Source organism: Xanthomonas sp. NCPPB 2250 (assembly GCF_056725265.1).
Map to the genome: position 1 here is coordinate 3489864 of NZ_CM161520.1, position 457681 is coordinate 3947544.

Annotated in this window: 373 protein-coding genes, 4 tRNA genes and 4 pseudogenes (2 of these 381 only partly in view); 162 read left to right on the plus strand and 219 right to left on the minus strand. The window is 69.5% G+C overall.

Going from position 1 to position 457681, the window contains the following annotated elements; all coding sequences use genetic code 11:
• A protein-coding gene (locus AC1PMG_RS13890) for a single-stranded DNA-binding protein (protein WP_010341990.1) crosses the window boundary here: on the minus strand, positions 1–317 show its 5' portion. The gene continues 208 nt to the left of window position 1, outside the view; the window shows 317 of its 525 coding nt (coding positions 1–317); it begins with the start codon at positions 315–317; its stop codon lies off the left edge, out of view.
• 282 nt (positions 318–599) lie between these two features.
• Between AC1PMG_RS13890 and AC1PMG_RS13895 the strand changes: the two genes are divergently transcribed.
• Entirely contained in the window at positions 600–1598 is a 999-nt protein-coding gene (locus AC1PMG_RS13895) for a polyprenyl synthetase family protein (RefSeq protein ID WP_342073732.1), read from the plus strand.
• Positions 1599–1798: 200 nt separating this feature from the next.
• On the opposite strand, the gene AC1PMG_RS13900 is transcribed toward AC1PMG_RS13895, so the two are convergent.
• From AC1PMG_RS13900 to AC1PMG_RS13920, 5 genes are all read right to left on the minus strand, one after another.
• Entirely contained in the window at positions 1799–2602 is an 804-nt protein-coding gene (locus AC1PMG_RS13900) for a dienelactone hydrolase family protein (RefSeq protein WP_481109275.1), read from the minus strand.
• 207 nt (positions 2603–2809) lie between these two features.
• Positions 2810–4246, minus strand: coding sequence for a UDP-N-acetylmuramoyl-L-alanine--D-glutamate ligase (gene murD / locus AC1PMG_RS13905; protein ID WP_481109276.1), 1437 nt, complete (start codon positions 4244–4246; stop codon positions 2810–2812).
• Positions 4227–5582: a UDP-N-acetyl-alpha-D-muramoyl-L-alanyl-L-glutamate epimerase gene (murL, locus tag AC1PMG_RS13910; protein WP_481109277.1), complete on the minus strand. Its 1356-nt coding sequence runs from the start codon at positions 5580–5582 to the stop codon at positions 4227–4229. Before murL ends, murD begins: the two co-directional genes overlap by 20 nt.
• A complete protein-coding gene (locus AC1PMG_RS13915; RefSeq protein WP_481109278.1) occupies positions 5579–6031 on the minus strand; it encodes a hypothetical protein in 453 nt (150 codons plus the stop codon). The genes murL and AC1PMG_RS13915 overlap by 4 nt, the downstream gene beginning before the upstream one ends.
• On the minus strand, positions 6015–8624 hold the full coding sequence (locus AC1PMG_RS13920) for a bifunctional aspartate kinase/diaminopimelate decarboxylase (protein ID WP_481109279.1): 2610 nt from the start codon (positions 8622–8624) through the stop codon (positions 6015–6017). The genes AC1PMG_RS13915 and AC1PMG_RS13920 overlap by 17 nt, the downstream gene beginning before the upstream one ends.
• A gap of 80 nt (positions 8625–8704) precedes the next feature.
• Here AC1PMG_RS13920 and AC1PMG_RS13925 point away from each other — a divergent pair.
• Positions 8705–8947 (plus strand): annotated as a pseudogene (locus tag AC1PMG_RS13925) (PhzF family phenazine biosynthesis protein); the annotation flags it as partial.
• Positions 8948–9113: 166 nt separating this feature from the next.
• Positions 9114–9992 carry a PhzF family phenazine biosynthesis protein gene (locus AC1PMG_RS13930; protein ID WP_481109280.1) on the plus strand — a complete coding sequence of 293 codons (879 nt, stop codon included), beginning with the start codon at positions 9114–9116 and terminating at the stop codon, positions 9990–9992.
• Positions 9993–10088: 96 nt separating this feature from the next.
• Here the strand turns inward: AC1PMG_RS13930 and AC1PMG_RS13935 are convergent, their stop codons facing one another.
• Both AC1PMG_RS13935 and AC1PMG_RS13940 read right to left on the minus strand, forming a co-directional pair.
• Positions 10089–10691 (minus strand): glycine zipper 2TM domain-containing protein, encoded by a 603-nt coding sequence (locus AC1PMG_RS13935; RefSeq protein WP_481109281.1) that lies wholly within the window; start codon positions 10689–10691, stop codon positions 10089–10091.
• 233 nt (positions 10692–10924) lie between these two features.
• A complete protein-coding gene (locus tag AC1PMG_RS13940) occupies positions 10925–11356 on the minus strand; it encodes an OsmC family protein (RefSeq protein WP_017910837.1) in 432 nt (143 codons plus the stop codon).
• A 289-nt stretch (positions 11357–11645) separates the two neighbouring features.
• On the opposite strand from AC1PMG_RS13940, the gene AC1PMG_RS13945 reads away from it, so the two are divergent.
• The 5 genes from AC1PMG_RS13945 to AC1PMG_RS13965 all read left to right on the plus strand — a co-directional run bounded on the left by AC1PMG_RS13945 (position 11646) and on the right by AC1PMG_RS13965 (position 14546).
• Positions 11646–12044, plus strand: a complete 399-nt coding sequence (locus AC1PMG_RS13945; protein WP_026143706.1) for an HU family DNA-binding protein — start codon at positions 11646–11648, stop codon at positions 12042–12044.
• A 143-nt stretch (positions 12045–12187) separates the two neighbouring features.
• Complete coding sequence (locus AC1PMG_RS13950) at positions 12188–12892, plus strand: tellurite resistance TerB family protein (protein WP_481109282.1); 705 nt, start codon at positions 12188–12190, stop codon at positions 12890–12892.
• 4 nt (positions 12893–12896) lie between these two features.
• The gene (locus tag AC1PMG_RS13955; RefSeq protein ID WP_481109283.1) at positions 12897–13463 is read left to right on the plus strand and encodes a M23 family metallopeptidase; all 567 of its coding nucleotides are present in this window, start codon (positions 12897–12899) and stop codon (positions 13461–13463) included.
• A 94-nt stretch (positions 13464–13557) separates the two neighbouring features.
• Positions 13558–13860 carry a DUF3861 family protein gene (locus AC1PMG_RS13960; RefSeq protein WP_481109284.1) on the plus strand — a complete coding sequence of 101 codons (303 nt, stop codon included), beginning with the start codon at positions 13558–13560 and terminating at the stop codon, positions 13858–13860.
• Between the two features lie 89 nt (positions 13861–13949).
• Positions 13950–14546, plus strand: a complete 597-nt coding sequence (locus AC1PMG_RS13965; RefSeq protein WP_481109285.1) for a DUF1439 domain-containing protein — start codon at positions 13950–13952, stop codon at positions 14544–14546.
• A 135-nt stretch (positions 14547–14681) separates the two neighbouring features.
• Here AC1PMG_RS13965 and AC1PMG_RS13970 read toward each other — a convergent pair whose 3' ends face one another.
• Together AC1PMG_RS13970 and AC1PMG_RS13975 are read right to left on the minus strand one after the other, a co-directional pair.
• The gene (locus AC1PMG_RS13970) at positions 14682–15227 is read right to left on the minus strand and encodes a type 1 glutamine amidotransferase domain-containing protein (protein ID WP_481109286.1); all 546 of its coding nucleotides are present in this window, start codon (positions 15225–15227) and stop codon (positions 14682–14684) included.
• A 95-nt stretch (positions 15228–15322) separates the two neighbouring features.
• The gene (locus AC1PMG_RS13975; RefSeq protein ID WP_017909663.1) at positions 15323–15790 is read right to left on the minus strand and encodes an SET domain-containing protein; all 468 of its coding nucleotides are present in this window, start codon (positions 15788–15790) and stop codon (positions 15323–15325) included.
• A 196-nt stretch (positions 15791–15986) separates the two neighbouring features.
• Here AC1PMG_RS13975 and AC1PMG_RS13980 point away from each other — a divergent pair, with 196 nt between their 5' ends.
• From AC1PMG_RS13980 to upp, 9 genes are all read left to right on the plus strand, one after another.
• Positions 15987–16445, plus strand: coding sequence for an SUF system Fe-S cluster assembly regulator (locus AC1PMG_RS13980; protein ID WP_481109287.1), 459 nt, complete (start codon positions 15987–15989; stop codon positions 16443–16445).
• 15 nt (positions 16446–16460) lie between these two features.
• Positions 16461–17903: a Fe-S cluster assembly protein SufB gene (gene sufB, locus AC1PMG_RS13985; protein ID WP_481109288.1), complete on the plus strand. Its 1443-nt coding sequence runs from the start codon at positions 16461–16463 to the stop codon at positions 17901–17903.
• Between the two features lie 167 nt (positions 17904–18070).
• Entirely contained in the window at positions 18071–18838 is a 768-nt protein-coding gene (gene sufC / locus AC1PMG_RS13990) for a Fe-S cluster assembly ATPase SufC (protein ID WP_017909660.1), read from the plus strand.
• Positions 18835–20097: a Fe-S cluster assembly protein SufD gene (gene sufD, locus AC1PMG_RS13995; protein WP_481109289.1), complete on the plus strand. Its 1263-nt coding sequence runs from the start codon at positions 18835–18837 to the stop codon at positions 20095–20097. The genes sufC and sufD overlap by 4 nt, the downstream gene beginning before the upstream one ends.
• On the plus strand, positions 20094–21344 hold the full coding sequence (locus AC1PMG_RS14000) for a cysteine desulfurase (protein WP_481109290.1): 1251 nt from the start codon (positions 20094–20096) through the stop codon (positions 21342–21344). The genes sufD and AC1PMG_RS14000 overlap by 4 nt, the downstream gene beginning before the upstream one ends.
• 105 nt (positions 21345–21449) lie before the next feature.
• Positions 21450–21986, plus strand: a complete 537-nt coding sequence (locus AC1PMG_RS14005) for a GNAT family N-acetyltransferase (protein ID WP_481109291.1) — start codon at positions 21450–21452, stop codon at positions 21984–21986.
• Entirely contained in the window at positions 21983–22315 is a 333-nt protein-coding gene (locus tag AC1PMG_RS14010) for a non-heme iron oxygenase ferredoxin subunit (RefSeq protein ID WP_153751891.1), read from the plus strand. The genes AC1PMG_RS14005 and AC1PMG_RS14010 overlap by 4 nt, the downstream gene beginning before the upstream one ends.
• A 279-nt stretch (positions 22316–22594) precedes the next feature.
• Positions 22595–24757, plus strand: coding sequence for a methyl-accepting chemotaxis protein (locus AC1PMG_RS14015; protein WP_481109292.1), 2163 nt, complete (start codon positions 22595–22597; stop codon positions 24755–24757).
• Positions 24758–24881: 124 nt separating this feature from the next.
• Positions 24882–25514, plus strand: coding sequence for a uracil phosphoribosyltransferase (gene upp, locus AC1PMG_RS14020; protein WP_048489430.1), 633 nt, complete (start codon positions 24882–24884; stop codon positions 25512–25514).
• 25 nt (positions 25515–25539) lie between these two features.
• Here the strand turns inward: upp and AC1PMG_RS14025 are convergent, their stop codons facing one another.
• Positions 25540–27270, minus strand: coding sequence for a glycoside hydrolase family 9 protein (locus AC1PMG_RS14025; protein WP_481109293.1), 1731 nt, complete (start codon positions 27268–27270; stop codon positions 25540–25542).
• A 187-nt stretch (positions 27271–27457) separates the two neighbouring features.
• Here AC1PMG_RS14025 and AC1PMG_RS14030 point away from each other — a divergent pair, with 187 nt between their 5' ends.
• The 5 genes from AC1PMG_RS14030 to AC1PMG_RS14050 are packed head-to-tail and all read left to right on the plus strand — an operon-like array spanning position 27458 to position 35419.
• Positions 27458–28945 carry an efflux transporter outer membrane subunit gene (locus AC1PMG_RS14030; protein WP_481109294.1) on the plus strand — a complete coding sequence of 496 codons (1488 nt, stop codon included), beginning with the start codon at positions 27458–27460 and terminating at the stop codon, positions 28943–28945.
• Positions 28946–28948: 3 nt separating this feature from the next.
• Positions 28949–30151, plus strand: a complete 1203-nt coding sequence (locus AC1PMG_RS14035) for an efflux RND transporter periplasmic adaptor subunit (protein WP_481109295.1) — start codon at positions 28949–28951, stop codon at positions 30149–30151.
• Entirely contained in the window at positions 30148–33300 is a 3153-nt protein-coding gene (locus tag AC1PMG_RS14040) for an efflux RND transporter permease subunit (protein WP_481109296.1), read from the plus strand. Before AC1PMG_RS14035 ends, AC1PMG_RS14040 begins: the two co-directional genes overlap by 4 nt.
• On the plus strand, positions 33297–33980 hold the full coding sequence (locus AC1PMG_RS14045; RefSeq protein ID WP_481109297.1) for a heavy metal response regulator transcription factor: 684 nt from the start codon (positions 33297–33299) through the stop codon (positions 33978–33980). The genes AC1PMG_RS14040 and AC1PMG_RS14045 overlap by 4 nt, the downstream gene beginning before the upstream one ends.
• Positions 33977–35419, plus strand: a complete 1443-nt coding sequence (locus AC1PMG_RS14050) for a heavy metal sensor histidine kinase (RefSeq protein ID WP_481109298.1) — start codon at positions 33977–33979, stop codon at positions 35417–35419. The genes AC1PMG_RS14045 and AC1PMG_RS14050 overlap by 4 nt, the downstream gene beginning before the upstream one ends.
• A 12-nt stretch (positions 35420–35431) precedes the next feature.
• On the opposite strand, the gene AC1PMG_RS14055 is transcribed toward AC1PMG_RS14050, so the two are convergent.
• From AC1PMG_RS14055 to AC1PMG_RS14065, 3 genes are read right to left on the minus strand one after another with little or no spacing between them, the layout of a single operon-like run.
• On the minus strand, positions 35432–36325 hold the full coding sequence (locus AC1PMG_RS14055) for an MBL fold metallo-hydrolase (protein ID WP_481109299.1): 894 nt from the start codon (positions 36323–36325) through the stop codon (positions 35432–35434).
• A gap of 46 nt (positions 36326–36371) precedes the next feature.
• Positions 36372–38129, minus strand: coding sequence for a gamma-glutamyltransferase (ggt, locus tag AC1PMG_RS14060; RefSeq protein ID WP_481109300.1), 1758 nt, complete (start codon positions 38127–38129; stop codon positions 36372–36374).
• Positions 38126–38410, minus strand: coding sequence for a YfhL family 4Fe-4S dicluster ferredoxin (locus AC1PMG_RS14065; RefSeq protein ID WP_017908325.1), 285 nt, complete (start codon positions 38408–38410; stop codon positions 38126–38128). The genes ggt and AC1PMG_RS14065 overlap by 4 nt, the downstream gene beginning before the upstream one ends.
• 347 nt (positions 38411–38757) lie before the next feature.
• Between AC1PMG_RS14065 and AC1PMG_RS14070 the strand changes: the two genes are divergently transcribed.
• Complete coding sequence (locus AC1PMG_RS14070) at positions 38758–39702, plus strand: NmrA family NAD(P)-binding protein (protein WP_481109301.1); 945 nt, start codon at positions 38758–38760, stop codon at positions 39700–39702.
• On the opposite strand, the gene AC1PMG_RS14075 is transcribed toward AC1PMG_RS14070, so the two are convergent.
• From AC1PMG_RS14075 to rsmD, 4 genes are all read right to left on the minus strand, one after another.
• Positions 39699–40196: an AAA family ATPase gene (locus AC1PMG_RS14075; RefSeq protein WP_481109302.1), complete on the minus strand. Its 498-nt coding sequence runs from the start codon at positions 40194–40196 to the stop codon at positions 39699–39701. The genes AC1PMG_RS14070 and AC1PMG_RS14075 overlap by 4 nt on opposite strands.
• A 130-nt stretch (positions 40197–40326) precedes the next feature.
• Positions 40327–40821, minus strand: coding sequence for a hypothetical protein (locus AC1PMG_RS14080; RefSeq protein WP_342073760.1), 495 nt, complete (start codon positions 40819–40821; stop codon positions 40327–40329).
• Between the two features lie 40 nt (positions 40822–40861).
• A complete protein-coding gene (gene coaD / locus AC1PMG_RS14085; protein ID WP_019801822.1) occupies positions 40862–41368 on the minus strand; it encodes a pantetheine-phosphate adenylyltransferase in 507 nt (168 codons plus the stop codon).
• Positions 41365–41970 (minus strand): 16S rRNA (guanine(966)-N(2))-methyltransferase RsmD, encoded by a 606-nt coding sequence (rsmD, locus tag AC1PMG_RS14090; RefSeq protein WP_481109303.1) that lies wholly within the window; start codon positions 41968–41970, stop codon positions 41365–41367. The genes coaD and rsmD overlap by 4 nt, the downstream gene beginning before the upstream one ends.
• Positions 41971–42182: 212 nt before the next feature.
• Between rsmD and htpG the strand changes: the two genes are divergently transcribed.
• The 3 genes from htpG (at position 42183) to AC1PMG_RS14105 (ending at position 46603) form a co-directional block, all read left to right on the plus strand.
• Complete coding sequence (htpG, locus tag AC1PMG_RS14095) at positions 42183–44087, plus strand: molecular chaperone HtpG (protein WP_481109304.1); 1905 nt, start codon at positions 42183–42185, stop codon at positions 44085–44087.
• Between the two features lie 1073 nt (positions 44088–45160).
• Positions 45161–45430 (plus strand): hypothetical protein, encoded by a 270-nt coding sequence (locus AC1PMG_RS14100; RefSeq protein WP_481109305.1) that lies wholly within the window; start codon positions 45161–45163, stop codon positions 45428–45430.
• 150 nt (positions 45431–45580) lie between these two features.
• Positions 45581–46603: an Ldh family oxidoreductase gene (locus AC1PMG_RS14105; RefSeq protein ID WP_481109306.1), complete on the plus strand. Its 1023-nt coding sequence runs from the start codon at positions 45581–45583 to the stop codon at positions 46601–46603.
• A 334-nt stretch (positions 46604–46937) separates the two neighbouring features.
• Here the strand turns inward: AC1PMG_RS14105 and AC1PMG_RS14110 are convergent, their stop codons facing one another.
• The 19 genes from AC1PMG_RS14110 to AC1PMG_RS14200 form a co-directional block, all read right to left on the minus strand.
• Positions 46938–49814, minus strand: a complete 2877-nt coding sequence (locus AC1PMG_RS14110; RefSeq protein ID WP_481109307.1) for a TonB-dependent receptor — start codon at positions 49812–49814, stop codon at positions 46938–46940.
• Positions 49815–50320: 506 nt separating this feature from the next.
• Positions 50321–52735 (minus strand): beta-L-arabinofuranosidase domain-containing protein, encoded by a 2415-nt coding sequence (locus AC1PMG_RS14115; protein WP_481109308.1) that lies wholly within the window; start codon positions 52733–52735, stop codon positions 50321–50323.
• A 382-nt stretch (positions 52736–53117) separates the two neighbouring features.
• A complete protein-coding gene (locus AC1PMG_RS14120) occupies positions 53118–54944 on the minus strand; it encodes an Svx/AvrXca family virulence/avirulence protein (RefSeq protein WP_481109309.1) in 1827 nt (608 codons plus the stop codon).
• A gap of 415 nt (positions 54945–55359) precedes the next feature.
• Positions 55360–56955, minus strand: a complete 1596-nt coding sequence (locus AC1PMG_RS14125) for a family 43 glycosylhydrolase (RefSeq protein ID WP_481109310.1) — start codon at positions 56953–56955, stop codon at positions 55360–55362.
• Positions 56952–61127, minus strand: coding sequence for an Ig-like domain-containing protein (locus tag AC1PMG_RS14130; RefSeq protein WP_481111675.1), 4176 nt, complete (start codon positions 61125–61127; stop codon positions 56952–56954). The genes AC1PMG_RS14125 and AC1PMG_RS14130 overlap by 4 nt, the downstream gene beginning before the upstream one ends.
• 161 nt (positions 61128–61288) lie before the next feature.
• The gene (locus AC1PMG_RS14135) at positions 61289–64117 is read right to left on the minus strand and encodes a TonB-dependent receptor (protein WP_481109311.1); all 2829 of its coding nucleotides are present in this window, start codon (positions 64115–64117) and stop codon (positions 61289–61291) included.
• A 333-nt stretch (positions 64118–64450) separates the two neighbouring features.
• Complete coding sequence (locus AC1PMG_RS14140) at positions 64451–66817, minus strand: Tat pathway signal protein (RefSeq protein WP_481109312.1); 2367 nt, start codon at positions 66815–66817, stop codon at positions 64451–64453.
• Between the two features lie 149 nt (positions 66818–66966).
• Positions 66967–67275: a flagellar basal body protein gene (locus AC1PMG_RS14145; RefSeq protein WP_481109313.1), complete on the minus strand. Its 309-nt coding sequence runs from the start codon at positions 67273–67275 to the stop codon at positions 66967–66969.
• Between the two features lie 462 nt (positions 67276–67737).
• Positions 67738–70050 (minus strand): S9 family peptidase, encoded by a 2313-nt coding sequence (locus AC1PMG_RS14150; protein ID WP_481109314.1) that lies wholly within the window; start codon positions 70048–70050, stop codon positions 67738–67740.
• Positions 70051–70196: 146 nt separating this feature from the next.
• The gene (locus AC1PMG_RS14155) at positions 70197–71768 is read right to left on the minus strand and encodes an APC family permease (RefSeq protein WP_481109315.1); all 1572 of its coding nucleotides are present in this window, start codon (positions 71766–71768) and stop codon (positions 70197–70199) included.
• Positions 71769–72372: 604 nt separating this feature from the next.
• Positions 72373–74205 carry a DUF885 domain-containing protein gene (locus AC1PMG_RS14160; RefSeq protein WP_481109316.1) on the minus strand — a complete coding sequence of 611 codons (1833 nt, stop codon included), beginning with the start codon at positions 74203–74205 and terminating at the stop codon, positions 72373–72375.
• Positions 74202–76034 (minus strand): DUF885 domain-containing protein, encoded by a 1833-nt coding sequence (locus AC1PMG_RS14165; RefSeq protein WP_481109317.1) that lies wholly within the window; start codon positions 76032–76034, stop codon positions 74202–74204. Before AC1PMG_RS14165 ends, AC1PMG_RS14160 begins: the two co-directional genes overlap by 4 nt.
• Before the next feature lie 82 nt (positions 76035–76116).
• Positions 76117–77325, minus strand: a complete 1209-nt coding sequence (locus AC1PMG_RS14170; protein WP_481109318.1) for a M24 family metallopeptidase — start codon at positions 77323–77325, stop codon at positions 76117–76119.
• Positions 77322–78914 carry an aldehyde dehydrogenase family protein gene (locus tag AC1PMG_RS14175; RefSeq protein ID WP_481109319.1) on the minus strand — a complete coding sequence of 531 codons (1593 nt, stop codon included), beginning with the start codon at positions 78912–78914 and terminating at the stop codon, positions 77322–77324. Before AC1PMG_RS14175 ends, AC1PMG_RS14170 begins: the two co-directional genes overlap by 4 nt.
• Before the next feature lies 1 nt (position 78915).
• The gene (locus AC1PMG_RS14180; protein ID WP_017909351.1) at positions 78916–79821 is read right to left on the minus strand and encodes a dihydrodipicolinate synthase family protein; all 906 of its coding nucleotides are present in this window, start codon (positions 79819–79821) and stop codon (positions 78916–78918) included.
• Complete coding sequence (locus tag AC1PMG_RS14185) at positions 79818–81188, minus strand: FAD-dependent oxidoreductase (protein ID WP_481109320.1); 1371 nt, start codon at positions 81186–81188, stop codon at positions 79818–79820. The genes AC1PMG_RS14180 and AC1PMG_RS14185 overlap by 4 nt, the downstream gene beginning before the upstream one ends.
• On the minus strand, positions 81181–81429 hold the full coding sequence (locus AC1PMG_RS14190; RefSeq protein ID WP_010343411.1) for a (2Fe-2S)-binding protein: 249 nt from the start codon (positions 81427–81429) through the stop codon (positions 81181–81183). The genes AC1PMG_RS14185 and AC1PMG_RS14190 overlap by 8 nt, the downstream gene beginning before the upstream one ends.
• Positions 81426–82526: an NAD(P)/FAD-dependent oxidoreductase gene (locus tag AC1PMG_RS14195; RefSeq protein ID WP_481109321.1), complete on the minus strand. Its 1101-nt coding sequence runs from the start codon at positions 82524–82526 to the stop codon at positions 81426–81428. The genes AC1PMG_RS14190 and AC1PMG_RS14195 overlap by 4 nt, the downstream gene beginning before the upstream one ends.
• On the minus strand, positions 82523–83464 hold the full coding sequence (locus AC1PMG_RS14200) for a 4-hydroxyproline epimerase (RefSeq protein WP_481109322.1): 942 nt from the start codon (positions 83462–83464) through the stop codon (positions 82523–82525). The genes AC1PMG_RS14195 and AC1PMG_RS14200 overlap by 4 nt, the downstream gene beginning before the upstream one ends.
• Before the next feature lie 172 nt (positions 83465–83636).
• Here AC1PMG_RS14200 and AC1PMG_RS14205 point away from each other — a divergent pair, with 172 nt between their 5' ends.
• The 4 genes from AC1PMG_RS14205 to AC1PMG_RS14220 all read left to right on the plus strand — a co-directional run bounded on the left by AC1PMG_RS14205 (position 83637) and on the right by AC1PMG_RS14220 (position 87735).
• Positions 83637–84344 carry an AraC family transcriptional regulator gene (locus AC1PMG_RS14205; protein WP_017911046.1) on the plus strand — a complete coding sequence of 236 codons (708 nt, stop codon included), beginning with the start codon at positions 83637–83639 and terminating at the stop codon, positions 84342–84344.
• A 362-nt stretch (positions 84345–84706) separates the two neighbouring features.
• Positions 84707–86071 (plus strand): signal recognition particle-docking protein FtsY, encoded by a 1365-nt coding sequence (gene ftsY, locus AC1PMG_RS14210; protein ID WP_481109323.1) that lies wholly within the window; start codon positions 84707–84709, stop codon positions 86069–86071.
• 282 nt (positions 86072–86353) lie between these two features.
• Positions 86354–87415: an A/G-specific adenine glycosylase gene (mutY, locus tag AC1PMG_RS14215; RefSeq protein ID WP_481109324.1), complete on the plus strand. Its 1062-nt coding sequence runs from the start codon at positions 86354–86356 to the stop codon at positions 87413–87415.
• Positions 87416–87456: 41 nt separating this feature from the next.
• Positions 87457–87735, plus strand: a complete 279-nt coding sequence (locus AC1PMG_RS14220; RefSeq protein ID WP_017912227.1) for an oxidative damage protection protein — start codon at positions 87457–87459, stop codon at positions 87733–87735.
• A 299-nt stretch (positions 87736–88034) separates the two neighbouring features.
• Here AC1PMG_RS14220 and AC1PMG_RS14225 read toward each other — a convergent pair whose 3' ends face one another.
• The 3 genes from AC1PMG_RS14225 to AC1PMG_RS14235 form a co-directional block, all read right to left on the minus strand.
• Positions 88035–88493 carry a DUF6491 family protein gene (locus AC1PMG_RS14225; RefSeq protein ID WP_481109325.1) on the minus strand — a complete coding sequence of 153 codons (459 nt, stop codon included), beginning with the start codon at positions 88491–88493 and terminating at the stop codon, positions 88035–88037.
• Between the two features lie 115 nt (positions 88494–88608).
• On the minus strand, positions 88609–89520 hold the full coding sequence (locus AC1PMG_RS14230) for a M48 family metallopeptidase (protein ID WP_481109326.1): 912 nt from the start codon (positions 89518–89520) through the stop codon (positions 88609–88611).
• Between the two features lie 57 nt (positions 89521–89577).
• Positions 89578–91443, minus strand: a complete 1866-nt coding sequence (locus AC1PMG_RS14235; protein ID WP_481109327.1) for a formylglycine-generating enzyme family protein — start codon at positions 91441–91443, stop codon at positions 89578–89580.
• A 151-nt stretch (positions 91444–91594) separates the two neighbouring features.
• On the opposite strand from AC1PMG_RS14235, the gene rnd reads away from it, so the two are divergent.
• Positions 91595–92680 (plus strand): ribonuclease D, encoded by a 1086-nt coding sequence (rnd, locus tag AC1PMG_RS14240; protein ID WP_481109328.1) that lies wholly within the window; start codon positions 91595–91597, stop codon positions 92678–92680.
• A gap of 104 nt (positions 92681–92784) precedes the next feature.
• Here rnd and AC1PMG_RS14245 read toward each other — a convergent pair whose 3' ends face one another.
• On the minus strand, positions 92785–93189 hold the full coding sequence (locus AC1PMG_RS14245; protein WP_010344215.1) for an H-NS histone family protein: 405 nt from the start codon (positions 93187–93189) through the stop codon (positions 92785–92787).
• A 230-nt stretch (positions 93190–93419) separates the two neighbouring features.
• Between AC1PMG_RS14245 and AC1PMG_RS14250 the strand changes: the two genes are divergently transcribed.
• Both AC1PMG_RS14250 and AC1PMG_RS14255 read left to right on the plus strand, forming a co-directional pair.
• A tRNA-Ala gene (locus tag AC1PMG_RS14250) sits at positions 93420–93495 on the plus strand.
• 175 nt (positions 93496–93670) lie between these two features.
• The gene (locus AC1PMG_RS14255; protein WP_279583837.1) at positions 93671–94900 is read left to right on the plus strand and encodes a tyrosine-type recombinase/integrase; all 1230 of its coding nucleotides are present in this window, start codon (positions 93671–93673) and stop codon (positions 94898–94900) included.
• A gap of 65 nt (positions 94901–94965) precedes the next feature.
• Here the strand turns inward: AC1PMG_RS14255 and AC1PMG_RS14260 are convergent, their stop codons facing one another.
• Both AC1PMG_RS14260 and yecR read right to left on the minus strand, forming a co-directional pair.
• Positions 94966–95388: a hypothetical protein gene (locus AC1PMG_RS14260; protein WP_369939353.1), complete on the minus strand. Its 423-nt coding sequence runs from the start codon at positions 95386–95388 to the stop codon at positions 94966–94968.
• A gap of 40 nt (positions 95389–95428) precedes the next feature.
• Complete coding sequence (yecR, locus tag AC1PMG_RS14265; RefSeq protein ID WP_080640090.1) at positions 95429–95773, minus strand: YecR family lipoprotein; 345 nt, start codon at positions 95771–95773, stop codon at positions 95429–95431.
• Positions 95774–95932: 159 nt separating this feature from the next.
• On the opposite strand from yecR, the gene AC1PMG_RS14270 reads away from it, so the two are divergent.
• From AC1PMG_RS14270 to AC1PMG_RS14280, 3 genes are all read left to right on the plus strand, one after another.
• Positions 95933–96166 carry a helix-turn-helix domain-containing protein gene (locus tag AC1PMG_RS14270; RefSeq protein ID WP_040942302.1) on the plus strand — a complete coding sequence of 78 codons (234 nt, stop codon included), beginning with the start codon at positions 95933–95935 and terminating at the stop codon, positions 96164–96166.
• A 196-nt stretch (positions 96167–96362) separates the two neighbouring features.
• Positions 96363–97274 carry a ParB N-terminal domain-containing protein gene (locus AC1PMG_RS14275; RefSeq protein WP_369939354.1) on the plus strand — a complete coding sequence of 304 codons (912 nt, stop codon included), beginning with the start codon at positions 96363–96365 and terminating at the stop codon, positions 97272–97274.
• A 207-nt stretch (positions 97275–97481) separates the two neighbouring features.
• Positions 97482–97715: a helix-turn-helix transcriptional regulator gene (locus AC1PMG_RS14280; RefSeq protein WP_011347765.1), complete on the plus strand. Its 234-nt coding sequence runs from the start codon at positions 97482–97484 to the stop codon at positions 97713–97715.
• A 292-nt stretch (positions 97716–98007) separates the two neighbouring features.
• Here AC1PMG_RS14280 and AC1PMG_RS14285 read toward each other — a convergent pair whose 3' ends face one another.
• The 6 genes and pseudogenes from AC1PMG_RS14285 to AC1PMG_RS14310 form a co-directional block, all read right to left on the minus strand.
• The gene (locus AC1PMG_RS14285; protein ID WP_150411360.1) at positions 98008–98190 is read right to left on the minus strand and encodes a hypothetical protein; all 183 of its coding nucleotides are present in this window, start codon (positions 98188–98190) and stop codon (positions 98008–98010) included.
• A gap of 84 nt (positions 98191–98274) precedes the next feature.
• Positions 98275–98796, minus strand: a complete 522-nt coding sequence (locus AC1PMG_RS14290; RefSeq protein ID WP_017907720.1) for a chemotaxis protein CheW — start codon at positions 98794–98796, stop codon at positions 98275–98277.
• A gap of 11 nt (positions 98797–98807) precedes the next feature.
• A pseudogene (locus AC1PMG_RS14295) lies at positions 98808–99725 on the minus strand (methyl-accepting chemotaxis protein); the annotation flags it as partial.
• Between the two features lie 282 nt (positions 99726–100007).
• Positions 100008–100490 (minus strand): annotated as a pseudogene (locus AC1PMG_RS14300) (CHASE3 domain-containing protein); the annotation flags it as partial.
• Positions 100491–100573: 83 nt separating this feature from the next.
• Positions 100574–102241 carry a methyl-accepting chemotaxis protein gene (locus tag AC1PMG_RS14305; RefSeq protein ID WP_481109329.1) on the minus strand — a complete coding sequence of 556 codons (1668 nt, stop codon included), beginning with the start codon at positions 102239–102241 and terminating at the stop codon, positions 100574–100576.
• A gap of 442 nt (positions 102242–102683) precedes the next feature.
• A complete protein-coding gene (locus tag AC1PMG_RS14310) occupies positions 102684–107027 on the minus strand; it encodes a DEAD/DEAH box helicase (protein ID WP_481109330.1) in 4344 nt (1447 codons plus the stop codon).
• A gap of 545 nt (positions 107028–107572) precedes the next feature.
• Between AC1PMG_RS14310 and AC1PMG_RS14315 the strand changes: the two genes are divergently transcribed.
• Positions 107573–107893, plus strand: coding sequence for a DUF3175 domain-containing protein (locus AC1PMG_RS14315; RefSeq protein ID WP_481109331.1), 321 nt, complete (start codon positions 107573–107575; stop codon positions 107891–107893).
• A 120-nt stretch (positions 107894–108013) separates the two neighbouring features.
• Entirely contained in the window at positions 108014–109354 is a 1341-nt protein-coding gene (locus AC1PMG_RS14320) for a sensor domain-containing phosphodiesterase (protein WP_481109332.1), read from the plus strand.
• A gap of 372 nt (positions 109355–109726) precedes the next feature.
• On the opposite strand, the gene pnp is transcribed toward AC1PMG_RS14320, so the two are convergent.
• From pnp to tpiA, 25 genes are all read right to left on the minus strand, one after another.
• Positions 109727–111835 carry a polyribonucleotide nucleotidyltransferase gene (gene pnp, locus AC1PMG_RS14325; RefSeq protein WP_481109333.1) on the minus strand — a complete coding sequence of 703 codons (2109 nt, stop codon included), beginning with the start codon at positions 111833–111835 and terminating at the stop codon, positions 109727–109729.
• Between the two features lie 164 nt (positions 111836–111999).
• The gene (rpsO, locus tag AC1PMG_RS14330; RefSeq protein WP_003467392.1) at positions 112000–112260 is read right to left on the minus strand and encodes a 30S ribosomal protein S15; all 261 of its coding nucleotides are present in this window, start codon (positions 112258–112260) and stop codon (positions 112000–112002) included.
• Positions 112261–112463: 203 nt separating this feature from the next.
• Positions 112464–113390 carry a tRNA pseudouridine(55) synthase TruB gene (truB, locus tag AC1PMG_RS14335; protein WP_481109334.1) on the minus strand — a complete coding sequence of 309 codons (927 nt, stop codon included), beginning with the start codon at positions 113388–113390 and terminating at the stop codon, positions 112464–112466.
• A 200-nt stretch (positions 113391–113590) separates the two neighbouring features.
• Positions 113591–114004 carry a 30S ribosome-binding factor RbfA gene (gene rbfA / locus AC1PMG_RS14340; protein ID WP_481109335.1) on the minus strand — a complete coding sequence of 138 codons (414 nt, stop codon included), beginning with the start codon at positions 114002–114004 and terminating at the stop codon, positions 113591–113593.
• Between the two features lie 113 nt (positions 114005–114117).
• Positions 114118–116829, minus strand: a complete 2712-nt coding sequence (gene infB, locus AC1PMG_RS14345) for a translation initiation factor IF-2 (protein WP_295936286.1) — start codon at positions 116827–116829, stop codon at positions 114118–114120.
• Between the two features lie 95 nt (positions 116830–116924).
• Positions 116925–118436, minus strand: a complete 1512-nt coding sequence (nusA, locus tag AC1PMG_RS14350) for a transcription termination factor NusA (RefSeq protein WP_017908136.1) — start codon at positions 118434–118436, stop codon at positions 116925–116927.
• On the minus strand, positions 118433–119038 hold the full coding sequence (rimP, locus tag AC1PMG_RS14355; RefSeq protein WP_481109336.1) for a ribosome maturation factor RimP: 606 nt from the start codon (positions 119036–119038) through the stop codon (positions 118433–118435). Before rimP ends, nusA begins: the two co-directional genes overlap by 4 nt.
• 206 nt (positions 119039–119244) lie before the next feature.
• Positions 119245–119321, minus strand: a tRNA-Met gene (locus AC1PMG_RS14360).
• Positions 119322–119528: 207 nt separating this feature from the next.
• The gene (nuoN, locus tag AC1PMG_RS14365) at positions 119529–121004 is read right to left on the minus strand and encodes an NADH-quinone oxidoreductase subunit NuoN (protein ID WP_342073827.1); all 1476 of its coding nucleotides are present in this window, start codon (positions 121002–121004) and stop codon (positions 119529–119531) included.
• A gap of 36 nt (positions 121005–121040) precedes the next feature.
• Positions 121041–122543: an NADH-quinone oxidoreductase subunit M gene (locus tag AC1PMG_RS14370; RefSeq protein ID WP_043092566.1), complete on the minus strand. Its 1503-nt coding sequence runs from the start codon at positions 122541–122543 to the stop codon at positions 121041–121043.
• 20 nt (positions 122544–122563) lie between these two features.
• Positions 122564–124735, minus strand: a complete 2172-nt coding sequence (nuoL, locus tag AC1PMG_RS14375) for an NADH-quinone oxidoreductase subunit L (protein ID WP_043092567.1) — start codon at positions 124733–124735, stop codon at positions 122564–122566.
• 7 nt (positions 124736–124742) lie between these two features.
• On the minus strand, positions 124743–125048 hold the full coding sequence (gene nuoK, locus AC1PMG_RS14380) for an NADH-quinone oxidoreductase subunit NuoK (RefSeq protein ID WP_017908131.1): 306 nt from the start codon (positions 125046–125048) through the stop codon (positions 124743–124745).
• Positions 125045–125692 (minus strand): NADH-quinone oxidoreductase subunit J, encoded by a 648-nt coding sequence (locus AC1PMG_RS14385; protein ID WP_017908130.1) that lies wholly within the window; start codon positions 125690–125692, stop codon positions 125045–125047. Before AC1PMG_RS14385 ends, nuoK begins: the two co-directional genes overlap by 4 nt.
• Before the next feature lie 9 nt (positions 125693–125701).
• Positions 125702–126190: an NADH-quinone oxidoreductase subunit NuoI gene (nuoI, locus tag AC1PMG_RS14390; RefSeq protein ID WP_012915532.1), complete on the minus strand. Its 489-nt coding sequence runs from the start codon at positions 126188–126190 to the stop codon at positions 125702–125704.
• A gap of 3 nt (positions 126191–126193) precedes the next feature.
• Positions 126194–127285 carry an NADH-quinone oxidoreductase subunit NuoH gene (nuoH, locus tag AC1PMG_RS14395; RefSeq protein WP_017908129.1) on the minus strand — a complete coding sequence of 364 codons (1092 nt, stop codon included), beginning with the start codon at positions 127283–127285 and terminating at the stop codon, positions 126194–126196.
• Positions 127282–129531 (minus strand): NADH-quinone oxidoreductase subunit NuoG, encoded by a 2250-nt coding sequence (gene nuoG / locus AC1PMG_RS14400; protein ID WP_481109337.1) that lies wholly within the window; start codon positions 129529–129531, stop codon positions 127282–127284. The genes nuoH and nuoG overlap by 4 nt, the downstream gene beginning before the upstream one ends.
• Entirely contained in the window at positions 129528–130871 is a 1344-nt protein-coding gene (gene nuoF, locus AC1PMG_RS14405) for an NADH-quinone oxidoreductase subunit NuoF (protein WP_043092569.1), read from the minus strand. Before nuoF ends, nuoG begins: the two co-directional genes overlap by 4 nt.
• A 5-nt stretch (positions 130872–130876) precedes the next feature.
• Positions 130877–131404, minus strand: a complete 528-nt coding sequence (gene nuoE / locus AC1PMG_RS14410) for an NADH-quinone oxidoreductase subunit NuoE (protein ID WP_010343009.1) — start codon at positions 131402–131404, stop codon at positions 130877–130879.
• Complete coding sequence (locus tag AC1PMG_RS14415; RefSeq protein WP_342073810.1) at positions 131401–132708, minus strand: NADH-quinone oxidoreductase subunit D; 1308 nt, start codon at positions 132706–132708, stop codon at positions 131401–131403. Before AC1PMG_RS14415 ends, nuoE begins: the two co-directional genes overlap by 4 nt.
• A complete protein-coding gene (locus AC1PMG_RS14420; protein ID WP_342073811.1) occupies positions 132705–133454 on the minus strand; it encodes an NADH-quinone oxidoreductase subunit C in 750 nt (249 codons plus the stop codon). Before AC1PMG_RS14420 ends, AC1PMG_RS14415 begins: the two co-directional genes overlap by 4 nt.
• A gap of 32 nt (positions 133455–133486) precedes the next feature.
• Positions 133487–134041, minus strand: coding sequence for a NuoB/complex I 20 kDa subunit family protein (locus AC1PMG_RS14425; protein WP_010343006.1), 555 nt, complete (start codon positions 134039–134041; stop codon positions 133487–133489).
• Positions 134032–134388, minus strand: coding sequence for an NADH-quinone oxidoreductase subunit A (locus tag AC1PMG_RS14430; protein ID WP_010343005.1), 357 nt, complete (start codon positions 134386–134388; stop codon positions 134032–134034). Before AC1PMG_RS14430 ends, AC1PMG_RS14425 begins: the two co-directional genes overlap by 10 nt.
• Before the next feature lie 107 nt (positions 134389–134495).
• A tRNA-Leu gene (locus AC1PMG_RS14435) sits at positions 134496–134580 on the minus strand.
• A 51-nt stretch (positions 134581–134631) separates the two neighbouring features.
• Positions 134632–135066, minus strand: coding sequence for a preprotein translocase subunit SecG (gene secG, locus AC1PMG_RS14440; protein WP_152245707.1), 435 nt, complete (start codon positions 135064–135066; stop codon positions 134632–134634).
• 62 nt (positions 135067–135128) lie between these two features.
• A complete protein-coding gene (gene tpiA, locus AC1PMG_RS14445; RefSeq protein ID WP_481109338.1) occupies positions 135129–135890 on the minus strand; it encodes a triose-phosphate isomerase in 762 nt (253 codons plus the stop codon).
• 113 nt (positions 135891–136003) lie between these two features.
• On the opposite strand from tpiA, the gene AC1PMG_RS14450 reads away from it, so the two are divergent.
• Positions 136004–136813, plus strand: coding sequence for an SDR family NAD(P)-dependent oxidoreductase (locus tag AC1PMG_RS14450; RefSeq protein ID WP_481109339.1), 810 nt, complete (start codon positions 136004–136006; stop codon positions 136811–136813).
• A 162-nt stretch (positions 136814–136975) separates the two neighbouring features.
• Here the strand turns inward: AC1PMG_RS14450 and AC1PMG_RS14455 are convergent, their stop codons facing one another.
• From AC1PMG_RS14455 to trpB, 5 genes are all read right to left on the minus strand, one after another.
• On the minus strand, positions 136976–137914 hold the full coding sequence (locus AC1PMG_RS14455) for an isopenicillin N synthase family dioxygenase (protein ID WP_481109340.1): 939 nt from the start codon (positions 137912–137914) through the stop codon (positions 136976–136978).
• A 118-nt stretch (positions 137915–138032) separates the two neighbouring features.
• Complete coding sequence (glmM, locus tag AC1PMG_RS14460) at positions 138033–139376, minus strand: phosphoglucosamine mutase (RefSeq protein ID WP_295936296.1); 1344 nt, start codon at positions 139374–139376, stop codon at positions 138033–138035.
• Positions 139377–139500: 124 nt separating this feature from the next.
• Complete coding sequence (gene accD / locus AC1PMG_RS14465; RefSeq protein ID WP_342073815.1) at positions 139501–140391, minus strand: acetyl-CoA carboxylase, carboxyltransferase subunit beta; 891 nt, start codon at positions 140389–140391, stop codon at positions 139501–139503.
• A gap of 331 nt (positions 140392–140722) precedes the next feature.
• Complete coding sequence (gene trpA, locus AC1PMG_RS14470) at positions 140723–141526, minus strand: tryptophan synthase subunit alpha (RefSeq protein WP_481109341.1); 804 nt, start codon at positions 141524–141526, stop codon at positions 140723–140725.
• 147 nt (positions 141527–141673) lie between these two features.
• On the minus strand, positions 141674–142891 hold the full coding sequence (trpB, locus tag AC1PMG_RS14475; RefSeq protein WP_160960949.1) for a tryptophan synthase subunit beta: 1218 nt from the start codon (positions 142889–142891) through the stop codon (positions 141674–141676).
• Positions 142892–142988: 97 nt separating this feature from the next.
• Between trpB and AC1PMG_RS14480 the strand changes: the two genes are divergently transcribed.
• Positions 142989–143882, plus strand: coding sequence for a LysR family transcriptional regulator (locus tag AC1PMG_RS14480; RefSeq protein WP_481109342.1), 894 nt, complete (start codon positions 142989–142991; stop codon positions 143880–143882).
• 40 nt (positions 143883–143922) lie between these two features.
• On the opposite strand, the gene AC1PMG_RS14485 is transcribed toward AC1PMG_RS14480, so the two are convergent.
• The 7 genes from AC1PMG_RS14485 to prmB all read right to left on the minus strand — a co-directional run bounded on the left by AC1PMG_RS14485 (position 143923) and on the right by prmB (position 152316).
• Positions 143923–144585, minus strand: a complete 663-nt coding sequence (locus AC1PMG_RS14485; protein ID WP_019801754.1) for a phosphoribosylanthranilate isomerase — start codon at positions 144583–144585, stop codon at positions 143923–143925.
• Entirely contained in the window at positions 144582–145355 is a 774-nt protein-coding gene (gene truA, locus AC1PMG_RS14490; RefSeq protein ID WP_295908737.1) for a tRNA pseudouridine(38-40) synthase TruA, read from the minus strand. Before truA ends, AC1PMG_RS14485 begins: the two co-directional genes overlap by 4 nt.
• 220 nt (positions 145356–145575) lie before the next feature.
• The gene (locus tag AC1PMG_RS14495; protein WP_481111676.1) at positions 145576–147615 is read right to left on the minus strand and encodes a motility hub landmark protein FimV; all 2040 of its coding nucleotides are present in this window, start codon (positions 147613–147615) and stop codon (positions 145576–145578) included.
• Between the two features lie 504 nt (positions 147616–148119).
• Positions 148120–149145, minus strand: coding sequence for an aspartate-semialdehyde dehydrogenase (locus AC1PMG_RS14500; protein ID WP_481109343.1), 1026 nt, complete (start codon positions 149143–149145; stop codon positions 148120–148122).
• 100 nt (positions 149146–149245) lie between these two features.
• On the minus strand, positions 149246–150283 hold the full coding sequence (locus AC1PMG_RS14505; protein WP_481109344.1) for a 2-hydroxyacid dehydrogenase: 1038 nt from the start codon (positions 150281–150283) through the stop codon (positions 149246–149248).
• Positions 150276–151379 (minus strand): chorismate synthase, encoded by a 1104-nt coding sequence (gene aroC, locus AC1PMG_RS14510; protein ID WP_342073821.1) that lies wholly within the window; start codon positions 151377–151379, stop codon positions 150276–150278. Before aroC ends, AC1PMG_RS14505 begins: the two co-directional genes overlap by 8 nt.
• Before the next feature lie 10 nt (positions 151380–151389).
• The gene (gene prmB / locus AC1PMG_RS14515; protein ID WP_481109345.1) at positions 151390–152316 is read right to left on the minus strand and encodes a 50S ribosomal protein L3 N(5)-glutamine methyltransferase; all 927 of its coding nucleotides are present in this window, start codon (positions 152314–152316) and stop codon (positions 151390–151392) included.
• Positions 152317–152395: 79 nt separating this feature from the next.
• Between prmB and AC1PMG_RS14520 the strand changes: the two genes are divergently transcribed.
• Complete coding sequence (locus AC1PMG_RS14520) at positions 152396–153046, plus strand: SCO family protein (RefSeq protein WP_209031873.1); 651 nt, start codon at positions 152396–152398, stop codon at positions 153044–153046.
• A complete protein-coding gene (gene asd, locus AC1PMG_RS14525) occupies positions 153043–153888 on the plus strand; it encodes an archaetidylserine decarboxylase (protein WP_481109346.1) in 846 nt (281 codons plus the stop codon). The genes AC1PMG_RS14520 and asd overlap by 4 nt, the downstream gene beginning before the upstream one ends.
• A 391-nt stretch (positions 153889–154279) precedes the next feature.
• Here asd and AC1PMG_RS14530 read toward each other — a convergent pair whose 3' ends face one another.
• Positions 154280–155878, minus strand: a complete 1599-nt coding sequence (locus AC1PMG_RS14530; RefSeq protein ID WP_481109347.1) for a transglycosylase SLT domain-containing protein — start codon at positions 155876–155878, stop codon at positions 154280–154282.
• A 333-nt stretch (positions 155879–156211) separates the two neighbouring features.
• Between AC1PMG_RS14530 and AC1PMG_RS14535 the strand changes: the two genes are divergently transcribed.
• On the plus strand, positions 156212–157717 hold the full coding sequence (locus tag AC1PMG_RS14535) for a helicase HerA-like domain-containing protein (RefSeq protein WP_481109348.1): 1506 nt from the start codon (positions 156212–156214) through the stop codon (positions 157715–157717).
• A 214-nt stretch (positions 157718–157931) separates the two neighbouring features.
• Here the strand turns inward: AC1PMG_RS14535 and nudK are convergent, their stop codons facing one another.
• Entirely contained in the window at positions 157932–158534 is a 603-nt protein-coding gene (gene nudK / locus AC1PMG_RS14540) for a GDP-mannose pyrophosphatase NudK (protein ID WP_481109349.1), read from the minus strand.
• A 248-nt stretch (positions 158535–158782) separates the two neighbouring features.
• Between nudK and AC1PMG_RS14545 the strand changes: the two genes are divergently transcribed.
• Positions 158783–160063 (plus strand): hypothetical protein, encoded by a 1281-nt coding sequence (locus AC1PMG_RS14545; protein ID WP_481109350.1) that lies wholly within the window; start codon positions 158783–158785, stop codon positions 160061–160063.
• Positions 160064–160124: 61 nt separating this feature from the next.
• Here the strand turns inward: AC1PMG_RS14545 and AC1PMG_RS14550 are convergent, their stop codons facing one another.
• Positions 160125–161564: a rhomboid family intramembrane serine protease gene (locus AC1PMG_RS14550; RefSeq protein ID WP_481109351.1), complete on the minus strand. Its 1440-nt coding sequence runs from the start codon at positions 161562–161564 to the stop codon at positions 160125–160127.
• A 109-nt stretch (positions 161565–161673) separates the two neighbouring features.
• Between AC1PMG_RS14550 and greB the strand changes: the two genes are divergently transcribed.
• Positions 161674–162180 (plus strand): transcription elongation factor GreB, encoded by a 507-nt coding sequence (greB, locus tag AC1PMG_RS14555; protein WP_017911327.1) that lies wholly within the window; start codon positions 161674–161676, stop codon positions 162178–162180.
• 42 nt (positions 162181–162222) lie between these two features.
• Here greB and rimO read toward each other — a convergent pair whose 3' ends face one another.
• Positions 162223–163614 (minus strand): 30S ribosomal protein S12 methylthiotransferase RimO, encoded by a 1392-nt coding sequence (gene rimO, locus AC1PMG_RS14560; protein WP_481109352.1) that lies wholly within the window; start codon positions 163612–163614, stop codon positions 162223–162225.
• A gap of 155 nt (positions 163615–163769) precedes the next feature.
• Here rimO and AC1PMG_RS14565 point away from each other — a divergent pair, with 155 nt between their 5' ends.
• The 3 genes from AC1PMG_RS14565 to AC1PMG_RS14575 are packed head-to-tail and all read left to right on the plus strand — an operon-like array spanning position 163770 to position 165044.
• Positions 163770–164432 carry a dienelactone hydrolase family protein gene (locus AC1PMG_RS14565; RefSeq protein WP_152236093.1) on the plus strand — a complete coding sequence of 221 codons (663 nt, stop codon included), beginning with the start codon at positions 163770–163772 and terminating at the stop codon, positions 164430–164432.
• Between the two features lie 8 nt (positions 164433–164440).
• Positions 164441–164848: an HIT family protein gene (locus AC1PMG_RS14570; protein WP_481109353.1), complete on the plus strand. Its 408-nt coding sequence runs from the start codon at positions 164441–164443 to the stop codon at positions 164846–164848.
• A gap of 28 nt (positions 164849–164876) precedes the next feature.
• Positions 164877–165044 (plus strand): LiaI-LiaF-like domain-containing protein, encoded by a 168-nt coding sequence (locus AC1PMG_RS14575; RefSeq protein ID WP_003467495.1) that lies wholly within the window; start codon positions 164877–164879, stop codon positions 165042–165044.
• A gap of 133 nt (positions 165045–165177) precedes the next feature.
• Here the strand turns inward: AC1PMG_RS14575 and AC1PMG_RS14580 are convergent, their stop codons facing one another.
• From AC1PMG_RS14580 to apbC, 3 genes are all read right to left on the minus strand, one after another.
• Positions 165178–165705 carry an RDD family protein gene (locus AC1PMG_RS14580; RefSeq protein WP_481109354.1) on the minus strand — a complete coding sequence of 176 codons (528 nt, stop codon included), beginning with the start codon at positions 165703–165705 and terminating at the stop codon, positions 165178–165180.
• Positions 165706–165745: 40 nt separating this feature from the next.
• Entirely contained in the window at positions 165746–166318 is a 573-nt protein-coding gene (gene dcd, locus AC1PMG_RS14585) for a dCTP deaminase (RefSeq protein WP_010340509.1), read from the minus strand.
• 130 nt (positions 166319–166448) lie between these two features.
• Positions 166449–167300: an iron-sulfur cluster carrier protein ApbC gene (gene apbC, locus AC1PMG_RS14590; RefSeq protein WP_267099148.1), complete on the minus strand. Its 852-nt coding sequence runs from the start codon at positions 167298–167300 to the stop codon at positions 166449–166451.
• 767 nt (positions 167301–168067) lie between these two features.
• Between apbC and AC1PMG_RS14595 the strand changes: the two genes are divergently transcribed.
• Entirely contained in the window at positions 168068–170827 is a 2760-nt protein-coding gene (locus AC1PMG_RS14595; protein WP_481111677.1) for a TonB-dependent receptor plug domain-containing protein, read from the plus strand.
• Between the two features lie 307 nt (positions 170828–171134).
• Here the strand turns inward: AC1PMG_RS14595 and AC1PMG_RS14600 are convergent, their stop codons facing one another.
• A complete protein-coding gene (locus tag AC1PMG_RS14600) occupies positions 171135–172700 on the minus strand; it encodes a tetratricopeptide repeat-containing sulfotransferase family protein (protein WP_481109355.1) in 1566 nt (521 codons plus the stop codon).
• 456 nt (positions 172701–173156) lie between these two features.
• On the opposite strand from AC1PMG_RS14600, the gene AC1PMG_RS14605 reads away from it, so the two are divergent.
• Together AC1PMG_RS14605 and AC1PMG_RS14610 are read left to right on the plus strand one after the other, a co-directional pair.
• The gene (locus AC1PMG_RS14605; protein ID WP_481109356.1) at positions 173157–175964 is read left to right on the plus strand and encodes a TonB-dependent receptor plug domain-containing protein; all 2808 of its coding nucleotides are present in this window, start codon (positions 173157–173159) and stop codon (positions 175962–175964) included.
• Between the two features lie 79 nt (positions 175965–176043).
• Positions 176044–178047, plus strand: coding sequence for an alpha/beta hydrolase family protein (locus tag AC1PMG_RS14610; protein ID WP_481109357.1), 2004 nt, complete (start codon positions 176044–176046; stop codon positions 178045–178047).
• Positions 178048–178172: 125 nt separating this feature from the next.
• On the opposite strand, the gene AC1PMG_RS14615 is transcribed toward AC1PMG_RS14610, so the two are convergent.
• The gene (locus AC1PMG_RS14615) at positions 178173–179765 is read right to left on the minus strand and encodes a phytoene desaturase family protein (protein WP_481109358.1); all 1593 of its coding nucleotides are present in this window, start codon (positions 179763–179765) and stop codon (positions 178173–178175) included.
• Positions 179766–179966: 201 nt separating this feature from the next.
• Here AC1PMG_RS14615 and AC1PMG_RS14620 point away from each other — a divergent pair, with 201 nt between their 5' ends.
• Together AC1PMG_RS14620 and AC1PMG_RS14625 are read left to right on the plus strand one after the other, a co-directional pair.
• Positions 179967–182066, plus strand: coding sequence for a M13 family metallopeptidase (locus AC1PMG_RS14620; RefSeq protein WP_481111678.1), 2100 nt, complete (start codon positions 179967–179969; stop codon positions 182064–182066).
• Between the two features lie 237 nt (positions 182067–182303).
• The gene (locus tag AC1PMG_RS14625; protein ID WP_481109359.1) at positions 182304–184316 is read left to right on the plus strand and encodes a M13 family metallopeptidase; all 2013 of its coding nucleotides are present in this window, start codon (positions 182304–182306) and stop codon (positions 184314–184316) included.
• Positions 184317–184454: 138 nt separating this feature from the next.
• Here the strand turns inward: AC1PMG_RS14625 and AC1PMG_RS14630 are convergent, their stop codons facing one another.
• The 6 genes from AC1PMG_RS14630 to AC1PMG_RS14655 form a co-directional block, all read right to left on the minus strand.
• Positions 184455–185111 carry a rhomboid family intramembrane serine protease gene (locus AC1PMG_RS14630; RefSeq protein ID WP_481109360.1) on the minus strand — a complete coding sequence of 219 codons (657 nt, stop codon included), beginning with the start codon at positions 185109–185111 and terminating at the stop codon, positions 184455–184457.
• Between the two features lie 848 nt (positions 185112–185959).
• Positions 185960–186343, minus strand: coding sequence for an MGMT family protein (locus AC1PMG_RS14635; protein WP_481109361.1), 384 nt, complete (start codon positions 186341–186343; stop codon positions 185960–185962).
• Positions 186340–187275 carry a DMT family transporter gene (locus AC1PMG_RS14640; protein ID WP_481109362.1) on the minus strand — a complete coding sequence of 312 codons (936 nt, stop codon included), beginning with the start codon at positions 187273–187275 and terminating at the stop codon, positions 186340–186342. The genes AC1PMG_RS14635 and AC1PMG_RS14640 overlap by 4 nt, the downstream gene beginning before the upstream one ends.
• An 88-nt stretch (positions 187276–187363) precedes the next feature.
• Positions 187364–188725: a glutathione-disulfide reductase gene (gorA, locus tag AC1PMG_RS14645; protein WP_481109363.1), complete on the minus strand. Its 1362-nt coding sequence runs from the start codon at positions 188723–188725 to the stop codon at positions 187364–187366.
• A 157-nt stretch (positions 188726–188882) separates the two neighbouring features.
• A complete protein-coding gene (locus tag AC1PMG_RS14650) occupies positions 188883–190106 on the minus strand; it encodes a DUF418 domain-containing protein (protein WP_481111679.1) in 1224 nt (407 codons plus the stop codon).
• 157 nt (positions 190107–190263) lie between these two features.
• Positions 190264–190743 (minus strand): FKBP-type peptidyl-prolyl cis-trans isomerase, encoded by a 480-nt coding sequence (locus AC1PMG_RS14655; protein WP_481109364.1) that lies wholly within the window; start codon positions 190741–190743, stop codon positions 190264–190266.
• 109 nt (positions 190744–190852) lie between these two features.
• On the opposite strand from AC1PMG_RS14655, the gene AC1PMG_RS14660 reads away from it, so the two are divergent.
• Positions 190853–191395, plus strand: a complete 543-nt coding sequence (locus AC1PMG_RS14660) for a C40 family peptidase (protein ID WP_017909248.1) — start codon at positions 190853–190855, stop codon at positions 191393–191395.
• A gap of 107 nt (positions 191396–191502) precedes the next feature.
• Positions 191503–192336 (plus strand): C40 family peptidase, encoded by an 834-nt coding sequence (locus tag AC1PMG_RS14665; RefSeq protein ID WP_481109365.1) that lies wholly within the window; start codon positions 191503–191505, stop codon positions 192334–192336.
• Between the two features lie 117 nt (positions 192337–192453).
• Here the strand turns inward: AC1PMG_RS14665 and AC1PMG_RS14670 are convergent, their stop codons facing one another.
• Positions 192454–193230, minus strand: coding sequence for a class I SAM-dependent methyltransferase (locus AC1PMG_RS14670; protein ID WP_481109366.1), 777 nt, complete (start codon positions 193228–193230; stop codon positions 192454–192456).
• 161 nt (positions 193231–193391) lie between these two features.
• Between AC1PMG_RS14670 and AC1PMG_RS14675 the strand changes: the two genes are divergently transcribed.
• Complete coding sequence (locus AC1PMG_RS14675) at positions 193392–194141, plus strand: nucleotidyltransferase domain-containing protein (protein ID WP_481109367.1); 750 nt, start codon at positions 193392–193394, stop codon at positions 194139–194141.
• Between the two features lie 22 nt (positions 194142–194163).
• Here the strand turns inward: AC1PMG_RS14675 and AC1PMG_RS14680 are convergent, their stop codons facing one another.
• From AC1PMG_RS14680 to AC1PMG_RS14690, 3 genes are all read right to left on the minus strand, one after another.
• Positions 194164–194643: an acyl-CoA thioesterase gene (locus tag AC1PMG_RS14680; RefSeq protein WP_010341292.1), complete on the minus strand. Its 480-nt coding sequence runs from the start codon at positions 194641–194643 to the stop codon at positions 194164–194166.
• A gap of 113 nt (positions 194644–194756) precedes the next feature.
• Complete coding sequence (locus AC1PMG_RS14685; protein ID WP_481109368.1) at positions 194757–195593, minus strand: class I SAM-dependent methyltransferase; 837 nt, start codon at positions 195591–195593, stop codon at positions 194757–194759.
• A gap of 7 nt (positions 195594–195600) precedes the next feature.
• A complete protein-coding gene (locus AC1PMG_RS14690; RefSeq protein WP_481109369.1) occupies positions 195601–196941 on the minus strand; it encodes a dicarboxylate/amino acid:cation symporter in 1341 nt (446 codons plus the stop codon).
• 151 nt (positions 196942–197092) lie between these two features.
• Between AC1PMG_RS14690 and AC1PMG_RS14695 the strand changes: the two genes are divergently transcribed.
• The 5 genes from AC1PMG_RS14695 to AC1PMG_RS14715 all read left to right on the plus strand — a co-directional run bounded on the left by AC1PMG_RS14695 (position 197093) and on the right by AC1PMG_RS14715 (position 202317).
• Complete coding sequence (locus AC1PMG_RS14695; protein WP_481109370.1) at positions 197093–198799, plus strand: alkaline phosphatase family protein; 1707 nt, start codon at positions 197093–197095, stop codon at positions 198797–198799.
• Positions 198800–198843: 44 nt separating this feature from the next.
• Positions 198844–199371, plus strand: a complete 528-nt coding sequence (locus tag AC1PMG_RS14700; protein WP_481109371.1) for a WG repeat-containing protein — start codon at positions 198844–198846, stop codon at positions 199369–199371.
• Between the two features lie 436 nt (positions 199372–199807).
• Entirely contained in the window at positions 199808–201151 is a 1344-nt protein-coding gene (gene tilS, locus AC1PMG_RS14705; protein WP_481109372.1) for a tRNA lysidine(34) synthetase TilS, read from the plus strand.
• A gap of 31 nt (positions 201152–201182) precedes the next feature.
• Positions 201183–201446: an exodeoxyribonuclease VII small subunit gene (locus tag AC1PMG_RS14710; RefSeq protein ID WP_152182836.1), complete on the plus strand. Its 264-nt coding sequence runs from the start codon at positions 201183–201185 to the stop codon at positions 201444–201446.
• Positions 201436–202317, plus strand: a complete 882-nt coding sequence (locus tag AC1PMG_RS14715) for a polyprenyl synthetase family protein (RefSeq protein ID WP_481109373.1) — start codon at positions 201436–201438, stop codon at positions 202315–202317. The genes AC1PMG_RS14710 and AC1PMG_RS14715 overlap by 11 nt, the downstream gene beginning before the upstream one ends.
• Positions 202318–202577: 260 nt before the next feature.
• On the opposite strand, the gene AC1PMG_RS14720 is transcribed toward AC1PMG_RS14715, so the two are convergent.
• Positions 202578–202889, minus strand: a complete 312-nt coding sequence (locus AC1PMG_RS14720) for a hypothetical protein (protein ID WP_481109374.1) — start codon at positions 202887–202889, stop codon at positions 202578–202580.
• A 196-nt stretch (positions 202890–203085) separates the two neighbouring features.
• Between AC1PMG_RS14720 and AC1PMG_RS14725 the strand changes: the two genes are divergently transcribed.
• Positions 203086–204180 carry a M35 family metalloendopeptidase gene (locus tag AC1PMG_RS14725; protein ID WP_481109375.1) on the plus strand — a complete coding sequence of 365 codons (1095 nt, stop codon included), beginning with the start codon at positions 203086–203088 and terminating at the stop codon, positions 204178–204180.
• Between the two features lie 95 nt (positions 204181–204275).
• Here AC1PMG_RS14725 and AC1PMG_RS14730 read toward each other — a convergent pair whose 3' ends face one another.
• The 4 genes from AC1PMG_RS14730 to pmbA form a co-directional block, all read right to left on the minus strand.
• On the minus strand, positions 204276–205409 hold the full coding sequence (locus AC1PMG_RS14730) for a DUF1501 domain-containing protein (RefSeq protein ID WP_481109376.1): 1134 nt from the start codon (positions 205407–205409) through the stop codon (positions 204276–204278).
• Positions 205410–205446: 37 nt separating this feature from the next.
• Positions 205447–206874, minus strand: a complete 1428-nt coding sequence (locus AC1PMG_RS14735; protein WP_481109377.1) for a DUF1800 domain-containing protein — start codon at positions 206872–206874, stop codon at positions 205447–205449.
• Between the two features lie 172 nt (positions 206875–207046).
• A complete protein-coding gene (locus AC1PMG_RS14740) occupies positions 207047–207424 on the minus strand; it encodes a DUF4870 domain-containing protein (RefSeq protein ID WP_017910613.1) in 378 nt (125 codons plus the stop codon).
• A gap of 328 nt (positions 207425–207752) precedes the next feature.
• Positions 207753–209117: a metalloprotease PmbA gene (gene pmbA, locus AC1PMG_RS14745; protein WP_481109378.1), complete on the minus strand. Its 1365-nt coding sequence runs from the start codon at positions 209115–209117 to the stop codon at positions 207753–207755.
• A gap of 95 nt (positions 209118–209212) precedes the next feature.
• Between pmbA and yjgA the strand changes: the two genes are divergently transcribed.
• A complete protein-coding gene (gene yjgA / locus AC1PMG_RS14750) occupies positions 209213–209809 on the plus strand; it encodes a ribosome biogenesis factor YjgA (RefSeq protein ID WP_481109379.1) in 597 nt (198 codons plus the stop codon).
• Between the two features lie 156 nt (positions 209810–209965).
• On the opposite strand, the gene tldD is transcribed toward yjgA, so the two are convergent.
• From tldD to AC1PMG_RS14770, 4 genes are all read right to left on the minus strand, one after another.
• Positions 209966–211408 carry a metalloprotease TldD gene (gene tldD / locus AC1PMG_RS14755; protein WP_104609472.1) on the minus strand — a complete coding sequence of 481 codons (1443 nt, stop codon included), beginning with the start codon at positions 211406–211408 and terminating at the stop codon, positions 209966–209968.
• Between the two features lie 182 nt (positions 211409–211590).
• Positions 211591–215484 carry a YhdP family protein gene (locus AC1PMG_RS14760; RefSeq protein WP_481109380.1) on the minus strand — a complete coding sequence of 1298 codons (3894 nt, stop codon included), beginning with the start codon at positions 215482–215484 and terminating at the stop codon, positions 211591–211593.
• Positions 215485–215608: 124 nt separating this feature from the next.
• Positions 215609–217099 carry a ribonuclease G gene (gene rng / locus AC1PMG_RS14765; RefSeq protein ID WP_010340444.1) on the minus strand — a complete coding sequence of 497 codons (1491 nt, stop codon included), beginning with the start codon at positions 217097–217099 and terminating at the stop codon, positions 215609–215611.
• The gene (locus AC1PMG_RS14770; RefSeq protein ID WP_481109381.1) at positions 217099–217665 is read right to left on the minus strand and encodes a Maf family nucleotide pyrophosphatase; all 567 of its coding nucleotides are present in this window, start codon (positions 217663–217665) and stop codon (positions 217099–217101) included. Before AC1PMG_RS14770 ends, rng begins: the two co-directional genes overlap by 1 nt.
• A gap of 133 nt (positions 217666–217798) precedes the next feature.
• On the opposite strand from AC1PMG_RS14770, the gene AC1PMG_RS14775 reads away from it, so the two are divergent.
• The 3 genes from AC1PMG_RS14775 to AC1PMG_RS14785 all read left to right on the plus strand — a co-directional run bounded on the left by AC1PMG_RS14775 (position 217799) and on the right by AC1PMG_RS14785 (position 222370).
• Positions 217799–218539, plus strand: coding sequence for an SIMPL domain-containing protein (locus AC1PMG_RS14775; RefSeq protein WP_481109382.1), 741 nt, complete (start codon positions 217799–217801; stop codon positions 218537–218539).
• A 233-nt stretch (positions 218540–218772) separates the two neighbouring features.
• Positions 218773–219444: an energy transducer TonB gene (locus AC1PMG_RS14780; RefSeq protein ID WP_481109383.1), complete on the plus strand. Its 672-nt coding sequence runs from the start codon at positions 218773–218775 to the stop codon at positions 219442–219444.
• Positions 219445–219607: 163 nt separating this feature from the next.
• Positions 219608–222370 carry a TonB-dependent receptor gene (locus AC1PMG_RS14785; RefSeq protein WP_481109384.1) on the plus strand — a complete coding sequence of 921 codons (2763 nt, stop codon included), beginning with the start codon at positions 219608–219610 and terminating at the stop codon, positions 222368–222370.
• A gap of 169 nt (positions 222371–222539) precedes the next feature.
• On the opposite strand, the gene rlmH is transcribed toward AC1PMG_RS14785, so the two are convergent.
• The 8 genes from rlmH to AC1PMG_RS14825 all read right to left on the minus strand — a co-directional run bounded on the left by rlmH (position 222540) and on the right by AC1PMG_RS14825 (position 230803).
• Positions 222540–223010, minus strand: a complete 471-nt coding sequence (gene rlmH / locus AC1PMG_RS14790; RefSeq protein ID WP_010340439.1) for a 23S rRNA (pseudouridine(1915)-N(3))-methyltransferase RlmH — start codon at positions 223008–223010, stop codon at positions 222540–222542.
• A 22-nt stretch (positions 223011–223032) separates the two neighbouring features.
• Positions 223033–224202 (minus strand): J domain-containing protein, encoded by a 1170-nt coding sequence (locus AC1PMG_RS14795; RefSeq protein WP_481109385.1) that lies wholly within the window; start codon positions 224200–224202, stop codon positions 223033–223035.
• Positions 224195–224614, minus strand: coding sequence for a ribosome silencing factor (rsfS, locus tag AC1PMG_RS14800; protein WP_160961088.1), 420 nt, complete (start codon positions 224612–224614; stop codon positions 224195–224197). The genes AC1PMG_RS14795 and rsfS overlap by 8 nt, the downstream gene beginning before the upstream one ends.
• A gap of 56 nt (positions 224615–224670) precedes the next feature.
• Positions 224671–225414 carry a nicotinate-nucleotide adenylyltransferase gene (gene nadD, locus AC1PMG_RS14805; protein ID WP_481109386.1) on the minus strand — a complete coding sequence of 248 codons (744 nt, stop codon included), beginning with the start codon at positions 225412–225414 and terminating at the stop codon, positions 224671–224673.
• A 23-nt stretch (positions 225415–225437) separates the two neighbouring features.
• Positions 225438–226472, minus strand: coding sequence for a DNA polymerase III subunit delta (gene holA / locus AC1PMG_RS14810; RefSeq protein WP_481109387.1), 1035 nt, complete (start codon positions 226470–226472; stop codon positions 225438–225440).
• A gap of 101 nt (positions 226473–226573) precedes the next feature.
• Positions 226574–227188 carry an LPS-assembly lipoprotein LptE gene (locus tag AC1PMG_RS14815; RefSeq protein ID WP_481109388.1) on the minus strand — a complete coding sequence of 205 codons (615 nt, stop codon included), beginning with the start codon at positions 227186–227188 and terminating at the stop codon, positions 226574–226576.
• A 127-nt stretch (positions 227189–227315) separates the two neighbouring features.
• Positions 227316–229958 (minus strand): leucine--tRNA ligase, encoded by a 2643-nt coding sequence (gene leuS / locus AC1PMG_RS14820; RefSeq protein WP_481109389.1) that lies wholly within the window; start codon positions 229956–229958, stop codon positions 227316–227318.
• 221 nt (positions 229959–230179) lie between these two features.
• The gene (locus tag AC1PMG_RS14825; protein ID WP_481109390.1) at positions 230180–230803 is read right to left on the minus strand and encodes a DUF998 domain-containing protein; all 624 of its coding nucleotides are present in this window, start codon (positions 230801–230803) and stop codon (positions 230180–230182) included.
• Positions 230804–230957: 154 nt separating this feature from the next.
• On the opposite strand from AC1PMG_RS14825, the gene trxA reads away from it, so the two are divergent.
• From trxA to AC1PMG_RS14860, 7 genes are all read left to right on the plus strand, one after another.
• A complete protein-coding gene (trxA, locus tag AC1PMG_RS14830) occupies positions 230958–231818 on the plus strand; it encodes a thioredoxin (RefSeq protein WP_267093757.1) in 861 nt (286 codons plus the stop codon).
• 156 nt (positions 231819–231974) lie between these two features.
• On the plus strand, positions 231975–233651 hold the full coding sequence (locus AC1PMG_RS14835; protein WP_481109391.1) for a FecR family protein: 1677 nt from the start codon (positions 231975–231977) through the stop codon (positions 233649–233651).
• Positions 233648–235318 (plus strand): sensor domain-containing diguanylate cyclase, encoded by a 1671-nt coding sequence (locus AC1PMG_RS14840; protein ID WP_481109392.1) that lies wholly within the window; start codon positions 233648–233650, stop codon positions 235316–235318. The genes AC1PMG_RS14835 and AC1PMG_RS14840 overlap by 4 nt, the downstream gene beginning before the upstream one ends.
• Complete coding sequence (locus AC1PMG_RS14845) at positions 235315–235764, plus strand: DUF4442 domain-containing protein (RefSeq protein WP_295913265.1); 450 nt, start codon at positions 235315–235317, stop codon at positions 235762–235764. Before AC1PMG_RS14840 ends, AC1PMG_RS14845 begins: the two co-directional genes overlap by 4 nt.
• 210 nt (positions 235765–235974) lie before the next feature.
• A complete protein-coding gene (locus AC1PMG_RS14850) occupies positions 235975–236652 on the plus strand; it encodes a DUF502 domain-containing protein (protein ID WP_481109393.1) in 678 nt (225 codons plus the stop codon).
• A 5-nt stretch (positions 236653–236657) separates the two neighbouring features.
• Entirely contained in the window at positions 236658–237431 is a 774-nt protein-coding gene (locus AC1PMG_RS14855) for a queuosine precursor transporter (RefSeq protein ID WP_481109394.1), read from the plus strand.
• 199 nt (positions 237432–237630) lie between these two features.
• Positions 237631–239508, plus strand: coding sequence for a DUF885 domain-containing protein (locus AC1PMG_RS14860; protein WP_481109395.1), 1878 nt, complete (start codon positions 237631–237633; stop codon positions 239506–239508).
• 548 nt (positions 239509–240056) lie between these two features.
• On the opposite strand, the gene mmuM is transcribed toward AC1PMG_RS14860, so the two are convergent.
• Positions 240057–240995: a homocysteine S-methyltransferase gene (mmuM, locus tag AC1PMG_RS14865; protein ID WP_481109396.1), complete on the minus strand. Its 939-nt coding sequence runs from the start codon at positions 240993–240995 to the stop codon at positions 240057–240059.
• Positions 240996–241116: 121 nt separating this feature from the next.
• On the opposite strand from mmuM, the gene AC1PMG_RS14870 reads away from it, so the two are divergent.
• The 18 genes from AC1PMG_RS14870 to AC1PMG_RS14955 all read left to right on the plus strand — a co-directional run bounded on the left by AC1PMG_RS14870 (position 241117) and on the right by AC1PMG_RS14955 (position 256971).
• Entirely contained in the window at positions 241117–241482 is a 366-nt protein-coding gene (locus AC1PMG_RS14870) for a VOC family protein (RefSeq protein WP_342073348.1), read from the plus strand.
• A gap of 2 nt (positions 241483–241484) precedes the next feature.
• Complete coding sequence (gloA2, locus tag AC1PMG_RS14875) at positions 241485–241874, plus strand: SMU1112c/YaeR family gloxylase I-like metalloprotein (RefSeq protein ID WP_481111680.1); 390 nt, start codon at positions 241485–241487, stop codon at positions 241872–241874.
• A gap of 126 nt (positions 241875–242000) precedes the next feature.
• A complete protein-coding gene (locus AC1PMG_RS14880; RefSeq protein ID WP_017910211.1) occupies positions 242001–242453 on the plus strand; it encodes a DUF2147 domain-containing protein in 453 nt (150 codons plus the stop codon).
• 219 nt (positions 242454–242672) lie between these two features.
• The gene (gene metG / locus AC1PMG_RS14885) at positions 242673–244739 is read left to right on the plus strand and encodes a methionine--tRNA ligase (protein WP_481109397.1); all 2067 of its coding nucleotides are present in this window, start codon (positions 242673–242675) and stop codon (positions 244737–244739) included.
• An 84-nt stretch (positions 244740–244823) separates the two neighbouring features.
• Positions 244824–245426 carry an HAD family hydrolase gene (locus AC1PMG_RS14890; RefSeq protein WP_481109398.1) on the plus strand — a complete coding sequence of 201 codons (603 nt, stop codon included), beginning with the start codon at positions 244824–244826 and terminating at the stop codon, positions 245424–245426.
• Between the two features lie 4 nt (positions 245427–245430).
• Positions 245431–246027 carry a hypothetical protein gene (locus AC1PMG_RS14895; RefSeq protein WP_481109399.1) on the plus strand — a complete coding sequence of 199 codons (597 nt, stop codon included), beginning with the start codon at positions 245431–245433 and terminating at the stop codon, positions 246025–246027.
• Positions 246028–246135: 108 nt separating this feature from the next.
• The gene (rnfB, locus tag AC1PMG_RS14900; protein ID WP_481109400.1) at positions 246136–246546 is read left to right on the plus strand and encodes an Rnf electron transport complex subunit RnfB; all 411 of its coding nucleotides are present in this window, start codon (positions 246136–246138) and stop codon (positions 246544–246546) included.
• Between the two features lie 91 nt (positions 246547–246637).
• Positions 246638–247426: a hypothetical protein gene (locus AC1PMG_RS14905; protein WP_481109401.1), complete on the plus strand. Its 789-nt coding sequence runs from the start codon at positions 246638–246640 to the stop codon at positions 247424–247426.
• Between the two features lie 88 nt (positions 247427–247514).
• Positions 247515–247886, plus strand: a complete 372-nt coding sequence (locus AC1PMG_RS14910; RefSeq protein WP_043092665.1) for a hypothetical protein — start codon at positions 247515–247517, stop codon at positions 247884–247886.
• 58 nt (positions 247887–247944) lie between these two features.
• The gene (locus AC1PMG_RS14915) at positions 247945–248502 is read left to right on the plus strand and encodes a sigma-70 family RNA polymerase sigma factor (protein WP_017917756.1); all 558 of its coding nucleotides are present in this window, start codon (positions 247945–247947) and stop codon (positions 248500–248502) included.
• Complete coding sequence (locus tag AC1PMG_RS14920; protein ID WP_481109402.1) at positions 248499–249290, plus strand: anti-sigma factor; 792 nt, start codon at positions 248499–248501, stop codon at positions 249288–249290. Before AC1PMG_RS14915 ends, AC1PMG_RS14920 begins: the two co-directional genes overlap by 4 nt.
• 862 nt (positions 249291–250152) lie before the next feature.
• Positions 250153–251130, plus strand: a complete 978-nt coding sequence (locus tag AC1PMG_RS14925; RefSeq protein WP_481109403.1) for an acyl-CoA desaturase — start codon at positions 250153–250155, stop codon at positions 251128–251130.
• On the plus strand, positions 251127–252380 hold the full coding sequence (locus AC1PMG_RS14930) for an NAD(P)/FAD-dependent oxidoreductase (RefSeq protein WP_342073355.1): 1254 nt from the start codon (positions 251127–251129) through the stop codon (positions 252378–252380). Before AC1PMG_RS14925 ends, AC1PMG_RS14930 begins: the two co-directional genes overlap by 4 nt.
• Entirely contained in the window at positions 252377–253246 is an 870-nt protein-coding gene (locus AC1PMG_RS14935; RefSeq protein WP_267093749.1) for a DUF1365 domain-containing protein, read from the plus strand. Before AC1PMG_RS14930 ends, AC1PMG_RS14935 begins: the two co-directional genes overlap by 4 nt.
• A complete protein-coding gene (locus AC1PMG_RS14940) occupies positions 253243–254553 on the plus strand; it encodes a class I SAM-dependent methyltransferase (protein ID WP_481109404.1) in 1311 nt (436 codons plus the stop codon). Before AC1PMG_RS14935 ends, AC1PMG_RS14940 begins: the two co-directional genes overlap by 4 nt.
• Complete coding sequence (locus AC1PMG_RS14945) at positions 254550–255095, plus strand: DUF2878 domain-containing protein (protein ID WP_481109405.1); 546 nt, start codon at positions 254550–254552, stop codon at positions 255093–255095. The genes AC1PMG_RS14940 and AC1PMG_RS14945 overlap by 4 nt, the downstream gene beginning before the upstream one ends.
• On the plus strand, positions 255092–255874 hold the full coding sequence (locus tag AC1PMG_RS14950) for a DUF1295 domain-containing protein (protein ID WP_481109406.1): 783 nt from the start codon (positions 255092–255094) through the stop codon (positions 255872–255874). The genes AC1PMG_RS14945 and AC1PMG_RS14950 overlap by 4 nt, the downstream gene beginning before the upstream one ends.
• Positions 255875–255894: 20 nt before the next feature.
• Entirely contained in the window at positions 255895–256971 is a 1077-nt protein-coding gene (locus AC1PMG_RS14955) for an SAM-dependent methyltransferase (protein ID WP_481109407.1), read from the plus strand.
• Between the two features lie 211 nt (positions 256972–257182).
• On the opposite strand, the gene AC1PMG_RS14960 is transcribed toward AC1PMG_RS14955, so the two are convergent.
• Both AC1PMG_RS14960 and AC1PMG_RS14965 read right to left on the minus strand, forming a co-directional pair.
• On the minus strand, positions 257183–257527 hold the full coding sequence (locus AC1PMG_RS14960) for a RidA family protein (RefSeq protein WP_017910151.1): 345 nt from the start codon (positions 257525–257527) through the stop codon (positions 257183–257185).
• Positions 257524–258213 carry a DUF998 domain-containing protein gene (locus tag AC1PMG_RS14965; protein WP_481109408.1) on the minus strand — a complete coding sequence of 230 codons (690 nt, stop codon included), beginning with the start codon at positions 258211–258213 and terminating at the stop codon, positions 257524–257526. The genes AC1PMG_RS14960 and AC1PMG_RS14965 overlap by 4 nt, the downstream gene beginning before the upstream one ends.
• Before the next feature lie 497 nt (positions 258214–258710).
• Between AC1PMG_RS14965 and mprF the strand changes: the two genes are divergently transcribed.
• Positions 258711–261275, plus strand: a complete 2565-nt coding sequence (gene mprF / locus AC1PMG_RS14970; protein WP_481109409.1) for a bifunctional lysylphosphatidylglycerol flippase/synthetase MprF — start codon at positions 258711–258713, stop codon at positions 261273–261275.
• 606 nt (positions 261276–261881) lie between these two features.
• Here mprF and AC1PMG_RS14975 read toward each other — a convergent pair.
• The 5 genes from AC1PMG_RS14975 to AC1PMG_RS14995 all read right to left on the minus strand — a co-directional run bounded on the left by AC1PMG_RS14975 (position 261882) and on the right by AC1PMG_RS14995 (position 265504).
• A complete protein-coding gene (locus tag AC1PMG_RS14975; RefSeq protein ID WP_481111681.1) occupies positions 261882–263282 on the minus strand; it encodes a virulence factor family protein in 1401 nt (466 codons plus the stop codon).
• A gap of 145 nt (positions 263283–263427) precedes the next feature.
• Entirely contained in the window at positions 263428–263613 is a 186-nt protein-coding gene (locus AC1PMG_RS14980; RefSeq protein WP_342073364.1) for an oxidoreductase-like domain-containing protein, read from the minus strand.
• Positions 263614–263691: 78 nt separating this feature from the next.
• Positions 263692–264291, minus strand: a complete 600-nt coding sequence (locus AC1PMG_RS14985; protein WP_481109410.1) for an HD domain-containing protein — start codon at positions 264289–264291, stop codon at positions 263692–263694.
• Positions 264288–264905, minus strand: coding sequence for an RNA 2',3'-cyclic phosphodiesterase (gene thpR / locus AC1PMG_RS14990; RefSeq protein ID WP_481109411.1), 618 nt, complete (start codon positions 264903–264905; stop codon positions 264288–264290). Before thpR ends, AC1PMG_RS14985 begins: the two co-directional genes overlap by 4 nt.
• A 143-nt stretch (positions 264906–265048) precedes the next feature.
• Complete coding sequence (locus AC1PMG_RS14995) at positions 265049–265504, minus strand: PA2169 family four-helix-bundle protein (RefSeq protein ID WP_481109412.1); 456 nt, start codon at positions 265502–265504, stop codon at positions 265049–265051.
• Between the two features lie 619 nt (positions 265505–266123).
• Here AC1PMG_RS14995 and AC1PMG_RS15000 point away from each other — a divergent pair.
• Positions 266124–267119, plus strand: a complete 996-nt coding sequence (locus tag AC1PMG_RS15000) for a tetratricopeptide repeat protein (RefSeq protein WP_481109413.1) — start codon at positions 266124–266126, stop codon at positions 267117–267119.
• A 23-nt stretch (positions 267120–267142) separates the two neighbouring features.
• Here the strand turns inward: AC1PMG_RS15000 and AC1PMG_RS15005 are convergent, their stop codons facing one another.
• A complete protein-coding gene (locus AC1PMG_RS15005; RefSeq protein ID WP_481109414.1) occupies positions 267143–268345 on the minus strand; it encodes an MFS transporter in 1203 nt (400 codons plus the stop codon).
• A 263-nt stretch (positions 268346–268608) separates the two neighbouring features.
• Here AC1PMG_RS15005 and AC1PMG_RS15010 point away from each other — a divergent pair, with 263 nt between their 5' ends.
• Positions 268609–269697: an alkene reductase gene (locus AC1PMG_RS15010; RefSeq protein ID WP_481109415.1), complete on the plus strand. Its 1089-nt coding sequence runs from the start codon at positions 268609–268611 to the stop codon at positions 269695–269697.
• A gap of 121 nt (positions 269698–269818) precedes the next feature.
• Here AC1PMG_RS15010 and AC1PMG_RS15015 read toward each other — a convergent pair whose 3' ends face one another.
• Positions 269819–270721, minus strand: a complete 903-nt coding sequence (locus AC1PMG_RS15015; RefSeq protein ID WP_481109416.1) for a LysR family transcriptional regulator — start codon at positions 270719–270721, stop codon at positions 269819–269821.
• A 90-nt stretch (positions 270722–270811) separates the two neighbouring features.
• Between AC1PMG_RS15015 and AC1PMG_RS15020 the strand changes: the two genes are divergently transcribed.
• A complete protein-coding gene (locus tag AC1PMG_RS15020) occupies positions 270812–272011 on the plus strand; it encodes a serine hydrolase domain-containing protein (RefSeq protein WP_481109417.1) in 1200 nt (399 codons plus the stop codon).
• A 65-nt stretch (positions 272012–272076) separates the two neighbouring features.
• Positions 272077–273231, plus strand: a complete 1155-nt coding sequence (locus tag AC1PMG_RS15025; protein WP_481109418.1) for an MFS transporter — start codon at positions 272077–272079, stop codon at positions 273229–273231.
• A 55-nt stretch (positions 273232–273286) separates the two neighbouring features.
• Here AC1PMG_RS15025 and AC1PMG_RS15030 read toward each other — a convergent pair whose 3' ends face one another.
• A complete protein-coding gene (locus AC1PMG_RS15030) occupies positions 273287–273628 on the minus strand; it encodes a zinc ribbon domain-containing protein YjdM (RefSeq protein WP_048490980.1) in 342 nt (113 codons plus the stop codon).
• An 82-nt stretch (positions 273629–273710) separates the two neighbouring features.
• Between AC1PMG_RS15030 and AC1PMG_RS15035 the strand changes: the two genes are divergently transcribed.
• The 8 genes from AC1PMG_RS15035 (at position 273711) to AC1PMG_RS15070 (ending at position 279681) form a co-directional block, all read left to right on the plus strand.
• Positions 273711–274667 carry a cation diffusion facilitator family transporter gene (locus AC1PMG_RS15035; RefSeq protein WP_481109419.1) on the plus strand — a complete coding sequence of 319 codons (957 nt, stop codon included), beginning with the start codon at positions 273711–273713 and terminating at the stop codon, positions 274665–274667.
• Between the two features lie 126 nt (positions 274668–274793).
• On the plus strand, positions 274794–275264 hold the full coding sequence (locus tag AC1PMG_RS15040; RefSeq protein WP_017908237.1) for an FKBP-type peptidyl-prolyl cis-trans isomerase: 471 nt from the start codon (positions 274794–274796) through the stop codon (positions 275262–275264).
• Between the two features lie 121 nt (positions 275265–275385).
• Positions 275386–276744, plus strand: coding sequence for an Hsp70 family protein (locus AC1PMG_RS15045; RefSeq protein ID WP_481109420.1), 1359 nt, complete (start codon positions 275386–275388; stop codon positions 276742–276744).
• Positions 276745–277056: 312 nt separating this feature from the next.
• Complete coding sequence (locus AC1PMG_RS15050) at positions 277057–277383, plus strand: YkgJ family cysteine cluster protein (RefSeq protein WP_017908235.1); 327 nt, start codon at positions 277057–277059, stop codon at positions 277381–277383.
• 16 nt (positions 277384–277399) lie between these two features.
• A complete protein-coding gene (locus AC1PMG_RS15055) occupies positions 277400–277600 on the plus strand; it encodes a hypothetical protein (protein ID WP_017908234.1) in 201 nt (66 codons plus the stop codon).
• 243 nt (positions 277601–277843) lie between these two features.
• Complete coding sequence (locus tag AC1PMG_RS15060; RefSeq protein WP_481109421.1) at positions 277844–278638, plus strand: EAL domain-containing protein; 795 nt, start codon at positions 277844–277846, stop codon at positions 278636–278638.
• Positions 278639–278729: 91 nt separating this feature from the next.
• Positions 278730–279308, plus strand: a complete 579-nt coding sequence (locus tag AC1PMG_RS15065; RefSeq protein ID WP_481109422.1) for a mechanosensitive ion channel domain-containing protein — start codon at positions 278730–278732, stop codon at positions 279306–279308.
• 109 nt (positions 279309–279417) lie between these two features.
• On the plus strand, positions 279418–279681 hold the full coding sequence (locus tag AC1PMG_RS15070; RefSeq protein WP_481109423.1) for a DUF2789 domain-containing protein: 264 nt from the start codon (positions 279418–279420) through the stop codon (positions 279679–279681).
• Between the two features lie 3 nt (positions 279682–279684).
• On the opposite strand, the gene AC1PMG_RS15075 is transcribed toward AC1PMG_RS15070, so the two are convergent.
• Positions 279685–279951, minus strand: a complete 267-nt coding sequence (locus tag AC1PMG_RS15075) for a DksA/TraR family C4-type zinc finger protein (RefSeq protein WP_481109424.1) — start codon at positions 279949–279951, stop codon at positions 279685–279687.
• A gap of 110 nt (positions 279952–280061) precedes the next feature.
• Positions 280062–280595: a DUF2058 domain-containing protein gene (locus AC1PMG_RS15080; protein WP_481109425.1), complete on the minus strand. Its 534-nt coding sequence runs from the start codon at positions 280593–280595 to the stop codon at positions 280062–280064.
• 116 nt (positions 280596–280711) lie between these two features.
• Here AC1PMG_RS15080 and AC1PMG_RS15085 point away from each other — a divergent pair, with 116 nt between their 5' ends.
• Both AC1PMG_RS15085 and AC1PMG_RS15090 read left to right on the plus strand, forming a co-directional pair.
• Positions 280712–281218 carry a M48 family metallopeptidase gene (locus AC1PMG_RS15085; protein ID WP_267105319.1) on the plus strand — a complete coding sequence of 169 codons (507 nt, stop codon included), beginning with the start codon at positions 280712–280714 and terminating at the stop codon, positions 281216–281218.
• Between the two features lie 70 nt (positions 281219–281288).
• Complete coding sequence (locus tag AC1PMG_RS15090) at positions 281289–281999, plus strand: rRNA pseudouridine synthase (protein WP_481109426.1); 711 nt, start codon at positions 281289–281291, stop codon at positions 281997–281999.
• A 91-nt stretch (positions 282000–282090) separates the two neighbouring features.
• Here AC1PMG_RS15090 and AC1PMG_RS15095 read toward each other — a convergent pair whose 3' ends face one another.
• Positions 282091–282897 (minus strand): SGNH/GDSL hydrolase family protein, encoded by an 807-nt coding sequence (locus tag AC1PMG_RS15095; protein WP_481109427.1) that lies wholly within the window; start codon positions 282895–282897, stop codon positions 282091–282093.
• A gap of 506 nt (positions 282898–283403) precedes the next feature.
• Between AC1PMG_RS15095 and AC1PMG_RS15100 the strand changes: the two genes are divergently transcribed.
• Entirely contained in the window at positions 283404–285005 is a 1602-nt protein-coding gene (locus AC1PMG_RS15100) for an outer membrane protein assembly factor BamB family protein (RefSeq protein ID WP_481111682.1), read from the plus strand.
• A 243-nt stretch (positions 285006–285248) separates the two neighbouring features.
• On the opposite strand, the gene AC1PMG_RS15105 is transcribed toward AC1PMG_RS15100, so the two are convergent.
• Entirely contained in the window at positions 285249–288161 is a 2913-nt protein-coding gene (locus AC1PMG_RS15105; protein WP_481109428.1) for a TonB-dependent receptor domain-containing protein, read from the minus strand.
• A 721-nt stretch (positions 288162–288882) separates the two neighbouring features.
• Between AC1PMG_RS15105 and AC1PMG_RS15110 the strand changes: the two genes are divergently transcribed.
• Both AC1PMG_RS15110 and AC1PMG_RS15115 read left to right on the plus strand, forming a co-directional pair.
• Positions 288883–290283, plus strand: a complete 1401-nt coding sequence (locus AC1PMG_RS15110) for a trypsin-like serine peptidase (protein WP_267096862.1) — start codon at positions 288883–288885, stop codon at positions 290281–290283.
• A gap of 55 nt (positions 290284–290338) precedes the next feature.
• Entirely contained in the window at positions 290339–290584 is a 246-nt protein-coding gene (locus AC1PMG_RS15115) for a hypothetical protein (protein ID WP_481109429.1), read from the plus strand.
• A gap of 101 nt (positions 290585–290685) precedes the next feature.
• Here AC1PMG_RS15115 and AC1PMG_RS15120 read toward each other — a convergent pair whose 3' ends face one another.
• From AC1PMG_RS15120 to AC1PMG_RS15130, 3 genes are all read right to left on the minus strand, one after another.
• Positions 290686–290859: a DUF1328 family protein gene (locus tag AC1PMG_RS15120; protein WP_017908222.1), complete on the minus strand. Its 174-nt coding sequence runs from the start codon at positions 290857–290859 to the stop codon at positions 290686–290688.
• A 153-nt stretch (positions 290860–291012) separates the two neighbouring features.
• Positions 291013–291588, minus strand: a complete 576-nt coding sequence (locus tag AC1PMG_RS15125) for a glycoside hydrolase family 108 protein (protein ID WP_481109430.1) — start codon at positions 291586–291588, stop codon at positions 291013–291015.
• A gap of 101 nt (positions 291589–291689) precedes the next feature.
• The gene (locus AC1PMG_RS15130; protein WP_481109431.1) at positions 291690–292664 is read right to left on the minus strand and encodes a lipase family protein; all 975 of its coding nucleotides are present in this window, start codon (positions 292662–292664) and stop codon (positions 291690–291692) included.
• A gap of 289 nt (positions 292665–292953) precedes the next feature.
• Here AC1PMG_RS15130 and AC1PMG_RS15135 point away from each other — a divergent pair, with 289 nt between their 5' ends.
• Positions 292954–293442, plus strand: coding sequence for a pyridoxamine 5'-phosphate oxidase family protein (locus AC1PMG_RS15135; RefSeq protein ID WP_010342308.1), 489 nt, complete (start codon positions 292954–292956; stop codon positions 293440–293442).
• Positions 293443–293613: 171 nt separating this feature from the next.
• Here the strand turns inward: AC1PMG_RS15135 and AC1PMG_RS15140 are convergent, their stop codons facing one another.
• The 4 genes from AC1PMG_RS15140 to AC1PMG_RS15155 form a co-directional block, all read right to left on the minus strand.
• On the minus strand, positions 293614–294687 hold the full coding sequence (locus AC1PMG_RS15140; RefSeq protein ID WP_481109432.1) for a M50 family metallopeptidase: 1074 nt from the start codon (positions 294685–294687) through the stop codon (positions 293614–293616).
• Between the two features lie 389 nt (positions 294688–295076).
• Entirely contained in the window at positions 295077–296114 is a 1038-nt protein-coding gene (locus AC1PMG_RS15145; RefSeq protein WP_481109433.1) for an HDOD domain-containing protein, read from the minus strand.
• Between the two features lie 335 nt (positions 296115–296449).
• A complete protein-coding gene (locus AC1PMG_RS15150) occupies positions 296450–296935 on the minus strand; it encodes a nuclear transport factor 2 family protein (RefSeq protein ID WP_481109434.1) in 486 nt (161 codons plus the stop codon).
• A 156-nt stretch (positions 296936–297091) separates the two neighbouring features.
• Positions 297092–300685: a methylmalonyl-CoA mutase family protein gene (locus AC1PMG_RS15155; protein WP_481109435.1), complete on the minus strand. Its 3594-nt coding sequence runs from the start codon at positions 300683–300685 to the stop codon at positions 297092–297094.
• 218 nt (positions 300686–300903) lie between these two features.
• Here AC1PMG_RS15155 and AC1PMG_RS15160 point away from each other — a divergent pair, with 218 nt between their 5' ends.
• Both AC1PMG_RS15160 and AC1PMG_RS15165 read left to right on the plus strand, forming a co-directional pair.
• A complete protein-coding gene (locus AC1PMG_RS15160) occupies positions 300904–301221 on the plus strand; it encodes a YXWGXW repeat-containing protein (RefSeq protein WP_481109436.1) in 318 nt (105 codons plus the stop codon).
• Positions 301222–301721: 500 nt separating this feature from the next.
• Positions 301722–302822 carry a Glu/Leu/Phe/Val dehydrogenase dimerization domain-containing protein gene (locus tag AC1PMG_RS15165; protein ID WP_148828776.1) on the plus strand — a complete coding sequence of 367 codons (1101 nt, stop codon included), beginning with the start codon at positions 301722–301724 and terminating at the stop codon, positions 302820–302822.
• A gap of 123 nt (positions 302823–302945) precedes the next feature.
• Here the strand turns inward: AC1PMG_RS15165 and AC1PMG_RS15170 are convergent, their stop codons facing one another.
• Positions 302946–305771, minus strand: coding sequence for a S8 family serine peptidase (locus AC1PMG_RS15170; RefSeq protein WP_481109437.1), 2826 nt, complete (start codon positions 305769–305771; stop codon positions 302946–302948).
• A 204-nt stretch (positions 305772–305975) separates the two neighbouring features.
• Here AC1PMG_RS15170 and AC1PMG_RS15175 point away from each other — a divergent pair, with 204 nt between their 5' ends.
• The 6 genes from AC1PMG_RS15175 (at position 305976) to AC1PMG_RS15200 (ending at position 311405) form a co-directional block, all read left to right on the plus strand.
• On the plus strand, positions 305976–307151 hold the full coding sequence (locus AC1PMG_RS15175) for a thiolase family protein (protein ID WP_481109438.1): 1176 nt from the start codon (positions 305976–305978) through the stop codon (positions 307149–307151).
• A 122-nt stretch (positions 307152–307273) separates the two neighbouring features.
• Positions 307274–307615 carry a hypothetical protein gene (locus AC1PMG_RS15180; protein WP_048490955.1) on the plus strand — a complete coding sequence of 114 codons (342 nt, stop codon included), beginning with the start codon at positions 307274–307276 and terminating at the stop codon, positions 307613–307615.
• A 590-nt stretch (positions 307616–308205) separates the two neighbouring features.
• Entirely contained in the window at positions 308206–308559 is a 354-nt protein-coding gene (locus AC1PMG_RS15185) for an XAC1346 family secretion chaperone (RefSeq protein WP_267085124.1), read from the plus strand.
• Between the two features lie 127 nt (positions 308560–308686).
• The gene (locus tag AC1PMG_RS15190; protein WP_481109439.1) at positions 308687–310396 is read left to right on the plus strand and encodes a sensor domain-containing diguanylate cyclase; all 1710 of its coding nucleotides are present in this window, start codon (positions 308687–308689) and stop codon (positions 310394–310396) included.
• Between the two features lie 104 nt (positions 310397–310500).
• Complete coding sequence (locus AC1PMG_RS15195) at positions 310501–311046, plus strand: bactofilin family protein (RefSeq protein WP_481109440.1); 546 nt, start codon at positions 310501–310503, stop codon at positions 311044–311046.
• Positions 311043–311405, plus strand: coding sequence for a hypothetical protein (locus tag AC1PMG_RS15200; RefSeq protein ID WP_017916930.1), 363 nt, complete (start codon positions 311043–311045; stop codon positions 311403–311405). Before AC1PMG_RS15195 ends, AC1PMG_RS15200 begins: the two co-directional genes overlap by 4 nt.
• A 264-nt stretch (positions 311406–311669) precedes the next feature.
• Here AC1PMG_RS15200 and AC1PMG_RS15205 read toward each other — a convergent pair whose 3' ends face one another.
• Complete coding sequence (locus AC1PMG_RS15205; RefSeq protein ID WP_481111683.1) at positions 311670–313325, minus strand: acyl-CoA dehydrogenase family protein; 1656 nt, start codon at positions 313323–313325, stop codon at positions 311670–311672.
• Positions 313326–313421: 96 nt separating this feature from the next.
• Here AC1PMG_RS15205 and AC1PMG_RS15210 point away from each other — a divergent pair, with 96 nt between their 5' ends.
• The 5 genes from AC1PMG_RS15210 (at position 313422) to AC1PMG_RS15230 (ending at position 320826) form a co-directional block, all read left to right on the plus strand.
• Positions 313422–314426, plus strand: coding sequence for a ligase-associated DNA damage response exonuclease (locus tag AC1PMG_RS15210; protein ID WP_481109441.1), 1005 nt, complete (start codon positions 313422–313424; stop codon positions 314424–314426).
• Positions 314423–316015: an ATP-dependent DNA ligase gene (locus tag AC1PMG_RS15215; protein WP_481109442.1), complete on the plus strand. Its 1593-nt coding sequence runs from the start codon at positions 314423–314425 to the stop codon at positions 316013–316015. Before AC1PMG_RS15210 ends, AC1PMG_RS15215 begins: the two co-directional genes overlap by 4 nt.
• Positions 316012–318558 (plus strand): ligase-associated DNA damage response DEXH box helicase, encoded by a 2547-nt coding sequence (locus AC1PMG_RS15220; protein WP_481109443.1) that lies wholly within the window; start codon positions 316012–316014, stop codon positions 318556–318558. Before AC1PMG_RS15215 ends, AC1PMG_RS15220 begins: the two co-directional genes overlap by 4 nt.
• Complete coding sequence (gene pdeM, locus AC1PMG_RS15225) at positions 318548–319198, plus strand: ligase-associated DNA damage response endonuclease PdeM (RefSeq protein ID WP_481109444.1); 651 nt, start codon at positions 318548–318550, stop codon at positions 319196–319198. The genes AC1PMG_RS15220 and pdeM overlap by 11 nt, the downstream gene beginning before the upstream one ends.
• 656 nt (positions 319199–319854) lie before the next feature.
• Positions 319855–320826: an IS110 family RNA-guided transposase gene (locus AC1PMG_RS15230; protein ID WP_481109034.1), complete on the plus strand. Its 972-nt coding sequence runs from the start codon at positions 319855–319857 to the stop codon at positions 320824–320826.
• Between the two features lie 241 nt (positions 320827–321067).
• Here the strand turns inward: AC1PMG_RS15230 and AC1PMG_RS15235 are convergent, their stop codons facing one another.
• The 8 genes from AC1PMG_RS15235 to rlmD form a co-directional block, all read right to left on the minus strand.
• Positions 321068–322318, minus strand: a complete 1251-nt coding sequence (locus tag AC1PMG_RS15235; RefSeq protein ID WP_481109445.1) for an FAD-dependent oxidoreductase — start codon at positions 322316–322318, stop codon at positions 321068–321070.
• 95 nt (positions 322319–322413) lie between these two features.
• Positions 322414–322620, minus strand: a complete 207-nt coding sequence (cspE, locus tag AC1PMG_RS15240; protein WP_003488188.1) for a transcription antiterminator/RNA stability regulator CspE — start codon at positions 322618–322620, stop codon at positions 322414–322416.
• An 88-nt stretch (positions 322621–322708) separates the two neighbouring features.
• Positions 322709–323455 carry an S-methyl-5'-thioinosine phosphorylase gene (locus AC1PMG_RS15245; protein ID WP_010342285.1) on the minus strand — a complete coding sequence of 249 codons (747 nt, stop codon included), beginning with the start codon at positions 323453–323455 and terminating at the stop codon, positions 322709–322711.
• Positions 323456–323550: 95 nt separating this feature from the next.
• On the minus strand, positions 323551–324105 hold the full coding sequence (locus tag AC1PMG_RS15250) for a hypoxanthine-guanine phosphoribosyltransferase (RefSeq protein ID WP_017917414.1): 555 nt from the start codon (positions 324103–324105) through the stop codon (positions 323551–323553).
• Positions 324105–325112 (minus strand): beta-N-acetylhexosaminidase, encoded by a 1008-nt coding sequence (gene nagZ, locus AC1PMG_RS15255; protein WP_481109446.1) that lies wholly within the window; start codon positions 325110–325112, stop codon positions 324105–324107. The genes AC1PMG_RS15250 and nagZ overlap by 1 nt, the downstream gene beginning before the upstream one ends.
• A gap of 390 nt (positions 325113–325502) precedes the next feature.
• Positions 325503–326177, minus strand: coding sequence for a DsbA family oxidoreductase (locus AC1PMG_RS15260; protein WP_481109447.1), 675 nt, complete (start codon positions 326175–326177; stop codon positions 325503–325505).
• 81 nt (positions 326178–326258) lie between these two features.
• A complete protein-coding gene (locus tag AC1PMG_RS15265; protein WP_481109448.1) occupies positions 326259–326765 on the minus strand; it encodes a CYTH domain-containing protein in 507 nt (168 codons plus the stop codon).
• A gap of 67 nt (positions 326766–326832) precedes the next feature.
• Positions 326833–328179 (minus strand): 23S rRNA (uracil(1939)-C(5))-methyltransferase RlmD, encoded by a 1347-nt coding sequence (gene rlmD, locus AC1PMG_RS15270; protein ID WP_481109449.1) that lies wholly within the window; start codon positions 328177–328179, stop codon positions 326833–326835.
• 148 nt (positions 328180–328327) lie between these two features.
• On the opposite strand from rlmD, the gene AC1PMG_RS15275 reads away from it, so the two are divergent.
• On the plus strand, positions 328328–329044 hold the full coding sequence (locus AC1PMG_RS15275) for an Hpt domain-containing response regulator (RefSeq protein WP_481111684.1): 717 nt from the start codon (positions 328328–328330) through the stop codon (positions 329042–329044).
• A gap of 306 nt (positions 329045–329350) precedes the next feature.
• Positions 329351–331528, plus strand: a complete 2178-nt coding sequence (locus AC1PMG_RS15280) for a TonB-dependent siderophore receptor (RefSeq protein WP_481109450.1) — start codon at positions 329351–329353, stop codon at positions 331526–331528.
• A gap of 507 nt (positions 331529–332035) precedes the next feature.
• On the opposite strand, the pseudogene recO reads toward AC1PMG_RS15280, so the two are convergent.
• The 9 genes and pseudogenes from recO to rpoE all read right to left on the minus strand — a co-directional run.
• A pseudogene (gene recO, locus AC1PMG_RS15285) lies at positions 332036–332752 on the minus strand (DNA repair protein RecO); the annotation flags it as partial.
• 223 nt (positions 332753–332975) lie between these two features.
• The gene (gene era / locus AC1PMG_RS15290; protein ID WP_481109451.1) at positions 332976–333881 is read right to left on the minus strand and encodes a GTPase Era; all 906 of its coding nucleotides are present in this window, start codon (positions 333879–333881) and stop codon (positions 332976–332978) included.
• Positions 333878–334558: a ribonuclease III gene (gene rnc, locus AC1PMG_RS15295; RefSeq protein WP_026143959.1), complete on the minus strand. Its 681-nt coding sequence runs from the start codon at positions 334556–334558 to the stop codon at positions 333878–333880. Before rnc ends, era begins: the two co-directional genes overlap by 4 nt.
• On the minus strand, positions 334548–334925 hold the full coding sequence (locus AC1PMG_RS15300; RefSeq protein WP_010340596.1) for a DUF4845 domain-containing protein: 378 nt from the start codon (positions 334923–334925) through the stop codon (positions 334548–334550). Before AC1PMG_RS15300 ends, rnc begins: the two co-directional genes overlap by 11 nt.
• 20 nt (positions 334926–334945) lie before the next feature.
• Positions 334946–335746 carry a signal peptidase I gene (gene lepB, locus AC1PMG_RS15305; protein ID WP_010340595.1) on the minus strand — a complete coding sequence of 267 codons (801 nt, stop codon included), beginning with the start codon at positions 335744–335746 and terminating at the stop codon, positions 334946–334948.
• A 112-nt stretch (positions 335747–335858) separates the two neighbouring features.
• The gene (gene lepA, locus AC1PMG_RS15310) at positions 335859–337649 is read right to left on the minus strand and encodes a translation elongation factor 4 (protein WP_048492482.1); all 1791 of its coding nucleotides are present in this window, start codon (positions 337647–337649) and stop codon (positions 335859–335861) included.
• 173 nt (positions 337650–337822) lie between these two features.
• On the minus strand, positions 337823–339355 hold the full coding sequence (locus AC1PMG_RS15315; RefSeq protein WP_481109452.1) for a DegQ family serine endoprotease: 1533 nt from the start codon (positions 339353–339355) through the stop codon (positions 337823–337825).
• 99 nt (positions 339356–339454) lie between these two features.
• Entirely contained in the window at positions 339455–340414 is a 960-nt protein-coding gene (locus AC1PMG_RS15320; RefSeq protein WP_481109453.1) for a sigma-E factor negative regulatory protein, read from the minus strand.
• Positions 340411–341031 carry an RNA polymerase sigma factor RpoE gene (gene rpoE, locus AC1PMG_RS15325; RefSeq protein WP_160948332.1) on the minus strand — a complete coding sequence of 207 codons (621 nt, stop codon included), beginning with the start codon at positions 341029–341031 and terminating at the stop codon, positions 340411–340413. Before rpoE ends, AC1PMG_RS15320 begins: the two co-directional genes overlap by 4 nt.
• Before the next feature lie 239 nt (positions 341032–341270).
• On the opposite strand from rpoE, the gene AC1PMG_RS15330 reads away from it, so the two are divergent.
• The gene (locus tag AC1PMG_RS15330) at positions 341271–343334 is read left to right on the plus strand and encodes a 3-hydroxyacyl-CoA dehydrogenase NAD-binding domain-containing protein (RefSeq protein ID WP_481109454.1); all 2064 of its coding nucleotides are present in this window, start codon (positions 341271–341273) and stop codon (positions 343332–343334) included.
• Positions 343335–343584: 250 nt separating this feature from the next.
• Here the strand turns inward: AC1PMG_RS15330 and AC1PMG_RS15335 are convergent, their stop codons facing one another.
• The 4 genes from AC1PMG_RS15335 to AC1PMG_RS15350 form a co-directional block, all read right to left on the minus strand.
• The gene (locus AC1PMG_RS15335; RefSeq protein WP_481109455.1) at positions 343585–344586 is read right to left on the minus strand and encodes a cation diffusion facilitator family transporter; all 1002 of its coding nucleotides are present in this window, start codon (positions 344584–344586) and stop codon (positions 343585–343587) included.
• Positions 344587–344653: 67 nt separating this feature from the next.
• Positions 344654–345847, minus strand: a complete 1194-nt coding sequence (locus AC1PMG_RS15340) for a zinc-dependent alcohol dehydrogenase (RefSeq protein WP_481109456.1) — start codon at positions 345845–345847, stop codon at positions 344654–344656.
• 9 nt (positions 345848–345856) lie between these two features.
• Positions 345857–346390: a hypothetical protein gene (locus AC1PMG_RS15345; protein WP_481109457.1), complete on the minus strand. Its 534-nt coding sequence runs from the start codon at positions 346388–346390 to the stop codon at positions 345857–345859.
• A gap of 73 nt (positions 346391–346463) precedes the next feature.
• Positions 346464–347102 carry a DUF4142 domain-containing protein gene (locus AC1PMG_RS15350; RefSeq protein WP_481109458.1) on the minus strand — a complete coding sequence of 213 codons (639 nt, stop codon included), beginning with the start codon at positions 347100–347102 and terminating at the stop codon, positions 346464–346466.
• A 240-nt stretch (positions 347103–347342) separates the two neighbouring features.
• Here AC1PMG_RS15350 and AC1PMG_RS15355 point away from each other — a divergent pair, with 240 nt between their 5' ends.
• A complete protein-coding gene (locus tag AC1PMG_RS15355; RefSeq protein WP_481109459.1) occupies positions 347343–348224 on the plus strand; it encodes an SDR family oxidoreductase in 882 nt (293 codons plus the stop codon).
• A gap of 21 nt (positions 348225–348245) precedes the next feature.
• On the opposite strand, the gene AC1PMG_RS15360 is transcribed toward AC1PMG_RS15355, so the two are convergent.
• Positions 348246–349256, minus strand: a complete 1011-nt coding sequence (locus tag AC1PMG_RS15360; protein ID WP_481109460.1) for a YeiH family protein — start codon at positions 349254–349256, stop codon at positions 348246–348248.
• 102 nt (positions 349257–349358) lie between these two features.
• Here AC1PMG_RS15360 and AC1PMG_RS15365 point away from each other — a divergent pair, with 102 nt between their 5' ends.
• The 4 genes from AC1PMG_RS15365 (at position 349359) to galA (ending at position 357042) form a co-directional block, all read left to right on the plus strand.
• Complete coding sequence (locus tag AC1PMG_RS15365) at positions 349359–350252, plus strand: LysR family transcriptional regulator (RefSeq protein ID WP_481109461.1); 894 nt, start codon at positions 349359–349361, stop codon at positions 350250–350252.
• A gap of 325 nt (positions 350253–350577) precedes the next feature.
• Positions 350578–353280 (plus strand): TonB-dependent receptor, encoded by a 2703-nt coding sequence (locus AC1PMG_RS15370; protein WP_481109462.1) that lies wholly within the window; start codon positions 350578–350580, stop codon positions 353278–353280.
• A 16-nt stretch (positions 353281–353296) separates the two neighbouring features.
• The gene (locus AC1PMG_RS15375; RefSeq protein ID WP_481109463.1) at positions 353297–354484 is read left to right on the plus strand and encodes a glycoside hydrolase family 53 protein; all 1188 of its coding nucleotides are present in this window, start codon (positions 353297–353299) and stop codon (positions 354482–354484) included.
• A complete protein-coding gene (gene galA, locus AC1PMG_RS15380) occupies positions 354481–357042 on the plus strand; it encodes a beta-galactosidase GalA (protein WP_481109464.1) in 2562 nt (853 codons plus the stop codon). Before AC1PMG_RS15375 ends, galA begins: the two co-directional genes overlap by 4 nt.
• A 96-nt stretch (positions 357043–357138) precedes the next feature.
• Here galA and AC1PMG_RS15385 read toward each other — a convergent pair whose 3' ends face one another.
• The 5 genes from AC1PMG_RS15385 to AC1PMG_RS15405 form a co-directional block, all read right to left on the minus strand.
• Positions 357139–358734 (minus strand): alkaline phosphatase D family protein, encoded by a 1596-nt coding sequence (locus tag AC1PMG_RS15385; RefSeq protein ID WP_481109465.1) that lies wholly within the window; start codon positions 358732–358734, stop codon positions 357139–357141.
• 10 nt (positions 358735–358744) lie between these two features.
• Complete coding sequence (locus tag AC1PMG_RS15390; protein WP_481109466.1) at positions 358745–361684, minus strand: TonB-dependent receptor; 2940 nt, start codon at positions 361682–361684, stop codon at positions 358745–358747.
• A gap of 137 nt (positions 361685–361821) precedes the next feature.
• Positions 361822–362859: a FecR family protein gene (locus AC1PMG_RS15395; protein WP_481109467.1), complete on the minus strand. Its 1038-nt coding sequence runs from the start codon at positions 362857–362859 to the stop codon at positions 361822–361824.
• A complete protein-coding gene (locus AC1PMG_RS15400) occupies positions 362856–363371 on the minus strand; it encodes an RNA polymerase sigma factor (RefSeq protein ID WP_342073419.1) in 516 nt (171 codons plus the stop codon). Before AC1PMG_RS15400 ends, AC1PMG_RS15395 begins: the two co-directional genes overlap by 4 nt.
• Positions 363372–364361: 990 nt before the next feature.
• Positions 364362–365945: an RICIN domain-containing protein gene (locus AC1PMG_RS15405; protein WP_481109468.1), complete on the minus strand. Its 1584-nt coding sequence runs from the start codon at positions 365943–365945 to the stop codon at positions 364362–364364.
• Between the two features lie 831 nt (positions 365946–366776).
• On the opposite strand from AC1PMG_RS15405, the gene mutS reads away from it, so the two are divergent.
• The gene (mutS, locus tag AC1PMG_RS15410) at positions 366777–369332 is read left to right on the plus strand and encodes a DNA mismatch repair protein MutS (RefSeq protein WP_481109469.1); all 2556 of its coding nucleotides are present in this window, start codon (positions 366777–366779) and stop codon (positions 369330–369332) included.
• 378 nt (positions 369333–369710) lie between these two features.
• Here the strand turns inward: mutS and AC1PMG_RS15415 are convergent, their stop codons facing one another.
• Both AC1PMG_RS15415 and AC1PMG_RS15420 read right to left on the minus strand, forming a co-directional pair.
• Positions 369711–370370, minus strand: coding sequence for a glutathione S-transferase family protein (locus AC1PMG_RS15415; RefSeq protein ID WP_481109470.1), 660 nt, complete (start codon positions 370368–370370; stop codon positions 369711–369713).
• A gap of 57 nt (positions 370371–370427) precedes the next feature.
• The gene (locus tag AC1PMG_RS15420) at positions 370428–371123 is read right to left on the minus strand and encodes a helix-turn-helix transcriptional regulator (protein ID WP_017907930.1); all 696 of its coding nucleotides are present in this window, start codon (positions 371121–371123) and stop codon (positions 370428–370430) included.
• A gap of 351 nt (positions 371124–371474) precedes the next feature.
• On the opposite strand from AC1PMG_RS15420, the gene AC1PMG_RS15425 reads away from it, so the two are divergent.
• Together AC1PMG_RS15425 and katG are read left to right on the plus strand one after the other, a co-directional pair.
• Positions 371475–374783: an AAA family ATPase gene (locus AC1PMG_RS15425; protein WP_481109471.1), complete on the plus strand. Its 3309-nt coding sequence runs from the start codon at positions 371475–371477 to the stop codon at positions 374781–374783.
• A gap of 242 nt (positions 374784–375025) precedes the next feature.
• Complete coding sequence (katG, locus tag AC1PMG_RS15430; protein WP_152238406.1) at positions 375026–377275, plus strand: catalase/peroxidase HPI; 2250 nt, start codon at positions 375026–375028, stop codon at positions 377273–377275.
• A 338-nt stretch (positions 377276–377613) separates the two neighbouring features.
• Here katG and AC1PMG_RS15435 read toward each other — a convergent pair whose 3' ends face one another.
• A complete protein-coding gene (locus AC1PMG_RS15435) occupies positions 377614–378021 on the minus strand; it encodes an RNA-binding S4 domain-containing protein (RefSeq protein ID WP_043092749.1) in 408 nt (135 codons plus the stop codon).
• A 513-nt stretch (positions 378022–378534) separates the two neighbouring features.
• On the opposite strand from AC1PMG_RS15435, the gene AC1PMG_RS15440 reads away from it, so the two are divergent.
• Positions 378535–379995 (plus strand): MATE family efflux transporter, encoded by a 1461-nt coding sequence (locus tag AC1PMG_RS15440; RefSeq protein WP_342073425.1) that lies wholly within the window; start codon positions 378535–378537, stop codon positions 379993–379995.
• 65 nt (positions 379996–380060) lie between these two features.
• Here the strand turns inward: AC1PMG_RS15440 and AC1PMG_RS15445 are convergent, their stop codons facing one another.
• The 9 genes from AC1PMG_RS15445 to ffh form a co-directional block, all read right to left on the minus strand.
• The gene (locus AC1PMG_RS15445) at positions 380061–381032 is read right to left on the minus strand and encodes an IS110 family RNA-guided transposase (protein ID WP_481109034.1); all 972 of its coding nucleotides are present in this window, start codon (positions 381030–381032) and stop codon (positions 380061–380063) included.
• 508 nt (positions 381033–381540) lie between these two features.
• Positions 381541–381957: a 50S ribosomal protein L19 gene (gene rplS, locus AC1PMG_RS15450; RefSeq protein ID WP_010342237.1), complete on the minus strand. Its 417-nt coding sequence runs from the start codon at positions 381955–381957 to the stop codon at positions 381541–381543.
• A gap of 131 nt (positions 381958–382088) precedes the next feature.
• The gene (trmD, locus tag AC1PMG_RS15455; protein WP_481109472.1) at positions 382089–382871 is read right to left on the minus strand and encodes a tRNA (guanosine(37)-N1)-methyltransferase TrmD; all 783 of its coding nucleotides are present in this window, start codon (positions 382869–382871) and stop codon (positions 382089–382091) included.
• Positions 382872–382944: 73 nt separating this feature from the next.
• A complete protein-coding gene (rimM, locus tag AC1PMG_RS15460; RefSeq protein WP_017907937.1) occupies positions 382945–383457 on the minus strand; it encodes a ribosome maturation factor RimM in 513 nt (170 codons plus the stop codon).
• Between the two features lie 43 nt (positions 383458–383500).
• Positions 383501–383761 (minus strand): 30S ribosomal protein S16, encoded by a 261-nt coding sequence (rpsP, locus tag AC1PMG_RS15465; RefSeq protein WP_010342240.1) that lies wholly within the window; start codon positions 383759–383761, stop codon positions 383501–383503.
• A 174-nt stretch (positions 383762–383935) separates the two neighbouring features.
• Positions 383936–384736, minus strand: coding sequence for an aminotransferase class IV family protein (locus AC1PMG_RS15470; protein ID WP_481109473.1), 801 nt, complete (start codon positions 384734–384736; stop codon positions 383936–383938).
• Entirely contained in the window at positions 384733–385797 is a 1065-nt protein-coding gene (locus AC1PMG_RS15475; protein WP_481111685.1) for an NAD(P)H-dependent flavin oxidoreductase, read from the minus strand. Before AC1PMG_RS15475 ends, AC1PMG_RS15470 begins: the two co-directional genes overlap by 4 nt.
• A 79-nt stretch (positions 385798–385876) precedes the next feature.
• Positions 385877–387151, minus strand: a complete 1275-nt coding sequence (locus AC1PMG_RS15480; RefSeq protein ID WP_481109474.1) for a hypothetical protein — start codon at positions 387149–387151, stop codon at positions 385877–385879.
• Between the two features lie 22 nt (positions 387152–387173).
• Positions 387174–388553, minus strand: a complete 1380-nt coding sequence (gene ffh, locus AC1PMG_RS15485) for a signal recognition particle protein (protein ID WP_043092756.1) — start codon at positions 388551–388553, stop codon at positions 387174–387176.
• A 105-nt stretch (positions 388554–388658) separates the two neighbouring features.
• Here ffh and AC1PMG_RS15490 point away from each other — a divergent pair, with 105 nt between their 5' ends.
• On the plus strand, positions 388659–389453 hold the full coding sequence (locus tag AC1PMG_RS15490; protein ID WP_017913516.1) for a cytochrome C assembly family protein: 795 nt from the start codon (positions 388659–388661) through the stop codon (positions 389451–389453).
• A 105-nt stretch (positions 389454–389558) separates the two neighbouring features.
• On the opposite strand, the gene AC1PMG_RS15495 is transcribed toward AC1PMG_RS15490, so the two are convergent.
• Entirely contained in the window at positions 389559–390623 is a 1065-nt protein-coding gene (locus AC1PMG_RS15495; RefSeq protein WP_481109475.1) for an aldose epimerase family protein, read from the minus strand.
• Positions 390624–391003: 380 nt separating this feature from the next.
• Between AC1PMG_RS15495 and AC1PMG_RS15500 the strand changes: the two genes are divergently transcribed.
• Positions 391004–392593, plus strand: coding sequence for an alpha-N-arabinofuranosidase (locus tag AC1PMG_RS15500; RefSeq protein ID WP_481109476.1), 1590 nt, complete (start codon positions 391004–391006; stop codon positions 392591–392593).
• Positions 392594–392904: 311 nt separating this feature from the next.
• Here AC1PMG_RS15500 and AC1PMG_RS15505 read toward each other — a convergent pair whose 3' ends face one another.
• The 4 genes from AC1PMG_RS15505 to AC1PMG_RS15520 all read right to left on the minus strand — a co-directional run bounded on the left by AC1PMG_RS15505 (position 392905) and on the right by AC1PMG_RS15520 (position 398851).
• Positions 392905–393387, minus strand: a complete 483-nt coding sequence (locus AC1PMG_RS15505; RefSeq protein ID WP_481109477.1) for a hypothetical protein — start codon at positions 393385–393387, stop codon at positions 392905–392907.
• A 286-nt stretch (positions 393388–393673) separates the two neighbouring features.
• A complete protein-coding gene (fusA, locus tag AC1PMG_RS15510) occupies positions 393674–395737 on the minus strand; it encodes an elongation factor G (protein ID WP_481109478.1) in 2064 nt (687 codons plus the stop codon).
• 563 nt (positions 395738–396300) lie between these two features.
• Positions 396301–397485, minus strand: coding sequence for a right-handed parallel beta-helix repeat-containing protein (locus tag AC1PMG_RS15515; RefSeq protein WP_342073434.1), 1185 nt, complete (start codon positions 397483–397485; stop codon positions 396301–396303).
• A gap of 235 nt (positions 397486–397720) precedes the next feature.
• Complete coding sequence (locus AC1PMG_RS15520) at positions 397721–398851, minus strand: dipeptidase (RefSeq protein ID WP_481109479.1); 1131 nt, start codon at positions 398849–398851, stop codon at positions 397721–397723.
• Positions 398852–399027: 176 nt separating this feature from the next.
• Here AC1PMG_RS15520 and AC1PMG_RS15525 point away from each other — a divergent pair, with 176 nt between their 5' ends.
• On the plus strand, positions 399028–400293 hold the full coding sequence (locus AC1PMG_RS15525) for a cation:proton antiporter (protein WP_481109480.1): 1266 nt from the start codon (positions 399028–399030) through the stop codon (positions 400291–400293).
• A 66-nt stretch (positions 400294–400359) separates the two neighbouring features.
• Here AC1PMG_RS15525 and AC1PMG_RS15530 read toward each other — a convergent pair whose 3' ends face one another.
• The 8 genes from AC1PMG_RS15530 to araD1 form a co-directional block, all read right to left on the minus strand.
• A complete protein-coding gene (locus AC1PMG_RS15530; RefSeq protein WP_481109481.1) occupies positions 400360–401079 on the minus strand; it encodes a hypothetical protein in 720 nt (239 codons plus the stop codon).
• A gap of 100 nt (positions 401080–401179) precedes the next feature.
• Positions 401180–401800, minus strand: a complete 621-nt coding sequence (locus AC1PMG_RS15535) for a glutathione S-transferase family protein (RefSeq protein ID WP_481109482.1) — start codon at positions 401798–401800, stop codon at positions 401180–401182.
• Between the two features lie 46 nt (positions 401801–401846).
• Positions 401847–402863 carry a galactofuranose ABC transporter, permease protein YjfF gene (gene yjfF, locus AC1PMG_RS15540; protein ID WP_481109483.1) on the minus strand — a complete coding sequence of 339 codons (1017 nt, stop codon included), beginning with the start codon at positions 402861–402863 and terminating at the stop codon, positions 401847–401849.
• Positions 402860–403915, minus strand: a complete 1056-nt coding sequence (locus AC1PMG_RS15545; RefSeq protein ID WP_481109484.1) for an ABC transporter permease — start codon at positions 403913–403915, stop codon at positions 402860–402862. The genes yjfF and AC1PMG_RS15545 overlap by 4 nt, the downstream gene beginning before the upstream one ends.
• A complete protein-coding gene (locus AC1PMG_RS15550) occupies positions 403912–405423 on the minus strand; it encodes a sugar ABC transporter ATP-binding protein (protein WP_481109485.1) in 1512 nt (503 codons plus the stop codon). The genes AC1PMG_RS15545 and AC1PMG_RS15550 overlap by 4 nt, the downstream gene beginning before the upstream one ends.
• A 10-nt stretch (positions 405424–405433) precedes the next feature.
• Entirely contained in the window at positions 405434–406426 is a 993-nt protein-coding gene (locus tag AC1PMG_RS15555) for an ABC transporter substrate-binding protein (protein WP_481109486.1), read from the minus strand.
• Between the two features lie 97 nt (positions 406427–406523).
• Positions 406524–407963 (minus strand): aldehyde dehydrogenase family protein, encoded by a 1440-nt coding sequence (locus AC1PMG_RS15560; RefSeq protein ID WP_481109487.1) that lies wholly within the window; start codon positions 407961–407963, stop codon positions 406524–406526.
• Positions 407964–407981: 18 nt separating this feature from the next.
• Positions 407982–408989 carry an AraD1 family protein gene (gene araD1 / locus AC1PMG_RS15565; RefSeq protein ID WP_481109488.1) on the minus strand — a complete coding sequence of 336 codons (1008 nt, stop codon included), beginning with the start codon at positions 408987–408989 and terminating at the stop codon, positions 407982–407984.
• 153 nt (positions 408990–409142) lie between these two features.
• Here araD1 and AC1PMG_RS15570 point away from each other — a divergent pair, with 153 nt between their 5' ends.
• Positions 409143–410126 carry a LysR substrate-binding domain-containing protein gene (locus AC1PMG_RS15570; RefSeq protein ID WP_481109489.1) on the plus strand — a complete coding sequence of 328 codons (984 nt, stop codon included), beginning with the start codon at positions 409143–409145 and terminating at the stop codon, positions 410124–410126.
• A 170-nt stretch (positions 410127–410296) separates the two neighbouring features.
• On the opposite strand, the gene AC1PMG_RS15575 is transcribed toward AC1PMG_RS15570, so the two are convergent.
• On the minus strand, positions 410297–411094 hold the full coding sequence (locus tag AC1PMG_RS15575; protein WP_481109490.1) for an SDR family NAD(P)-dependent oxidoreductase: 798 nt from the start codon (positions 411092–411094) through the stop codon (positions 410297–410299).
• Between the two features lie 173 nt (positions 411095–411267).
• On the opposite strand from AC1PMG_RS15575, the gene AC1PMG_RS15580 reads away from it, so the two are divergent.
• The 6 genes from AC1PMG_RS15580 to AC1PMG_RS15605 all read left to right on the plus strand — a co-directional run bounded on the left by AC1PMG_RS15580 (position 411268) and on the right by AC1PMG_RS15605 (position 421033).
• Positions 411268–412992: an IlvD/Edd family dehydratase gene (locus AC1PMG_RS15580; RefSeq protein ID WP_481109491.1), complete on the plus strand. Its 1725-nt coding sequence runs from the start codon at positions 411268–411270 to the stop codon at positions 412990–412992.
• A gap of 438 nt (positions 412993–413430) precedes the next feature.
• Positions 413431–413955, plus strand: coding sequence for an RNA polymerase sigma factor (locus tag AC1PMG_RS15585; RefSeq protein ID WP_481109492.1), 525 nt, complete (start codon positions 413431–413433; stop codon positions 413953–413955).
• Entirely contained in the window at positions 413952–415025 is a 1074-nt protein-coding gene (locus AC1PMG_RS15590) for a FecR family protein (protein WP_481109493.1), read from the plus strand. Before AC1PMG_RS15585 ends, AC1PMG_RS15590 begins: the two co-directional genes overlap by 4 nt.
• A 268-nt stretch (positions 415026–415293) precedes the next feature.
• Complete coding sequence (locus AC1PMG_RS15595) at positions 415294–418191, plus strand: TonB-dependent receptor (RefSeq protein WP_481109494.1); 2898 nt, start codon at positions 415294–415296, stop codon at positions 418189–418191.
• 126 nt (positions 418192–418317) lie between these two features.
• On the plus strand, positions 418318–419619 hold the full coding sequence (locus AC1PMG_RS15600; RefSeq protein ID WP_481109495.1) for a histidine-type phosphatase: 1302 nt from the start codon (positions 418318–418320) through the stop codon (positions 419617–419619).
• 109 nt (positions 419620–419728) lie between these two features.
• Complete coding sequence (locus AC1PMG_RS15605; RefSeq protein ID WP_481109496.1) at positions 419729–421033, plus strand: jacalin-like lectin; 1305 nt, start codon at positions 419729–419731, stop codon at positions 421031–421033.
• Between the two features lie 297 nt (positions 421034–421330).
• Here AC1PMG_RS15605 and radA read toward each other — a convergent pair whose 3' ends face one another.
• The 4 genes from radA to AC1PMG_RS15625 all read right to left on the minus strand — a co-directional run bounded on the left by radA (position 421331) and on the right by AC1PMG_RS15625 (position 426451).
• Positions 421331–422716: a DNA repair protein RadA gene (gene radA, locus AC1PMG_RS15610; RefSeq protein ID WP_017914782.1), complete on the minus strand. Its 1386-nt coding sequence runs from the start codon at positions 422714–422716 to the stop codon at positions 421331–421333.
• A gap of 305 nt (positions 422717–423021) precedes the next feature.
• Complete coding sequence (locus AC1PMG_RS15615; RefSeq protein ID WP_481109497.1) at positions 423022–423558, minus strand: P-loop NTPase family protein; 537 nt, start codon at positions 423556–423558, stop codon at positions 423022–423024.
• 249 nt (positions 423559–423807) lie between these two features.
• The gene (locus AC1PMG_RS15620) at positions 423808–425697 is read right to left on the minus strand and encodes a M61 family metallopeptidase (protein WP_481109498.1); all 1890 of its coding nucleotides are present in this window, start codon (positions 425695–425697) and stop codon (positions 423808–423810) included.
• A 151-nt stretch (positions 425698–425848) separates the two neighbouring features.
• Complete coding sequence (locus tag AC1PMG_RS15625; RefSeq protein WP_048492119.1) at positions 425849–426451, minus strand: ATP-dependent Clp protease proteolytic subunit; 603 nt, start codon at positions 426449–426451, stop codon at positions 425849–425851.
• A 55-nt stretch (positions 426452–426506) separates the two neighbouring features.
• Between AC1PMG_RS15625 and AC1PMG_RS15630 the strand changes: the two genes are divergently transcribed.
• Positions 426507–427319: a sigma-70 family RNA polymerase sigma factor gene (locus tag AC1PMG_RS15630; RefSeq protein WP_481109499.1), complete on the plus strand. Its 813-nt coding sequence runs from the start codon at positions 426507–426509 to the stop codon at positions 427317–427319.
• 44 nt (positions 427320–427363) lie between these two features.
• Here the strand turns inward: AC1PMG_RS15630 and AC1PMG_RS15635 are convergent, their stop codons facing one another.
• Positions 427364–428110 carry an SDR family NAD(P)-dependent oxidoreductase gene (locus tag AC1PMG_RS15635; protein ID WP_481109500.1) on the minus strand — a complete coding sequence of 249 codons (747 nt, stop codon included), beginning with the start codon at positions 428108–428110 and terminating at the stop codon, positions 427364–427366.
• Positions 428111–428270: 160 nt separating this feature from the next.
• Here AC1PMG_RS15635 and AC1PMG_RS15640 point away from each other — a divergent pair, with 160 nt between their 5' ends.
• Positions 428271–428714, plus strand: coding sequence for a MarR family winged helix-turn-helix transcriptional regulator (locus AC1PMG_RS15640; RefSeq protein ID WP_481109501.1), 444 nt, complete (start codon positions 428271–428273; stop codon positions 428712–428714).
• Positions 428715–428926: 212 nt separating this feature from the next.
• Here the strand turns inward: AC1PMG_RS15640 and cyoD are convergent, their stop codons facing one another.
• The 5 genes from cyoD to AC1PMG_RS15665 form a co-directional block, all read right to left on the minus strand.
• Positions 428927–429265, minus strand: coding sequence for a cytochrome o ubiquinol oxidase subunit IV (gene cyoD / locus AC1PMG_RS15645; protein WP_010341155.1), 339 nt, complete (start codon positions 429263–429265; stop codon positions 428927–428929).
• Positions 429265–429891, minus strand: a complete 627-nt coding sequence (gene cyoC, locus AC1PMG_RS15650; protein ID WP_481109502.1) for a cytochrome o ubiquinol oxidase subunit III — start codon at positions 429889–429891, stop codon at positions 429265–429267. The genes cyoD and cyoC overlap by 1 nt, the downstream gene beginning before the upstream one ends.
• A 3-nt stretch (positions 429892–429894) precedes the next feature.
• Complete coding sequence (cyoB, locus tag AC1PMG_RS15655) at positions 429895–431895, minus strand: cytochrome o ubiquinol oxidase subunit I (RefSeq protein ID WP_267117586.1); 2001 nt, start codon at positions 431893–431895, stop codon at positions 429895–429897.
• Entirely contained in the window at positions 431895–432836 is a 942-nt protein-coding gene (gene cyoA, locus AC1PMG_RS15660; RefSeq protein WP_010341159.1) for a ubiquinol oxidase subunit II, read from the minus strand. Before cyoA ends, cyoB begins: the two co-directional genes overlap by 1 nt.
• 317 nt (positions 432837–433153) lie before the next feature.
• Positions 433154–433229: transfer RNA gene (locus AC1PMG_RS15665), tRNA-Thr, on the minus strand.
• Positions 433230–433348: 119 nt separating this feature from the next.
• Here AC1PMG_RS15665 and AC1PMG_RS15670 point away from each other — a divergent pair.
• Complete coding sequence (locus tag AC1PMG_RS15670) at positions 433349–434305, plus strand: hypothetical protein (protein WP_481109503.1); 957 nt, start codon at positions 433349–433351, stop codon at positions 434303–434305.
• Entirely contained in the window at positions 434302–435021 is a 720-nt protein-coding gene (locus AC1PMG_RS15675; RefSeq protein WP_481109504.1) for a hypothetical protein, read from the plus strand. The genes AC1PMG_RS15670 and AC1PMG_RS15675 overlap by 4 nt, the downstream gene beginning before the upstream one ends.
• Before the next feature lie 388 nt (positions 435022–435409).
• Here the strand turns inward: AC1PMG_RS15675 and ispH are convergent, their stop codons facing one another.
• The 5 genes from ispH to murJ all read right to left on the minus strand — a co-directional run bounded on the left by ispH (position 435410) and on the right by murJ (position 442661).
• Positions 435410–436360: a 4-hydroxy-3-methylbut-2-enyl diphosphate reductase gene (ispH, locus tag AC1PMG_RS15680; RefSeq protein ID WP_254458754.1), complete on the minus strand. Its 951-nt coding sequence runs from the start codon at positions 436358–436360 to the stop codon at positions 435410–435412.
• 56 nt (positions 436361–436416) lie between these two features.
• Positions 436417–436920 carry a signal peptidase II gene (lspA, locus tag AC1PMG_RS15685; protein WP_481109505.1) on the minus strand — a complete coding sequence of 168 codons (504 nt, stop codon included), beginning with the start codon at positions 436918–436920 and terminating at the stop codon, positions 436417–436419.
• Between the two features lie 109 nt (positions 436921–437029).
• The gene (gene ileS, locus AC1PMG_RS15690; RefSeq protein WP_481109506.1) at positions 437030–439861 is read right to left on the minus strand and encodes an isoleucine--tRNA ligase; all 2832 of its coding nucleotides are present in this window, start codon (positions 439859–439861) and stop codon (positions 437030–437032) included.
• A 6-nt stretch (positions 439862–439867) separates the two neighbouring features.
• Positions 439868–440866: a bifunctional riboflavin kinase/FAD synthetase gene (locus tag AC1PMG_RS15695; protein ID WP_152180458.1), complete on the minus strand. Its 999-nt coding sequence runs from the start codon at positions 440864–440866 to the stop codon at positions 439868–439870.
• 202 nt (positions 440867–441068) lie between these two features.
• On the minus strand, positions 441069–442661 hold the full coding sequence (murJ, locus tag AC1PMG_RS15700; protein WP_481111686.1) for a murein biosynthesis integral membrane protein MurJ: 1593 nt from the start codon (positions 442659–442661) through the stop codon (positions 441069–441071).
• 116 nt (positions 442662–442777) lie between these two features.
• On the opposite strand from murJ, the gene rpsT reads away from it, so the two are divergent.
• Positions 442778–443050, plus strand: coding sequence for a 30S ribosomal protein S20 (gene rpsT, locus AC1PMG_RS15705; RefSeq protein WP_010341167.1), 273 nt, complete (start codon positions 442778–442780; stop codon positions 443048–443050).
• Positions 443051–443171: 121 nt separating this feature from the next.
• Here the strand turns inward: rpsT and cgtA are convergent, their stop codons facing one another.
• The 3 genes from cgtA to rplU form a co-directional block, all read right to left on the minus strand.
• Positions 443172–444227 (minus strand): Obg family GTPase CgtA, encoded by a 1056-nt coding sequence (gene cgtA, locus AC1PMG_RS15710; RefSeq protein WP_152180459.1) that lies wholly within the window; start codon positions 444225–444227, stop codon positions 443172–443174.
• Between the two features lie 238 nt (positions 444228–444465).
• A complete protein-coding gene (gene rpmA / locus AC1PMG_RS15715) occupies positions 444466–444726 on the minus strand; it encodes a 50S ribosomal protein L27 (RefSeq protein WP_010341169.1) in 261 nt (86 codons plus the stop codon).
• Between the two features lie 12 nt (positions 444727–444738).
• Positions 444739–445059, minus strand: a complete 321-nt coding sequence (rplU, locus tag AC1PMG_RS15720) for a 50S ribosomal protein L21 (RefSeq protein WP_010341170.1) — start codon at positions 445057–445059, stop codon at positions 444739–444741.
• A gap of 296 nt (positions 445060–445355) precedes the next feature.
• Here rplU and uvrA point away from each other — a divergent pair, with 296 nt between their 5' ends.
• Both uvrA and AC1PMG_RS15730 read left to right on the plus strand, forming a co-directional pair.
• Entirely contained in the window at positions 445356–448352 is a 2997-nt protein-coding gene (gene uvrA, locus AC1PMG_RS15725; RefSeq protein ID WP_267096961.1) for an excinuclease ABC subunit UvrA, read from the plus strand.
• Positions 448352–448759, plus strand: a complete 408-nt coding sequence (locus AC1PMG_RS15730; RefSeq protein WP_160947640.1) for an acyl-CoA thioesterase — start codon at positions 448352–448354, stop codon at positions 448757–448759. The genes uvrA and AC1PMG_RS15730 overlap by 1 nt, the downstream gene beginning before the upstream one ends.
• 289 nt (positions 448760–449048) lie before the next feature.
• Here AC1PMG_RS15730 and AC1PMG_RS15735 read toward each other — a convergent pair whose 3' ends face one another.
• Positions 449049–449498, minus strand: coding sequence for a copper chaperone PCu(A)C (locus AC1PMG_RS15735; RefSeq protein ID WP_481111687.1), 450 nt, complete (start codon positions 449496–449498; stop codon positions 449049–449051).
• 34 nt (positions 449499–449532) lie between these two features.
• On the opposite strand from AC1PMG_RS15735, the gene AC1PMG_RS15740 reads away from it, so the two are divergent.
• The 3 genes from AC1PMG_RS15740 (at position 449533) to AC1PMG_RS15750 (ending at position 451825) form a co-directional block, all read left to right on the plus strand.
• Positions 449533–450312 carry an enoyl-CoA hydratase/isomerase family protein gene (locus tag AC1PMG_RS15740; RefSeq protein WP_481109507.1) on the plus strand — a complete coding sequence of 260 codons (780 nt, stop codon included), beginning with the start codon at positions 449533–449535 and terminating at the stop codon, positions 450310–450312.
• 72 nt (positions 450313–450384) lie between these two features.
• On the plus strand, positions 450385–451293 hold the full coding sequence (gene tesB, locus AC1PMG_RS15745; protein WP_010341175.1) for an acyl-CoA thioesterase II: 909 nt from the start codon (positions 450385–450387) through the stop codon (positions 451291–451293).
• Positions 451294–451303: 10 nt separating this feature from the next.
• The gene (locus AC1PMG_RS15750; RefSeq protein WP_481109508.1) at positions 451304–451825 is read left to right on the plus strand and encodes a putative signal transducing protein; all 522 of its coding nucleotides are present in this window, start codon (positions 451304–451306) and stop codon (positions 451823–451825) included.
• A 357-nt stretch (positions 451826–452182) separates the two neighbouring features.
• Here the strand turns inward: AC1PMG_RS15750 and AC1PMG_RS15755 are convergent, their stop codons facing one another.
• A complete protein-coding gene (locus tag AC1PMG_RS15755) occupies positions 452183–452785 on the minus strand; it encodes an EF-hand domain-containing protein (protein ID WP_481109509.1) in 603 nt (200 codons plus the stop codon).
• A gap of 200 nt (positions 452786–452985) precedes the next feature.
• Here AC1PMG_RS15755 and AC1PMG_RS15760 point away from each other — a divergent pair, with 200 nt between their 5' ends.
• Positions 452986–453747 (plus strand): arginyltransferase, encoded by a 762-nt coding sequence (locus AC1PMG_RS15760; protein WP_017912412.1) that lies wholly within the window; start codon positions 452986–452988, stop codon positions 453745–453747.
• A 91-nt stretch (positions 453748–453838) separates the two neighbouring features.
• Positions 453839–455071, plus strand: coding sequence for an endonuclease/exonuclease/phosphatase family protein (locus tag AC1PMG_RS15765; protein ID WP_481109510.1), 1233 nt, complete (start codon positions 453839–453841; stop codon positions 455069–455071).
• 336 nt (positions 455072–455407) lie between these two features.
• On the plus strand, positions 455408–455770 hold the full coding sequence (locus AC1PMG_RS15770; RefSeq protein ID WP_026143691.1) for a roadblock/LC7 domain-containing protein: 363 nt from the start codon (positions 455408–455410) through the stop codon (positions 455768–455770).
• Positions 455771–455779: 9 nt separating this feature from the next.
• Positions 455780–456280: a PAS domain-containing protein gene (locus tag AC1PMG_RS15775; RefSeq protein ID WP_342074409.1), complete on the plus strand. Its 501-nt coding sequence runs from the start codon at positions 455780–455782 to the stop codon at positions 456278–456280.
• Complete coding sequence (locus AC1PMG_RS15780) at positions 456277–457032, plus strand: PhnD/SsuA/transferrin family substrate-binding protein (RefSeq protein ID WP_481109511.1); 756 nt, start codon at positions 456277–456279, stop codon at positions 457030–457032. The genes AC1PMG_RS15775 and AC1PMG_RS15780 overlap by 4 nt, the downstream gene beginning before the upstream one ends.
• A 7-nt stretch (positions 457033–457039) precedes the next feature.
• On the plus strand, positions 457040–457681 hold the full coding sequence (locus AC1PMG_RS15785; RefSeq protein WP_481109512.1) for a hypothetical protein: 642 nt from the start codon (positions 457040–457042) through the stop codon (positions 457679–457681).
• A protein-coding gene (locus AC1PMG_RS15790) for a hypothetical protein (RefSeq protein ID WP_017912407.1) crosses the window boundary here: on the plus strand, positions 457678–457681 show its beginning. It continues 632 nt past the right edge of the window; only the first 4 of its 636 coding nucleotides appear in the window; its start codon is at positions 457678–457680; its stop codon lies off the right edge, out of view. The genes AC1PMG_RS15785 and AC1PMG_RS15790 overlap by 4 nt, the downstream gene beginning before the upstream one ends.

Consider the following 457681-nt stretch of genomic DNA (forward strand, 5'->3'; position numbering starts at 1 on the left):
TGCATCTCGTCGGCGACGATGTCGGTGGAGTACTTCTCCACGCCGTCCTGGCCGGTGTACTTGTCGTAGCGGATCGAGCCTTCGACGTAGACCGAGCTGCCCTTGCGCAGGTACTCGCCGGCGATCTCACCGAGCTTTCCGAAAAACACCACGCGGTGCCACTCGGTGCGTTCCTGCTGGTTGCCGTCGCGGTCCTTGCGCACGCTGGTGGTGGCCAGGCTGATGCGGGTGATGGCCATGCCGGCCTGGGTGTACTTGGTGTCGGGATCGTTGCCGAGGTTGCCGACGAGGATGACTTTGTTGATGCCGCGGGCCATGAGCTGCTTCCGTCTGGGGTCTCCGCGGGCCGGGGGGCGCGCAGAGCGGTAAAGAAGATTTCGGGGAGCAATCCTAACATCGCCGGGCCGGACCGGCCTGCGCCAGGCGCCCACGGGCACCCCGGAAAACGCCGCATTGGGCTGTCGGAATCCTGCCGGCACGCCTCCGGCCGGGCGTTGCAAACCCAGGCGTGGCAAGCCCTCCAGCCCCACCCCGCCCCCGCCGCGGGACGGATGTGGCTGCGCAGCCTATACTTTGCGCACGTTTCCAGTCCTGTCCGCATGAGCATCGCCGAATCCCCCAGTTCCGCCCTGGGCCTGCCCCAGATCCAGATGCTCGCCGCGCCGGACATGGCCGAGGTGGACGCCCTGATCCGCCGCCGCCTGGCCTCGGACGTCGTGCTGATCAACCAGATCGCCGACCACATCGTCTCCGCCGGCGGCAAGCGCCTGCGGCCGATGCTGGTGGTGCTGGCCGGCCGCGCCTGCGGCGCCGGCGGGCCGATGCAGCACCAGTTGGCGGCGATCATCGAATTCATCCATACCTCGACGCTGCTGCACGACGACGTGGTGGACGAATCGGACCTGCGCCGCGGCCGCAGCACCGCCAATGCGCTGTGGGGCAACGCGCCCAGCGTGCTGGTCGGCGACTTCCTGTATTCGCGCAGTTTCCAGCTGATGGTGGAGCTGGACAGCATGGCGGTGATGCGCCTGCTCGCCGACACCACCAACCGCATCGCCGAGGGCGAGGTGCTGCAGCTGCTGCACGTGCACAACCCCGATACCGACGAGGCCGCCTACCTGCGCGTGATCGAGCGCAAGACCGCGGTGCTGTTCGCCGCCGGCACCCGGCTTGGCGCGCTGGCCTCCGGTGCCAGCGAGGCGGTGCAGGAGCGCCTGTACGACTACGGCATGCAGCTGGGCTATGCGTTCCAGATCGCCGACGACGTGCTCGACTACACCGCCGACGCCGCCGACCTGGGCAAGAATCTGGGCGACGACCTGGCCGAGGGCAAGGCCACGCTGCCGCTGATCCACGCGATGGCGCATGCCGACGCCGCCACCCGCGCGCGCCTGCGCCAGATCGTCGAACAGGGCGACGCCAGCGCGATGCCCGAGGTGCTGGCCGCGATCGAGGCCAGCGGCGGCATCGACTACAGCCGCCGCCGCGCCGCCGACTACGCCGCCGCCGCCGAGCGCGCCCTGGACGGCCTGCCGGAGAACGAAGCCGTGGCCGCGCTGCGAGGATTGGCCCGCTACGCGGTTTCGCGGAAGCATTGATCCGGCGCGCTGCGCGCGCCGGATTGGGATTGGGGAGTCGGGATTAGGGATTCGCAACGGCGGCTTGGCTGACGCCTGAAGCGCCGCGGGCTCGCCACACCAACCGGTCAGTCAGGCGGCGCCGACTGACCGCTTTTACCAATCCCCAATCCCGCCAAGCGCGCAGCGCGAGGCACCTCCCGAATCCCGAAGGCACCGCCCTACTCCCGCCCGAAGCGCTCCTCGAAGAAATCCTCGAGCATCCGGTAGGCGCGCTTGGCCGCACGCGGGTTGTACTGGCAGCCCGGCGGGCTGTTGGCGTCGGCTTCGGCAAAACAGTGCACGGCACTGCTGAAGTTGACGAACTGCCAGTCGGCGCCGGCGCCATTCATCTCCTGCTCGAAGGCGACGATATCGTCGCGGCTCACGCTCTTGTCGTCGGCGCCATTGAGCACCAGCACCGGTGCCTTGGCACTGCCTGCGGCCGCCGGCGCCGCGGTGGCCAGGCCACCATGCAGGCTCACGACGCCGGCGAGCGGCGCACCGGCGCGGACCAGTTCCAGCACCGTGGTGCCGCCGAAGCAGAAGCCGACCGCGCCGATCCGGGCCGGATCCAGCGGCGCCTTGCCGGCCTGCGCCTTCAGCGCCGCCACCGCCGCCAACGCCCGCGCGCGCAGCGTGGCCGGATCCTTCTTCAAGGCGCCGGCGAATTGTCCGGCCTCGGTATCGTTGGCCGGTCGCTTGCCCTTGCCGTAGACATCGGCCACCAGCACCACGTAGTCGTCGCCGGCCAGGCGCTTGGCCTTCTCCACCGCGGAGTCGTTGACGCCGCGCCAGTTCGGCACCATCACCAGGCCGGGGCGCCTGTCGTGCTCGGCATCGTCGTAGACCAGCACGCCGCTGAAGGTGTCCTTGCCGACCCTCCACTCCACCGGCTTGGCCTGCATCGCCGCCCAGGCCTGCAGCGGCAGTGCCAAGGCCAGCCCGAGCAGACCGGTCCACCGCAGCATCGATCGTGTGCGCATCGCCCTTCTCCCGTGGAAACCAGGCGGCAGTCTAGAGCGTGCCGTGCACGTCGAGGTGAGGGCGACGGCGGCCGGCGATGGCGATGCGACAAGGCGCACAGCGCCGCCGCACGGCGGCCCGGCGAATGCTTCCGGACGTGCTCTTTCCGCAGCCCCCATGACGACAGCGACATCAGCGACCGCGTACGCCGACGCCGCGCCGAGGGCTCAGGCGATACCCAGCCCCGGAATGGCGCTGATCGCATCCGGGTCGAACCCGGCCAGTGCGGCGAAATGGCGCCCGCGCGCCACGTAGTCGCGGTAGGCGCCGAAGCTGGGCGCGCCTGGCGACAGCAGCACCACGCCGCCCTGCTCGCCCAGCGCCGCACGGGCCAGCGCCACCGCCTCCGCCAGGTCGGCCGCGGCGTGCAGGCCGAAGCCGGCGTCGGCGGCCAGCGGCGCCAGCAGCGCGTGGATGCGCGGGCCGTTGGCGCCCATGGTGACGATCTCCAGCGGTGCACCACCCTCGCGCATGTGGTCGGCGAAGTCCTGCCAGTCCAGGCCGCGGTCGTGGCCGCCGACCAGCAGCGCGATGCGCCGCCCGCGGAAGCACTCCAGCGCCGCGAGGCTGGCATGCGGGGTGGTGCTGATCGAGTCGTTCACATAGGTCACGCCATCGCGCGTGCCCAGGGTCTGCAGCCGGTTCGGCAGCGGCCGGAAGCGATCGGCCGCCGGCGCCAGCGCCGCCGCATCCAGGCCCAGCGCCTCGATCGCGGCCAGCACCGCGCACAGGTTGCCGCGGTTGTGCCGGCCCGGCAGCGGCGCCTGCGCGCTGTCGTACACCGCGGCGTCGCCGCGGTAGACCACCTCGCCGCGCATGTGCCAGCCGTCCTCGCGGTTGAACCAGCGCACCTCGCTGTCGGGCAGTTGCAGGGCGGCCAGTTGCGGATCGGCGGCGTTGAGCAGGGCGATGCGCGGCCGCGCATGGGTGACCAGCTCGAGCTTGTCGGCGATGTAGCGCGCCTGGCTGCCGTGCCAGTCCAGATGCTCGGGAAACAGGTTCAGCACCAGCGCCAGCTGCGGCCGCGCGCCGCTGCGGGCGACATCGCCGGTCTGGTAGCTGGACAGTTCGATTGCCCAATACTGCGGCGGCGGCAGCGGCGCCAGCACTTCCAGCAGCGGCACGCCGATGTTGCCGACCAGACCGGTGCGATGGCCGCCGGCGCGCAGCAGGTGCGCCAGCAGCGCGGTGGTGGTGCTCTTGCCCTTGGTGCCGGTGACGCAGACGCTGCCGGGCACCACGCCGTCGACGCCAGCGTATTCGGCGAACCACAGCGCAGTGCCGCCGACGAAACGCGTACCACGCGCCGCGGCAGCCTGCGCCTCGGGCCGGTACGGGCTGATCCCGGGCGACTTGATCACGACATCGAACGCGGCCAGGCGCTCGGCGCTGGCCTCGGTTTCCACGTGCAGCGCCGGATCGCCAAGCGTTGCGACCTCCTCGGCTTCGGCCGTCGTGCAGAACAGGGTCAGCGGCGCGGACGCCGGGTCCCGGGTCCCGGGCCCCGGGCCCCGGCTATTGCGCAGCGCGCGGTAGGCCGCGCGACCCTCCCGCCCCCACCCCCACAGCGCGACGCGCTGCGCCTCAAGCTGCGAAATTCGCACGCACGCGTTCCCACAGGTCGGCCGGGATGCGGTGTTGCGCGTCCAGTTCCAGCAGCGGCTCCACGCGCAGGTCGGCGGGGTCGAGCTGCGGCTGGATCTCGCGAATGAACCGCGCCACCAGCGCGTCCTCCTTCCATTCCGCGCGCGCCGCCAACGCCGCCATCGCCGCCCGCGACTCGCGGCCTTCGCCGACGCACTCGAACGGCTTGTGGTCCTGGAACTCCAGCAACGCGTCGAAACCGCCGGCCTGGCCGGCATCGTCGAGCAGGTTGCGGCCGAAGATCCGCACCAGCCGCGTCTTCGGCATGAACGGCGCCAACGCCAGGAACACGAAATGGCACTTCGGGCAGACCCCGCACCAGCGGTGCGCCGGGCGCTCGCCGAGGATGTGGAAATTGCGGTTGCAACTGGAGAAATGCGCGTCGTAGTGGTCGCTCTTGGCGAACTGCCGCGCCACCGCCAGTTCCGACAGCGGGCGCAGCAGCGAGTAGTAACGCAGGTCCGCGGCCACGTAGCGCTGCACCTGCGTGCCGAACGCCTGCTCGAAGGCCCAGCCCTTGGACCACTGGTGGTTGACCTCGCCGGTGCCGGCGATCTGGCTGCCGTAGCTGGCCGAATGTTCGTTGGAGAACACCACCTGGCCGGCGTCGTGCAGCACCGCGGCGAACACCAGGATCGCCGAGTTCACTGCAGTCACCGGGATGTGGCCGTTCCACGCGCCCTGCCGGTTCAGCTCGAACAGCTCCGGCGCCAGCGTGCGGCCGATGTTCAAGGTCGGCAGCCCGGTGCGCTCAGCGCAGGCGCGGATCAGCTGCGAGCCGCCGATCCAGGTCACCGTCTGCGCCACGCCGGCCGCGCGCAGGGCCTCGATGCTGACCAGCGAATCCTTGCCGCCGCCGATCGCCACCAGCGCTTGGTCGCGCAGCCCCAGCGCCGTGGCGTCGGCCGCCTCGGCGTCCGCGGCCGGGAAGCGGATGCGCCCGCGCAGGTCCAGGCCGTTGCGATAGGCGAACTCGCCCAGGCCATGCAGGTACACGCTGTCCAGCAGCGCGACGGTCTCGGCATCGATGGCGTAGTCGTCGATGACGATGCGCGGCGGCACCGCCGCCTTGTAGTAGCTGACGCCGGCGATCAGGTGCAGCAGGCGCAGGGCGCGCTGCGCCGCCTGCGCGCGCGCCGGGTCGAGCGCGAACGGCGCGCCGGGCACGGTGATGGTTTCCACCAGTTCCGGGCCGTCGTCGAACGCATAGACCAGGCGCGCCACGCCGCTGTCGGCATCGAAGCCGCAGCGCACGAAGCGGAAGGTGGCGATCTGCTGTTTGTCGAAAGCGGTCATGGACGTCCTGCAAGCACACGGGTGTGCCGCAGGTAGCGGCGGCACAGAAGAAATTCGAGCATCGAAAACGGCAAGGCGGCCCACAGCAGCGGCAGGCAGCCGAACACGAAGGCCATCAGCAGCAGTTGCCATGGCAGTCCGGTCGGCGCCGACGCGGTGGACGCCAGCAGCGCCACCAGCACATATAGCGCCAGCGCCGGCAGGTAGGCCAGCGCCGTCAGCAGCAAGGTGCGCACGGCCAGCGCGCCGGCGCTGGCAGCGGGCCTGCGACGCGTCCAGCGCAATGCCAACCACGCGCCGGCGGCAGCGGCGGCCAGCGCCGGCAAGGCCCACTTGAGGCTGTCGGTCCACGGCAGCGCGGTGCCGGACTGATCCAGCGCCGTGGCGGCGGCCATCGCCACGGCGCCGGCCGCGGCGCTGCCCGCGACGAACTCAGTCTGCGTGCCCATCGATCGCCTCCTCGCGGGGCAACTCGCGCTGGTTGTAGGTGCTGGCCATGCTGTAGCCGTAGGCGCCGGTATCGGCGATCAGCATCACGTCGTCCGGCGCGGTGCCCGCCGGCAGGCGCCGGCGCTTGCCGAACACGTCGCTGGATTCGCAGATCGGCCCGACCACGTCGAACACGGTCTCGGCCGGCTGCTCGAGCCGGCTCAGATTCGCCACGTCGTGCCAGGCGTCGTACAGCGCCGGGCGGATCAGGGTGTTCATGCCGGCATCCAGGCCGACCCGGCGGATCCCGTCCTTCTCGATCACCTGGGTGGCGCGGGCCAGCAGCACGCCGCACTCGGCCACCAGGTAGCGGCCCGGTTCGATCGCCAGGCGGAACGCCGGATGCACGGCCTTGGCCTCGGCCAGGCCCTGCGCGAAGGTGTCCAGGTCGAACGGTTCGTCGTCGGCGCTGTACGGGATCGGCAGGCCGCCGCCGATGTCGATGACCTCGACGCTGCCGATGCGCCGCGCGAAGCCGGCCAGTTCGTCGCACATGCGCCGCCAGTGCTGTGCCGTCTCCACGCCGCTGCCCAGGTGCGCATGCAGGCCGACGATGCGGATGTCCAGCGCGCGCGCGGCCTCGACGAACTCGTCGACGCGGGTCGCCGACAGGCCGAACTTGGAGGCCTTGCCGCCGGTGTTGACCTTCTCGTGGTGGCCGTCGCCATGGCCCAGGTCGATGCGCAGCCACAGGCTGCGGCCGCGGAACAGCTCCGGCCAGCGCTGCAGCGCCTCGACGTTGTCCACGGTCACGGTCACGCCCAGCGCGAACGCGGCTTCGTACTCGGCCTTCGGCGCGAAGCTGGGGGTGAATAGCACACGCCGCGGCGACAGCTCCGGCACGATCTCGAACACCCGGCGCAGCTCGCCGTGCGAGACGCACTCCAAACCGAAGCCTTCCTCGACCAGCGTCTGCAGGATCGCCGGATGCGCGTTGGCCTTGATCGCGTAGTAGCGCTGGTCCACCGCGGCGATCGCCTTGAGCGCGCGCGCGCGTTCGCGCAGGGTCGGCAGGTGATAGATGTAGCGCGGCGTGCCGGCCTCGGCCAGGCGCAGCAGATGCGCGCGCTCGCCCTGCCACCACGGCACCGGCCGCGGCCGCACCGTGCCGGCGATCTCGCGCCAGCGCGGGCCGAACACCTCGGTTTCTTCCACCGGCATCGCGCCGCTGTCGATCAGCTCGGCGTGCAGGATCGGCAGCAACCCATCGGCATCGGTCTCGTCGATGACGAAGGTCAGGTTCAGGTCGTTGGACGACTGCGAGATCATGTGCACGCGCTCCTTGCCGAACGTGGCCCACACGTCCGAGAGCTTGTGCAGCAGCGAGCGCATGCCGCGCCCGACCAGGGTGATCGCCGCGCACGGCACGATGATCTTGACCCGGCAGATCTCCGCGAGGTCGGCCGACAGCGCCGCCAGCACGTCGGTGTTGACCAGATTCTCGCTCGGGTCCAGCGACACGGTGACGTTGGTCTCGGCCGAGCCGATCAGGTCCACCGACAGCCCGTGCTTCTTGAACAGCGCGAACACGTCGGCCAGGAAGCCGACCTGCTGCCACATGCCGATGCCTTCCATCGACACCAGCACGATGCCGTTGCGGCGGCTGATCGCCTTGACCCCGGGCACGGTGCGGGCGTTGCCGTCGATGCTGGTGCCGGGCAGCTCCGGGCGCTCGGTGTCCAGGATCGCCATCGGCACGCCGCCGTCGCGGCACGGCTTGATCGAGCGCGGGTGCAGCACCTTGGCGCCGGTGGTGGCGATTTCCTGCGCCTCGTAGTAGTCCAGGCGGGTCAGCAGGCGCGCATCCGGCACCTCGCGCGGATTGGCGCTGAACATGCCCGGCACGTCTGTCCAGATCTCCACCCGGCTGGCGCCGAGCAGCGCGCCGAAGTACGCGGCCGAGGTGTCCGAACCGCCGCGGCCGAGGATGGCGGTACCGCCGTCTTCGTGCCGGGCGATGAAGCCCTGGGTGATCAGCATGCGCGTGGGCTGGGCGACGAAGCGCGCGCGCCAGGCCGGATCCGACTGCCACTGGCACGACACCGACAGCCGCCGCGACCAGGCGCTCTGGTTCGGCTGCGGCGGCAGCGCGTCCAGCCACTGCCGCGCGTCCATCCAGCCCATGTCCAGGCCGTTGGCGCGCAGGTAGGCCGCGCCCAGGGTCGAGGACAGCAGTTCGCCCTGCCCCAGCACCTCGGCCTGCCAGTCCAGGGTGCGCTCGGCGGCGCGCGGATCGGCGAGCAGGCCGCGCAATGCCGCCAGGCGTTCGCCCAGCACCGCCTCGGCATCCAGTTCCAGTTCGGCCAGGAACTCGCGGTGGCGCTGCTCCAGCGCGGCCACGCGCTGCGCGCTGTCGGCGCTGCCGTCGGCGATTGCGGTCAGTTCGTTGGTGACTCCGGACAAGGCCGACACCACCACCAGCACCCGCGCGCCGGTCTCCTCCGCGCGTTTTTTCGCCAGCGTCCCAATCGTGTCCCAGCGATGACGACGCGACACCGAAGTGCCGCCGAACTTGAGGACGATCCAGCGATCGACAGGAGAGGAAGCTGACATGGAGTGGGGGTGTCTGGAATGTGGGGAAAACGCCTGCATGCGCGGGCGGAACCCCCGATTCTACTGCCAACCGAGCACCGATGAGCGAGCGCCGCTACCCGAAGCTGGACGTCTTTTCCGCCAGCCCGGGGCCAGGGCGTGGTGCGCGATGCCACCGACCTGGACGCGCCGCGCATGCAGCGCCTGGCGGCGTGGCTGAACCTGTCGGAGACGGTGTTGTTCCTGCCGCCGGAGGCGGGCGCGGACTAGCGTATCCGCATCTTCATCCCAAGGGCGAACTGCGATTCGCAGGCCACCCCAGCGTCGGCGCCGCCTGGGCGGCGGGCGCGACGTCGCCAGCCAGGGACGCGAACCCGAGCGCGACGGCCGCGTCGAACTCCAGGTCGATGGCGAAGAGGTGTGGAGCGGCGGCCTGGTGCAAGCGGTGATCGCTGGCAAGATCGCTTGGTAAGCTCCGGCCTCCCCCACCGCAGTCCGGAGTTTCCCCTCATGGCCGCACGCCGCTTCTTCCAGGTCGATGTCTTCTCCGCCCGCGCCGGCAACGGCAATCCGTTGGCCGTCGTGCTCGATGCCGATGGCTTGGACGCCGCCACGATGCAGGCCATCGCGCGCTGGACGCGCCTGCCGGAAACCACCTTCGTGTTCGCGCCGACGCGGCCGGATGCCAGCTACGGCCTGCGCATGTTCAGCCCGCAGAAGGAAGTCCCGTTCGCCGGCCATCCCAGCGTCGGCACCGCGCATGTCGCGCTGGAAGCGGGCATCGCCAGCCCGCGCGACGGCGTCCTGACCCAGGACGGCATCGCCGGCCTGCTGCCGCTGCGGGTCGACGTGGATGCCGGAGTGCGCAGCATCGCCATCCGTACCCCGCGCGCGCAGGTGGCCGAAATCGCCGATGCCGCGGATGCAAGGCTGCAGGCGGCGCTGAGCGGCTGGACGCTGGGCGCGCTGCCGCCGGTGCGCATGGACGGCGGCCGCTGCTGGTGGCTGGTCGAAGTGGCCGACGAAGCCGCGCTGCGCGCGCTGGCGCCGGACTGGGATGCGATCGCCACCCTGGCCGAAAGCACTGCCAGCATGGGCGTGTTCGCCTACGCGCGCGCCAGCGGCCCGGCCTATGCAGTGGCCGTGCGCGCCTTCGTCGGCAACGGCCGGCGCTTCGAGGATGCGGCCTCCGGCGCGGCCAATGCGGTGCTGGCGGCATGGCTGGATCACAGCAAGGCCCTGCCCGGCCACGGCGGCCGCTACGTCGCCAGCCAGGGCCGCGAAGTCGGCCACGATGCGCTGCTGACGCTGTGCGTCGACGAGGCCGGCGAAGTGTGGTCGGGCGGACAGGTGCAGACGGTGATCGAAGGCCGCATCGACTGGCCCTGATCGCCGGCCGCCGCCCGGCACTACAAGTGTAAATGGACGCGCAAAAACAAAGGGCGCCTCGCAAGGAGGCGCCCTTTGTTTTAGTCGGGCAATACGTCAGTCGGGCAGGACGTCGACGCGGACGCGGATGCGATCGCCCGGAGGCGAGGCGGTGCGGGTGTGGTAGTAGCGACCGCCGTATTCGTAGGTCACGTCGTAGCCGTCGACGCGGTCGTAGCGTTCGGTCCGATACGACACCGGGTCGCATTCGCGGACCACGCCGCCACCGTAGCCGCCGTAGCCGCGGGTATTGGTGTCGTAGATCGAGCGGCCGGCCAGGCTGCCGAGCATGGTGCCGACGGCGGTGCCGACGAAGCGGCCATTGCCGCCGCCAACGCGGCTGCCCAGCACGGCGCCGGCGATGCCGCCGACCACCGACGAGGCGGTGCGGCCGCCATCGGTACCGCGGTAGCCGTAGTCGCTGGCGTAGCTGCCCGAGGCCGGACGGTCGTAACAGCGCTCGGTGGTCTCGCGCGGGCCGTTGACCTGCACCATGATCGGATCGGCGCGCACCACGCGCGCATATTCGTAGGTGCCGGACGCGTAGCCACGGTCGCGGTAGTCGTCGTAGCGGGTGTAACCGTAATCCTGCGCGGCGGCGGAGCCGATGACGCCGACAGCGAGCGCAGCGGTCAACAGACGGGTCGAGAGCTTGTTCATGGCGATGGTTCCAAGCGCGTGGATCGCGCGACTGCATGCTCGATCCGACGCGGTGAAACCAGACTGAATAGGGACCGCTGTGGCGAGCACATTTAGTGGCGCGACAGCTAGCGGTCGATCACGCCATGCGGGCCCGCGCAGCGGCGCAACGCATCCTGGCCTGCCATCGGCGGCGCCGCAGGTGCGCCGCACGCGCGCGGCCCGGCATGCCGCCGGGCCGCGCCGGGGATTCCTCAGCCCAATTCCGCTTCCAGGCTGATCGGCACCGCGCTCAGCGCCTTGGACACCGGGCAATTCTGCTTGGCGTCGTCGGCCACTTCGCGAAAGCGCGCGGCGTCGATGTTGGGCACCACGGCCTTGACCTTCAAGCGGATCTGCGAGAGCTGGGGGCCGCCTTCCATCGACAGGTCGACATCGGCGCGGGTGTCCAGCGCGGTCGGCGGGAAGCCGGCTTCGGTGAGCTTGGCCGACAGCGCCATGGTGAAGCAGCCGGCGTGCGCGGCGGCGATCAGTTCTTCCGGATTGGTGCCCTTCTCGTCGCCGAAGCGGCTGTTGAACGCATAGCGGGTGTTCTCCAGCAGGCCGCTCTGCGGCGTGTTCAACCGGCCCTGGCCGGTCTTGAGATCGCCTTCCCAATGCGCGGTGGCGTGACGCGAAATGCCCATGCGAGGCTCCTGTCGGTGAGTGGAGCGCGGACCATAGGGGAGGCGGCGTTACGGGCTTGTGCTTCTGCGCGAAGGCGGCGGCTGCCGCGCGCGGCAGCGAAAATGCCCTGGCGCATCGCCGCGGATGTGCCGGCATCGGCGCCGTCCTCGGCAAAAAAGGCGTCGGTCGCGGCGAATATTCGCGTTTTTTTGCTTCCGGCCTATTGGCGCGGCGTAGCACATGCCCTACATTTCGCCATGCCGACGGGGTCGGCGCGACCCAAACCACCAAATACGGAATCAGGACATCATGGCAAAGACCGCAAAAAAGGCTGCCCCGAAGAAGGCAGTGAAGAAGGTAGCGACCAAGGCTGCCGCCAAGCCGGCCGCTCCCAAGCCGATCAAGGACGTGCTGAGCAAGTCCGCGCTCGTCGCCCACATCGCCGAAACCAGCGGCGTGATCGCCAAGGACGTGCGCGCCGTGATGGCCTCGCTGGAGCACGCCGTGGCCGGTTCGGTCAGCAAGAAGGGTGCCGGCTCGTTCACCCTGCCGGGCCTGCTGAAGATCACCGCCGTCAGCGTGCCGGCCAAGCCGAAGCGCAAGGGCATCAACCCGTTCACCAAGGAAGAGCAGTGGTTCGCCGCCAAGCCGGCCACCACCAAGCTCAAGGTGCGCCCGCTGAAGAAGCTCAAGGACGCCGCGCTCTGAGCAGCGTCGCCTGATCCAGGCAAGCACACCGACGAGACGGCCCCTGCCGTCTCGTTTTTTTTGTGTCTGCTGCGCACCTGGGTTGACGGCCCGCTAAGGCGACGGCCGCTATACCGGTGATTCCCTTCGACAGGATCACCTGCATGAAACTACAGGGCTTTCTCGACCAACTGCTGCAATCGGCGCAGGGCGCCGCCGGCCAGGCCATGGGCAAGACCGGCACCGCCGCTCCCACCGCACCGGCGCACGCCAGCGCCGGCGGCCTGGGCGGCCTGCTCAACGCCGACTTCGGCAAGGGAGCCCTCAGCGGCGGCGCACTCGGCCTGCTGCTCGGCAAGCACCGCACCACCCGCAAGCTGGCGACCTACGGCGGTCTGGCCGCGCTGGGGCTGATGGCCTATCGCGCCTATGGCGACTACCGCCGCCAGCAGCTGGGCGCCGCCGCACCCGAACCGCAGACGCTGGACCGGCTGCCGCCGCTGGACGTCGAGCAGCACAGCCAGGCGGTGCTGCGCGCGCTGGTCGGCGCGGCCAAGGCCGATGGCCATCTGGACGAACACGAGCGCCGCCTGATCGAAGGCGAGTTCGCCCGCCTCCACGGCAACGATGCCGACGTGCAGCAGTGGCTGCATGCGGAGCTGGAAAAGCCGCTGGATCCGGCCGAGGTGGCGCGCGCGTCGACCAGTCCAGAGATGGCCGCGGAAATGTACCTGGCCAGCCTGCTCGCCGCCGACGAGCAGGGCTTCATGGAGCGCAGCTACCTGGACGAACTGGCGCGGCAGCTCGGCATCGACGACGCCCTGAAACAGCGCCTGCAGCAACAGGCGGCCGCCCTGCACGCGGACTGAGCACATGGCCGCGGCGACCACGCCTTCGCCAGCGCAATGCCTTCGCCGCGACCTGCTGCGCGCGGCGTTGCTGGCTGCGCTGGCGCTCGCCGCCGTCTGGGCCTGGCGGCATCCGTGGGCGCAGCGCCTGCGCGTCGGCTGGGAGTTGGCGCGCGCGCCGGCGCCGACCGCCCTGCACATGCCGGTCGAAGGCGTGGATCCGCGGCGCGTCGCCGCCACCTTCGGCGCGCCGCGCGGGCGCGACCGCCAGCATGCCGGCGTGGACATCTTCGCCACGCGCGGCACGCCGGTGGTGGCGGCGACGCGCGGCATCGTCGTCGCCATCGCCGACCGCGGCCTCGGCGGCCGCCAGGTCTGGGTACTCGGCCCGGCCCGGCAGCGTCATTACTACGCGCACCTCGAAACATGGGCGCCGGGGCTGCAGGTCGGCGACCTGGTGCAGCCCGGCGACCCGCTCGGCACGGTGGGCGACAGCGGCAACGCACGCGGCACGCCGCCGCATCTGCACTACGGGGTGTACGCCGAGGGCGGTGCCTACGATCCGTTGCCGCTGCTGCGCGCGGCACGCTGAACGGATGCACTGGAACAGAGCGTCGCGGGCGCCAGGCTCGTGGCGGCGGCCGGCCGCGCCTATCTTGGACGCACACCCCGCGTGCGCCACTGCCATGACCGCTTCCCAACGCTACCGCGTCACCGTCACCCCGATCCAGGACGACGGCCTGCCCTGCCAGGGCCGCTGCACCATCGAACTGGAGGCCCGCTGCCGGCAGGACTGGATGCGCCTGCTCGAGGCGGCACAGCGCCAGCCCGGACTGCGCGGCGACGAGCGCGCCGCGCTGATCGTCGGTACGCAGTTGCTGCGCAGCCTGGGCGAGCGCAGCGACAGCGAGGCGCACGCGTTGCTGGCGCCGCTGCAGCCGGCGCTGGACGCCCTGCTGGCACGGCTGGCGCCTGCGCCGGCGGCGTAAGCGCCACGCACGGACGCCGCGATTTCGCTAATCGCGCATTCACCGCCCACGGTTATCGTGAAACCTTCTTCGTTGCCAGGGCCCGCTCGATGACCTTCCGCCAGTTCACCCTGCGCGCAGCGGCGCTGCTGCTGCTCGCCACCGCTAGCCAGGCCCAGGCCGAGCCGTCCATCCAGGGCCACCAGGTCAGCGTCGGCGCCGCCGACGTGCAGCATTACCTGGACGGCAGCTTCCCGCAGACGCACAAGGCGCTGGGCGGGCTGATCAAGATGACCGTCCGCGACCCGAAATTGAGCCTGCCGCCGGGCGACCGCCTGAAGATGCAGTTCGACCTGAGCATGGCCACCGGCGGCGGCGCGGCGACGCCACTGGGCCAGGTCCTGCTGACCAGCGCGTTGCGCTACGACCAGCAGAGCCAGAGCTTCCACCTGCAGTCCCCGACCATCGACGATTTCCGCCCGGCCGCCAACGGCGGCAAGCTCGACGCCAATACGCGCGAGCTGCTCAATGCCTGGCTGGAGGACTACGCGCGCAAGGAGCCGATCTACAAGCTCGACCCGCGCCTGACCGCGATGCTGGGCGACGTGCAGATCCAGTCGGCCGGCGTGGAGAATGGTGCGCTGGTGGTGCGTTTCAACCAGGACATCGGCAAGCTGGTGCCGGCGGGCATGCTTCCCGCGCAGTAACCCACGCGACGGCCAGGGTGCGGCGGCAGCCGCCACCAGCAGCGCACACAGGAACGGCGGCCTCGGCCGCCGCTCCTGTTTCCGGGGGCTCCCGCATCCGCCGCCATCGCGGCGACGCAGGCGAATCGCCGGGGCTCAGCCCAGCGCCTTGGCCACCGCCTGCGCGAACGCCGGGATGTCGTCCGGCTTGCGACTGGTGATCAGATTGCCGTCCACCACCACTTCCTGATCCTCCCAGCGCCCGCCGGCATTGGACAGATCGGTCTTCAGCGACGGCCACGAGGTCACCTGGCGGTCGCGCACCAGCCCGCTTTCGGCCAGCAGCCACGGGCCATGGCAGATCGCCGCCACCGGCTTGCCGGCGCTGGCGAAGGACTGAATGAAGGCGATCGCCGTCGGCTCGGTGCGCAGGTTGTCGGGATTGATCACCCCGCCCGGCAGCACCAGCGCGTCGTAGTCGCCGGCCTGGGCCTGCTGCAGGCGCTTGTCCACCGGCACGCTGTCGCCCCAATCCTTCTTGTTCCAGCCGCGAATGCTGTCGGCATCGCCCGGCGCGATCACGTCGACCTGGGCGCCCCAGGATTCGAGCAGGCGCTTGGGTTCCTGCAGTTCCGACTGTTCGAAACCGTCGGTGGCCAGGACAGCCACCTGCTTGCCGGCAAGGGAAGGCATTGGGCTCATGGGACACTCCTCGAGTAGGGGAGTCCCACCGTAGAAACGCACCGGTGGCAGTGCCGTGAACCGCGCGTCGGCGCGGCGTGCAGGCAGGATGCGGCCTAGCGCTTGGGCTGCAGCATGGTGCCGGTGCAGTTCTTGGCGCCGCAGCGGCATTCCCAGATCTTCTTCAACCGTGGCGTGTGCCGCTCGGCCAGGGTGATGCCGTAGTTGTAGGTGAGTTCCTCGCCGGGCTTGATGTCGCGCAGCGCCTCGATCACCACCTTGTCCTTGCGGCGGTCCTCGCCCTCGGCCTCGACGATCACCGCCTCGCAGTTCGGCGCGCAGCTGTGGTTGATCCAGCGCGCGTCGTTGCCCTCGTAGTTGGCGTCGATCACGTAGTCGTCGCTGAGGGTGAACAGGAAGGTGTGCCCGGTCTCGACGTCGCCGGCCTCGTCGCGGTCGACCTCGGCGTGGCTGCGGCGGCGGCCCTTGTACTCGATGACCCGCTCGCCTTTCTTGAGCGGCAGCACGGCGAACACGCCGTTGCCATGGATGCGGGACTTGCGGGCGGCGATCTTGCGGGGCATGCGGCGATCCGGACAGGAAAGCCTAGATTCTGGCGCACATCGCCCGCGATCCCAAGCCCGCGCCTCCCGGTCCGGCGACCACGGCCGCTGCGATCCCCGAATCGCCGCGATCGAAAGAAAAGATGAATGGCCCGGTTGGACGCTGCGGCGCAAAAGAGTACAATTTCGGTCCGCATTGAAAAACCACCGCGTCGCCATGCTCCGCGTCACCAAGCTCACCGATTACGCCACCGTCGTGCTGACCGTGCTCGCCGCGCGTCCGAACGAAGTGCTGAGCGCGACCGAACTTGCCGAACAGGCCGGGTTGGAGCCGCCCACGGTCAGCAAGCTGCTCAAGCCGCTGGCCCAGGCCGGCCTGGTCGAGGGCCTGCGCGGCGTACGCGGCGGCTATCGGCTGGCACGCCCGGCCGACGCCATCACACTGATCCAGATCGTCGAGGCGATGGAAGGCCCGCTGGCGATCACCGAATGCAGCCACCACGGCAGCCAGTGCAGCATCGCCCAGACCTGCGGCGTGCGCTCCAACTGGCGGCTGATCAACGACGTGGTCGCCGACGCGCTGCGCGGCGTGACCCTGGCGCAGATGCTCCATCCCCTCCCCCCCTCCGGCGATCCGAAACGGCGTCTCATTGCCGTGCGGTTCGCGACCACCTGACCTGTAGGCAGCCCCATGGCCACCGAAAACGCTGAAATCCTGGAACGGCTGGGACGTCGCTACGACGCCGGCTTCGTCACCGACATCGAATCCGATTCGTTCCTGCCCGGCCTGAACGAGGACGTCGTGCGCGCCCTGTCCGTGAAGAAGGACGAGCCGGGATGGATGACCGAGTGGCGCCTGGCCGCCTACCGGCACTGGCTGAAGATGCCGATGCCGCACTGGGCCAAGCTGGACATCGCGCCGATCGACTTCCAGGCGCTGAGCTACTACTCCGCGCCCAAGGGCCCGAAGTACGCCTCGCTGGACGAGGTGCCGAAGGAGCTGCTGGACACCTACGACAAGCTGGGCGTGCCGCTGCACGAGCGCGCCAAGCTGGCCGGCGTGGCGGTGGACGCGGTGTTCGACTCGGTCTCGGTCGGCACCACCTTCCGCAAGGAACTGGCCGAGAAGGGCGTGATCTTCTGCTCGATGTCCGAGGCGATCAAGGAGCATCCGGAGCTGGTCAGGCAGTACCTGGGCAGCGTGGTGCCGGTCGGCGACAACTTCTTCGCCGCGCTCAACTCGGCGGTGTTCTCCGACGGCAGCTTCGTGTTCATCCCCAAGGGCGTGCGCTGCCCGATGGAACTGAGCACCTATTTCCGCATCAACGCCGGCCACACCGGTCAGTTCGAGCGCACCCTGATCGTGTGCGAGGACAAGGCCTACGTGTCCTACCTGGAAGGCTGCACCGCGCCGATGCGCGACGAGAACCAGCTGCACGCGGCGGTGGTCGAGCTGGTGGCGCTGGAAGACGCGGAGATCAAGTACTCCACCGTGCAGAACTGGTACCCGGGCGACGAGGAAGGCCGCGGCGGCATCTACAACTTCGTGACCAAGCGCGGCGAGTGCCGCGGCGCGCGCAGCAAGATCACCTGGACCCAGGTCGAGACCGGCTCGGCGATCACCTGGAAGTACCCGTCCTGCGTGCTGCTGGGCGACGACTCGGTGGGCGAGTTCCACTCGGTGGCGCTGACCCATCACCGCCAGCAGGCCGACACCGGCACCAAGATGATCCACGTCGGCAAGCGCACCAAGAGCAAGATCGTCAGCAAGGGCATCAGCGCCGGCCGCGGGCAGAACACCTACCGCGGCCTGGTCAAGGTGGAGCGCAGCGCCGAGGGCGCGCGCAACTACACCCAGTGCGACTCGCTGCTGATCGGCAAGCAATGCGGCGCGCACACCTTCCCGTACATCGAGGTCAAGCATCCGACCGCGACCGTCGAGCACGAGGCCACCACCTCCAAGATCAGCGACGATCAGCTGTTCTACTGCCGCGCCCGCGGCATCGACCAGGAAAACGCGGTGTCGATGATCGTCGACGGCTTCTGCAAGCAGGTGTTCCGCGAACTGCCGATGGAGTTCGCGGTGGAAGCCAAGAAGCTGCTGGAAGTATCGCTGGAAGGCTCGGTGGGCTGACGCCTCTTCCTTCTCCCCCTGGGAGAAGGTGGCGCGAAGCGCCGGATGAGGGTACGGGCGCAGCCTCGTGCACCCAACTCCAAGATGCTTCGCCCGCACCGCACCCTCACCCCAACCCCTCTCCTGGCGGGAGAGGGGCTACATCAAGAATTCTGATGGACTACCCCATGCTCACCATAGAAAACCTCCACGCCTCCGTCGCCGGCAAGGACATCCTCAAGGGCCTGTCGCTGCAGGTGAAGCCCGGCGAAGTGCACGCCATCATGGGGCCCAACGGCGCCGGCAAGTCCACCCTGGGCAACGTGCTGGCCGGCCGCGACGGCTACGAAGTCACCAATGGCAGCGTGCGCTTCGATGACGCCGACCTGCTCGAACTGGAACCGGAGGAGCGCGCCGCTGCCGGCCTGTTCCTGGCCTTCCAGTACCCGGTGGAAATCCCCGGCGTGAACAACACCTACTTCCTGCGCGCCGCGCTCAACGCGCAGCGCAAGGCGCGTGGCGAGGCCGAGCTGGATTCGATGCAGTTCCTCAAGCTGGTCCGGCAGAAGCTGGCGGTGCTGCACCTGAAGGACGAGCTGCTGCATCGCGGCGTCAACGAAGGCTTCTCCGGCGGCGAGAAGAAGCGCAACGAGATCTTCCAACTCGCGGTGCTGGAACCGAAGCTGGCGATCCTCGACGAGACCGACAGCGGCCTGGACATCGATGCGCTCAAGACCGTGGCCGAAGGCGTCAACGCGCTGCGTTCGCCGGAGCGCGCGTTCGTGGTGATCACCCACTACCAGCGCCTGCTCGACTACATCAAGCCGGACGTGGTGCATGTGCTGGCCGACGGCCGCATCGTGCAGACCGGCGGCCCCGAGCTGGCGCTGGAGCTGGAAGCGCACGGCTATGCCTGGCTGAAGGAGCGCGTGGCGCCCGAGGCGGCGGTGCAATGAGCGCCCTGCTCGACTCGCTGGCCGCCGCGTTCCACGGCGACGCCGCACGCCGCGCGCCGCTGGAGCAGGCGCTGCGCGACGGCCTGCCCGGCACGCGCAGCGAAGCCTGGAAGTACACCTCGCTGCGCGCACTGGAACGGCGCAGCTTCGCGCCTGCACCACAGACCGCGCCGGCGGTGGACGCGGCCTTGCTCGACGCTATCCCGGCGCCGCGCCTGGTGTTCGTCAACGGCCGCGCCAGCGATGCGCTGTCGGACCTGAGCGGCCTGCCGGCCGGGGTGGAGCTGCAGCGGCTGTCGACCATCCTGCGCAGCGGCGACGATGCCATGCGCTTCCTCGGCCGCCGCTTCGAACGCAGCGACGAGGTGTTCGCCCAGCTCAACGCCGCCCTCGCCGACGAAGGCTACGTACTGCGGGTGGACGCCGGCGTGCGCGTGGAGCAGCCGCTGCACCTGGTGTTCGTCTCCACCGCCGCCGAGGCGGACCTGGCCTGGCACCACCGCCACCTGATCGAACTACGCCAGGACGCGACGCTGGCGCTGGTCGAGCATCACCTGCATGACGGCGATGCAGCGCACCTGAGCAACAGCCTGGCGCACGTGCACCTGGCCGCCGGCGCGCAACTGAGCCACGCACGCGTGCAGGACGAGGCGGCCGGCGTCACCGCGCTGCTGCGCACCGATGCGGTGCTGGCGCGCGACGCGCATTACCGGCGCGTGGACCTGGAACTGGGCGGCGCGCTGGCCCGGCACGAACTCAACGTGCGCCTGGAGGGCGACAACGCCCGGCTGGTCGCCAACGGCGTGCTGCTCGGCAACGGCCGGCGCCAGCTCGACACCCGCCTGGGCATCGAGCACATCGCCCGCGACACCGCCTGCGAACTGCTGTGGCGCGGTGTCGCCACCGGGCGCAGCCGCGTGGCCTTCCATGGCGGCATCCGCATCCGCCACGGCGCCGACGGCACCGACGCGGCGCTGTCGAACAAGAACCTGCTGCTGTCCGCCGACGCCGAGATCGATACCCAGCCGGTGCTGGTGATCGACGCCGACGAGGTCAAGGCCGCGCACGGCGCCACCGTCGGCCAGCTCGATGCCAATGCGCTGTTCTACCTGCGCTCGCGCGGCCTGCCGCAGGAACGCGCGCAGCAATTGCTGACCGCCGCGTTCTGCCGCGAACCGCTGCGCGCACTGGAGCCGGCACTGAGCGAAGGCCTGCTGGCGCGGCTGGAGCGGGCGCTCAGCGACGCGGGCGTGGCATGACCGGGCCCGCCGCGCACAGCGCCACGCCGCAGGCGCCGGACTGGGATGCGGTCCGCCGCGACTTCCCGCTGCTGATGCGGGAAGTGCACGGCAAGCCGCTGGTGTACTTCGACAACGCCAACACCGGGCAGAAGCCGCTGCAGGTGATCGCGGCGACCGACGCGTTCTATCGCCGCCACAACGCCAACGTCAGCCGTGCGGTGCACGCGCTCGGCAGCGAGGCCACCGAGGCCTACGAAGGCGCACGGACCCGGCTGGCCCGCTTCCTCAACGTGCGCGCCGAGGAGCTGGTGCTGTGCAGCGGCGCGACCTTCGCGCTGAATCTGGTGGCGTACTCGTGGGCACTGCCGCGGCTGCGCGCCGGCGACACCATCCTGGTGTCGCGCATGGAGCACCACGCCAACATCGTGCCGTGGCAACTGGTCGCGCAGCGCACCGGCGCCACGGTCAAGGTCGCCGAGATCACCGCCGACGGCGCGCTGGACCTGGACGCGCTGCGCGCGGCGATGACCGCCGACGTCAAGCTGCTGGCCCTGGCGCATGTCTCCAACGTACTGGGCACGGTCAACCCGGTGCGCGAGATCTGCCGCGAGGCGCGCAAGCGCGGCATCGTCAGCGTCATCGACGGCTCGCAGGCCGCCCCGCACCGACCGCTGGACGTGGCCGCGATCGGCTGCGACTTCTACGCCATCACCGGCCACAAGATGTGCGGCCCGACCGGCACCGGCGCGCTGTGGGCGCGGCGCGAGCACCTGCAGGCGATGCCGCCGTTCCTGGGCGGCGGCGAGATGATCAAGGAAGTCAGCTTCGACGGCACCGTGTTCAACGACCCGCCGCACAAGTTCGAAGCCGGCACCCCCAACATCGCCGGTTTCGTCGGCCTCGGCGCGGCGGTGGACTATCTGCAGACGCTCGGACTGCAGCACGTGGAAGCGCGCGAGACCGAACTGCTCGCGCACCTCACCGAGGAACTGCAGCGGATCGACGGCCTGCGCCTGTTCGGCACCGCGCCCGGCAAGGCCGCGGTGGTCTCGTTCCTGATCGAGGGCGCCCACGCCCACGACCTGGCCACCCTGCTCGACCTGGAAGGCGTGGCGGTGCGCTCCGGCCAGCACTGCGCACACCCGCTGCTGCAGTTCTACGGCGTCGCCGCCACCTGCCGCGCCTCGCTGGCGTTCTACAACACGCACGCCGAGATCGAGCGTTTCGTGGCGGCGCTGTTGAAGGTACGCAAGCTGTTGGGCTGAAGCGCCGAGATTGGGCATTCGGGATTGGGGATTCGTAAAAGCGCCGCCTTGGCGAATCCCCAATCCCCACTCCCGAATCCCGGCCACGGGGCTTAAAATCGGCCGATGCACACCCTCACCTTCCGCACCGCCACCGTCGACGATCTCGACGCCATCGCCGCCCTGGTCACCTCGGCCTATCGTGGCGACAGCAGCCGCGTCGGCTGGACCACCGAAGCCGACCTGCTCGACGGCCACCGCATCGACCGCGAGGTGCTGCGCGCCGACATCCTGCGCCCGCGCAGCCTGGTGCTGCTGGCCGAACGCGATGGCGAGCTGATCGCCTGCGCGCATGTCGCCGACGAGGACGGCGCCGGCTATTTCGGCATGTTCTCGGTGCAGCCGCAGGCGCAGGGCGGCGGCCTGGGCAAGACCGTGCTGGCCGAGGCCGAACGCATCGCCTGGCAGGAATGGCAGTTGCCGTTGATGCGGATGACCGTGATCGACCTGCGCGAGGAACTCATCGCCTTCTATGAGCGCCGCGGCTATCGCCGCACCGGGATCAAGAAGCCGTTTCCGTACGGCGACGCGCGCTTCGGCCTGCCCCGCCGCGACGACCTGCGTTTCGAGGTGCTGGAAAAGCCGCTGGGCGGTGCCGCATGAGCGAGACCTGGACGTTCGTCTGCGCCGACGGCGAACTGGCGCCCGGCGAAATGAAGACGGTGTGGGACGAAGTGACCGACACGCCGATCGTGGTGTTCAACTTCGATGGCCAGTTCTTTGCGCTGGAAGACCGCTGCAGCCACGAGGACTACGAACTGTCGCCGGGCACCTTCGATGCCGCCGCCGGCAGCATCGAGTGCGTGCTGCATGGCGCCCGCTTCGACGTGCGCGACGGCCGCGCACTGTGCGCGCCGGCTTATGGTCCGGTGCCGAAGTTTCCGGTGAAGTCCGAACACGGCGGGCTGTGGACCCGCGACGACCGCGGCTGAGCGAGCGGCGCGCGCGCGCCTATCCCAATACGGTTGTGCCGCGGCGTGTTTAGCCGGACAGCATGCGCCTGTCGCTTCATTGCTCCTGCGCGCGCACCAAACTCAAGCCCCTTCAAGCACTTGGAGTCGCTAAAGATCTAGCGGCAACGTGCCGCTATGTCTGTAGACAAATTACGTTCTGCGTCTCAATTGCCATGGAAGTTTATTGCAAAAGGAAATTTATTTAATCGAAGGGCCGCCACACACCGCTTCTGGACCGCATTCTCACGAGGAATTCCCATGACCGCCTTCCTGCAGCGTTTCAACGTCAGCCAGCGCCTTTCCGCCGCCTTCGGCATCCTGATCCTCATCTCCGGTCTCCTGGTGGTTGCCGGGCTGATCACCATGACCGGCGCGCGTAAGCAGCTGGATATCATCGTGCACGGCAACGTCAAGAAGATCGAACTGTCCAGCGGCATGCTGGATGCGAACTCGGCCATCCTGATCGCACTGGGCGCGTATGCCAATCATTCGAGCGCGGACGACGCCGCCAGTTCCCTGGCGCTGATCCAGCGCGAGCGCGCGCATTACGACGAGGAGCGAACGACGCTCTACGCAATGCCGACCACCCCGGCTGGCCAGGTCCTGCGCACGGAGATCGATCGTCTGCAGAAGATCGCGCGGCCGTTGAACAACGCCGTGATGGAAGCCGCCACCGCGGGGGACTACCAGCGCGCGCAGGCACTGCTGCGCGAGCAGTCGCGTCCTGCCACGCTGGCGTGGCAGGCCAAGATCCGCCAGAACGTCGCGCTACAACACCAGCTCAGCGCCGAGGCCTATGACGCTGCGGTGAGCCACATCTCACGCGGCCGGGCGATGTTGATCGGCGGAGGTATCGCAGCCGTGCTGGCCAGTAGCCTGCTGGCCTGGCTGATCACCCGTAGCCTCACCGTGCCACTGAGCCGCGCCACCCACGCTGCCGAGGCGATTGCCGACGGCCGCCTGGACAACGACGTGAGCACCGACGCGCGCGACGAGCCCGGCCGCCTGCTGCTGGCGATGGACCGCATGCAGACCCAGCTGCAGCGTTTCTCCGGCGAGACCGCGTTGATGATCGAACTCCACGCCGACAAGGACATCAGTCACCGCATGCCGCAGGACTTCCCCGGCGTGTATGGCGAATTGAGCAAGGGCATCAACACCATGATGTTCGAGCACCTGGACGCCATCGTCGACGCCATCGGCGTGCTCAACGAATACGCCAACGGCGACCTGCGCCGCGACGCCCGCCGCCTGCCCGGCAGCCGCGCGGTGCTGCACGAATCCATGGATGCGGCCAAGGCCAGCCTGCTGGCGATCAACACCGAGATCAAGCGCTTGGCCGCGGCGGCAGCCGCCGGCGACTTCAGTGCCCGCGGCGATGCCGCGCACTTCCAGCACGATTTCCGGCTGATGGTGCAGGACCTCAACGCGATGATGGAGGTCAGCGACCACAACCTCGGCAAGCTGTCGGCCCTGCTGCAGGCCATCGCCGCCGGCGACCTCACCGCGCGCATGGAAGGCGAGTTCCACGGCGTGTTCGCCACCATGCGCGACGATGCCAACGCCACCGTCGAACAGCTGACCGGCATCGTCGGCCGCATCCAGACCGCGGCGGTCAGCATCAATGCCGCCGCCACAGAGATCGCCGCCGGCAACGACGACCTGTCGCGCCGCACCGAACAACAGGCCGCCAGCCTGGAAGAAACTGCCGCCTCGATGGAGGAGCTGACCTCCACCGTGAAGCAGAACGCCGAGCACGCGCGCCAGGCCAACCAGTTGGCCGTGGGCGCGGCCTCGGTCGCCTCGCAGGGTGGTGCGGTGGTGGGTCGGGTGGTCGAGACCATGAGCGGCATCGAGGCCTCCTCGCGCAAGATCGCCGACATCATCAGCGTCATCGACGGCATCGCCTTCCAGACCAACATCCTCGCCTTGAACGCGGCGGTGGAAGCGGCCCGCGCCGGCGAACAGGGCCGCGGCTTCGCGGTCGTCGCCAGCGAAGTGCGCACGCTAGCGCAGCGCTCGGCCAACGCCGCCAAGGAGATCAAGACGCTGATCGACGACTCGGTCGGCCGCGTCGCCGAGGGTTCCGCTCTCGTCGACCAAGCCGGCAAGACCATGCAGGAGATCGTGGGCTCGGTGCAGCGGGTGACCGACATCATGGGCGAGATCTCGGCGGCGTCGCAGGAACAGTCGGCGGGCATCGAGCAGGTCAACCAGACCGTCACCCAGATGGACGAGGCCACCCAGCAGAATGCGGCGCTGGTGGAGGAAGCCACGGCGGCGGCGCGCTCGATGGAAGACCAGGCCGGCCAACTCACCCAGGCGGTGGCGCTGTTCAAGATCGACACCCGCAGTACCGCGACGCGCAGCGCAACAGCGCCACGCACGCGCGCGGCCGAGGTGCTCGACCCCGCGGCCTGAGTCGCCTCGGCACGGCGGGTGATGCGTCTTCCCGGCGCGTCACCGGCCGTGCGCTGGCGCCGACACCTGGCGGCGCCGGAGCCGGCTGCGGCACACTGTGCGCCTCCCCCTTGCGAGCGCGCCCATGAAGATCGTCGAAGTCCGCCACCCGCTGGTACAGCACAAGATCGGCCTGTTGCGCGACGCGGCGCTGAGCACCAAGGGCTTCCGCGAGCTGGTCACTGAACTGGGCACCCTGCTCGGCTACGAGGCCACCGCCGACCTGGAGACCGAGACCCACACCATGGACGGCTGGGCCGGCCCGACCCAGGTGCAGCGCATCGCCGGCGCCAAGATCACCCTGGTGCCGATCCTGCGCGCGGGACTGGGCATGCTGCCCGGCGTGCTGGCACTGATCCCCGCGGCGCGGGTCAGCGTGGTCGGCCTGCAGCGCGACGAGGAGACGCTGCAGCCGGTGCCCTATTTCGAACGTCTCACCGGACGACTGGAGGAGCGCGACGCGCTGATCCTGGATCCGATGCTGGCCACCGGCGGCACCCTCATCGCCACCGTGGACATGCTCAAGCGCGCCGGGGCGCGGCGAATCAAGGGCATCTTCCTGGTCGCCGCGCCGGAAGGCCTGCAGGCGCTGGAAGCGGCACACCCGGACGTGGAGGTGTACACCGCCGCCATCGACGACCATCTCAACGAGAAGGGCTATATCCTGCCGGGCCTGGGCGACGCAGGCGACCGCATCTTCGGCACCCGCCTGGGCTAAGCGGCGCCATCCGCGCCGTCCAGCATCAGCGCTGCAACACCTGCAGCGCGGCGCTCACGTACACCAGCGGCGCATTCCAGTTGATCGCCACTTCGTTGGTGGCGTAGCTGCATTCCCTGTCCAGGTACGACAGCGCCGGCAGCGTCGACGCATAGGCGTGCTTGCACGCGTCGGCGTCCTGCTGCCCCGGCTGCGGGCCGCCGACCAGCCATCCCGGCACCGGCGTGGCCACGCCGTCGGCGATGGAGATGCGATGGTGGATGTGCATCGGCGAGCGCGCGCCGATGCCGGTGACGAAGGACATGCCCAGCGGGTTGCGGCCGAGCACGTAGTCCAGCTGCGACTGCGCGGCCTGCAGGTATTCGGGCTTGTGCTGCAGCTGGTAGGCCTGCAGCAGCATCATCGCCTGGTTCATCGCGGTGGCGTTGCTGCCCCAGTGGAAATCGGCGTCGCGCATCGTCACCCGCCAGGCCGAGCCCTGCCACACCTGCACCAGATGATCGGCCAGGCCCTCGATCTCGCCGGCGATGCGCGCCTGGTCGGCGCGCGGGGTCAGCCGCGCGCGGTGCTGCGCCAGCGACATCCACGCCAGCCCGCCGACCTGGCGCCAGTCGGGCACGCTGGCCGGCACATTGCGCGCCATCGCCGCCTCGTAGAACGCGTCGTCGGCGGTGGCCAGGTACAGCTCGGTGGCGGCCCAGGCGAACTCGTCGTCGAACCGGGTGTCCTCGTAGGCGCCGGTGTGCACGTCGGCCGGCTGCCGGTAGGCCACATCCGGATGCGCCTGCGCCCAGGCCCAGGCGCGCCGCGAGGCCTCCAGCATGCGCGTGGAGATGCCGCCGAACTGCGCGTCGTACGGCGCGTAGATGCGGCTGGCCTGGGCCATCACCGCGGCGAAGTCGAGCGTGGCCGCGGTGCTCTTCTGCACCACGTAGCGCGGCGCGCGCGCCTGGTCCGGCATCTGCATGCCGGCGAAGTCCAGGTTGGTCAGCTTGTGGTACACGCCGCCGTCGTGCGGATCCTGCATCGCCAGCAGCCACTGCAGGTTCCAGTCGACCTCGCGCAGGATGTCCGGCACGTCGCCGCCGCTGTCGGGAATGCCTTCGGGGTGCGTGCTGAAGTAGGTGGGGAACTGCTCGTAGGCGGCCAGCAGGGTATAGACGGTGATGCCGGAGCTGACCACGTACTTGTTGTAGTCGCCGGCGTCGTACCAGCCCTTGGGCGCGGCGATCACGGTGCCGGCCGGCCGCTCCGGCGAGGCCGCCGAGGCGTGCACCAGCACATGGTCGTCGGGATGGCCGGCGGCGCGCGCGTGGCGGCCGGCGTAGGCGCCGTCCAGCGCGGTGCTGGCGCGGTTGTAGTAGTAGGCCTTGAGCGCGGCGCGCGACAGCGCGTTGTAGGCGTCTTCGCCGATGGCGAAGCTGTCCGACGGCGGCAGGCCGTCGACCTGCAGGCGGTAGCGGCCCGGCGTGCGCAATGCGGAGAAATCGGCGATGCGCACCGTCTGCTGCGCCGGCGGCCACGCCGCGGCGGCGCCGAGGGTGCCGCGCAGCACCACCTCGTCGCTGTCGGCGCGCACGATCGAGAACGCGTCGCCATGCCCATCCGGCACCACCGCCAGCTTGCTCGCGGCAGGCAGGAAGCCGACCTGGTTCAGGCGGATCGGCGACGGCACGGTGGTGTCGGCATGCGAGGTGCAGCCGCCCAGCAACAGGCAGGCGAGGAACAGGCAGGACAGGGCATGGGGCAGCTTCATGCGCCGATACTGGCCGGCCATGATGACGGCTGCAAGCGCCACGTTGCGGACGCGCTGGGAGCGGTTCAAGACGCGGCGTTGGACGGCCGCATGCAGCGTTTCTGACAGCGCCGTCAGTGAGGCGTCAGCGTGGGGTCGCCATGCGGCGCCTACGGTGACGGCCTGTCCCCGCTGCCGGCGCCGCCCCGTGACCGCCCTGCCCCCACCGCCCGTTTCCCGCCGCCTGGCGCCGCTCGCGCCGCTGTTGAGTGCGCTGCTGCTCGGCGGCTGCATGGCCGGCCCGGACTACGTGCGGCCGGCGCCGCCGGCCGCCGCGCAGCAGCCCTTCGCCGAGGCCGATGGCCACTGGACGCCTGCCGCGCCGACCGCGGCCGACCCGGCGGAGGCATGGTGGACCCGCTACGGCGATCCGCAGTTGGATGCCCTGGTCGCGCAGGCCGACCGCGCCAACCAGACCCTGCGCCAGGCCGAGGCACGCTATCGGCAGGCGCAGGCGCTGGTCGGCAGCGCGCGGGCGGCCGAGGCGCCGACCCTGGGCGTGCAGGCCGCGACCACGCGCGAGCGCACCGTCACGCCCAAGCCGGGGCTGCGCACCGCCGATACGCTGGGGCTGAGCGCCAGTTGGGAGCCGGACTTCTGGGGCCGGATCCGGCGCAGCGTCGAACAGGCTGGCGACAATGCCCAGGCTAGCGCCGCCGATCTGGCGCAGGCACGGCTGTCGCTGCAGGCCGCGGTCGTGGCGGATTACCTGCAGCTGCGCTTCGACGACCAGACCCTGGCGCTGTACCAGCGCACCCTGGCCGGTGATCGCGACGCGCTGCGGCTGACCCATGCGCGGGTGCGCGCCGGCGTCGCCAGCGCCGCCGACGTGGCCGCAGCGGAAGCCACCCTGCACAGCACCGAAGCCGCGTCGACCGAGCTGGCGCTGTCGCGCCGGCAACTGGATCACGCGCTGGCGGTGCTGCTCGGCCGCCCCCCTTCCGAGTTCTCGCTGGCGGCCAGCGACGCACCGCTGCCGGCGCTGCCGCCGACGCCGGAGGCGCTGCCCTCGATGCTGCTGCAGCGGCGCCCGGACATCGCCGGCGCCGAACGGCGCATGGCCGCGGCCAACGCCGGCATCGGCATCGCCGTGGCGGCGTGGTTCCCGACCCTGTCGCTGAGCGCCAGCGGCGGCTACGACGGCGCCGGGCTGGCCTCGCTGCTGAGCGTGCCGAACCAAGTCTGGGCGGTGGGCGCGGCGCTGGCCGGCACGCTGTTCGACGGCGGCGCCCGCCACGCGCAACGCGCGCAGGCGCAAGCCAGCTTCGATGCGGCCGCGGCCAGCTACCGGCAAACCGTGTTGAGCGCGTTCCAGAGCGTGGAGGACCAGCTCGCCGCCACACGCGAACTGGCGCGCGAACAGCAGCAACAGCGCAGCGCCGCCGACGCCGCGCAACAGGCCGAACGCGTGCTGATGGACCAGTACCGCGCCGGCACTGCGCTGTACAGCGCCGTCATCACCGCGCAGGCCAACGCGCTGGACGCGCAACGCACCCTGCTGCAGGTGCAATCGCGCCAGTTCGGCGCCCAGGTCGCGCTGCTGGTCGCGCTGGGCGGCGACTGGGACAGCGCCAATCTCCCCGCCGTGCGTGGCGCCTCGCCGGGCGCCACGCCGGCTCCTGTCGCCCCGGAGTAACCCATGTCCACCGCCGCGCCCACCCGCCCCGCCGCTCCATCATCGCGCCGTGCCACGCGGCGGCGACGCTGGCCGGTCGTCGTCGCCGCGTTGCTGGTCGCGCTGCTGCTGGTGCTGTGGCTGCGCCCCCGCCACGCGCCCGCCGCGGCCACGCCACCGGTGCCGGTGACCAGCGCACCGGTGCTGCGCAAGGACGTACCGATCCGCCAGACCGGGATCGGCACGGTGCTGCCGATCGCCTCGGTGACCGTGCACTCGCGCATCGACGGGCAACTGATCGACGTGGGCTTCGGCGAGGGCCAGGACGTCAAGGCCGGGCAGGTCCTGGCGCGGCTGGATCCGCGAACCGACCAGGCGCAACTGGCCGCGGCCACCGCGCAACAGGCCAAGGACAAGGCACAGCTGGGCAATGCGCAGGCCGACCTGCAGCGCTACACGCAACTGCTGCAGGACAACGCCACCACCCGCCAGACCCTGGACACGCAGAAGGCGCTGGTCACGCAGCTGCGCGCCACCCTGCAGAGCGACCAGGCGGCGATCGACAGCGCGCGGGTGCAACTGGACTTCACCACCATCCGCGCCCCGATCGACGGACGTGCCGGCGCGCGCCTGGTCGATCCGGGCAACATCGTCCATGCCAGCGATGCCGGAGGCCTGGTGGTACTGAACCAGATCGACCCGATCGCGGTGCAGTTCACTTTGCCGGAAAGCGCGTTCCAGCAGATCAACCACGCGCTGCATGCCGCCCCGGACAGCGTGGGCGTGGACGCCGTCGAACACGGCAGCGGACAGGTGCTGGCGCACGGCACGCTGGCCCTGCTCAACAACCAGATCGACACCAGCACCGGCACCATCGCGATGAAGGCGCACTTTCCCAATCCCGGGCACACGCTGTGGCCGGGGCAGACGGTGGACGCGTGCATCACCCTGGGCATGCGCGCCGGCGCGCTGGTGGTGCCGAGCGCGGCCGTGCAGCGCAGCCAGGACGGCGAGTTCGTGTACGTGGTCGGCAACGACGGCAGCGTGCGCGACCAGCCGGTGCAGGTGCTGGACGAGGCCGATGGCGAGACCGTGATCGGCCAGGGCGTGCAGGCCGGGCAGCGCGTGGTGGTGGATGGGCAGTACCGGCTGCACCCGGGAGCGAAGGTGGTCGAAGCCAAGCCGGCCAAGCACACCAAACCGGCCACGGCGGGAGCGCACGCGTGAGCGTCTCGGCGGCCTTCATCAAACGCCCGATCGGCACCTCGCTGCTGGCCATGGCACTGCTGTTGCTGGGCCTGGTGGCCTGGCCGCTGCTGCCGGTGGCGCCGCTGCCGCAGGTCGATTTCCCCACCATCCAGGTCTCGGCCAGCCTGCCCGGCGCCAGCCCGCAGACCATGGCCTCGAACGTGGCGCAGCCGCTGGAGCGGCAGCTGTCGCTGATCCCCGGCCTGAGCCAGATGACCTCGACCAGCGCGCTCGGCTCGACCCAGGTGACGCTGCAGTTCGACCTGGACCGCAACATCGACGCCGCCGCGCTCGACGTGCAGACCGCGATCAACGCCGCATCCGGACAGTTGCCGAGCGCGCTGCCGAGCGCACCGAGCTTCCGCAAGATCAACCCGGCCGAATCGGCGTCGCTGATCCTGGCCGTGCAGTCGCGGGTGTTGCCGCTGACCCAGGTCAACGACTACGCCGACAACGTGCTGGCGCAGCAGATCTCGCGCATCTCCGGGGTCGGCCTGGTCAACCTGTACGGTGCGCAGAAACCGGCGGTGCGCGTGCAGGTGGATCCGGCCAAGCTGGCAGCGCTGGGCCTGAGCATGGAGGACATCCGCTCGGTGATCGCCACCACCACGGTGAACGCGGCCACCGGCTTGATCGACGGCGCGCGCCAGGCCTTCACCGTCTCCACCAACGATCAGTTGCTGCAGAGCCAGGCCTGGAACGACGCGGTACTGGCCTGGCGCAACGGCGCGCCGATCCGCGTGCGCGACGTCGGCACCGCGGTGGACGGGCCGGAGAACGCCAAGATCGCCGCCTGGGGCTTCGCCGGCGCCGCCGCGCCGGCCGACAGCGGCATCGTCGATGGCCGCGCGATCATGATCGCCATCACCAAGCAGCCCGGCGCCAACGTCATCGACACGGTGGAACAGGTCAAGGCCGCGCTGCCCAAGCTGATGGCGTCGATCCCGCCCAGCGTCAGCGTCAAGATCCTCGCCGACCGCACGCAGAACATCCGCGCCTCGGTCAGGGACGTGGAGTTCACCCTGCTGCTGTCGATCGTGCTGGTGGTGGCGGTGATCTTCGTGTTCCTGCGCAGCGCGGTGGTCACCCTGATCCCGAGCCTGACCGTGCCGCTGGCGATCCTCGGCACCGCCGCGCTGATGTACGTGCTCGGCTACAGCCTGGACAACCTGTCGCTGATGGGCCTGACCATCGCCGTCGGCTTCGTGGTCGACGACGCCATCGTGATGCTGGAGAACATCTACCGGCACATCGAGGACGGCATGGCGCCGCTGCAGGCGGCGCTGCAGGGCGCGGCCGAGATCGGCTTCACCCTGGTCTCGATCTCGGTGTCGCTGGTGGCGGTGTTCATCCCGCTGCTGCTGATGGGCGGCATCGTCGGCCGGCTGTTCCGCGAGTTCGCGGTGACGGTGAGCCTGACCATCCTGGTGTCGCTGCTGGTGTCGCTGACCCTGACCCCGATGCTGTGCGCGCGCCTGCTCAAGCCGCACGCCGAGCAGGCGCAGGGGCGCCTGGCGCGCGCGTTCGAGCGCGGCTTCGACGCGCTGCTGGCGGCGTACCGGCGCGGCCTGGAGACGGTGTTGCGGCACCCGCGGCTGACCCTCGCCAGCTTCCTGCTGACCGTGGCCACCAGCGTGGCGCTGTTCGTGGTGATGCCCAAGGGCTTCTTCCCGCAGCAGGACACCGGCTTCATCTCCGGCACCGCCGACTCGGCGCAGGACTCGTCCTCGGCGGCGATGCGCACGCGCATGCTGCAACTGGCCGACATCATCCGCCGCGACCCGGACGTGCTGTCCTTCGGCATGCAGACCGGTGCCAGCACCTTCAACTCCGGCACCTTCTCGATCGCGCTCAAGCCCAAGGACGCGGGCCGCACCGCCAGCGCCGACCAGGTGATCGCGCGGCTGCGCAAACGCCTGGCGCACGTGCAGGGCGTCACCCTGTTCATGCAGGCCGGGCAGGACATCAACGTCGGCGGCCGCCTGGCCCGCACCCAGTACCAATACACCCTGACCGACGCCAACCTGGACGAACTCAACACCTGGGCGCCGCAGCTGCTGAAGGCGTTCCGGGCGCTGCCGCAACTCACCGACGTCGCCTCCGACCAGCAGAACGCCGCGCCGATCGCCAGCCTGACCATCGATCGGCAGCGCGCGGCCAGCTTCGGCATCACCCCGCAGCAGATCGACGCGACCATCAACGACGCCATCGGCCAGCGCCAGGTCGCGCAGTACTTCACCCAGCTCAACAGCTACCACGTGGTGCTGGAGGTGACGCCGGCGCTGCAGGGCGATCCGTCGCTGTTCCAGCGGCTGTACCTGACCTCGCCGTTGACCGGCAAGCAGGTGCCGCTGTCCACCTTCGCCACGCTCGACACCAGCGGGACCGGCTACCTGTCGGTGAGCCACCAGGGCCAGTTCCCGGCGGTGACCATCTCCTTCAACCTGGCGCCGGGCGCGGCGCTGGGCGATGCGGTGGACGCGATCCAGCAGGCCCAGGCGCAGTTGCGGGTGCCGGCCACGCTCAGCGGCAGTTTCCAGGGCACGGCGCAGGCGTTCAGCGCCTCGCTGCGCACCCAGCCGTACCTGATCCTGGCGGCGCTGATCGCGGTCTACATCGTGCTCGGCCTGCTCTACGAGAGCTACATCCATCCGCTGACCATCCTCTCCACCCTGCCCTCGGCCGGCGTCGGCGCGCTGCTGATCCTGATGGCCGGCGGCTACGACTTGAGCGTGATCGCGATGATCGGCATCATCCTGCTGATCGGCATCGTCAAGAAGAACGGGATCATGATGGTGGACTTCGCCCTGCATGCCGAACGCGAACGCGGGCTGTCCTCGCGCGATGCGATCTTCGAGGCCTGCCTGATGCGCTTCCGGCCGATCATGATGACCACCCTGTGCGCACTGCTCGGCGGCCTGCCGCTGATGCTCGGCCACGGCGCCGGCTCGGAACTGCGCCGGCCGCTGGGCTATGCGATGGTCGGCGGCTTGCTGCTGTCGCAACTGCTGACCCTGTTCAGTACGCCGATCGTGTACCTGTACCTGGACCGCCTGCACGGCTGGTACCTGCAGCGGCGCCAGGCACGTCGCGCACGCACCACCGCACCGGAGGCGCTGCAGCCATGAAGGTGCTGATCGTCGAGGACGAGCGCAAGACCGCCGACTACCTGCAGCAGGGGTTGAGCGAACAGGGCTGCACGGTCGACGTCGCCTACGACGGCATCGACGGCCAGCACCTGGCCCTGCATTACGACTTCGACGTGATCGTGCTCGACGCGATGCTGCCGGGCCTGGACGGCTTCGCCATCCTGCGCTCGCTGCGTTCGGTGAAGAGCACGCCGGTGATCATGCTCACCGCGCGCGACAGCGTCGAGGACCGGGTCAAGGGCCTGCGCGAGGGCGCCGACGACTACCTGATCAAGCCGTTCTCCTTCATCGAACTGCTGGCGCGGCTGCAGGTGTTGGCGCGGCGCGGCCGCGCCCAGGAAAGCACGCTGCTGCGCGTGGGCGACCTGCAGATCGACATGATCAGCCGCAAGGCCATGCGCGGCCGGCAGCGGCTGGACCTGACCGCCAAGGAGTTCGCGCTGCTGGCGACGCTGGCCCGGCACCAGGGCGAGATCCTGTCCAAGACCGCGATCGCCGAGATGGTCTGGGACATGAACTTCGACAGCAACACCAACGTGGTGGAAGTGGCGATCAAGCGCCTGCGCGCCAAGATCGACGTGCCGTTCGACGCCCCGCTGCTGCACACCGTGCGCGGCATGGGCTACGTGCTGGAAGAACGCGAGGACGCGAGCGGGTGAGCGCACCGGCGCGGCCCTCGATCGCGCTGCGCCTGGCCGGCCTGTTCGCGGCCACCGCGCTGCTCGGTTTCGCCCTGATCGGGCTGGTGCTGCACCAAGTGCTGGAGCATGAGCTGCGCCGCCACCAGCGCGAGGAGCTGCGCTCGCGCATGGACGCGGTGCAGTACATGCTGGTCAACAGCCGCTCGCCGGACCTGGCCGCGCATGCGCGCACGCGCCTGGCCAGCGTCTCCAGCGCGCCGGACCTGCGCTTCTGGCTGTGGAGCGAGGACCCGGCGTTCCGCTACGGACGCGGCGCCGAGATGATGGCGGCGGCCACGCGCGGCCGCAGTGGCCTGGTGCGCATCGGCGATCCGCAGGCGCTGGGCATCGCCGATGCGCAGCCGCAATCGTGGCAGGCCATCGGCCAGGCGCTGCCGGCCACGCCGGTACGCCCGCCGGTGCAACTGATCGCGGCGATGGACAGCGCGCCGTTCGCGCTCACCCGGCGCCGCTTCGACATCGCCCTGGCGCTGGTGACGCTGGCCGGCACCGCGCTGGTCGGCGCACTGGGCTACTGGACCGCCAAGCTCGGCCTGCGCCCGGTGCAACGGCTGTCGGCCGACGCCCAGCACATCGGCCCGCACGACCGGCGGCGCCTGGACCTGCCGCGGCTGCCGCACGAACTGGAAGACCTGGGCGCCTCGTTGAACGCAGCCTTCGACCGGCTCGATGCCGCCTACGCGCAGCAGGAAAGCTTCAATGCCGACGTCGCCCACGAACTGCGCACGCCGCTGGCCAGCCTGATCGGCCAGACCCAGGTGGCGCTGACCCGCCACCGCGACGCGCAGCAGTTGCGCCAGGTACTGCAGTCGAACCTGGAGGAACTGGAGCGGCTGCGCGCGATCGTCGCCGATATGCTGTTCCTGGCCCGCGCCGAGCAGGGCCAGCGCGCACGGCAATGCGAGGACGCGTCGCTGGCCGAGGAAGTCGGCAAGACCGTCGAGTTCTTCGAGGTGCTGCTGGACGAGGCCGGCTTGCAGGTGGAGGTGCGCGGCGACGTGGTGGTGCCGGTCGAGAAATCGCTGCTGCGGCGCGCGCTGTCCAACCTGCTGCACAACGCGATCCAGCATTCGACGCATTCGGCCGGCGCCGCGCCGATCGTGGTGGAAATCGTGCAGCGCGGCGGGGAGGCGCTGATCGCCTTCTCCAACCCCAGCGTGGCGCTGGCGCCGGAGCATCTGGAGCGCCTGTTCGACCGCTTCTACCGCGGCGACGCCGCCCGCGCCAACAGCCGCGAAAGCCATGGCCTGGGCCTGGCCATCGTCAAGGCGGTGGCGAGCATGCACGGCGGGCGCGTGTTCGCGCAGCACCGCGACGGCATCACCACGATCGGGTTTTCGGTGGCGCTGGATGGCACCGCTGGCGGCGTGCCAGTGCACGCCGCGCTGCGCTGGTAAGCCGCGCTGCGTTCAGGCGGCCAGCGCGCGCGCCTGCAGCGCCGGCACTTCGTGCGCGGTGACGAAGCGGCCCTTGGCATCGCGCTGCAACTGCGCCAGCGCGCAGTCCGGGTCATGGGTGAAGAACAGGCGCACGTCGCGCGCCAGCGCGTCCTCCAGGAACGCGCGCTTCTCGTCGATCAGCAGTTCGGCGTTGCGGTCGTAGCCCATGGTGATCGGCACGTGTACCCACGAGCGGCCCGGGATCAGGTCGGCGCAGAACGCCACCCCGCCGTGCGACAGGCCATCCGCGCCGTGGCCGGGGCCGACGATCTCGGCCAGCATCAGCCCTGGCGTGTGGCCGTCGCTGAAACGGAACCGCACCGCCTCGCCGAGCGCGCGCGAGTAGTCGCCCTCGACCAGCTCCAGCCGGCCGCTGGCTGCGAGCAGGCCAGGCAGTTCGGGAATGAAGCTGGCGCGGTCGCGCGGATGCGGGTGCAGCGCGCGCTGCCAGTGCGCCGCACCGACCAGGAACTGCGCATTGGGAAACAGCAGTTCCGGTGCGGCGCCCTCGCGGTACGCGGCCAGCAGCCCGCCGGCATGATCGAAGTGCAGATGGCTCAGCACCACCACGTCGATGTCGGTGTGGGCGAAGCCGGCGTCCTGCAGCGAATCCAGCAGCACGTGCCGCGCCTCCTGCACGCCGTAGCGCTCGCGCAGCGCCGGCGGGAAGAACGCGCCGATGCCGGTCTCGAACAACACCGTCTTGCCGGCCAGCGGGCTGGCCAGCAGCGCGCGGCAGGCCAGCGCGATGCGGTTGCCGTCGTCGGGCGCGGCCCATTGCTGCCACATCGCCTTGGGCGCGTTGCCGAACATCGCGCCGCCGTCGAGTTTCTGCGAGTTGCCTTGGATGGACCAGAGTTTCATGGGCGGGGATTCGGTATTCGGGATTGGGGGATTCGCAAAACGCGCGTCAGGGCACCGGCGCGGTCTGCAGCACTTCGGCGCTGCCGACTTCGTTGCGCGGGTCGCTGCCGCCGCTGAGCACGTTGCGGCGCTTGTCCCATTCCACCGTCTGCAGATTGCCCCAGACGTGGCTGGAGCCGTGGCCGTCCTCGGCGCTGTCGCCGGGCAGCTTCAGCGTATGCCCCATCGCTTCCAGGCCCTTCGCGGTAGCCGCGTCGAAGGTGCCGGTCTCGGCTTCGATCACGTCCGGCAGCCACTGGTGGTGGTAGCGCGGCAGCGCGGCGACCTGCTGCGCGCTGAGACCGTCGTCGTAGCCGAGGATGCCGAGCAGCACCATGGTGATGATGCGGCTGCCGCCCGGGGTGCCGAGCACGATGGCCTTGTCCGCGTTCTCCATGAAGGTCGGCGACATCGAGCTGAGCGGGCGCTTGCCCGGCTTGGGCGCGTTGGCCGCGTAGCCCATCACCCCGAACGCGTTGGGCGTGCCCGGACGCAGCGCGAAATCGTCCATCTCGTTGTTGAGCAGCACGCCGGTGCCCTTGGGGATCAGCCCGGAGCCGTACAGCAGGTTGACCGTCTGGGTGGCGCCGACGCGGTTGCCTTCGCCATCGATGATCGAGAAATGCGTGGTCTCGTCGTCTTCCAGCGGGGTCGGCTGGCCCGACAGCAGGTCGCTGGGCGTGGCCTTGTCCGGGTTGATGGTCGAGCGCAGGCCCACCGCATAGTCCTTGCTGAGCAGGATGCGCTGCGGCACGTGGGTGAAGTCCGGATCGCCGAGGAAGAAGGTGCGGTCGCGGTAGGCGCGGCGCATCGCTTCCACGGTCAGGTGCACGCGGTGCACCGGGTCCATGGTCTTGAGGTCGTAGCCCTCCAGGATCTGCAGCATGCTGGCCAAGGCGATGCCGCCGGAGGACGGCGGCGGCGCGGTGGTGATGGTCCAGCCCTTGTAGTCGAAGCGGATCGGCGTGCGCTCCTTGACCGTGTAGCCGGCCAGTTCCTCCGCAGTCCAGCGACCGCCGGCCTGCTTGACCCCGGCCAGCAGCTTCTTGGCGGTGGCGCCGCGGTAGAAGCCGTCGAAACCCTTGTCGGCCAGCAGCTGCAGCGTATTGGCCAGTTCCGGCTGCTTGAACACGTCGCCCTCGGCGATCGGCCGGCCGTTGCGCAGATAGACCTCGCGGGTGCCGGGATAGCGCTCCATCACCTTGCGCCGCGACTGATAGCCCTCGGCCATGCGCGCATACACCGGGAAGCCGTCGCGGGCGATGCGGATCGCCGGCGCCAGCGATTGCCGCAGCGGCAGCCGGCCATGCTTGGTCGCCAGTTCCACCAGCGCCGCCGGCAGCCCGGGGATGCCGGCCGACCACGGGCCGTTGATCGAGCGGTCGCGGTCCAGCTCGCCCTTGGCGTCCAGGAACGCGGCCGGCGTCGCCGATTCCGGCGCGGTCTCGCGCGCATCCAGCATCACGTCCTTGCCGGTCTTGGCGTCGTGCAGCAGAAAGAAGCCGCCACCGCCGAGGCCGGAACTGATCGGCTCGACCACCGACAGCGTCGAGGACACCGCCACCGCGGCGTCGAAGGCATTGCCGCCCTCGCGCAGGATCTGCAGGCCGGCCTCGGTGGCCAAACGGTGACCGCTGGCGATCGCGGCGCCGGGCGGATGCGCGGCCGGGGCGGTGGCGGTCGCCTCGGCGACCGGTGCCTCGGCCCACGCCGACGGCGTCAGGACCAGGGCGAGCAGCAGGACACGGCGGACGAGGCTTCTCATGCGGCGGGGGGCTCCTGTGGGTACAACTCGGGGTGGTCGCGCTGCAGGCGCTGCAGCTTGGCCAGCAATTGCGCGTGGGTCTCCGGGATGGCCGGGTCCGGGTCGATGCACTCCACCGGGCACACCACCACGCACTGCGGCTCGTCGAAATGGCCGACGCATTCGGTACAGCGGGCGGGGTCGATCACGTAGATCGTCTCGCCCATGGCGATGGCCTGGTTCGGGCAGGCCGGCTCGCAGACGTCGCAGTTGACGCAGAGCTCGTTGATCTTGAGGGACATGTGGCGCACTTCGGCACTGACCGGGGCAGTTTACCGGATCGGGGCGGGACGGCCCTGCGAAGGCGGCGCCACGGCGCGGAACGCTGTATCGCCGCCGTACCGGAATCAGCGCAGCCAACGGCCCATGGCGATTGACGCCGGCGGCGGCCACGCCTAGAGTCGCCGCGTCGAAAATGGCTGGCCTGGTCTCGGTAGGCCCAGGCCCTTCTCCGCGCTGGCGGAGAGGCTCTGTTCGCGCCGTGCCGCGCGATTCCCCGACAGTCCCCGTGTCCATCGTCCCGGGGTCTGTCCGTGGGCCGCCTTCGACCGGGCTTGCTGCGGCGGATCCCTCCAGCAGGAGCCAACGCATGTCCCCGATTTCCCTTTCCGGCCCCCTCCTCGTCTCGCTCGGCAACGGCGTGCAGGGCGGCGCCGTGGTCAGCGCCGCGCGCCGGCATGGCCTCGCCGTCCGCGCCCTGGTCCGCGAAGGCGCCGCCACCGCGGCGCTGCGCGCGCTCGGCGCGGAGGTGGTGGAAGCCGACTTGGACGACCCCGCCGCCATGCACGCGGCCAGTCGCGGCGTCGCTCACGCGGTGCTGCAGTTCCCAGCCGGTCCCGGCGAAACAACGCTGACCCGGGCCAGGATTGCTCTGGACGCCGCGCGCGCGGCGCGGCTGCATTCGCTGGTGCTGAAGCTGAGCAGCGCGCCGCTGCCGGCGCCGTGCCCCGAACCCAGCCTGCGCAGCAACGCCGCGCTCGCGGCGCTGGCGCATGGCGCCGGCCTACCCTGCGCGGTCCTGTGGCCGACGCTGTACCTGGACAACCTGCTGAAGCCCTCGGCGCGCGCCGACATCGTCGCGCACGGCGTGTTCGCACCGCCGATCGCCGCCACGCAACGCATCGCCTGGACCTCGGCCGACGCCTGCGCCGAGGCCGCGCTGGCGCTACTGCGACAAGGCGCGCACGGCGGCAGCTACCGGATCGCCGGCACCGAGAGCCTGACCGGCGCGGAACTGGTGCAGCGGCTCACGGCCGGAGTCGGCCGCCCGGTGCGCTATCGCGCGCAGCCGCTGGACGCGTTCGAGCGCGATGTCGATGCAGCGCTGGGCGCCGGCCAAGGCCGCGTGGTGGCATCGAAGTTCCGCTTCTTCGCCACGCATCCGCAGCAGGCCGATGCACTGCTGGCCGCGCCGCTGCGGGCACAGCCTGGACTGGAGATGTTCCAACCCGGCTCGATCGATGCCTGGATCGCCGCGCATCGGCAGGCCTTCCTGGCACCATCCCCGGCAGCGGGCGACCTGCCCGCCGGCTAGCCCAGCGGCGGCGGCAACCGCGCGCGGCTGTGGTGGATCAAGAGGGTCTTGGCGCGAAACGGAGCGAGCTTGGCCAGCAGCAGCACACGCTCTTCGCGGTGGTAGTCGCGACTCCAGGCCAGCATCCGCGGCAGCCGCGCCAGGGTCGGCCGGTAGGCGGCGGCCTCCAGGCCCAGCCATTGCCGGCCCAGCCGCAGCACGATCTGCGCGGTGGTGCGCCAGGGTGCCGCATCGATCACCACGATGTGGTCGGCGCGTGCGAGCGCCGCGTCGGCCCATTTGAACTGCACGCCTTCGACGATCCAGTGCTCGCCCTCGACGATGCGCTGCAGCAGCGGCAGCTTCTCCTCGAGCGGACGGCGGACGTCGCCTTCGGGACGGCGGACCCAATGCAGATCGTCCAGCGCGTGGCAGGCAATGCGGTGACGGCGGCCGAGCCGGCGCGCCAGGGTGGTCTTGCCGGCGCCGGTGGGGCCGGTGATGAAGATCCGCATCGCCTGTGCCTTGCCTGGAACTGCGGAAACTGCGCGACGGCCCCCAGCACGTCCGCGCGAAGCGACCGCCCGTTGCGGGCGGCGCGGGTGGCAGGACCGGCGCGCATCGGCGCGCCGGCCCGCGCAGGGCTTACTTGGCTTCGACGAAGATGTAGTCGGCGCCGGTCGGCTTGACCACGGCTTCGACGCGGGCGTTGTCGGCCGGGGCGCCGATGTAGACCACGCGCACGCCCTTCATGGTGTTCGGCTCGACCTTGGCGAAGGCCGCGGCGATCAGGTCGGCCATCTTGGCCGAGGCCGAGGAGCCGAACGCCAGCATGTTGCCCGGCTGGATACCGCGGCCGATGGCGGTGGTGGCGCTTTCGACCTGGCGCTCGTACTTGGCCTGGAACTCCGGATCCGATTCCGGCGGCAGGTAGTACAGGAACGGGCTGTTGGTGACGTTGCCCATGTTCTGGATCGCCACTTCCTGCAGGTACTTCTTCCAGCCGGCGTCGTCGTCCTTGGCCGGGGCGGTCAGCGCGGGCTGCGCGTCGGCGGCCGGCTTGGCGGCCTCTTCCTTCTTGCAGGCGGTGAAGCCCAGGGCCAGCGAAGCGATCAGCAACGCGCGTGCGGTGGTGTTCATGGAACGGCTCCCTCTGTGTCGTCAGTGAATGGTGGACGGCTCAGCGCTGCGCGGCGGCCTGGCGGGCCTGGACCAGCGCCTGCACCACCGACGGCGGCACGAAGCCGGAGACGTCCCCGCCCAGGCGCGCGATCTCGCGCACCAACGAGGACGAAATGAAGCTGTGTTGCTCGGCCGGGGTGAGGAACAACGTCTCCACCTCCGGGATCAGATGCCGGTTCATGCTCGCCATCTGGAACTCGTATTCGAAATCCGACACCGCTCGCAGACCGCGCAGCAGCACGCCGCCGCCGACCGAGCGCACGAAATGCGCCAGCAGTGTGTCGAAGCCCAGCACTTCCACGTTGCGGTGCCCGGCCAGCGCCTCGCGGGCCAGCGACACGCGCAGTTCCAGCGGCAGGGTCGGCCCCTTGGACGGGCTCTGCGCCACGCCCACGATCACCTGCTCGAACAGCGGCGCCGCACGGTTGACCAGATCGATATGGCCGTTGGTGATCGGATCGAAGGTGCCGGGATAGACGGCGATGCGGCTATGGGCCACGGTCATGCGTCGGGTACCGCGTGAAGGTCGCCGGGAAGTGTAGCAGCGGTGCGCCGGTACAGGGCAGCACGCACCTCGCGGCTGCCGCCCTCGCGGTACAGCGCCCAGGGCGCGGGCGGTGCCGGCCCCTGCCCGGCCGGCGACTCCAGGTACAGCCAGGCGTCGGCCGCCAGCCGCGCCGGCAGGCGTTGCAGCACCGCGTCCCACAGCCCGGCGGCGAACGGCGGGTCGACGAAGGCGATGTCGGCCGGGGCATCGGCCGATGGCTCGGCCAGCCAGCGCAGCGCATCGCCCTGCACCACCTGCACCTGGTCCTGGGCCTGCAGCCGCGCGACCGTGGCGCGCAACTGCGCCGCCTGGCCCGGATCGCGTTCGACCAGCACCGCGCCAGCCGCGCCGCGCGACACCGCCTCCAGCCCCAGCGCGCCGCTGCCGGCGAACAAATCCAGCACACGCGCCCCGGGCAGCACCGGCTGCAGCCAGTTGAACAGGGTCTCGCGCACTCGGTCGGAGGTCGGGCGCAGCCCGGCCAGGTCCGGCACCGGCAGCCGCGTATTGCGCCAGCGCCCGCCGATGATCCGCACCTGGCCGCCGCCGGGACGGCTCATCGGCGGCCTCGCAGGGGCCGGGACAGGCGGGACGGGGGACGCAGGAACGGCATGGGCGGCGGGCGCGGAAGCGGGGTCCGGATCATAGACCAGCGCGGTGTCGCGCGTATGCGTGGCGCGGCGCTTGAAGCCGGCCGTGGCCGCCACCATGTCGGCCGGCAGAGCCGCGCCCTCCTCCGCGCGGCCGCCCATCCTTCATGGAGCACCTACCGATGAGCGTGGAAACCCAAAAAGAAACCCTGGGCTTTCAGACCGAGGTCAAGCAGCTGCTGCAGCTGATGATCCATTCGCTGTATTCCAACAAGGAGATCTTCCTGCGCGAGCTGATCTCCAATGCCTCCGACGCCGCCGACAAGCTGCGCTTCGAGGCGCTGGTCAAGCCGGAGCTGCTGGACGGCGACGCGCAACTGCGCATCCGCATCGGCTTCGACAAGGACGCCGGCACCGTCACCATCGACGACAACGGTATCGGCATGAGCCGCGAGGAGATCGTGGCGCACCTGGGCACCATCGCCAAGTCCGGCACCTCCGAATTCCTCAAGCACCTGTCCGGCGACCAGAAGAAGGATTCGCACCTGATCGGCCAGTTCGGCGTCGGCTTCTACAGCGCCTTCATCGTCGCCGGCCAGGTCGACGTGTACAGCCGCCGCGCCGGCCTGCCGGCCAGCGAAGGCGTGCACTGGTCCTCGCGCGGCGAAGGCGAGTTCGAGGTCGCCACGGTCGAGAAGGCCGAGCGCGGCACCCGCATCGTGCTGCACCTGAAGGACGACGAGAAGGACTTCGCCGACGGCTGGAAGCTGCGCGGCATCGTGCGCAAGTATTCCGACCACATCGCCCTGCCGATCGAACTGCCCAAGGAGCACTACGGCGAGGACAAGGACAAGCCGGAAACCCCGGAATGGGAAACCGTCAACCGCGCCAGCGCGCTGTGGACACGCCCGCGCACCGAGATCAAGGACGAGGAATACCAGGAGCTGTACAAGCACATCGCCCACGACCACGAGAACCCGGTGGCGTGGAGCCACAACAAGGTCGAAGGCAAGCTGGAGTACACCTCGCTGCTGTACGTGCCCGGCCGCGCGCCGTTCGACCTGTACCAGCGCGACGCCTCGCGCGGGCTCAAGCTGTACGTGCAGCGCGTCTTCATCATGGACCAGGCCGAGCAGTTCCTGCCGCTGTACCTGCGCTTCATCAAGGGCATCGTCGATTCCAGCGACCTGCCGCTGAACGTCTCGCGCGAGATCCTGCAGTCCGGCCCGGTGATCGACTCGATGAAGTCGGCGCTGACCAAGCGCGCCCTGGACATGCTGGAGAAGCTGGCCAAGGACGACGCCGAGCGCTACCAGGGCGTGTGGAAGAACTTCGGCCAGGTGCTGAAGGAAGGCCCGGCCGAGGACTTCGGCAACCGCGAGAAGATCGCCGGCCTGCTGCGCTTCGCCTCCACCCACGGCAACGACGGCGCGCAGACCGTGTCGCTGGCCGACTACGTGGCGCGGATGCAGGAAGGCCAGGACAAGCTGTACTACCTGACCGGCGAGAGCTACGCGCAGATCAAGGACAGCCCGCACCTGGAAGTCTTCCGCAAGAAGGGCATCGAGGTGCTGCTGCTCACCGACCGCATCGACGAGTGGCTGATGAGCTACCTCACCGAGTTCGACGGCAAGTCCTTCGTCGACGTGGCGCGCGGCGACCTGGACCTGGGCAAGCTCGACAGCGAGGAAGAGAAGCAGGCCAAGGAAGAGGCGGCCAAGGCCAAGCAGGGCCTGGTCGAGCGCATCCAGAATGTGCTCAAGGACGAGGTTTCCGAAGTGCGTGTCTCGCACCGCCTGACCGACTCCCCGGCGATCCTGGCCATCGGCCAGGGCGACCTGGGCCTGCAGATGCGGCAGATCCTGGAAGCCAGCGGCCAGAAGCTGCCGGAGAGCAAGCCGGTGTTCGAGTTCAACCCCGCGCACCCGCTGATCGAGAAGCTGGATGCGGAAGCCGATGGCGAGCGCTTCGGCGACCTGGCGAAGGTGCTGTTCGACCAGGCGGCGTTGGCCGCTGGCGACAGTCTGAAGGATCCGGCGGCGTATGTGCGTCGGCTCAACAAGTTGTTGTTGGAGTTGTCGGTGTAAGTCTTGATTGCGACGTGCATGTGTAAGAACGAAGCCGGCGACTCGCCGGCTTCGCTTTTTCTGGATCGTGCGTAAGCGAACGGGGATCGCGAGGCAGATTTGCCTGGAGAACACCTCGTCGGCGAAAAGCTTCCAGTACGGGTGACCCATCCAGCGCTCGCATAACAGGCAGACCAGTTCCTGCCGACGCAAAGGCTTGAAATGCAAGATGATGCGAGGCTCTTGAGAGACGGCTACTTAACGAGCTACTTGGAGCCTTTCGTACCTGACAGAGATTCAATCAAATTCTCAAAGTCAGGCTCGACAACGCATTGGTCAAATATTTATTGCCCTCGAAGCCAACAATCACCTGCGCCTCCGGGGATCCAACCCGATATACATCAGATCCAATTTTCTCGAATACACCATCCAGATCGACAACGAGAGGGCACCTTTTTGAATCACCGGTATTGAATTCACTGGCGGACTCCAAGAACAACGTATACGTCTCACCCACCTCCAGCTGAACATTAGAGCAGAATTTACCAGACCCCAGCAAGGAGTCTCCAGGTGACTTCAACATCGACATAGTCGCCCGTTCAAGTGACACCACATATATTCGATTGCAATACCCCGTCTCAGGACACGCCCCGTTGATCCCCACGACTTTTCCGGCGATCACGGCGACCGAAGTGTCGAACAGCCTCTCTATTGATCTATTTGAAGGAGATGACCCATACGCCAGAAAGGGAAAAAATATCAATCCAAGAACAAGCATTAATATACCTCTCAAACCCAACCTCCTTGCCATTATTCAAAATTCCCGCTATATTCGACCACTCAAAGACACCACCACGTAGCGATTTGCAATCTAAATCAAATCCTTGTTCATTGATTTCAACAAAAGTCCGCAGATCAACAAGAACGAGAGGCCTATAGCGGCCGCAGCGTTCATCAAAAAAAGGTCAAGCCAACTCAAAAAAACTATATGCCCATGCCGATTATATTCGTAGATCTTGCCGATCGAATAATTTGCAACACTAGGACTTTCGGAAATGAAAATCCGCGTAATGTAGGGCCCGACAACAAAAATCATGGCCATCCCGACAAGAAAACTCGGGATGACGAAAAATCTTGCAACCTTCGTCTTCATTGATCACCAGGCCATGAATTGCGTATCGGCACGCATTGAAACCTCCGCATTACCCGGTCAGACAAAATCGTTGCAAGGCCCTATGGTGACCCTCTCGAATTATCGAGTCAGTTCAGGGATGGATGTCAAGGAATTTCAGGCGCCAGATGAGCGACCTCGCCTACGCGAAACGTTCAACGTCCTGATAGGCCAGCTGCGCAATCTTGAGTGATCAGTCATTTCGCGGGTTCGGATGTGAGACAGAGTGGGCACGGCAATGCTCGGTACGCAGATGGGGCCTCCAGGTGATGTGGCGCTCCCAGGCTTCTCACGAAGCGCCGTGAGCGCGAGAATCCATGGCATTTCCGGACCGTCCTCTCCAATGAACCCCAGCGACACCATCACCCTGTCCCTGGACCAGGCCATCGCCCTGGTCGAGCGCATCCTGACCCACGCCGGCTTCCCCCCCGCGCACGTGCAGGCTCTCACCCACACCATCGTCGCCGGAGAACGCGACGGCTGCGCCTCGCATGGGCTGTACCGGACGCTCGGCTGCGTGGCGACGCTGCGCAACGGCAAGGTAGTGGGTGATGCCGAGCCTGTCGTGCACGATCATGCGCCGGGCATCGTGCGGGTCGATGCACGCGGCGGATTCTCGCTGCTGGCGTTCGAGCGTGGGCTGCCGTTGTTGATCGAGAAGACCCGGGCCAATGGCCTGGCGGCGTTGGCGATCAATCATTGCGTGCATTTCTCTGCGCTGTGGCCGGAAGTCGAGCGCATCACCGATGCCGGGCTGGTCGCGCTGATCTGCAATCCCAGCCATGCCTGGGTGACGCCGGCCGGCGGGCGCACGCCGCTGCTAGGTACCAACCCGCTGGCGTTCGGCTGGCCGCGTGTGGACGCGCCGCCGTTCGTGTTCGATTTCGCCACCAGCGCGGTGGCGCGCGGCGAGATCGAGCTGCGTCGCCGCGCCGGCCAGCCGATTCCCGAAGGCTGCGGCGTGGACGCGGCGGGCGCGCCGACTACCGATCCGGCCGCGGTTGCCGACGGCGGCGCGATGCTGACCTTCGGCGGGCACAAGGGGTCGGCGCTGTCGGCGATGATCGAACTGATTGCAGGGCCGTTGATCGGCGACCTGACCAGCGCCGAATCACTGGCGCACGACGCCGGCGCAGGCGCTTCGCCCTACCACGGCGAACTGATTCTGGCCCTGGATCCGGCGCGCTTTCTTGGCGCCGACCGGGACACGCATCTGGCCCGTGCGGAAGCCTTCTTTGCGGCCTACGAGGCCACCGGGGCACGCTTGCCGTCGCAACGCCGTTACCAGGCGCGGGAACGCAGCCGCAGCGAAGGCGTGCGGATTCCGCAGGCCCTGCATCGGGATCTGCTGGCCTTGCTCGATTGAGGGGCAACGCTAACAGCCCGCTTTGCCGTAGCTCAGCGGGACATGGCGTTGCCGTGTAGGAGCGGCTTCAGCCGCGACAGGCATCATCGGTAATGCCGTGTCGCGGCTGAAGCCGCTCCTACGAGTGGGCTTCCCGCGCGTCGTGTACTCGTGTGATGCGCGCGCCAGATGCGGGTGAGCAAGCGCCCCGCCCGCGCGATACGCGGGCAGGAACGGCATTACCGCCGAACTGGAATCTCGGTAGCAGGTGGAATCGCGCCTGGCCGAGCATACCGCGGCGGGCTCCACCCGCCACGGCACTGCCACCTGGTCGCCTACGCAATCAGGCTCCGACTCAGAACTTCACCGTCGCCCGCGCCCAGTAGTAGCGGCCGAGCAGATCGTAGGTGGCCACGTCGGTGTTGGCGTTGGTGACGTTGTTGGCGTAGTACAGCGGCGGCTGCCGGTCGGCCAGGTTGTCCACGCCTACTTCGAAGCGGGTGTTCCACGGCTTCACCTGATAGCCCACCTGCACGCTGTGGTAGACGTAGGCGCCGATGTCGCGGACCACGGCGGGCTGGTCGGCATCGGCCGACAGGCTCTGGCGGGTATCGGCGCTGCCGATCTCGGTGCGGCCGATGTAGCGGACACGCCACGACGCGCTCCAGTCGCCCAGGTTCCAGTTCAGCGTGCCCAGTGCACGCCAGCGCGGGAAGTTGCCGTAGGCGTAGGTGTACTTGCCGGCGTTGTGGATGGTGACCGTGCTGGAGTCAGTCGTGTCGGGGTTGATGTCGTAGCGGATCACGTAGGTGCCGTTGAGGCCGGCGCTGAAGCTGCCCCAGGCGGTGTCCGGCAGGCGGTAGGTGAGACTGAAGTCCGCGCCGCTGGCCCACAGCTTGCCCAGGTTCACGGTGGGCTCGGCGATGTAGTTGACGGTACCGTTGTCGTTGCGATGGATCAGCGCGCAGAACGCGCTGGCGTCGTTGGCGTAGCACTGGTTGAGCACGGTCTGCGCCGAGACCTGGGTGATGGTGTCCTTGAGGTTGATCTTCCACAGGTCCGCGCTCATCGACAGGCCTTCGACCCAGCCCGGGTCGTAGACCACGCCGAAGTCGTAGGACATGCCGGTCTCCGGCTTGAGCTGGTAGCCGGCCACGGCCGCGCCGGAGGCCTTTGCGCCGACCTGGTTGTCGGCCTGCTGGTAGCTGCCGTCGGTCGGCACGTTGGCGCAGGCCGCGGCATGGCCGCCGGTGTAGCCGTTGCACGGATCGGTGACCGACGGCGAGTCGCCAGCCACGCCGGCATACAGTTCGCTGATGTTGGGCGCGCGGAACACCTGCGAGGCGGTGCCGCGCAGCAGCAGGTTCTCGATCGGGCGGTACTCCAGCGAGATCTTGCTGTTGGTCTTGCTGCCGACGGTGTCGTAGTCGGAGAAGCGGCTGCCCAAGGTCAGGTTGAGCGAGTGCACGCCGGGCAATCCGGCCAGCAGCGGGAACAGCGCTTCGGCATAGGCTTCCTTGACGCTGAAGCTGCCGCCGAGCACCGAGGCGCAGTATTCGAGCACACCGCACATGCCGTTCTCGTCGCCGGTCCACAGCGGATCGGCGGCGGTGCTGGTGCTTTCCTTGCGATAGGAGACACCCACGGCCAGGCTCGCGGTGCCGGCCGGCAGCGCGAACAGCTCGCCGTTGGCGTTGGCCTCGAATTGCTTGACCGTATAGACGTTGGTGACGATCGGATTGACCACCAGCGCTTCCAGCGCCGCCTTGTTGCTGGCGGCGTTGAGGTTGAACACGTCGATCGGGGTACAGCCGGCGATCGGCGCGCTGGCGCTGCCGCACTTGACCGTGCCGTCGGCGGCGAGGAACGACGGCCCGACCGCGGCGTTGAAGCCGGCGTAGTCGAGGAAGCCGTAGTTGATCGACTTCTGCTTGACCTTGCCGTAGTTGAGGCTGGCGTCCCACTGCCAGGAACTGTCGCCGAAGCTGCCGCGCAGGCCCGGATTGATCTGGAAATTGTAGGTGTTGTATTCGTAGCGGCGATTGCCCAGCACCGTGGCGCGGGTGTTGAAGTTGTTGTACGAGGTGCCGGTGCTGCGGTCGGTGCCGAAGTTGACCCCGAACGGGTTGTAGTAGCTGGCGGAGGAGACCAGGAAGTTGTCGCCGTTGGCGAAAATCGGGATCGGCGCGATGATCGAGGATGAAGTGGTCTTGCTGAAATAGGTGTTGACGTAGCCTTCCAGGTGATCGTTGAAGCGATAGCTGCCGAGCACGAAGGCGTTGGTGCGCTCCTGCGGGGTCTGCAGCAGGTTGTACGGTTGGTAGTTGTAGGAATCGGTGGAGGCGACGTAGCAGTGGTACTGGCTGGCGTTGGTCGGGCTGCTGCTGCCGCCGTTGAAGGTGACCCGGGAACAGCCGTTGCTGGCCGCCAGCGCCTTGGCCGCGGCCGAGCCGTCGTTGAAGCTGATGCTGCCGGTGGGCGTGGCCGAGGAGCCCTGCTTCACCCCGACCCCGTCGATCAGCGACAGCGCGTCCTTGGAGTAGGCGCGCGCGCCGGCCGAGACCGGATCGATATCGTGGTAGGACAGGCCGGCGACGATGCTGCCGCGCTCGCCGGTCTTGCCGGCGGTCAGCGAGAAATTGCGGCGGTTGCCGTCGCTGCGCGAACTGGTGCCGAAGTCGGCGCTGGCCTCGACGCCGTCGAAGCCCTTGCGCAGGATGAAGTTGACCACGCCGCCGATCGCATCCGAGCCGTACACCGCCGAGGCACCGTCGCTGAGCACCTCCACCCGCTCGATCATGGTCGCCGGGATCGCGTTGACGTCGTTGCTGGCCAGGCGCGTGCCGTTGACCAGGACCAGGGTGCGCTTGTCGCCGAGGCCGCGCAGCGAGATCACCGAGGCGCCGGTGCCGCCGCCGTTGTTGGTGTTGGGGTTGGTGGCGTTGCCGGCGATCGACGGCAGTTCCTGCACCAGATCGCCGAGCGTCGCCTTGCCGGTGGCTTCGATCTGCGCGCGGCTGATGGTCACCACCGGGTTGGCGGTCTCGGTGTCGACGCGGCGCAGGCGCGAGCCGGTGACCACGATGCTGTCCAGGGTCTGGGTGGCGCTGTCGGCGCTCGCCTCCTGCGCCTGCGCCGCTGCCGCGCTGCCCAGCGACAAGGCGGTGGCGACCGCCAGCGCCAGCGGCGTCGCGGCATGACGGAAGGAAGGGCGTGGCGGCGAAAACGACATGGGCGAACTCCTGGACGGTGGCGAGACGGGAACGGTGCAGAAACGCAGGCCGAACGCTGCCACGCCGGCGCTGTGCCGACGGACGGACCTGCAAGACGGTGGCGCCTGCGCGGCGCCTGCGGTGGCCTGCCTGCGCCGGGCCCTGACGGCCTGGCGCACCGCGGGGAGGCCGATATCCTGCGCGCACGGCCGGTGCGCGGCTCCCCCGCTACTGCGATGACGTCCGATGACGACGGCGGCGCTCCGGTGGCGCGCGCCGGCGCCACGGCCGGTACGACGATGCGATCAGATTTTCATCACGCGGTCACACTGTGCCGTGGATGCACGGCCACGTCTTGTCGCGATTCGCGGTTTCGCATGCGGAATCACGCATGGTCATGTGTGGCTCTGCGCCTGCACGTGGCAACGTGCCGCGGCATGGCGCGGTGTCGCGCGAACACGACCGCAACAGGCAAATACTGCAATCCGCCGTGCACGGCGATGGCAACGATTCGCGCCATGCGGCCTCACGCCGGGATCAACCAGCCGCCGAACAGCGGGCCGGCGGTGTCGCCGTGCTGCGGCTCGATGCGCACGATCAGCGGCTGCGCATCCCGGGTGAGCGCCGGCGGCAGCGGGTAATCGCGGTCGACGAAATCGATCACCTGGCCGCGCTCCACCGCCACTTCCACGGCCAGCTTTCCATTGACCAGGATGTTGAAGCGGCCCTTGTCGCTGCCCCAGAAGCGCAGGCGCAGCGCCAGCGGCTGTGCGCTGCCGCGCATGCGGAACTCGACGAATCCCTTGCCGCGCACGTCGCGGCACTGCTGCCGACGGTAGGCGCCGCCGAAGGAGGTGTCGCTGCGCAACTGGTGCGCCTGCTCGGAGGCCTCGTCGCCGAACTGGATCATGTCCACCGCGATCGCACGCAGCTTGTCCTGCTCGGCCTGGCGCCGCGCCCGCCGCTGCGCTTCCTGCGCCCACTGCGCAGGATCCATGCGCTTGAAATACAGCGCGCTGCGGCGTTCGTACTGCGCGTAGAACGGGACGAAGGTCAGGCCCGGCGGCTGCGTGCTGCTGGCCAGGAAATGGCCGGGCTGCGGCAGTTCGGCGAAGCCGCGCAGCGGATCGGCCGCAGCCACCAGCGCAGGGTCCGGCGCGTCGTACGGCGTACTCACCGGCCCCAGGTCGGCGGCCAGCGCCAGCGGCCCGCGCATCACCACCACCGTGTCTGCATCGCCGGCGGCGTGCTCCAGCCGCAGCGGCGTGGCCAGGTCCAGGTCGACGACGTCGCCGGCGCGCCAGTCGCGCTCCAGCGCCACGTAGCCATCGGCCAATGCCGCACGCGCGGGCTTGCCGTTCACGCGCAGGGTATAGCGCCCCTCGCACCAGGCCGGCACCCGCAACAGCAGCCGACGCGGCGCGCGTGCGCCGGCGCGCAACACCTGCAGGCGCACCTTGCCGTTGTCGGGCACGCCACTGTCCAGTTCCAGCGAAAGGTCGCGCTCGCTCCAGTCCAGCCGCGAAGGGATATAGAGATTCACGTACAGCGAGGTGGCGTCCTGCCAGTAGATCGCATCGCCGAACTGCGCATGCGCTTCCATGCCGCTGCCGACGCAGCACCAGAACGAATCGAACTTGTCGGAGAAGCCGCGCTCGCCGCCGCTGATCATCGGCGTCATGTAGGTGAACATGCCGGTGGCCGGATGCTGCGCGGCCATGGTGTGGTTGTGCAGCGTGCGCTCGTAGTAGTCGAAGTAGCGCGCCTGCGGCGTCCACTGGTACAGGTGCCGGGTCAGCTTGAGCATGTTGTAGCTGTTGCAATGCTCGCAGGTCTGCTCGGTCAGGAAGGCGGCGATGGTGTCCGGCTCCTGGAAATACTCGCGGTCGGCATTGCCGCCGATCACGTAGCTGTAGTGCGCGGTCACCGTCTCCCAGAAGAAACGCGCCGCCGCGGCCGCATCGGCATCGCCGGCGACTTCGAACTGGCGTGCCTCGCCGATGAACTTGGGCACCTGGGTGTTGGCGTGGATATGTGGCAGTTCGTCGCGCCCGGCCGCGGCCGGGTCGATCACCTTCTCGTGGCGCAGGCGCTTGCCGATGGCGATCCAGCGCGCATCGCCGGTGCGCGCACCGAGTTCGATGTAGGACTCGTTGAGGCCGCCGAACTCGGTGTCCAGCAGGGTCTGCATCTGCGCGTGGTCGAGCGCGTCGAACACACCGGCGAGATAGCCGGCCAGCGGCAGCAGCACCTGCAGCGCTTGTGCGTTGCCGGCCAGTTCTTGCGCGTCGAGCAAGCCGGCGAACAGTTTGTGCACCGTGTACAGCGGCGACCAACTGCCGTTGAGATTGAACTTGCTGCCCTTGATGACGCCGCGGCGCACTTCCTCGAACACCATCTTGCCGCTGTCGATAGCGCCGTTGTCGTTCTTGCGGGTGAGCCCGCCGACGTAGCCGTCCGGGTCCTTCGCCTGCGCGCGCGCCAGTTCGGCGACGATGTAGTCGATGCGCTCGCGCAGTGCGGGATCGCGGGTCTGCGCGTGCATCTTCGCCAGGGCGCTGAGGTAGTGGCCCAGCGTGTGGCCGGCGATGGTGTCGCCCTCCCAGCCGCCGTACACCGCCCCCTTCGGCGGCAGGCCTGCGTACTGCAGGAAGTTGTGCAGCAGACGGTCCGGCTCCAGTTCCAGCAGGTAGCGGCGGTTGGTCTGCAGCGAATCCAGGAACAGCGACGGCTTCAGCGTGACCTGCTGCAAGGGCAACGCCTGCACCCGGCCCGGCGTGGACGCGGCAGCGTCCAGCGGGAAGCGCAGCAGCCCGGCCGCCACCGCCAGCGCGCTCCATTGCAGAAAGCGGCGTCGCGAGGGATCCAGCGCGGCCCCAGCCGCGTCGGAAGATGCGTGCGCGCAGGCGGCGCCATGCCGATGCATGCCCTGCCCGCTCATCGCCAGCCTCCCGCGTGCGAGGCGGCATGCGGGAAAGAAACGCATCGAGGCATGGACTGCTCCTGTGTGAGATGTCGGGACGCCGACTCCGCAGGGCAATGACCAGCGGATCCATGGTCACTGTGTCATCCGGGTGACAGCACGTCTTGTCCCCACTGATGCGTGCAGATGCGGATTTCCGCCGAATCGCCGCGCCGACCCGGCGCTGGCACCCAAGCCCTGCGGGCAGCGCCGGCGAGCGCGGCCGACACGCCAATGCCCTTCGACTCATGCACCGCCTGCACGACGCGTCGCGTCATGCCGGCATCGCGACACTGCGGCGGTGTCCAGCGAACGCACTGTGCATCCGCCGCGACACCGCCTGCCAATCACTGCCGGTCGATCAGCGTGGCTTCGCCGTGACCTCCGGCACCGCGTCGGTCAGGTCGGCGCCATCGTCGGGATTGGTCACCGTGTCCGCATCGACGTATCCGTAGAACACGCCCTTGCTGGCCGACGCACCGCGCTGCTCGAGGTCGCCGCGCATCTGCGCGGAACCGGACAGCGTGAACCCACCGAACGCGCCTGCCGGCTTGAACACCGTATGCAGCTTGGCGCGATCCTTGATCGTCACCCCGTCCTGCAGCAGGCTCAACCCGCCGACCACGGCGCCGTCCCGCACCTGCCCGCCCAGGATCGTCGCGTGGTCCTCGATCCGCGCATCGCCCAGCACCTTGCCCCCGAGCACCCGCGCCTGCGGGCCGACATAGGCGGTTGAGGCGACATACGCGTTCTGGGCGACCCAACCACCGCCGTTGGGATGGCGGCTGCCGACGCGCGTCGGCGTCGGCGCACCGGGCTGCAGGCCCGACGGATAGGCGCTCTCCAGCGTGACGCTCCAGGGATAGCGGTAGACCGAGTAGTAGGATTGATCCCACTTGATCTTCTGCATCTTGCTCGGCGTGCCCATGACCACCAGATACAGGTCGCTGTCATCGCTGCGCACCTGGAACGACAGCGCGGCATCGGCGCCCTTCTGCAACGCGCTGTAGCGCGGCTTGCCGTTCGCATCGATCGCGACCAGGCCCCAGCGCCAGTCCGAGTCCGGCGTGCCGATCGTCTCGGGATCGTTGGCCAGACCCGGCAACGTGTCGACCGCCGACTGCTGCTGCACGTTGCCATGGAACTTCACCACGACCGCATTCGCACCCGCCGCGGGAATCAGCCTGACCAGGTTGTAGCCCCACCGCTGCGGCGCCCAGTCGAACGGTACCTGGTAGCCGCCGGTCTGGCCCTGCACCGGATCCAGCTGGGTCAGGCGCAGGGCGCGATCGCGATTGGTCTCATCGGACAGGTTTTCCGGATTGAACGCGGTATTGCTGCCGTATTGCTGGCGCATCACGGCGCCATGGTCGCGACCGTCCGGGTCGATGTAGTCCCACTGCACGTTGTGCATGGCCCAGTCGCCGAACACGTCATTGAGCTGCGACTGGCTCCAGCCCATGTTGTCGCGAATGATCGAGAACGGATCGGCATCGGCCTGGCGGGAATCGCCGGGTTTGGGCGCCTTGGCCCACAGATCGTTGATGATCGCGTAACCGAAGCGATACTTGAGGTACTCCATGAACTGCCAGTTGCAGTAGCGGTCGCGGGTCGAGCCAAGATAGAGATGCGGGTAGTTCACCAACATCTCCGAGCACTGCACATCGTCGTGGAAATACTGATGCGCCATCCAGTTCGCATGCGATTCCCAGAGCCAGCCGACGTACGGCGAATCGCGCAAGCCGCCGGTACTGCCCTGCAAGCCATGGGTCAATTCATGCGCCAGGCCCCAGTGATACCCCAACTGATCCGGGTTGATCCACATGCCCATGCCGCCGCTGGCGGAAGTACCACCGTTCAGGCCGAAGCTGTGGTCCAGGTAGACGCTGACCTTGTACTTCGTTTGCGTGTTGCAGTAAGGCTCGGGAAACCCGACGCGCTCCATGTAGGCAGCCCAGATCAGCTCCAGTTCCTTGGCTGCCGAGGCGACGTCGTTCTGCGAAACGGCTTGTCCGTCCTTCCAGCGGAACGCGAAGTGTTGCGTTTCGTAGCGAACGGCCGGCATGTCGGTATCGCCGGGATTGGCGATCCATTGGCCGGCAGTGCAGACCGCCGCGGCCGCCGCATGTGCATGCGGCGCAGCCAGGGCCAGAACGGCCGACAGGCACACCTTGGAGACCAGACGCATGCATCGAGAAGCAGCAAGTTTCACGGCGCTACACTCCTCTTGTCCGACGACATTGGATGAATAGGACGATCGACGCGCGTTCCGACGCACCCGCCTGCAGTGATTGAGGCATCCGCCGCCGCCCCAATGGCAAGCGGATCCAGGTTCGCCTTCTGCGAAACGCCAGGAACACGCCGCGCGGCAGCCACTCGCGCATCGGCAACGCGTCGCCAGACTAGTCCACTCAAACGCAATGCACCCGACGGTTATCCTCATGGAATCGGGATAATTCCGCACAGAGTCCGAAAATCAAACCGACGTCACGGCAGGAACATGATGCGGCCGGCACCTGCCGCCGACAGCAGCGGCAGGTGCTGCAACCGAAGCGCCCGCGAAGATCCGGCGAGGTTGGCTCGATCGGCATGCGCGCCTCGCCTCAAGGCATGTCGCAGCGCTGCACATCCGCAGCGGTCGCCTGCGGCAGGCGCTGTGCATGCGGCGCCAGCATCTCCCACTCCTGTACCGCCAGCGCGGCGTAGCGCTCGCCGCCGCCGGCGGCGTCCAGCACCGCGCGCACGCAGCGCGTGGTCACCGGCGCGAAGCGCAGTGTCTGCCAACGACCGGCAGCAGGGGCGTGCGTGCTCTGCGCCAGCGGCCACCAGCGCCCATCGCGGCGGTATTCCAGCCGCCAGCGCGTCGGCGGCGCCACGCCGGTGTCGGCGCCGGGCGGATGGTCGGCCCAGAACAGGATGCGGCTGCGCTGCAGCGTCACCGGTTGCGCCCAGCTGTATTGCAGCCATTGCTGCGGCGGGTTGTGCGGTGTCCAACTGCCCCATAGCTGCGGCGGCAACGGATTGCGCTTGACCCGGCCGTCGTTGAGCGCGGCGATCCAGTACTGGTGCGGGATGGCCGGGCCGTTGGACGCGCTGGCCTGCGCATAGCGGGCGAGGTTGCGTTGCGGCGGCAGCGGCGGTTGCGGCCGCCGCGTGGGCACCACCGGCAGGATCCGCGCCGGCTGCCGGGTGTCGTCCCACTGCAGGCGGTCGATCGCCACGCTGCGGCGGAAATGCCCGCCGCCCTTGGCATCGGCGGTGTGGTAGACCAGGTACCACTGGCCCTTGAATTCGACGATGCCTGGATGCGAGGTGGTCGAGGACACCGGCGGCAGGAGTACCCCGCGGTAGGTCCACGGGCCCAGCGGCGACGGCGCGCTGCCGTAGGCGATGCACGCGTGGTACAGCGTGGGCGTGCACTCCGACTCCGGCCCGGCATGGTTGCCGGCGTAGGCCATGTAGTAGGTGCCATTGCGCTTGAACAGCCACGGCGCCTCGAAGTAGCCATCCAGCGTGGTCACCGCCACCGCCTGCCCCTTCGGCGTGACCATGTCGTGCTCCAGCTCGATGCCGAACAGCTTGCCGAAGGTGCCCCAATACAGATACACGCGACCGTCGTCGTCGACCAGCACGGTCGGGTCGATGTTCTGGATCGCGTTGGGCGTCGGCAGCGATTGCGACAGGATCGGTCCCTGCGGATGCGCGTCGCGCCACGGCCCCAGCGGGCTGTCGGCCACCGCCACGCCGATCGCGAATGGATCGGCATTGCGCGATTGCGCTTCCTGCACCGGCGCATACAGGTAGTAGCGTTTATCCGGGCCCTGCACGATCTGCGCGGCATAGGCGTGGCCGGGCGCCGCCCAGGCGAATACCTGCTGCGGGCGCAGCAGCGTCGGGTAATGGGTCCAGTCGCCGCGGCCGACATCGTCGGTGACCAGCAGTTGCCAGCGGTCGATCACGAAGTCGTTGACCTCCGGCGCCGCCTCGTCGCGGCCGGCGATGATGTAGAGCTTGCCATCGGCGACCAGCGGCGCGGGGTCGGCCGAATAGGCGCGGCCATCGGCCAGGATCGGATTGCCCGGCGCGTGTACCTGCCGCGACCACGGCACAGCCGGTGCGGCAGCCCCCGCCAGACCGATGCAAGCAGCGCACGCCGCCAGCAGACAGGCGACTGCGCCGCGCGGGGAACGCCTGCTCATGGCGCCGCCTCCGCCTCGATCACAAGTTCCAACCACACCGGCAGCACGCCGCTGCCCTCGCGCCCCTGCGCCTGCCCGACCACGCTCAGGCGGCCGGGCTTGGCGTAGGTGGCCGGCGCCAGCGGCGACCATTGCACCGGCACGCGCTCACGCGAGCCGTCGTTGTACTGCACGGACACCCGCTCCGGCAGCGTCGGCGTCTCCCCGGCGCGCACGTGCAGTGGCAGCGGTGCCTGCACCGTGGTGAGCTGGCCGGGCGCGGTCGCGCGCACCCAGACGCTGGCGCTCACCGGCACGTCGCCGTCGGCCAGCCCCTGCACCTGCACGCGGCCCTCGCTAGCCAACGCCGCCGGATCCGGTGGCGACCAGCGCACGCCCAGCCAGGCCCAGCTGCCGTCGGCGAAGTAGCCGGCGATGCGTGCCGGCAGCGTCGGCGCCTGACCGGGCGCGATGCGCACGTCCACCGCTTCGGTCGCCACCGCGCGCTCGGCGAACACCTGCCATTCGTCCAGGCCGACCGCGTAATGGCCCTCGCCCTGCGCCGCGGTCTGCAGCACCGCGCGCAAGGCGGTGGTGACCACCGGCGCGAACGCCACCCGGCTCGGCGCGCCATGCACCGGATAGCCGCCGCGTACGGCGATATCGCGCCATTGCGTGCCGTCGAGGTATTGCAGGGTCCACGCGCGCGGCAGCGCCACCCCGCCCTGCGGCTGGTCGTCCCAGAAATACAGCACCGCGGCGCTCAACCGCTGCGCTTGCGGCCACTGGTACTGCACCCACACCGAGGCGGGCTGCGCGCGCCCCCAGCTGCCCCAGCGGCGGTCGGCGGCCGGCACCTGGTCCGGTGCCGGCAGCAGCCCATCGTTGAGCGCCTGCAGGCGGTGATGACCGGCAGTGAACTGCGCGCTCGGCGTGGCCTCGCCCTGTACCTGCATCGTCTGCCCGGCCGGCGTGGCAGCGGCGATCACCGCGACCTCGGCGTGCCCCTGCAAGGCGCCATCGTCGGCCTGCAGTTGCAGGGTGTAGGCGCCGGGCGCGGTGAAGCGCACCTCGGTGGTGGCCGCCTGCGGCTGCTCGAACAGCGCCGCGCCGCTGGGCGGTGACTGCAGCGTGCGCCAGTGCAGCGCCAGCGTGCCGTTCGGCAACGCGTCGTCGCCGACCCGGCCGACCAGGCGCATCACGCCGCCCGCCGCGCTGCCGTCTTCCTGCCAGGCCTCGACCTGCGGCGCCTGGTTGCCGTGCGCCGCCGGCACGGCGGTGCCGCTGGCATAGGCCTGGAGCTCCTTGATCCCGGTGCGCAGTGCGCCGGCATGCGTGACCTGCAAACGCCAGCGCTGCGCGCGCAGCGGCGGGAAGCGGATGCGGTTGCGGTTGCCCTGGGCGATCGGCGTCTCGCGTACCTGGCCGGGCACGGTCTTCCACACGCCGGCGTCGAAGTACTGCAGCACGTACAGCCACGGCGGCGCGTAGCCGGCGCGCGTGCCCGACGGGAAACCATGCTGTTCGCCCGGCGGCGAGGAGCTGCGATAGAAGTACACGCGCACGTCGTCGAGGGTCTGCGGCTGGCCCAGATCCAGTTCCAGCCAGTCGCTGGCGGCGGGCGAACCGGCCGTGCCCCAGAACGGCTCGTTGGCGGTGCTGCCGTCGACCGCGGCCGTGGCCGGGAAACCGTCGGTCGCGTAGCTGGCGCTGACCGCCGCGCCCTGCGCCAGATTGCGCGCGCCGGGCGGCAGCGCGATGTCGAGGCCGGCATCGGCGAGTACCGCACCGATCCGCGCCGCGCCGGGGAAGCGCACCTGCTGCGGCGCCTGCAGCGCCAGCCGGTGCGCGGCCAGCACGCGCAACGACGCCGCATCCGCATTGACCGCATCCGGCAAGGCCTCCACGCGGCCGCTGGCCGGGTCGTACAGCACGTGTGCCAGGCGATCGACGGTGAAGGCCAGACGCCCGTCCAGGTACAGCGAATAGCCCTTCGGCGCGGCCCCGTCGTAGTGGCGGCCGTCGCGATCCCAGACGATGCTCAGGTCGCGGTCGCGGTAGCGCAGGCGGTCGGCGGCGAAATGGTCCCAGCCGATGTCGATCGGATACAGCTCGATCAGGGCATCGCTGCGCGGACGCAGGCCCATCGCATCCTCGATCACGGTGAAGTTGGTGGCGCCGAGCTGGGTGTGGTGGATCCACGAGCGGTAGCCGATGCGGCCGCCGTCGGCGGCGCTGCCCTGCGCCCAGAACTCGTTCTGGTCCGGATAGCGGTTGTCGCCATCGATGTAGTGCGCCCACGCATTCCAGTACAGCAGCTTGCGGTAGCTGGACGCGTCCAGGTACGGGCTCGGGTAATCGCGCAACACGCTGCCGATCAGGCGGAACGCCACGGTGGAGTTGATCACCGAGAAGTTGTTGTTGCCGCCCTCCCCGCGCGCCTGCGCATCGGCCTGGTTGGCGGTGTAGAACGGGAACAGCGGAAATTGCCGGGCATCGGCGAACAGACGCAGCGCACGCACGTACTTGGGGTCGTCGTCGGCATCGCCGTGCCTGGGCATCAGGCCGACGCTGAAGGGGTAGTAGTTGTTGGTTTCCTTCCAGTCCACCGGCAGCCGCGGCCCATCGGCCTGGCGCTGCTTGAGCAGGTCGCCATGCAGGCCCATGCCATCGGCCTGCGCGCTGCGGTCCTGCCACAGCACCTCCAGCACGGCGCGGCGGATCTTCGCCGCCAGCGCCTGCATGCGCACCGCGGTGGCGGCGTCGCCGGCCAGTTGCGCGGCCTGCGCGGCGGCCAGCGCGTTGGCGTACACGTACGCACTCTCGCTGCGGTCCATGCGTGCTGCGCCATGGTGTTTGGCCCAGTCGAAGGACACCGCGTCGGCGTCGTTGCCGGTCATCGCCGCCCAGTCGTATTCGATCAGACCGTTGCCGTTGCGGTCGTAGGCGCGCAACAGCGCGTCCACGTCGTCGCTGGCGTAGCGCGTCAGTTGCCCGGCGATCGCCGGCGGACCGCCGTGCACCTGGTAGGCGCGCCAGGCGGCGGCACTGAGGTACTGGGCGTAGGAATTGGACCAGTTCTCCGGCGCGCCGGGGTTGTCCACGTACTTGCCGCCGCCTGCGGTCTCGCCGGCGCCGAGCCAGGAGCCGTAGGCGTAGAGCGGATCGCGCATGTACTTGAGGTCGTCGATGAACATGCCGGTGGTGAGCACGATGGCGTTGTCGTAGCCGAGCACGCCCTCGATCGCCACCGGGAACTGGTAGTCGTTGCCGGGCACCGCCGCGTCGAGGAAATTGAAGCGCAGCAGCCACCAGCGATAGAACAGGGTCTTGTCGAGATTGTCCTCGGGCGTGTCCAGGTACGGCAGGTTGTCGGCCCACCAGCGGTTGTAGGCGACGACATGGTCGCGATAGGCCTGCTGCGGCGATTGCGCGGCGATGCGCCGGTATTCCTGCAGCGAGGCAGGCAGCTCGCGCGCGACCAGCCCCAGCTGCACCTTCAGCGTCGGCGCGGCGCCGTGCGCCGGCACGGCCAGTGGCCGCGCGATGCTCACGCCATCGACCGCGAAGCCGTCGCCGGACAGGCGCGGAAACAGCGTGGTGATGGCGTTGTGGGTGACGAAGGCGCCGGTCAATTCGGCGCCTTGCGCATGCGTGGCCATCGGCGAAACCGCGCGCAAAGTCAGGGTATGCGCGACGCCGTCGATACTGGACACCGTGACTTCGGCCACCGCTACGTTCTGCTCGCTGATGAACTTGACCAACTGCAGGCGCACGCCTTCGCCGGCATACACGCTACTGAAATAGCTCGGCGTCTGCCGCCGCTGCGCACTGTCCTCGACCAGGGCGATCGGCACGCCGTTGCCCTCCAGTTGCAGGCGGAACAGCGCGTCGTGGCCGGTCTTGTGCACGTAGGCCACGTCGCCGACGAAGCCAGGCTCCTCCGGCTTGTGCGTGTACAGGTAGGCCGCGCGGCCGCGGGTGAACAGCCAGTTGTTGCTGTCGCCGAAACCGCCACCGGTGCCCTGCCGCGCCAGCAGGCGGTCGATCCAGAAATCGCGGCCGGGCGCGCTGCCGGCACCCGCCGCCAGGTCGGCGGCGAACACCCGCTGCAACTGGCCCTGTCCCTGCCCCGGCGCGAACGCCACGCCGCTATCCGGCAAGGGATGCGCATCGCCCTTGAAGTGCGGCATGCCGATCGCGGCATTGCTGGGCTGCAGGCCTTCGCCGTCGCGGTCGAGGTCGCTGACGGCGGCTGACGCCGCCGCCGTCGCAGCGAACGACAGACCAACCAGGAGCGCGATGGCGCCGCGCCGCACGCGCGATGCGGCGCCACCGGGTGCAGACGTGCGACTCAAAACTCGGTCCTGATCCGTGCCCAGAAGTAGCGTCCCAGCGTGTCGTAGGTGAACGCGTCGGTGTTGGCCGCACTGGCGTAGCCGTAGTAGCGCGGCGGCGTGCGATTGCCGAGGTTGTTCACGCCCAGTGCCAGGGTGGTATGCAGGCTCTCGAACTTCCGGCTCACGCTGGCATCGTGATAGGTCACCGTGCCGACCGGGAAGTACACGCAACTGCCGTCGGCAGCGGTGTTGACGCAGAAGTCCTCGTAGGCGCTGCCGACGGTGGTGCGCCCGATCAGGCGCGTGTTCCAGCTCGCGTGCCAGGGGCCGTTGTCCCAGTCGAGGGTGAAGTTGGCGCGCCAGCGCGGCAGGTTGCCGTAGCTGGATTGTTCGCCCACGTAGTTGTGCGGATCGCCGCTGAACTTGTAGCTGGACAGGTAGGTGGCATCGACACCGGCGCGGAAGCGGCCCCACGCCGTCTCCGGCAAGGCGTACTTGATGCCGAGGTCGTCGCCGCGGATGTCGACCTTGCCGCTGTTGATCGCGAACGGCACGGTCACGCTGACCAGTTGCCCGGTGGGGCCGCGCTTGATCAGCGGGCAGTAGGCGCTCTGGCCGTCGTAGCAGTTCTGCAGCACCTGATCCAGGCCGGTGCCGTTGATCATGTCGTCCAGGGTGACGCGCCAGCTGTCCAGGTTCAACGACAGGCCCTCGGCCCAGCCCGGGTCGTACACCGCGCCGATGTTGTAGGAGCGGCCCTGCTCGGGCTTGATCGCGAAGCCGGCGTTGGCCGAGCCTGTGGTGAGCACGGTGAAGGACGAGCTGTTGACGAAGCTGCCGTTGGTCGGCACGTTGGCGCAGGCCGCGGGATTGCCGCCGCCGGTGTAGCCGTTGCACGGATCGGTATAGGTGCCGGCGTCGTCGACCACGCCGTTGAACGGCGAGCCGTACAGATCGCCCAGCGCCGGCGCGCGGAACACCTGCGAGCCGGTGGCGCGGATCAGCAGGTTGTCGATCGGCCGCCATTCCAGCGCGACCTTGCTGTTGGTGGTGCTGCCCCAGTAGTCGTAGCGCGAGTAGCGCGTGCCCAGGTTGAGGTTCAGCGCCTGCGCACCGGTCACGCCCTTGAGCAGCGGCACCAGCACTTCGGCATACGCCTCCTTGATGGTCTCGTCGTGGCCCTGGTTCATGATGCAACCGTCGTTGTAGTCGCAGTTGCCGTCCGCATCGGCCGCCGCCACCGGGTTGCTTGTGCCCTGCGAGAAGCCGTTCTTGCGGAACGACAGGCCGAATGCGGCCTGCACCGCGCCGGCCGGCATCGCGAACAGGTCGCCGTTGACGCTGGCCTCGGCGAACTTCATCGTGCTCTCGTCGATCAGGTCGACCGCGCTCTGGGTGGCCTTGATGGCGGCAATGGTGGCCGGATCGTCCGGGTTGAACACGTTGATCGGGGTACAGCCGGCGATGACGTTGCCGGGTGTGCCGCACTTGATGGTGCCATCGCTGTCGCGGAACGAGGCCCCGACCGCGTTGTTCAGCGCCGAGGTGATGGAGAAGCCGTTGCGCACCAGGGTGTCCTTGTAGTGCGCGTAGCCGGCCGCCGCATCCCACTGCCAGCTGCTGTCGCCGAACTTGCCGCGCAAGCCGGTGACGATGTTGGTCTGGTACATCGTCGAGGTGTAGACGCGGGTGTTGGCCGGCACCGAACGCAGCAGGTAGCGGCTGAGCTGGGCGCCGAAGGGGTTGTAGTAGTTCTGCGCGGCGTTGGGCAGTTCCAGTCCGTAGGCGGTGAGCTGCGAGGTGGTCTCGCTGCGGGTCCAGAACATGTCCAGGTAGCCCTGCACGTTCGGGGTGAAATCGAACGTTGCGTGCGCGGAAGCGTTGGTGCGCTGCACCGGGGTGATCAGGTACTGCCCGGTGTAGGAGTTGTAGCCTTCCACCGCCTGGCTGTAGGTGTGGAAGTCGCCCGCGGTGACCTGGCCCGGCGCCAGGTTGGCGTTGGGCGTCAGCACGCTGCCATTGCGCAGGAAGGCGCGGGTGCCGTTGCCGCGGCGCTCCACCACCTGGCCGTTGAGATAGTTCTGCGCGGTGCGCGCGTAGTCGCGGTCGCTGTCGTACAGCGCGTTCATCGAGCTGCGGCTCACGCCCAGGATCAGCCCGCCGCGGTCCCAGGTCTTGCCCCACTCCAGGCCGAGCGAGCGCCGGTTGCCGTCGCCGTGGGTGCTCAGGCCGTAGTCGGCGGTGGCGGCGAAGCCATCGTACTTGTCCTTGAGGATGATGTTGACCACGCCGGCGATGGCGTCGGAGCCGTACACCGACGAGGCGCCGTCGGTGAGCACCTCGATGCGCTCGACCATCGCCGCCGGAATCGCGTTGACGTCCACGCCGGGCGCGGCGGCGACGCTGCTGGCCGGCCCGGCCATGCGATGGCCGTTGACCAGCACCAGGGTGCGCTCGGGGCCGAGGTTGCGCAGCGACACCAGCGCGCGGCCGTGGCTGAAGCCGGAGTTGAGCGCGACGTTGGGCATGTTGCCGGCCATCGCCGGCAGTTGCTGCAGCAACTGGCCGAGGGTGTCCTGGCCGCTGTCCTCGATGCGCTGGCGATCGATGGTGATGACCGGGCTGGCGGTTTCCGCGTCGACCCGGCGCAGATGGCTGCCGGTGACGCTGATGCGTTCCAGCGTGGTCGCCTGGGTGTCCTGGGTCTGTGCATCCTGTGCCTGCGCCGCCGGCGCGAGCAGGGCCAGCGCGGTGCAGATCGCCGCGGCCAGCGGACCGGGCTGCGGCGCGGCGCGCCAGGAACACGGGAGCAGCGGCGCAACGCGTTCGAGCAAAGACGGCATCGGAAATCTCCTGAGCGGCAGCCTGGCGATCGCCGGAACGCCGCCCTTCCCCAGGCGGCCGCCCCGTCGCCAGCGCGTGTGGCGGATACGAAAACGGACGTGTCCACGCATGCGCCATCGGATGGGACGATCCCGACGCCGCCTGCACGGCGACGCGCACGACCCATGCGCTGCGTCCCCGGTGACGTGCAGGAATCTCCCCCTTGGACATTCACTGCACGGCCACAATGTGCGCGTAGGATGCGCGCGGCGTCTTGTCGTATTTATCGGGAAAACGTGCGGAATACCGCACTGCCCCGCAGACCGGCGGGACGTTTCCGACTTTTTCGCCACTCAGCCGTAGACGGCGGAAATCGCCACCGTCGCCGTACTGCCGGCCGGCACCAGCACACGCTCGTTGCGCGGCCCGGACAGCGCCGCCGGCTGCCCGTCCAGCCGCACTTCCTGCAGGCGGGTGCCGGCCGGCACGCGCAGGGTCAGCCAGGTGCGTGCCGGCCGCTGTGCCGGCAGCGTCACGCTGCCGTCGATGCGCTTGCGCGCCGGATCCCCGCGCAGCGCCAGCGACACCCTGCCCCAGCGCGTCGGCGCCGCCTCGATCGCGATCGCCTCGCCGCTGCCCAGCCAGTCGCGCGGCACCGCCCGCGCCAGGAACAGTTCTTCGCCGGCACTGTCCTCGAACACCAGCATCCAGCGCAGCAGCAGCGGAATGGTCAACTGCGCGGGGATGCAGAACAGCGGCATGCCGCCGGTGACGCCGGTGACCTCGCCCGCCGTCCAACTCCCGCGGGTATGCACGTGGTAGCGGTGCGCGTACAGGAACAGCAGGTATTCCTCGACGCGATCCAAACGCAGCAACTGCTGCGCGTAGCCGTAGGAGATGAAGCCGAGCAGGTCGCGCGCTTCCGGCGTCGGCGCGGTGATGTTGCCGACCACGCCGAGGCTGGTGCCGCCGTGGCCGCGCACGCAATCGATGACCAGGTGTGCCAGGTCGTCGGGCAGCACGTCGGCCTGCAGCAGTTCGGCATAGGCGCGGTGCGGCCAGCCCTGCTCGCTGGGATGTTCCTGCTGCAAGGACTGGCGGAAGGTGAGCTTCGCCCCGGGCAGCGGGCCGATGTAGGGCGGCTGCAGGTCGCGGCGGACGTTGCCGCGCAAGGTGCGCAGCAATTGCGCGGACAGTTGCTGCGCGCGGCGCTGCCACTGCGCCGCGGCGGCCTGCCCGCCGGGCCCGGCGATGCCGGGCCACACCGCGGCCAGGTCCTGCCAGCCGCGCACCGCCAGCGCGCTGTTGGCGTAGTACGGCTTCCACCATACCTGCGGATCGGGGAACAGGCAGGCATCGGATTCGTTCCAGCCGTGGATCAGGCCGTGCCCCGGTGCCGACGCCGGCAGGCGCAGGCTGGCGTCGTGCAGCTCGGCCAACACCTGCGCGGTGGCGGCGATCTTGTCGCGGTGCTTGCGCAGCAGCGCGGCATCGCCGGTGTAGCGCAGGTAGCGCGCCAGCAGCGACAGGGTCAGCCCGAACTGGCCGGTCTCCGGGCCGCGCATGTTGACCATGCCGTCGGCCTGCACGAAATCGCTGAAATAGCCGTCCAGCACCGCCGCGGCCTGGGCGAAGCGGCCCCACTCCAGGTTGGCGTACAGGGAACTGGTGAAGGTGTCCTGGAAGCCGTCGTACTCGTTGCCGTAATAGTCGCGATCCACCGCGCCGTACTTGGGATAGGTGCCGCCCGGGCGCACCACCAGTTCGCGGGCGAAGGCGAAGCGCGCCATGTCGCGCCAACTCGGGTCCGGCGTCTGCGCCTGCACGGTGTCGGCGAGCTGCGCCTGCCAGTAGCCGGCGAAGGCGAGCAGGCCGCGGTAGAAGTCCTCGGCGCTGCGCGGGCCGCGCCGCGGCGGGTAGTCGGGATAACTGTAGCCGTACACCACCTTGCTGACCTTGCCGTGCTCGACCAGCGCGCTGCGGTGCCAGGTCTGCACCACGAAGCGGTCCTCGGCCAGCACATCCGCGAACAGCAGGATGTCGTAGTAGCGACCCTCGCCGGCCGGCACCACCTTGCGCACCGCAGGCATCCAGCCGCCGAGCAGGCCTTCGCTGCGGCGCCGCACCAGCTCGTCCTTGCCCAGCTCCGGGAACGCCTGGATGGCGCGATAGCAGCGGGTGCGCCCGTCCGGGTACACCGGCATGGTGTCGGCGCATTCGCGAGTGCCGACGAAGGTGGTCCACGGCAGGCGCCCGTTGTAGTCCTTGGGATCCAGTTGCGAGGCCGGCGGCGGCGCCACGTCGCGCACTTCGTCGGCGCGCGGGTCGCCATCACGCAGCAGGCGATCGGCGAGCAGGTCGGCATCGGCCATCGCCACTTCGGCCAGGGCCATGCCGAAATACGGCGCCTGCGCGGCCGGGTACACCGCTTCGGTGCGCTTGCCCAGCACCAGCGCCCCACCCGGCCCGCGCAGGGTCAGATCGCCGTCGGGCTGGCGCAGGTCTTCGTACACCTCCCAGGTCGCGCCCGCTTCGACGAAACGGCATTGCAGGGTGTGCCCGGCCAGCGCGTCGGCCGCCAGCGGCTGCAGTTGTGGCGGTGCCGGCGCACGCGCGGCGCTGGCCGCTGTCGGTGCCGCGGCGGCGCGCCCGGCCAGCACGTCCATGCCGGCGACCGCACCGACCGCCAGGCCCTGACGCAGGAAATCTCTCCGATCCATCTACCGTCCCCGATGCAATGCGATCGTCGCATCCTGCGCTGCGCACGCCGCAGCGTCTTGTGCGCTGTGCCGAGGATCGGTGCGGAAAATCGCATAGCCGCGTGGTCGCGGCGGTGCTGCGCTGCGGCAGCGCGATGGACCGGAGCGGCTTAGGCGAGCACGTCGAGCAGGCTGCCGATGCTGTCGTCGGCCGCGCGCAAGACCCGCGCATTCGCCTGGAACGCCGTGCGTTCGGTCAGCGTGCCGACCATGTCGTCGACCAGATCGCTGCCCTGCCCACCGGTTTGCTGCACCTGGCCAACTACGCCACCGCCGGCAGTCGCCTGGTTCACCGGCACAGAGCGCTGGAAGCCCTCGGTGGCGAGATTGGCGATGTTGTTGGCGCGCACCTGCAGCCCGGACGTCGCCGCGCGCATGCCGGACAGCGCGATCGAGGAACTGGGGGCGATGGCGGTCATGACGGGCCTGGGGCGCAGGGAGACTTGCCGGGTTATCGGCTGGTTTGGCGAGGTCTTGAGTGGGGGGATTGGGGAGTCGGGATTTGGGATTGGCAAGAGCGGATGCGCCGGCGCCAGTAGCCAAAGCCCCTCTCCCCTCGGGAGAGGGGTTGGGGTGAGGGTCCGGGCGCCGCGATGCCTCCGAAACGCCAGTGCACCACCCGTACCCTCATCCGCCCCTGCGGGGCACCTTCTCCCGAGGGGAGAAGGGAAAAGCCTAGCCCCTCTCCCGACGGGAGAGAGGTTGGGGTGAGGGTCCGGACGCCGCGATGCCTCCGAAACGCCAATGCACCACCCGTACCCTCATCCGCCCCTGCGGGGCACCTTCTCCCAAGGGGAGAAGGGAAAAGCCCGGCTCCGCAGGACCAGGAATCTCCGCGCCTTTACGAATCCCCAATCCCCAATCCCAAATCCCGGCCCCACCTACAGCCGATTCCACGCCGGCGTCGGCTCCCCCAACAGATGCCGCACGAAGAAGTCGTACTGGCGGCGCTGCACGTAATCGATGGAGCCGGTGGAGCGACCGACGGTGTGTTCGCCGCCGGGCACGACCAGCAGGTCGAAGTCCTTGTTGGCCTTGATCAGCGCGTTCACCACCTGCCCGGTCGAGGCCGGGTCGACGTTGCTGTCCTGCTCGCCGACGATCAGCAGCAGGTCGCCACGCAGCTTGGCCGCATTGTCCACGCCGGAGGCGCGCGCATAGCTGGCGTCCACCGGCCAGCCCATCCACTGCTCGTTCCAGCTGATCTTGTCCATGCGGTTGTCGTAGCACCCGGCATAGGCCACGCCGACCTTGTAGAAGTCCGGGTGTCGCTCCAGCGCGCCCAGCGTGCTCTGCCCGCCGGCCGAGGCGCCGTAGATGCCGACGCGGCCGATGTCGTAGGACGGATCCTGCGCCGCCAACGCCTTGTGCCAGGCGATGCGGTCGGGGAAGCCGGAATCGCCGAGGTTCTTCCAGGCCACGTCGTGGAAGGCCTTGGAACGGTTGGCGGTGCCCATGCCGTCGATCATCACCACGATGAAGCCCAGGTCGGCCTGCGCCTGCATGCCGATCTGCTTGTCGCCGCCGGAGTGGTAGCCGAACGGCCAGAAGGTCTTGGGCACGAACGAATCGTGCGGGCCGGCGTAGATGTTCTCGATCACCGGATACTTCTTGTGCGGGTCGTAGTCGCGCGGCCGCACCACCATGCCCCAGATGTCGGTCTTGCCGTCGCGGCCCTTGGCCACGAAGGTCTGCGGCGCGCGCCAGCCGGCGGCCTGCAGCTTGCGGATGTCGCCGCGCTCCACCACCTGCAGCAGGCGACCGTCGATGGCATGCAGTTCCATCACCGGGGCCATGTCCGGACGCGAATACACGTCCACGTAATGGCGCCCATCGTCGGCGATGGCCACGTCGTGATCGGCATCGACCTCGGTCAGCCGGGTCAGGTGGCCACCGTCGAAATCCACCGCGAACAGGTGCCGGTAGTACGGATCCTTGCCCACGTCCATGCCGCTGGCGCTGAACCAGATACGCCGCTGCGCATCGTCCACGCGCAGCACGTCGCGCACGATCCAGTCGCCCTTGGTGATCTGCGCCTTGATCCGGCCGCTGGCACCGTCGAACAGATACAGGTGGCGCCAACCGTCGCGCTCGGAGATCCACAGGATCTCCTGGCCCAGGCCGTCGACATCGTGGTGGTAGCTGCGGTCGGCGTACACGAAGGTCTTCGCGTCCTCGCCCACCGCCACGTGCGCCTTGCCCGTGGCCGCGTCCACTGCGATGGCGCGCATGCGCTGGAAGCCGCGCTGCACGTAGTCGAACACGAAGCTGGCGCTGTCGCGGCGCCACTGGATCGGCGAGAGCTGGTAGGGGTTGGCGAACAAGGCATCGTCGATGGCCAGGCGCTTGGGCGCACCGCCGCGCGCCAGCGCGTCGAGGTCGAACAGCACCGGCCGCTCGATGTCCACCGCATCGCCGGGCTTGGGATACAACTGGGTGCGCACCACCGGCTGGCCGCCGCCGGGCGGCGCCGCCTCGACGCGGGTGACGAGGCGGGGAAAACCGGGCTTCACCCGGTATAGCGCCAGCCGCTGCGAATCCGGCGACCATGCGAGCGTTTCCGGATCGTAGAAATCATCGTTGCGGCCATCGTCGGCCAGGCGCAACGTGTGCCCGTCCGCCACCGCGCGCAGCATCAGCGCATTGCCGTCGACATAGGCCTCCCAACGTCCGTCCGGCGAGCGCCGCGGGGTGGCGTCGGCCGGTACGCTGAGATCGCGCACCACGCCGAAGCCGCGCGGTCGCGGCTGCGGACCGCTGTCGGCGCGCGCGCAGACGTAGGTGGTGAGGGTGCAGCGCCACGGCGTCTCATCGAGCTCGAAGGCGATCGCCGCCTGCGGCTGGCCGCCCTCGGCGACGTAGGCGAAGCGCGTGAACGGCAGCCGCAGCGCCGGATAGGTGGTGCCGGTCGCCGCACTCAACGCGCGCGCCAACTGCTGCTGGTCGAACGCCGGCTGCTTGCGCTGGCTGGCCACGTCCTCGACCACGAAAGCGAAGCCGCCCGGCACGGTCTTGCGGTAGTAGAACGCACCGTCGTCGCGCCAATGCGCCGGCCAGGTCACGTTCTCGGTCAGGCCGATCCAGGCTTCGCGCAGGCCCAGCGAGCGCTGGTAGTCGGCGACGCTGGGCGCGGCCTGGGCGGCGCCGGCGCAGCAGGCCAGGGCGACGACGATCGATGCAACGAACTTGTTCATGCTGTTTCCGAGAGTTTCGATGGCACGCGTGTTCCTCGTAGGAGCGGCTTCAGCCGCGACCGGGCGTTACCAGGAGAGCCCATCGCAGCTGATCCCAAAAAAGGGACAAGAGCGGCTCCTACGTACACATCCATACAGGCGACGGACTACTCCCCGTCATCCTCTTCCAGCGCCAGTTCCTCAGGCCGCAGGCCGCTGCGCGCGCCCCAGTGGTAGCAACCGAGCGCGATCACCGCCACGCACAGCGTGTCCCAGGGATGCGCGATCCAGCCGCTGCCGCCGAAGGTGCCCAGGCGCGACACCACCAGCACCAGCGCGAAGAACACGATCAGCCACAGCACGCCGCGCACCTGCCGCCACAGTCGCGCACGGCCGGCGGCGTTGGGCAGGCGGTACAGCACGTACAGCGCAAACATCGCGATCTGCAGGCCGAGCAGCCACGACAACGTGCTCCAGGTCGACCAGTACACAATCAGGCCCGCGACGATGAACGACAGCGGCCCGAGCAGCGCCATGCCGCGCAATCGGAACGGTCGCGGCAGCTCCGGCGCGCTGCGCCGCAACGCCGCCACGGTGACTGGCGCCACCGCATAGCTCAGCACCAGCGCCGCCGACACCACCTGGATCAGCGTCTCCCACGAGGGGAATGGCAAGGTCCAGAACACCGACAGGCCCAGGCTCAGCCACAGCGCCGGGCGCGGGATGCCGGAGGCGGCGTCCACGCGCGTCAGCACCGGCAGGAAACCGCCGCTGCGCGCCCAGCCGTACACCACCCGCGGCGTGGCGTTCATGTAGATGTTGCCGGTGCCGCTGGGCGAAATCATCGCGTCGCAGATCACCAGTGCCGCCAGCCAGCCCATGCCCAGCGCCAGCGCGATATCGTGGTACGGCAGCGAGAACGCCTTGTCGATGCCGCCCCAGCCATTGGCCAGATGCTGCGCCGGCACGCCGCCGAGAAAGGCGAGTTGCAGCAGCACGTAGATCACCGTGGACAGCGCCACCGACAGGATCAGCGCGATCGGGATATTGCGCTGCGGATCGCGCACTTCGCTGGCCACCGACACGATCGGGGTCAGCCCGAGGTAAGCGAAGATGATGCCGCCGGCGGAGATCGCCGCTTCCACGCCGGCCGCACCGAACGGCGCGAAGCCCTGCACGTGCAGGTTGCGCGCATCGAAGTGCGCCATCAGCAGCACGATCACCAGCACCGGCACCAGGAACTTGAACACGCTGACGATGTTGTTGGCGGTGGCGAAGGTCTTGACGCTGTAGTAATTGAGCAGGAAGAACGCGACCAGCAGCGCCAGTTGCAGCAGCCAGCCGGCGACGCTGGGATGGGTGCTGCCGGCCTGGTTGAGCCAGGGGAACCACGCCGCGGCGTATTGGCGCGCTGCTTCCACTTCGATCGCGATCAGGCTGGAGAAGGCGATCAGGGTGATGAAGCCCATCAGCCAGCCCAGCAGTACGCCGTGCGAGTACTCCGGGTAGCGCACCACGCCGCCGGCGCGCGGCAGCGCCGCGCCGAGTTCGCAGTACACCAGGCCCAGCAGCAGCACCGCCACGCCGCCGGCGATCCACGAGACGATGCCGGCCGGCCCGGCGATCGCCGAGACGTGGCTGGCCGAGAACAGCCAACCGGACCCGAAGATCGAGCCCAACCCGATGAAGGTCAGATCGGTGAGGCTCAAGCGCTTGTGGAACTTGCCTTGTGCGGCCATGGCGTCTCCCGCTGGATTGGTGTCACTGGCGATTCGATGATCTGCGGCGTTCCCTACCCTCACCCCAACCCCTCTCCCGGTGGGAGAGGGGCTTCGCTCCCTTCTCCCTCCGGGAGAAGGTGCCCCGAAGGGGCGGATGAGGGTACGGGCGAAGCCTCGTGCAGCCGAAACACCGCATGCGCTTCGCGTCCGACCCTCACCCCAACCCCTCTCCCGAGGGGAGAGGGGCTTATTGCTCCCTTCTCCCGTCGGGAGAAGGTGCCCCGAAGGGGCGGATGAGGGTACGGGCGAAGCCTCGTGCAGCTGAAACACTGCATGCGCTTCGCGCCCTACCCTCACCCCAACCCCTCTCCCGAGGGGAGAGGGGCTAAAGCAACCGGCCGAAGCCGGCTCTCCCTTCTCCCACCGGGAGAAGGTGCCCCGAAGCGGCGGATGAGGGTACGGGCGAAGCCTCGTGCAGCTGAAACACCGCATCCGCTTCGCGTCCGACCCTCACCCCAACCCCCCGCTCCGCGCCCCGGCCCGCGCTTGCGGCGCGGGCGCTCAAGGGCACGCGCGCCAGTGGCGCGCAAACCGTGCCCTTTCGCCCCGAAGGGAGAGGGGCTTATTGCTTCGCCGCCTCCTTCGCCCACGGCGACTTCCCACCCTCGGCAATGAACCGGTCGATGCGCTGCTCCAGCACCGGCAACGGCACCGAGCCGGTTTCCAGCACCGCGTCATGAAACGCGCGCAAATCGAACTTCTCGCCCAGCGCCTGCTCCGCCTTGCGCCGCAGCTCCAGGATCTTCAACTCACCCAGGTAGTAGGACAGCGCCTGTCCGGGCCAGGCGATGTAGCGGTCGACCTCGGTGGTCACCTCGTGCTCGCTGAGCGCGGTGTTGTCGCGCAGGAACGCCTGCGCCTGCTCCCGCGTCCAGCCGTCGTGGTGGATGCCGGTGTCGATCACCAGCCGGCACGCGCGCCACATCTGGTAGGTCAGGTAGCCGAAGCGGTCGTACGGGGTGTCGTACATCCCCATCTCCTGCCCCAGGTATTCCGAGTACACCGCCCAGCCCTCGCCATACGCGGAAATGAAGGTGTAGCGGCGGAAATCCGGCAGGTTCTCCTGCTCGGCCGCCAACGGCATCTGCAGCGCATGGCCGGGCGAGGACTCGTGCAAGGTCAGCGCAGCAAGGTTGTACAGCGGCCGCGACGGCAGGTCGTAGGTGTTGACCAAGTAGATACCCGGGCCGCCACGGCCGCCGGTGTAGAACGGCGCCAGGTCCGCCGGCACCGGCTCGATCGCGAAGCGCTGCCGCGGCAGCCGGCCGATGTAGTCGCCGATCTTGCCGTCCACGCGCTTGGCGATCCACGCCGCGTCCTTGAGCAGTTCCTCCGGGGTCTTGGCGTAGAACTTGGGATCGGTGCGCAGGTAGTGCAGGAACGCCGGGAAGGTCTGCTGCCCCGGCGGGGTCTTGAAGCCGCTGTCGGCGATCGCCTGGTCCATCTCCTTGCGCAGCCGCGCCACTTCCTTCAGGCCCACCGCGTGGATCTGCTCGGGGCTGAGGTCGAGCGTGGTGTATTCGCGGATCTGCGCGCGGTAGTACGCCGCACCGTCGGGCAGCGATTCGGCGGCCAGCGCAGGGCGCGCCTTGGGCAGGTATTCCTCGCGCATGAAACGCAGCAGCTTGGCGTAGGCCGGCACCACCTGCTGGGCGATCGCCGTGCGCGCCTGCGCGCGCAACTGCGCCTGCAGCGGCGCCGGGATCGTCGCCGGCATCTGCTTGAACGGGGTGTAGAACAGATTGCTGTCGCCCGGCGCCTGCGCGACCTCGGCGATCGACTGATCGCGACCCTGCAGGGTCACCGTCGGCTGAGCGAAACCGCGCGCCAGGCCGGCGCGCATGTTGGCGATCTGCTCGTCGAAGTAGCGCGGGATGTCGGCGAGCTGTCCGAGATAGCGCTGGTAGTCCTCGCGGTTGCGCAGGGTGGCGCGCGCGGTGAACCCCAGGTCGCTCCAGAACGCGGTGTCGCTGTTGAACGGCATTTCCCAGGCGCGGAACCGCTGCTGGTCGAGCAGCACCTGCAGTTGCTGGCGATAGACCTGGTAGTTCACCTGGTCCTGCGCCGACAACTGCGCCGGGTCGATCGCATCCAGGTCATGCAGCGTCTGCTGCCAGTAGGCGGTGCGCTGCGCCTGGGTGGCCGGATCGACCTTGGGCAGGTGATCGGCGGCCTGTCCCTGCGCGTCCTCGTCGTCGGCGCCGGCAAACTGTTCCTGGCGCCATTTCCACTCGCGCTGGTACAGCGCCTTGAAGCGCGCGCCGGCATCGCCGGCGGGGGCAGCGGCGGCCGGCGCGGCAGTCTTTGCCGGCGCGGCGGCGGCAGCGCCCTGCCAGGCCAGGGTGCAGGCGATGGCCAGGGCCAGCGCCGTGCGCAGTCGGGAACGGGAGGTCATCGCGAAGTCTCCGAAGTGGCAGGGGCGCCGGCCTGGACCTGGGCGATCCAGGCGTCGATGCGCGCGTCCAGCAGGTCCAGCGGCATCGCGCCGCCGCCGAGGATGGCATCGTGGAAGGCGCGGATATCGAAACGGTCGCCCAGCGCGCGCCTGGCCTTCTCGCGCAACGCCAGGATGTCCAGTTCGCCGAGCTTGTAGCCCAGCGCCTGGCCTGGCCAGACGATGTAGCGGTCGGTCTCGGACTGGATGCTGGGTTCGTCGTCCGACGGATGCGCGTGGAAGAAGTCGAGCATCTGTTGCCGGGTCCAGCGCTTGTAGTGCACGCCGGTGTCCAGCACCAGCCGGTTGGCGCGCAGCAGTTCGCCGGCCAGGCGACCGTAGTCGCTGTACGGATCGCGGTAGAAGCCCACCTCCTTGCCCAGCCGCTCGGCGTACAGCGCCCAGCCTTCCACGTAGGCGTTGTAGCTCGACTGCTGGCGGAACGGCGGCAGCGGCAGGGTCTGCGCCAACGAGATCTGCAGGTGATGGCCGGGCACGCCCTCGTGATACGCGGTGGCCTGGATGTTGACCAGGGTGCGGTGCGCGTAGTCGCTGGTGTTGACCATCACCAGCCCCGGCTTGCTGCCCTGCGCGTCGCTCTGCCAGTACTCGGCACCGGGGGCGGTGGCGCGGAACGCGGGCATCGCGCGCACCTCCAGCGGCGTCTTCGGCAGCGTGCCGAACAACGTCGGCAGCTTCGGCTGCATCTGCGCGATGTCGTCGCGGTAGCGCTGCAGGATCTGCTCGGGCGAGGTGGCGAAGAACTTGCGGTCATGGGCCACCGCCGTGCGTAGCGCAGCCAGGTCGGCATAGCCGAGCTGCTTGGCGATGACGCCCATCTCGCCCTCGATGCGCGCGACCTCGGCCAGGCCGGTCTGGTGGATCTGCTCGGGCGACTGATCGGTGGTGGTCTGGGTGTGGATCGCAAAGCGGTAGCGGCGCGCACCATCGGGCAGCGACCACATGCCTTCGTGGGCACGGCCCTGCGGCGCGTATTCGTCGGCGACGAAGTCGGCGAGCTTGCGATAGGCCGGGCGCACCTGCCGGTCGATCGCCGCGATCATCGCCGCGCGCAGGCGCGGCCGCTCCGCCTCCGGCACGGCCGCGGGGAATTGCTGCAGCGGTGCGGCGAACGGACTGTCGGCCCCGGCCGGCGCGGCGATCTCGCGCACCTGCGCGGGAATGCGCTCGAGCAGGTACTTCGGCTGCACCAACCCGTCCCTAGCGCCGGCGCGCGACAGCGCCACCGCCTGGTCGAGCAGCGCCGGGATCGCCTGCAGGCGCTTGATGTAGTCCTCGTAGTCCTTGACGCTGGCGAACGGGAACGCCTGTGCGTAGCCCGGCAACGCCACCTGGATGCCGCCGACCGGCTCCAGCGGCATCTCGTCGTTCTTCAGCGCGATCGCCTCGAGCCGGTCGCGCAACTGCCGCTGCATCATCTGCAGGCTCAACCGCTCCTGCGCCGACAGCGCCTTGGCATCGACCGCGTCGAAACGCGCCAGGAACGCCGCAGTGGCCTGGCGTTCGGCTTCCAGCGCCGCCGGCGAATAATCGCTCCAGCGATCGTTGTAGCGGCTGTCGCCGATGATGCTGGCGAACTCCGGATGGTGTTCGAGCTGGTACTGCCACTGCGCGTCGAGCAGCGCGGCGAAGGCCTGCGATGGCGAGGCGGCAGCCTTGCCCGGCGCCGTTGCCGCCGGCGTGGAAGGCGCCGACGGTGCAGACCGCTGACAAGCGCTCAACAGGACCAGCGCCAGCATGCTGACGGCGGGCAGACGCATGTGTTTCATCGTGATACCCCGCGAGGCGACATGCGCCCGTGACACACAGCGGCGGCCGCCGCGCAGACGTTGGAGGCGGCCGCCCTGCGCATCAGGCGAACGGCCGGTCGATCGCCGGCGACGGCGGCGTGAACCACTGCGCGCCGTCTTCGGTCACGTAGAAATGATCCTCCAGGCGCACGCCGAACTCGCCCGGCACCACGATCATCGGCTCGTTGCTGCAGCACATGCCCGGCGCCAGCGCCAGCGCATTGCCACGCACCAGGTACGGCGCCTCGTGAATGCTCATGCCGCAGCCGTGGCCGGTGCGGTGCGGCAGCCCCGGCAGCTGATAGTCAGGGCCGAGCCCGGCACGCTGCAGCACCTTGCGCGCGGCCTCGTCCACCACCGCGCAGGCCACGCCCGGCCGCACCGCGGCGAAGGCCGCCGCCTGTGCGTCGTGCTCCAGTTGCCAGATGCGCCGCTGCTTCTCGCTGGGCTCGCCGAAGATGTAGGTGCGGGTGATGTCGGAGTGGTAGCCCTGCACCGTGCAGCCGGTGTCGATCAGCACCAGTTCGCCCGGGCGCAGCGCCTGCACGCCGGGAATGCCGTGCGGATACGCGGTGGCGTGGCCGAACTGCACGATGCAGAAGGTCGAGCCGTTGTCGGCACCGAGCGCGCGGTGCGCCTGATCGATGAAGCGGGTCAGTTCCGCGGTGGTGATGCCTTCGTGGATCAGCCCGGCGGCCAGGCGCTGCACCTGCAGGGTCATGTCGCAGGCCTGCTGCATCAGCGCCAGTTCCGCTGGCGACTTGCGCATGCGGCAGCCGTCGACGATGGCCGCCGCATCGCGGATCGCGATCCGGCCCAGCACCGCCGTCAGCCCGGTGTGCACCGCGAAGGCCACGCCCGGATCCAGCGCCAGGCTCTGCGCGTCGAGTTCCAGCAGAGCCTCGGCGACCAGCGCGTGCGGATCCTCGTGTTCCTGCCACAGGCGCTTGCGCACCGGCACCGACAGCACCGCGTCCAGCGAGCCTTCCTCGAACGCCGGGCAGATCAGCAGCGGATCGCCTTCGGCGGTCAGCAGCATCGCCACCAGGCGCTCGCTGGCGCCCCACGGCACGCCGGTGAAATAGCGCAGCGAGGCGCCGGCGCCGATCAGCAGCGCGTCGGCGCCATGCGCGCGCATCAGCGCACGCGCGTTGGCCAGGCGTTGCCGGTACTCCTGCTCCTGGATCGCCGGCGCGCCGTGCGGCCACGGCGCCAGTTGCGCGTGCGCCTGCTCCAGGGTCAGCCCGCCGATCTGGGACTGCTCGCTCATGCGCTGCGCTCCACGTCGGCGGTACTCCAGCAGCCGTCGATCAAGCGCTGCACGCCGCCGGGATTGCGGTCGCGCAGCAACGGCGGCAGCAATGCGTCGGGCACACCGTCGTAGCTGTGCAGCGCGGCGAAGCGGCGGATCGCCGCGGGCATGCCGACGGCAGTGAAGCCCGGATGGCCGGTGCTCGGATACGGACCACCATGGTTCATCGCTGGGCTCACCGCCACGCCGGTCGGCATCTTGTTGCAGATCAGGCGGCCGACCCGCGGGCGCAACGCCGCGGCCAGCGCGGCGAAGGCCATGTCGTCGCTGCCGTCGGCAGCGCGATACAGGGTGCCGGTGAGATTGCCTTCGAAGCTGCGCGCCAGGGCGGTCAACTGCCCCAGCCCGCCGCCGCGCACGATCAGGCTGACCGGGCCGAACGCCTCGGTCTGCAGCGCTTCGGGCTGCTGCAGGAACGCCTCGGCCGACACTTCCAGCAGGGTCGGCGCATGCCGGTAGCCGGGGCCGGCATCGGCCTCGCCGCCGGCCAGCACCGCGGCGCCGGCATCGCGCAGCGTGCCTACGCTGCGCTGCAGGTGCTCCAGCACGCCGCGCGAGAACAGCAGCGCCGGCGCAGCCGCGGCGAAATGCGCGGTGGCCGCGGCGACGAAGGCATCGCCCGCCTCGCCCTCCGGCACCACCACGATGCCCGGGTTGGTGCAGAACTGGCCGCTGCCCATGGTGCAGGAGGCGAAGAACTCCTGCGCCAGCGCCGCGCCGCGTTCGGCCAGCACGCCCGGCAGCAGGAACACCGGATTGACGCTGGACAGCTCGACGTAGGCCGGCACCCCGGCCCGGTCGGCGGCGGCCTTCAGCGCCAGCCCGCCGGCACGGCTGCCGGTGAAGCCGATCGCGCCCAGCCGCGGATCGCCGGCCAGTTCCAGGCCCAGCGTATTGTCGAAGTGATACAGCAACTGCACCGTCGCCGCCGGCAGGTCGTTGGCCAGCAGCGCCTGGTGCGCGAGCTGGGCCAGGCGCTGGCTGGTGGCCGGATGCGAAGGATGCGCCTTGGCGATGACCGGATTGCGCGCGACGATGGCCGAGGCGAAATCGCTGCCGGCCACCGCGTTGAACGCGAACGGGAAATTGTTCGGGCCGAACACCAGCACCGGCTTGTGCAGCGGCCCCAGCTGCGCGCGCAGGCCGGCCGCGGTGTCGATCACCGGCTGCGCCCAGCTGTGGCTGCGCGCCGCCTGCGCGGCCTGGCGCAACTGCCCGCTGGCGCGCGGCAGTTCCACCTTGGCCAGGCGCGGCTCCACCGGCAGTCCGGTTTCCGCGTGTGCCAGCGCCACCAGACGCTCGACGTCGGCGTCGATCGCGTCCGCATACGCATCCAGGAACGCGGCGATGCGTTCCGGCGCGGCCGCAGCCAGCGCGTCGGCGCTCAGCGCCGCCGCGCTCAGCGCCGCTTCCAGGTCGGCGGCGCCGCTGATCGGGAACGACGGACCGAACTCGCTCCCGTCGCGCGGGTCCTCGGCGCGGAAGCTACCGCGCTCTTCCAGGGAGGCCTGCCAATGGCCGGCCAGCAACAGCGGTTGCATGCTCATCTCAGTGCCCGGGATGGGTGGCGATGGCGTGGTCGATGACCTTCAGCGCGGCCTCGCGCTCGGCGCCTTCCAGCACCAGCCGCGGCGCGCGCACGCGCTCGCTGCCCAGGCCGACCTTCTCCTGCACCAGCTTGATCAGCTGCACGAACTTGGGCACGGTGTCCAGGCGCAGCAGCGGCAGGAACCAGTCGTACAGCGCCTTGGCCGCCGGGTAGCCGCCGTCGCGGGCCAGCTCGAACAGCTTCACCGACTCCTTCGGGTAGGCGTTGACCAGGCCGGCGATCCAGCCCTTGGCGCCCATGCTCAGGCCTTCGACGATCGCATCGTCCATGCCCACCAGCAGCACCAGGCGGTCGCCGAGCAGCTCGCCCAGCGCGGCGAAGCGGCGCACGTCGCCGGAGGATTCCTTGACCGCCTGCAGGTTCGGGAATTCGGCGGCCAGCTCGGCGATCTGTGCCGGGCTGAAATCGGTCTTGTAGGCGATCGGGTTGTTGTACAGGATCGCCGGCAGGTCGGTGGCGGCGATCACCGCGCGCATGTGCGCGCCCATCTCGCGCCAGTCGGTGGAATACACGTACGGCGGCAGCACCATGAGGCCACCGCAGCCGACCTGCTTGGCCGCCTGCGCCAGGCGCACGGCCTCGTCGGTGGACAGCGCGGCGATGCCCGGCACCACCGGGATGCGGCCGTCGACCGCCTGCACCAGGGTCTTCAGGATCGCCAGCTTGTCGTCGAAGCTCAGCGTGGCCGCTTCGCCCAGCGAACCCAGCGGCACGATCGCGGTGCAGCCGGCGTCGATCATGAGCTGCGCATGCTTGGCCAGGAACGCGTGGTCGATGCTGCCGTCGGCGTTGAACGGGGTGGTGATGGCCGGCAGCACGCCGTACCAGAAGGAAGCCTTGCTCATGGATGTACACCTTGTGGAGAGTTGCGAAGGGATGCCGCGCGCGACGGCGCGGCGCAAGCGGTGTCCGGACCGGGGTCCGGACAGGGATGGGCCAGCGCATCCAGCCGCGCCGGGAACAGCGGCGGCCGGCGGCCGTCGTCGGAGAAATCGGCGGCGCGCGCGGCCAGGCCCAATTCGGTGAGCGCGCTGCCGCAGATGCGGCCCTGGCAGGCGCCCATGCCGCAGCGCGAGGCCAGCTTGGCGTCGCGCAGGTCGGCATGGCCCTGCAGCGCGGACAGCGGCACATCCTCGCAGCGGCACACCAGCGTGTCCGGCGCGGCCAACGCATGGATGCGCGGGTCCAGCGCGAACTGGCGCTGCAGCAGTTCAGCGAAGGCGCGCGCACGTCGTCGCTGCGACTGCAGCGCCTGCGCAGCGGCGTCCTGACCGGCGGCCAGGTGGCCGGCGATCGCACCTTCCACCCGCGCGCAATCGCGCCCGCCGATGCCCAGCGCCTCGCCGGCGGCGTAGACGCCGTCGACGCTGGTGCGCAGTTGCGCGTCCACCGCCACGCACGGATGCGTGCCGCTGCGGCCTAGGCGGCAGCCCAGCAGTTGCGCCAGTTCCACGTTCGGCACCAGGCCGTAGCCCACCGCCAGATGATCGCAGGCGAGACGGCGGCGACCGCGCGGGCCGTCGAGTTCCACCTCCTGCACTCGGCCCTCGCCGTACGCGGCAAGCACCACGCTGCCGGCGTGGTAGCCGACCCCGGCCAGTTGCGTGCGCAGCGCCAGCGCCTGCAGCGCCTTGTCCGGCCAGCGCAGCGGCAGCTGCGCGGCGAACGCGGCCAGCGCGCGCCACGGTGCCTGTTCGACGATGCCCAGCACCTGCGCGCCGTGGCGCTGCAGCGTCGCCGCCGAGGCCAGCAGCAACGGCCCGCTGCCGGCGACCAGCACGCGCCGTCCGCGCAGCGGCCAGCCCTGCTTGGCCAGCGCCTGGGCGCCACCGGCGCCGGTCACCCCGGGCAGGGTCCAGCCAGGGAACGGCAACAGCAATTCGCGCGCGCCGGTGGCCAGCACCAGCGCGTCGTAGCCCAGCCAGCGCGGGCCATCGGGGCCATCGGTGAGCAGTTGCCGGTCCTGCGCCAGCAGCACCTGGGTCTGCGGCAGGAAGGTCACCGCGCTCGCCGCCAGTTGCGCCAGCGTGCGCGCGGCCAGGCGCGGCGGCGCCTGGGCCACCTCGTGGCGCCAGATCTGGCCGCCGGCACGCGCCTGCAGATCGACCAGGCCGACGCGGCGGCCATGCCCGGCCGCGGCCAGCGCCGCCGCCAGCCCGGCCGGGCCGGCGCCGATCACCAGCACGTCGTAGCGGGCGCGCGGCTCAGCCATCGGTCCACACCTGCATGCCGTCGCGCGCCGGGGTGATGCAGGCGCGCAACTGGCCGACGCGGTCGATGCGTACCCGGCACTCGGCGCACACGCCCATGCCGCACAGCGGCGCGCGCGGTTGGCCGCTGCGCGAGCGGCGGAAATGCGTGGCCACCTGCGCCACCGCCGCGGCCACGCTGCTGCCGTCGAGCACTTCGACATCGCGGCCGTCGACCTGCAGGCGCAGCATGCGCGCGCTCATGCCAGCGCCCGCGCCGGCGCGTACGGCGCCGCGTCGATGGCCGTGGGCCGCTGCAGCAACTGGTCCAGCAGCAGGCGCGCACTGCCCAGCGCCGTCGTCACGCCCAGGCCCTCGTGGCCGGCCGCGACCCACACGTCGCGCCGCTCCGGCACCGCGCCCAGGTACGGACGCCCGTCCGGCGTGGCCGGACGCAGGCCGGTCCACACCCGGATCGCCTGCAGTTGCCGCAGGCCCGGCAGGAACGCGAAGGCGCGCTCCAGCATGCGCTGCAGCATCGGCATCGACACCGTGCGGTCGGTCGCGTCGAATTCGCGCGAGGAGCCGATCAGAATCTGCCCGGTCGGCCGCGGCTGCACGTTGAACGCCACGCTGCTGCCGTCGCTGCCGTGCGCGCTGTCGGCATAGCCCAGTTCCAGCAATTGATGGGCGACGAAGCCCGGATAGCGGTCGGTGATCACCAACTGCCCCTTGCGCGCGCGCATCGGCAGTTCCGGCAACAGCTCCGGCAATGCGCAGCCGGTGGCGACCAGCACCGGACCGTGCAGCGTGCTGCCATCGTCCAGCCGCACACCGCTATCAGCCAGCGCAGTGGCGCGGCGCCCGGCGTACAGCTGCGCACCGGCGGCGCAGGCACGCTCGACCAGGTAGCGCGCCATCCGCGGCGGATACACTACCGCCTCGGCGGCCACGCGCATGCCGCCGGCCAGGCCCGGCACCAACGCCGGCTCCAGTTGGTACAAACGCTGCGCATCGAGCGCTTCGGCGTGCACGCCGGCCGCGGCCAGGCGCTGGATCTTGGCCGGAATCGCCTCCAGTTCGCGCGCCTCGCGCGCCACCCACAGCGTGCCGCAGCGACTGAACTCCGCCTCGGGCAGCGGCGCGAATTCTTCCCACAGACGCAGCGAGTACGCCGACAGCGCCAGTTCCGCCGGATCGTCGTCCATCGCCACCAGGTGCCCCATCGCCGCGGCGGTGGAACCGCCGCCGATGCTGCCCGACTCGACGATCGCCACGCGCAGGCCGGCGGCCGCCGCCGCATCGGCGCAGGCCGCGCCGACGATGCCGGCGCCGACGACGATCAGGTCGAAACCGCTCATGCGGCGTCGATGCCCCAGGCGAACGGATCCTGCGGATCGATCAGCAACTGCGCGCGCGCAGTGATGTAGGCCTGCCCGGTGATGCGCGGCAGCACGCCGCGGGTGCCGGCCGCATAGCTGCCCTCGAACACGCTGCCGAGGATGCCCTGCTGCCGCCACACCTGCCCCGCCGCCAGCTTGCCGTCGGCGGCCAGGCACGCCAGCTTGGCGCTGGTGCCGGTCCCGCACGGCGACCGGTCGTAGGCCAGGCCCGGGCACAGCACGAAGTTGCGCGCGTCGGCGCTGGCGTCCGGCGCCGGCCCGTTGATCTCGATGTGGTCGATCTCGCCGCCGTCGGCACCGCGGATGCCCGCCGCCTCCAGCGCCAGCCGCACCGCCTCGGTGTAGGCGGTCAGCGCGCGCTGATGGCGCAGTTCCAGCGCGCACGGGGTCTGTTCGGTGATGAAGAACCAGTTGCCGCCCCAGGCGACGTCGCCGCGCACCCGCCCGTACTCGGGCACCTGCACTTCGATGCCGGTGGCATGGCGATAGCTCTCGACGTTGTCGACCGAGACGCGGCCGTCGGCGTGCAGTTCCACGCCGACCGTGCCCACCGGCGTCTCGATGCGGTGCGTGCCTGCGCTCAGGCGGCCCAGTTCGGCCAGCGTGCGCACCAGGCCGATGGTGCCGTGGCCGCACATGCCCAGGTAGCCGACGTTGTTGAAGAAGATCACCGCCGCGCAGGCATCGGCGGCCACCGGCGGCAGCAGCAGCGCGCCGACCATGGTGTCCGAGCCGCGCGGCTCGCAGGCGATGGCGCTGCGCCAGCGGTCGAAGCGCGTGCGGAACAGCTCACGGCGCTCGGCCAGGGAACCGGTTCCCAGATCGGGGAAGCCGGAGACGACGACACGGGTCGGTTCGCCGGCGCTGTGCGAGTCGATGACATCGAGTGTATGCATGGGGCCATGCTCACATTCGGCACCGCCGCCGGCTAGCAGCGTTTGCCTGTCGCCAATGCGGAAGTTCGCACAACCCGGCGACGCCCCAGGGCGTCGACTTAGGCTAGCATCGGCATTCAGGGGACGCGCGACGGCGCGCCCGCACCGCCGCCCACTCCCGCAGGTGAACGCCATGGACACTCTGATTTCGGCACTGGAACTGCAGACGCTGTTCGACGCCCTGCCGGACGTGGTGTTCTTCGTGAAGGACCGCGACGGCCGCTACACCCACGTCAACCTGACCCTGGTGCGGCGGCTGGGCAAGAAGTACCGCGCCGACCTGATCGGCAAGTCGGCCGCGGACGTGTTCCCGCTGCCGCTGGGCGGCAGCTACCTGATGCAGGACCGGCGCGTGCTGTGCGGCGAAGTGATCGAGAACCAGTTGGAGGTGCACCTGTTCCCGAACCGCACCCCGGGCTGGTGCCTGACCTTCAAGCGCCCGCTGTGCGAGGGCGAGGAGGTGATCGGCGTGGTCGGCATCTCCCGCGACCTGGGCCAGCCGGACAGCCGCCATTCCGCCTACGAGCGCATCAGCCGCGCCATGGAGCACATGCAGGCGCACTACGGCGACAACCTGCGCGTGCAGACCCTGGCCGACCTGGCCGAGCTGTCGGTGGCGCAACTGGAGCGGCACTTCCGCCGCGTGTTCCAGCTGACCCCGCAGCAACTGCTGACCAAGATGCGCATCGAAGCCGCAATGCGCCTGCTGCACGGCGACGACAGCATCGCCAGCATCGGCCAGCTGTGCGGCTTCGCCGACCAGAGCGCCTTCGCCCGCCAGTTCAAGGCCACCGTCGGCATGACCCCGCGCGACTACCGGTCGATGAAGGGCAAGCTGTGAGGGGCCGGGAGTGGGGATTCGGGATTGGTTGCTGAATGCGGGCGTTGAGATGGCTGAGCTGCGGAGGCGATAGCCGCGCATGAGAGGCTTCCGCGGTTTAGCCCCTCTCCCCCCCGGGAGAGGGGTTGGGGTGAGGGTCCGGCGCAGCCATTGCGTCGAACCACCATGACAAATCCGCGCTTGCCCTCAGAGGCTGGCTTCACCGGGAGCGCCCGATCACGACTGAAGAAACGCGCCTACCTACGCAAACGCGTTCACGACCACAAATCCCGTCCCGCCAACCACCCCCAGCGTGCTACCACTGCACCGGCCGCTCAGGTCGCAAGTGGTAGCATTCTTCGTTTCCGGTCCACGCGTCATCCATGGTCAGCCTATTCCGCCGCAACAAGCCCCAGGACAACGCCGGCGAGAGCCGCACGCAGCGCTACAGCATCGAGGAACTGGCCGCCGCCTTCCCCAAGCCGGCAAGCGCCGAACCCGCTGCGCCTGCGCCGTCGGCGCCGCCCGTCGCTGAGACAGCGCCCGCCGCTCCCGCACCCGCCGCCACCCCGGAGCCGACGCCCGCGCCGGTCGCCGAACGCAACGTGCAGGCGCCCGCCCCGGTCGCGGTCCCGCAGCCGCAACCCGCGCCGCTACCGCCCACAGCGCCCACGCCCCCGCCGCAGGCCTATGTGCCGACGCCGGCCGCTGCGCCGGCGCCGAGCGTGCCGCAGCCGACGCCCGCCCCCGCCCAGCCGCCCGTCGCGGTGTCCGTGCCTGCCACCGACGCCGACCTGGTGCGCAGTGATGCCCTACCCGCCGCGCCGGCCGGCAAGCCCGGCTGGCGCGAGCGTCTGCGCAACAGCAGCTTCGCGCGCAGCGTCGGCAGCCTGTTCTCGCGCAACCCCAAGCTCGACGACGACCTGCTCGACGAGATCGAGACCGCGCTGATCACCGCCGACGTCGGCATCCCCGCCACCACCGCGCTGATCGAGAGCCTGCGCAAGCGCATGAAGGCGCGCGAGTTCGCCGATGCCAGGGCGCTGCAGCAGGCGCTGCGCGCCGACCTGCTGGCGATCCTACAGCCGGTGGCCAAGCCGCTGCAGATCGACCGCAACGCCAAGCCTTTCGTGGTGCTGACCGTCGGCGTCAACGGCGTCGGCAAGACCACTACCATCGGCAAGCTGGCCAAGCGCTTCAAGGACGAGGGCCACAGCCTGATGCTGGCCGCCGGCGACACCTTCCGCGCCGCCGCGGTGGCGCAGTTGCAGGCCTGGGGCGAGCGCAATGGCGTGAGCGTGATCGCGCAGGGCCAGAACGCCGACGCCGCCTCGGTGGCCTTCGACGCGCTGCAGGCCGGCAAGGCGCGCGGCACCGAGGTGTTGATCGCCGACACGGCCGGCCGCCTGCACACCCAGACCGGGCTGATGAACGAACTGGGCAAGATCCGCCGCGTGCTCGGCAAGCTCGACCCCAGCGCCCCGCACGAGGTGTTGATGGTCATCGACGGCACCACCGGCCAGAACGCGCTGTCGCAGCTGCGCCAGTTCCACGCCGCGGTCGGCGTCACCGGCCTGGTGGTGACCAAGCTCGACGGCACCGCCAAGGGCGGCGTGGTGTTCGCCCTGGCCCGCGAGTTCGGCATCCCGATCCGCTTCGCCGGCATCGGCGAACGCCCCGAAGACCTGCGCGTCTTCGATGCCGAAGCCTTCGTCGACGCGTTGCTGCCAGAGGCATTGGGCGGCTGACGCAAAGCCCCTCTCCCACCGGGGCGACAGGGCACGGCTTGCGCGCCACTGGCGCGCGTGCCCTGGAGCGCCCGCGCCGCAAGCGCGGGCCGGGGCGCGGAGCGGGGGTTGGGGTGAGGGTGCGGCGCGAAGCGTCTCGCGGAATCAAGTCCACCAGGCTTCGCCCGTACCCTCATCCGGCCCTTCGGGCCACCTTCTCCCGAGGGGAGAAGGAATAGCCGTACCCTCATCCGCCCCTTCGGGGCACCTTCTCCCGAGGGGAGAAGGAACTTTGAAGCCAGCATGCGCCAGCCTCCTGACACCTTCCCCGCCCGCCTGCTCGCCTGGTTCGACCGCCACGGACGCCACGACCTGCCCTGGCAGCATCCGCGCAGCCCGTACCGGGTGTGGCTGTCGGAGATCATGCTGCAGCAGACCCAGGTGGCGGTGGTCATCCCCTACTTCCTGCGCTTCCTGCAGCACTTCCCGACCCTGCCGGCGCTGGCCGCCGCCGACAACGACGCGGTAATGGCGCAATGGGCCGGGCTCGGCTACTACGCCCGCGCGCGCAACCTGCATGCCGCCGCCAAGCGCTGCGTGGAAGTGCACGGCGGCGACCTGCCGCGCGATTTCGAAGCCCTGCATGCGCTGCCCGGCATCGGCCGCAGCACCGCCGGCGCGATCCTCAGCCAGGCCTGGAACGACCCTTTCCCGATCCTCGACGGCAACGTCAAGCGCGTGCTGACCCGCTACCACGGTATCGCCGGCTACCCCGGCCTGCCGGCGGTGGAAAAGCCGCTGTGGACGCTCGCGCAGTCGCATGTGGACGCAGTGCCCGACGGGCGCATGGCCGACTACACCCAGGCGCAGATGGATTTCGGCGCCACCCTGTGCACCCGCGCCAACCCGGTCTGCGTGCTGTGCCCGCTGCAGGACGACTGCGTGGCACGCCGCGACGGCCTGGTCGAGGCGCTGCCCACGCCCAAGCCGGGCAAGACCCTGCCCGAGCGCGAGGCGCTGGCGCTGCTGCTGGAGAACGCCGCCGGCGAGCTGCTGCTGCAGCGGCGTCCGCCGACCGGCATCTGGGCCTCGCTGTGGACCCTGCCGCAGGCCGAGACCGACAGCGAACTGCGCGCCTGGTACGCGCGCTGGATGCGCGGGCGCGCCTACGACGACGCCGAAGCGCTGCCGCCGATCGTACACACCTTCAGCCATTACCGCCTGCATCTGCAGCCGCTGCGCCTGCGCAAGGTCGCCATGGGCGATGCGCTGGGCGACAATGGCGACCTGCGCTGGGTGGCGCGCGCCGACCTGTCGACGCTGGGCCTGCCCGCACCGATCCGCAAACTGCTCGACGGCCTCTAGCGCGCCAGCGCGCGCCGCCGCACGCACCGCCAGGAATTGCCATGTCCCGCACCGTCTTCTGCCAGTACCAGCAACGCGACGCCGAAGGGCTCGACTACGTGCCGTATCCCGGCGAGCTCGGCAAGCGCGTGTTCGCGCACATCGGCAAGGCCGGCTGGCAGGCCTGGCTGGCGCACCAGACCATGCTGATCAACGAGAACCGGCTGTCGCCGCGCGACCCCAAGCACCGCGCGTTCCTGGAAGCGGAACTGGAAAAGTTCCTGTTCCAGGGCGGCGCTGACAAGCCCGACGGCTACGTGGCACCCGACCAGGCCTCCTGAGCACCACCGCGTCGTCGCGTCACAGGCGCACACCGACGTTCAGCACCGCCAAGCGCCTGCGTTCGTCGCGCCTCACCCGACCTCGTAGGAGCGGCTTCAGCCGCGACAGGGCCTTACCGGTAACACCCGTCGCGGCTGAAGCCGCTCCTACGCGTGCGCCCTGGGGCTATTTGGCCTTGCCGCACACCGCATGCAGCCGCACCAAACGCGACAGGCTGCACCAGCAATCGACGGTGCGACATCACACTAGCCGAACCACCGCGCGCGCCGCCTCGCGAATCCCGAATCCCGGCACTACGTCAGCCACCAGGCGCCTGCTGCGCCCGCTCCTGCACCTTGGCCTCGCGCAGTTCCTTCTCCGAGGTGCGCAGCGCCTTGACGTCGAGCGGGCGGATGCTGTCGATGCGGCACGGCAGGCGAATCGCGGCGGGGCCGCCGCCGAGCACCAGCACGTCGTCGAACTTCGCCGAGACCTGGCTGCCGAAATGGGTGATGGCGATGCTGGGGGCGAAATCCAGATCCTGGCAGGTGCCGGCGAATTCCAGCAGATAGGCCTGGTTCGGGCGCGTCCACACCGCCAGCGCGCTGTCGCCGAGTGCGGTCCAGCCGCTGAGACGGTTGAAGTACTGGAAGTCGCGCACCGGCGCACCGGCGTGGGCGCGGTACAGGGTCAGACGCTCGTCGTCGCTGAGCCGGTTGGTGGCGCAGCCGGCCAGCACGGCCGTGGCGACGAGGGAGGACAGCAGCAGGCGTTTCATGGCAGTGCTCCTGATGGTGTGGAGCGCATCATGCGCCCGCCGCCGTGCACGCGAGCGTGGATGCGCGCGAGGCGTTCAGCGACAAGGCAGCCAGCGAGTGCGACGAAGGCAGCGCTTACTGCGAAGCACCACGCGCGGACTCGCAGAAGCGCTGCCGGTACTCCAGCGCCTTGGGCATCAGCGCCTGCAGGTTCTGGATGCGGGTGCCCGGATTGGGATGGGTGGAGGCGAACTCCGGCGGCGCCTGGCCACCGCTGCTGGCGCTCATCCGTTCCCACAACGGCACCGCCTCGCGCGGGTCGAAACAGGCCGCCGCGGCCAGCATCAGGCCCACTTCGTCGGCCTGGGTCTCGTGGCTGCGCGCGTACGGCAGCAGGTAGCCATAGCCCATCGCCGCCATCGCCATCTGCTGCTGTTGCGGATCCAGGCCGCCGGCGGCGCCGGCCATCTGCCCGATCTGGGTCAGCTTCTGCTGGGCCATGCGCTGCGCGCCATGCCGCAGCAGCGCATGCGCGATCTCGTGGCCCATCACCACCGCCATCGCGTCGGCGTTCCTGGCCACCGGCAGCAGCCCGGTGTAGACCGCCATCTTGCCGCCGGGCAGGCAGAACGCATTGGCCTGGTCGGACTCGATCACGTTGACGTCCCAGTCGAAGCCCCGCGCGTAATGCCTGGCCTGCATGCCGTGCTCGGCGGCCAGCGCGTCCTCGACCACATCGACCTTGGCGATCAGCCGCTGCGCGATCGCACGCACCTGCTGCGCCACCTGCGACTGCGGATCGACCGGATGTTCCTGCGCCAGGATCTCCTGGTACGCCTGCAGACCCAGCGCCTTCTCGTCCTCCACATTCAACGAGCGGTCGATCAGCACCTGCTCGCCGGTGTACGGATCCTCGCTGCGGTTGGAGAACCAGTAGAACCCGGCATACACGGCAAAGCCCAGCAGTACCAGCCAACGCACCCCGCCCAGCGGTCCACGGCGGCCGCCGCCCGGTTCGCCGCCCTGGCGGCCGAAGACTTGGTTCATCGCACTCCCCCTCGCTGACTGGTGAGGCAATCTAGCGCCGGTCCCGGCGCGACGGCGTCAAATGCCGCGCACCAGGCGGAAGCCGACGCGTGCGCTGGTGCTGTCCGAGTCCTGCATCAGCCGCCAGGCCGCGCGGGTCTGCTCCGGCGCATTGGCCCAGTTGCCGCCGCGCACCACCCGCGAGCGGCAGCCCGGGTTGTACCAGGCGGCGCCGTCGGCCGGCGCGCGGCGATAGCTGGCGTGCCAGCAGTCGGCGACCCACTCGCTGAGGTTGCCGGCCATGTCGTGCAGGCCCCAGGCGTTGGCGGAAAAACTGGCGACCGGGGCCGGGCCCCAGAAGCCGTCGGTGTAGCCGACGAAGGCGTTGCGCCAGTGTCGCCCGCTGGGCGAGACGTCGCCGCCGCCGGTGAAGTTGCCGCTGCCGCGCGGCGGCGTGCCGGCGTTGCCCCAGGGATAGCGGCCGCGACCGCCGGCGCGCAGGGCGTATTCGAACTCGGCCTCGCTGGGCAGCCGGTAGTGCCGCCCGGTCTGCTGCGACAGCCAGGCCGCATAGGCCTCGGCGTCGCGCACGCTGACGTGCATCACCGGGCTGTTCGGCGCCGCCCGCGCGCCCTGGTAGTCGGACTGCCAGTCCACGCCGTTGCGGCGCACGAAGTTGCCGCTGCGTTCGTCGTAGACGGTTGAATGGCCGCGGCGGGTGGCGCGCGGACGCGCATTGGTGGCCTCCACGAAACGGCGGAACTCGGCCACGGTGACCTCGGTGATCGACATGGCGAAACCGCGGTCGAAGCGTACGTAATGCTGCGGCATTTCCGCCGGCGAGGCGCCGGGTTCGGTCTCGGCCGCGCCCATGCGGAAGCCGCCATGCGGCACCACGATCATCTGCGGGCCGCGCCCGCCGTCGTGCATGCCGTCGGTGAACACCTGGCCGGGGCGGAAGCTGCCGTAGTGGGTGGCCAGGTCGATGCGTTCGCGCAGCATCGCCGCCACCGGGTCGCCGGGATCGGCGATGCGCAGCACGTCGCCCAGGCGCTCGCGCGCCGACTTCAATCCGGCCGGGGTGGACAGATCGCGCAGGCCGGCATCGCGCAAGGCGGCGATGCGCGCCACCCGCACCTGCTCCACGCGCTCGCGCGCGTCGTGCACCGTGGGCGCGTCCTCGCGCACCCGCGCCGCGCGCGCCAGCCAACTGCCGGCGGCGGCGAAATCCGAGGCCGCCGCGGCCGTCTCGGCGCGACGGATCAGCGCGCTTTCCACCGCCGCCACGCCCTGCCGCGCGCGCGCATCGTCCGCATCCAGCAGCAACGCCTCGCGGAAATTGGCCAGGGCACCGTTGCCGTCCTCGCCCAGGCGGCCGCCGCGCAGGTCGTCCTCGCCGGCGCGGTTGTAGGCCAGCACTCGCGACGCGGTCTCCACCCGCTGCTGCAGGCGCCGCACCGCCGGGTCCTCGGCATCCAGCCACAGCGCCACCATGGCGATGCGCGCGGCCTGCTCGAGCGTGCGTTCGGAAGGATCCGGATCGCCCAACGCCTGCGCACCGAGCTGCAGCAACCGCCGTCGCGCCTTGCGCAGGCCGTCCTGGGCGACGCGATCGTTCGGCGCCAGGCTGCGGATCGCCAGGTACAGCGGAATCGCCGACTGCGCATCCTCGAACAGGCGATCCTCGGCGAGCGCGCGCGCCGCCTGGCGCCGCGCCTGCGGCAGGCCGCTGCGCGTCAGGCTCGGCAACAGCGGCTGCCAGCGCGCCACGGTCTCGGCGGCATCCTCGCCGCCGATGGTCACGCTGGGCGCCTGCACCGGCTTGGCCGGCGCCGACTGCGCCGTAGCGGTGGCGGTGGCGGTGGCAGCGGCGGTCGCAGGCGCGGTCTCGGCGGCCGGCGCCGACGGCTGCCGCGCACAGCCGACCAGCGCTGCCGCAAGCATGCTCCAGACCATCACAACGCCGCTGCTGCGCACTTTTCCTCCGAACCATGGTCCTGGCGACGCCGCCCCACCCGGCGCGCCGTGCGGCCGGCGGAGCGACGTTAGGCTATTCTCGCCTGCCTGAGCAAACCCTGCAGTCAACGGAAATCACGTGCCTTATTGGATCAAGCAACCCGCCGAGCTGAGCGAACGGCTGGCGCAGCGGCCGGCCCGCATCGGCCTGGACACCGAATTCGTCCGCGAACGGACCTACTGGCCGCAACTGGCGCTGGTGCAGATGGCGGTGGGCGACGAAATCCTGCTGATCGACCCGCTGATCCCGGGCATGCCGCAGGCACTGGCGCCGTGGCTGAGCGACCCGGGCATCCTCAAGATCATGCACAGCGCCAGCGAAGACCTGGTCGCCTTCAAGTGCGCCTGCGGCACCCTGCCGCGGCCGCTGTTCGACACCCAGATCGCCGCCGGTCTGGCCGGGCTCGGCGCCGGCATGGGCTACCAGAAGCTGGTGCTGGAGATCACCGGCGTGCACCTGGCCAAGGGCGAGACCCGCTCGGACTGGCTGCGCCGCCCGCTGTCGCCGGCGCAGCTGGAGTACGCCGCCGACGACGTGCGCCATCTGTTCGCGCTGCACGACCACCTGCAGGCGCGGTTGCAGACCCTGGAGCGCGGCGACTGGCTGCACGAGGACGGCGAACGCCTGCTCGGCACCGTCGAGCACGACGACGGCGAACGCTGGCCGCACCTGGGCATGCGCTCGGCGCAGTTCATGGACCGCCCGGCGCAACTGCGCCTGCTGCGCCTGTTGCGCTGGCGCGACGCGCAGGCCCGGCACAGCGACAAACCGCGCAGCTGGATCCTGGACAACGAACTGGCCGCCACCCTGGCGCGCTTCCCGCCGCAGGACCAACCGGCCATGCTGGCGCTGTTCGACAAACACCCCAAGGCGCCGCGCAAGCTCAGCGATGCGCTGTGGCAGGCGCTGACCACCCCACTGGCCGACGAAACCGACGCCCCGCAGGCGCTGGCCGCCAGCGACGACAACAAGGCCGCGCTGAAGCGGCTGCAGGACGCGGTGGCCGCACGCAGCGCCGAACTCGGCCTGCCCGACGGCCTGCTGGCCTCGCGCAAGCATCTGGAAGCCCTGCTGGAAAGCGCGCAATGGCCGGCACCGCTGGCGGGCTGGCGCCGGCGCGAACTGGAACCGCGGCTGCAGCCGCTGCTGGCGGCCACGCGCTGAGCGGGCGCGGCCGGGCCGATCGCGCCGCCCCGTCGGCGCAGCGCGATCGGGGCAACGATCGGGTATAAAAAAAGGCCAGGAATTCCTGGCCTTTTTTCGTTCGCTCAATACTTGAAGAGCGGGAACTTCAGATCCGGATGGCGCGCCTTCCATTCGTTGTAGGCAGCGGTGCCTTCCCAGGCGGCGAATGCCTTCGGCGTACGACCGCGGCCGGACCAGGTTTCGCCGGTGTGCGGCAACTGGTACTTCGGCTTGACCTCGCTGCGGCCGCCGGCGGACTTGCTGCTGGCCGGCTTGGGCGCTGCGCTGGTCACGTACGCGGCGATCTCGTTGCGCTGCTTGGCGCTGAAGAACTCGGCGAACTGCTCCAGCAGCGACAGCACGTTGGCATGCGCCGCATTGGTTTCGCCCTCGCGCGCCTGCCGCTCCTGCTCTTCCAGCTTGCGCATTTCTTCCTGCAGCTTGGCCTTGGCTTCGGCGATCTGTTGCAAGTTGCGAACTTCCGTCATGTGTAAAAGACCTGTCTTTAGTAAAAAGTGTGAAGCGGACGGTATATTTCGTCCGGAACGAAATCACCGCAGGGGATTTCGGCCGTCGAGTATATCGACTCCATGCGAGCGCTGTAGACAAAAGGCGAACACGTTTCCCGGCACGAGCGGCCCCCTGCCCCGGCGCCGCCGATGTTGCACTGCCCCCTTGGCACGCGGCCCCGTGCCCAGTTACACTACGCGTCTGATGTGGGGCGGTAGCTCAGCTGGGAGAGCGTCGCGTTCGCAATGCGAAGGTCGAGGGTTCGATCCCCTTCCGCTCCACCATCTTTCCGTCCTAGACGGTGCAAACGAGGCCAGAAAGCCCTGCGACACAAGGCTTTCCGGCCTTTTTTGTTTCCGAGGCAGTCTAGCCGAGACCGCGCAAATCCGGCGGTAGCTGACGGTAATTTTGGCGGTAGCAAGGGCATCCCCTACCCTGTTACCGTCAAGGAGCCGCCCAATGCCTCTCACCGATACCGCCATCCGTAAAGCGAAACCCGCCGCCACGCCTCAGAAGCTGCGCGACGGCAACGGCCTGTATCTGCTGCTACGACCCGACGGCGCACGCTGGTGGCGCTACGACTATCGCCGCCCGGTCACTGGCAAGCGCAACACCCTGTCGTTCGGCACCTATCCGGAAGTGAGCCTCACGGACGCGCGAGAGCGACTGGCGGAAGCGCGCCGCCTACTTGCGGCCAAGATCGACCCCGGCGAACAGCGGAAGGCCGTCAAGGCCGCTGGCGAGGCCGCCGCCGCGAACAGCTTCGAGGTCGTCGCCCGAGAGTGGTTCGCCAAGCAGCAGAAGGATTGGAGTACCCAGTACTCGGACAAGATCATCCGCCGCTTGCAGAGCGACATCTTTCCCTGGATCGGCAGCAGCCCCATCGCAGCCATCACCGCCCCGGAACTGCTGAAGCACCTGGAGCGGATCGAACAGCGAGGCGCCATCGAGACTGCTCATCGAGCCTTGCAGACCTGCGGCGCAGTCTTTCGGTACGCAGTGCGTACTGGCCGGGCCGAAGCCGATCCGACAGGTGCATTGAAAGGAGCGCTGACTCCCTGGCGATCCATGCCGTTCGCTGCTGCCACCACATCGGAGGAAGCGACGACCGTGCTGCGGAAGATTGACATAAGCACCAGCCGGCCAGTGGTCAGGAGTGCCCTGCGACTGGCACCGTTGCTGTTCGCCAGACCCGGCGAGCTTGTCCGCATGAGGTGGGCGGAGTTGGACCTTGACGCCGGACAGTGGCGTTACTTCGTGACCAAGACCAAGCGCACCCATATCGCCGCCCTTTCGACTCAGGCAGTGGAAATTCTGCGCGACCTACACCCCCTTACCGGACGCGGCGAGTTCGTTTTCCCTGGTGGGCGCGACCCTCGCAAGCACATGTCTGGCAATGCCATTTTAGTGGCAGCGCGACGCTGCGGCATCGAGAAAGACGAAAGCACCATCCACGGCTTCCGACACATGGCAAGCACGCTACTGAACGAAATGGGCCGCTGGAACCCCGATGCAATCGAATCCGCCCTAACCCATAAGATGCCTGGAGTGCGCGGCATCTACAATCAAGCACAGTATTTGGACGAACGCCGCAAGATGATGCAGGCTTGGGCGGACAACCTCGACACATTGAAAGCTGACCCTGCGAACAAGGTTGTTCTCTTCAAGCACAGAGTGACGCGTGGGTAAGCTATAAGCCGTGGGCGGGGCATCTTTTCCGAGCGCCCCGCCCTTCGCCTACGCCACCAGAATCATCAAACGATTGGCTTGCTACGCATTGCTCGGTGCAGTAAGACGAACGACTCGCGAGCACGCACAAGCCCCATCCTCATTTCGGTAATGGAGTCCACGGACTTACCCATGTAGAAGGCCACATCGTCAGGCGATCCGATCATGCCTTCCAGCACCTCAAGCTGAGCCCCCGCAATGAGTGGGTTCGCCAACTTGCCGTAACTCAGGGAATCTGCAAGGCTCTTGAGGCAGATTGCAATAAAGTAGGTTTTCTCTGCGGCATCGGCTCCCGCTTCCGCTGCGACGAAATCCGCTTTGGCTTTCACTGCTGAAGCAAGTGCCTCCACGGCATTGATACTTTGGCGGAACCGCCAGAAGCTCCACAGGTACCGCGCAAGCCAAAGACCCGCTGCGCATACCGCGACCGTTCCTATGAACTCAAGCATTGCGCCTCCTGCGGCAACGGCATCTGTATCGTTTCGGTGGCTACTGCTGACTGGGCGAACCAGTGCATTGGAACTCAACGGTCACTCGCCTTGATCCGCAGTTTCCGAATCCTCGGCGCGACAGGCATTCGGTACTCTGCGAACCAAACGGCTCTGCGCCCTTGTACCCCCAATTCCTGCACTTCTGAGTGGCAAGTTGGACGGCCTCTTGTTCGCTCAAGTCGGGACGCTGGAACTCATTGCGCTCGTACGAAAGCGCAATCACACCATCTGCGCGGCTCGCTTTGGTTACCAGCCAGTCGGCATGAGTGGCACATGCGCCGACAAGCAGTACGACAGCCGCCGCACCGCAAAACTTCAATTTCATGGTGAACCCCCTTGGCATTCGGACCCTAGTTGTACAGGGCAGTCGCAGAGCTGTCCGAGCGCTCCACCAAGGAATGATAGAAGAGCCAGGCACCTATGTCACTCATAGAGGGTGTCCTCATAGGGCGTGGTCCGATAGAGGTTGCCACCGCATCGTTCTCACATGCCAGAGAAAGCGATGCCAACCGATCCCCGTGTCCTGTTTGGGCTGCGACTTGCCGAGGTCCGTAAGGCCAAGGGACTCTCCCAGGAACGTCTTGCCTTGGAGAGCGGGTTGGCGCGTAGCTACCTGGGCGGCGTCGAGCGTGGACAGCGCAACATCGCGCTACTGAACATCTACCGCCTTGCCGAGGCGCTGGGCGTGCATCCGAGCTGCTTGCTAGAGCCAACATCCCCCACCAAAGCTCGGTAACTTCAGGTATCGGCCAATCAGGCCATATCCATAAGTCATTGATTTTTAAGGAAAACTAATTTTGGTACACCTACGGCGAAGGGACGCATCTTTCGTTGGCGCGTACCTTGGCACCCAGTATTAGCTGCCTCCTATCAGTAGCAGCAAGCTCAGGAAGCTGTGCGCGTCTCCTTTGAACACCTATTAGGAGACAACCATGAAATACGACGCGGTAATGGAACAGTTCAAACAAGCCCAAACTCGCCTGATCAAGATTGGCGAGATACGAACCCACGACGCTCTGCAACCACGTGTTGCCCGCTTGGTACCGTTCAAGGACAAAGGGCGAGCCGAGGAAAGCAGCGAGCAACATATTGCTACGCTTCGCTTGGTACTGGAAGCGGCGGAGGATAAGCAGCTTGATCCGATTTGGCTCGCCGACATTGGTAGCGCCGAGCCGGTAGAAACTGGCTTGTATGTGGTCGATGGTCACCACCGCCTGAGGGCATACCAACAAGCAGGCAGAAAGCAAGTTCCGGCTGGTGTTTTAGCCCTAGATTGGCGGACGGCCCCGGTTGTTTCCAAGCTGGTGAACTGCACTGGCAGATCGCTCGCTCTTCACAACGAGCAGCGCCGGGACGCGGCTTGGCAATACCTTGCAGATCTAACGCATCGAGGAGCTATCGAGCTTCCCAGTGTTGGGGAGTCTTTACGCTCTGTCGCCGCTCGATTTGGCATCAGCAAGAGTACGGTAAGCAGCATGCTCACCAATATGCCGCACGTCATCGCTACAGAGTTCCACACGCTGGCGATAGACCCCGGCACGGGTTGGCCGAGGTGGCGACATGTACGCGAAGCAAAGAACCCTTGGCAAACAAGCCTGCCTAGCTCGGACCAGCAGCAGCTAGACCGGGATGCAGAAAGGGTTGCGCGCCACATAGTCAAGCTCGTGGATGGCTCATCCCCAGCCGTGCGCGCCAGAGCGCTTGAGATGCTGGCGAACGACGAGGTGAGTGCCACAGATCAACTCGCATCGGTGGAGCTTCTTGCTCCCTTCAGCCCAACACGCCGCCCTGTCCCAATTAGGACACCCGCTGTCTCAGCGCAACCGGCACATCTGGACAACTGACAGCCCCAGCCTGATTTGACCGCACTGCCGGCGGGAGATGAAACAAGATTTTCGCTGCGAAATTACGCGGCAGTCACTTAAACCATCCAAGGCCCAGCCGCCCCCATGCCGCCCCCTCCGGGGAAAGCTGCCCGACGGCAGGCACCACACCAACCCAAAGGCTCGCTGCAATCTCATGCAGCGGGCCTTTCTCATTTCAAGGAAGCCATGACGACTCAACCACAGACGACACTGCCGTATCACTTCATGCGCTTGCCCGAGGTTATCGCGACCGTCGGCGTCAGCAAGTCCACGCTCTATGCCTGGGCCGCTGCGGGCAAGTTCCCGAAGCCCGTACAATTCCCCGGAGGCAACATTGCCGCTTGGGTCTCCACCGAAGTGGCCGCATGGATGAGTGCAGCGGTAGACGCACGCAATGGTACGCAGGGCCTAGCCGCATGAGTTTGGCGGTAACTATGGCGGTAACAGCGCTCACCGCGCCGGAAATACCTATTGCATTACAGTCACTTGCAGGTATTATTCGGGAGCCTTCCGCCCACCATCTTGCCGTCTTCGACGGTGCAAACGAGGTCAGACAGCCAGCAGGCTCTCTGGCCTTTTTTGTTGGCCGATCCTGGGCCTGGCCGCGCTCGATCGCGCGGGGTGCGCCATCCGCTGGCGCGCCAGGCAGTCCTTCGCCGTGGTCCTGGCGGAACGGGAAGCGGATGCACTCCGCTCCTTCGCGCCGCATCGCTCAGTCGTGCCCGTCCTGCGCCGCCTCGCCCTGGCCGGAGCGCGGGCCGCGCTCGTGCGCCTCGCGCAGCTTCTGGTCTTCCAGCCCCGGCCGCTGCTTGGCGGTGTCGTCCTGGGCACGGTCCTGCTGGCCCTCGTGGATGCCCTGCTGCTTGCCGGACTGGGTGGTCTCGTCTTTTGCCATGGTCTGCACCTCGCTGGGGCGGATGCCCGTTCGCCGCCACCCTAGCGAGGCCGCCGTGATGCATGGATCACGGCGTACCTGGTGTCACGCCGCAAGCGCCGGTGCGCCGGCCTCGGCGATGTCGTCGCTGCGCAGCAGCCGCGCGCGGTCCAGCAGGATCACCAGCCGATCCTCCAGCTTGCCCATGCCCTGCAGCAGGTCGCGGCGGATATCGCTGCCGAAGGCCGGCGGCGCCTCAATCTGCTGCGGCGGCAATTCCAGCACCTCGTTGACCGCATCCACCAGCAGGCCGAAGGACTGCGCGCCACCGCCCTCGTCGGTGGCGGCGCTGGCGATGACGATGCAACTGCGCCGGGTGACCTCGCTGGGCCCGCGGCCGAGCCGCGACTGCAGGTCCACCACCGGCACCACCGCGCCGCGCAGGTTGATCACCCCGCGCACGCAGGCCGGCATGGTCGGCACCGGAGTGGGCGGACGGTACTCGATGATCTCGTGGATGCCGGCGATGTTGAGCCCGAACAGTTCGCGGTCCAGTTGGAAGGTCAGGAACTGCCAGCCACCCTGCGGCGCGTGCTCGGCCGCGCTCTCGTAGCGATCGTTGTGCATGGTGTTCCCCTTCAGAAGTTGACGAACTGGCCTTCGTCCGGCGCATCCGCCAGCGCGTAGGCCGGCACCGGGCGCGCACGCGGGCGCAGGGCCTTGCCGGCGTTGCGCAGCGGCCGGGTGGCGGCCGGCCTCGGCGCCACCGGCGCGGCACGGCGTGGCGCGGCCAGGTCCTGTTCGCGGCTGAGGCGGAAGAATCCCATCGCCTGCTGCAGCGATTCGGCCTGGGTGCTCATCTGTTCGGCCGTCGCCGCCAGTTGCTCGGAGGCCGCCGCGTTCTGCTGCGTGGCCTGGCTGAGCTGGGACACCGCCAGGTTGATCTGGGTGACGCCGGAGGACTGCTCCTGCGAGGCCGAGGCGATCTCCTGCACCAGATCCGAGGTCTTCTTGATGCTGGGCACGATGGTGCCGAGCAGGCTGCCGGCGCGATCGGCCAAGCCCACGCTGCTGGCGGCGACCTCGCCGATCTCCTGCGCCGCCACCTGGCTGCGCTCGGCCAGCTTGCGCACTTCCGCCGCCACCACCGCAAAGCCCTTGCCGTGCTCGCCGGCGCGAGCGGCCTCGATCGCCGCGTTCAGCGCCAGCAGGTTGGTCTGGTAGGCGATGTCGTCGATGATGCCGATCTTCTGCGCGATCTGCTTCATCGCCTGGGTCGAGGCCAGCACCGCGTCGCCGCCCTCCACCGCTTCCTTGGCCGCCTGCGCCGACATGCCCTCGGTGACCTTGGCGTTGTCGGTGTTCTGCGAGATCGAGGCGGTCATCTGCTCCAGCGAGGCGCTGGTCTCCTCCACGCCGGCGGCCTGCTCGGTGGCCGCCTGGCTCAGCGACTGCGCGGTGGCGCTGACTTCCTCGGACGAACCGGCCAGCGACTGCGCGCTGGCATTGACCTCGCCCACCACCTCGGCCAGTCGCTCGACCATCGCCCGCAGCGCCACCATCGCACTGGTGCTGTCGTTGGAGCGGGTCGGCACCTGCACGGTGAGATCGCCGCGCGCGATCCGCGAGGCCACTTCCATCACCGTGCTCGGCTCGCCGCCGAGTTCGCTCATCAGCGAACGCGCGATCAGGAAGCCGATCAGCGACGCGCACAGCGCCGCGACCAGGCTGCCGACGATCAGGGTCAGGTTGGTGCGCTGCTGCAACTGCTCGGCCTCGGTGGCGCGCGCAGCGAGCAATTCACTCTCGGCGCGACGCACCTCGGACATGCGGTCGCGCATCGCGTCCATGTAGGCCTTACCCTTGGAAGCACGCACCGCAGCGGTCAGCGCCTCCATCGTCGCCTGACCATCGTTGACGTTCTTGCGCAGCGCGATCTGCGGATGCACCGCCTGGCTGAGCCATTGCGCCTGGGTCTGCTTCAGCGCGTTCAGGCGCTCCTGCTGCTTGGGGTTGTCGGCGGTCAGCTCCTGCGCCGTGCGCAGGTGGCTGTCGAAGCTGGCGACGCCGTCGCGATAAGGCTGCAGGAACGCATCCTCGCCGGTCAGCGAGAAGCCGCGCGTGCCGGTCTCGATGTTGATCAGGCTGCTGAGCGCGGCATCGACTTCGGCGATCACCTTGTAGGTGTGGGTGTTCCAGTAATTGGCCTGCGACAACGCGGACACGTTGAAGTAGGCCACGCCGGCAAGCGCCAGCAGGATGCACAGGACCACGGCGAAGCCACCGTAGAGCTTGGTTGCGATTTTGAGATTCTTCAGCACGGCACTCTCCCGACAATGGGCAGTTGTGACAACGACAGCGACACGGAACTGGCGGCGCGGCAGGCGCCGCCAGGGAATGGGGATCAGGCGCGGCCCAGCAGCGCTTCGCTGCGGTCGCGATTGCCTGCAACGGAACGGCGCGCGGCGGCGGATGGCGCACGCGGCGCCCAGCGCGCGCCAGCCGCACGCAGCGGCGTCACCGCCTCGCCGTCGTCCAGCGCGTGCGTGGCGCGGCGCGTGCCGGCGGACAACTGGAAGAACGCCATGCTGTCCTGCAACTGCACGGCCTGCGTGCTCATCGATTCGGCGGTGGCCGCCAGCTCTTCGGAGGCGGTCGCGTTCTGCTGGGTGATCTGGCTCAGCTGCACCACCGCCGCATTGATCTGAGTGACGCCGGACGACTGTTCCTGCGAGGCCGCGGCGATCTCCTGCACCAGATCCGAGGTCTTCTTGATGCTGGGCACGATGGTCTCCAGCAGCTGACCGGCCTTCTCCGCCAGTTCCACGCTGGAACCGGCGACCTCGCCGATCTCCTGCGCGGCCACCTGGCTGCGCTCGGCCAGCTTGCGTACTTCCGCCGCCACCACCGCGAAGCCCTTGCCGTGCTCGCCGGCGCGCGCGGCCTCGATCGCCGCGTTCAACGCCAGCAGGTTGGTCTGGTAGGCGATGTCGTCGATGATGCCGATCTTGTACGCGATCTGCTTCATCGCTGCGACCGTGGCCACCACCGCCTCGCCGCCCTCCAGGGTTTCCCGCGCCGCTTGCGCGGCCATGCCGTCGGTGATCTTGGCGTTGTCGGTGTTCTGCGCGATCGAAGCGGTCATCTGTTCCAGCGAGGCGCTGGTCTCTTCCACGCCGGCGGCCTGTTCGGTCGAGGCCTGGCTCAGCGACTGCGCGGTGGCGCTGACTTCTTCCGACGCGCCGGCCAGGCTCTGCGCACTGGCGTTGACCTCGCCGACCACCTGCTGCAGCTTCTCGACCATGCGCTGCATCGCCAGCAGCAACTGCGCGGTCTCGTCGCGGCCGCGCACCTCGATCGACATGCTCAGGTCGCCCTCGGACAGCGCATTGGCCACGCTGACCGCCTTGCCGATCGGCCGGGTCACGCTGCGGCTGATGAACACCCCCAGGCCCACGCCGAGCAGCACGCCGCCGATCACGATGGCCAGCATGGTGCGGGTGCTGCTGGCATAGATCGCGTCGGTGGCGTCGTTGGCACGCGCCGCATTGGCTTCCTTGGTTTCGCTGAGTTCGGACATCAGCGCATCCAGTTCGTCGGAGCTGCTGCGCACGCCCTTCGACAGGTCCGCCAGCTGCGCATTGCCTTGCGGCAGCGGCTCGCGCATCACCGAGTCGACGAACTGGCCGCGCCGCTCCAGGTAGGTCTTCCACACCTGGTCGAAGCGGGCCAGCTTGGCCAGCGTGGCCGGGTCGTCGAACGAGGTCCTGGCCTTGTCCATGTGCTCGACCACCTTGGCGGTGTACTTGTCGAGACTGGCGATGTGCTTGGCGCGATCTTCCGTCGTACTGGCCAGTTGCAGGTTGGCGCGTGACCGGCCAGCGTTGATCAGATTGATGTTGGCCTCTTTCAGGTGCGACAGGCCGAGCAGCTCGCGCTCGTACAGCACCGTGGCGTAGTCGTTGATCCGGCCCGAGTTGCGGATGCCGACCCAGCCGATGCACGCGCCGATCGCCGCCACGATCAGGAACGCCGCCGTCAGCCTGACTCCGATTTTCATATTGCCCAACATGGTGTACCCCGATTCTTTGTGTGCGTCCGGTTGCGCCAGTCAGCGCCTCCGGCCGTCTTCCGCAGCGCCTCGCGGAGTGGACACACTCGCTCTGAGGAGAGCGAGGGACGCTGCGCCGCAACGTCTGTGCGTGAGGGCTATCGGCGCCATCGACAGCGCCTTTAAATCGCGTGAAAACTGCGGAATTCCGCATAGCGCGAGCGCTGCGGCAGCGTTGCATGAATGCGCAACGGGCATTGCGGCGCAGCACTCGACGCGCGTGAAGAAGCGGTCTTGGCGTCTGCGGCGCGGATGCCGCAGTTCTTCTGCAATGGCAGATGACCCCGGTTTTGCACCGAGGGCGAAGTGGGATACCAACCCCTTTAATTTGTAGACAGAATGTGAAAGCGGCGCCGATATGCCCGCGCTCGCAGTGCGCGAGCACGTGCATCGCGCCGCGCCTTCACACCATCGGCAGCGCCGCGACCGTGCGTCGTTCCGCCGCGGTGGCTCCGCGCAACAACCGCTGCGCGCGCACGCGCTCCTCGGCATCCAGATCCTGCAGCGCCTCGAAACGCTCGCCGACCCAGCTCGCCATCGGCACGCCGTCGCGGTACAGCACGCGTGCGCCCGCCACGCGTGGCAGCCGCGTGCCCGGGAGCACGCTGCCGAGCAGATTGGCCGGATCGGCGGCGGCCACGCACACCCAGGTGCCGTCGCCAGGCTGGCGGCGCAGTTGCCGCAGCAGCCCGATCGCCTCCGGCAGGGCGAACTGTTCGCCGGACAGGCCATCGATGAAGCGCCCGCCGCGGATCTCGCCACGCGCCTCCAGGCGCTGGTAGACCCGCAACAGTTCGCGCCACGGCGGCAGCCATGCCGCCTCGCGCTCGAGCAGGCGCCAGCAGACCACGCCGTAGCGGCGCAGCAGCGTCAGCGCAACGTGCTCGACCGCCTCGCTGTGCGCGGCCGGGTCGTCGGCCTCGGCGCCCGCCCGCAACAGCGCCCAACGCCCGGCATCCTGGATGCCGCCGTACAGCGCCATGCGCGGCCGCCGCCGCGACAGCGCCGACGGGCGCTTCGATGCCGGCACCAGCAAGGCGCGCAGGCCGGCGTAGCTGTCGCAATGGACCCGACCGGCGGCGACCAGCTCGGCCAGCGCCGCCTCCAGTTCGGTGGAGAGCAGGGGGGTGGCCGCGGCGATTTCGTCGAAGAACGAGGCGCCATGCGCCGCGAGATGGTCGGCGACCTTGCGCGCGCGCGAGCCGAGCGCATCGGCTTCCGGCGCTGGCGACAGTCGCGACCACTGCCCGGCGCTGCGCCGCGGCAGCAGCAGGATCGGCGTGCTGCGCAGCGTCGGCGCGGCGCCGCTCGCGCCGGGGCGCAACCGCGTCCACAGCGTGCGTCCGGCGCTGCAGGCCTCGTCCAGCCAGGCCGGGCGGTAGTCGCGCACCCGCGCCGGCAACAGTTCCGCCTCCCACAGCGGCGCCGCGGCCTCCACGCCCTCCAGTTGCGCCAGCACCGCGGCCAGCGCTTCGGCGCCCTCCACCTGGCCCTGTGCGTCCAGATGCTGCCAACGGAACAGGAAGCGCGCGTAGTCGCGCGGCGCCACCGGCTCGATCTCGCGGCGCAGGCGGCCGAGGGTGTAGCGGTGGATGCGTGCCAGCAGGTGCCGCTCGCACCACTCCTCGGCATCGGCGTCGGCACTGAACCGGCCAGCCAGCACATAGCCGTCCTGCTGCAGCGCCAGCAGACCGGCCTGCACCTCGCGCAGCGGCAGGTGCAGCGGCGCGGCCAGCGCGGCCGCAGTGACCGGCCCCAGGCCTGCCAGCCGCCAGCGCAGCAACTCGCGCAACGCGCTGTCGCGCTCCCAATCGGCCACCGCGTAGCCCTCGGGACTGGCGATGGCCGGCTGCGCGCTGGCCTGCGGGTACAGCGGCGCCACCGCCGCCTGCGCTTCGGCCGTCACCCACAACCCCGCAGCGGCGACGTCGACGCCGTGCAGGCAGGTGGCGCGCGCGTCGGCGGCCAGTTCATCCAACCACTGCCGCCACTGCGGCTGCGCGGCGGCTTCGGCTGCGCTCATCACCCCGAGCGTGAGCAGCGCCTCGTGCATCTCGTCGCGGCTGCGCGGCTGCGGCCAGGCCTCCTCGCGCACCGCGTCGATCGCCTGCGGGTCCAGTTGGCCGAGATCGTCGGCGCTCTCCGGATCCTGGTAGCGGCGACTGTGCACTGCCTGGGTGCGCCGCTCTTCCAGCGGCGCGTCGTCGAGAAAGGCATAGGGCCGCGCGTCCAGCGCCTCGGCCGCCAGCGGCGAGGGCGCGGTCAGCTCGCGCGCCAGCACGCGCACCTCGCCGGCCTCGATGCCGCGCAATAGCTGCAGCCAGCCATCGCTGTCCATCGCCTCGTCCAGGCAGTCGCGCAGGGTCTGCGCCACCAGCGGGTGCTCGGGAATCTCGCGCTCGCCGACCAGGTTCTCCGCGCAGGCCACTTGGTCGGGAAACACCGTGGCCAGCAGATCCTCGGACTTCATCCGCTGCAGCTGCGGCGCGACCTTGCGCCCGCCGGTGAAGCGCGGCAGCGCCAGCGCATTGGTGGCGTTCCAGCGCCAGCGCACGCCGAACAGCGGCGCGTCCAGCAGCGCCTGCACCAGCACGTCCAGCGCCGACGCCGCGCGCAGATAGCGCGCCACCTCGTCCAGGGCGAAGCTGTGCCGGGTCGACAGCGACAGCACGATCGCGTCCTCGGTCGCGGCCGCCTGCAGCTCGAAATTGAAGGTGCGGCAGAAGCGCTTGCGCAGGGCCAGGCCCCAGGCGCGGTTGATGCGGCTGCCGTAGACGCTGTGGATCACCAGTTGGGTGCCGCCCGTGGCGTCGAAGAAGCGTTCCAGCACGATGCATTGCTGGGTCGGCAAGGCGCCCAGCGCCGCATGCGCGCGGCCCAGGTAGTCGACGATCTGCTGCGCGGCGGCGGCGTCCAGCGCCAGCGGGCCGCACAGCCACTGCAGCGCCTGCGCCGCCCCGCCCTGCTCCAGCGCCTGTTCGACCTCGGCCCGCAGCCGCGACACGCCGAGCGACAGCGCGTCGCTGCGCCCGGGCGCCTCGCCGATCCAGAACGGGATGTTGGGCGGTGCGCCGCGCGCGTCCTCCACCCGCACCCGCCCCGCTTCCACGCGCAGGATGCGGTAGCTGGCGTTGCCGAGCTGGAACACGTCGCCGCCCAGGCTCTCCACCGCGAAATCCTCGTTGACCGTGCCGATGGTCTGCGCCTGCGGCTCCAGCACCACGCTGTAGTCGCCGGTCTCGGGGATGGTGCCGCCGGAGGTGAGCGCCGCCATCCGCGCACCGCGGCGCTGGCGCACGCGGCGATGCACCGCATCGCGATGCAGGTAGCCGGCACGCGGCCCCAGCCGCGTGCTGAAGCCTTCGCTGAGCATGCGCAGCACCGCGTCGAACTGCGCGCGCGGCAACGCCGCATACGGCCAGGCGCCACGCACCAGCGCATACAGCGCGTCTTCCTCCCACTCCTGGCAGGCCACCTCGGCGACGAGTTGCTGGGCGAGCACGTCCAGCGGCGCATCGAGCATGCGCAGCGCATCCAGTTCGCCGCGGCGCACGCAATCCAGCAAGGCCGCGCACTCGACCAGGTCGTCGCGCGACTGCGGAAACAGCCGCGCCTTCGGCGTGCCGCCCACCGCATGCCCGGAGCGGCCGGCGCGCTGCAGGAACGCGGCGATCGAACGCGGCGAGCCGAGCTGGCAGACCAGATCGACGTCGCCGATGTCCAGGCCCAGTTCCAGCGAGGCGGTGGCCACCAGGACCTGCAGCTCGCCGGCCTTGAGCCGGCGCTCTGCGAGCAGCCGGGTCTCGCGCGCCAGGCTGCCGTGATGCGCCGCCACCGCCTGCGTGCCGAGCAGTTCGCCCAGGTGCCGTGCGGTGCGCTCGGCCATGCGCCGGGTGTTGACGAACACCAGGGTGGTGCGGTGCGCGCGCACCAGTTCGGCCAGTCGCGCGTACACCTGCTGCCACTGGTCGGCGGACATGGTCACGCTGAGCGGCGTCGGCGGCACCTCCAGTGCCAGATCGCGGGCGCGCGCGTAGCCGATGTCGACGATGGCGCAGTCCGCCTCGCCGTCGTGCACCGCCGCGCTGCCGACCAGGAAACGCGCCACCGCCTCGATCGGCTTCTGCGTGGCCGACAGGCCGATGCGCAGCGGCGGCACCTCGCACAGATGCTGCAGGCGCTGCAGCGACAGCGCCAGATGGCTGCCGCGCTTGTTCGCCGCCAGGGCATGGATCTCGTCGACGATCACCGTGCGCACATGGCGCAGCGTCTCGCGCCCGGACACCGATCCGAGCAGCACGTACAGCGACTCCGGCGTGGTCACCAGCACATGCGGCGGGCGCCGCCGCGCCTGCGCGCGCTCGCGCTGTGGGGTGTCGCCGGTGCGCACCGCGGTGCGAATGGACACATCCGGCAAACCCAGCGCCGCCAGTTCGGCGCGAATGCCCTGCAGCGGCGCCTCGAGATTGAGCTGGATGTCGTTTGAAAGCGCTTTCAGTGGCGACACGTACAGCACCTGGGTACGGTCCTGCAGGCCGCCTTCACGCAGGCCTTCGCGTACCAGCGCATCCAGCGCAGCCAAAAATGCCGTCAGGGTCTTGCCAGAGCCTGTCGGCGCGGCGACCAGCGTGTGCCGTCCGGCCTGGATCGCCGGCCATGCCGCCGCCTGCGCCGGCGTGGGCGCCGCGAAACGCCGCTCGAACCAGCGTGCAACGGCAGGATGGAAGCGCGCCTGCGCCAACGACATGCGATCTCCGGGTGTCAGCGTCGCAACGAACGTGGGGCGCGCCGACGATGCCGCCTGTGCGGATTGTCCAGGTGAATGTCTCGCGCCATTTTCTCGGCAATGAAAATGGTGACGTTATCCAGACAATCAAGCGCAACCTCGCGCGAGCCCTGTTTTTAGGGGTTTTTCCATTAAGCGTTCATCGAACGAGATAATGTCTACCACTCGCTCCGCGCAGCGCGGTTATGTTGTCGACGGCGTCACGTATCCAGGCCTAGCGTTTGCGCATCACGCACAAGCTTCGCTTCTGGGAACGGAATGCGGCACGGCAACACCAGCGAACAACGGCATCGCCCATCACGCGCGCGGGACGCTTCACGACCCGCGCACGCGATCGCGGCGGCGCGCGTTCGCGCAGCGTCCGCCTTCGTCTCCCATCGACGTCGAACTGCCGTTGCCTCGCGGCGTGCGGCAGCGATGGCGGCGGCATCCGCCATCGGGTCCTGCACTGTGGGACTGCGCATGCGTTGTACCTCTCCACACGCCATCGCCAAGGAGCATCACCAATGGCACAGAGCAGCCCTTCGCTCTCCAGCACCGACCTCAGCCAGCGCCGCAGCAGCGACGCGCAACAGTCGCTCGGCGTCGCGCCGAACGTGTTCGAAGGCAACGACCCGGCCGCGATCGCGCGCGCGCTCAAGCAGTCGGCCGACCTGCACGCCCGCCGCCGCACCGGTCCGTATCGCTCGGCCATGTCGATGCTGACCTTCTACATCAATCGCGCCGGCGACCAGTTGCCGGCGCAGCGCCGCCAGATCCTGGAGCAGGCCAAGGACGAGTTGCGCAGCCTGTACGGCAAGCCGCGCAAGGGTGGCGCTGGCGACTGAGCACGCACACGCACACGCACACGCGCGCAGCGTGATGGAGCGATCAGTTCCGCACGCTGCCCAGGCGAGGCGCGCGCCGCGCGATTGCCGTCCTCCGACGCACTGCCACATGATGCGGACATGGCCAAGGCATCCGACATTTCGGACCTCATCCAGCACGCCGCCGCCACCCAGGACGACGCGGCGCTGCTGTCGCGCATCATCCTGGCGCAGGGCGAAATCGCCGCGGCCGGCGGCGATCCGCTGCAGGTGGTCGACGTGGTCACCCGCCGCGCGCAGGAGCTGACCCGCTCCAACGGCGCCGTGGTGGAGATGTGCGACGGCAAGGACATGCTGTACTGGTCGGCCAGCGGCGTCGCCGAGCGCCACCTCGGCCTGCGTCTGCCCAGCAACGGCAGCCTGTCGGGGCTGTGCATGCGGACCGGCGAGGTCCTGCGCTGCGACGATTCGGAAGTCGATCCGCGGGTCGACCGCGCGGCCTGCCGGCGCATCGGTTTGCGCTCGATGCTGGTGGTGCCGCTGCGCTACGGCGACCGCAGCATCGGCGTGCTCAAGGTCCTCGCGCCGCAACCCAACGCCTACAGCGCGCAGGACGTGCGCACGCTGGAACTGCTGGCGACCCTGGTCGGCGCGACGCTGGCGCTGGCGATGGACCGCGCCGCACTGCAGACCGACATCGCGCGCCGCCAGGACATGGAGAAACACGCATTCCGCGAGAAGGCGGCGATCGCCACCCGCATCCGCGAAACCATCGCCGAGACGCGCCTGCAGATCGTGACCCAGCCAGTGCTGGCACTGGCATCGCAACGCATCGTCGGCGTGGAGGCACTGTCGCGCTTTCCGGCCAATCCGGCGCTGCCGCCACTGCGCTGGTTCGACGATGCCAGCCGGGTCGGGCTGGGACTGGAACTGGAGCTGGCCGCCGCGCGCAAGGCGCTGGAGCTGCTGGCGCACTTGCCGGCGCCGCTGTATCTGGCGATCAACGTGTCCGCACCCACGCTGCTGCATCCGCAACTGCAGGCGCTGCTGCACGGCCACGACCTGTCGCGGATCGTGCTGGAAATCACCGAACAATTGCAGGCGCCGGATTACCCACGCCTGTCCGAGCACATCGGCCTGCTGCAGCGGCAGGGCCTGCGCATCGCCCTGGACGACGCCGGTACCGGCTTCGCCAGCCTGCGCCATCTGCTGCACCTGGCGCCGGACATCATCAAGCTGGACCTGACCCTGACCCGCGGCATCGACGCCGAACCGCGCCGGCAGCGGCTGGCGATGGCGATCCTCTCCTTCGCCGCGGAAACCAATGCCGACGTGGTCGTCGAAGGCATCGAGACCGAGAGCGAACTGGCGACGCTGCAGGCGCTGGGTGCGCGCTACGGCCAGGGCTACCAGCTGGCCCACCCCGGGCCGCTGTCGGCGCATCTGGCGCGCTATCCGGCGATCGAAGACGGCGGCGGCTGAAGAACGTCCACCGCGGGCGCGGCGCTGGTCCCTGGTTCGGGATCACCCCCCAGGCATTCTCAACAGATCGTCATGCCGGTCTGGTCGCGGCTGAAGCCGCTCCTACGGAAGCGACGGAAGCGTGCGCTACGGACGCGCGACACCGCTCTCGCCGGCCCTGGGCCGCTGTCAGCGCACCTGCAGATGCTCTCCAGCGATCGCTGACAGCCTCGGCCAAGTCGCGGGCCAAATGCTCCGCCTTCCTGTGCAGGAGCGGCTTCAGCCGCGACAGGATGTGACCGTTGACGCCCCGTCGCGCCTGCGCAAACGCCAGGCAAGAAAAAAGCGGGCCGAAGCCCGCTTTTTCCTGAGACGACGCTGGCAACGTGCGGCTTATTCGGCCGACGCGCCCTCGCCTTCTTCCACGGCCTTCATCGACAGGCGGATGCGGCCCTGCTTGTCGACTTCCAGCACCTTGACCTTGACCACGTCGCCTTCCTTCAGCTTGTCGCCGACCTTCTCCACGCGCTCGCTGGAGATCTGCGAGACGTGCACCAGGCCGTCCTTGCCCGGCAGGATGGTCACGAACGCGCCGAAGTCCATGATCTTGGCGACCTTGCCTTCGTAGATGCGGCCCGGCTCGACGTCCGAGGTGATCTGCTCGATGCGCGACTTGGCGGCCTGCGCGGCGATCGCATTGACCGAGGCGATGACGATGGTGCCGTCGTCCTGGATATCGATCTGGGTGCCGGTTTCCTTGGTGATCGCCTGGATGGTCGAACCGCCCTTGCCGATCACTTCGCGGATCTTGTCCGGGTGGATCTTGATCGTCAGCAGGCGCGGCGCGTAGTCGCTCAGCTCCGCACGCGGGGTGGTCAGCGCGCTGGCCATCTCGCCGAGGATGTGCAGGCGGCCGGCCTTGGCCTGCGCCAGGGCCTGCTTCATGATCTCCTCGGTGATGCCTTCGATCTTGATGTCCATCTGCAGCGCGGACACGCCATCGGCGGTACCGGCGACCTTGAAGTCCATGTCGCCCAGGTGATCTTCATCGCCCAGGATGTCCGACAGCACCACGAAGTCGTTGCCTTCCTTCACCAGGCCCATGGCGATACCGGCCACCGGCGCCTTCACCGGCACGCCGGCGTCCATCAGCGCCAGCGACGAACCGCAGACCGAGGCCATCGACGAGGAGCCGTTGGATTCGGTGATTTCCGAGACCACGCGGATGGTATACGGGAACTCTTCCATGGTCGGCATCACCGCCAGCACGCCGCGCTTGGCGAGGCGGCCGTGGCCGATCTCGCGACGCTTGGGCGCGCCGAAGCGGCCGCACTCGCCCACCGAGTACGGGGGGAAGTTGTAATGGAACAGGAAGTTTTCCTTGTACTCGCCGGAGACCGCGTCGATCACCTGGCCGTCGCGGGCGGTGCCCAGCGTGGTGACCACGATCGCCTGGGTCTCGCCGCGGGTGAACAGCGCCGAGCCGTGGGTACGCGGCAGCACGCCGGCCTGCACGCTGATCGGGCGCACGGTGTCCAGCGCACGGCCGTCGATGCGCACCTTGGTGCTCAGCACCGAACCGCGCATGGTCTGGTATTCCAGCTCACCGAACTCCTTGGACAGGTCGGCAGCGACCCAGCCTTCGGCGGCGGCACGCGGCGCCAGCTGCGCCAGCACGTCCTTCTTGAGCGCCGAGATGGCATCGCGGCGCTGCAGCTTGTCGCGCACCTGGAAAGCCGACGCCAGCTGATCGCCAACCGCTTCCTTCAGCGCGGCGATCATGGCTTCGTTCTTGGCCGGGGCGACCCAGTCGGACGGCTTGGTGCCTGCTTCGACGGTCAGTTCGTTGATCGCGTTGATGACCTTCTGCATCTCGCGGTGGCCGAAGGTGACCGCGCCCAGCATCACTTCTTCCGACAGCAGCGCGGCTTCGGATTCGACCATCAGCACGGCGTTGGCGGTACCGGCGACGACCAGTTCCAGCTGCGACTCCTTCAGATCCGACACGGTCGGGTTGAGGATGTACTCGCCGTTCTTGTAGCCGACCTTGGCGGCGCCGATCGGGCCCTTGAACGGGGTGCCGGCCAGCGACAGGGCGGCCGAGGCGCCGATCAGCGCGGCGATGTCGCCGTCGATGTCCGGGTTCATCGACATCACCGTGGCGATGATCTGCACTTCGTTCTTGTAATCCTCCGGGAACAGCGGACGGATCGGACGGTCGATCAGACGCGAAATCAGCGTCTCCTTCTCGGTCGCACGGCCCTCGCGCTTGAAGAAGCCGCCGGGGATGCGGCCGCCGGCGTAGAACTTCTCCTGATAGTCGACCGTCAGCGGGAAGAAGTCCTGACCTTCGCGCGCGCTCTTGGCGGCGACGGCGGTGACCAGCAGTACGGTGTCGTCCATCTTGACGATGACGGCACCGCCGGCCTGGCGGGCGATCTCGCCGGTTTCGAGGGTGACGGTGTGCTTGCCGTACTGGAAGGTTTTGGTGATTTTTGCCACGGGGTTTCCTTGGATGATGCTGTCTGCAAATGGACCGCTGACGGCCCATGCCGCTGGCGGGTGGCCGGGAGGATCCGGCCGGTGGCGCGGAGCGATCCCCGGGCCACGGTACTACCCAAAACAAAACCGCGGCGCATCGCTGCGCCGCGGTGGGGTTCGTTGACTCAGCGACGCAGGCCGAGCTTCTCGATCAGCGCCTTGTAGCGCTCGCCATCCTTCTTCTTCAGATAGTCGAGCAGGCTGCGGCGGCGGTTGACCATCTGCAGCAGGCCGCGGCGGCTGTGGTGGTCCTTCTTGTGGGTCTTGAAGTGGCCGGTCAGCAGTTCGATGCGGGCGGTCAGCAGGGCGACCTGGACTTCCGGCGAACCGGTGTCGGCAGCGCCGCGCTTGTTTTCTTCGATGACTTTCTGGGTGTCGATGGACATGGGATTTTTCTCTGAGATGCGGGGCCGGCAGGAACGTGCAGAGGACGCACCGCCTGGCTCGCCGATTGCGAAGGATTGCGCCGGAGCGCAGCGTGCCGGAAAGGCCGCGAAATTGTACCGGCCTCGGCCCGGAGGAACAAGGCGTTAAGACGGCGTCATGACTGAACGACAGTCAGGTAACACCCCGCGCGACCGCTGCGCGGTCACGGATTGAACATGCGCTGCGGCGCCAGCAGCCCGCTCGCATCGACTTGGCCCAGGCCCAGCGGGACGCCGTCGGCGTCGAACACCGCGGCCAGGCCGGGCGCCCAGGCCGGATCGCGCAGGCGCTGGCCCATGCGGAAGCGCTGCGCCGCAGCATGTTCCAGGCGCAGCGGCGGGAAATCGGCCAGGCCGGCGGCCAGCGGCAGCACCAGCGCCTCCAGCGCCGCCGGATCCTGCGCGGCCAGGTGCTGCAGGTGCTCCAGGGTGACCATCTGCGGCGTCCGGAACGGCTCCACCCACAGCCGCCGCAGCGCGGCGATATGCGCGCCGCAGCCCAGCGCCTCGCCCAGGTCGCGGGCCAGGCTGCGGATATAGGTGCCGGACCCGCAGGCCACGTGCAGGCGCAGGCGGTCGCCGGCATGGGCAAGCACGTCGATCGCATGCACCTCGACCTCGCGCTCCGGCGCCTCGATCGCCTCGCCGCGGCGCGCCTTGACGTACAGCGGCTCGCCGCCCTGCTTGAGCGCGGAATAGATCGGCGCGCGTTGGCGGATGCTCCCGCGCAGCGGTGCCAGCGCCGCCTCCAGTGCGGCCGCGTCCAGCGGCGGCACCGGCCGGGTCCGCAGCACGGTGCCCTCGGCATCGTCGCTGTCGGTGGTGACGCCGAGCACGACCTCCGCTTCGTAGGCCTTGGCCGAGCCGAGCAGCAGCCCGGCCAGCTTGGTCGCCTCGCCGAAGCACAGCGGCAGCAGCCCGGTGGCGAGTGGATCCAGGCTGCCGGTGTGGCCGCCCTTCTCCGCACGGAACAGCCGCCGCGCCGCCTGCAGCGCCGCGTTGGAACTCATGCCGATCGGCTTGTCGAGCAGTACGATGCCGTCGAGGCGACGGAAGACGATACGGGGCAGGCGCGGGCCGAAGACGGGCATGGGGGGCGGGCGGGATTGGAGATTGGAGAGTCGGGATTGGCGGATCCGGGCCCGGCATGGCGCAGGCGAACGGCACGCATTGAACAGCGTGACGCCAGACGGATGAAAGAGCGCCGCGATCGCGACTGCGAAACGGGACGCTCGCGTTCGGCGCCCGCACTTAAACAATGGACGCCGACGCCGCGGCGTCGGCAGCGGACTCAGTCCTTGCGCGGCGTTGCTTCGGCGTCGTCGGCGGCATGGCCGTCGTCGCCCTGCTCCTGCTGCAGTTCCGGCATGTCGCGCAGCAGATTGTCGATGCGCTCGCCGCGATCGACCGAATCGTCGTAGTGGAAATGCAGTTCGGGCACATGGCGCAGCTTCATCGCCCGCGCCAACTCGCTGCGCAGCTGCGGCGCCAGCTCCTTCAGGCCCTTGACCGCCTCGGCCGAGCGCTCCTGCATCAGTGCGGTGACGAACACCTTGGCATGGGCCAGATCGCGGGTGACTTCGACGTCGGACACGCTGACCGACGGCAGGCCGTGATCGCGCACGGCCGCATGCACGATCGTGCCGAGGTCGCGACGGATCTGCGCGGACACGCGATCGGTACGGTGAAAGGATTTGGTGGGCATAGCGAAAATCTCTCTGTTCGGAATAAAGAAACCGGGAAGGGTCCGGGACGAGCGACGCACCTGCAGCGCCCCGCTCTTCCCATTCCCCAATCCCGATTCCCGATTCCCGGCTCTTACAGCGTGCGCTGCACTTCGATGCGCTCGAAGCACTCGATCTGGTCGCCGGCCTTGACGTCGTTGTAGGCCTTCACGCCGATACCGCACTCGGTGCCGTTGCGCACTTCGTCGACGTTCTCCTTGAAGCGACGCAGCGATTCCAGCTCGCCCTCGAACACCACGGTGTTGTCGCGCAGCACGCGGATCGGCTTGTTGCGCTTGACCACGCCCTCCACGACCATGCAGCCGGCGACGGCGCCGAACTTGGAGCTGCGGAACACGTCGCGCACCTGGGCGATACCGATGATCTCTTCGCGGATCTCCACGCCCAGCAGGCCGGACGCCACCTGCTTCACCTGGTCGATCACGTCGTAGATGATCGAGAAGTACCGCAGGTCGATGCCGTTGGTCTCGATGATGCGCCGCGCCGAGGCGTCGGCACGCACGTTGAAGCCGATCACCGTGGCCTTGGAGGCCAGCGCCGAATTCGCGTCGGACTCGGTGATGCCGCCCACGCCGGAGTGGATCACGTTGATGCGGATCTGCTCGTTGGACAACGCGGTCAGCGACTGCTTCAGCGCTTCCACCGAACCCTGCACGTCGGCCTTGATCACCAGGTTCAGCGACAGCTGGCCTTCGCCCTTGCCGAGCTGCGACATGATGTCTTCCATGCGGCTGCCCGCCGAGGACACCAGGCGCGACTCGCGGCGCTTGGTCTCGCGCTGCTGCGCCACGTCCTTGGCCAGGCGCTCGTCGTCGACGACCACGAAGTCGTCGCCGGCATCCGGCACGCCGGACAGGCCGAGCACCTGCACCGGGATCGACGGGCCGGCCGAATCCGGCTGCTTGCCGGTCTCGTCGAACAGCGCACGCACGCGGCCGTACTGGATGCCGCACACCAGGTAGTCGCCCTTCTTCAGCGCGCCCTGCTGCACCAGCACCGTCGCCACCGGGCCGCGGCCCTTGTCCAGCGAGGACTCGATCACCACGCCGCTGGCGCGGCCTTCGGCCACTGCCCGCAGTTCCAGCACTTCGGCCTGCAGCGAGATCGCGTCCAGCAGCACGTCGATGCCCTGGCCGGTCTTGGCCGAGAGTTCGACGAACTGGGTGTCGCCACCGAATTCTTCGGCGACCACGTCCTGCGCCAGCAGCTCGTTCTTGACCCGCAGCGGATCGGCACCGGACTTGTCGATCTTGTTGACCGCCACGATCAGCGGCACGCCGGCCGCCTTCGCATGCTTGACCGCCTCGACCGTCTGCGGCATCACGCCGTCGTCGGCCGCGACCACCAGCACCACGATGTCGGTGAGCTTGGCGCCGCGTGCGCGCATCGAGGTGAACGCGGCATGGCCCGGGGTATCCAGGAAGCTGATGACGCCGCGGTCGGTTTCGACGTGGTACGCGCCGATGTGCTGGGTGATGCCGCCGGCTTCGCCCGAGGCGACCTTGGTGCGGCGGATGTAGTCCAGCAGCGAGGTCTTGCCGTGGTCGACGTGGCCCATGATGGTGACCACCGGCGGCCGCGGCAGCTTCTCGCCCTGCGCGTCCTCGGTGTGCGCCAGCAGCGCGTCCTCGGCGTCGGCACTGCCCGCACGCACCGGCTTGTGGCCGAGTTCTTCGGTCACCAGCGCCGCGGTGTCGTGGTCGATGGACTGGGTGATGGTGGCCATCACGCCCATCTTGAACAGCGCCTTGACCACATCGCCACCCTTCAGCGCGAGCTTCTGCGCCAGGTCGGCCACGGTGATGGTGTCGCCGATCGCCACTTCACGCACCACCGGTGCGGTCGGACGTTCGAAGCCGTGCGCGCCGCCGCCGCTGCGCGACGGTTCGGCCTGGCGACGGCCACCGCTGTGGCTGCCGCCACGCGGCTTGCCGCGCACGTTGGAACGGCGCGCGCGGTCGGCCGCGGACAGATGCAGCTGGCCGGCGAAGCGGCTGGTGCTGTCGTCGTCCTCGACCCCGGCGACCATCACGTGCGAGCCGCGGGTCTTGTGCTTGTTGTTGGCATTGTTGCGGTCGTCGCTGCGCGGCGCGGCCGGCTTGGCCGGATGCGCGGCACCGGCCGGACGCGGCGCCATCGGCGGACGCGGCGCGCGGGGCGCGGCGGCGGCGGCGTTGCGGTCGGCGGCAGGCGCGGACGGCGCCGCAGCCGGCGGCGCCGACTCGGCGTCCAGCGCGGCCTGGGCCGCACGCTGCTCGGCCTCGGCGCGCTCGCGCGCTTCCTGCTCGGCCTTGCGCTTGCGCTCGATTTCCTCGGCGCGCGCACGGTCCTGCTCGGCGAGCTTCTGCTGCTCGGCCAGATTGCGCTGCTTGGATTCCTCCAGCTTGCGCAGGATCTCGGCGCGCTCGTCGTCCACCCGTCCGCCCGCGGACGGCGCCGCACGCTCGGCGGCCAGGTCCTCGGCCGACTTCACGTAGGTGCGCTTCTGCCGGACCTCGACGTTGACCGTGGTCTTGCTGCGCCCGGCGCTGACCGTCACTTCCTGCAGCTTGCGCCGGTTCAGGGTGATCTTCTTCGGCGCCGCCTGGGCCTCTTCCTCGACCGGCTTGTCGGTCTTGCCGTGGGTACGGCGCAGGAAGCCCAGCAGCTTCATCTTTTCGGTGCTGGTGACGACCTGGTCGGGACCGCTGAACTTCATCCCGGCGTCAGCCAGTTGAACCAGCAGTTTCTCGACCGGCGTATTCACCAGTTCGGCCAGCTTGCGGATGGTGGTTTGCTGCGACATTCGGATCCTATGATCTGGTTGGCGCCCCCTCGCCGCGTGCGAAGGTAGCGCGGATTCTAAGCCCTGATCGGGTCAGGGCGGCATTCATCGCTGACTCATTCGCCGCGCTCCAGGCGGGCGATCTCCTCGGCGCGGGCGGCCAGGATCAGGGCCGCGGCGCGGTCCTTGTCCAGGTCCTCGATGCCGAACTCGAGGATTTCGTCGGCAGCCAGATCCGACAGGTCCTCGCTGGTACGTACGCCATGGCCGGCCAGCGCGTAGGCGGTGGCTTCGTCCATGCCCGGCAGCGACAGCAGGTCCGCCGCCGGCACGCCGTCGTCGTCGCTCTCCTCGGCGGCCAGCGCCTCGTTGAGCAGCGCGTCGCGGGCACGCGCGCGCAGTTCCTCGACGATGTCCTCGTCGAAGCCTTCCACCGCCAGCAACTCGCCAACGGGCACGTAGGCGATTTCCTCGACCGAGTTGAAGCCCTCGGCGACCAGGATGGCGGCGATCTCCTCGTCCACTTCCAGCTTGTCCATGAACAGCTGGCGGGCCACGGCCTGCTCGGCCTCGGACTTGGCCGCGACCTGCTCGGCGGTCATCACGTTGAGTTGCCAGCCGGTCAGGCGACTGGCCAGGCGCACGTTCTGGCCGCCCTTGCCGATCGCCTGGGCCAGGCGGTCTTCCGCCACCGCCAGGTCCATCGAGTGCTTTTCTTCATCGACGATGATCGACTGCACCTCGGCCGGCGCCATCGCGTTGATGACGAAATTGGCCGGATTGTCGTTCCACAGCACGATGTCCACGCGCTCGCCGTTGAGCTCGTTGGACACCGCCTGCACGCGCGAACCGCGCATGCCGATGCAGGCGCCGATCGGATCGGTGCGGGTGTCGTGCGCCAGCACCGCGATCTTGGCGCGGTCGCCCGGATCGCGCGCGCAGGCCTTGATCTCGACCAGGCCCTGGCCCACTTCCGGCACTTCCAGCTTGAACAGCTCGATCATGAATTCCGGCGCGGCGCGGCTGATGAACAGCTGCGGGCCGCGCGGCTCCGAACGCACTTCGGCCAGGTAGCCGCGCACGCGGTCGCCGGCGCGCAGCACGTCGCGCGGGATGCCCTTGTCCTTGGGAATGAAGGCCTCGGCGTTGCCGCCCAGGTCCACGTAGATGTTGCCGCGCTCGGCGCGCTTGACCACGCCGGTGACCAGTTCGCCGACGCGATCCTTCCACGCGTCCACCACCTGCTGGCGCTCGGCCTCGCGCACGCGCTGCACGATCACCTGCTTGGCGGCCTGCGCGGCGATGCGGCCGAAGTCCGGATTCTCGATCTGCTCTTCGATGTAGTCGCCGACGTCCACGCCCTCGGCCTCGTCGACCGCGTCCATCAGGCGGATCTGCCGGTCCGGCGATTCCATCACCACGTCGTCGGCCACCACTTCCCAACGCCGGAAGGTCTCGTAGGTGCCGTCCTTGTGGTCGATGGTGACGCGCGTCAGCACGTCCTGGTCGGGGTAGCGCTTCTTCGCCGCCGACGCCAATGCGGCCTCGATCGCGTCGAAGATCACTTCGCGCGGCACGCCCTTTTCGTTGGCCACCGCGTCGACTACCAGCAACAGTTCCTTGCTCATTCTTTCGCTCCGCGCGCAGCCTCGTCGGCCGCCGGTTCGTTGGATGGTTTCTTATTGGATTTTGCGTTCTTGCCGGCCGGCTTCGGGCCCTTGCCCGGCTTGGTCGGCGCCAGACCCAGCGCCGCCCAGTCGGGCATGATCCGCGCCTTGTCGATGTTGTCGAAGTCCACCGACAGTTGGGCGCCGTCGACCTCGAAGGTGATGCGGCCGGCAGCGGCGTCGACCTGCGCGATGCGCCCCTGCAGGCGCCGACGGCCCTGCTGCGGCAACTTCAGCACCACCTTGGCCGATTCGCCCAGATGGCGGGAAAACTGTTCGGCACTGAACAGCGGCCGGTCCACGCCCGGCGAGGACACTTCCAGCGTGTAGTTGCCGCTGATCGGGTCTTCCACGTCCAGTTGTGCCGACACCTCGCGGCTGACCCGCTCGCAATCGTCGATGTTGACGATGCGCTCGGGCTGCTCGGCCAGCGGCACGTCGATATACAGGCGCAGCGTGGCGCCGCCGGGGGCCGGAAGATATTCCGCGCCCAGCAGTTCCAGGCCCAACGCATCCACGGTCGGGCCCAGCAGAGTCGCGATTTCGTTTGCCTTGTCGCTCACAGCCTGCCTTGCATCTGAAGAGTTGAAGTATCGGTTGCGTGCATTTCCCGGACCCCGGAAACGACAAAGGGCCCTCTGGGCCCCTTGTCCGGTAAAACTCCGGTCACGCTGGATTCCGGTTGCGACGACGGGAACATGCGTCATCGCGAAGCCCAAACTTCCCTGCCGCAGACAACCGATGCACTGGTTGCCGCTGCAGACAAAGATGGTAGCGGGGGCAGGATTTGAACCTGCGACCTTCGGGTTATGAGCCCGACGAGCTGCCAGACTGCTCCACCCCGCAGCAGAAGCGGAATTATGAAGAATCAGTGCGTCAATTGCAAGCCCTGATTTTCATCTCGATGCGGTAGCGACGCTGCCGTTCGAAGGACGCCATGATAACCGCACGCGATGGAAAACGAAACACCAATCGCATCGCCGAATGCAGAAACGCCAACGCCGCCTTGCGGCGGCGTTGGCGGGAAACAGCGGGAAAACCGCCCTTTCGCGATCAGGCCAGGTGCGCGAAGGCGCGCTGGCACCACGCCATCAGCGGGCTCCAGGCCAAGCCGAAGGCAAGCAAGCCCAGCGCGTTGACGCCCAGCGCCACGCCCAGCACGCGGTCGTCGTTGGCCGGCAGCGGCGTGCCGACCGGCTCGTCGAAATACATCACCTTGATCACGCGCAGGTAGTAGAAGGCGCCGATCACCGCACACAGCACCGACAGCACCGCCAGGCCGGTCCACCACAGGTTCTGCTCGGGCACCGCGACGACCGCGCCCAGCACCGCCAGCTTGGCCCAGAAGCCCAGGAACGGCGGCACGCCGGCCAGCGAAGCCATGATGCACAGCACCAGCAGCGCCATCCACGGGTTGCGCGCGTTCAGGCCCTTGAAGTCGTCGATGTTCTCGGCCTCGAAGCCCTTGCGCGACAGCGCGATGATCGCGCCGAACGAGGCGGTGGACATCACCGCATAGCAGATCGCGTAGAACAGCGCCGCCGCGTAGCCGCGCTCGCCGCCGCCGGCCACGCCCAGCAGCAGGAAGCCGATGTGCGAGACCGTGGAATACGCCAGCATGCGCTTGAGATTGCTCTGCGCCACCGCCATCAGGTTGCCGACCACAAGCGACAGCGCCGCCAGGCCGCCGATCACCCAGTGCCACTGCGCCGCCAGCGGGCCCACGCCCACTTCCAGCAGGCGGTAGGCCATGCCGAACGCGGCCAGCTTGGACGCCGAACTGATGAACAGCGCGATCGGCGCCGGGGCGCCCTGGTAGACGTCCGGCAGCCACATGTGGAACGGCGCAGCGCCGAGCTTGAAGGCGACGCCGGCGATCATGAACACCGTGCCGGTCAGCAGCAGCATGTGCTCGCGGCCGTTGCCGATCGCCTCGTGGATGCCGCTCAGGCTCAGCGTGCCGGTGGCGCCGTAGATCAGCGACATGCCGTACAGCAGCAGGCCCGAGGCCAGCGAACCGAGCACGATGTACTTCATCGCCGCCTCGGTGGCCATGCCGTTGTCGCGGTTGGAGGCGACCAGCGCGTAGGAGCACAGCGCCAGCAGTTCCAGGCCCAGATAGACCATCAGCAGGCTGCCGGCCGAGACCAGGATCATCATGCCGACCGTGGCGAACAGCACAAGCACCGGGATCTCGCCCTGGTACAGCTTGCGCTCGCGCAGGTAGCTCCAGCCGTAGATCAGGGTCAGCGCGCTGAGGCCGACGATCACCGTCTTCATCACGTCGGCGGCGGCGTCGCGCACGAACATGCCGTTGAACACCTCGCCCTGCCCGCCCACGCCGGCCAGCAGCATCGCGAACACCGCGACCAGGATCGCCACCGAGACGATGTGGGTCCAGGCCTTGTTGCGCTCGCTGATGAACAGATCGAGCATCAGCAGGAAGAAGGCACCGGCGGTCAGCACCAGCTCGGGCAGCAGGGGCGGCAGGTCGACGGTGGTCAGAGGCAGCAGCGCAGGGGTGGTCATCATCAAATCTCTGGAATCAATACGCTCGACGGCCGCTTACAGCTTGCTGGTGGCGATCTGCGCCGCCAGCTTCGCGATCGAGGGCTCCATCAGGTCGGTCAACGGCTTCGGATACAGGCCCAGGGCCAGCACGCCGAGCGCGAACACGCCAAGCACCAGCGCCTCGCGGCCGTTGATGTCCTTCAGCTCGGCCACGTGCGCATTGGCGACCTCGCCGAAGAACACGCGGCGGTACAGCCACAGGGTGTAGGCGGCGGTGATCACCAGGGTGGTCGCCGCGCCGAAGGCCAGCAGCGGATGCGCCTGGAAGCTGGCCATGATGACCATGAACTCGCCGACGAAGCCGCTGGTGCCCGGCAGGCCCGCATTGGCCATGAAGAACAGCATCGCGAAGGTCGCGAACCACGGCATCACGTTGACCACGCCGCCGTAGTCGGCGATGCGGCGGGTGTGCATGCGGTCGTACAGCACGCCGACGCAGGAGAACATGGCGCCGGACACGAAGCCGTGCGAGATCATCTGCACCATCGCGCCCTGCAGGCCCAACCGGGCCGCATCGGTGCTGCCGAAGCCCACCAGGGCGAAGGCCACGAAGGTGCCGAGGGTGACGAAGCCCATGTGCGCGATCGACGAGTAGGCGATCAGCTTCTTCATGTCGTCCTGGACCAGGGCGACCAGGCCGACGTAGATCACGGCGATCAACGACAGCGCGATCACCAGCCACGCCCACTCGTTGCTGGCGTCGGGCAGGATCGGCAGGTTGAAGCGCAGGAAGCCGTAACCGCCGATCTTCAGCGCGATCGCCGCCAGGATCACCGAACCGGCGGTCGGCGCTTCCACGTGCGCGTCCGGCAGCCAGGTGTGCACCGGGAACATCGGCACCTTGACCGCGAAGGCGATCAGGAAGGCGAAGAACAGCCAGGTCTGCTCCTTCGAGGTCAGCGACAGCTGGTACAGGTCGGCGAGCTGGAAGCTGCCGCCCTTCAGGTACAGGTAGATCAACCCGACCAGCATCAGCACCGAGCCGAGGAAGGTGTACAGGAAGAACTTGACCGCGGCGTAGATGCGGCGCGGGCCGCCCCAGATGCCGATAATCAGGAACATCGGGATCAGCATCGCCTCGAAGAACACGTAGAACAGCATCGCGTCGGTGGCGGAGAAGATGCCGACGGTGACGCCTTCCAGGATCAGGAACGCGGCCACGTACTGGTTGACGCGCTTGTCGATCGAGGTCCACGCGCCGATCAGCGCCAGCACCGTGACCAGCGTGGTCAGCACGATCAGCGCCACCGCGATACCGTCGGCGCCGAGGTTGTAGCCGATGTCGTATGCCGGGATCCAGGCATGGGTCTCGACGAACTGCAGCGCGTCGCTGGCGTAGTCGAAACCGGTGAGCAGCGGCAGGCTGAGCGCGAAGGTCAGCAACGCCACCAGCAGCGACGCCCAGCGCGCCGCACGCGCATCACGCAGGGCGAGCACCAGGGCGCCGCCGATGATCGGCAGCCAGATCAGGATGGAGAGTAGAGGCCAGTTCGACACGTGTTCTTATTCCGTACAGGTCAACGCCAGAAATGCATCAGCACGCCCAGCAGGGCAATGAGACCGACGATCATCGCGAAGGCGTAGTGATAGAGGAAACCGGATTGAGTGCGACGCAGCAGGTTGGCCGCCAGGTCGATCACGCGTGCGGTGCCGTTGACCATGACGCCGTCCACGACATGCGTATCCACCGCGCGCGACACCTTGCCCAGGCGCACGCCGCCGCCGGCGAAACCGCCGATCCAGAGCTTGTCGAAACCGTACTTGTTCTCGAGGATCCACACCGGCACCGAGAAGGTCTTGCGCGCTTTCGCCGCCAGCTCCGGCTTCCACAGGTACAGGATCCAGGCCAGGGCGAAGCCGGCCAGGGTCAGGAAGAACGGCGGCTGGGTCAGGCCGTGCAGGGCGAACGCGACCGGGCCGTGGAACTCCTCGGCCAGCGCACCGACGGTGTCGCGCGCCGGATCGTAGAAATCGACGATGCCGGTGAAGAAGCTGACCGCCTGGCCCTTGATCGCCGCCGCGGCATGGTGCCCCGCCCAGTCGGTACCGAACAGCATCGGGCCGATGGTGAAGAAACCGATCGCGATCGACGGAATCGCCAGCAGGATCAGCGGCACCGTCACCACCCACGGCGACTCGTGCGGTTCGTGCGCGCCATGATGGCCGTGGTGGTCGTCATGCGCATGCGCGTCGTGCGCATCGTGTGCATGGGCCTGCGCCTCGGCGTCGGTGTGCGCGCTGTCGTGGTGGGCGTGCACGTCGTGCGCATGCGCATCGCGGAAGCGCTCCTGGCCGTGGAAGGTCAGGAACAGCAGGCGGAAGCTGTAGAAGCTGGTGATCAGCACGCCGCCGAGCACGGCCCAGTAGCCGTAGGTCGCAATCCAGCCATGCGAGGTGTGCGCGTGGTGCTGCGCCGCCTCGATGATGGTGTCCTTGGAATAGAAGCCGGCGAAGAACGGGGTGCCGACCAGCGCCAGGGTACCGATCACGCTGGTCCAGTAGGTGATCGGCATGTACTTGCGCAGGCCGCCCATCTTGCGCATGTCCTGCTCGTGGTGCATGCCGATGATCACCGAGCCGGCCGCCAAGAACAGCAGCGCCTTGAAGAAGGCGTGGGTCATCAGGTGGAACACCGCGGCCGAGTACGCCGACACGCCCAGCGCCACGGTCATGTAGCCCAGCTGCGACAGCGTCGAGTAGGCGACCACGCGCTTGATGTCGTTCTGCACGATGCCGATCAGGCCGGTAAAGAACGCGGTGGTGGCACCGACGACCAGCACGAAGTTCAGCGCGGTCTGCGACAGTTCGAACAGCGGCGACATGCGCGCCACCATGAAGATGCCGGCGGTGACCATGGTCGCGGCATGGATCAGTGCCGAGATCGGAGTCGGGCCTTCCATCGAGTCCGGCAGCCACACGTGCAGCGGCACCTGCGCCGACTTGCCCATGGCGCCGATGAACAGGCACACGCAGATGATGGTGGAGACGTTCCAGGCATGACCCTGGAACAGCTGCACCTGGGCCAGACCGCCGGCGGCATCGCTGCCCAGCACCGCGGTGGCGTTGGCGAACACGCTGGCGTAGTCCAGCGTGCCGAACCACAGCAGCACGCCGGCGATGCCGAGGATGAAACCGAAGTCGCCGACGCGGTTGACCAGGAACGCCTTCATGTTGGCGAACACCGCGGTCGGGCGCTTGAACCAGAAGCCGATCAGCAGGTACGACACCAGGCCCACCGCTTCCCAGCCGAAGAACAGCTGCAGGAAGTTGTTGCTCATCACCAGGCTCAGCATCGAGAAGGTGAACAGCGAGATGTAGCTGAAGAAGCGCTGGTAGCCCGGATCGTCGGCCATGTAGCCGATGGTGTAGATGTGCACCAGCAGCGACACGAAGGTCACCACCACCATCATCATCGCGGTCAGGCGGTCGACCATGAAGCCGACGTGGGCCGAATAGTGGCCGACCTCGAAGAAGGTGTAGAGGTTCTGGTTGAACGGCGAGGCGCCCTGCCCGACCAGTTGGTACAGGGTCCAGCACGACAGCGCGCAGCTGACCGCGACGCCGAGGATGGTGGCGAACTGCGCGCCCTTGCGGCCGACCTGACGGCCGAACAGGCCGGCGATGATGCTGCCGACCAGCGGGGCCAGCACCACCGCGATCAGCAGACTCTTGGAGAGCGTAATTTCCATCTGCAGGTCAGCCCTTCAGCGAATCGACTTCGGCCACGTTGATCGTGTGGCGGGTACGGAACAGCGTCACCAGGATCGCGAGGCCGATGGCGGCTTCGGCCGCGGCCACGGTCAGGATGAAGAACACGAACAACTGGCCGGCGGCGTCGCCGAGCTCGCGCGAGAAGGCGACGAAGTTGATGTTGACCGACAGCAGCATCAGCTCGATCGACATCAGCAGCACGATGACGTTCTTGCGGTTGAGGAAGATGCCGGCCAGGGCGATGCAGAACAGCACCGCGCCGAGCGCCAGCAGATGGCCTAGGGAGATCATGGCTGGCCCTCCTGCGATGCCGGCGGAGTGTGGAGCGTGGGCTTTTCGGCGGCCATCTTGACCATGCGCAGACGGTCGCCGGCCTTGACCCGCGACTGGTCGCCCGGGTTCTGGGTCTTGATGCCGGTGCGCTTGCGCAGGGTCAGCATCACGGCGGCCACGACCGCCACGGTCAGGATGATCGCGGCGAACTCGAACGGCAGCAGGAACTGGGTGAACAGGGTCTTGGCCAGCCAGGTGATGTTGGAGGTGTCGGCGGCCTGCGCCGCGGCGTTGTCGGCCGGGAACGGCGCCGCGCTGCGCGCCTTTACGCCGATCAGGGTGACCATCTGCACCAGCATCGCCACAGCCACCACCAGGCCGACCGGCAGGTAGCGCACCCAGCCTTCGCGCATGCGGGCGGTGTCGATGTCCAGCATCATCACCACGAACAGGAACAGCACCATCACCGCGCCGACGTAGACCAGCACCAGGGTCACGCCCAGGAACTCGGCGCCCACCAGCAGCCACACGCAGGCGATGGAGAAGAACGTCAGGATCAGGCACAGCACCGCGTACACGGGGTTGCGCACGCTGATCACCGCGCCGGCGGCGACCGCGGCGATGGTGGCGAAGATCCAGAAAGCGATATTGACCCAATCCATTTCGGAACCTCAGCGGAAGGGAGCGTCGGCAGCGCGGCGCTCGGCGATCTCGGCCTCGAGCCGGTCTCCGATCGCCAGCAACTGCGGCTTGGTGACGATGTTCTCGCCGCGCTTTTCGAAGTGGTACTCCAGCACCTGGGTCTCCACGATCGAATCCACCGGGCAGCTTTCCTCGCAGAAGCCGCAGTAGATGCACTTGAACAGGTCGATGTCGTAGCGGGTGGTGCGGCGGGTGCCGTCCTCGCGCTTGGTCGAGTCGATGGTGATCGCCAGCGCCGGGCACACCGCCTCGCACAGCTTGCAGGCGATGCAGCGCTCTTCGCCGTTGGGATAGCGGCGCAGCGCGTGCAGGCCGCGGAAGCGCGGCGACTGCGGGAACTTCTCCATCGGGTACAGCACGGTGTACTTGGGACGGAACGTGTACTTCAAGGTCAGCCACAGGCCGCCGAGCAGCTCGAGCAGCAGCAGGCTCTTGAAGTAATGGGTGATTTTATTCATCGCTTACACGCCCTTCTGGATCACGCCGTAGAACACCATCAATGCCGTCACCGCGATCCACACGATCGTCAGCGGAATGAACACCTTCCAGCCCAGGCGCATGATCTGGTCGTAGCGGTAGCGCGGGAAGCTGGCGCGGAACCAGATGTACGCGCTGGCGAAGAACAGCACCTTCATCAGCAGCCACGGCCAGCCGCCGGTCCAGATCCAGTTGACCCACGGCGAGATGTCCGCGGTGACCCAGCCCTGGATCGGGCTCAGCCAGCCGCCCAGGAAGAAGATCGAGACCAGGAAGCTGACCAGGATCATGTTGGCGTATTCGGCCAGGAAGAACAGCGCGAACGCACCGCCCGAATACTCGACCATGTGGCCGGCGACGATTTCCGACTCGCCTTCGACCACGTCGAACGGCGCGCGGTTGGTCTCGGCCACGCCGGACACCCAGTACACGATGAACAGCGGGAACAGCGGGATCAGGAACCAGTCGAAGAATCCGGAGCTGCCCGCCTGCGCCTGCACGATCGTGCTCAGGTTCAGGCTGCCGGCGGCGATCATCACGCCGACCAGGGCGAAGCCCATCGCGATCTCGTAGCTGACCACCTGCGCCGCCGAACGCATCGCGCCCAGGAAGGCGTACTTGGAGTTGGACGCCCAGCCGGCCAGGATGATGCCGTACACGCCCAGCGAGGTCATCGCCAGCAGGTACAGCAGGCCGGCGTTGGCGTTGGACAGCACCAGCTTGGCGTCGAACGGCACGACCGCCCAGGCGGCGAAGGCCGGCGCCAGGGTGATCAGCGGCGCGATCACGAACATCGCCTTGTGCGAGCTGCTGGGCTGGATGATTTCTTTGAACAGCAGTTTGAAGACGTCGGCGAAGGCCTGGAAGATGCCCATGCCCACGTACATCGGCCCGTGGCGCACGTGCATCCAGCCGATCAGCTTGCGCTCCCAGACCACGTAGAACGCCACCGCGATGATCACCGGCATGGCGATCAGCAGGATCTTCAGCACGATCCACAGGACCACGCCGAGCGCGCCCAGGCCGAGGAACCACTGGTGCAGCGGGTCGACCACGTTCAACAGCATCTCGTTCATGCAGCCACCACCGTCACCCGACCGGCGCCCAGCGGCGCGGTCGCGCCGTGGCCCGTTTCGATCCAGGCCGCGCCCGGCGCGACCCGCTTGTCCGTCGCCAGCGGCAACGTGGCGCTACCCGCCGCGGTGCCGACCTTGACCATCTGCCCGTCGCTCAGGCCCAGGCGCGCCGCCTCGTCCGGATGCAGCGCGATGCCCGGCGCGCGGTTCAGCGGATGCTGCTGCAGCGCCTGCGCACGGCGCACCACCGCATCGGTGCGGTAGATCGCCGGGCTGGCGGCCAGTTCCAGGCCCTCGTCCTGGCGTGCCGGCTGCGCCGAGCTCGCCGCGGCGACCTCGCGCGGCTGCAGGCCATCGCGCAGCCCGGCCAGGTCGATGAACTCGAAGCCCTGCAGGCCCAGCTCGCCGCCGAGCGCGCGCAGCACGCGCCAGCCCTCGCGGGCCTCGCCCGGCAGCTTGCCGCCGGCGCGGGTGCGCTGGTCGCTGCCGTTGAGGTTGGTCAGCGTCGCCTCGATTTCCGGCAGCGCGCCGATCGGCAGGATCACATCGGCCACGTCGCGGGTGGAGGCGCAGGCGAAGTGACTGAACGCCACGACCTTGGCGCCGGCCAGCGCGCTGCGCGCGGCGGCGGCGTCGGCGAAGTCCAGGCCCGGCTCCAGGCCGTACAGCACGTAGGCGCTGCGCGGTTCGGCCAGCATCGCCGCGGCGTTGCGGCCGCGCGGCAGCACGCCGTAGCGCGCCAGGCCGAGCGCGTTGGCGCCCTGCGGGATGCGGCACAGCGCCGCGCCGGTGGCGGCGGCGAAGTCGCGCGCGGCCGCACGCAGCGCCGCGGCCTGCGGATGGTTTTCGACCAGCGCACCGACGATCAGCACCGCGCGGCCGGCGCCCTGCACCGCCTCGCGCAGCGCGGCGTCGGCCAGCGCCTCGGCGAACTTCGACGGCGCCACGATCTGGCGGCCGGCCTGGTCGAAGGCCACGTCGAAATCGACCGGGTTGATCGAATACAGCTTGGTCTTGCGCTGCATCCGCGCCTTGCGCAGGCGTGCATGCAGCAGCGGCAGTTCATGGCGCAGGTTGCTGCCCAGGATCACCACCACGTCGGCCTGCTCGATCTCCGCCAGCGGCAGCGCGAACGGCTCGGCCAGCGCGGCATCGGAGAAGTCGCGGTTGTACACGCGGTGATCGAGGTTGCCGCTATCCAGGCCCTCGGCCAGGCGGGCCAGCAGCGCGCCCTCCTCGTTGGAGGTGGACGGATGCGCGAGCACGCCCAGCGCGTCGCCGCGGTTGGCCTTGAGGACCTCGCTCGCGGCGGACAGTCCTTCCGCCCACGACACCTCGCGCCACTGCCCGTCGACCTTGCGCATCGGCCGCAGTGCGCGGTCCTCGGCGTACAGGCCCTGATGCGAGTAGCGATCGCGGTCGGACAGCCAGCACTCGTTGACCGCTTCGTTGTCGCGCGGCACGGTGCGCAGCACTTCGCCGCGGCGCACGTGCAGGAACAGGTTGGAGCCCATCGCGTCGTGGTAGCCCAGCGACTCGCGCGCCACCAGTTCCCAGGGCCGCGCGCGGAACTGGAACACCTTGTTGGTCAGCGCGCCGACCGGGCACACGTCGACCACGTTGCCGGACAGCTCGGTGGTCAGCGGCTTGCCGTCGTAGGTGCCGATCTGCAGGTTCTCGCCGCGGTACATGCCGCCCAGCTCGTAGGTGCCGGCGATGTCCGCGGTGAAGCGCACGCAGCGGGTGCACTGGATGCAGCGGGTCATCTCGGTGGCGACCAGCGGCCCGATATCCTCGTCCGGCACCACGCGCTTGCGCTCGTTGAAGCGGCTGACCGAGCGGCCATAGCCCAGCGACACGTCCTGCAGCTCGCACTCGCCGCCCTGATCGCAGATCGGGCAGTCCAGCGGATGGTTGATCAGCAGGAATTCCATGACGCTGCGCTGGTACTTCAGCGCCTTGTCGCTGCGGGTCTGCACCTTCATGCCGTCCATGACCGGCGTGGCGCAGGCCGGCGATGGCTTGGGCGACTTCTCGACGTCGACCAGGCACATGCGGCAGTTGGCGGCGATCGGCAGCTTCTCGTGGTAGCAGAAGCGCGGGATCGGAATGCCGGCCTTGTCGGCGGCCTGGATGATCATCGAGCCCTTCGGCACGACCAGCGACTGGCCGTCGATCTCGACGGTCACATGGCCTTCCGGCACGACCGCGGGGGTCGCGCCGGGATTGTTGGGTTGCGCGCTCATGCGGCGGCTGCCTCCACCTTCTTGCCGTCAACCATCGAATGACCGTTGACGATGTAGTACTCGAATTCGTCCCAGAACTGGCGCAGGAAGCCCTGGATCGGCCAGGCCGCCGCTTCGCCGAAGGCGCAGATGGTGTGGCCTTCGATCTGCCCGGCGACGGTGCGCAGCTGGTGCAGGTCTTCCATCGTGGCCTTGCCGGCGACGATGCGCTCCAGCACGCGGTGCATCCAGCCGGTGCCTTCGCGGCACGGGGTGCACTGGCCGCAGGACTCCTTGTGGAAGAACTGCGAGATGCGGCAGGCGAACTTCACGCAGCACACGCTGTCGTCCAGCACCACGATCGCGCCCGACCCCAGGCCGGTGCCCAGCGCGCGCAGGGTGTCGTAGTCCATCTGCAGGTCTTTGAGCTGCTCGGCCTTCAGCACCGGCATCGACACGCCGCCCGGGATCGCGCCCTTGAGGGTGCGGCCCGGCTTCAGCCCGCCGGCCATTTCCAGCAGTTCGTCGAAGGTGGTGCCCAGCGGCACTTCGAAGTTGCCGCCCTTCTGCACGCAGCCGGAGACCGAGAAGATCTTCGGGCCGCCGTTCTTGGTCTTGCTCAGCCCCAGGAACCATTCCGGGCCGTTGCGGATGATCGCCGGCACCGACGCGTAGGTCTCGGTGTTGTTGATCGTCGACGGCTTGCCGTACAGGCCGAAGTTGGCCGGGAACGGCGGCTTGTAGCGCGGCTGGCCCTTCTTGCCTTCCAGCGACTCCATCAGCGCGGTCTCTTCGCCGCAGATGTAGGCGCCTGCACCGAGGGCGCCGTAGATGTCGATGTCGATGCCGCTGCCGAGGATGTCCTTGCCCAGCCAGCCGTTGGCGTAGGCGTCGGCCAGAGCCTGCTCGAAATGCTCGAACGGCTCGTGGTGGAACTCGCCGCGCAGGTAGTTGTAGCCCACGGTGGAGCCGGTGGCGTAGCAGGCGATGGCCATGCCCTCCACCACCGAATGCGGGTTGTAGCGCAGGATGTCGCGGTCCTTGCAGGTGCCCGGCTCGGACTCGTCCGAGTTGCACAGGATGTACTTCTGCGGCGCGCCCTTGGGCATGAACGACCACTTCAGGCCGGTCGGGAAGCCGGCGCCGCCACGGCCGCGCAGGTTCGACTGCTTGACCATCTCGATCACCTGCTCCGGCGGGATCTTCTCTTCGAGGATCTTGCGCAGCGCGGCGTAGCCACCGGTCTTCAGGTAGCTTTCGTAGGACCACGGGGTGTCGTAGTGCAGCGTGGTGTACACCACCTGGTGCGGCTGCGGCGCGGGGCCGACCGGACCGGTGGGAGCGTGGGGATGCTGTGCCATTGCCGTTACTCCAACCCGTCCAGCAATTCGTCGACCTTGTCCTTGGTCAGATGCTCATGGTAGTGGCCGTTGATGACCATCATCGGCGCGCCGGCGCAACCGGCCAGGCACTCTTCCTCGCGCTTGAGGTAGACGCGGCCGTCGGCGGTGGACTGGCCCAGCTTGCAGCCGAGCTTCTTCTCGGCGTGCGCGACCAGATCCTCGGCGCCGTTGAGCCAGCAGCTGATGTTGGTGCAGAACGCGACGTTGTTGCGGCCGACCTTCTCGGTCTCGAACATCGAGTAGAAGCTGGCGACCTCGTAGGCCCACACCGGCGGCAGCTCCAGGTACTTGGCCACGCCGGCGATCAGTTCGTCGGTCAGCCAGCCCTGGTTCTGCTCCTGCGCGGCGTGCAGGCCCTGCAGCACCGCCGAACGCTTGCGGTCCGGCGGGAACTTGCTCAGCCAGTGATCGATGTGCGCGCGCGTCTTGTCGCTCAGCACCACCATCGGATCGACGTCGCGCGCCGCTTCGAAATTACCTGTCGCCTTCATCGGTCGACCTCACCAAACACCAGATCATAGGTACCAATCATCGCCACCACGTCGGCCAGCATGTGGCCGCGCACGATCGCGTCCATCGACGACAGATGGGCGAAGCCCGGCGCGCGCAGGTGCACGCGGAACGGCTTGTTGGCGCCGTCGGACATCAGGTAGCAGCCGAACTCGCCCTTCGGCGCTTCGACCGCGCAGTAGGTCTCGCCGGCCGGCACGCAGTAGCCTTCGCTGAACAGCTTGAAGTGATGGATCAGCGCTTCCATGTCGTCCTTCATGTCGGCGCGCTTGGGCGGCGCCACCTTGAAGTTCTCGACCATGACCGGGCCCGGGTTGGCCTTCAGCCACTGCACGCACTGCTTGATGATGCGGTTGGACTCGCGCATCTCGGCCACGCGCACCAGGTAGCGGTCGTAGCAGTCGCCGTTGGTGCCGAGCGGAATGTCGAAATCGACGCTGTCGTACTTGGCGTACGGCTGCTTCTTGCGCAGGTCCCAGGCGATGCCCGAGCCGCGCAGCATCACGCCGGTCATGCCCCAGCCATAGGCCTGCTCCGGGGTGACCACGCCGATGCCGACGGTGCGCTGCTTCCAGATGCGGTTGTCGGTGAGCAGGGTCTCGTACTCGTCGACGCGCGCCGGGAAGGTATTGGTGAACTCCTCCAGGAAGTCCAGCATCGAGCCTTCGCGCGCGGCATTGAGCCGCTTCAGCGCATTGCCCTTGTGCCAGCGCGATTCCTGGTACTTCGGCATGCGGTCCGGCAGGTCGCGGTAGACGCCGCCCGGACGGTAGTAGGTCGCGTGCATGCGCGCGCCCGACACCGCCTCGTACACATCCATCAGCTCTTCGCGCTCGCGGAACGCGTACAGCATCACCGCCATCGCGCCCAGATCCAGGCCGTTGGAGCCGACCCACATCAGGTGGTTCAGGATGCGGGTGATCTCGTCGAACATGGTGCGGATGTACTGCGCACGCTCCGGCGCCTCGATCCCCATCAGGGTCTCGATCGCGCGCACGTAGGCGTGCTCGTTGCACATCATCGAGACGTAGTCCAGGCGATCCATGTAGCCGATCGACTGGTTGAACGGCTTGGACTCGGCCAGCTTCTCGGTGCCACGGTGCAGCAGGCCGATGTGCGGATCGGCGCGGACCACGGTCTCGCCGTCCATCTCCAGGATCAGGCGCAGCACGCCGTGCGCGGCCGGATGCTGCGGGCCGAAGTTCATCGTGTAGTTGCGGATTTCCTGCTTGGCTTCTGCAGGATTGCTGGCGAACCCGTCGTGCGCCTGGTGGTACTCGCTCACTTGGCGGACTCCTTCTGTGCTTCGCCCGCCGCGGTCTGGTAGCGCGCATCGTCGCGGATCACGCGCGGCACGCCCACGCGCGGCTCCACCGAGGTCACCGGCTCGTAGATCACGCGCTGCTTCTCTTCGTCGTAGCGCACTTCGACGTTGCCGATCAGCGGGAAATCCTTGCGGAACGGATGGCCGACGAAGCCGTAGTCGGTGAGGATGCGGCGCAGGTCCGGGTGACCGGCGAAGACCACGCCGAACAGGTCGAACGCCTCGCGCTCGAACCAGTTCGCGCCCGGCCAGATGTCGGTGACCGAGGCCACCACCGGCAGGTCTTCGTTCGGCGCGTAGCAGCGCACGCGCAGGCGCTGGTTATGACGGTAGGAGATCAGCTGCGCCAGCACGGCATAGCGCTGCTGCGGGACCGGCATCGGCTGCACGCCGGCGCTGGTCTCGGCGCTGGGGAACTCGCCCCAGGCGAAACGGCCCACGGCCTTGCCTTCGACGCCGCGGCTGAAGCCGTGCGAGGACACGTCCGAGGTATCCCACTCGTCGCTGCCGTAGCCCAGGTAGTCGACGCCGCACAGGTCGGACAGCTGTTCGAAACCGAACTCGTCGCGCAGCGCCAGGCAGGTGGCGTGCCAGGCGTCGGCCGGCACTTCCAGGGTGACTTCGCCGCGCGGAAGGGCCACGAAGACCTGGCTGCCGGGGAAACGGGCGCCGAGTCGGTCGCTAAAGGAAGATGCTTGCTCTGCCATGGGGGCTTGGCGTGCTCTCGAGGAAAGAGGAATCAGCGCGCGATGGTCTGGGTTCGCCAGATCTTCTTCTGCAACTGCAGGATGCCGTAGACCAGGGCCTCGGCGGTCGGCGGGCAGCCCGGGACGTAGACGTCCACCGGCACGATGCGGTCGCAGCCGCGCACCACCGAATACGAGTAATGGTAGTAGCCGCCGCCGTTGGCGCAGCTGCCCATCGAGATGACCCACTTCGGGTCCGGCATCTGGTCGTAGACCTTGCGCAGCGCCGGGGCCATCTTGTTGACCAGGGTGCCGGCGACGATCATCACGTCGGACTGGCGCGGCGACGGGCGGAACACCACGCCGTAGCGGTCCAGGTCCAGGCGCGCGGCGCCGGCGTGCATCATCTCGACCGCGCAGCAGGCCAGGCCGAAGGTCATCGGCCACATCGAGCCGGTGCGCGCCCAGTTCAGCAGCGCATCGACGCTGGTGGTGACGTAGCCCTTTTCCAGCAGCGGGTTTTCGCCTTCGGGACGCAGGATGTCGTCCACCCGCCCTTCCGGGATCGGGTTGGTCATCAGGCGATCCAGGGTCTGAATCACTCCCATTCCAGCGCTCCCTTCTTCCACACGTAAACAAAACCGAGGAACAACATGCCGACGAACAGGCCCATGGTGACCAGGGAGCGAGCGCCCAGGTCCATGAACACCTGCGTCCACGGCACGATGAAGATGATTTCCAGATCGAAGACGATGAACTGGATGGCGATCAGGTAGTAGCGCACATCGAACTTCATGCGCGCGTCCTCGAAGGCCTCGAAGCCGCACTCGTACGGCGAGAGCTTCTTCAGGTCGGGACGCCGGGGACCGAGGAACCGCCCCACCAGCATCAGCGCGACGCCGATACCGGTGGCCACGATCAGAAACAGCAGGGTCGGCAAATATTCGGCCAGCACTCGCGATTCTCTCTTGCCTGTGCCCGCGCGCGTGCCGCGCAGGCATGGGATAGACGATTCTCCGGGCGAGGGCGTGATGCCTTCGCGCAGAAACCGTAGCCAAACAATGGTGCCCAAGAGGGGACTCGAACCCCTACGACCTAAGTCGCTACCACCTCAAGGTAGTGCGTCTACCAATTCCGCCACCTGGGCTTGCGTAAAACCTGCGCGGCAATCCCGCCGCGCAGCATATTGTAACCGCCTTCAGTCTTTCTGCGACGGGGCAGGCGACTTTTCTTGCGCTTTTTCCGGCGCCTGCTGGGCGGCCGGGGCGGCGGCGGGGGCAGCTGGGGCCGCGGCGGCGGCCGACGGCGCCTGCGGGACCTGCAGTTCGCCGGCCGGCGCAGCCGGCGCCGGGGTGGCCGACTGCGACATCACGCCCAGGTTGGCATCGGCCGGACGCGCGCTGTGGCCGGCGTACCAGGCCATGAACAGGCTGATGGCGAAGAACACCACCGCCAGCCACTTGGTCGACTTGGACAGGAAGTTGGACGCGCCGCGCGATCCGAACACGGTGCCGGACGCGCCGGCGCCGAACCCGGAACCCGCCGCCGCACCGGCGCCGCGTTGCATCAGGATCAGCGCGATCATCGCGATCGCCACCAGCACGTAGACCACATTGAGGATGACCATCAGCATTTCGAAATCCGTCCGGACAGTACGACTTGGGGGACGAACGGCCGCCAGCGGCGGCCGTTCGCTCAACAGGTGGCCGCCGCTCGCACGATGGCCAGGAATTCCGCGGCGACCAGCGAGGCGCCGCCCACCAGCCCGCCATCGACATCCGGCTGTGCGAACAGCTCGGCGGCGTTGTCGGGCTTGACGCTGCCGCCATACAGGACCGGCAACGAATCCGCGATTCTAGCATCGCGCGCCGCCACTTCGCCACGGATGAACGCGTGCACCGCCTGCGCCTGCGCCGGGCTGGCGGTGCGGCCGGTGCCGATCGCCCAGACCGGCTCGTAGGCCACCACGGCCCGGGCGAAGCCCTCGGCGCCGACCAGATCCAGCACCGGCGCCAGCTGCGCGGCGATGACCGCCTCGGTGCGCCCGGCCTCGCGCTGCTCCAGGGTCTCGCCCACGCACAGGATCGGCACCAGTCCGGCGTGCATGGCGGCGGCGAACTTGCGCGCGACCAGTTCGCTGCTCTCCTGATGGTACTGGCGCCGCTCCGAATGCCCGACCAGGCCGTAGTCGGCACCGACATCCACCAACATCGCCGCCGACACCTCGCCGGTGTAGGCGCCCTTCTCGTTGCTGCTGACGTCCTGCGCGCCGAAGCGCAGCAGCCGGTCCTCGAAATGCTCGATCAGGTCGCCCAGGTACGGCAGCGGCGGCAGGATCACCACCTCCACGTCGTGCTCGGCCTCGTGCAGCCCGGCGACGATCTCCCGCACCAGGTCGGCGGCGAAGTGGCGGGTGCCATGCAATTTCCAGTTTCCGGCTACGATCTTGCGTCGCATCGGCGCATCTCCGGCGAAAAAGTGCCGAGAGGATAGCCGATGCGCCGCCAAGGGCAGGCATCGTCCCTGCCCCGCCCTGCGCCACGCCGCCCGTTCCACGCCCAGAGACCGCCATGACCCAGCTTCCCGGCTACGCCCTGATCACCGGCGCCTCCAGCGGCATCGGCCGCGAGATCGCCCGCGAATACGCCCGCCGCGGCGTGCCGCTGATCCTGACCGCGCGCCGCGAGGCGCAGTTGCAGGCGCTGGCCGCCGAACTGCGGCCGCAGGTGCCGGTGGAGGTACTGGTCGCCGACCTGGCCGACCCGGCGGCCCCGGCCGCGCTGGTGGCCGAGATCGAACGGCGCGGGCTGGCGGTGCGGATCCTGGTCAACAACGCCGGCTATGGCGTGCCGGGCCGCTACATCACCCAGGACTGGGCGGTGCACGCGGCGTTCCTGCAGGTGATGGTCGGCGCCGTGTGCGAACTGACCTGGCGGCTGCTGCCGGCGCTGCGCGCCAGCGGCCACGGCCGCATCCTCAACGTCGCCTCGTTCGCCGCCTTGGTGCCGGGCGCGGACGGCCATACCCTGTACGCGGCGGCGAAGAGCTTCATGCTGCGCTTCAGCGAATCGCTGGCGCTGGAGAACGCCGACCGCGGCGTCGGCGTCTGCGCGCTATGCCCCGGCTTCACCTGGTCCGAGTTCCACGACGTCACCGGCACCCGCGAACAGATGAACGCCCTGCCGCGCTGGCTCTGGCTGCAGACCGCCGCGGTGGCCCGCGCCGGCATCGACGGCGCCGAGCGCGGCAAGGTGCGCGTGGTCCCGGGCGCGGTCTACCGCGCCCTGCTCGGCCTGACGGCGCTGCTGCCCAATGCCTTGTTGCTGCGGATGATGGGGCGAGGCTCGGGACGGATTAGAAGTACTGGGATTGGGGATTAGGGATTGGGGATTCGTAAAAGCGGGGTTCTGCGCCGAGTGGTGGATCACGGGTATCCCCGCCTTTGCCACTCCCGAATCCCGACTCCCGAATCCCCGCGGGGGTGACAGATCGCGGGCATGCCGCCTTTGCCAATCCCCAATCCCGACTCCCCAATCCCCGCCTCACTTCAGCTTGATCTCCCGCAACCGCTCTTCCAGATAGCCCTGCGCGGTGATCGGCTCGGGATAGCGGCTCGGGTTGTCGGCGCTGACGCAGGACGGCAGCACGTCGATCACGAAGTCCGGGTTCGGGTGCAGGAAGAACGGCACCGAGTAGCGCGGCTGGCGCGCCTGCTCGCCCGGGGGGTTGACCACGCGGTGGGTGGTCGAGGGGTACACGTGGTTGGTCAGGCGCTGCAGCATGTCGCCGATGTTGACCACGATGGTGTCGGCGTCGGAGGTGAACGGCACCCACTCGCCCTGCTTGGACTTCACTTCCAGGCCGGCGGCGCTGGCGCCGACCAGCAGGGTGATCAGGTTGATGTCCTCGTGGGCGCCGGCGCGCACGTTGGGGATGTCGTCGGCGGTGATCGGCGGGTAGTGGATCGGGCGCAGGATCGAGTTGCCCGAATCGGTCTTGTCGACGAAGTAGTGCTCGGGCAGGCCGATGTGCAGGGCCAGCGCCGACAGCACGCGCGCGCCGAGCGCATCCAGCGCCTGGTACAGGCCGTAGCCGTGGGTGCGGAAGCCGGGCACTTCGCTCGGCCACAGGTTCGGCGGCATCACCGCGCGGTACGGGGAGTCGTCGGAAATCTCGCGGCCGATGTGCCAGAACTCCTTCAGGTCGAAATGCTTGGAGTCCTTGGCGGTCTCCACGCCGAAGGCGGTGTAGCCGCGCGCGCCGCCGCTGCCCGGCAGGTGGTAGGTGCGCTTGGTCTCCTCGGGCAGGGCGAAGAACGCCTTGAACACGTCGTAGGCCGCGTCGATCTGCGCCTGGGCGATGCCATGGTTGCGGATGCCGGCGAAGCCCCACTCGCGGTAGGCCGCGCCCAGCTCGGCGACGAACGCGTCGCGGTCGGTGTCGAAGCGGGTGATGTCGAGGGTGGGAATGCGCGCAGTCATGGCAGGAACCGTCATCTCGTAAAAAGGGGACAAACGCCGCGCTCAGCGCAGCAGGCGGTACAGCAGGTAGAACGTGATCGCCTTGGCGACGATCACGAAGAGGGCAATGGCGATCGACTCACGCCGCGTCACGGACCGCCTCGGCCAGCGCGTCCAGGGTCTGCCGCATCAACGCGGCATCGTCGGCCTCGACCGTGACCCGCACCACCGGCTCGGTGCCGGAGGCGCGCAGGAAGGCGCGCCCGCGCCCCTGCACCGCCGCCTGCGCCGCGGCCAGCGCGGCCTTCACGGTGGCGGCCTCGAGCGGGCGCACGCCCGGCTGCAGGCGCACGTTGATCGTCTGCTGCGGCACCTTCTGCAGCCCGGCCAGCGCCTGGCGCAGGGTCTGCCGCGAGCGCTTGAGCACTTCCAGCACCTGCAGCGCGCTGACGATGGCATCGCCGGTGGTGGCGCGATCCAGGCACAGCATGTGCCCGGAAGCCTCGCCGCCGAGCACCCCGCCCTGCTCCACCAGCGCCTGGTGCACGTAGCGGTCACCGACCTTGGCGCGCAGGAACGGCACCTGCAACGCGGCCAGCGCCCGTTCCAGGCCGTAGTTGGTCATCAGCGTGCCGACCACCGGGCCGTGCAGGCGGCCACTGGCCTGCCAGCCGCAGGCCAGCACGTACAGCAGGCCGTCGCCGTCGACCGGGTTGCCCTGGTCGTCGGCCATCAGCACGCGGTCGCCGTCGCCGTCGAAGGCGATGCCCAGATGCGCGCCGTGCTCGCGCACGTTGGCGGCGAGGTTGTCGATGTGCATCGAGCCGACGCCGGCGTTGATGTTGAGCCCGTCCGGGGCCGCGCCGATCGCGATCACCTCCGCGCCCAGTTCGCGGAACAGCAGCGGCGCGATGTGGTAGGTCGCGCCGTGCGCGCAGTCCAGCACCAGCTTCAGCCCGCGCAGGTCGAAGCCGCGCGGCACGCTGGCCTTGCAGAATTCGATGTAGCGGCCGATCGCCTCGCGCGCGCGCATCGCCTTGCCCAGCCGCTCGGACTCGACCGTGGCGAACGGCGCGTCCAGCGCGGCTTCGATCGCCTGCTCGGTGGCGTCGTCGAGCTTCTCGCCGTGGGCGGAAAAGAACTTGATGCCGTTGTCGTAGTGCGGGTTGTGCGAGGCGCTGATGACGATGCCGGCATCGGCGCCGAGGGTGCGCGTGAGGAACGCCACCGCCGGGGTCGGCATCGGCCCGAGCAACTGCACGTTGGCCCCGGCGGCGACCAGCCCGGCCTCCAGCGCCGATTCGAACATGTAGCCGGAAATGCGCGTGTCCTTGCCGATCACCACGGTCGGCCGTGCGGTGCCGCCGGCGACCAGCACGCGGCCCAGCGCATTGCCCAGGCGCATCACGAAATCGGCGGAAATCGCCCCCTGCCCGACCCGGCCGCGGATGCCGTCGGTGCCGAAGTATTTGCGTTGGCTCATTGGAACGGGATTCGGGATTCGGAATTCGGGATTCGTTCAACGCACGCGATCCGAGCGACCTCGACGAACCGGGCACGCGCGGCGCCACGATTCCCGAATCCCGAATCCCAAATCCCGGCGCCGGTCACGCCAGCGCCTCGGTCTTTGCCGGCGTCGGCTGCCGCATCATCAGCGCCAGCAGCTCGGACAGGCGGTCGCGCAGTTCGCGGCGGTCGCAGATCTGGTCGATGGCGCCGTGCTCGAGCAGGAACTCCGAGCGCTGGAAGCCTTCCGGCAGGGTCTCGCGCACGGTCTGCTCGATCACGCGCGGGCCGGCGAAGCCGATCAGCGCGTACGGCTCGGCGATGTTGATGTCGCCGAGCATGGCGAAGCTGGCCGACACGCCGCCGGTGGTGGGATGGGTCAGCACCGACACGTACGGCAGGCCGGCTTCGCGCAGGCGGCCGAGTGCGGCCGAGGTCTTGGCCATCTGCATCAGCGAGAACAGGCCTTCCTGCATGCGCGCGCCGCCGCTGGCGGAGAAGCACACGAACGGCGCGCCGATCTTCAGCGCGGTCTCCGCGGCCAGGGCGAAACGCTCGCCGACCACCGAGCCCATCGAGCCGCCCATGAAAGCGAAATCGAACGAGGCCGCGACCAGCGGCTGGCCCTTGAGCAGGCCCTGCATCGCCACCAGCGCGTCGTACTCGCCGGTGCTCTTCTGCGAGGCCTTGATGCGCTCGCCGTACTTCTTCTGGTCCTTGAACTTGAGCGCGTCGGTCGGCCCCAGGCGCGCGCCGATCTCGGTCGGCGCGGTGTCGGCGTCGAACAGCGCGGCCAGGCGCGCGCGCGCGCGGATCGCCATGTGGTGGCCGCACTTCGGGCACACCTCTAGGTTCTCCTCCAGCTCCGGCCGGTACAGCACGGCGCTGCAGTTGGGACACTTCTCCCACAAGCCTTCGGGAACGCTGCGCTTCTTGCTGGGCGTGCTGTCGGTACGGATGCCCGAAGGCATCAATTTGCTGAGCCAACTCATGCGATGTGACGATCCATTGGGCGGCCGCGAGAGCCGCAGAGGGGCGACAGTCTAACTCGGTCCCCCGGTGGCCTGCAGACGGTGGCGCATGGAGCCGCCGGGCGGGCCGACACCGGCACGGCCGCTGCCAGGACGCCTGCTGCGCCTTTCCCTCTGCGACCCTGCGGCAAGCCCCAGCGCCTTCGTCATCCCGGGCGACCAACAAACGGCTCGGGACGCACCATCGACCGGCGATGCGTGCGCCGCATGCATCTGCGTACAGCGGATGCGGCATCGCCGCAAACGCGAACGCCCGCGCGCGGCGGGCGTTCGCGGACGGACCAGGCGGGACTCAGCCCGCGTCCAGCGCCTGCCGCAGCGGCGCCAGGAACGCCAGGGCGGCGTCGCGCGCGGCCTGCGGGCTGCCGGCCTCGGCCAGCGCCGCGACCAGCGCGCTGCCCACCACCACGCCGTCGGCATCGACCGCCATGGCCTTGGCGCTGGCGGCGTCCTTGATGCCGAAGCCGGCCACCACCGGCACCGGGCAGCGCGCGCGCAACTGGCGCAGGCGATCGCCGGCGGCGCGGGTATCCAGCCGGTCGGCGCCGGTCACGCCGGCGAAGCTGACGTAGTACAGATAGCCGCGCGCCGCATCGCACAACAAGGCGATGCGCGCATCGCTGGTGGTCGGCGAGGCCAGCACGATCAGGTCCAGACCGGCGTCGGCGAAGACCGTCAGGGTCTCGGCCGACTCCTCCGGCGGCAGGTCGACCAGCAGCACGCCGTCCACGCCGGCCGCCACCGCCTCCTCGGCGAAGCGCGCGGTGCCGTGGATCTCCACCGGGTTGAGGTAGCCCATCAACACCACCGGGGTAGTCGCATCGTCGCGACGGAACGCACTGACCGTCTCCAGCACGTAGCGCAGGCCGGCGCCGCGCGCCAGCGCACGCTCGGAGCTGCGCTGGATGGTCGGGCCGTCGGCCATCGGATCGGAGAACGGCACGCCCAGCTCGATCACGTCGGCACCGGCCTCGACCAGCGCGTGCATCGCCGGCACGGTCGCCTCCAGCGACGGATCGCCGGCGGTGAGGAAGGGGATCAGGGCCTTGCGGCGTTGGGAATCGAGTCGGGCAAAGGTGTCGGCGAGGCGGTTCATGTGGGACCTATGCACCCCTCTCCCGCCGGGAGAGGGGTTGGGGTGAGGGTAAGAGGCGAAGCGGTTCGGAATTTGGGTAACGAGGCTGTGCCCGCACCCGCATCCGGCGCTTCGCGCCACCTTCTCCCGAAGGAGAAGGGCAAGGCGTTACAGCGTCAGTCCTTCGCGCGCAGCAATGGTGTGCACGTCCTTGTCGCCACGGCCGGACAGGTTGCACAGCACCAGTGCGTCCTTGGGCAGTTCGCGCGCCAGCTTGATCGACTGCGCCACGGCATGGCTGGACTCCAGCGCGGCGAGGATGCCTTCGGTATGCGCCAGCAGGTGGAACGCGGCCAGCGCCTCGTCGTCGGTGATGCCCTGGTAGGTGGCGCGGCCGCTGTCGGCCAGGAACGCGTGCTCCGGGCCCACGCCCGGGTAGTCCAGGCCGGCGGACACGGAGTGGGTCTCGACGATCTGGCCGTCGTCGTCGCAGATCACGTAGGTGCGGTTGCCGTGCAGCACGCCGGGGCGGCCGGCGGCGATCGAGGCGGCGTGGCGGCCGCTGCCGATGCCGTCGCCGGCGGCCTCGGCGCCGTAGATCTTCACCGAGGCGTCGTTGAGGAAGGCATGGAACAGGCCGATGGCGTTGCTGCCGCCGCCGACGCAGGCGCTGATCGCATCCGGCAGGCGGCCGTAGTCGCGCAGCATCTGCTCGCGCGCCTCGCGGCCGACGATGGCGTTGAAGTCGCGCACCATGCGCGGGTACGGATCGGGACCGGCGACGGTGCCGATGATGTAGAAGGTGTCCTGCACGTTGGTGACCCAGTCGCGCATCGCTTCGTTGAGCGCATCCTTGAGCGTGGCCGAGCCGGAATGCACCGGCACCACCGTGGCGCCGAGCAGCTTCATCCGGTAGACGTTGATCTTCTGCCGCTCGATATCGGTGGCGCCCATGTACACCACGCACTCCAGGCCCAGCCGCGCGGCCACCGTGGCGCTGGCCACGCCGTGCTGGCCGGCGCCGGTCTCGGCGATGATGCGGGTCTTGCCCATGCGGCTGGCCAGCAGCGCCTGGCCGATGGTGTTGTTGATCTTGTGCGCGCCGGTGTGGTTCAGGTCCTCGCGCTTGAGCAGGATCTGCGCGCCGCCGACTTCGCGGCTGAGCCGCTCGGCGTGGTAGATCGGGCTGGGCCGGCCGACGTAGTGGGTCAGGTCCTTGTCGTAGGCGGCGATGAAGGCCGGATCCTGGCGCGCGGCGTCGTAGGCGGCGGCCAGCTCCTGCAGCGGGCCGATCAGGGTCTCGGCGACGAAACGGCCGCCGTAGCGGCCGAAATGGCCGGCGGCGTCGGGATAGGCGTGGAAGTCGCTGACGGGGACAGAGGACATGGCGCAACCGGGGGCAACAGGACAGGCCTGCACTTTAGCGCACACGTTCCCACAGAAAAACCGATAAAGTCTGACGCGATCCGTCAGGAAAACTCACATGACCAGCATGCGCCGCCTGCCCTCGCTCAACGCCCTGCGCGCGTTCGAGGCCGCCGCGCGGCTGCGCAGCGTCGGCGCCGCGGCGGCGGAACTGCATGTCACCCATGGCGCGGTCAGCCGCCAGGTGCGGCTGCTGGAGCAGGAACTGGGGCTGCCGCTGCTGCAGCGCGACGGCCGCGGCATCCGCCCGACCGCCGCCGGTACGCGCCTGTGCGAGGCCGCCGGCAGCGCCTTCGCGCAGTTGCAGGACGCGGTGGCGGAGTTGCGCCGCCCGGCGCGCCCGGCCGCGCTGGTGCTGGGCTGCCCCGGCAGCATCCTCGCCCGCTGGATGATCCCGCGGCTGCAGGTGCTGCAGCGCGACCTGCCGGCGCTGACCCTGCACCTGTCCGCGCATGAGGGCGACTTCGCCGCCGACCTGGACGGCCTGGACGCGGCGCTGCTGCTGGGCCAGGCGCCGTGGCCGGTGGACTGGCAGGTGCGCGTGCTGGCGCCGGAGCGGATCGGCCCGGTACTCAGCCCTGCCCTGCCGCAGGCATCGGCCCTGACCGCGGCCGCACCGGCGGCGCTGCAGGGGCTGCCGCTGCTGCATACGGTGTCGCGCCCGCAGGCCTGGCCGGCCTGGGCCGAGGCGCAAGGCCTGGCGCCGGCGCAGTTGCGCTACGGCACCGGCTTTGAGCACCTGTACTACCTGCTGGAGGCGGCGCTGGCCGGGATCGGCGTGGCGATCGCGCCGCAGCCGCTGGTCGCCGACGACCTGGCCAACGGCCGCCTGCTGGCGCCGTGGGGCTTCGTCGACACCGGCGGGCAGTGGGCCCTGTGTACGCGGCGGGAGGCGCAGGACCCGCGGGTCGACGCGCTGGCGCAGTGGCTGACGCAGGAACTGCAGCGCTGACCGAGGCGACGCCGGCGCTGGCGCTGGCGCCGCATCGCGCTCAGCAGTTGGTGTTCAACTCGTGGCAGTCGGCGCGGCGCACTTCCTCGACGAACTTGCGCATCTTGTGGCCGTCCTTGATCCCGGGCTGGCTTTCGATGCCGCTGGACACGTCCACGCCCCACGGCAGGGTGCCGATGATCGCGTCGAACACGTTGTCGCCATTGATGCCGCCGGCGAGCAGGAACGGCCGGTGCAGGCCGGTCGGCAGCCGCGACCAGTCGAAGGTCTTGCCCGAGCCGCCGCTTTCGCCGGGGGCGTGGCTGTCGAACAGGAAGCCGGCGGCGTTGGGGAACTGCAGCTGCAGGGTGCGCGCATTGATCTCGCCGCCGCCCATCGGCACCGCCTTCAGATACGGCAGGTTGAAGCTGCGGCAGAAGCCGTCGTCCTCGTCGCCATGGAACTGCAGCAGGGTCGGACGCACCGTGCGCAGGACTTCACGCACCTCGTCCTTGGGGTTGTCGCGGAACAGCGCCACCACGTCCACCATCGGCGCGGCGGCCTGGCGCATGGCCCGCGCCTCGGCCGGCGCGACCCGCCGCGGGCTGCCATGGGCGAACACGAACCCGATCGAATCCACGCCCAACTCGCCTGCCAGGCGGATGTCGCCGGCGCGGGTCATGCCGCAGAACTTGATGCGGGTGCGATACAGCGTGCGATTCATAGCGTGACCTCGTCCGGAAGCGTCCAGTGGGCGGGATAGAGGGGACCGACGAACACCAGGCCCTGCGGCGGTGCCGTCGGACCAGCGACGCGGCGGTCGCGTCCCGCGAGCAGTTCGCCAATCCAGGACGCCGGCTTTTCGCCCGTTCCCACCATGACAAGGGAACCAACGATATTGCGCACCATGTGATGAAGGAATGCATTGGCCTGGACCTGGATCTCGACCAGCTCGCCGCTGCGGGTCACCGCGATCGACTGCAGCTCGCGGCGCGCATGCAGGGCCTGGCACTGCACGCTGCGGAAGGCACTGAAGTCCTGCTCGCCCAGCAGCGCCTGCGCCGCCGCGTGCATGGCCTCGGCCTGCAGCGGCCGCCGCTCCCAGCTCAGGGTCTGCCGGTACAGCGCCGGGCGTACCTGGCGGTTGAGCAGGCGATAGCGGTAGCGGCGCGCGCGGGCGGAAAAGCGCGCATGGAAGTCGTCGGCCACCGGCACGCACCAGCGCACGCACACCGAGGGCGGCAGCCGCGCGGTGGCGCCCAGCATCCAGCCGCGCGCCGGGCGCGGCGCATCGCAATCGAAATGCACCACCTGGCATTCGCCATGCACGCCGGCATCGGTGCGGCCGGCGCAGACCACGCTCACCGGCGCGTCGGCCACCGACGACAGCGCCGCCTGCAGCGTCGCCTGCACGCTGGGGCCGCCGCTCTCGCCGAGCTGCTGCCAGCCCTGGAACTCGCTGCCGTCGTACTCCACGCCTAGTGCGTAGCGCATGCGGACCTCCGTCGCAGTGCGGCGTCTCCCTCGGCGCGCGGTGCGGCCGACGCGCGCAGGGACCAACACGGGGCACCTGCAACGCCGCCGTGGTAGTGCTCCTGCCCGACCAGGAGCGCGCGCTCGGCACGCGCCCGTCGCCGATGCGCAAGGTGCCGCTGGGCCGTCCCGATCCAGGCCGGACGGCCGCGGCGAGCGCGCCGCGCGCCGCCTGCCGCCATCAGTCCAGCCGCCCCAACAATTGCAGCGCCTCGGCGCGCGCGGCCGGGTCGCCGCTGGCCGCGACCTCGGTCAGCAAGGTGCGTGCGGTTTCGTTGTCGCCCAGATCCATGTAGGCCACCGCCAGTTCCAGGCGCTCGCGGCCCGCCGGCGGATACGGCGACGGCGCTTCGGCTGGTGCCGATGCCGGTGCCGGTGCTGCAGGCTGGTGCCAGGTCGGCTCCTGCCGGCCGCCGCCGGCATCGGTGTCGGCAGGGGCGTCGCCGCCCGGCACTGCGACCACCGGCGACGGCTGCCGCCACGGCGCCTCGGCAGCCGGCTCGGCGACCGGTGCGGCCTGCGGATGGGAGTCGGCCGCGTCGACGGGATGGACATCGTCATTGCCAGCGGACAGCGACGCGTCGGCCGGCGCATGGCGCAGCGTCTGCTGCGCCAGTGCGCGCTCGAAGGCGTCGTCGTCGAGTGCGATGTGCTGATCGGCGTGATCGTGGTGATCCGCGTGATCGTCGGCAACATGGTCGGCGCGCTCCCACTCTTCCAGCGCTTCCCCGTCGCGGACAGCCTGCGCCTCCTCGGCCAGCGGCTCGGCCGGCTCCAGCGGCGGCAGTTCCGGCGCATCGACGTCGCGGTGCGCGACCACCGGCACCGCGGCGCTCGCGGCCAGCGCGGCGTCGTCGTCGCGCGGCAGCGGCGGCAGCGGCGAGGGCTTGCGCCGGCGCGACAGCAGCCAGGCACCGAGGCCCAGCACCAGCAGGCTCAGCCCGCCCCACAGCCAAAGCGGGAACCCGTCATTGGCCGGCGCTTGCGCGGGCGCGGCCGGCGCCGCCTTCCCGGCCTGGGCCAGGCGCTTCTGCGCCGCGGCCAGGTCGCTGTCCTTCAGCGCGATCAGTTGCTGCTGCTGGGCCTTGAGCTTTTCGAGCTGCTCCACCCGCGAGCGCAGTTCCTGGACCTCGGCATCGCGTGCCGCAAGGTCTTCGCGCGCCTGCTGCAATTGTTGGGCTGCCACCATGTCTCCTTCGTCGCCGGCACCGGTGCCGGACTTGGTTCCCGCCTCGCGGCGCGTCGCCGGCACCGCCGGCGCGATTTCCAGGCGTGCGCCGGCGGCAGCGGCCGGCGCCGCGGCGGCCGGCTTGGGCGCAGTCTGCGCCGTCGCCGCGTCCTGCTGCGCCTGTGCCGGCTGCGGCACCGGCGCACGCGCCTGGCGCCATTGCGCCGCCTGCTCGCGCACCACCGCCTCGGCGGCGGCGGCATCCAGGCTAGCCAGATCCTCCTCGCGCGGAGTGCGCAGCACCGCGCCCTGCTTGAGCAGGTTGAGATTGCCGCGAATGAAGGCGTCCGGATTGGCGCGCAGCAGCGCGACCATGGTCTGGTCCAGCGAATGGCCGTTGCCGCGCGCGAGCTGGCCGGCGATCTGCGACAACGTCTGCCCGGCGCGCACCGGCGCCAGCGCATCGCCAGGGGCAGCCGCGGGGGCCGGCGCAGGACGCGGCGTGGCGGCCGGCCTGGCGCTCGGCGTCGTCGACGTCGCGGCGGCGGCCGGCGCCGGCGTCGCGGTGGACGCCTCGCGGGCAATCCGGTCGGACGGCTGCGCCGCGGCCGGCGCATCGATCGCCGGCGCATCGATCGCGGCGGCGGTGTTGGGCGCATCGATCAGCGCGGAGTACTCGCGGATCAGCCGCCCCTGGCCCCAATCGACCTCGATCAGGAAGCTCAGCGACGGCACGTCGACCGGCATGCGGCTGCTGACCTGGATCACCGCGCGGCCCTTGCGGGTCTGGGTGAAACGGAACTGCAGATCGCTGACCAGGCCCTGCGGGCGCTCCAGCCCGACCCGCGCGAAGGTCGCCGGCGAGGCCAGCGCCACCCGTGCCCGCTCCAGTTCGCCCGGCTCGTTGGAGATCACCGGGATCTCGGCCAGGAACGGCTCGCCCGGCTTGGACAGCACGCGGATATCGCCCAGGCCCAGGGCCAGCGCGGCCTGGCTGCATGCCAGCAGCAACAGCGCCGCGGCCACGCGACAGACGTGGCGCAGCCCGCGCACGGCGGACACCGCATCGCCGCGACGGCGACGGAACAAACGTGGTTGTAGGCGCATCCCGCCCCTGCCCCTTGGAGTCATGTCCATCAATATATATGAAGCGGGGATTGGGGATTTGGGATTGGGGATTCGTTGCGGGTGCTGCATTGCGGGGAGTGCGCTCGCGCGGGGTACGCAAGCAGCTTCTTCCCTTGCGGGATCAGGGACCGACAAGCACTGCAACGCCGCTTGTCCCGTAGGAGCGGCTTCAGCCGCGATGGCGTTCCCGGGAATGCTTCGTCGCGGCTGAAGCCGCTCCTACCCGGGCACCCGTCAGCATCGTGCCCGCATGCGCTATCGCAGCCCGTCTTTGCAGCACAACGCGGACGCCCGACACGACAACGGCCAGGGCATGCGCCACTGGCCGTTGCGTGTCTGCCGGGATATTGGGCGCTACGCAGCCATGGAACAGCCAGCGCTGCGCAGCGCTTTACGAATCCCCAATCCCGACTGCCAAATCCCGGCCCCTCAGCCCTCCTGGGCGACCAGCTCGGCCAGCTGCACCGCATTGAGCGCGGCGCCCTTGCGGATGTTGTCGGCCACCACCCACAGGTTGAGGCCGCGCGGGTGCGAGAAGTCCTCGCGGATGCGGCCGACGAACACCGGGTCCCTGCCGGAGGCATGGGTCACCGGGGTCGGATAGCCGCCGGCCTTGTGCTCGTCGACCACTTCCACGCCGGGCGCCTGACCCAGCAGCGCGCGCGCCTGCTCGACGGTGATCTTGCGCTTGGTCTCGATGTTGACCGCCTCGGAATGGCCGAAGAACACCGGCACGCGCACCGCGGTCGGGTTCACCAGGATGCTGCTGTCCTCGAGGATCTTCTGCGTCTCCCACACCAGCTTCATCTCTTCCTTGGTGTAGCCGTTGGGCTGGAAGTCGTCGATGTGCGGGATCAGGTTGAAAGCGATCTGCGCCTGGAACTTCTGCGGCTCGATGTCCTGGAACGCCAGCAGCTGCGCGGTCTGCTTGCCCAGTTCCTCCATGCCCGAGCGGCCGGCGCCGGACACCGACTGGTAGGTGGCCACGTTGATGCGCTCGATGCCGTACTCCTTGTGGATCGGCGCCAGCACCGGCATCAGCTGCATGGTCGAGCAGTTGGGGTTGGCGACGATGCCGCGCGGACGGTTCTTCAGCGCGTGCGGATTGACCTCCGACACCACCAGCGGCACGTCGTCGTCGTAGCGGAAGGTCGAGGAGTTGTCGATCACCACCGCGCCGGCCGCGGCGAACTTCGGCGCGTATTCCTTGGAGATGCCGCCGCCGGCCGAAAACAGCGCGATGTCCACGCCGGTCGGGTCGAACGTGGCCAGATCGAGCACGGTGACCTTCTGGCCGTTGAACTCGACCTGGCCGCCGGCCGAGCGCTCGGAGGCCAGCGGGTACAGCGTGGCGACGGGGAAACCGCGCTCGGCGAGGATGCTCAGCATGGTTTCGCCGACGGCACCGGTGGCGCCGACGACGGCGACGTTGAAACGACGGGTTGCATTGCTCATGGAAGATTCGATCCGCAGAAAAAGAAGGGGAGGAACAGCCGCACTGCCACGTGGATTCGGGGAACCTGCCGTGCGCGTCGCGCGCGGCGCCGCAGGCTCCCTATCGTTTTTTGTCCGCAATCGCCCGCGCGCCGATGCCAGCCGCGGCGATCGCGTCCAGGTTCAGCGCGTTGGGCGGGCGCCCGGCGTCGGCGCCGATGCCCAGCGCGGCGAGCAGGTTGTCCACCGCCAGTGACACCATCGCGCGGCGCGTGGCCACGCTGGCGCTGCCGATGTGCGGGGTCAGCACCACGTTGCGCAGCGCCAGCAGCTCCGGACGGATCACCGGCTCGCCTTCGAACACGTCCAGCCCGGCCGCGGCCAGACGGCCGTTGGCCAGCGCGGCGGCCAGCGCGATCTCGTCGACCAGACCGCCGCGGGCAATGTTCACCAACGTGGCGGTCGGCCGCATCTTCGCCAGCGCCGCGGCATCGACGACGTGGTGCGACTGCGTGCTGTACGGCAACACCAGCAGCAGGTGGTCGGAGCGCGCCAGCAGGTCGTCGAAACCGACGTACTCGGCGCGATGCGCGCGCTCCACCTCGGCCGGCAGGCGGCTGCGGTTGTGGTACAGCACGCGCATCGAGAAGCCGGCGGCGCGGCGCGCGATGGCCTGGCCGATGCGGCCCATGCCGAGGATGCCGAGCGTGCTGCCGTGGACATCGGCGCCGAGCATGGTCTGGAACGACCACTGCTGCCACTGCCCCGCACGCAGCCAGCGCTCGGCCTCGCCGACGCGGCGCGCGGCGGCCATCAGCAGGGCGAAACCGAGATCGGCGGTCGTCTCGGTGAGCACGTCGGGGGTGTTGGTGGCGACGATGCCGGCCGCGCTGAGCGCGTCCAGGTCCAGATTGTTGTAGCCGACGCCGACGTTGGCGATGGCGCGCAGCCGCGGCGCGCCGGCGATCTCGGCGGCGCCGATGCGTTCGTTGAGGGTGACCAGGGCGCCGTCCAGCGGCGCCAGCGCCTGCGCCAGGTCCTGCGGCGAATACTTGGTCACGTCCGCGGTGGTGGTCAGCGCGCAATACTCGCCCAGCCGTGCGACGACATCGTCGAACAGCGGCTGGCTGACCCACACCCGCGGCCGCGACTCAGCCATCGCCACCGCCGGGGATGCGCGGTGTCACCGTGCCGACGTCGCCGCATTGCGCGCGGTGGCGCAGCGCCTGGTCCATCAGCACCAGCGCCATCATCGCCTCGGCGATCGGGGTGGCGCGGATGCCGACACAGGGGTCGTGGCGGCCGGTGGTGATCACGTCCACCGCCTGCCCGTCCACGTCCACCGTGGCGCCGGGCAGGCGCAGGCTGGAAGTGGGCTTGAACGCCACCGAGACGACGACCGGCTGGCCGGTGGCGATGCCGCCGAGCACGCCGCCGGCGTGGTTGGACTGGAAGCCGTCCGGCGCGATCAGGTCGCGGTGCTCGGTGCCCTTCTGGGTCACCGCGGCGAAGCCGTCGCCGATCTCCACGCCCTTGACCGCGTTGATGCTCATCATCGCCGCGGCCAGTTCGCCGTCGAGCTTGCCGTAGATCGGCTCGCCCCAGCCCGCCGGCACGCCGTCGGCGACCACGGTGACGCGCGCGCCGATCGAATCGCCGGACTTGCGCAGCGCATCCATGTACGCCTCCAGCTCCGGCACCTGCGGCGCGTGCGGCCAGAAGAACGCGTTGTCCTCCACCGCGTCCCAGGCGAAGCCCTGCGGCAGCAGCGGCCCGAGCTGCGACAGGTAGCCGCGCACGCGCACGCCGTAGCGCTGCGCCAGCCACTTCTTGGCGATCACGCCGGCGGCCACGCGCATGGTGGTCTCACGCGCGGAGGAGCGCCCGCCGCCGCGCGGATCGCGGATGCCGTACTTCTGCCAGTAGCTGTAGTCGGCATGGCCCGGACGGAACTGCCGGGCGATGTCGGTGTAGTCCTTGCTGCGCTGATCGGTGTTGCGGATCAGCAGGCCGATCGGGGTGCCGGTGGTGCGGCCCTCGTAGACCCCCGACAGGATCTCGATCTCATCGGCTTCGCGCCGCGCCGACGTATGCCGGCTCTTGCCGGTGGCGCGGCGCTGCAGGTCGTGGGCGAATTCGCTGGCGTCCAGTTCCAGCCCCGGGGGGCAGCCATCGACCACGCAGCCGATCGCCGGCCCGTGCGATTCGCCGAAGGTGGTGACGGTCAGCAGCTTGCCGAAACTGTTCGCGCTCATGTCGCTTGCGTCACCGGTCCGCGGCCAGCGCGGCGATGCGCGCATGGTGCGTCAGCAGCTCGCTGCGCTCCACCGCGAAGATGCCCATCTGCCCGACCTTGAACTCGACCCAGGCGAAATCCACCTCCGGCAGCAACTGCGCCAGCGCGCGTTCGGACTCGCCGACCTCGCAGATCAGCAGGCCATCCTCGCTCAGGTGCGCCGGCGCGTCGCGCAGGATCTTCAGCGCCAGGTCCAGGCCGTCGTCGCCAGCGCGCAGGCCCAGTTCCGGCTCGTGCGCGTATTCCGGCGGCAGCGCGTCGGTCTCGGCGTGGGTGACGTAGGGCGGATTGGTCACGATCAGCTCGTAGCGGCGCCCGCCCAGCCCGGCGAACAGGTCGGACTTGACCAGTTCGACGTTGTCGGCCAGCAGCCGTTCCTTGTTCTCGGCAGCCAGGCTCAGCGCGTCGTCGCTGATGTCGACCGCGTCCACCTGCCAGTTCGGGTTGTAGTGGGCCATGGCGATGGCGATGCAGCCCGAGCCGGTGCACAGGTCCAGCGCGCGCTCCACCGGGCGGCCAGCCAGCCACGGCTCGAAGCCGGCCTCGATCAGCTCGGCGATCGGCGAGCGCGGCACCAGCGCGCGCGCATCGCTCTTGAAGCTGAGCCCGGCGAACCAGGCCTCGCCGGTCAGGTAGGCGGCGGGGATGCGCTCGGCGATGCGGCGCTCGAACAGCGCCAGCACCTGCGCCTTCTCCGGCGTGGTGACCCGCGCGCTGCCATAGGCCGGACCGAGGTCGTGCGGCAGGTGCAACGCGTGCAGCACCAGTTGCGTGGCCTCGTCCAGGGCGTTGTCGTAGCTGTGGCCGAAGCTCAGCCCGGCGGCGTTGAAACGGCTGGTGCCGTAGCGGATCAGGTCGATGATCGTGTGGAGTTCGGCGGCCGCTTCGGCAGTCATGGCAACAGGCAAGGCAATTCGGCCCCCGATTATAGAGGCCCGGCCGCTATGATGAGCGTTCGTTGCATGGGAAATCAGTATGTTCAACCGCACCTTCGGCATCGTCCTGGTGGTTGCCCTGGCCGCCGGCCTGGGGCTGCTGCTGGCCCAGAAGTACTTCGGCGGCAGCGCCGCCCCGGCCTGGCCGGAGACCCGCACGGTGCGCATGTACCCGCAGCCGCGGCCCCTGCCCGACTTCCACCTGCGCCAGACCGACGGCACGCCGCTGGTGCCGGGCGAGCTCAAGGGCCACTGGACCCTGGTGTTCCTGGGCTTCACCGCCTGCCCGGACGTGTGCCCGACCACCCTGGCCGACCTGGCGCGCGCGCAGAAGCAATGGGAGACCTTGCCGGACACGCTGCGCCCGCGCGTGCTGTTCGTCTCGGTCGACCCGCAGCGCGACACCCTGCCGCGGCTGGGCGAGTACGCCCACGCCTTCCACAAGGACACCATCGCCGCCACCGCCGACGTGCCCGAGCTGGAGCGCTTCGCCACCGCGCTGGGCTTCGTGTTCCAGAAGGTGCCCGGCAAGCATTACGCCGAGAACCCCAACGACTACAGCATGGACCACTCCGCCGCGATCGCGGTGCTCGACCCGCAGGGTCAACAAGCCGGGCTGATCCGCCCGCCATTCGATGCCGCGGCGATCGCCGCCGACCTGCAGGCCCTGACCAAGGCCACCGCCCCATGAGCCTGACCACCCGTTTGACCTACGTGCTGCCGCACCGGCTGCTGTCCTCGCTGGCGCGGCGCCTGGCCTACTCGTCGCGGCCCGGGCTCAAGCAGTGGCTGATCGACACGGTGGTGCGCCGCTTCGGCGTGGACCTGAGCGAGGCCGCGCAACCGGATGCGCGCGCCTATCCGACCTTCAATGCCTTCTTCACCCGTGCGTTGAAGCCGGGCGCGCGCGTCGCCGATCCCGATCCGCAGGCGCTGCTGATGCCGGCCGACGGCCGCATCAGCCAGCTCGGGCGGATCGAGGATGGGCGCATCTTCCAGGCCAAGGGGCAGTCGTTCACCGCCGCCGAGCTGCTCGGCGACGACGCCGCGGCGGCGCCATTCGCCAATGGCCTGTATGCCACCGTGTACCTGTCGCCGCGCGACTACCACCGCGTGCACATGCCCTGGACCGGCACCCTGCGCGAAACCGTGCACGTGCCGGGGCGGCTGTTCAGCGTCGGCACCGACGCGGTGCGCAACGTGCCGCGCCTGTTCGCGCGCAACGAGCGCCTGGTCTGCCATTTCGACACCGACTTCGGCCCGATGGTCTCGGTGATGGTCGGCGCGCTGCTGGTGTCCGGCGTGGAAACGGTGTGGAGCGGCGTGGAGATCCCGCGCTATGCAGACCGCATCACCCGTAAGGACTGGCGTGGCAAGGGCATCACCCTGCAGCGGTTCGAGGAAATGGCGCGCTTCAACTACGGCTCCACGGTGATCGTGCTGCTGCCGCCCGGCGTGGCCGCGTTCGATCCGGCGCTGAAGGCGGAATCGCCGGTGCGGCTGGGACAGGCGCTGGCGCGGCTGGTGCGCTGAGGTGTGAGAGGGCCGCGCTGCGGCCCTTTGTGGGACGTGTTTTTGTGGGAGGGACTTCAGTCCCGACGCCTGGACGGTGAGGTGCCGCCAACCTTTTGTTGACGACAGGAACGCCGCACACCCAACACTGCGGCAGCCGTACCCTCATCCGGCGCTTGCGCGCCACCTTCTCCCGGGGGGAGAAGGGACTGGATTGCGCTTTTGTCTCGCAACTGGTGTGCAGCGATAGCCCCACTGCGGGAGGGACTTCAGTCCCGACGCATGGACGGTGACAGACGGTCTGTTCGCAATGGATGACCGAAAAGCCGTACGCCCAACACTGCGGTCGACCGCACCCTCATCCGGCGCTGCGCGCCACCTTCTCCCCCTGGGAGAAGGAAGCGACAGTGCCCTACTTCTCGCAGCCCACCAGCTTCAGCGACTGGCCCGGCTTCAGCGCATAGCCCGGGGCGCGCAGGCCGTTGGCCTTGGCCAGTTCCTTCAGGTCGCAGTCGTGGCGGTCGGAAATCCGGCCCAGGGTGTCGCCCTTGGCCACGCGGTAGCTGCGCACCTGCTTCTGCTTGGGCTTGGCCGGCGCGGGACGACCGGTGGCCACCGTGGTCGGCACGCCGGCGACCGGGCTGACGTCGCCCACCGCCACGTTGCCGGTGAGGTCGGCGGCCGGCGCCGGGCTGCCGCTGCGCACGGCGGAGGTGACGTCGGCGGTGATCAGCGCGCGGGCCAGGTCGGCGCGCGGGCCGCTGACGCAATAGCGGTTGTACAGGCCGACGATCTTGGTGGTGGCGTTGATGGTCACCCCGGCCGGGATCCAGCCGTCCGGCTCGTAGCGCGGGTTGAGGTTGCGCAGCGCGCGCATGTAGCCGTCGCGGGTGCCGTCGCTGCCCAGGCAGATGGTCAGTTCGTAGATGGTGGTGGACTTGGCCAGGCGCAGCGTGGCCGGCTGCGCGTTGATCTTGGGGAAGGCCACGCCGTACTGCTGCGGGTGCAGGAAGATCCACGCCGCGGCGATCACCATCGGCACGTAGTCCTTGGTCTCGGCCGGGAACTGGTTGTACACCGACGCGTCCCAGAAACTGCGGCCGGGCATCTGGTTGAACACGCGCGCGGCGCGGCCTTCGCCGCCGTTGTAGCCGGCCAGGGCCAGTTCGACGCTGCGATTGAGCTCGGCCATGCGCTCGTTGATGTAGACCGCGCTGGCCTCGGCGGCGCTGCGCGCGTCGTAGCGGGTGTCGAAGCCGGTACCGTCCGGGCCCAGGCCGAAGCGGCGCCCGGTGGCCGGCATGAACTGCATCAGCCCGGCAGCGCCCACCCGCGAATTGGCGTGCACGCGGCCGTTGGATTCCTTGGCGATGATGCCGAACAGCAGCGCTTCCGGCAGGCCGCGCTTCTCCCATTCCGGCCACATGATCGCGCGCAGGTTCTGGTAGTTCTCGTAGCTGCTCATCAGCGCCGGGCGCATGTCGGTGAGCCAGCGGCGGATGCCGGCCTGCACCGCCGGGTTGTACTCCACCATCGAATCGAAGGCGTGGCGCTTGTCGTTGAGCAGGCGCGCCGCGCGCGCGGCTTCCGGCACGTCGGCGGCGAGCGGGCTGATGTGGTCGGGGTCGGCCTGCAGCGGCGCCGAGTCGTCGTCGGCTGCATCGGTGTCGCTGGCCTGGCCCTGCGCGTCGGCCTTGGCTTTCAGCAGGCGCTTGTACGCGCCCAGATAGGTGCCCACCTCGCAGCCGCGCTGCTTGATGCAGGCCTGGATCACGTCCTCGATGTCCTCCAGCGCGGCGTCGCTTTCCTGGGTGCCCTTGGGGTCGCTGTTGCCGACCAGCACCAGGGCGTCGTTGTAGCGCTTCTCGGCGGCGGCCAGGCGCTGGTCGAGGACGGCGATGGCGGCCTGGTCGCGGGCGGACACGCGGGCTTGGGCGGCAGGAGCGGTGCAGGTCAGCGCCACGGCAGCCGCGACGGGCCACGCGTGGGTGAAGCGGAACGGAAGGGGCATGGTGGGACGCGGCGACGGAAAGGCCGCAGGGTAGCCCCCGCCGTCGCATCGCGGCAAGGTCGCCGCGGCCGGGGTCCGGCCCACGGCGGGGCCTGGGTTCATCGCCGGCAGCCATCCCGCACCGCAACACAAGGAGCGCGCGCCGGCTCCCGCGCCACCGATGTCGTCCACCATGCCGGTGCCGCACCCGCGAACGACCAAACCTCGCAAAGACCGCGGTTGGCCGGGAGTGCCGGCAGTTGCAGGCCGGCGCAGCGCACCTGTAGGAGCGCGCACGCGTTCGGCCATGCCGCGTACGTTCTAGAATCCGGGCATCTCATTGCGGACCCCGATATGGACCCGATCCTGCTAGGCAAAGGCGTGACCGACGACATCGCAGTGCTGCTGCAACCGCGCCTGGGCAACCGCCACGGCCTGGTCGCCGGCGCCACCGGCACCGGCAAGACCGTGACCCTGATGACGCTGGCCGAAGGTTTTTCGCGGATCGGCGTGCCGGTGTTCCTGGCCGACGTCAAGGGCGACGTGGCCGGCCTGGCGCTGCCCGGCGACGGCAGCGAGAAGGTGCTGCAGCGCGCCCGGGACATCGGCGTGGCCGACTACGCCCCGGCCGCCAACCCGGTGCTGTTCTGGGATTTGTACGGCAAGCTCGGCCATCCGGTACGCACCACCGTCAGCGAGATGGGCCCCACCCTGCTGGCGCGCGTGCTGGAACTCAACGACACCCAGGCCGGCGTGCTCGACATCGTGTTCAAGCTTGCCGACGACCGCGGCCTGCTGCTGCTCGACCTGGACGACCTGCGCGCGCTGCTGGCGCTGGTGGTGGAAGAGCGCAAGGACATCTCCACCGAATACGGCCTGGTCAGCGCGCAGTCGGTGGCCGCGATCCAGCGTGCGCTGCTGCGCCTGGCCCAGGACGGCGGCGAAGGCTTCTTCGGCGAGCCAGCGCTGGACCTGGCCGAGCTGATGCGGGTCGACCACGACGGTCGTGGCGTGATCGGCATCCTCGCCGCCGCGCAGCTGGTGCTCAAGCCGCGCCTGTATTCGACCTTCCTGCTGTGGCTGCTGTCGGAACTGTTCGAGCGGCTGCCGGAAGTGGGCGACCTGGACAAGCCGAAACTGGTGTTCGTGTTCGACGAGGCGCACCTGCTGTTCGACGATGCGCCACCGGCGCTGGTGCAGCGCATCGAGCAGGTGGTGCGGCTGATCCGCTCCAAGGGCGTGGGCGTGTACTTCTGCTCGCAGTTCCCGGACGACGTGCCCGACAGCATCCTCGGCCAGCTCGGCAACCGCGTGCAGCACGCGCTGCGCGCCTACACGCCGCGCGACCAGAAGGCGGTGCGCACCGCCGCCGAGACCTTCGTGGCCAATCCCAAGCTGGACGTGGCCAAGGCCATCTCCCAGCTCGGCACCGGCGAGGCGCTGGTGTCCACGCTGCAGGACAAGGGCGTGCCGGCACCGGTGCAGCAGACCCTGATCGCCCCGCCGCGCTGCCGCATGGGCGCGATCACCGACGCCGAGCGTGCGCAGGTGCGCGCCGGCAGCCCGGTCGGCACGCGCTACGACACGCCGGTCAATCGCGAATCGGCGGCGGAACTGCTGGCGCGCCGGGTCGAGCAGAGCGCCGACCACAGCGCCGCGCCGCCGGCGCGCACCCGCGAACAGGACGAAGCGCAGGACAGCGGCTTCGGCCAGGCGGTCAAGGACGCCGTGTTCGGCACCAAGCGCCGCCAGGGCATGCTGGAGGCGATGGCCAAGCAGACCTCGCGCACCATCGGCAACCGCATCGGCCAGCAGATCGTGCGCGGCATCTTCGGCAGTATCTTCGGCGGCAAGCGCTGAGCGCGGCGCGTGTGATATGCGCGCCGTGGGGTCCAGGCCATGGGCATCCCGTCAGAACGGCTTCAGCGCATCTGCAAAAGCGCGCTTTGCCGCGGCCAGCGCGTAGGTCATCGCACTCGTCGGAGCGGCTTCAGCCGCGACCGGGCTTTCCCGATAATGCCGGTCGCGGCTGAAGCCGCTCCTACGGTATCCGCGCCATCCCGCAACGCCCGCGCTACGCGAGCAAGCCGTGCAGCTTGGCGTACTGCAACAGCATGATGGTCTTGGCGTCGGCGATCTCGCCGGTGGCGATCATCGCCAGCGCGGCATCCAGCGCCAGCTCCAGCACTTCGATCTCTTCGCCCTCGGCGGCCACGCCACCGCCGGCACCGACCTTGTCGCGATCGACATACTCGCCCACGAAGAAGTACAGCCGCTCGGTCACCGAGCCGGGGCTCATGAACGCCTCGAACACCTTGCGCACGTTCTCGATCCGGTAGCCGGTTTCCTCTTCGGTTTCCTTGCGGATGCAGGTCTCCGGATCGTGGCGATCGAGCAGGCCGGCGCAGGCCTCGATCAGCATGCCGTCGGGATTGCCGTTGAGCAGGGTCGGCAGGCGGAACTGGCGGGTCAGCATCACCGTGCCCTTGGCGCGGCTGTACAGCAGGATGGTCGCGCCGTTGCCGCGGTCGTAGGCCTCGCGCGTGAGCGCCTGCCAGCTGCCGTCGTGGCGCTGGAAATCGAAGCTGACCTTGCGCAGCACGTACCAGTTGTCCGACAGCACTTCGATGTTGGTGACGCGCACGCGCGGGTTGCCGGAAACGAAGGAAGGGTCCAAGCGAAACTCCAAGGGACAAGGGACACGGCAGGCCGCAGGCGCAGCACCCGCCACACCTCTGCCGCCGTTCGACCGGGCAGTGTAGCCAGCACGCACATCTGCGCGCCGGCACGGGGTGCGCTTTGCGCAGTCGACCACACTCCCTCGGTGCCGCCGTCTGCATCGCGCCACCGCCCCCAGCCAGCCTCCCGATTGCGCGCGCCGCAGCCGACCCGCACAATCGTCACACTTCGTAGACAGGGGGCGTCATGGAAGACCGTCGTCGCGTGGGCGCAGGCCGCGCACACCGCAGCACACCCGAACCGTTCTGGGCGCGCACCCGCGCCATCGCGCTGTATCCGCTGCGCGGCGGCGCGCTGTACGCGCTGATCGCACTGACCCTGTGCAGCCTGCTGGGCATGCTGCCCGGCATCGGCTGGATCCTCGGCATCGTCACCACCCTGGCGATCTACAAGTACGCCTTCGAGATCCTGCGGCACACCGCCGACGGCTACCTGGACGCGCCGGAACGCGGCTTCGACATCGGCGACGGTGTGGTGCTGCGGCTGCTGGCGATGATGATCCTGCTCGGCGTGGCGGTGTTCGCCGCGCTGCTGCTGACCGGGCCGGTCGGCGGCCTGCTGATGCTGCTGGCGGTGGTGCTGCTGCAGCCGGGCATCCTGATTTCCCTGGCGATGGACGGCAGCCTGCGCCGCGCGCTGAACCCGGCGGTGTCGATCGGCCTGGCGCTGCGCATCGGCTGGCCGTACCTGGCCGCGTTCGGCCTGCTGTTCGTGATCCAGGCCAGCGCGCTGGGCGCCGCCGCCTGGCTGCAGCGCGCCCTGCCGCCGCTGGTCGCCGACCTGGCGGTCACCGTGGTGACGATCTGGGGCCTGTTCGCCGCCTTCCACCTGATGGGCTATCTGGTCTACCAGTATCACGCCGTGCTGGGCTACGAACCTGCCGCCGACGCCGCGAGCGGCTTCACCCGCCACGACCCGGACCAGCGCGTGCTCGACGAGGCCGAACAGCTGGTACGCGACGGCCACACCGACGACGCGCTGCAGGTCCTGCGTAGCGAAGTGCGCACCCGCGCGGTGAGCCAGGGCGTGCACGAGCTGTACCAGCGCCTGCTGCGCGGCAGTGCGCGCCAGGACGAACGCCGCGAGCACACCCGCCAGTACATCCACCGGCTGCTGCAGGAAAAACAGGAACGCCGCGCGCTGGCCCTGCAACGCGAGGCGCTGGATGCCGATCCCGACTTCGTGCCGCTGCTGCCGGAACAGGCCACGCTGCTGGCCGAACGCGCGCAGCTGGCGGGCCAGTTCCGGCTCGCTGCCGACGGCCTGCAGGCCGCGCTGCGTGCCTGGCCGAAGGCACCGGAACACAGCACCTGGTCGCTGCAGGCCGCCTTGCTGCTTGCAGAACGCTTCGGCGAGGACGCGCAGGCGCGCGGCCTGCTGGAACACGCGCTGAGCCGCTGCGACGACGAGGTGCAGCGCGGCAAGCTGCAGGCGGCGTTGCGTGCGGTGACGATCGCGCCGGTCTAGCGCGTCCTGCGGTGCGCGGAGTGGGACGCGGCAAGCGCCCCGCACGCACCAGGCAGCGCGCTCAGGCGTTGGCGAGCAGGAACCGCGCCTTGTCCGCCTGCGGCAGGTCCGGATAGCGCACGATCAGCCCCTCCAGCACGCGCCGCCACTCCGCCGTGGCCTGGCGTTCGCCATGGCCCAGCGCGAGCCGGAACCAGGCCTGCGCCTGCTGCTCGCGCGGCGAGACCGCATCCTGCGTCAGCAGTGTCTCGGCCTCGGCCAGCATCCCCAGCGCCATCCAGCGCGCGAACAACGCCGCACGCATCGGTGCATCCAGATCGCCGGCCGCGTGCAGCACTCCTGCCTGCTGCCGCGCCTCCTGGGGTGATGCGGCCGACAGGCGCAACAGCTCCAGCGCCCGTGCCCGCGCTGTCGCGGCCTGGCCGGCATTGGCGGCCAGGCGGTAGCGCGCCAGCGCCACATCGAAGCGCCGCGGCGCTTCCACGGCCAGCGCATCCAGCAATGCACCGGCCTGGACGTGCTCCAGCCGGCCCAGATGCGCCTGCGCACGCTCCCAGCGGTCATCGGCCAGCGCCCCGCCATCGTCGCGCAGAAAGGCCTCGCGCGTCTGTCCGGTTGCCACCAGCACCGCACCGAGCAGCGCGCCGACCACCAGGCCGCCGGCATGCGCGTCGAAGCCGATGCCGGCATCGTCGTTGAACAGCAGGTTGTACAGCTCCCAGCCCAGCCACAGCGGCAACAGCGCGATCGCCGGCGCGCGCACGTAGTCGAACAGCACCGCCACCCAGTAGAAGAAGCGCACCGGCCGCCGTCCCCAGACCACGCAGAACGCGCCCATCAGCGCCGCGATGGCGCCGGACGCGCCCAGGCCCGCCTCTGCCTCGCCCCAGCGCCACCACAAGCTCACCGCGCTGGAGCCGAACGCACCGAGCAGGTACACCGCCAGGAATCGCCAGCCGCCGATGGCGCCTTCCAGCAAGGTGCCCAGCGCCAGCAGAAACAACATGTTGCCGACCAGGTGCAGGGCGTCGGCATGCAGGAAGGCCGACGTGAGCATGCGTACCGGCGCCCATTCGGAACTGCGCTCCACATGGCGCAGGGTGAACACGCGCTGCAGCAGCGTGTCGTAGCGCGCGCGCAACGGCGCCCAGGCCTGTTGCGCATCCGCATCCGCGAACGCCGTGCCGTCGCGCATGGCCTGCACGAAGCGCACGTCGTGCACGGTGGCGGCGGCGACGAAGGCCGGCCGCTCCGCCGCCGGCACCTGCTGCAGCCGTGCCAGCGCATCGCGCTGACCGCTGTGCTCCAGATAGCGCGCATAGGCCGGCGCTTCCAGCGCGCCAAGTCCGGAGTCCAAGTAGACGCGCAGTGCCTGCCGTAGCGGCGCCGCGTCGTGGCGTTGCCAGCCGACGTAGACCGCGACGTTGAGCAGGATCAGCAGCAGCGTGACCAGCGGGAAATTCTCCCGCGACAGCGGCTTGTGCAGCGGCAGGATCAACATCGAAGAACGTCCATGTGCGGGGCCGCGCCAGCTTCGGCCATCGCCCGCGGGTGCGCAAGCCGCAGGCACGCGCTAGCATCGCCACCCCCGCTCCACCGCAGTCGCACCGATGAGCCGCTGGCGTCCCCCTGCCGAAAAAAGCACCGCCCTGATCACCCCGGAAGGCCATGCCCGGCTCAAGGCCGAGCTGGAGGAACTGTGGCGGGTGCGCCGCCCCGAGGTGGTCAAGGCGCTGGCCGCGGCCGCGGCCGAGGGCGACCGTTCGGAGAACGCCGAGTACACCTACCGCAAGAAGCAACTGGGCGAGATCGACCGCCGCGTGCGCTACCTGAGCAAGCGTCTGGAAGCGCTGCGCGTGGTTGCCGAGGCGCCGTCCGACCCGCAGGCGGTGTTCTTCGGCGCGCACATCGAACTGGAGGATGCCGACAGCGGCGAACTGCGCCGCTACCGCATCGTCGGTCCGGACGAAACCGACGCGGCGCGCGGCTGGATCAGCATCGATTCGCCGCTGGCGCGGGCGCTGCTGAAGAAGCGCGTCGACGACGAAGTGGAAGCGCAGCTGCCCGGCGGCCGCCACAGCTTCGTGGTGGTGGCGGTGGACTACGCCGCACCGTGAGCGCGCGGCGCCGTGGCGCCACGCATGCCGCCGACTGCAGCGTCAGAGCACCCGCAGATCCAGCGGCTTTGCCGACGACGCCTGCGCCGGCAGCGCATCGCCGAACAGGTCGTGCTCGTCGCTGTCGGTGATCTCCACCTGCACCAGATCGCCCGGCTTCAACCCGAGTTCGCCGCCGTTCTGGATATGCACCAGGCCGTCGATCTCCGGCGCATCGGCCTTGGAACGCGCCACCGCGATGCCGTCCTCCAGCAGGTCGACCAGGCACTCCTGCACGCTGCCGATCTTGGCTTCCAGTCGCGCGGCGGAAATCGCCGCCTGCCGCTCCATGAAGCGCGCCAGCCGCTCCTGCTTGAGTTCCTCCGGCACCGGATCCGGCAGCGCGTTGGCGCTGGCGCCTTCCACCGGCGAATAGGCGAAGGCACCGACGCGGTCCAGCTGCGCGGCGTCCAGGAACTCCAGCAACTGCTCGAACTCGGCGTCGGTCTCGCCGGGAAAGCCGACGATGAAGGTCGAACGCAGGGTGATCTCCGGGCACAGCGCGCGCCAGCGCTGCACGCGCTCCAGGGTGCGCTCCACCGCGCCCGGCCGCTTCATCAGCTTGAGGATGCGCGGGCTGGCGTGCTGGAACGGGATGTCCAGGTACGGCAGCAGCTTGCCCTCGGCCATCAGCGGGATCACGTCGTTCACGTGCGGATACGGATACACGTAATGCAGGCGCGCCCACGCGCCCAGTTCCGACAGACCCTCGCACAGCGCCTTCATCCGCGTCTGGTAGGCGCGGCCGCGCCACTCGCGCTCGGCGTACTTCAGATCCACGCCGTAGGCCGAGGTGTCCTGCGACACCACCAGCAACTCGCGCACCCCGCCCTTGACCAGGCGTTCGGCCTCGCGCAGCACCTCGTCGACCGGACGCGACACCAGGTCGCCGCGCATCGACGGAATGATGCAGAAGCTGCAGCGGTGATTGCAGCCTTCGGAAATCTTCAGGTAGGCGTAGTGGCGCGGGGTCAGCTTGACGCCGATGTCGTCCTCGTTGCTGCCACGACCGCGCGGCAACAGGTCCACGAACGGATCGTGACGCGGCGGCAGCGCCGCATGCACCGCTTCCATCACGCTCTGGTAGTCCTGCGGACCGGACACCGCCAGCACGTCCGGATAGGCCGCGCGGATCTGCTCCGAGCGCTTGCCCAGGCAGCCGGTGACGATGACCTTGCCGTTCTCGGCCATGGCCTCGCCGATCGCCTCCATCGACTCGGCCACCGCCGAATCGATGAAGCCGCAGGTGTTGACCACCACCACGTCGGCCGCGTCGTAGCTGGGCACGATCGCATAGCCCTCCACGCGCAGTTGGGTGAGGATGCGTTCGGAATCGACAAGGGCCTTCGGGCAGCCGAGGCTGACGAAGCCGACTTTGGGGGTCGCGAGAGACATTGGGGCCGGGGTCCGGGGGCCTGGGAGAAAAACAGCGCGCGAAGTATACCGGGCCGTGGCCGCCGGCGCGGCGGCGACCGGCTGTGCGCCCGCTCACCCCGGCTTAGCCTGGGCGATGGATAATCGCCGCTCCCCCACTCCACAGGACTCCCCGCATGGGCCACTGGACCACCCTCGACACCGCTCACGGCCAGGTTTCCGCCTGGCACGCCCTGCCCGAGGGCACGCCGCGCGGCGGCCTGGTCGTCATCCAGGAGATCTTCGGAGTGACCGACTACATCCGCGAGGTCGCCGACCGCTACGCCGCGCACGGCTACGAGGTGCTGGCGCCGGCGCTGTTCGATCCGGTCGAGAAGGACGCGCAACTGGCCTACGACCAGGACGGCGTGCGCAAGGGCCTGGAGCTGGTCGGCGCGCTCGGCTTCGACCGCGCCCTGGACATCGTGCAGGCGGCCGCGCAGGCGCTGGCGCCGGCCGGCAAGGTCGGCACGCTTGGCTACTGCTGGGGCGGCAGCGTCGCGCTGCTGTCGGCGCTGCGCCTGGGCCTGCCCTCGGTGAGCTACTACGGCGGCCGTAACACCCAGTTCCTCGACGAAACGCCGAAGGCGCCGGTGCTGTTCCACTTCGGCGCGCAGGACGGCAGCATCCCGGCGGAGTCGATCCAGCAGCACCGCGAAAAGCTGCCGCAGATGCAGACCTTCGTGTACCCGGCCGGGCACGGCTTCGACCGCCACGTGGACCCGAACCACTACGACGCCGACAGCGCCGAGCTCGCCCGCGAACGCAGCCTGGCGTTCCTCGCCGAGCACCTGGGCTGAGCCGCGGCGTGGCCGACTTCGTCCTCGACCCGCGACTGCAGGCCGACAGCGCGTTCGTCGCCGACGGGCCGCTGTCGCAGGTACGGCTGATGGACGACGCGCGCTTTCCCTGGCTGCTGCTGGTGCCGCGGGTGGCCGAGGTCAGCGAGTGGATCGACCTGGACGGTGGCCAGCAGCGCCTGCTGCTGGCCGAGATCAACCAGCTCTCGCAGTTGCTGCGGCAGGAACCGGGCGTCCAGAAGCTCAACATCGGTGCGCTGGGCAACGTGGTGCAACAACTGCACGTGCACGTGCTGGGGCGGCATCCCGGCGATGCCGCCTGGCCCGGCCCGGTGTGGGGCAGCGGCGCGGCGCAGCGGCTGCCCGCCGAAGAACTGCAGGCGCGTGTTGCGGCGTGGCGCCAGCGGCTACGATAGGCGCCCTTTTTGCGGAAGCCGCGCCTCCATGAAATCCAATGTGATCGCCGCCATCGTGCTGATCGTGATCGGCCTGGTGTTCCTGGCCAACAACCTGGGCTGGACCAACCTGAGCCTGGGCCGGCTGATCGCCACCTGGTGGCCGGCGATCCTGGTCGCGGTCGGCGTCGGCATGCTGTTCGGCCGCGGCAAGTAGGTGGGGCCGGGATTGGGGATTTGGGAGTGGGGATTCGCGAAAGCGATCTCCCACTCTTAACTGCTGCGTTGCGTTAGCCGGTTTCGGGAGCGGCCCCTGCTTGGCGCAGGGGCGCCGTGTCGCGACCGCTGGCTCAGCGGCGGACGTTGACCACGCGGGTGCCGGCGATCAGGTCGTGCAGGCAGCGCTTGTCCTGGCGGAAGATGAACAGCGCGTCCACCAGGGCGTAGATGCCGCCCACGATCGGCACCAGCGAGATCGCCTGGGTCGACAGATAGCGCAGCGCGATCAGGCGCCAGAACGGCGGCTGCCCACCGTCCAGGTCGGCGATGCGGATCCACAGCAGTTTCTTGCCCCAGGTCTGGCCGCTCTTGGCCAGCGGGTAGCCCTGCACCAGCAGGAAGATCACCATGCCCAGCACGCCGTAGCCGAGGGTGGTCAGGAACGACACCTGCACGCCGCTGCGCGCGGCGTCCATGACCTTGCCGAAATAGCCGGTCAGCGCCGCCACCGGCAGGAACGTCGCCAGCGAGATCACGCCGTCGATCAGCGCCGCGCCGAGGCGCTCGCCGCGTCCGGCCAGGACCTCACCGTCGGCGATGCCCGGCCGCGCGGGCGGCAATGCCGCGTCGGGGGCCTGGTAGGGATTGGGGTCGTTCATTGCGCGCTCCTTGTGCTGTCGGAAAGAAGGGAGTGGGAGATCAGGTCTTGGGCAGGGTCACGCCGGTCTGGCCCTGGTACTTGCCGCCGCGATCCTTGTAGCTGGTCTCGCAGACGTCGTCGGCATCGGACTGGAAGAACAGCATCTGCGCCACGCCTTCGTTGGCGTAGATGCGCGCCGGCAACGGCGTGGTGTTGCTGAACTCCAGGGTCACGTGGCCTTCCCACTCCGGCTCCAGCGGGGTGACGTTGACGATGATGCCGCAGCGCGCATAGGTGCTCTTGCCCAGGCACACCACCAGGGTGTCGCGCGGGATGCGGAAGAATTCCACCGTGCGCGCCAGCGCGAAGCTGTTGGGCGGGATGATGCATTCGTCGGCCTCGATGTCGACGAAGCTCTTGGGGTCGAAGTGCTTGGGGTCGACGATGGTCGAGTTGATGTTGGTGAACACCTTGAACTCGCGCGAGCAGCGCACGTCGTAGCCGTAGCTGGAGGTGCCGTAGCTGACGATGCGCTGGCCGTCGACCTGCTTGACCTGGCCCGGCTCGTAGGGCGCGATCATGCCGTGCTGTTCGGACATGCGGCGGATCCAGCGGTCGCTCTTGATGCTCATGGGGGTTCCTGATGCCGGTGGCGGCGGCCGCAGCCTGCGCGCCGGGAGCGCGGCCGACCGATGGGGCCGGCCGCAATGACCGGCGATTCTAGCCGGTCGCGGGGCGTTCGCGGCAGGCGCCGCGCGCCGCTCAGCGCAACGCCGCGGAGATCGGGATGGCCGCGCGCGGGCGCTTGCGCAGTTCCTCGGTCAGGCGCTGCGCGGTGGCCAGGTAGGCCTGCGCCGCGGCCGAGTCCGGTGCCGCGGCCACCACCGGGGTGCCGGCATCGCCCTGCTCGCGGATCGCGATCGCCAGCGGCAGCGACCCCAGCAGCGGTACGCCGTACTGCTGCGCCATGCGCTGGCCGCCGCCCTCGCCGAACAGGTGCTCGACATGGCCGCACTGGCTGCAGGTGTGCACCGCCATGTTCTCGACGATGCCCAGCACCGGCACCTCGACCTTCTCGAACATCTTCAGCGCCTTCTTCGCATCCAGCGTGGCGATGTCCTGCGGGGTGGTGACGATCACCGCGCCGGCCACCGGGATCTTCTGCGCCAGGGTCAGCTGGATGTCGCCGGTGCCGGGCGGCAGGTCGATCAGCAGGTAGTCCAGGTCGTCCCACAGGGTGTCGGCGAACAGTTGGGTCAGCGCCGAGGTCGCCATCGGGCCGCGCCAGATCATCGGCGTGTCCTGGTCCACCAGCAGCCCGATCGACATCGCCTCGATGCCGAAGGCGCGCATCGGCTCGATGCTCTTGTCGTCCGGACTGTCCGGGCGTCCGCTCAGGCCGAGCATCGCCGGCACGCTGGGGCCGTAGACGTCGGCATCCAGCACGCCGACGCGCGCGCCCTGGCGCTGCAGGGCCAGGGCCAGGTTCACGGCAGTGGTGGACTTGCCCACCCCGCCCTTGCCGGAGCCGACGGCGACGACATTGCGGATGCGCGGGTGCGGGGCGAGCTTGGGCTGGACGGCGTGGGCGGGGAGACGCGGGCGATCGGTCATCGGAAAACTCAACAAGAAAGCGTCGGCGACGCAGGCCAGGCATGCGCGCGACGGAAAGGAAACCATGGACCGCACACGGCGCCGCGGGCAGCGGCAGCGGCGCGGGCCGCACAGACACATGACTATACAAGTGTGCCGGTGCAGGGTCCCGCACTGCGGGCGACGCGAGCGCTGGCGACTTTGCGCAAATTGCGCCCGGCGTCGGCGACAACCGGCTTTTCGCCCTTCGGCGACCTCCGCCACGGTCACCCGCGACACAGGCGCCGGGATCGGGGCGCGCCACGCCGCTGGCGGGACCGCCAGCAGTCCCACGCCCCACGATGGAGAGATGTGCTCACCGAAATGGTGCGCCTGCGCCTGTGCCGCGTCGACGGGAGGTCGATCCGGCCCAGTGGGCGCAAGCCTTCCAACGCCCGGCCAGTACCGACGCCGCACCATTCATAAGTGTGAATAAACAACGCCCCGTAATGGTGCAAAGCAGCGCGGAATTTGTCTACGCGGGCGCCATGGCCCGGCGTTTACCGAAATTAGCGGCTCGATCGCCGCAGTTTTCGCTTGTAGACGAAAAAAGTGACAGCCACGTACAAACTGCGTTAAGTCCGTGTTACGTTTGGGTTGGTCGCAGGATGCGACCCCACTTTCAAGGCACATGTCGCGGCACGAGGCCCCTCGCCTTATCGATTGATTTTCGGGGATAGAGAAAGATGACTGCTCGTCATACTCGTAGTTTCAAGCACAGCCACCTGAGTGCCGCGCTGGCCTCCGCCATGCTTGTTCCGGCCGCGTTCGCCGCCTTCGCGCAGGACGCCACGACCGATGACAAGACCGACAAGGCGACGAATCTCGACAAGATCACCGTCACCGGCTCGCTGATTCCGCAGACCGAGATCGAGACCGCCACCCCGGTCACCACGATCAACGCCGAAGAGATCAAGGCGCGCGGCTTCAGCACCGTCGCCGACGTGCTGCAGAAGAGCTCGTTCGCCACCGGCGGCGTGCAGGGCGGGCAGAGCTCGGGCACCTTCACCCAGGGCGCGAAGACGGTCAGCCTGTTCGGCCTGCCGCCGGGCTACGTGAAGTACCTGATCGACGGCCGCCCGATGTCGAACTATCCGGCGCTGTACAACGGCAGCGACACGTTCAACAACATCAGCGGCATTCCGATCGATCTGGTCGACCGCATCGAAATCCTGCCGGGCGGCCAGTCGTCGCTGTACGGCTCCGATGCGATCGCCGGCGTGATCAACGTCATCCTCAAGAAGAAGATGGACGGCGCGGTGTTCAGCATCCGCGGCGGCGGCTTCTCCGAGGGCGGCGGCAGCAACTTCCGCACCACCTTCGCCGACGGCTGGACCTCGGCCGATGGCCGCACCAGCATCCTGGGCGGCGTGCAGTATGAAGAGAAGGATCCGATCTGGGCCTATCAGCGCAGCCAGACCAAGCAGTTCAACACCCAGGGCTACAACGCCCAGCTGCCGAGCCGCGACTTCCTGGTCTACAGCCCGTTCACCAGCTACAAGTTCCTCGACCCGAACAACTGCAACAACGTGTCCGGCCTGTTCGGCGGCACCATCGCCAAGCAGCAGCGCCGCGGCTTCGGCGACGAGTACTACTGCGGCTCCAAGTACACCCCGGGCTACCGCACCCTGGACAGCGGCACCAAGTCGCTGCAGGCCTACCTGCACGGCACCCATGACCTGAACGACAACGTGCAGCTGTACGGCGACGTGCTCTACAGCCACGACGAGGTCAAGTACAACGCCGGCTCCAACTACATCTGGTGGGGTACCGCTGCCGACTTCGGCTACTACTACGATCCGAACGTGGGCGACCTGCTGAACCTGCAGCGCTCGTTCGCCCCGGAAGAAATGGGCATCAACGGCATCAAGGACACGATGAGCCGCAACAAGAGCGACTCGGTACGCGTGACCTTCGGCGCCCAGGGCCAGCTCGGCCAGTCGAGCTGGGACTACGATGCCGGCGTCACCTACACCCAGTACAAGCTGGAAGAGCGTCAGCTGGTCCGCTACAAGAACGCGATCGACCAGTTCTTCGTGAACCGCGTGCTGGGCCCGCAGCTCGGCCTGGATCCGCTGTATGACACTTACCCCGTGTACTCGCCGAACTATGCCGCGTTCTACTCGCCGATCAGCCAGGCGGACTTCGCCAGCTTCACCGGCCAGGCCACCAACAAGAGCAAGACCTCCGACGGCATGATTCGCGTGCAGGCCACCAACGGCAAGCTGTTCAGCCTGCCTGGCGGCGACGCGGGCCTGGCCGTGGTCGGCGAGTACGGCAAGCAGAAGTGGGACTACGCGCCGGATCCGGTGATCCTCAACGGCGAGGTCTGGGGCCTGACCTCGGTGGCCGGCGGCGGCCAGCGCGACCGCTACGCGCTGACCTCGGAACTGCGCATGCCGGTGTTCGACCCGCTGACCATCACCCTGGCCGGCCGCTACGATGCGTTCAAGGCCAGCGGCCGCACCATCGACAAGCCGACCTACAGCATCTCGCTGGAGTACCGCCCGTTCGAGACCCTGCTGCTGCGCGGCAAGTACGGCACCGCGTTCCGCGCGCCGACCCTGTCCGACCTGTACCAGGGCCAGAGCGGCTACTACAACAGCGTCGTCGACTACTACCAGTGCGCGCGCCGCGGCTACCTGCCGGGCAACACCGACAACTGCCCGGCGGCCTTCTCCAGCCGGCAGTTCCGCGGGACGCAGTCGGGCAACCTGGACCTGAAGCCGATCAACGCCGATGTGTGGAGCGCCGGCTTCGTGTGGTCGCCGGTCGACCGCATGGCGCTGACCGTCGACTACCTCAACTGGGACATCAGCGATGAGGTCACCCAGCAGAGCGCCGACGGCCTGAGCCTGCAGGACTACCGCTGCCGCGCCGGCATCGACGATGCCGCCTCGGCGCTGTGCCAGGCCACGTTCGCCCAGGTCACCCGCAACGCCGCCGGCCAGATCACCAACATCTACACGCCGAAGATCAACGTCTCCAACCAGAAGCTGGAAGCGGTCACCGCCTCGTTCCGCTATGGCTACGACTTCGGCCGCTGGGGCGACCTGAGCACCATCGCCAGCTACAGCGAGAACCTGCGCCACAAGTACGTGCGCTACACGGGCGATACGCCGGTGGACCTGCTGAACGATCCGTACTGGAGCACCGACCCGAAGCGCAAGGCCGACGCCTCGCTGACCTGGGACATCGGCAAGTTCTCGACCACCTGGTACGCGAGCTGGTTCGACAAGACCCCGAACTACGCGGCGACCGTCGCACCGGCCGGCTATGCCTCCCCGCGCGCCGGCAAGCTGCCGTCGCACATCACCCACAACGCCAGCGTGACCTACAAGGCGTTCGAGGGCATGGAGCTGTCGCTGATGATGACCAACGTGTTCAACAAGATGCCGCCGCTGGACAAGTCCTACCCGGGCAGCGCGCAGTGGGCGTACAACGAATACAACTTCGATGTGTACGGCCGTGCGTACTACCTGGAAATGCGTTACTCGTTCGGCAAGTAAGAACGCGCGCATGCAATGAAAGAACCCACCCGCGAGGGTGGGTTTTTTTTTGCGCGGCGAATCGCGGAAATGGCAACCCTACCCTCGCCTGCCACAGCCGGCAGGCGGCGCGATCCCCGGGATCTTCATCCAGTCCGGCACGTCGGCGCCATGTGCTGGACGCGGCATCGCTCATCCAACCACATGCGTGACGGCCGAGTTGCGCGCCGTTGCGCTCGTCAGCGCCGGTGCGCGACAAGGCACGCGCAGGCATCGCGACGCGCGGCCAGGACCGCGGCCGGCAACCGCAAGCCGGGCCGTCGAGTCGCTATGGATAAAACGCCGACAACAGCGCCTTCAGCTCGTCCAGATCCTCGCCGTAGCGCTGCCAGCGGCCCATGTAGGACCGCGTCATCGACGTGCGCACCTGCACCACGCTGGCGGTCGCCACCGGCGCCTGGTTCTGCTCGAAACGCAGGCAGGCGTCGTCCCACGGCAGGCCGCAGAACGCCAGCAGGCGGCGCGTGGTCGGCTCCTGCGCGTTCACCAGATCCTCGTAGTCGACCTGCAGGATGCGTTGCGGCAGCACCGCGTTCCAGTGCGCCATCAGCCGGTCGAACATCAGGAAGTAGCGGCCGACGTCCATCAGGTCGAACGAGTAGTCGTAGTACGGCGAAGACAGCGCGAACAGCTGGCGGAAATTGCTCAGGCAGGTGTCCATCGGATCGCGCCGCAGGCACACGATCTTCGCCTTCGGCAGGGCGCGCGCGATGTGGCCGGCGTAGAGGAAGTTGTGCGGCAGCTTGTCCACGAAGCGCGGCTTCAGCGCCGTGCCGGGCCGCGTGGACTCGACATAGCCGCGGCCGAGCGCGCGCCAGTCCAGTCCCTGCACCTGGCTCAGCGTGGCCTCGTCGAGGATCTCCGGCGACGGCGTGCCGGTCAGGCGCTTGAGCACCACCGAGAAGTTCTGCAGTTCCCCCGCCGAGTGCACCTGCGGATGGCTGGACAGGATCCGGTCCACCAGCGTGGTGCCGCTGCGCGGCATGCCGATCACGAAGATCGGCTCCTCGCTCTCGAAGCCCGCCACCGGCGCATCATCGGCGCGGAAGCTGCGATGCAGAGCCTCGAACAGGCGCGCATCGCGCTCGGAGGTGTAGCCGCGCGCACGCTTGTGCACCGACTTGCCCTGCACGTAACCGCGGAACGCCGCGCGGTAGTCGCCGAGGTCTTCGTGCTCCTTGGCCAGCGCCAGGTTCAGGTGCAGCACCGCGTCCGGATCGTCGCCGGCCGACGCCAGCGCGGCCTCGAGCAGCGCCAGGTTGTTCTCCTCCGGCGTCCACTTGCGCAGTTGCGACAGCGACAGATACACCTTCCAGTAGCGCGGCTCCAGCGCCAGGCAGGCGCGGTATTCGGCCTCGGCCTCCTGCAGCCGTCCGGAGAACAGCAGCGAGGTTCCCAGGTTGTAGCGGAAGCTGGCCTGCTGCGGCGCCGCCTGCACCGCACGCGTGAACGCCTGCAGCGAGGCGGCATGTTCGTTGACCTGGCTGTAGACCACGCCCAGCGTGTCCAGGGTATGCGCATCGGTGGGCTGCAGCGCCATCGCCTGATCGGCGAAACGGTGCGCATCCTGCAGGAACCGCCCCATCGCCAGCACCCGCGCCAGTTGCGCCGCGTAGTCGGCGCGTTCGGGATTCAGGGTCGCGGCCCGGTGCAGATGCACCGCGGCGACCTGCATCTGCTGCAACTCCAGCGCCGCCACGCCGGCGACGAAATGCACGCCCGGATGCTGCGGCAAGGCCTGCAGCAGATGCTGGGCGATGCGCAGCGCGTGCGGCCAGTCGCTGCGGTTGAGCGCCGCGATGGCCTGGTTGTAGAGCTGAACCTGTTCGCTCATGGATGCGCCCGATCTCCCCTGGAAGGCTGGCCGCGGCGGCACGCAGGCAGGCGCGGCGGTCTCCGATTATGACTGCAGTGCAGCATTCGCGCGCATGCGCGGTGTCTGCCGCCGGCCACCGGCGCACACCCCGGCCGCAGGGCGAGCGCGGAGCGAAACGGGCTCGCCCTGGTGCAAACGACGCGGCGACAAGGGCTTGCATCACGTGGCGTCCAGGTGCGCCCGCCGCGGCGACCGCCTTTACAGCAAGCCCGCTTCAAAAACATGTCATGTAACGCAAATTTTTCGTTACTTTTCCGATTCGTTCATGCTACGGTCAAGAAACGTGAAACGGACCTCACACTCTCTACACGTACCTGTCCAGGAAGGGACCCGGGTACTGCACATGCATCTAGGGGAAATTTGTCAATGTCAGTCAAAGCACCGACTCCCAAGCGGAGTCTTCTGGTCGTTGCTGTGTCCGCCATTCTGGCCCTGCCCGTCGCATCGGCGCTGGCGCAAAGCCAGACCCCGAGCGAGGAATCGGAAACGGAACAACTGACCGAGGCCACCGGCGCCAAGGCGCATACCCTGGAGAAGGTGACGGTGACCGGTTCGCGCATCCAGCGCACCGAAGTCGAGGGCCCCTCGCCCGTCACCATCATCTCCGCCACCCAGATCGAGCGCGAAGGCTTCAACACCGTCTTCGACGCGCTGAGCACGCTCACCCAGGCCTCGGGCTCCACCCAGAACGAGCTGTTCCAGGGCGGCTTCACCCCCAACGCCAGCGTGATCAACCTGCGCGGTCTCGGCCCCGGCCGTACCCTGCTGCTGATCAACGGCCGCCGCGCCGCGGACTACCCGCTGCCGTACAACGGCCAGAGCAACTTCGCCAACTTCGGCAACATCCCGGCCGCGGCGGTCGATCGCATCGAGATCCTCGCCGGCGGCGCCTCGGCCATCTACGGCTCCGATGCGGTCGCCGGCGTGGTCAACGTCATCCTCAAGACCAACTACGAGGGCGACCTGGTCAAGCTGCGCGGCAGCACCCTGACCCGCGGCGGCGGCGACGTCGGCGACTTCCAGTGGATCGGCGGCAAGACCGGCGACCGCTGGAGCCTGACCTACGCCTTCGAGTACACCGCCGGCGAGCCGCTGTACGGCTATCAGCGCGACTTCATGGACTCGGCGCTGGACAACCCGTTCCCGCCGGCCTTCGTCGGCATCCAGCCGACCGGCACCATGCGCGTGCGCCGCCGGACCGGCTCGACCACCAACTCCTATTTCGCGCCGCCGGCCGGCGCCTGCGAACAGTTGGGCGACGAGTGGGTGCGCTGGAACTACCGCACCGCCAGCGCCGCCGGCGCCATCACCAACCTCGGCCAGGCCTGCGGCACCTTCAAGGATCCGGCCTACCAGACCATCCGCAACGAGAACAACGACCTGTCCGGCTACGCCTACGGCACCTTCGATTTCGAAGGCGGCATGCAGGGCTGGGCCAGCCTGCAGGCCTGGTCGTCCGAGTCCAAGTACACCTCGGGCACCCAGTTCTGGTCCGGCCGCACCAATGGCGCGCTGTGGTTCGATCCGGGCTTCAACGCGCTGGTCGACGCGCAGCGCGTGTTCGCCCCGCAGGAAGCCGGCGGCGTCGAGCACCTGATGGCGCGCAACAAGGAGAAGTCCTACGACTTCGCCGCCGGCCTGCGCGGCAAGCTGGGCGACCGCTTCGACTGGGACCTGACCCTGTCGCGCGCCGAGTACAAGGTGAAGGTCGATCGTCCGCGCCTGATGGCCTCGGCGGTCAACGACTACTTCCTCGGCCAGCAACTGGGCACCCGCGTGGTCGGCGGCGTCACCTATCCGGTGTATCGCCTGAACCAGCAGCGCTACTACAGCGCGCTGACCCCGGACCAGTTCGCGGCGTTGAGCACCACGGTCAAGACCGACGCCAACTCGCACGTCAACCAGGGCAGCTTCGTGCTCTCCGGCGACCTGTTCGAGCTGCCGGCCGGCGCGCTGGGCTTCGCCGGCGTCGTCGAAGCCTCGCAGCAGGAATACAAGCTCAACGCCGACCCGCGCATCCTGCCCGACTACACCGGCACCGACCGTCCGTACAACCTCACCGGCACCGGCGGCGGCGGCAAGCGCGACCGCTACGCGCTGGGCGTGGAGCTGTCGATTCCGATCCTCAGCTCGCTGAAGGCGCATCTGGCCGGACGCCTGGACAAGTACGACGACGTCACCGCGGTGGACGACGCCAAGACCTGGAACGCCGGCCTGGAATGGCGTCCGCTGGACAATCTGCTGTTCCGCGGCTCCTACTCCACCAGCTTCCGCGCGCCAGACCTGCACTACGTGTTCGCCGATCGCAGCGGTTCGTTCTCCAGCATCTTCGACACCCGTCGCTGCCTGGAAAGCGGCCGCGCCGCGGCGCAGTGCCCGACCTCGGACACCACGGTGAACTACACCGCGTACGGCGTGCGCCAGGGCACCACCAACCTGTCCGAGGAAACCGGCACGTCGTGGACCGCCGGCTTCGTGTGGGACGTGCTCGACGGCCTGTCGGTCACCGCGGACTACTACGACATCCGCCTGAAGAACGTGGTGGCCGACATCACCTCCACCTACATCCTCGACGGCGAAGCCGGCTGCGTGACCGGGCTGACCCGCAACCGCAACCCGTTCACCCTGGGTGCGCCGGGCTCGGCGTTCTGCAACGACATGCTGTCGCGGGTCACCCGCCTCAGCGCGCCGGGCACGCCGAACGACGGCCAGATCACCGAGATCCGCCGCGGTCCGATCAACCGCGCCTTCCTCGGCACCAAGGGCATCGATGCGTCGCTGGACTACCGCCTCGACACCGACCGTCTGGGCGACTTCCGCTTCCAGGTGGGCTACTCGCACACCCTCGAGCAGAAGTCGGCCGAGTTCAAGGGCGATCCGATCCTCGATTACCGCGACGACCTGGGCAACTTCGACTTCCGCAGCCGCATCCGCACCACCGCGACCTGGCAGAAGAACGACTGGCAGGCGGCGGTGTTCATGATCCGCTACGGCAGCCTGCCGAACTGGCAGGAGACCGGCCGCATCGCGCCGTACTTCATCTGGAACGCCAACGTGGGCAAGAGGCTGACCGACAAGCTGACGGTCAACTTCTACGTCAACAACGTGTTCGACAAGACCCACCCGAAGGACAGCGGCTACAACACGTATCCGTACTTCTGGCGCGCCTACAGCCCGTACGGCCGCGAGGTGGCGGCGGAGTTCCAGTACCGCTTCCGCTGAGCCGCACCACGCGCACTGGAGGTCAGCGAGAGCCCGGCATCGGGCTCTCGCTGTGTTCAATCACGCAAAAAGGATTCTCGTGAAACGACTCGTTGCTTTCTGCGCGCTGGGGCTGTGCCTGCACGTCGGCATCGCCGCGGCGGCTCCCCCGCCCATTGCGGATTTCGTCAAACGTCCCACCTACAGCGCGGTTAAGATTTCGCCGGACGGCGAATACCTGGCGCTGACCGTGGACCGCGGCGAGCAGGACGTGCTGACCGTGCTCGGCACGCGCGATCTCAAGCCGATCAAGGTCAACGTGCTGCCGGACGGCAAGAGCGTCGGCGCGTTCTACTGGACCGGCCGCAAGCGGCTGCTGTTCACCGCGGTCAAGAAGGTCGGTTCGTTCGAACGGCCGATGGGCACCGGCGAGTGGTTCGCGGTCGACGCCGACGGCGGCCAGCCGCGCACCCTGATCGAATACGGCACCCAGGGCGTCACCCAGCGCGGCAAGAGCGTCGGCCGCGAATCGTTCGCGCTGCTCGACACGCTGCGCGACGACGAGCAGAACGTGATCATGCAGGTGCGCTACCCGCGCTCCTCGGAAGGCGCCGGTACCGAGGTGGTGATGATCGACACCCTCAGCGGGCGTCGCAAGTCGCTGGGCCGCGCGCCGAAGACGAACTGCTCCATCGCCCTGGACGCGGCCAAGCAGCCCGCGTTCGCCACCTGCCAGAGCGACAAGGACGAGGACACCGGCTACGACAGCCATAGCGAGGTGTACGCGCTGAAGGACGGCAAGTGGGAGCTCATCAACGCCAGCAAGGCCGATGGCGCGCGCCTGGACATCGCCTGGTCCACCGCCAACGGCCGCGTCTATGCCACCCGCGACGACGGCAAGGCGCCCGGCGCGTTCGGCTATCTGGATCCGCGCAGCGGCGGCTTCGTGGCCCTGTTCCAGGACCCCACCAGCGAGGTCGCGCGCACCATCAACGCCACCGACGGCTCGGACACCGCGCTGGCGGTGGTCACCGAGGCCGGCGCCCCACAGGTCAAGCTGATCGACGAGGCGCATCCGGACGCGGCGCTGTACGCCAGCCTGGCCGCGGCCTTTCCCGGCCAGTACGTCGACTTCGCCAGCGCCACCCGCAATGGCGACACCATCGTGGTCAGCGTGCGCAGCGACCAGAATCCCGGCGAGCTGTACCTGTACCAGCGCGCCACCGGCAAGGCGCGCTTCCTGATGAAGAGCCGGCCCTGGATCGATGCGGCGAAGATGGCCACGATCACGCCGATCCAGTTCACCGCGCGCGACGGGCTGCGCATCCACGGCTACCTCACCGTGCCGGCCGGAGCGCAGGCGAAAAACCTGCCGCTGATCGTCAACGTGCACGGCGGACCGATGGGGCCGCGCGACAACTGGGGCTTCCATTCGGAGGCGCAACTGTTCGCCAGCCGCGGCTACGCCACGCTGCAACTCAACTACCGCGGTTCCGGCGGCTTCGGCAAGGCGTTCATGGACCGCGCCTACGGGCAGTGGGACGGCGGCATCCTCAACGACATCGTCGACGGCACCCAGTACGCCATCCAGCAGGGCCTGGCCGATCCGACGCGGATCTGCATCTACGGCGGCAGCTTCGGCGGCTACGCCGCGATGATGGCGCCGGTGCGCGCGCCGGGGCTGTTCCGCTGCGCGTTCGGCTACGTCGGCATGTACGACGCCAAGATCCAGTTGCGGCTCAGCGACACCAGCAAGAGCGAGAGCGGCAGGCGCTATCTGCTGCGCGCCTTCGGCAGCACCAGTGCCGAGCAGGAGCGGATGTCGCCGATCAACCACGTGCAGGCGCTGACGCTGCCGATCTACCTCGCCGCCGGCGCCCGCGACGACCGCTGCCCGCCGGAGCACACCGAGGCACTGGCCAAGGCGCTGCAGGCGGCCGGGCATCCGCCCGAAGGCGTGATCGTGCAGTCCGGCGAAGGCCACGGCTTCTACAAGGAGGAGAACAATCTCAACCTCTACACCCGGATGCTGGGGTTCTTCGACGCGCACCTGGGCGGTTCCGCGACACGACCGAGCGCATCCGCGCAGGCCGGCGCGCCCTGACGCTGACGCAGACAACGCCACGGCGCGCCGCCGTGGCGCGCGCGGCGCGCTGCACGCGCCGCGCCTTTCCCTCGCCCTGGTCGCCATGCCAGGGTTTTTTTTGTCCTGCCGTTGCGGTTCGCCGCTCAGCCGCGCAGCAGCGCCATCGCCGCGTTGTGGCCGGGCGCGCCGGTCACGCCGCCACCGGGATGGGTCCCGGAGCCGCACAGGAACAGGCCGGGAATCGCACCGCGGTACGCCGCCTGGCCGAGCATCGGACGCGCACTGAACAACTGGTTGAGGCTCAGCGCGCCGTGGAAGATGTCGCCGCCGACGAGGCCGAAGGTGCGTTCCAGATCCAGCGGGCTCAGCACCTGCCGGCCCAGCACCGAGGCGGCGAAGCCCGGCGCGTAGCGCTCGACGGTGGCGATCATCAGATCGGCGACCTCGTCGCGGTGCGCGTCCCAGTTGCGCCCCTCCGGCAACTGCGGCGCCACGTGCTGGCAGAACAGGCTGGCCACGTGCTGGCCGGGCGGCGCCAGGCCATCGTCCAGGGTGCTGGGAATCAGCAGTTCGACGATCGGTTCGCGCGACCAGCCGTGCCGGCGCGCGTCGTGGTAGGCGCGGTCCATGTAGTCCAGGCTCGGCGCCAGCACGATGCCGGCGGTGAGATGGTCGCCCGGCCCCGGCAGCGCGCTGAAACTGGGCAGCCGCGACAGCGCCACGTTCATGCGGAACGTGCCGGAACCGCAACGCCAGTGCGCCATGCGCTCGCGGGTGGCGACCGGCACGTGCGCCGGATCGAGCAGGCGCTCGTACAGCAGCTTGGGATTGACGTTGGCGACCACGTGCCGCGCCCGCAGGCGCTCGCCCTGCTCGGTGACCACGCCGACCGCGCGTCCGCCCTCGACCAGGATTTCGCGCACGCCGGCATCAGTCCGGATCTGCGCGCCGGCCGCGGTCGCGGCACGGGCCATGGCCTGGGTGATCGCGCCCATGCCGCCCAGCGCATGACCCCAGGCGCCCTTCACCCCGTTGCTCTCGCCGAACACGTGGTGCAGCAGCACATAGGCCGATCCCGGCGTGTACGGGCTGGCGTAGTTGCCGACGATGCCGTCAAAACCGAACAGTGCCTGCGCCGCGTCGCTCTCGAACCAGCGCTGCAGATACTCGGCGGCGGAGATGGTGAACAGGTCCAGCAGGTCCTGGCGCAGCTCCGCATCCAGCGCATGCAGGCGGCGCCCGAGACGGCCGGCACGCAGCAGTTCGGGCAGTGCCTGCAGCCAGCCGCCGTCGGTGACGTTGGGCGGCGGCTGCAGCGCCAGCGCGCGCAGCACGTCGGCGATGCGCTCCAGCCGCGCCTCGTAGGCCGGCAGGCGCGCGGCGTCGCGCGCGGAGAACTTGGCCAGTTCGGCCTGGGTGTGGCCGGCGCCGGTCAACAGGTAGCGCCCGTCCGGCAACGGCAGGAAGTTGTTGCGCCGGCGCGGCACGATGCGCAGGCCGTGCCCGGCCAGGTCGAGATCGGCGATCACCTTGGGCTGCAGCAGCGACACCGTGTAGGACGCCACCGAGTTGCGGAAGCCGGGGTGGAACTCCTCGGTCACCGCGGCGCCGCCGACCACGCCGCGCCGTTCCAGCACCGTCACCTTCCAGCCGGCCCGCGCCAGGTAGGCGGCGCAGACCAGGCCGTTGTGGCCGGCGCCGACGATCAGGGCATCGCATGGCGGTTCGCGGGTCATGGCCGCATGGTAAGCCAGCGCCGGCGGGCCTGCCGACGGCAGGCGGCGACGCCGTCCTGCGGCGCAATGGCCAGGGCCACCCATGACCTTCGACACCCCTGAAACCTGCAGTGGCGGCGTAGAGTCTCGCCACGGCCCGTGCGGGCCATTCCTTTATCCACGTCGGCCTGGAGCCTGCCTGTGACCCTTCGCAATCCCAAGATGCTGCTGTTGACCCTGGCCGTGAGCGCCGCGCTGACCGGCTGCAACAAGCCCGAGAGCGCCGCGCCCGCCGCCGACGCCGCCAAGTCCGCGCCGGCCGCCGCCCCGGCCGCGGCGTCGACCGACCTCAAGCTCGACACCAGCAAGCTGCCGGCCTACAACGCCTTCAACGTCGACGACCTGGACGCCAGCAAGAACGCCTGCGACGACTTCAACGGCTACGTCAACGGCAAGTGGCTGGCCGCCAACGAGATCCCCAAGGACCGCAGCAGCTGGGGCGCGTTCTCGATCCTGGACGAGCGCTCGGTCGCGGCGCAGCACCAACTGGCCGAACAGGCCGCCGCCGCGGCCAACCCGCAGGGCGTGGAGAAGATCGTCGGCGACTTCTGGTCCTCGGGCATGGACGAAGCCAAGATCAACGCCCAGGGCATCGCGCCGCTGAAGGCCGACCTGGCCGCGATCGACGGCCTCAAGGACGGCCCGGCGGTGGCGGAGTACCTGCGCCAGAGCGCGGCCAAGGGCGAGAACGGCCTGTTCGGCTTCGGCGCCGAGGCGGACTTCAAGAATTCGGCGATGAACATGGCCTACGCCATGCAGGGCGGCCTCGGCCTGCCCGACCGCAGCTACTACTTCGACGCCGACAAGCAGGACAAGCTCAAGGCCTACCAGGCGCACGTGGCCAAGGTGCTGGAGCTGGCCGGCGTGCCGGCGGCCGACGCGGCCAAGCAGGCGCAGGACGTGGTGGCGCTGGAAACGCGCCTGGCCAAGGTGTCCAAGTCCAGCGAGCAGCTCTCGCGCGACGCCGAGCTGTCCTACAACCCGGTCACCCCGGCCGACGCCGACAAGCTGACCCCGAACTTTCCCTGGACCAAGTTCTTCGAGTCGCAGGGCGTGGCCGTGCCGGAGAAGTTCTCGCTGGCGATCCCGGCCTTCCACCAGGAAGTGAGCAAGGCGCTGGGCGACACCGACCCGTCGGTGTGGCGCGCCTACCTGCGCTTCCACTCCGTGGACAGCGCCTCGCCGTACCTGAGCGACGCCTTCGCGCAGGAAAACTTCGCTTTCTACGGCAAGGAACTCAACGGCCAGGCCGAGATGAAGCCGCGCTGGAAGCGCGTGCTCGGCAGCATCAACGAAGGCGCCGGCGAGGCGATGGGCCAGATGTACGTCAAGGTCGCCTTCTCGGCCGACGACAAGGCCAAGATGCAGCAACTGGTCGAGAACCTGAGCCAGGCGCTGAAGGCGCGCCTGGAGAAGCTGACCTGGATGAGCGACGAGACCAAGGCCAAGGCCCTGGACAAGTGGAAGACCTTCACCCCGAAGATCGGCTACCCGGACAAGTGGCGCGACTACGCCAGCCTCAGCACCCAGCGCGACAGCTACCTGGACAACGTGCGCGCCGCCACCTCGTTCAACTACAAGTACAACCTCAGCAAGATCGGCAAGCCGGTGGACAAGACCGAGTGGGGCATGACCCCGCAGACGGTCAACGCCTACTACAACCCGCTGCAGAACGAGATCGTGTTCCCGGCGGCGATCCTGCAGCCGCCGTTCTTCGACCCCAAGGCCGACGACGCGTTCAACTACGGCGGCATCGGCGCGGTGATCGGCCACGAGATGACCCACGGTTACGACGACCAGGGCGCGCGCTTCGGGCCGACCGGCAACTTCGAGAACTGGTGGACCCCGGCCGACGCCAAGAAGTTCTCCGCACTCACCGGCAAGCTGGTGCAGCAGTTCGACGGCTACGAGGTCGACGGCAAGCACGTCAACGGCAAGCTGACCCTGGGCGAGAACATCGCCGACCTGGGCGGCATCACCACCGCCTACGACGCCATGAAGAAGGCCACCGAGGGCAAGGACGACCCGAAGGTCGGCGGCATGAGCCGCGACCAGAACTTCTTCATCAACTGGGCCACCGTGTGGCGCACCAAGTACACCCCGCAGAACGCGATGGTGCGCCTGACCACCGATCCGCACGCCCCGGCGCAGTTCCGCGCGATCGGCGCGCCGTCGAACCTGGAGGCCTTCGCCACCGCGTTCCAGTGCAAGCCGGGCGCGCCGATGGTGCGCAGCGGCGACAAGCGCGTGGTGATCTGGTAAGCGACGACGTCGTTGCCGTCCCGCGAAAAGGCCCGGCTTGTCCGGGCCTTTTCTTTGCGTGGGCGTCGGCCTGCGACGGCGGTGGCGATGCCGGCCGCCCTACCCGGCCGACCGTATCCGTGGTCGCCGGCGTCCCTCACTGAATCCGATGGGGACGTGGACGCGCATCATCGCCACAGTTGCACACCGCGCCTTGTTAAACTCCGCCGACTTTAATCCTGACCGGATGCGTTCCCGATGCCCAATGCCCGTCCGCTTGCCCTCGCCGTCGCCCTCGGCCTGATCGCCCTCGCCTCCGCCGCCGATGCCGCGCCCAAGAAGAAGCGCGCCGCCGCGCCCAAGGCCCCGCCGATCAGCGCCGCCTGCAGCGACTTCTACGACGACGCCAACGCCGACTGGCTGAAGCAGAACCCGGTGCCGCAGACGGGCGCGGTCACCGCGCTGGGCCAGCTGGCCGAGCGCACCCAGCAACAGCAGCGCGACCTGCTCGACGCCTCCATGCAGTCGCCGCAGAACGCGGTGCAGAAGGCGCTGGGCGATTTCTGGGCCAGCGGCCTGGACGAGGCCGCGGTGGAGAAGGACGGCTCCAACCCGATCGCGCCGCTGCTCGGCCGCATCGATGCGATCAAGAAGGCCAAGGACGTGCCGGCCTCGATCGCCGCGCTGCACCAGATCGGCATCCCGGTCGCGTTCAACTTCGGCGCCGACGTCGACCTGAAGGCGCTGGACCGCCACATCGGCTACTTCATGCAGGGCGGCATGGGCCTGCCCGACCCGGCCTTCTACACCCGCACCGACGCCGACACCATGGCGCTGATGGGCCGCTACCGCACCTACGTCAAGCAGATCCTGACCCTGACCGGCACCCCGGCCGACCGCCTCGAGGCCGACGCCCAGTCGGTGCTGCAGATCGAGACCGCGCTGGCGCGCAGCGCCAAGTCGCTGTCCGGCATCAACAACCCGTTCAACAACTACGCGCCGATCTCGACCAAGGAGTTGAACAAGCAGTACCGCAACCTGCAGCTCGACGCCTTCCTCAAGGCCCAGGGCGTCAACGACGACCTGGTGTCGATGGCCGACCCGGACATGTTCAAGCAGCTCGACGGCATGATCGTCAGCATCAAGCCCGAGCAGTGGAAGGCCTACCTGCGCTGGCGCGTGGGCGATGCGATGGCGCCTTACCTGTCCAAGAGCTTCCGCGACGCCAGCTTCGAGTTCCGCGGCCGCGTGCTGCAGGGCCAGGTCGCGCCGCCGCCGCGCTGGGCGCAGGTGCTGGACGCGATCAACGTCGCCGCCGGCCCGATGCTGGGCCGCGAGTACGTGGCCCGCTACCTGTCGGCCGACACCCGCCGCCAGGCCGAGACCATCGCCGACCAGGTGCGCGACGCGCAGATCGCCGCGGTCAAGCGCAGCACCTGGCTGAGCGAGCCGGCGCGCACCGAAGCGCAGGCCAAGCTGGCCGCACTGAAGATCGAGGTCGGCGCCCCGCGCCGCGACCTCGACTACACCCTGCAGCCGATGGGCCGCGGCAGCTTCGGCGGCAACATGCTGATCGCCTCCACCTGGCGTCACCGCGAGGAGATGAAGCGCATCGGCAAGGGCAACGCCGACCGCCGCTGGGACGTGCTGCCGCAGCAGCCGGCGCTGACCTACGACATCGCCCAGAACCGCCTGATCGTCACCGCCGCGGTGCTGCAGCCGCCGGTGTACGCGGCCGGCGGCGACGCCGCGGCGCTGTACGGTGCCTACGGCGCGATGGTCGCGCACGAGCTGATCGGCGCCATCGACAGCAAGGGCAGCCAGGTCGACGCGCAGGGCCAGTTGCGCAACTGGTGGACCCCGGAAGACAAGAGCGCGTGGAACGCGCTGGCCGCCCGCACCGCGGCCCAGTACGGCGCCTACGACTTCCCCGGCGTGAAGGGCGCCAAGGTCAACGGCCCGCTGACCCAGGACGAGGACCTGACCGACATCGGCAGCGTCGAACTGGCCTGGCAGGCCTACAGCGCCGCGCAGCCGACCGCCAGCGAGGCCGGCAAGCAGGCGTTCTACAAGGCCTGGGCCGGCCTGTGGGCGCAGCAGTTGTCGCCGACCGACGCCGTGCAGCGGGTCACTGCCGACGTGCACGCGCCCGGCCGCTGGCGCACCAACGGCGCACTGGCCAACCTGCCCGCCTTCGCCGCGACCTTCACCTGCAAGCCCGGCCAGCCGATGGTGCGCAGCGAGGCCGAACAGATCCACCTGTGGCCGTGAGCCGGTGCCGGCGCTAGCCGCCGGCCAGGCATACACAGCAAGACGGCGCGGGCAACCGCGCCGTCTTGCGTTCAGGGGTCGGGAAAACGTGTCGCCGGCGCTGCGCTTGCGGCGCGCAGCAGCGGCAGGCGTTTTCGCTCAGCGCACGATGCGCGGGCGCGGCGGCTTGCGCTTGCCGAACGGCGGCTGGCCGCGCCAGTAGCGGATCATCAGCCAGCCGAACAACATGCCGCCCAGATGCGCGAAATGCGCCACGCCCGGCTGCCAGCCGGTGAAGCCCATCAGCAGCTCCAGCGCGCCGAACACGATCACGAAGGTCCGCGCCTTCATCGGGATCGGCGGGAACAGCAGCACCACCCGCTGGTTCGGGAACAGCATGCCGAAGGCCAGCAGCAGGCCGAAGATGCCGCCGGAAGCGCCCAGGGTCGGATACGGCTCGTTGCCGTTGCTGAGCATCCACCAGCCGACCAGCAACTGGCACAGGCCGGCACCGACCACGCAGACCAGGTAATAGGTCAGGAAGCGCTTGTTGCCCCAGGTCTGCTCCAGCGGCCCGCCGAACATGTACAGCGCCAGCATGTTGAACAGCAGGTGCGAGAAACTGCCATGCAGGAAGCCGTAGGTCAGCAACTGCCAGAGCTGGAAGTTCTGCCCGGGCGAGAACGCATCGAAGGCGCCGATCGGCCACAACATAAAGGGCGCGAACGTGTCCGTGCCGAGCAGCATCTGCAGCAGGAATACCACGACGTTGCCGATCAGCAGCGCTTGGGTGACGGGCGGAAGTCTGGGGAACATGGTCGGGTCCGTGGCAACTGTCCCCATCATAGCCGCTCGCCAGAGCATGCACCCCAACCAATGCAGCGGCATGCCATGACCAACGACGCTCTTCCAAGAGGTATTGCGAGCGCGGTGCGCCGAAGAGACAGACGAGGGCGCGGGCGAAGCCTCGCGCAGTCAACATGCAGCATGCGCTTCGCGTCCGTACCCTCACCCCAACCCCTCTCCCGCGGGGAGAGGGGCTTGTACGTCCCTTCTCCCCTTGGGAGAAGGTGCCCCGCAGGGGCGGATGAGGGTACGGCGCGCAGCCTCGTGCAGTTGAAACACCACACGCGCTTCGCGCCCAACCCTCACCCCAACCCCTCTCCCGGAGGGAGAGGGGCTTGTACCTCCTTCTCCCTCCGGGAGAAGGTGCCCCGAAGGGGCGGATGAGGGTAAGGGCGCAGCCTCATGCAGTTGAAACACCACACGCGCTCCGCGCCCAACCCTCACCCCAACCCCTCTCCCGCAGGGAGAGGGGCTTGTACGTCCCTTCTCCCCTTGGGAGAAGGTGCCCCGAAGGGGCGGATGAGGGTAAGGGCGCAGCCTCGTGCAGTCGAAACACCGCATGCGCTTCGCGCCCCGACCCTCACCCCAACCCCTCTCCCGCGGGGAGAGGGGCTTGTACGTCCCTTCTCCCTCCGGGAGAAGGTGCCCCGAAGGGGCGGATGAGGGTAAGGGCGCAGCCTCGTGCAGTCGAAACACCGCATGCGCTTCGCACCCCTACCCTCACCCCAACCCCTCTCCGTGGGGAGAGGGGCTAAGCCATTCACAGCCGGCGTCTTCTGCTCTTTGAGACACGAGCCCCGCAGTTCTGGCGCGCCTCGCTACCGAGGCCCCCAGACCTCGGCATCGAGATCGCGCGCCGGCGCCAGCGCACGCTTCACCCGTCCGCCCTGCACCGCCACGCCCTCGGCGCGCAGGCGCTGGCATTGCTCGCGATAGCCGCGCGAGCCTTCCGGAAAGGCGATGCGGCCGTCGCTGCGCAGCACCCGATGCCAGGGCAGCGCGGCGTCGGTGTTGCCACCGAGCAGGCGCGCCACCAGGCGCGCGCGTCCCGGCAACCCGGCCAGTATCGCCACCTCGCCATAGCCGCGCACCTGGCCCGACGGGATCGCCCGGATCGTCGCCAGGATCCGCGCATGCGCCTCGGCCGCCGCCGTCGCGGCCGGCGCCGACGCGCGCGCTGCGGGCGGCCGCCGTGGACTCATGCCGGCCGTGCCCGCACCGGCCGCGACACCAGCAGCACCCCGCCCAGTACCAGCACAGTGCCGGCGATCTGCCACGGCCCCATTGCCTCGCCCAGCACCATCACGCTGAGCACGATGGTGGAGACCGGGCCGAGCATGCCGATCTGCGACGCGAGCGCCGAGCCGATGCGCTGCACCGCCAGCATCGTCGCCAGTACCGGCACCGCCGTGCACAGCGTGCCGTTGAGCAGCGACAGCGCATAAACCGGTGCCGGCAGGACCAGCGCGTGCAGCGGCCGCAGCAGCAGGAACTGGGCGATGCACAGCGCGCAGGCGACCAGGCTGGCGTAGGCGGTCAACCGCACCGCGCCGACCCGCGCCACCAGTTGGCCGCTGCCGACCAGATAGGCCGCATAGGCCAGCGCGCTGCCGAAGACCAGCAAGCTGCCCCAGGCGGTACGCGCGCCGCCGATCTGCAGGTCGTGGCCGAACGCCAGCAACACGCCCAGGTAACTCAACGCCAGCGCCCACAGCTGGCGTCGCTGCGGCCGTCGCCGCCACAGCAGCACGCCGATCAGCAGCACCAGGGTCGGGGTGAGATAGAGGATCAGCCGCTCCAGGGTCGCGGTGATGTACGCCAGGCCGAGAAAGTCCAGGAAGCTGGCCAGGTAGTAGCCGAGCACGCCCAGGGCGACGATCCGCCAACGGTCGCCCGCCTGCAGCGGCGGCGCGCGGCGCGCTACCCACAAGGCCATCGCCGCGAAGCACGGCAATGCCACCAGCATGCGCAAGGCCAGCAGGGTCACTGCATCGACACCGTAGCGATAGCCGAGCTTGACGATGATGGCCTTGCCCGAGAACGCGATCGCGCCGCCGGCGGCCAGCAGCACGCCACCGAGGCTGGCCTGGGTGGCGGTGGGGGCGACGGCGGCGGACGTGCCGGGCGCGCTCATCGCGCAGCGCCGCGGCAGGGAGAAGAGAACACGTGCATGCCGCCATTCTACGGCGCCACAGCGAACCAGCCGCCGGATCGCCGCGACCTCAGCGCATCAGCACCACTTCCTCGGCGGAAGTCGGATGGATCGCCACGGTGTCTTCCAGTTGCTGCTTGGTCACGCCCAGCTTCAATGCCACCGCAAAGCCCTGCAGGATCTCGTCGGCCCCGTCGCCGAGCAGGTGGAAGCCGACCACGCGCTCCTCGGCGCCCACGCACACCAGCTTGAACAGGCTGCGCTGCGGCGAATCGGCCAGCGCCTGCAGCATCGGCCGGAAATTGCTGCGGTACACGGTCACCGCGTCGGCGCCATAGCGCTCGCGTGCCTGCTCCTCGCCCAATCCCACCTGGCCGAGCGGCGGATGCGAGAACACCACGCTGGGCACGTTCTCGTAGTCCAGCCGCGCCTGCGGCCGGTCGCCGAACACGCGGTCCATCAGCTTGCGCCCGGCGGCGATCGCCACCGGGGTCAGGCCGACCCTGCCGGCCACGTCGCCGATCGCATACAGCCCCGGTACGTCGGTGTTCTGGTACGCGTCCACCACGATCTCGTGCTTGTCGCCCAGGCGCACGCCCAGCGCTTCCAGGCCGAGGTCGCGTGTGTTGGGCCGGCGCCCGATCGCGAAGAACACCTTGTCGACGCGCTCGCCGGGCTGCCCCTGCGCATCGACCACGCACAGGCCCTTGCCGCTGCGGCGCAAGGCGCTGGCGCGGTAACCGAAATGCAGGCGCACGCCCTGGTGGCGCAGGTTGTCGGCAAGCTGCCGTGCCAGTTCCGCGTCGAACCGCTCAAGCAGGCGCTCGCCCTGCACGTACAGTTCCACCCGGCTGCCCAGCGCCTGCAGCAGCCCGGCCAGTTCCACCGCGATATAGCCGCCGCCGATGATCGCCACCCGCGGCGGCGCCTCGCACAGGTTGAAGAAGTCGTCCGAGACCAGGCCCAGCTCGGCGCCGTCGATGTTCGGCCGCAGCGCGTGCGCGCCGGTGGCGATCACCACGTGCTTGGCGCTGACCCGCACGCCGTCGTCGCATTCGACGGTGTGCGCATCGACCAACCGACCGCGCCGCGGGATCAGCACCACGCCGTCGGCATCCAGCCGGCGCCGGTAGCTGGCGTGGATGTTGCCGATGTAGCCCTGGCGATGCGCCACCAGTTCCGCCCACGACAGCGTGGCCTCGGGAATGGCGAAGCCGACTGCGCGCGCTAGGTCGATGCGTTCGACCAGATCCGCCGCCAGCCACATCGCCTTCTTCGGCACGCAGCCGACGTTGACGCAGGTACCGCCGAGCGCGCTCGGCTCCAGGATCGCCACCCGTGCGCCATGGCTGGCGGCGCGGAAGGCGGTGGCCAGGCCGCCGGACCCGCCGCCCAGCACCAGCAGGTCGTAATCGCGGATCGACCCGTTCACGGCGCACGCTCGGCGCGCGGCGGGGTCGCATCGGGCGCGGCGCGGTGCGCGCGGTTCACATCGTCCATCGGCTGTCCTGTCGCATGTCTCGGTCGCCGCGGAGCATGCCATGGGCGACCGCGCGGCAGATGTGAGGACGCCGCTGCAGCGCCTGCGCTCAGGCCGCGTCGCTGCGCCGCATCGGCTGCCAGCGCAGGTAGCTGGCCGAGCGCCACAGCCACTCCACCGGACCGAAGCGGAACCGCTGCAGCCACCAGTGCGACAGCGCCACCTGCAGCGCGAACAGCGCGACCGCGAACGGGATCTGCCAGGCGCGCGGCAGTTGCTCGAAATAGCCGAAGCCGTAGCCGTAGAACAGCGTGGTGCACACCAGCGACTGCAGCAGGTAGTTGCTCAGCGCCATGCGCCCGGCCGGCGCCAGCCACTGCAACGCGGGCGCGGCGCGCACCAGCCAGGCCGCATAGCCCAGCGCCATCAGACCACTGGCGATGCTGGCCAGGGCATAGGCACAGGTCAGGCGCAGATCCAGCCGCGCCGGATCCATCCACGGCTCCAGCCGGAAGCTCAGCAGCATCAGCGCCAGCCCCAGCGGCAGCACGCCCCAACGCAGCACGGCGAGCAGCCGCGGGAAGCGCTGCGGTTGCGCGGCCAGGCCGCTGCGCACGCACCAGGCGCCGAGCAGGAACATGCCGAAGATGGTCGGCGCGTTGAACACCAGCACGCCCAGCGATTCGACCAGGTCGCGCGCGCGCTGCGCGGTGGCCTGGACATAGCTGCCGTGACCGAACACCTCACGCTGCTGCGCCAGCGCCGCCGCGCCGTGCCGCGCCTGCTCGGCCATCTCGCGCTGCCACTGCGCCGCGCCGTGCGGATCGGCCTGCGCCGCCCAGGAGGCCGCGCCGACCAGCAGCCACAGCGCCGGCGCGAACAGGTAGACCACCAGCGCCATGCCGGGCAGCCAGCGCGTGGGCGCCTCGCGGAACGCCAGCAGCATGAACGCCAGCAGCGCATAGCTGACCAGGATGTCGCCGGACCACAGCAACAGCGCGTGCAGCAGGCCGATCAGCAGCAACCCCGCACTGCGACGCAGGAAGAAACCGCCGAACGGCCGTCGCGCGGTCTCGGCGCGCTGCGCCATCACCGCGAAGCCCATGCCGAACAGCAGCGAGAACAAGGTGTAGAACTTGCCCTGCACCAGGATGTAGACCAGGGCGTCGGCGATGCGGTCGGCGCCGCGCAGCGCCGGATCCAGGCCGGTCATCGCCGCGTCCAGCGGGCCGACGAAGCCCTCGATGTTCATCAGCAGGATGCCCAGCAGGGCGAAGCCGCGCAGCACGTCCAGCGTGGCGATGCGCTCGGCGGGCGCGACGGGCTGCAACACGGGGGCGGAAGTGGCCAAGGCGGCACCGGACGGAAGGCCGGCGATGTCCCTCGCCGCGATCAGGAAGGCCGCCGGCGTCCGCGGCGGCACGACGGCGCCGCTGCGCGCGGCGCCAGGGCTGGCGGCACCGGCGCGACCGGCACCGCCGCAAACGCACTCAGTGGTGGTGGCCGCCGTCGCCGTGCACGTGGCCGTGCTCGATCTCTTCGGCGCTGGCCTCGCGCACGTCGACGATCTCCACGTCGAAGTGCAGGTCCTTGCCGGCCATCGGGTGGTTGAGGTCGACGTCGACCACGCTCATGCCGACCTTCTGCACGGTGACCACGCGCGGGCCGAAGTTGGTCTGCAGCACCACCTGGCTGCCCGGCTGCAGCTTGGCCGCGCCGAAATGCTTCTTCGGCACGCGCTGGCTCAGGCCCTCGCGGTATTCGCCGTAGGCGTCCTTGGCGGCCACGTCGACGCCGAAGCTGTCGCCGGCGGCCTTGTCCATCATCGCGTTCTCCAGGCCCGGGATGATGTTGCCGTGGCCGACCAGGATCACCAGCGGATCGCGGTCCTTGGAGCTTTCGATCGGTTCTTGACCGACTTCCGAAACGGTGTAGTGGAAACGGACGACGCGGTCTTTTTCGATCTTCATGTGCACTCTGCGCTGTGGCTGCCGGGGGCAGACGGGATGGGCGGCTTGTCGGCCGCCGGGAGCGCCGCCATGATGGCGGCCTTCTGAGGTCGCGCATTATCCCGGCTCCATGCACAACACGCCAGTTTCGCCGCGCGGCCGCCGCGCGTTCCCGTGGTGGCTTCCGCTGCTGTGCACCGCCGCGCTGGCGGCCTGCGGACGCCACGAGGTCCGCCACACCCGGCCGGCACCGGTGGCGGTGCGCGAGTGGCCGCAGGTGGCGCCGGCCGACCCGGGCGCGGCCAACGCGGTGCTGATGCGGGCGCTGGGCCTGGTCGGCACGCCCTACCGCTACGGCGGCAACACCCCCGAGTCCGGGTTCGACTGCAGCGGCCTGGTCGCCTACGTCTACCGCGACATGCTCGACCTGCGGCTGCCGCGCACCTCGCGCGAGCTGGCCGCGGTGCAGGGGCCGCGGATCGACCCGCAGCGCCTGAGCACCGGTGACCTGGTGTTCTTCGGTAGCGCAGGAAATGTGACGCACGTTGGAATTTATGTCGGTGAAGGCCGCTTCGTGCACGCTCCAAGCACGGGCGGAACGGTGCGCCTGGATTCGCTGGACGGGGCCTACTGGCGGGACCATTACACCGGCGCAAAGCGGGTTTTGCGCTGAACTGTGATTTCACCCACATTCATAATTACGAAAATTTAACCTTATTTGAACTTCCTATTTCTGTCTACAAGGCATGATCCCCCATCGTTTTATTTTGTGATCCAAGCGTGACGACCGAAGCCCAGACCTCTCCAGGCAAGCCCGCCGTTCCCCGCCGGACCGCTTTCCGCCTCTTCTGCACCGCCTCGCTCTGTTTCTCGGCCCTCCCGGCCCTGGCCCAGACCGCTCCCGCCGACACCGTCGTCCCGGAAGCGATCGCGACCGTCGCCCCCGCTCCCGCCCAGGTGAGCGCCACCGCGACCACCGCCCAGGCGACCGCCCAGACCCCCAACACCGCCACCTCGGCCAAGCCGGCCGCCGCCCAGGCAACCGCACCGTCGCGCAGCAAGGCCGACGCCGCCGCCACCGCCACCCTGGCCGCCCTGCTGCCGCACCTGGCCGCCAACGACACCATTCCGCTGATGGACCGCTCGGCGATGTTCGCCGGCGACATCAGCCGCCTGCTGGCCAACTACGACGTGTCCCAGCCGGTCCCGCGCGAAGGCGTGGTGCCGGGCGGCGACAAGGTCCAGTCCGTGCTCAAGCGCGCCATGGCGCTGCTGGGCACCCCGTACCGCTGGGGCGGCGAGGACACCGAAGGCTTCGACTGCAGCGGCCTGGTCGGCTACGTGTTCCGCACCGCGCTGGGCATCGAGCTGCCGCGCGTGTCGCGCGAGATGGCCCGCGAGGCCAACGCCCAACTGATCAAGGACCGCGACGCGCTGGCGCCGGGCGACCTGGTGTTCTTCGGTCGCAAGGGCCGCGTCGACCACGTCGGCCTGTATGTCGGCGAGGGCCGCTTCCTGCACGCCCCCAGCCGCGGCAAGGACGTGCGCGTGGACACGCTGACCTCCGGCTACTGGGGCGAGAAGTTCGTGCAGGCGCGCCGCGTGGCGATGTAAGCCACCCTGTTCTGCAGACACTTGAAGAAAGGCCGCTGGGGACAGCGGCCTTTTTTGTTGCGACGTTTCGCGGCCGCCCGGCTGGCGGTCGTGCCACTGGCACCGACGCGGCCGCCCTCAGGCGGTGGCAACGATCGCGCGCACGTCCTTGTCGATCCGCAACGCGCCGTCGCCATGCGCAAACGCCGCCTCTACCGCCTGCCGCAAGGCTGACGCGTGCGCCTGCGGCGGCAACGGCAGACTCTGCAGATAGGCCATGACGTCCTCGGGATCGGTGCAGACCAGCACGTCGTCGAAGCGTGCGACCCGGACCTGTGCGAAGTGCATGGCGAACAGGCGCGCGCCCGCCTCGGCGTCCAGGCGCAGGGTGGACGGGTCGCGGTCCGGGCCACCCGCCACTGCGGCGACCAGTTGCGCGAGTTGGCGCATGTTGTCGCGACCATTGAGCACCGCCAGTACTGCCGCGCCTGGACGAACGATGCGCCGCAGCTCGCGCACGCCCGCCTGCGGATCGGGCAAGTGGTAGAGCATATGCACGGCCAGTGCGGCGTCGATGCTGGCATCGCGCAGCGGCAGGCGCATCGCGTCGCCGACCACACCCTGCGGCCGCAGCGCCGCCGCCTGCGCCAATGCCGCGGCGACCATGGCCGGCGAGCGATCCAGCAATTGCAATGCCAGCGATGGCGGCCACTGCCCGGCGAGCGCGCCCCACAGCTGGCCGGTGCCGCAGCCGATATCGGCCACGCGCATGTCTGCGGCCAGCGGCACCTGCGCGCGCAACCACGGGTACCAGTCGCCGCGGCCGTACTTGGCATGCAGCGACTTGCGCTGCGCCAGCCGCTGGGTGTCGCCGTATTGCCGCTGCAGTTCCGCGCTGTCCGCCTGGAGGGTCATCGTCGCCGTCCGCGTTGCCCGCCTGCACGATACGCTGTCCGCCTCGATCGCGTCACCGGGACTTCGATGACACCACGCCCCTCGCCTGCCCCGCAGTCCTGCCGTGCCGATGAGACCGTCCGCCGGGTCGCGTCCCGGCCGCGGTTGCAGGCGCTGCGCTGATGCCAGCCGAGCACACCCTGCCCACGCCCGCCCAGGCGCTGGCGATCGCGCACTCGCTGCTGTGCACCCGCTACGCCGACGCCGCCTTCGGCTTCGCCGCCGGCTCGATCCTGCGCGGCGAAGGCACGCATCTGTCCGATCTCGACCTGGTCGTGGTCTATGAGCGCCTGCCGGCGGCACGCCGCGAATCGTTCCTCGCCGACGGCATGCCCGTCGAAGCCTTCGTGCACGACCCGGGCACGCTGGCCTGGTTCGTCGAGGAAGACGCCGCCCGCGGCCGCCCCAGCCTGCTGCACATGATCGCCGAGGGCACCCTCGTCGGCACCGCGACCGAATCCGCACGCAGCCTGCAAGGCCAGATCGCCGCGCGGCTGCAGGCCGGGCCGCCGCCGCTGACGCAGGCGCAACGGGACGCGCTGCGCTACGAGATCACTGATCTGGTCGACGACCTGTGCGGCGAGCGCAGCGCCGCCGAGATCCTCGCCATCGGCGCCCTGCTGCATCCGCGCCTGGCGGAACTGGCGCTGCGCGGACGCGGCCATTGGTACGGCAGCGGCAAGTGGGTGCCGCGCCTGCTGGCACGGATGGATCCGGCCTTGGGCCAGCGCTTCGACCAGGCCTTCGCCGCGCTGTTCGCCAACGCCGACCGTGCGCCGGTGCTGGCACTGGCGCAGCAGGAACTGGCCGTGCACGGCGGCCGTCTGTTCGACGGCGACTGCCGCACCGCGCCCGCGGACTGGCGCGCCTGAGCCAGCGCGCGGGCGCGCGCGCTCAGCCGTGGTAGTGGGCGATGGTGTCCTCGATGCCCTTGCTCAGTTCCATCACCTTCTGCGCGTACTCGGCCAGGCGATGGTCTTCCGGCGTGTCCGGATGCCAGGCCGGCACCGCGGTCGGCCGGCCTTCGACGCCGTCCAGGGCCACGAACACGATGATGCAATGCGTGCACAGACGCGGCTCGCCGCCCATCGGATCGCGGGCGCGCACCTCGATGGCGAAGTGCATGCTGCTGGTGCCGGTGTGGACCAGCTTGGCGCTGACCGTGACCATGTCGCTGATGCGGATCGGCGAGACGAAGCGGATGCCGCCCACCGCCACGGTCACGCTGTAGTGGCCGCTCCAGCCCACCGCCGCGGCGTAGCCGACCTGGTCGATCCACTTCATCACCACGCCGCCGTGGACCTTGCCGCCGTAGTTGACGTCGATCGGTTCGGCCAGGAAGCGGAAGGTCAGTTCGCGTTGCGTGCCGCTCATCGGGAGTCCATGCAGGGGAAGGAGGCGGCAGTCTGCCATGCGCCGCCGCCGCCAATCGCAACGGCGCCGCAATAAGCTGTCGCCGCAGACGCGCTGGCGGCCGGCGGCGTCGGCTAGGCCGCGGCCAGCGCGAGATTGTCGCGCTTGCGGATGCACAGCCACGGGAAATGCGGCTGGCGCCAGCGCAACGCCCGCAGGCAGCGCACCGACAGCCGTCGTGGGTCGAACAAGCGGCGCAGCACGATGCCGTCCAGTACCGCCTCGGTGTGCTGGTGGTACTGCTGCGCCAGTTCGGCGCAGCCCAGGTCGCTGAAGTAGCGCAGGCTGCGCGCGGCGCTGGCCCTGGCTTGCTCGACGTCGGCGTAGAACGGGCTGTCGAGGATGTGCAGTTCGCCGTCGTGCTGCAGCAGCTGCAGCAGGCGAGCGATCAGCGCACGCGGATCGGCGAAGTACTGGATGCAGGCCGGCACCACCACCACATCGAACCGCTGCGCCGGCAGCGGCAAACGCAGGATGTCGCCGGCCACGAAGCTCAACCGCGGCGCGTCGGCGAAGACCCGCGCCGCCTGCGCCAGTTCGGTGCGATTGACGTCGACACCGCAGACTTCACGCTGCAGGCCGCTGGCCAGGCGATGCGACAGCCAGCCGTTGCCGCAGCCCAGTTCCAGCAGCGGCCCGTCGCCGCCGCGCGCGCGCAGGTGGCGCAGCAGGCGCCGGCACGACTCGGCACGCACCCGCCATTCGTGGCTGGCGCCGAGCGCGCCGGGCGGCTGCGGCAGCGCGCGCACCTGGGCGTCGCTGTAGAGCCGGCCTTCGCGGCGGCGCACGTCCAGGTAGCGCTGCTCGAACGGGTCGTCCGGCAGCGCGTCGTGCACCAGCACGCCCTCGTGCAGCGTCAGCCCGGGCAACTGCCGCAGCTGCGCGTGCAGGCTCTCGGCAGGCGTACTCACGGACGCATCAACGCACCTGGCCGGAACCGTCGACCGGCGGATCTTCCAGGCCGACATTGCTCGGGGCGGCCTCGTAGATGCTGCGATCGAGCAGGCCGGTCTCCTTGGCCACCAGCACCGGCACCAGCATCTGCCCGGTCACGTTGGTCATGGTGCGCATCATGTCCAGCACGCGGTCGATGGCGTACAGGTAGCCGATCACCTCCAGCGGCAGGTTGGCCGCGCTCAGCACCACCGTGGCCATCACCACCGCGGTGCCGGGCACGCCGGCGGTGCCGAAGCTGCCCAGCACCGAGGCGATCAACACCACGAAATACTGGTTGGCGGTCAGCGGCACGCCGGTGTACTGGGCGATGAACACCGCGCACAGCGCCGGGAAGATCGCGCCGCAACCGTCCATCTTGATGCTGGCGCCCAGCGGCACCGCGAACGCGGCGTAGTCCTTGTTGACGCCGAGGTTGTGGGTGATCGAGCGCAGCGCCACCGGCATCGCGGCGAAGCTGGAGGAACTGACGAAGGCCACCTGCATGCCCGGCGCGGCACCGCGGAAGAACTTCCACGGATTGAGCCCGTGCACCAGCAACAGGCCGCTGTACACCACCACGATGTGGATCGCGCAGGCCAGGTACAGCGCCAGCACGAAATTGCCGAACGGCAGCAGCTTGCCGAACCCATAGCCGCCGACCAGCGCGGCGATCAGGCCGAAGGTGCCGAGCGGGGTCATCTCCAGCACGAAGCGGGTGACCTGGATCATGATCTCGCTCATCTGCTTGGTGAGCTTGCGCGCCTCGGCCACGCGCTCGCCGAGCTTGACCATGGCAAAGCCCAGCAGCGCGGCGAAGAAGATCACCGGCAGGATCGAACCGCGCCCGGCCGCCAGCACGGTCTCGCCGGCGGCATTGGTCTTGGTGCCGATGCCGGTCAGCGCGTAGAACGGGTTGGACGGCACCACGTCCAGCAGCACCTGCACCGGGCTGGGCACGTCGCGCGGGGTCCAGGCGCTGTCCACGCGCAGGCCCAGATGGCCGGCGCCCGGCTGCAGCACCGTGCCCACGGCCAGGCCGACGCCGACCGCCAGCGCCGCGGTGACCACGAACCACAGGAAGGTGCGCCCGCCCAGCTTGGCCACCGACTGCTGCCCGTGCAGCGCCGAGATCGCGTTGATGACCGCGAAGAACACCAGCGGCACCGCGATCATCTTGATCAGGGTGACGTACAGATCGCCCAGCGGCTTGAACCAGGTTTCGGCGGTCGGGCCTAGCGCCCAGCCCGCCAGGGCGCCCAGCAGGAAGCCGGCGACCACGCGCTGCCAGAACGGAATGCGTAACCAGGCCGTCACCAGTTTCATCGACGCTGTCCAGAGAGATCGGGGGTTTCGCACGATAGCGCACCCCGGCAGCAGCGACGACGCCATGGCTGGAAAGGCGCGATGTCATCGGCATGCCTTGTCGCAGCCGGCATAATGCGGGGGACTTCGTTGTTCAGGACCCGTTCTGCGTATGCGCCTTCCCGTTTCCGCCCTCGCCGCCGCCTCTACCCTGCTGCTGGGTGCCTGCGCCAGCACGCCGCACGCGCCGGCCGCCAGCGCCAACGTCACGCCGATCGTCGTCCCCGCCGTGGCCCATCCGGCCGGCGAGACCCCGGCCTGGTGGTACCGCAGCGGCGCCGCCAAGGCCGCCAACAACGGTGCGATGCGCGGCAAGGCCAAGAACGTGATCCTGTTCCTCGGCGACGGCATGAGCCTCACCACCGTCGCCGCCGCGCGCATTCTCGACGGCCAGCGCAAGGGTGCTTCGGGCGAGGAGAACCAGTTGTCGTGGGAGGCGTTCCCCGCCACCGCGCTGAGCAAGACCTACAACACCGATTCGCAGACGCCGGATTCGGCCGGCACCATGACCTCGATCACCACCGGTGTGAAGACCCACATGGGCGCGATCGGCGTATCCGCCGGCAAGCGCGACGCCTGCGCCGACAGCCTCGGCAAGCAGTTGCTGAGCTGGCTGGAACTGGCCGACAGCGCCGGCATGGGCACCGGCATCGTCACCACCACCCGCCTCACCCACGCGACCCCGGCCGCGACCTACGCGCACGTGCCCGAGCGCAACTGGGAAAGCGATGCCGACCTGCCGGAGAAGGCCGTGGCCGAGGGTTGCCGCGACATCGCCCAGCAGATGGTCGGCGCGCGCTTCGGGCGCGGCCCGCAGGTGATGCTGGCCGGTGGCCGCGGCCAGTTCACCACCGTCGAGCAGCGCGACCCCGAGTACGACGACAAGGTCGGCCTGCGCCTGGACGGCCGCGACCTGGTCGGCGAATGGCGCCAGCGCCATCCGCAGGGCGCCTACGTGTGGACCCGCGGGCAACTGGAAGCGGCGCAGAACGCGCCGGCGCTGCTGGGCCTGTTCGAGCCGGACCACATGCAGTTCGACCACGACCGCGACCGCAGCGCCAATGGCGACCCGAGCCTGGCCGAGATGACCAAGGCCGCGATCCGCACCCTGTCGCAGGACAAGAACGGCTACGTGCTGATGGTCGAAGGCGGACGCATCGACCACGCGCACCACGCCGGCAACGCCTACCGCGCGCTGGACGAGACGATCGCCCTGTCGCAGGCGGTGCAGGCCGCGGCGGACGCGACCTCGGCCGAGGACACGCTGATCATCGTCACCGCCGACCATTCGCATACGCTGAACTTCGTCGGCTACCCGCAGCGCGGCAACCCGATCCTGGGCAAGGTGCGCGGCACCAGCGGCGAGGACGCCAACACCGGCGACCTGGCGCTGGACGGCAACGGCCAGCCCTACGCCACGCTCAGCTACGCCAACGGCCCCGGCTACACCGGCGCCAGCAACCAGCAGCCGGCCGGGGTCAAGACCTTCCCGCATGCGCCGAGCAACTTCGAGCCGGCCAACGGCCGCCCGGACCTGACCCATGTCGACACCGAAAGCCCGGATTTCATGCAGGAAGCGCTGGTGCCGACCAAGGCCGAGACCCATGGCGGCGACGACGTCGGCATCTGGGCGCGCGGCCCCGGCAGCAACGCGTTCCGCGGCAGCCTGGAAGAGAACGTGATCTACCACGTGATCGTGCAGGCCACGCCGACGCTGCGCGCGCGGCTGTGCCAGGCCGGCACCTGCAACGGCGACGGCGTCCCGGTGGAACTGCCCAAGCCGGCGGCGTTCATGACCAGCGCCGCCACCGCGCAATGAGGCGGCGTCGGCCGCGCCGCGGCCGCCTGCGCGCGGTCGTTGCGGTGTTCGCAGGGTTCGCTGCGTGTACCGCGCTCGGCACGGTGCCGGCGGCCGCGGCGCAACCGGCCACCGAGGCCTGCCGCCTGGGCGACCCGAATACCGATCGGCCGGTGGTGCCGGGCTGCCGGCTCGGCGCCGACGAACGCCTGGTACTGACGCCACAGGCGCTGCGGCGCCTGTCCTTCGATCGCGACGGGCTGGCGCTGCTGAGCGTCGGCACGCGGTTCTATTACGTCCGCGCCGATGGCCGCAGCCTGCCGGTGATCACCTGGGACAACGGTCCGGACGGTTTCACTGAAGGGCTGACCCGCGGCATCTTTAATGGCCGCATCGGCTTCTACGACCGGCAACTGCGCGAGGTGATCGCGCCGGTCCACGACTTCGCCTGGCCGTTCGAGCACGGCGTCGCCGCGGTCTGCGACGGCTGCAGCGCGGGCACGCCCGACACCGACGGCCACACGCCGATGCAGGGTGGCCGCTGGTACTCCATCGACCGCCATAACCGCGAAGTGCCGGCGCCGACGCGCTGAGCCGATGATCGAGTGCGGCATGGCCGCGGTGTCGCGGAGAAGCTCGCCAAGGCTGGTTCTCCTGCAACGCGTCTCCTGCTGCATCTCCGCGATGTCCGGTGAATCGTCTCGTCCGCGAGGCGAGACATCCCCGCGTCGGGACTGAAGTCCCTCCCACATGGGGCTAACTCACGTTCGCGCTGTTTCGGACGTCGTCGCGCGCTGGCCGCAGGCCGGGCATCGCGTGCTGACGGCCGACATCGAGCGGATACCAGACTGAGCAGGCAACCGCGATAGTCCCGAGCACACGGAACTGCTCTTGTGGGAGGGACTTCAGTCCCGACGCGGTTAGCTGAAAGGCGTCGGGACTGAAGTCCCTCCCACAACGCCAATCAGGCTCAAAGACCTCGCCATGCCGCATTTCGCGCTGACGTGCGCTTGCGTCTACAGTGACGCGATGCCGCCGCACGCCTCTACGCCCCCGTTGTCCGCACTCGCCGCCGTGCTGCCCGATCCGGCGCCGGCGCCGCTGCTGCTCGGCCTCAGCGGCGGGCTGGATTCGAGCGTGCTGCTGCACCTGCTCGCGCAGCAGCCGTCGTACCGCCACGCCGGCCTGCGCGCGCTGCACGTGCACCATGGCCTGCATGCCGACGCCGACGCCTGGGCCGCGCAGTGCGCGCAGCTGTGCGCGACGCTGGCGGTGCCGCTGCAGGTGGTGCGGGTGCAGGTGCCGCGCGACAGCGGCGATGGCCTGGAAGCGGCCGCACGGCAGGCGCGCCGCCACGCCTTCGCGCAGGCGCTGCAGCCCGGCGAATGGCTGGTGCTGGCGCAGCACCGCGACGATCAGGCCGAGACCTTCCTGCTGCGCGCGCTGCGCGCGTCCGGCCCCGATGGCCTGGCGGCGATGCAGGCGCTGTCCGACTTCGCCGGCAGCCGCCTGTGGCGGCCGCTGCTGGCGCAACCACGCAGCGCGCTGCACGCCTATGCGCAGCAGCACGGCCTGCAGTGGATCGACGACCCCAGCAATGCCGATCCCGGCTTCGACCGCAATTTCCTGCGCCTGCAGGTGCTGCCGCTGCTGCGCCAGCGCTGGCCGCAGGCCGACGCCGCCCTCGCCCGCAGCGCGCAGCTATGCGCCGACGCCAGTGCACTGCTGGAGGTGGACGACCGCATGGCGCTCGACGCGCTGCAGGACGCCCCCGGCGCCCCGCTGCCGCTCGCGCCGCTGCGCGCCCTGCCCGCGGCGCGGCGCGCGCGCGTGCTGCGACGCTGGGTCGCGCAGGCCGGCCTGCCACCGTTGCCGGCGGCCGGGCTGGCCGCGATCGAACGCGACCTGCTGCAGCCGCGTTCCGATGCCGCGGCGCAGTTCGCCTGGCACGGCGCCTGCGTGCGCAGCTGGCGCGACACGCTCTACGCCGAGCGCGACCTCGCGCCCTGGCCTGCCGACTGGCAGGCGCAATGGGACGGCCGCGCGCCGCTGGCGTTGCCCGATGGCCGCCGCCTGCACCTGCGCGCCGACACCACGCTGGCCTTCGATACGCCGCTGCTGGTGCGCGCGCGCCGCGGCGGCGAACGCCTGCGCCTGCCGGGGCGGACGCAGTCGCAGGCACTGAAGCACCTGCTGCAGACGCAGGCGTTGCCACCGTGGGAGCGCCTGCGACTGCCGCTGCTGTTCGACGCCACGCACCTGCTGGCCGCCGGCCCGGACCTGCTGGCCGCGCCGTTGCACGCCTGGCTGCAGGCGCACGCCGCGCACCTGGCGCTGGATCCGCTGCCCGTGGCGGCGCCCGCCTCGCATTGACCCTGCCGCCGCCGCCGCGCACACTTTCGCCATGCCCAAGAAGTCCCAAGACGATGCCTCCCCGGTCGCGCGCTTCGAGCAGTCGCTCGAGGAGCTGGAAGTGCTGGTGGAGAAGATGGAAGCCGGCGATCTGAGCCTGGAACAGTCGCTCAGCGCCTACGAGCGCGGCGTGGGCCTGTACCGGCAATGCCAGCAGGCGCTGGAGCAGGCCGAGTTGCGCGTGCGCCTGCTCAGCGATCCCGAGCAGCCCGAGAGCGCCGAACCCTTCGATCCCGTGCCGCCCCATGGCGGCTGACGCGGCGTTCGCGCACTGGCGCGAACGGGTGGAAGCAGGCCTGCAGGCGCAGTTGCCGGCAGCGACGCTGGCGCCGCAGCGCCTGCACGCGGCGATGCGCCACGCCACCCTCGGCGGCGGCAAGCGCATGCGCCCGCTGCTGGTCTACGCCAGTGGCGCGCTGTTCGGTGCCGACGCCGCGCGCCTGGATGCACCGGCACTGGCGGTGGAACTGATCCACGCGTATTCGCTGGTCCACGACGACCTGCCGGCGATGGACGACGACGCCCTGCGCCGCGGCCAGCCGACCGTGCACATCGCCTTCGACGAAGCCACCGCGATCCTCGCCGGCGACGCGCTGCAGAGCCTGGCGTTCGCGTTGCTGGCCAATGCCGAGGACGCGGCGGCGACGCTGCGCGTGCAGTGGCTGCAGACCCTGGCCGAGGCCGCCGGTGCGGCCGGCATGTGCGGCGGCCAGGCATTGGACATCGACGCCACCGGCCGCGTGCAGGCGTTGCCCGACCTGCAACGCATGCATGCGCTGAAGACCGGCGCGCTGATCCGCGCCAGCGTGCGCCTGGGCGCGCTCGGCGGCGGCGCCGACACCGCCGCGCTCGCGCAACTGGATAGCTTCGCCACCGCGCTGGGCCTGGCCTTCCAGGTGCGCGACGACATCCTCGACGTGGAAGCCAGCTCCGAACAGCTCGGCAAGACCGCCGGCAAGGACGTCGCGCAGGCCAAGTCCACCTACCCTGCCCTGCTGGGCATGGACGGCGCCAAGGCCAAGCTGGCCGAGCTGGCGCAGGCGATGCAGGACAGCCTGCACGACTACGGCACCGACGCCGATGCGCTGGCGGCGCTGGCGCGGCTCGCGGTCGATCGCGCGCACTGATCGCCGCGCTCGACGCGTGCGATCGTTGCGACTGGGCCGCACGCGTCATTAGCCGCGCAGGCGCTGCACCGCATCCGCGAAGCCAGGGATGGATACTGACGCTGGCCGCGCGCAGCCCTTGATGACCAGCGGCGCTGTCGTAGGAGACGCTGTCGTAGGAGCGGCTTCAGCCGCGACAGGCATTACCGATGACATGTGTCGCGGCTGAAGCCGCTCCTACAGGTGTTTGCGGTGAGTGTCTGGGGCAATGTGGAAGGACTTCAGTCCCGACTGCTTTCGCGGTCCGATCGTCCGCTACGCCGGTCGTCGCGGATGCATGACAGTTGACTCCCACACCAGGCAACCAGGCGCATCTCACGCCACGGCAACCCGCGCTGTCGCAAAAATTTCGAAGCCGCGCATACCGCTGCAGATCGCGATGACGCCGGCTGCGGCGAATGGAGATCCCGGACATCCTCATCGCCTTCGGCAAACGCCGCCACCAGCACGATCTCCACGCACTGCACGCACACGCACAGTGCGAGCGTGATCGCCACATGGCCGATCGCAACGCTGCGCTCGATCCGGTGCATGGCGCTGCGGCAAGCCGCTGCAGCGCGACACGCACGCGCGGCGATGTCTGTCCGCGATGCCGATACTGAGACCTGGCGCGCGCTTCGCTGGACGAAATCGAAGACAAACGCACCTGCGACGCGCACGCGCGCAGCACCGGGCTAGTTTGCTTCGGCCCCTGTCATGGGGCGCCCACTTTCGACGGAGAGAGACTGCATGAAACACGCATCCCGGATCTCGGCAGCGATCGGCTTCAGCCTGGTCGGCATCATCTCGGCGGCCACTGCGCAATCGCAACTCACGCGCACGCCCGCGCCGCTGCAGGTCGAACTGACGCCGGTCGCAGACGCCGACGGCCAGCAGCGCGGCCAGATGGCGGTGACCGTGCGCAACACCGGCACGCAGGTCGCACGTGTGCCCAAGTGGGAACTGCCGCTGGGCGATCTCGACAACGCCCTGTTCCAGGTGCAGCGCGACGGCAAGCCGGTGGATTACGTCGGGCGCCTGGTCAAGCGCGCCGCGCCGCGCGCCGAGGACATGGTGGTGCTGCAGCCGGGCGAAGCGAAGCAGGCGCAGATCGACCTGAGCCGCGCCTACGACCTGACCCGCAGCGGCAACTACAGCATCCGCCTCGACGCGCCGCTGCAGGGCGCCGCGCTCGCCGATGGCGCGCGCATGCTGCGCGCCGACGGTGAGCCGCAGACCCTGTCCAGCGCGCCGCTGACGGTATGGCTGGACGGCGGCCGCGGCCATGCGGTGCGCAACGACCTGATGGTCGGCCCGCAGGCGGTGGTCAACGGCGTCAACTACGCCTCGTGCAGCACCAGCCAGATCAGCACCATCGGCAGTGCGGTGAACGCGGCGCGCACCTACTCGCAGAACGCCAAGACCTACCTCAACGGCGGCAGCACCGGCGCGCGCTACACCACCTGGTTCGGCGCCTACAACGCCAGCCGCTACAGCACCGCCACCTCCAACTTCGTCAACATCGATTCGGCGATCGACCAGAACAACGGGCAGATCACCATCAATTGCGGTTGCAGCGACAGCTCCTACGCCTACGTGTATCCGAACCAGCCGTACCAGATCTACGTGTGCAATGCGTTCTGGAGCGCGCCGCTGACCGGCACCGACTCCAAGGCCGGTACGCTGATCCACGAAATGAGCCACTTCAGCGTGGTCGCCGGCACGCAGGACACCGCGTACGGCCAGAGCGCGGCCAAGAGCCTGGCCAAGAGCGATCCGGCGCGCGCGGTGAAGAACGCCGACAGCCACGAGTACTTCGCCGAGAACAATCCGTCGCAGAACTGAGTCCGGCACGCCGGTGATGTCCCCGGGCGCCGACCTCCCGTCGGCGCCCGGTTCGCTTGCGGCCCAGGCCGCACGCTCTGTGCCCGCGTGGTGTCCTAGGCCACCAGGCCCTCCAGTTTGGGCAGCCCTGCGCTGCCGGGAAACACCTGGGTGTCCAGCGCGCGCTCGGACACGCCCAGATGCGCACCGAGCACGTGCCGGAACAGGCTGCGCAGGTCGCTGGTGGCGCGCAGGTCGCGGCCCTCGTTCAAGGCCCGCGGCGACAGGCCGGGCCAGTCTCCCGCGATGCGCCCGCCGCGCACCGCGCCGCCGGCCAGGAACGCCACGCCGCCGGTGCCATGGTCGGTACCGCCGGTGCCGTTCACCGCCGCGGTGCGGCCGAATTCGGTCACCACCGCGACCACGCTGCGCGACCAGCAGGCCTGCGCGCCATCGTGGAACGCGCGCAGCCCGGCATCCAGTTCGCCCAGCTTGCGCTGCAGCACCGCGGCCTGGTTGCCGTGGGTGTCCCAGCCGGCATCCTCGACGAACCCGATCCGCGGCCCGTCGGGTTTGGCCATGAAGCTGGCCGCCGCGCTCATCGCCTGCGGCAATTGCCCACCCTTGACGCTGCCCACCTGCATGCCCTGCTCGCGCAGCGCGCGCGCGAAATCGCCAGACAGGTGCGGATCGGCGGCATACAGCGGCTGCAGGCGCTGCAGCAGGATCGGATTGACTCCGTTCGGCAGCGGCGGCGACCAGCTGTTCACCGCGCCCGGGCCGCGCATGATCAGCGGCGTCACTGCGCTCACCGACACCGCCTCGGCACCGTGCAGGGCCAGTGCGCAGCGATTGAGCCAGCCGCTGGAGGCGCCGCTGGGTCGCGCGGTGCCGTTCTCCAGGCAATCCTGCGCCTCGAAGTGCGAGCGCTCGCGGTACGGCGGCGCCACCGCCACCACCGGCAGCCACTGCTTGCGCGCGTACAGCTCATGCGCGAACGCCAGCGCCGGATGCAGCGCGAAGCTGCCGTCCAGGGCCAGAGTCTGCTGTGGCGCCAGCGCGCCGCGCAGGCGTGCGTAGTCGGGGTCGGCGGTCGGCACCAGCGCATGCAGCCCGTCCAGCGCGCCGCGCAGCAGCACCACCAGCAGGCGCGTATCCGCGCCCGGCGCGGCGAGGCTGCTGCCCGACCACAGGCTCAACACGGTGGCCGCACCGCTGGCGGCAAGGAAACGGCGGCGTGTCAGTTGCATCGAAACGTCTCCCATCGCGGATCGGACCGCGCGCCGCTCAGGCGCGCCATTGGAAGGCCGGGCTGGCCAGCAGCACCGCCACGCCTTCGCGCGGCGATTCGGCGCGCCGCACGGCAGTCAGCGTGTCCGCGTCCGGACCGTCGCCGAACGCGGTCGCGGCCAATGCCAACGGCTCGCCCGGGGCCATCCCGGCCAGCGCCTCGGCGGCCTGCACGCGCTTCCACAGCGCGTCGGCGCCGCTCCACTCCGCCGCCACGTCGGCGTAACCGGCCGGCGAGCGCGGGGTGAACGGCGGCTGCCCCATCCGCGCCAGCAGGGTCAGCACGGTCTTCTGCTGCGGCAGCGCCTCGGGCCAGGCGCCGCCGGCGCGCAGCGCCGACACCACGAAATCCTGTGGCGGCTTGAACTTGCGCGCCTGCGCGTCCCACGCTTCGGGGCTGTCGATCAGGGCGCGGTAGACGTGGCGCAGGTCGCCATCGCTGCGCCGCCACGCGTCGGCCATGCGCTGCACCAAGGCCGGCGGCGGATCGTCGCGGACGAAATGCCGGGCCAGCTTGAACGAGACGTGCTGCGCCGTGGCCGGGTGGCGCGCCAGCGCCGTCAGGATCGCCTCGCCCTGCGCCACACCGTCCTCGGCGTAGCGCCGGCCCAGCACCAGGCGGCTGCCGGCGGCATGCGCCGGCGCGCGGAACACGAAGGCACTGGCGGGCGCGCCCTGCTCGAAATCGCGCGGCGTCGGCACGCCCCAGCCGGTGATCGCACGCGCCAGTTCGGTGACGTCGGCCTGGGTATAGCCGCCGTCCACGCCCAGCGTGTGCAGTTCCAGGATCTCGCGCGCCAGGTTCTCGTTGAGCCCCAGGCGGCGCGCCGGGCGGTCGGGATCCGTGCGCATGGCCCGGCGCTGCGCACGTTGCGCCAGCAGCGAGTCGGGGCCGACCGAATTGGCGTTGTCCAGGTAGCGCAGCATCGCCGGGTGCCGCTCCACCGCCAGCAGCAGGTCGGCGAAGCGGCCCATGCAGTGCGGGCGGATCGCCTCGCGCTCCATCGGCGCCGCGTACAGCGCGGCCGCACGCTTGTCGACCGAAACCGCGAAATGATTGGACCAGAACTGCACCAGGCGCTCGGCGAAGCCGGCCGGGCTGGACACCGCCACCCGGTAGCGCGCCGTCAGTTCCTGCGCCTGTGCCTGCCGATAGAGCCCGCGCGCGGCCTGCTGCGCCTGCTGGGCGGCCTGCTGCGGATCGCCGGCCGCCTGCTGCCGCGCCTGGCGGCGTTCGCGCTGGTAGTCGGCCTCGCGGCGCAGGTAGGCCAGGCTGTCGGGCAGGCCCTGCAGCGCCGGCGCCAGCGGCGGCGACTGCAGTTGCGCGGCCAGCCAGGCGCGCGGCTCGCCCATCGCGGCCAGGTCCCCGGGACGGGCACCCAGGCCGAAGCGGTTGGCGGCGCTCAAGCTCTCGCGGCGGATCATGCAGCGCTCCAGTGATGGCGACAGCCTTGCAAACGCGCCGCCCGGGCCGCGGTTGACCGCCCGGCGGCGGCGTTGCGCCTGGCCGCCCTGCGGCCTCCCGCCGCAGCGCCGCGCGGGCACAAAAAAAGGCCCGGCGAGCGGCCGGGCCTTCGGGGACGCGTCGCGGGCGCGCTTACTTGATCAGGCGCAGCGCGAACGGGTAGCGGTAGGCGACGCCGTCGTTGGCCTTGATGCCGGCCAGGATGCAGAACACCAGGTTCACCACCCACACCACCGGCATCAGCAGTCCGCCGATGACGATCACGCTGAGCACCACGCAGATCACGTACGCGATGGCGACGGTGATCTGGAAATTCAGCGCTTCCTTGGCCTGGTCGTTGAGGAAGGACTTGGCCGGGTTGTCCTTGTTCACCAGCCAGATGATCAGCGGCACGATGAAGCCGGCGATGATCCCGGATAGATGGGTGATCAGCGCGACAGTGCGATCTTCCTGGGGGCCTGCCGAGGCCGGCGGCGGCGGCGGGGCAGTGACGTTGTCGAATTCGCTCATCGGTATTCCGTTCCTTTGGTGGTGAGGGGGACAAGACGTTTGGCGCGTCACTCTCGGCGGCCGGCGCGGCGCTGTCAAGCGAGGCCGGGCACACCGGGAAAGCACCACGGTGCGCGGCCTACCCGCTCATCGCCCCATACGGCGGCGGATCGCGCGCATCGGCGTGCATGGCATCGCCTGGACGATCGGGCGCCGCCCATCGCGACGTTCACAGGTCCGCAGAGACCGCCAGCGCTCGCCCCACTCAAACGCGTGACCGGCAAGGCCGCGCGCTCCACGCGTGCGTGGCCGCCGACGCGCGCACCTGGATCGGCGCGCGTTGCGGCGCTCAGTCGTTGCCGGCCACCGTCATCCTGCCGACCAGCACCGCACCGATGTGCACGTGCGAGCGCACGTCGATGTCGGCGCCGACCGCCTCGATGTCCTGGAACATCTGCCGCAGGTTGCCGGCGATGGTGATTTCGTCCACGGGATAGGCGATTTCGCCGTTCTCGATCCAGAATCCGCCGGCGCCGCGCGAGTAGTCGCCGGTGACCGGGTTGACGCCGTTGCCCATCAGGTCGGTGACCAGCAGGCCACGCGGCAGGCCCTTGACGATGGTCTGCAGATCGGTGGCATTGGCCGCCACCCGCAGGTTGTGCACCCCGCCGGCATTGGCGGTGGTCTGCAGGCCCAGCTTGCGCGCCGAGTAGCTGCCCAGCACGTAGCGCTGCAGCACGCCGTCGCGCACCAGCGGCGCCTCGCGGGTGGCCACGCCCTCACCGTCGAAGGCGGCCGAGCGCAGGCCGCGGCGCAGGTGCGGCAATTCGTCGATCGCGAACCACTCCGGGAACAGGCGGGTGCCGGCGCTGTCGAGCAGGAAGCTGGCGCGGCGATACAGCGCGCCGCCGGACACGGCGCCGAGCAGATGCCCGATCAGCGAGCGCGCCATCTCCGGCGCGAACAGCACCGGCACTTCGCCGGTCGGCAGCGAGCGTGGCTGCAGCCGCGCCACGGTGCGCTCGGCGGCGCGGCGGCCGATCGCCGACGCGCGCTCCAGGTCCTCGCGCGCCAGCGCGCTGCTGTACCAGCCGTCGCGCTGCATGCCGTCGCCCTGCCCGGCGATCAGCGTGCAGGCGATCGAATGGTGGGTGCTGCGCTCGCAGCCGACGAAGCCGTGCGAATTGGCATAGACCGACAGGCTCTCGCTGCTGCCGGCCGAGGCGCCGTCGGAATTGCTGATGCGCGCATCGGCGTCGCGGCCGGCGGCCTCGCAGGCCAGCGCCAGGTCGATCGCCTCCTCGGCCTGCAGCGGCCACGGATGCCAGCGGTCGAAATCCGGCTGCTCGCGCGCCATCAGTGCCGCCTCGGCCAGGCCGGCGGCCACGTCGTCCTCGGTGTAGCGGGCGATCGCGCAGGCCTGGGCCACGGTGGCCTCCAAGCTGGACTCGTGCAGGTCGGCGGTGCTGGCGCTGCCCTTGCGCTGACCGAAATAGACGGTGACGCCGATGCCGCGGTCGCGGGTGGACTCCACCGTCTCCACCGCGCCCAGGCGCACGTTGACGTCCAGCCCGCGGTCTTCGCTGCAGCTGACCTCGGCCTGGCTGGCGCCGAGCGCGCGGGCGCGCGCCAGCAGCCGCTCGGCGATGTCGGACAGGCGCTCCAGGCGCTGCTGGCTGTCGTCGCGGTGCAAATCGGGGGTGATCGCGTTCAATGCTTTATCCTTGTTGTGCGAATCCCTTCGCCCCTGTCCGGCCGTCCTGGCCGGATGTGTTGATTTGATTTCCAGCCCGATCGAGTAGTACGAGCATGCGCGGACGCGACGAAGACACCGGTGAATTCCGCGGCGAAAGCCGCAGCCAGCAACGCCGCGAGGCGCTGGAAGTGCTGAGCCTGGGCGAGAAGCTGGTGGCGCTGACCCCGGCGCAGTTGGCCAAGCTGCCGGTGCCCGAGTCGCTGCTGCCGCACATCGCCGAGACCAAGCGCATCACCTCGCACATCGCGCACAAGCGGCAGCTGGCGTTCCTGGCCAAGCAGATGCGGCGCGAGGACGAGGCGGTGCTGGAGGCGATCCGCGAGGCGATGGACGTCAACAGCGACAGCGCGCGCCGCGAAGTGGCGGCCATGCACCGGGTCGAGGACTGGCGCGAGCGGTTGCTCGCCGAAGGCGACACCGCGCTGGCCGAGCTGCTGGCCGAGCACCCCGACGCCGACCGCCAGCGGCTGCGCCAGCTGGTCCGCAACGCCAAGGACGAGCGGTTGAAGAACAAGCCGCCGCACGCCTACCGCGAGCTGTTCCGGGAGCTGCGCGAGATGATCCTGGGTGCCGCGTCGGGAATGGGGAATGGAGAATCGGGAATCGAAGAAACCGACGACGACGCGGCGTTCGACGACACGCGCGACTGAGGTGCGGCAACGTCGGCTGACGCGCACGACAGCCGACGCGCTCCCAGCCCAGCGATCGCGACGCGCGATGAACCTACCCGTCAGGCCGCCACTACCGCAGCGCACCGCGGCGCCCGCTTTGCCGAATCCCGATTCCCGAATCCCCACTCCCGGCCCCTAAGCCGTCCCGCCCACGGTCAGCCCGTCGATCAGCAGCGACGGCTGGCCCACGCCGACCGGCACGCTCTGCCCGTCCTTGCCGCAGACGCCGACGCCTTCGTCCAGCGCCAGGTCGTGGCCGATCATGCGCACCTTCTGCATGGTCTCCGGGCCGTTGCCGATCAGGGTGGCGCCCTTCACCGGCGCGGTGACCTTGCCGTCCTCGATCAGGTAGGCCTCGGTGGCCGAGAACACGTATTTGCCGCTGGTGATGTCGACCTGGCCGCCGCCGAAGTTGACCGCGTACAGGCCCTTCTTCACCGAACGGATCATCTCCTCGGGATCATGCTGGCCGGCGCGCATGTAGGTGTTGGTCATGCGCGGCATCGGCAGGTGCGCGAACGATTCGCGGCGGCCGTTGCCGGTCGGCGCCACGCCCATCAGCCGCGCGTTGAGCGTGTCCTGCATGTAGCCGACCAGTACACCGTCCTCGATCAGGGTGGTGCAGTTGGTCGCGGTGCCCTCGTCGTCGACGTTAAGCGAACCGCGGCGGCCGTCCAGGGTGCCATCGTCGACGATGGTGACGCCGGGCGAAGCTACGCGCTGGCCAATGCGGCCGGCATAGACGCTGGTGCCCTTGCGGTTGAAGTCGCCTTCTAGGCCGTGGCCGACCGCCTCGTGCAGCAGCACGCCGGGCCAGCCCGGCCCGAGCACGACCTGCATCACCCCGGCCGGTGCCGGCACCGCCTCCAGGTTCACCAGCGCCTGGCGCAGGGCCTCGCGGGCGAAGGCTTCCGGACGGCCGTCGGCGAACAGCGTGGTGTAGTCGTAGCGGCCACCGCCGCCGGCATAGCCGGATTCGCGGCGGCCCTGCTGCTCGACGATCACCTGCACATTCAGCCGCACCAGCGGGCGCACGTCGGCGGCGAGCACGCCGTCGCTGCGCGCCACCAGCACCGTGTCCACGCCGCCGGACAGGCTCACCATCACCTGCTGCACGCGCGGATCGGCGGCGCGCAGGTACTGGTCCAGCCGCCGCAGCAGTTCCACCTTGTGCGCGTTGTCCATCGCGTCCACCGGGTCCAGCGCCGGATACAGCGCGCGGCCGCCACCGCGCTGCAGCGCGTGCGCCGGCTGCGCGCCGCCGTCGCGGGAGATGGCCCGCGCCGACTGTGCGGCGGCCAGCAGCGCATCGCGGTGGATATCGTCGGAATAGGCGAAACCGGTCTTCTCGCCGGAGATCGCGCGCACCCCCACGCCCTGCTCGATGGAGTGGGCGCCGTCCTTGACGATGCCGTCCTCCACGCTCCAGCTCTCGCGCCGCGAATGCTGGAAATACAGGTCGCCGAAGTCGATGCCGGGGCCGAGCAGCGTGCCGAAGGCGCGCTCCAGGCTGGTGGCATCCAGGCCGGCGGGAAGCAATAGGCGGGTTTCGGCGAGGCTCAGGGCGTGATCGTTCATGGGCTCAACATGGGGGACGAAGGCGCGCAGCGCAAGCGGCGGGCAGCACCGAACGCGAGTGGACAGCGCGCCGTGGGTCTCTGTCATCACCACGTCCCCTCCGTAGGAGCGGCTTCAGCCGCGACGGGCGTTACCGATGATGCCCGTCGCGGCTGAAGCCGCTCCTACGGACGGCGCGCAATCTAGGGTGTACCCGACGGCGCCGGCGGCCGCGCCGATTCGCGCTCGATCACGTCCACCTTGGGATCCTTCCACGGCCCGGTGACCCGGTAGGTGCGCGCGCCGATGTTGCCCAGCGGCTTGCCCAGCACCGCGTTGGCGGCGGCGCCGACCGCCGCGCCGACCGGCCCGCCGGCCACCGCGCCGACCACGGTCAGCAGGTTGCCGGACTTGGGATTGACGTCGATGGTCTGGTCGAACTGCTGGGCGCGCAGGTCGGCCTCGCCGCGCACCTTGATCTCCGCGGCCGGGCCATCGATGACCATGTTGTCGCTGCGCGCCAGGCCGTCGCCGAAACGGATCTGGCCATCGATGCGGTTGAAGGCGAAGCCCTTGGAGAAGAAGTCGCGGAAATCGAACATCAGCCGCCGCGGCAACTGCGCCACGCTGAGCAGGCCGAGCACGCGCCCGGCGCCCGGGTTCAACTCCAGCAACTGCCCATTGCGTGCGGCCACATCGAGCTGGCCCTGCACCGTGGCCAGCTGCAGGCCGGCCGGCGTGCCCGGCCAGGCCGCGCTGAGCGTGAGCTGGCCTTCGCCGCCGCGCACCTGCCCGCCGAAGTCCAGGTTCTGCATCAGTTCGCCGAGGTCGCGGCTGTCGACGCTGGCGTTGAGCTGGGTCCGGGCGGTGGCGCCCTTGCCGCGCCAGTCGCCGCTGATGTCGATCTTCTGCTTGTCCGAGCGCAGGTGCAGCTGGTCCACCTGCATGCCGTCGGCGAGCTTGCGCGTGCGCAGCGAGGCCGCGCCGAGGGTCATCGCGCCGAAGCGCAGGTCGTCCACGTCCAGGGCCAGCGCCGGAATCGTGGCCGGGTCCAGGCTGTCGGCGAACGGGCCGGCCGGGACCGGGCCGGCGCTGCCGGCGGCCCCGCTGTCGGCGGGCGTGGCGACCACCGCCGTCGGCGTGCCGTTCGCCACCGGCAAGGTGGCCGTGGCCGAGCGCCAGTGCACCCGCGCCAGGCGTCCGCCGAGCACGCCGCCGTCCTTGGTCGGCACGCTGAGGTCGCCGGCCAGGGCCGGGCCGTCCAGGTGCACGTCGATGCTGTCGGCCTGCGGCAGCAGGCGCAGGCGGGTGTTGTCGAACACCCCGCCCAGCAGCAGCAGATGGTCGGCCAGGATCTCGATGCGACGCAGCGGCATCGGATCTTCGCCGCCGTTGGCCGCGGCGGCGTTCGGATCGGGGCGGCTGACCACGCCGATCCAGTCGATGGCGTTCAATGCCGCGGTGCGCCCGCTCACCACCAGGCCGCTGGCCGGCGGTTCGTCGGCGACGTGGTCGCTGCCCATCACCACGCGCACGCCGGTCTTGCCGCCCTGGCTACGCGCCGCCAGCGCCATCAGCTTGCCGAAGGCCACCTCGATGCGACCGCTGCCGACCGGCAGCGGCACGTTGACCGAGGTCGCCAGCGGCGTGGCCGGCCCCTTGTCCATCGGCGCCGGCATCAGCAATTGGGTGCCGACCAGGTCCGAGCGCAGCTGCAGCCGGGTCGGCGGCTGCGCGCCGCCGTCGGGCGTCTTGGGCAGGCCGACGCCGATGTTCCAGCGCGAGCGGCCCTGCACGTACGGCTTGAGCCAGGCCATTTCCGGCACCCGGTCGAGCAGTTCGTTGGCGTCCAGCGACGCGCTCAGCGCGGCCTCGAAGGCCTGTTGCGGATCCTGCACACCGTCGCCGGCGCGCAGCGCCAGTTCGCCCTGGTGGCCCTGGTAGGCCACGCTCAGCTTCTGCGCGGCGAACCCGGTATCGCTGTAATTGGCGCTGCCGCGCATGTCGTCGAAGGCCAGGTCCCAGCGCTTGTCGGCGATATGCGCGCCGAGCAGGTCGACCGTGCCGCGCAGGTGGTGGGTACCGATGTCGGCGCGCAGCGGCTGCAGCAGGTCGAAGGTGACATCGGCCGGCCCCGACGCGCTGAGCGCATCCAGGGTGTCGCCGTAATGGGCGTGCAGCGGACTCTGCCGCAGCATCGCCAGCAGCTTGCCGGTCTCGGCGCGGGTGCTGGCCAGCACGCTGAGCTGGCCTTCCTTGTAGTCGGGCAGCGCCGCCGACAGCTGCTCCACCGGCACCCCGCCCATGCTGCCGCGGCCGTGCACCTCGAAGCCGTTGCCGATGAAGGCGACGCTGGCGTCCACGTTCTCCACCGCCGGCCAGTCGTGCTGGAAGCGCACCTTGGCGTCCTCCAGCCGCGCGGTCGCCTCGAAGCGGCCGTTGTGGTCGGCGAACGGCCAGTCGTCCAGGTCGCCGGAAACCAGCGCATGGCCGTCGCGCAGGCGCCCGCCCTGCAGTGCGGCGTCGAGCCAGTCGGTGGCGGCCTTGCTCATCTTGGAATGGACCCAGAACTTCTTCGCCGCCACCACCGGCGCGTCCTGCAGGTCGGCAGCCAGGTCGATCCACGGCCGCGAGCCGTCATTCTGGAAGCGCAGCCCGCCGCGCACGTCGGCGCCGTAGTCGCTGCCCTGCACGCGCAGCCCGGGGGTCGCCACGCGCAGGCCGTCGCCATCGCGGAAGGCCACGATGCGTCCGGCCAACTGGACCTGGTGGACCACGCCGAAGCCGCTGGGCCAGTCGACGCGGACCGGGCTACCGGCCTCCAAGGCCAGTTCGCCGGCCTGGGCATCGCCGTCGAAGCGGCCGCGCAGCCCGCTCACGCCGGGCGCACCGCCCGCCGGCGCGAACGCCAGGTCGGCCAGCCGCCCCTGGCCGTACAGCGGACCGCCGGGAACCCCGCTCACCGCCACCTGGGTCAGCTGCAGGCGCGGCCGTGCCACCGCCAACCAACTGCGCAGGCTGGGCGAAAGGCGGTCGCTGAGCCCGGCCACCGCAATCAGCGGCGCCAGGTCGAGCCGATCGCCGTACAGGGCGAAACGGCGCCCGCCGGCCACGGTCAGCCCGTCCAGGCGCTGCAGCGGCTGCCCGGCCTGGCCGAACTGCAGTTGCGGCGCATCCAGCCGCCAGCCGCCGTCGATCTGGCGCCAGCGCGCCTTCGCGCGGAAGGTGGTGAAGGCGAGCTGCGGCCGGGTGCGCCCGTCGGCCAGCGGCGCGCCGCGCAGGCGCAGTTCGCGCAGCGTGGCGTCCACGGTCACCCCGGCGACCCGGCGCTGCTGCAGGTCCAGCCAGGCCTGGACGTCGCCCACGCCGCCCTGCAGTTCGATGCCTGCCGCATGCAGCAGGCCGGCCCAGCCCGCCAGCTCCGCCGGACGCACCGCCAGATAGGCCTGGCCGTCGCCACTACGGCGGTCCAGCTCCAGCACCGCGGTGAGCGGCGCCTGTTGCAGATCGCTCCAGCCCTGCACGCCCACCTGCAGGCGCTCGCCGTTCACGCGCATCCGCAGGTCGATCTTCGGCACCTGCGCTTCCAGGCCCAGCGACGGGGCGTGCACGCGCAGGCGGCCGTCGATGACCTGCAACTCGCCCAGCCCTTCCAGCGCATCCAGCGGATCGCCGCCCTGCCCCGAGGTCGGCAGGCCCTGCACGCTCCAGTTGCCGTCGTCGGCGCGCAGCAGGGTCAGCGCCAGGCCGCGCAGGCGCAGCTCGGTGAACGAGCGCCCGGGCAACAGCCCGGCGTACATCGACACCAGCACCTCGGCCTGGCCGATGCGCACGCCGTCGCCGGCGCCGATGCGCAGCCCGTCCAGGCGCAGCAGCGGGCCGCGCCGGGTCCAGGCCGTCTCCAGCCGGTCGAAGCGGATCGGCCGCCCGGCGCGCTCGCTCAGCCACGCCGCCACCTGCTGCGGATGCCGCTCCACGAACGGCAGCGCCTGGCTCAGCGCGCCCACCGCCAGGGCCACGCACACCAGCCCGATCGCCACCGCGTAGAACGCGAAACGGCGAGCCAGGCGCAGGCGGCGGCGCAGGGGGGTGTGCATCAGGGGCGGGGATTGGGGAGTCGGGATTGGGGATTCGCAACAGCCAACGCGATGCGCGCGGACGGTAACCGGTCGCGATCCAGCCGCTCAACCAATCCCCAATCCCCAATCCCCAATCCCAGCCTCACAACAACACCACGTCGAACTGCTCCTGCAGGTATTGTTCGTCGGCCTGGAAGCGGATGGTCTTGCCGAGGAATTCCTCCAGTTCGGCGACCGCCGCCGATTCCTCGTCGGTGATGCGCGCCACCACCTTGGTCGAGGCGATCACCAGCAGCCGCGCCGCGTCGAACTGGCGCACCGCGCGGGTGATCTCGCGGAAGATCTCGTAGGTCACGGTCTCGGCGGTCTTGATCGAGCCGCGCCCGCTGCATTCCGGGCACGGTTCGGACAGCTGCCGCTCCAGGCTCTCCACGGTGCGCTTGCGGGTCATCTCCACCAGGCCCAGCGGCGAGAACTCGTACACCGTGGTCTTGGCGTGGTCGCGCGAAAGCGCCTTCTCCAGCGTGCGCAGCACCTGGCGGCGGTGCTCGGCATCGTCCATGTCGATGAAGTCGATGATGATGATGCCGCCGAGGTTGCGCAGCCGCAGTTGCCGCGCCACCGCCTGCGCCGCCTCCAGGTTGGTGCGGAACACCGTCTCCTCGAGGTTGCGCTGGCCCAGGAACGAGCCGGTATTGACGTCGATGGTGGTCATCGCCTCGGTCTGATCGATGACCAGGTAGCCGCCGGACTTCAGCGGCACCTGCTTGTCCAGCGCGCGGGCGATCTCGTCCTCGACCCCGTACAGGTCGAAGATCGGGCGGTCGCCGGTGTACAGCTCCAGGCGCTCGGCCAGCACCGGCATGTACTTGGCGACGAAGGCCTGCAGCCGTTCGAAGGTCTCGTGCGAATCGACCTTGACCTTCTCCACGTCCTTGCGGATCAGGTCGCGCACCGCGCGCAGCGGCAGGCTCAGGTCCTCGTATATGATGCTGGCCGGGGCGCCGTCGCGGCCGCGCCGCTCGACCACGTTCCAGACCCGCGACAGGTAGGCGATGTCCTCGGCCAGGGCCTCGGCCGGCTGGCCTTCGGCATTGGTGCGGATGATGTAGCCGAAACCGCCGTGACTGGCGGCCAGGTCGGCGACCAGGGTCTTCAGCCGCTGCCGTTCGGCCTCGTCCTCGATCCGCGCCGACACCCCGATCACCCGCGACTGCGGCAGCAGCACCAGATAGCGCGAGGGAATGCTGATCTGCGTGGTCAGCCGCGCGCCCTTGCTGCCGATCGGGTCCTTGACCACCTGCACCACGATGTCCTGGCCGTCGCGCAGCAGTTCCACGATCGGCACCGCCGCCGAGACCGGCAGCGGCGTGGCTTCCTCGGTGTCGCCATTGCCGACCGGCGCCGGCCGCACCACGTCGTTGGCGTGCAGGAACGCCGCGCGCTCCAACCCGACCTCGACGAAGGCGGCCTGCATGCCCGGCATCACCCGCTGCACGCGGCCCTTGTAGATATTGCCGACCACGCCGCGGCGCCAGCCGCGCTCGATGTGCAGCTCCTGCAGCATGCCGTTCTCGATGACGGCCACCCGGGTCTCGCGTGGTGTGACGTTGACCAGGATCTCTTGCGACATCACAGCACTCCGAAGGTGCGCAGCAGGTGGTGGGTCTGGTGCAGGGGCAGGCCCATCACCCCGGAATAACTGCCGTCGAGACGGCTGACGAAACGTTCGGCGCCACCCTGGATCGCATACGCGCCGGCCCGCCCCATCGGCTCGCCGCTGGCCACGTAGTCGGCGATGTCGCGCGCGGACAAGTCGGCGAAGGTCACCGCCGTCGGCACCAGCACCAGCTCTTCGCGGCCGGCGGCGACCAGCGCCACCGCGGTCATCGCCTGATGGGTGCGCCCGGACAGGGCCGCGAGCATCGCCGCCGCATCCTCGGCGTCGGCCGGCTTGCCGAACACGCGATCGTCCAGCACCACTTCGGTGTCGGCGCCGAGCACCACCGCGTCGGCGGCGCCGTCCAGTTGCGCCAACCCGGCGCGGGCCTTGTCCAGCGCCACCCGGCGCACATAGGCCTGCGCCGACTCGTCGGCCGCGCGCACTTCCGGCACCTCGAGATCGAGGATCCGGAACGGCACGCCGAGGCGGGTCAGCAGTTCGTTTCTGCGAGGGGAACGGGACGCGAGATACAGCATGGCCGAAGGATAACCCGACCGGACTGACTGAACGATCGCTAATTGCGGGACGATCGCTTCGACCCCGGCGAAGATCACGACGCGTTCATCGTCGCGGCAACACCCTCGCCCAATCTTCACAAGGAGAACATCGATGCGCGCATTGTCCGCCCGCCCGCTGCTGCTGGCCCTGTCCCTCGCCTTAGGAGGCACGATGACCGCCCACGCCCAATCCGCCGCGCCCGGCTACGCCGTGCCCGCCGACGGCACCCTGCTCAACATCGCCGCGCAGGCCGAGGCCAAGCGCGCGCCCGACGTCGCCGCCATCTCCGCCGGCGTGGTCACCCAGGCCACCGACAGCGCCGCGGCGATGCGCCAGAACGCCGAGCAGATGACCAAGGTGCTGGCCGCGATCCGCGCCGCCGGCATCGCCGACAAGGACGTGCAGACCAGCGGGGTCAGCCTCAACCCGCAGTACAAGTACGCCGAGAACCAGGCCCCGCAGATCATCGGCTACCAGGCCAGCAACTCGGTGAACATCAAGGTGCGCGACATCGCCAAGCTCGGCAAGGTGCTCGACGCGCTGGCCGCGCAGGGCGCCAACCAGATCAACGGTCCCACCTTCGAGATCGACAACCCCGAACCGTTGTACGACCAGGCGCGGGTCGATGCGCTGAAGAAGGCGCAGGCACGCGCGCAGACCTACGCCAAGGCACTGGGCCTGCAGGTGCGGCGCATCGTCAGCATTTCCGAAGGCAGCAGCGGCGGCGTGCGTCCGCCGATGCCGATGATGCGCACGATGGCGATGAAGGCGGAGATGGACAGCACCCCGGTCGCGCCGGGCGAGAGCAGCGTCTCGGTCAACCTGGACGTGGTGTTCGAACTGGGCAAGTAAGCCCTGCCCCGACCCTCACCTCGCGACGGCGCCTGCGGGCGCCGTCGTCGTATCCAGTCCGCCGCAGCGCCCCTCGCCAATACGGCACCCGGCCTCGATCGCCGCCGCCTCTTGCCAAAGTGCCCGCGACCGGCGCACTGTCGAAACGCGGACGGGCGCGATGACCCCATCCGTCGCCCCCGTGCGTTTTCCGGTACCGCAGTCCACGACACTCCTATCGCAGAGGTGGATCCATGGTTCGCACGCAACTCCCCGCCCCGTCCTTCCGCATCGACCTGTCCCGGGTCCTGGCCTACAGCACCGCGATCGCCCTGCACCTGCTGGCCGCCCTGTTGCTGCTGCTTCCGCTCTCGCACGTGACCGCGCCACCGGAACCGGCGCAGGTGCAGCCGCCCTGGCAGCAACCCCTGGTGATTCCGGTCACGCCGACGCCGCCCACCATCCCCACCGTCGAGAAACAGCTGCCGACACAGCCGCGCACGCCGACCGCAGTACCGGTGCCGACCCCGACGCCGGCGCCGCTGGTCGACAGCAGCCCGGTGGCCTTGGACACCGCGCCCAATGTCGACCCCACGCCCAGCATCGCCGCGCCCAACCTGCCGCCGGCCAGCGCGAGCGCGCCGGTGGACGGCATGCAGTTGCAGTACCTGCGCGCGCCGGCCCCGCCGTATCCACGCGACGCGCTGCGCGATCGCCTGCAGGGCAGCGTGCTGCTGCGGGTGCTGGTCGGCACCGACGGGCAGCCGCTGCAGGTCACTGTCGAGAAGAGCAGCGGCCACCGGGTGCTGGACCAGGCCGCACGCGACCAGGTGCTCAAGCGCTGGGCGTTCAAGCCGGCGCTGCAGAACGGCACGCCGGTGCAGGCGTACGGGCTGGTACCGGTCGATTTTTCGATGGACCGCTGAATCACCCCGGCGCGGCCGGCCGGCATTCGCCGGCCGGCCGTGTTAATTTAAAATTCACGATTTGTTCACGATAGATACACCTAGATGAGAGTCAGCCGGCCACCAAGACGTCGGCGCTTTCGTCAGAAAGTCACAACCTGCGTTTCCAGTTAGGAGAGAAACTGTGAACATCCCGACCCAACGGCGTGCAACCCGCCGTACGCTGCTGTGTGCCTCCGTCGCCGGCGTTCTCGCCACCCTCGCAGGGCCTGCCGCCTTCGCCCAGGAAGCGGCCACCAACCTCGACCGCATCACCGTCACCGGCTCCAACATCCCGCGCACCGACACCGAGACCCCGTCGCCGGTGCAGGTGGTGACCCGCCAGGAAATCGACCGCACCGGCAAGACCTCGCTGGCCGAGTACCTGCAGACCCTGACCGCCGACGGCGCCGGCTCGATTCCGAAGACCTTCGGCAACGGCTTCGCTGGCGGCGGCGCCGGCATCTCGCTGCGCGGCCTGGGCGCCGGTTCCACCCTGGTGCTGTTGAACGGCCGGCGCATGGCCACCTATGGCCTGGCCGACGACGGCCAAAAGGTCTTCACCGACCTCAGCACCATCCCGCTGGACGCGGTCGAGCGGGTCGAAGTACTGAAGGACGGCGCCTCGGCGATCTACGGCTCCGATGCCATCGCCGGCGTGGTCAACATCATCCTGCGCAGCGACTTCCAGGGCGCGATCCTGCGCGGCTCCTACGGCATTTCCGGCGACGGCGACGGCGATTCGCGCAAGGCGACCCTGACCGCCGGTACCGGCGACCTCGCCAGCGACGGCTGGAACGCGTTCTTCAGCCTGGACGTGGGCAAGACCGACGCGATCAAGATCAGCGACCGCAAGGACCGCAAGTGGATCGGCACCGGCGACATCCGCCGCTGGGGCTATGCGGCACAGGACGCGCAGTTCCTCGGCGGCGCCTATCTCAGCGGTGGCACCGCCGGCGGCACCGGCCCGAATGGCTCGGTGTTCAACACCGCCGGACAGCTGGTGGCGCTCCCCGGCTGCGCCGGCCTGACCACCATCCCGGGCCAGAGCGACGCTACCGCACAGGCGCAGGGCTGCCTGTGGGATCCGGCGCAGGTGTATCGCGATCTGACCCCGGAAGAGAAGTACGTCAACGTGTTCGGCCGCGCCAGCTTCGCCTTCGGCGAGGGCGGCGAGATCTACACCGAGATCGGCTACTCGAAGAAGAACACCGTGTTCTCCAACACCCCGTCCGGCGTGTCCGGCGGCTGGGGCTATCCGGGCGGCCCGGTCAACGCCAACAGCGGCGCCGGCGCCACCGTGCTCTACGCCGGTCATCCGGACAATCCGCTGCCCTACGCCGCGCGCCTGCGCTACAGCGCCTGGGACGTCGGTCCGCGCGTCACCGACAACACCAACGAGTTCAACCGCTTCCTGGTCGGTGTGAAGGGCAACTGGGGCGACTGGAGCTACGACACCGGCTACCTGCACTCGGGTACCAACCTGGTCAACAAGCGCACCGGCTTCCTGCGCTACAGCGCCGTGCGCTGCGTGCTCGGCAACCCGGCCTGCCCGGCCGGCACCTGGCGGATCGGCGACAATGCCAACCTCAACTCGCAGGCGCTGTACGACTACATCTCGCCGACCATCAGCGCACGTGCCAAGTCCGAACTGGACATGTTCGATTTCACCGTCTCGCGCAGCCTGATGGACCTCAAGGGCGGGCCGCTGGGCCTGGCGCTGGGCGCGGAATGGCGCAAGACCAGCAACAGCCTGACCCCGCAGACCTACACCGATATCGGCGACATCATCGGCCTGGGCTACTCGGCCTACGACGGCACCCAGAACGTCTACGCCGCGCACGTCGAGCTGTCGGCGCCGGTGCTGGAGCAACTGGAACTGTCGGCGGCGCTGCGCTACGACAAGTACGACGGCGGCGACGGCAAGGCCACGCCGAAGCTGGGCGTGAAGTGGACCCCGGCCAACTGGATCGCGCTGCGCGCCAGCTACGCCGAGGGCTTCCGTGCGCCGAACCCGGCCGAGAACGGCGACGGCGGCCTGGCCGCGTTCTCCAACGCCCGCGATCCGGTGCGCTGCGCGATCGATCCGGCCAACGAGTGCACCGCACGCTCGGTGGCGATCATCACCCGTCCGAACCCGGCGCTGAAGCCCGAGGAGTCCAAGAGCTATTCGGTGGGCTTCGTGCTGCAGCCGACCTCGACCACCTCGCTGACCGTGGACGGCTGGGAGATCAAGCGCACCAATGAGATCGCCCAGGGCAGCACCGCCGACGCGATCGCCGCCGGCAACGTCCTGCGCGACAGCAACAACATCGGCGGCGTCGCCAACAGCGGCACCATCCTGGCGGTCAACACCGGCTACGTGAACGCGAACTCCTCCCGCGTGCGCGGCATCGACACCGACATCCGCCAGACCTTCGAGATCGGTCCGGGCCAGTTGGAGCTGGACGCGCAGTGGAGCCACCTGCTCAAGTTCGAGCGCACCGAAGGCGACACCACCGTCGACTACGTGGGCACGCACGGCAACTGCGACGTGACCAACTGCATCGGCACGCCGCAGGACCGCATCAACTTCGGCACCACCTGGAAGCAGGGCAGCTGGAGCGTGAGCGGCGTGGTCAACTACATCGATAGCATCGAGAACAAGGATCGCCGCGGTGGCGACTACCAGGCGTTCTACGCCGACGGTACGCCGGTCAAGAAGATCGCCTCGTTCACCACCTTCGATCTGTCGGGCCGCTGGAACATCACCGAGGCGTTCGAACTGAACGCATCGGTGCAGAACGTGTTCGACCGGATCGCCCCGCTGGATCCGACCACCTACGGTGCGGTCAACTACAACCCGCTGCACTTCAGCGGCGCGATCGGCCGCTACTTCACGGTGGGTGCGAAGTACACGTTCAACTGATCGCGAACGTCGCAAGGTAGTAACGAAAAGCCCGGGCGAAAGCCCGGGCTTTTTGCTGTGGGGATCGGCTCACAAGCTTCGACATGCAGGCCCACATTCCCGCCACGCGAGCACGCGCTGGCCGCGATCAGCGATCAGCAATCAGCAATCAGCAATCAGCAATCAGCAATCAGGCGCGATGGTAAGGATGATTGGCCAACATCGCTGCGGCGCGGTAGAGCTGCTCGGCCACCACCAGCCGTACCAGCATGTGCGGCAGGGTCAGCGGCCCCAGCGACCAGGATTCGCTGGCGACCGCCAGCACCTCCGGCGAATGGCCTTCGGGACCGCCGATCAGGAACGCCAGATCGCGCCCCTGTCCGCGCCAGTGCTCCATGCGCTGCGCCAGTTGCTCGGAACTGTGCTGCTTGCCGGGCACGTCCAGCGCCACCACCAGCGCGTTCTTCGGCAGTGCCGCCAGGACCCGGCGGCCTTCGTCCTCGATCGCGCGTTGCGCATCGCGGCCCTTGCCGCGCAGGCCGGGCTCGATCTCGACCAGATCCAGCGGCAGCCAATGCGAGAGCCGCTTGCGGTACTCGGCGAAACCCTGCGCCACCCAGGCCGGGGCGCGCTCGCCGGTGGCGATGAGGCGCGCCTTCATGGCGTCACTCGCCGCACGCGCATCACCTGCGCTCCGCCGCCATGCCTGCAGACGGCGCCGACGCCTCGGCGGCGTCCTGCGCCTCCAGTGCGGCACGCTGCTGGCGCAGCCACTGCTTGAGGGTGGCGGGCTGCTGCAGCGCGCGCCGGTCCTCCTCGCAATAGGCGATCTCGTCCTGCAACTGGCGCTTGATCTGCGCCATCAGCGCATCCAGGCGATGCGGCTGCGGGCGGCGCTCCAGGGCCAGCCCATAGTCGGCCACGAACGCATCGACCACCTGCGCCAGCTCCCGTTCGACCTGCTGCAGTTGCGTGGCGAACATCGCGGCATAGTCGCCGATGCGCTCCTCCGCCATGGCCGCGATCCCGACGTGGTCCAGCTGGCCGATCTCGAGTTGCAGTTCCAGCAGGCCCAGCAGATCGTCCTGGCGGTAGACGCGATTGAGTTCCTGCATCAGCGCGGTCTTGCGTTCGCGTTGCCGCGCATCGGGTTCGCGGTCCGGATGCAGCGCCGCGACCAGGGTGCGGTACAGCGTGCGCCGTGCCTGCTGCGCATCGAACCCGCTCGCAGCCGCAGCGCCAGCACCAGCGCGGCGGCGCTTGGCATGCCGTTGCGCGCGTCCGTCCGCGTGCGCCTGCTGCTGGTGCTGGCGCCGCTGCAACTGCGCGTACAGGGCTTCCGGGGACGGCAGGTGCTGCAATTCGTCGATGGTCAGGCCGAACTCGGCGGCGAGCGCCGCCTGCATCGCGGCGTCTTGCATGACGCCGCCGCCCTCGCCTTGCGCGCCGCGGTGGCGCGCATGGATCGGCTTCAGCGCGTCGAACCCGGGCTGCTCCAGCAACGGCGCGGCCAACGCGCAAAGCACCTCGGACAGGTCGGCACGCTCGCGCTTGCCCAGCTTGTGTGCGGCATGCGCGGCATCCAGGTCGTGCACCAGGTGCGCCTGCGCGGCGTCGCGCGCCTGCAGCAACGGCTCGACCTGCGCGTGGAACCGCTGCTCCCAGCGCGGCAGCGCCTCGCGCCAGTCGCGCAATTCCTCGCGGGTCCGCTCCAGGCGTTCGATCAGCGCATCGAAGCGCTTGCGTGCCGGCGTGGCCAGCAGCTGCGTCGCGGCGCCGGTACCGGCGCGGATCCGGGCGGACGGCGCGAGCTCGAAGCCGCCGGCCGGCAGCCCGGCCTGCCGCTTAGGCATCGCGTGCCGTGTCGTCGCCGTCGTCGTCGCCCGGCGGCTGGTCGCCGACCGTCCACAGCCGCTCCAGCGCGTAGAACTCGCGCACCCGCGGCAGCATCACGTGCACCACCACGTCGCCGAGGTCGACCAGCACCCACTCGGCCTCGCGCTCGCCTTCCACGCCCAGCGGCATCACGTCCAAGCGCTTGGCGTACTTGATGACTTCGTCGGCGATCGACTTGACGTGGCGGGTGGAGGTGCCGGAGACGATGACCAGGTAGTCGGTGACGCTGGACTTGCCGCGCACGTCGATTTCCGCCACGTCCTTGGCCTTGAGTTCCTCGACTGCCTCGCGGACGTGGGCGAGCAGGACCGGCAGCGGCGGCGGCGGATTGGGGACTTGGGTCTTGATGACGTGGGCTTGACTGGACAAAGCGGCGAACTCGAAGGAATGGGGCGAATTATAGGCGACCCCGGCAGGACGCGTATTCAGCCAGCCGTTGCCGCGCCGGGGGCATACAGACCGTGGTCGCGGATGTAGGCGGCCACGGCCGGCGGCAGCAGTGCCGCCCAGTCCTCGCCGGCGGCGATGCGCGCCCGCACCAGGCTGGCCGATTCGCTGCGCAGCGGCTGCCGCAGGCACCACAGCCGGCCGCCCGGCGCACGGGCCAGCGCCTGCGGCGTGTCGGCCCAGCGTCCGGCCACCGCCTGCGCCAGTTCCGCCGGCACCGCCCGCTCCCAGCCGCTGCCGGCGCGGTCGGCGACGATCAGGTGCGCCGCCTCGAGCAGCGCCCGCCATTCGCGCCAGCCGTTGAAGCCGACGAAGCTGTCGCTGCCGATCAGCAGCGCCAGCGGCGCGTCGGCGCCGAGTTCGGCACGCAGTTCGCGCACCGTGTCGATGCTGTAGGACGCCACGCCGGGCCGGGCCTGCGCGCGCCGCACTTCGTGCAGGTCAAGGACCAGCCCCGGCGTATCGGCGATGGCCAGCGCCAGCATCGCGCAGCGCTGCTGCGCATCGGCCCCGGGCGCCGGCCGATGCGGCGGATCGGCCGCCGGCATCAGCCGCACCGGCACCCCGAACGCATCCCGCGCCGCCCGCGCGATCGCCAGATGGCCGTTGTGGATGGGATCGAAGGTACCGCCGTAGACGAGGGTGAGAGGACGGGATTCGGGAGTCGGGAGTCGGGATGAATCAGCCGCCAGCGCGGGATCGCCGCTGTTGCCAATCCCCAATCCCGACTCCCCAATCCCGGCCGTCATACCACCAACAACCGCACCGCCCGCGCCTCGGCGATCGCCAGCAGCAGGCGCTCCAGGGCGATCCAGGCGTCGCCGTCGGCGCGGCCCTTGGCGATGCGGTCGATGCGGCCGGCCTCGGCGGCGAAGCGTTCCCAGCGGCGCGGTTCGGCGTGGCGCTGCAGGGCGCGCTTGAACGGCGCCTGCCGCGATTCCCAGATGCCCTGCCCCTTCATTTCCGCCGCCAGGTTGCCGCCGGCGGCCTGCACCTTGGCCAGCGCGGCGGTGCGCAGCAGTTCCTTGATCAGGATCGGCAGCAGCGCGGCCACCGCCTCGCCCTCGGCGCGCAGGCCGGCGAGCATGCGCCGCACCGCCGGCGCCTGCCCGCCAAGCGTGGCCTCGGCCAGGCGGAACACGTCGTAGCGCGCGGCATCGGCGACCAGCGACTCCATCGCCGCCACGTCCAGGCCCTGGCCGTCGGCCAGCAGCGCCAGCTTGTCGATCTCCTGCGCCGCCGCCAGCAGGTTGCCTTCCACCCGTTCGGCCAGGCGCTGCACCGCGCCGGCGTCGGCGCGCAGGCCCTTGCTGCGCAGGCGCCGCTCGATCCAGTCGCCCAGTTCGTGCGGCTTGATCGCCCAGGCCACGGCGATGGTGCCGATGCGCGCGACGGCGTCGGCCCACTTGCCCTGGTGCGCCTTGCTCCACTCGTTGCAGGTGATCAGCAGCACCACGTCCGGCGGCGGATCGGCGCAGAACGCGGCGATGACCTCGCCGCCCTCCTTGCCGGGCTTGCCGCTGGGCAGGCGCAACTCGATCAGCCGTTGCGCGCTGAACAGGCTGGGCGCATTGAAACTGGAATACAGCTGGCCCCAGTCGAAATCGCGACCGTCGGCATCGAACACCTCGCGCTCGCCGATGCCGGCGGCGCGCGCGCGCGCGCGCACCGCATCGGCGGCTTCGAGCACGCGCAGGGTTTCCGGACCGGCGATCAGGTAGACCGGCTGCAGCGGCTGCGACGCCGGCTGGGTGGCGAGTTGTTCGGGACGCAGTTCCATGGCGACAGCCTACGCTGCTGCAGGCGGAGACGGCGAACGCCGTGCGCCGGCAGCGAACGGCATGGCCGCCGCGCTCGGCGGCGAAGGCAGCAGGGCCAAGCTCAAGGCTGCGGCGTGGTCGCCGGCTTGCCTGCGGCCGGGGTGCCGTCGACCGGCTTGCCTTCCACCGGCGTGCCGTCGGTCGACGGCGGCGCGGCGTTGACGTCCTTGCCGTCGCGCACCTGCGCGCGCACCACGCTGTCGATCCGGCGCAGCATCGAGGCGGACATCTCGCGGCGCAGTTCGTCGGCCAGGATCTCGCGCTCGGTGGAGGTACCGGTGGCGTCGGTCGGCGGGGACACGTAGTCGCGCGACAGCTCGATCACCTGCTGCGGCACCAGCACGCTGCCGTCGGCGCGGCGGAACAGGAAGATCGCTGCGTAGCGCAGGCTGTATTCCTGGGCGCGGCCTTCGGCATCGAGCGCGATCGGCAGGTCGCCCCAGCGCTCGGACAGCACTTCCAGGCGGGCCACGCCGGTGTTGACGTCCTTGGGCGCGATCTCCGCACCGGCCGCGCGCAGGCCGCGCTCGAGCAGCTTGGCCAGCTCGCTGTACGGCGCCGAGGACACCACCTTCACCGACGGCGTGTCGGCCGGCAAGGTCAGCTTGTTGCGCAGGTGGAAACCGCAGGCGGTCAGGGACGCCGCGAAGACGAAAGCGAGCAGGAGTCGGGTCATGGACACAGTCTGGAGGAGCCGGCTGGGCGCGGCAACAGGCGGCTAGCCTGCCGCACGTCGCGTGAACGCGGGTTGAGACCTGATGCCGCACCGCGCGGCCGCGACGCGGCCGCAGCGGCGCGCCGGCTCACGCCGCCACCAGGTTCACGATCTTGCCGGGGACGATGATGATCTTGCGGATGCTCAGCCCTTCCAGGAACTTGGCCGCATTCGGCTCGGCCTGGGCCAGCGCCTCGATCTGCTCGCGCGGGGTGTCGGCGCCGACCTCGATGGTGCCGCGCAGCTTGCCGTTGACCTGCACCGCCAGGGTCACCGCGTCGCGCACCAGCGCGGCCGGGTCCGGCTGCGGGAACGGCACGTCCTCCAGCAGCGTCGCCGGATGGCCCAGCGCCTGCCACAGCGCGTGGCTGGCGTGCGGGGTGATCGGGTTGAGCAGCAGCACCGCCGCTTCCAGCGCTTCCTGGCGCACCGCGCGGCCCTGCGCGCCGGTGTCGTCGAACTTGGCCAGCGCGTTGGTGAGCTCCATCACCGCGGCGATGGCGGTGTTGAAGCTGTGGCGGCGTCCATAGTCGTCGGCGACCTTGCCGATGGTCTCGTGGGTCTTGCGCCGCAGCGCCTTGTGCTCGGCGTCCAGCGCGGCCGGGTCCAGCGCCGGGGCGGCGCCGTCGGCGACGTGCTTGTGCACCTGCGCCCACAACCGGCGCAGGAACCGCGCCATGCCGTCCACGCCGGCCTCGTTCCACTCCAGCGACTGCTCCGGCGGCGCGGCGAACATCGAGAACAGGCGCACCGTGTCGGCGCCGTACTTGCCGACCATCGCCTGCGGATCCACGCCGTTGTTCTTGGACTTGGACATCTTCTCGGTGCCGCCGATCAGCACCGGCTGGCCGTCGCCGCGGTGCACCGCGCCGATCACCCGCGCCTTGTCGTCGCGCTGCACGTCCACGTCGGCCGGGTTGATCCAGTCCTTGGAGCCGTCGGGGTTCTGCCGGTAGAAGGTCTCGGCGATCACCATGCCCTGGGTCAGCAGGTTGGTCGCCGGCTCGTCGCTGTCCACCAGGCGCGCGTCGCGCAGCAGCTTGTGGAAGAAGCGGAAGTACATCAGGTGCAGGATCGCGTGTTCGATGCCGCCGATGTATTGGTCCACCGGCAGCCAGTAGTTGCCGCGCTTGTCGACCATGTCCTTGGCGCCGGGCGAGGTGTAGCGCGCGTAGTACCAGCTCGACTCCATGAAGGTATCGAAGGTGTCGGTCTCGCGCTCGGCCGCCGCGCCGCACTGCGGGCAGGTGGTCTTGCGCCATTCCGGGTCGGTCTTCAGCGGCGAGCCGGTGCCGCTCAGGGCCACGTTCTCCGGCAGCAGCACCGGCAACTGGTCCTCGGGGACCGGCACAGCGCCGCAGCTCTGGCAGTAGATCACCGGGATCGGGCAGCCCCAGTAACGCTGGCGGCTGACGCCCCAGTCGCGCAGGCGGTAGTTGACCCGGCGCTGGCCCTGGCCCTTGCGTTCGAAGCGCTCGGCCAGCGCCTCGAACGCGCCCTGGAAGTCCAGCCCGTCGAACTCGGCGGAATTGACCAGTTCCAGTTCGCGGGTCTTGTCGCCGTACCAGTCCTGCCAGCGGCTCGGGTCGTAGCTGCGCTCGTCGTCGTTCTTCGGCGCCTTCAGCGCGATCACCTGGCGGATCGGCAGGGCGTACTTGCTGGCGAATTCGAAATCGCGCTGGTCGTGGCCGGGCACCGCCATCACTGCGCCGGTGCCGTAGCCCATCAGCACGAAGTTGGCGACCCACACCGGCACCTGCTCGCCGCTGATCGGGTGCACCGCGGTCAGGCCGGTGGCCATGCCGCGCTTTTCCTGGGTTTCCAGCTCGGCCTCGGAGACGCCGCCCTGCTTCAACTCGGCCAGCAGCGCGGCCAGCTCAGGATTGGACTTGGCCGCATGCAGCGCCAGCGGATGCTCGCTGGCGATGGACACGAAGGTCACGCCCATCAGCGTGTCCGGGCGCGTGGTGAACACGCGCAGCGGGTCCAGCGCGCTGCCGTCGGCGTCGCGCACGTCGAACTGGATCTCCAGGCCCTCGGAGCGGCCGATCCAGTTGCGCTGCATGGTCTTGACCGACTCCGGCCAGCCCGGCAGCTGATCCAGGCCGTCCAGCAGTTCCTGCGCGTAGTCGGTGATGCGCAGGAACCACTGCGGGATCTCGCGCTTTTCCACCAGCGCGCCGGAGCGCCAGCCGCGGCCGTCGATGACCTGCTCGTTGGCCAGCACGGTCTGGTCGATCGGGTCCCAGTTGACCACCGCGTTGCGGCGGTAAGCCAGGCCCTTGCGCATCAGCCGGGTGAACATGCGCTGCTCGTGCACGTAGTACTCGGGCCGGCAGGTGGCGAACTCGCGCGACCAGTCGATGGCATAGCCCAGCGACTTGAGCTGGCTGCGCATGTGGTCGATGTTGGCGTAGGTCCACTTCGCCGGCGCGGTCTTGTTCTTGATCGCGGCGTTCTCGGCCGGCAGGCCGAACGCGTCCCAGCCCATCGGCTGCAGCACGTTCTTGCCGATCATGCGCTGGTAGCGGCTGATCACGTCGCCGATGGTGTAGTTGCGCACGTGGCCCATGTGCAGCGCCCCGGACGGGTACGGCAGCATCGACAGGCAGTAGAACTTGGGCTTGTCGGAGGTCTCGTCGACCTCGAAGGCGCGGGTGGCGTCCCAGAACTGCTGGGCGGAGGATTCGACCTGCTGCGGGTCGTAGGCGGTGGGCTCGACGGCGGACATGGAAACGGGCAAGGGCCAGGCGGCAACAAAGCGGCCAAGGGTACCGTAGCGCGGCAAGCCGCTCCAATCCCGGCGACGGGCGGCAGCGGCGCGGGACGCCGCGGCGGCGCCTGGCAGGCGCCGGAACCGCGGCTGCAACGCGATTGGCGACGCCGGGCCGCACGCCGGCATCGCCCCTGCCGCAGCCCGCCTCGACGGCCGACTGCGCAAGCCCGACCGGGTCAGCCGCGGTGCGGGACCCTCGTTGGCCCCGGCCACCAGGCCAGCAACGCCAGCCAGCCCCACCACAGCAGGAACACCAGCCGCTGCGCCAGCGCCGGCGACAGCAGCCGATCCAGCGCGAACGCGCCCAGTGTCACCAGCAGTGCCATCGCCAACGCCAGCGCGGCCCAGCCGCGCGCGGCCGGATCGCGGCGCGCGCCCAGCCCCAGCAGGGCCGCGGCCGCCACCAGGGCCACCACCCACAGCAACCAGGCGCTGGCATGCAACTGGGTTGAGCGCGCGTCCAGGTCGGTCGGGTCCAGCGGCAGCAGGCCCATGCCGGCGAACGCCAGGCCGGCCAGCAGCAGCAACTGCCCACCGACCCGCAGCGACCAGGGCGCGTGGCGGCCGGCGCGGCGCAGCAGCCGCAGTGCCAGTCCCATCGCCAGGCACCCGGGCAGTACGAATGCCAGCAGGTTGAATGCCCCCGCATGCGGGATGCCGCGCGCACCGAGCAGGGCCAGCGGATGCGACCACGGCAGATAGCCGGGCAGCACCGCGCCGAAGCCCAGCATTGCCGCCACCGCGGCCACCGCCAGCAGCGGCCCGATCCAGCGCACCACCCGTTCGCTCACCTCGCCCATCCGTTACCGTCCTTTCGCGCCGCCATGGCGCCTGAAACCCGGCATTGTCGCCGCTGCGGCCGCGGCCGGCATCCGTGGCGCGACGCCGCCGCCCTTGCATCGGCGCCGCCGCGCCTCCATACAGAGCGTCCTCTCGCCTGCGATGACACTGCCCATGTCCGACACGCCCCACGTTTTCGACGCCAAGACCGAGACCTTCGAAGCCGACGTGCTGCAGCGCTCGCTGCAGACCCCGGTGCTGGTGGACTTCTGGGCGCCCTGGTGCGGCCCGTGCAAGACCCTGAGCCCGATCCTGGAAAAGCTGGCGGCCGAGTACAACGGCGGCTTCGTGCTGGCCAAGGTCGACGTGGACCAGGAGCAGCAGATCGCCGCGGCGTTCCAGATCCGCTCGGTGCCGACGGTGTTCCTGGTCAAGGGCGGGCAACTGGTCGACGGCTTCCCCGGCGCCCTGCCCGAGGGCCAGTTGCGCGAGTTCCTGACCCAGCACGGGATCGCGCCGCTGGCGGCGCAGGAACCGGCCGAGGACGTGCCGGCGGCGCCGCTGGATCCGCAGGCCGAGGTGCAGCGCCTGCGCGAGGCGGTGGCGGCCGAGCCGGACAAGGACGAACTGAAGCTGGATCTGGCCCTGGCCCTGGTCAAGGTCGGCGCCGCCGCCGAGGCCGAGACCCTGATCGATGCGCTGCCGGCCAACCTGGCCACCGACGAGCGCGCGGTGCGGGCACGGGCGCGGCTGGGCTTTGTCGGTGCGCTGCAGGCCGCCCCGCCGCTGGAGACCCTGCAGGCCACGCTGGCGCAGGACCCGGCCGATCTCAAGGCGCGCTACCTGCTGGGCGTGCGCCACCTGGTCGGCGGCGACGACGCCGCCGCGCTGGAGCAGTTCCTGGAGATGCTGCGCCAGGATCGTACGTTCGAGGACGGCCTGCCGAAGAAGGCGCTGATCGATGCGTTCCGGGTGATCGAGGACGAGGACTTGGTGGGGCAGTACCGCCGCAAGATGTCCGCCCTGTTGTTCTGAGATTACAATCTCAGGTCCAGCGGCTGACTACGGCGTCTCCAGCCGCTGCGACGGACGGACGCGACCCGGCCTGACCCCAGGATGCCGCGATCAGGGACGAACGCTGTCTGCAGCCCCGCAGGCAGCGCCGGCCTGGTCTTTTGCCGGATGTATGCCGTGAACCAGTTCGATCGCCGCATGGCCTCGCCCACCCGCACCTCGTGGGCAGGCGCACGCAGGCTGGCCGGCCTGCTGTGCTGGATCGGCCTGCTGCTCGCCCCCACCGCGATGGCGCAGGACTGGCACTACCGGGTGCGCCCCGGCGACACGCTGTGGGATCTCGGCCGGCTGTATCTGCGCCCGGGCATGGACTGGGCGCGGTTGGGCCAGCACAACCAGGTCGCCGATCCGCAGCGGCTGGTGCCGGGATCGCGCCTGCGGTTTCCGATCGCCTGGCTGCGCGTACAACCGGCGCCGGCGCGGCTGGTCGCCCTGCGTGGGCAGATCAGCGTGCAGACCGCCGACCAGGCGACGCTGTCGGCGCAGCAAGGCATGCCGCTGCCGATCGGCAGCGCGCTGCAGACCGGCGCCGACGCCAGCGCCACCGTGCAGTTCGCCGACGGCTCGCGCATGCAGGTGCGCGAGAACAGCCTGGTGCGCTTCGACCAGCTCGTCCGCTACGGCGCCACCGGCATGGTCGATACCCGCGTGCGGCTGGAAAAGGGCCGCACCAGCAACGACGTCATCCCCGCCACCGGGCCCGCCTCGCGCTACATCATCCAGACCCCGTCCAGCACCAGCAGCGTGCGCGGCACCCGCTTCCGGGTCGGCGCCGGCAGCGACAGCGCGTTCGCCAGCACCGAGGTGCTGCAGGGCGCGGTACGCGTCGCCGACCAGGGCGGCCAGCGCCTGCTGCAGCCAGGCGAGGCGGCGCGGGTCGCCACCGGGTCGGCGCCGCGGCAGGAAGCGCTGCTGCCGGCGCCGACCCTGGACCTGGCGCACAGTCGCCTGCAGCGCCCGCCCTACCTGCTCGCCTGGGCGCCGCTGGCCGGCGCCAGCCACTACCGCCTCGAGGCGGTGGACGCGCAGCAACGCGAGGTGCTGCGCTTCGCCCAGGAAACCGAGGCCACCGCATTGGCGCTGGACGCGCTGCCGGCCGGTAATCTGCGGCTCCTGCTGCGCGGCGTCACCGCCACCGGCGTGGAAGGCGAGGACGCCGAGCAGCCGCTGCAGGTCTCGGCCACGCCGCTACCGCCGCTGACCGTGCAGCCGCTGCACGAGCAGCAACTGCGCATTGCGCGGCCGCGCTTCGCCTGGACCCGCAACCCGGAGGCCAGCAGCAGCGTGCTGCAACTGGCGCGCGACGCGCAGTTCCAGGACCTGCTGCTGGAGCAGGAGACCGACGCGACCCATCTGCGCGCGCCGCAGCCCCTGCCGCCCGGCACCTACTTCTGGCGCCTCGCCTCGCGCGATGCGCAAGGCCGGCAAGGCCCGTTCGGGCAGGCACTGACGCTGCATCTCAGCGATACGCCGGTCGATCCCGGGCTGGCGCCGGCGCAGGCCGAGCGCGGCACGCTGACCCTGCGCTGGCAGCCGGATCCGGACGCGCGCCATTACCGGGTGCAGTTGGCGCGCGATCCCGGGTTCCGCCGCGGCCTGCTCGAACGCACCGTGACGCAGCCGCAGGTCGCGCTGCCGCGGCCGCGCCGCGGCACCTGGTACGTGCGCATCCAGACCCTGGACGCCGACGGCGAGGCCGCGCCGTTCTCGACGCCGCAGACGCTGGACCTGCCCTGCCGCTACTGCAAGCTCGGCACGGCCGGCGGCGCGCTGCTGCTGTGGCTGGCGTTGTGAACGCCGGGCTGCTGCGGGGCGTGCTGGTGGCGCTCGCCGCGGCCGCACTGGCCGTGGCACTGAGCCTGGGCGATGTCACCGCGCGACTGGACAACGCGCTGTACGACGCAGCGATCGCGCAGGCGCCGCGTCCGGCCGATCCGCGCCTGCTGCTGATCGCCATCGACGACCGCAGCCTGCAGGCGCTGGGCCAGTGGCCATGGCGACGCGACCTGCACGCGCGCCTGCTCGACCGGCTCAGCGCAGCGGGCACCGAGCGGGTGGCGCTGGACCTGCTGTTCAGCGAACCCGACCTGCAACACGCCGACGACGATGCGCGCCTGGCCGCGGCGCTGCGGCGCAATGGCCGCACCGTGCTGCCGGTGATCGGCAGCGCCAGCGGTGCGGACATGCCGCAGGAGCTGCTGCCGATCCCCGCCATCGCCACCGCGGCGGCGGCGCTGGCGCACACCGACCTCGCCGTCGATGCCGACGGCATCGCGCGCGGCGTCTACCTGCGCGCCGGGCTGGGCAGTGCGCACTGGCCGGCGCTGGCCGCGGCCCTCACCGGCCGCGCGCTGCCGCCGGCGCCGGCCACCAGCGACGCGCCCTATGCCTGGCATCGCGCGGACTACATCGGCCTGCGTTTCGCCGCGCCGTCGGCACCGTTCGCGCAGGTGTCCTACGTCGACGTCGTGCAGGGCCGGATTCCGCTGCAGTCGCTGCGCGGACGCCTGGCGATCGTCGGCGTCACCGCCACCGGCCTGGGGCAGCGGGTGATGACGCCGATGTCCGATGCGCGCTGGATGAGCGCGCCCGAATACCAGGCCAACGTCGCAGCGATGCTGTTGCGCGGCGACCCGATCCTGCCGTCGTCGCGCACGGCCCAGGTGGCCGGGTCCGCGCTGCTGGTGCTGCTGGCCTGCCTGGGCACGCAGTGCGCCGGTGGGCGCCGAGGGCGCTGGCTGGTGCCGCTGGCGAGCATGGCGGTGGTCGCCGGCGGCAGCCTGCTGTGGCTGCTGCTCGGCAGCCGCTGGTTCGCGCCAGGGGCGGCCCTGGTCGCCCTGGCCATCGTCGCCGCCGGCCAGTTATCCCTGCACGCGGCACGCTGGCGCCGCCAGGCGCATCGCGATGCCCTGACCGGGCTGGTCAACCGCCATGGCTTCGAACAGGCCTTCGCCCAGGCGCTGGACGAGGCGCGGCGCAGCGGCCGGCCGCTGACGCTGATCATCGTCGATGTGGATCATTTCAAGCGCTACAACGACACCCTGGGCCATCGCACCGGCGACCGCGCGCTGAAGCTGGTGGCCGCCGCGGTGGCGCGGCATGCGCGACATCCGCGCGAGGTCGCCGCGCGCTTTGGCGGCGACGAGTTCGCCATGATCCTGCCCGCCACCGATGCCGCCGATGCCGGCCGCATCGCCGCGGCGCTGGTCGAGGAGATCCGCGGGCTGTCGCTGCGCGCGCCGAACGGCAGCGTCGCCATCACCGCCAGCCTGGGCGTGCACAGCGCCACCGCGACAACGCTCACGTCGGAGCGCGCGTTCTTCGAATCCGCCGACGCGGCGCTGTACCGGGTCAAGCGCGACGGACGCGACGGCTACGCGCTCAGCGACGCGACACCAGCACACCATACGCATGCGTCTGGTACTCTGCCGCACTCCGATCCACCCACCGCCACGCAATGAAGCCATCGCTGTTCCGCCTGGGCCTGAACCTGTGGCCGCCGTTCCTGTGCGCCGGCATCCATGTGACCGAACTGAGCGCCGACTATCGCCATGCGCGGGTCGAACTGCGCATGCGCCCGTGGAACCGCAACTACGTGGGCACCCATTTCGGCGGCAGCCTGTTCGCCATGACCGACCCGTTCTGGATGCTGCTGACCATGCAGAACCTGGGGCGCGACTACTACGTCTGGGACAAGGCCGGCAGCATCGAGTTCGTGCGCCCGGGGCGCGGCACGGTCAGCGCGCAGTTCGATCTGGACCAGGCGCTGCTGGACGAACTGCGCGCCGCCACCGCCGGCGGCGACAAGCATCTGCGCTGGTTCGAGACCGACGTCGTCGATGCCCAGGGCGAGGTGGTGGCGCGAACGCGCAAGCAGCTGTACGTCAAGCGCAAGCCGCCGCGCTAGCGCGCCTGCCGCCCGCGGGTTCGCCAAGGCCGGCGCCGCCTCTGCGCAGGCCGACACACATGGCATGCGCTACCGACCGCGCCGTCAGCGTGCGCGGCGCCGCGAAGCGGGCTGCGTGGGCGGGCCCCGGCCCAATCGCAGCTGCACGACCGCGCCGCGAGACCATGCGGCGCCGCACCAACGGCCATCACGCGCCGCTACACTACGCGGATGTCGCCCGATCTCTCCGCTCCCACCCCCCGCCCGTCCCTGCAACGGCTGTTCTTCACCGGCCTGCTGACCCTGTTGCCGATCTGGCTGACCTGGGTCGTGGTCAAGTTCGTGTTCGTGCTGCTCTCGGGCATCAGCAGCCCCTGGGTGGTGCCGCTGTCGGCGCGCATCGCCGCCTCGTTCCCGCGCGAGCTGGGCTGGGCCACCGCGCAATGGGTGCAGAACACCATCGCGCTGATCGCCACCCTGGCGGTGATCCTGCTGGTGGGCATCCTCAGCCGGCGCATGATCGGCCAGCGCCTGCTGCGCTGGTTCGAGGCCGTGATGCGCCGCATCCCGCTGGCCAGCGTGGTCTACGACAGCGTGCGCAAGCTGGTGGACATCCTGCAGACCCAGCCGGGCAGCACCCAGCGCGTGGTGCTGATCGACTTCCCGCACCGGGACATGAAGTCGGTGGGCCTGGTGACGCGGGTGATCAAGGAACACGGCACCGGCCGCGAGCTGGCCGCGGTGTATGTGCCGACCACGCCCAATCCGACCTCCGGCTACCTGGAGATCGTGCCGGTTGAGTTGCTCACGCCCACCGACTGGAGCGTGGACCAGGCCATGAGCTTCATCATCTCCGGCGGCGCGGTATCGCCGGAGAGCGTGCCCTTCACCCGCACCGTGGACCGCTGACGCCGATGCGCCGCGGCACGCTCGACGATCGCGCGGTCCGGCTGTTCATCGCCCTGGCGGCCTTCTTCTGCGTCAACGCCGCGCTGGCCGAGTTCATCGGGGTCAAGATCTTCGCCCTGGAAGACACCCTGGGCATCGCGCCGCTGAACTGGAACCTGTTCGGGCAGACCGGCTCGATGAACTTCACCGCCGGCACCCTGCTGTGGCCGCTGGTGTTCATCCTCACCGACACCATCAACGAGTTCTTCGGCCGCCGTGGCGTGCGCTTCATCTCCTGGCTGGCGGTGGCGCTGATCGGCTACGGCTTCCTGTTCGCGTTCGCCGCGATCGCGCTGGCCCCGGCCGGCTTCTGGGTCACCGCGGCGCAGAACCAGGGCGTGCCCGACTACCAGGCCGCGTTCGCCGCGGTGTTCGGCCAGGGCATGTGGACCATCGCCGGCTCGCTGGTCGCGTTCATGGCCGGCCAGTTGATCGACGTGGCGGTGTTCCACCGCATCCGCAACGTGACCGGCGAGAAGCACGTGTGGCTGCGCGCCACCGGCTCCACTGCGGTCTCGCAGCTGATCGACAGCTTCGTGGTGATCTACATCGCCTTCGTGCTCGGCCCGCAGCACTGGTCGATGCCGCTGTTCCTGGCAGTGAGCACGCTGAACTACATCTGCAAGATGCTGCTGGCGGTGCTGCTGATCCCGTTGCTGTACCTGATGCGGCGGCTGATCACCGACTACCTGAGCCCCGAACGCGCCGAACAACTGCGCGAGGAAGCCGCCGCCGACTGAACGCCGGCACACGCGCGAGCGCAGCGCACGCGCTTGCGCGCGGCCGTCGTGCAGCGCCGCAGACGCCGGTGCCGCCTGGCCCGTCGCGGCACGGCGCCCGCCCGCGACAGGGCGGTGGGCGCCCGCAGGCAGCGGCCATGGGTGGCCTCGGCGGTGCGGATCGGGCAAGCTCCCCGCTCGCTTGTCGTTGGAGCCCGCAATGCCGCCCCGCTTTTCCCGCCTGCTGTCCCTGGCCATCGCCACCGCCCTGAGCCTGTCGCTGGCGGCCCCGGCGGACGCGGCCAAGAAGAAGACCACCAAGCAGACCACCGCGCAGACCCGCGCCAAGGCGAGCAAGGCCCGCAAGGCGCGGCCGGCGCCGGCCCCGGTGGTGCTGACCAAGGCGCAACAGCTGAACCGGCTCTACGACGACTACTGGGAAGCCTCGCTCAAGCTCAATCCGCTGCAGGCGACCTTCCAGGGCGACAGCCGCTACAACGACCAGTTGCCGAACTTCCTCTCGGCCGCGTTCCGCCAGCAGTCGCACGACTTCACCGTGGAGTGGCTGGGCAAGGCCGAGGCGATCGGCAAGGACGGCCTCAGCGGCCAGGACCTGCTCAGCTACGAGATCTTCGTCGGCGACGCACGCAATGCGCTGGAGGCGGAGAAGTACCCGAGCTGGATGCAGCCGGTGAACCAGTTCTACAACGTCGGCAGCATCATGGTGATGCTCGGCTCGGGCACCGGCGCGCAGCCGTTCCGCACGGTCAAGGACTACGACAACTGGTCGCGGCGCGCGCTCGGCATTCCGGCGCTGTTCGACCAGGCCATCGCCAACATGCGCGAAGGCATGAAGGCCGGCGTGGTGCAGCCGCGCGCGCTGATGGAGAAGGTGCTGCCGCAGCTCGATGCGATCATCAAGCCCACCGCCGAGGAGAGCCTGTTCTGGGGCCCGGTGCGCAACCTGCCGGCGGACATCCCGGAGGCCGAGAAGCAGCGCATCACCGCCGAATACAAGCGCATGATCGAGTACCGGATCATGCCCGCCTACCGCGCGCTGCGCGGCTTCATCGCCACCGAGTACCTGCCGGCCACGCGCAATACCGCCGGCATCGGCGCCCTGCCCGGCGGCGATGCCTGGTACGCCTGGAACGTGCGCCAGAGCACCACCACCGACCTGACCCCCGCCCAGATCCACCAGATCGGCCTGGACGAGGTGGCGCGCATCCAGGGCCAGATCCAGGCGGTGATGAAGCAGGTGCGCTTCCGCGGCTCGATGCAGAAGTTCTTCAAGTTCATGCAGACCGACAAGCGCTTCACCTTCAAGAGCGAGGACGAGCTGCTGACCTACTACCGCGGCCTGGAAGGCCGGGTCGACGCGGCGGTGCCGCGCATGTTCTCGCTCAAGCCCAAGGCCGCGTTCGAGATCCGCCCGGTGGAGCCGTATCGCGCGCAGTCGGCGGCCAGCGGCTCGTACATGCGCCCCAGCGAGGACGGCCGCCCCGGCATCTTCTACGTCAACACCTACGACCTGCCCAGCCGCAAGACCTGGGATGCGGAAGACCTGTACCTGCACGAGGCCATTCCCGGCCACCACTTCCAGCTCGGCCTGCAGCAGGAGCTGACCAACCTGCCCAAGTTCCGCCGCTTCGGCGGCGAGACCGCCTTCATCGAAGGCTGGGGCCTGTACGCCGAATCGCTGGGCAAGGACCTGGGCCTGTACCAGGATCCCTACAACTATTTCGGCTACCTGCAGAACGAGCTGTGGCGTGCGATCCGCCTGGTGGTGGACACCGGCGTGCACAGCAAGGGCTGGACCCGCGAGCAGGTGATCGACTACATGCTGCAGAACTCGGCCACCAGTCGCACCGACGCCGAAGCCGAGGCCGAGCGCTACATGGCCATCCCCGGCCAGGCGCTGTCCTACAAGATCGGCGAGATGAAGATCATGCAGCTGCGCGACTACGCGCGCGCGCAACTCGGCGACAAGTTCGACATCCGCGAGTTCCATGCCGAAGTGCTGAAGGACGGCTCGGTGCCGCTGAACGTGCTGCAGGAAAAGATCGAGCGCTGGGTGGCGAGCAAGAAGCAGGGGTGAGCGGGAAGCCGCTCCTCCCGCGGAACAGGCGACCTGAGACGTCGCGGGATCGTGGCAGGAGCGGCTTCAGCCGCGATGGGGCCTTCCTGGTGAAGCCCGGTCGCGGCTGAAGCCGCTCCTACGACGGCCGCAAAGGCCGCATCGGCGGCATTCCGCCCCCGATCGTCGCCCCTCTTCAGAACCATCAGACCCCCCACATTCGCGCGAACGGCGTCGGGACTGAAGTCCCTCCCACAGTGCAGTTCCCTGGCACGCCGGCTGCCGCAATTGCAGCGCGACGGCAGTGGGAACTGCAGCGATGTCCCGTTGATGCAATGGCCGTCCCGTTGCGCCCATTCCTTTCGGTGAGGATCGCACACCGGTCCCATCAGGGCACTGGGCGCGCATGCCCCCCTTGTGGGAGGGACTTCAGTCCCGACGCGTTGCAGTGAAGGGCGTCGGGACTGAAGTCCCTCCCACAAACGGCCAAGGCGATTGATCAGCGCCGACACGGCCTGAAAACCGGCTGCGAAGCCATCGTACGTCGCGTGCAAGGCAACCCGCCCTCTCTACATCGCTGCCAGACGCCGCGCCAGCTGCGCGATGTCCTGCGGCGTGGTGCGGCAGCAGCCGCCGATCAGGCGGGCGCCGGCCGCACGCCAGGCGGCGAGGTGGTCGACCAGGGTGCCGGCATCGGCGCTGTCGGCCTGCCAGCATTTGCGCTCGGCGTCGTAACGCTCGCCCGCGTTCGGATACACCACCAGCGGTAAGCGTGTCAGCGTCGCCAGATGACGCAACGCCGCAGTGGCCAGCGACGGCGCGACGCAGTTGACGCCGAGCGCGACCACCTGCGGGTGGCCGTCGAGCAACGCCACCACCTCGCGCAACGGCGTGCCGTCGCTGAGGTGGGCTGCATCGCGCAGGGTGCAGGCGAACCAGGCGACAATTCGAGGAAACTCCTCCAGCACCTGCAGCAAGGCCGCCATTTCCGCCAAGGACGGCTGCGTTTCGCAGGCCAGCAACTCCACGCCGGCCGCGACCAGGGCCGCGATGCGCGGGCGATGGAAATCGCGCATTCGCGCCGGCGTCAGCACATAGTCGCCACGGTACTCGGACCCGTTGGCCAGATATGCACCATACGGACCGACCGAGCCGGCGACCAGCAAGGGGCCCGCCTGCGGATGCAGCGCGAGCTGCGCCTGCCGTGCCTGCTGCGCCAGTTCGACGCTGCGCGCGATCAAGCGTTGCGAGTGCGCGAGGTCGATCCCGCGCGCAGCGAAACCCTGCGGCGTGGCCTGGTAGCTGGCGGTGATCGCGCATTGCGCACCGGCGGCGAAATAGTCCTGGTGCACCTGGCGGATCAGGTCCGGTTGTTCCAGCAGGATCTTCGCCGACCACAGCGGATCGCGCAGATCGCAGCCGCGACGCTCCAGTTCGGTGGCCAGCGCGCCGTCGAGCACCAGGCACCGGTCCTCGGCCAGCAGCGCGGCGAGCGGGTTGTGCGGCATGGCGCGGCCTCGCAGCGACGGAATGCGCAGTGTCGCAGACGGCACGCGCAGCGGTGCGGCCGCACCGCTGCGCTATGCTTCTCCAATGGATTGCCCCGTTTCGCTCGCCCCGACTCAGCGCATGACCTTCACGACGCTGACCCCGATGCTGCGCTGTGCCGACCTGACTACGGCACTGGCGTTCTATACCGAAACCCTGGCGTTTCGCCTCGAAGGCGGCGCAGTGGCGACGGGCTGGGTGTCGCTGCGGCACGGCCCGTTGGCACTGATGCTGGCCGCGCACCACACAGAGGCCGACACCTCCATTGCCAGCGCCGCCTGCTCGCTGTACTTCCGCACCGACGAGGTCGATGCCTGGTGGCAGCGGCTGCATCCGCATGGGCGCATCGTCTATCCGTTGCAAGACTTCGACTACGGCATGCGCGAGTTCGCGATCCGCGATGCGGACGGCCATGTACTGCAGTTCGGCCAGGCGCTGTGCCGATGAGCCTGACCCTGGACGGCCTGCACCACGTTGCGATCATCGCGTCGGACTACGCGCGCTCCAAGGACTTCTATTGCCGCATCCTGGGCCTGCCGGTGATCGCCGAGGTCTACCGCGACGCGCGCGACTCCTGGAAACTGGACCTGGCCTTGCCCGACGGCAGCCAGATCGAACTGTTCTCGTTCCCCGCGCCACCGCCGCGACCGAGCCGCCCGGAAGCCTGCGGGCTGCGCCACCTGGCGCTGCGCGTGCGCGACCTGGACGCAGCCGTCGCGCACCTGCAGGCGCACGGCGTGGAAGTCGAACCGATCCGTGTGGACGCGTACACCGGCCGCCGCTTCACCTTCTTCGCCGATCCCGACGACTTGCCGCTGGAACTGTACGAGCACGGCTGAACGCCGGCGGCCGACCACGCTGAACCGCATGCCGCAGTGCGGATTCCCAGCACCATACGCTTGGGTATACAGTCGGATCAGGCCGGCATCGCGCCGGCCGCACCGGACATCCCTCGGGAGGGGAACATGCGCACGACCTTCAAGACCCTGATGCTGGCCCTGCCGCTGAGCGCGGCGGCATTCATGGCGCACGCCGCCGACACCTCGCCGGTCGGCCGCTGGCAGACCATCGACGACGAAACCGGCAAGCCCAAGTCGATCGTGCAGATCGAACAGGCCGCCAACGGCACGCTGAGCGGCAAGGTGGTCGAGATCCTGCAATCCAACCACGGCCCCAACCCGATGTGCGACAAGTGCGACGGCGAGCGCAAGGGCAAGCCGATCAAGGGCATGACCATCCTGTGGGGCCTCAAGCCCGACGGCACCGCGGTGTGGGACGGCGGCTCGGTGCTGGACCCGGCCAAGGGCAAGACCTACAAGGCCAAGGTCACCCTGACCGACGGCGGCAAGAAGCTGCAGATGCGTGGCTACATCGGTATCGAGGCGTTGGGGCGGACGCAGACCTGGATCAGGGAGTGAAACCGGGACCCGGGGCCCGGGACCGGGGACCCGAAAAAGCGGGTTAGCGCGAACGGAAGTTTTCCGCGCAACCTATCTCTCCAAAGGCGTCCGCGAGGGCGCCTTTTCCGTGGCTGCCAACCCGCCATGCACCGCTCTCCCGGGTCCCCGGTCCCGAGCCCCGGGTCCCGGCTTTGCATGCCATGCGATAATCTCGCGCCCCCAGACACGCCGGCCGCCATGACCACCGCTCTCGTCACCACCGCCCTGCCCTATGCCAACGGACCGCTGCATCTGGGGCATCTGGTCGGCTATATCCAGGCCGACATCTGGGTGCGCGCGCGGCGGCTGCGCGGCGACCGCACCTGGTTCGTGTGCGCCGACGACACCCACGGCACGCCGATCATGCTGGCCGCGGAGAAGGCCGGAGTCACCCCGGAGAGCTTCATCGCCGCCATCCAGGCCAGCCACGAGCGCGATTTCGCCGCGTTCGGCGTGGCCTTCGACCATTACGACTCGACCAACTCGGCGGCCAACCGCGCCCTGACCGAGGCGTTCTACGCCAAGCTCGACGCCGGCGGCCACATCGCGCGGCGCTCGGTGGCGCAGTTCTACGACCCGGCCAAGGGCATGTTCCTGCCCGACCGCTACATCAAGGGCATCTGCCCGAACTGCGGCAGCGCCGACCAGTACGGCGACAACTGCGAGGTCTGCGGCGCCACCTATTCCCCGACCGAACTGAAGGAGCCCAAGTCGGTGATCTCCGGCGCCACGCCGGAGCTGCGCGATTCGGAGCACTTCTTCTTCGAGGTCGGCCGCTTCGACGGCTTCCTGCGCGATTGGCTGGCCGGCGACGTCGCCCTGCCCGGGGTCAAGGCCAAGCTGATGGAATGGCTGGACAGCGAAGGCGGCCTGCGCGCCTGGGACATCTCCCGCGACGCGCCGTACTTCGGCTTCCAGATCCCCGGCCAGCCGGGCAAGTATTTCTACGTGTGGCTGGACGCGCCGATCGGCTACCTGAGCAGCTTCCAGACCCTGTGCGCGAGCCTGGGCGAAGCGTTCGAGCCGCACCTGGCCGCCGGCACCGCCACCGAACTGCACCACTTCATCGGCAAGGACATCGTCAACTTCCACGGCCTGTTCTGGCCGGCGGTGCTGCACGGCACCGGCCACCGCGCGCCGACCCGGCTGCACGTCAACGGCTACCTGACCGTCGACGGCGCCAAGATGTCCAAGTCGCGCGGCACCTTCGTCATGGCCCGCACCTACCTGGACGTGGGCCTGGAGCCGGAAGCGCTGCGCTACTACTTCGCGGCCAAGTCCTCCGGCGGCGTCGACGATCTCGACCTGAACCTGGGCGACTTCGTGGCGCGGGTCAATGCGGACCTGGTCGGCAAGTTCGTCAACCTGGCCAGCCGCTGCGCCGGCTTCATCGACAAGCGCTTCGGCGGCACGCTCGCCGACGCGCTGCCGGACCCGGCGCAGTACGCGCGCTTCGCCGCCGCGCTGGCGCCGATCCGCGAGGCCTACGAGCGCAACGACCCGGCCAGCGCGATCCGCCAGACCATGGCCCTGGCCGACGAGGCCAACAAGTACATCGACGAACACAAGCCCTGGGTGCTGGCCAAGCAGGACGGCGCCGAGGCGCAACTGCAGGCGGTGTGCACGCAGGGCCTGAACCTGTTCCGGGTGCTGGCCGCCGCGCTCAAGCCGGTGCTGCCGCGCACCTGCGCCGAGGCCGAGGCGTTCCTGTCGGCCCCGCTCGGCGCCTGGGACGACCTCGACGCCCCGCTGCTGGCGCACGTGATCCAACCGTACGCCCCCCTGTTCACCCGTATCGACCCCAAGCTGCTCGACGCCATGACCGACGCCTCCAAGGACACCCTCGCCCCCGCCCCGGCCGCAACCAAGCCGGCACCGGCCAAGACCGAAACGAAGGTCGCTGCGAATCCCGAATCCCCACTCCCCACTCCCGGCGTCATCGGCATCGACGACTTCGCCAAGCTCGACCTGCGCATCGGCAAGGTACTGGCCTGCGAGTTCGTCGAAGGCTCGGACAAGCTGCTGCGCTTCGAACTGGACGCCGGCGAGCTGGGCAAGCGGCAGATCTTCTCCGGCATCCGCGGCAGCTACGGCGAACCGGAGAAGCTGGTCGGCCGCAACGTGGTGTTCATCGCCAACCTGGCCCCGCGCAAGATGCGCTTCGGCCTCAGCGAAGGCATGATCCTGTCGGCCGGCTTCGACGGCGGCGCCCTGGCCCTGCTCGACGCGGATAGCAGCGCGCAGCCCGGCATGCCGGTGCGTTGACGGCGGGGATTGGCGAGTCGGGATTGGGGATTGGTTGAGCCACTCTCGGCGCCGATGGGTCCATGACGCGGTGACGAATCCCCAATGCCGAATCCCCAATCCCTCGCTCTCTTCGACTTCGACCACACGGTCACCACCGCCGATACCTATTCGGGATTCCTGCGCCGTGTGGCCACGCCGGCGCAGCAGGCGCGGGCGCGCTGGGCGGTCGGGCCGTGGCTGGCCGGCTATCGGCTGGGCCTGGTGTCGGCGGCGACGTTGCGCACGCGGGTCACCCGGCTGGTGTTCGCCGGCCGCGACGCAGACGAGATCGCCCGCGAGGCCGAGCACTATGCGCAGCAGGCGCTGCCGCCGCTGCTGCGACCGGACATGATGCAGCGGATCGCCTGGCACCACGCCCAGGGGCACAGCGTGGCGCTGGTCTCCGGTTCGCTGGATCTGTATCTGCGGCCCTGGTGCACGCAACATGGGCTGGGCCTGATCTGCAACCGCCTGGAAGTGCAGGATGGGCGCCTGACCGGCCGCTATCGCCACGGCGACTGCGGCCCCCGCAAGGCCGCGCTGATCCGCATGCAGTACGACCTGAACGCTTATCGGCGCATCTATGCGTACGGCGACAGCCGCGAGGATCGGCCGATGCTGGCGCTGGCGCACGAGCGCTGGTACTGCGGGCGCCGGATCGCCTGAGCCGATGACGCTGCGCCAGACACCGCCGCCCCTGCCGTCGGCTGCGCAGCGCGTGGCCGCCTCCGCGGCACGCCGCGACGCCGAGGCGACGCCACCGCGCGACCGCAGCGCGGTCATCGCCTTGTCGATCGTGGCGGTGGCGATCCTGCTCGGCATCGCATTCGCCGTCAGCGTGTGGGGCTGGCGCGTCTACCCCGCGGTGCGCAGCGACGATGCCTGGGTGGCGACGCCGGCGTCGCGCCCCGGTGGCGCCATGCCCGGCGCGCCGGCCGCCGTCTCCACGCATGCGTCCAAGGACGACGCGATCACGGTGATCGCCCGGTTCCGCGAGGACGTGCTGCCGACGATCCGGGTCGGCCAGGCCGCGCAGGTGCGCCTGGCCGACGGTGCGGGGATGACCTGGGTCGGCCACGTGCAGGCGATCGGCGCCGCCGTGCAGGAGGCGGACGTGCCGCTCGGCACGACCACGCAGGCCGGCAACCATGTCCGGCGCGTGCAGCGGCAGCCGGTGCGGATCGTGCTGGACCGCGCGCAGGCGCCCGCCAGGCTGGAACCGGGCAGCGCGGTCCAGGTCGTGATCGACACCTACAGCGCGCGCTAGGCTCGGGCCGCAGCGGACGCCGCGCTACACTGTGCCGGCTGGCCACGCCGGCGCTTCCGCTTCTCCGCCCCTGCTCCTCGCCGTGCGCTGCCGCGCGCCGCCTCCGCCATGACGCCCGCCCACGCCGCCCTGCTCGAACGTCTCGATCGCCTGCTGCCGCAGACCCAATGCGGCCAGTGCGGGTTCGACGGCTGTCGTCCCTACGCCGAGGCGATGGCTGCCGGCACGGCGCAGGTGGACCGCTGCCCGCCCGGCGGCGACGCCGGCGCGCGCGCCCTGGCGCGGGTGCTCGGCGTCCCCGCCCTGCCCTACGACCGCAGTCGCGGCACGCACGCGGCGCCGCAGGTGGCATGGGTGGTGGAAGCCGACTGCATCGGCTGCACCAAGTGCATCCAGGCCTGCCCGGTGGACGCCATCGTCGGCGGCGCCAAGCACATGCACACGGTGCTGGCGCCCTTGTGCACCGGCTGCGCGCTGTGCCTGCCGGCCTGTCCGGTGGATTGCATCGTCCTGCGCTGAGACAGCCGCTTCAGCGCGAGCGCCACGGCGGGCGCATCCGGATCGGCACCCGCCGCGTATGTCCTGGTGTCATTCCACCGGAGCGCCGTGCATGCCGACGTCGACCGCCGCCTTCCCGCTCATCCGAGCGCACCTGCCGCTGGCCCTGGCCCTCGGCACCGCCGCCCTCGTCGCCGCCGCGCCTGCGCGGGCGATGCTGCACTACGAGGGCATCGCCTATGCCGCCGACGGCAAACAGGTGCTGTACCGCGAGAGCCACTGGGTCCGCGAGGATGGCGCGCGCCTGGTGCTGTACCAGTGCACCGACGGCGCCGCGTTCGCGCGCAAGCGCGTGGACGACGGCAGCGCCGCGCCGGACTTCGAACTGGTCGATGCGCGCAGCGGTTACCGCGAGGGCGTGCGCCGCAGTGGCAGCGGGCGCGAGATGTTCAGTCAGGCCAAGGGCCAGGCCGAGCGCCGCGCGCCGCTGCCCAAGAGCCCCGAGGCGCAGGTGATCGACGCCGGTTTCGACGCCTACCTGCGCCAGCGCTGGGACAGCCTGGGCAGCGGCGGACCGCAGCGCATCGCCTTCGTGCTGCCCAGCGAACTGCGCACGCTCGACTTCCGCATCAGTCCCGGCCCTGCCGATGCCGAGGTGCAGCGCTACACCCTGAGCCTGGCCGCCTGGTACGGCACGCTGCTGCCCGACCTCAGCGTCGCCTACACGCGCAAGGACCGGCGTCTGCTCGAATTCCGCGGCGTCGGCAACATCCGCGACGCGCGCGGCCGCTACCCGAGCGTGCGCATCGACTTTCCCGAACGCCTGCGCGGCCAGGCCGACGATGGCGCCTGGCAGCAGGCGCTGCAGCAACCCCTGGTCGCGCAATGCAGCGCGCGCTGAGCCGCGCCGCCAGCGCATTCACGCCGGCCCCCGCCGCACCCGCTACAACCATGCCTGCGCATCGCCCGCGCATCGACGAGGACACCTCATGGCCAAGGCCTACCTGTGGTTCAACGCCGCGCTGTACGCGCTCCTGGCCGTCTGGTGCACGCTGCTGCCGGCGCAGACCGCCGCAGCGGTGGGCTATGTCGGCCTGGACCGCTCCGGCCAGTCCGAATATCTGGTCATCTACGGCGGCCTGCAGTTGGGCATGGCCTTCCTGTTCGGCTACTTCGCCCGCACCGGGCAACTGCGCACCGGCCTGCTCCTGGCGCTGGCGTTCTACGTGCCCATCGTGCTCTACCGCAGCGCCAGCCTGCTGCGGCTGTGGCCGGTCGGCCCGACCACGACCGGCCTGGCCGCGTTCGAGATCGTCCTGCTGCTCACCGCACTCGTGCTGTGGCGGCGCCAGCGCGCCTGAGCGACGAGCGCGGCGAAAGCCTGTAGGATCGCGCCGACCTTCGCCACCGTCTCCCGGCATGACCGAGTCGCCCGATCACGACGAAGCAGGACAATTGCTGGTGGCCACCGCCACCGGCGACAGCGCCGCGTTCGAACGCCTGTACCGCACCACCTCCTCGCGCCTGTTCGGCGTGTGCCTGCGCATCGTGCCGCAGCGCGGCGAAGCCGAGGACGTGCTGCAGGAAGTGTTCTCCTCGGTCTGGCGCAAGGCGGCGCAGTTCGACCCGCAGCGCGCGCGCGGCCTGACCTGGCTGACCATGATCGCCCGCAACAAGGCCATCGACCATCTGCGCGCACGCGCACCGGCGCGGCAGTCGGTGGCGCTGGACGACGCCGGTGAACTGCAGGACGAAGGCCGCGATCCGCTCGCCGACACCGAGTGGCGGGTGGCCGGTCGGCGCCTGGACGTGTGCATGGGCGAACTGGAGCCGCCGCGCGGCGACTTGATCCGCACCGCGTTCTTCGAAGGCATCACCTACGAAGAACTGGCGCAGCGCAGCGGCACGCCGTTGGGCACGGTCAAGAGCTGGATCCGCCGCGGCCTGGCCAAACTGAAAGCGTGCCTGGAACGATGAACGCCTCCGTGCCCGATCCGCAGGAAACCCCGCCGCCGCGCGACGTGCTGGCCGGCGAGTACGTGCTCGGCGTGCTCGACGCGCAGGAGCGCCGCGCCGCCGAAGCACGCATCGACAGCGACCGCGAATTCGCCGCGGCCGTACTGCAATGGCAGCAACACCTGATGCCGCTGGCCGACGAGATCGCGCCGGTGGCGGTGCCCGAGCGCGTATGGGTCCGCATCCGCGCTTCGCTGGGCCTGGATGCGCCGGCGCCGCGCACGCGCCCCGCCGCACCCGGGTTCTGGGACAGCGTGCGGACCTGGCGCTGGCTCAGCGCCGGCGGTTTCGCCACCGCCACGGCCTGCCTGCTGGCGCTGCTGCTGGCGCGTGCGCCGGTGCCGCCGCCGGCCGCGCAGCCGCCGCCGGTCGCCACCACCACCACGCCTAAGCCCAGCGGCATCGCGATGACCTCCACGCTGATGCAGGACGACGGCAAGCCCGGCTACGTGGCGCTGATGGACGCCGACAAGCGCAGCATCACCCTCACCCCGCTGGCCGGCGCCCGCGACGCCGACCGCGTGCCGGAACTGTGGCTGATCCCGGCCGACGGCAAGGCGCGCTCGATGGGCGTGTTCGACGAGGCCAAGGCGCGCGTGGCGCGCATTCCCGATGCGCTGATGCCCTTGCTCAGTGACGGCGCGGTGCTGGCGGTGACCATGGAACCGCCCGGCGGCGCGCCCGGCGGCGTCGCCACCGGTCCGGTCGTGGCCAAGGGCGGCATCAGCACACTGCAGTTGGCGCCGTAGACATCTCTCCCTTCTCCCGCCGGGAGAAGGTGCCCCGAAGGGGCGGATGAGGGTCCGGGCGAAGCCTGGTGCAGCGTCTGGTCGCGCAAGTTGAATCGCGAGAGCTTCGCTCCGTACCCTCACCCCAACCCCTCTCCCGACGGGAGAGAGGCAATAGCGCTTTAGCACGCTGCAGCTGGCGCCGTAGACAACCCTTCTCCCATCGGGACCATGGATTCCCTTCTCCCGTCGGGAGAAGGTGCCCCGAAGGGGCGGATGAGGGGACGGGCGAAGCCTGGTGCAGCGTCCGGTAGCGCAAGCTGGATGCGCGAGGGCTTCGCTCCGTACCCTTACCCCAACCCCTCTCCCGCCGGGAGAGAGGCAATGACGCCTTGGCACGCTACAGCTGGCGCCGTAGACACCCCTTCGCCCATCGGGACCGCGGAGTCCCTTCTCCCGTCGGGAGAAGGTGCCCCGAAGGGGCGGATGAGGGGACGGGCGAAGCCTCGTACAGCGTCCGCTAGCGCAAGTTGGATACACGAACGCTTCGCTCCGTACCCTCACCCCAACCCCTCTCCCGATGGGAGAGGGGCAATGACGCCTGGCGCTCCAGATGCCTTGCACGCGCCGCGGTCAGGCTATGCCGCGCTCGTCTACAAGAACCGGGCGCGCATTCACCCGCCCACCACTCGTGCGCAGGCAACATCCCCGCCGCCATCGCGCATCCGCACGACAGCCAGATCTTCCGATTCGTGCGACGCCTGCGCTGCGCCGTCGTGGCCGCCGTGCCGCGCCCGCAGCCGTGCAGGGGAAATGCGACGCGGGTGCATCCGTCTTCCGGTTTCGCCCGTATCGCTCCCAAGTCCCCCAATGAGACGCGCTTGTGCCGAGTCCCGTTCCGGAACCCAGCCCTTCCACAACGCCACCTGCCCCGCGTGGCCGCATCCTGCGCACCTTGCGGCGCTGGTTCGACACCAGTGCCGAGATCGAGCTGGATCCGGCGCGTGCCGACCGCATCGACTGGCTGCGTGCCGCGCCCTACATCGGCCTGCACCTGGCGTGCCTGGGCGTGTTCTGGGTCGGTGTGTCCTGGTTCGCCATCGGCATGGCCGTGGCGATGTACGCCGTCCGCATGTTCGCGCTCACCGGCTTCTACCATCGCTACTTCGCCCACCGCGCGTTCAAGACCTCGCGCCCGGTGCAGTTCCTGTTCGCCGCGATCGGCGCCACCTGCGTGCAGCGCGGACCGCTGTGGTGGGCCGCCCACCACCGCAACCATCATCGCCATACCGATACCCCGGCCGATCCGCATTCGCCGCGCCAGCATGGCTTCTGGTGGAGCCATAGCGGCTGGTTCCTGACACCGCGCGGCTTCCGCACCGACTGGGAGGCGATCCCAGACCTGCGCCGCTTCCCCGAACTGCGCTTCCTCGACCGCTTCGACCTGTTGCTGCCGGTGCTGCTGGCGCTGGCGCTGTTCCTGCTCGGCGAGTGGCTGCAGCAGCACGTGCCGCAGCTCGGCACCGACGGCCCGCAGTTGCTGGTGTGGGGTTTCTTCGTCTCCACCGTGGCGCTGTTCCATGCCACCTTCACCATCAACTCGCTGGCGCACCGCTTCGGCAGCCGCCGCTTCGACACCCGCGACGACAGCCGCAACAACCTGTGGCTGGCGCTGCTGACCTTTGGCGAAGGCTGGCACAACAACCACCATTTCTTCCCCGGCGCCGCGCGCCAGGGTTTCCGCTGGTGGGAGCTGGACCTGACCTGGTACGGCCTGAAGGCGCTGTCGTGGACCCGCGTGATCCGCGAGCTCAAGCCGGTGCCGGCCGGGCTGGTGCGTGCGCAGGCGCGTGCCCGATGAGCCGGATCGCGGTGGTGGGCTCGGGGATCGCCGGCCTCGGCGCGGCGTGGCTGCTGTCGCAGCGCCACGAGGTGACGCTGTACGAAGCGGCCGACTATCTCGGCGGCCATACCCATACCCATGCGATCGAACTGGACGGCGCGGAGTACGCGGTGGACAGCGGCTTCATCGTGTTCAATCCGGAGCACTACCCGCTGCTGAGCGCGCTGTTCGCGCGGCTCGGCGTCGAGTCGCAGCCGACCACGATGAGTTTCTCGGTGCACGAAGAGCGCACCGGGCTGGAGTACAACGCCGGCACGCTCGATGGGCTGTTCTGCCAGCGCCGCAATCTGCTGTCGCCGCGCTTCTGGCGCATGCTGCGCGATCTGCGGCGGTTCTACCGGGAGGCGCCGCAGGTGCTGCACGACGCCTCGCTGGCGCAGCTCACCCTCGGCGACTTCCTGCAGCGCCACCGCTACTCCGAGGTCTTTCGCGACGCGCACCTGGTGCCGATGGCCTCGGCACTGTGGTCCTCGCCGTCGCGGCAGATCCTCGATTTCCCGATGCGCCAGCTGATCGGTTTCATGGCCAATCACCACATGCTGCAGGTCAGCGGCCGCCCGCAGTGGCGGGTGGTGCGTGGCGGCTCCAACAGCTACGTGCGTGCGCTGCGCAGCCGCTGGCGCGTGCGCGAGCGGCTGGGCACGCCGGTGCGCGCGCTGCAGCGCACGGCGCACGGCAGCGTCGCGATCGCCTGCGATGCCGACACCCAGCAGTACGACCACGCGGTATTGGCCTGCCACGCCGACGACGCGCTGCGCCTGCTGACCGACCCCAGCGACGCGGAAACCGCGATCCTCGGCGCGATCGGCTACCAGGACAACGAGACCGTGTTGCACACCGATGCGCGCGTGCTGCCGCGCGACCGCCGCGCCTGGGCCGCCTGGAACGCGCATGTGCCCGCGGATCCGGACGCGCCGTGCACGGTCAGCTACTGGATGAACGCGCTGCAGTCGCTGCAGGCGCCGCAGCCGTTCATCGTCAGCCTCAACCGCACGGATGCGATCGATCCGGCCAAGGTGCTGCGGCGCATGCGCTACCGGCATCCGCTGCAGACCCAGGCGTCGGTGGCGGCGCAGGCGCGCAAGGGCGAGATCCAGGGCCAGCGCAATACCTGGTTCGCCGGCGCCGGCTGGGGCTTCGGCTTCCACGAGGATGGCCTGCGCAGCGCGGTCGACGTCGCCGCCGCGCTGGGGGTACCCTGGTCATGACGCTGATGCGCCGTGCTGCCGTGCCCGCCCCGCCGACTGGCGCCGTCTCGACAACGTCGGCGGCGGCGGGCACGACCCTGCATGGCCTGCACAGCGCGGTGTACACCGGCTGGGTGCGGCATCGCCGTTACGCGCCGAAAGCGCTGGCGTTCCGCTATCCGCTGTTCCTGCTGTACCTGGACCTGGACGAACTGGAGCAGGTGTTCGCACGGCGCTGGCTGTGGTCGGTGAACCGGCGCAACCTGGCCGAGTTCCGCCGCAGCGACTACCTGGGCGACCCCGCGCAGCCGCTGGACGAGGCGGTGCGCGACCGCGTGCAGCAGCACACCGGCGAGCGTCCGCTGGGCCCGGTGCGCATGCTCACCCACCTGCGCTACTTCGGCCACTGCTTCAATCCGGTCACGTTCTACTACTGCCACGACGCGCAGCAGCGCCTGCACAGCATCGTCGCCGAGATCACCAACACGCCTTGGCGGCAGCGCCACGCCTATGTGCTGCCGATGGCCGAGGCGCGCAGTCACGGCACCACGCACGCCTGGCGCTTCGCCAAGCGCTTCCACGTCTCGCCGTTCATGGCGATGGCGCACACCTACGCCTGGCGCTTCAGCGAACCCGGCGCGCAACTGCGCGTGCACATGGACGTGCTCGATCCCACGCCGGCGGCGACGCGGCGGCGTTTCGACGCCACCCTGGTGCTCGAACGCCGGGCCCTCGACGGCGCCAGCCTGGCGCAGGCGCTGCTGCGCTATCCGGCGATGACCCTGCAGGTCATGGCCAAGATCCACTGGCAGGCGCTGCGGCTGTGGCTGCGCGGCAACCCGGTGCACGACCACCCCGACCATTCCCTTCCGCGAGAACGCCGATGAACGCTCCGCATGCGCCCTCTTCCGCCGCGCTGGCCCCTGCCGCACCGCCGCTGCGCGGGCTAGACCGCCTGCTGCGGCAGCGCCTGCTCGCCACCCTGGATGGCCTGCGCGAGGGCCAGTTGCGCATCGAGGAAGCCGGCACGCTGACCACGCTGGGCGATCCCAGCGTCGGCGGCGACACGCTGCAGGCGCATCTGCGCATCCACGACCCGCGCTTCTACCGCCAGGCCGCGCTCAACGGCAGCGTCGGCGTCGGCGAGGCGTACATGGACGGGCTGTGGGACTGCGACGACCTGGTCGCACTGGTACGCCTGCTGGTACGCAACCGCGACCGCCTGGACGCGATGGAAACCGGCCTGGCCCGGCTCGGCGGCCTGGCGATGCGCGGCCTGCACGCGTTCGCGCGCAACACCCGCGCCGGCAGCCGCCGCAACATCGCCGCGCACTACGACCTGGGCAACCAGCTGTTCGAGCTGTTCCTGGATCGCAACCTGATGTACTCCTCGGCGATCTTCCGCGACACCGACGCCGCCTTGGGCGAGGCCGCGCTGGAACGCGCCGCCGAACGCAAGCTGCAGCGCATCTGCGCCAAGCTCGACCTGCAGCCGCACCACCACCTGGTCGAGATCGGCACCGGCTGGGGCGGCTTCGCGCTGCACGCGGCCAAGCACCACGGCTGCCGCGTCACCACCACCACCATCTCGCGCGAGCAGTACGAACTGGCCCGGCAGCGCATCGCGGCCGCCGGGCTGTCGGACCGGGTCGAGGTGCTGCTGCGCGACTATCGCGATCTCGACGGCCGCTACGATCGCCTGGTCTCGATCGAGATGATCGAGGCGATCGGCCATCAATACCTGGATACCTACTTCGGCAAGGTCGGCAGCCTGCTCAAGGACGACGGCCAGGCGCTGATCCAGGCCATCACCATCGAGGATCACCGCTACGCGCAGGCGCTCAAGTCGGTGGACTTCATCAAGCGCCATATCTTCCCGGGCAGCTTCATTCCCTCGGTGGCGGCGATGACCGGCGCCATCGGCCGCGCCAGCGACCTGCGTCTGTTCAACCTGGAAGACATCGGCCCCAGCTACGCGCTGACCCTGCGCGCCTGGCGCGAGCGCTTCATGGCAAAGCTGCCGCAGGTGCGCGCGCTCGGCTACGACGAACGCTTCATCCGCATGTGGGAGTTCTACCTGGCCTACTGCGAAGGCGGCTTCCTGGAGCGCTCGATCGGCGACGTGCACCTGTGGCTGAGCAAGCCGCGCGCACGGCCGGCGCAGTTCGCGCCGGCGCTGGCGGGCGACGCATGAGCAACCTGATCAACTACCTCGCCCTGCAGGGGCTGTGGCTGGCCGCCGTCGTCGGCGCCGCGCACGGCTTGGCCTGGGCCGGCCCGGCGGCGCTGGCGCTGTTCGCGCTGTACCAGTTGCAGCCGCGCCGCCGCGCACGCGGCGACGCCGCGCTGATCGCCCTAGCATTGCCGCTGGGCGCCGGTGTCGATGCGGCCATGCGCGCCGGCGACTGGGTGCGCTACGCCGCCGCGCCGCCGGCACCGTGGCCGCCGCTGTGGATCCTGACGCTGTGGGCCGGCTTCGCGCTGACCTTCCAGCACTCGCTGGCCTGGGTGATGCGCCATCCCTGGCGCGCGGCGCTGTTCGGCGCCACCGCCGGCCCGCTGGGCTACGTGCTGGCCGCGCGCGGCTGGCAGGCGGTGACGCTGGTGGCGCCCATGCCGCAGGCGCTGCTGGCGCTGGCTGTTGGCTGGGCCGCGGCGCTGACCCTGCTGAGCCTGGCGACGCGGCGCCTGCTGGTCGCCACGCCGGCGCTGCCGGCCACCGGAGCGGCGCGATGAACGCCTGGCCGCTGCTGCATGTGGGCGTGTTCACCGTGCTGGTCATGCTCGCCGGTTGGGCCTGGCAGCGGCACACCCGCAATGCCGGCGTGGTCGATGTGCTGTGGTCGGCCTGCATGGCGCTGACCGCGGTGTACTGCGCCTGGCGCGCCGATGGCGCGCTGCTGCCGCGCGTGCTGACCGCCGTCTTGGGCGGGCTGTGGGGCGCGCGCCTGGCCTGGCATCTGGGCGTGCGCGTGTTCGGCGATGCGCACGAAGACGGCCGCTATCGTGCGCTGCGCGAGCACTGGCACGGCGACCAGCGCAAGTTCCTGGCGTTCTTCCTCGGCCAGGCGCTGGTGGTGCTGGCGTTCGCGGTGCCGCTGTCGGTGGCCGCGCACAATCCGCAGCCGCAGTGGAGCGTGTGGACCACGTTGGCGGTTGCGACTTGGCTGGTCGCGGTGGGCGGGGAAAGCCTGGCTGACCGGCAACTGGCCGCGTTCCGCACCGACCCGGCGAACAAGGGCAAGACCTGCCGCCAAGGTCTGTGGCGCTATTCGCGGCATCCGAACTACTTCTTCGAATTCGTGCACTGGTTCGCCTACGTGTTCCTGGCAGTGGGCAGCGGCGCGCTGTGGGTCGGCGTGGCCGCGCTGGGCCCGCTGCTGATGTTCGCCTTCCTCTATCGCGTCACCGGCATTCCCTACACCGAACAGCAAGCACTGCGCTCGCGCGGCCGCGACTACGCCGACTACCAGCGCAGCACCAGCGCCTTCTTCCCCATGCCGCCGCGGCACTGAGCCGCGCCAGGAGATCCGCCATGTCCAGCACCTTCGCCACCTCTTCCCCGCCCGCCGCGCCGGCCGAGCCGCTGGCCACGCGCCTGGCCGAATCCGGCCTGCTGCCCGACGCCATGCTGCGCGCGGCGATGCGCCGGTTGTGTGCGCAACGCCTGCGCGACGAGCGCGCCGGCGGCGCCGACGCGGCCTGGGAGCGCCAGCGCCTGCTGATCGAATCGCTGCGCGAAAGCGCCATCGCGATCGAGACCGACGCGGCCAACCGCCAGCACTACGAAGTGCCGCCGCGCTTCTTCGAGCTGTGCCTGGGCAAGCGCCTGAAGTACAGCAGTTGCTACTGGGATGCGACCACGCCCGACCTGGACGCGGCCGAAGAACGCATGCTGCAGCTGTACGCCGAACGCGCACAGTTGCGCGACCGCCAGCGCATCCTCGAACTGGGCTGCGGCTGGGGCTCGCTGACGCTGTGGATGGCCGAGCAGTTCCCCGGCGCGCGCATCACCGCGGTCTCCAACTCGCGGCCGCAGCGCGAGCACATCGAAGCGCAGTGCCGCGCGCGCGGACTGAACAACGTCAAGGTCATCACCCACGACGCCAACACCCTGACCCTGCCGACCGAGAGCTACGACCGTGTGGTGTCGATCGAGATGTTCGAGCACATGCGCAACTACCGCGAACTGCTCAAGCGGGTCAGCCACTGGCTGGTGCCGGGCGGCCGGCTGTTCGTGCACATCTTCTGCCATCGCGACCTGGCCTACCCGTTCGAGGTGCAGGGCGAGGACAACTGGATGGGCCGGCACTTCTTCACCGGCGGTCTGATGCCGGCGGCCGACACCCTGCTGCAGTTCCAGGACGACCTGGCGATCGAACGCCGCTGGCTGCTGTCCGGCCAGCATTATGAGAAGACCGCCAACGCCTGGCTGCACAACCAGGACTGTCACCGCGACACGCTGATGCCGGTGCTGCAGGCCACCTACGGCGCCGACGCCAAGATCTGGTGGCAACGCTGGCGCATGTTCTGGATGGCCTGCGCGGAACTGTTCGGCTACGAACAGGGCCAGCAGTGGGGCGTGGCGCATTACCGGTTCGTCAGGCGCTGAGGCGCCGGGATTGGGGGGTCGGGAGTGGGGATTGGCGAAGGCGGCGTGCTGCCGCCTGATCGTCTGCGTGTAGGAGCGGCTTCAGCCGCGACAGGCATTACCGGTAAGGCCGGTCGCGGCTGAAGCCGCTCCTACGAGGATCAGGGGATATGCAGGCGACGTCGTGGTGGGCACGACGAATCCCCAATCCCCAATCACGAATCCCGGCCGCTCAGGCGGCCGCCGTAATGACGATCTCGATCTTCCAGGCCGGGTCGGCCAGCTTGGCCTGCACGGTGGCACGCGCCGGGGTGTTGCCCGGGCTGACCCATTCTTCCCAGACCTTGTTCATTTCGGCGAACTCGGCCAGGTCGGTCATGAAGATCTCCGCGCGCAGGATCCGGCTCTTGTCGGTGGCGGCGAGCGCCAGCAACCGGTCGATCGCGGCCAGCACCTGGCGGGTCTGGCCGGCGATGTCTTCGCTGGTATCGTCGGCGATCTGCCCGGCCAGATAGGCCACGCCGTTGTACACGGTCATCTCCGACATCCGCGGGCCGGTATCGAAACGCTGGATCATGATGCGCTGTCCTGTAGTGGGAAGACCGCGCCATTGTCGCGCGATTGCGCCGCGGCTGCAGGCACCGGCCGCCACATGCGATACGCCACCGGCAGCAGCCAGGCCAGGATCAGCACGATCGGCAGTTTCTGGGTCAGCCCGCGCGGCGGCGCGCGCCACAGCACGTGCACCCACAGGGCAACGAACGCCAGCACCGCCAGCAGCAACAGCGGCCCGGCGCGGCCCCGCCACGCTGCCTGCCGGCGCAGCCACGCGCTCTGCAGCAGCATCGCCGTGGTCACGCACAGGAACGCGGTCTGCGCGGATAACCCGTGCACCAGCGGCGCCAGCAGCGGCGCGCGCTGCGGCAGATAGCTGTCGCCGATCGCCACGCCGCACAGGCCGAGCGCGGCGCAGCCGAACAGCACTACCGGCGCGCCGCTGCGCGCGCGTGGCGGTGCTTGCGCATACAGCCCGGCCGCCAGCGCCACCACGCCGACGGCCAGCAGGACGTAGACGCTGCGCAGCAGCAGGCCGCCGGGCCCATGTAGGTACTGGCTGAGCGTGGCCTGCTGCCAATGCAGATCGGCACGCACGACCTGCAACGCCACGGCCACGCCAAGGAACAGCAGCGCCAGCAGCAGCGCCGTGGCACCGGCCAGGCGCGTCCAGCGCGGCGCGGCAAAGGGAGATGCGGACAACGACATCGACAGGCTCCGGAACCGACACAGACCGTCGCCACATGCGCCGGCCACGGCCCCTGACGCGGTCCCGACGCCGTGGCGACGTGCGATTCCACTATCATGCGCGTCGCCGGCACGGCCGGTATAGCCTAGAGCGCGTGATGCACGGTGAGAGGAGCGGCATGGTGATGGAGGAATCGGTATGCGCTGCGACGCGCGGCCTGGGATGGCACCAAGCCAACCCGCGCAGGGCCGGCTTCGCGCCGCTGATCGCTCTGCTGCCGGGACGTGGCACGTTGCGTGCATCGAGGGATTGCGCGACAGGCCGGAGCAACCCGCCTTGCCCCGGGACCCCACACACCGCGTCGTAGCCACCTGTCCATAGCCTTGTCAATGTTCGCAACACGCTCCCACCCAACCGGTATCGCGATGGCCCGCCTTCGTTTCACCCGCACTTCCGCTCCGACCGCGTCGCGCACCGCGCACCACGCGCCGTCGTGCCTCGCCGCCGTCCGTCCGCAATGACCGACGCCGCGCCCTCCACTGCCGCGTCCACTCCCGGCTGGCGCCGTGCGCTGCCGGTGCTGGCCAGCCTGGCGATCCTGGCCCTGGCGCTGCACGCGCTGGCCACGGAGTTCAGCACCCACGGCTACAGTGCGATCCGTCACGCCTTCAACCAGCTGAGCCTCAGCCAGATCGTGCTGACGCTGCTGCTGGGCCTGAGCAGCTACGCCTGCCTGATCGGCTTCGATGCCGTCGGCCTGCGCCGCAGCGGGCGCAAGCTGCACCCGATGCGGATCAGCATCACCGCGTTCCTGGCGCATGCGGTCGGGCAGACCCTGGGCTTCGCCGCATTGACCGGCGGCGCGGTGCGCCTGCGCGGCTACGGGCGGGTCGGGCTGAGCCTGGCCGAGATCGGCCAGGTGGTGCTGATGAGCACGCTCGGCTTCGTGTTCGGCGCGTGGCTGCTGCTGGCGCTGGCCCTGACCCTGGAACCGGCCGCGGCGGCGCTGGCGCTGCCGGTCGGCGCGACCGCGGTGCGGGTGATCGGCCTCGCGCTGCTGGCGGGCTTCGCGACGATGCTGCTGCTGGCCGGCCGCGACGGCCGCACCCTGCGCTGGCGCGACCATGAACTGTGGCTGCCGGACCGGCGCACTACCCTGGGCGTGACCGCGCTGAGCGTGGTCGAGCTGGGCCTGGCCAGCGCCGCGTTCTACGTGCTGCTGCCCAACGAATCGGGCATCGAGTACATCGGCTTCGTCGGCCTGTACCTGGTCGCGGTGGTGGCGGGTCTGGTCTCGACCGTGCCGGCCGGCCTGGGCGTGTTCGAGTGGAGCCTGCTCAAGCTGCTGCCCGGCGTGGCCCCGGCGGCGGTGCTGGCGGCGGCGCTGATCTACCGCATCACCTACTACGTGGTGCCGCTGCTGCTGTCGGTGCTGATGGCCTCGCTGTCCGGCCTGCGCCGGCCGCTGGCCGCCAGTGCCGGCGGCGTGCGCGTTGCCTGGCGCACGCTGCGCCCGTGGCTGCCGCAGATCATCGCCCTGGCGGTGTTCGCGGTCGGCGCGGCGCTGGTCATCGACGGCACCCTGCCCACCCCCAAGCGCCGCCAGGACATGGCGCCGCTGTCGATCATGGAAACCTCGCACCTGCTGGCCAGCCTCGGCGGCGTGGTGCTGCTGCTGATCGGCCAGGGCCTGCAGCGGCGCAGCCATGCGGCCTGGGTGCTGGCGATCGGCATCTGCGTGCTGCTGCCGCTGCCGGCCTGGCTGCGCGGCGGCCACGTCTCGGTGGCGCTGTCCTCGCTGGTGGTGGCGGTCGGCCTGTGGGGCGCGCGCCGCGAGTTCTACCGCGAGGGCGCCCTGCTCGACGAGGCCTGGTCGTGGCCGTGGCTGCGCAACCTCGGCCTGGTGCTGATCGCCACGATCTGGCTGCTGTTCTTCGTCTACAGCCACGTCGAATACCAGAACGAGCTGTGGTGGGAGTTCGCCACCTCGGCCAACGCGCCGCGCGCGCTGCGCGCCGTGCTGCTGGTCAGCGTGGCGGTGGTGGTGTTCGGGCTGGCGCGGCTGCTGCACAGCACCCGCTCGCCGTTGCCGCCGGCCGATGGCGCGCAGCTGGACGCGCTGGCGCCGGTGCTGGCCGAGGCCACCGACACCCAGGCCTGCCTGGTGCTGACCGGCGACAAGGCGCTGCTGCAGGCCGAGGACGGCCCCGGCTTCGTGATGATGCAGCGCTACGGCGGCTCGCTGGTGGCGATGGGCGACCCGGTCGGCGCGCCGGAAGTGGCCCGCGCGCTGATCTGGCGCTTCCGCGAGGAAGCCGACCGCATGGGCCTGCGCCCGGTGTTCTACCAGGTCGGCGAGCAGCACTGGCAGACCTACCTGGACCTGGGCCTGACCCTGGTCAAGCTCGGCGAGGAAGCGATGGTGTCGCTGGAGGGCTTCCACCTGGAAGGCCGCGACCGCGCCGACCTGCGCCAGGCCTGGAACCGCGGCAAGCGCAGCGGGCTGAGCTTCCGCATCGTCGAGACCGACGCGGTGGACGCGCTGATGCCGGTGCTGGCCGAGGTCTCGCAGCAGTGGCTGGAAGACAAGGCCGGCGCCGAGAAGGGCTTCTCGCTGGGCAGCTTCGACCCGGCCTACCTGCGCCGCTTCCCGATCGCGGTGGTGGAGTTCGAAGGCAAGGTCGTGGCCTTCGCCAACCTGTGGCAGGCCCCGGCCGGCCACGAGCTGTCGGTGGACCTGATGCGGCACATCGCCGATGCGCCGAAGGGCACGATGGATTTCCTGTTCATCGAGCTGTTCCTGTGGGGCCGCGACCAGGGCTACAAGCGCTTCTCGCTGGGCATGGCGCCGCTGTCGGGCCTGGCCCAGCACCGCCTGGCCGGCCGCTGGAACCGCTTCGGCAACCTGATCGTGCGCCACGGCGAACGCTTCTACGGCTTCACCGGCCTACGCCGCTTCAAGTCCAAGTTCGCCCCAGCCTGGCGCACCCGCTACCTCGCCGCCCCCGGCGGCATGCACCTGCCCGCCGCCCTGCTGGACGTGACCCGGTTGATCTCGCTGGATCCACGCAAGCCTGAGTGAGGCGGGGATTGGGGAGTTGGGATTGGGGATTCGCCCCGGCTACCTCGCGTTTGCTGGAGCATTGCGAGGCTTCGCGCCGTACCCTCATCCGCCCCTTCGGGGCACCTTCTCCCGAGGGGAGAAGGAACAGCGCTAGCCCCTCTCCCCCCCGGAGAGGGGTTGGGGTGAGGGTGCGACCGCTGTGGAACGCCCGGCGGCATGCACTTGCCCGCCGCCTTGCTGGACGTGACCCGGTTGATTTCGCTGGATCCACGCAAGCCGGAGTGAGGCGGGGATTGGGGAGTTGGGATTGGGGATTCGGCCCGGCTACCCGTTTGCCCGGGCATTGCGAGGCTTCGCGCCGTACCCTCATCCGCCCCTTCGGGGCACCTTCTCCCGATGGGAGAAGGAACAGCGCTAGCCCCTCTCCCCCCGGGAGAGGGGTTGGGGTGAGGGTACGGCGGCCATGAAGCGCCCGGCGGCGACCAACCACGCTCGCCGCCTCGCAGGACCGACGTTTCAGCGGTCCGGTCGCGGCTGAAGCCGCTCCTACGGCGAAGCGAGCAGGCAAGCCCGCACGCGCTGCCCGCCCACCAATCCCAAATCCCGCCTCCCCAATCCCGGCTCCTACTGAATCCGCTGCAGAATCTGCTTGGCCAGCGTCGCGTAGTCGCCCTGGAAATGATGGTCGCCGGGCAGCTTGACCAGTTGTACCCCGCCCTTGGGGAGGTCCGGGCACAGCGCGTCGTCGTCGTCCTCGCCATAGATGCACAGGGTCTGCGGCGGCGGCATCTTCGCCACTTCCGGGGCGATCGGCAGGCCGTCGTCGCCGGAGCTGATCCAGTTGGACACGTGGAACTCGTAGTCGGCGGTCTTGCCGACCGACAGCAAGGCGGTGAGCTGCACCTGGTCGCGCATCGCCTCCGGCAACTGGTTGTAGGCCGCCGGCAGCACGTCGGCGCCCTGCGAGAAGCCGATCAGCACCACCCGGCCGCGTTGCCACAGGTGGCTGTAGTGGCGGTAGATGCGGTCCAGGTCGGTGGCGAAGCCCTGCGGCGTGCGCTCGCTCCAGAAGTAGCGCAGCGAATCCACGCCCACCACCGGGATGCCGGCCTTGGCCAGGGCGCCGGCGACCTGCTGGTCGAGCCCGGCCCAGCCGCCGTCGCCGGAGACGAAGATCGCGAACACGTTGCCGTTGTCGGCATCGCCCGTACCTGCGGCTGCCGGCACTTCGACCACCGGCAGCCCGGCCAGGTCGGCCGGCGTCGGCGGCAGGCTGACGCCGGGCCGGTCGCCCAGCGAACGCACCGCCGCACGCAGGCCCGGCAGCGCATCGCCGCTGGCGCTGCGGCGGAACTGCCGCGCCTGCGCCACCTTCTGCAGGAACGCATCGCTCTGCTGGGTGCAACGGTCGCGGCGGGTCTTGGCGTCGAGCGCCGCCAGCCACGGCACCGGCAGCGCCGTCGGCTGCAGCGCACGCGCCGGCGCGGTGATGCCGGCGCCGCAGATCTGGTCGTCGAGCACCTGCACCGGGCAGAAATCCTCGGTCAGCAGGCCCGCCAGCAGATGCTTGGGCGCCTGCGCGGCGACCGCATAGGCCAGCGCGGCGCCGTCGCCATCGCCCACCAGCAACGGCAGGTGGTAGGTCGGCACGTGGAAATAGGCCTGCACGTAGCGCGAGAAATTCTCCACGTCGCCGGCGGAGAAGCCGCAGGTGCCGTCGATCTTGGCCAGCACCGCCTGCAGGTGCGCACTGTCGATCACCGCGACCATGGCGCCGTCGTCGCGCAGCGCCTCGATCTGGCGCATGCGCTCGGCGTCGGCGTGCTTGCCGCCGGCGAACCACAGCACCACGCGCTGCGCGTTGCCCTTGGGCAACAGCACCGGCACCTGCTCGAAGCGGCCGTGGCTGAGCTTTTCCGGCGCCGCGGCCGGTGCGCCGGCACGCGGCGCGGCGGTGGCCGCAGCGCCCGGTGCTGCGCCGGCGACACCGGCCGCCAGCAGTCCGCCCAATGCACATCCCCACATCCAACCGCCACGCTTCTGCATCATCCGGCAATCCTGAAAAGGCGTGTAAAGATAATCCCGAACGGCGGCGGCGCGAAGCGCGGCGCACCCCGCGGTTCATGCCAGGTACGCCGGATCTGCGCCAGCGCCTGCACCGGCAGGCCCGTCAGGCCTCCGCGTCGGCGCCGGGATGGCGCAGCCGCCAGGCGGCCAGCGCCTGCCGGTAGCGCTCCAGCTCCTCGTGGTAGAGGTCGTAGACACACAGCGGACAGCCGCTGTCGCAGCAGTCGCTGGGGCCTGGCGGCAGCGGCGCCTGCGGGCGGGGATCGGCGTTGGCGGCAGGGTCGGACATTGGGCTCCGTGGCGGCGGCCGGGGCAGACCGGCGCGGCAGTGTAGAAGAAGGCGGCGCAAGCCGCGGTCCGCATCCCGTCAGCCGATGGCCTGACGCAGGTTGGCGCGCGCGGCCGCGTCGTAGCGCGCGTGGAAGCGCTCGCTGAGGAAGATGCGCGGCTGCGCCAGCACGGTGCGCAGGAACGCGCGACGCTTGCGTCGGTACAACCAGCCCGGCACCACGCCGCGATACTCCTCGGCGATGGCGCGGTCGTAGGCGGCGAAGGCCTCCGGCGCGGCGCCGAGGATGGCCATGTCGCAATCCAGGAACAGCGCTGCGTCCGCATCCACCGAGTCGATGCTCAGTTGCCCGTGGCGCGCGGTGAGTTCGATCAGCGCGGCCACACGCGCCGCCTCCACCCCGGCGTCCGGCAGCCACTGCGCGATCGCCGCCTCGGCCAGGCGCGCCGACTGCGCTTCGTTGTCGCCGCGGCCGGCGCGATAGACCGCATCGTGATAGAGCACGGCCAGGTAGACCTCGCGCGGCTGCCGCCAGCCGGTGTCGGCGGCGACCTCGGCGTAGTGCGCCAGCACCGCCTCGACGTGGCCGAAATGGTGATACGCCCGCGGCGGCTCGGCGTAGGCCGCCCGCAGCTGCGTCCATTGCGCCTCAGGCAGGGTGAGCGGCGCCGCGTTCATGGGTCGCGCTGCGCAGGGTCGGTGCGCAACGGCCAGCTGGCTTCGTGCAGGTAACGGCCCTGACCCTGCACGCTGCGGATCAGGCTCAGCGACGTCGCCTGCCAATACAGCGGGGACACCTGCTGCGGCGCCAGCGCCTGATCGACATAGGCCAGAGTCATGTGCGGCAGATAGGCGCCGTCGGCGCGCGGCGCCACGCCGTGTCGGGCCAACTGCTGCTGCAGCGCCTGGCGCAGGGCCAGCAATGGCGCGGATTCACCATTGCCCCGCAGCACCAGCGGCCGGCTGCGCGCGCGGCTGTCGAAGGTCACTGCCTGGTCGAATGCCAGTGCGAACGGTGCGGCCGCAAGTGCCTGCCCGGCAGCGCAGGCCTGTTGCAGCAGTCGTGGCGGGATGCCGGCGTATTCGCCGAGATAGTGCAAGGTGACATGCAACCGCTCCGGCGGCAGCGCACGCCCGTGCAGACCATGCACTTGGCACAGTTGCTGGCCAAGGCTGTGCACCGCTTGCGCGGTTCGCGTGTCGGGCAGCAGCGCAAAGAACAGGCTTTGTGCGGCAGGCGCATCGAAACCGAGCGAAAACTGGGCGCCGGCAGGCGCAGCATCGGGAGACATGGGCAGAAGCGGCAAACGCCGCAATCAGGTCGGGCAGCGGTCGAGCACGCATGGTAGCAAGCGCACCGTCCCGCTGCAGACCATCGGCGCGCCGACCCGGACAACGCCGCGATGCGGCGCGCCGGGCCGGCGGCGGGCGGCGCTTACGCCGCGTTCTTCATCGCGTGCTTGCGGGTGCGCATCACGTCGTGGCAGGCGCGCACTTCCGGCAGCAGGCGGGTGGCGGCGTCGCGCGCGGCGACCGGGGTGTCGGCGTCGGCGATGGTCTCGTTGAAGGCCTTCAGCAGGCGATCTTCGGACTCTTCCAGCTCGGCGACATAGCCGTACTTGGTGTCGCCCAGCGCGGCACGGACCTTGCCGTAAATCTGCTGCATGCTGCCGACCATGGTGCCGTGCTCTTCCGGCTTGCCGCCGACCGACTGCACCACCGCGCTCAGGCTGCTGACGATGTCCGACTTGACGCCGGCGATGCGCAGGAACAGCGCGGACAGCTCGGCGTCGCCCACCTTCTTCGCGGCTTCTTCGTAGAAATCCTTGCCGTCGCGGGAAATGGCGATGAGGTCGTTGAGGCTATGCGTGGTCTTGCTCTGAATGCTCATGGGGAACTCCTGTGGCGAGGCCAGCGATATCGCGCAACGGGCACACGGGGGTGAACCTGGATATCGCACGGCGCGGTCGAGAGGATTGCCGCGTTGCGTGGTGTTGGCGATGCTGGGCAGAACGGCATAAAGCGCACGTGAGCCATCGGCGCTCGCTCGTCACGCCGCATTGCCCGTGGTGAACACGCGTTCATGGGCCGCAGTGCGCAGTCAGATATGTGGTGAAGTTTTCACCATCCTGTCTGCGTGCATTGCGGCGTCTGGGCGGCAGCGACTTATCCACATGGTTGCCCCACGTTCGTCCACAGCGGCTGTGGATGACCGCCGCCATCGATCGCGTCGGCCGAAGACCGCTCGTCGGCACCGCCACGGTGACCGTCCTGTCTCGCCGGCGAGGGCCTATAGTGCAGGCGAGCCCTCGCCACTGCAGGGCACCGCGAGGTGCGTCATGTTCGCCTGGACCGCGTTCGCCCTGCTCGCCGCCGCCACGGCCGCCCCGTCGCCGCCCACACCGTCGCTGCCTTCCTCGCATATGGCAGCGGCCGTGCAGAGAGACGCGACACCGCCGGTTCCGGCGACGATTACCACCGCAACCGCTGTTCCGACCCCTGAGCAGATCATGCAGCTGCCACCGGCGCTGCATACGCTGCTGCAGCAGCGCATCGACCGCAGCGCCGACGCCGAACACCGCCTGCAGCAACTGGTGGCGCTGGCCTTCGATGCCAACGGCCTGGACCTGCAGTACGACCCCAAGGCCACCCACAGCGTCGCCGAGAGCTACGCCACGCGCCACGTCAACTGCCTGTCCTTCACCCTGCTGTTCGTGGCGATGGCGCGCGACGTCGGGCTGCAGGCGCAGGTCCAGGAAGTGCGCCGCGTACTGAGCTGGTACGAGGACGGCAATGCGCTGTACAACGTCGGCCACGTCAACGCCGGCGTGCGCGTGGATAGCGGGCGCGGCAGCATCGACCTGGACCGCAGCGTGCTGATGGACCGGCGCGGGCCGCAGCCCATCTCCGACCGTCGCGCCCTCGCCCACTACTACAACAACCGCGGCGCCGAGCTGCTGGTCGACGGCGACCTGGACGGCGCGCGCGCGCATCTGGCGATGGCGCTGCAGATGGACCCGCGCTTCGCCGGGGCCTGGAACAACCAAGGCGTGCTGGCGATGCGCGATGGCGACAGCGCCGCCGCCGCACGCGACTACGCCAAGGCGCTGGCGATCGATCCGGAGCATCTGCCGGCGCTGTCCAACGCGGTCGGCCTGGCCCGACGCCTGGGCGACGGCGCGCGCGAGGCCGCACTGCAGCGGCAGATGGAACAGGTGCGCCAACGCGACCCATTCCAGCAATACCTGCTCGGCAACGAGGCGGAACGGCGCCAGGACTACGCCGCGGCCATCGCCTATTACCGTCACGCGCTGCACCTGTACGACGGCGCCCACCTGCTGTACTTCGCCCTGGCCCGCGCGTACCTGCACAGCGGCGACACCCGCCGCGCCACCGCGGCGCTGCGCGAGGCCATGGCGCACGCCGATCCCGCGACCCAACCTCGCTACCAGGGCAAGCTGGACGCGTTGCGGCGGCTGTCCTCGGCCGCGCGGCCCATGCGCTAGCGCAGCACAGGGCGTGTCCTCGCCTAGCCGGCCGCGTGCGCGCAGGCGCCACGCCGTGCCGCCTGGCGCGCCCACAGGTAGATCAGCAGGCCGCCCACGGCCATCGCCGCGCCCACATAGCCGGTGGAGGTCCAGCCCAGGCCGGCGCCGATCGCGATGCCGCCCAGCCACGGCCCCAGCGCGTTGGCCAGGTTGAACGCGGCATGGTTGGAGGCCGCGGCAAGGGTCTGCGCGTCGCTGGCCACGTCCATCAGGCGGGTCTGCAACACCGGCGCCAGCGCGCCCATGCTGCCGACCGCGACCACCGCCGGCAGCACTGCCCACGGCGAAGTCGCCGCCAGCGGGAACACCAGCAACACCGCCAGCGACCACAGCAGCACCAGCGGCACCGCGCGGAACTGCATCCGGTCGAACAGCCAGCCGCCGGCCAGATTGCCGAGCAGCCCGCCCAGCCCGAACGCGCCCATCGCCACCGGGATCCAGTGTTCGCACACGCCGGTGACCTCCATCAGGGTCGGCGCCAGATAGCTGAAGACGCAGAACATGCCGGCGAAACCGATCGCGCCGATGCCCAGCGCCAGCCACACCTGCGTGCGGTTGAAGGCGCGCAGTTCGCGCAACGGCGAGGGCCGCGCCTCCTGCGGATCGGCCGGCAGCAGTCGCCACACCAGCACCACCGTCAGCACCGCGATCGCCGCGACCAGGGCATAGGCGTAGCGCCATTCCGCCACCTGGCCGAGCCAGGTCGCCAGCGGGTTGCCGACCAGCACCGCAAGGTTGAGGCCGAGCAGCACCCGGCTGACCGCCGCGCCACGCTGGTCGGGCGGACCGATCGACGCGGCCACCAGGGTCGCCACACCGAAATAGGCGCCATGCGGCAGGCCGGCGACGAAGCGCGCCAGCAGCATGCTGTGATAGTCCGGCGCCACCGCGCTGGCGAGATTGCCGAACGCATAGAAGCCCATCAGCGCCAGCAGCAGATCGCGGCGCGACCAGCGCGCGCCGAGGATCGCCAGCAGCGGCGCACCGACCACCACGCCCAGCGCATAGGCGCTGATCAGGTGCCCGACCTGCGGCGCATCGATGACCAGGCCACGGCCGATGTACGGCATCAGGCCCATGGTGGAGAACTCGCTGGTGCCGATCGCGAAACCGCCCATCGCCAGCGCGAACAGGATCAGCACGTAGCCGCGCCGCGACAGCGGCGCCGTGGCGGATGAGGTCATGCGCACGTCCCGAAGGAAAGGGCCGTCCATTATTGTGCATTGCAGCAAGTCCTGCAGCCCCACCTGGGCAACGCCGCGTTGCGTGGTACCGCTGGCGGCGCCAGGAGCGGCGATGCCCTCGCGAAGGTGCCGCCGCAGCAACGCACTGTCCCACCGCACCGCCGCGAAACCGCCGCGCGCGTCCCCATGTTATGCACGCACGCCGCCTTGCAGCGTCCCGCTGTAGGGTCGGCCGCCCCACCCCACCACCGAGAGACCCACCGATGACCGACACCGCTTCCCCGCTGTTCACGCCGCTGCGCTTGGGCGCGATCGCACTGGCCAACCGCATCGTGATGGCGCCCCTGACCCGCAACCGTGCCGAAGGCGAAGGCCGCATCCCCTCGCCACTGGCCGCCGAGTACTACGGCCAGCGCGCCAGCGCCGGCCTGCTCATCGCCGAGGCGACCCAGATCAGCCCGATGGGCCAGGGCTACAAGGACACCCCGGGGATCTACAGCGACGCACAGGTCGCGGCCTGGAAGAAAGTCACCGACGAGGTGCATCGCCGTGGCGGCAAGATCGTGCTGCAGCTGTGGCACGTCGGCCGCATCTCGCATGTCAGCCTGCTGCCGGGCGGCGCCGCGCCGGTGGCGCCCAGCGCGCTGCGCGCCGACGCCAAGACCTTCACCGCCGAAGGCTTCACCGACGTCTCCGCCCCGCGCGCGCTGCGCCTGGACGAAATCCCCGCGCTGATCGAGGACTTCCGCCGCGCCGCCCGCAACGCCATCGCCGCCGGCTTCGACGGCGTGGAAGTGCATGCCGCCAACGGCTACCTGATCGACCAGTTCCTGCGCGACGGCAGCAATCACCGCGACGACGCCTACGGCGGCAGCATCGAGAACCGCACCCGCCTGCTGTTCGAAGTGGTGCAGGCGGTGGCGCAGGAGATCGGTGCCGACCGCACCGGCGTGCGCCTGTCGCCGGTGACCCCGGCCAACGATGCGCGCGACAGCGATCCGCAGCCGCTGTTCGAGCGTGCGGTGGAACGCCTGGACCCGCTGGGCCTGGCCTTCGTGCACGTGATCGAGGGCGCCACCGGCGGCCCGCGCGACAACATCGCCTTCGACTATGCGGCGCTGCGCGCCAAGTTCCACGGTCCGTGGCTGGTCAACAACGGCTACGACAAGGCACTGGCCGAACAGACCGTGGCCTCCGGTCGCGCCGACGCGGTGGCGTTCGGCCGCCCGTTCATCGCCAACCCGGACCTGGTGGAACGGCTGCGCCGCGACGCGCCCTTGAACCAGGTGGACGCCGACACGCTGTACGGCGGCGGCGCCAAGGGCTACATCGATTACCCGACGCTGGATTGAACCCGCTGCGCAGGCTGCGGCACAGGTGCCGCAGCCTGCAGTCGCAAGGCCGCGCACATCGGATCTGCGTGCGGCACCCGGCCATGCCGCTGCACAACGCCATTGTGCGATTCCTGCACACCTAGAACATCAATCGCTCGCCGAGGAAATCGACGAACACGCGCAGCTTCGGCAGCATGTGCCGGCTCGACGGCCACAGCACATGGAAGGTGCCGGTGGAGTCGACATAGTCGTCGAGCAGCGTGCGCAACGTGCCGGCCGCCAGTTCCGCGCGCACCGAGTGCTCCGGCAGGAACGCGATGCCACAGCCGCGCACAGCGAAGCTGAGCCGCGTCTCGATGTTGTTGCACACCATCGACACCGGCAACGACAGGTCAGTCGCCGCCGCACCCAGCGGCCAGGCTTCCAGGCGCCCGCTGCTGCGGAAGCGGTAGTGCAGGCACTGGTGCGTCAGCAGGTCGGCCGGCCGCAACGGCGTGCCGCAGCGCTGCAGGTAATCGGGCGAGGCCACCAGACAGCGGCGGAAACTGCCCAGGCGGCGTGAGGCCAGCCGCGAATCGTCCGGCTCGGCCACGCGCAACACCGCATCGAACCCCTCTTCGATCACGTCCACCAGGCGATCGTCGAAATCCAGGTCCAACTGCACCTGCGGATAGGCGCGCATGAAGTCGCCCAGCACCGGCAGCAGCACGTTGTTGTTCATCGGCAGGCTGATCCGCAGCCGCCCCTTCGGCGTCGCCGCCAGGCTTCCCAGCTCGCCGCGCGCCGCCTCGACCTCGGCCAGGATGCGCCGGCAGCGCGGCAGGAACAGTTGGCCTTCGGCGGTCAGGGTCAGGCTGCGGGTGCTGCGATGGAACAGGCGCACCCCCAGCGACTGTTCCAGCCGCGCCACGCTCTTGGCCATCGCCGATGCGGACAGGCCCAGCGCCCGCCCGGCCTCGGCGAAGCCGCCGCTCTCCATCACCTGCACGAAGCCACGCAGGCTCCCCAGACTGTCCATCGCAGCGCCATCGATTGCGGACATTCGCGTCCTCGCAGCGAGGAACTTTACCCATCTTTTTCCGCAATCGGCAGGCGTCCACGCTGTCGTTCCCCTCCACCGAGCGCTGCCCCCATGCCCACCGCCTCCGCCGTTCCGTCCCCTGCGCTACCGCCCCTGTCGCCACAACAGGCCGCGCCGCTGGATGCCGCGATCGACGCCGCCCTGCAGCAGCAGCGGCTGGTCGGCGCGGTGGTGCTGGTCGCGCACCGCGGCACCTGCGTCTACCGCCGCGCCGCCGGCTGGGCCGACCGCGAGGCGCAACGGCCGATGCAGGCGCAGACCCGGTTCCGCCTGGCCTCGGTCAGCAAACCGATCGTCGCCACCGCGGCGTTGGCGCTGGTGGCGCAGGGCCGCCTGAGCCTGGATGCGCCGATCGCACGCTGGCTGCCATGGTTCCGTCCCACCCTGGCCGACGGCCGGGTGCCGGACATCAGCCTGCGCCAGCTGCTCAGCCACAGCGCCGGGCTGGGCTACCGCTTTCTTGAGCCCACGGGCGGCCCGCTCGCGCGCGCCGGCGTCTCCGATGGCATGGACGCCAGCGGCCTGAGCCTGGAGGAGAACCTGCGCCGTCTCGCCCAGGTGCCGCTGCAGTATGCGCCGGGCACCGGCTGGAGCTATTCGCTGTCGATCGACGTCGCCGGCGCGGTACTGCAGGCGGCCGGTGGCCAGCCGCTGGCGCAGTTGGTCCATGATCTGGTCACCGCCCCGCTGGGGATGCGGGACACCGCCTTCCATGCCGAGGACGCCTCCACCCTGGCGGTGCCTTACGTCAACGGCCAGCCTGCACCGCACCGTCTGGGCGAAGGCGACGTGGTCGCGCCGGTTCCCGACGTCGCCGGCATCGTCTTCCATCCCTCGCGCGCGCTGGACCGCAACGCATTCGCGTCGGCGGGCGCCGGCATGGTCGGCACTGCCGGCGACGTGCTGCGCCTGCTGGAGACGCTGCGGGGCGGTGGCGCGCCGCTGCTGCCGGCTGCGCTGGTGGCAGAGATGGGACGCGCCCAGGCCGGCGCACTCGGTCCGCCGGACGCACCGGGCTGGGGTTACGGCCTGGGCTTTGCGGTCTTGCGCGACCCGGCGCCGACCGCGACCCCGGAGATGCCCGGCACCTGGCGCTGGGGCGGCGCCTACGGGCACAGTTGGTTCGTCGATCCGGCGCGGCAACTGAGTGTGGTGGCGCTGACCAACACGCTCTACGAAGGTATGTCCGGCGTGTTCGTCACCGATCTGCGCGATGCGGCCTACGCCGCGGTCTGCGGGCCGGCAGCATGAAACACGATACCGCCGCGCCTTGCACGGCCGTGCAGCGCGCCGAGGCAGGCACATCGCAGCCTTCCGTGGCGCCGCTGCGCCGCCTGCCGTGGAGCGGCCTGCTCGCGCTGGCCTGCGCCGGTTTCCTCACCATCCTCACCGAAGCGTTGCCAGCCGGGCTGTTGCCGGCGATGGCGGCCACGCTGGAGGTCGACGAAGCCTGGATCGGCCAGTTGGTGAGCGCCTATGCGCTGGGTTCGCTGCTGGCGGCGATCCCGCTCACCGCCGCGACTCGGCAGCAGCCCCGGCGCCGGTTACTGCTGCTGGCCATCGCCGGCTTCTCCGTGGCCAACACGGCCACGGCCATGTCGACCCGCTACCCGCTGATCCTGGCGGCGCGCCTGCTCGCCGGGGTCAGCGCCGGGCTGCTGTGGTCGCTGCTGGCCGGCTATGCGAGCCGCATGGTGCCCCCGGCGCAGCAGGGCCGCGCCATCGCGGTGGCAATGGTCGGCACGCCGCTGGCTCTGACCCTGGGCATCCCAGCCGGCACCGTGCTCGGGCAGCACCTGGGCTGGCGCTGGAGCTTCGGCGCGATGTCGCTGCTGAGCCTGGGCCTGTTCGGTTGGGTGCGCGCCGCACTGCCCGACTTCGCCGGCCAGGCCGCGCACGCGGCAACGCCGCTGCACCGTGTGCTGGCCCTGCCCGGCATCGCCCAGGTGCTGGCGGTGATGCTGCTGTTCGTGCTGGCGCACAATCTGCTCTACACCTACATCGCACCGTTGCTGGCCGGGTCCGCGGTGACGGTGGGCCGTGGCCTGCTGCTGTTCGGCGTGGCCGCGCTGCTCGGCATCGGCATGGTGGGCGCGTGGATCGATCGCTGGATGCGGCCGCTACTGCTGACCAGCATCGGCCTGTTCGCGCTGGCCACGCTGGCACTGTCGCTGTGGCCGGATTCGCCGGCAACGCTCAGCGCGGCGCTGGCGATCTGGGGACTGGCCTTCGGCGGTAGCGCCACGATGTTCCAGACCGCGCTCGCGCGGCGCGCCGGCGACGCCGCCGACCTCGCCCAATCGCTGCTGGTCACTGGCTGGAACCTGGCCATCGCCGGCGGCGGCGTGCTCGGCGGCGCAGTACTGCAACGCTACGGTGTAGCCCCGCTGTCCTGGGTGGCGCTGGCGCTGCTGTCGTTGGCATGGGGACTGGCGCGACCGCGCCACCGCAGGGCGGGCGGCGGCGGCTGAAGCGCGGTGGCACAGGTGCCGTCCATGGTGGATGCGACGTCCACGCCGCGCAGCATCAGGCCTTGCGCAGGAAGCAGGTCTTCAGCACCAGGCCCTTGATCTTGTCCGAGTTGCCTTCGATGTGTTCGGCATCGTCCTCGACCAGGCGGATGCCGCGGATCACCGTGCCCTGCTTCAGCGGGATCGACGAGCCCTTGACCTTCAGGTCCTTGATCACCACCACCGTGTCGCCGGCCTGCAGCACGTTGCCGTTGCTGTCGCGTACCACCGTCGCCGCGTCGTTGGCGGCCTCGGCCGCGGCCGGCCATTCGTGGCCGCAGTCAGCGCACACCCAGTTGGCGCCGTCGACATATGTGTTTTCCAGGGTGCATTGCGGGCAGGCGGGGGCGGCGGGCATGGGAATCCTTGATACGGCGACGACGGCGAGCCGCCTATTGTAGCCGCCCGCCCCGTGCCGCCGAGCCAGCCGCAGGAATCTCATGTCCGCTTCGTCCGGGTCCCGCCTCGCGATCTATGCCGCGCTCGCCGGCAATCTGGCCATCGCCATCGCCAAGTTCGTCGCCGCGGCGATCTCGGGCAGTTCGGCGATGCTCAGCGAAGGCGTGCATTCGCTGGTGGACACGGTCAACGAGCTGTTGCTGCTGTACGGCCTGCGCCGCGCCGCGCGCCCAGCCGATGAGACCCATCCGTTCGGCCACGGGCGCGAACTGTACTTCTGGAGCTTCATCGTCGCCCTGCTGGTGTTCGCGCTCGGCGCGGGGGTGTCGCTGTACGAGGGCATCGCCCACATCCGCGATCCGCAGCCGGCCAGCGACCACACCCTCAACTACATCGTGCTGGGGCTGTCGCTGGTGTTCGAGGGCGTCTCGTGGTGGGTGTCACTGCGCGAGTTCCGCGCGCGCAAGGGCCGCCTGAGCTACGTGCAGGCGTTCCGCGAGAGCAAGGACCCGAGCCTGTTCACCGTGCTGGTGGAAGACAGCGCAGCGTTGATCGGTCTGCTGATCGCGCTGGCCGGGCTGCTCGCCGCGCAATGGCTGGACATGCCGGAACTGGATGGCGTCGCCTCCATCGGCATCGCCGCGGTGCTGGCCTGCTCGGCATTCGTGCTGGCACGCGAGACCAAGGGCCTGCTGATCGGCGAGCCGGCGGCGCGCCCGCTCGGCGAGGCACTGCGGCGCATCGCCGCGGCCGATCCGGACGTGCGCGCGGTCAACGGCGTACTCAGCGTGCAGATGGGGCCGGACCAGGTGGTGGCCGCGCTCAGCGCCGAATTCGAGGACCAGCGCAGCACCGCGCAGATCGAAGCGTGCATCGAGCGCATCGAGGCCGCCGCGCGCGCCGAGCATCCGGAACTGCAGGCGCTGTTCGTCAAGCCGCAGACCCCGGAGACCTGGCTGGCCCGGCGCACCGCGCTGCGCCGGCCGCCCGCGCCCTGAATGGCGGGGCGCCGGCGCGACTTGCGGCCCTGCGCCGCTTTTCGTTAGGGTAGCCGGGTAGCACCCCCTCTCATCGCGCTGTGACTGTGCCGGCGTATCCCCCTTACTCACTGAACGAGGTTTCCCATGGAGATCGCCAACGGGCTTGTCGCCACCATCCACTACACCCTCACCGACGACGCCGGTGAAGTGATCGACCAGTCCTCGCCGGACAATCCGCTGAGCTACCTGCACGGCGCCGGCAACATCGTGCCGGGCCTGGAAAAGGCGCTGACCGGCAAGCGCACCGGCGAGTCGGTCACCGCCGACGTGATCCCGGCCGAGGGCTACGGCCCGCGCCACGAGCAATTGGTGCAGCAGGTGCCGCGCGGTTCGTTCCCGGATGCCGGGTCGCTGGCGCCGGGCATGCAGTTCCAGGCGCAGACCGACCAGGGCCCGCTGCTGGTCACGGTCACCGAGGTCGGCGAAGAGCTGGTGACCATCGACGGCAACCACCCGCTGGCCGGGCAGGTGCTGCACTTCGCCGTGGAAGTGGCCGGCGTGCGCGAGGCCACCGAGCAGGAAAAGAACCAGGGCCACGCCGGCGCTGCGCTGTAAGCGACCCGGTTTCGCGTCCCCAACGAGGCCCGCCGATGCGGGCCTCGTGCGTTTGCAGCCGCGCTTGCGTCGCGCGGCGGCTTGCCCCACAGTGCGCGGCCCCTCCCGCCCCGGCACCGTCATGCGCCTCGGTATCGACTTCGGCACCAGCAATTCCGCCGCCGCCGCGGTGATCGACGGCCGCGTGGTGCCGATCGACTTCGGCGCGCAGCAGCAGTTCCGCACTACGGTGTACTTCCCCGAGGTGATGCGCGATCCGGCCGAGTTCGACCTGACCCCGGCGCTGGAACGGCAGGTGGACGAGCTGATCGAGTCCGGCCGCCGCGACGCGCTCGCTGCCGGGCGCGAACGCAGCCTGGACGCGCTGCGCCGCGACGCGATCCGGGTAGTGCGCCGACAGTGGATGGAAACGCAGATGCGCGAGCCGCGCAGTTCCGCGGCGCTGCTGCAGAACGCGGTGTACGGCGATGACGCACTGGACGCGTATTTCGTCGAGGGCGAAGGCAATCTGGTGCAGAGCCCCAAGTCGATGCTGGGCTACAACCTGCATCCGCGCGCACGCCAGACCATCACCGGCATCGCCGCGCACATTCTCGAACACATCCGCCTGACCGCCTCGCAGCAACTGGGCATGCAGGTGCGCCGCGCCCTGCTCGGGCGCCCGGTGCAGTTCCGCAGTTCGATCGGCGAGGCCGGCAACGCACAGGCACTGGAGATCCTGCACAGCGCCGCGATCACCGCCGGCTTCGACGACGTCGCGTTCCTGGAGGAACCGGCGGCCGCGGCGATGCATTACCACGCGGTCAGCCGCGAACGCCACGCCGCGGTGGTGGTGGACATCGGCGGCGGCACCACCGACATCGCCCATGCCAGCGTCGGCGGCGACGACGCGCCGCAGGTGCACCGCGCCTGGGGCATCCCGCGCGGCGGCACCGACATCGACCTGGCGCTGAGCCTGGCCGGGTTCATGCCGCAGTTCGGCCGCGGCCTCACCCGCGTGCCCTCGCACCACTACGTCGAAGCGGCGATGGTGCAGGACACCACCCGCCAGCGCGATTTCCGCCAGCACCGCTACGACGCCGTCCCCGCACCGTACGAGGCGCGCCTGCAGGCGCTGCAGGAACCGGGTAACACCGCGCGCCTGTACCGTGCGGTGGAGCGCAGCAAGATCCGCCTCAGCGACGCCGAGCACCACGCCGAGACCCTGGACTACATCGAAGCCGGCTTGCAGGTGCAGGTGCAGGCCGAGGAACTGGTGCAGGCCGCACGCAGCTATCTGGAGGCCCTGCAGGAGCTGCTGGCGCAGGTGCGCCAGGACATCGGCGGCGACCCGGCCGCGGTGTTCCTGACCGGCGGCATGTCGCGCGCCGGCTACCTGCAGCGTCTGGTCGCCGCAGCCTTCCCGCAGGCGCGCCTGGTCCACGGCGACCCCTCCTTCGGCGTGGTGCAGGGCCTGGCGCTGGCTGCCGCGCAGGACTGACGCAGCACAGGCAGCCCACGCGTCGGCGGCCACTCCCGGCCGGCGCGCCGCCTGCGGCCAGCATTGTTCATGCAGCGGGCGCACGACTGGCGTAGCATGGCGGCACGCTTCAGCGTCACGTCGCTACGCGCGTCTCGTCCGGCCGTTCCTGTCGCCCGACTCGCTTCCTTCTCGCGCCAACTTCCGTCCTTTTGCCGGCCGGATCCTTCGGAGCGCCATGTCCCCCGCCCCTGCCACGCTCCAGATCGAGCGCCTGGCGTCGCCGCTTCAGCCACCTCCCCGGCCGACAGGTCCGGATCGGGGCGGCGACGCATGAGCGAGAGCGCGCGGGACGCGACCGACGCTGACATCGCCTGCGACCGCTGCGACGCGATCTGCTGCCGCCTGACCGTCCTGGTGATGCCGGACGACCACGTCCCCGAGCATCTCACCGAGTACACCCGCGAGGGCCTGCACGTGATGGCGCGCGACGAGGACGGCTGGTGCGTGGCGGTGGATGGCGCGCGCATGTGTTGCTCCATCTACGCGCAGCGCCCGGCGGTCTGCCGCAAGTTCGCGATGGCCGGCCCGTACTGCCGCGAGATCCGCCGTACCCACCACGAGCAACTGACCCGTGGCATTCCCCTGACGATGTACTGACTGCAGGAGTTCCAGCATGGCACGACCGACCAGCACCACCGCTTCGCCCAGCGCACGGAACACACGCGGCGCCAGCGCCGCCGACAAGGCGCAAAAAGGCCTCAGCCGCGAGCGCATCGAGGCCGACCTGGCCGCGTTCCACCAGGCCGGCGGCCGCGTCGAGGTGCTCGGCACCACCCGCGTGCTGAAGAAGGTCGACGTCGCCGACGCGGGCTAGCGCCCGCGCATCCCGCCGCCATCGCGCGTACCTGCGGCGGGAAACGGCCGGAGGTGGACGCCGGTCCACGCCGCGCGAGGACGCGGCGCCTGAGACGCGACGACGGCGCCTCCGGTTGGCGCCGACGACCACACGGCCAGGCCCAACACGGCGTCCTCGGAGCGCCGGCACCGGCGTGCAGGCACGGCGCCGTCTTCACGCCGAAAGCGCATACTGCGATCTCTTCCACGGTCTCGTTTCGGCATGCTCCTGCGCTCCCTGTCCGCCGAACTCGGCCAGCCCGCCTGCGGCAACTGTCGCGATGGCGAGCCGCTGGATTTCGCCGTGCGCATGGCGTTCCAGCCGATCGTCGATGCCGCCACCCGTTCCATCTACGCCTACGAGGCGCTGGTGCGCGGCGAGGACGGCAGCGGCGCGGCGGCGGTGCTGGCGCGGGTGCGGCCGCAGCAGATGTACCGCTTCGACCAGACCTGCCGGGTGCAGGCGATCGCCACCGCCGCGCAGCTGGGCCTGCGCACGCGGCTGTCGATCAATTTCATTCCCAATGCGGTGTACGAGCCGGCGACCTGCATCCGCCTGACCCTGAGGGCGGCCGAGCACTTCGGCGTACCCACCGGCGACCTGATCTTCGAGTTGAGCGAGTCCGAACGCATCGCCGACCTGCCCAAGGTCGTGCGCATCCTGCGCGACTACGCGCAGCGCGGCTTCCTGACCGCGATCGACGACTTCGGCGCCGGCCACTCCGGCCTCAACCTGCTCGCCGATTTCCAGCCGCACCTGATCAAGCTGGACATGGCGCTGATCCGTGGCATCGACGTCAGCGCCGCGCGCCGCCACATCGTCGGCGGCATCGTCGCGATGGCCGCGCCACTGGGCTGCCGCATCCTCGCCGAGGGCGTGGAGACGCCTGCCGAGTACCGCGCACTGCGCGCGCTGGGCATCGACCTCTACCAGGGCTATCTGTTCGCCAAGCCGGCACTGGAAGCCTTGCCGGACGTCACCGAGGCGCAGTGGGAGGCGCTGGAACGCGCCGACTGAGCCGCCCACTGCCGCAGCGCACGCCAGCACGACTTGCCCGCAGCGGCCACGCTTGCGACCATCGCGCTTCCCCTGCGTGTTCCGAAGTGCAATGCCCTCGCTCCATACCCTGCTGCCGTCGTGGACGCACCGCTGGCTCGACGTGATCGTGCCCGGCGCGCAGATCGTGCTGATCGTGCTCGGCGCCTGGTTGCTGCGGACCTTGCTGCGACGGTTGATCCGGCGCCTGGGCGAGCACTACGCGCTGCCGCCGGAACTGGTGATGATGGCGCGCCGCGGCAGCGGCTTCGTGATCTACGCCGCCGCGCTGCTGCTGATCCTGGACCGCTTCGGCGTCTCCGGCACCGTACTGTGGACCGCCTTCACCGGCTTCGCCGCGGTCGCGGCGGTGGCGTTCTTCGCCGCCTGGAGCGTGCTGTCCAACATCTTCTGCACGTTGTTGATCTTCACCACGCGCCCGTTCCGCCTGCACGACCACATCGAGTTGCTGGAGAACGGCGAGAAGCCGGGACTGAAGGGCCAGGTGATCGACATCAACCTGATCTACACCACGCTGCGCGAGGAACGCGACGGCGACGGCGAGAGCGTGCTGCAGATCCCCAACAGCCTGTTCTTCCAGCGCAGCACGCGCCGCTGGCGCAGCCATCCGGTTCCATCCGGGCTGGGCTGAGCGCCGCAACGACGGCAACGCCGACGCTGACGCCATGCACATGGCGCAGCCGCTATGGTCGACGCCAGCCGCCCGGTGCGGCGCTCCTCCCTACCCGATCAGGTACTGCATGGAACCCGTCATCCCCCCGTTCGCCGACCTTTTCGCCCAGCTCGGGCTGCCCAACAGCGAAGCCGAGATTCGCCAGTTCATCGCCCGGCACGCGCCGCTGCCCGATGACATGCGCCTGGAAGAAGCCCCGTTCTGGACGCCCGCGCAGGCGCAACTGCTGCGCGAGGAACGCCTGGAAGACGCCGACTGGGCGATCGTGGTCGATCAGCTCAACATCGCACTGCACGCAAAGCCTGCGCTGGAGACCGATCGCGCCGGCTGAGCCTCAGCGCAGCTGGCTGTCCTTGCTGCCGCGGCGGTTGTAGCCGCTGTGCTCGTGCTGCGCGCGGTCCTGCGCGTCCTGGCAGGCCACGCACAGGCACACGCCCGGCACGGCCTTGCGCCGCGCCTCGGGAATCGGCGCATCGCAATCCTCGCAGTGGCTCGATCCCGGGCCCTGCGGCAGTTGGCTGCGCGCCCGCCTGATCGCATCTTCGACAGTCGCATCGATCTGGTCCTGCACCGCGCCGTCGCCTGCCCACCCAGTGGCCATGGTCGTCTCCGCACTGTTGCCTTGCCTGGATGATGCGGCCGGCACCGGTGAATGCAATGCACGTCGGCTTCACCTTGCCGAGACGTTCATGCGCCGCCCGGCGCCCCGCCTCACCAGATCAGGTCGTCCGGCACCTGGAACTGGCTGTAGTACGGATCGTCCTCGCCGCTGGCCGGCGTTGCCGCCAGCGCGTCGAACACGATGATCGCCGGGTCGCGCGCGACGATCTTTTCGACGACCGCACGCGGCACCGGCACATAGCCGGCGTCCAGCCGGGCGATCACCACGCTGCCGGCGATCAGGTGCGCGCGCAAGGCCGCATCCACCCGCAGCCGCTGGATCTTGCCGGCATCGGTGAAGTGGTAGTCGATCTCGCCGTCGGCCTTGAGCTTGTGGGTCTCGACCAGTTGCCGCGCCTGCGCCCGCTGCTCCTGCACGCGGGCCTGCGCATTGCGCTCGGCGGACAGCGCACGATCGCGCTCCACCCGCTCCTGCCGCAACCGCTCGCTCTCCAGCTGCTCGGCACTGGGCGGCGGCGGGGTCTTGCCCTGCCGCGCCTTGGCCTGCTCGCGCGCGACCTGCGCCACCTGGCTCTTCTTCACCAGGCCGGCCTTGAGCAGTTGCTCCTGCAGGGGATTGCGCATCGGAAGCGTCCACGGACTCGAAATCGGGAGGCCCATGATACCCGCAGCACCGCTGCCCGCCCGCGAAGCCGCCCACGGCGGATGCCCCGCCGCGCGCGGCACGCTAAGGTGGCGGGATGGACACCTTGCGCTATCTCGTCGGCTACCCGCCCCAGGTCCTGGACCAGGTGCGCGAGCTGATCGCGCGCCAGCGGCTGGGCGACTGGCTGCGCCGCCGCTACCCCGAGGCCAACGCGGTGCGCACCGACCGTCAGCTGTACGACTACACGCAGGCGCTGAAGGATCGCTGCATGCGCAGCGCCGAACCGCTGCACAAGGTGATCTACGACAACCGCCTGCAGGCGGTGAAGCACGCGCTCGGCACTCACACCACGGTGTCGCGGGTGCAGGGCGGCAAGCTCAAGGCCAGCCGCGAGATCCGCATCGCCGGCGTGTTCCGCGATGCGCCGGCGGCGTTCCTGCCGATGATCGTCGCCCACGAACTGGCGCACCTGAAGGAAAGCGCGCACAACAAGGCCTTCTACCAGCTGTGTGCGCACATGACGCCGGACTACCACCAGTTGGAGTTCGATCTGCGTCTGTACCTGACCCAGTTGGAGCTAGCCGGCGGCAGCGACCGCTGAGCGGCGCCGCGCGTGGCAGCGCAGCGGCGGCAGCACGTACACTGCGCTGCCCTGATCGCCGAGCGTTTCGATGTCCGCCCCCACCCGCCTCGACAAATACGTGGCCGCCATGCTGCCGTGCTCGCGCAGCGAAGCGCAGCAATACATCGAGGGCGGCTGGGTCAGCGTGGACGGCGTGGTGGTCGAGGAGCCGCAGACGCCGATCACCACCCAGCAGGTGACGCTGGCCGCCGACGCGCAACTGGGCGCGATCGAACCGGCCACGCTGCTGCTGCACAAGCCGGCCGGCCTGGAGTTCGACGCGGCGCTGGCGCTGGTCAGGCCGGACACGCGCAGCGCCCTGGACACGAGCGAGGTGCGCGTCCTGAAGCGCCACTTCCTACGTCTGAACGCACCGTTGCCATTGGAGTCGGCGGCCAGCGGCCTGCTGGTGCTCAGTCAGGACGGCCGCGTGCTGCGCCGCCTGACCGAGGACGCGAGCGCGATCGAACAGGAATTCGTGGTCGAAGTCCGTGGCGAACTGCGGCCCTACGGCATGCTGCGGCTGGCGCATGGCCTGGTCTACCAGCAGCGCAGCCTGCCGCCGTGCAAGGTCAGCTGGCAGAACGAGGACCGCCTGCGCTTTGCGATCAAGCACGTGCAGCCGGGCCAGTTGCAGGCCATGTGCGCCGAGGTGGGACTGGAGGCGATCAGCCTGCGTCGCCTGCGCATCGGTCGGATTCCACTGGGCAAGCTGGCGCCGGGCGAGTGGCGTTATTTGCCGGGCGGCGAGCGGTTCTGAGCGGTTGCGCCGCTCGACGACCAGCTTTACCGGCGACCTACCCTCACCCCAACCCCTCTCCCGGGGGGAGAGGGGCTAGCGCGCGCAGTGCTCAGGGCTTTGCCAGCGCGCGCTGGATCGCCTGCTCGGCCAGTGGCGCCATCACCGCATAGCCGGCGTTGTTGGGGTGCACGCCATCGATGGCCACGGTCTTGTCCATGCCGCCGTCGCGGTTGCTCAGCTTGCTGTAGTAGTCCAGGTACACCGCGTCGTGCTGCTGTGCGTACTGCTGCATCCAGGCATTGAGCGCACGCACCTTCTGCGCCGGCTGCAGGCCCGGCCGCCACGGATAGTCGGTCACCGGCAGCACCGAGGCCAGCACCACCTTGATGTGGTGGGCCTGCGCCAGTTCGGTCATCGCGCTGAGGTTGTCCTCGATCATCTCCAGGGTGGACAGGCCGGTGTTGCCGGCCAGATCGTTGGTGCCGGCCAGGATCACCACCACCGCCGGCTTCAGGTCGATCACGTCCTGGCGGAAGCGCACCAGCATCTGCGCGGTGGTCTGCCCGGAAATGCCGCGGTTGACGTAGGCGGACTTGCCGGGGAAGAACGTGGTGCCTTCGCGACGGCCCCAGGCATCGGTGATGGAATCGCCGTAGAACACCACGCGCGGCGCGTCCGCGGCCGGCGCCGGCAGCGCGGCGTTGTCGGCGCGATAGCGCTGCAGTTGCGCCCAATCGAGCAGGCGCTGCTGCATCGCCTTCACTTCGTCGGGCTTGAGGGTGTCCGGCGCCCGCGTGTACAGCGCATCGACCTTGCCCTCCAGCGCCGCGGCGGACGCGGGCGTCGCCGCCTGCGCGGCGCCGGCAGCGGTGGCGCACAGCGCGATGGCGAGGGACAACAGCGAGGGGCATTTCATCGAGGCATTCCTTGTGCGGACAACGGTGATCGCACAGTGTAACCAACCGCTCGCACCGCCCATGCGGCGTCGCCGCAGCGCACTGCGGGCACGTCGGACTGCACCGCAATTCAGCCCGCGCTCACGCGGCGGATCCAGCACACGGGATCGATGGCGCATATCGCCACGCGCCACGCGGACGCAATCTGCCGCGCCGTGTCGATGCGCGGCAACACGCGGCCGCGACGGCCATCGCAGCCCGCGACGACATGCGTCACGCGCGTGCCGGCACGATGACAGCGCGATGCCGCCGCCATCGTTTTTCGCTATCGCAGCAACCTTTTTCAAAGGCCCTAACTTTTTCGTAAGTACATGACACGCAAGGATTTTCACTTCTAGGATGGCCGCGGACGTGACGGGGGGATCCTCACTCCCAAGCCCGAAGGACATCCATGAAAACGCGTGATGCACACCAGAACCACTCCCGCCTGCGGCTGGCGTTGATTCCCGGCTTGATGTTCAGCGCAATGGCGATGGCGCAGTCCGCAGGCACCGCAGCGGCGACGACCGACACCAGCGCCGCCAGCGCACAATGGCGCAGCACGTTCTCCGGCGGCACGCCGTTCGCCACGCACAGCCTCTGGGACAGCGCCGGCGGCGGCTTCCTCAACACCCGCTTCGCGCCCGGCGAATGGCAGATCACCCCGTTCAACGCCGCGCGCCTGAAGACCGCGTGGACCTTCACCACGCAAGGCGACGTCTCGGCCACGCCGACCGTGCAAGGCACGGCGCTGTACGTGCCGGACTGGGGCGGCCAGCTGTATCGCATCGACACCGACCTGGGCAAGGCGGTGTGGCAGGTGAAGCTGGCCGACTACACCGGCATCGCCGGTTCGCTGTCGCGCAACAGCCCGGCGATCGCGCGCGACAGCGTGCTGGTCGGCGACCAGGCCAGCGGCACGGTGCTGGCGATCGACAAGGCCACCGGCAAGCTGCTGTGGAAGACCCTGGTCGAGTCCAACCCGCAGGCGCGCATCACCGCCTCGCCGGTGATCTACGGCGACCGCGTCTACGTCGGCGTGTCCTCCGGCGACTGGGGCGGACTGAGCGCCGGCTACAAGTATTCCTTCCGCGGCAGCGTCGCCGCGCTGGACCTGAAGACCGGCAAGCTGCTGTGGAGCTTCCGCACCGCGCCGGAGGGCTACACCGGTGCCTCGGTGTGGGGCACGCTGGCGATCGATCCGCTGCGCCAGCGCGTCTACGCCACCACCGGCAACAACTACTCGGTGCCGACCGAGGTGGCCACCTGCGTCAAGAACGCCAACGGCGACAAGACCGCGCAACTGGCGTGCATGGCGCCGGACAACTACGTCGACTCGGTGCTGGCGCTGGACATGCGCAGCGGCAAGCCGGTGTGGACGCGCCGCCTGCAGGGCGCCGACGCCTGGTCGCTGTCGTGCCTGGTCGCGCCGACCAATGGCCTGTGCCAGGACCCGCAGGGACCCGACTACGACTTCAGCGGCGGCGGCGCCAACCTGTTCACGGCGATCCGCAACGGCAAGCCGCAGGCGCTGGTCGGTGCCGGCCAGAAGAGCGGCGTGTACTGGGCGTTCGACGCCGACAGCGGGCAGACCGTGTGGTCGACCCAGGTCGGCCCGGGCGGCACCGCCGGCGGCATCGAATGGGGCTCGTCGGTGGATCCGTTCTCCGGTCGCGTGTACGTGGCCATCAACAACAACGAGCACACGCCGTACACGCTGGCGCCGGGCAACACCGAAACCTGGAACGCCGGCTCCTGGGCCGCGCTGGATGCGGCCAGCGGCAAGATCCTCTGGCAGGTCAAGGTGCCGGGTACCGATCCGGTACAGACCGCGTTCGGCGCCGGCGGCCGCGGCCCGCTGGCATCGTCGCCGGGCCTTGTCTATGCCGGGTCGATGTCCGGCGCGATGACCGTGCTCGATGCCAAGACCGGCGCCACCCTGTGGAGCTTCGATGCCGGCGGCTCGGTGTCCAGCGCACCGGCGATCGTCGATGGTGCGGTGTATTGGGGCGCCGGCTACAGCCGCTTCAACTTCGGCACCGGCGTCAACAAGCTGTACAAGTTCGTGCCGTCGAACCGGCGCCGCTGAGCGCAGCTCAGGACCGCCTCTTCGGTTGTAATGCCTCTCCTGCGCAAGCGGGAGAGGCTGTTGCACGATGGTCGAGCGCATCGCATCGCATCGCGAAGCGCAAGGCGTCAGGTGAGACCACCTGGCGCGCATACGCTTGGACAGCGCGCGCTGCGACGAGAGATGACACGAGGCAACGCCAGGCCCATGAGAAATCCGGTGGGCTCCGCTTCCCGCGAAGCCCGCCGACGATCAGCCAACCGCTCAGTTGAACGTGTAGTCCAGGGTCAGGAACATTTCCCGGCCGTTGTACTCGCTCGCGGTCTGCCCGGTGGTGACGAACTCGAAGCCGCCGGCGTAGTACGGAATCGCACCGACCTTGTCGAAGATGTTCGACACGGTGAGCTTCGCATGCAGGTCCGGCGTGACCTGCAGGCCGACCGAGCCGTTCCAGGTGATCCAGGCCGGCGCGTGGCCCCGGTAGGTCGTATCCGGCACGGCGACCTGGTTGCCGTCCTGGGTGACCTGGCAGACGCCGGTGGAGATCGTGTTGCCGCCATTGGACACCGTGACCATGCCGGGCTGGATGCCGTTGGGCAGCACGTCGCAGCCGGCGTAGTTGGGGGCACGCATGCGGCCATTGCGCACGCCGGAGATCGACACGTTCCAGCGGCCCCTGGTCCAGTCGGCGATCCAGGTCATGCGGCTGGCCACGTTCTGGTAGCGGGTGTTCTGCAGCGGATCGGAGGCCAGCACGCGCTGCTTGTACGACAGGTTGTTGGTGTAGTTGATGCCGGCGCGGAAGTCGCCGTAGCCGTCGGTGTGGAACTTGTAGTCCAGCGTCGCATCGACGCCGGCCACGTACAGCGAGGCTTCGTTGATCGGGCCCGATTGCACCGAGACGATCTGGCCGTTGGCGTCGCGCTTCACCATCTGGGTGACCATCTGGCAGTACTCCGATCCGGCCACGTGCGCCGTGTACGGCGACAGGCCCGACGTCCCGTTCGGCTTCAGCCCGGTCAGGCAGCCGGCTTCGTCGGCAAGCACGGTGTCCTGGCCGAGGTACTGGATGGCGTTGTCCACGCCCATGTTCCAGTAGTCCGCCGACACCGACAGCCCCTGCACGCCCGGCACCTGCCAGACGAAACCGTAGGTCCACGAGTGCCCGGTCTGCGGCAGCAGCAGGCGGCTGCCGTTGGTGTAGAGCGTGTAGTACTGCGACCCGGGACGCTGCACGCTGTTGCACCAGGTGTTGTTGTTCTGCCCGGCCTTGATCGCGTTCACGCACTGCAGCGGGTCGGCGTAGAAGCCCACCGGCGAGGTCGAACCTGTCAGGTAGATCGCCTGCATGTCCGGCGCCTTGAAGTTGGTGCCGTAGCTGCCGCGCAGCAGCAGACCGTCGTACGGGCGCCACTCCAGGCCCGAGCCCCAGGTGCGGGCGATGTCGGCACGGCTGGCGTCGTTGTACTTGTCCAGGCGGCCGGACAGCGTCCAGGTCACCGACTCCAGCACCGGCACGCGGAACTCCGTGCCCAGCGAGAAACGCTGCCGAGTGCCGGCACCGGTGAGGTAGGCGCCGAACGGGTTCTGGAACGTGGACGGATCCGCCGCACGCGGGTCGGGCGACAGCTTGAAGCCGTTGTGTGCGGCTTCGAGCACCGCGGCCCAACCCACCGACCGATCGGCCCAGGGCAGCTTGAACAGGTCGCCGTTGACGCGCAGTTGCGCCTGGTCGAGCCAGGACGATGCGGTGTTGACGCCGGTCACCGCGAACTGGTCGTATTGCTGCGGGGTGATCGGGTTCCAGAACTGCTGCCAGTTGAACGCGTAGATCGGCAGACCGTCCGCGGTGCTGCCCTGCTGCTGGCCGAGGAAGAAGTTGTTGGTGGCCTGCGCGTTGTAGCCGGTGAACTCCTCGCGGACGATGTACTTCTGCGTGTTGAGGTTGAGGTCCCAGTTGAAACGGCCGTCGAACACGGTGCCGCGCAGGCCCGCCTGCAGGTTCCAGTTGAGCTCGCGATCGTAGGTGTTGGCGCTGACGCCGATTTCCTTCTGAGTCAGCTGGCGGATGACCTGGTTGACCGTCTGCCCGGTGGTCTGGTCGTAGAACGGACCGGCACTGAACACGTTGAGCTGCGTGTTGGAGATGCCCACGGTCTGGTACAGCGCAGCCGAGCCGTAGAACTGCAGACCGTTCTGGAAGTCGTACTCGCCCGACACGTAGCCGTTGTTGCTGCGACTGCCCGGGGTCAGCACCCAGTTCTGGAACAGCGCCGGCTGCGCGCAGTAGAAACCGTTGTCGGTGACGCCGGTGATCTGGGTGCCGTTGGTGGTCACCGAGTGCGACTGGGCCAGGCGCGAGTTGGTGAACTTGTCGCAGGTGCCGGCCGGCGGCGTGATGTAGTGGCCGTTGGCGTCGGTGGCCGACAGGGCGATCGCGCCGGCGGCGTCGTACTGGTAGCCGAACATGCGCGAGGCCGGCCCCCATGCGCCGTAGCCGGCGTCGGCTACCGAATCCTGGTAGGGCCGGTCCATGCCCCATAGCGCGCTGCGGTTGGAGTGCTCCAGGTTGTAGGTCACGTGCCAGTTGTTGCCGGCACGGCCGCCGACGTAATTGATGTCGCCGTAGTCGCGGCCGCCGCGCGTCGCGTCGCCCAGGGTGACCTGCAACTGGTCGCCCCGGTAGTTCTTCTTCAGGATCACGTTCACTACGCCGGCGACCGCGTCCGAGCCGTAGATCGACGACGCGCCGGAGGCGAGCACTTCGATGTGATCGATCATCCCGGTGGGGATGTTGTTGAAGTTCTGGAAGTTGCTCTGCTTGTTGAGCGGCTGCGGGTAGTCGACCACGCGATGGCCGTCGATCATCAGCAGGCTGAAACCGGGGCCGAGCCCGCGCAGGTTCACCGACCGCGCATTGACCGAACTGGAGCCCCACGAGGCGGGGTCGGACACCTGCTGGCCCACCTGCGGCAGCGAGTCGAGGAACTCCCACAGCGTGGTGTAGCCCTGCTTCTTGATCTCTTCGCCGGTGATGGTGACCACCGGCGCGGGGCCTTCGACCTCCACCCGCGGGATCATCGACCCGGTGACCGTCACTGCCTTGAGTTCGACCGGCTTGTCGGCCTTGCCGGTGCCACCTGGCGGGGGCGCACTGTCGGGCGCGGACTGCGCCATCAGAGAAGGCGCCCACAGCGCGAGCGCAACGGAACTGGCGACGAGTCCACGCCGGAAAGCGGTTCTGTTCACTGGTCTCCCCCCACAGGAGCGATCGATGTTGGAGATGTGCCGAGCCCGCCCGATTCCCCTGGCTTCGCGTGGGCCATCCGCCAGGCGGTGCATACAAGAACGAAAAGTTCATATATGCGACGCCAGCGTTATAGGCCGAATTTGAATCGATGCAAGCTGCGTCGCAGCACGCCAGATGCCGATTCAAGTGATTGAATCTACTGAAATTTGTCGGAAAGATTGCAGAAAGGTGGCAGTCGGTTAGGACGGTGCTCGGCTGGAGCGTCCGCGCCTGGCTTCATGCGGCTCGGCGGAGCGATCTGAGCCGCTGATGAGCGCGAGCGGGCGGACTGGCCGACGCCGTGTCGACGCGTCGATCGGGCCGCTCCAGATAGCGCTACCCATCCTGCCCTTCCCACTCGATCGGGCACGTATGCGCATTGCAGCGCCCATGCAACGATGTCGCTGCGGCATGGCAGCGCCGTGCGCTTCTTTCGCGCCATCACACGCAATGTGAGCAGCTGTCTACGAAACCGGCCCTCCGAGCGTGACGCCTGACACGCAATCGACCTGGCGTCGTCCGTAGCCTCGGCAGGCACCCTGAACTCGGGTGCAATGGCATCCGGTCCCCTGCCGGATGGTCTCGTCCCTCTTCGCAGAAGGAAGATCGATGAATCGCAAGCATGCGTTGTACCTGGCGTTGCTCGCCGGCATTGCCGGCATGTCCCCCGCCGCCATGGCTGCCACTCCCCCAGCAGCCGAAATGGATTCCGCCCCGGTCGAAGCCCGCCCGGATGCCGCCGCGCTCGGTGGCGCGGAACTGCGCAGCCTTCCCCCGGGCAGCGCGCACGCCCCGCGCCTGATCGAACTTGCCGCGCCCGACAGCAGCAAGGCCGCGGCGATGAAGCAGGCACGCGGGCAACAGGTCAAGCACGGCCAGCCGCTGCAGATCGGCTTTTCCCGCGACGTCGCCAAGCCCGACATCAACCTGCGTCGCCTGCGCTGGCAGACCCTGCCCAACGGCGCCCAGGTCACCAGTTTCGAAATCGCCTCGACCAACGCGCAGGCGCTGCGCGCAGCGCTGCAGCTCAGCGGCAGCGGCGCCCAGCCCGGCGATCCGCGCAAGGCGACGCTGCGCTTCGCCGGCGAGGATGGCCGCGTGTTCCAGCAGAGCGGCGCCGAGTTCGCCGGTAGCCAGCCCGGCTGGTCGGCGGTGATCGCCGGCGCGCGCATGGTGGTGGAGATCGAGCTGCCGGCGGGCCAGTATCCGCAAGGCTTCGCGTTGAAGATCCCACAGCTGTCGCACCTGGACATCAGCCCGGTCGCCAGCGAGACGATGATGCGGCCGATGATCGGCGAGAGCGACTCGTGCGAGCGCGACATTGTCTGCCGTGCCAACCCGACCTCCGGCTTCACCTCGGCGGCCAAGTCGGTGGCGCGCATGACCTTCACCAGCGGCGGCAGCACCTACCTGTGCACAGGCACCCTGCTCAATAACAGCAATTCGCCGAAGAAAGCGATGTTCTGGAGCGCGGCGCACTGCATCAGCACCCAGACCGTGGCCAATACGCTGCAGACCTACTGGTTCTACGACGCCACCACCTGCGGCGGCTCCACGGTCAATTCCAACTACACCACGCTCGGCGGCGGCGCCTACCTGCGCTATACCAACACCACCCGCGACACCACGCTGCTCGAGCTCAAGAGCGCTCCGCCGAGCGGCGCGTTCTACGCGGGCTGGAGCAGTTCGGCGATCGGCTCCACCGGCACCGCGATCGAGGGCATCCACCACCCGGCCGGCGACGTCAAGAAGTACTCGCTGGGCAAGGTCACCGCGCTGTCCAGCTCCATCGACGGCAAGTCGCCGCTGTACCGCGTGCAGTGGAGCACCGGCGTCACCGAAGGCGGCTCGTCCGGCTCCGGCCTGTTCACCGTCAACAGCAGCGGCGCCTACCAATTGCGCGGCGGCCTGTATGGCGGCACCTCGTACTGCAGCGCACCGAGCGATCCGGACTACTACTCGCGCTTCGCCGACGTGTATTCGTCGATCCAGCAGTATCTGAGCCCGTAAGCCAAGGTCCGGGAGGGCCGTACTCCCGCACCTGCGCCTAGGACAGGCCGTCCCGATGACGGCCTGTCCGTTTCGCACGCCGAAGCCGCGCAGCGGCTACACTCAGGGCATTCCCCTGACGGCAGACATTGCATTGGCCAAGCCCAACTACTCCTTCGAAAAGCGGCAGCGCGAGCTGGCCAAGAAGAAACAGCAGGAAGAAAAAGAAGCGCGCAAGCGCGAAGCGCGTGCCGCAGCGGCCAAGCCCGCCTCCGACGACGACGCTGCAACGCACGAAACGGATACCGCCAGCGACGCCTAGGCCTTCACTGGCACGGCAGGCGTCTGCCGACCACCCCAGGGCCTCGCGCTGCGGACCTGTCGCGCGACGCACCTGCATCGACGCGACACCCGGCCTAGTGCCTAACTGACCTTCTTGGCCAGCATGGTGCCCAGCACGAACAGCACCAGGGCGATGGCGATGCCGGCCCAGAACAGGAACTTGGCGACGCCGATCGCCGCGCCCGCCACGCCGCTGAAGCCGAGCGCGCCGGCGATGAGTCCGATGATGGCGATGATGATGGCCCACTTGATCATGATGCGGTCTTCCCGAAAACGAGGACAGGCGCACGCCGTCATCGCGTGCGCTGGCGCCGGCAGATGGCCGACGCTGGTTCGGGAGACTAGACAGCGCGACATGCGCATGCGGTGAAACGCAGATGCACGCGCCGTGCACGGCGCGGCGTCGGATCAGGCGGTGCCAGTCTGCGCAGGCGCCGACGCATCGGCCGGCAGGCTCGCCGGGAACCATTCCGCGCGGCGCAGCCAGCCGGCCAGGAACTCGGCGTCGGCCGGACGCTCCGCCACCAGGCGCTGGTAGTAGGCGATACGCTGCTGTCGGTACTGCGCGTACACCTGCGCCGGGTCCGCACTGGCAAGCGCCGCCAGAGTTGCCGGCCCCATCTCGCCATCGACCGCCAATGCGGTCGCGCCCAGTTGCTGCAGGACGCGCTGCAGCAGCGAGATCGCGACATCGCCGGCATTGACGTAGAAATCGAACACGAGCTCGGCCAACGTCTGCGAGGCGATCTGATCGGCGCCGATGCTGTCCCAGTAGTCGTGCTGGTAGATCGTCGCGGCCTGTTGCACGGTCAATGCGCGCAGGTTCTGCAGCGTCGGCGCTTGGCCCAGCAGCGGTTGCGCGCAGCGCTGGAAGGTGGCCAGGGTGATGCCGTAATTGGTGGCGCCGCCCGGGTCGTTCGGGTCATCGACGAAGCCGCCCTCGAACCGCAGCAGCTGTGGGAGATACAGGTCGAACGATGCCATGGCGACGTCCTCGCGATCGATGGGCGGTCAGCGTGGCACCCGCGGCGGTGCCATGCAGTGACTCCGGGCACAACGGGCGCGCCGCCGGGCCGCGCACGCACTCATGGTGCGGCCGCCGCCGGCGACGCCGCTGCCCCCTCCGGAAAGCCCAGCGCCTGCTCGGCCGCCCGCGCGGTCAGCGCCATGTCCGCCCAGGCCGGATGCGGCGTGGTGGGCGGGATCTGGCTGCGCATCAGCCGCTGCGGATCGGTCTGGTCGGCGAAGGTCCCGCTCCAGGCCTGCGGCGTCTGCCACAGGGCGTGCTGCAGCACGACCTGCATGTTGGCGATGGAGTGCCGCGGCAGCAGATGCGGGAACCAGGCGCCGTTGACGTCGTAGGCGGTGCGGAACGCCTGCCCCACCGACGCATAGCCGAACGCGGACGGCGGCAGCGACGGCGCATAGTCCCAGTAGTTGTAGCAGCGCGTGCTGTCGGCCGCGGCGATATGCGCGGCATAGGCCTGTTCCCAGCTCGCGTCGCCGACCATCGGGCTGCAGAAGTTGATGTTGCGGCTGGGCAGCGCCGGCCGGCTCAGCGCCAGGTCCAGCGAAAACAACTGGCTCAGCGCACCGCCCAGGCTGTGCCCGGTGACAAAGACCTGGGTCGGCGCGAAGTGCTCCAGCAGCGCGAACAACTGCGCGCGCATCGAGGCGCGCATCGCGCCGCCCCTGCCGTTGTAGATGCCGTAGAACCCGGCCGACACCTGCGGCACCGGCGTGACGGTACCGGCGCTGGGCACGAAGGCGGTGGTGGAGAAGTCGAGGTCCTCGTAGATGTCCAGGTCGGAATCGGTGCCGCGGAACGCGAACAGATAGGTCCCGGCAGTGGCGGTGGAACGGAACAGCAAGCCGAACAGTTCCTCGCTGCCCCCCAGCGGGTCGCCATCCCAGCCGGACCAGCGGGCGACCAGACGGTAGTCGGACGGCGCCGAGACCGGCTTGCCTTCATAGGCCGCGTAGGCGGCGATGCTGGCAGCGGCCATCGCCAGGGTCAGTTGCGGCGGCAACAGCGGTTGCGTCGCGGGAATCGCACTCATCGGCAAACGTCCTGTCGGAAAGCGGCGCGTGCCGCGGGCAGTCGGCGCACGCCTTCCCTGCGGAACCGTGGTCCGTCCGCCACGCTGCATGCGTGGCGTGGTCGCTTAGTAGCACCGGGGATCGGCGCGATGCTTCGATGCGCATCGCAGCGCGCTGCGCATCGCCGCACTTGTCTACAGGAGTCAGCGCGCACCGGCTCTGCACGTGGCCTGCACCCTCCCGTCACGGACCGCGCGCGCGCCTGCCGGCACAGTGCAGGCGGGCACTGTCGCCCGCTCGGAGATCCGCATGGCCAGCCCGCAGGAACTGGAAGAGAAATTCTGGAAGGCATTGAAGTCCGACCGCACCGTGATGCTGGGCCTGGACGGCGTCGAGGACGGCCACGCCCGGCCGATGACCGCACAGTTCGAGGGCGATCGCGGCGGCCCGATCTGGTTCTTCACCTCCAAGGACAATGCGCTGGTGCAGAAGCTGACGCAGAGCCAGCGGGTGATCGCGGCGTTCAGCGCCAAGAACCACGACCTGTTCGCCAGCATCAGCGGCACGCTCAGCGTCGACAACGACCAGGCGGTGATCGAGCGCCTGTGGAACGGCTTCATCGATGCCTGGTACGAACAGGGCAAGGACGATCCGAAGCTGGCGCTGCTACGCCTGGACCCGGATCACGCGCAGATCTGGCTCAACGGTTCCAGCCTGATGGCCGGCATCAAAGTGCTGTTTGGCATCGACCCCAAACGCGACTACCAGGACAAGGTCGCCGACGTGCCGCTGCGCTGAGGTAGACGCGCTCGCCACGCCGCCGTCGCGCCGGCTGCATGCGTGCAGCCGGTGCATCCGCTCGGCCGGCCGCCTCCTGCCCGCCGGGCGCATCGCATCTGCATGAGGTCGAGAAAACGCGCCGCGCTTCATGCAAGCGGCGCATGGCGTCGACCGCGCCGAAGCAACGGGTCATTCGGCCTTTAGCAGTCCACGGATCGCATCGCGCAGCACGGCTTCGGTGGCTCGCAGGGAACGATCGACCTGGTCTTCGGCCGCCGCCTCCGCCAGGCGCAACCAGGCCTGCGCCCCCGCAGCGTCGGCGTACCGCACGGCTATCAATGCCCGGCAGCGCGGGCGCAACGCTGGAGCGATCCAGTCCGCCTCCGCCGTTAGTCCCGCATCCAGCATCTCCATCTCGGCGCTTCCTGCCATTGCACGCGAAAATGCGAATTCGCACCGCAGCAGCATGACCAGCGTCTCCCATTGCGCGGCAGCGTGCCCCGTCTCGGCGAGGCGCTGTTCCATCTGCGGTTGCAGTTCCGCCGCTTGCCGCCACTGACCACGCTGTTGCGCTGCCTTCAACGCAAACCAGCTGTGGCACAAGGCCAGATCGCTGCGTGCCAGCACGTCCAGGCGGGACGGCGGCAGCCTGTCCGCAGTGACGCCCTTGCACGTCCACCCATTGAGTTCGGCAAGCACGTACGCTGGGGCATCCGCTTCGTGCCACTGCGCCACATTCACCCATTGCAAGCCGTCGGTTGCTCCCGACCGGCCCTGCACCGGCAACAGATTGATCAGCGCGACCGCGAAGTTGAGGATGCCGATGCCAACGCAGAATGCGCCCAGATTGCTGTCGAGCCCGGCGTATCGCGCGGCAAGCCATGCGATCGACGCCACCAGCAGATTGGCCGCCGGCCCGCCAACGATCGTCAATCGATACTGCCGGCACAGCGACAGGGAGGGATCCGGCACGGGCAGCACGAAGCCGATCGGATGGCCCGGACGCGCGCGCCGCCAACGCATCCTCCAGCCACGGCGGCGCGCATGCAGTTGCAGCGGGCCGATATGGATCAGGTAGACGGTCATGCCCGCGGCACGCGCCGCCAGCACGTGGCCACACTCGTGCAGCGCCACCGTCGCCATGCCCGCCAGCGGAAGACTGAGCAGGATCACCGGCAACTCGACCATGCTCGGTGCCCAGACGCCCTGGACCAGGGCGATAGCGCCGACCGCCATCGCCGAGACGCCGATCAGCAACAGCACGCCCTGCACGCCTGTCAGGAGCCGATTGAGCCAAGGCGATGGCATCCACGCGCCGCGTCTTGTCCCGGCCGAACTCATGGCCGGCTCCGAGCGGCACCGAGCGGCCACCCGCCAAGCCGGAACCGCGCAGCACACGCATGCGCATGCGTCGCCAGCAGGGCGCCACCTTCATGGACGGCGATCGTCGCCAACGGCGCCAGCAAGCAGATCAGCCTCGGCGCCAACGTGGACACGACAGGGATCCGCGCCTGCGTCGGCGCATGCTGTCTTGCGCTGTCGGCTGCGCCGACATCCCGTCGCATCGCCCGGTGGCCGAGTACCGCTCCGGCACCCGACTGCTCTGCCGCACGTTTCGACCAATCACTGGCTGGACCACGCAACGGTGCCACCTAACGGCTATAGCGCACCGCCAGCTGCGCGGCGGCCGCGGCGCGATGCCGGCGCAGGGCCAGGCCAAGCGGACTCATGGTCGCCGTATCGGCGTCGCCCGACTGCTCCTCCAGGGCGCGTTGCACGCGCGGCGACAGCCCCCAGTCCGCGGAAATGGCCTTGGCGCAGTGTGCCGACCAGGCCTCCAGCATCTCGGTCATCGCCGCCGGCGTGGGCGCTGCCTCGGCGTGGCGTGCGTGGACATCGCGCAGCACCTGCACCACCGAGACCGCGCCCAGCCCGCACAACAACGCCAGCAATTGCGCGGCGTTCGCATCCTCGCGGTCGGGCACTTGGGAGGCGGCGTGCGCCGACAGCAGGGTGTGCTCCCACAGGACCGCCGCACAGCGGCCGAAGACGCTGCCGTCGTCGACGATCACCGGTTGCAGCAGCGCCGCCAGCACGATCTGGCGCAGGCCCTCGGTGCCGAGCAGGGCCACCGCCCGCTCCAGGTTCTCGATCGGCTCGGGATGGCGGCGGTAGACGACGCTGTTGGCGATGCGCAGCAGGTTGCCGGCCAGCGCCGGGTCCTGGCCCAGGATCGTGGCGATGGAGTGGGCGCCGGCGGTCGGGTCGTTGATCGCGCGGGTGAGCTGCGGCAGCAGGTGCGGGCGTCGCGGCGTGTAGCGCGGATGCGCGTCGATGCGCGCCAACACCGCGGCGGCCTCGGCCATGACCGCCGGCGCAGGCGTGGCCGACGTGCTCACCGGCCGGCCGACGAATGCCAGCTCGCACAGGCGCGCCAGGATCGCGGCGTCCGGCACCGGATCCAGATCGAGCAGGGCCGGGTCGGCGAATGGGTCGAGGCCCGGGTCCACCGGGGCAACAGGCGCGGCTGGCGCGGCGGGTGCAGACACGGCCGGTGCCGCGGATACGTCGGCATCCTCGGCATGGGCGCGCGCCTGCGGCGCCTCCGCCGCATCGCCAGGGCCACGCCGCAGCCACCACCACAGTCCGCCCCCCAGCACCAGCGCACCCGCACTGATGGCAATCCACATGATCGGCACGATCGTCGTCATCCGCAAAACATCGCCAGGTCCCCGCGCCCGGCCACCGGTGCGCGCCCACGCGGCACGCCATGTCATTCAAGCACGCCGCGCGGGTTTCTGCGCAACGCCGACGTGATGCGGTGGCCGACCTCCGTGAGGCGGTCATGGACAACGCGCGATCGCGCCACTCAGCAGCAAGCAAGCGGCGTGCCGACACCGCCCTGCACCAGTCCACCAGCCTGTTACGCCGCTCCTCGCTGCCGCCTGCGGACGGCACGTGGCGGGTCTGGTCGGGGCGATGGGCTCGACCGCCGCCCTCTGCTGGGCGACCGCCACCTGCACGCTCAGTGCGGCGCCGGTGCGGGCGCGCTGCGATGCCCGTAGCTGAGTACCCGCGTCAACTTCCAACCGTCCGGGTCCTGGCGCCACACCATCACGAACTTGGCGATGCCCTCGCAGCGGCCGCTGGCCAGCTCGCAGAAGCGGTGCTCGCCTTCCTCGATCGCCCCGAAGTCCTTGATCGGATAGACCCGCAAGGTGCCGGGCAGCAACTCGCGGCGGACCTTGCCGCAGATCCATTTGCGCGTGTTGTCGACGACGCTCGCACGGTCCCAGGTGACCCCGCCGGTGTCGTGGTAGAACTCCACGTCCGGCACGAACAACGACGCGAACGCCGCCAGGTCGCAGCGGTTGTAGGCCTCGAACAGGCGCTGGTCCAGCGCCGCGACGGTGTCGAACAGCGGCCCCGCCGCCCCATCCCCGGCCGGTTCCGCCGCGCGGCTCGACGCCGCGCACGCCATCAATACTGCCAACGCTCCCCAGACTTTCATCGGCACCCTCTGCGTGAATCGATGGGACACTATGAAACCGCCCGGGCCGCGGCCGCAAGATTGCCGCATGCGTTGGCGCGGCGCCGCAGACGCACGCGCGGCAGGCACCCTCGCCGACCGCGGCGTGCCGGCGTCGGCAGCCACGACCGTCGGCGCCTACATGTTGCGCCGATACTCGCCGCCCACCTCGTACAGCGCATGGCTGATCTGGCCCAGGCTGTGGGTCTTGACCGCCTCCATCAGCGCCGCGAACACGTTGCGGCGCTCGCGCGCGGTGCGCTGCAGCGCGCCCAGGCCGGCGCCGTCGGCGGCCAGCGCCAGCGCGTTGCGGCGCTGCTGCCAGTCGCGCACGTTGCCGATCTGCTGGTCCTTTTCCTGCTCGGTGGAGCGGATCAGCTCGATCTCGGTCGCGGTCTCGCCGGCATGCTCCTTGGGCAGGAAGGTGTTGACCCCGACCAGCGGCAGGCTGCCGTCGTGCTTCTTGTGCTCGTAGTACAGGCTCTCTTCCTGGATCTTGCCGCGCTGGTACATGGTGTCCATCGCGCCCAGCACGCCACCGCGCTCGCTGATCGCCTCGAACTCCTTGTACACCGCCTCCTCGACCAGGTCGGTGAGCTGCTCGACGATGAAGCTGCCCTGCCAGGGGTTCTCGCAGAAGTTCAGCCCCAGCTCCTTGTTGATGATCATCTGGATCGCCACCGCGCGACGCACGCTCTCCTCGGTGGGCGTGGTGATCGCCTCGTCGTAGGCGTTAGTGTGCAGGCTGTTGCAGTTGTCGAACAACGCGTACAGCGCCTGCAGCGTGGTGCGGATGTCGTTGAACTGGATCTCCTGCGCGTGCAGCGAACGGCCCGAGGTCTGGATGTGGTACTTCATCATCTGGCTGCGCTCGTTGCCGCCGTAGCGCTCGCGCATCGCCCGCGCCCAGATCCGCCGCGCCACCCGGCCGATCACCGTGTACTCCGGGTCCATGCCGTTGCTGAAGAAGAAGCTCAGGTTCGGCGCGAAGTCGTCGATGTGCATGCCCCGCGCCAGGTAGTACTCGACGATGGTGAAGCCATTGCTGAGGGTGAAGGCGAGCTGGCTGATCGGGTTCGCCCCGGCCTCGGCGATGTGGTAGCCGGAAATCGACACCGAATAGAAGTTGCGCACCTTCTGCTCGACGAAATACTGCTGGATGTCGCCCATCATGCGCAGCGCGAACTCGGTGCTGAAGATGCAGGTGTTCTGCGCCTGGTCCTCCTTGAGGATGTCGGCCTGCACCGTGCCGCGCACGCTGGACAGGGTCTGCGCCTTGATCTGCGCGTAGGTCTCCGCGTCCACCAACTGGTCGCCGCTGACCCCGAGCAGGGCCAGGCCAAGGCCGTCGTTGCCCGGCGGCAACGCGCCGTGATAGCGCGGGCGTTCGCGGCCTTCGAACAATCGGGCCAGGGTCTGCTCGGCCTGGGCCCAGCGCTGCGCATCGGCCTTGAGATGTTTCTCCACCTGCTGGTCGATGGCGGTGTTCATGAACATCGCCAGGATCATTGGCGCCGGACCGTTGATGGTCATCGACACGCTGGTGGTCGGCGCGCACAGGTCGAAGCCGGAGTACAGCTTCTTCATGTCGTCCAGGGTCGGAATGTTGACTCCGGAGTTGCCGATCTTGCCGTAGATGTCCGGGCGCGGCGCCGGATCCTCGCCGTACAGGGTGACGCTGTCGAAGGCGGTGGACAGGCGCGCGGCCGGCTGGCCGACGCTCAGGTAGTGGAAGCGCCGGTTGGTGCGCTCCGGCGTACCCTCGCCGGCGAACATGCGGATCGGATCCTCGCCGGTACGGCGGTACGGATACACGCCGCCGGTGTACGGATAGCTGCCCGGCAGATTTTCCTTGCCGAGGAAGGTCAGCAGTTCGCCCCAGCTCTTGTAGCGCGGCGCGGCGATCTTCGGAATGGACTGGTGGCTCAGCGACTGCCGGTAGTTCTCCACGCGGATCGGCTTGCCGCGCACCGCGTATTCGGTGACCGGGTCGGTGATCGACTTCAGCCGCTGCGGCCACTCGCGCAGCAGTTTCAGCGATTCGCTGGACAGCGACTGCAAGGCATCGTTGTAGCGCTGGCGCAGAAGCAGCAGGCTGGCGTCGACGGCATCAGCGGGCGCATCGGCGGATGCACGCGACGCCGGCAGCAGATCCTGCGCCGCATACAATTCCAGCTGCGCCGGCAACTGCGGATCCTGCAGTTCGTGCAAGGCCTGCCAGAACGCCTGCGCGCGGTCGGCCGCCTCGGCCTGGCGCAGCACGCCGGCATTGAGGGCGCGCCCCTGTTCGGCGATCTCGGCCAGGTAGCGCACGCGCGCGCCGGGGATCAGCACGGTGGCGCGCGGCTCCTTCAGCGTGGTGTCGAGCTGCGGGCGGAAATCGCAGTGCGCCTGTGCGCCCGGCGCGTTTGCCGCGGTGTCCACCTGCGTCGCCAGCTTCTCGCGCAGCAGGCGGCACAGATTGACGAACATCCAGCTCACGCCCGGGTCGTTGAACTGGCTGGCGATGGTCGGGTACACCGGCACCGCCTCGTCCTCCAGCTGGAACGCCGCGCGGTTGCGCCGCCACTGCTTGCGCACGTCGCGCAGCGCGTCCTCGGCGCCGCGCCGGTCGTACTTGTTCAGCACCACCAGCTCGGCGAAATCGAGCATGTCGATCTTCTCCAGCTGGCTCGGCGCACCGTAGTCGCTGGTCATCACGTACACCGGGAAATCGACCAGGTCGACGATCTCCGAATCGCTCTGGCCGATGCCGGCGGTCTCCACGATCACCAGGTCGTAGCCGACCGCCTTCAACAACGCGATGCAGTCCTTCAGCACCCGGTTGGTGGCGGCGTGCTGGCGTCGCGTGGCCATCGAGCGCATGTACACACGCGGGCTGCGCAGCGCGTTCATGCGGATGCGGTCGCCGAGCAGCGCGCCGCCGGTGCGGCGCCGGCTCGGGTCGACCGAGACCACCGCGATGCGCATCTGCGGGAAACTGGCCAGGAAACGGTTGAGCAGTTCGTCGGTGACCGAGGACTTGCCGGCACCGCCGGTGCCGGTGAGGCCCAGCACCGGCGCGGTGCGCCCGCTGCGGGACCCGGGACCGGGGACCCGGGACCCGGTGGTGCCTGGCAGGCCGGATTGCCATTGCTTGCGCAGCAGCGCCAGCTCCGCTTCGGAGAATGCCCCGTCCTCGATGGCCGACAACATCCTGCCGATCCCGATCTCGTCGTCGATGCCCGGAAGCGGAATGCCGGCCTGTTCCGGGTCCCGGGTCCCGGGTCCCGAATCCCGCGCCCGCCCTGCCCGCGCCACCACGTCCTCGATCATCTCCACCAGGCCCATCTTCATGCCGTCGTTGGGGTGGTAGATGCGCTCCACGCCGTAGGCCTGCAGTTCGGCGATCTCCTCCGGCGTGATGGTGCCGCCACCGCCACCGAACACCCGCACATGGCCGGCGCCGCGCTCGCGCAGCATGTCGACCATGTACTTGAAGTACTCCACGTGCCCGCCCTGGTAGGACGACAGCGCGATCGCGTCGGCATCCTCGTGCAGCGCCGCGCGCACCACGTCCTCGACGCTGCGGTTGTGGCCGAGATGGATCACCTCTGCGCCCTGCGCCTGGATCAGGCGGCGCATGATGTTGATCGCCGCATCGTGGCCGTCGAACAGGCTGGCGGCGGTGACGAAACGCAAGGGACTGGCATCCGTCTGCGGCAACGGAACGCGGGACGCGGGAAGGCTCATCGTGCGGACATCGAAAAGAGAATGCCGCGATTCTAGGCGCGCGGCGCGACGCGGGCAGGTTGCGCTGCAGCATGCAAACCTGCGTCCCGGGCCGCCAGCGCGCCGCTGCGCCTGGCTATCCGCTGCATGAATACGCCCTCGGGGACGCGTCAACAGCTGTGCCGGTCGCGGCGTTTCCTCCCGCGTCGGCACCCCGCCGATGCCTTCGGAGACATCGCATGTTCGCTCGTCCCTTGTTGCTGGCCACCCTGCTCGGCGGCGCGCTCGCCGGCGCCATGGCCGTCGCGCCCGCGCAGGCGCGCGAGGTGGTGGAACTGTCGGTCCGCACCTCCCCGCCGCCACCGCGGGTGGAACGGGTGGTGGTACGGCCCGGCTATGTCTGGATGCCCGGTTACTGGCAATGGAACGGACGCCATCACGTCTGGGTCGCCGGCCGCTACGTGGTGGAACGGCCGGGCTACGTCTATGTCGGTCCGCGCTGGGAGCACTACGGCCCCGCCTATCGCTTCCACGCCGGCTATTGGGTACGCCGCTAGTCCATCCGTCCCCGGGGTGGCGCGATCGCCGTGCCGGCGGCGATCGCGGCCCACGCCGCCGCGGCATGCGGGACCGCGGCGGTACGGGCCCACCGCTGCCAACCGCTGCTGCCGCCCACTGCCGCCAACGGCATCGACGCTCCCCCGCGCCACCGCACCGGCTTGGCCACCGAAAGCACGACCGACCAGGTCCGCCATCGCACCGCCCACACCCGGGTGCCCAGCGCCAGTGCCGCCGAAGCCCGCGTCCCGCTCCCCCACCACGCAAGCAGCCCGGCGAACCGGCGCGCTGCCTGTCCGACTGGCGTCGCACAGAGCGGCGAGATGCCCGCGCTGCGTGGCCGCGGCGCCGTCGCGCGGGCGGCCGGCAATTGCTTTAAAATGTCGGCATCGCGACGCTCAGGGCCTGTTCCGGAACCGTCGCGTTTTTGTTTTGCGCCACCCACCAGGCACGTTCCTGGACCATGGTGTCCGACACCTGCAACGCCAGCGGAGCCCCCATGCTTTTCGAAACGCTAGCCAACACCGGCCACGAACAGGTCGTCTTCTGCCACAACCGCGACGTGGGACTGCAGGCGATCATCGCCATCCACAACACCGTACTCGGCCCCGCGCTGGGCGGCGTGCGCATGCGCCCCTACGCCAATACCGAGTCCGCCCTGCAGGACGCGCTGCGGCTCAGCCGCACCATGACCTACAAGAACGCGCTGGCCGGGCTCAACATCGGCGGCGGCAAGGCAGTGATCATCGGCGACCCGAAGAGCGACAAGTCCGAAGCGCTGTTCCGCGCCTTCGGCCGCTACGTCGATTCGCTGGGCGGCCGCTACATCACCGCCGAAGACGTCGGCACCGACGTCAACGACATGGAGCAGATCTACCTGGAGACCGAGTACGTCACCGGCGTGCACCAGGTGCATGGTGGCTCCGGCGACCCGGCCCCGTTCACCGCCTACGGCGCGCTGCAGGCGCTGATGGCCTCGCTGCAGCGCAAGTTCGGCCACGAGGAGATCGGCAAGACCAGCATCGCCGTGCAGGGCCTGGGCCACATCGGCATGGAGCTGGTGAAGCTGCTCAAGGAACGCGGCGCCAAGCTGTACGTGACCGACCTGGACCCGGCGCTGGTCGCGCGCGCGGTGGCCGAATACGGCGCCGAAGCGGTGGACCCGGACGACATCTACGACGTCGCCGCCGACGTGCTGGCGCCATGCGCCATGGAGAGCGCGCTCGACGAGGCCAAGCTGCCGCGGCTCAAGGTCAAGATCGTCTGCGGCACCGCCAACAACCAACTGGCCAATGCCGCGGTCGGCGAGGAACTGCACCGCCGCGGCATCCTCTACGCGCCGGACTACGCGGTCAACGCAGGCGGCGTGATGAACGTGTCGCTGGAAATCGACGGCTACAACCGCGAACGCGCGATGCGGCTGATCCGCAGCATGTACCACAATCTCGGCAAGATCTTCGACCTGTCCGAGCGCGAGAACATTCCGCCGCAACAGGCCGCCGACCGCATTGCCGAGGCGCGCATGCAGGCGATCGGCAAGCTCAAGCTGCCGCTGGGCCGTACCGCACCGCGCTCGATGGGCCACCTGCGCGGCGAGTGATGCCTCGCGCCGCCGCCTGCGCCGCAGGCGGGAGGCCGCAGATCGCAGCGCCGGGACGCCCCCGCCCTCCTTGACCGATCGACCCCGAACCGGCGCAGCACGCGCCGGTTCGGGCACCGGGACTCAGAAGCCCAGGCGATAGCGCAGCGACACCGCGCGGTCGTCGCCGCGCGGGCCGAAGCGCTGGTCGTAACCCAATCCCAGCAACGCCCCATTCCAGCGCGTCTGCAGGCTGGCGCCGAACAGGCCGCCGGAGCGCGCCGGCTGCAGGTCCACCAGCGGCGCCCACGCGTTCACGCCGACGAAGCTGGCCTGCCGGTCCAGTCCCTGCGCGGCCAGCGTCTGCTGCCACTCGGCATAGCCCTGCAGCGACCAGCCGCGCCCGGCGAATCCGCCCCGCAGGCCGGCCAACGCCTGGCTGCGCGAGGAACTGGCGGCACCGGCCATCAGCCCGAAGCCATCGCCGCCCTGTTCGCGGAAGCCATCGCTGTCGATGCGGCTGTAGTCGGCGCCGGCATACGGGGTCAGCCACGCCGGGCCGCGCCCGAGCCGATAGCCGACCTCCACGCTGGAGGACAGGAAGCGACCGGCATAACGGCTGGAGGCGTCGGCAACGGTATCGCCGAGCAGCAGGCTGCGGTCGAGCTGGCGCTGGTACTGGCCGCTGCCCAGTTGCGCCAGCGCGTAGGCGTTGCCGGCCATCGCGCCGAGATAGGCCTGGCCCTGCACCTGGCGGTTGCGACTGCGGTCCAGGCTGCCGGCGTCGCTGGCACGGCTCTCGCCGAAGGCGAAGCCGGCCACCGCGTGTTCGCCCAGGCGCAGGTCCTGGCCCATCAGCCAGCCATCGAGCTGGAACTGGCTGCCGGCGAAGCTGCCCTGCCCGGTCTCGCCCAAGCGCTGGCTCCAGGCGCCGACCGCGCGCGGTTGTTCGAGCAGCGTGTCGAAGCGGCTGGACAGCGCGCGCCGTTGCAGGTCCATGGTGTCGAAGGTCATCGCGGTGGCCGCGGCATGCGCCTCGCCGGACAGGCTGCGCAGCGTCGCCGACGCCGCCGCCACGCTCGGCGCCTGCTGCACCGCGCCGGCGGCCTTGAGCAGGGCGCCATCGACTGTGGCCGGGTCGTGGCTCAGCTGCGTGTTGAGCTGCGCGAACGCCGCGTCCACGCGGGTCGCCGAGGCCAGGCTGGCGGCGGTGACGTTGCCGAAACCGGCCGCGGCCGCCGTGACGCTCAACGCCTGCACGGTGATCGAGGCACTGGTGGCGTCGTAGGACAGCGACGAGGTCAGGAACACGTTCGATGGCGTCGTCACCGAGGCGAAGGTGCCGGTGAGGCCGCCGTTGGCCTGCAGCACCGTGTACGCGGTGTTGTTGACCACGTAGTCGCGCTTGCCGAGCACGTACAGCGAACCGCCCTGCAGGGTGGCGCTGCCGCCGACCGAGAGCTTGTCGCCGACCAGCAGCGCCAGGCGGCCGTTGCTGCTCTGCACGTAGTTGCCGCTCAGGCTCAGCGTGGCCGCACCGACCTGGAAGGTGCCGGCGTTGGCGACGCTGCCGCCGAGCGCGCCGGTGCCGACGAAGGTGGCGCCATTGCTGATCGCCACGTTCGAGCTGCCCAGGCTGGCCGCGCTGAGCGTGCCGCCCTGCACCTGGGTGTCGCCGCTGTAGGTGTTCTGGGTGCCGCTGAGGGTCAGCGTGCCGCTGCCCTGCTTGATCAGCCCGCCGCTGCCGGCGATGTTGTTGGCCCAGGTCGAATTGCCGGTGAATCCCACCGTCACGTCGCCCCAGTCGAAGCGGCCCGGCCCCTGCACCGCCTTGCCGACGTTGAGCAGGCCGTAGCCGAAGGTCGCGTCCACGCCCGGCGTGCCCAGGTCGGTGGCGGTACCGAGCAGGGTCTGCCGGACCAGGTCGTTGGTGAAGTACGGAAAGGCCTGCCAGACCAGCGCCGCCGCGCCGGACACCAGCGGCGCCGCGAACGAGGTGCCGCTGCCGTAGTAGTAGTCGGGGTTGCTGGTGGACGTGGTCGCCTTGGGATCGACGAACACCTCGGTGCCGGGCGCGACCAGGCAGTAGCGCATCGCCGCGCCACAGGCGTTGGAGTACGAGGCCAGTTGCGTGCCGGTGCTCGAATCGGTCGCCGCCACCACCAGCCAGCCGCGCTCCAGGTCCGCCGCCGGCAGCGTGCCGTTGGGACCGGCCTTGCTGGGCAGCGAAGCGATGTCCGAGGGCGTGGACTTGGATTCGTTGCCGGCGGCGAACACCACCAGGCCACCGTTGCCGAGCACGAACGGGCGGTACTCGGCGGCGATGGCATTGGTCGAGTTCAGGTCGGTCCAGTAGATGCCGCCCCAGGAGTTGTTCATCACCTTGACGCCGGCATTGATCAGGTCCTGGTGCACCTGGGTCAGGCCCAGTCCGCCACTGACCTGGTTGCCGCTGCCGCTGCCGTCGTCCTTGGGCGGCGTGTCGGAAATGATGCGTGCGGACACGATCTGCGCGCCCGGTGCGATGCCGCCCGGCCACTGCCCGACCGACCTGCCTGCCGCCAGCTGCGCCACGGTGGTGCCGTGGCCGTCGACGTCGTCGACCTTGGTGTTGTTCTGGCTCGGATCGACGTAGATCAGGTTCGACACCACCCGCCCGGCCAGCGCCGGATGGTTGCGGTTGACGCCGGTGTCGACCACGCCGATGCGGTAACCGCTGCCGTCGTAGCCGGCGCTGTGCGCGGCCAGCGTATTGGTCAGGGTCAGATGCGCGTCGAACGCCGGCTGTGGCGGCGGCGGCGAGGTCGGAGGTGGCGACGTCGGCGGCGGCGGCGGAGGCGGCGGTGGTGGGGGCGGAGGCGGCGAGGTCGGTGGCGGACTGCCATGGGTCAGATTGCCGCCTCCGCCACCGCCGCCACCGCACGAGGTGAGCGCAACCGCTACCGCGGCCGCCAAAAGCGACCGTGCCATCAATGCCCGCATGGTATTCCCCTCAAATGTCGTCTGCCGGCCATACAGCCGGTGTTGCCCCCGTTAGCGGCCGCCTACGACGGCGCTGAACTACGTCAAATCTACACTGGAATGCAAACCATAGGACTGGCCCGGCGGTGGACGCAATTGGCAGAACCCGCGCCGCGGCCGATAATCGGCACACCACTTTCGTAAGGGTTTGCCATGACCGAGATCGTCATCGCCGCGGCCAAGCGCACCGCCATCGGCGCGTTCCTGGGCCAGTTCAACGGCGTGCCCACGCCGACGCTGGGCGCCGCGGCCATCCGCGCCGCGCTCGAGCAGTCCGGCATCCCCGCCGCCGACGTTTCCGAAGTCATCATGGGTTGCGTACTGCCGGCCAATCTCGGCCAGGCCCCGGCACGTCAGGCCGCGCGCGCGGCCGGCGTGCCCGACGCCACCGGCGCCACCACCATCAACAAGGTCTGCGGCTCGGGCATGAAGGCGGTGATGCTGGGCCACGACCTGATCAAGGCCGGCTCGGCCAGCATCGTCGTCGCCGGCGGCATGGAGTCGATGAGCAACGCGCCGCACCTGCTGCCGAACTCGCGTACCGGCAACCGCTACGGCAACTTCCAGGCGGTCGACCACATGGCCTGGGACGGCCTGACCAATCCCGACGACGGCCAGGCGATGGGCGTGTTCGGCGAGGCCACCGCGGAGAAGTTCGGCTTCAGCCGCCAGGACCAGGACGCGTTCGCGATCGAATCGGTGAACCGCGCGCAGGCCGCGCAGCGCGATGGCGCCTTCGCCGACGAGATCGTCCCGGTGGCCGTGGCCACCCGCAAGGGCGAGGTCCGGGTCGACAGCGACGAGCAGCCGGGCAAGTCCGACGTGACCAAGATCCCGACGCTGAAGCCGGCGTTCAAGAAGGACGGCACGGTCACCGCGGCCAGTTCCTCGAGCATCTCCGATGGCGCCGCCGCGCTGGTGCTGCTGGGCGCCGACGAGGCCGCCCGCCGCGGCGTCGCGCCGCTGGCGCGGATCGTCGGCCACGCGACCTTCTCGCAGGCGCCGGAATGGTTCACCACCGCACCGGTGGGCGCGATCCGCAAGCTGCTCGACCAGGTCGGCTGGAGCCTGGACGACGTCGACCTGTTCGAGATCAACGAAGCCTTCGCCGTGGTGGCGATGGTGCCGATCAAGGAACTGGGCCTGGACCATGCCAAGGTCAACGTCCATGGCGGCGCCTGCGCGCTCGGCCATCCGATCGGCGCCTCCGGTGCGCGACTGCTGGTGACATTGCTAAATGCGTTGCGCAGCCGTGGCGGCCGCCGCGGAATCGCGACGCTGTGCATCGGCGGCGGCGAAGCTACAGCGGTCGCCATCGAATTGATTTGATTGGGATTAACCCCTGAAACACAAAAATGAATGCGCGTGCGCTTGACAGCCGACTTTGGCTTGTCATCATGTTGAGGGCGCGCATTCGCGCGTTGCCTAACTAAACGACGAGGATAGACACAATGAGCATCAACAAGCTGCTGATCGCAATGGCCCTGGGCCTGGCCCTGGCCGCGTGCTCGAAGCAGGAGCAGGCCCAGGACGCCGCCGCTTCGGCTAACGAAGCCGCCACCGACGCGCAGGCTGCTGCCGACCAGTCGGCTGCCGCCGGCGCCCCGACCGCCGACGCCGCTCAGGCCGCTGCCGACACCGCCGCGACCGCCGCCAACACCGCTGCCGACGCTTCGGCCGCTGCCGCCGCTGCCCCGACCGATGCCGCTGCCGACAAGGCTGCCGACACCGCCAAGGCTGCGGAAGACACCGCCGACAAGGCGAAGGACGCTGCTCAGGAAGCCAAGAAGTAATCACTTCTTGCTTTTTGCAGTCCTGAAAGAGCCGCTGGTCCGCCAGCGGCTTTTTCTTTGCCTGGCGTTTGCCGAGCAGCCCCGCAACGGCGCCACCAGCGTGCCGGCACAGCGTGTTCCCGGAGGGCGGCGTGGCAACGCATGCATGTTCGCCTCGCGCGACTGCCGCATCGTCGTTTGCCGCTGACGTCACCTCGCAAGCGTGCGTCCCCGCACGCAGGATTTTTCCGCGCCATCGCATCGTCACCGCATTGCGCACATGCAAGCGCGACGCATGACCCGCACGACACGCCGCACCGCCGTCCGCGGTGAGCGATGCGGTCGATGCGCACCGCTGCCCACGCGCCATGCAAGTGCTGCGCGCGTATGCGCCGACGCCGCACACCCGCATTGCCCGCATTGCCCGCATGGCCGGCATGCGACCGCAGCCGCGCGCATCGCTGTGCGTGGCTCCCACCCCACGGTGCCTCCCCAACCAGCGGCAACGCCTTCCTGAACACTGCCCCGCGCCACCGCTCCGCCTTGACGCAGGCTGCATGCGCGTCCGCCTAGGCTGCGCCGCGTCACCCACCCGTGGACGGAGAAGCCGCATGAACAAGACCCCGATCGTGGCCCTGCTGGGCGCCCTCGCACTGGCCGGCTGCCAGGGTCCCGAATCGCAGCAGGCCCAGCGCGACGCCAAGGTCGCTGCCGAACAGACCGGCGAAGCCGCCAAGGAAGCCGCCGGCCAGGTCGCGCAGGCCGGGCGCGAGGTTGCCGCCGACGCGCGCGATGCCGCGCACCGTGCGGCCAACTCCGATGCCGTCCAGGATGCCTCGGCCGCTGCCAAGGAGATGGCGGCCGATGCCAGCGAGGCCACGGCGAATGCGGCGCAGAAAGTCGCCGACAAGGCACGCGAGAACGCCAACGAAGATCCGCATAACGGCGACCGCGAGCAGCATTGAGTCGTTGGCCGTCCCCGCGCATGCGGGGGCGGCCCCAGCCGCGCAGCGCGTGCCGCGCGCTGTGCCGGCGCGGCGTCTTTTGTGACGCCGGTCCAAGGCGTTTGCGGCGTCACAGTAGACTTTTGCGATGCCGATTCTCCACCGTGTGCGGGCCAGGACCCGTCTAGCCCTGTTGTTCTCCGCCGCGGTCTTCGTGCTGATCGGCGCTGGCGTGTTCTACGGCGCACAACGCGCGATCTCCGACGCCGCACGCGTCGCCCATACCCACGAAGTGCTGCGCAACATCGACGAGGTGCAATCGACCTTGCTGATGACCGAATCCTCGTTGCGCGGCTACGAGTTGACCAACAACCAGGCGTATCTGAGCCTCTACTACGACAGCGCCGAACGCGTGCCGCGGCAGTTGGCGCAACTGCGCAAGCTGGTCGCCGACAATCCCGTGCAGATCGCCAATGTGCAGATGCTGGAGCAACTGGCGAACACGCGGCTGGTGCAGATGCGGCAGATGCTGGCGGTGTACCAGCGCGACGGCCTGGAAGCGCTGCAGCGGGCGATGGCGCCCAGCGTGTACCAGAGCTCCAGCGCGGTCCGCGATCAGGTGCAGCAGATGACCGACGTGGAACTGCAGCTGCTGCAGAGCCGCGACACCTCCAACCAGCGCAGCGCCGACATGTTGCTTGCCCTGGCCCTGGCCGGCATTCCGTTCGGCCTGGGCAGCGTCGGCGTGGTCTATGCGCTGCTGTTCCGGGAGCTGCGCAACCGCAGCAACGCCGAACAGGCCGCCTCGATCGCCAATGAGAGGATGGAAGCCAGCATCAAGGAGCTGGAGCGCACCAGTGCCGACCTCAACGCGCTCAGCCGCTATACCGGCCTGCTGCAGAGCTGCGCCGAACCGGCCGAGGCGCTGACGGTGACCGCGCGCCTGCTCGCCGCGCTGATGCCCGACGCCGGCGGCAGCGTCTATCTGCTGCGCGCCTCGCGCGACCGCGCCGAGGAAATCGTCAGCTGGGGCCAGCCGCCGGTCGGCAGCGAGCCGGCGGTGGCGCCGCAGGACTGCTGGGCATTGCGCCGCGACAAGAGCCATTTCGTGCACGCGCAGGGCCACGACTCGGTCTGCGCGCATCTGCGCGAGGATCCGTACGCCGCCGGCGCCAGCACCGCCTGCATTCCGTTGTCGGCACAGGGCACCCAGCTGGGCTTCGTGTTCCTGGCCGGGCGCGGCCCCGGCGCGCTGCCGCGCATCGCCATCGCCGAGGCCGCCGCCGAGCAGCTGTCGCTGGCGTTGAGCAACCTGCGCCTGCGCGAGTCGCTGCGCCTGCAGTCGATCCGCGACCCGCTCACCGGCCTGTTCAACCGGCGCTACCTGGAAGAATCGCTCAACCACGAACTGGCCCGCTGCGGGCGCCGGCAGATGCCGCTGTCGCTGCTGATGCTGGACGTGGACCATTTCAAGCAGTTCAACGACCTGCACGGCCATGGCGGCGGCGACAGTCTGCTGGCCGCGGTCGGGCAGATGCTGTCCTCGCGGCTGCGCGGCGAGGACATCGCCTGCCGCTACGGCGGCGAGGAGTTCACCGTGATCCTGCCGGAGACCGGGCCGGAACAGGCGCAGGCCATCGCCGAACAGATCCGAAGCGCCGCCCAGCACCTGAGCGCGACCGTGGACGGCAAGGCGCTGCCGGCGGTGACCATGTCGATCGGCGTGGCCAGCTATGCGCGCGACGGCGTGGTCGCCACCACCCTGCTGCGCAAGGCCGATGCGGCGCTGTACCGGGCCAAGCGCTGCGGCCGCAACCAGGTGCAGGCCTACGACCCGGCCCTGGACGGCATGGGCTGAACCGGCGGCGGCCACGGCCGGGCCGTCGTTTTGAAGAAAGCGTCACAAAACCGACGCGATAGAGCGGCGATAGTCGCGCTTCCCCCGACTGGAGACGACAGCCCATGTCCATCTGGAAAGACCAGGGTCCCGCGCGCAAGGATGGCCTTCCGCCCATGCCCGGCAACGGCGCGTTACCGCCGGAGTCGCGCCCGGCGGGCGAGACCGCCCCGGGCGAACCGCTCGCCGCGGTCGCCGCCGCCGCACCTGCCGCCCGCACCCCTGCCCCGACCCCGGCCGCGGAGGAGTCGCTGATCGCCGCCGACATCAGCATCGAGGGCAAGATCGAGGGCACCGGCCACATCCGCATCGCCGGCAAGTTCAAGGGCGACGTCAACGTGCAGGGCGACCTCACCATCGAGACCGGCGCCAAGCTCAGTGGCGGCGTGCGCGCCGACAAGGTGGTCATCGCCGGCGAACTGGAAGGCAACATCGAATCGGCTTCACGGGTGGAGTTGCTTGCCTCCGGCGCGCTGATCGGCGACGTCAAGGCCGGCTCGCTGACCGTGGCCGCCGGCTCGCGCATGCGCGGCCAAGCCGACTTCGGCTGGGACGACGACAAACATGCCCGCAAGGGCGGCAAACCCGCGGAGTCCGACGCCGGCGCATGAGCAGCCCGCGTCCCGGCAGTCCGGGGGCGACCCGGACCTGCCCGCACTGCAAGGCCACCATTCTCGAAAGCGCCAGCGTCTGCCCGGCGTGCAAGCACCACCTGCGCTTCGATTCGGCGGTGCTGCAGCAGTCGGCGCCGTCGGCGCTGGTGCCGCTGCGGGTGGAGGGCAGCATCCGCCATCCGGCCGACGGCAGCGCCTGGGAGTACACCGTGCTGGTCAGCATCCGCAACGGCCGCGGCGAGGAGATCAAGCGCCAGTTGGTCGGCGTCGGCGCCATGCTCGATGGCGAGGAACGCAGTTTCACGCTCTCGGTCGAGGCGACGCCGGTGCGGGGTGGGAAGCGCGGGAAGCATTAGCGCCTTGTGGCGCCGGGATTGGGGATTGGGGATTCGTGGAAGCCTAGCCCCTCTCCCACCGGGAGAGGGGTTGGGGTGAGGGTACGACCGCGCGCCGCCTGTGACCGCCGCACTTGCTGCGTGGCGACTGTGGCCGCCGTACCCTCATCCGCCCCTTCGGGGCACCTTCCCCCAAAAAGGGGGCCGTGGTCCCGAAGGGAGAAGGAGATGCCGGCCAGCCCACTTCCCACCCGGCGAGGCGCGATGAGCCGCCATGCCACACGCCTACGGCAAGACACGCGCCAGCAGTTCCTCGACCGGCACACCCGCCTCCAGCGTCCCAAACGCAAGTCCATGCGCGCCGGCCAGGCGACTGCGGACGAAGCTCGCCGCCGCCGGGCTGGCGCTGCGCAGCAGCACTGCCGCCTGCAGGGCCAGCGTCAGGCGTTCGGCCAACTGGCGCGCGGTGTACTCGTCGGGGGACACGGCGCCGCTCAACGACGGGCGCAATGCGTCGACCGCAGCGTCGTAAGCCGGGTCGGTCCCGGTGGTGCGCTCCAACTCCGCCAGCACCGCAGCCGCGCTGGCCGGTTCGCGCGCCAGCGCGCGCAGCACGTCCAGGCACTGGATGTTGCCGCTGCCCTCCCAGATCGAATTCAGCGGCGCCTGCCGGTACAGCCGCGGCAGGATCGACTCCTCGACGTAGCCGGCACCGCCCAGGCATTCCTGCGCCTCGTTGACGAAGGCCGGCGCGCGCTTGCACAGCCAGTACTTGCCCAGCGCGGTGGCGATGCGCGCGAATGCCGCTTCCGACACGTCGGCGTCGGCCGCGTCCACCGCGCGCGCCACCCGCAGCGCGAACGCGGTGGCGGCTTCCGATTCCAGGGCCAGATCGGCCAGCACGTTGCGCATCAGCGGCTGCTCGACCAGGCGCTTGCCGAACGCGATGCGATGCCTAGCGTGGTGCAGCGCCTGGGCGAGCGCCATGCGCATCTGCGCGGCGGCGGCGAGCATGCAGTCGAGCCGGGTCAGCATCACCATGCCGATGATCCGTGCCACACCCCGCCCTTCCTCGCCGACCCGCTGCGCCCAGGCTCCGGCGAACTCCACTTCGCTGGACGCGTTGGACCAGTCGCCCAGCTTGTCCTTCAGTCGCATCAGCCGCAGTGCGTTGAGCCGGCCATCGGGCAGGCGCCGCGGCAGCAGGAAGCAGGTCAAGCCGCCCGGTGCCTGCGCCAGCACCAGGAAGCCGTCGGACATCGGCGCGGAGAAGAACCACTTGTGCCCGACCAGGCTGTACGCGCCATCGCCGTCCAGCGGCGTGGCGACGGTGGCGTTGCTGCGCACGTCCGAGCCGCCCTGCTTCTCGGTCATGCCCATGCCCAGGGTGATGCCGGCCTTGTCGGCGATCGGCACATCGCGCGGATCGTAGTGCGGCGCGGCGGCCTTATCGGCCCACTCGCGCAAGGCCGGATCCTGGCGCAACACCGCGACCGCGGCATGGGTCATGGTCAGCGGGCAACTGGTACCGGCTTCGGCCTGGTGGTGCAGGTAGCTGAGCGCGGCGCGCGCCACATGCGCGCCCGGTTGCGGGCTTTGCCAGGATAGGCCGGCCACACCATGGCGCTTGGCTGCGTCCAGCAGTTGGTGATAGGCCGGATGGAATTCGACCGTGTCGATGCGGTGGCCGTAGCGGTCGTGCGTGCGCAGCCGCGGACGGTCGCGGTTGGCGTCGAAGCCGAGCCGATACAGCGCATCGCCGGCCAGCGCGCCGTACTGCGCGAGCCCCGCGGCGAAGGCGTCGCCGCCTTCGCGTGCGATGGCGGCGCGCAGCACCAAGTCGTCGGCCCACAGATCGCGCGGTTCGAACGGCGGCGGCTGGTTGTCGACCGTATGCGTGGCGAACGCGGGCAGGTCCGTGTGCATGCATCTCCCTCCCAGAAGCGCTGCACGCATTGTGGCCGATCCGTCGCGTCGCCGCGAACGCACGGAGCGGATTCTCATCTCCTGCACACCGGCTTGGACACAGTGGCGCCCATGCCGAATGCCGCTTCCCAGGACCTGGTGGTGCTGCGCCCGGAAGGGCTGTACTGCCCCGCCGGCGACTTCCATATCGACCCCTGGCGGCCGGTGCCGCGCGCGGTCATCACCCACGGCCACGGCGACCATGCGCGCTCGGGCATGGGCGAATACCACTGCACCGCCGCCGGCCTGCCGATCCTGCGCTGGCGGCTGGGCGAGCAGGCCTATCGCGCCTACGACTACGGCACCCGCTTCACGCTCGGCCGCGCGCAGGTGTCGCTGCATCCGGCCGGGCATGTGCTCGGCTCGGCGCAGGTGCGCATCGAAGTGGATGGCGAGGTCTGGGTGGCCTCGGGCGACTACAAGCGCCAGCCCGATCCGACCTGCGCACCGTTCGAGGTGGTGCGTTGCGATACCTTCATCACCGAGGCCACCTTCGCGCTGCCGGTGTACCGCTGGCCGGACACCAGCGAGGTGGCGCGCGACATCGTCGCCTGGCGCCGCGAATGCGGTGCGCGCGGCGAGGCCGCCGTGCTGTTCTGCTATGCGCTGGGCAAGGCCCAGCGCGTGCTCGCCGAACTGCAGCCGTGGGACGACCAGCCGGCGCTGCTGCACGGCGCGGTGGCGGCCGGCGTGGCGGTGTATCGCGAGGCAGGCGTGGCGATGCTGGACACGCGCACCGTGTCCGAACTGGACAAGCGAGCCGACTACGCCGGGCAACTGGTGCTGGCGCCACCCTCGGCCGCCGGCAGTCCGTGGCTGCGCCGCTTCCGCCATGCGCAACTCGGCTTCGCCTCGGGCTGGATGCGGCTGCGCGGCAACCGCCGCCGGCGCAACTACGACCGCGGCTTCGTCGTCTCCGACCACGCCGATTGGCCCGACCTGCTGCGCACCATCGACGAGACCGGGGCGAGCCGCGTGATCGCCACCCACGGCAACACCGACGCGATCATCCGCGCCCTCAACGAACGCGGCGTCGCCGCCGAAGCGTTCCGCACCGACTACGGTGGCGAGGAATGAAGCGCTTCGCCGCGCTGTACCGGCAACTGGACCAGAGCACCGCGACGCTGGACAAGCGTGCGGCGCTGGTGGCGTATTTCGAGCAGGCGCCGCCGGCCGATGCGGCCTGGGCGATCTGGCTGCTCAGCGGCGGCAAGCTGCGGCGCATCGCCAACACCCGCGAACTGCGTGAGTGGATCGCGCAGGAAAGCGGCCTGCCCGGTTGGCTGGTGGACGACAGCTACGACCACGTCGGCGATCTGGCCGAAACGCTCACCCTGCTGCTGGACGATCCAGCCGAAACCCCGGATCCGGCGCCGCTGCGCGACTGGATCGAAGACCGCCTGCTGCCGGTGGCGGCGCAGGACGACGCCGCGCGGCGTGCCGCGGTGGTGGCCGGCTGGCACAGTCTGGCGTTCGACGAGCGCCTGCTGTTCAACAAGCTGCTGACCGGCGCCCTGCGCGTGGGCGTGTCGCAGCGGCTGGTGCAGCAGGCGCTGGCGGCGATGTCGGGGATCGACATCGCACGCATCGCCCAGCGCATGCTCGGTGCCTGGTCGCCGACGCCGCAGGCGCTGGAGCAGTTGCTGTCCGACGAGGTGCTGCCCAGCGACCGCCAGCAGCCCTACCCGTTCTTCCTGGCCTCACCGCTGGAAGCCGAGGCCGCCACGCTCGGCGCCCTCGATGATTGGCTGCTGGAATGGAAATGGGACGGCATCCGCCTGCAGCTGATCCGCCGCGACGGCGAAGTGGCGCTGTGGTCGCGTGGCGAGGAACGCCTGGACGGGCGCTTCCCGGAGATCGAGGCGGCGGCGGCGACGCTACCGCGCGATGCGGTGATCGACGGCGAACTGCTGGTCTGGCGCGACGGCGAGCCCGCTCCGTTGCCGTTCACCGCGCTGCAGACCCGCATCCAGCGACGCAAGCCTGGCGCCAAGACCCTGGCCGACACGCCGGCGCGGGTGCTCGCCTACGACCTGCTGGAACTGGACGGCCAGGACCTGCGCGAGCAGCCGCTGCAGCAGCGCCGCGCGCAGTTGCAAACGTTGCTGGAGGCGCACGCCGATCCGCGCCTCACGCTGTCGCCGCAGGTGCAGGCCGCGACGTGGGAGCAGGCGGCGACGCTGCGCGAAGATTCGCGCGTGCAAGGCGTGGAAGGGCTGATGCTCAAGCGTGCGACGTCGCCCTACCAGTCCGGCCGCCGCCGTGGCGACTGGTGGAAGTGGAAGGTGGCACCGCTGACCATCGACGCGGTGCTGCTGTACGCGCAGGCCGGGCATGGACGGCGCAGCACGCTGTACACCGACTACACCTTCGGCCTGTGGGATGGCGAGCAACTGGTGCCAGTGGCGAAGGCCTACTCGGGGCTGGACGACAGCGAGATCCTGGCGCTGGACCGCTGGATCCGCGCGCACACCACCGAGCGCTTCGGCCCGGTGCGCGCGGTGACGCCGTACCAGGTGTTCGAGCTCGGCTTCGAGGCGGTGAATCGCAGCAGCCGGCACAAGTCCGGCATCGCCGTGCGCTTCCCGCGCATCCTGCGCTGGCGCCACGACAAGCCGTTCGCCGAGGCCGACCGCTTGAGCACGCTGCAGGCGCTGGCGCGATGAGCGCAACCGCGGCGCGCCGGCGCCCGGCCGATGCGCCGCTGTACGCCTGGTTCGCGCAGCAGGGCTGGCAACCGCTGCCGTTCCAGCGCGCGCTGTGGCGGCACTACCTGGACGGCGGCTCCGGGCTGCTGCACACGCCCACCGGCAGCGGCAAGACCCTGGCAGCGTTCGGCGGCCCCTTGCTGGAGGGCCTGCGCGCGCAGGCCGCTGCAGCTACCAGGAAGCCCGCACGCGCCAGCACCACCGCCAGCCCCGCCGCAAAAACCGCCAAGACCGCCACGTCACCGCGCGCACGCCGCCAGGCGCAGCGCGATCTGAAAGTGCTGTGGATCACCCCCTTGCGTGCGCTCGCCGCCGACACGGTACGCGCGCTGCGCGAACCGGCGCAGGCGCTGGGCCTGGACTGGCAGATCGGCCTGCGCACCGGCGATGCCAGTGCCCGCGACAAGCGCCTGGCGCGCAGCGGCAAGCTCGACGTGCTGGTGACCACGCCCGAATCGCTGGCGCTGCTGCTGTCCTATCCCGACACCGCGCCGCAACTGGCGACGCTGCGCTGCGTGATCGTCGACGAGTGGCACGAACTGCTCGGCAACAAGCGCGGCGTGCTGCTGCAGCTGTGCCTGGCGCGGCTGCGCGGCTGGGCGCCGACGCTGCGCACCTGGGGCCTGTCGGCCACGCTCGGCAACCTGGACGAAGCGCGCGACGTGCTGCTGCCGCACCTGCCGCAGGCGCCGATCGTGGCCGGGGTCAAGCCGCGCACGCTGACCCTGGAGACGCTGGCACCCGCGGTCGGCGAGCGCTTCCCCTGGGCCGGGCATCTTGGCCTGGCGCAATTGCCACGGGTGCTGGAAAGCCTCTTCGCGGTGCGCACCAGCCTGCTGTTCACCAACACCCGCGCGCAGGCCGAGCTGTGGCATCAGGCGCTGACCTCGGTGTGGCCGGAAGAAGCGCACACGCTGGCCCTGCACCACGGCTCGCTGGATCCGGCGCTGCGCAGCGCCGCCGAGCAAGGCCTGCGCGACGGCAGCCTGCGCTGCGTGGTGGCGACCTCGAGCCTGGACCTGGGCGTGGATTTTCCGGCCGTCGACCAGGTACTGCAGATCGGCAGCCCCAAGGGCGTGGCGCGGCTGCTGCAGCGTGCCGGGCGTGCCAAGCATCGCCCCGGCGAGGCCGGCCACGTGCTGTGCGTGCCCTCGCACGCGCTGGAACTGGTCGAGTACGCCGCGGCGCGCCGCGCCATCGCCCATGGCCGCATCGAATCGCGGCCGTCGCCGCGGCTGTCGCTGGACGTGCTGGCCCAGCACTGCATCACCTGCGCGCTGGGCGGCGGCTTCGCTGCCGATGCCCTGTACGCCGAAGTGCGCGGCACCGCCGCCTTCGCCGCGCTGGATGCGCCGACCTGGCAGGCGGTGCTGGAGTTCGTCGTGCAGGGCGGACGTGCGCTGGCGCAGTACCCCGACTACCGCAAGGTGGTGCTGGACGAAGACGGCCTGTACCGCGTGCACGACCGCCGCATCGCCCTGCGCCATCGCCTGTCGATCGGCACCATCACCAGCGACGGCAGCGTGGCGGTGCGCTTCCTGCGCGGCGGCCGGCTCGGCGCGGTGGAGGAACAGTTCGTCGGCCGCCTGCGCCGCGGCGACCGCTTCCAGTTCGCCGGGCGCCTGCTGGAACTGGTGCGGCTGGAGGACATGACCGCCTACGTGCGCCTGGCCAAGGGCGGCGACGGCAGCGTGCCGAAATGGATGGGCGGACGCATGCCGCTGTCCTCGGAACTGGGCCGCGAGGTGGAAGCGGTGTTCGCCGATCCGCGCGGCGAGGCCGAACTGCGCGCGCTGGCGCCGTTGCTCGGCCTGCAGCGCGCGCTGTCGGACCTGCCGGCGCCGCAGCGGCTGCTGGCCGAGCGCGTACGTGCCCGCGACGGCCAGCACCTGTTCGTGTACCCGTTCGCCGGGCGCCAGGTGCACGAAGGCCTGGCCGCGCTGCTGGCGCTGCGCTGGGGCCGGCAGCAACGCAATACCTTCAGCTTCGCCGCCAACGACTACGGCCTGGTGCTGTCGCCGGCGGAGGACGCGCCGATCGATGCGGCGCTGCTGCGCGCTTTGCTGAGTCCGGCGCAGTTGTTCGAGGATCTGCGCGAGAGCCTCAACCTGGGCGAACTGGCGCGGCGCCAGTTCCGCGAGATCGCCCGCGTCGCCGGCCTGCTGCCGCCCAGCCTGCCCGGCCGCCTGCCGCGCAGCCTGCGCCAGCTGCAGGCCTCCAGCGGCCTGCTGTACGACGTGCTGAGCCGCTTCGATCCCGAGCACCTGCTGCTGGCGCAGGCCGAGCGCGAGGTGTTGCAGGGCGAGATGGAACTGACCCGGCTCGCCGCCACCCTGGACGATTGCGCCGCGCGCGAGCTGGCGCTGCACAGTCCGCGCAGCCTCACGCCACTGGCGTTCCCGCTGTGGGCCGAAAGCATCCGCGGCCAGCTCAGCACCGAGGACTGGAAGGCGCGGGTGATGCGCGCGGCGGCGCAACTGGAGCAGCGCCATGCGCGCTGAACTGGACTGGTTGCTGGCCGGCGAACCGATGCGCCTGCTCGGCGACCGCGCACTGTACTGGCCGGCGCGGCGGCGGCTGCTGATCGCCGACCTGCACCTGGGCAAGGCCGACGTCTTCCGCCGTGCCGGCATCGGCCTGCCGCGCGGCGGCACCGCGCTCGACCTGGCGCGGCTGTCGGCCTTGCTGGAGGCGCAGGACGCGGCGGAGCTGTGGATCCTCGGCGACGTGCTGCACGGCGCCGCACCCGATGCCGACTGGCAACGCCAGTGGCATGCCTGGCGCGCGCAGCATCCGCAACTGCGCGTGGCGGCGATCACCGGCAACCACGACCGCGCCCTCGCCGGCGCCGGGCTGGACATCGCGCCCCTTGGCACACAGGTGGAAGACGGCCCGTTCGTGCTGCGCCACGATCCGGCCACCGATGCGCAGCGCCACGTGCTGTGCGGGCACCTGCACCCGCTGGTCAAGCTGCCCGGGCTGCGCCCGCGCTGGCCGGCGTTCTGGCTGCGCGAGGGCATGACCGTGCTGCCGGCGTTCTCGCACTTCACCGCCGGCGTCGCCCCGGTGCTGGCACAAGGCGAGCGCCTGGTCGCCTGCGTCGAAGGCGCAGCCTTGGCGCTGCCGGTGGCGACGGCGTAGGTCGGCGCGGTGGTGGCTGGTGGATGGTCGACAGCCCCATCGAGGAGCATGACCTTATCCAGGAGCATCACTTTGTGGGAGGGACTGCAGTCCCGACACGTCCGCCGCCAAGGTGTCGGGGCTGAAGCCCTCCCACAGTGCAATCGCACTGTCTTGCGTGGGGGATCGGAAACGGTGTCGCCGGAGGCTTCGGTATAGCGCCGGACAGCCCGGAACGCGATCGAAGCAGCAAGTGCACTGCCTTGTTGTGGGAGGGACTTCAGTCCCGACGCGCCCGCCGCCAAGGCGTCGGGGCTGAAGCCCCCTGCCACAGTGCAATCGCACTGTCTTGCCATCGGTCTGTCGTAGGAGCGGCTTCAGCCGCGACCAGGCTTTACCAGGAAAGCGCGGTCGCGGCTAAAGCCGCTCCTTGTATCTGGACATGTCGCCCCTAAACAGGCGTCATGTCTTCCGACTGATCATCGGAGGAGGTGTGGGAGGTCCAGTCGCTCCTAAAGCTTCGAGCTTGCATCGTAGATCGGCTCCGCCCTCCACATGCTGGCCCTTGGGTGTCCGAACGGTATCCAGAGTCCGCCCCCCCGGGCGTGAACTCGCATCGACAAGGCAGGACCGGGCCCAGCGCCGATCATGACCCTGACACGATGGAGGAATCGCGCATGTCTCCCGTCATCGGCATCGACGTCGCCAAACGCAGTTTCGATGTGGCCATCGAGCTGACCAATGGCAAGCACCGTACCAAGGCCAAGTTGTCCAACGATGCCAAGGGCTTCCAGGCCCTGCAGGCATGGCTGCAGACGCATGCCCAGTCCGATAGCTGGATCGCCATGGAGGCCACCGGCACCTACCACCAGGCGCTGGCCGAGTTCCTCCACGCACGAGGCTATCGGGTGTGCGTGCTCAACCCGGCACAGACGGCCGCGTACGCACGCAGCCAACTCAGCCGGGTCAAGACCGATCGCAGCGATGCCAAGCTGATCGCCAGCTATGCCCTGCGTCACCGCGAGCAGTTACGCCGTTGGTCCCCTGATCCGCCGGCGCTCAAGCAGCTTAAAGCGCTGGTGCGCCGGCGCCAGGATCTGCAACAGATGCTGCAGATGGAGCGCAACCGGCTGGACGTCGCTCCGGCCCAGGTGAAGGACTCGATCCAGGTCCATCTGGCCGATCTGCAACACCACATCGCCCAGATCGAGCAGGCCATCGATGACCATATCGACCAGGATCCGACCTTGCGTGGGCAGCGCGAGCTGCTGGTGAGCATCCAGGGCATTGCCGACACCAGCGCGGCCTTGATGCTGGCCGAGCTTGGCGATGTGAGGCGCTTCGCCGATGCCTCGGCGGTGACCGCCTTCGCGGGCCTGAATCCGTGCCTGCAGGAGTCGGGCGAGCGCAAAGGCCACGTCTGCATCTCGCGTACCGGCTCGTCCCGCCTGCGCGCGGGCCTGTTCATGCCGGCCCTGGTGGCCATGACCCACAACCCGATCATCCGGGCGCTGAAACAGCGGCTGAGCGAACGCGGCAAAGCCGGCAAGCAGATCGTGTGCGCCGCCATGCGCAAGCTCCTGCACCTGGCCTACGGCGTTCTCAAATCGGGCACGGCGTTCGATCCGAAAAGGGGCCTTGCCTGCTAGGGGGTAAGACGGTATCTACGGCGGGGCCGCGTGGCGATGCAACCGCGCGCGCTGGGTCGCGCTCTGTACTCCGCAGCTACCGCGGCGAATCGCGGACGCTGGCTCGCAACCTCGCCCTGCGGCGATACCGGTCGGGTCGATGCGCTGGATCTGGTGCGGCACGGTGAGGATCTCGTCCTCCTCGGCGGCGATGTCCGTCTCTGCGTTCGCGGCCAGCGGCTCGCACAGGTCACTTCGCCGCCTACGGCAGCGCCACGCGCCGCGCCACCGCGTCCTGCAACGCCTCGAAAAACTCCGGCGCCAGCGGCAGCTTGCCGAACCAGCCGTGCTGGGTACCGCTGAGCACGCGCAGCATGTGTCCGCGTCCCCCCGGCATGCGCCCGGCCGGCAACATGCCCACGTCGCGCAGCCGCGCCGCCACGTCGCGCTCGGACTGGAACAGCGGGGTCAGCCAGCGGCTCCAGAACTGGTACACCGCCACGTGCGCCTGGCGCTGCGCCTGGTAGCGCGCCAGCGCCGCGTCGATGTCCGGCGCGGTGCGCAGGCTCTCGCTCAATGCCCAGGCATCCATCAGCGCCATGTTGACGCCCTGCCCCAGCTGCGGGCTCATCGCATGCGCGGCATCGCCGGCCAGGACCAGGCGGCCGCGGTACCAGTGCCGCTGCACCGCATCGCGGTAGCTGGCCCGCGCCAGTTGCGCCGGTGCGTCGATCTGCGCCAGGCGTTCGCGCGCCTGCGGCCACAGCTGCGCGATCTCCTCCAGCCACGGCTGCACGCCGCGCGCCTGCCAGGCATCGAACTCGGCGGTCGGCAGGCTCCAGAAGAAACTCACCCGCGGCTCGGCATCGCCCGGGCGGGTGCCCACCGGCAGCAGGCCGATCATCTTGCGCGCGGCCACGTAGCGCTGGCGCAGCTCGTCGGCGAAAGCCCAGTCGCCGCGTGGCAGCAGGCACCACAATGCGCCCCACGGATACACCCGATCCAGCCGCGTCGCCTGTACCTGCGCGCGCAGCGCCGAGGCCGAACCGTCGCAGGCGATCACCAGGTCGAACGGCCCATGCCAGCGGCCGTGCTGGTCCTGCACCCGGCGCAGCGTGTCGTCGATGGCGACGATGCGCGTATCGCGCTGCAGCGTGGCGTAGCCGTCCCAGGCCTGCGCCAGCAGGGCGAACAAGGCGCCGCGCTGCATGCCCAGCCCGAACAGGCGCGCCTCCAGGTCGCGGTAGCGCATGTCCATCACCGCGCGCCCGCACGGGGTCTCGCCGTACAGGCGGTGCACCGGCGCGCCGTAGGCCAGGGCCTGATCGAGCAGGCCGATCCGCCACAGCACCTGCAGGCCGGTCGGCTGCAGCAGGAAACCGGCGCCGACCGGTCCGGGCTGCGCCGCACGCTCGAACACCTGCACGCGGTGCCCGTCGCGCGCCAGCAGCAGCGCCAGTGCCTGGCCTGCGGTGCCATACCCCACGATCCCGATCTGCAGTCCCTGCTTCATTGCCTCCACCGCCTGCCGACGCCGACACCACGGCGTCTCCCATAAAAAACCCCGCCGAAGCGGGGTTCAAGGCACAACCGAGTCAACGCGAGCGCTTACTCGACCGGCGTGATATTCGAGGCTTGCGCGCCCTTCGGACCCTGGGTCACGTCGTAGCTGACACGCTGTCCTTCCTGCAGGCTGCGGAAGCCCTTGGAGTTGATCGCGGAGAAGTGCGCGAACACATCGGCGCTACCGTCTTCCGGAGAAATAAAACCAAATCCCTTGGCGTCGTTGAACCACTTGACGGTACCGTTCGGCATGGTGATGCGAGACCTTTTGCAGTGAATGGGTGGTGGTTGTGCGGCAGCCGCACCGGCGGAGTATGCAAAGCTTGCGCAACGAAGACAATCACCCGCGCGCCAGTTCCCCCACCAGCTCCGGCAGCCCGACCGAGGCCGCCTCGACATTGGCCAGCACCTCGGCCAGGGTGATTTCCTCGGCATCGCCACAGCCGGCCGCCCAGTTCGCCACGATCGCCAGGCAGGCGTAGTCCAGGCCCAGCTCGCGCGCCAAGCCGGCTTCGGGCATGCCGGTCATGCCGACCAGGTCGCAACCGTCGCGGCGCAGCCGCGCGATCTCGGCGATGGTTTCCAGGCGCGGCCCCTGGGTGGCGGCGTAGCAGCCACCGTCCACAAGCGCGGTGCCCGTGACGCGCGCGGCGGCGAGGATCTTGCTGCGCAGCAGCGGCGAATACGGATGGCCGAAATCCACGTGCAGCACCTCGCTGCCCGGCTCTTCGCACAGGGTGGAGATGCGCCCCCAGGTGTAGTCGATGAGCTGGTCCGGGCAGGCCAGCACGCGCGGGCCGAAGCGTTCGGTGATGCCGCCCACCGTGTTCAACGCGAGCACGCGCGTGGCGCCGATCTGCTGCAGCGCAGCAAGGTTGGCGCGGTAGTTGATCTTGTGCGGCGGCAGCGAATGGCCTTCGCCATGGCGGGCCAGGAAGGCGACACGGTGGCCGAGCAGCGTGCCGACCCGCACCGGGCCGGAAGGCGCGCCGTAGCGCGTCTCGACCTCGTGCGTCTGCACGTCGTCCAGCTGTGCGAGCTTGTAGACGCCGGTACCGCCGATGACGGCCAGTGCGATGTTGTCCATGCGGATCCTCGAACGAAAGGGAACGCCTGCGCCGGCGACGCGCGCCGGCAGCGGAAAACGGCAGCGACGCAGGCGAGGCTGGCTCGCCTGGCCGCTTACTCCTTCATCGCGTAGATCGCCGGCAGGTTGCGCAGTGCCTCGTTGACGTCCATGCCGAAGCCGAACACGTAGCGGTCCGGCACCTCGACGCCGACATAGTCGGCGCTCACCCCGGGCACGCAGCGGTCGTGGCGCTTGACCGTCAGCGCGGCGATGCGCACGTCGGTGGCGCCCTGCTCCAGGCACCACTCGCGCACCGCCTTCAGGGTCAGGCCTTCATCGAGGATGTCGTCGAGCAGCAGCACGCGGCGACCGTACAGCGCAGTGGCCGGGCGGTGCTTCCACACCAGTTCGCCGCCGACGGTCTCGCCGCGGTAGCGGGTGGCGTGCAGGTAGTCCAGTTGCAGGTCCTGGCCGCGGCTGCCCAGTTCCAGCGCCAGCTGGCCGGCGAACGGCAGCGCGCCGTGCATGATGGTCAGGTAGACCGGGGTTTCGCCGCGGTAGTCGGCGGCGATGGCGTCGGCCATCTGGGCGATGGCCTGATCGATGCGGGTGCGATCGACCAGCAGGTCGGCCTGGGCCAGGGCCTGGGCGATGGTGAGAGTGGACATCAGGCGGTTTTTCCGAAGGTGGAGAGCAGATGGGATTGGGTATGGCCATAGCGGGCGTCGGCCAGCAGGCCGTCCCAGCCAAGGCCGCCGCGGCCGATCAGGCCGAGCAGCGCGGCGGTGTTGAGCGGGCGGTCGCGCACGGCCTGCAGCGAGTCTTCGACCAGTTCCGGGTGACAGACCAGGACCACATCGCAGCCGGCATCCAGGTGCGCGGTGACCCGCGCGGCGACGCCGCCGGCGGCGAACGAGGCGGCCATGCCGATGTCGTCGGAGAACACCACGCCATGGAAGCCAAGCTCCTGGCGCAGGATCTGCTGGATCCAGCGCGGCGAGTAGCCGGCCGGTTCCGGCGCGACCTGCGGGTAGACCACGTGCGCCATCATCACCGCGTCGGCGCCGGCGGCGATGCCGGCGGCGAACGGCACCAGGTCTTCCTGGCGCAGGGTGTCCAGCGAACGCGGGTCCTCGGCGTCGTCGACGTGGGTGTCCTCGAGCACGGTGCCGTGGCCGGGGAAATGCTTGAGCGTGGCGCCCATGCCCACGCTGTGCATGCCGCGCACATAGGCCGCGGCGAATGCGGCGACCACCTGCGGGTCATCGCTGAAGGCGCGGTCGCCGATGGCACGGTTGCCGCGGGCCAGGTCCAGCACCGGGGCGAAGCTCAGGTCGATGCCGCTGGCGCGGATCTCGCTGGCCATCAGCCAGGCGTGCTGCTCGGCCATCTCCAGCGCCGCGGCCGGATCGCGCGCGTACAGCGCGCCGAAATTCTGCAGCGGCGGCAGCGCACTGTAGCCCTCGCGGAAGCGCTGCACGCGCCCGCCTTCCTGGTCCACGCAGAGCAGCAGCGGCCGCGGCGTGGCGGCGCGGATCGCCGCACTCAACTCGGTCACCTGCGCGCGCGAGGCGAAATTGCGTTTGAACAGGACCACGCCGGCCACCGCATCGTGCTGCAGCCAGTCGCGCTCCTGCGCGGTGAGTTCGGTACCGGCAACGCCGATCGCGAGCATGCGGGGGATTCCTCCTGCCGGCGCGGTGGAGGCGCCTGTGGGTCGGCATTGTCGCAGATGCCGGCGTCGGCGGCAGGTCGCGCCGCTGCCAGCTGACACGTCTTGGTAATGAACGCGGACGGAGCGGTGGCACGCGCAGCGATGTGCGGCGCAGCCAAGGCCGAGCCGCACGGCAGATCGCATGGTCCGCGCCTCGCAGGCGGCCTCGCGGCCGGCGGCCTGGTCGGCGTGGCCGGAATGGGCGCGCGGAATGCGGCGGACGCCCCGGCGCGCCAGCATCGGGCCTGGCAGGACGTCTGCGCACGCCGCGGGCGGTCCCTTACGGCCCCGAGACGACGGCCTGGCGCGCGACCCGCAGCGCGGGGATCGCAACGTGCCGTGCGCGCGTTCCTAGACCGCGCACCCCTCCGGACCGCAATCGCGGCCCGCCTGGGCGTCGGCCAGCAAACCGCGCACGGTGGCGGCGAACACATCCGGCGGCTGCGCGCCCTGTAGCGCCTGGCGGCCATCGATGACGTAGGTGGGCACCGCGCGGATGCCCATGGCCTGCGCCTGCTGCAGTTCCGCCTCGATCTCGTCCAGTCCCTCGTCGCCGGCCAGCAGCGCCTGCACCCGCGCCGCCGACAACCCACCCGCGGCGCCGGCATCGCACAGCGTCTGCGGATCGGCCAGGTTGCGGCCCTCGGCGAAGTGCGCATGAAACAGTGCTTCGGCGACCGCGTCCACGTCGCCCTCGCGCGCCGCCAGCCACAGCAAGCGGTGCGCGGGCAGCGTGGTCACCCGCACCTGATCGCGGCCGAAGTCGAACGGCAGGCCTTCGGCGCGCGCGGTGGCCTGGGTCTGCGCCAGGATCTGCTCGGTGCGCGCCGCACCGCCGAACTTGGCCGCATAGGCCTCGCGCAACGGCACCGGCTCGGTGCCGGCGTCCGGATCCAGCTGATACGGATGCCAGTGGATTTCCAGCGCCGGCGCATCCGCGCCGAGCGATGCAAGACCTTGCTGCAACCGGCGCTTGCCGATCCAGCACCAGGGACAGACCACGTCGGACCAGATATCGATGCGCATGAGTGGGGATTGGGGATTGGGGATTGGGGATTCGCAAAAGCATAAGCCGAATCGCTGCAGCTGGCCCGCCTTTGCCAATCCCTAATCCCGAATCCCCAATCCCGTCCATTCGCAGAATGGACACGTCGCCAGCGCCACGTTGTAGTACCGCGGGTCGTCGGTGACTTCGGCGCCGAGCCAGTCCGGCTTGGCGAACGCCTCGTCGGCGCTGTCCAGCTCGATCTCGGCGACCACCAGCCCGGTGTTGTCGCCGAGGAACTCGTCCACTTCCCACAGATGGCCCTGGTGCTGCACGAGATGCCGGCGCTTGTCGATCAGCCCGCCCACGCACAGCGCCAGCAGCGCGCGCGCATCGTCCGGCGGGATGGGATACTCGAACTCCTGGCGGGTATGCCCGAGCTCGCGCGACTTGAGGTTGAGAAACGCCGCCTCGCCCTGTACCCGCACCCGCACCGACGCCTTCTGCGCCCCGCTGGCCAGCGCCGCCTGGTCGTTGAGATAGCCCTGCGCCATCGGCATCACCGCATGCGCCGCCGCGCGCCAGCCATCGCCGATGACGAGGAATTTGCGTTCGATTTCGATGGCCATGGGAATCGGGAATGGGGAAAGGAGAATGGAAAAAGCTTAAACCGCGCGCAGCCGCTGTGACGAATCCCTAATCCCGATTCCCCATTCCCGGCTTTTCAAATACCGCAATGCTCTCCACATGCGCGGTGTGCGGAAACATGTCCATCGCGCCGGCGGCCTTGAGCACGAAGCCCTGTTCGTTGACCAGGTAGCCGGCGTCGCGCGCCAGCGAGCCGGGATGGCAGCTGACGTAGACGATGCGCTGGAACTGTTTCAGCGGCAGTTGCTGCAGCACCTCCAGCGCGCCTGAACGCGGCGGGTCCAGCAGCAGCTTGTCGAAGCCCTGGCGCATCCACGGCGCCTGGCGCTGGTCCTGGGTCAGGTCGGCGGCGAAGAACTGCGCGTTGTCCAGGCCGTTGCGCTGCGCGTTCTCCCGCGCGCGCGCCACCAGCCCGGCGTCGCCTTCCACGCCGACCACCTCGCGCACGGTGCGCGCCAGCGGCAGGGTGAAGTTGCCCAGGCCGCAGAACAGGTCCAGCACGCGGTCGTCGGGCTGCGCGTCGAGCAGCGCCAGCGCGTGCGCGATCATCTTCTCGTTGAGCGCGGCGTTGACCTGGATGAAGTCCAGCGGCCGGAACGCCAGTTCCACGTCCCACTGCGGCAGCCGGAACGACAGCGGTACCTCTTGTGGATACAGCGGGTGCACGCTGTCCACGCCGCCCGGCTGCAAAAAAATGGCGAACTCGTGCTCCTGGGCGAAGGCGATCAGCGCGTTCTGGTCGCGCGCGCTCAGCGGCTGCATGTGGCGGAAGGTCAACGCCACCGCGGCGTCACCGGCGATGAACTCGATCTGCGGGATGTCGCGCTTGCCGTCCAGGCTTTCGACCAGGTCGGCCAGCGCGGTCACCTTGAAGCCGATCTGCGGGATCACCGTGTGGCAGACCGACAGGTCGGCGACGAAACGCGGATCCTGCTCGCGGAAACCGACCAGGGTCTTGTCCTTCTTTTCCACCCGCCGCACCGAGAAGCGGCCCTTGCGCCGGTAGCCCCAGGGCGCGCCGGTCAGCGCCGGCAGCACCGCCTGCGGGGTCACGTGGCCGATGCGCTCCAGGTTCTCGGTCAGCACCCGCTGCTTGGCCACGATCTGCTGGTCCTCGGCCAGGTGCTGCAGCACGCAGCCGGCGCAGACCCCGAAATGCGGACAGCGCGGCGTCACCCGCTGCGGCGAGGCCTGCAGCACCTGCACGGTGCGCGCCTCGTCGAAGTGGCGGTTGCGCGCGGTGGGTTCGGCGAGGACGGTCTCGCCGGGCAGCGCGCCGGCGACGAAGGCGACCTTGTCGCCCTCGCGGCGGGCGACGCCGCGGCCGTCGTGGCTGAGGTCGGCGATGTCGGTCTGGAAGGGCGTGCGGTCAAGACGGTTTCTGGATCGGGCCACGTGGCAACAGGCTGCGGGCGGAAAAGGGCGGCTATTGTCGCAGATGGGCCGGGCCGGGACCGGCTTGCGATTGCCGCGCCGGCGAGGCAAAGTGGCGCACGCACGCACGCGCGCCGCCGCGCGGGATGCGACCACGCCGCATGGAGGCATCAGCATGGCATCGAACCAGGACACGGTAACGCGACTGCTGCTCGTCGAAGACGACCCGATCAGCCGCGCTTTCTTCGACGCGACGCTGCAGGCGCTGCCGGCCCGGGTGGACCTGGCCGACTCCGTCGCCAGCGCCCTCGCCCGCGCGCAGACGCAGGCGCACGACCTGTGGCTGATCGACGCCAACCTGCCCGACGGCAGCGGCAGCGAGTTGCTGCGCCAGTTGCAGCGGCAACGCCCCGGCACCCTGGGGCTGGCGCATACCGCCGACGCCAGCGCCTCGGTCCGCTCGCAGTTGCTCGACGCCGGCTTCGCCGACGTGCTGCTGAAACCGCTCAGCACCGAACGGCTGCTGCAATCGGTGCGCCGGCTGCTCGCGCGCGGCCGCCTCGGCGGCACCGTCGGGACCGCCGACCCGACCCTGGACTGGGACGAGACCACCGCGCTGGCCGCGCTCAACGGCGAGCGCGCGCACCTGATCGCATTGCGCGAACTGTTCCTGGCCGAGCTGCCCGGCACCCGCGATGCGGTGGCCTCGGCCCTGCAACTCAGCGATGACCAAGCCGTGCGCAGCCACCTGCACCGGCTGCAGGCCAGCTGCGGCTTCGTCGGTGCCGCGCGCCTGGCGCGGGCCGTGCGCCAGCTGCATGGCGATCCAGCTTCCTCGCAGGCCCGCCATCAGTTCAGCGAGGCGGTGGCGGCGTTGTTGCACTGAAGGCTGGGAGTGGGGATTCGGGATTGGGGATGGCTCCCCGTCACTTCCCACGCGTCGGCCTGGGGCGCCATCTGCCGCAACCCGCGCCTCTCGAGCGTTGCCCTGGCGCTCCCGGCTGGTAGCCGCCCTTCCCCGTGCCGTCACGATCCGGTCTCGCGACGGTGACGACAACGACGGCGTCCGCACGGCGCTCGCCACACAGCGAAACTTGCAAATAAGATTCGTTCTCGAATAAATTAACGCCCCGACGACATCTTCGGACCAGCCATCGCCCCGTCCGGTCACTACCGCAACAGGGGCTTTCTCATGTTTCAGACGTCATTCCACCGGCCAGCGCCGGCCATGGGCGTGCTCGCCCGCGCGCTGTTGGCCGCCCTCGTCGCCGCCGCGTCCACCTCAGCCAGCGCCCAGGACACCGCCAGTGCCGGCACCCGCGATGCCGGGTCATCCGCCAACGCCACGCAACTGGACACGGTCATGGTCAAAGGCCAGCGGCTCAGCCTGGACCTGCAGCAGGATGCGGCGGTCGGCGCGCTGGGCACGTCGCGCCTGCTGGATACGCCGTTCTCGGTGACCCTGGTCGAAGAACCCGAGATCGCGCGCCGCCAGGCCTCCACGCTGGGGCAGATCTTCATCAACGATCCATCGGTGTTCGCGGCCGAACCGGCGGCCACCACCAACTGGTGGGGCACGCAGATCCGTGGCATCGGCGTGCGCAATTTCTACGTGGACGGCGTGCCCATGCTGATGGAATGGGGCGGCGAGTTCCCGCTGGAAGCGGTGCAATCGGTGCAGGCGCTGAAGGGCCTGGGCGGCTTCATGTACGGCTTCGGCGCACCGGGCGGCATCGTCAGCTACCAGACCAAGCGCCCCACCGACACGCCACTGCTGGCCACCACGATTGGCTACCGCAACGACAGCGTGTTCTCGGCACAGGTGGATGCGGGCGGGCGCGCCAACGGCGCCGACTCCTTCGGCTATCGGCTCAACGCCGGCATCGAACGCGGCGACGCATACAACGGCGCGGGCATCGACCGCAAGACGATCGCTGTTGCGGTCGAGCAACCGATCGTCGAGGGCCTGACCTGGCATGCCGAACTGGTACACGAGCGCAACACGCTCGAGCACGAGCCGCTGTACTTCTATTGGGATGCCTACCAGGGCACGCGCCTGCCCCGCCCCACCAGCGACTACGACAAGATCCGCGTCGACGGGGCCTACTACGAGACCGCCCTGCTGCACGCGACCACCGGCCTGAACTGGCGCATCGACGAGCGCTGGAGTGCGGCACTGAGCCTGGGCGGCAGCCGCCGCCGGCACACGTCGCACAAGATGTTCGCCAATCTGCTGAACGAAACGGGCGACTACGCCGGTTTCGCCTACGACTTCGGTGCGGTGCTGCGCAACAGCGTGGTGCAGCTGCTGGTCAACGGCCGCGTCGACACCGGCCCGGTGACGCACGCGTTGGTGTTCGGTGCCTCGGTGCAGCGCAGTTGGGACCAGTGGAGCAAGGCGTTCTACTGGAGCAACGACTTCGACGGCAACCTGTATCGCCCGCAGTCCTTCCGCCCCACCCGCCGACCGGACTACAGCCTGGCGCCGGTCAGCGCGGACCTGCGCCAGAAGGCGGTGTTCGTCAGCGACACCCTGCAGTTCGGCGACCACTGGCGCGCCATCCTCGGCGCGCGCCACGTGGATTACCAGCAACGCGATCTGGATGGCGACGCGTCGGTGGACAGCGGCTACCGCACCTCGGTGACGACCCCGACCGTGGCGCTGATCTACAAGCCCATCGACGACGTGTCGCTCTACGCCAGCTACGTTGAGGCGCTGGAGCCCGGCAGCCGCGTCGGCACCGACGCGCTGCCCGCCTATGCCAACGCCGGCAGCGTACTGGCGCCGACGGTGAGCAAGCAGTACGAACTGGGCGCCAAGCTGCAGAGCGGGCGCTTCGCGCTGACCACCGCCGCGTTCCGCATCGAGCGCGGCGCGCAGATCGACGCCTACCGCGACGGCCTGCGCTACCTGACCCAGGACGGCCTGACCCTGTATCGCGGGCTGGAAGTGATCGGCAGCGTCGGCGTGACCGAGGATCTGGAAGTGGGCGTCGGCGGACTGTGGATGGACCCGCGGCTGCAGGATCTGTCGCCGGACAACGCGGCGCTGCGCGGCAACCGCCCGGCCGGCGCCGCACGCCGGCAACTGCTGGCCAATGCCACCTGGCGCGTACCGGGCGTGCGCGGCCTGAGCCTGCACGGCAACGTGCGCTACTCCGGCGATGCCTACTACGAGGATCAGAATCGCGTGCTCATCCCCGGGCATACCGTCGCCGCGGCCGGCTTCCAGTACGCCACGACCTTGGGCGGCTACGACGCGTTGCTGACCGGCAACATCAACAACCTGTTCGATCGCACCTACTGGAACCAGCACACGCTGGGCGAGGCACGCAATGCGGCGCTGAGCCTGCGGATCGATTGGCGCTGAGTGCGCCTGCCGCTGCCGCTGCCGCTGCCGTGGCCCGGCGTGGCGACGGCGGCGGCGGCGGGCGGCGGCGCTGCGCGGCTGCATGGAGGTCTGTGGTCGTGACGGAAGCAACCGCAGGCGCGGCCCCAGCCGCGAAGGCGTTACCGGGAGAACCCGTCGCCGCTGATCCCGCAAAAACGGACAACAACCGCTTCTACGGAGCAAGCCGCATCCGCTTGGGCGGGTGACGAACACAGCTCACTCGGGTGTCCGCGTGGCGGCAGCGCTCGCGCCGTCGATCCGCCGCGCTCACGACTCCGCGGAAGGCGGCGACCGCGGCGGCGCTTCCGGTGTGGACGTCGACGTCGCGTCGCGCTGCGCATCCAGCTCGGCGTCCGGCTCCGGTGTCGCCGCGCGCGCTGCCGACCCCGGCATTGCGGCGACGCCGGGTGCATCCGATCCCGGCGGATCGTCCTGCGGCGGCTCGGGATCGGCAACCGCCGGCGCGATGCCCGCGGCGCTGGCGCTGCGCTGCCGCGCCAGATCCTCGACCATTTCCCAGGATTTCAGGCCGCGCCCGCCGAGGTGGTGCAGCAGCACCACACGCATGCCGCGGCGCAGGCCAGGCAGATCCTCGGCGACTGGTTCGGTATCGTCGGCCAGCGCCAGCAGGGCGCGCCCGGTCGCCATGCCGCTGCGCTGATCGTGGCCGCGATCGCTCAACAGCCGGCGCGACCCGTGCTCGGCGTCGAGCACGTAACGCGCTGCCGGGTCGATCGGGTCGCCGTCGCCGTCGTGGCGCAGGTCGAATCCCACGCCCAGCGCCTCCAGCAGGTCGCGCTCGAAGCAGCGCAGCGACCAGGCCAGCGGCGCTTCGGCGGCCAGTCGCGCGCGCACCCGCGCGTACGCCAGATACAGGTCCGGCGCCGGATCGTCGCGCGGCGCCAAGCGCAGGGTCAGTTCGTTGATGTAGAAGCCGGCCAGCATCGCCTCGCCGCTCAGCCGCGGCGCCGCATCCATCGCCTCGGCCTCGCGTAGTTGCGCCAGTTCGCCGCGGCGCTGCGCGCTGAAGCGGATCGACTGCAGCGGCTGCAGCGCCGCGCGCAAGGCCTGCTTCTTCGGCCCGTGCACACCGCGCGCCAGCACGCCGAGCCGGCCGTGGTGCACGCTCAGCACCTCCACCAGCAGGCTGGTCTCGCGCCAGGGCCGGGCGTGCAGGACGAAACCGGGTTCGTGCTCGATCAAGGCTTCAGGAGCTGGGAATGGGGAGTGGGGAATAGGGAATGGAACAGCATGCCGTCCCTAGCCAAATCATCGTCCAACGATCGGGAAAAGAGCTGACTCTTATAGGAGCGGCTTCAGCCGCGACGGGCGTTACCGGGAAAACACGTCGCGGCTGAAGTCACACACCATGGCTGCCTGGGACGCGGAAATCCAATTCCCGATTCCCGATTCCCCATTCCCGGCCTTATTCCCCGTACCCGAACGCCTTCAGCGCGGCTTCGTCGTCGGACCAGCCCTCGCGCACGCGTACCCAGGTCTCCAGGAACACCTTGGCGCCGAACAGGCGCTCCATCTGCTGGCGGGCCTTGGCGCCGATGTCCTTCAGGCGGGTACCGCCCTTGCCGATCACGATCGCCTTCTGGCCTTCGCGCTCGACCCAGATCACCGCGCCGATGCGCAGCAAGGCGCCGTCCTCGGCGAAGCGTTCGATCTCCACGGTGGTCGCGTACGGCAGTTCCTCGCCGAGCTGGCGCATCAACTGCTCGCGCACCAGTTCGCCGGCCAGGAAGCGCTGGCTGCGGTCGGTGATCTCGTCCTCGCCGAACATCGGCGGCGCTTCCGGCACCAGCGCCAGCAGGTCGCGCACCAGCGCCTCCAGGCCCTTGCGCTTGAGCGCGGAGATCGGATGCACCGCGGCGAAGCTGCGGCCATCGCTGACCTGCTGCAGGAACGGCAGCAGCGCGGTCTTGTCCTTGAGCCGGTCGACCTTGTTGACCACCAGCACCACCGGGATGCCGGCGTCGCTGAGTACGTTGAACGCCAGCGTGTCCTCCTCGTCCCAGCGCCCGGCCTCGATCACCAGTAGACCGGCGTCCACGCCTTCCAGGGAGCCGCGCGCGGCGCGGTTCATCACCCGGTTCATCGCGCGCTTCTGCTCGCGGTGCAGGCCGGGGGTATCGACCAGCAGCAACTGACCGGCCGGGAAGCTGGCGATGCCCAGCAGCCGGTGCCGGGTGGTCTGCGGCCGGTTGGAGACAATGCTGACCTTGGCGCCCACCAGGGCGTTGGTCAGGGTGGACTTGCCCACGTTGGGGCGGCCGATCACGGCCACGCTGCCGCTGCGGTAAGGGGGAGTGGCTTGTTCGTTCACTTGCTCGAATCCAGTTGCTCGATGGCGGCGGCGGCGGCCTGCTGCTCGGCCAGGCGCCGCGAGGTGCCCTCGCCCTCGGTGACCAGGGCGGGCTCGGCGAGTACGCAGCGTACCCGGAATAGCTTGGCGTGGTCGTCGCCGGTCTCGCTGATCAGTTCGTAGGCCGGCAAGGTCCGCTGCCGGGCCTGCAACCATTCCTGCAGGCGGGTCTTGGCGTCCTTCTCCACCTTGCCGACCGGCAACGCCGCCAGCGCGGCCTCGAACCAGGGCAGGATCGTCGCGCGGCAGGTCTCGAAGCCGGCATCCAGGTAGATCGCCGCGACCACGGCCTCCACCGCATCGGCCAGGATCGAGTCGCGGCGATGGCCGCCGGACTTCATCTCGCCCGGCCCCAGGGTCAGGCGTTCGCCCAGTTCCAGTTGCCGGCCGATCGCGGCCAGCGAGGCCTCGCGCACCAGTTCGGCACGGGCACGGGTCAGCGCGCCTTCGTCGGCCTTGGGCCAGCGCTGGTACAGCGCCTCGGCGATCAGCAGGTTGACGATGCCGTCGCCGAGGAATTCCAGGCGTTCGTTGTGCGGTGCGCCGGCGCTGCGATGGGTCAGCGCCTGCGCCAGCAACTGCGGCTCGGCGAAGCGGTGACCGATGCGGTCACCGCGCAGGATGGTCTTACTGGCCACCACGCGTCGTCAGGTCCTGGGTGGCGTCGAACTTGCCGACCACGTCCAGATTGGCGATCAGCGGGCGGCGCACTTCGTAGGCCACGTGCATCTTCACGCCGGTGTCGGTGCGCTCGAAGGTGACGTCGCCCGGCTTGACGTTGTCCGAATTGTTGATGTCCAGGCGCCGGAACAGCGAGGCCTTGGCCTGCGACGGATCCATCTCGGCGCTGCCGGCTTCGGTCGCCAGACCCTTCATCGCCGAGCGCACGGCATAGAACTCCATGTACATCGGGAACAGCTTCATGCCGATGTAGACGAAGAATCCAACCACCGCCAGCACGATCACGAACGAGGTCAAGGTCATGCCACTTTGCTTGTGCTTCATCGCGCTTCCCCTCAAGCAAGTCACTGAATGGTCGTCCCGATCCGCGACGGATCGAAACTGCCGCTGCAGAACCACCCTTCGCAGTTGAGCCAGATCAGGAACGCCTTGCCGCGCAGGTTCTCTTCGGGCAGGAAATGGGTCTGGGTCCAGAACCGGCTGTCCTCGCTGTTGTCGCGATTATCGCCCATCACGAAGTACTTGCCCGGCGGCACCACCCAATCGCCCTGGCCGGCCGGATTGTTGCGGTCGATCCATTCCAGTTCGGTGTGGGTCCGGCCCGGCAGGTACTCGGTGAGCAGGGTGGCGCCGGTCATCTCCGCGCCCTTGCCCTTGCCGACGTACTCGCCCATGACCTTGTACTTCATCGGCGTGCCGTTGATGTACAGGGTGTCGCCATGGAAGCCGATGCGGTCGCCCGGCAGGCCGATCACGCGCTTGATCCAGTTCTCGTCCGGCTTGTGCGGCGGCTTGAACACCACCACGTCGCCGCGCTTGGGCTCGCCGACCGGAATGATCTTCTGGTTGGTGATCGGCAGGCGGAAGCCGTAAGAAAACTTGTTGACCAGGATGAAATCGCCGACCAGCAGGTTCGGCATCATCGAGCTGGACGGGATCTTGTACGGCTCGGCGATGAAGCTGCGCAGGATCAGCACCACCGCCAGCACCGGGAAGAACGCCCGCGAGTAGTCGACGATCACCGGCTCGCTGTCGAGCAACCCGGCCCGCGCGGCGCGGCGCTTGGCGAAGAACAGCTTGTCCAGCAGGGTGATGATGCCGGTGGCGAAGGTCAGGACCACCAGCGCGATTTCAAACCATTTCATTCGGGTTCCTTCGGAACGGGATTGGGGATTGGGGATATGGGATTCGCAAGAACGGAACGGCGGCAGGCGCACCTGCCTTGGCCAATCTCCAATCCCGAATCCCCACTCCCAGTTACTTATCCATCTGCAGCACAGCCAGGAAGGCTTCCTGCGGGATTTCCACGCGGCCGACCTGCTTCATGCGCTTCTTGCCTTCCTTCTGCTTTTCCAGAAGCTTCTTCTTGCGCGAGACGTCGCCACCATAGCACTTGGCCAGCACGTTCTTGCGCATCGCCTTGACCGTGGTGCGGGCGATGATCTGCGAGCCGATCGCGGCCTGGATCGCCACGTCGAACATCTGCCGCGGGATCAGGTCCTTCATCTTCTCGCACAGTTCGCGGCCGCGGCGGTCGGCGTGGCTGCGATGCGCGATCAGCGACAGCGCATCGACCTTGTCGCCGTTGATCAGCACGTCCACGCGCACGAACGGGCCGGCATCGAAGCGCACGAAGTGGTAGTCCAGCGAGGCGTAGCCGCGGCTGACCGACTTGAGCTTGTCGAAGAAGTCCAGCACCACCTCGGCCATCGGCAGCTCGTAGCTGATCTGCACCTGGCTGCCCAGGTAGTTGATGCCGATCTGGCTGCCGCGCTTTTCCTCGCACAGCTTGATGATGTTGCCGATGTATTCCTCGGGGGTGAGGATGTTGGCGCGGATGATCGGCTCGCGGATCTCCTCGACCATGTTCAACTGCGGCAGCTTGGCCGGGTTGTCCATGCTGATGATCGAGCCGTCGGTCTTCAGCACTTCGTAGACCACGGTCGGCGCGGTGCTGATCAGGTCGAGGTTGTACTCGCGCTCCAGGCGCTCCTGCACGATCTCCATGTGCAGCATGCCGAGGAAGCCGCAGCGGAAGCCGAAGCCCATCGCCTCGGAGCTTTCCGGCTCGAAGCGCAGCGCCGCGTCGTTCAGGCGCAGCTTGTCCAGCGCCTCGCGCAGGTTGGTGTAGTCCTCGGCATCGACCGGGAACAGGCCGGCGAACACGCGCGGCTGCATCTCCTGGAAACCGGGCAGCGGCTTGCTGGCCGGGTCGCCGGCCAGGGTCAGGGTGTCGCCGACCGGCGCGCCGTGCACGTCCTTGATGCTGGCGGTGACCCAGCCCACCTCGCCTGCGCGCAGCGCCGGCAGCACCTTGCGCTTGGGGGTGAACACGCCGACGCTGTCGACCTGGTGGGTGCGGCCGGTGGACATCACCAGCAGCTTGTCGCCGGCCTTGATCTCGCCCTGCATCACCCGCACCAGCGAGACCACGCCCAGGTAGTTGTCGAACCAGGAGTCGATGATCAGCGCCTGCAGCTTGTCGGTATCGCGCGGCACCGGCGGCGGGATGCGCTGCACGATCGCCTCCAGCACGTCGCGCACGTTCAGCCCAGTCTTGGCGCTGACCGCGACCGCGTCGGTGGCGTCGATGCCGATCACCGCCTCGATCTCGGCCTTGGCGCGGTCGATGTCGGCGGTGGGCAGGTCGATCTTGTTCAGCACCGGCACCACTTCCAGGCCCTGCTCCACCGCGGTGTAGCAGTTGGCCACCGACTGCGCTTCCACGCCCTGCGCCGCGTCCACCACCAGCAGCGCGCCTTCGCAGGCGGCCAACGAGCGGCTGACCTCGTAGGAGAAGTCGACGTGGCCGGGGGTGTCGATGAAGTTCAGGTGGTAGACCTGCCCATCCTGCGCGGTGTACGGCAGCGACACGGACTGGGCCTTGATGGTGATGCCGCGTTCGCGCTCGATCGGGTTGGAGTCGAGCACCTGCGCTTCCATCTCGCGCGCCTGCAGGCCGCCGCAGAGTTGGATGATGCGATCGGCCAGGGTCGATTTGCCGTGGTCGACGTGGGCGATGATGGAGAAATTGCGGATGTTCCGCATCGAATCAGAGGACATGAGGTGGGCGGCGGCCAGGACCGTCGTCAGGATAACGGGCCATTATCGCATGGCCGGCGGCCGCTGGTGACGGCCGCCGGATTCGCCCCCCGCCCCGGGGCGCCGACCGGTCTGGGTCGACGCCCGGGATGGCGCCCGGCCGCGGCCGGGCGCGGGGATCAGCCGCCGGCGCGCACCGCGACGAAGCTGGTGGTGTCGCGGACGCGGATCAGCAGCATCACCACGTCGCCCTTCTTGTAGCCGCTCAGCTGCTGGTTCAGGGCCGCCACGCTGCCGACCGGGGCACGCCCGACCTGCAGGATCACCATGCCCGGCACCAGTTGCGCCTCGCGCGCGGCGCGGCCGGTGACCGCAGTGATGCGCACGCCCTTGCCCGGCTCCAGGCCCAACTGCTGGCGGGTGGCCGCGTCCAGGTCGGCCACGTCGATGCCGAGCAGCGCGTTGGCGCCGGTGGCCGGGGCGGCGTTGTCGCCGACCGCCGGGCCGGCACTGGCCTGGGCGTCGTCGGCCAGCGCGGTCAACTGCACGGTCAGCTCGCGCGGCTTGCCGTCGCGCAGGATACCCAGGCGCACCTTGGCGCCCGGCTGCATCGCGCCGATCATCGGTGGCAGGTCGCTGGAGGCGCCGATCTCGGTCCCGTTGACCGTGCGGATCACATCGCCCACTTCCAGCCCGGCCTTGGCCGCCGGGCTGCCTTGGACCAGTTGGTTAACCAGGGCGCCGCGGGTGTCCGGCAGGCCCAGGCCCTGCGCCTTCAGCGAATCGATGGCGCCCACCATCACCCCGAGCTGGGCGCGGGTGACCTTGCCGGTCTTCTTGATCTGCTCGACCGCGCTCATCGCCAGGTCGATCGGGATCGCGAAGCTGATGCCCATGTAGCCGCCGGAGGCGGAGAAGATCTGCGAGTTGATGCCGACCACCTCGCCGCGGGTGTTGAGCAGCGGGCCGCCGGAGTTGCCCTGGTTGATCGCCACGTCGGTCTGGATGAACGGCACGTAGCGCTGGTCGGCGTAGGGATTGCTGCGGCCGGTGGCGCTGACGATGCCGGCGGTGACCGAGTGGTCCAGGCCGAACGGCGAACCGATCGCCACCACCCACTGGCCGGGCTTGAGCAGGTTGGAGTCGCCGATGCGCACCGTCGGCAGGTTCTTGCCGTCGATCTTCAGCAGCGCCACGTCGTACTGCTGGTCGCTGCCGACCACCTTGGCGGTGAACTCGCGGCGGTCGGTGAGCTTGACCTTGACCTCGCTGGCGCCGTCGACCACGTGGTGGTTGGTCAGCACGTAGCCGTCAGGCGAAATGATGAAGCCCGAGCCCATCGAGCGGCCGGCGGGGCCATCGTCATCCGGCGCGCCGCCGCGCGGCTGCCCGGGCATGCCCGGCATGCCGTCCGGGCCGAAGAAGCGACGGAAGAACTCCGGCATCTGGTCGTCGTCGGGCATGCCGCCGCCGGAGCGTGCGGCCGCGGCGCGGCGGCTGATGGTGGTCTCGACATTGACCACGCCGGGGCCGACCTGCTCGACCAGGCGGGTGAAGTCGGGAAGGTTGCCGACCAGCTGAGGCGCGGGCGCGGCCTGCGCGGCCGGCGGCGGGGCGCTGGCGGCGCTGGGGCTGGGCTGCTGCGCGCAGGCGGCCAGCGGCACGGTCAGCGCCAGCAGGCCCAACAGATGGTGGCGGATACGGTGAGTCATCGGACGCGAGCCTCCGGTTCGGGAAGGGGAACAACGAGGGGACGAAGCAACGGGGACCACGCGCCGGAACGAGGCACGGACGCCTGCCGGCGCGCGGGGTCAGGGCTGCGGATGCAGCGGCGGGTTGGCCACGGCGTCGGCAGGCAATCGGGGTTCGAACGGATAGAACGCCGCCGGGTCCGCGCCGCTGTGCGGGAAGCTGGCGGTGAACTCGCTCCCGGAATCGGCGGCCGGCAGCGTCGAGCGCGGCCACGGCCGGGCCTGCAGCGGCGTTGCCGGATGTCCGAACGGATCGCTGGCGCGTTGCGCGACCATCGTCGGCGGCGCGACCGGCGCCACGAACGGCGTCTGCACCGGCGTCTTGGCCTGCGGCTTGGCGGGCGCCGCCGCGGCATAGGCGCGCTCGGCCGGGACGCTGCGGGTGCGCGCGGCCTGGGCGCTGCGCGTGGCCTCGCGTCGTGCCGCTGCGTCCTGGCGACGGTTGGCGGCGATCGCCATCGCCGGCGCGGCAGCGACGGCAGCGGCGAGGTCGCCCTGCGGATCGACCGGTGCCGGCGAAGGCGTCGGGACCGGCGGCGTGGTGGCGGCCGGTGCCGGGCTCGGCGCGGTGGCATCGGCAACCTGCGCCGGCGCCAACGCCTCGGGCGTCTGCGGCAGGCGCTGGGTCACGAACAGCGCGAGCAGCGCGACCGAAGCGGCCAGGGCGGCACTGCCGCCCCAGCGCCAGGTGCGGCGCTTGCCGGCCGCGCTGGCCGCTTCGGCACGCGCGGCCTGCTGCGCTTCGGCGGCCACCGCCTGGCGCACGCGGGCGCTGAAATCGCTGGGCGCCGGCACGCTGACACGGCCGCGCAGGATGTCGCCGCACAGCTGCCAGCGCTCGTGGCAGCCGGACAATTCCTCGTCGTGCTGCAGCCGGCGCAGCACGAAGCGCGCCTCGTCGGCCGGCAGTTCGCCGTCGATCAGGGCGGACAGTTGCTGCCGGTAGTGCAACTCGAACTTGTCCGGCGCGGCGCTGTCGGGCGCCGGCACAGGCTTGGGAAAGGGCGTGCTATCGGTCATACGCGGTGTCGCTCACGGGTGGCGCTGTCGGTATCCAGCAGGGGACGGAGTTCGGCGTCGATGGCCTCGCGGGCGCGGAAGATCCGCGAACGCACGGTGCCGATCGGGCAGCCCATCTTCTGCGCGATGTCCTCGTAGCTCATGCCCTCCACCTCGCGCAGGGTGATGGCGGTGCGCAACTCTTCCGGCAAGGCGTCGACCGCCTTCATCACCGTGCGCTCCAGTTCCTGGCGCATCAACTCGCGCTCGGGCGTGTCGGTGTCGCGCAGGCGGGTGCCGCTGTCGAACTGCTCGGCATCGAGCACATCGACGTCGTCGGTGGGCGGCCTGCGGTTGTGCGCGACCAGGTAGTTCTTGGCGGTATTCACGGCGATCCGGTGCAACCATGTGGAGAACTGGGCGTCGCCGCGGAAGCTCCCCATCGCGCGGTAGGCGCGGATGAAGGTGTCCTGGGCCACGTCCTGACATTCGCTCCAGTCGGCGATGTAGCGCCCGATCAGGCCGACGATCCGATGCTGGTACTTGCGCACCAGCACATCGAACGCCGCGCTCTCGCCGCGCTGCACACGCCGGACCAGTTCCAGGTCCAGCTCCTGGGGTGTTTCGACATCGGCCATAGCGGGCCGCACTCCTGTCAGCCCAACCTACGTCGGACCCTCTGACCGCCAATTCGGAAAAAAGTTCAGCGCCCCTCAGCGGATCGCCGCCCCACGACGTTAACCGGCGTTCCGTTAGGCTGGCGCAAGGCCAGCGGTCGCGGGACGCGCTTCAACTCCCCTGGATTGGGATTTGACGCGACGGAAACAACCTCTGGATGATAACGATCTTCTCCATACACAAGCGGATGGTCCTCCCCATGCTTTCAGGCTTCGACGGGCTCCGATTCAGTCACTGGCAAGCGGATATCCGCGGCGACGGCGTCGTCGTGCTCAGCCTCGACCGCCAGGACGCGCCCGTCAACGCGCTGTCGCAGGACGTGCTGCTGGAGCTGGGCGACCTGCTCGAGCGCATCGCCATCGATCCGCCCAAGGGCGTGGTGATCCGCTCGGCCAAGGACAACGGCTTCATCGCCGGCGCCGACCTCAAGGAATTTCAGGAATTCGACCGCCGCGGCACCGTCAACGACGCGATCCGCCGCGGCCAGGCCACCTTCCAGAAACTGGCGGAACTGCCCTGCCCCACGGTCGCGGCGATCCACGGTTTCTGCATGGGCGGCGGCACCGAGATCGCGCTGGCCTGCCGCTACCGCGTCGCCTCCAGCGATGCGGCCACCCGCATCGGCCTGCCCGAGACCAAGCTCGGCATCTTCCCCGGCTGGGGCGGCAGCGCACGCCTGCCGCGGCTGATCGGCGTGCCGGCGGCGATGGACCTGATGCTCACCGGGCGCACCGTGTCGGCCTCGGCGGCGCGGGCGATGGGCCTGGTCGACAAGGTCGCCGCGCCGGCCGTGCTCACCGATACCGCGGTGGCGCTGGCGCTGTCCGGCAGCGCCCGTCCCTTCAAGCAGCGCGCCACCGCCTGGGCCACCAACACCTGGCCGGCGCGCAAGCTGCTGGCGCCGCAGATGCGCAAGCAGGTGGCGCGCAAGGCGCGCAAGGAACATTACCCGGCGCCATATGCGCTGATCGGCGTGTGGGAACGCAGCGGCGGCGGCGGTATCCAGGCGCGCCTGGACGCCGAGCGCAAGGCGGTGGTCAAGCTGGCCAGCACCCCGACCGCGCGCAACCTGATCCGCATCTTCTTCCTCACCGAACGGCTCAAGGCGCTGGGCGGCAAGGACCACGGCATCCGCCACGTGCACGTGGTCGGTGCCGGCGTGATGGGCGGCGACATCGCCGCCTGGTCGGCCTACAAGGGCTTCGAAGTGACCCTGCAGGACCGCGAGCAGCGCTTCATCGACGGCGCGCTGAGCCGCGCGGGCGAGCTGTTCGCCAAGCGGGTCAAGGACGACAGCAAGCGCCCGGCGGTGGCGGCGCGCCTGAAGGGCGACCTGGCCGGCGAGGGTGTGCCGAGCGCCGACCTGGTGATCGAGGCGATCATCGAGAACCCGCAGGCCAAGCGCGAGCTGTACCAGGCGCTGGAACCGCGCATGCAGCCGACCGCGCTGCTCAGCACCAACACTTCCTCGATCCCGCTGACCGAGCTGCGCGAGCACATCCAGCGCCCGGCGCAGTTCGGCGGCCTGCACTACTTCAATCCGGTGGCGCAGATGCCGCTGGTGGAGATCGTCTGCCACGACGGCCTGGCGCCGGAAAACCAGAAGCGGCTGGCCGCGTTCTGCAAGGCGATCGACAAGCTGCCGGTGCCGGTGGCCGGCACGCCCGGCTTTCTGGTCAACCGCGTGCTGTTCCCGTACATGCTGGAAGCGGCCACCGCCTACGCCGAAGGCATTCCCGGCCCGGCGATCGACAAGGCCGCGGTCAAGTTCGGCATGCCGATGGGCCCGATCGAACTGATCGACACGGTGGGCCTGGACGTGGCCGCCGGCGTGGGCGCCGAACTGGCGCCGTTCCTGGGCCTGCCGATCCCGGCGGCGCTGCAGACGGTGGAGCCGGGCAAGCGCGGCAAGAAGGACGGCCAGGGCCTGTACGCGTGGGAAAACGGCCGCGCCAAGAAGCCGGAACTGCCCAAGGACTACCACGCTCCCGACGACCTGGAAGACCGGCTGATCCTGCCGCTGCTCAACGAAGCGGTCGCCTGCCTGCACGAAGGCGTGGTCGCCGACGCCGACCTGCTCGATGCCGGGGTGATCTTCGGCACCGGCTTCGCCCCGTTCCGTGGCGGCCCGATCCAGCACATCCGCGCCGCCGGCGCCGACGTGCTGCTGGCACGCCTGCGCGCCCTGCAGGCCCGCTACGGCGAGCGCTTCGCGCCGCGCCCGGGCTGGGATTCGCCGGCGTTGCGCGAACCGGTGGTCTGAAGCACGCGAGCGCGTCCACCTGTAGGAGCGGCTTCAGCCGCGATGGGCTTTCTCGATCATGACTGTCGCGGCTGAAGCCGCTCCTACAAAAAACGCGTTGCCGGGACGGGCCGAGCGCTTGCGCATGCTCCGGCCATCCACGTAGGAGCGGCTTCAGCCGCGACCGGCATGCCCGATAAACGCGGGCAACCGATTCCGAACCGAAGACACGCGCTGCGCCTGTACGAACGTGATCGCGCAGCAGCGCCACTTACGGATGCGAATGCCCGTGCGCATGCCCATGCCCGCCAAGCGTATGCGCATGCTCGTCGTGGCCATGCCCATGATGATCGTGACCACCACTCTCACCCGCCACAGCCGGCGCGCCGCACGGCGTGGCACCACAATGGCCTGCCTCCATCTGCAGGGTGATGTGATCGATGTCGAACTGCGCATGCAGGCCGTCGCACAGCGTAGCGCGCAGCGCATCGGCGTCACTGCCGTCGGCGACCACCACATGCGCGGTCAGCGCCGGGGTGCTGGAGGCCAGCGCCCACACGTGCAGGTCGTGCACGCTGGCCACGCCGGGCGCGGCCTGCAGATAGCCGCGCACCGCACCCAAGTCAACGCCCTTGGGCACGCCTTCGAGCAGCACGTTGATCGCCTCGCGCAGCAGCACCCAGGTCCGCGGCAACACCCACAGGCCGATCAGCACCGCCAGGATCGGATCGATCAGCTTCCACCCGGTGACACGGATCGCCAGCGCGCCGACGATCACCGCGACCGAGCCGAGCATGTCGCTCCACACTTCCAGGTAGGCGCCCTTCATGTTGAGGCTCTCGCCGCTGCCGGCCTTGAGCAGGCGCATCGAGATAAGGTTGATCAGCAGGCCGAACGCGGCGATGCCGAGCATGCCGACGGTGGCGATCTCCTGCGGCTGGCGGAAGCGCTGCACCGCCTCCCACAGGATGTAGCCGGCCACCACGAACAGCAGCGCGCCGTTGACCAGCGCGCCCAGCGCCTCCAGCCGCGCGTAGCCATAGCTGCGCTTAGCATCGGGCGGGCGCCGGCTCAGCCGCACCGCGATCAGCGCGATCATCAGCGCTAGCGTGTCGGTGGCCATGTGCGCGGCATCGGACAGCAGCGCCAGGCTGTTGGTGAGGAAGGCGCCGGCCACTTCCACCACCAGGAACAGCGCGGTGAGGCCGAGCGCCCACCACAGGGGCTGCTCGTGACGGATCTCGGTGGGGGCGTGGCTGTGATCGTGTCCCATGGGGCGACCGGGCGGCGATGCGGAGGAAGATGGCCGCTACCTTAGGCCGCCGCCTGTGCGGAGACTATTACACCGTCGCCGCGGCCGCCTGTCCCGGGACGAATACCGCGCGCACGCAACCGTCGTGCTTGTGCTTGAACATCTCATAGCCGCGCGCCGCTTCGTCCAGCGGCACGCGGTGCGTGGCCAGGAAGCGCGTCCTGAACGCACCGCTGCGGGCTAGGTCGAGCAGGCGCGGCACGTAACGCTGGCCGTGCTGCTGCGCGGTGCGCACGGTCAGGCCCTTGTTCATCACCGCGCCCAGCGGGAACTTGTCCATCAGGCCGTACACGCCGAGGATCGACAGCGTGCCGCCCTTGCGGCAGGCCAGGATCGCCTCGCGCAGCGCCTGGCCGCGATCGGTGTGCAGATGCAGCGCCTGCTTGACCCGGTCGTAGGCGTAGCCGAGGCCGGTGCCGTGCGCCTCCATGCCGACCGCGTCGATACAGGCGTCAGGACCGCGTCCGCCGGTCATTTCGCGCAGCATCTCGACCACGCTGTCGACGGCGCTGTAGTCGATCACCTCGTTGCCGAGCACGTCGCGCGCCAGCGCCAGGCGCTCGGGCAGGCGGTCGATGGCGATGACGCGCTCGGCGCCGAGCAGACGCGCGCTCTGCTGCGCCATCAGCCCCACGCCGCCGCACCCCCACACCGCCACGGTCGCGCCGGGCTGGATGTCGCAGAAGTCGGCGCCCATGAAGCCGGTGGGGCCGGCGTCGGACAGGAACAGTGCATTCTCGTCGTCCACTTCCTCCGGGATGGCGAAGCAGCCGACGTCGGCGTGCGGCACGCGGATGAACTCCGCATGCGAGCCGGCGTAGCCGCCGAAGGCATGGGTGTAGCCGTAGATGCCGGCGGTCGGATAGCCGAGCAGCGGCTCCTGCAGTTCCCAATTGGGATTGGTGTTGTCGCACAGCGAGAATTCCTGGCGCCCGCAGTGCCAGCACTCCCCACAGGAGATGAACGAGGGCACCACCACGCGTTGGCCGACGCGCAGGTTGCGAACCTGCGGCCCGACCTCGACCACTTCGCCCATGAACTCGTGGCCGATGATGTCGCCTTCGCGCATCGTCGGCAGGTAGCCATCGATGAAATGCAGGTCGGAGCCGCAGGTGGTGCTCAGGCCGACTTTGAGGATGGCATCGCGCGGATTGACGATGCGCGGGTCGGGGACCGTCTCCACCCGCAGATCGTTGACGCCGTTCCAGCACAGTGCGCGCATGGCGGACTCCTACTGTTGGTGGTGGTCGAGCCCGCGCGCGGACGGGTTGTCGCGCAACGTCGGCACTTCGCCGCACTCGATCCAGGCCTTGAACCGGTGCAGCACCTTGCCGACCAATGCATCCGGCGCGGCACCGACCAGCTTGGCCACGGCCTGGGCGACGATGCCGCCCTCGACGCGGTACTCCACCGCCAAGGTGGTTTCGCAGCCGAATCCATCCGGCGCTGCACGCACGCTCAGCGTGGTCTGCAGCTGCAATCCGTGCTCGCCGCTGCCGACATAGCTGACGGATTCGCCAAGACAGGCCTCGCCGCGTCGATAGTCCAGCTCGAGGTGGCGCTCCAGCGGCAGACGCAAGCGCCATCGGGAGGCGTAACCGTCGCCGGACTGCAGCTCGGCCAGGCCAGACAGGACCTGCTGCTGCACGCTCACGTCGCACCAGGCATCGAGGATCTGATGGGGTTCGCCCAGCATGCTGAGCGTTCGCACCAGGCGCGTGCCGTCCAGGGTGACGGCCGCGTCGGTCTCCGGGGATTCGCGCATGGGAAAACTCCTGGCAGGACCGGAACGATCGCGGCGCGGATCGCGGCGCCTCGGCCGCGACCCGAAGCGCGGCTCAGCGGGTAGAACCGGCCGGCGTCGCGCCGGCGCTCTGCAACTGCTGCGCCTTGGCCAGGTGCTCGGCCACGTGCGTGCGCGTGGTGCGCAGATGCGCAGCCACATCCGGCGTCTTGGCCGCGGGGATCAGGGTACTGTCGAGCATCTGCAGGGCGGCCTGATGATCCTTGACCATCGCCGCCACGTAGGCCTGCTCGAAGCGATCGCCTTCCAATGCCTGCAGCTTGCCGGCTTCCGCCTTGCCCTTCTGCAGTTGCTGCTGCGCCGGCGCTGCCTTGGTGTCGGGCCCCCAGGGCGCGATCTTGGCGTTGTTGTCGGAGTGCTCCTTGACCATCTGCATGGCGTAATCGCGCACCGGGCCCTTGACCTGCTTCTGCAAGGCCAGATTGCCGGCGCCGATCTCGCTGGTGTTGATCGCCGACAGCACGCCGAGCACCAGCTTTTCGTTCAGCGCAGACGAGCGCGCGCCTTGTATCGCAGGCGACGTCGGCGACGCAGTCGTTGCCGGGGTTTGCTGCTGCATCGCGCCGGGATCGCGAGCGCCGGCCTGGCCGGACGTGTCGCTCTGCGCGTGGGCCAGGCCGATGCCGAGGACCGACAGCAGCGCCAGGGAAAGACCGGAACGGTAATGACGCATGACAAATTCCTTTGCATGACAGGTGGCGCCCATGCTCCGCGGCCTCTCGTGAGCGCATGGTTGAGCGTGGGTGCAGGCGATGCGAAATGCTGCGGACGCAAAGACATCAAGGCACCCGCACCATCGCTGCGCAGCAATCCTGTGATGCCTGCACCGATTGACGCCACCGCGATCCGCAGCTCACACCGCACAACGCGCCGCAGCCCACGCTGGGACGACACCACGTCCGGAGCACAGCACATGGCACAGCGACATCTCCCGCTCGCGCAACAGGTGATCGTGATCACCGGCGCCTCCAGCGGCATCGGCCTGTGCACCGCGCTCCTGGCCGCCGAACACGGCGCCCGGCTGGTGCTGGTGGCGCGCAGTCGTGACGTCCTCGACGCGACCGCGCAGACCATCCGCGATGCCGGCGGCGAGGCGATCGCGGTGACCGCCGACGTGGCCGAACGCACGCAACTGGACGAGGCCGCGGCGGCGGCGATCCGGCACTTCGGCCGCATCGACACCTGGGTGAACAACGCTGGCGTGGCGATCTACGGCAAGCTTGCCGACGTGGACGAGCGCGACAGCAGGCGCCTGTTCGACGTGAACTTCTGGGGCGTGGTGCATGGATCGATGGCCGCGCTGCCGCATCTGCTCGCCGCGCGCGGCACTCTGATCAACCTGGGCAGCGAAGCCTCCGAGGCGGTGCTTCCGCTGCAGGGCATGTATGCGGCGTCCAAGCACGCGGTGAAAGGCTTCACCGACACGCTGCGCATCGAACTGGAGCATCTCGACGGCGCGCCGGTGTCGGTGGTGCTGATCCAGCCGACCGCGGTGAACACGCCGTATCCGCAGCATGCGCGCAACTACCTGCGCGAGGAACCCACGCTGCCCAAGCCGATGATCGCACCGCTGCGGGTGGCCGAGGCGATCCTGCACGCGGCCGAACACGGCGGCCGCGACGTCAAGGTCGGCCTGCTGGCCAGCGCCAATGTGGCGATGACCCATCTGCTGCCGCGCCTGGCCGACCGGCTCTCGGCGCTGCGCAGCGAACAGCAGCGGCAGGCACAGCCGGCACGCGACCCGCTAGGCACCCTGTACCGCGCAGGCGAGAGCGGCCGCATCCACGGCGACTGACCGCAAACGCGCCGCGATGCCCTATGGCAAGCAGCGCAGCAACAGCACGCTGAGGCTGGCCAGCGCCAGCAGCGACAGCGTACCGGCGGCGAGCACGCGGCCGCCGGACGCGAGCACCATGCGCAGGTTCACCGACAGGCCCAATGCCGCCATCGCCACCAGGGTGAACAGCAGCGACAGCGCTTGCGCCGCCTCGATCACCGGTGCCGGCAACACGCCCAGCGCGCGCAGGCCCATCATGCCGACGAAGCCGAACACGAACCACGGCACCAGCGCGTGCGCCGGGCGCCGCGGCGCCGTCGTCGACCCGCCGCGGACCAGCCCCAGCAACAGCATCACCGGCCCCAGCATCAGCACCCGCATCAGCTTGACCAACGCCCCCACCTGCGCGCTCACCGCCCCCACCGGCACGGTCGCCGCCAACACCTGCGGCACCGCGTAGACGGTCATGCCGGCGAGGATGCCGTAGTGCCGCTGGTCCAGGCCAAGCAAGGGCACTGCCAGCGGCAGCAGCAGTACCACCAGCACGCCCAGGGCGGCGGTGAACGCGATCGAGGCCGCGACGTCGTCGAAATCGGCATCGATCACCGGTGCGGCGGCCACGATCGCCGAATTGCCGCAGATCGCGTTGCCGCAGGCGACCAGCGTCGCCAGCCGCGACGGCAGCCCCAGCGCGCGGCCGATGCCGTAGCCGAGCGCGATCGCCAGCAGCACCACCGCGGCGATGGCGGCCAGCAACAGACCGCCGGCCGCGCCGATGGCGCCGATGCCGACCGAGGCCCCAAGCAGCACGATGGCCAGTTCCAGCGGCAGCTTGGCGGCGAAGGCGATGCCGGCGTGGCTGGATGGGGGCAGCCGCCAGGCCGTGCGCAGCAGCGTGCCGAGCACGATCGCGAACACCAGCGCGTCGATCCAGCGCCGGCCCAGCCACTGCAGTTGCGCGCGCTCGGCCAGCCAGGCCAGCGCCGCCACCGCGATGGCCAGGCCCAGGCCGGGCAGCAAGGTCGAAGGTCTGTGCAGTTGGGTGCGCATGGCGGCGATCCGGATCGAGTGGCGGCAGATTGCGCCCACGGACCGTTTCGATCCATCGCATAATGGCGCACATTTCATTCGATCTTCCCGAACGGTCTCCGCATGACCCTGGAACAACTCACGCTGTTCGTGGCGGTGGCCGAGCGCCAGCACCTGACCCTGGGCGCGCAGGCGGTGCACCGCACGCCCTCGGCCGCCAGCGCCGCGATCAAGGCACTTGAGCAGCAGTACGGGGTGGCCCTGTTCGACCGGGTCGGCCGCGGGCTGGTGCTGACCGCGGCCGGCGCGGCGTTCTGCGCCGACGCCAAGGCGATCCTGGCGCGCAGCCGCGCGGCCGAACTGGCCCTGAGCGAATGGCGCGGCGTGCTGCGCGGCACGCTCGATCTGCACGCCAGCCAGACCGTGGCCAGCTACTGGTTGCCGACCCGGCTGATGGCGTTCCATGCGCGCTATCCGCAGATCGAGATCCGCCTGAGCGTGGGCAACACCGACAGCGTGGCGTGCGCGGTGCGCGAGGGACGCGCCGAACTGGGCTTCGTCGAGGGCCGGGTGCAGGTCCCGGAACTGCTGAGTTCGCCGCTGGGCCACGACCGGCTGCGCGTGGTCGCCGCGCCTGGCCATCCGTTGGCCGGGCGTCGCCGCCTCGGGCTGGCACGGTTGGTCGCCGACAGCACCTGGATCATGCGCGAACCCGGCTCGGGCACGCGCTCGGCGTTCGAGACGGCGCTGCGCGCCGCCGGCATCGCCCCCGAGCGCCTGCGTGTGGCGCTGTCCCTGCCCTCCAACGAAGCGGTGCTGTCGGCGGTGCAGGCCGGGCCCAGCCTGGCGGCGATCTCGCAGCTGGCCGCGGCGCCTTGGCTGGAGAGCGGCCGCCTGCAGCCCCTCGCCGTGGCCCTGGGCGAACGTACCTTCCATGCCCTGCGCCACCGCGAACGCAGCCTGGGTGCGGCGGCGGCCGCCCTGCTCGGCTTGCAGGCCCCATCTACCGCGGCCTGAGCCTCGCGTGGGCGACGGTCGACGCGGCGCGCGATATCCATTCCAAAACGAGATAGCCCTCGGCAAATGCTTCATTGGAATGGAATGCCTGGCGCTTCTATCCTCGCTCTCGGTCTCTCGCGCGCCAAGGCAGCGGAAGGGGAATGTCCGCGGCGCCGCCAGCGGACATGCCACGCACGCCCCGCCACGTCGACAGACACGCCATCGAGGACAGCGATCGGGACAGCCTGCAGCCCTGCATGACGCCCTGCCGATGCCTCCAGGACCGGGTTTCCCGGTCCACGCCAATTTGATCGGTCACTTTTTGTCCTGGGAGGGAACAAAAATGCCTTTGGAACAGTCCCGTCGCCCGGTCGGCCGGCGCGCGCACCGCCCTGCTGCCCGCACCCTGCTGGGCGCGGCCATCGTCCTGGCCCTGTCCGGCAACTTCGCCGCGCAGGCGCAGAGCGCCAGCGCCGATCCGGCGGCCGCGCCCCCGGCCAGGACCGATGCCACGACCGACGCCAAGAACGGCCAGCAACCGGTCACCCTGGACAACGTGATGGTGGTCGGCCAGCGCGCCAGTCTGGAACAGGCGGTGCAGGCCAAGCAGCTCGACGACCACGTGGTCGAGGTGATCTCCGCCGACAACATGGGGCAGATGCCCAACGTCACCGTGGCCGAGGCGCTGGTGCGCCTGCCCGGCGTCAACGGCACCCGCGACCGCGGCAACGAGAGCCTGGCCACGGTACGCGGCCTCGGCCCGCGCATGACCATGGGTACGGTCAACGGCCGCGAGATCGCGTCCTCCGAACCCAACCGTGCGGTGCGCTGGGAGGTATTCCCCACCGAGATCGTCTCCACCGTCAAGGTCTACAAGACCCCGTCGGCGGACCTGATCGCCGGCGGCATCGCCGCCACCGTGGACATCTCCACCATCAACCCGCTCGACCATACCGGCCCGACCTTCGTCGCCACCGGCGGCCCGGTCTACTACGACGAGGCCAAGGACGCACGCGACTACTCGCCGTGGGGCCAGCGCCTGGGTGCGAGCTGGATCCACCGCATCAACGACAATCTGGCGGTCGCGCTCGGCGCCACCTACCAGAAGCAGAAGAACGCCGGCGTCTCGATCGGCAGCTGGGGCTACACCGATGCCAGCAACGCGCGCGACGTCGATGGCGACGGCAAGGTCGACTACACCCCCTGGGGCGCGGCCGACCAACTCAAGCTGACCGAGCAGACCCGCACCGGCGCCATGGGCACCGTGCAGTGGCGCTCGGGCAACCTGGAACTCAAGCTCGACGGCCTGTACTCGCGTATCCGCATCGACGAGGACCAGCGCCAGAACTGGTTCAACAACCTCGGCTACAGCATCTACTCGGCCAGCAATCCGTACACCACGCCCGGCTCGTCCTACACCATCGTCGATGGCGACGTGGTCGCCGGCACCCTGGCCAATTCCAAGCTGCAGGTGGACCACGTCGTGGCCCGCTACGACGAGGTCAAGACGCTGGCGGCCGGCGGCCTCAACGCCAAGTGGCGCGGCGACGTGTGGACGCTGGGCAGCGACCTGTCGTTCTCGCAGGCCAAGCGCGACAACGACTGGCGCGCGGTGCGCTTCGGCAGCAACCCGGACACGGTGTCGTTCGACTTCCGCCACGGCGTCACCCCCACCATCAGCACCAGCTCCGATGCGCCGGAATGGGGCATCAGTGGTCAGACCGAGCCGCAGGCGCTGCGCGACCGCATCGCCGCGCTGGCGCTGAGCGCCAGCCGCGCGATCGAGGATTCGCCGGTCACCGCGCTGGAGTTCGGCGCGCGCGCTTCGCGCCGCGAGAAACAGAACCGCCACTTCACCAGCTTCCAGTCGGGCTACAGCCAGCCCATCTCGGCCTACCAGGACCTGATCTATCCGGTGACGATGCCGGACTTGAACGTGCCGACCCTGACCGGCGGCGACCTGGACGCGATCGCCAAGCTCGGCTTCGGCGGCTTCGATCCCAGCCTGGCCGCCGAACAGCGCCTGGACCACTGGAACGTCGAGGAGAACGTGCGCGAGGCGTTCGCCAAGGCAGTGTTCAGTACGCAGTGGTTCGGCGTCGACGTCACCGGCAACGCCGGCGTGCGCGTGGTCCACACCGACACCGACAGCCATGGCTACGACACCGTCGGCGGCGTGGTGCAGCCGAGCAGCGCCGGCAAGACCTACACCGACGTGCTGCCCAGCGCCACGGTCAACTTCCTGATCGATCCCGAGCGCATCCTGCGTCTGTCGGTGGCCAAGGTGATGGCACGGCCGCCGCTGGACGAACTGCGCACCGGGCGTGCGCTCGACGATCCCAACACCACCGTCGGCCAGCTCACCGGCAGCGGCGGCAACCCGCAGCTCAATCCGTTCCGCGCCACCCAGCTCGACCTGTCCTACGAGTGGTACTTCCACAAGGAGGCGCTGGCGGCGCTGGCGCTGTACCGCAAGTGGGTGGATTCGAGCATCGGCTACAAGACCCAGCACGAGACCATCGACGGCCGCGACTACCTGATCAGCGGCCCGTTCAACGGCGGCGGCGGCTACATCAACGGCGCCGAGCTGACCTTCCAGACCCCGTTCTTCTTCATCCCGCACCTGGAGAACTTCGGCATCTACTCCAACTACTCGTACGTGGAATCCAACCTGCACGAGTTCTCGCCGGCGGACAATCCGCTGCCGCTCAGCGGCCTGGCGCGCAACACCGGCACGCTGGACCTCTGGTACAACAACAGCAAGTTCGAAGCGCGGATCGGCTACAAGTACCACAGCCCCTACACCGTGGTGTACGGCTGGAACGCGGCGCGGCTGGCGCGGCTGGAGAGCGAAGGCACGGTGGACCTGAGCCTGGCCTGGCGCTACAGCGAGCACCTGGGCTTCAAGTTCCAGGTCGGCAACCTGACCAACGAACCGCTGCGCGCCTACAGCGACAACAAGCGCAACCGGCTCGCCAACCAGGACGACGGCGGCTACCAGCTGTTCGGCCGCCGCTTCGCCCTGGAAGCGACCTACACGTTCTGAGCCGGTGGAGACCCGTATGCGATCCAAACGCACCTGGCTGCCGGCGCTCGCGCTGGCCCTCGCTGCCGCCCTCGCTGCCGCCCTCGCCGCGCCCCTGGCCGGCGCCGGGACGCTGTACCTGGGCGCCGACCTGTCCTACGTCAACGAGATGGAGGATTGCGGCGTGCAGTACCGCGACCACGGCACGCTGCGCGACCCGTTCGAGCTGTTCCATGCGCACGGCGCCAACCTGGTGCGCGTGCGCCTGTGGAACGATGCGCGCTGGACCCGCTACAGCGACCTGAGCGACGTCAAGAAGACCATCCGCCGGGCGCGGGCGCAGGGCATGCAGGTGCTGCTGGACTTCCACTACTCCGACGACTGGGCCGACGGCGACAAGCAACTGATCCCCAAGGCCTGGGCGTCGATCACCGACCAGGACGAACTGGCGCGCACCCTGTATGGCTTCACCTACGACACGCTGAGCGCGCTGGACCGCGCCGGGCTGATGCCGGAACTGGTGCAGGTGGGCAACGAGAGCAATTCCGACCTGATGGACAGCCAGCCCTGGGACAAGCGCCGGCCGATCGACTGGACCCGCAACGCCAAGCTGTTCAACGCCGGCATCAAGGCGGTGCGCGACGCCGGCGCGCGCTCGACGATCAAGCCCAAGGTGATGCTGCACATCGCCCAGCCGGAGAACGTGGAGCCGTGGTTCGCCGACGCCGCCAAGGCCGGCGTGCGCGACTTCGACTTCATCGGCATCAGCTACTACCGCAAGTGGTCGCGCGAGACCATGGACCAGCTCGGCGCCACCATCAAGCGCCTGCGCCAGCGCTACCCGGCCGAGGTGATGGTGGTGGAGACCGCCTATCCGTGGACGCTGGAGAGCGGCGACCCCTCGCCCAACCTGCTCGGTGCCGACTCGCTGATTCCGGGCTACCCCGCCACCCCGCAAGGCCAGTTGAAGTACCTGGTCGACCTCACCCAGTTGGTGGTCGACAACGGCGGCAGCGGCGTCGTGTACTGGGAACCGGCCTGGACCAGCAACACCTGCAAGACCCGCTGGGGCGTCGGCTCCTCGTGGGAGAACGCCAGCTTCTTCGATTTCCGCCACGGCAACGAGCTGCTGCCCGGCATCGGCTTCATGCAGCACGCCTACCGGCCGGCCCCGGCGGCGGCCGCGGGCACCACCGCCGCGCCCGCGCAGGACGCGCGGCCATGATCGAACTGAGCCGCCGCGACCTGCTGCGCTCGCTGGTCGCCGGCGGCGTGCAGGTGGCGGTGCCCGGCGCGGCCGCAGCGCTGGCACCGGCCGCGCTGGCCGCCACGCCCGCTGACAGCACCGCCATTGCGCCGCTGCCGCTGGATCTGGACGACGACGCGCCGCGCCAGCGCCTGCTGTGCGATGGCGGCTGGCGCTTCCATCTCGGCCACGCCGACGACCCGGCGCGCGACTTCAACTTCGGCACCTTCCAGCGCACCTACGCCAAGGCCGGCAAGGACACTGCCGACGCCGCCCTGCTCGGCTTCGACGACAGCGCCTGGGAACGCATCGACCTGCCGCACGACTGGGCGGTGGCGCTGCCGCCGCGGCAGGACCCGACCTCCACCCTGGTCAACGGCGACGACCCGGCCGCCGCGCATGGCTACACGCCGCTGGGCCGCACCGATCCGCAGACCAGCATCGGCTGGTACCGGCGCGTGCTGGAGATTCCAGCCGAGGATCTGGGCAAGCGGATCAGCCTGGAATTCGACGGCGTGTTCCGCGACTGCATCGTGTTCTGTAACGGCCACATCGTCGGCCGCAACGGCAGCGGCTACTGCGGCTTCGACGTCGACCTCAGCGACGTGCTCGATTACGGCGCCGAAAACATCATCGCCGTGCGCGTGGACGCCACCCTCGGCGAAGGCTGGTTCTACGAGGGCGCCGGCATCTACCGCCACGTCTGGCTGCGCACCACCGATGCGCTGCACGTGCCGATGGACGGCGTGTACGTGCGCAGCGCCTGGGACGGCGGCGACGCGCAGGCGCTGGTGGAGACCGAACTCGGCAACAACGGTCCGACGCCGCGGCAGTGCAGTGTCGTCTCGGTGATCCGCGCGCCGGACGGCCGCATCGTCGCCCAGGCCAGCTCCGCGCCGATCACCGTGGAACCGGGCGTGGTGCAGCGCGTGCAGCAGACGCTGGAGCTGGGCACGCCCGCGCCGTGGTCGCCGGAACACACGCAACGCTACACCCTGTCCACGCGCCTGCTCGGCGACGGCCGTACCTGCGACGCGACCACCACCCACTTCGGCGTGCGCCGCCTGCAGTTCGATCCGCAGCGCGGGCTATTGCTCAACGGCGCAGCGTACAAGCTGCACGGCACCAACAACCACCAGGACCATGCCGGCGTCGGCACCGCCATTCCCGACCGCCTGCACGAATGGCGCCTGCGCCAGCTGAAATCGATGGGCTGCAACGCCTACCGCAGCGCGCACAACCCGGCCTCGCCGGCGGTGCTGGAGCTGTGCGACCGGCTGGGCCTGCTGCTGATCGACGAGACCCGGCGCATGTCCTCCGACGACGAGGCCATGGCCGAACTGACGTCGATGGTGCGGCGCGGCCGCAACCATCCCTGCGTGATGCTGTGGTCGCTGGGCAACGAGGAACCGCAGATGGTCACCGCGCGCGGCGCGCGCATCGTCGCGCGCATGCAGCGCCTGGTGCGGCGCCTGGACCCGACCCGCCCCACCACCTTCGCCATGGACAAGGGCTTCGACGACGGCGTCGGCCAGGTCGTGGACGTGGTCGGCTTCAACTACCGCACCACGCAGATGGACGCCTTCCATGCGCGCCATCCGCAGATCCCGGTCTACGGCAGCGAAACCGGCAGCACCGTCGGCGTGCGCGGCAACTACCGCACCGACGACGTGCGCGGCTATGCCCGCGCCTACGACCTCGACTACCCCTGGTGGGCCAGCAGCGCCGAAGCCTGGTGGAGCTATGTCGCGCAGCGCCCGTACATCGCCGGCGGCTTCGTCTGGACCGGCTTCGACTACCGCGGCGAGCCGACCCCGTACAACCGCTGGCCGAACGTGGCCTCGCAGTTCGGCATCCTCGACAGTTGCGGCTTTCCCAAGGACAACTACTGGTACTACCGCGCGCAGTGGACCGCCGAACCGGTGCTGCACCTGTTCCCGCACTGGAACTGGGACGGCCTGCTGGACGAGCACGACAACGGCATGGTCGACGTGTGGTGCCACAGCAACCTGGACGCGGTGGAACTGCTGGTCAACGGCGTCAGCCAGGGCCTACAGCAGGTGCCGGCCTACGGCCACGTCGAGTGGCGCGTGCGCTACGCGCCCGGCCGCATCGAAGCGCGCGGCTACCGCGGCGGCAAGCTGGTGCTGACGCAGCGCCGCGAGACCGTGGGCGCCCCGGCCGCGGTGCGCCTGCGCTGCGAGCGCGCCACCCTGCTGGCCGACGCCGAAGACATCGCCGTGGTCGCGGTGGAAATCATCGATGCCCAGGGCCGTATCGTGCCCACCGCCAGCGACACCGTGCGCTTTACGGTTCACGGCCCCGGCCGCCTGATCGGCGTGGGCAACGGTGACCCGTCCAGCCACGAAAGCGACAAGGCCGACCACCGCCGCGCCTTCAACGGCCTGTGCATGGCCTTGCTGCAGACCACGCGCACGGCAGGCAAGCTGACACTGGAAGCCACGGCGCCGGGCTTGGTACCGGCGCGGCTGGCGCTGCCTGTGGAACGCGCGCTGTCGCGTCCGTTCGTGGCGTAGCACCGGGCGCCTTCGCTGAGGCGAAGGCGCGGCGATAGCCACGGGGGTACCTGCGACGCCGAGGTGCGCGCCGGCAAGCGGGTGCGGCGCTGCGCCTCAGGCCTCCTGCAATCCGGGCTTGCCGTGGGCGATGGCATAGCGCCGCCAGCTCTGCAGCGTTCCGTTCGGCTGCATCACCTGGTCCAGCGTCTTCATCTCGCCGATCCACGCATCGCGGCGCACGTCGCACAGCAGATAGCCGCGCTTGTCGGTGCTGGCCTTCAGATGCGGACTATGCCGCAGCATGTTCTCGGCCACCGCGTCCTCGCCGAGGCCATCGGAGCCGGAGGTGATCGAGGTGGCCAGCAACTCGCTGGAGACGATGCCGGAATCGGCGTTGTCCTGCAGCAGGTCGCTGGCGAAATGGCGATGCGCGTCGCCGCAGGTGGTGACCACGTTGCCGAAGCCGACCCGCTGGATGTGGTCGAGCAGGCGCCGGCGGCTGGCCAGATAACCCGACCACTGGTCGTCGGAATACTCCACCTTGCCGTTCTTCTCGATCGCGTAGTTGCCCAGTGCAACCTGATGGGCAATGGTGTGCCAGCGCGGCGCCGCGTCGGCCAGGCCGTCGAACAGCCACTGCTCCTGCGGCTGGCCCATGATGCTGCGCGCCGGCGACTGCACCTGGTCGCCCTGCGCCATGTCGACCTGCTTGCTGCGGTACTGGCGGGTGTCGAGCAGGTGCAGGTCCATCAAGGTGCCGTAGCGGGCGCGCCGGTACAGCTGCATGTGGCCGTCGCGCGGAAACGCGGTGCGGCGCAGCGGCATGTTCTCGTAGTACGCCTGGAACGCCTGCGCGCGCCGCAGCAGGAACACTTCGCTGGGGGTGTCGTCCTGGTCTTCGGCGCCGGCCCAGTTGTTGTCCACTTCGTGGTCGTCGAAGGTCACGAACCACGGCGCGGCGGCATGCGCCGCCTGCAGATCGGCATCGGACTTGTACTGCGCGTAGCGGCGTCGGTAGTCGTCCAGCGTGTAGATTTCCGGACCGACATGGTTGCGCAGGTTGGTGAACGGGCGGCCGTTCATCGTGCGCGGGCCGGGTCGCGCTGCGCCTTCGTAGATGTAGTCGCCGTAATGGAAGACGAAATCCAGCGGCTCCTCGGCAATGCAGCGCCATGCGGTGTAGTGGCCTTCCTCGTAGTGCTGGCAGCCGGCAACAGCGAAGCGCACCCGCTCCACCTTGGCGTAGGCCGCGGGCAGCGTGCAGGTGCGCCCGACCGGGCTGGCGTGATCGCCGATCCTGAAGCGATACCAGTACGGCCGGCCCGGCGACAGGCCGTCCAGTTCGACGTGCAGCGCATGGCCCAGTTCCGGATGCGCCAGCGACGATCCACGCCGCACCGATTTGGCGAACTGTTCGTCGGCCGCCACCTCCCAGTCGACCACCATCGGCCGCGTCGGCATCCCGCCGCCGTACACCAACGGCTCGGTCGCCAGCCGCGTCCACAGCACCACGCCCTCGGGCGAGGGGTCGCCGGAGGCCACGCCCAGGGTGAACGGCGTGGTCGCGAAGCGTGGCGACGCAAGCAGGTTGCGGGGGAGCAAGCTCTTGGCATCGGTCTGCGTGGCCAGCGCGGAGGCGGTCTGCATCCAGGCGCCGAACGCGGAAAGCCCGGACAGGGCAAGAAAGCGCCTGCGATTGAAGGTACTCATGGCGATCGCCTCAGTTGTAGATCACATGGAAGTAGAAGAAACGGCCGTAGTCGTCGATCTCGGTGCGGAAGCGCCCATTCGGGCCGGTGCTGTAGGTCGGCTGCGTGTTGAACAGGTTCTTGGCCTCGTACTTGAGCGTCACGTGCTTGCCGATCCTGTGGCTGAAGGCCAGGTTGAAGGTCATGTATGGGTCGTAGTACGAATCCAGCCACTGCGTATCGCCGAAGTCGACCAGCATGCGGCTGCGATAGGTACCGGAAAAGCGCAGTTGCGCGCTGTGCCAGGGCATGCGCCAGATCAGCGAGCCGTTCAACGACCAGTCCGGCTGGTACAGCAGGCGGTCCAGGCGACGCTGGCTGCCGTCGGTGATGGTGTAGTTGGTCCGGCCTTGCAGACGGGTCGCGTTGAAATACATGTCCAGGTGCTGATTGCCCCAGCGCAGGTTGCGGTTGGCGACGGACAGTTCGACGCCGCGCAGGGTGGACTGGTCGGTATTCATCGGCTGGGTCACCCGATAGCGGATGTCGCCGATGGTCTCGTAGGTAGTCAGGGTGTAGATGTCGTCCTTGATGACCTTGTCGAACAGCGCCACCGAGACCAGGCCGTTGTTGCCGTTGAAGTACAGATCCCAGGCCAAGTCGAGATTGGTGGCGCGACGCGGCTTGAGACCCGCGTTGCCCTGCTGGATGGTGCAGACGTTGCCGCCCTGTCCGTCGTCGCCGCAGTTGGTCTGGGTCGCCTGGGCGATGTTGCTCGGCGTCGGCCGGCCCAGCGTGCGGCTGGCCGATGCGCGCAGGCGCTGGTCGTCGGTGAGCCTGAAGGTGGCGTTGAGCGACGGCAGCACATTGGCGTAGCCGCCCGTGTTCTTGCGCAGGTCGGCGCTGTAGGTCGCGCCGCCGTCGCCGCTGAAGGGGCTGTACGCGTCGAAGCGGGTGTGGTCGTAACGCAGGCCGCCGATCAGCAGCAGCCGCTCCCACGCATAGTGCGCCGAGACGTAGGCATTGCCGATGTCCTCGACGTACTTGTAGTCGCTGGTGAGGTTGGCGTTCGGGTAGGCGGCATTGTTGTTGCCCAGCGTCGGCAGCAGCTGCTCGGTCCACAGGCGGTTGTCGATCAATGGGAAGCCCGGCACGCTGCCGACCAGGGTCGCGCCGGGATACAGATAGCGATTGAGCGTGGCGCTGGTCTTGTAGTAGGTGAAGTCGATGTTCTGCCAGATGTCCAGGCGCCGGTACTCGGCGCCGGTGGCCAGGCCGAAGCCGCGCGCGTCGGCGTCGATGTTGTGGGTGAAGTCCACGCGCACATCGTCGATGCCTTCCTGCGCGTCGCGCGGGGAGATGTAGGCCTGCGCCGGATTGAGCTTGAACGCCGAAGTGGTCAGCAGGCTCGGATCGGATACGCCGACCGCATTCGGAAAGCCGTTGCCGTCGTTGGCGTAGTCGACGAACAGCCTGCTGGGATACGCGCGCACGCCCCAGTAGACCTGGGTGTTGTCGAACGTCTCTTCGGTATGGCCGGCACGCAGACTGAGCCGCGAGCGCTCGCCCACGTCCCAGTCGAAGACGGCGATGGCGCCTCGGTTGCTGCGATCCCAGCGGTCGTGCCGGTTCTTGATGTAGATGCTGTTGATCTGGGTGGTGCCGCCGTCCTCGCTGACGTTGCGGATCGGAAACTTCGGGTTGGAGTACAGGTCGGTCTTGTTCATCGTCGAGTTCTCGTAGAACCGGTACGAGTACAGGAGCAACGAGGCGTAGAACGGATCCTGCGACGGCTTCCACTCCAGTTTGGCCGATCCGCCGAAGTTGGTGATGTAGTTGGTATAGGTGCCGGTGCTGAAATTTCCCGGCGCGCGCAGGCCGTTCCAGCCGGCGGCCGCCTCGGGATCGGTGGTGCCGTCGGTCAGGTACTTGCCTGCGCCATCGAAGTAATAGTTCGATTCCACCCAGCGCTTGATGCTGTTGCGCGAGCGTTGTTCGTAGCGCGCCACCGCCACGAAACCGAACTGCTGATCGGCCCCGAACTGGTTGGAGAACACTGCCTTGGCGCTCTTGCCGAGATGCCCCAGCGTCTTGTGGTCGCCGCCGGCGCTGCGGCCGACGTCGGTTTCGGCGGTGGAGTAGATGCCGGCGAGATCGGCGAAGACGTAGCGGCCCGAGCGGTCGAAGGCGCTGCGGCTGACGATGTCGATCACGCCGCCGATGGCGTCCGGCGCCTGCTCGGCGCTGAAACTCTTGTAGATGTCGGTGCGGGTGCCGATGTCGCTGGGAATGAGCTGCAGGTTGTTCATGCGCTCGCCGGAGCCGCTGCCGCCCACGCTGGCGATCGCGATCCCGTCGATGGTGGTGTAGTTGAGGTTGGGCTGCACGCCGCGCACGGTCACGTAGCGCGGCTCGCCCGCGTCCTCCACCGCGCTCACCCCCGGCGCCGCCATCAGGCTCTCGGCCAGCGTCTCGTCGCCGTAGCTGTCCATCTCGTCGTAGATCACCGAGTCCTTGATGCCCGGTGCCTGCTTCTTCTGCTCGATCACCTCGTGCGCGGCAATCACGTTCACCGCATCCAGCGTCGGCGCGGCGCTTCCCTGCTCCGTGCCCGGCTGCGGCGTGGCCGTCTGCGGCACGTCGCGTGGTGGCGCAGGATCGATGGCGATGACGTTGCCGTCCACCACCGAATAGCGCAGGCCGGTGCCGGCCAGCAGTGCATCCAGTGCCTGCTTGATTGTCGACCCCGCCGCCACCGCGCCGCCCGTGCGCGGGGGGCCGCTCGGCGAGTAGAGGAACTGCACGCCCGACGCACGCGACAGCTGCTGCAGCGCGCGGCTCAGCGGTTGCGCGGCGATCGGCGCGGTGATCTTCGCGGCGAGCGCATCCGATGTCGCGGTCTGGGCCTGGCCGAGAAAGGAGTGGGAGAGGACGATGGCCAGGGCGATCGACAGGGAGAGCGGCTTCCGCATCACGGTTCCTTGAGGGAGAGAGGATGTCGACGCCGCGTCGCGGAACGACAGCGGCTTCTCCTTAAGAAAGAGCGGGCAAGCGGCGGAATGGAGAACGCGGATTCGATGAATTTTTTCTGACAGCGTCCGCGGCATGCTCAGCGGCTGGAGACGCGCACCGTCTCGCCATCGCGGTGCACAACGAAGCGCGGGTCGCGCTGCAGGAAGGCCTGCAGGGCCGAGACCCGGTGCGCATCCAGGCTGCCGGACAGGCGCGCCGATGCAGCCGCCTGGTCCGCGATCACCACCTGCACCGCGTTGTGGCGATTGAACGCCTGCGCGACCTCGTCCAGGCGTTCGTCGAGAAAGGAGATCTTGCGCTGCTGCCAGTCCAGCAGCATCGAGGCCGGCATGTTCAGCGGTCGCACCACCCGGCTACCGTGATCGACCGCGGCCACCCGACCGGCGTCCAGACGCGTCAGGCAACGCGCATCCTCGCCAGTGCGGCAGACCTCCACCGCGCCGGACACCACCCCGATCCGGGTGTCCTGCAAGCGGCGCGCGACGTCGAACACGGTGCCGATGTCGCGGATGTGCAGTCCGTCGACCTGCACCTGGAACGGGCGCCGGTCCGCTGCGATGTCGAAGCTGGCTTCTCCCCTCAGCAGTTCGGCGCGCCGGGCCAGCCATCCCATCCGCACGCGCACGACGCTGTCCGCGTTGAGCCGCACCCGGCTGCCATCGGCCAGGGTGAACGCGCGCAGTTGTCCGTGCCCGGCCTGCAACAGCAGTTCCGGCGATTGCAGATGTGCCAGCAGGACGCCCAGCGCGATCGCCACGCAGGCCGCAGCCGCGACCGCCGCCTGCCAGCGCCGGTGCGGACGCCGGGTGGCCGGCGCGGTGCGCGGTTCCGCGCCGGAGAACAGCGGCACGACCTTGGCGCGGAGCGCAGGCGTGGCGACGGTGCCCTGGCCGGCCGCCGCATCCTGTTGCCGCCGCGGGCGCATCGCCTGGCCCACTTCGCGATGCAGGCGCGAGGTGCGCAGGTACTCGCGCACGTGCTCGGGCGAACGCTGCATCCACTCCAGGAACGCCAGGCGCTCGGGCTCGCTCAACGGCGCCGCACGATGACGCAGGAACCAGGACGCCGCCTGCTCGGCCACGGTGTCGTCCATGGAGGGGGGCCGTTGATTCATGCCTCCCCCCGGCTGCGCAACCTCGCCCTGCACGCCTGCAGGCCCCTGCCGATATGCTTGCGCACCATATGCACGGACACGTCCATCCGCGCACCGATCTGCTGGCATTCCAGTCCGTCGCGGTAGTGCAGTTCCATCATCTGGCGGGTGGTCGGCGGCAGTTGCGCGATGGTGTTGCGGATCTCGCTCCATCGCTGCCGGCGCTCGAACTCGCCCTCCACGTCCTCTTCGCTTTCGAGCACCTCGGCCAGCAGTTCGACATCCTCCAGCGGCGGCAGCGCAGCGCGCGAGCGCGCATGTTCGCGCGCCAGGTTGGCCGCCACGGTATAGAGATAGGCTTCCGGATTGGCGACGGCCTCAGCGCTCTCGCCGGTGCTGCGCAACAGGCGCAGGTAGACCTCCTGCGCAAGATCCTCAGCGTCCTCGGCCTGCGAGCCGCGGCGCAGGAAGAAGCCACGCAGCAGGCGCCGCCGCAACGCATAGCTCTTCTCCCATACCCTCGCGCCACTCACGACCGCTCCAACCGCGTCCAGAGATGGAAACAGGTGATCTTCCAGGGGCAAGATGACGCGGCCATTGCATGGCCGGGTCAGTGCAGGCTTTTTCTGGCCTTGTTGCAATCGGCATCCCGACAGTGCCGCGCGCGGCTGCCGAAGTTCTTCCTGTCGTCAACAGGCGCGAGACGTGCGGAGAAACACCCCAGCGGGCGACTTCGCTCAGGCGCGTGTTCGAAACACCCGACGCAGCGCTACAAGGCGCAGCACATGCCCCAAATGGTGATGTCCCGAAGTGCGACACGTCACGCCACGTACGATCTGTTGGTCACTCTGAGGACGTGGCTAGGATTGCAATAAAGATCGTCAACTCGGAGCGCTGTGTTGTAGCCGTCACCAGCCAAACCGTTCTGTTCGTGGTTAACTGCCCCGGCGGCCTGATCTTCTTGGGCAACGGCATCCGTCCCGCTACGAAGTGACAAGGCCGATCACCGTCGAGCCTTCAATGCTCCATGCATTGCCTTGCTGCAAATTACCCGCACAGCGAGCACGCTGACGTTCAGCGCGTCCAGGTCGTACGGGTAGCGCTTGCCCTGCGTTCGAGGGCACGGCGCCTGGGTTTACATCGCGCAACTTGCGCTACTAGTCGAACATGCCGGATCGCGCTGTTCTAGTGCAAATGCCGCCGTGGCATGCGATGAGATGCAAAACACACGCTCTTTCAGTGTTCCTCTTAGCACAAGCAGGTCAGCAAGAACCCAAATTGTTAATGCTGCGCCCCTCTACAGCGAACTCTTGCAGCTCAGCAATGCCGTCATTTTTCAATTACACAGACTGCAATAATCTGCAATTGCCCTGCCTATTTTCGCAATGACAGCCCAAACAACATATAGCTCTACACCCAAGGATCCAGCGCACCTCTCACTATTGTTATCCACCCAACTTCAAAATGGCGCCAGGCTCGCAGCCTGGCGCCAACTAAACCATTAGACACGCAACTCGGCCAATTTAATAACCGGAGTACGACCAGACCTGATTAGCATCGCCAGTACATTCCCAAATATACGTCTTAGATCCATTGGTTGAACCACGCGCGGGATCAGCAAGACATTTGTTACTGGCAGCGCTTCGAACCTCACCAATCAATTGCCACTGCTGATGCACCCCATTGTTACACGTCCACATTCTGATGCGAGTACCGTTACTTGATTTCCCGTCGGATGCCTCCAAGCACTTGCCAGCAAACTGGATTGAACCATTCCGTCCTAGCTTCCACTTCTGCTGCGGGAAACCATTGCAATCCCAAAGCTGGACTGCGGCACCATCTGCAGTCGACCCGCCTTCCACGTCCAAGCATTTACCATCGATCCCTCTAATTTCGCCGCTAGTCGGCTCATAACTCCAACGCTGCTGACGATTTCCCAGCCACTCCCACAACTGCAACTTATTTCCGTTAGCACTAGACCCGTCAATAGCATCCAATACTTTTCCACCAACCCCCACAATTGATGCACTAGTAAAAAACCATTGCTGATTCTTACCTGCGAGGGGGTCAAACAATTGCAACAGCGAGCCGTTAGCAGTGCCATAGCTCACTACATCAAGTACACGCTGACTTGGCACACTCCTAAGGTAACCAGTCTCTAACTCCAGCGACCACACCTGCTGCTGATTACCATTACAAGAATACTGCTGAATGGGAGATCCATTTCCGGTAGCTGCGCCTTCGACATCCAAGCATTTGCCTCCCATGCCGATAAGGGCACCAAATATCGAAGGGGGTGAGGTAGGTGTCGTAGGAGGAGGCGTTGGAGTCGTAGCATCCGGAATTTTTGAGAGCACAATTCCAATAGGAAAATCCTTAGTGCACGAACTAGTATTAGCCGTTCCAGTCTTATACCAACCATCAGGAATTGGCGACCATGAACATACAACCACACCATTGGTGGGAATTTGAATGAAGTATCTCCCCAAATTGCATGTTTGCCCATTACTACCATACACCTGAGTAATTACATATCCGGCCGGCACAGGGGAGTCAGCACAGATGGCCATATTATTTTTCGGCAACTCATAACGCCGCGTTGAAAATAACGATCCACAAGGCAAATAATTGCTATCACTCGTGAAAACATAACCAGATGGCGTCGGACTATTTCCGCATGCATACATCCCATCTCGAGCTTGCTCAATTACAAACGTACCCGCCAAGCACCCCTGAGAATTAGAGTCATTTCTTGTGATTAAATAATTTTTCGCGATTGGCGAATCTGAGCATATAGTAATTCCATTACGCGCTGCATTGATTCGAACACGCGCCTCTCCGCAGGAAACCGTGTTATTGTTCCCAAAAGGGGTAATCACGTAAGGATCGGGTATTGGTGAACTGCGGCAAACCAATTTATCTTCAGAGGGCAGTTCTAGCTGCCAAGCCAATCCTGAGTCGCAACTGCGGTCTTGTCTCTGGGATGTCTTTACGTAGCCCTTTGGGATAGGACTATTAGAGCAGACCTGCACTTGTGCCAATGCTTTTTCAGCGCACGCCAAAGAAAGAAGAAACACAGCCAAAATTATAAAATAAACTCTACTCATTCCATCCCCCGTTACTGACCTTCCGGGCCAGTACGCTCCATAATAAGATGCCCAAGAATCACTCCCCGAACACCACCGAAAACCATGGTAAAAAACTTAAATATAAAAAATCCCAATGGAACTCACCCACCCCCTTTCATTGAAATATTCAACCCAAAGCTCAGTTAGCCACCTACCCAAAGATAAAATGCCAAAGATATTCTTCGGCTATCATACCGAATCACCTTTTATGCAAAGAACCTATCAAGCCCGCTCAATTCAGACTTTGCAACTGAGCACGCTACAACTCTTACTCTCCTACAGAAAGCAATGAACAGAATTAATTGCAACCCTAAAGCACCCCGCCCCACCTAAAAAACCGAGCCCCCACCTTGACGCAACATACTAAATTCGAGATCAAATCATCAAAGCGCTTAAAAAAAAGAGCCAGTGGAGTCACTTTGATGCCCTCCCGGACTCAATGGAGCTCTACAACTTCAGCGGCGGACGCGGCGATGGCAGCCCTCGCCAACTCCAGTTGGACTGAGACCTAGCGCTTGAGCACAGTCAGTCGCAAATTTTCTAGCGGGTCGGCTTAAACTTGGCGAACCAGAGACACGGGGAAGCTACCCATCGCAACTGTATCCATGATCGATCCGCTCCGTGTCCGTCGCAAACATCGATTTGATCCCGTTTGAGTGACCGCCGCAACAGCGGCGCAACAAAGAACACCGTTACTTGCCGTCAGTGACCCGGATTGACCGCTACAAACCGTAGGAAAGCTTCTTGCAAACCACTGATTCCACTGCAAAACCCTCGCTGAGCAAGGCAAGTGCCGAGCACACGCCCCTCATGAAGCAGTTCTTCGCCGCCAAGTCCGAGTACCCGGACCTGCTGCTGTTCTTCCGCATGGGCGATTTCTACGAACTGTTCTACGACGACGCGCGCAAGGCCGCGCGGCTGCTGGACATCACCCTGACCCAGCGCGGCAGTTCCGGCGGTGCGCCGATCCCGATGGCCGGGGTGCCGGTGCATGCCTACGAGGGCTATCTGGCGCGGCTGGTGGCGCTGGGCGAGTCGGTGGCGATCTGCGAGCAGATCGGCGATCCGGCGCTGGCCAAGGGCCTGGTCGAGCGCAAGGTGGTGCGCATCGTCACCCCCGGCACGGTGACCGACGAGGCCTTGCTGGACGAGCGCCGCGACACCTTGCTGATGGCCATCGCGCGCACCAAGCAGGGCTACGGCCTGGCCTGGGCCGACCTGGCCGGCGGCCGTTTCCTGGTCAACGAGGTGGACAACGAGGACGCGCTGGAGGCGGAACTGGCGCGGCTGGAGCCGGCCGAACTGCTGGTGCCCGATGAGGACCAATGGCCGGAGTTCCTGCGCGAGCGCCGCGGCGTGCGCCGCCGGCCGCCGTGGCTGTTCGACGCCGACAGCGGTCGCCGCCAGTTGCTGGCGTTCTTCCAGTTGCACGATCTGAGCGGCTTCGGCATCGACGACAAGCCGCGCGCCACCGCCGCCGCCGGCGCCCTGCTCGGCTACGTGGAGGAAACCCAGAAGCAGCGCCTGCCGCACCTGACCGCGATCGCGATGGAGACCGCCGGCGAGGCGATCGCGATGAACGCGGCCACCCGCCGCCACCTGGAACTGGACACGCGCGTCGACGGCGACACCCGCAACACCCTGCTGGGCGTGCTCGACAGCACGGTCACGCCGATGGGCGGGCGCCTGCTGCGGCGCTGGCTGCACCGTCCGCTGCGCCTGCGCGAGGTGCTGGTGCAGCGCCACCACGCGGTCGGCACGCTGATCGACCGTGGCGCCGACGCCGACCTGCGCGAGGCGTTCCGCGCGCTCGGCGACGTCGAACGCATCCTCACCCGCGTCGCCCTGCGCTCGGCGCGCCCGCGCGACTTCTCCACCCTGCGCGACGGCCTGGGCCTGCTGCCGAAGGTGCGCGCGGTCCTGGCACCGCTGGATTCGCCGCGGCTGGCGGCGCTGGCGGCGGAGCTGGGCCAGCACGACGAGATCGCGCACCTGCTGGCGTCGGCGATCGCCGAGCAGCCGCCGCTCAAGCTCAGCGACGGCGGCGTCATCGCGGCCGACTACGACGCCGAGCTGGACGAACTGCGCCGGCTCAGCACCAATGCCGACCAGTTCCTGATCGACCTGGAAGCGCGCGAACGCGCCAGCAGCGGCATCGCCACGCTGAAGGTCGGCTACAACCGCGTGCACGGCTACTACATCGAAATCAGCAAGGGCCAGGCCGACAAGGCACCGGTGCACTACAGCCGGCGCCAGACCCTGACCAACGCCGAGCGCTACATCACCGAGGAACTGAAGAACTTCGAGGACAAGGTGCTGTCGGCGCGCGAGCGCGCGTTGTCGCGCGAGAAGCTGCTCTACGAAGGCCTGCTGGACACGCTGGGCGAGCGCCTGGAGCCGCTCAAGCGCGCCGCCGCCGCACTCAGCGAACTGGACGTGCTGGCCGGCTTCGCCGAACGCGCGCAGGCGCTGGACTGGACCCAGCCGGAACTGGAGACCGGCGCGTGCCTGCGCATCGAACGCGGCCGCCACCCGGTGGTGGAAGCGGTGCGCGAGCAGCCGTTCGAACCGAACGACCTGGACCTGCACCCCGACCGCCGCATGCTGGTGATCACCGGCCCGAACATGGGCGGTAAATCGACCTACATGCGCCAGAACGCGCTGATCGTGCTGCTCGCGCACATCGGCAGCTACGTGCCGGCGCGGCGCGCGGTGATCGGCCCGATCGACCGCATCCTCACCCGCATCGGCGCCGGCGACGACCTGGCCCGCGGCCAGTCGACCTTCATGGTCGAGATGGCCGAAACCAGCTACATCCTGCACCACGCCACCGCACAGTCGCTGGTGCTGATGGACGAGATCGGCCGCGGCACCTCCACCTACGACGGCCTGGCCCTGGCCGATGCGGTGGCGCGCCATCTCGCACACCACAATCGCTGCTACACATTGTTCGCCACGCACTATTTCGAGTTGACCGCGCTGGCCGACGAATCGGTCGAAGGCGGCGCCAGCGGCATCGCCAACGTGCATCTGGACGCGGTCGAGCACGGCGACCGCCTGGTGTTCATGCACGCAGTCAAGGACGGCCCGGCCAACCGCAGCTTCGGCCTGCAGGTGGCGGCGCTGGCCGGCCTGCCCAAGACCACGGTGGCGCAGGCGCGGCGACGCCTGGCAGAACTGGAACAGCGCGGCGGCGAGAGCCATGCCTCGCAGATGGCGCCGCAGGCGCTGGACGCGCCGCAGCAGTTCGGCCTGTTCGCGGCCACGCCCTCCGCCGCGCAGGAAGCATTGGCTGCGCTGGATCCGGACGAACTCACACCCAAGCAGGCGCTGGAAGCGCTGTACCGGCTCAAGTCGCTGCTATAGGCGGCCTACGATTTAGCCCCTCTCCCATCGGGAGAGGAGTTGGGGTGAGGGTCCGGCGCGAAGCGTCTCGCAGTGTCAGGGCGCACGAGGCTGCGCCCGTACCCTCATCCGCCCCTGCGGGGCACCTTCTCCCGGAGGGAGAAGGGAGGCGCCAAAGCCCCTCTCCCCCGGAGAGGGGTTGGGGTGAGGGTCCGGCGCGAAGCGTCTCGCAGTGGCAGGGCACACGAGGCTGCGCCCGCACCCTCATCCGCCCCTTCGGGGCACCTTCTCCCGGAGGGAGAAGGGAGGCACCAGAGCCCCTCTCCCACCGGGAGAGGGGTTGGGGTGAGGGTCGGTCCACGCGGCGAGCACACCCACCCTCCAGTGGCCCACCTTCCACTAGGCAGTCGCCGGCACAGCGCTCGGGCGCGGCATGAACGGGTTCGGATGCGCCGCCAGCAACGCATCGTCGATGGCCGCGGCACGCTGCGCCGCCGGGCGCGCCATGTGCCGCTGCACGAAGGCGACAAACGCCGGCCGCGCCTGCAGCACACCGATGCGCGTGTAGAAGCCGAGGAACGCCGCGGCATAAAGGTCGGCCGCGCTGAAGCGATCGCCGGCCAGGTGCTCGCGACCGGCGACGCCCTGCTCCAGCATGTCCAGCAGGTCCTCGCCATGGCCGTAGCCCGCGCTGTGCGCCGGCGCCAGCGTGCCGTGCTGCTTGGCGGTCAGGAACGCCTCGGCCGGACCGGCCAGCAGGAACAGCCAGCGGTAGTACTCGCCCCGCGCCGACGATCCCAGCGGCGGCGCCAGTTGCCGCTCCGGCACCAGATCGGCCAGGTAGGCGCAGATCGCCGCGTTCTCGGTCACGACCGTGGTGCCGTGGACCAGCGCCGGCACCTTGCCCATCGGGTTGATCGCCAGATACGCCGGCGTCTTCATGCCGGTGCCGTAGTCCAGGATCTGCGCGCGGTACGGCAGGCCGGTTTCTTCGAGCATCCAGCGCGCGATGCGGCCGCGCGACATGGGGTGGGTGTAGAGCACAAGATCGTGGGACATGGTCGGACTCCGTGGTGGACGCCACGCAGTCTGCGCGTGCCCTGCTGACACCTGCTGTCAGGAGCCGACGCCGTGTCCGGTGGCGGCGCGCCAGCGCCGGATCAGCAGATGCCGTCGCGTCGGGTAGCGTTCGCTGTCGTCGCGCAGCGCCAGCACCCGGTCGGCACGGAAATGGCGGAAGTCGCCGCGCAGTTCGCACCACGCCGCGATCATGCCGAAACCGCCCAGGAAGGCCATCGCGAACGGCCAGATGCGCCGTTGCGAGGCGACGCCGCCGGCATCGGCGTAGTCCATGTGCAGCACGTGTTCCAGGCGGATGCCACGACGCAGCACCGGTAGCCACGGTGCCGCCGGCTGCGCGGGCGTGGCTGCGGGCACCAGCAACCCGCTGGTCTCCAGCGCCAGCCGCAACGGTGCCGGCAGCGACGCCCCGATCCGGGTGATGGCGCGCTGCGCGGCCTGCGCCAGTTCCGGATCGGCCTGGCTCGCCACCCAGCGCGCGCCCAGGGTCAGCGCTTCCAGTTCGTCCTCGCTGAAGTTCAACTCCGGCAGCAGGAAACCCGGGCGCAGCACGTAGCCTACGCCGGGGTCGCCGAGGATGTCGGCGCCCTGCCCGCGCAGGCTGGCGATGTCGCGGTACAGCGTGCGCAGGCTCACCCCCAGATCGGCAGCGAGCTGCGCCCCGGCCACGGGCCGACGGCGCCCGCGCAGGGCGTCGAGCAGGCGCAGCAGACGGGTGGCGCGTTGAGTCATCGCGACAGGATAGTGGGCAGGCGCCGCCAACGGGAGGCACTGGTGCGTCAGGCATCGCCCGCCTGGCGCTGCTGTCCGATCGGTGTCGCACTGCGCAGCGACGCTGTCGCCTGGAGGAAACACGGACTTCTATACTCGACGGCGAACGCGCCGCCCTGCTCCGTCGCAAACGAGCCGCGGACACCAGCACAGGCCGCACGCGTCCGCGACGGCCACATCCAACGAGGGAACGCATGCAGCCACGCTCGCGAACGTCGTCACGCCAACCGGTTCCCTGCGCCACCGCCGGTGCCCTGCGGGCGCCACATCCGCGCAGCGGCGGTCGCGGCCTCCGGGACTGAGGCGACGATGATGGAATTTGTCCTTTTTGCCATCGGCGTGGTCGTCGGTGCGGTGCTGTTGCATCTGGCGCGCCCTCTCGGGCGCAGCGCCTCCGCGCAGCGGCCTGCACCGGCGACCGACGCCAGCGAGAACCACCACGCCGCGCCCGAGGCAGCGCAGGAAACCCCGGCGCAGCATCTGCAGCGGCTGCGCCAGCAGGTGGAAGCACAGGACGAGCAGATCCACAGCCCTGCCGATCTGGCACAGATTCCGCAGTTCCAGCAAGGCGTGGCGCTGCTGGCGGGCGCGGAGTTCTCCCATCAGGAACTGGTCGAGGCGCTGGGCAGCCCAGGCTACGTGCTGCCGTGCATGGCAGCGCAGGCTTTGGCGCAACGTCGCCCCCCGGATGCGGACGCGGTCCTGGACGTGCTCCCGCACCTGGGCTCGTATCCGCTGAGCTTCCTGTTCGACTACCTGCAGCGCCTGCCGGATGCCGACCATCTGCACGCGCTGCTGCGCCACGCACGCGACTGGTGGTGGAACGTCGTCCCGTTCCGGCAACGCCTGCGCGCTTATCTGCAGTGGGCCGCAAGCAAGACCCCGGCGGACCGCCCGGTGGATTTCGACGAACTCGACGATGCGGCGCTGACCGCACTCGGCGACAACCTGGCGCAGTTCAAGGAACCGGTGCTGGAGCCGTTCCTGCAGCGCCTGCACGACGCACGCAAGCAGCGTCGCGAGCAGCGCGTGCTCGGCGGCTTCGGCCGTGTCGTCGCCGCGGTGCCGGCGCGCCTGCGCCTGCACCACCCGGGGCTGGACGCGGCCTTGCAGCGCGCCTACGAGCACGTGGTGACCACGCCCCCGCAGCCGGTCCTGCTGGTCGGCGAGCACGGCGTGGGCAAGAGCGTGCTGATCGACCTGCTCAGCGAACGCCTGCTCGGCGAAGGCTGGCGCGTGTTCGAGGCCTCCGCCGCGGAGATCCTGGCGGGGCAGAGCTACATCGGCGAACTGGAGGGACGCATCCGCGAGATGCTGGCGGTCCTGCATCGCGAGCGCGCCCTGTGGCGCGCGCCGGACTTCTACGACCTGCTGCACAAGGGCGCGCATTCGCGCGATCCGCGCGGCATCCTCGATCTGGTGCTGCCGGCGCTGGAGCGCGGTGAGCTGCGCCTGATCGGCGAGATCACGCCGCGGCAACTGGCGCAACTGCAGGTGGCGCGGCCGACCACGCGTTCGCGCTTCGAAGTGGTGACGCTGGCACCGGCCGCGTCCACCGCGCTGGCGCAGATCGGCGCACAGTGGGCGCAGGCCCAGGCGCAGGCACTGCAGACCGAGGTGATCGACGCGCGCGCCCTGGCCGAAGCCGAACGCCTGGCCGCGCAGTACTTCCCCGATCAGCACGAGCCCGGCCGCCTGCTGCAACTGCTCGACGAGACCCTGCAGGCCGCGAAGGACGGCGACGACGCACGCCTGCCGCTGGACGACGATGCCCTGCTGCAGGCGGTGGCCAGGCGCAGCGGCCTGCCGCTGGAGGTGATCGACGATCGCCAACGGCTGGAACTGGAGACGCTGCGCCGTTTCTTCCGCAAGCGCGTGCTGGGCCAGGACGAGGCGGTGGAGACCCTGCTCGACCGCATCGCCATGCTCAAGGCCGGGCTGATCGACAGCCGCCGCCCGATCGGCGTGTTCCTGTTCGCCGGCCCGACCGGCACCGGCAAGACCGAATTGGCCAAGGCACTGGGCGAACTGCTGTTCGGCACTCCCGAGCGCCTGCTGCGCCTGGACATGAGCGAGTTCCAGGGCGAGGACGCGCTGTATCGGCTCACCGGCGACGACAGCGCCGGGCAGCGCACGCTGATCGCACGCATCCGCGAGCAGCCGTTCTCGGTGGTGCTGCTGGACGAGTTCGAGAAGGCCCACCCCAAGGTCTGGGACCTGTTCCTGCAGGTGTTCGACGACGCCCGCCTGAGCGACCGCAACGGCAACACCGCCGACTTCCGCCACAGCATCATCATTCTCACCAGCAACGTCGGCGCCACGCTGGCCCGCGGCGCCGGCCCCGGCTTCGCCACCGTCGCCGGCGGCTACTCGCGCAACGCGGTGGAAAAGGCGGTGTACGAGACCTTCCGCCGCGAGTTCGTCAACCGGCTCGACAAAGTGGTGCTGTTCAACCCGCTGGATCGGGCGCTGATGCGCGAGATCCTGCACAAGGAACTGGATCGCACGCTGACCCGGCGCGGCCTGCGCAATCGCGCATGGGCGGTGGAATGGGAGCCGTCGGCGATCGAGTTCCTGCTCGACCGCGGCTTCACTCCCGACCTGGGCGCGCGGCCGCTGCGCCGCGCGATCGAACAGCATCTGCTCGCGCCCCTGGCACGCAGCATCGTCGAGCAACGCGCCCCCGAAGGCGACCAGTTCCTGTTCGTTCGCGGCGCCGGCGACCGCCTCGACGTGCGCTTCATCGCGCCGGATGCGCCGCCGACGCCGGAGCCCCTGCCCGCCGCGGTCGACCCCGCCGCGCCGACGGATCTGCGCGACCTGGTGTACGCGCCCAATGCAGACAGCGCGGTCCTGCCGCGCCTGGATGCGGCCTTGCATCGTCTGCAGGAATCGCACGCCACGCCGGCCTGGCGGCAGGCGCGCGAGGCCGACTTCGCCGCCATGGGCGAGCGCGATTTCTGGTCGCAACCCGGCCGCTTCCAGGTGCTGGACCGGATCGAGCGCCGCGACCGCATCGAAAGCGCGCTGGCCACCGCCGTGCGCCTACGCGCGCGGCTGGACGGCGGCGCCCAGCGCGACGGCGAGTTCGTGGCGCGCCTGACCCAGTTGCTGTGGCTGCTGCACCTGGCCAGCACCGCGCTGCAGGAGCAACGCCCGCAGGATGCGCTGCTGGACCTGCGCATCGGCGCCAGCGAGCTGCACCGGAATCCGGCCGAAGCGCGGCAATGGTGGCAACGTCTGCTGCAGATGTATCTGGCCTGGGCCGAGCAGCGCAACATGCGGGTGGAGGTGCTGGCACAGGATCCGCAGCAAGGTCGCGCCTGGCTGGCCATCGCCGGCTTCGGGGCACTGGCGTTGCTGGACGCGGAAGCCGGCCTGCACGTGCAGGAGCAGGAGGTCGACGAACCGACCCTGCGCCGGCTCGCGGTGCAGGTGCGGGTCGCCCCGGACCTGCCCGGGCAGGCACGGCGCGCGCCCATCGGCGAGGACGAACTGCGGGTATGCCGACGCTATCGGATCGCGCCTTCGCCGCTGGTGCGCGACAGCGTCCGCGGCTGGCGCAGCGGACGCCTGGAGCGCGTGCTGGGTGGCGATTTCGACGTGATGCCGGTCGACTGAGTCCTGCCAGGGGCGCACGCAGCATGCGCCCACTGCAGGGAGCGACGGCGAGCGAGCGATGCGCAGCCACACCGCGCACCGCCATCGATGTGATAGCTACGTCCTATCGATTGATTAGAAGAATTCGAATTCTATAAATCGCGGCTTCCGCCTATCGTGTCTCCAGTTTCACCGTGTCGCCGCCGTATGATCGCGGCGCCGAGCCACCCCATCTCGTCCACCAAGAGCCAAGGCAGCCTCCCATGACCAGCGAATCGAAATGCCCGTTCCACCAGGCTGCCAGCGGCAGCGGCACCAGCAATCGCGACTGGTGGCCCAAGCAGTTGCGCGTGGACCTGCTCAACCAGCATTCGGCCCGTTCCAACCCGCTGGACCCGCAGTTCGATTACGCCAAGGCGTTCAAGCAGCTCGATCTGGAAGCGCTCAAGCGCGACCTGCATGCGCTGATGACCGATTCGCAGGACTGGTGGCCGGCCGACTTCGGCCACTACGGCCCGCTGTTCGTGCGCATGGCCTGGCATAGCGCCGGCACCTACCGCACCGGCGACGGCCGCGGCGGCGGTGGCCGCGGCCAGCAGCGTTTCGCTCCGCTCAACAGCTGGCCGGACAACGTCAGCCTGGACAAGGCGCGGCGCCTGCTGTGGCCGATCAAGCAGAAGTACGGCCAGGCCATCTCCTGGGCCGACCTGCTGATCCTCACCGGCAACGTCGCGCTGGAATCGATGGGCTTCAAGACCTTCGGCTTCGCCGGCGGCCGCGCCGACACCTGGGAGCCGGACCAGGACGTGTACTGGGGCCGCGAGACCAAGTGGCTGGGCGGCGACGAGCGGTATTCGCACGGCTCGCCGGGCGTGGACGAGGCGCACGGCGTGCTGGTGAAGGACGACGACAGCGAAGTGCGCCACACCCGCGACCTGGAAAACCCGCTGGCCGCGGTACAGATGGGCCTGATCTACGTCAACCCGGAAGGTCCGGACGGCAACCCCGACCCGCTGCTGGCCGCCAAGGACATCCGCGACACCTTCGGCCGCATGGCCATGAACGACGAAGAGACCGTGGCGCTGATCGCCGGTGGCCATACCTTCGGCAAGACCCACGGCGCTGGCCCGGCCGACCACGTCGGCGCCGAGCCGGAAGCGTCCGATCTGGAAAGCCAAGGCCTGGGCTGGTCCAACAGCTTCGGCAGCGGCAAGGGCGGCGACACCATCACCAGCGGCCTGGAAGTCACCTGGACCACCAAGCCGGCGCAGTGGACCAACGAGTTCTTCGAGCACCTGTTCAAGTTCGAGTGGGAACTGAGCAAGAGCCCGGCCGGCGCCCACCAGTGGGTGGCCAAGAACGCCGAGGCGGTGATCCCCGACGCGCACGACCCGTCGAAGAAGCACCTGCCGACCATGCTCACCACCGACCTGGCGCTGCGCTTCGACCCGGCCTACGAGAAGATCTCGCGCCGCTTCCTGGAGAACCCGCAACAGTTCGCCGACGCCTTCGCCCGCGCCTGGTTCAAGCTGACCCACCGCGACATGGGTCCGCGTGCGCGCTACCTCGGCCCGGACGTGCCGGCCGAAGAACTGCTGTGGCAGGACCCGATCCCGGCCGTGGACCACCCGCTGGTCGACGCGCAGGACATCGCCGCGCTCAAGAAGACCCTGCTCGATTCCGGGCTGAGCGTGGCGCAGCTGGTGTCCACCGCCTGGGCCGCGGCGTCCACCTTCCGCGGCTCGGACATGCGCGGCGGCGCCAACGGCGCGCGCATCCGCCTGGCCCCGCAGAAGGATTGGGAGGTCAACCAGCCGGCACAACTGGCGCAGGTCCTGGCCACGCTGGAGCGCATCCAGGCGCAGTTCAACGGCGCGCAGAGCGGCGGCAAGAAGATCTCGCTGGCCGACCTGATCGTGCTCGGCGGCGCCGCCGCGGTGGAACAGGCGGCCAAGCTGGCCGGACAGATCGTCGAGGTGCCGTTCGTGCCGGGCCGCATGGATGCCTCGCAGGAACAGACCGACGTGGAATCGTTCGCGGTGCTGGAACCGATCGCCGATGGTTTCCGCAACTACGCCAGGCGCCGTTACGCGCTGTCGGCCGAAGCGCTGCTGATCGACAAGGCGCAGTTGCTGACCCTGACCGCACCGGAGATGACCGTGCTGGTCGGCGGCCTGCGCGTGCTCGGCGCCAACAGCGGCCAGTCCGCGCACGGCGTGTTCACCGATCGCCCGGGCGTGCTCAGCAACGACTTCTTCGCCAACCTGCTGGACATGGGCACCGAGTGGAAGGCGACCTCGGAGATGAAGGACGTCTACGAAGGCCGCGACCGCAAGAACGGCGCCGTGAAGTGGACCGGCACCCGTGCCGACCTGGTGTTCGGCTCCAACTCGGTGCTGCGCGCCGTGGCCGAGGTCTACGCCAGCGCCGACGCGCAGGCGAAGTTCGTGCGCGACTTCGTCGCCGCCTGGACCAAGGTGATGCAGCTGGATCGCTTCGACCTGGCCGCCTGACGACGGCAGACGGGGCGCCGCAGCGGCGCCTCGCGTGTCCTGCCTGCATGACGACAACGCCCCGCTCGCCGGGGCGTTGTCGCGAGTGTGAGGGCAACCGCCACACTTCGAATATGCGGCAAAGACGACGGCATGGTTTCGACGACGCAGCGCGTCGCAGCTGAAGCCGATGCCACAGCACGCACCACTCGCCGTAGGAGCGGCTTCAGCCGCGACCGCAGCACGCTAACCGCGTCGTGGCATCCATCGACGCGAACGTCCGGCAGGTCCACAGGCCATCCTCGGGCGGAGATCGAGACAGTGTCGCCTGATGAACGCACGGCATCCATCGCGTTCGGCTACAGCGCGTCCAGATCCCCCAGCGCTCGGATCAGCCGCCGCGCGCGCTTGTCCGGCTTGCCCTCCGGCGCCTGGTAGCCATTGCGCTCGGCGCTGCGCTGCGCGCGCAACTGCGCGCGGCGCTCGCGCGAGGCTTCGCTCTCCAGGTACAGGGTCTGCGCCACGCTGGCCGGGCCGCGGGTGTCGCTCAATCCCAGCACCTGGATCTCGAACACCTCGTCGCCGCGCTGCACGCGTACCTGCTCGCCCACGCGCACCGCGCGCGAGGATTTCGGCCGCTGCCCGGCCACGTCCACCTTGCCGGTCTCCACCGCCTGCTTGGCCAGGCTGCGGGTCTTGAAGAAGCGCGCGGCCCACAGCCAGACATCCAGGCGCACCGCGGCAGCTTGTACGACAGATTCATTCATTGCGTTGCTCGACATCCACTCGCGTTGGGGATTGCAGGCAGTCAAAGGCGACGCCGGATCGGACGCCATCGCGCCGCCGAGGGCATGCGCGGCGCACACGTCTCTCCGCACAGATGGCGATGCGATCGCACCAATGCAAGCACCGCCCCGCGGGAGTCCACCCTCCGGGATGAATGGGTTGGCAGGGAGCGAGCGACCTCGAGGCAGGCGCCCCGGAGGGCGGCTCGCTCAGATTGACTGTCTCATGCCGGTGCTGGCTTCGCCCCCTACTCCGCACCAAGCCCATGACCCGAGCCGTGCCGAACGCAGTTCCATCCTCGCCGCAGCGCACCACCGCGACTCGGATAGGACCGGCCACCCCCGTGAGGGCGCATGCCACCCGCCATGGAGTGGCGCAGGTCCGCTCCCCCACCCGCCTGTTGCACAAACGCTGCGCAGACCCAGATCCGCCCATCGCCCCGCCGACATCCGTCGGTGCTAGTGTGGCCGGCTCACGCTCGCTCCCGACCCGCGATGACCAAGCCCGCTGCGCTCACCGAAGGCCCGATCGGCCGCCAGTTGCTGCTGTTCTCGCTGCCGATCCTGGCCGGCAACATCGCGCAATCGCTCAACGGCTCGGTCAATGCCGTGTGGATCGGCCGCTATCTCGGCGAAGCGGCGCTCACTGCCGCGGCCAACGCCAACAGCATCATGTTCTTCCTGATCGGTTCGGTGTTCGGCATCGGCATGGCCGCCACCATCCTGATCGGCCAGGCGATGGGTCGCGGCGACGTGGCCCAGGCGCGGCGGGTGATGGGCACCAGCGCCACCTTCTTCATCGGCATCTCGGTATTGATCGCCGCCGGCGGCTGGTGGCTGGCGCGGCACCTGCTGGCGGCGATGGGCACGCCGGCGGCTTCGCTGCCGTTGGCCGAGGCCTATCTGCGGGTGATCTTCCTGGCGATGCCGCTGCTGTACACCTTCGCGTTCCTGTCGGCGGCGCTGCGCGGCACCGGCGATTCGCGCACGCCGTTCCGCTTCCTGCTGCTGTCGGTGGTGCTGGACATCGGCTTCAACCCGCTGCTGCTGTTCGGGCTGGGGCCGTTCCCCAAGCTGGGCATCGCCGGGGCGGCCTGGGCCACGCTGATCGCGCAGGCGGTGTCGCTGACCGGGTTGCTGCTGTACCTGCGGCACAAGCGCCACGTGCTGTGGCTGGGCCGCCGCGACGCGCGGCTGTTCCGGCTCGACCTGCCGATCCTGCGCGCGCTGATCGTCAAGGGCGTGCCGATGGGCCTGCAGATGGTGCTGATCTCGCTGGCGATGATCGTGATGATCTCGCTGGTCAACGGCTATGGCACCGCCACCTCCGCGGCCTACGGCGCGGCGCTGCAGCTGTGGGCCTACCTGCAGATGCCGGCGATGGCGATCGGCGCGGCCTGCTCGTCGATGGCCGCGCAGAACGTCGGTGCGCAGCGCTGGGACCGGGTCGCGGCGACTGCGCGCAAGGGCGTGCTGTTCAATTTCCTGCTGACCGGCGCGCTGATCGCGCCGCTGATCCTGTTCGATCGCTGGACCCTGGCGCTGTTCCTGCCGCCGCACAGCGCGGCGCTGGAGATCGCACGCCACCTCAACCACATCGCGGTGTGGTCGTTCCTGTTCTTCGGCGTCACCTTCGTCATCTCCGGCGTGGTCCGCGCCACCGGTGCAGTGGTCCCGCCGCTGCTGATCCTGGCGCTGTCGCTCTGGGGCATCCGCGTGCCGTTCGCGCAGTTGCTGCAGCCGCAGCTGGGCGTGGATGCGGTGTGGTGGAGCTTCCCGACCAGCGCCACCTGCGCGATGCTGCTGTCGCTGGCGTATTACCGCTGGGGCAACTGGCGCAAGGCGCGGATGCTGGCGCCGTCGCGGCCGGAGACCGTGGCGCATCCGGCGGAAGTGCCGGTGCAGCCGCCGGCACCGGTCGCCGACGTGGCGGTGGCGCAGGATCCGGCGCGCTGAGTGCCTGGGCGGCGGGGGTGCCTTGCCGTCGAATCCCCCGCCACTTGTAGATACCGTCTTACCCCCTAGCAGGCAAGGCCCCTTTTCGGATCGAACGCCGTGCCCGATTTGAGAACGCCGTAGGCCAGGTGCAGGAGCTTGCGCATGGCGGCGCACACGATCTGCTTGCCGGCTTTGCCGCGTTCGCTCAGCCGCTGTTTCAGCGCCCGGATGATCGGGTTGTGGGTCATGGCCACCAGGGCCGGCATGAACAGGCCCGCGCGCAGGCGGGACGAGCCGGTACGCGAGATGCAGACGTGGCCTTTGCGCTCGCCCGACTCCTGCAGGCACGGATTCAGGCCCGCGAAGGCGGTCACCGCCGAGGCATCGGCGAAGCGCCTCACATCGCCAAGCTCGGCCAGCATCAAGGCCGCGCTGGTGTCGGCAATGCCCTGGATGCTCACCAGCAGCTCGCGCTGCCCACGCAAGGTCGGATCCTGGTCGATATGGTCATCGATGGCCTGCTCGATCTGGGCGATGTGGTGTTGCAGATCGGCCAGATGGACCTGGATCGAGTCCTTCACCTGGGCCGGAGCGACGTCCAGCCGGTTGCGCTCCATCTGCAGCATCTGTTGCAGATCCTGGCGCCGGCGCACCAGCGCTTTAAGCTGCTTGAGCGCCGGCGGATCAGGGGACCAACGGCGTAACTGCTCGCGGTGACGCAGGGCATAGCTGGCGATCAGCTTGGCATCGCTGCGATCGGTCTTGACCCGGCTGAGTTGGCTGCGTGCGTACGCGGCCGTCTGTGCCGGGTTGAGCACGCACACCCGATAGCCTCGTGCGTGGAGGAACTCGGCCAGCGCCTGGTGGTAGGTGCCGGTGGCCTCCATGGCGATCCAGCTATCGGACTGGGCATGCGTCTGCAGCCATGCCTGCAGGGCCTGGAAGCCCTTGGCATCGTTGGACAACTTGGCCTTGGTACGGTGCTTGCCATTGGTCAGCTCGATGGCCACATCGAAACTGCGTTTGGCGACGTCGATGCCGATGACGGGAGACATGCGCGATTCCTCCATCGTGTCAGGGTCATGATCGGCGCTGGGCCCGGTCCTGCCTTGTCGATGCGAGTTCACGCCCGGGGGGGCGGACTCTGGATACCGTTCGGACACCCAAGGGCCAGCATGTGGAGGGCGGAGCCGATCTACGATGCAAGCTCGAAGCTTTAGGAGCGACTGGACCTCCCACACCTCCTCCGATGATCAGTCGGAAGACATGACGCCTGTTTAGGGGCGACATGTCCAGATACAAGGAGCGGCTTCAGCCGCGACCAACCCGCCGACCATCATCAAGAAGGACGCAGGCGCTCAGCAGCGAGCGGTTCTGGGAATGCCCGGTCGCGGCTGAAGCCGCTCCTACGAGGGCATCGAGGGCATCGCGTGCGCGGCGGCGATTGAAAACAGCGCCGGGATTCAGCGCACCACAGGCCACGTCGCACATCCTGCCATTCCACAAACGCAAACGGCCGCCCGAAGGCGGCCGTTGCGGCAGCGACCAAGGGTCGCTGGGAGATTACTCGGCCTTGGCGGCGGCCGCAGCGGCCTGGCGCGCGACCTTGGCCTGCGCAGCGGCGGCCAGATCTTCCTTGATGCGGGCGGCCTTGCCTTCCAGGCCACGCAGGTAGTACAGCTTGCCGGCGCGGACCTTGCCGCGGCGCTTCACTTCGACCGAGTCGATGGTGGCGCTGTGGGTCTGGAACACGCGCTCGACGCCGTAGCCGTGCGAGATCTTGCGCACGGTGAACGAGGAGTTCAGGCCGGCGTTCTTGGTGCCGATCACCACGCCTTCGTAGGCCTGCACGCGCTCGCGGTTGCCTTCCTTCACCTTGACGTTGACGACGACGGTGTCGCCCTGGTTGAACTCCGGCAGCTTGCGCTGGATCTGGGCGGCTTCGAAGTCGGCCAGGATGGTCTTGTTGAGCTTGCTCATGGTGGGCACCGCTTGTGTCTGGTGAGGTGGTCCGGCAGTCGCCGCACGGCGATTGCGCGATATCGGATGGGCCAAGCACGGAACGCACTGGCCGGAAAGCCGGGCATTTTAACCCAGCCCGGCGGCAATGGCTAGGGCTTGGATGGATTTTCCTGTTCGGCGGCCTGCGCCGCCTCCCGCTCCAGGCGGAATTCCTGCAGCAGGCGCCGGTCGGCCGCGCTCAACGCCGCCTCGTCCAGCAGCTCCGGGCGCCGCAGCCAGGTCCGCCCCAGCGCCTGCATGCGCCGCCAGCGCGCGATCGCGGCGTGGTTGCCGGAGCGCAGCACCGCCGGCACCTCGCCCAGCGCGTGTTCGCGCGGATGGGTGTAGTGCGGGCAGTCGAGCAAGCCGTCCGGGCCCTCGAAACTGTCCTGGGCCGCGGATTCGGCGTCGTTCAGCGCCCCCTCCTGCAGCCGGGTCACCGCATCCACCAGCACCGCCGCGGCCAGTTCGCCGCCGGACAGCACGTAGTCGCCGATCGAGATTTCCTCGTCCACCGCCGCAGCGACGAAGCGCTCGTCCACGCCCTCGTAGCGCCCGCACAGCAGCAGCAGCCGCGGCAGCGCCGCCAGCTCACGCGCCTTGGCCTGGGTCAGCGGCCGCCCCTGCGGGCTCAGGTAGATCAGCGGCGCCGGCTGCGGATCGGCCGCGCGCACCGCCTCCAGGCAGGCCTGCAGCGGCTCGATCATCATCACCATGCCCGGGCCGCCGCCGAAGGGGCGGTCGTCGACCTTGCGGTAGCCGCCCGTGGCGTAGTCGCGTGGGTTCCAGCCGTGCAGGTCCAGCAACGCGCGCTCCTGTGCCCGCCCGACCACGCCGAACCCGGCGCACTGGGCGACGAACTCTGGGAACAGGCTGATGACGTCGATGCGCATTGGGCGGGGATTGGGGAGTCGGGATTGGGGATTCGCAAACGCAACAGCGGGGGCCGGCGCGCGCCGGCATCGCTCAGAACTCGGGGTCCCAGTCGACCACGACCAGGTTGGCTTCGAAATCCACCGACTTGATGTAGTCCGGCTGCACGAACGGCACCAGCCGTTCGCGGTCGCCGCGCACCACCAGCACGTCGTTGGCGCCGGTGGAGAACAGGTGCGACACCTGCCCCAGCGCCACGCCGTCGACGGTGCGCACATCCAGGCCTTCCAGGTCCACCCAGTAGTACTCGTCCGGGCGCGGCGGCGGCAGGCTGCTGCGCGCCACGTAGATCTCGGTGCCACGCAGGGCCTCGACCGCGTCGCGGTCGGTGACCTCGGGCAGCGTGGCGATCAGGTACTTGCCGGACTCGCGGCCGCGCACGCCGCTGAGGCTGCTCTCGCTGCCGTCGGGCTTGCGCACGATCCAGGGCTGATAACGGAAAATGGCGAGGCGCGGCTCGGTCCAGGACTCGAGCTTGGCCTCGCCACGGATGCCGAACGCGCCGAGGACCCGACCGAGCAGGATGCGGCGCTGGCTGTCTTTCATTGGGGCAAACGCGAGGGCCGCGCGCTGGGCGCGGCCCGCGGAATCAGGCCGCGGCGGCCTGGTTCTTGGTGGCTTCCTTGTACAGGTTGCGCACCTTGTCGGTCAGCTGCGCGCCATTGGACACCCAATGGTCGACGCGGGCCAGGTCCAGCACCACGCGCGGCTCGGCGCCCTGGGCGACCGGGTTGTAGTAACCGACGCGTTCGATGTTGCGGCCGTCGCGCGCGCTGCGCACGTCGGTGACGATGATGTGGTAGAAGGGGCGCTTCTTGGCGCCGCCACGGGTAAGGCGGATCTTGACCATGGTGAGTTTCCGGTGTTGCCCAGTCGCCAGGATGGCGCGGTGAACCGACGATTATAGCGGCCGGCCCCAGCTCTGCCAAGTCTGGGCCGTAGCCTGCGGCCGCGGGATTGGGGATTCGAGATTGGGGATTCGCCAGGAGCGGCAGCCATGCCGCGATGGCCGTCCACGGAGTGCTCAGATCGCCTGCCAGGGCTGGGTGTGCAACGCGGCCTCCAGCATGGCCAATAGATCCGCGGCCGGGCGCAGCGCGCCCCCGTCCACTGCCGCCACCGCCTGCTGGCCGCGGGCGTTGCAGGTGAAGGCGGCCACGTCCGGCCCGAGCTCGTGGAGCGACAACGGCCGCACCTCCTGCGCCACACCCAGCGCGGCGAGCCCGGCCTGCAGCAACCGTTCCTGGGTGCCGCGCAGCGCCGGTGCCTGCGGCCAGTGCAGGCAGGCGCCGTCCCACAACCCCAGGTTCCAGGTCGGCCCTTCGGCCACCTGCCCCTGCGCGTCGACGAACAGCGCATCGTCGCTGCCGGCCTGCAGCGCCAGGCGGCGCTGGTGGAACGCGCCGAAGGTACCGACGTGCTTGAGCTGCGCCGCCTCGCGTGCGAACACGCTGCTGCGCAAGCGCAGCGGCGCCGGGTCGGCCTGCGCCGGTTCCGCCAGCGACACCAGCAGTTCCACCGCGCAATCGGCGTCGGCCCGGCGCAGGGTGAATGCGGGCGAACACACGGTGACGCGCAGCGACGCATCGCCCATGCCGAACGCGGCCAGCGCGGCGCGCAGCTCGCCGCGCACGCGCTCGGCCGGCAAGGCGCTGCCGAACAGCGCCATATTGGCCTGTTGCAGCCGCTGCAGATGCAGGTCGAACCCGCGCACGGCGCCGTTGCGCACCTGCATGGTGCTGAAGTGCCCGTAGTTCACCAGCGCGGCCGCGGCCAGCAGTTCGGCATCCGCCGGCTGCCCGCGATGGAAGACCTGCGCGCTCACAGCAGGGCCTGCGCCTGCGCCCACCAGCGCGCCAGCAGTTCTGCCGCCGGCTCGGCCGGCGCCATCCAGGCAGACTGCCCGGCCCAGGCCTGCATCGCCGCCAGGCGGTCGGCGCGCTGTGCGGCCTGGCGCATCGGCGCAGTCAGGCCACGCTGCACCGGGTACGGCCGCGGCGGTGGCGCCTCCGCGGCAGCGGCGGCGCGCACGTAATCGGTGGTCAGCGCGCGGCCCAGGCGGCCGGAGAAGGCGCGGGTCAAGGTGGTCTGCTCGGGTTCGGCCTGGGCCAGCGCATCCGCCCAGGCCGGCGCCAGCGCCGCCTCCGGGCTACGCAGCAGGGCGGTACCGATCTGCACCGCGCTCGCGCCCAGAGTCAGCGCGGCGGCGATGCCGCGGCCGTCGCCGATGCCGCCGGCGGCGATCACCGGGATCTGCAACTGGTCGGCCAGCCGCGGCAGCAGCGCGAACAGCCCGGTCAACTGCCGCTCGGCGCTGCCGGCCTCGAAGGCCCCGCGGTGGCCACCGGCCTCCGCCCCCTGCGCGACCACCGCATCGGCACCGGCGGCCTGCGCGGCCAGCGCCTCCTCCAGGGTGGTGGCGCAGGCGAACCAGGCGATCCCGGCCTGCTGCAGGCGCTGCACCTGGTCCGGCCGGAACAGACCCATGATCGACGAGGCCACCGTCGGCCGCGCCGCGAGCAGAGCGTCGAACTGGGCATCGAAATCGGCCGGCGCCGCATCGCCGGCGGCGGCGTCGACCGGCGGGCCCCAGGCCGCGAGAAAGGCGCGCACCTCGGCCTCGGCGGCGGCATCGCGCGCGGGCGGCGGATCCGGCACCCACAGGTTGACCTGCGCCGGCCCGCCGCCGGCGGCGCGGAACGCGTCCATCCACGCCACGATGTCCTGCGGCGCCGACAGCACCGCGCCCATCGCCCCCATGCCGCCGGCCGTGGCGACCGCGGCCGACAGCGGCACCGGGCAGGCACCCGCCATCGGGCTGAGCAGAATCGGCAGGCGCAGGCCGAAGCGCTGCCGAAAGGCGTCCACGCGCGCCAGGCGCTGCATCATGCGTGCTCCGCGATTCCAGGAACGTCCATGGTAGCCGCGCCGCCTTCCGGCCGCCGTGCCAGAGATGCGAGGACGCTCACGGCAGCGGCACCGGCAAACATTGCCGGTCCCGATCGCCGACCCACACCTGCTGCAGGGAAAAAGCGCGCAGCCGCGACGGGCGCTGGATGAAGGCACCCCACAGCCGCAGATCGACGAACGTCTCGACAGCACGATCGCGCCACGCCGCCGGACCGGACAGCTGCAGCTCCAGGCCATACAGCCCATCGACCGGACACACCACCTCCACGCACGCCGGCGTCGGCGCGGATGGCCGCAGCACAGCCAGCTGCGGCCCGTGCAACAGCGCGAACAGCCCCAGTTCGCCGTCGATCGGACGAGTGCCGCCGGGCACCGGCAGCGGCTGGCCGAACAGGCCGGATGTCCACACCGCCTCCAGCACCAGGACGTCGCCCTGGCTCAGATGCAGGAACTGGCGATGCACGACCACGCCATCCGCGGGATCCGCCACCGCGGTGTCCGGCGCTCCACGCACGTCCCAGGCGCGCTCGGCGCCGGCGAACAGCAACGCGGCCGCGGCCGGCACGTGCGCCACGCAACGCGGCGGCAACTGCGCCAGCGGCCATGCGTCGCGCGCTGGCGCCTCGGCGACGGCGAGGCTGCCATCGGGGCGCTGTGCATACGCCAGCGGCGTGCCGCGCAGCCGCTGCAACGGCAGCGCCAGCCGTTCCGGTTCCGGCACGCGCCGCCACAGCGCCACCGTGCCGGGCACCTGCAACTCGGCCTGGCCGATACCGATCGAGTACACGCCGGTGCGCACGATCGGCACGACGCATTCGGCATCGGCCGCCACATCCAGCCACTGCGCCTGGGTCGCGCCCGGTGCCAGCAGGTCGCAGCGCCACTGCGCGGGGCCGTTGGCGGCAGGATGGAAGGCGAGCACCAGCGCATCGCCGGCGTACAGCACCAGCTCGGAAGTGGTGCAGATGCCCTGGCGCGGGAAGCGCTCCTCCGGGAACGGGACGATGTCCTCGAGATGGCGGCGCCATTGGCGCGGACTGGACGGCCGCGCGCGCAGCGCCGCAGGTGGGATGACGGGCTGCGCTGGCGGCGGCAGCCGCGCCGGCGCGGGCGTGGCGCCGGCCTCGCCAATGGCCGGGTCCATGGACGCAGCCGCGGTATTGCCGGCCGTGCGGCGCGCCATCGCGTGATCGATCGCCGCGACGACCAGCACCACCAGCACCCAGTACACCAGCGTCGCCGGCAGCACCGCCCAGCCGGAGGCCGAGTGCAGCGCCAGGGCCAGCGCCAGGGCCAGGCGCAGCACGCGCGTGCCGACGGACACGCTCACCGCACGCGCCGTGGCCGCGGGCTCAGCGGAACGGCAGGCCGCCGCGGCCGCCCATGCCGCCGAGCATGCCCTTCATACCGCGCATCAGACCCTTCATGCCGCCGCCGGCCATCTTGCTCATCATCTTTTCCATCTGCTGATACTGCTTCATCAGCTTGTTGACGTCGGCCGGCTGGGTACCGGAGCCGCGGGCGATGCGCGCGCGGCGCGAGCCGTTGAGCAGACCCGGGTTGCGCCGCTCCTTCTTGGTCATCGAGCCGATGATGGCGATCATCCGCGGCACGTCCTTGTTGCCGGCGACCTGCTGCTTCAGATGGTCGGGGATCTGGCCCATGCCCGGCAGCTTGTCCATCAGCCCGGACAAACCGCCCATGTTCTGCATCTGCTCGAGCTGGTCGCGCATGTCGTTGAGGTCGAACTTCTTGCCCTTGGCGACCTTCTCGGCCAGCTTCTGCGCCTTGTCCTTGTCGACCTGGTGCTCGACCTGCTCGACCAGCGACAGCACGTCGCCCATGTCGAGGATGCGGCTGGCCAGGCGGTCGGGATGGAACACGTCCAGGCCGTCCGGCTTCTCGCCGACGCCGATGAACTTGATCGGCTTGCCGGTGATGTAGCGCACGCTCAGCGCCGCGCCGCCGCGGGCGTCGCCGTCGGTCTTGGTCAGCACCACGCCGGTCAGCGGCAGCGCCTCGCTGAACGCCTTGGCGGTGTTGGCCGCGTCCTGGCCGGTCATCGCATCGACCACGAACAGGGTCTCGACCGGGGTGATCGCCGCGTGCAGCGCCTTGATCTCCTCCATCATCGCCGCGTCGATGGCCAGGCGGCCGGCGGTATCCACCAGCAGCACGTCGACGAAGGACTTGCGCGCGTCGGCGATGGCGGCGCGGACGATGTCCACCGGCTTCTGCGAGGCCTCGGACGGGAAGAACAGCACCCCGACCTGCTCGGCCAGGGTCTTGAGCTGCTCGATCGCGGCCGGGCGGTACACGTCGGCCGACACCACCATCACCTTCTTCTTGCGCTTTTCCTTCAGGTGCTTGGCCAGCTTGCCGACCGTGGTGGTCTTGCCCGCGCCCTGCAGGCCGGCCATCAGCACGATCGCCGGCGCCGGCACGTTGAGGTTGAGGTCGCTGGCGGCCGAGCCCATCACCGCGGTCAGCTCGTCGCGCACGACCTTGATCAGCGCCTGGCCGGGGGTCAGGCTCTTGAGCACTTCCTGGCCGACCGCGCGGACCTTGATGCGTTCGATCAGCGCCTGCACCACCGGCAGGGCGACGTCGGCCTCCAGCAGCGCGATGCGCACTTCGCGGGTGGCTTCGCGGATGTTCTCCTCGGTCAGGCGACCGCGGCCGCGCAGGCGCTGCATGGTGCCGGAGAGGCGTTGGGTGAGGGATTCGAACATGCGGGCGGGTCGCGGACGGGAAACGGCCGTCGATTATAGCCGGGCGCGCCGGCGATCCCCGGCGCCGCCGTCACGGCGGCTGGCCCGATATGCGAAACTGGCGCGATGCTCATCACCGTCCTCGCCACCCTGCTGTACCTGGCCGCCACCGGCCTGCTGATCGCCGCGGTGGTGCGCGACCGGGTGGACCGCAGCCGCGCCTGGCTGTGGCCGGCGCTGCCGGCGGTGGCCCTGCATGCGGGCTATCACGTGCAGGTGGCCCTGCACACCGCCGGCGGCCCGGACATGCACTTCTTCGCCGCGCTGTCGCTGGTCAGCCTGGGCATGGCGCTGATGACCGCGCTGGTCGGCGCCAGCGGACGCATGGCCGCGCTGGGCGTGGTGGTGTTCCCGCTGTCGGCCGCGCTGCTGCTGGCCTACCACGGCTACGGCCACGAGCCGGCGCCGGTCCTGGACTGGCGGCTGCAGCTGCACGCCTGGCTGGCGCTGCTGGCCTACGCCACGCTGGGGATCGCCGCCCTGCTGGCGGTGATGCTGTGGCTGCAGGAACGCGCGCTGCGACGCCGCGACTTCCATCCCTGGCTGCGCGCGTTGCCGCCGCTGACCGCGCTGGAGACGCTGCTGTTCCGCACCATCGTGGTCGGCTTCATCCTGCTGACCCTGACCCTGCTGACCGGCGTGCTGTTCGTGCAGGACTTCCTGGCGCAGCGGCTGGTGCACAAGACCGTGCTCAGCGTGCTGTCGTGGATCGTGTTCGGCGCGCTGCTGTTCGGCCGCTGGCGCTACGGCTGGCGCGGGGTCAAGGCGGTGCACTGGACCCTGGCGGCAATGGTGCTCCTGCTGCTGTCGTTCTTCGGCAGCAAGTTCGTGATCGAGCTGGTGCTGGGGCACGCGCAGTAGCGTCCCCATCTTCCCGTAGGAGCGGCTTCAGCCGCGACGGGTGAAGGCCCGGTCGCGGCTGATCCCGAAAAGGGGACAAGAGCCGCTCCTACGACGTCCCACGCGTCAACCGCCGCCCCGCTCCGCCAGCGCCGCCTCCACCGTCGCCCAGTCCGCGCCTTGGCCGACCTCGGCGACGTAATAGGCAATCTGGTGCCGGTAGATCTGGCCCGGGCGCAGGATGCAGTCGGGAAAGCCGGGCTGGTTCGGCGCGTCCGGATAGCCCTGCGGCTCCAGGCAGATCCCGCGGCCCAGCGCCGGATGCTGCCGGTCCAGGCCCTGGCCTTCATAGAGTTGCACGGCCGGCATCGGGCTGACGATGCGCATGGCCACGCCGCTGTGCGGCGAATACAGCACGGCGGTGCAGTCGTGGCCGTCGGCCAGCACCAGGCAGTGGTCGTAGCCGGCGCTGAGCGACAGTTGCGGATCGGCGGCGATGTCCTTGTCGGCAATGGCGCGCGCCTGGCGGAAATCGAACGGCGTACCGGCCACGGTGGCGATCTCGCCGCGCGGCAGCAGCGCCGCGTCGCGCACCGGCAGGTAGCGATCGGCCGGCACCCGCAGCCACTGCGCCGCGGCCGGCACCGCGGCATCGCCGGCCAGGTTGAAATAGGGATGATGGGTGAGATTGAGCGGGGTCGGCGCGTCGGTCTGCGCGACGAACTCGACGCTCAGGCAACGGTCTTCGACGCGATAGGTCGCCTCCACCGACAGGTTGCCCGGGTAGCCCTCCTCGCCGGCCGGCGAGTCGTAGCGCAACTGCAGCATGCGCTCGGTCTGCGCCGACACCGTCCACACCCGGCGACCGAAGCCCAGCGCGCCGCCGTGCAGATGGTTGGCGCCCTCGTTGGCGGTGACCGCGTAGTGCCGGCCATCGACCGTGAAGGCCGACCCGGCGATGCGGTTGCCGAAGCGCCCCACCAGCACGCCCAGGTAGGCCGGGTCCTGCAGGTAATCCTGCAGCGTCGGCAGCCCCAGCACCAGTTCGGTATCGCCGTGCGTGCCCTGCAGGCGCAGGCTGCGCAGCAGGCCGCCGTAGGTCAGCAACTCGGCGCGCAGGCCGTCGCCGCTGTCCAGGACCATGCGCTGGATGGCGGTACCGTCGGGAAGATGACCGAAGAGCGAGGACATGCAGGAGCCTTGGAAGTCGGTGCGCATGCGCGGGGTCCGCAGCATAACCAGCGATGGCGCGACACGGCCATCGCCGCGCGAGCGCCGACAGCGCGCTGTGCGATACCGCGCACGTTCTGGCAACACACCGCATGCGGCGCCGTGCCGCGCATTGCAATTCCGATATAGCGGCCTCGCATTTGGGCATTGGTTCGCCCTCCACGTGTCTTCTATGCTCGGGATCGGGGCACACCGGGGACAGGCACGGAAGCGATCGTGCCGGGGGGTGCGCGCCCCGGATACGGCAGCGCCTGGGCTTCATGGCCAAGGCCGCGCGCCGGCCGTCACTCCCACGCGGCGCTGGCGACGGCGCCGCCCTACCCGACAAGGAGGAGCTCCCGATGCGTTCGCCCCGTTTCCTGCAGCAGCGTGCGGCACCCTGGCGGCGGCTGCCGCTGATCGCCGCGACGCTCGGCCTGGCACTGGCCGCCACACTGGCGCAGGCCGCCGACGTCGAGGTGCGCGGCACGCTGCGTGCCGACCGCCCCGGCGCCGCGGTGTCGCGCCACCTGTTCGGGCAGTTCGCCGAGCACCTGGGCAATGGCATCTACGGCGGCGTCTGGGTCGGCCCGGACTCGAAGATCCCCAACACCCGCGGCTACCGCAACGACGTGGTCGCCGCGCTGAAGGCGCTGGACGTGCCGGACATCCGCTGGCCCGGCGGCTGCTTCGCCGACGAATACCACTGGCGCGACGGCGTCGGTCCGCGCAACCAGCGCCCGACCAGCGTCAACACCCACTGGGGCGGCGTGGAGGAACCCAACAGCTTCGGCACCCACGAGTTCATGGACTTGACCGAACTGCTCGGCACGGAGGCGTACGTGGCCGGCAATGTCGGCGACGCGGCGCCGGACGAGATGGCGCAGTGGGTGGAGTACATGACCGCGCCCACGCGCTCGACCCTGGCCGAACAGCGCCGCCGCAACGGCCGCCAGGCCCCGTGGAAGGTGCCGTTCTTCGGCGTCGGCAACGAACTGTGGGGATGCGGCGGCAACATGCGCGCCGAATACGCCGCCGACGTGTTCCGCCGTTACCAGACCTTCGTCAAGGCGCCGGCCGACCAGAAGATCCTCAAGATCGCGCCCGGCCCGAACGAAGACGACTACCACTGGACCGAGGTGATGATGCGCGAGGCCAGCAAGTTCATGGACGGCCTGAGCCTGCATTACTACACCGTGCCCGGCGGCTGGCCGCCGCGCGCCTCCTCCACCAGCTTCGACGAGGCGGCGTGGATCGAAACGCTGTCGCGCACGCTGCGGATGGACGAGTTGATCAGCAAGCACAGCGCGATCATGGACAAGTACGACCCGGACAGGAAGGTCGCGCTGGTCGTCGACGAATGGGGCACCTGGTACAAGGGCCTGCCCGACGTGAACCCGGGTTTCCTGCACCAGCAGAACACCTTGCGCGATGCGCTGGTGGCGTCGCTCAACCTGGACATCTTCGTCCAGCATGCCGACCGCGTGCGCATGGCCAACATCGCGCAGATGGTCAACGTGCTGCAGGCGATGATCCTCACCGACGGCGACAGGATGCTGCTCACGCCGACCTATCACGTCTTCATGCTGTACAAGCCCTACCAGGACGCGACCGCGCTGCCGCTGCAGATCAGCACGCCGGACTACCGGCATGCCGGCTACACGGTGCCGGCGGTGCACGGCTCGGCGGTGCGGGCGAAGGACGGGCACGTGTACGTGGCGCTGACCAATCTGGACCCGAACCGCAGCGCCGACGTCGCGGTCCAGGTTGATGGGGTGCAGGCGCGCGGCGTCGACGGGCAGATCCTGACCGCACCGACCATCGACGCGCTCAACACCTTCGCGCAGCCGCAGGCGGTGCGCCCGGCCGCCTTCGCCGGCGCCCGCGTGCAGGGCGACACGCTGCAGGTGGCGCTGCCGGCCAAGGCGATCGTGATGTTGAAGCTGCAGTAGCCCCAAGGCCGTTACAGCGCCCCTCCCCTGTTGGGGCGCGCAGCAGACCCAGGATGCATGCGGCGACGCACACTGCGGTGCGCGCTCCTAGCCCCTCTCTCCCCGGGAGAGGGGTTGGGGTGAGGGTCGGTCCGCGCCGCACATCCATCCCAGTCCCAAGCCCCCGCTCGAAGGCGCACGCGAGGGAGAGCTACCTGCCAACGCATGCCTCACCTCCCTGCCAGTGAGGGCGAACTGCTCACATGCGCACGGCGCACTCGCCCCGCTCCCACCAGAGGGCTGGAGTCCTGGGCGGCGCGACCTCCTCCGCGCTAGTCCTCCGAATCGGTCAGCAGCGCAAACAGCGACTGCCCGTCCGGTGCGACCAAGTCACTGACCGCCCAGCAACCGTTGCCGCGGCGCTGCAACTCGATCTTGACCGAGCGCGCCCGCGCCGCGCGGCCGCCGAGCGCGAGCCGGTAGTCCATCCGCACTTCCACCACGGTGGCCTGCGAACCGCCCGAGACCAGGGTGAAGTTCGGCGCGCCCTGGATCTCGCCGTCCTGCGCGCTGGTCCACGGATCGAAGTCCAGCCGGCACACGCCCTCGCGTGCGGCGCAGCGCTGGTCGGCCTGCAACGCGTGCGCGAAGGCCGGCGTCAGCAAGCCGTCCAGGTTCTGCGGCTGCCAGTAGAAATCGCGCGCCTTGTACAGGCGTTCGGCCATCTGCAGCGGCGTCGCACATGCCGGCGGCTGCGCCGCGGCGAGCGCCGGCGGCAGGGCAAGCAGAGTCAGGAGGGCAAGACGGCGATGCATGGGCGGCTCCGGCAATCGGGGCCGGCTATGAAGCCTGGATCGCGGCGTCGACGCAAGCACCAGGCATCGGCATGGCGAACGCACCGTCGCAGGCCGTCGTCAGGCAAATCGGACGACACAAAGCAAACGCAATGGCCGCGTGGCCCATGCGGATCCAGAACACCAACGCCCCCCATTGGCGAGTGCGCCGCCTTGTCGCCGCCGCGAGAAAATCCGCGCGCAAAAAAAGAGGAGCCGGCGAACCGGCTCCTCGTCCTCCTGCCGCATCGCCAGATGGCAATGCGGCTCACGCGGCCTTGACCGGCGCATAGCCATCGAAGGTCATGCTCGCCGATGCCCGTCCCTGGGTCAGCGAACGCAACGCGGTGGCATAGGCCTGCAGTTGCGCCAATGGCGCCTGCGCGACCACCTCGGCACGGGAGCCGCGCTCTTCGATCGCCACGACGCGTCCTTCGCGCCGCTGCAGATCGCCGAGCACGTCGCCGACGCTGTGCGCAGGCGCATCGATCGCCACCGCCATCATCGGCTCCAGCAGCAACGTGCCGGCCTGCGCCAGCGCCGCCTTCACCGCGTCGGAAGCCGCGCGCTGGAACGCCAGGTCCGACGAATCCACCGCATGCGCCTGGCCATCGACCAGCACCACCTCCACGCCGACCACCGGATGGCCGAGCGGGCCTTGCGCCAGCGCCGCACGCGCACCCTTCTCGGTGGCGGCGACGAAGGCCTTCGGCACCACCCCGCCGCGACTTCGGTCGACGAAGGTGACCGCACCGTCCGCGCGCGGCAGCACATCCAGCACCACCTGCGCGAACTGGCCCTGGCCGCCGTTCTGCTTGGACAGCCGCGCCGCCACGCCCAGCGCAGCCGTGCGCGGCGTTTCCTGGTAGGCCACGCGCGGCGCGCCGGTGCGCACGTCCACGTGCCACTCGCTGCGCAAGCGCTCCACCATCACCTCCAGGTGCAGCTCGCCCATGCCCCAGATCACCGCTTCGCCGGTCTCCGGATCGCTGTCGACGCGGAAGGACGGATCCTCCTGCGCCAACCGCGCCAGGCCCTGGCCCAGCCGCACCAGGTCGGCCGCATTGGCCGCGCCGAGCCGCCACGCCAGCACCGGCGGTTGCGTGCGGATGCGTTCCAGCACCCACCGCGCCTGCACGCCACTGAGCGTCTCACCGCTGACCGCGTCCTTCCAGCCAAGCACGGCGACGATCTCGCCGGCCTGCGCCTGCGCCACGTCGTGGGTGCGCTGCGCCTGCACCACCGCCAGCCGCCCGATCCGGCGCGGACGCCGCGCATGCGAGGTCCACACCGTGTCGCCGACGCGCAAGGTGCCCGAATACACGCGCACGAACGCCAGCGGCCCCTGCGCGGTATGCGCGAACTTGAACACCAGCGCCGCCAACGGACCGGACGGATCCGGCGCCAGCAAGGTGTCGGGTCCGTCCCCGGCACCGACATCGGTGTCCGTGTCGGCCCGGGCGGCGACCGGCGGGCGGTCCAGCGGCGACGGCAGCCAGTCGACGATCGCGTCCAGCAACGGCTCGATGCCCTTGCGCTTGAACGCCGAGCCGGCCAGCACCGGCACGCCGGCGCCGGCCAGGGTGGCCCGGCGCACGGCGGCGCGCAGCAATTCGGCGTCGATCGCGCGTTCCTCAAGATAGGCCTGCGCCAGCGCCTCGTCGTGCTCGGCCACCGCGGCGATCAACTGCTCGCGTGCGTCCGCGAACGCGGCCGCCTCCTCGGCCTGCCAGGCGCGCGCGTGCAGGTGCCCCTCGTCGTCCCAGGTCAGCAGGCGGCCGCCGACCAGATCGCTCCAGCCGTCGAAGCCGGAGTCGCCCGGCACCGGTACGCCGACCGCCCAGACCGTCGCATCGAGCTTGCTGCGCAACTGCGCCAGCACGCCGTCGAACGAGGCGCCGGCGCGGTCCATCTTGTTGACGAACGCGAGCATCGGCACGCCGTGGCGACGCGCTTGCCGCCACACGGTTTCCGACTGCGGCTGCACGCCGTCGACCGCGGAGAACACCGCGACCGCGCCGTCGAGCACGCGCAGCGAACGTTCCACCTCGATCGCGAAATCGATGTGTCCGGGAGTGTCGATCAGGGTCAGGCGATGCGCCGGCTGCTCGCGCGGCGCCCACTGCACCTGCACCGCGGCCGCACCGATGCTGATGCCGCGCGCGCGTTCGATGTCCGAGAAATCGGTGGTGGCGGCACCGTCGTGGACTTCGCCCACACGATGGGTCGCACCGGCGGCCCACAACAGGCGTTCGGTGAGGGTGGTCTTGCCGGCGTCGATGTGGGCGATGATGCCGAGATTGCGCCAGCGGGAAAGGGTGTTCGTGTTCATGAGAGAGATTCCGCATTGCCAACACTGGGGACGCCGCATGCCCCGGTTGGCGAGGCGGGCATGCGGCTAGGTTTCGGGTTCGGCGGCGTAGTGCATGGCACGTTCTCCTTGGCGTGTCGGAACGGTGGAACAGCGAAAAACAGGCAATAAAAAAGCACCCATCGGGTGCTTGTCTGCGGCGGATCGGCGATGGCCGGCGTTAGCGCACGGCTTCGACCACTCCTTCAGGCAGGCGCACCCGGCCTGCGCTGACGCGCAGGGCGTTGGGCAATATCAGCAGCGGTGCGTGGGCCATGGCGGCGTGGACGTTCGGGTGGAAATGTGGCCGCAAGTCTGGACCTGTGCGAGGGCCCGGTCAATGCGGGCGGCGCGGTGCCGCTGGAACGGTCAGAAGCGCTGCGTGCAACGCTGGGGAGCATGGATGGACTGCCGAAGGTACAGAAGCGCACTGCCGTGCACGCCCACGCGGCACCATGGGGCGGCACCTTCCGGTCAGTCGCGCCGCCCCCGATCGCCGCGCCGATGCGGCAGATGCCTCTGCCGGCACCGACGCGACGCACGCATCACCAGCCGATGTTGGTGTTCTGTACCAACCCGGCCGCGGCGTTCGGGCCCTTCCAGAGCACGTTGCCCATCGCCACGCCGTACTGGCCGCCGCCCCAGAACAAGGATTCCTTGCCGCTCGAGCGGCAATGGTTGCCGATGATGCTGACCCTGGAAATGTTGTTGAAAAACATCGCCGTGTCGCGTGTGTTGTTGAAGATGTTGTTGTGGACGGTGATGTCGTGGATGCGGCCGACGGTGTCGGAGACCACGGACAACTGGAAATCGCCGCCCTCGAAGGTGTTGTCGGCGAAAGTGATCGAGTTGGCATCCTGGCTCAGCGAGCACACCACCGTGCCGGGCGGCCCCGACAGCCAGTTGCCGATGCATTTGACGTAGGAACTGTTGTTGGTGATCTGCACCGAGGCCACCTTGACCTGGTCGATCACGTTGTGCGAGATGTTGATCTCCAGGCCGTGGTCGACGTAGACGCCGATGCCCGCACCGGCGGAGGCGAGAATGGAATTGTTGACGATCCTGACGCCCTCCGGCTGCGCCGACGTGGACCCCAGATAGACGCCCCCGCAGCCAAGCATGTAATTGCCCTCGACGAACGAGTTGATGCCGCCGTCGCGGTTGTAGACCGCGTAGTCGCCGATGGAATTGAAGAAGCATTCGCGGATCTGATAGCCCTCGCCGCCAACGCAGTGGAAGCCGTTGGACAGGAAGCGCGAGAACGCCACGCCACGGATCAGGATGGTACGGTCGTCCGGGCGATCCGGCGCGGAGTAGGCGTATTCCACGCCGTTCTGCGCGCGGTTCATGCCATCCAGTCCCAGGTCGAACAACGCGGCGTTGCCGCCGAGCACATAGACCAGGGCCACGTTGGCCGGGAAGTTGTCGCCGGCGCGAATGGCGCAGTTCTGCCCGGAGCCGGCCACCACGAAACCCGCCGCACTATTGACCTTGCTCTTCACGAACAGCGGAAAGTCGACCCGATAGGAACCGGCGGGGAAAAACACGTAGCCACCGTTGGTGCCCACGCTGTCCAGGGCCGCCTGGATCGCGGGCTGGTCGTTGGTCGCGCCATCGCCGACCGCGCCGAAATCCTTGACGTTGACGATGGGAGAAGGCGCCGCCGCCTGCGTGGTGCTGGTGTTGGCGCCGGCCACGTCCACGCCGGCGAGCGCCGCGACTCCGGCCATGCCGCCCAGTCCCACGAAGCGGGAAAAATCACGGCGCGACATTCCCGCCGCAGGACGCTGTCCATCCGAATGCTGTTGCATGTCCATCTCTCGTTTTGGTGAAGAAGCGGGTTGGCGAAACGCCGCATGGGCGGCATCGCATCTGACCCGAAAAAAGTTTCAGCCGGCACCCGTCAGCGAACGCAATCGCGATTGCGCCGGACAGCCCGCTGCGCCCCCCCCTGGCCCGACAGCGTCACACGCTCCAGATCTCGCCGAACACCCGCGCGAAGTTCAGGCCCAGCACCTTGTCGGCGACACGGGCGGCGTAGCCCTGGCGCAGCAGCGCGTCGGCGACGCGTTCGAGCTTGCGCGGGGTATTGGCGTCGGGCAGGTAGGGCAGACGGTTCTCGCCCGGGGCGCCGATGCCGTCGCGACGGCGCTGCACCAGGTCTTCCTCGAAAGCGCGCCGGTCCTGCTCGGTGATCGGGAAGAACAGCGAATCGGTGCCGATGCCGACATGGTCCTCGCCGCACACGTCCAGTGCGTGCTGCAGATGGCGCATGTAGTCGGCCAGCTGCGGTTGGCGGCTGTCCTCGGTCAGGAACGGCAGCATGTACACGCCCATCACTCCGCCCTTGTCGGCCAGCGCGCGCAGTTCGGCGTCCTGCTTGTTGCGCGGATGCGCGAACACCGCGGCGCAGCCGGCATGGGTGATGACCGGCGGGCGTTGCGACAGGGCGATGCCGTCGCGGGTGGTCTGCAGGTTGCAATGGCTGAGATCCAGCGCCACGCCGAGCCGGTTCATGCGCGCGATGGCGTCGCGGCCGAGCGCGGTGACACCGCCCGTGTCGCCGTCCAGGCAGCCCACGCCGAACGGCGTGGTGCGGTTGTAGGTCAGTTGCATGACCCGTACCCCGAGCTGGCGGAACAGGTCGATGCGCGCGGGCTTGTCCTCCAGCATCGCTGCCGACTCGAAGGAGAAGATCAGCGCGACGCGTCCCTCGCGCTTGGCGCGGCGCAGGTCGGCCGGCTGCAGCACCTTGAAGAAATGCTCGGGATAACGCTCGACCAGCGCCTGCGCGGCGGCGATGTCCTGCACGGCGGTCTCGAAGTCGCCGGACGCACCGCCCAGTGTGGTCTTCAGCGCGGACACGCCCGAGTCGCGCAATTGCTGCAACAGCTGCGGTGCATCCGGGCCATCGAATACCTGCCCGATCGAGGCCAGGGCGTTGGCATCGAGCACCAGCGCACGCCGGTACAGCGCGTCGGCATCGTGCGCAGCGGCAGCGGCGCCGCCCGCGATGGCGGCCCCGGGCAGCACGCCGGCCACTGCGCCTGCGGCAGCGGCGCCCAGGCATTGTCGCCGCGTCCATCCCTTGCTCATCGCTTCGCTCCCCGGTGCGTCCTGCGGTGTCGGCCCGCATGCGTGTACGGCCTGCGCCATGCGCGCGCCAGGCACCATACCGCAAACGCGCCCCGCCCCACCATGCGAGGCGTGGCCGCATGGATTTCGTCGCCCCGGCCTCCTATCATCCGCCGACACTTCCAGGACGGCCGCCCATGACCACCCCGCAGATGTCGGTGTATTTCTTCCTGCAGGCGGCGGTGATCCTGCTGGTGTGCCGCCTGGTCGGCCTGCTGGCCAGGCGCCTGGGCCAGCCGCAGGTGGTCGGCGAGATGATCGCCGGCGTGGCGCTGGGGCCGTCGCTGTTCGGCGCGCTGCTGCCGGAGCTGCAGCAGGCGCTGTTCCCCAAGCCGACCCTGGACATGCTGTACGTGGCCGCGCAATTCGGCGTGGGCCTGTACATGTTCCTGGTCGGCACCGATTTCCGCGGCGAGCACTTCCGCACGCGCTACCGCAGCGCGATGGGCGTGTCGCTGGCCGGCATCGCCGTGCCGTTCGTGCTCGCCTTCGTGCTGGCGCCATGGCTGCTGCACGTGCCGGGGCTGTTCTCGGCCAAGGCCAAGCTGCTGGAGGCCTCGCTGTTCCTGGGCGCGGCCATCGCCATCACCGCCTTCCCGATGCTGGCGCGGATCATCCACGAGCGCGGCCTCACCGGCAGCCCGCTGGGCACGCTGGCGTTGACCGCCGGCGCGGTCGACGACGCCGCGGCCTGGTGCATCCTCGCGGTGGTGCTGGCCAGCTTCGGCGGCAGTTGGGGCAGCGCCTATCTGGCAATCGGCGGCGGCGTGGGCTACGCGCTGTTCATGCTGCTGGTCGGCCGCCACTGGCTGCGCCGCCTGGCCGACCACGTGCGCCCCGACCAGCCGCTGAGCGCCGGGGTGCTGGCGGTGGTGCTGATGCTGTTCTGCGTCAGCGCCTGGGCGATGGACGCGATCGGCATCCACGCGGTGTTCGGCGGCTTCCTGCTCGGCGCCTGCCTGCCCAAGGGCGCGTTGACCGAGAAGCTGCGCGAGCAGTTGCAGCCGTTCGTGGTGGTGTTCCTGCTGCCGATGTTCTTCACCTTCTCCGGGCTCAAGACCGAGCTGAGCGTGCTGCTGGACCCGCAGATCCTGCTGGCCGCCGGCGCGGTACTGCTGGCTTCGTTCCTGGGCAAGGGCATCGCCTGCTGGGCGGCGGCACGGATCAGCGGCGAGAACAACCGCAATGCGATGGCGATCGGCGCGCTGATGAACGCGCGCGGGCTGATGGAGCTGATCATCATCAATATCGGCCTGCAGGCCGGGGTGATCGAACAGGGCCTGTTCTCGATCCTGGTGCTGATGGCCATCACCTCCACGCTGATGGCCACCCCTCTGTTCAACTGGGTGATGCGCCGCGCGGGCGGCGACGCGCTGCCGGCGGTGGCGGGCGGACGCCCCTGACGCACGCAGGCGTTCGACGACAGCGGCGCCGACTCGGCGTACACGGATGCGCGAAGAAACGCGCGGTCACAGCGGCGTCAGCCGCCACAGTCCATAGGGATTGGCAAACAGGTCGCCGGACTGGAACTGGGTACAAGGCTCGGCCTGGAGCCGGTAGCGCGGCGCATCCGCCGCGACCGAGAAGGTATGGCCCTCACGCACGTCGGGCGCCTCGTTGAACAGGTAGCAGGTGAAGGTGTGCAGCAGGCCGACCGGGTCGGATGCTGCCTGCGCCGCGACGATCGCGTCCTTCATGCCGAACTGGTGCATGCCGCAGGAGTGGACCTGCTCGCCGGTGATATTCAGCACATAGGCGCGGTGGGCGCTGCCCAGCGACAGGTCCGCGCACAGTTGCCGCCAGTCGGCGGGGCTGTGGGCGACGCCGCTGCTTTCCACCTTCACCCCCAGGCCGCCGGCGTCCAGCAACGCCGCGGCCGCGCGCATCATCGTCTCCGCACGCACCCGCGAGCCGCCGGCACCGATCAGGTAGACGACGGACGCATGCGTGCCGATGCGCGCCATGTCGGCCGAGCCGCGCCAGTGCGGCCCGGCGGCGGCGAACGCGGCGGCCATGCGCGCATCGTGCGGCTCGTACTGCAGTTCGCACGCCTGGCCGCTGTCCATGTGCATCAGCACCTGCCCGGCGAACAGGTAGCCACCACTGTCCTGGACGATGCGCGCGAGCAGGTCCGCGCGATCCGGCCATGGGCCGGGAATGCAGAGCACGATCTTGGGAGGTTCGATCACGGGTGGCGGCTCCTTGCCGTCAGGTGGGAGCGAGCGCGCGAGCCGTCGACGGGCATGGCCACCGCCGCGACGGCACCCTCCCCCGCCGGGAACGCCGCACTCAGGTCAGCGCCGTCATCACGCCCTTGCGATAGGCCGGGCGCTGCTGCAGACGCTGGTACCAGGCGTGCAGGTGCGGCAGCGCGGGGCGTTCGATCGGCATCTCAAACCAGGCATAGGCGAAGCTGCCGAGCGGGATGTCGCCCATGGCGAAGTGCTCGCCCGACAGCCAGGGCTGTTGTGACAGTGCGGCGTCGGCGGTGTGCAACAGCTCGGCCGATTGTTCCAGCGCGGCGGCGATCCTGGCGGCATCGCGCTGTTCCGGCGCGGTGCGCAGCACGCCCCAGAACAGATCGCGGAAGGCGCCGGCGAAGCGCGAGGTGGTCCAGTCCATCCACTTGTCACCCTGCGCGCGCAGCACCGGATCCTGCGGATAAAGCGTTCCCGGCGCGTAGCGCGCGGCCAGGTAGCGGACGATGGCATTGGATTCCCACAGCGCCAGGCCATCGTCCTCGATCGCCGGCACCAGGCCATTGGGATTGAGCGCGCGATAGGCCGGCTTGTCGTTGCCGCCGAACGCGCCGCCGACCTCGATGGAGGTGTAGGCCAGGCCGATCTCTTCGGCGCACCACAGCACCTTGCGCACGTTGCTCGAATTGTGGCGGCCCCAGATGGTCAGCATGTCGGCGCTCCGGTTGCGGTTGCCGAATTCTACGCCGCCGTGCCGCTCACTCGCTCGCCGCACCCTGTGGCAGGCGCCGGGTCAGCAGCCGCTGCAGCAGGCAGAACAGCAGCAGCAGGCCGCCGATCACGATGCGCGTCCACCACGAACTGAGTGTGCCGTCGAACACGATCAGGGTCTGGATCGCGCCCAGGATCAGCACGCCGAACAAGGTGCCGATCACGTAGCCGCTGCCGCCGGCGAGCAGGGTGCCGCCGATCACCACCGCGGCGATGGCGTCCAGTTCCAGGCCCTGCGCATGCAGGCTGTAGCCGGACAGCATGTAGAACGTGCACACCACGCCGGCCAGCGCCGAGCAGAAACCGCTGAAGGCGTAGACGCGCACCTGCGTCGCCTCCACCGGCAGGCCCATCAGCCGCGCCGAGGCCTCGCTGCCGCCGAGCGCGTACACGCAGCGGCCGAAGCGGGTGCACTGGGTCAGCCACATGCCCAGCGCCACCATCGCCATCGCGACCAGCGCACCGACCGACAGCGACGCGCCACCGCCCAGCGGCAGCCGCGCCTGCGCGATCGAGGTGTACAGCGGGTCGGTGATCGAAATCGAGTCGACGCTGATCAGCGTGCTCGCGCCGCGCGCCAGGAACATGCCGGCCAGGGTCACCACGAACGGCTGCAGGCGATAGCGCTGGATCAGCAGGCCCATTGCGGCACCGAACACGCTGCCGAGCACCAGCACCAACGGAATCGCCGCCAGCGGCGACCAGCCATGGCGCTCGACCAGCGACGCCGACAGCACCGTGGCGAAGGCCAGCACCGCGCCCACCGACAGGTCGATACCGCCGCTGAGGATCACCAGGCTCATGCCCACCGCGGCGATGCACAGAAAGGCATTGTCGATCAGCAGATTGGCTAGCACCTGCGGCGCCAGGAAGCCGTCGTAGAGCACGCCGCCGGCCGCCAGCATGGCCACGAACAGCGCCACGGTGATCGCCAGCGGCAGGCGCGCGCCCTGCAGAAGGCCCACTGCCTTGCGCACGGCCACGCGCGGCGCCGCCGCGCTCATGGCCGCACCTGCGGCGGCGGCCGCCGGATCCAGCCGCGCAGGTGCGCGCGGAAGGTCGGCGATTGCAGCAGCATCACCGCGAACACCAGCAGCGCCTTGATCAGCATGGTGACCTGCGCCGGCACGCCGAAGGCGTAGATGGTCGCGGTCAGGGTCTGGATGATCAACGCGCCGATCACGCTGCCAGCCAGGCTGAAGCGCCCGCCATCGAGCAGCGTGCCGCCGAGGGTGACCGCGAGGATCGCGTCCAGTTCCATCAGCTGCCCGGCGTTGTTGGCGTCGGCACTCTTGACGTTGGAGCTGATCAGCAACCCGGCGAGGCCGGCGCTGAACGCGCAGAACACGTACAGCAGCACCGCGATCAGCCGCGCACGCACGCCCGCCACCCGCGCCGCCCGCGGGTTGTGGCCGATGGCACGCACGAACAGGCCCAGCGCGGTGCGCCCCAGCAACAGTTGCAAGGCCGCGAACACCGCCGCGACCACGAACAAGGCGAACGGCAGGCCGAGCAGGAAGCCGTTGCCGAGATAGAAATACGGCGGGTAGTAGATGGTCAGGATCTGTCCGTCGCCCATCAGTTGCGCGATGCCGCGCCCGGCCACCATCAGGATCAGCGTGGCGATGATCGGCTGCATGCCGACCTTGATCACCAGCAGGCCGTTCCACAGCCCGCACAGCGCCGCCACCAGCAGCGGCGCCAGCAGCACCGCCCACAGCGGGAAGCGGCTGTGTTCGCCGCCACCGATCATCCACGCCGCCACCGTCGCGGCGATCGCCACCACCGCGCCAACCGAGATGTCCAGGCCGCGCACCGCGATCACCAGGGTCATGCCCATCGCCACCAGCGCCAGCGGCGCGGCACGGTTGCCGATGTCGACCAGGCTGCCGTACAGGTGGCCGTCGCGCCATTGCAGGCTCAGGAAGCCGGGGTCGAACAGGCCATTGCCGAGCAGCAGCACCGCCAGCGTCGCCAGCGGCCAGAACAGCGGATGCGCGCGCAGCCGCGCCGGCCAGCGCGGCGCGACGACTTCGGGCGTGGCGGCGGCGCTCATGCCGCGCTCCCGGCGATGAGGTCGAAGATCGCACGCTCGCCGCAACCGCCGGGCAGTTCGCCGACCAGGCGGCGTTCGCGCAGCACCGCGATGCGGTCGGCGATGCGCGCGAGTTCGGCCACCTCGGCGGAGATGAACAGCACCGCCATGCCCTCGCGGGCCAAGGCCAGGATCCGGGTCATGATGTCCTGCTTGGCGGCGATGTCGATGCCGCGGGTGGGTTCGTCGAGGATCAGCAGGCGCGGCCGCGTCGCCAGCCAGCGCGCCAGCACCACCTTCTGCTGATTGCCGCCGGACAGCAGCCCCACCGGCGTCTCCAGGCTCGCGGTCTTGATCCCCAGCACGTCCACATAGCCCTGCGCGATGCGCACCTGTTCGGCCGGCGCCAGGAATCGGCGCAGGCCCATGCGCGCCTGCAGCGCCAGCACGATGTTCTCGCGCACCGACAGTTCGGCGACGATGCCCTCGGTCTTGCGCTCTTCCGGGCACAGCGCCAGGCCGTGGGCGATCGCATCGGGCGGGCCGCGCAGCGCCACGGCGCGGCCGTCGATCGTCACGCGGCCGCGATCGGCACGGTCCAGCCCGAACAGCAGCCGCGCCAGTTCGGTGCGGCCGGCGCCGAGCAGGCCGGCCAGGCCCAGCACCTGGCCTTGGCGCAATTGCAGGTCGACCGGCTGCAACTGGCCGCGCCGGCCCAGCCCCTGCGCGTGCAGCAGCGGCGCAGCGTGCTCGGGCGGCGCTGCGCGTACCGCGGCGGCCGCGGCGCTGGCCGGGTCGAGCGCGCGCCCGACCATCGTCGCGACCAACTGCGGCGCGGGCAGCGCATCGGGCGTGTATTCGCCGACCAGGCGGCCATTGCGCAGCACGCTGATGCGGTCGGCCACCGCGTAGACCTGGTCCAGGAAATGGGTGACGAACAGGATCGCCATGCCGGCCTCGCGCAGCGCGCGCATCACCCGGAACAGCTCGGCCACCTCGCCTTCGTCGAGGCTGGAAGTGGGTTCGTCGAGGATCAGCACCCGCGCCGAGACGCCGACCGCACGTGCGATCGCCACCATCTGCTGCACCGCCACCGGATAACTGCCCAGCGCGCGGCGCACATCGATGGCGATGCCCAGGCGCTGCAGTGCAGCCTCGGCCTCGCGCTCGACCCGGCGCCAGTCGATGCGCCGCGACCAGCCGCGCAGCGGATAGCGGCCGGCAAACAGGTTCTCGGCCACCGACAGGTTCGGGCACAGGTTCACTTCCTGGTACACGGTGCTGATGCCCAGCCGTTGCGCCTGCTGCGGCGAGGCCGGGGCGACGACGGCGCCGTCCAGCGCGATGCGCCCGGCGTCGGCGGCGGTCACGCCCGTCAGCAACTTGATCAGCGTCGACTTGCCCGCGCCGTTCTGGCCCATCAACGCGTGGATCTCGCCGCCGCGCAGGCGCAGCGCCACATCCTCCAGCGCGGCCACGCCGACATAGGCCTTGCTCAGTCCCTGCGCCTCCAGCACCAGCGGATGCATGCGCGCGGCCTCAGTACTTGCGCTTGGGCAGTTCGGCCGCGGCCTGGTCCTGGGTGTACATCGATTCCTCCACCACGATGCGCTTGGGCAGCGGCTTGCCCGCCTTGAGGTCGCGGATGGCCTGGACCAGTTGCGGGCCCAGCAGCGGATTGCATTCGACGGTGACGTTGAGCTTGCCGGCCTGCATCGCCTCGAACGCGCCCTTCACCCCGTCCACCGAGATCACCAGGATATCCTTGCCCGGCTTCAGCCCGGCTTCCTCGATCGCCTGGATCGCACCAATCGCCATGTCGTCGTTGTGTGCGTAGAGCGCGTCGATGTTGCGCCCTTCCGCCTTCAGGAACGCCTCCATCACTTCCTTGCCCTTGGCGCGGGTGAAGTCGCCGCTCTGCGAGCGCACGATCTGGAAGCGCGGATGCGCCGCCAGGATCTCCTTGAAGCCCTTCATGCGGTCGATCGCCGGCGCCGATCCCACCGTGCCCTGCAGTTCGACGATGCGCACCGGCTTGTCGCCGTCCTTCAGCGGCGAGCGCTCGACCAGCCAGCGCGCCGCCTTGCGTCCTTCCTCGACGAAATCCGAACCGATCAAGGTCACGTACAGGCTGTCGTCGGACACCTTCACCGCGCGGTCGGTCAGCACCACCGGGATCTTCGCGGCCTTGGCCTCGCGCAGCACCGTCTCCCAGCCCGACTCCACCACCGGCGAAAACGCGATCACGTCCACGCGCTGGGCGATGAACGAGCGCAGCGCCTTGATCTGGTTTTCCTGCTTCTGCTGCGCGTCGGAGAACTTCAGCGTCATGCCGGCATCGGCGACGGCCTGCTTGATCGAGGCGGTGTTGGCGGTGCGCCATTCGCTCTCGGCGCCGACCTGGCTGAAACCGACGGTGAGTTGCCCGGGCGCCTTGCCCGCGTCCTTGCCGCCGCCGGAACACGCGGCCAGCGCCATCCCCAGCAGTGCCGCGATTCCCAGCGCCCGCATTCCCGACGTGTGCTTGTGCATAGCCCCTCCTCGTTGATGGCACGCTGGCGGCGGACGGGCCCGGAGGCCGCGACGCGCCGCCCACCCTCCCAGGCCGGCGTGCGCTGATTCGATCAGTTCATGGTGCGGATGTGTAAGCCGTCTTGACCGTGGTGTAGAACTCCACCGCATACCGGCCCTGCTCGCGCGGGCCGTAGCTGGAGGCCTTGCGTCCGCCGAACGGCACGTGCGGGTCGACGCCGGCAGTGGGCAGGTTAACCATCACCATGCCCGCCTGCGCATGCCGCTTGAAATGCGTGGCGTGCTTCAGCGAGCGCGTGGCGATGCCGGCGCACAGGCCGAACTCGGTGTCGTTGGCCAAGGCCAGCGCGTGCTCGTAGTCGTCGGCCACCAGCACCGCGGCGACCGGGCCGAACACCTCCTCGCGGGCGATGCGATGCTGCGGCTGTGCTGCGACCAGCGCCGGGCGCAGGTAGTAGCCGCGGTGCGCGCACTCCAGCGCCTCGCCGCCGTAGAGCAGCTCGGCGCCTTCCTCGCGGGCGATGCGCAGGTAGTCGCGGTCCTGCTCGAACTGGCTGGCGCTGGCGACCGGGCCGATATCCACACCCGGCTCCAGCGCATGGCCGATCTTCAGTGCGGCCAGGCGCGTGCGCACACGTGCGACGAAGTCGTCGTGCACCGCGCGTTCGACGATCAGCCGGCTCGACGCGGTGCAGCGCTGGCCGGTGGAGAAATACGCGCCGTTGACCGCGATCTCCGCCGCCAGGTCCAGGTCGGCATCGGCCAGCACCACCAGCGGATTCTTGCCGCCCATCTCCAACTGGATCTTCAGCCCGCGCTCGGCGGCCTGGCGCAACAGCCGGTTGCCGGTGGGCACCGAGCCGGTGAAGCTCAGCGCATCGATGCCGCGCTCGGCGACCAGCGCCTGGCCGACCGTGCTGCCGCTACCGAGCACCAGGTTGAACGCGCCGTTGGGCAGACCGGCGCGGCTGAGGATCTCGGCCAGCGCCCAGGCGCAGCCGGGCACGATCTCCGCCGGCTTGAACACCACGGTGTTGCCGTAGGCCAGCGCCGGTGCGATCTTCCACGCCGGGATCGCCAGCGGGAAATTCCACGGCGCGATGATACCGACCGTGCCGACCGGCTCGCGGGTGATCTCGACGTTGACCCCGGGCCGGGTGGAGGCCAGCGTCTCGCCGGGAATGCGCAAGGCCTCGCCGGCGAAGAACTTGAAGATCTGCCCGGCGCGCGCCGCCTCGCCGATGCTCTCCGGCAAGGTCTTGCCCTCTTCCGAGGCCAGCAGCGCGCCCAGTTCCTGCTTGCGCGCCAGGATCTCGCTGCCGACCGCGTCCAGCGCGTCGGCGCGCTGCTGCGGCGTGCTCGCGGCCCACGCCGACTGCGCCGCGTTGGCCGCAGCGATCGCCTCGCGCACCGCGGCCGCATCGACGCCGCCGGCCTCGCCGACCGGTGCCGACAGGTCGGACGGGTTCTCGTCGGGGGCGATGGCGTCGCCGGTCACCCAGCGGCCGTCGATGTAGCTCTGGAAACGTCGGGTCATGCCTACCTCCGTGCGGTTCTACAGCGCGCGCACGCCGCCCAGGGCGAATCCGCTGTCGACGCGCTGCAAGGGATTGACCAGCGCCGCGCCGAACTCGGGCAGTTCGATCTCGAAGCGGTCGCCGGGCTGCGCCTGCACGCCGTCGGCGAAGCTCAGCGTCGCGGTGCCGAAGAAATGCAGGTGCACGTCGCCGGGCACGCGGTGCGCGGCGTACTTGAAATGGTGGTACTCGAGATTGGCCAGCGAATGGCACATGTTGGCCTCGCCGGTGACGAAGGGCTTCTCCCAGATCACCGCGTCGCCGCGGCGGATGCGGCTGTGCCCGCGCAGGTCGCGCGGCAAGGCACCGCAGCGCAGTTCCGGGCCGACCGCGCAGGCGCGCAGCTTGGAATGGGCCAGATACAGATAGTTCTGGCGCTCGGTGACGTGGTCGGAGAACTCGTTGCCCAGCGCGAAGCCGAGCCGGTACGGCACGCCGTCGGCGCCGATCACGTACAGCCCGACCAGTTCCGGCTCCTCGCCGCCGTCCAGGGCGAAGTCCGGCGACGGCAGCGGCGCGCCCGGCGCGACCAGGCTGCTGCCGTCGCCCTTGTAGAACCATTCCGGCTGCGCGCCGGGCTGGCCGTCGCGCGGGATGCCGCCTTCCACGCCGAGCTGGAAGATCTTCATCGAATCGGTGAGCGTGCCCTGCGCCGCCTGCTGCTGCAGGTTCTGGTGCATGGCGTCGCGGGTGGCGGCGCTGCCAAGGTGGGTCAGGCCGGTGCCGGTGACGCGGCAATGCGCCGGGTCCGGGTGGGTCAACGGCGGCAGCACCCGGCCGGCGGCCAGCAGCGCGGCGTAGTCGAGCACGCGCTCGCCTCGCAACTGCTGCGCCTGCGCCTCCAGGCTGGTGCCGGCGGCCAGCGCCGCGTTGGCCAGCGCATAGGTCGACGCCACCTCGCGCAGCAGCCGCACCTGGCGGCCGTCGTCTTCCACCACACCGACGCCGGGCGTGCCGGCGTCATCGAGCAACTGGATCAATCGCATGCATCGGTCGCCTGTCGGAATGCGGGCGCGCAGCGCGCGACGCGGGACATGCGCGACGCGAAGCGCTCGTCGCTATTCTGGCCGGACGACCTATATGCAACAAATATCGGTTTTGGCTTAACGTATACGAACATTCGTATCTCTGTGAGCGCCATGCCTGCCGCCCCGCCCTGGTTCGTCCGCGCCCGCCTGAAGACCCGGCAATTGATGCTGCTGCTGGCGATCGAGGAGGAAGGCAACATCCACCGCGCCGCCGAAACCTTGAACATGTCGCAGCCGGCGGCGTCCAAGTTGCTCAAGGACCTGGAGGACATGCTGGCGGTGCCGCTGTTCGAGCGCCTGCCCCGCGGCATGCGCGCGACCTGGTACGGCGAGGCGATGATCCGCCACGCGCGCATCGCCCTGGCCAGCCTCGGCGAGGCCGGCGCCGAGATCGAGGCGCTGAAGGCCGGCTATGCCGGCAGCGTGGCCGTCGGCGCGATCGCCGGGCCGGCGATGAGCCTGCTGCCGTCCGCGCTGGCCCAGGTCGGCGCGCAGCATCCGCTGCTGCGGGTGAGCCTGCGCGTGGACGGCAGCGACGTGCTGCTGGAGCAACTGGCGCAGAACAAGCTGGACATCGTGGTGGCGCGGCTGTTCGCACGGCACGACAAGCGCCACCTGCACTACCAGGCGCTTGCCGAGGAAAAGGTCTGCGCCATCGCCCGCCCCGGCCATCCGCTGCTGGCGGCGCCGGCGCCGACGCTGGCCGTGCTGGCCGAGGCGCCGTGGATCGTGCCGCCGGACGGCAGCGTGCTGCGCCACCGCTTCGAACTGATGTTCCAGAACGCCGGGCTGGAGGCGCCCAAGCGGGTGATCGAGACCTCGGCGCTGGTGGTGCTGCCGCAGCTGCTGCGCCATGGCGACGCGCTGGCGGTGGTGCCGGAGGACGTGGCCCGGCATTTCGCCGACCACGGCAGCGTGGCGATCGTGCCGGTGGCGCTGTCCTGCCGCATGGACGCCTTCGGCCTGATCACCCGCCGCGACTGGCTGCTGTCGCCCGGTGCGCGGATCGTGCTGCAGGCGCTGCAGGAGGCGGCCGCGGCGGTCTACGGCGTCGCCGTGGCAGCGACTGCGCCGTCGCTGCCTGCGGACGGCTGATCGCGTCGGGACTGAAGTCCCTCCCACAACGTCTTTGCCGCACCGGCGTGCAGCGTTTGTAGGAGCGGCTTCAGCCGCGACGCATGGAGCCGGACGCCCGCGCGCGACGGCCCCATCCAAACCGACGCCCCCCCTAGAGCATCCCTACACCACTCGCCGCCGGACCTGGCTCAGGTCCAGCCGCCATCCACCACGAACTCCTGCGCGGTGATCGCGCGCGCCTCGTCCGAGGCCAGGAACAGCGCCATGCGCGCGATGTCCTCCGGCATCACCTTGTCCGGCAGGCACTGGTTGCGCGCCAGCTCGCGCTCGCCGGCCTCGTCCAGCCACAGGGTGACCTGGCGTTCGGTCATCACCCAGCCCGGGGTCAGCACGTTGATGCGGATCCGCGCCGCGCCCAGGTCGCGCGCCAGGCCGCGGGTGAGGCCGTTCACCGAGGACTTGGCGGTGGCGTACACCGGATAGCCGCCGGTCTTGCTCTGCCAGCCGGTGGAGCCGAGGTTGACGATGGAACCGCCGCCCAGCCGCTGCATGCCCGGCACCACCGCCTGGATCGCGAAGAACGCGGCCCGCTGGTTGATCGACACGCAGCGCTCCCAGTACTCCGGGGTCACCGCGTCCAGCGCATGGCGGTCGTCGCTGCCGACGTTGTTGAGCAGCACGTGGAAGTCGCCCAGCTCCGCCGCCGCCTCGCCGATCGCCGCCTGCAGCGCGGCCACGTCGGTCACGTCGCAGCGGCGCCACCATGGCGCGGTCAGGCCGCCTGCGGCCAGGCGCTCGGCCAGCGCGGCGCTGGCCTCGGCCGCGACATCGACGAAGGCCACCTGCGCGCCCTGCGCGGCGAAGGCCTCGACCAGCGCGGCGCCGATGCCGGAGCCGCCGCCGGTGATGAAGACGCGGCGCCCGCGCAGGCTGCCGTAGGTTGCGTTGCCGAGGGAGGAAGGCGCTGCGCTTGCCGAGTTGTCCATGCCGTTTCGCTCTAGGTGGATAGGATTTCGATATATGAAAACAAATATCCATTCGATGATATTTGCTATTTTTCACGTATCAATATGCCCGCTAGCATCGCCGGCGTAAAGCATCCGGGGGCGGCTTGCGCGCAGGCGGATCCCGGCGTCCTGGACTCGAGGAATCCGCCGACATGGGCTCACCCAGCAAACCGCCGCGCCGCAGCCAGGCGTGGTTCGGGCGCGAAGGCAAGCAGGGCTTCTACTACCGCAGCTGGCTCAAGAGCGCCGGCCACCCGCACGACATGTTCGATGGCCGCCCGGTCATCGGCATCTGCAACACCTGGTCGGAACTGACGCCGTGCAACGGCCACCTGCGCGAACTGGCCGAACACGTCAAAAAGGGCGTGTACGAGGCCGGCGGGTTCCCGCTGGAGTTCCCGGTGATGTCGCTGGGCGAGACGCAGATGCGCCCCACCGCGATGCTGTTCCGCAACCTCGCCAGCATGGACGTGGAGGAATCGATCCGCGCCAATCCGCTGGACGGCGTGGTGCTGCTGATGGGCTGCGACAAGACCACCCCGTCCTTGCTGATGGGCGCGGCTAGCGTCGACCTGCCGACCATTGGCGTGTCCGGCGGGCCGTCGCTGTCGGGCAACTGGCGCGGACAGCCGCTGGGCTCGGGCACCGGCGTGATCGAGATGTCGGAGATGGTCCGCGCCGGTCTGCTGAGCCAGGACGATTTCGTCGAGGCCGAAGCCTGCATGCAGCGCTCCAAGGGCAGCTGCATGACCATGGGCACCGCCTCGACCATGGCCAGCATGGTCGAGGCGCTGGGCATGTCGCTGCCGGAGAACGCGGCGATCCCGGCGGTGGACGCACGCCGCGCGCGGCTGGCGCGGCTCAGTGGCCGGCGCATCGTGCAGATGGTAGAAGAGGACCTGCGCATGTCGCAGGTGCTGACCGCCGACGCCTTCGCCAACGCGATCAAGGTCAATGCGGCGATCGGCGGCTCCACCAACGCGGTGCTGCACCTGCTCGCCCTGGCCGGCCGCGTGGGCGTGCCGCTGCAACTGGACGACTGGGACCGGCTCGGCTCGCGGCTGCCATGCCTGGTCAATCTCAAACCGTCCGGCCAGTACCTGATGGAAGACTTCTACTATGCCGGCGGCTTGCCGGCGGTGATGCGCGAACTCGGCAGCGAACTGGCGCTGGACGCGCGCACCGTCAATGGCCGCACCGTCGGCGAGAACGTGGCGCAGGCGCCGTGCTGGAACCGCGAGGTGATCCACCCGCTGGACGCGCCGGTCCGCGCGGAGGCCGGCATCGCCGTGTTGCGCGGCAACCTGGCGCCCGACGGCGCGGTGATCAAGCCCTCGGCGGCCTCGCCGCACCTGTTGCGGCACCGCGGGCGCGCGGTGGTGTTCGAGAGCATCGAGGACTTCAAGGCGCGCATCGACGACGAGGCGCTGGACATCGACGCCGACTGCATCATGGTGCTCAAGCACTGCGGCCCGCGCGGCTACCCGGGCATGGCCGAGGTCGGCAACATGCCGCTGCCGCCGAAGCTGCTGCGCGCCGGCATCACCGACATGGTGCGCATCTCCGACGCGCGCATGAGCGGCACCGCCTACGGCACCGTCGTGCTGCACGCCTCGCCGGAGGCCGCGGCCGGCGGCACCCTGGCGCTGGTGCGCGACGGCGACATCATCGAGCTCGACGTCCCCGGCCGCGCGCTGCACCTGGAGGTCAGCGACGAGGAACTGCTGCGCCGGCGCAGCGAATGGACCCCGCCACCGGCGCCGCCGCGCGGCTGGAGCAAGCTCTACGTGGAGCACGTGCAGCAGGCGCACCTGGGCGCGGACCTGGACTTCCTGGTCGGCGGCAGCGGCGACGCGGTGGCGCGCGATTCGCATTAGCGGCTGCGGCCAGATGCATCCACCGTGATGATGCATCCACCTTGATTTCGTAGGAGCGGCTTCAGCCGCGACAGGCGTGACCGATAACCCACGTCGCGACTGCAAGCCACTTCCAACCGCCACATTCGCCACGCACCGCCGTGATGTCGTAGGAGCGGCTTCAGCCGCGACAGGCTCTACCGGTAACGCCTCGTCGCGGCTGAAGCCGCTCCTACAGAAGCTTGCGGCGAGCCCGCCAGGTGCACTGCGGGAGGGACTTCAGTCCCGACGCATTACGCCCTTGGAACGCACACCACGTCGCGCGTCGCGGCTGCATGACAGTCGACTCCGACAGGAAGCGGCGGACGCCGCCTTCTTCCACACGCACCGCCCCCACGTCACCGAACCGTCATCTGCAGCTTCTAGCCTGCGCCGCACCCCAGGGACAAGGCAGGCTCGGTGGCGGCTCACCCCAAACGCGCATGGGCGCGCATGTTCGCGGAACACGGCCCGGTGCTGCGCGGCTTCTTCGTGCGCCGCGGCGCACGCGAAGACGCCGAGGACATGGTGCAGGAAACCTATCTGCGGTTGCTGCGCGCGCATCGGCAGCAGGGCGAGGCCATCGCCAATCCCGAAGCCTATCTGTACACCGTCGCGCAGAACCTGGCGCGCGAACAGGCCGCGCGTCGCCGCCAGGCGCCGCTGCGCATCGACGAGATGGAGCAGTTCTCGCAATTGCTGGCGGCGGGAGACGACGTGGAAGACAGCGCACACCGGCGGCAGCGCCAGCAGCACCTGCAGGCCCTGCTCGCCGACCTGCCCGCGCGCACCCGCTCGGTGTTGGTGATGCAGTACCGCGACGGGCTGAGCTACAAGCAGATCGCCGAACGCATGGGCGTGTCGCCGCACATGGTCAAGAAGCACGTGGTGCGCGGGCTGTCGGCCTGCCGCCGCGCGCTGGCCGACAGCGGAGACCGCTGGTGAACGACAGCACGTTCTCTTCGCGCAGCGCCATCGCCGATGCCGCGCACTGGCATGCCGTGCAACGCATGCAGCCGCTGGACGCGAAACAGGAACAGCAATTGCTGGACTGGCTGACCGCCTCGCCGCAGCATCTGCGCGAGTATCTGGCCATGCAGCGCGTGGCCGGCGAACTCGGCGAAGCGCTGCGCGGCATGGACCTGGACGTGGACGCCTTGCTCGCCAGCGACGACACCGCCGATGGCGCGGCGAGCGGCAATGTCATCGCCCTGCCCGTGCCGCGGCGCGCGACAGCGCCAGCGCCAGCGCCAGTGCGCGCGGCCCGCGCCCAGGCTGCGCCGCGCTGGCGCCTGGCCGCGGCCGCCGCGGTGTGCGCGGTCGCGGTGCTGGTCGGCTGGGCCTGGCCGACCAGCCAGACCTACCGCACCGCGCTCGGCGAACAACGCAGCGTGCAACTGGCCGACGGCAGCACGGTGCGGCTCAACGCGCAGACCCAGGTACGCGCCACGCTGACACCGTGGAGCCGAAAACTGCAGTTGCTGCAGGGCCAGGCCAGTTTCGTGGTCGCCGCCGACCGGCGCCCGCTGCAGGTGCAGGCCGGCGGCCTGCGCGTGGAGGACATCGGCACCACCTTCGACATCGCCCTGCACCCCGACCAGGCGCGCATCGAGGTCTCGTCCGGGCGCGTGCAGGTGTGGCGCGAGGATCGGCCGCAGCAGCCGATGCTGGCCGATCTCGGCGCCGGCCAGAGCGCGCGCATCGACACCGCCGACGGCCGGGTCGAACTGGGCAACGAGGACGTCGCGGCGATGCACGCCTGGTGGCAGCGCCGCATCGTGTTCCGCGACGAACCGCTGGCGAACGTCGCCGAGGACTTCAACCGGCTCAACCGTACCCGCCTGCTGATCGACGACGCCGACGCCGGTGCGATGCGACTGACCGGCAACCTGCGTGGCGACGATGTCGCCGCGTTGCGCGCCTTCCTCGATGCGCAGCCGACATTGCAGGTACGCACCAGCGCCGACGGCATCCACGTGCGCAGCCGCGTGCCGACACAGGCGCGCCTGCAGTAGCGCGGCAGCTGCGTCGCGCGCACTGCGCGGCGCAGGCACCCTTCCAACCAGACGGCCGGCGCGCCATCAGCGCATCACATGCATCGTGCACGCACGCATCCGTGCGCGCACGCGAAGCCAGCACTCCCACGCACGTGTCACAGAAAATTCATCGAAAAACGGTGCCCGATCTTCGCGGTGGCGCCTCGTAGTCCGGGGACAGCGCAGGCAAACGCCGGATGGCGATGCCGCGCGCACCACACCACCCCCGCTCTCACAGGACCCGACGATGCGCCGCACCCTGTTCCTTTCCATCGCCCTCGCCCTGCACACCGGTGTCGCCGGCGCGCAGACCGCGCCCGTCGCGGTCGAGGCGATTCCCGCGCAGCCGCTGGCGCGCGCACTCAATGCGTTGTCGCGGCAGACCGGCCTGCAGTTCGTCTATGCCGCCGGCAGCACCGGCAACCCGCAGACGCATGGCAGTCGCGCCGGCGCCGCGCCGGAACAGGCGCTGCAGCAACTGCTCGACGGCACCGGCCTGCGCTACCGCTTCCTCACCCCGACCACGGTGACGATCGAGGCAGCGAGCGCGCCGGCGGAAACAGCGGCCACTGCACCGGCGGCGATGACGGCCGCACCGACGCCGGCACCGGTGATGCCGGCGGATGCGCCGGTCAAGCAACTGGACAGCATCCAGGTACTCGGCAGCTACGCCGGCAGCCTCAGCGCCGCGCTGCGCGAGAAGCGCTACGCCGACAGCGTGGTCGACGTGATCGCCGCCGAGGACATCGGCAAGCTGCCGGCGCAGAACGTGGCCGAAGCGCTGCAGCGCGTGCCCGGCGTGTCGATCGTGCGCGACCGCGGCGAAGGCGTGTACGTGCGCGTGCGCGGCCTCGGCCCCAACTTCCAGGTAACCACGCTCAACGGCCAGACCATGGCGGTCAACGAGAACGTGCGCACCTCCGGCCAGACCGGCCGCCAGTTCCGCTACGACACCCTGCCGGCGGAACTGGTCGCCGGCCTGGAGGTGATCAAGAGCCCCACCGCCGACCTGGACGAAGGCGCGATCGGCGGCATCGTCAACGTGCGCACGTTCCGCCCGCTGGAACTGGGTAAAACGCTCACCAACGTGTCGCTGGAGTCGAGCCAGGCGCAGCGCACCCACGCCAACGACCCGCGCGTGTCCGGCCTGTTCAACTGGGTCAACGCCGACGGCACCTTCGGCCTGCTGCTGTCCGGCGCCTACGCGCAGCGCAGCCTGCGCCAGGACCGGGTCAACGAAGTGAGCTGGGACTACTACCGCGACGGGGTGCCAGGCGTGCCCGGCGCCAACTACGTCCCCACCGGCCTGCGCCCGACGCTGGAACTGGAGCAGCGCGAACGCACCGGCATCGCCGCCTCGCTGCAGTGGAAGCCGAGCGCGGCCTGGGAAACCAACCTGGACCTGCTCTACGCCAAGCAGACCGTGCACTACGACGAATACAGCCTGGGCGTGGGCTTCGACAGCCTGGCCAAGCTCAGCAACCTGCGCGTGGCGCACGGCGGCGTCGCCGGCTTCGACTACCGCAACGGCCAGGTGCAGATCTCGCGCGAGACCTCCGGCATCACCGACGACAACCGCAGCGCGCGCCTGTCCAGCACCTGGAGCAGCGATGCGTGGACGCTGGGCGCGGTGGCGTTCCACTCGCAGGCGCACAGCTACGACTCCGATCCGATCCGGCGCACGCGCCTGCGCAGCGGCACCACCCTGTCGATGCGCGTGGACATGCCGCAGGCCGATGGCGACGACGTGCCCGACTGGCGCTTCACCAATGGCTTCGACCCGACCAACCCGGCCAGCGTGGCCGGGCGCCGCCTGGAGTGGCGCGAGATCGATGCGCGCGACAAGGAGGACGCGCTGCAGCTCGACGCCAAACGCGCGCTCGGCGACGGCTTCTTCCGCGAGCTCAAGTTCGGCGCCAAGTACCGGCAGCGCTCGCGCACCTACGATCGCGCCGACCTGCTGCTGACCAGCATCGCCGGCGTGCGCTTCCCGGCCGGTAACTTCACCGCGCTGCCGGTGGACGACATGCTGACCGACGCCAACGGCAACCTGCCGCGGCAGTGGCTGGCACCGATCGAGTCGCGCTTCTTCGGGACCTGGCCGACCGCCGCGGACCTGGTCAACACGCCGAACAGCGCCGACCTGCAGAACTCCTACGAGGTAAAGGAAAAGATCGGCTCGGCCTATGCGATGGCCGACTTCGGCGGCGACCTGGCCGGCCGCGCGCTGCGCGGCAACCTCGGCGTGCGCCTGGTGCGCACCGAGCAGACCACCGACGGCCACGCCGACGTCAACGGCAGCGCGCAGCCGGTGCACTTCGAACGCAGCTACAGCAACGCGCTGCCTTCGTTCAACGCCGCCTGGGACGTGCGCGAGGACATGGTGCTGCGCAGCTCCGCGGCCAAGGTCATCACCCGCCCCGACCTCACCGACCTGTCGTCCAAGCTCACCTTCAATTCCAGCGGCGAGATCCTCACCGCCAGCGGCGGCAACCCGTCGCTGCGTCCGTTCGAGGCCTGGCAGTACGACCTGACCTTCGAGTGGTACATCGACGGCACCTCGGCGCTGACCGGCGGCGTGTTCTACAAGGACATCTCGCGCTTCATCCAGACCCAGATGTCGAACCTGCAGTACCAGGGCCAGACCTACCTGCTCTCGTCCAAGACCAACGGCAGCCAGGCCAGCGTCAAGGGCGTGGAAGTGGCCTACCAGCAGGTCTTCGCCGGCCTGCCGGCGCCGCTGGACGGGCTGGGCATGCAGCTCAACTACACCTGGACCGACAGCGAGGCCACCTACCGCGACGGCAACCGCACCTTCACCGACAGCCTCGAAGGCGTGGCCAAGAACACCTACAACGCGGTGCTCTTCTACGAGAAGGGGCCGCTGATGGCGCGGGTGAGCTATGGCTGGAGCGACGACATCGTCAACGCGGTCGGTACCGCCAACGTCGCCACGCTCAACAGCGACAAGTTCGGCAGCCTCGACGCGAACGTGGCCTGGAAGGTCAACGACACCCTGTCGGTGTTCGTCAACGCGATCAATCTCACCGGCGCCGTGCAGCGCCAGTACGTCGGCGATCGCCTGTTCGGCGGCTACACCGACTACGGCCGCACCTGGTCGGTGGGCCTGCGCGCACGTTTCTGATCCGCCGCGCTGCCGCCCACGCGCGGCAGCCAGCCCGCCCCGCGGCCTGCATCGCCGCGGGCGCCGGCCATCGCACCGTGCGCGCACCGCCGCGCGCGGCGTACCGCCTCTGCCTGGAGCTTGCCGATGCCATCGCTGCCGTGCCTCGCCACCCTCGCCCTGTTCGTCCTCGCGCCACTGGCCTGCACCGCCGCACGCGCGCAACCGGCCGCGACGGAGACCCTGGAAAAAGTCGTCATCCTCAAGCGTCACGGCGTACGCGCGGCGATGTCCAGCGCGGAGCAACTGGAGCGTTACTCGGCGCGCCCCTGGCCGCGCTTCGCGGTGCCCGCCGGGTATCTCACCGCGAACGGCGCTGCGCTGGAACGCTTGTTCGGCGCTTACTACCGCGCCCGCTACGCACCGCTAGGACTGTTCGCCGGCGACGGCTGCGCGGCCGCGTACTACTGGGCCAACCGCACCCAACGCACCCTCGCCTCGGCACAGGCGCTGGCCAGCACGCTGACCCCGGGCTGCGCCAACCCGGTGCACAGCGTCGCCGACGATGCCTCCGATCCGCTGTTCGACGGCGCGCCCGCCCTGCGCACTCCCGCCGCGGTGGCGCAGATGCGCGCGGCCATCGCCGGCCGCATCGGCGGGGATGCGCAGGCCTGGAACGCGGCCCAGGCGGATGCCATCGACAGCCTGCAGCACCTGCTGCTGCAGTGCGCGCAACGGCCCTGCCCGGCCGATGCCGGTGAGGGCAAGCAGCGCCTGGATGCGGTGCCGGCGCGGCTGGGCGACGCCGAGGACGCGATCCCCGGCATCGAAGGCCCGGCCGCGGCCGCCTCCGGCCTCAGCGAAAGCCTGTTGATGGCCTGGGCCGACGGCCAGGACTTCGCCGCGCTGGGCTGGCGCGGCATCGACGAAGCCAGCCTGTTACGCGCCTTCGCCCCGCACCAGGCCGAATTCGCGCTGCGCCTGCGCGCGCCCGCCGTGGCGCGCATGGCCGCCTCGCCGCTGGCGGCGCGGCTGCTGGCGACGTTGCTGGACGGCAGCGGCCAGGCCACGCACGCCGCGCCGATCGGCGGCGCGGCACGGCTGGTGGTGCTGTCCGGCCACGACGGCACCCTGACCCTGCTGGCCGGCATGCTCGACCTGCACTGGCAACTGCCCGGCTACCAGCCCGACCAGACCGTGCCCGGCGGCGCACTGGTGTTCGAGCTCTGGCGCCGCGCCGACGGCGAACGGGTGATCCGCCTGCGCTACACCGCGCAGAGCCTGGCGCAGCTGCGCGAACGCCGCGCGCTGACGATGCAGGCACCGCCGCTGGAATCGGCGGTGTTCGTTCCGCAGTGCAGCCGCGCCGGCGCCGCGTACGACTGTCCGCTACCCGCCTTCGCCGCCGCGGTCGAAGCCGTGCTCGATCCGCAGTTCCTGACCCCATGACGCCACGTGCGCCGGCTCCGGCCGGTCGCGCGGCGGCATCGGTGCCTTCCGGCACCGCCCCTGGCGCTCGCGCCACCCGCTGTTCCTCCCAACCCGCAAGAGGCGATTCATGATCCAGCATCTACGCACCCTCGTGAGCTACGGCATCGGATTGAGCCTGGCCTGCGCCGGCGTGGTCCACGCGCAATCGGACGTCGGCGTGCTCGACGTGCTCACCTACAACGTCGCCGGCCTGCCGCAGGGCATCTCCAGCAGCAACCCGGCCGCCAACACCGCCCAGATCGCACCGAAGCTGGCGCCCTACGGCCTGATCAACGTGCAGGAAGACTTCAACTATCACGCCACCCTGTACGCGGGCGACAAGCACCCCTACCGCACGCCCACCAGCGGCGGCGCAGCGATCGGCGACGGCCTCAACACGCTGAGCAACTACCGCTTCGACGATTTCACCCGCATCAAGTGGGACAAGTGCAACGGCACCGACTGCCTCACGCCGAAGGGCTTCAGCTACATGCGCGTGCGCCTGGACGACGGCGTGCTGCTGGACGTGTACAACGCGCATCCCAACGCCGGCACCGAGAGCGGCGACCTGGCCGCGCGGCGCGCCAACATCAGCCAGCTCTCGCAGTTCATCCAAACCTGGTCGGCCGGCAATGCGGTGCTGGTGATGATGGACTCCAACACCCGCTACACCCGCGCCGACGACAACATCCGCGAGCTGATTTCCGCCAACGGCCTGACCGATACCTGGGTGGAACTGGTCAAGGGCAGCGCCCCGGCCGCCGGCGCCGCGCCGCTGCTGTGCGGCACCCCGCCGACCAACGACTGCGAAGTGGTGGACAAGATCCTGTACCGCGACGCGCCGCAGCTGACCCTGGTCGCCAACCGCTACAAGCTCGACGACGGCAGCTTCTACGACAGCGACGGCAAGCCGCTGTCCGACCACTACCCGCTGGCCGCGCAGTTCGGCTGGGCGGTCGGCACTACCGTGCGCACCAGCGACCAGTTCGGCGGCCCGCACGGCACCCCGTTCAACGACATCGCCAAGGGCGCCGAGCAGCGCACCATCGCCAGCGTGACCCTGCGCGGCGCCTCGCGTCTGGACGGCATCGCACTGGGCCTGGACAACGGCAGCACCCTGACCCACGGCGGCAGCGGCGGTGACGCGGTCACGCTGCGCCTGGGCAGCAACGAGCGGCTGACCTCGGCCACGCTGAGCGTGGGCCAGTACAACGGCCACACCCGGCTGTTCTCGCTGAGCCTGCGCACCAACCAGGGCCGTAGCCTGAGCGCCGGCACGCCGACCACCGAGACCTACACGCTCACCGCGCCCAGCGGCTGGCACATCGCCGGCTTCACCGGCCGCGACGGCGACGAGATCGACAAGCTCGGCGCGATCTACCGCAAGGATTGACGGAACCGCGGGCGCCATCGCGTCCGCGGCACTGCAAGGGCAACGGCGCGCGTGGCGACGCGCGCCGTTCGACTTACCGAAGATGAGTCGCCGGCTGCGACCTGTCGCAGGTCGCGCGCATCGACTTGAAACGAGCGGATGCACGCGCCTGAAGGTGCGGATAGGAAATCTCCACACCAGGCCGCGCGATGCGTCTACGTGTCTACGTGGGCCGCACTCGCGCGTACACCACAATGTCGTGCTTCGAAACGACGCAGCACACGGGCACGGCAAGCCGCTGCCCGCCGACACCGCGGCCTATTCGCTCGCCGCTTCCAGCGCCTGCGCCAGGCGCTCCACCGCGATCACTTCCATGCCCTTGACCGTACCGGTCTTGGGCGCGTTGGCCTTGGGTACGATGGCGCGCTTGAAGCCGTGCGTGGCGGCCTCGCGCAGCCGGTCCTCGCCGTTGGGCACCGGGCGGATCTCGCCGGACAGGCCGACCTCGCCGAAGGCGATGGTCTTCTCCGCCAGCGGCCGGTCGCGCAGCGACGACAGCACCGCCAGCAGCACCGGCAGGTCGGCCGCGGTCTCCTGCACGCGGATGCCGCCGACCACGTTGACGAACACGTCCTGATCGCCGACCACGATGCCGCCATGGCGGTGCAGCACCGCCAGCAGCATCGCCAGCCGGTTCTGCTCCAGGCCCACCGCCACGCGCCGCGGATTGGACAGCGGCGAGGCATCCACCAGCGCCTGCACTTCCACCATCAGCGGCCGCGTGCCTTCGCGGGTGACCATCACGCAACTGCCGGGCTGGTGCGCGCTGCCGCCGGACAGGAAGATCGCCGACGGGTTGGAGACTTCCTTCAGCCCCTTCTCGCCCATCGCGAACACGCCCAGTTCGTTGACCGCGCCGAAGCGGTTCTTGAACGCACGCAGCAGACGGAAGCGGCTGCCGCTCTCGCCCTCGAAGTACAGCACCGCATCGACCATGTGCTCGAGCACGCGCGGGCCGGCGATGCCGCCCTCCTTGGTGACGTGGCCGACCAGGAACACCGCCGTGCCGGTCTCCTTGGCATAGCGCACCAGCCGCGCCGCGCTCTCGCGCACCTGGCTCACCGAGCCGGGCGCGGCGGTCAGCGCCTCGGTCCACAGGGTCTGCACCGAGTCGGCGACGATCAGCTTGGGCCGCGCCGCGCTGGCGTGCTGCAGGATGTGCTCGATGCCGGTCTCGGCCAGCGCGTTGAGGCCGTCCAGCGGCAAGTCCAGGCGCACCGCGCGTCCGGCGACCTGGCCCAGCGATTCCTCGCCGGTCACGTACAGCACCGGCAAGGTGCCGGCCATCTTCGCCAGCGCCTGCAGCAGCAGGGTCGACTTGCCGATGCCCGGATCGCCGCCGATCAGCACCACCGCGCCCTCGACCAGGCCGCCGCCGAGCACCCGGTCGAACTCGCCGATGCCGGTGGACACGCGCGCCTGGTCGCGGTGCTCCACGTCCTTGAGCGCGGTGATCTTCGGCGTCTCGGCCTTGCCGGCCCAGCCGCTGCGCCGCGCCGCGGCCGGCGCCTTGGCCGTGGCCGCGCTCTCCAGCACGATCTCACTCAGCGAGTTCCAGGCGCCGCATTCGGTGCACTGGCCCTGCCATTTGTTGTATTCGGCGCCGCACTCGCCGCAGACATAGGCCGTTTTCGCTTTCGCCATCTGCTTCTGGTCCGCTCAGACAATGCATCAGCATAGTGGCTGGCGGTCTCAGCGTCCGCGACGCGGCGCCAGGCGCTGCATCGCACTCGCTTCCCCAGCTGGTAACGCAGCGCCGGGAAGGCGTCGCGCACTCGGCAGCGACGACGATGTACGGCAGGCGCTGCTGCGTTTCCCCGCGACCGATGACCCCAATCGCCCGCGCACGGCCGCCAGGCGGCGGCAGGAGGCGGCATGTGGCGCCGACATCAGGTTAGACCGATCTGCCCGGGACCATGTCCTCTTCGCTTGTCGCGGCAGGGAGGCCGTCAGCGCGCCTTCAAGGCAGCAAGGAGGTGTTCCGCCTGCTCCCGTCGCCTGATGCGCACGAAGCGAATACGCGCGTACTGCGGGTCGTGCAGATCGGCCTGGTAGCGTGCGCGGTTGCTGCGCCAGGTCTTGAGCATCCAGATGATGATGGACTCCCGGCTAAAGAAGGCGCGGCGAAAACTCTCGCGATTTCCCGTTCCGGGCCACAGCTCCTGTTTGTGCCAGGCCCGTTTGAACGCTCTGGCGACAGCCTGGAACAGCGTGCGCCAAAACCCATAGTCCACCCACACCACCAGGTCCACGTCGCGCCATTTCACGGGGCGCGTCCGGTTGTAGTTGCCATCCAGCACCCAGTCCGCAGAGGCGGCCAACGCACGCTCCAGCTCTTTCAGGAACACATCGTCCGGGGTCCCCTGCCAGTCCGCGCGCCAGTAGAGCCTGTCCATTTCGACATAGGGAATCGCAAGCTCCTTGGCGATCAGCCTGGCGAGCGTGCTTTTCCCGCTTGCGCTGGTGCCGACCACATTGATTTTCACCGCCTGACCTCGTCCTCGCAAAGAAGATCGGCCACCTCGGCCGCTCCCGCAGGGTGCTGCGCTCGCTGCAGGAACGGCTTCACATGGCCTGCGCCATCGGTGGTGACCAAACAATGAGCATCGCGCGCGCAAACGCCCCAAGCGACACGCGCCAGCACGACGACGCCGTCGCCGCACCGCGCACCGGCAGCACCGACGCACCCAAGCGCCGGCACACCGAAGCGCCGGCGGCGATCGCGCTCGCCGCCCTCAACGCGCCTTGTACAACTCGCTCAGGCGGTCCGGCGTGCCGGCGATGCGCTCCAGGTGCGGATACTGCAGGCCGCCGTAGTAGGCGATGCGCACGGTGTCGTAGCGGTCGCCGCGCTTGACCAGCAGTTCGATCGGCGTGCTGCCGCCCTTGGCCGCGGTGACCGCGTCCTTGAGCGCCTCGGCGCTGTACTCGCGGCCGCCGACCGCGACCACGCGGTTGCCGGCGATGAGGCCGGCGTTAAACGTCGGGCTGTCCCACAGCACGGCCTGCACCCGGCCCTGCTCGTCCAGGCTCAGGCCCAGCGAATAGCTCAGGTCCAGGTTCTTGTTGCGCGCCTCGGAGGTCTTGCTGGCCGCGTTCGGCTGATCCGTATAGACCAGCTTCCAGCCGCTGGCCTCGATCCCGCCGACCAGCGACCCATGCTCATCGAGACGGCTGCGCAGCAGGCTCGCCCAGTCGTACTTGGCGATCCCATCGAGCGTGGCGACGATGTCGTCGAAGGTGTAGGTGTTCACGTCCCAGGCGCCGTCGTGCATGCCGAAGAACGCCTTGGCGAAATCGTCCAGCGAGCGCTTGCCGCCGCTGAGCTCGCGCAGCTTGGCGTTGACCTCCAGCCAGACCATCTGCCCGCCGGAGTAGTAGTCCTCGCTCATCTGGTAGCTGCGGTAGGCGCGTGGCCGGCGCATCGACATGGTCGGGTCGTTGGTGGTGTCCTGCAGCGCGCGCCAGGCCAGGCCGGGACGGCCACGCTGGTAGACCGCGGCGACGTTGGCCAGCATGTCGCGGGCCTGGTCCTGGGTCCACAGCCCTGCGCGCGCGGCGATCACCTCGCCCCAGAACTGGGTCTGGCCCTCGTACAGCCACAGCAGGCTGTCGCCCATCGGCACGTTGAAGTTGGGCGTGGCCAGGTCGGCGCCGCGGCGGTACTTGCCGTTCCAGGAATGGTTGAACTCGTGCGCGAGCAGGTCGCGCATCTCCCAGCTCTTGTCCCACTCGGTGAAGTAGTCGAGCGGGCCACTGTTCTCGCTGGAACGGTGATGCTCCAGGCCGATGCCGCCGAGCTTGTCGGTCAGCGCCAGCAGGAACTCGTAGTGGTCGAAGTGGCGCGCGCCGTACAGCTTGTCCATCTGCTGCACCAGGGCCACGTGCGCCTTGACCTGCTCGGGCTTGGCCTCCAGCGACTTGGGCTTGTCGGCGAACACGTTCAGCGCCACCGGCGCCTTGCCCTTGTCGTCCAGCACGATGCGCTTGTAGTACTTGCCGGCGAACATCGGCGAATCGACCAGGTCGTCGAAATCGATCGGCTTGAACGTCACCGTATCGCCGCTCCGCCCGGCGGTTTCCAGCGCGGTGGCATAGCTCCAGCCGGCCGGCAGGGTCACGCTGGCCTGCGCCTTGATGTTGCGCGCGTACACCCCGGCCGGATACAGCGCGGTGGTGTTCCACTGCAGGTTGAGCATCTCCGGGGTCATCATCACCCGGCCCTGGCCATCGCCCTGCGAGGACAGGAACTGGTACTCGGCCACGATCTCGCTGACGCCGGCAGGCACGTCGATCTTGAACGCATAGACGTCGAACTGGTCGCGCGTCCACGGCAGCACCTTGCCGTTGGCCTTGATCACCAGCCCGGCGAGCTTGTCGATCGGACCGGTGGGCGAATGGTTGCCGGGGATCCACTGCGGATACAGCAGGGTCATCGGCCCCGGCGTGGCCGGGATGGTGCTGCGCACGCGGAAGATGCGATGCGCCAGGTCGGTGGCATCGACATCGATCTTCAACGTACCGGCGAAGGGCACGTCGCGCGGCGGTGCGGTCTGCGCCGAGGCCTGGAACGCGACAGTGGCGGCCAGCAGCAACGGCGCCATCCAGGCGGTGGACTTGTTCATGGGGTCTCCAGGGGGCGAACGACAGCGGACAGGCAAACCCCCATGCTATGCCTGCGCCGCCGCCGCGTGCCATGCCATAGGTCATGCCTACGGCGATCGCCGCGCGCGGCGCCTGGCCGCATGGGCCAGGACCGCGGCGCCGCCCACCCGCTCAGCGCCCGGCCAGTTGGCTGCGCCGCTCGACGATGCGCGACACCAGGCCGTAGTCCATCGCCTCCTGCGCCGACATCCAGCAGTCGCGCTCGATGTCGGCCTCCACGCGCTCCAGCGGCTGCCCGGTCTCGCGGGCAATGACCTTGGCGATGCGGGCGCGCGCCTTGAGGATCTCGCTGGCCTGGATGGCGATGTCGCTGGCCGGGCCGCCGGCACCGCCGCTGGGCTGATGGATCAGGAACCGGGTCTGCGGCAGGCATACCCGGCGCTCGCGCGGCACGCCCAGGAACACGTGCGTGGCCGCGCTGCCGACCCAACCCGAGCCGATCATGTCGACCGGCGCGGAAATGAAGCGCAGCGCATCGTGGATGGCGTCGCCGGATTCGAGATGACCGCCCGGCGAGGACACGATCATCGCGATCGGCGCATCGGACTCGGCATCCAGCGCCAGCAGGTGGCGTACCGTCTGGTAGGCGCTGGCGTCGGTGATGGTGCCGAACAGCAGCAAGGTCCTCGCGCGGAACGCCTTTTCCTCGAGGAAGGCGCCGGACGGCGCCAGCGCGGCGGGCGCGGCGGGGGACGTCTCGTCGGAACGCAGCATCGGCCTGTCTCCATGTATGGTGGGTTTCCCTCCCAACGAACGACGGGGCCGCGACGTGACATTCCCGACCGACGCGCAGGCTGCGGCCGACGACGGCGCGCTGCGCCGGCAATTGCTGGCCCTGGCGCATCGCTGGCTCGGCCAAGGCCAGGACGCCGAGGACCTGGTGCAGGAAACCTATCTGCGCGCCGCACAGGGACCGTCGCCGGCCGTCGGCCGCGACGCCTGGCTGACCACAGTGCTGCGCCATCTGTGCATCGACCGCCTGCGCCGCCGCGGCCGCTACCGGGTCCTGCTGGAGCGCATCGCACAGGAACACGCAGTGTCCGTCACCGACGATCCGGACGGGCCGGAACGCCACGCCCTCCACAGCGCGGCAGTGACGCACGCGCTGGCAGCGCTGGTGCGCACGCTGCCGGCCGGCGACGTGGCGATGCTGCTGCTCGCCGAAGCCTTCGACTTCAGCCATGCCGAGCTGGCGGCCTTGTCGGCGCGCAGCGAAAGCGCCTCGCGCAAGCACCTGCGGCGCCTGCTGCAGCGCGCGCGTGCGGCAATGGAGGACGCCCCCACGCCGGCAACCACCCACCCGCACGACGACGACGCCTGCCTGCTGGCGCTGTGCCGCCACGCCCTGCGGCACGGCGATCCGGCCGGCCTGGTCGCCACCTTGCGTGCGGCGCGGCCGCAGACCCTGCTGGTCAGCACCTGGTCGGTGTCGGCCTCCGCGCACGCCACGCCCAGCCCCGCGCCAATCTATGCCCAGCCACTGCAGCAGCACGGGCAACTGGGGCTGCTGATCCGCAACGGCGACGGCGTGCTGACCTGGCTGCCGTTGTGCGAACTCGCCGAGGCCCCCTGCCTGGCGTAGATGCGTCACATGCCGGCGCGCCCGGCGCAGCGGCGCACCGTGCGTCAGTACTTGCGCACGGAAAAGCGCCCGGAAAACCCGTCGAACAAGGCGTGATCGATGGCGAGACGCTGCCGGAATTCCACGGCGTCGGTCATCCCGAAGCCGAGTTCATCAGCCTGCCCCGCCTCCAGCCCGGCGAAGATCGCGTCGCAGAACGCCTCCAGGTCCGCGCCATGCGCCACACCCGTGCCCGCCAGGCCGGTGCGGACGGCGGGCGGGATGATTTCCACGACCCTGACCGGGGTCGCGGAGAGCGCGAACCGAAGGTTGGCCGTATAGCTGTGGATCGCGGCCTTGCAGGCGCTATAGACCGGGGCAAAGGGTTGCGGAACCAGGGCACCGCCCGACGAGACATTGGCGATGAGCGCCGGCCGGCCATGCTGCAGCAACAGCGGGACCAGCAGGTGGTTCAGATGCACCACGGCCGAGAACAGGATATCGATCTCGCGCTGGCGCTCGGCCCAGGGCGCCTGGTCGTCGGCCAGCGGAACGCGGCGCTGGATCCCGGCGTTGTTGACGACAACGCCTAGCCCGGGATGCCGCGCTTGCAGGTGGCGCGCGAGTCGCTCGCGTTCTTCGGCCACCCCGATGTCGTTGACCAGGGTCTGCAGGCCCGGCGCGGCCGCAGCAGCGCGGTCGAGCTTGCCGGCATCCCGACCGGTTACCAGCACCTTGGCCCCTTCGGCCAGGAAGCGCCGCGCGAGGCCGAACCCGATGCCGTCGCTGCCGCCGGTAATGAGCACATCCACGCCTGCGAACCTCGTTGCTGACATCGTCCTCGCCTCCATCGAATACGGGCTGTTCGGCGGGCATCGCATGCCGGCCGGCGGCCACGTCTAGGTTGTCATGTCAACCTAGAACTACGCCCATCGGGTTGTCATGTCAACCGGCGCAATCTATGGTGACGGCATGAAACACGCGCGACTTTCCACACGCGAGCTGGCGATCTGGCATGCCTTCAAGCAGATGGGCCAGACGGTGATGGCGGCCGTCGAAAAGGACCTGGCCGCCGGCGCCGGCCTGACCGGCAGCGACTTCGGCGTGCTGTCGCGGCTCGTGGATCTGGGTAACGGCGAACTGCGCCAACAGGCGCTCGCCGATTCCATGGGCTGGCACAAGAGTCGGCTGTCGCATCAGCTCACGCGCATGCAGGCGCGCGGCCTGGTCCGCCGCAGCGGCAGCGAGCCGCGCGTGGTGACGGTCGCCATCACCGCCCTGGGTCAGGACAAGATCGCAGCGGCGCGCTCGGTCCACGCCGCCTCGGTCAGAACCCGGCTGCTCGATCGCCTCAGCGCGGAAGACGCGCAAATGCTGCTGCAACTCGCCGCGACGCTCGGAGCGGACCCGAACTGACCTCGGTGCGCCGCACCTCGCTTCGGCAGGGAGCACGGCGTCGATGCAGGCGAGCGCCGCCTTGATACGCCGATCGCGACTCGCGCAGGTGTCGGTCGGTCACGCCGCTGCCGTGGCGATTGCCCTGCCCTTGCAGTGTTGCCGGGCTGCAGCCCGTAGAACGCAAAAGGCCGCCCGGAGGCGGCCTTTGCGAACCTGCGGCGGTGCGCGCCTCAATGCATCATGTTGACGTTGAGGTTGTGCATGACCCACAGCGAGCCGACCACCACGATGCCGATGATCAGCAGCGAGAACAGGCCCACATGCACGTTGGAGCGCTGTTCGGCGGAACGGTCCATGTGCAGGAAGTAGATCAGGTGCACCAGCATCTGCACCGCGGCCAGCACTGCGATGACGATGACGGTGACGCCGCGCGGGAACGCCCCGCTCATCACCATGCCGAACGGGATCACGGTCAGGATCACCGCCAGCACGAAGCCGACCAGGTAGGACTTCAGGCCGCCGCCATGGCCGTGCTCGGCGTGCGTGTCGGAGGAATGATGGTTGGCCATTACAGCGCTCCCAGCAGGTAGACGATGGTGAACACGCCGATCCAGATCACGTCCAGGAAGTGCCAGAACAGGCTCAGGCACGCCAGGCGGGTCATGTTGCGCGGGGTCAGGCCGTTCCTGGCGATCTGGATCACCAGCACGGTCATCCACAGCAGGCCCGAGGCCACGTGCAGACCGTGGGTGCCGACCAGGGTGAAGAAGGCCGACAGGAACGCGCTGCGGCCGGGGCCGGCGCCCTCTTCGATCAGGTGGTGGAACTCGTAGATTTCCATGCCCAGGAAGCCCAGGCCCAGCGCCGCGGTGACCGCCAGCCAGCCGTACAGGCCGCCCATGCTGCGCTTGTTCGCCGAGATCATCGCCAGGCCGAAGCCCAGGCTGCTGAACAGCAGCAGGAAGGTTTCCACCAGCACGAACTTCAGGTCGAACAGTTCCTTGGCGGTCGGGCCGTCCACCGTCGCGCCGGCCAGCACCGCGTAGGTGGCGAACAGGCCGGCGAAGATGAGGCAGTCGCTCATCAGGTAGACCCAGAACCCGAAGACGGTGTTGCCGCCCGCGTCGTGGTGTTCGTGGTCGTGGTCGTGGCCGCCCGCGTGGGCGGCGTGGGAATCGAGCGTCGTGGAAGCCATGGTTCAGACCGCCTTTGCGGCGTTGGCCGCGTGTTGCTGTTCCAGCAGGGCGAAGCGCGCGTTCTCGATGCGTTCCACTTCCTCCGCCGGGACCCAGTAATCGATGTCGTCATCGAAGGTGCGCGCGATGAAGCTGCCGATCATGCCGACCAGGCCGATCACCGCCATCCACCAGATGTGCCAGGTCAGACCGAAGCCCATGACGATGCTGAAGGCACCGATCCAGAAGCCCGCCGCCGTGTTGCGCGGCATGTGGATCGGTTCGTACTTGGCCGGACGCGGCCAGCCCTTGCCCTTGAGCTTGTCTTCCCAGAACTGGTCGCGGTCGTCGATGTGCGGCAGCACCGCGAAGTTGTAGAACGGCGGCGGCGAGGAGGTCGCCCACTCCAGGGTGCGGCCATCCCACGGGTCGCCGGTCAGGTCCATGTTCTCCTTGCGCTTCCAGATGCTGTAGCCGATCTGCACCAGGTTTAGGAAGATGCCGGTACCGATGATCGCCGCACCCACCGCGGCCACCATCAGCCACGGCGCCCACTCGGGGTGGTTGTAGCTGTTCATGCGCCGGGTCATGCCCATGAAGCCGAGCACGTACAGCGGCATGAAGGCGACGAAGAAGCCGATGATCCAGCACCAGAACGAGGCCTTGCCCAGCTTCTCGTTGAGCTTGAAGCCGAACGCCTTCGGGAACCAGTAGGTCAGGCCCGCCAGGTAGCCGAACACCACGCCGCCGATGATCACGTTATGGAAGTGCGCGATCAGGAACAGGCTGTTGTGCAGCACGAAGTCCACCGCCGGGATCGCCAGCATCACGCCGGTCATGCCGCCGATGACGAAGGTGATGATGAAGCCGATGGTCCACAGCACCGGTGCGGTCATGTGCACGCGGCCGCGGAACATGGTGAACAGCCAGTTGAAGATCTTCACGCCGGTGGGGATCGAGATGATCATCGTCGTGATGCCGAAGAAGGCATTGACGTTGGCGCCCGAGCCCATGGTGAAGAAGTGGTGCAGCCACACGATGAACGACAGCACGCCGATGCACGAGGTCGCGTACACCATCGAGGTGTAGCCGAACAGGCGCTTGCGGCTGAAGGTGGCGATCAGCTCGGAGAAGATGCCGAACGCCGGCAGGATCAGGATGTAGACCTCCGGGTGGCCCCAGATCCAGATCAGGTTGACGTACATCATGGCGTTGCCGCCACCGTCGTTGGTGAAGAAGTGCGTGCCCAGGTAGCGGTCCGCACCCAGCAGCGCCAGCGCCACGGTCAGGATCGGGAACGCGGCGATGATCAGGATGTTGGTGATCAGCGCGGTCCAGGTGAAGATCGGCATGCGCATCAGGGTCATGCCCGGCGCGCGCATGCGCATGATCGTCACGAAGAAGTTGATGCCGGTGAGCAATGTGCCCAGGCCCGAGATCTGCAGCGCCCAGATGTAGTAGTCGACACCGACGCCTGGACTGTATTCCAGCCCGGACAGCGGCGGATAGGCCAGCCAGCCGGTCTGCGCGAACTCGCCCACGCCCAGGGAGATGTTGACCAGCGCCGCGCCGGCCACGAACAGCCAGAAGCTCAGCGAGTTCAGGAACGGGAACGCCACGTCGCGCGCACCGATCTGCAGCGGCACGATCAGGTTCAACAGGCCGGTCATGAACGGCATGGCCATGAAGAAGATCATGATAACGCCGTGCGCGGTGAAGATCTGATCGTAGTGGTGCGGCGGGAAGATGCCTTCGTTGCCGCCATGCGCGATCGCCTGCTGGGTGCGCATCATCGCCGCGTCGGCGAAGCCGCGCAGCAGCATGATCAGCGCCACCACGATGTACATGACGCCGATGCGCTTGTGGTCGACCGAGGTGAACCACTCCTTCCAGAGGTAGCCCCACAGCTTGTACTTGGTGACCGCGGCCACCACCAGCAGGCCGAGCAGGCCGGCGCCGCCGAGGGCCGCCATGATGATCGGCTCGTGGTACGGAACCGCCTCGAGCGTGAGTTTGCCTAGCATCACTTGTCTCCAGAAGTGCACATGGCGACCGGCTCAGCAGCCGATGCCGGATGAGCGTCGTGGCCTTCCATCTTGTGGCCCTTGCCCATCATGTATTTGTCGATCAACGACTTGAACAGACCGTCCTGCACCGAGGCGTAGTACGTCACCGGGTAAGCGGCCTTGTCGTTGCGGTTGGCCGCCAGCACCTGGAACTCGGCCTGGTCCAGGGTCTTCTGCGAGGCCTTGACCTTGGCCACCCACGCGTCGAAACCGGCGCGGTCGGTGGCATGCGCGGCGAAGCCCATCTTCGAGAAGCCGTGGCCGCTGTAGTTCGCCGACAGGCCGAACATCTCGCCCGGCTCGTTGGCGATCAGGTGCAGCTTGGTCTCCATGCCGGCCATCGCGTAGATCTGCGTGCCCAGGTGCGGGATGAAGAACGAGTTCATCACCGTGTCGGAGGTGATCTTGAAGTTCAGCGGCGTGTCGACCGGGAACGCGATCTCGTTGACCGTGGCGATGCCCTGCTCCGGGTAGATGAACATCCACTTCCAGTCCAGCGCCACCGCCTCGATGGTGATCGGCTTGACCTTGGAGTCCAGCGGCTTGTACGGATCCAGCGCATGCGAGGAGCGCCAGGTCAGCACCGCCAGGACCAGGATGATCATGCACGGGATCGACCACACCACCACCTCGATCGCGGTGGAGTGCGACCAGTTCGGCTCGTAGCGGGCCTTGGTGTTGGACGCGCGGTAGCGCCAGGCGAAGGCCAGGGTCATCACGATGACCGGGATCACCACCAGCAGCATCAGCACCACCGAGGTGATCAGCAGCGTCTTCTCGTCGTGGCCGATCTGACCCTTGGGGTTGAGGATGGCCGAGTTGCAGCCGGCCAGCAGCAGTGCGGCCAGCAGCAACAGACCGGAGCGCAGCGAGCGCCGGAGTTGTTTCAACGGAATCATCGAACGATCCAATTGCGTAGGGGATGCGAACCGCGCGGGAGCGGGAGGCGGGGCGCCGTAGAGGGGGCTGTCCCGCGTCCGCCGCGGCATCCGGGCCGGCATGCGCGATCAACGACGCATTTTATGCTGCCGTGCGGCAACTCCGGAAGTCATTGACAAGCCCGGGCGGGCGCCAGGCCGCGTTTTTATGTGCGACACATTGCCGCACCCGCCTGCGACACGGTGTCGCAGGCAACCGCGCGCACGGACCTACGTCGCAGAAAAACGGCAGTGCAGAAACCAGGAAGGCAGCCTCGCGGCTGCCTTCTGGGTGCAACTGGTGCCGGAAACAGGAGTCGAACCTGCGACCTACGCATTACGAATGCGCCGCTCTACCGACTGAGCTATTCCGGCGGAACTGGCAATTCTAGGCGTCGGCCCGGGCCGGGGTCAATCGCTGCCCGGGCCTTCGCGCGAGCGCCGCAATCGATGGGTTACCCTCCCGCCCCCGTCGTACGCATCCCCCGCCCATCGTGAAGTTGTTCGCCTGGTTCTGGCTCGCGTTTCTGCTGTTCTTCGCCATCCCCTTCCCCTGCATCCTCTATTTCGCCAGCGACTGGCCACGCGTGCTGGCCCAGCCCAGTTCGCCTGGGTGGGCGCTGACCCTGCTGGCGCTGTCGCTGGGCCTGTGGCTGCACCTGCTCTACGCCTATCTGGACACCTTGCTGCTGATGCCCGGGCGGGCGCTGCAACGCGTGCGTCACCTCCTGACCCACGGCGTGCGCCGCGAGGCGCTGATCGAACGCGCCGCCCCGACCGGGGTCGAGGTCAAGGGCTGGCCGCAGCTGTCGCTGACCCTGGCCTTCGACAACCTGTCCGGCACGCCCATCCGCGACACCCTGCTGATCGTGGACCGCAAGCCGGCGCAACGCCGCTTCGAGAGCGGGCGGAGCGTGCCGCTGCGGCTGAGCACCACCCCGGGCACGGCCCCGAATCTGGTGCTGGAGGACGCCGAGCCGGCCCTGGACCGCGCCAGCCTGTGGCGACGCGCGGCCGGCGCCGTGCTGCTGGTGGTCCTGGTCGGCGGGGCCTATGTGCTGGCCTGGCGCCTGCAGAACCGCGGGCTGGGCTGGACCTTCCTGTCCTTCAACCACCCGCTGCTGATGAGCGCGCTGGTGCTCAACGGCTACGTGCTGGCGCTGCGCGTGATCCTGCGCGTGATCCGCCACAACGCCACCGACGAGACCCTGAAGTACCGCGGCCTGCGCGCGCGGGCGCGGGTGCTGGACGTGCGCCAGACCGGCACCACCCTCAACGAGCAGCCGCAGGTGGAGTTCCACGTGGCGTTCGAGGACGCGTCAGGCACCAAGCACGAGGCGACGATGCGGCGGTTCGTGTCGCTGATCGACGTCGGGCAACTACCGCGCGACACGGTGTCGGTGCTGTACGACCCGCAGCACCCCACCCGCACCGACCTGGAGCTGCCATGAGAACGCCACCCACCCCAGTGGTCTTCGCCGGCGTGGTGCTGCTGCTCGGCGGCATCGCCTTCGCCGGTGGCGCCTGGGACACCATCCGCGCCACCCTGCAGGCGGGACCGCGCCTGCAGGCGGCGGGCCCGGCAGGCGCCCCGCAGGACGCATCCAGGCCGCAATCGCTGGCAGTGTCGACCCCGGCCACCCCCGCCGCCGACACCGAACCGGAGCCGGCGCCGGCACCACGCGGCAACCTGCTGTTCGACCCGGCGCAGCTGCGCGCGGCGCGGCAGGCGCTGGCGGACCTGCCCGAGTTGCAGGGCCACGACCTGCGCGTGTTCCATGCCGTGCATTTCTACGACAACCGGATCGGGCTCGAGCTGCTGGATCCCGCGCAGCCGGACCACGTGGACGAATACAGCTTTCACGACGACGCCTGGCACAAGGACGCGCCGGTGAATCCGGGCATGTTCGGGCCGTTCCTCAAGCCGGCCACCGACACCGCCGCCCTGCAGGACATCGATTTCGAGGGTGCCTACCGGGTGGCCACCGCCCTGCGGGAGCAGGGCGAGACGCTGCAGGCCGAGCCGAAGAAGGTAGATCACGTCTACGTGCTGATCGGCCGGCGCGGGCGCCTGCGCTGGATGCCGGACGGCGTGCGAGGCGATCGCGTCAGCGTGGGCATCGAGTTCGATGCGCAGGGACGGCCGCGCGGCATGCAGCGCCAGTAAGCCGTAGTGGCTTCGGCGCGGCAGGCGCCGGAGGCCACGCGCGGTGCCGGCACCGCTGCCAGGACGCCTCGCGCTCACGCGAGGCGGCTTCGGGGCGCAGCCAATACCCTATCGGCGCGCGCATCGCGCCGTCTCGGCTATTTCGTAGGAGCGGCTCTCGTCCCCTTTTCGGGATCAGCCGCGACAGGCGTTCCCGATAAGGCCCGTCGCGGCTGAAGCCGCTCCTACGAGAAAACCTGCATCCGGCTTGATTGCGGCGAAAGCAAGTTGGTCGCAGTACTCGTCAGCAGCGCCGGGCGCTACGAATGGCAGTCGCGGCTGAAGCCGCTCCTACGGCTCGCCACGACAGCCGCCTCTCCAGTGCAGAACGCGCGACCGAACGCGACCGTCAGTCGACCAGCCGCAGCCGCAGTTCCTTGGGCAGCGCGAACACCATCGACTCCGGCTCGCCCGCCAGTTCGGATACGCCATCGGCGCCGAGTTCGCGCAACCGCGCGATCACCCCGTCCACCAGCACCTGCGGCGCCGAGGCGCCGGCGGTCAGGCCGACCCGGCGCTTGCCGGCGACCCAGGCCGGGTCGATCTCGTCGGCGCCGTCGATCAGGTAGGACTCCACCCCGTCGCGCCGCGCCAGCTCGCTGAGCCGGTTGGAATTGGAACTGTTCGGCGAGCCGACCACCAGCACCAGGTCGCACTCCCTGGCCAGGTCGCGCACCGCGTCCTGGCGGTTCTGGGTGGCGTAGCAGATGTCGTCGTTCTTCGGCCCCTGCATCGCCGGGTAGCGCGCACGCAGCGCCTCGATGATGCCGCGAGTGTCGTCCACCGACAGCGTGGTCTGGGTGGTGTAGGCCAGGTTCTCCGGCTGCTGCACGTCCAGCGTGGCGACCTGCTCGATGTCCTCGACCAGGTAGATGCGCCCGGTGCCGCATTCGCGGTCCCACTGCCCCATCGTGCCTTCCACCTCCGGATGGCCGGCATGGCCGATCAGCACCACGTCGCGGCCGGCGCGGCAGTGCCGGGCCACCTCGAAATGCACCTTGGTCACCAGCGGGCAGGTCGCGTCGAACACCTTCAAGCCACGCCGCTCGGCCTCCTGGCGCACCGCCTGGGCCACGCCGTGGGCGCTGAAGATCACCGTGTTGCCGTCGGGCACCTCGTCCAGTTCCTCGACGAAGATCGCGCCGCGCTGCTTGAGGTCGTCGACCACGAAGCGGTTGTGCACCACCTCGTGGCGCACGTAGATCGGCGCGCCCAGGGTTTCGATGGCGCGCTTGACGATCTCGATCGCGCGATCGACGCCGGCGCAGAAGCCGCGGGGGTTGGCGAGCAGGACATCCATTAGCTAGATCCGCCGGCCACAGGGGCCAGGCGCTTCGACAGGGAGAGTGGCACCGATTATCCCGCTTTTCGCTTCGCCTTGCCGTCGAACAGGCCGAACAGGGCGATGCCGATGGCGCCGGCAACGATCGCCGAATCGGCGATGTTGAACGAGGGCCAGTAGTGCTCGCCCACGTACCACTGGATGAAATCGACCACGTGGCCGTGCATCAGCCGGTCGATCACGTTGCCGATCGCCCCGCCGATCACCAGCGCGTACGGCAGCGCGCTGCGCCACTCGCCGCGCGGGGTGCGCGCCAGCCACCAGGCCAGCAGGGCGCTGATGCCCACCGCCAGCGCGGTGAAGAACCAGAGCTGCCAGCCGCCGGCCTGGCTCAGGAAACTGAACGCCGCACCGGTGTTGTAGGTGCGGTACCAGTTCCAGAAGCCGGGAATCACCGGCACCGCGGTGAATTCGGGCAGGCTGGACAGCACCCAGGCCTTGCTCCACTGGTCCAGGCCGATCACCGCGGCCGAGAGCAGCAGCCAGATCAGGGCGGAGGGGTTGGGTCGTGCGGTCATGCGGGAAGTCCGCCTTGGGCGAATAAGGAAAGGAAGGACGGCCGGCGCCGCAACCACGGCGCCGCCGCTGGCCCCGGCAGCGCGCAGGTCGCGTGGCCGGGGACGGGACTCAGAACCAGCGGCGCTCCTCGCCCGGTCCTTCGATGTTGCTGACGCAGCGGCCGCACAATTCCGGGTGCGCCGGATCGGCGCCGACGTCGGCGCGGTAGTGCCAGCAACGCACGCACTTGGGCTTCTCGGTGGCCTGGGCGCTGACGAAGATCTCGTCGGTGCTGGCCTCGCGCACCACCACGTCGCCGCTGATGAACAGGAAGCGCAGTTCCTCCTGCAGCGGCTGCAGCTTCGCGGCGGTGGCGGCGTCGGCGGCGACGGTGATCTCCGCCTCCAGCGCCGCGCCGATCACGCCATTGCCGCGCATCGGCTCCAGCACCTTGGCCACCTGCTCGCGCAGCGCCAGCAACTGCTCGAAGTCGGCCGCGCTCAGCGCCGCGTCCTCCGGCAACGGCGCCAGGCCTTCGTACCAGGTCGCGAACAGCACGTTGCCCAGGTGCGCGCCCGGCAGGTAGCCCCACAGTTCGTCGGCGGTGAAGCTCAGGATCGGCGCGATCCAGCGCACGAAGGCCTCGGCCACATGGAACATCGCAGTCTGCGCCGAACGCCGGCCGAGCGAGTCCTCGGCCATCGTGTACAGCCGGTCCTTGGTCACGTCCAGGTACAGCGACCCCAGGTCCACGCTGCAGAAGTTCAGCAGCGCCTGCACGATGGCGGCGAAGTCGTAGCGCGCGTAGGCGGCCTTGATCTGCTCCTGCACCTCGTAGGCGCGGTGCACGATCCAGCGATCCAGCGCCACCAGTTCCGGCAGCGGCCGCAGGTGCACTGCTGGGTTGAAGCCGTGCAGGTTGCCGAGCAGGAAGCGCGCGGTGTTGCGCAGGCGCCGGTAGGCGTCGGCGTTGCGCTTGAGGATTTCCTGCGACAGCGACATCTCGTTGCTGTAGTCGGCCGAGGCGATCCACAGGCGCAGGATGTCCGCGCCCAGCGTCTTCATGATGTCCTGCGGCTCGATGCCGTTGCCCAGCGACTTGGACATCTTGCGGCCGTGCTCGTCCACGGTGAAGCCGTGGGTCAGGCACTGCCGGTACGGCGCCGCGTGGTCCAGCGCCACGCCGGTCAGCAGCGAGGACTGGAACCAGCCGCGGTGCTGGTCGGAGCCTTCCAGGTACAGGTCGGCCGGCTTGGGCAGGCCGCGTTCGGTCAGCACCGCCTCGTGGGTGACGCCGGAATCGAACCAGACATCGAGGATGTCGGTGATCTTGTCGTAGTCGCCCGCTTCGTCGCCGAGCAGCTCGGCGGCGTCGAGCGCGTACCACACGTCCACCCCGCCCTCCTCGACGCGGTCGGCGACCTGGCGCATCAGCTCGGTGCTGCGCGGATGCGGCTCGCCGGTCTCGCGGTGCACGAACAGCGCGATCGGCACGCCCCAGGTGCGCTGGCGCGAGATCGTCCAGTCCGGGCGCCCGGCGACCATGCCGGCGATGCGCGCCTGGCCCCAGGCCGGGTACCAGTGCACGCCCTCGATGGCTTGCAGCGCCTCGGCGCGCAGGTTGGCCTGCTCCATCGAGATGAACCACTGCGGCGTGGCGCGGAACGCGATCGGCGTCTTGTGGCGCCAGCAATGCGGATAGCTGTGGACCATGCTGGCACGCGCCAGCAGCAGCCCGCGCGCGGCCAGCAGGTCGGCGATGACGTCGTTGGCCTTCCAGATGTGCAGCCCGGCCAGTTCCGTGCCATCGACCGCGGGGGTCGACGGCAGGTACACGCCGCGCGCATCCACCGGGTTGATCTGCGCGGCGCCGTAGCGCTCCAGCAGCCCGTACGGCTTCACCGCCACGTAGTCCTCCTGGCCGTGGCCGGGGGCGGTATGCACCGCGCCGGTACCGTCGGTATCGGACACGTGGGTGCCGAGGATCACCGGCACGTCGCGCTCGTCGTAGAACGGATGCGCCAGCACCTGGTGCTCCAGCGCCGCGCCGGCGACGCGGCCATGCACCACCACCTCATCGACGCCGTAGCGCTGCAGCGCGCGCTCGGCCAGCGCATCGGCCAGCACCAGCCAGCGGCGGCGGCCGTCGCGGGCCGGGCCTTCCACCAGCGCATAGACCAGCTCCGGCCCCAGCGACACCGCCAGCGAGGCCGGCAGCGTCCACGGCGTGGTGGTCCAGATCGGCACCGCCACGTCCGCACCGTCCGGCAGGGTCGCGCCGAACGCGGCGGCCAGCGCCGCGCCGTCGCGGGCCGTGTAGGCCACGTCCACCGTCGGCGACTGCTTGTCGGCGTACTCGATCTCGGCCTCGGCCAGCGCCGAGCCGCAGTCGAAGCACCAGTGCACCGGCTTCACGCCGCGGGTCAGGTGGCCGTTCTCGACGATCCTGGCCAGCGCGCGGATCTCGTTGGCCTCGAAATGGAAGTCCAGCGTGCGGTAGGGATTGTCCCAGTCGCCGATCACGCCCAGGCGCTTGAAGTCGCGGCGTTGGATGTCGATCTGCTCGTTGGCGTACTCGCGGCACTTCTGCCGGAACTGCACCGCATCCAGCTTGACCCCGACCTTGCCGAACTTCTTCTCGATCGCGATCTCGATCGGCAGGCCATGGCAGTCCCAGCCCGGGATGTACGGCGCATCGTAGCCGGACAGGTACTTGGACTTGACGATGATGTCCTTGAGGATCTTGTTGACCGCATGCCCCAGGTGGATCGCGCCATTGGCGTACGGCGGGCCGTCGTGCAGCACGAACAGCGGCCGGCCCTGGGCGTTGTCGCGCAGCCGCGTATACAGGCCCTCGCTCTCCCAGCGCGCCAGGATGTCCGGCTCGCGCTTGGGCAGGTCGCCGCGCATCGGGAACTCGGTCGCCGGCAGATGGAGGGTGGCTTTGTAGTCCTGGGTCACGGGCAGTTACCGGTCGGTGGTCTTCAGGGGGAGGTCCGCGCGCGGGGCGGCGGATACGGGCGGCAGGCCCGCGCCGGCAGGCGCAGCGAGCAGTTGCCGCGCCAGCGCGGCGTCGCGGTGCATCTGCGCGGTCAGCGCCGGCAGATCGGCGAAGGTTTCCTCGTCGCGCAGCTTGGCGACGAACTCCACCTCGATGTGGCGACCGTACAGGTCGCCCTGGAAATCGAACAGGTGCGCTTCCAGCAGCGGCTCCACGCCCTGCACGGTCGGGCGGGTGCCGAAGCTGGACACCGACGGCCACGGCTGTGCCGCCACCCCATGCACCCAGGTGGCGTAGATGCCGGACAGCGCCGGGGTGCGGGCGAACCGCAGATTGGCGGTGGGATAGCCGAGCGTGCGCCCGAGCTGCTTGCCGCGCACCACGCGGCCGCCGATCGCGTACGGGCGGCCGAGCAGCTCCGCCGCATGGGCGAACTCGCCAGCCACCAGCAACTCACGGATGCGGGTGCTGGAAATGCGCTCCTCGCGCAGGTGCACCGGCGCGATCTCGTCGGCGGCGAAGCCATGCTGGGCGCCCAACGCACGCAGCAGCGCGATGTCGCCGCCGCGCTTGTGGCCGAAGCGGAACGCCGGGCCGATCCAGACCTCGCGCGCGCGCAGGCGCTCGACCAGCACGCGCTGCACGAAGTCTTCCGCGCTCATCGACGCCATGCGCCGGTCGAAGCGCAGCAGGCCGACGCTGTCGATGCCGAGTTGGAGCAGGCCCTGCACCTTGGCCCGGGCCAGGGTCAGCCGCGGCGGCGGCGCAGCCGGGGCGAAGAACTCGCGCGGCAGCGGCTCGAAGCTCAGCGCCACCGCCGGCACGCCCGCTTCGCGCGCGCGCGCGATCGCCTGCCGCACCAGCGCGCGGTGGCCCAGGTGCAGGCCATCGAAGGCGCCGATGCAGACCACGCTTCCCTGCGGGAACAGGGTCCCGCCCTCGACGTCTCTAAACAGCCTGCTCATTCCTCGGTCCGAAGCGCCGGCGCAGGAGGCGCCGGTCGATGATGCGTAACCGTCGAGTATAGCGGGTGGGGCCACGGCCCGGGCGCAGCCTCCCGCCGTAGGAGCGGCTTCAGCCGCGACCGGGATTCCACCTCCACCCCGCAGGTCGCGGCTGAAGCCGCTCCTACGCATCCCCAATCCCGAATCCCCACTCCCAGCCCCACTACTGCTCGCGCAGATCCCGCGGCCGGAACCCCAGCGCCAGCAAGGCAAGCAGATACACCGCGCCGCCGCCGCCGACCAGCAGCAACAGGCTGCCGATGCGGTGCCACTTGTCCATGGTGGTGAACGCCGGGAGCCAGTGCAGGCCCAACGCCAGCACCGCGGCCATCGCCGCACAGGCCACGCCCAGCCGCAGCAGGTAGCCGCTCCAGCCCGGCTTGGGCTGGTAGACCTGGTCGCGGCGCAGCCAGCGCCACAGCAGCGACAGGTTGAGGTAGCTGGCCACCGCGCTGGCCAGGCCCAGTGCCAGGTGCAGGCCCGGCACCGCCTCCAGCGCCGCGCGCACGCCCTGCGCACGCAGCTCCGCCGGCACCCACAGCTGGTACAGGATCGCCAGGAACAACAGGTTCAGCGCCATGTTGGCGACCAGCGCAGCGACGCCGGCGCGCACCGGCGTGCGCGTATCCTGGCGCGAATAGAACGCCGGCAGCAGCACCTTGAGCAGGGCGAACGCCGGCAGGCCGAAGCTCAGCCCGAACACCGACATCGCCGCCATGCGCGTATCGAAGGCGGTGAACTTGCCGTACTGGAACAGGGTCGCCACCAGCGGCTGGCTCAGCAACATCAGCCCCAGCATCGCCGGTACCGCGATCAGCAAGGTGGTGCGCAGCCCCCAGTCCAGCGCGCTGGAGAACCCGGCGCGGTCGGTCTTGACGTGGTGCCGCGACAGCGCCGGCAGGATCACCGTGCCCAGGGCCACGCCGAACACGCCCAGCGGCAGTTCCAGGAAGCGGTCGGCCTGCGACAGCCAGCTCTGCGAGCCGGCGTACAGGAACGAGGCGATCACCGTGTCCAGCAGCAGGTTGATCTGCGCGATCGAGGAGCCGAACAGGGTCGGCACCATCAGGGTCAGCACCCGGCGCACGTCCGGGTGCTGCCAGCCCCAGCGCGGCAGGGTCAGCAGGTCGATGCCGCGCAAGGCCGGCAACTGGAACAGCAACTGCAGCACGCCGGCCACCAGCACCGCCCAGCCCATCGCCAGGATCGGCACCTGCAGCCGCGGCGCCAGCCACAGCGCGCCGGCGATCATGCACAGGTTGAGGATCACCGGGGTCAGCGCCGGCAGGCCGAAGCGGTGGAAGCTGTTGAGCGCGCCACCGGCCAGCGCGGTCAGCGACACGAACAGCAGGAACGGGAAGGTCAGCCGCAGCAGGTCGACGATCAGCCCGAACTTGGCCGGGTCGTCGCTGGCACCGGGGTTGAACAGCATCGCCACCTGCGGGGTGAAGATCAGCCCGAGCGCGGTGACCAGCAGCAGCACCCCGCCCAGGGTGCCGGACACCCGCGACATCAGCGCGCGCAGGTCGGCGTGCGGGCGGGTCTCCTTCACCTCGGTGAACACCGGCACGAAGGCGGTGGCGAACGAGCCCTCGGCGAACAGCCGGCGCAGGAAGTTGGGGATGCGGAACGCCACCCAGAACGCGTCGGTGGTGGCGTTGGCGCCGAAGGAAATGGTGATGGCCTGGTCGCGCACCAGCCCCAGCACGCGCGAGACCATGGTCATGCTGCTGAAGGAGAGCAGCCCGCGGAGCATGCGCGGCGTGCTCATGCGGCGGCCCTCTTGACAATTGACTTGACGCGAATATTCGGACGCTTCATACTCTCCCGCTTGTTTTTATCCACCACACAGCTTTCCAGGAAACCACCACCGTGGCCAATATCAAGTCCGCCAAGAAGCGCGCCAAGCAGACCGTCGTGCGCAACGCGCGCAACACGGCTCAGCGTTCGATGCTGCGCACCGCCGTCAAGAAGGTCATCAAGGCCCTGGACGCCAACGACGCAGCCGGCGCCGAAGCCGCTTTCGCCATCGCCCAGCCGATCCTCGACCGTTTCAGCTCGCGTGGCCTGATCCACAAGAACAAGGCTGCCCGTCACAAGAGCCGCCTGAGCGCCCGCATCAAGGCGATCAAGACCGCCGCCTGATCGGCCGCAGTCGACGCCGGAAGCGCGCACGCTTCCGGCAGCACCACGAAAAAGCCCGGCCTCGGCCGGGTTTTTCGTGTGCGCGTCACCCTGCCCCGCGCGCCGCGGGACGGCGCGACGCTCAGGAGGCATTGGCGGCCGCCTCCAGCGCCTCCTCGCGCTGGCGGTCGAAGAACGCCATCACGTCCTTCATGATCGGCCAGGTGCCTTCGCGGCCCAGTGCCGACACCAGGTACCAGGGCTGGGTCCAGCCCAACTCGGCGACAACCTGCTCGGCCAGCGCACGCGCCTCGTCCTCGAACATCAGGTCGGCCTTGTTCAGCACCAGCCAGCGCGGCTTGGCCAGCAGCTCCGGATCATGCTTCTGCAGCTCGCGCTCGATCGCCCGCACCTGCTCGGTCGGCGATACGCCATCCACCCCGCCCTCCATGGGCGCCAGATCCACCAGGTGCAGCAGCAGGCGGGTGCGCTGCAGGTGGCGCAGGAACTGCGCACCGAGGCCGGCGCCGTCGGCGGCACCCTCGATCAGCCCGGGAATGTCGGCGATCACGAAGCTGCGGTAGGCCTCGACACTGACCACGCCCAGGTTCGGATACAGCGTGGTGAACGGGTAGTCGGCGACCTTCGGCGTCGCCGCGGACACGGCGCGGATGAAGGTGCTCTTGCCGGCATTGGGGAAGCCCAGCAGGCCGACGTCGGCCAGCAGCTTCAGCTCCAGCTTGAGCGTGCGCTCCTCGCCCTCCTCGCCCGGCGTCGCCTTGCGCGGCGCCCGCGTCACCGAACTCTTGAAGTGCATATTGCCCAGGCCGCCCTTGCCGCCCTGCGCGACCAGCAGGCGGTCGCCGTGCGCGACCAGGTCGCCGATGACCTCGTCGGTCTCGACGTTGATCACCACGGTGCCGACCGGCACGGTGATGGTCAGGTCCTCGCCGGCCTTGCCGTACATCTGCCGGCCCATGCCGTTCTCGCCGCGCTGCGCACGGAACGCGCGCTGGTGGCGGAAGTCGACCAGGGTATTGAGATTCTCGTCGGCGACCAGCCACACGCTGCCGCCGTTGCCGCCGTCGCCGCCGTCAGGCCCACCCAGCGGGATGAACTTCTCGCGGCGAAAGCCGATGCAGCCATTGCCGCCATTGCCGGCCGTGACCTGGATTTCCGCTTCGTCTACGAGTTTCATGGGATTCGGGATTCGTGATTCGGGATTGGGAAAACACCGGACGCCACAGTTTAGCGGCGCCAGCAAAAGAACGGAGGCAACGGAACGGAGGCCAGCAATCGAGGGCTCTGGCGGAATCCGCAGTTGCGAATCCCCAATCCCCAATCCCGCCATCCCGGCCACCAAACGAAAAACCCCGCCGAAGCGGGGCTTTCGTCAGCAAGCCTGCGCCACGGCGCAGGCCCTGGACACCGGCGACTTACGCCTCGGTGACCACGCTCACGGTGCGGCGCTTCTTGGCGCCCTTCACCGAGAACTCGACCTTGCCGTCGACCAGCGCGAACAGGGTGTGGTCGCGGCCCAGGCCGACGCCGGCGCCCGGGTGGAACTGGGTGCCGCGCTGACGCACGATGATGTTGCCGGCTTCGATGGCCTGGCCGCCGAACATCTTCACGCCCAGGTACTTCGGGTTGGAGTCGCGGCCGTTGCGCGAGGAACCTACGCCTTTTTTGTGTGCCATGACTGCTGCTCCTTACTTCTTGTCGCCACCGGCGATGCCGGTGATCTCGATTTCGGTGTAGTGCTGCCGATGACCCTGACGCTTCATGTGGTGCTTGCGGCGGCGGAACTTGATGATGCGCACCTTGTCGGCGCGGCCATGAGCCACGACCTTGGCGGTGACGGCGGCGCCCTTCAGCGCGTCGCCGATCTTGATGCCGTCGCTGTCGCCCAGCATCAGGATGTTGTCGAACGTGATCTCGTTGCCGGCTTCGACTTCGAGCTTTTCCACGCGGAGCGTTTCGCCCTGCGCGACGCGGTATTGCTTACCGCCGGTGACCAGTACTGCGTACATGACCAGACTTCCTCTGTAGTTATTGTGGTCGTTCCCGTCGTGCCGTTTCGGGCAGACAGGAGCGGGATTGTAAGCCGCCGCGCGCGGCAGGGTCAAGCCCACCCAGGCCCGGACTGTCAAGCCCCGCGGGCCGGCCCCGCTGCCTGAACCAGCCAGCCGCCGGCGCCCGGCGGCGCTGGGATCTGCGGCAATTGCCCCCACCTGACAAGCTGGGTACGCTGATCGATTGCCGTCCCCTTTCCGCCCCCACACTGGCCAGCGGCACCGCCACGGCCGGCACATTCCGGAATCTCTTCATGGCGATGGATTACATCCGCATCCGCGGCGCGCGGACGCACAACCTCAAGAACCTCGACCTCGACCTGCCGCGCGACAAGCTGATCGTGATCACCGGCCTGTCCGGGTCCGGCAAGTCCTCGCTGGCGTTCGACACCATCTACGCCGAGGGCCAGCGCCGCTACGTGGAGTCGCTGTCGGCGTACGCGCGGCAGTTCCTCAGCGTGATGGAGAAGCCCGACATCGATCACATCGAAGGCCTGTCGCCGGCGATCGCGATCGAGCAGAAGTCGACCTCGCACAACCCGCGCTCCACCGTGGGCACCATCACCGAGATCTACGACTACCTGCGCCTGCTGTACGCACGCGTCGGCCAGCCGCGCTGCCCCGACCACGGCTACCCGCTGGAGGCGCAGACGGTCAGCCAGATGGTCGACCAGGTGCTGACCCTGGACCCGGAGCAGCGCTACATGCTGCTGGCGCCGGTGATCCGCGAGCGCAAGGGCGAGCATGCGCAGGTGTTCGAGCAACTGCGCGCGCAGGGCTTCGTGCGCGTGCGCGTGGACGGCGAGCTGTACGAGATCGACGCGGTGCCGGCGCTGGCGCTGCGCCAGAAGCACACCATCGAGGCGGTGATCGACCGCTTCCGCCCGCGCGAGGACATCAAGCAGCGCCTGGCCGAGAGCTTCGAGACCGCGCTGAAGCTGGCCGACGGCATGGTGTCGGTGCAGTCGCTGGACGACACCGCGGCCGCGCCGCACCTGTTCTCCTCCAAGTACAGCTGCCCGGTCTGCGACTACTCGCTGCCGGAGCTGGAACCGCGCCTGTTCTCGTTCAACGCGCCGATGGGCGCCTGCCCGAGCTGCGACGGCCTGGGCGTGGCCGAGTTCTTCGATCCCGAGCGGGTGGTGGTGCATCCGGAGCTGTCGCTGTCGGCCGGCGCGGTGCGCGGCTGGGACCGGCGCAACGCGTATTACTTCCAGCTGATCGCCTCGCTGGCCAAGCACTACAAGTTCGACGTCGACGCACCCTGGCAGTCGCTGCCGGCGAGCGTGCGCCAGGCGGTGCTGTACGGCAGCGGCGACGAGACCATCACCTTCACCTACTTCACCGATGCCGGCGGCCGCACCCAGCGCAAGCATCGCTTCGAAGGCATCATCCCCAACCTGGAGCGCCGCTACCGCGAGACCGAATCGCCGGCGGTGCGCGAGGAACTGGCCAAGTACATCAGCGAACGGCCGTGCCCGGACTGCAAGGGCGCGCGCCTGAACAAGGCCGCGCGCAACGTGTTCGTCGCCGACCGTCCGCTGCCGGACCTGGTGGTGCTGCCGATCGACGATGCACTGAGCTTCTTCCGCCAGCTCGACCTGCCCGGCTGGCGCGGCGAGATCGCCAGCAAGATCGTCAAGGAGATCGCCGAACGCCTGGGCTTCCTGGTCGACGTCGGCCTGGATTACCTGACCCTCGAGCGCAAGGCCGACACCCTGTCCGGCGGCGAGGCGCAGCGCATCCGCCTGGCCAGCCAGATCGGCGCCGGCCTGGTGGGCGTGATGTACGTGCTCGACGAACCGTCGATCGGCCTGCACCAGCGCGACAACGAACGCCTGCTCGGCACCCTCACCCGCCTGCGCGACCTCGGCAACACGGTGATCGTGGTCGAGCACGACGAGGACGCGATCCGCCTGGCCGACTACGTGCTGGACATCGGCCCCGGCGCCGGCGTGCACGGCGGCGAGGTGGTCGGCCACGGCAGCGTGCAGGACCTGTTGAAGGCGCCGCGTTCGCTGACCGGGCAATACCTGTCGGGCAAGCGCCGCATCGAGATCCCGGCCAAGCGCCACAAGGCCAATCCGAAGATGACCCTGCACCTGCGCGGGGCCACCGGCAACAACCTCAAGAACGTCGACCTGGACATCCCGGCCGGCCTGCTGACCTGCATCACCGGCGTATCCGGCTCGGGCAAGTCGACGCTGATCAACGACACCCTGTTCACCCTGGCGGCGAACGAGATCAACGGCGCCTCGCACAGCGTGGCGCCGTACCGCGAGATCGAGCACCTGGACCTGTTCGACAAGGTCGTGGACATCGACCAGTCGCCGATCGGGCGCACCCCGCGCTCCAACCCGGCCACCTACACCGGCCTGTTCACCCCGCTGCGCGAACTGTTCGCGCAGGTGCCGGAAGCGCGCTCGCGCGGCTACTCGCCGGGCCGCTTCAGCTTCAACGTGCGCGGCGGCCGCTGCGAGGCCTGCCAGGGCGACGGCCTGATCAAGGTGGAAATGCACTTCCTGCCGGACGTGTACGTGCCCTGCGACGTCTGCCACGGCAAGCGCTACAACCGCGAGACGCTGGAGATCCTGTACAAGGGCTTCAACATCAACGACGTGCTGGAAATGACCGTCGAGGATGCGCTGAAGCTGTTCGAGCCGGTGCCGTCGATCGCGCGCAAGCTGGAGACCCTGGTCGACGTGGGCCTGAGCTACATCAAGCTCGGCCAGAGCGCGACCACCCTGTCCGGCGGCGAGGCGCAGCGGGTGAAGCTGTCCAAGGAACTGTCGCGGCGCGATACCGGCCGCACCCTGTACATCCTCGACGAGCCGACCACCGGCCTGCACTTCCATGACATCGAGGCGCTGCTGGGCGTGCTGCACAAGCTGCGCGACGAAGGCAACACCGTGGTGGTGATCGAGCACAACCTGGACGTGATCAAGACCGCGGACTGGATCGTCGACCTGGGACCGGAAGGCGGCCACCGCGGCGGCACCATCCTGGTCACCGGCACGCCGGAAGACGTGGCGGCCTGCCCGCAGTCGTACACCGGCCAGTTCCTGGCGCGGATGCTGCCCTCGACCAGCGCGCGCCCGGAGCAGCCGGCGGCGATGGCCAACAAGCCCGATGCGCGCCCGCCGCGCAAGGTCAAGCCGGAAAAGCCGGCGAAGAAGGCCGTGGCCGCCAAGAGCGGCAAGGCCAGCAAGAGCACCACCAGCACCGGCACCAAGAAGAAGAAGGACGTTTGATGAGCAGCGAACACAAGATCCTGGCGCGCATCCCGATCAGCGTGCGCTGGCGCGACATGGACAGCATGGGCCACGTCAACAACGCCAAGTACATCTCCTACCTGGAAGAGGCGCGCGTGCGCTGGATGCTGGGCGTGGAAGGCGTGTCGATGAGCGATCGCATCGCCCCGGTGGTGGCGGCGACCAACGTCAACTACCGCGCGCCGATCGTGTGGCCCAACGACATCCTGGTCGAGCTGTTCGTCGAGCGCCTGGGCACCAGCAGCGTGACCATCGGCCACCGCATCGTCGACCAGCAGGACGAGAGCCGGCTGTACTCCGACGGCAACGTGGTGGTGGTGTGGATGGACACCCAGACCGGCAAGAGCGCGCCGCTGCCCGACGCCGTGCGCAAGGCCACGAGCTGACGCCTGGGCTTGCGCCGGGCGAGGCCCGGCGCAAGACACACCATCGAAATACCGGCGGCGTTGTCGCTTGAATCGCGGGCGCAGCGTGCGACCGCTCACCTAGTCGAGCACCTGCGCACGATTTCGCGTGGTGCGGCATAGGCATCTCCAACAGCCCCTTCGCATTTGCATTGGCGCTGCTTGCTTTCGTAGGAGCGGCTTCAGCCGCGACGGGCATTCACGCTAACGCCCGTCGCGGCTGAAGCCGCTCCTACGACGAGGAGAGGCGCCCTCTCGCGAGGAGGCTCCCCTACATCGCCTGCTTGCGCACCGTCAGCGTCGCGTCGGCCTTGCCGCCATCTTCCAGTTGCAACTGCAGCGGCACGGCCTGGCCTTCGATCAGCGCCCCCTTGCCCTGCATCAGCATCAGGTGCATGCCGCCCGGCTTGAGCTCGACGCGTGCACCGGGGGCCAGCGGCACGCGCTCGACCGCGCGCATCCGGCTGACGCCGGCCACCAGCGTGGTCTCGTGCAGCGACACATCGCCGAAAGCGGGGCTGCTGGCCCCGACGATCGTGACCGGCGTGCCGCAGCCGTTGTGGAGCACGCCATAGCCGGCGGTCATCGGCATCGCCGGATTCGGCGGCAAGCGCGCCCAACCCTGCTCCAGGGTCACACACGCCGGTTCCGCAGCCGACGCAGTGGCGGCAGCCGCCGCACACAGCACGAACAATACGCCAGCGAATGGTTTGGTTATCATCGCCGAGGTTCCTTCTTCGAAAGCAGACCGCAGCATGACGACGCTCATCGACGTGATCAACCACGGCCCCCTCCGCGAACTGCGCCTGGCGCGGCCGCCGGTCAATGCGCTGGACACCGAGCTGTGCCGGCACCTGATCCAGGCGATCGAGCAGGCCGGCGCCGACGGTGCGCACGGCATCGTGCTGTCGGGCAACGAACGCCTGTTCTCCGCCGGCATGGACGTGCCGCACCTGCTCGGCCACGGCGACGACCGCGCCAAGCTGCTCGGCAGCTGGCAGCAGTTCTTCGGCGCAGCGCGTGCCCTGGCCGCCAGCCCGATCCCGGTGGTCGCAGCGCTGACCGGCCACGCGCCGGCCGGTGGCTGCGTGCTGGCGCTGTGCTGCGACTACCGGGTGATGGCGCGCAGCCCCGATGCGGCGCATCCGCTGCACATCGGCCTCAACGAGACCCAGGTCGGCCTGGTCGCCCCGGAAGGCATCCAGCGCCTGCTGCGGCGGGTAGTCGGCGCGCACCGCGCCGAGCGCCTGCTGGTCGGCGGCGACCTGGTCAGTGCCGAGCGCGCGCTGGAGATCGGCCTGGTCGACGAACTGGTCGACGCCGACCTGGTGGTGGCGCGCGCGCTGGCCTGGCTGCTGGACCTGCTCAAGCGCCCGCGGCAGCCGATGCTGCAGACCCGTGCCATCGCCCGCGCCGACCTGCGCGCGGCGCTGGCCGACGAGCACATCGGGCTGGAACGGCTGATCGACGACTGGCAGGCGCCGGACACCCAGGCCGCACTGCGCGCGCTGGTGGCGCGGCTGGGCAAGGGCTGAGCGGAGCGGGCACGCGGGCGGGCGTGGACGGCCCGCTATAATCGGCGCACGTCCGTCGCCAGGCCCCGCCTCTTGTCCGCCAAGCCCGCCCCCGTCGTCTCCGAACTGATCGAGCTGCTGTCGCTGGAGCGGCTGGAGGACAACCTGTTCCGCGGCCAGAGCCGCGACATCGGCACCAAGTACGTGTTCGGCGGCCAGGTGCTGGGCCAGGCGCTGTCGGCGGCGCAGGCCACGGTCGAGAACGCGCGCCGCGTGCACTCGCTGCACGCCTACTTCCTGCGCGCAGGCGACATCGAGCATCCCATCGTCTACGACGTGGACCGCACCCGCGACGGCGGCAGCTTCTCGGTGCGCCGGGTCACCGCGATCCAGCACGGCAAGGTGATCTTCTTCTGCGCGGCCTCGTTCCAGGAACAGGAGGACGGCGCCACCCACCAGCTGAAGATGCCGGAAGTGCCGCAGCCGGAAGACATCGAGCCGACCCCGGCGGCGCGCCCGGAAGTGCTGGCGACGCTGCCGACCAAGGTGCAGCGCTGGCTCTCGCGCGGCGGCCCGTTCGAGTTCCGCCACGTGTATCCGCGCGACGAACTGAATCCGCCCAAGCGTCCGCCGTTCCAGCAGATGTGGCTGCGCCTGAGCGAGCCGGTCGGCGATGCACCAGAACTGCACCAGGCGCTGCTCGCCTACGCCTCCGACTTCCACCTGCTCGGCACCGCCACCTTCCCGCACGGCATCAGCTACTACACGCCGAACGTGCAGATGGCCTCGCTCGACCACGCGCTGTGGTTCCATCGCCCGTTCCGCGCCGACGACTGGCTGCTGTACTCGCTGGACAGCCCCAGCGCGCAGGGCGCGCGCGGCCTGGCGCGCGGGCAGTTCTTCACCCGCGACGGCACCCTGGTGGCCAGCACCGCACAGGAGGGCCTGATCCGCGTGGTCCCCGACGCCGACGCCGCGGCGCAGGTGCCGGCAAAACGCTGAGGACACGAACATGCGTCAGATCTTCAGCAGCCAACGTGTGGAAACCGCCGAAGGTGTCGCCGCCCTGCTGCGCGATGCCGGCATCGACGTGCGCCTGAGCAACGGCCGCTCCTACCGGACCCGGCGCAGCGGCCAGTTCAGCTATCTCGACCCGGTCGCGGCGCAGGCCCAGCCCACGGTGTGGGTGGTGCACGCCGACGACCAACCGCGCGCACGCGAACTGCTGCGCGACGCCGGCCTGCTCGACAGCACCCGCCGCGACCCGGAACAGGGCCGTGCGCCCTATCTGAACGAGTTCCGCTCGCAGGTGGAAGCCGACACCGGCAAGCGCTGGGCCTGGCGCATCCGCATCGCCCTGCTGCTGGCGATCGGTGGGGTGGCGCTGATCACGGCGCTGCGCCATCGCGACAACCGCGCGCCGACCACCGCACCGGCACAGGCACCCGCGACGCAACCGGCCACGCCCCCGGCGCAGAACAACGGCAGCGACGAAGTGCGCGTGCGCGTGCAGCCGGCACCGCGCGGCAACTGAGCCGCGCCGAGCGCAGGTCTACGCATGCGGTGGGCATCGCGTATGCGATGACGTCCTGCCGATGATCGTTCTTGCGCGACGGCGTGGTACCGGGTGCTGCGACGACAATCCGATCGGCACGGCGATCGCGTCCTGCACGCGGTGTTCGCTGTAGCAAATGCCGGCACCGCAACCGGCCGCGACGCTGTCGACGCACCGCGCGACCATGCACTTCCCACGCTGCACCTGCGCCGCACTGCACAGCGCGCGACAGCAGGTTTGGGTCCATAAAAAAACGCCCCTGCGCGATGGGCGCAGGGGCGCTGTCGATCGGCGCCTTGGTGCAGTGACGCCGCGGCCACCGCCGCGGCGGATGGCTCAATTGCTGTCGGGCGCCGGCATCGGTACCGGCGCATCGCCGCCGCGCTGCCCGCCCGGGCGATGCGCCCAGCGCTTGGCCTGCGCCGCATCGAACTCGGCGCGGCTGAGCATGCCGTCCTTGTTGGTGTCGGCCGCGGTGAACCAGGCATCGCGATGCTGCTTGGCGCGCAGTTCGAAGTCGGCACGGTCGATGTAGCCGTCCTTGTTCACGTCCATCTTGTCGAAGCGCGCGGCGAGCTTGGGATCGGCCTGCGCTTCGGCGCGGCTGATGCGGCCGTCCTTGTTGGTGTCCAGCTTGGCCATCATCGCGCCGGGCACGCCGTGGTCGCCCGGGCCACCGTGACGGCCGTGGCGCGGCCACTCGTCGCGGCTGAGCTTGCCGTCGTGGTTCTTGTCCATGGCGTCGAAATGCTCGGCCAGGCGCGGATCGGCGGCGGCCTCGCTGCGGTCGATGACGCCGTCGCCGTTCTTGTCGAGCGCGGCGATGCCGCCGGCATCGGCAGGCGCGGCGGGATCGGCCGGCGGCGGAGGAACAGCGTAGGCGGTACCGGACAGCACGGCCAGCACGGCCAGGGCGAGCAGCGGGTTGCGAGACTTCATGGGTCACTCCCTGAGGATGATGAGGAACCTGCCGAAGACGGCAGGCGTCCGGCGCCGCAAGCGGCCCGCATCGCGGGCCGGCACCGCGGTGCCTTCCCTGCTGACAACGCCCCGTCGCCGCCGCGGTTGACCCGCCGCCGGGCGCATTCATGGACGGGACAGTCGCGGCCCCTGCGATGGCGAAGCGCTATGCTCGACGCATGGCTATCCATTCCGACGCCAGCGACGACCTGCGGCTGTTCCAGACCGGCCAGCACGCGTGTGGCTACTGGCCCGAGCGGCAGGCCCGCGACCTGGTGCTGGACCCGCACGATCCGCGCCTGGGGGCGCTGTATCCGCTGGCGCTGAGCTGGGGCTTCCGCCGCTCCGGGGATCTGGTCTATCGCCCGCACTGCGACCATTGCCGCGCTTGCGTTGCGGTGCGCATCCCGATCGACGCGTTCGTGCCCGATCGCAGTCAGCGCCGCTGCCTGGCGCGCAATGCCGATGTCGAGGTCCGCATCGTCGCCGCCGAGCGCAGCGAGGAACAGCTGGCGCTGTACCAGCGCTACCTGCGCCACCGCCATCCCGGCGGCGGCATGGACGATCACGGCGCGCACGAGTTCGACCAGTTCCTGATCGGCCGCTGGTCGCATGGGCGCTTCCTGGAGCTGCGGCAACGCATGCCGGACGGACGGCGTGGGCCGCTGCTGGCGGTAGCGGTCACCGATATCGCCGCGCAGGCGCTGTCGGCGGTCTACACCTTCTACGACCCGGATGCCGGCGCGCGCGGCCTGGGCACCCTGGCGATCCTGCAGCAGATCGCCTGGGCGCGACGCGAGGGCCTGCGCCACCTGTATCTGGGCTACTGGATCCGCGGCCACCAGAAGATGGACTACAAGCGCCGCTTCCGGCCGCTGCAGGCCTACGACGGCCGCCACTGGCGCGACTTCGACGACTATCTGCGCCAGCTCGGCGGCTAGCCGTCGGCCACCGATACCGCGCTGCCCAGCCGATGCCGCCGCACGTCGCCGCGCCATCGTGCCGACATGCCTTGCATGCGAAAATCGGCGCATGACATCACGCCTCCTCCTGCTCGCCCTGACCCTGCTGTGCGGCGCCTGTGCGCACACCGCTCCCACTTCCGCCCCGATGACCGACGCCGCAGCGCCCGCCGCCACGACACTGCGCCTGGCCACCTACAACACCTCGCTCAATGCCGACGACCCCGGCGCGCTGATCGCCGCCCTGCAGGGCGACAGCGCGCAGGCGCGCAAGATCGCCGCGGTGCTGCAGCAGGTGCGTCCGGACATCGTGCTGCTAAACGAGTTCGACTACGACGAGGCGCACCGCGCCGCCGACCTGTTCGAGCAACGCTACCTCGCGGTGCCGCAACCGCACGGCGGCGCGGCGCTGCGCTATCCCTACCGGTACCTGGCCCCGGTCAACACCGGCGTGCCGAGCGGCCTGGACCTGGACAACGACGGCCATGTCGGCGGCGAAGGCCGCGCGCGCGGCAACGACGCCTGGGGCTACGGCCTGCATCCCGGCCAGTACGGCATGCTGCTGCTGTCGAAATACCCAATCGACACCGCGGCGGTGCGCAGCTTCCGCCTGCTGAAATGGAGCGCGATGCCCGACGCGCTGCGCCCGGTCGATCCGGCCACCGGCCGCTTCTTCCACAGCGACGCGGTCTGGGCGCAGTTGCGGCTGTCGTCCAAGTCGCACTGGGACGTGCCGGTGCGCACCCCGCTGGGCGTATTGCATGCGCTGGTGTCGCACCCGACCCCGCCCGTGTTCGACGGCGCGGAGAAACGCAACGCCGCACGCAACCACGACGAACTGCGGCTGTGGCGCGAGTACCTGGACGATGCCGGCAGCGGCAAGGCGCGCTGGCTGTGCGACGACGCCGGCCGCTGCGGCGGGCTGGCCGCCGATGCGCAGTTCGTGATGCTCGGCGACCTCAACAACGACGTGATCGACGGCGACGGCCACCACGACGCGATCCGCGCGCTGGTGACGCATCCGCGTGTCCTGCAATATCCCACCCCGCACAGCGCTGGCGGCGAGGAGACCACGCGCGCCTACGCGGCCACCGGCATCGACCATCGCGGCCCCCCGCAGCAGGTCACCGGCGATTTCGGCCCCAAGGCCGGCACCATGCGCCTGGACTACGTGCTGCCGTCGCGCAACTTCCGCTACCTGGACAGCGGCGTGTTCTGGCCAGCCTCCAATGATGCCTCCGCCGCCATCGCCGACGGCAGCGACCACCACCTGGTCTGGGTCGACGTCGCCGCGGGGCCGTAAACGCAGGCGGCCCGGCGCGGCGCGCAGCATGGCGCCGCCTCGCAGCACCCCACAGGCGGCCTGACGGCCGCCTTTTGCTTGTCTGGCCGGCGCGCCAGGCGCCTGGCGAGCGGCCTGCACCCGCGCGTCCGCGTTGACCGCTGGCCGCGAGGCGGCGCCGGTGTGAGCAGGGCCCGACGCGTTCGCGGCAGCGGTGCCGCCCATCGGATCGCCCCTCCTGCGCAGGCACCTGCGCCGGGCGTTGCCATCGGCCTTGATCCAGATCAAGGGCAAGACTGCGCCGACGCGGTCCAATGCCTCCCGCACCCGGTCGGGATGCGCAAGCGGATGGCGAGAATGCGAACGCAACAGTTGCAACAGGCGCTGGAAGGCCTCAATGGCGCCACCGCCGATATCGAGGCCTCGGCGCTGATCTCCCTGGACGGGCTGATGATCGCCTCGGCGATGCCGCAGGGCATGGACGAGGACCGCGTCGGCGCGATGTCCGCGGCGCTGCTCGCGCTGGGCGAGCGCAGCGCGCGCGAACTGGCGCGCGGCGCGCTGGAGCGGGTGCTGATCCAGGGCGAACTCGGCTACGTGATCATGAGTGCGGCCGGCCGCGAGGCGGTGCTGACCGTGCTGGCCAAGCCCAGCGCCAAGCTCGGCCTGGTGTTCCTGGACATCAAGCGCGCCGCGCAGGCGCTGCAACAGATCCTGTAGGGGGCCGCCATGCCGCTGCCGCCGATGCAAGCGCCGCACGAGCCGCACCGCAGCGCCGAGCTGCGCTACCACGACGGCAGCCGCCGCACGGTGTACTGGAGCGAACGCGAGGTGGCCTATCCGGACGGGCGCCTGATCGTCTCGCGCACCGACCTGGACGGCATCATCACCCACGCCAACGACGCCTTCGTCGAACTCAGCGGCTGGCCGCGCGAACTGCTGATCGGCGCGCCGCACTGCATCCTGCGCCACCCGGAGATGCCGCGGCGCGCATTCCGCGAACTCTGGGACACCGTGCTGGCAGGCGAGAAGTGGCACGGCTACGTCAAGAACCTGCGCCGCGACGGCGCCTGCTATTGGGTCTACGCCACCGCGTTGCCAAACGTCCGCGGCGGCCGCGTGGTCGGCTTCACCTCGGTGCGGCGCAAGCCGTCGCGACGGCGCATCGACGCGTTGCAGCCGCTGTACGCGCAATGGCTGCAGGACGAACGCGCGGAGCCGCTGGCATGAGCTGCACGTTCCTGGTCGCGCCGGACTTCGCGCCCGAGTACTTCGGCGGCTGGTACCTGCTCAGCACGGTGCTGCAGCGCCGCGCCGGCCTCGGCCTGCGCCTGCTGATGCCGGCCGACGCCGCCGAACAGCGGCAATTGCTGGACGACAGCGTCGTCGACCTGGTGTACGCCAGCCCGTTCGACGCCAGCGCGTTGATCCGCGACCGCGGCTACCTGCCGCTGGCCAGGCCGCGCGGGCACGCCGACGAGGTGGTGATCGCGACCGCGGCCGAGGCGCCGGCGCGCTGCGTGGAAGACCTGCCCTACGGCTGCCGCATCGCGCTGACCGCCAACCACGACGTGCGCCTGATCGGCCTGCGCCTGCTGGAACCGGCCGACCTGGAGCCGGAACGCATCGCCTGGCGCCCGGCCAGCAGCTACGCCGCGGTGGCGCGGCTGCTGCTGGAAGGCGAAGCCGATGCCGGCCTGTTCCTGGCCACCGCCTACCACGGCCTGTCGCGCCTGACCCGCGAGCGATTGCGCCCGCTGGTGGAAAGCGCGCTGTGCGATATCGCCCACGTGCTGCTGGCGCATCCGCGCCTGGGCCCGCAACTGCCGGCGCTGCGCGACGCCCTGCTGGCGCTGGGCGATGCCGCGCACCCCGACGACCAGGCGGTGCTCGACGCGCTGGGCCTGGAGCGCGGCTTCGAGGCGATGGCCACGGAGGACGCCGAATTCATGATCGACCTGATCGACACCTTGCTGGACTGAGGCGCCCATGCCCACGCTTCCCGCTCGCGATCCCGCACGCCTGGTGATGCGCACCCATGCCCGCGCCCTGCTGCGCGACCCGCGCGACGCAGCCGCGCACCTGGCGCGGCTGCACGCGGCGCTGCAACTGCACGACAACGAACCGACCCAGGGCGTGCTTGCCGACCTGTTCGTGGCCTTGCCGCGGCACGACGTCGCTCTGCGCCAGCTGGCGCTGCAGATGGCCGCGACGCATCTGGCGCCGCACGTGGCCGAGGCCTTCCAGCGCCACAGCCAGGGCCACGCGCTGCTGCCGATCAACGCCCTGGCCACGCGCTGGAGCGTGCTGGCGCGGCCGTCCGCCGACGTGCCGGCGCGGGTGCGCCGGGCCAGCCCGGACCATTCGCGGCGGATGGTGCGCGAGGTGGTGGACGCGCTGTGCGACGGCGCACCGATCGCCGCGGCGCGCTGCGAGCGCGAGTTCCTGGACTACTGCATCAGTTGCCAGGACAAGCTCGCCTTCATGCTCGCCACGCGCGAACTGCGCCGCCATGCGCTGGCCCTGGGCGACCGCTGGGACAGCACCGCGCGCTGGCTGCAGCAGCGCGAGCCGCTGGGTGGCCGCAGCGTCGACGCCCTGTCCTTTTCCAGCGCGAGTGCGCCGCGATGA

Excerpts from the sequence above, each read along its gene's own strand:
- AC1PMG_RS13895 (WP_342073732.1), top strand. The coding sequence starts at position 600 with ATGAGCATCGCCGAATCCCCCAGTTCCGCCCTGGGCCTGCCCCAGATC.
- AC1PMG_RS13900 (WP_481109275.1), bottom strand. The coding sequence starts at position 2,602 with ATGCGCACACGATCGATGCTGCGGTGGACCGGTCTGCTCGGGCTGGCC.
- murL (WP_481109277.1), bottom strand. The coding sequence starts at position 5,582 with ATGACCGCTTTCGACAAACAGCAGATCGCCACCTTCCGCTTCGTGCGC.
- AC1PMG_RS13915 (WP_481109278.1), bottom strand. The coding sequence starts at position 6,031 with ATGGGCACGCAGACTGAGTTCGTCGCGGGCAGCGCCGCGGCCGGCGCC.
- AC1PMG_RS13920 (WP_481109279.1), bottom strand. The coding sequence starts at position 8,624 with ATGTCAGCTTCCTCTCCTGTCGATCGCTGGATCGTCCTCAAGTTCGGC.
- AC1PMG_RS13930 (WP_481109280.1), top strand. The coding sequence starts at position 9,114 with ATGGCCGCACGCCGCTTCTTCCAGGTCGATGTCTTCTCCGCCCGCGCC.
- AC1PMG_RS13935 (WP_481109281.1), bottom strand. The coding sequence starts at position 10,691 with ATGAACAAGCTCTCGACCCGTCTGTTGACCGCTGCGCTCGCTGTCGGC.
- AC1PMG_RS13940 (WP_017910837.1), bottom strand. The coding sequence starts at position 11,356 with ATGGGCATTTCGCGTCACGCCACCGCGCATTGGGAAGGCGATCTCAAG.
- AC1PMG_RS13945 (WP_026143706.1), top strand. The coding sequence starts at position 11,646 with ATGGCAAAGACCGCAAAAAAGGCTGCCCCGAAGAAGGCAGTGAAGAAG.
- AC1PMG_RS13950 (WP_481109282.1), top strand. The coding sequence starts at position 12,188 with ATGAAACTACAGGGCTTTCTCGACCAACTGCTGCAATCGGCGCAGGGC.
- AC1PMG_RS13955 (WP_481109283.1), top strand. The coding sequence starts at position 12,897 with ATGGCCGCGGCGACCACGCCTTCGCCAGCGCAATGCCTTCGCCGCGAC.
- AC1PMG_RS13960 (WP_481109284.1), top strand. The coding sequence starts at position 13,558 with ATGACCGCTTCCCAACGCTACCGCGTCACCGTCACCCCGATCCAGGAC.
- AC1PMG_RS13965 (WP_481109285.1), top strand. The coding sequence starts at position 13,950 with ATGACCTTCCGCCAGTTCACCCTGCGCGCAGCGGCGCTGCTGCTGCTC.
- AC1PMG_RS13970 (WP_481109286.1), bottom strand. The coding sequence starts at position 15,227 with ATGAGCCCAATGCCTTCCCTTGCCGGCAAGCAGGTGGCTGTCCTGGCC.
- AC1PMG_RS13975 (WP_017909663.1), bottom strand. The coding sequence starts at position 15,790 with ATGCCCCGCAAGATCGCCGCCCGCAAGTCCCGCATCCATGGCAACGGC.
- AC1PMG_RS13980 (WP_481109287.1), top strand. The coding sequence starts at position 15,987 with ATGCTCCGCGTCACCAAGCTCACCGATTACGCCACCGTCGTGCTGACC.
- sufB (WP_481109288.1), top strand. The coding sequence starts at position 16,461 with ATGGCCACCGAAAACGCTGAAATCCTGGAACGGCTGGGACGTCGCTAC.
- sufC (WP_017909660.1), top strand. The coding sequence starts at position 18,071 with ATGCTCACCATAGAAAACCTCCACGCCTCCGTCGCCGGCAAGGACATC.
- sufD (WP_481109289.1), top strand. The coding sequence starts at position 18,835 with ATGAGCGCCCTGCTCGACTCGCTGGCCGCCGCGTTCCACGGCGACGCC.
- AC1PMG_RS14000 (WP_481109290.1), top strand. The coding sequence starts at position 20,094 with ATGACCGGGCCCGCCGCGCACAGCGCCACGCCGCAGGCGCCGGACTGG.
- AC1PMG_RS14005 (WP_481109291.1), top strand. The coding sequence starts at position 21,450 with ATGCACACCCTCACCTTCCGCACCGCCACCGTCGACGATCTCGACGCC.
- AC1PMG_RS14010 (WP_153751891.1), top strand. The coding sequence starts at position 21,983 with ATGAGCGAGACCTGGACGTTCGTCTGCGCCGACGGCGAACTGGCGCCC.
- AC1PMG_RS14015 (WP_481109292.1), top strand. The coding sequence starts at position 22,595 with ATGACCGCCTTCCTGCAGCGTTTCAACGTCAGCCAGCGCCTTTCCGCC.
- upp (WP_048489430.1), top strand. The coding sequence starts at position 24,882 with ATGAAGATCGTCGAAGTCCGCCACCCGCTGGTACAGCACAAGATCGGC.
- AC1PMG_RS14025 (WP_481109293.1), bottom strand. The coding sequence starts at position 27,270 with ATGAAGCTGCCCCATGCCCTGTCCTGCCTGTTCCTCGCCTGCCTGTTG.
- AC1PMG_RS14035 (WP_481109295.1), top strand. The coding sequence starts at position 28,949 with ATGTCCACCGCCGCGCCCACCCGCCCCGCCGCTCCATCATCGCGCCGT.
- AC1PMG_RS14045 (WP_481109297.1), top strand. The coding sequence starts at position 33,297 with ATGAAGGTGCTGATCGTCGAGGACGAGCGCAAGACCGCCGACTACCTG.
- AC1PMG_RS14055 (WP_481109299.1), bottom strand. The coding sequence starts at position 36,325 with ATGAAACTCTGGTCCATCCAAGGCAACTCGCAGAAACTCGACGGCGGC.
- ggt (WP_481109300.1), bottom strand. The coding sequence starts at position 38,129 with ATGAGAAGCCTCGTCCGCCGTGTCCTGCTGCTCGCCCTGGTCCTGACG.
- AC1PMG_RS14065 (WP_017908325.1), bottom strand. The coding sequence starts at position 38,410 with ATGTCCCTCAAGATCAACGAGCTCTGCGTCAACTGCGACGTCTGCGAG.
- AC1PMG_RS14070 (WP_481109301.1), top strand. The coding sequence starts at position 38,758 with ATGTCCCCGATTTCCCTTTCCGGCCCCCTCCTCGTCTCGCTCGGCAAC.
- AC1PMG_RS14075 (WP_481109302.1), bottom strand. The coding sequence starts at position 40,196 with ATGCGGATCTTCATCACCGGCCCCACCGGCGCCGGCAAGACCACCCTG.
- AC1PMG_RS14080 (WP_342073760.1), bottom strand. The coding sequence starts at position 40,821 with ATGAACACCACCGCACGCGCGTTGCTGATCGCTTCGCTGGCCCTGGGC.
- coaD (WP_019801822.1), bottom strand. The coding sequence starts at position 41,368 with ATGACCGTGGCCCATAGCCGCATCGCCGTCTATCCCGGCACCTTCGAT.
- rsmD (WP_481109303.1), bottom strand. The coding sequence starts at position 41,970 with ATGAGCCGTCCCGGCGGCGGCCAGGTGCGGATCATCGGCGGGCGCTGG.
- htpG (WP_481109304.1), top strand. The coding sequence starts at position 42,183 with ATGAGCGTGGAAACCCAAAAAGAAACCCTGGGCTTTCAGACCGAGGTC.
- AC1PMG_RS14100 (WP_481109305.1), top strand. The coding sequence starts at position 45,161 with ATGGCCATCCCGACAAGAAAACTCGGGATGACGAAAAATCTTGCAACC.
- AC1PMG_RS14105 (WP_481109306.1), top strand. The coding sequence starts at position 45,581 with ATGAACCCCAGCGACACCATCACCCTGTCCCTGGACCAGGCCATCGCC.
- AC1PMG_RS14110 (WP_481109307.1), bottom strand. The coding sequence starts at position 49,814 with ATGTCGTTTTCGCCGCCACGCCCTTCCTTCCGTCATGCCGCGACGCCG.
- AC1PMG_RS14115 (WP_481109308.1), bottom strand. The coding sequence starts at position 52,735 with ATGAGCGGGCAGGGCATGCATCGGCATGGCGCCGCCTGCGCGCACGCA.
- AC1PMG_RS14120 (WP_481109309.1), bottom strand. The coding sequence starts at position 54,944 with ATGCGTCTGGTCTCCAAGGTGTGCCTGTCGGCCGTTCTGGCCCTGGCT.
- AC1PMG_RS14125 (WP_481109310.1), bottom strand. The coding sequence starts at position 56,955 with ATGAGCAGGCGTTCCCCGCGCGGCGCAGTCGCCTGTCTGCTGGCGGCG.
- AC1PMG_RS14130 (WP_481111675.1), bottom strand. The coding sequence starts at position 61,127 with ATGCCGCACTTCAAGGGCGATGCGCATCCCTTGCCGGATAGCGGCGTG.
- AC1PMG_RS14135 (WP_481109311.1), bottom strand. The coding sequence starts at position 64,117 with ATGCCGTCTTTGCTCGAACGCGTTGCGCCGCTGCTCCCGTGTTCCTGG.
- AC1PMG_RS14140 (WP_481109312.1), bottom strand. The coding sequence starts at position 66,817 with ATGGATCGGAGAGATTTCCTGCGTCAGGGCCTGGCGGTCGGTGCGGTC.
- AC1PMG_RS14145 (WP_481109313.1), bottom strand. The coding sequence starts at position 67,275 with ATGACCGCCATCGCCCCCAGTTCCTCGATCGCGCTGTCCGGCATGCGC.
- AC1PMG_RS14150 (WP_481109314.1), bottom strand. The coding sequence starts at position 70,050 with ATGAACAAGTTCGTTGCATCGATCGTCGTCGCCCTGGCCTGCTGCGCC.
- AC1PMG_RS14155 (WP_481109315.1), bottom strand. The coding sequence starts at position 71,768 with ATGGCCGCACAAGGCAAGTTCCACAAGCGCTTGAGCCTCACCGATCTG.
- AC1PMG_RS14160 (WP_481109316.1), bottom strand. The coding sequence starts at position 74,205 with ATGACCTCCCGTTCCCGACTGCGCACGGCGCTGGCCCTGGCCATCGCC.
- AC1PMG_RS14165 (WP_481109317.1), bottom strand. The coding sequence starts at position 76,034 with ATGAAACACATGCGTCTGCCCGCCGTCAGCATGCTGGCGCTGGTCCTG.
- AC1PMG_RS14170 (WP_481109318.1), bottom strand. The coding sequence starts at position 77,325 with ATGAGCGAGCAGTCCCAGATCGGCGGGCTGACCCTGGAGCAGGCGCAC.
- AC1PMG_RS14175 (WP_481109319.1), bottom strand. The coding sequence starts at position 78,914 with ATGAGCATGCAACCGCTGTTGCTGGCCGGCCATTGGCAGGCCTCCCTG.
- AC1PMG_RS14180 (WP_017909351.1), bottom strand. The coding sequence starts at position 79,821 with ATGAGCAAGGCTTCCTTCTGGTACGGCGTGCTGCCGGCCATCACCACC.
- AC1PMG_RS14185 (WP_481109320.1), bottom strand. The coding sequence starts at position 81,188 with ATGGCTGAGCCGCGCGCCCGCTACGACGTGCTGGTGATCGGCGCCGGC.
- AC1PMG_RS14190 (WP_010343411.1), bottom strand. The coding sequence starts at position 81,429 with ATGAGCGCGCGCATGCTGCGCCTGCAGGTCGACGGCCGCGATGTCGAA.
- AC1PMG_RS14195 (WP_481109321.1), bottom strand. The coding sequence starts at position 82,526 with ATGAGCGGTTTCGACCTGATCGTCGTCGGCGCCGGCATCGTCGGCGCG.
- AC1PMG_RS14200 (WP_481109322.1), bottom strand. The coding sequence starts at position 83,464 with ATGCATACACTCGATGTCATCGACTCGCACAGCGCCGGCGAACCGACC.
- AC1PMG_RS14205 (WP_017911046.1), top strand. The coding sequence starts at position 83,637 with ATGGACACTCTGATTTCGGCACTGGAACTGCAGACGCTGTTCGACGCC.
- ftsY (WP_481109323.1), top strand. The coding sequence starts at position 84,707 with ATGGTCAGCCTATTCCGCCGCAACAAGCCCCAGGACAACGCCGGCGAG.
- mutY (WP_481109324.1), top strand. The coding sequence starts at position 86,354 with ATGCGCCAGCCTCCTGACACCTTCCCCGCCCGCCTGCTCGCCTGGTTC.
- AC1PMG_RS14220 (WP_017912227.1), top strand. The coding sequence starts at position 87,457 with ATGTCCCGCACCGTCTTCTGCCAGTACCAGCAACGCGACGCCGAAGGG.
- AC1PMG_RS14225 (WP_481109325.1), bottom strand. The coding sequence starts at position 88,493 with ATGAAACGCCTGCTGCTGTCCTCCCTCGTCGCCACGGCCGTGCTGGCC.
- AC1PMG_RS14230 (WP_481109326.1), bottom strand. The coding sequence starts at position 89,520 with ATGAACCAAGTCTTCGGCCGCCAGGGCGGCGAACCGGGCGGCGGCCGC.
- AC1PMG_RS14235 (WP_481109327.1), bottom strand. The coding sequence starts at position 91,443 with ATGCTTGCGGCAGCGCTGGTCGGCTGTGCGCGGCAGCCGTCGGCGCCG.
- AC1PMG_RS14245 (WP_010344215.1), bottom strand. The coding sequence starts at position 93,189 with ATGACGGAAGTTCGCAACTTGCAACAGATCGCCGAAGCCAAGGCCAAG.
- AC1PMG_RS14255 (WP_279583837.1), top strand. The coding sequence starts at position 93,671 with ATGCCTCTCACCGATACCGCCATCCGTAAAGCGAAACCCGCCGCCACG.
- AC1PMG_RS14260 (WP_369939353.1), bottom strand. The coding sequence starts at position 95,388 with ATGCTTGAGTTCATAGGAACGGTCGCGGTATGCGCAGCGGGTCTTTGG.
- yecR (WP_080640090.1), bottom strand. The coding sequence starts at position 95,773 with ATGCCAAGGGGGTTCACCATGAAATTGAAGTTTTGCGGTGCGGCGGCT.
- AC1PMG_RS14270 (WP_040942302.1), top strand. The coding sequence starts at position 95,933 with ATGCCAACCGATCCCCGTGTCCTGTTTGGGCTGCGACTTGCCGAGGTC.
- AC1PMG_RS14275 (WP_369939354.1), top strand. The coding sequence starts at position 96,363 with ATGAAATACGACGCGGTAATGGAACAGTTCAAACAAGCCCAAACTCGC.
- AC1PMG_RS14280 (WP_011347765.1), top strand. The coding sequence starts at position 97,482 with ATGACGACTCAACCACAGACGACACTGCCGTATCACTTCATGCGCTTG.
- AC1PMG_RS14285 (WP_150411360.1), bottom strand. The coding sequence starts at position 98,190 with ATGGCAAAAGACGAGACCACCCAGTCCGGCAAGCAGCAGGGCATCCAC.
- AC1PMG_RS14290 (WP_017907720.1), bottom strand. The coding sequence starts at position 98,796 with ATGCACAACGATCGCTACGAGAGCGCGGCCGAGCACGCGCCGCAGGGT.
- AC1PMG_RS14305 (WP_481109329.1), bottom strand. The coding sequence starts at position 102,241 with ATGTTGGGCAATATGAAAATCGGAGTCAGGCTGACGGCGGCGTTCCTG.
- AC1PMG_RS14310 (WP_481109330.1), bottom strand. The coding sequence starts at position 107,027 with ATGTCGTTGGCGCAGGCGCGCTTCCATCCTGCCGTTGCACGCTGGTTC.
- AC1PMG_RS14315 (WP_481109331.1), top strand. The coding sequence starts at position 107,573 with ATGGCACAGAGCAGCCCTTCGCTCTCCAGCACCGACCTCAGCCAGCGC.
- AC1PMG_RS14320 (WP_481109332.1), top strand. The coding sequence starts at position 108,014 with ATGGCCAAGGCATCCGACATTTCGGACCTCATCCAGCACGCCGCCGCC.
- rpsO (WP_003467392.1), bottom strand. The coding sequence starts at position 112,260 with ATGTCCATCGACACCCAGAAAGTCATCGAAGAAAACAAGCGCGGCGCT.
- truB (WP_481109334.1), bottom strand. The coding sequence starts at position 113,390 with ATGCCCGTCTTCGGCCCGCGCCTGCCCCGTATCGTCTTCCGTCGCCTC.
- rbfA (WP_481109335.1), bottom strand. The coding sequence starts at position 114,004 with ATGCCCACCAAATCCTTTCACCGTACCGATCGCGTGTCCGCGCAGATC.
- infB (WP_295936286.1), bottom strand. The coding sequence starts at position 116,829 with ATGTCGCAGCAAACCACCATCCGCAAGCTGGCCGAACTGGTGAATACG.
- nusA (WP_017908136.1), bottom strand. The coding sequence starts at position 118,436 with ATGAGCAAGGAACTGTTGCTGGTAGTCGACGCGGTGGCCAACGAAAAG.
- nuoN (WP_342073827.1), bottom strand. The coding sequence starts at position 121,004 with ATGACCACCCCTGCGCTGCTGCCTCTGACCACCGTCGACCTGCCGCCC.
- nuoL (WP_043092567.1), bottom strand. The coding sequence starts at position 124,735 with ATGGAAATTACGCTCTCCAAGAGTCTGCTGATCGCGGTGGTGCTGGCC.
- nuoK (WP_017908131.1), bottom strand. The coding sequence starts at position 125,048 with ATGATCTCCCTAGGCCATCTGCTGGCGCTCGGCGCGGTGCTGTTCTGC.
- AC1PMG_RS14385 (WP_017908130.1), bottom strand. The coding sequence starts at position 125,692 with ATGGATTGGGTCAATATCGCTTTCTGGATCTTCGCCACCATCGCCGCG.
- nuoI (WP_012915532.1), bottom strand. The coding sequence starts at position 126,190 with ATGAATAAAATCACCCATTACTTCAAGAGCCTGCTGCTGCTCGAGCTG.
- nuoH (WP_017908129.1), bottom strand. The coding sequence starts at position 127,285 with ATGAACGAGATGCTGTTGAACGTGGTCGACCCGCTGCACCAGTGGTTC.
- nuoG (WP_481109337.1), bottom strand. The coding sequence starts at position 129,531 with ATGAGCGCGCAACCCAACAATCCCGGCGCGACCCCCGCGGTCGTGCCG.
- nuoF (WP_043092569.1), bottom strand. The coding sequence starts at position 130,871 with ATGGCACAGCATCCCCACGCTCCCACCGGTCCGGTCGGCCCCGCGCCG.
- nuoE (WP_010343009.1), bottom strand. The coding sequence starts at position 131,404 with ATGAAGGCGACAGGTAATTTCGAAGCGGCGCGCGACGTCGATCCGATG.
- AC1PMG_RS14420 (WP_342073811.1), bottom strand. The coding sequence starts at position 133,454 with ATGGCAGAGCAAGCATCTTCCTTTAGCGACCGACTCGGCGCCCGTTTC.
- AC1PMG_RS14425 (WP_010343006.1), bottom strand. The coding sequence starts at position 134,041 with ATGGGAGTGATTCAGACCCTGGATCGCCTGATGACCAACCCGATCCCG.
- secG (WP_152245707.1), bottom strand. The coding sequence starts at position 135,066 with ATGCTGATGGTCATCCTCAATGTGGTCTACGTGCTGGTGGCGATCGCG.
- tpiA (WP_481109338.1), bottom strand. The coding sequence starts at position 135,890 with ATGCGACGCAAGATCGTAGCCGGAAACTGGAAATTGCATGGCACCCGC.
- AC1PMG_RS14450 (WP_481109339.1), top strand. The coding sequence starts at position 136,004 with ATGACCCAGCTTCCCGGCTACGCCCTGATCACCGGCGCCTCCAGCGGC.
- AC1PMG_RS14455 (WP_481109340.1), bottom strand. The coding sequence starts at position 137,914 with ATGACTGCGCGCATTCCCACCCTCGACATCACCCGCTTCGACACCGAC.
- glmM (WP_295936296.1), bottom strand. The coding sequence starts at position 139,376 with ATGAGCCAACGCAAATACTTCGGCACCGACGGCATCCGCGGCCGGGTC.
- accD (WP_342073815.1), bottom strand. The coding sequence starts at position 140,391 with ATGAGTTGGCTCAGCAAATTGATGCCTTCGGGCATCCGTACCGACAGC.
- trpA (WP_481109341.1), bottom strand. The coding sequence starts at position 141,526 with ATGAACCGCCTCGCCGACACCTTTGCCCGACTCGATTCCCAACGCCGC.
- trpB (WP_160960949.1), bottom strand. The coding sequence starts at position 142,891 with ATGTCCTCTGTCCCCGTCAGCGACTTCCACGCCTATCCCGACGCCGCC.
- AC1PMG_RS14480 (WP_481109342.1), top strand. The coding sequence starts at position 142,989 with ATGACCAGCATGCGCCGCCTGCCCTCGCTCAACGCCCTGCGCGCGTTC.
- AC1PMG_RS14485 (WP_019801754.1), bottom strand. The coding sequence starts at position 144,585 with ATGAATCGCACGCTGTATCGCACCCGCATCAAGTTCTGCGGCATGACC.
- truA (WP_295908737.1), bottom strand. The coding sequence starts at position 145,355 with ATGCGCTACGCACTAGGCGTGGAGTACGACGGCAGCGAGTTCCAGGGC.
- AC1PMG_RS14500 (WP_481109343.1), bottom strand. The coding sequence starts at position 149,145 with ATGAGCAATGCAACCCGTCGTTTCAACGTCGCCGTCGTCGGCGCCACC.
- AC1PMG_RS14505 (WP_481109344.1), bottom strand. The coding sequence starts at position 150,283 with ATGGCTGAGTCGCGGCCGCGGGTGTGGGTCAGCCAGCCGCTGTTCGAC.
- aroC (WP_342073821.1), bottom strand. The coding sequence starts at position 151,379 with ATGAGCGCGAACAGTTTCGGCAAGCTGCTGACCGTCACCACCTTCGGC.
- prmB (WP_481109345.1), bottom strand. The coding sequence starts at position 152,316 with ATGACTGCCGAAGCGGCCGCCGAACTCCACACGATCATCGACCTGATC.
- AC1PMG_RS14520 (WP_209031873.1), top strand. The coding sequence starts at position 152,396 with ATGTTCAACCGCACCTTCGGCATCGTCCTGGTGGTTGCCCTGGCCGCC.
- asd (WP_481109346.1), top strand. The coding sequence starts at position 153,043 with ATGAGCCTGACCACCCGTTTGACCTACGTGCTGCCGCACCGGCTGCTG.
- AC1PMG_RS14530 (WP_481109347.1), bottom strand. The coding sequence starts at position 155,878 with ATGCCCCTTCCGTTCCGCTTCACCCACGCGTGGCCCGTCGCGGCTGCC.
- AC1PMG_RS14535 (WP_481109348.1), top strand. The coding sequence starts at position 156,212 with ATGGACCCGATCCTGCTAGGCAAAGGCGTGACCGACGACATCGCAGTG.
- AC1PMG_RS14545 (WP_481109350.1), top strand. The coding sequence starts at position 158,783 with ATGGAAGACCGTCGTCGCGTGGGCGCAGGCCGCGCACACCGCAGCACA.
- AC1PMG_RS14550 (WP_481109351.1), bottom strand. The coding sequence starts at position 161,564 with ATGTTGATCCTGCCGCTGCACAAGCCGCTGTCGCGGGAGAATTTCCCG.
- greB (WP_017911327.1), top strand. The coding sequence starts at position 161,674 with ATGAGCCGCTGGCGTCCCCCTGCCGAAAAAAGCACCGCCCTGATCACC.
- rimO (WP_481109352.1), bottom strand. The coding sequence starts at position 163,614 with ATGTCTCTCGCGACCCCCAAAGTCGGCTTCGTCAGCCTCGGCTGCCCG.
- AC1PMG_RS14565 (WP_152236093.1), top strand. The coding sequence starts at position 163,770 with ATGGGCCACTGGACCACCCTCGACACCGCTCACGGCCAGGTTTCCGCC.
- AC1PMG_RS14575 (WP_003467495.1), top strand. The coding sequence starts at position 164,877 with ATGAAATCCAATGTGATCGCCGCCATCGTGCTGATCGTGATCGGCCTG.
- AC1PMG_RS14580 (WP_481109354.1), bottom strand. The coding sequence starts at position 165,705 with ATGAACGACCCCAATCCCTACCAGGCCCCCGACGCGGCATTGCCGCCC.
- dcd (WP_010340509.1), bottom strand. The coding sequence starts at position 166,318 with ATGAGCATCAAGAGCGACCGCTGGATCCGCCGCATGTCCGAACAGCAC.
- apbC (WP_267099148.1), bottom strand. The coding sequence starts at position 167,300 with ATGACCGATCGCCCGCGTCTCCCCGCCCACGCCGTCCAGCCCAAGCTC.
- AC1PMG_RS14595 (WP_481111677.1), top strand. The coding sequence starts at position 168,068 with ATGCTTGTTCCGGCCGCGTTCGCCGCCTTCGCGCAGGACGCCACGACC.
- AC1PMG_RS14600 (WP_481109355.1), bottom strand. The coding sequence starts at position 172,700 with ATGAGCGAACAGGTTCAGCTCTACAACCAGGCCATCGCGGCGCTCAAC.
- AC1PMG_RS14615 (WP_481109358.1), bottom strand. The coding sequence starts at position 179,765 with ATGACCCGCGAACCGCCATGCGATGCCCTGATCGTCGGCGCCGGCCAC.
- AC1PMG_RS14620 (WP_481111678.1), top strand. The coding sequence starts at position 179,967 with ATGCTGCTGTTGACCCTGGCCGTGAGCGCCGCGCTGACCGGCTGCAAC.
- AC1PMG_RS14625 (WP_481109359.1), top strand. The coding sequence starts at position 182,304 with ATGCCCAATGCCCGTCCGCTTGCCCTCGCCGTCGCCCTCGGCCTGATC.
- AC1PMG_RS14630 (WP_481109360.1), bottom strand. The coding sequence starts at position 185,111 with ATGTTCCCCAGACTTCCGCCCGTCACCCAAGCGCTGCTGATCGGCAAC.
- AC1PMG_RS14635 (WP_481109361.1), bottom strand. The coding sequence starts at position 186,343 with ATGAGTCCACGGCGGCCGCCCGCAGCGCGCGCGTCGGCGCCGGCCGCG.
- AC1PMG_RS14640 (WP_481109362.1), bottom strand. The coding sequence starts at position 187,275 with ATGAGCGCGCCCGGCACGTCCGCCGCCGTCGCCCCCACCGCCACCCAG.
- AC1PMG_RS14655 (WP_481109364.1), bottom strand. The coding sequence starts at position 190,743 with ATGAAGATCGAAAAAGACCGCGTCGTCCGTTTCCACTACACCGTTTCG.
- AC1PMG_RS14660 (WP_017909248.1), top strand. The coding sequence starts at position 190,853 with ATGCACAACACGCCAGTTTCGCCGCGCGGCCGCCGCGCGTTCCCGTGG.
- AC1PMG_RS14670 (WP_481109366.1), bottom strand. The coding sequence starts at position 193,230 with ATGACCCTCCAGGCGGACAGCGCGGAACTGCAGCGGCAATACGGCGAC.
- AC1PMG_RS14675 (WP_481109367.1), top strand. The coding sequence starts at position 193,392 with ATGCCAGCCGAGCACACCCTGCCCACGCCCGCCCAGGCGCTGGCGATC.
- AC1PMG_RS14680 (WP_010341292.1), bottom strand. The coding sequence starts at position 194,643 with ATGAGCGGCACGCAACGCGAACTGACCTTCCGCTTCCTGGCCGAACCG.
- AC1PMG_RS14690 (WP_481109369.1), bottom strand. The coding sequence starts at position 196,941 with ATGAAACTGGTGACGGCCTGGTTACGCATTCCGTTCTGGCAGCGCGTG.
- AC1PMG_RS14695 (WP_481109370.1), top strand. The coding sequence starts at position 197,093 with ATGCGCCTTCCCGTTTCCGCCCTCGCCGCCGCCTCTACCCTGCTGCTG.
- tilS (WP_481109372.1), top strand. The coding sequence starts at position 199,808 with ATGCCGCCGCACGCCTCTACGCCCCCGTTGTCCGCACTCGCCGCCGTG.
- AC1PMG_RS14710 (WP_152182836.1), top strand. The coding sequence starts at position 201,183 with ATGCCCAAGAAGTCCCAAGACGATGCCTCCCCGGTCGCGCGCTTCGAG.
- AC1PMG_RS14715 (WP_481109373.1), top strand. The coding sequence starts at position 201,436 with ATGGCGGCTGACGCGGCGTTCGCGCACTGGCGCGAACGGGTGGAAGCA.
- AC1PMG_RS14720 (WP_481109374.1), bottom strand. The coding sequence starts at position 202,889 with ATGCACCGGATCGAGCGCAGCGTTGCGATCGGCCATGTGGCGATCACG.
- AC1PMG_RS14725 (WP_481109375.1), top strand. The coding sequence starts at position 203,086 with ATGAAACACGCATCCCGGATCTCGGCAGCGATCGGCTTCAGCCTGGTC.
- AC1PMG_RS14730 (WP_481109376.1), bottom strand. The coding sequence starts at position 205,409 with ATGCAACTGACACGCCGCCGTTTCCTTGCCGCCAGCGGTGCGGCCACC.
- AC1PMG_RS14735 (WP_481109377.1), bottom strand. The coding sequence starts at position 206,874 with ATGATCCGCCGCGAGAGCTTGAGCGCCGCCAACCGCTTCGGCCTGGGT.
- AC1PMG_RS14740 (WP_017910613.1), bottom strand. The coding sequence starts at position 207,424 with ATGAGCGAATTCGACAACGTCACTGCCCCGCCGCCGCCGCCGGCCTCG.
- yjgA (WP_481109379.1), top strand. The coding sequence starts at position 209,213 with ATGCGCGGACGCGACGAAGACACCGGTGAATTCCGCGGCGAAAGCCGC.
- tldD (WP_104609472.1), bottom strand. The coding sequence starts at position 211,408 with ATGAACGATCACGCCCTGAGCCTCGCCGAAACCCGCCTATTGCTTCCC.
- AC1PMG_RS14760 (WP_481109380.1), bottom strand. The coding sequence starts at position 215,484 with ATGCACACCCCCCTGCGCCGCCGCCTGCGCCTGGCTCGCCGTTTCGCG.
- rng (WP_010340444.1), bottom strand. The coding sequence starts at position 217,099 with ATGTCGCAAGAGATCCTGGTCAACGTCACACCACGCGAGACCCGGGTG.
- AC1PMG_RS14770 (WP_481109381.1), bottom strand. The coding sequence starts at position 217,665 with ATGCTGTATCTCGCGTCCCGTTCCCCTCGCAGAAACGAACTGCTGACC.
- AC1PMG_RS14775 (WP_481109382.1), top strand. The coding sequence starts at position 217,799 with ATGCGCGCATTGTCCGCCCGCCCGCTGCTGCTGGCCCTGTCCCTCGCC.
- AC1PMG_RS14780 (WP_481109383.1), top strand. The coding sequence starts at position 218,773 with ATGGTTCGCACGCAACTCCCCGCCCCGTCCTTCCGCATCGACCTGTCC.
- rlmH (WP_010340439.1), bottom strand. The coding sequence starts at position 223,010 with ATGAAGGCGCGCCTCATCGCCACCGGCGAGCGCGCCCCGGCCTGGGTG.
- AC1PMG_RS14795 (WP_481109385.1), bottom strand. The coding sequence starts at position 224,202 with ATGCCTAAGCGGCAGGCCGGGCTGCCGGCCGGCGGCTTCGAGCTCGCG.
- holA (WP_481109387.1), bottom strand. The coding sequence starts at position 226,472 with ATGGAACTGCGTCCCGAACAACTCGCCACCCAGCCGGCGTCGCAGCCG.
- AC1PMG_RS14815 (WP_481109388.1), bottom strand. The coding sequence starts at position 227,188 with ATGACCCGACTCCTGCTCGCTTTCGTCTTCGCGGCGTCCCTGACCGCC.
- leuS (WP_481109389.1), bottom strand. The coding sequence starts at position 229,958 with ATGTCCGCCGTCGAGCCCACCGCCTACGACCCGCAGCAGGTCGAATCC.
- AC1PMG_RS14825 (WP_481109390.1), bottom strand. The coding sequence starts at position 230,803 with ATGGGCGAGGTGAGCGAACGGGTGGTGCGCTGGATCGGGCCGCTGCTG.
- trxA (WP_267093757.1), top strand. The coding sequence starts at position 230,958 with ATGTCCGACACGCCCCACGTTTTCGACGCCAAGACCGAGACCTTCGAA.
- AC1PMG_RS14845 (WP_295913265.1), top strand. The coding sequence starts at position 235,315 with ATGAAGCCATCGCTGTTCCGCCTGGGCCTGAACCTGTGGCCGCCGTTC.
- AC1PMG_RS14850 (WP_481109393.1), top strand. The coding sequence starts at position 235,975 with ATGTCGCCCGATCTCTCCGCTCCCACCCCCCGCCCGTCCCTGCAACGG.
- AC1PMG_RS14855 (WP_481109394.1), top strand. The coding sequence starts at position 236,658 with ATGCGCCGCGGCACGCTCGACGATCGCGCGGTCCGGCTGTTCATCGCC.
- AC1PMG_RS14860 (WP_481109395.1), top strand. The coding sequence starts at position 237,631 with ATGCCGCCCCGCTTTTCCCGCCTGCTGTCCCTGGCCATCGCCACCGCC.
- mmuM (WP_481109396.1), bottom strand. The coding sequence starts at position 240,995 with ATGCCGCACAACCCGCTCGCCGCGCTGCTGGCCGAGGACCGGTGCCTG.
- AC1PMG_RS14870 (WP_342073348.1), top strand. The coding sequence starts at position 241,117 with ATGACCTTCACGACGCTGACCCCGATGCTGCGCTGTGCCGACCTGACT.
- AC1PMG_RS14880 (WP_017910211.1), top strand. The coding sequence starts at position 242,001 with ATGCGCACGACCTTCAAGACCCTGATGCTGGCCCTGCCGCTGAGCGCG.
- metG (WP_481109397.1), top strand. The coding sequence starts at position 242,673 with ATGACCACCGCTCTCGTCACCACCGCCCTGCCCTATGCCAACGGACCG.
- AC1PMG_RS14890 (WP_481109398.1), top strand. The coding sequence starts at position 244,824 with ATGCCGAATCCCCAATCCCTCGCTCTCTTCGACTTCGACCACACGGTC.
- AC1PMG_RS14895 (WP_481109399.1), top strand. The coding sequence starts at position 245,431 with ATGACGCTGCGCCAGACACCGCCGCCCCTGCCGTCGGCTGCGCAGCGC.
- rnfB (WP_481109400.1), top strand. The coding sequence starts at position 246,136 with ATGACGCCCGCCCACGCCGCCCTGCTCGAACGTCTCGATCGCCTGCTG.
- AC1PMG_RS14905 (WP_481109401.1), top strand. The coding sequence starts at position 246,638 with ATGCCGACGTCGACCGCCGCCTTCCCGCTCATCCGAGCGCACCTGCCG.
- AC1PMG_RS14910 (WP_043092665.1), top strand. The coding sequence starts at position 247,515 with ATGGCCAAGGCCTACCTGTGGTTCAACGCCGCGCTGTACGCGCTCCTG.
- AC1PMG_RS14915 (WP_017917756.1), top strand. The coding sequence starts at position 247,945 with ATGACCGAGTCGCCCGATCACGACGAAGCAGGACAATTGCTGGTGGCC.
- AC1PMG_RS14920 (WP_481109402.1), top strand. The coding sequence starts at position 248,499 with ATGAACGCCTCCGTGCCCGATCCGCAGGAAACCCCGCCGCCGCGCGAC.
- AC1PMG_RS14930 (WP_342073355.1), top strand. The coding sequence starts at position 251,127 with ATGAGCCGGATCGCGGTGGTGGGCTCGGGGATCGCCGGCCTCGGCGCG.
- AC1PMG_RS14935 (WP_267093749.1), top strand. The coding sequence starts at position 252,377 with ATGACGCTGATGCGCCGTGCTGCCGTGCCCGCCCCGCCGACTGGCGCC.
- AC1PMG_RS14940 (WP_481109404.1), top strand. The coding sequence starts at position 253,243 with ATGAACGCTCCGCATGCGCCCTCTTCCGCCGCGCTGGCCCCTGCCGCA.
- AC1PMG_RS14945 (WP_481109405.1), top strand. The coding sequence starts at position 254,550 with ATGAGCAACCTGATCAACTACCTCGCCCTGCAGGGGCTGTGGCTGGCC.
- AC1PMG_RS14950 (WP_481109406.1), top strand. The coding sequence starts at position 255,092 with ATGAACGCCTGGCCGCTGCTGCATGTGGGCGTGTTCACCGTGCTGGTC.
- AC1PMG_RS14955 (WP_481109407.1), top strand. The coding sequence starts at position 255,895 with ATGTCCAGCACCTTCGCCACCTCTTCCCCGCCCGCCGCGCCGGCCGAG.
- AC1PMG_RS14960 (WP_017910151.1), bottom strand. The coding sequence starts at position 257,527 with ATGATCCAGCGTTTCGATACCGGCCCGCGGATGTCGGAGATGACCGTG.
- AC1PMG_RS14965 (WP_481109408.1), bottom strand. The coding sequence starts at position 258,213 with ATGTCGTTGTCCGCATCTCCCTTTGCCGCGCCGCGCTGGACGCGCCTG.
- mprF (WP_481109409.1), top strand. The coding sequence starts at position 258,711 with ATGACCGACGCCGCGCCCTCCACTGCCGCGTCCACTCCCGGCTGGCGC.
- AC1PMG_RS14975 (WP_481111681.1), bottom strand. The coding sequence starts at position 263,282 with ATGTGGGGATGTGCATTGGGCGGACTGCTGGCGGCCGGTGTCGCCGGC.
- AC1PMG_RS14980 (WP_342073364.1), bottom strand. The coding sequence starts at position 263,613 with ATGTCCGACCCTGCCGCCAACGCCGATCCCCGCCCGCAGGCGCCGCTG.
- AC1PMG_RS14985 (WP_481109410.1), bottom strand. The coding sequence starts at position 264,291 with ATGAACGCGGCGCCGCTCACCCTGCCTGAGGCGCAATGGACGCAGCTG.
- thpR (WP_481109411.1), bottom strand. The coding sequence starts at position 264,905 with ATGTCTCCCGATGCTGCGCCTGCCGGCGCCCAGTTTTCGCTCGGTTTC.
- AC1PMG_RS14995 (WP_481109412.1), bottom strand. The coding sequence starts at position 265,504 with ATGAGCATTCAGAGCAAGACCACGCATAGCCTCAACGACCTCATCGCC.
- AC1PMG_RS15000 (WP_481109413.1), top strand. The coding sequence starts at position 266,124 with ATGCAGCTGCCACCGGCGCTGCATACGCTGCTGCAGCAGCGCATCGAC.
- AC1PMG_RS15005 (WP_481109414.1), bottom strand. The coding sequence starts at position 268,345 with ATGACCTCATCCGCCACGGCGCCGCTGTCGCGGCGCGGCTACGTGCTG.
- AC1PMG_RS15010 (WP_481109415.1), top strand. The coding sequence starts at position 268,609 with ATGACCGACACCGCTTCCCCGCTGTTCACGCCGCTGCGCTTGGGCGCG.
- AC1PMG_RS15015 (WP_481109416.1), bottom strand. The coding sequence starts at position 270,721 with ATGTCCGCAATCGATGGCGCTGCGATGGACAGTCTGGGGAGCCTGCGT.
- AC1PMG_RS15020 (WP_481109417.1), top strand. The coding sequence starts at position 270,812 with ATGCCCACCGCCTCCGCCGTTCCGTCCCCTGCGCTACCGCCCCTGTCG.
- AC1PMG_RS15030 (WP_048490980.1), bottom strand. The coding sequence starts at position 273,628 with ATGCCCGCCGCCCCCGCCTGCCCGCAATGCACCCTGGAAAACACATAT.
- AC1PMG_RS15035 (WP_481109419.1), top strand. The coding sequence starts at position 273,711 with ATGTCCGCTTCGTCCGGGTCCCGCCTCGCGATCTATGCCGCGCTCGCC.
- AC1PMG_RS15040 (WP_017908237.1), top strand. The coding sequence starts at position 274,794 with ATGGAGATCGCCAACGGGCTTGTCGCCACCATCCACTACACCCTCACC.
- AC1PMG_RS15045 (WP_481109420.1), top strand. The coding sequence starts at position 275,386 with ATGCGCCTCGGTATCGACTTCGGCACCAGCAATTCCGCCGCCGCCGCG.
- AC1PMG_RS15050 (WP_017908235.1), top strand. The coding sequence starts at position 277,057 with ATGAGCGAGAGCGCGCGGGACGCGACCGACGCTGACATCGCCTGCGAC.
- AC1PMG_RS15055 (WP_017908234.1), top strand. The coding sequence starts at position 277,400 with ATGGCACGACCGACCAGCACCACCGCTTCGCCCAGCGCACGGAACACA.
- AC1PMG_RS15060 (WP_481109421.1), top strand. The coding sequence starts at position 277,844 with ATGCTCCTGCGCTCCCTGTCCGCCGAACTCGGCCAGCCCGCCTGCGGC.
- AC1PMG_RS15065 (WP_481109422.1), top strand. The coding sequence starts at position 278,730 with ATGCCCTCGCTCCATACCCTGCTGCCGTCGTGGACGCACCGCTGGCTC.
- AC1PMG_RS15070 (WP_481109423.1), top strand. The coding sequence starts at position 279,418 with ATGGAACCCGTCATCCCCCCGTTCGCCGACCTTTTCGCCCAGCTCGGG.
- AC1PMG_RS15075 (WP_481109424.1), bottom strand. The coding sequence starts at position 279,951 with ATGGCCACTGGGTGGGCAGGCGACGGCGCGGTGCAGGACCAGATCGAT.
- AC1PMG_RS15080 (WP_481109425.1), bottom strand. The coding sequence starts at position 280,595 with ATGCGCAATCCCCTGCAGGAGCAACTGCTCAAGGCCGGCCTGGTGAAG.
- AC1PMG_RS15085 (WP_267105319.1), top strand. The coding sequence starts at position 280,712 with ATGGACACCTTGCGCTATCTCGTCGGCTACCCGCCCCAGGTCCTGGAC.
- AC1PMG_RS15090 (WP_481109426.1), top strand. The coding sequence starts at position 281,289 with ATGTCCGCCCCCACCCGCCTCGACAAATACGTGGCCGCCATGCTGCCG.
- AC1PMG_RS15095 (WP_481109427.1), bottom strand. The coding sequence starts at position 282,897 with ATGAAATGCCCCTCGCTGTTGTCCCTCGCCATCGCGCTGTGCGCCACC.
- AC1PMG_RS15100 (WP_481111682.1), top strand. The coding sequence starts at position 283,404 with ATGGCGATGGCGCAGTCCGCAGGCACCGCAGCGGCGACGACCGACACC.
- AC1PMG_RS15105 (WP_481109428.1), bottom strand. The coding sequence starts at position 288,161 with ATGGCGCAGTCCGCGCCCGACAGTGCGCCCCCGCCAGGTGGCACCGGC.
- AC1PMG_RS15110 (WP_267096862.1), top strand. The coding sequence starts at position 288,883 with ATGAATCGCAAGCATGCGTTGTACCTGGCGTTGCTCGCCGGCATTGCC.
- AC1PMG_RS15115 (WP_481109429.1), top strand. The coding sequence starts at position 290,339 with ATGACGGCCTGTCCGTTTCGCACGCCGAAGCCGCGCAGCGGCTACACT.
- AC1PMG_RS15120 (WP_017908222.1), bottom strand. The coding sequence starts at position 290,859 with ATGATCAAGTGGGCCATCATCATCGCCATCATCGGACTCATCGCCGGC.
- AC1PMG_RS15125 (WP_481109430.1), bottom strand. The coding sequence starts at position 291,588 with ATGGCATCGTTCGACCTGTATCTCCCACAGCTGCTGCGGTTCGAGGGC.
- AC1PMG_RS15130 (WP_481109431.1), bottom strand. The coding sequence starts at position 292,664 with ATGAGTGCGATTCCCGCGACGCAACCGCTGTTGCCGCCGCAACTGACC.
- AC1PMG_RS15135 (WP_010342308.1), top strand. The coding sequence starts at position 292,954 with ATGGCCAGCCCGCAGGAACTGGAAGAGAAATTCTGGAAGGCATTGAAG.
- AC1PMG_RS15145 (WP_481109433.1), bottom strand. The coding sequence starts at position 296,114 with ATGTGGATTGCCATCAGTGCGGGTGCGCTGGTGCTGGGGGGCGGACTG.
- AC1PMG_RS15150 (WP_481109434.1), bottom strand. The coding sequence starts at position 296,935 with ATGAAAGTCTGGGGAGCGTTGGCAGTATTGATGGCGTGCGCGGCGTCG.
- AC1PMG_RS15155 (WP_481109435.1), bottom strand. The coding sequence starts at position 300,685 with ATGAGCCTTCCCGCGTCCCGCGTTCCGTTGCCGCAGACGGATGCCAGT.
- AC1PMG_RS15160 (WP_481109436.1), top strand. The coding sequence starts at position 300,904 with ATGTTCGCTCGTCCCTTGTTGCTGGCCACCCTGCTCGGCGGCGCGCTC.
- AC1PMG_RS15165 (WP_148828776.1), top strand. The coding sequence starts at position 301,722 with ATGCTTTTCGAAACGCTAGCCAACACCGGCCACGAACAGGTCGTCTTC.
- AC1PMG_RS15170 (WP_481109437.1), bottom strand. The coding sequence starts at position 305,771 with ATGGCACGGTCGCTTTTGGCGGCCGCGGTAGCGGTTGCGCTCACCTCG.
- AC1PMG_RS15175 (WP_481109438.1), top strand. The coding sequence starts at position 305,976 with ATGACCGAGATCGTCATCGCCGCGGCCAAGCGCACCGCCATCGGCGCG.
- AC1PMG_RS15180 (WP_048490955.1), top strand. The coding sequence starts at position 307,274 with ATGAGCATCAACAAGCTGCTGATCGCAATGGCCCTGGGCCTGGCCCTG.
- AC1PMG_RS15185 (WP_267085124.1), top strand. The coding sequence starts at position 308,206 with ATGAACAAGACCCCGATCGTGGCCCTGCTGGGCGCCCTCGCACTGGCC.
- AC1PMG_RS15190 (WP_481109439.1), top strand. The coding sequence starts at position 308,687 with ATGCCGATTCTCCACCGTGTGCGGGCCAGGACCCGTCTAGCCCTGTTG.
- AC1PMG_RS15195 (WP_481109440.1), top strand. The coding sequence starts at position 310,501 with ATGTCCATCTGGAAAGACCAGGGTCCCGCGCGCAAGGATGGCCTTCCG.
- AC1PMG_RS15200 (WP_017916930.1), top strand. The coding sequence starts at position 311,043 with ATGAGCAGCCCGCGTCCCGGCAGTCCGGGGGCGACCCGGACCTGCCCG.
- AC1PMG_RS15210 (WP_481109441.1), top strand. The coding sequence starts at position 313,422 with ATGCCGAATGCCGCTTCCCAGGACCTGGTGGTGCTGCGCCCGGAAGGG.
- AC1PMG_RS15215 (WP_481109442.1), top strand. The coding sequence starts at position 314,423 with ATGAAGCGCTTCGCCGCGCTGTACCGGCAACTGGACCAGAGCACCGCG.
- AC1PMG_RS15220 (WP_481109443.1), top strand. The coding sequence starts at position 316,012 with ATGAGCGCAACCGCGGCGCGCCGGCGCCCGGCCGATGCGCCGCTGTAC.
- pdeM (WP_481109444.1), top strand. The coding sequence starts at position 318,548 with ATGCGCGCTGAACTGGACTGGTTGCTGGCCGGCGAACCGATGCGCCTG.
- AC1PMG_RS15230 (WP_481109034.1), top strand. The coding sequence starts at position 319,855 with ATGTCTCCCGTCATCGGCATCGACGTCGCCAAACGCAGTTTCGATGTG.
- AC1PMG_RS15235 (WP_481109445.1), bottom strand. The coding sequence starts at position 322,318 with ATGAAGCAGGGACTGCAGATCGGGATCGTGGGGTATGGCACCGCAGGC.
- cspE (WP_003488188.1), bottom strand. The coding sequence starts at position 322,620 with ATGCCGAACGGTACCGTCAAGTGGTTCAACGACGCCAAGGGATTTGGT.
- AC1PMG_RS15245 (WP_010342285.1), bottom strand. The coding sequence starts at position 323,455 with ATGGACAACATCGCACTGGCCGTCATCGGCGGTACCGGCGTCTACAAG.
- AC1PMG_RS15250 (WP_017917414.1), bottom strand. The coding sequence starts at position 324,105 with ATGTCCACTCTCACCATCGCCCAGGCCCTGGCCCAGGCCGACCTGCTG.
- nagZ (WP_481109446.1), bottom strand. The coding sequence starts at position 325,112 with ATGCTCGCGATCGGCGTTGCCGGTACCGAACTCACCGCGCAGGAGCGC.
- AC1PMG_RS15260 (WP_481109447.1), bottom strand. The coding sequence starts at position 326,177 with ATGCGCATCGATATCTGGTCCGACGTGGTCTGTCCCTGGTGCTGGATC.
- AC1PMG_RS15265 (WP_481109448.1), bottom strand. The coding sequence starts at position 326,765 with ATGGCCATCGAAATCGAACGCAAATTCCTCGTCATCGGCGATGGCTGG.
- AC1PMG_RS15280 (WP_481109450.1), top strand. The coding sequence starts at position 329,351 with ATGTTTCAGACGTCATTCCACCGGCCAGCGCCGGCCATGGGCGTGCTC.
- AC1PMG_RS15300 (WP_010340596.1), bottom strand. The coding sequence starts at position 334,925 with ATGAAGCACAAGCAAAGTGGCATGACCTTGACCTCGTTCGTGATCGTG.
- lepB (WP_010340595.1), bottom strand. The coding sequence starts at position 335,746 with ATGAAATGGTTTGAAATCGCGCTGGTGGTCCTGACCTTCGCCACCGGC.
- lepA (WP_048492482.1), bottom strand. The coding sequence starts at position 337,649 with ATGCGGAACATCCGCAATTTCTCCATCATCGCCCACGTCGACCACGGC.
- AC1PMG_RS15315 (WP_481109452.1), bottom strand. The coding sequence starts at position 339,355 with ATGACTCACCGTATCCGCCACCATCTGTTGGGCCTGCTGGCGCTGACC.
- AC1PMG_RS15320 (WP_481109453.1), bottom strand. The coding sequence starts at position 340,414 with ATGACCGATAGCACGCCCTTTCCCAAGCCTGTGCCGGCGCCCGACAGC.
- rpoE (WP_160948332.1), bottom strand. The coding sequence starts at position 341,031 with ATGGCCGATGTCGAAACACCCCAGGAGCTGGACCTGGAACTGGTCCGG.
- AC1PMG_RS15330 (WP_481109454.1), top strand. The coding sequence starts at position 341,271 with ATGCTTTCAGGCTTCGACGGGCTCCGATTCAGTCACTGGCAAGCGGAT.
- AC1PMG_RS15335 (WP_481109455.1), bottom strand. The coding sequence starts at position 344,586 with ATGGGACACGATCACAGCCACGCCCCCACCGAGATCCGTCACGAGCAG.
- AC1PMG_RS15340 (WP_481109456.1), bottom strand. The coding sequence starts at position 345,847 with ATGCGCGCACTGTGCTGGAACGGCGTCAACGATCTGCGGGTGGAGACG.
- AC1PMG_RS15345 (WP_481109457.1), bottom strand. The coding sequence starts at position 346,390 with ATGCGCGAATCCCCGGAGACCGACGCGGCCGTCACCCTGGACGGCACG.
- AC1PMG_RS15350 (WP_481109458.1), bottom strand. The coding sequence starts at position 347,102 with ATGCGTCATTACCGTTCCGGTCTTTCCCTGGCGCTGCTGTCGGTCCTC.
- AC1PMG_RS15355 (WP_481109459.1), top strand. The coding sequence starts at position 347,343 with ATGGCACAGCGACATCTCCCGCTCGCGCAACAGGTGATCGTGATCACC.
- AC1PMG_RS15360 (WP_481109460.1), bottom strand. The coding sequence starts at position 349,256 with ATGCGCACCCAACTGCACAGACCTTCGACCTTGCTGCCCGGCCTGGGC.
- AC1PMG_RS15365 (WP_481109461.1), top strand. The coding sequence starts at position 349,359 with ATGACCCTGGAACAACTCACGCTGTTCGTGGCGGTGGCCGAGCGCCAG.
- AC1PMG_RS15370 (WP_481109462.1), top strand. The coding sequence starts at position 350,578 with ATGCCTTTGGAACAGTCCCGTCGCCCGGTCGGCCGGCGCGCGCACCGC.
- AC1PMG_RS15375 (WP_481109463.1), top strand. The coding sequence starts at position 353,297 with ATGCGATCCAAACGCACCTGGCTGCCGGCGCTCGCGCTGGCCCTCGCT.
- galA (WP_481109464.1), top strand. The coding sequence starts at position 354,481 with ATGATCGAACTGAGCCGCCGCGACCTGCTGCGCTCGCTGGTCGCCGGC.
- AC1PMG_RS15385 (WP_481109465.1), bottom strand. The coding sequence starts at position 358,734 with ATGAGTACCTTCAATCGCAGGCGCTTTCTTGCCCTGTCCGGGCTTTCC.
- AC1PMG_RS15390 (WP_481109466.1), bottom strand. The coding sequence starts at position 361,684 with ATGCGGAAGCCGCTCTCCCTGTCGATCGCCCTGGCCATCGTCCTCTCC.
- AC1PMG_RS15395 (WP_481109467.1), bottom strand. The coding sequence starts at position 362,859 with ATGAATCAACGGCCCCCCTCCATGGACGACACCGTGGCCGAGCAGGCG.
- AC1PMG_RS15405 (WP_481109468.1), bottom strand. The coding sequence starts at position 365,945 with ATGAGTAGAGTTTATTTTATAATTTTGGCTGTGTTTCTTCTTTCTTTG.
- mutS (WP_481109469.1), top strand. The coding sequence starts at position 366,777 with ATGAAGCAGTTCTTCGCCGCCAAGTCCGAGTACCCGGACCTGCTGCTG.
- AC1PMG_RS15415 (WP_481109470.1), bottom strand. The coding sequence starts at position 370,370 with ATGTCCCACGATCTTGTGCTCTACACCCACCCCATGTCGCGCGGCCGC.
- AC1PMG_RS15420 (WP_017907930.1), bottom strand. The coding sequence starts at position 371,123 with ATGACTCAACGCGCCACCCGTCTGCTGCGCCTGCTCGACGCCCTGCGC.
- AC1PMG_RS15425 (WP_481109471.1), top strand. The coding sequence starts at position 371,475 with ATGGAATTTGTCCTTTTTGCCATCGGCGTGGTCGTCGGTGCGGTGCTG.
- katG (WP_152238406.1), top strand. The coding sequence starts at position 375,026 with ATGACCAGCGAATCGAAATGCCCGTTCCACCAGGCTGCCAGCGGCAGC.
- AC1PMG_RS15435 (WP_043092749.1), bottom strand. The coding sequence starts at position 378,021 with ATGAATGAATCTGTCGTACAAGCTGCCGCGGTGCGCCTGGATGTCTGG.
- AC1PMG_RS15440 (WP_342073425.1), top strand. The coding sequence starts at position 378,535 with ATGACCAAGCCCGCTGCGCTCACCGAAGGCCCGATCGGCCGCCAGTTG.
- AC1PMG_RS15445 (WP_481109034.1), bottom strand. The coding sequence starts at position 381,032 with ATGTCTCCCGTCATCGGCATCGACGTCGCCAAACGCAGTTTCGATGTG.
- rplS (WP_010342237.1), bottom strand. The coding sequence starts at position 381,957 with ATGAGCAAGCTCAACAAGACCATCCTGGCCGACTTCGAAGCCGCCCAG.
- trmD (WP_481109472.1), bottom strand. The coding sequence starts at position 382,871 with ATGCGCATCGACGTCATCAGCCTGTTCCCAGAGTTCGTCGCCCAGTGC.
- rimM (WP_017907937.1), bottom strand. The coding sequence starts at position 383,457 with ATGAAAGACAGCCAGCGCCGCATCCTGCTCGGTCGGGTCCTCGGCGCG.
- rpsP (WP_010342240.1), bottom strand. The coding sequence starts at position 383,761 with ATGGTCAAGATCCGCCTTACCCGTGGCGGCGCCAAGAAGCGCCCCTTC.
- AC1PMG_RS15475 (WP_481111685.1), bottom strand. The coding sequence starts at position 385,797 with ATGCAGCGCCTGGCGCGCGTGGACGCCTTTCGGCAGCGCTTCGGCCTG.
- ffh (WP_043092756.1), bottom strand. The coding sequence starts at position 388,553 with ATGTTCGAATCCCTCACCCAACGCCTCTCCGGCACCATGCAGCGCCTG.
- AC1PMG_RS15490 (WP_017913516.1), top strand. The coding sequence starts at position 388,659 with ATGCTCATCACCGTCCTCGCCACCCTGCTGTACCTGGCCGCCACCGGC.
- AC1PMG_RS15495 (WP_481109475.1), bottom strand. The coding sequence starts at position 390,623 with ATGTCCTCGCTCTTCGGTCATCTTCCCGACGGTACCGCCATCCAGCGC.
- AC1PMG_RS15500 (WP_481109476.1), top strand. The coding sequence starts at position 391,004 with ATGCGTTCGCCCCGTTTCCTGCAGCAGCGTGCGGCACCCTGGCGGCGG.
- AC1PMG_RS15505 (WP_481109477.1), bottom strand. The coding sequence starts at position 393,387 with ATGCATCGCCGTCTTGCCCTCCTGACTCTGCTTGCCCTGCCGCCGGCG.
- fusA (WP_481109478.1), bottom strand. The coding sequence starts at position 395,737 with ATGAACACGAACACCCTTTCCCGCTGGCGCAATCTCGGCATCATCGCC.
- AC1PMG_RS15515 (WP_342073434.1), bottom strand. The coding sequence starts at position 397,485 with ATGGCCGGAGTCGCGGCGCTCGCCGGCGTGGACGTGGCCGGCGCCAAC.
- AC1PMG_RS15520 (WP_481109479.1), bottom strand. The coding sequence starts at position 398,851 with ATGAGCAAGGGATGGACGCGGCGACAATGCCTGGGCGCCGCTGCCGCA.
- AC1PMG_RS15525 (WP_481109480.1), top strand. The coding sequence starts at position 399,028 with ATGACCACCCCGCAGATGTCGGTGTATTTCTTCCTGCAGGCGGCGGTG.
- AC1PMG_RS15535 (WP_481109482.1), bottom strand. The coding sequence starts at position 401,800 with ATGCTGACCATCTGGGGCCGCCACAATTCGAGCAACGTGCGCAAGGTG.
- yjfF (WP_481109483.1), bottom strand. The coding sequence starts at position 402,863 with ATGAGCGCGGCGGCGCCGCGCGTGGCCGTGCGCAAGGCAGTGGGCCTT.
- AC1PMG_RS15545 (WP_481109484.1), bottom strand. The coding sequence starts at position 403,915 with ATGAGCGCCGCCGCCACGCCCGAAGTCGTCGCGCCGCGCTGGCCGGCG.
- AC1PMG_RS15550 (WP_481109485.1), bottom strand. The coding sequence starts at position 405,423 with ATGCATCCGCTGGTGCTGGAGGCGCAGGGACTGAGCAAGGCCTATGTC.
- AC1PMG_RS15555 (WP_481109486.1), bottom strand. The coding sequence starts at position 406,426 with ATGCACAAGCACACGTCGGGAATGCGGGCGCTGGGAATCGCGGCACTG.
- AC1PMG_RS15560 (WP_481109487.1), bottom strand. The coding sequence starts at position 407,963 with ATGACCCGACGTTTCCAGAGCTACATCGACGGCCGCTGGGTGACCGGC.
- araD1 (WP_481109488.1), bottom strand. The coding sequence starts at position 408,989 with ATGCGATTGATCCAGTTGCTCGATGACGCCGGCACGCCCGGCGTCGGT.
- AC1PMG_RS15570 (WP_481109489.1), top strand. The coding sequence starts at position 409,143 with ATGCCTGCCGCCCCGCCCTGGTTCGTCCGCGCCCGCCTGAAGACCCGG.
- AC1PMG_RS15575 (WP_481109490.1), bottom strand. The coding sequence starts at position 411,094 with ATGGACAACTCGGCAAGCGCAGCGCCTTCCTCCCTCGGCAACGCAACC.
- AC1PMG_RS15580 (WP_481109491.1), top strand. The coding sequence starts at position 411,268 with ATGGGCTCACCCAGCAAACCGCCGCGCCGCAGCCAGGCGTGGTTCGGG.
- AC1PMG_RS15595 (WP_481109494.1), top strand. The coding sequence starts at position 415,294 with ATGCGCCGCACCCTGTTCCTTTCCATCGCCCTCGCCCTGCACACCGGT.
- AC1PMG_RS15600 (WP_481109495.1), top strand. The coding sequence starts at position 418,318 with ATGCCATCGCTGCCGTGCCTCGCCACCCTCGCCCTGTTCGTCCTCGCG.
- AC1PMG_RS15605 (WP_481109496.1), top strand. The coding sequence starts at position 419,729 with ATGATCCAGCATCTACGCACCCTCGTGAGCTACGGCATCGGATTGAGC.
- radA (WP_017914782.1), bottom strand. The coding sequence starts at position 422,716 with ATGGCGAAAGCGAAAACGGCCTATGTCTGCGGCGAGTGCGGCGCCGAA.
- AC1PMG_RS15620 (WP_481109498.1), bottom strand. The coding sequence starts at position 425,697 with ATGAACAAGTCCACCGCCTGGATGGCGCCGTTGCTGCTGGCCGCCACT.
- AC1PMG_RS15625 (WP_048492119.1), bottom strand. The coding sequence starts at position 426,451 with ATGCTGCGTTCCGACGAGACGTCCCCCGCCGCGCCCGCCGCGCTGGCG.
- AC1PMG_RS15640 (WP_481109501.1), top strand. The coding sequence starts at position 428,271 with ATGAAACACGCGCGACTTTCCACACGCGAGCTGGCGATCTGGCATGCC.
- cyoD (WP_010341155.1), bottom strand. The coding sequence starts at position 429,265 with ATGGCCAACCATCATTCCTCCGACACGCACGCCGAGCACGGCCATGGC.
- cyoC (WP_481109502.1), bottom strand. The coding sequence starts at position 429,891 with ATGGCTTCCACGACGCTCGATTCCCACGCCGCCCACGCGGGCGGCCAC.
- cyoB (WP_267117586.1), bottom strand. The coding sequence starts at position 431,895 with ATGCTAGGCAAACTCACGCTCGAGGCGGTTCCGTACCACGAGCCGATC.
- cyoA (WP_010341159.1), bottom strand. The coding sequence starts at position 432,836 with ATGATTCCGTTGAAACAACTCCGGCGCTCGCTGCGCTCCGGTCTGTTG.
- AC1PMG_RS15675 (WP_481109504.1), top strand. The coding sequence starts at position 434,302 with ATGAGAACGCCACCCACCCCAGTGGTCTTCGCCGGCGTGGTGCTGCTG.
- ispH (WP_254458754.1), bottom strand. The coding sequence starts at position 436,360 with ATGGATGTCCTGCTCGCCAACCCCCGCGGCTTCTGCGCCGGCGTCGAT.
- lspA (WP_481109505.1), bottom strand. The coding sequence starts at position 436,920 with ATGACCGCACGACCCAACCCCTCCGCCCTGATCTGGCTGCTGCTCTCG.
- AC1PMG_RS15695 (WP_152180458.1), bottom strand. The coding sequence starts at position 440,866 with ATGAGCAGGCTGTTTAGAGACGTCGAGGGCGGGACCCTGTTCCCGCAG.
- murJ (WP_481111686.1), bottom strand. The coding sequence starts at position 442,661 with ATGCTCCGCGGGCTGCTCTCCTTCAGCAGCATGACCATGGTCTCGCGC.
- cgtA (WP_152180459.1), bottom strand. The coding sequence starts at position 444,227 with ATGAAACTCGTAGACGAAGCGGAAATCCAGGTCACGGCCGGCAATGGC.
- rpmA (WP_010341169.1), bottom strand. The coding sequence starts at position 444,726 with ATGGCACACAAAAAAGGCGTAGGTTCCTCGCGCAACGGCCGCGACTCC.
- rplU (WP_010341170.1), bottom strand. The coding sequence starts at position 445,059 with ATGTACGCAGTACTGGTCACCGGCGGTAAGCAATACCGCGTCGCGCAG.
- uvrA (WP_267096961.1), top strand. The coding sequence starts at position 445,356 with ATGGCGATGGATTACATCCGCATCCGCGGCGCGCGGACGCACAACCTC.
- AC1PMG_RS15730 (WP_160947640.1), top strand. The coding sequence starts at position 448,352 with ATGAGCAGCGAACACAAGATCCTGGCGCGCATCCCGATCAGCGTGCGC.
- AC1PMG_RS15735 (WP_481111687.1), bottom strand. The coding sequence starts at position 449,498 with ATGATAACCAAACCATTCGCTGGCGTATTGTTCGTGCTGTGTGCGGCG.
- AC1PMG_RS15740 (WP_481109507.1), top strand. The coding sequence starts at position 449,533 with ATGACGACGCTCATCGACGTGATCAACCACGGCCCCCTCCGCGAACTG.
- AC1PMG_RS15750 (WP_481109508.1), top strand. The coding sequence starts at position 451,304 with ATGCGTCAGATCTTCAGCAGCCAACGTGTGGAAACCGCCGAAGGTGTC.
- AC1PMG_RS15755 (WP_481109509.1), bottom strand. The coding sequence starts at position 452,785 with ATGAAGTCTCGCAACCCGCTGCTCGCCCTGGCCGTGCTGGCCGTGCTG.
- AC1PMG_RS15760 (WP_017912412.1), top strand. The coding sequence starts at position 452,986 with ATGGCTATCCATTCCGACGCCAGCGACGACCTGCGGCTGTTCCAGACC.
- AC1PMG_RS15765 (WP_481109510.1), top strand. The coding sequence starts at position 453,839 with ATGACATCACGCCTCCTCCTGCTCGCCCTGACCCTGCTGTGCGGCGCC.
- AC1PMG_RS15770 (WP_026143691.1), top strand. The coding sequence starts at position 455,408 with ATGCGAACGCAACAGTTGCAACAGGCGCTGGAAGGCCTCAATGGCGCC.
- AC1PMG_RS15775 (WP_342074409.1), top strand. The coding sequence starts at position 455,780 with ATGCCGCTGCCGCCGATGCAAGCGCCGCACGAGCCGCACCGCAGCGCC.
- AC1PMG_RS15780 (WP_481109511.1), top strand. The coding sequence starts at position 456,277 with ATGAGCTGCACGTTCCTGGTCGCGCCGGACTTCGCGCCCGAGTACTTC.
- AC1PMG_RS15785 (WP_481109512.1), top strand. The coding sequence starts at position 457,040 with ATGCCCACGCTTCCCGCTCGCGATCCCGCACGCCTGGTGATGCGCACC.